Origin of the sequence: Paenibacillus agricola (assembly GCF_011440305.1) — a bacterium.
In the GTDB taxonomy this organism is placed as follows: Bacteria; Bacillota; Bacilli; order Paenibacillales; family NBRC-103111; genus Paenibacillus_S; species Paenibacillus_S agricola.
Genome location: NZ_JAAOIW010000001.1, coordinates 57,672 through 519,044, shown reverse-complemented (window position 1 = coordinate 519,044; position 461,373 = coordinate 57,672). Strand labels below are relative to the sequence as shown.

General features: G+C 45.2%; 436 protein-coding genes, 3 tRNA genes, 1 pseudogene and 3 other annotated features (2 of these 443 running past the window's edge). Of the genes and pseudogenes, 361 read left to right on the top strand and 79 right to left on the bottom strand.

Annotation, left to right across the window (positions count from 1 at the left end):
* The 9 genes from bshA to G9U52_RS02425 all read left to right on the top strand — a co-directional run.
* On the top strand, positions 1 to 1,143 hold the 3' portion of the coding sequence (gene bshA, locus G9U52_RS02465) for an N-acetyl-alpha-D-glucosaminyl L-malate synthase BshA (RefSeq protein ID WP_166145632.1). The gene continues 27 nt to the left of window position 1, outside the view; the window shows 1,143 of its 1,170 coding nt (coding positions 28-1,170); the start codon falls outside the window, past its left edge; the stop codon is at positions 1,141 to 1,143.
* 50 nt (positions 1,144 to 1,193) lie between these two features.
* Positions 1,194 to 2,528, top strand: a complete 1,335-nt coding sequence (locus G9U52_RS02460) for a CCA tRNA nucleotidyltransferase (protein ID WP_166145629.1) — start codon at positions 1,194 to 1,196, stop codon at positions 2,526 to 2,528.
* Positions 2,518 to 3,498 (top strand): biotin--[acetyl-CoA-carboxylase] ligase, encoded by a 981-nt coding sequence (locus G9U52_RS02455; RefSeq protein WP_166145626.1) that lies wholly within the window; start codon positions 2,518 to 2,520, stop codon positions 3,496 to 3,498. The genes G9U52_RS02460 and G9U52_RS02455 overlap by 11 nt, the downstream gene beginning before the upstream one ends.
* Positions 3,499 to 3,826: 328 nt before the next feature.
* The gene (gene panB, locus G9U52_RS02450) at positions 3,827 to 4,693 is read left to right on the top strand and encodes a 3-methyl-2-oxobutanoate hydroxymethyltransferase (RefSeq protein ID WP_166145623.1); all 867 of its coding nucleotides are present in this window, start codon (positions 3,827 to 3,829) and stop codon (positions 4,691 to 4,693) included.
* Between the two features lie 48 nt (positions 4,694 to 4,741).
* Positions 4,742 to 5,617 (top strand): pantoate--beta-alanine ligase, encoded by an 876-nt coding sequence (panC, locus tag G9U52_RS02445; protein ID WP_166145621.1) that lies wholly within the window; start codon positions 4,742 to 4,744, stop codon positions 5,615 to 5,617.
* Between the two features lie 67 nt (positions 5,618 to 5,684).
* The gene (gene panD, locus G9U52_RS02440; protein WP_166145618.1) at positions 5,685 to 6,068 is read left to right on the top strand and encodes an aspartate 1-decarboxylase; all 384 of its coding nucleotides are present in this window, start codon (positions 5,685 to 5,687) and stop codon (positions 6,066 to 6,068) included.
* Between the two features lie 64 nt (positions 6,069 to 6,132).
* The gene (locus tag G9U52_RS02435; RefSeq protein ID WP_166145615.1) at positions 6,133 to 6,762 is read left to right on the top strand and encodes a tetratricopeptide repeat protein; all 630 of its coding nucleotides are present in this window, start codon (positions 6,133 to 6,135) and stop codon (positions 6,760 to 6,762) included.
* Positions 6,763 to 6,864: 102 nt separating this feature from the next.
* The gene (locus G9U52_RS02430) at positions 6,865 to 9,714 is read left to right on the top strand and encodes an ATP-dependent DNA helicase DinG, 3'-5' exoribonuclease type (protein WP_166145612.1); all 2,850 of its coding nucleotides are present in this window, start codon (positions 6,865 to 6,867) and stop codon (positions 9,712 to 9,714) included.
* Positions 9,711 to 10,352 carry a redox-sensing transcriptional repressor Rex gene (locus G9U52_RS02425; protein WP_166145609.1) on the top strand — a complete coding sequence of 214 codons (642 nt, stop codon included), beginning with the start codon at positions 9,711 to 9,713 and terminating at the stop codon, positions 10,350 to 10,352. Before G9U52_RS02430 ends, G9U52_RS02425 begins: the two co-directional genes overlap by 4 nt.
* Positions 10,353 to 10,421: 69 nt before the next feature.
* Here G9U52_RS02425 and G9U52_RS02420 read toward each other — a convergent pair whose 3' ends face one another.
* Both G9U52_RS02420 and G9U52_RS02415 read right to left on the bottom strand, forming a co-directional pair.
* Positions 10,422 to 11,420, bottom strand: a complete 999-nt coding sequence (locus G9U52_RS02420) for an inorganic phosphate transporter (protein ID WP_166145606.1) — start codon at positions 11,418 to 11,420, stop codon at positions 10,422 to 10,424.
* Positions 11,421 to 11,447: 27 nt separating this feature from the next.
* Entirely contained in the window at positions 11,448 to 12,068 is a 621-nt protein-coding gene (locus G9U52_RS02415) for a DUF47 domain-containing protein (RefSeq protein WP_166145603.1), read from the bottom strand.
* A 277-nt stretch (positions 12,069 to 12,345) separates the two neighbouring features.
* Between G9U52_RS02415 and G9U52_RS02410 the strand changes: the two genes are divergently transcribed.
* The 29 genes from G9U52_RS02410 to ftsZ all read left to right on the top strand — a co-directional run bounded on the left by G9U52_RS02410 (position 12,346) and on the right by ftsZ (position 52,603).
* Positions 12,346 to 13,653, top strand: coding sequence for an amidohydrolase (locus G9U52_RS02410; RefSeq protein WP_166145600.1), 1,308 nt, complete (start codon positions 12,346 to 12,348; stop codon positions 13,651 to 13,653).
* On the top strand, positions 13,650 to 14,141 hold the full coding sequence (locus tag G9U52_RS02405; protein WP_166145597.1) for a cell wall elongation regulator TseB-like domain-containing protein: 492 nt from the start codon (positions 13,650 to 13,652) through the stop codon (positions 14,139 to 14,141). The genes G9U52_RS02410 and G9U52_RS02405 overlap by 4 nt, the downstream gene beginning before the upstream one ends.
* Before the next feature lie 180 nt (positions 14,142 to 14,321).
* Complete coding sequence (locus tag G9U52_RS02400) at positions 14,322 to 14,855, top strand: hypothetical protein (RefSeq protein WP_166145594.1); 534 nt, start codon at positions 14,322 to 14,324, stop codon at positions 14,853 to 14,855.
* A 142-nt stretch (positions 14,856 to 14,997) separates the two neighbouring features.
* The gene (locus G9U52_RS02395) at positions 14,998 to 16,350 is read left to right on the top strand and encodes an AAA family ATPase (RefSeq protein ID WP_375790222.1); all 1,353 of its coding nucleotides are present in this window, start codon (positions 14,998 to 15,000) and stop codon (positions 16,348 to 16,350) included.
* Between the two features lie 183 nt (positions 16,351 to 16,533).
* Entirely contained in the window at positions 16,534 to 18,198 is a 1,665-nt protein-coding gene (locus G9U52_RS02390; protein ID WP_166145588.1) for an N-acetylmuramoyl-L-alanine amidase, read from the top strand.
* A gap of 13 nt (positions 18,199 to 18,211) precedes the next feature.
* The gene (locus G9U52_RS02385; protein ID WP_166145585.1) at positions 18,212 to 18,793 is read left to right on the top strand and encodes a GerMN domain-containing protein; all 582 of its coding nucleotides are present in this window, start codon (positions 18,212 to 18,214) and stop codon (positions 18,791 to 18,793) included.
* Between the two features lie 70 nt (positions 18,794 to 18,863).
* Positions 18,864 to 21,614: an S-layer homology domain-containing protein gene (locus G9U52_RS02380; RefSeq protein ID WP_166145582.1), complete on the top strand. Its 2,751-nt coding sequence runs from the start codon at positions 18,864 to 18,866 to the stop codon at positions 21,612 to 21,614.
* Positions 21,615 to 21,795: 181 nt separating this feature from the next.
* On the top strand, positions 21,796 to 22,467 hold the full coding sequence (gene nth, locus G9U52_RS02375; RefSeq protein ID WP_166145579.1) for an endonuclease III: 672 nt from the start codon (positions 21,796 to 21,798) through the stop codon (positions 22,465 to 22,467).
* A gap of 33 nt (positions 22,468 to 22,500) precedes the next feature.
* Complete coding sequence (locus G9U52_RS02370; RefSeq protein ID WP_166145576.1) at positions 22,501 to 22,773, top strand: NAD/NADP transhydrogenase alpha subunit; 273 nt, start codon at positions 22,501 to 22,503, stop codon at positions 22,771 to 22,773.
* Positions 22,774 to 22,841: 68 nt separating this feature from the next.
* The gene (locus tag G9U52_RS02365) at positions 22,842 to 26,525 is read left to right on the top strand and encodes a dynamin family protein (RefSeq protein WP_166145573.1); all 3,684 of its coding nucleotides are present in this window, start codon (positions 22,842 to 22,844) and stop codon (positions 26,523 to 26,525) included.
* 389 nt (positions 26,526 to 26,914) lie between these two features.
* Entirely contained in the window at positions 26,915 to 28,759 is a 1,845-nt protein-coding gene (locus tag G9U52_RS02360; protein ID WP_166145570.1) for an ABC transporter ATP-binding protein, read from the top strand.
* A gap of 32 nt (positions 28,760 to 28,791) precedes the next feature.
* A complete protein-coding gene (locus tag G9U52_RS02355) occupies positions 28,792 to 30,603 on the top strand; it encodes an ABC transporter ATP-binding protein (RefSeq protein WP_166146648.1) in 1,812 nt (603 codons plus the stop codon).
* Positions 30,604 to 30,725: 122 nt separating this feature from the next.
* The gene (locus G9U52_RS02350; RefSeq protein WP_166145567.1) at positions 30,726 to 31,814 is read left to right on the top strand and encodes a DUF4349 domain-containing protein; all 1,089 of its coding nucleotides are present in this window, start codon (positions 30,726 to 30,728) and stop codon (positions 31,812 to 31,814) included.
* Between the two features lie 113 nt (positions 31,815 to 31,927).
* Entirely contained in the window at positions 31,928 to 32,365 is a 438-nt protein-coding gene (mraZ, locus tag G9U52_RS02345) for a division/cell wall cluster transcriptional repressor MraZ (RefSeq protein WP_166145564.1), read from the top strand.
* 19 nt (positions 32,366 to 32,384) lie between these two features.
* Positions 32,385 to 33,341 (top strand): 16S rRNA (cytosine(1402)-N(4))-methyltransferase RsmH, encoded by a 957-nt coding sequence (gene rsmH / locus G9U52_RS02340; RefSeq protein WP_166145561.1) that lies wholly within the window; start codon positions 32,385 to 32,387, stop codon positions 33,339 to 33,341.
* A 46-nt stretch (positions 33,342 to 33,387) separates the two neighbouring features.
* Complete coding sequence (ftsL, locus tag G9U52_RS02335) at positions 33,388 to 33,825, top strand: cell division protein FtsL (RefSeq protein WP_166145558.1); 438 nt, start codon at positions 33,388 to 33,390, stop codon at positions 33,823 to 33,825.
* 33 nt (positions 33,826 to 33,858) lie between these two features.
* Positions 33,859 to 36,183 (top strand): penicillin-binding transpeptidase domain-containing protein, encoded by a 2,325-nt coding sequence (locus G9U52_RS02330; RefSeq protein WP_166145555.1) that lies wholly within the window; start codon positions 33,859 to 33,861, stop codon positions 36,181 to 36,183.
* A gap of 80 nt (positions 36,184 to 36,263) precedes the next feature.
* Entirely contained in the window at positions 36,264 to 38,204 is a 1,941-nt protein-coding gene (locus G9U52_RS02325) for a stage V sporulation protein D (RefSeq protein WP_166145552.1), read from the top strand.
* A gap of 84 nt (positions 38,205 to 38,288) precedes the next feature.
* Positions 38,289 to 39,788, top strand: coding sequence for a UDP-N-acetylmuramoyl-L-alanyl-D-glutamate--2,6-diaminopimelate ligase (locus G9U52_RS02320; RefSeq protein ID WP_166145549.1), 1,500 nt, complete (start codon positions 38,289 to 38,291; stop codon positions 39,786 to 39,788).
* The gene (locus tag G9U52_RS02315) at positions 39,781 to 41,214 is read left to right on the top strand and encodes a UDP-N-acetylmuramoyl-tripeptide--D-alanyl-D-alanine ligase (protein WP_166145546.1); all 1,434 of its coding nucleotides are present in this window, start codon (positions 39,781 to 39,783) and stop codon (positions 41,212 to 41,214) included. Before G9U52_RS02320 ends, G9U52_RS02315 begins: the two co-directional genes overlap by 8 nt.
* Before the next feature lie 532 nt (positions 41,215 to 41,746).
* Positions 41,747 to 42,712, top strand: coding sequence for a phospho-N-acetylmuramoyl-pentapeptide-transferase (gene mraY / locus G9U52_RS02310; RefSeq protein ID WP_166145543.1), 966 nt, complete (start codon positions 41,747 to 41,749; stop codon positions 42,710 to 42,712).
* Positions 42,713 to 44,107, top strand: a complete 1,395-nt coding sequence (murD, locus tag G9U52_RS02305) for a UDP-N-acetylmuramoyl-L-alanine--D-glutamate ligase (protein WP_166145540.1) — start codon at positions 42,713 to 42,715, stop codon at positions 44,105 to 44,107.
* Positions 44,108 to 44,203: 96 nt separating this feature from the next.
* Positions 44,204 to 45,298, top strand: a complete 1,095-nt coding sequence (spoVE, locus tag G9U52_RS02300) for a stage V sporulation protein E (protein WP_243767086.1) — start codon at positions 44,204 to 44,206, stop codon at positions 45,296 to 45,298.
* Between the two features lie 10 nt (positions 45,299 to 45,308).
* Positions 45,309 to 46,379, top strand: a complete 1,071-nt coding sequence (gene murG / locus G9U52_RS02295; RefSeq protein ID WP_166145537.1) for an undecaprenyldiphospho-muramoylpentapeptide beta-N-acetylglucosaminyltransferase — start codon at positions 45,309 to 45,311, stop codon at positions 46,377 to 46,379.
* A gap of 258 nt (positions 46,380 to 46,637) precedes the next feature.
* The gene (murB, locus tag G9U52_RS02290; protein WP_166145534.1) at positions 46,638 to 47,543 is read left to right on the top strand and encodes a UDP-N-acetylmuramate dehydrogenase; all 906 of its coding nucleotides are present in this window, start codon (positions 46,638 to 46,640) and stop codon (positions 47,541 to 47,543) included.
* 15 nt (positions 47,544 to 47,558) lie between these two features.
* Entirely contained in the window at positions 47,559 to 48,830 is a 1,272-nt protein-coding gene (gene murA / locus G9U52_RS02285) for a UDP-N-acetylglucosamine 1-carboxyvinyltransferase (protein ID WP_166145531.1), read from the top strand.
* A gap of 184 nt (positions 48,831 to 49,014) precedes the next feature.
* Complete coding sequence (locus G9U52_RS02280; protein ID WP_166145528.1) at positions 49,015 to 49,899, top strand: cell division protein FtsQ/DivIB; 885 nt, start codon at positions 49,015 to 49,017, stop codon at positions 49,897 to 49,899.
* 265 nt (positions 49,900 to 50,164) lie between these two features.
* Positions 50,165 to 51,421 (top strand): cell division protein FtsA, encoded by a 1,257-nt coding sequence (gene ftsA / locus G9U52_RS02275; RefSeq protein ID WP_166145525.1) that lies wholly within the window; start codon positions 50,165 to 50,167, stop codon positions 51,419 to 51,421.
* 48 nt (positions 51,422 to 51,469) lie between these two features.
* Positions 51,470 to 52,603 (top strand): cell division protein FtsZ, encoded by a 1,134-nt coding sequence (gene ftsZ, locus G9U52_RS02270; protein ID WP_166145522.1) that lies wholly within the window; start codon positions 51,470 to 51,472, stop codon positions 52,601 to 52,603.
* A 37-nt stretch (positions 52,604 to 52,640) separates the two neighbouring features.
* Here the strand turns inward: ftsZ and G9U52_RS02265 are convergent, their stop codons facing one another.
* The 7 genes from G9U52_RS02265 to G9U52_RS02235 form a co-directional block, all read right to left on the bottom strand.
* Positions 52,641 to 53,537, bottom strand: a complete 897-nt coding sequence (locus G9U52_RS02265) for an SDR family oxidoreductase (protein WP_166145519.1) — start codon at positions 53,535 to 53,537, stop codon at positions 52,641 to 52,643.
* A 13-nt stretch (positions 53,538 to 53,550) separates the two neighbouring features.
* Positions 53,551 to 54,621 carry a GNAT family N-acetyltransferase gene (locus G9U52_RS02260; protein ID WP_243767085.1) on the bottom strand — a complete coding sequence of 357 codons (1,071 nt, stop codon included), beginning with the start codon at positions 54,619 to 54,621 and terminating at the stop codon, positions 53,551 to 53,553.
* Between the two features lie 86 nt (positions 54,622 to 54,707).
* Entirely contained in the window at positions 54,708 to 56,066 is a 1,359-nt protein-coding gene (locus G9U52_RS02255; RefSeq protein WP_166145516.1) for a F390 synthetase-related protein, read from the bottom strand.
* 40 nt (positions 56,067 to 56,106) lie between these two features.
* Positions 56,107 to 57,042 carry an MBL fold metallo-hydrolase gene (locus G9U52_RS02250; RefSeq protein ID WP_311764793.1) on the bottom strand — a complete coding sequence of 312 codons (936 nt, stop codon included), beginning with the start codon at positions 57,040 to 57,042 and terminating at the stop codon, positions 56,107 to 56,109.
* On the bottom strand, positions 57,039 to 58,028 hold the full coding sequence (locus tag G9U52_RS02245) for an NAD-dependent epimerase/dehydratase family protein (protein WP_166145510.1): 990 nt from the start codon (positions 58,026 to 58,028) through the stop codon (positions 57,039 to 57,041). The genes G9U52_RS02250 and G9U52_RS02245 overlap by 4 nt, the downstream gene beginning before the upstream one ends.
* Complete coding sequence (locus G9U52_RS02240) at positions 58,025 to 59,314, bottom strand: ATP-grasp domain-containing protein (RefSeq protein WP_166145507.1); 1,290 nt, start codon at positions 59,312 to 59,314, stop codon at positions 58,025 to 58,027. Before G9U52_RS02240 ends, G9U52_RS02245 begins: the two co-directional genes overlap by 4 nt.
* Positions 59,304 to 60,302 (bottom strand): beta-ketoacyl-ACP synthase III, encoded by a 999-nt coding sequence (locus G9U52_RS02235; protein ID WP_166145504.1) that lies wholly within the window; start codon positions 60,300 to 60,302, stop codon positions 59,304 to 59,306. Before G9U52_RS02235 ends, G9U52_RS02240 begins: the two co-directional genes overlap by 11 nt.
* Positions 60,303 to 60,516: 214 nt before the next feature.
* Between G9U52_RS02235 and spoIIGA the strand changes: the two genes are divergently transcribed.
* From spoIIGA to G9U52_RS02175, 12 genes are all read left to right on the top strand, one after another.
* A complete protein-coding gene (spoIIGA, locus tag G9U52_RS02230) occupies positions 60,517 to 61,596 on the top strand; it encodes a sigma-E processing peptidase SpoIIGA (protein WP_243767084.1) in 1,080 nt (359 codons plus the stop codon).
* 31 nt (positions 61,597 to 61,627) lie between these two features.
* Entirely contained in the window at positions 61,628 to 62,350 is a 723-nt protein-coding gene (gene sigE / locus G9U52_RS02225; protein ID WP_166145498.1) for an RNA polymerase sporulation sigma factor SigE, read from the top strand.
* A 147-nt stretch (positions 62,351 to 62,497) separates the two neighbouring features.
* On the top strand, positions 62,498 to 63,280 hold the full coding sequence (sigG, locus tag G9U52_RS02220; RefSeq protein WP_166145495.1) for an RNA polymerase sporulation sigma factor SigG: 783 nt from the start codon (positions 62,498 to 62,500) through the stop codon (positions 63,278 to 63,280).
* 180 nt (positions 63,281 to 63,460) lie between these two features.
* Complete coding sequence (locus tag G9U52_RS02215) at positions 63,461 to 63,769, top strand: YlmC/YmxH family sporulation protein (RefSeq protein WP_166145492.1); 309 nt, start codon at positions 63,461 to 63,463, stop codon at positions 63,767 to 63,769.
* Between the two features lie 128 nt (positions 63,770 to 63,897).
* Positions 63,898 to 64,755 (top strand): peptidoglycan editing factor PgeF, encoded by an 858-nt coding sequence (gene pgeF, locus G9U52_RS02210; protein ID WP_166145489.1) that lies wholly within the window; start codon positions 63,898 to 63,900, stop codon positions 64,753 to 64,755.
* A 15-nt stretch (positions 64,756 to 64,770) separates the two neighbouring features.
* Positions 64,771 to 65,454: a YggS family pyridoxal phosphate-dependent enzyme gene (locus tag G9U52_RS02205; RefSeq protein ID WP_166145486.1), complete on the top strand. Its 684-nt coding sequence runs from the start codon at positions 64,771 to 64,773 to the stop codon at positions 65,452 to 65,454.
* A 45-nt stretch (positions 65,455 to 65,499) separates the two neighbouring features.
* Positions 65,500 to 65,922 carry a cell division protein SepF gene (locus tag G9U52_RS02200; protein ID WP_166145483.1) on the top strand — a complete coding sequence of 141 codons (423 nt, stop codon included), beginning with the start codon at positions 65,500 to 65,502 and terminating at the stop codon, positions 65,920 to 65,922.
* 35 nt (positions 65,923 to 65,957) lie between these two features.
* Positions 65,958 to 66,224 carry a YggT family protein gene (locus G9U52_RS02195; RefSeq protein WP_375790221.1) on the top strand — a complete coding sequence of 89 codons (267 nt, stop codon included), beginning with the start codon at positions 65,958 to 65,960 and terminating at the stop codon, positions 66,222 to 66,224.
* Between the two features lie 5 nt (positions 66,225 to 66,229).
* Positions 66,230 to 67,012, top strand: a complete 783-nt coding sequence (locus G9U52_RS02190; RefSeq protein WP_311764804.1) for a YlmH family RNA-binding protein — start codon at positions 66,230 to 66,232, stop codon at positions 67,010 to 67,012.
* Positions 67,013 to 67,128: 116 nt separating this feature from the next.
* Positions 67,129 to 67,608 (top strand): DivIVA domain-containing protein, encoded by a 480-nt coding sequence (locus G9U52_RS02185; RefSeq protein ID WP_166145476.1) that lies wholly within the window; start codon positions 67,129 to 67,131, stop codon positions 67,606 to 67,608.
* 40 nt (positions 67,609 to 67,648) lie between these two features.
* Positions 67,649 to 67,910: a binding site (T-box leader), on the top strand.
* 60 nt (positions 67,911 to 67,970) lie between these two features.
* Complete coding sequence (gene ileS, locus G9U52_RS02180; protein WP_166145473.1) at positions 67,971 to 70,739, top strand: isoleucine--tRNA ligase; 2,769 nt, start codon at positions 67,971 to 67,973, stop codon at positions 70,737 to 70,739.
* Between the two features lie 90 nt (positions 70,740 to 70,829).
* Complete coding sequence (locus tag G9U52_RS02175) at positions 70,830 to 71,150, top strand: DUF5665 domain-containing protein (protein ID WP_166145470.1); 321 nt, start codon at positions 70,830 to 70,832, stop codon at positions 71,148 to 71,150.
* Positions 71,151 to 71,173: 23 nt separating this feature from the next.
* Here G9U52_RS02175 and G9U52_RS02170 read toward each other — a convergent pair whose 3' ends face one another.
* On the bottom strand, positions 71,174 to 71,935 hold the full coding sequence (locus G9U52_RS02170; RefSeq protein WP_166145467.1) for a TraR/DksA C4-type zinc finger protein: 762 nt from the start codon (positions 71,933 to 71,935) through the stop codon (positions 71,174 to 71,176).
* A gap of 145 nt (positions 71,936 to 72,080) precedes the next feature.
* Here G9U52_RS02170 and lspA point away from each other — a divergent pair, with 145 nt between their 5' ends.
* Genes lspA through G9U52_RS02155 form a run of 3 tightly spaced genes read left to right on the top strand, consistent with a single transcriptional unit; the run spans position 72,081 to position 74,694 of the window.
* Positions 72,081 to 72,572, top strand: a complete 492-nt coding sequence (lspA, locus tag G9U52_RS02165; protein WP_166145464.1) for a signal peptidase II — start codon at positions 72,081 to 72,083, stop codon at positions 72,570 to 72,572.
* A gap of 3 nt (positions 72,573 to 72,575) precedes the next feature.
* A complete protein-coding gene (locus G9U52_RS02160; protein WP_166145461.1) occupies positions 72,576 to 73,523 on the top strand; it encodes an RluA family pseudouridine synthase in 948 nt (315 codons plus the stop codon).
* Positions 73,524 to 73,539: 16 nt separating this feature from the next.
* Positions 73,540 to 74,694: an aminotransferase A gene (locus tag G9U52_RS02155; RefSeq protein ID WP_166145458.1), complete on the top strand. Its 1,155-nt coding sequence runs from the start codon at positions 73,540 to 73,542 to the stop codon at positions 74,692 to 74,694.
* A gap of 80 nt (positions 74,695 to 74,774) precedes the next feature.
* Here the strand turns inward: G9U52_RS02155 and G9U52_RS02150 are convergent, their stop codons facing one another.
* A complete protein-coding gene (locus G9U52_RS02150) occupies positions 74,775 to 75,941 on the bottom strand; it encodes an N-acetyldiaminopimelate deacetylase (protein WP_166145455.1) in 1,167 nt (388 codons plus the stop codon).
* Positions 75,942 to 76,097: 156 nt separating this feature from the next.
* Positions 76,098 to 76,808 (bottom strand): 2,3,4,5-tetrahydropyridine-2,6-dicarboxylate N-acetyltransferase, encoded by a 711-nt coding sequence (gene dapD / locus G9U52_RS02145; protein WP_166145452.1) that lies wholly within the window; start codon positions 76,806 to 76,808, stop codon positions 76,098 to 76,100.
* 407 nt (positions 76,809 to 77,215) lie between these two features.
* On the opposite strand from dapD, the gene pyrR reads away from it, so the two are divergent.
* The 9 genes from pyrR (at position 77,216) to G9U52_RS02100 (ending at position 88,264) form a co-directional block, all read left to right on the top strand.
* Positions 77,216 to 77,746, top strand: a complete 531-nt coding sequence (gene pyrR / locus G9U52_RS02140; RefSeq protein ID WP_166146639.1) for a bifunctional pyr operon transcriptional regulator/uracil phosphoribosyltransferase PyrR — start codon at positions 77,216 to 77,218, stop codon at positions 77,744 to 77,746.
* A complete protein-coding gene (locus G9U52_RS02135) occupies positions 77,743 to 78,657 on the top strand; it encodes an aspartate carbamoyltransferase catalytic subunit (protein WP_166145449.1) in 915 nt (304 codons plus the stop codon). The genes pyrR and G9U52_RS02135 overlap by 4 nt, the downstream gene beginning before the upstream one ends.
* 64 nt (positions 78,658 to 78,721) lie before the next feature.
* Complete coding sequence (pyrC, locus tag G9U52_RS02130) at positions 78,722 to 80,017, top strand: dihydroorotase (protein WP_166145446.1); 1,296 nt, start codon at positions 78,722 to 78,724, stop codon at positions 80,015 to 80,017.
* A 62-nt stretch (positions 80,018 to 80,079) separates the two neighbouring features.
* Positions 80,080 to 81,267, top strand: a complete 1,188-nt coding sequence (locus G9U52_RS02125; protein WP_166145443.1) for a carbamoyl phosphate synthase small subunit — start codon at positions 80,080 to 80,082, stop codon at positions 81,265 to 81,267.
* Complete coding sequence (gene carB, locus G9U52_RS02120; protein WP_166145440.1) at positions 81,254 to 84,469, top strand: carbamoyl-phosphate synthase large subunit; 3,216 nt, start codon at positions 81,254 to 81,256, stop codon at positions 84,467 to 84,469. Before G9U52_RS02125 ends, carB begins: the two co-directional genes overlap by 14 nt.
* A gap of 84 nt (positions 84,470 to 84,553) precedes the next feature.
* Positions 84,554 to 85,294 carry an orotidine-5'-phosphate decarboxylase gene (pyrF, locus tag G9U52_RS02115; protein ID WP_166145437.1) on the top strand — a complete coding sequence of 247 codons (741 nt, stop codon included), beginning with the start codon at positions 84,554 to 84,556 and terminating at the stop codon, positions 85,292 to 85,294.
* A gap of 34 nt (positions 85,295 to 85,328) precedes the next feature.
* A complete protein-coding gene (pyrE, locus tag G9U52_RS02110; RefSeq protein ID WP_166145434.1) occupies positions 85,329 to 85,985 on the top strand; it encodes an orotate phosphoribosyltransferase in 657 nt (218 codons plus the stop codon).
* A 72-nt stretch (positions 85,986 to 86,057) separates the two neighbouring features.
* The gene (locus G9U52_RS02105; RefSeq protein WP_166145431.1) at positions 86,058 to 86,387 is read left to right on the top strand and encodes an ArsR/SmtB family transcription factor; all 330 of its coding nucleotides are present in this window, start codon (positions 86,058 to 86,060) and stop codon (positions 86,385 to 86,387) included.
* A gap of 143 nt (positions 86,388 to 86,530) precedes the next feature.
* Positions 86,531 to 88,264 (top strand): SulP family inorganic anion transporter, encoded by a 1,734-nt coding sequence (locus G9U52_RS02100; protein WP_166145428.1) that lies wholly within the window; start codon positions 86,531 to 86,533, stop codon positions 88,262 to 88,264.
* A 10-nt stretch (positions 88,265 to 88,274) separates the two neighbouring features.
* Here the strand turns inward: G9U52_RS02100 and G9U52_RS02095 are convergent, their stop codons facing one another.
* From G9U52_RS02095 to G9U52_RS02055, 9 genes are all read right to left on the bottom strand, one after another.
* Positions 88,275 to 89,738 (bottom strand): HAMP domain-containing sensor histidine kinase, encoded by a 1,464-nt coding sequence (locus tag G9U52_RS02095; protein ID WP_166145426.1) that lies wholly within the window; start codon positions 89,736 to 89,738, stop codon positions 88,275 to 88,277.
* Entirely contained in the window at positions 89,725 to 90,408 is a 684-nt protein-coding gene (locus tag G9U52_RS02090; RefSeq protein ID WP_166145423.1) for a response regulator transcription factor, read from the bottom strand. The genes G9U52_RS02095 and G9U52_RS02090 overlap by 14 nt, the downstream gene beginning before the upstream one ends.
* Positions 90,409 to 90,505: 97 nt before the next feature.
* Positions 90,506 to 91,156, bottom strand: coding sequence for a methylthioribulose 1-phosphate dehydratase (gene mtnB, locus G9U52_RS02085; protein WP_166145420.1), 651 nt, complete (start codon positions 91,154 to 91,156; stop codon positions 90,506 to 90,508).
* Positions 91,156 to 91,815: a 2-hydroxy-3-keto-5-methylthiopentenyl-1-phosphate phosphatase gene (locus G9U52_RS02080; protein WP_166145417.1), complete on the bottom strand. Its 660-nt coding sequence runs from the start codon at positions 91,813 to 91,815 to the stop codon at positions 91,156 to 91,158. Before G9U52_RS02080 ends, mtnB begins: the two co-directional genes overlap by 1 nt.
* A complete protein-coding gene (locus tag G9U52_RS02075) occupies positions 91,812 to 93,116 on the bottom strand; it encodes a 2,3-diketo-5-methylthiopentyl-1-phosphate enolase (RefSeq protein ID WP_311764792.1) in 1,305 nt (434 codons plus the stop codon). Before G9U52_RS02075 ends, G9U52_RS02080 begins: the two co-directional genes overlap by 4 nt.
* 8 nt (positions 93,117 to 93,124) lie before the next feature.
* On the bottom strand, positions 93,125 to 93,988 hold the full coding sequence (gene proC, locus G9U52_RS02070; protein ID WP_166145411.1) for a pyrroline-5-carboxylate reductase: 864 nt from the start codon (positions 93,986 to 93,988) through the stop codon (positions 93,125 to 93,127).
* Positions 93,989 to 94,078: 90 nt separating this feature from the next.
* Complete coding sequence (locus G9U52_RS02065) at positions 94,079 to 95,356, bottom strand: glutamate-5-semialdehyde dehydrogenase (protein ID WP_166145408.1); 1,278 nt, start codon at positions 95,354 to 95,356, stop codon at positions 94,079 to 94,081.
* Between the two features lie 57 nt (positions 95,357 to 95,413).
* Positions 95,414 to 96,541, bottom strand: coding sequence for a glutamate 5-kinase (gene proB, locus G9U52_RS02060; protein WP_166145405.1), 1,128 nt, complete (start codon positions 96,539 to 96,541; stop codon positions 95,414 to 95,416).
* A 342-nt stretch (positions 96,542 to 96,883) separates the two neighbouring features.
* Positions 96,884 to 97,702 carry an IclR family transcriptional regulator gene (locus G9U52_RS02055; RefSeq protein WP_166145402.1) on the bottom strand — a complete coding sequence of 273 codons (819 nt, stop codon included), beginning with the start codon at positions 97,700 to 97,702 and terminating at the stop codon, positions 96,884 to 96,886.
* 117 nt (positions 97,703 to 97,819) lie between these two features.
* On the opposite strand from G9U52_RS02055, the gene G9U52_RS02050 reads away from it, so the two are divergent.
* The 3 genes from G9U52_RS02050 (at position 97,820) to G9U52_RS40755 (ending at position 100,240) form a co-directional block, all read left to right on the top strand.
* The gene (locus G9U52_RS02050) at positions 97,820 to 98,971 is read left to right on the top strand and encodes a mandelate racemase/muconate lactonizing enzyme family protein (protein WP_166145399.1); all 1,152 of its coding nucleotides are present in this window, start codon (positions 97,820 to 97,822) and stop codon (positions 98,969 to 98,971) included.
* Between the two features lie 14 nt (positions 98,972 to 98,985).
* Positions 98,986 to 99,999: an alcohol dehydrogenase catalytic domain-containing protein gene (locus G9U52_RS02045; protein ID WP_243767083.1), complete on the top strand. Its 1,014-nt coding sequence runs from the start codon at positions 98,986 to 98,988 to the stop codon at positions 99,997 to 99,999.
* 112 nt (positions 100,000 to 100,111) lie between these two features.
* On the top strand, positions 100,112 to 100,240 hold the full coding sequence (locus G9U52_RS40755; protein ID WP_279538529.1) for a hypothetical protein: 129 nt from the start codon (positions 100,112 to 100,114) through the stop codon (positions 100,238 to 100,240).
* A gap of 127 nt (positions 100,241 to 100,367) precedes the next feature.
* On the opposite strand, the gene G9U52_RS02035 is transcribed toward G9U52_RS40755, so the two are convergent.
* Complete coding sequence (locus tag G9U52_RS02035; RefSeq protein WP_166145393.1) at positions 100,368 to 101,573, bottom strand: pyridoxal phosphate-dependent aminotransferase; 1,206 nt, start codon at positions 101,571 to 101,573, stop codon at positions 100,368 to 100,370.
* A 297-nt stretch (positions 101,574 to 101,870) separates the two neighbouring features.
* Between G9U52_RS02035 and G9U52_RS02030 the strand changes: the two genes are divergently transcribed.
* Both G9U52_RS02030 and G9U52_RS02025 read left to right on the top strand, forming a co-directional pair.
* Positions 101,871 to 102,662 carry a class I SAM-dependent methyltransferase gene (locus tag G9U52_RS02030; protein WP_166145390.1) on the top strand — a complete coding sequence of 264 codons (792 nt, stop codon included), beginning with the start codon at positions 101,871 to 101,873 and terminating at the stop codon, positions 102,660 to 102,662.
* Positions 102,663 to 102,794: 132 nt separating this feature from the next.
* Entirely contained in the window at positions 102,795 to 103,598 is an 804-nt protein-coding gene (locus G9U52_RS02025) for a carbon-nitrogen family hydrolase (RefSeq protein ID WP_166146634.1), read from the top strand.
* Here the strand turns inward: G9U52_RS02025 and G9U52_RS02020 are convergent.
* Positions 103,595 to 104,494, bottom strand: a complete 900-nt coding sequence (locus tag G9U52_RS02020; protein ID WP_166145387.1) for a LysR family transcriptional regulator — start codon at positions 104,492 to 104,494, stop codon at positions 103,595 to 103,597. The two genes, G9U52_RS02025 and G9U52_RS02020, sit on opposite strands and share 4 nt — an antisense overlap.
* Before the next feature lie 193 nt (positions 104,495 to 104,687).
* Here G9U52_RS02020 and G9U52_RS02015 point away from each other — a divergent pair, with 193 nt between their 5' ends.
* From G9U52_RS02015 to leuD, 4 genes are all read left to right on the top strand, one after another.
* Positions 104,688 to 105,137: a phage holin family protein gene (locus tag G9U52_RS02015; protein WP_166145384.1), complete on the top strand. Its 450-nt coding sequence runs from the start codon at positions 104,688 to 104,690 to the stop codon at positions 105,135 to 105,137.
* Positions 105,121 to 105,924: a DUF1906 domain-containing protein gene (locus G9U52_RS02010; RefSeq protein WP_166145381.1), complete on the top strand. Its 804-nt coding sequence runs from the start codon at positions 105,121 to 105,123 to the stop codon at positions 105,922 to 105,924. The genes G9U52_RS02015 and G9U52_RS02010 overlap by 17 nt, the downstream gene beginning before the upstream one ends.
* Before the next feature lie 439 nt (positions 105,925 to 106,363).
* Positions 106,364 to 107,782, top strand: a complete 1,419-nt coding sequence (gene leuC, locus G9U52_RS02005; RefSeq protein WP_166145378.1) for a 3-isopropylmalate dehydratase large subunit — start codon at positions 106,364 to 106,366, stop codon at positions 107,780 to 107,782.
* A 31-nt stretch (positions 107,783 to 107,813) separates the two neighbouring features.
* Positions 107,814 to 108,425: a 3-isopropylmalate dehydratase small subunit gene (leuD, locus tag G9U52_RS02000; RefSeq protein WP_166145375.1), complete on the top strand. Its 612-nt coding sequence runs from the start codon at positions 107,814 to 107,816 to the stop codon at positions 108,423 to 108,425.
* Between the two features lie 119 nt (positions 108,426 to 108,544).
* Here the strand turns inward: leuD and serS are convergent, their stop codons facing one another.
* Entirely contained in the window at positions 108,545 to 109,843 is a 1,299-nt protein-coding gene (gene serS / locus G9U52_RS01995) for a serine--tRNA ligase (RefSeq protein WP_166145372.1), read from the bottom strand.
* Positions 109,844 to 110,329: 486 nt separating this feature from the next.
* Here serS and G9U52_RS01990 point away from each other — a divergent pair, with 486 nt between their 5' ends.
* The 8 genes from G9U52_RS01990 to G9U52_RS01955 all read left to right on the top strand — a co-directional run bounded on the left by G9U52_RS01990 (position 110,330) and on the right by G9U52_RS01955 (position 118,043).
* A complete protein-coding gene (locus G9U52_RS01990; protein WP_166146632.1) occupies positions 110,330 to 110,671 on the top strand; it encodes a DUF2294 domain-containing protein in 342 nt (113 codons plus the stop codon).
* Positions 110,672 to 110,863: 192 nt separating this feature from the next.
* The gene (locus tag G9U52_RS01985) at positions 110,864 to 111,961 is read left to right on the top strand and encodes an ABC transporter substrate-binding protein (protein WP_166145369.1); all 1,098 of its coding nucleotides are present in this window, start codon (positions 110,864 to 110,866) and stop codon (positions 111,959 to 111,961) included.
* A gap of 37 nt (positions 111,962 to 111,998) precedes the next feature.
* On the top strand, positions 111,999 to 112,931 hold the full coding sequence (locus G9U52_RS01980; RefSeq protein WP_166145366.1) for a nucleoside hydrolase: 933 nt from the start codon (positions 111,999 to 112,001) through the stop codon (positions 112,929 to 112,931).
* A gap of 26 nt (positions 112,932 to 112,957) precedes the next feature.
* Entirely contained in the window at positions 112,958 to 113,779 is an 822-nt protein-coding gene (locus G9U52_RS01975) for an ABC transporter permease (protein WP_166145363.1), read from the top strand.
* A 4-nt stretch (positions 113,780 to 113,783) separates the two neighbouring features.
* Positions 113,784 to 114,572, top strand: a complete 789-nt coding sequence (locus G9U52_RS01970) for an ABC transporter permease (protein WP_166145360.1) — start codon at positions 113,784 to 113,786, stop codon at positions 114,570 to 114,572.
* 15 nt (positions 114,573 to 114,587) lie between these two features.
* The gene (locus tag G9U52_RS01965) at positions 114,588 to 115,670 is read left to right on the top strand and encodes an ABC transporter ATP-binding protein (RefSeq protein ID WP_166145357.1); all 1,083 of its coding nucleotides are present in this window, start codon (positions 114,588 to 114,590) and stop codon (positions 115,668 to 115,670) included.
* Positions 115,671 to 115,751: 81 nt separating this feature from the next.
* Positions 115,752 to 117,467 (top strand): adenine deaminase C-terminal domain-containing protein, encoded by a 1,716-nt coding sequence (locus tag G9U52_RS01960; RefSeq protein WP_166145354.1) that lies wholly within the window; start codon positions 115,752 to 115,754, stop codon positions 117,465 to 117,467.
* A 48-nt stretch (positions 117,468 to 117,515) separates the two neighbouring features.
* Entirely contained in the window at positions 117,516 to 118,043 is a 528-nt protein-coding gene (locus G9U52_RS01955) for a nucleoside 2-deoxyribosyltransferase (RefSeq protein ID WP_166145351.1), read from the top strand.
* A 142-nt stretch (positions 118,044 to 118,185) separates the two neighbouring features.
* Here G9U52_RS01955 and G9U52_RS01950 read toward each other — a convergent pair whose 3' ends face one another.
* The 3 genes from G9U52_RS01950 to G9U52_RS01940 form a co-directional block, all read right to left on the bottom strand.
* A complete protein-coding gene (locus tag G9U52_RS01950; RefSeq protein WP_166145348.1) occupies positions 118,186 to 119,043 on the bottom strand; it encodes a DUF72 domain-containing protein in 858 nt (285 codons plus the stop codon).
* Positions 119,044 to 119,141: 98 nt separating this feature from the next.
* Positions 119,142 to 120,077 (bottom strand): NAD(P)/FAD-dependent oxidoreductase, encoded by a 936-nt coding sequence (locus tag G9U52_RS01945; RefSeq protein WP_166145345.1) that lies wholly within the window; start codon positions 120,075 to 120,077, stop codon positions 119,142 to 119,144.
* 132 nt (positions 120,078 to 120,209) lie between these two features.
* The gene (locus tag G9U52_RS01940) at positions 120,210 to 121,052 is read right to left on the bottom strand and encodes an AraC family transcriptional regulator (RefSeq protein ID WP_166145342.1); all 843 of its coding nucleotides are present in this window, start codon (positions 121,050 to 121,052) and stop codon (positions 120,210 to 120,212) included.
* A 139-nt stretch (positions 121,053 to 121,191) separates the two neighbouring features.
* On the opposite strand from G9U52_RS01940, the gene G9U52_RS01935 reads away from it, so the two are divergent.
* The 7 genes from G9U52_RS01935 to G9U52_RS01905 all read left to right on the top strand — a co-directional run bounded on the left by G9U52_RS01935 (position 121,192) and on the right by G9U52_RS01905 (position 127,932).
* Positions 121,192 to 121,971 (top strand): sugar phosphate isomerase/epimerase family protein, encoded by a 780-nt coding sequence (locus tag G9U52_RS01935; protein WP_166145339.1) that lies wholly within the window; start codon positions 121,192 to 121,194, stop codon positions 121,969 to 121,971.
* Between the two features lie 111 nt (positions 121,972 to 122,082).
* On the top strand, positions 122,083 to 123,111 hold the full coding sequence (locus tag G9U52_RS01930) for a Gfo/Idh/MocA family protein (RefSeq protein WP_166146630.1): 1,029 nt from the start codon (positions 122,083 to 122,085) through the stop codon (positions 123,109 to 123,111).
* A 131-nt stretch (positions 123,112 to 123,242) separates the two neighbouring features.
* Positions 123,243 to 124,115: a 3-hydroxyacyl-CoA dehydrogenase family protein gene (locus G9U52_RS01925; RefSeq protein ID WP_166145336.1), complete on the top strand. Its 873-nt coding sequence runs from the start codon at positions 123,243 to 123,245 to the stop codon at positions 124,113 to 124,115.
* Positions 124,112 to 125,323, top strand: a complete 1,212-nt coding sequence (locus tag G9U52_RS01920) for an acetate/propionate family kinase (RefSeq protein ID WP_166145333.1) — start codon at positions 124,112 to 124,114, stop codon at positions 125,321 to 125,323. The genes G9U52_RS01925 and G9U52_RS01920 overlap by 4 nt, the downstream gene beginning before the upstream one ends.
* A gap of 39 nt (positions 125,324 to 125,362) precedes the next feature.
* Complete coding sequence (locus tag G9U52_RS01915) at positions 125,363 to 126,043, top strand: DnaD domain-containing protein (protein WP_166145330.1); 681 nt, start codon at positions 125,363 to 125,365, stop codon at positions 126,041 to 126,043.
* A gap of 31 nt (positions 126,044 to 126,074) precedes the next feature.
* On the top strand, positions 126,075 to 127,364 hold the full coding sequence (locus tag G9U52_RS01910; protein WP_166145327.1) for an aspartate aminotransferase type Ic: 1,290 nt from the start codon (positions 126,075 to 126,077) through the stop codon (positions 127,362 to 127,364).
* 43 nt (positions 127,365 to 127,407) lie between these two features.
* Entirely contained in the window at positions 127,408 to 127,932 is a 525-nt protein-coding gene (locus G9U52_RS01905; RefSeq protein WP_166145324.1) for a Crp/Fnr family transcriptional regulator, read from the top strand.
* Here the strand turns inward: G9U52_RS01905 and hmpA are convergent.
* Positions 127,896 to 129,101 (bottom strand): NO-inducible flavohemoprotein, encoded by a 1,206-nt coding sequence (hmpA, locus tag G9U52_RS01900; RefSeq protein ID WP_166145322.1) that lies wholly within the window; start codon positions 129,099 to 129,101, stop codon positions 127,896 to 127,898. The genes G9U52_RS01905 and hmpA overlap by 37 nt on opposite strands.
* 217 nt (positions 129,102 to 129,318) lie before the next feature.
* On the opposite strand from hmpA, the gene G9U52_RS01895 reads away from it, so the two are divergent.
* The 13 genes from G9U52_RS01895 (at position 129,319) to G9U52_RS01835 (ending at position 148,004) form a co-directional block, all read left to right on the top strand.
* Complete coding sequence (locus tag G9U52_RS01895; protein ID WP_311764803.1) at positions 129,319 to 130,419, top strand: ATP-binding protein; 1,101 nt, start codon at positions 129,319 to 129,321, stop codon at positions 130,417 to 130,419.
* Positions 130,420 to 130,711: 292 nt separating this feature from the next.
* On the top strand, positions 130,712 to 131,464 hold the full coding sequence (locus tag G9U52_RS01890; protein WP_166145317.1) for an ABC transporter ATP-binding protein: 753 nt from the start codon (positions 130,712 to 130,714) through the stop codon (positions 131,462 to 131,464).
* Positions 131,424 to 132,542, top strand: a complete 1,119-nt coding sequence (locus G9U52_RS01885; protein WP_166145314.1) for an efflux RND transporter periplasmic adaptor subunit — start codon at positions 131,424 to 131,426, stop codon at positions 132,540 to 132,542. Before G9U52_RS01890 ends, G9U52_RS01885 begins: the two co-directional genes overlap by 41 nt.
* Positions 132,542 to 135,508 (top strand): ABC transporter permease, encoded by a 2,967-nt coding sequence (locus G9U52_RS01880; protein WP_207952748.1) that lies wholly within the window; start codon positions 132,542 to 132,544, stop codon positions 135,506 to 135,508. The genes G9U52_RS01885 and G9U52_RS01880 overlap by 1 nt, the downstream gene beginning before the upstream one ends.
* A gap of 3 nt (positions 135,509 to 135,511) precedes the next feature.
* Positions 135,512 to 136,396 (top strand): ABC transporter ATP-binding protein, encoded by an 885-nt coding sequence (locus G9U52_RS01875; protein WP_166145311.1) that lies wholly within the window; start codon positions 135,512 to 135,514, stop codon positions 136,394 to 136,396.
* Between the two features lie 48 nt (positions 136,397 to 136,444).
* A complete protein-coding gene (locus G9U52_RS01870; protein WP_166145308.1) occupies positions 136,445 to 137,920 on the top strand; it encodes an ABC transporter substrate-binding protein in 1,476 nt (491 codons plus the stop codon).
* A gap of 31 nt (positions 137,921 to 137,951) precedes the next feature.
* The gene (locus G9U52_RS01865; RefSeq protein WP_166145305.1) at positions 137,952 to 140,156 is read left to right on the top strand and encodes a hypothetical protein; all 2,205 of its coding nucleotides are present in this window, start codon (positions 137,952 to 137,954) and stop codon (positions 140,154 to 140,156) included.
* A 248-nt stretch (positions 140,157 to 140,404) separates the two neighbouring features.
* Entirely contained in the window at positions 140,405 to 140,926 is a 522-nt protein-coding gene (locus tag G9U52_RS01860) for a GbsR/MarR family transcriptional regulator (protein ID WP_166145302.1), read from the top strand.
* A 93-nt stretch (positions 140,927 to 141,019) separates the two neighbouring features.
* A complete protein-coding gene (locus G9U52_RS01855) occupies positions 141,020 to 144,133 on the top strand; it encodes an efflux RND transporter permease subunit (protein ID WP_166145299.1) in 3,114 nt (1,037 codons plus the stop codon).
* A gap of 31 nt (positions 144,134 to 144,164) precedes the next feature.
* Complete coding sequence (locus tag G9U52_RS01850; RefSeq protein WP_166145296.1) at positions 144,165 to 145,418, top strand: efflux RND transporter periplasmic adaptor subunit; 1,254 nt, start codon at positions 144,165 to 144,167, stop codon at positions 145,416 to 145,418.
* Positions 145,419 to 145,440: 22 nt separating this feature from the next.
* Complete coding sequence (locus G9U52_RS01845) at positions 145,441 to 147,429, top strand: hypothetical protein (RefSeq protein ID WP_166145293.1); 1,989 nt, start codon at positions 145,441 to 145,443, stop codon at positions 147,427 to 147,429.
* A 416-nt stretch (positions 147,430 to 147,845) separates the two neighbouring features.
* Positions 147,846 to 147,922: transfer RNA gene (locus G9U52_RS01840), tRNA-Met, on the top strand.
* 8 nt (positions 147,923 to 147,930) lie between these two features.
* Positions 147,931 to 148,004 (top strand) — tRNA-Ile (locus tag G9U52_RS01835).
* A 128-nt stretch (positions 148,005 to 148,132) separates the two neighbouring features.
* On the opposite strand, the gene G9U52_RS01830 is transcribed toward G9U52_RS01835, so the two are convergent.
* Positions 148,133 to 148,633, bottom strand: a complete 501-nt coding sequence (locus tag G9U52_RS01830; protein ID WP_166145290.1) for an NUDIX hydrolase — start codon at positions 148,631 to 148,633, stop codon at positions 148,133 to 148,135.
* Between the two features lie 199 nt (positions 148,634 to 148,832).
* Here G9U52_RS01830 and G9U52_RS01825 point away from each other — a divergent pair, with 199 nt between their 5' ends.
* From G9U52_RS01825 to G9U52_RS01805, 5 genes are all read left to right on the top strand, one after another.
* Complete coding sequence (locus G9U52_RS01825) at positions 148,833 to 150,578, top strand: plastocyanin/azurin family copper-binding protein (RefSeq protein WP_166145287.1); 1,746 nt, start codon at positions 148,833 to 148,835, stop codon at positions 150,576 to 150,578.
* Positions 150,579 to 150,759: 181 nt separating this feature from the next.
* Entirely contained in the window at positions 150,760 to 151,338 is a 579-nt protein-coding gene (locus tag G9U52_RS01820) for an RNA polymerase sigma factor (RefSeq protein ID WP_311764791.1), read from the top strand.
* A 7-nt stretch (positions 151,339 to 151,345) separates the two neighbouring features.
* The gene (locus tag G9U52_RS01815; protein ID WP_166145284.1) at positions 151,346 to 152,206 is read left to right on the top strand and encodes an anti-sigma factor; all 861 of its coding nucleotides are present in this window, start codon (positions 151,346 to 151,348) and stop codon (positions 152,204 to 152,206) included.
* A 31-nt stretch (positions 152,207 to 152,237) separates the two neighbouring features.
* A complete protein-coding gene (locus G9U52_RS01810; RefSeq protein WP_166145282.1) occupies positions 152,238 to 153,392 on the top strand; it encodes an acyltransferase in 1,155 nt (384 codons plus the stop codon).
* Between the two features lie 182 nt (positions 153,393 to 153,574).
* Entirely contained in the window at positions 153,575 to 153,856 is a 282-nt protein-coding gene (locus tag G9U52_RS01805; protein WP_166145279.1) for a hypothetical protein, read from the top strand.
* A 253-nt stretch (positions 153,857 to 154,109) separates the two neighbouring features.
* On the opposite strand, the gene G9U52_RS01800 is transcribed toward G9U52_RS01805, so the two are convergent.
* The 4 genes from G9U52_RS01800 to G9U52_RS01785 form a co-directional block, all read right to left on the bottom strand.
* Entirely contained in the window at positions 154,110 to 154,256 is a 147-nt protein-coding gene (locus G9U52_RS01800; protein WP_166145276.1) for a lmo0937 family membrane protein, read from the bottom strand.
* 340 nt (positions 154,257 to 154,596) lie between these two features.
* Complete coding sequence (locus G9U52_RS01795) at positions 154,597 to 154,860, bottom strand: hypothetical protein (RefSeq protein WP_207952747.1); 264 nt, start codon at positions 154,858 to 154,860, stop codon at positions 154,597 to 154,599.
* Entirely contained in the window at positions 154,832 to 154,987 is a 156-nt protein-coding gene (locus G9U52_RS01790; RefSeq protein WP_166145271.1) for a hypothetical protein, read from the bottom strand. Before G9U52_RS01790 ends, G9U52_RS01795 begins: the two co-directional genes overlap by 29 nt.
* Positions 154,988 to 155,239: 252 nt before the next feature.
* The gene (locus G9U52_RS01785) at positions 155,240 to 155,530 is read right to left on the bottom strand and encodes a hypothetical protein (protein WP_166145268.1); all 291 of its coding nucleotides are present in this window, start codon (positions 155,528 to 155,530) and stop codon (positions 155,240 to 155,242) included.
* 296 nt (positions 155,531 to 155,826) lie between these two features.
* Between G9U52_RS01785 and G9U52_RS01780 the strand changes: the two genes are divergently transcribed.
* From G9U52_RS01780 to G9U52_RS01770, 3 genes are all read left to right on the top strand, one after another.
* A complete protein-coding gene (locus G9U52_RS01780; RefSeq protein ID WP_166145265.1) occupies positions 155,827 to 156,036 on the top strand; it encodes a hypothetical protein in 210 nt (69 codons plus the stop codon).
* A gap of 198 nt (positions 156,037 to 156,234) precedes the next feature.
* Positions 156,235 to 157,248 (top strand): ABC transporter substrate-binding protein, encoded by a 1,014-nt coding sequence (locus tag G9U52_RS01775; RefSeq protein ID WP_166145262.1) that lies wholly within the window; start codon positions 156,235 to 156,237, stop codon positions 157,246 to 157,248.
* Between the two features lie 428 nt (positions 157,249 to 157,676).
* Positions 157,677 to 157,859, top strand: a complete 183-nt coding sequence (locus G9U52_RS01770; protein WP_166145259.1) for a hypothetical protein — start codon at positions 157,677 to 157,679, stop codon at positions 157,857 to 157,859.
* Positions 157,860 to 158,087: 228 nt separating this feature from the next.
* Here G9U52_RS01770 and G9U52_RS40750 read toward each other — a convergent pair whose 3' ends face one another.
* Positions 158,088 to 158,210: a hypothetical protein gene (locus tag G9U52_RS40750; protein ID WP_279538526.1), complete on the bottom strand. Its 123-nt coding sequence runs from the start codon at positions 158,208 to 158,210 to the stop codon at positions 158,088 to 158,090.
* A 495-nt stretch (positions 158,211 to 158,705) separates the two neighbouring features.
* Between G9U52_RS40750 and G9U52_RS01765 the strand changes: the two genes are divergently transcribed.
* The 7 genes and pseudogenes from G9U52_RS01765 to G9U52_RS01740 all read left to right on the top strand — a co-directional run bounded on the left by G9U52_RS01765 (position 158,706) and on the right by G9U52_RS01740 (position 164,049).
* Positions 158,706 to 159,026 carry a tyrosine-type recombinase/integrase gene (locus G9U52_RS01765; protein WP_311764790.1) on the top strand — a complete coding sequence of 107 codons (321 nt, stop codon included), beginning with the start codon at positions 158,706 to 158,708 and terminating at the stop codon, positions 159,024 to 159,026.
* Positions 159,027 to 159,425: 399 nt separating this feature from the next.
* Complete coding sequence (locus G9U52_RS01760) at positions 159,426 to 161,228, top strand: copper amine oxidase N-terminal domain-containing protein (RefSeq protein WP_166145256.1); 1,803 nt, start codon at positions 159,426 to 159,428, stop codon at positions 161,226 to 161,228.
* Between the two features lie 449 nt (positions 161,229 to 161,677).
* A complete protein-coding gene (locus tag G9U52_RS01755) occupies positions 161,678 to 161,899 on the top strand; it encodes an Arm DNA-binding domain-containing protein (protein ID WP_166145255.1) in 222 nt (73 codons plus the stop codon).
* A gap of 15 nt (positions 161,900 to 161,914) precedes the next feature.
* Positions 161,915 to 162,133: pseudogene (locus G9U52_RS40745) on the top strand (tyrosine-type recombinase/integrase); the annotation flags it as partial.
* A gap of 51 nt (positions 162,134 to 162,184) precedes the next feature.
* On the top strand, positions 162,185 to 162,403 hold the full coding sequence (locus tag G9U52_RS40740) for a tyrosine-type recombinase/integrase (protein WP_279538541.1): 219 nt from the start codon (positions 162,185 to 162,187) through the stop codon (positions 162,401 to 162,403).
* Complete coding sequence (locus G9U52_RS41560) at positions 162,345 to 162,800, top strand: tyrosine-type recombinase/integrase (RefSeq protein ID WP_375790212.1); 456 nt, start codon at positions 162,345 to 162,347, stop codon at positions 162,798 to 162,800. The genes G9U52_RS40740 and G9U52_RS41560 overlap by 59 nt, the downstream gene beginning before the upstream one ends.
* 325 nt (positions 162,801 to 163,125) lie before the next feature.
* On the top strand, positions 163,126 to 164,049 hold the full coding sequence (locus G9U52_RS01740; RefSeq protein ID WP_166145246.1) for an LAGLIDADG family homing endonuclease: 924 nt from the start codon (positions 163,126 to 163,128) through the stop codon (positions 164,047 to 164,049).
* A gap of 13 nt (positions 164,050 to 164,062) precedes the next feature.
* Here G9U52_RS01740 and G9U52_RS01735 read toward each other — a convergent pair whose 3' ends face one another.
* From G9U52_RS01735 to G9U52_RS01720, 4 genes are all read right to left on the bottom strand, one after another.
* A complete protein-coding gene (locus G9U52_RS01735) occupies positions 164,063 to 165,064 on the bottom strand; it encodes a hypothetical protein (protein ID WP_166145243.1) in 1,002 nt (333 codons plus the stop codon).
* A 148-nt stretch (positions 165,065 to 165,212) separates the two neighbouring features.
* Positions 165,213 to 165,440: a hypothetical protein gene (locus tag G9U52_RS01730; RefSeq protein ID WP_166145240.1), complete on the bottom strand. Its 228-nt coding sequence runs from the start codon at positions 165,438 to 165,440 to the stop codon at positions 165,213 to 165,215.
* Position 165,441: 1 nt separating this feature from the next.
* Positions 165,442 to 166,266 (bottom strand): hypothetical protein, encoded by an 825-nt coding sequence (locus tag G9U52_RS01725; protein WP_166145237.1) that lies wholly within the window; start codon positions 166,264 to 166,266, stop codon positions 165,442 to 165,444.
* 274 nt (positions 166,267 to 166,540) lie between these two features.
* Positions 166,541 to 166,894, bottom strand: a complete 354-nt coding sequence (locus tag G9U52_RS01720) for a helix-turn-helix domain-containing protein (RefSeq protein WP_166145234.1) — start codon at positions 166,892 to 166,894, stop codon at positions 166,541 to 166,543.
* Positions 166,895 to 167,202: 308 nt separating this feature from the next.
* Between G9U52_RS01720 and G9U52_RS01715 the strand changes: the two genes are divergently transcribed.
* The 7 genes from G9U52_RS01715 (at position 167,203) to G9U52_RS01685 (ending at position 172,700) form a co-directional block, all read left to right on the top strand.
* Complete coding sequence (locus tag G9U52_RS01715) at positions 167,203 to 167,475, top strand: hypothetical protein (protein WP_166145231.1); 273 nt, start codon at positions 167,203 to 167,205, stop codon at positions 167,473 to 167,475.
* 411 nt (positions 167,476 to 167,886) lie between these two features.
* The gene (locus G9U52_RS01710) at positions 167,887 to 168,159 is read left to right on the top strand and encodes a hypothetical protein (protein WP_166145228.1); all 273 of its coding nucleotides are present in this window, start codon (positions 167,887 to 167,889) and stop codon (positions 168,157 to 168,159) included.
* A 178-nt stretch (positions 168,160 to 168,337) separates the two neighbouring features.
* Positions 168,338 to 169,159, top strand: coding sequence for an S-layer homology domain-containing protein (locus G9U52_RS01705; RefSeq protein ID WP_207952744.1), 822 nt, complete (start codon positions 168,338 to 168,340; stop codon positions 169,157 to 169,159).
* A gap of 307 nt (positions 169,160 to 169,466) precedes the next feature.
* Entirely contained in the window at positions 169,467 to 170,153 is a 687-nt protein-coding gene (locus G9U52_RS01700) for a helix-turn-helix domain-containing protein (protein WP_166145223.1), read from the top strand.
* A 557-nt stretch (positions 170,154 to 170,710) separates the two neighbouring features.
* Positions 170,711 to 170,908 carry a hypothetical protein gene (locus G9U52_RS01695; protein WP_166145220.1) on the top strand — a complete coding sequence of 66 codons (198 nt, stop codon included), beginning with the start codon at positions 170,711 to 170,713 and terminating at the stop codon, positions 170,906 to 170,908.
* A gap of 272 nt (positions 170,909 to 171,180) precedes the next feature.
* Positions 171,181 to 171,483 carry an antA/AntB antirepressor family protein gene (locus G9U52_RS41555; protein ID WP_375790211.1) on the top strand — a complete coding sequence of 101 codons (303 nt, stop codon included), beginning with the start codon at positions 171,181 to 171,183 and terminating at the stop codon, positions 171,481 to 171,483.
* Between the two features lie 35 nt (positions 171,484 to 171,518).
* On the top strand, positions 171,519 to 172,700 hold the full coding sequence (locus G9U52_RS01685) for a site-specific integrase (RefSeq protein WP_512699202.1): 1,182 nt from the start codon (positions 171,519 to 171,521) through the stop codon (positions 172,698 to 172,700).
* 68 nt (positions 172,701 to 172,768) lie between these two features.
* Here the strand turns inward: G9U52_RS01685 and G9U52_RS01680 are convergent.
* Positions 172,769 to 172,841: transfer RNA gene (locus tag G9U52_RS01680), tRNA-Val, on the bottom strand.
* Positions 172,842 to 173,016: 175 nt separating this feature from the next.
* Here G9U52_RS01680 and G9U52_RS01675 point away from each other — a divergent pair.
* The 3 genes from G9U52_RS01675 to G9U52_RS01660 all read left to right on the top strand — a co-directional run bounded on the left by G9U52_RS01675 (position 173,017) and on the right by G9U52_RS01660 (position 176,387).
* On the top strand, positions 173,017 to 173,952 hold the full coding sequence (locus G9U52_RS01675) for a hypothetical protein (RefSeq protein WP_166145211.1): 936 nt from the start codon (positions 173,017 to 173,019) through the stop codon (positions 173,950 to 173,952).
* Positions 173,953 to 174,332: 380 nt separating this feature from the next.
* The gene (locus G9U52_RS01665; RefSeq protein ID WP_166145208.1) at positions 174,333 to 174,659 is read left to right on the top strand and encodes a DUF1811 family protein; all 327 of its coding nucleotides are present in this window, start codon (positions 174,333 to 174,335) and stop codon (positions 174,657 to 174,659) included.
* 246 nt (positions 174,660 to 174,905) lie between these two features.
* Complete coding sequence (locus tag G9U52_RS01660) at positions 174,906 to 176,387, top strand: stalk domain-containing protein (protein WP_166145205.1); 1,482 nt, start codon at positions 174,906 to 174,908, stop codon at positions 176,385 to 176,387.
* A 112-nt stretch (positions 176,388 to 176,499) separates the two neighbouring features.
* Here G9U52_RS01660 and G9U52_RS01655 read toward each other — a convergent pair whose 3' ends face one another.
* Positions 176,500 to 178,134 carry an ATP-binding protein gene (locus G9U52_RS01655; protein WP_166145202.1) on the bottom strand — a complete coding sequence of 545 codons (1,635 nt, stop codon included), beginning with the start codon at positions 178,132 to 178,134 and terminating at the stop codon, positions 176,500 to 176,502.
* Positions 178,135 to 178,326: 192 nt separating this feature from the next.
* Entirely contained in the window at positions 178,327 to 179,070 is a 744-nt protein-coding gene (locus G9U52_RS01650) for an MBL fold metallo-hydrolase (protein WP_166145199.1), read from the bottom strand.
* A 389-nt stretch (positions 179,071 to 179,459) separates the two neighbouring features.
* On the opposite strand from G9U52_RS01650, the gene G9U52_RS01645 reads away from it, so the two are divergent.
* Positions 179,460 to 180,074, top strand: coding sequence for a stalk domain-containing protein (locus G9U52_RS01645; protein ID WP_166145196.1), 615 nt, complete (start codon positions 179,460 to 179,462; stop codon positions 180,072 to 180,074).
* A 103-nt stretch (positions 180,075 to 180,177) separates the two neighbouring features.
* Positions 180,178 to 180,474 carry a DUF1292 domain-containing protein gene (locus tag G9U52_RS01640; protein ID WP_166145193.1) on the top strand — a complete coding sequence of 99 codons (297 nt, stop codon included), beginning with the start codon at positions 180,178 to 180,180 and terminating at the stop codon, positions 180,472 to 180,474.
* 202 nt (positions 180,475 to 180,676) lie between these two features.
* Here G9U52_RS01640 and G9U52_RS01635 read toward each other — a convergent pair whose 3' ends face one another.
* Positions 180,677 to 181,096, bottom strand: coding sequence for a DUF1885 family protein (locus tag G9U52_RS01635; protein ID WP_166145190.1), 420 nt, complete (start codon positions 181,094 to 181,096; stop codon positions 180,677 to 180,679).
* A 119-nt stretch (positions 181,097 to 181,215) separates the two neighbouring features.
* Between G9U52_RS01635 and G9U52_RS01630 the strand changes: the two genes are divergently transcribed.
* The gene (locus G9U52_RS01630; protein ID WP_166145187.1) at positions 181,216 to 182,031 is read left to right on the top strand and encodes a Cof-type HAD-IIB family hydrolase; all 816 of its coding nucleotides are present in this window, start codon (positions 181,216 to 181,218) and stop codon (positions 182,029 to 182,031) included.
* A gap of 39 nt (positions 182,032 to 182,070) precedes the next feature.
* Here G9U52_RS01630 and G9U52_RS01625 read toward each other — a convergent pair whose 3' ends face one another.
* Complete coding sequence (locus G9U52_RS01625; RefSeq protein WP_166145184.1) at positions 182,071 to 183,540, bottom strand: aminotransferase class I/II-fold pyridoxal phosphate-dependent enzyme; 1,470 nt, start codon at positions 183,538 to 183,540, stop codon at positions 182,071 to 182,073.
* Between the two features lie 219 nt (positions 183,541 to 183,759).
* On the opposite strand from G9U52_RS01625, the gene G9U52_RS01620 reads away from it, so the two are divergent.
* Positions 183,760 to 184,959 (top strand): MFS transporter, encoded by a 1,200-nt coding sequence (locus G9U52_RS01620; RefSeq protein ID WP_512699201.1) that lies wholly within the window; start codon positions 183,760 to 183,762, stop codon positions 184,957 to 184,959.
* A gap of 92 nt (positions 184,960 to 185,051) precedes the next feature.
* Here G9U52_RS01620 and G9U52_RS01615 read toward each other — a convergent pair whose 3' ends face one another.
* From G9U52_RS01615 to G9U52_RS01605, 3 genes are all read right to left on the bottom strand, one after another.
* Positions 185,052 to 185,978 carry an S-layer homology domain-containing protein gene (locus tag G9U52_RS01615; RefSeq protein ID WP_166145178.1) on the bottom strand — a complete coding sequence of 309 codons (927 nt, stop codon included), beginning with the start codon at positions 185,976 to 185,978 and terminating at the stop codon, positions 185,052 to 185,054.
* 148 nt (positions 185,979 to 186,126) lie between these two features.
* Positions 186,127 to 186,867 (bottom strand): hypothetical protein, encoded by a 741-nt coding sequence (locus G9U52_RS01610; protein WP_166145175.1) that lies wholly within the window; start codon positions 186,865 to 186,867, stop codon positions 186,127 to 186,129.
* A gap of 121 nt (positions 186,868 to 186,988) precedes the next feature.
* Positions 186,989 to 187,654 (bottom strand): DUF1054 domain-containing protein, encoded by a 666-nt coding sequence (locus G9U52_RS01605; protein WP_311764789.1) that lies wholly within the window; start codon positions 187,652 to 187,654, stop codon positions 186,989 to 186,991.
* A 222-nt stretch (positions 187,655 to 187,876) separates the two neighbouring features.
* On the opposite strand from G9U52_RS01605, the gene G9U52_RS01600 reads away from it, so the two are divergent.
* From G9U52_RS01600 to G9U52_RS01565, 8 genes are all read left to right on the top strand, one after another.
* Positions 187,877 to 188,833 (top strand): ABC transporter permease, encoded by a 957-nt coding sequence (locus tag G9U52_RS01600; RefSeq protein ID WP_166145169.1) that lies wholly within the window; start codon positions 187,877 to 187,879, stop codon positions 188,831 to 188,833.
* Positions 188,834 to 188,848: 15 nt separating this feature from the next.
* Positions 188,849 to 189,730, top strand: coding sequence for a carbohydrate ABC transporter permease (locus tag G9U52_RS01595; RefSeq protein ID WP_166145167.1), 882 nt, complete (start codon positions 188,849 to 188,851; stop codon positions 189,728 to 189,730).
* A 165-nt stretch (positions 189,731 to 189,895) separates the two neighbouring features.
* Positions 189,896 to 191,452, top strand: a complete 1,557-nt coding sequence (locus tag G9U52_RS01590) for a type 2 periplasmic-binding domain-containing protein (protein ID WP_166145164.1) — start codon at positions 189,896 to 189,898, stop codon at positions 191,450 to 191,452.
* 89 nt (positions 191,453 to 191,541) lie between these two features.
* Entirely contained in the window at positions 191,542 to 192,576 is a 1,035-nt protein-coding gene (locus G9U52_RS01585; RefSeq protein WP_166145161.1) for a response regulator transcription factor, read from the top strand.
* Positions 192,576 to 194,435, top strand: a complete 1,860-nt coding sequence (locus G9U52_RS01580) for a cache domain-containing sensor histidine kinase (RefSeq protein WP_207952743.1) — start codon at positions 192,576 to 192,578, stop codon at positions 194,433 to 194,435. Before G9U52_RS01585 ends, G9U52_RS01580 begins: the two co-directional genes overlap by 1 nt.
* Before the next feature lie 6 nt (positions 194,436 to 194,441).
* Positions 194,442 to 195,206 carry an SDR family NAD(P)-dependent oxidoreductase gene (locus G9U52_RS01575; protein WP_166146622.1) on the top strand — a complete coding sequence of 255 codons (765 nt, stop codon included), beginning with the start codon at positions 194,442 to 194,444 and terminating at the stop codon, positions 195,204 to 195,206.
* Positions 195,203 to 197,308, top strand: a complete 2,106-nt coding sequence (locus G9U52_RS01570; RefSeq protein WP_166145158.1) for a heparinase II/III domain-containing protein — start codon at positions 195,203 to 195,205, stop codon at positions 197,306 to 197,308. Before G9U52_RS01575 ends, G9U52_RS01570 begins: the two co-directional genes overlap by 4 nt.
* Before the next feature lie 66 nt (positions 197,309 to 197,374).
* Positions 197,375 to 199,669, top strand: a complete 2,295-nt coding sequence (locus G9U52_RS01565) for a heparinase II/III domain-containing protein (protein ID WP_166145156.1) — start codon at positions 197,375 to 197,377, stop codon at positions 199,667 to 199,669.
* 122 nt (positions 199,670 to 199,791) lie between these two features.
* On the opposite strand, the gene G9U52_RS01560 is transcribed toward G9U52_RS01565, so the two are convergent.
* Genes G9U52_RS01560 through G9U52_RS01550 form a run of 3 tightly spaced genes read right to left on the bottom strand, consistent with a single transcriptional unit; the run spans position 199,792 to position 202,429 of the window.
* Positions 199,792 to 200,856 carry an ABC transporter substrate-binding protein gene (locus G9U52_RS01560; RefSeq protein ID WP_166145153.1) on the bottom strand — a complete coding sequence of 355 codons (1,065 nt, stop codon included), beginning with the start codon at positions 200,854 to 200,856 and terminating at the stop codon, positions 199,792 to 199,794.
* A 36-nt stretch (positions 200,857 to 200,892) separates the two neighbouring features.
* Positions 200,893 to 201,657 carry an ABC transporter permease gene (locus G9U52_RS01555; protein WP_207952741.1) on the bottom strand — a complete coding sequence of 255 codons (765 nt, stop codon included), beginning with the start codon at positions 201,655 to 201,657 and terminating at the stop codon, positions 200,893 to 200,895.
* Complete coding sequence (locus G9U52_RS01550; protein WP_166145150.1) at positions 201,590 to 202,429, bottom strand: ABC transporter ATP-binding protein; 840 nt, start codon at positions 202,427 to 202,429, stop codon at positions 201,590 to 201,592. Before G9U52_RS01550 ends, G9U52_RS01555 begins: the two co-directional genes overlap by 68 nt.
* A 191-nt stretch (positions 202,430 to 202,620) precedes the next feature.
* On the opposite strand from G9U52_RS01550, the gene G9U52_RS01545 reads away from it, so the two are divergent.
* The 7 genes from G9U52_RS01545 to gnd all read left to right on the top strand — a co-directional run bounded on the left by G9U52_RS01545 (position 202,621) and on the right by gnd (position 210,674).
* The gene (locus G9U52_RS01545) at positions 202,621 to 203,595 is read left to right on the top strand and encodes a hypothetical protein (protein WP_166145147.1); all 975 of its coding nucleotides are present in this window, start codon (positions 202,621 to 202,623) and stop codon (positions 203,593 to 203,595) included.
* A gap of 176 nt (positions 203,596 to 203,771) precedes the next feature.
* Complete coding sequence (locus G9U52_RS01540) at positions 203,772 to 204,368, top strand: YkzI domain-containing protein (protein ID WP_166145144.1); 597 nt, start codon at positions 203,772 to 203,774, stop codon at positions 204,366 to 204,368.
* Positions 204,369 to 204,510: 142 nt separating this feature from the next.
* Positions 204,511 to 205,521, top strand: a complete 1,011-nt coding sequence (locus G9U52_RS01535; protein WP_166145141.1) for a LacI family DNA-binding transcriptional regulator — start codon at positions 204,511 to 204,513, stop codon at positions 205,519 to 205,521.
* Positions 205,522 to 205,523: 2 nt separating this feature from the next.
* Complete coding sequence (locus G9U52_RS01530) at positions 205,524 to 206,795, top strand: nickel pincer cofactor-dependent isomerase, group 22 (RefSeq protein ID WP_166145138.1); 1,272 nt, start codon at positions 205,524 to 205,526, stop codon at positions 206,793 to 206,795.
* Entirely contained in the window at positions 206,792 to 208,345 is a 1,554-nt protein-coding gene (gene gntK, locus G9U52_RS01525; RefSeq protein WP_166145136.1) for a gluconokinase, read from the top strand. Before G9U52_RS01530 ends, gntK begins: the two co-directional genes overlap by 4 nt.
* A 64-nt stretch (positions 208,346 to 208,409) precedes the next feature.
* On the top strand, positions 208,410 to 209,177 hold the full coding sequence (locus G9U52_RS01520; protein ID WP_166145133.1) for an SDR family oxidoreductase: 768 nt from the start codon (positions 208,410 to 208,412) through the stop codon (positions 209,175 to 209,177).
* An 84-nt stretch (positions 209,178 to 209,261) separates the two neighbouring features.
* Positions 209,262 to 210,674, top strand: a complete 1,413-nt coding sequence (gene gnd, locus G9U52_RS01515) for an NADP-dependent phosphogluconate dehydrogenase (RefSeq protein ID WP_166145130.1) — start codon at positions 209,262 to 209,264, stop codon at positions 210,672 to 210,674.
* Here gnd and G9U52_RS01510 read toward each other — a convergent pair.
* Entirely contained in the window at positions 210,655 to 211,014 is a 360-nt protein-coding gene (locus G9U52_RS01510; RefSeq protein ID WP_166145127.1) for a hypothetical protein, read from the bottom strand. The two genes, gnd and G9U52_RS01510, sit on opposite strands and share 20 nt — an antisense overlap.
* A gap of 132 nt (positions 211,015 to 211,146) precedes the next feature.
* On the opposite strand from G9U52_RS01510, the gene G9U52_RS01505 reads away from it, so the two are divergent.
* The 14 genes from G9U52_RS01505 (at position 211,147) to G9U52_RS01440 (ending at position 224,712) form a co-directional block, all read left to right on the top strand.
* Positions 211,147 to 211,650, top strand: coding sequence for a shikimate kinase (locus tag G9U52_RS01505; RefSeq protein WP_166145124.1), 504 nt, complete (start codon positions 211,147 to 211,149; stop codon positions 211,648 to 211,650).
* A gap of 131 nt (positions 211,651 to 211,781) precedes the next feature.
* Positions 211,782 to 213,074 (top strand): 3-phosphoshikimate 1-carboxyvinyltransferase, encoded by a 1,293-nt coding sequence (gene aroA, locus G9U52_RS01500; RefSeq protein WP_166145121.1) that lies wholly within the window; start codon positions 211,782 to 211,784, stop codon positions 213,072 to 213,074.
* Between the two features lie 40 nt (positions 213,075 to 213,114).
* Positions 213,115 to 213,930, top strand: coding sequence for a C39 family peptidase (locus tag G9U52_RS01495; protein WP_207952740.1), 816 nt, complete (start codon positions 213,115 to 213,117; stop codon positions 213,928 to 213,930).
* Between the two features lie 57 nt (positions 213,931 to 213,987).
* A complete protein-coding gene (locus G9U52_RS01490) occupies positions 213,988 to 214,413 on the top strand; it encodes a CoA-binding protein (RefSeq protein ID WP_166145119.1) in 426 nt (141 codons plus the stop codon).
* Between the two features lie 3 nt (positions 214,414 to 214,416).
* Complete coding sequence (gene thiE, locus G9U52_RS01485; RefSeq protein WP_166145116.1) at positions 214,417 to 215,079, top strand: thiamine phosphate synthase; 663 nt, start codon at positions 214,417 to 214,419, stop codon at positions 215,077 to 215,079.
* A gap of 140 nt (positions 215,080 to 215,219) precedes the next feature.
* The gene (locus G9U52_RS01480) at positions 215,220 to 216,014 is read left to right on the top strand and encodes a hypothetical protein (protein WP_166145113.1); all 795 of its coding nucleotides are present in this window, start codon (positions 215,220 to 215,222) and stop codon (positions 216,012 to 216,014) included.
* A gap of 138 nt (positions 216,015 to 216,152) precedes the next feature.
* Positions 216,153 to 218,045, top strand: a complete 1,893-nt coding sequence (locus tag G9U52_RS01475) for a glucose PTS transporter subunit IIA (protein ID WP_166145110.1) — start codon at positions 216,153 to 216,155, stop codon at positions 218,043 to 218,045.
* A complete protein-coding gene (ptsP, locus tag G9U52_RS01470; protein ID WP_166145107.1) occupies positions 218,038 to 219,771 on the top strand; it encodes a phosphoenolpyruvate--protein phosphotransferase in 1,734 nt (577 codons plus the stop codon). The genes G9U52_RS01475 and ptsP overlap by 8 nt, the downstream gene beginning before the upstream one ends.
* Positions 219,772 to 219,831: 60 nt before the next feature.
* A complete protein-coding gene (locus tag G9U52_RS01465) occupies positions 219,832 to 220,368 on the top strand; it encodes a type 1 glutamine amidotransferase domain-containing protein (protein WP_166145104.1) in 537 nt (178 codons plus the stop codon).
* 24 nt (positions 220,369 to 220,392) lie between these two features.
* Positions 220,393 to 220,809 (top strand): VanZ family protein, encoded by a 417-nt coding sequence (locus G9U52_RS01460; RefSeq protein ID WP_243767080.1) that lies wholly within the window; start codon positions 220,393 to 220,395, stop codon positions 220,807 to 220,809.
* A 72-nt stretch (positions 220,810 to 220,881) separates the two neighbouring features.
* On the top strand, positions 220,882 to 221,319 hold the full coding sequence (locus tag G9U52_RS01455) for a hypothetical protein (RefSeq protein WP_243767079.1): 438 nt from the start codon (positions 220,882 to 220,884) through the stop codon (positions 221,317 to 221,319).
* Positions 221,320 to 221,495: 176 nt separating this feature from the next.
* Entirely contained in the window at positions 221,496 to 222,509 is a 1,014-nt protein-coding gene (gene ccpA / locus G9U52_RS01450) for a catabolite control protein A (protein WP_166145098.1), read from the top strand.
* Between the two features lie 93 nt (positions 222,510 to 222,602).
* On the top strand, positions 222,603 to 223,304 hold the full coding sequence (locus tag G9U52_RS01445; protein WP_166145095.1) for a 5'-methylthioadenosine/adenosylhomocysteine nucleosidase: 702 nt from the start codon (positions 222,603 to 222,605) through the stop codon (positions 223,302 to 223,304).
* Between the two features lie 25 nt (positions 223,305 to 223,329).
* Complete coding sequence (locus tag G9U52_RS01440) at positions 223,330 to 224,712, top strand: glycine--tRNA ligase (RefSeq protein WP_166145092.1); 1,383 nt, start codon at positions 223,330 to 223,332, stop codon at positions 224,710 to 224,712.
* Positions 224,713 to 224,794: 82 nt separating this feature from the next.
* On the opposite strand, the gene G9U52_RS01435 is transcribed toward G9U52_RS01440, so the two are convergent.
* Both G9U52_RS01435 and G9U52_RS01430 read right to left on the bottom strand, forming a co-directional pair.
* Positions 224,795 to 225,973, bottom strand: a complete 1,179-nt coding sequence (locus G9U52_RS01435; protein ID WP_166145089.1) for an acetoin utilization protein AcuC — start codon at positions 225,971 to 225,973, stop codon at positions 224,795 to 224,797.
* A 32-nt stretch (positions 225,974 to 226,005) separates the two neighbouring features.
* Positions 226,006 to 226,641, bottom strand: a complete 636-nt coding sequence (locus tag G9U52_RS01430; RefSeq protein ID WP_166145086.1) for a GNAT family N-acetyltransferase — start codon at positions 226,639 to 226,641, stop codon at positions 226,006 to 226,008.
* Positions 226,642 to 226,840: 199 nt separating this feature from the next.
* Between G9U52_RS01430 and acsA the strand changes: the two genes are divergently transcribed.
* Complete coding sequence (acsA, locus tag G9U52_RS01425; RefSeq protein ID WP_166145084.1) at positions 226,841 to 228,565, top strand: acetate--CoA ligase; 1,725 nt, start codon at positions 226,841 to 226,843, stop codon at positions 228,563 to 228,565.
* A 121-nt stretch (positions 228,566 to 228,686) separates the two neighbouring features.
* Here acsA and G9U52_RS01420 read toward each other — a convergent pair whose 3' ends face one another.
* The gene (locus G9U52_RS01420) at positions 228,687 to 231,950 is read right to left on the bottom strand and encodes a transglycosylase domain-containing protein (RefSeq protein ID WP_166145081.1); all 3,264 of its coding nucleotides are present in this window, start codon (positions 231,948 to 231,950) and stop codon (positions 228,687 to 228,689) included.
* A 179-nt stretch (positions 231,951 to 232,129) separates the two neighbouring features.
* Positions 232,130 to 232,417: a binding site (T-box leader), on the top strand.
* 68 nt (positions 232,418 to 232,485) lie between these two features.
* Between G9U52_RS01420 and tyrS the strand changes: the two genes are divergently transcribed.
* Positions 232,486 to 233,742, top strand: a complete 1,257-nt coding sequence (gene tyrS, locus G9U52_RS01415) for a tyrosine--tRNA ligase (RefSeq protein ID WP_166145078.1) — start codon at positions 232,486 to 232,488, stop codon at positions 233,740 to 233,742.
* Positions 233,743 to 233,821: 79 nt separating this feature from the next.
* Here the strand turns inward: tyrS and rpsD are convergent, their stop codons facing one another.
* Positions 233,822 to 234,421, bottom strand: a complete 600-nt coding sequence (gene rpsD, locus G9U52_RS01410; RefSeq protein WP_166145073.1) for a 30S ribosomal protein S4 — start codon at positions 234,419 to 234,421, stop codon at positions 233,822 to 233,824.
* 448 nt (positions 234,422 to 234,869) lie between these two features.
* On the opposite strand from rpsD, the gene G9U52_RS01405 reads away from it, so the two are divergent.
* The 4 genes from G9U52_RS01405 (at position 234,870) to G9U52_RS01390 (ending at position 237,401) form a co-directional block, all read left to right on the top strand.
* Positions 234,870 to 235,463 (top strand): TVP38/TMEM64 family protein, encoded by a 594-nt coding sequence (locus tag G9U52_RS01405; RefSeq protein WP_166145070.1) that lies wholly within the window; start codon positions 234,870 to 234,872, stop codon positions 235,461 to 235,463.
* Positions 235,464 to 235,490: 27 nt separating this feature from the next.
* Positions 235,491 to 236,606, top strand: coding sequence for an aminopeptidase (locus G9U52_RS01400; protein ID WP_166145067.1), 1,116 nt, complete (start codon positions 235,491 to 235,493; stop codon positions 236,604 to 236,606).
* 102 nt (positions 236,607 to 236,708) lie between these two features.
* Entirely contained in the window at positions 236,709 to 236,957 is a 249-nt protein-coding gene (locus G9U52_RS01395) for an HPr family phosphocarrier protein (RefSeq protein ID WP_166145064.1), read from the top strand.
* 159 nt (positions 236,958 to 237,116) lie between these two features.
* A complete protein-coding gene (locus G9U52_RS01390) occupies positions 237,117 to 237,401 on the top strand; it encodes an Fpa/YlaN family protein (RefSeq protein ID WP_166145061.1) in 285 nt (94 codons plus the stop codon).
* A gap of 66 nt (positions 237,402 to 237,467) precedes the next feature.
* On the opposite strand, the gene cax is transcribed toward G9U52_RS01390, so the two are convergent.
* Positions 237,468 to 238,514 (bottom strand): calcium/proton exchanger, encoded by a 1,047-nt coding sequence (gene cax, locus G9U52_RS01385; protein ID WP_166145058.1) that lies wholly within the window; start codon positions 238,512 to 238,514, stop codon positions 237,468 to 237,470.
* A 207-nt stretch (positions 238,515 to 238,721) separates the two neighbouring features.
* Between cax and G9U52_RS01380 the strand changes: the two genes are divergently transcribed.
* A complete protein-coding gene (locus G9U52_RS01380) occupies positions 238,722 to 239,120 on the top strand; it encodes an Asp23/Gls24 family envelope stress response protein (protein ID WP_166145056.1) in 399 nt (132 codons plus the stop codon).
* A gap of 60 nt (positions 239,121 to 239,180) precedes the next feature.
* Here the strand turns inward: G9U52_RS01380 and ftsW are convergent, their stop codons facing one another.
* Both ftsW and G9U52_RS01370 read right to left on the bottom strand, forming a co-directional pair.
* Positions 239,181 to 240,353: a putative lipid II flippase FtsW gene (gene ftsW / locus G9U52_RS01375; RefSeq protein ID WP_166145053.1), complete on the bottom strand. Its 1,173-nt coding sequence runs from the start codon at positions 240,351 to 240,353 to the stop codon at positions 239,181 to 239,183.
* A 13-nt stretch (positions 240,354 to 240,366) separates the two neighbouring features.
* The gene (locus G9U52_RS01370; RefSeq protein ID WP_166145050.1) at positions 240,367 to 240,714 is read right to left on the bottom strand and encodes a YugN family protein; all 348 of its coding nucleotides are present in this window, start codon (positions 240,712 to 240,714) and stop codon (positions 240,367 to 240,369) included.
* Positions 240,715 to 240,974: 260 nt separating this feature from the next.
* Here G9U52_RS01370 and G9U52_RS01365 point away from each other — a divergent pair, with 260 nt between their 5' ends.
* From G9U52_RS01365 to G9U52_RS01355, 3 genes are all read left to right on the top strand, one after another.
* Positions 240,975 to 242,138 carry an amidohydrolase gene (locus tag G9U52_RS01365; RefSeq protein ID WP_166145047.1) on the top strand — a complete coding sequence of 388 codons (1,164 nt, stop codon included), beginning with the start codon at positions 240,975 to 240,977 and terminating at the stop codon, positions 242,136 to 242,138.
* Between the two features lie 115 nt (positions 242,139 to 242,253).
* Entirely contained in the window at positions 242,254 to 242,691 is a 438-nt protein-coding gene (locus tag G9U52_RS01360; protein WP_166145044.1) for a CBS domain-containing protein, read from the top strand.
* Positions 242,692 to 242,859: 168 nt separating this feature from the next.
* Positions 242,860 to 244,026 (top strand): Gfo/Idh/MocA family protein, encoded by a 1,167-nt coding sequence (locus G9U52_RS01355; protein ID WP_166145041.1) that lies wholly within the window; start codon positions 242,860 to 242,862, stop codon positions 244,024 to 244,026.
* 66 nt (positions 244,027 to 244,092) lie between these two features.
* Here the strand turns inward: G9U52_RS01355 and G9U52_RS01350 are convergent, their stop codons facing one another.
* On the bottom strand, positions 244,093 to 244,611 hold the full coding sequence (locus G9U52_RS01350) for a thermonuclease family protein (protein WP_166145038.1): 519 nt from the start codon (positions 244,609 to 244,611) through the stop codon (positions 244,093 to 244,095).
* 146 nt (positions 244,612 to 244,757) lie between these two features.
* Between G9U52_RS01350 and G9U52_RS01345 the strand changes: the two genes are divergently transcribed.
* The 8 genes from G9U52_RS01345 (at position 244,758) to galU (ending at position 252,961) form a co-directional block, all read left to right on the top strand.
* Entirely contained in the window at positions 244,758 to 246,449 is a 1,692-nt protein-coding gene (locus G9U52_RS01345; protein WP_166145035.1) for a DNA repair helicase XPB, read from the top strand.
* Between the two features lies 1 nt (position 246,450).
* Positions 246,451 to 248,628, top strand: a complete 2,178-nt coding sequence (locus tag G9U52_RS01340) for a helicase-associated domain-containing protein (protein ID WP_166145032.1) — start codon at positions 246,451 to 246,453, stop codon at positions 248,626 to 248,628.
* A gap of 78 nt (positions 248,629 to 248,706) precedes the next feature.
* Positions 248,707 to 249,168: a YlbF/YmcA family competence regulator gene (locus G9U52_RS01335; RefSeq protein ID WP_166145029.1), complete on the top strand. Its 462-nt coding sequence runs from the start codon at positions 248,707 to 248,709 to the stop codon at positions 249,166 to 249,168.
* A 25-nt stretch (positions 249,169 to 249,193) separates the two neighbouring features.
* Entirely contained in the window at positions 249,194 to 249,460 is a 267-nt protein-coding gene (locus tag G9U52_RS01330) for a YlbG family protein (RefSeq protein WP_166145026.1), read from the top strand.
* A 239-nt stretch (positions 249,461 to 249,699) separates the two neighbouring features.
* A complete protein-coding gene (locus G9U52_RS01325; RefSeq protein WP_166145024.1) occupies positions 249,700 to 250,134 on the top strand; it encodes a hypothetical protein in 435 nt (144 codons plus the stop codon).
* A 96-nt stretch (positions 250,135 to 250,230) separates the two neighbouring features.
* Entirely contained in the window at positions 250,231 to 251,142 is a 912-nt protein-coding gene (locus G9U52_RS01320) for a selenium metabolism-associated LysR family transcriptional regulator (protein WP_166145021.1), read from the top strand.
* A gap of 56 nt (positions 251,143 to 251,198) precedes the next feature.
* Positions 251,199 to 252,083, top strand: a complete 885-nt coding sequence (locus G9U52_RS01315) for a PHP domain-containing protein (protein WP_166145018.1) — start codon at positions 251,199 to 251,201, stop codon at positions 252,081 to 252,083.
* A 2-nt stretch (positions 252,084 to 252,085) separates the two neighbouring features.
* Positions 252,086 to 252,961 carry a UTP--glucose-1-phosphate uridylyltransferase GalU gene (gene galU, locus G9U52_RS01310; RefSeq protein WP_166145015.1) on the top strand — a complete coding sequence of 292 codons (876 nt, stop codon included), beginning with the start codon at positions 252,086 to 252,088 and terminating at the stop codon, positions 252,959 to 252,961.
* A gap of 256 nt (positions 252,962 to 253,217) precedes the next feature.
* Here the strand turns inward: galU and G9U52_RS01305 are convergent, their stop codons facing one another.
* Positions 253,218 to 253,418, bottom strand: a complete 201-nt coding sequence (locus G9U52_RS01305; protein WP_166145012.1) for a hypothetical protein — start codon at positions 253,416 to 253,418, stop codon at positions 253,218 to 253,220.
* 37 nt (positions 253,419 to 253,455) lie between these two features.
* Positions 253,456 to 255,291 carry an Rqc2 family fibronectin-binding protein gene (locus G9U52_RS01300; protein ID WP_166145009.1) on the bottom strand — a complete coding sequence of 612 codons (1,836 nt, stop codon included), beginning with the start codon at positions 255,289 to 255,291 and terminating at the stop codon, positions 253,456 to 253,458.
* 214 nt (positions 255,292 to 255,505) lie between these two features.
* Between G9U52_RS01300 and G9U52_RS01295 the strand changes: the two genes are divergently transcribed.
* The 19 genes from G9U52_RS01295 to spoVM all read left to right on the top strand — a co-directional run bounded on the left by G9U52_RS01295 (position 255,506) and on the right by spoVM (position 276,868).
* Positions 255,506 to 258,292: a calcium-translocating P-type ATPase, SERCA-type gene (locus G9U52_RS01295; protein ID WP_166145006.1), complete on the top strand. Its 2,787-nt coding sequence runs from the start codon at positions 255,506 to 255,508 to the stop codon at positions 258,290 to 258,292.
* Positions 258,293 to 258,454: 162 nt separating this feature from the next.
* Entirely contained in the window at positions 258,455 to 259,297 is an 843-nt protein-coding gene (gene dapF / locus G9U52_RS01290) for a diaminopimelate epimerase (protein WP_166145002.1), read from the top strand.
* A gap of 64 nt (positions 259,298 to 259,361) precedes the next feature.
* Positions 259,362 to 261,320 (top strand): bifunctional homocysteine S-methyltransferase/methylenetetrahydrofolate reductase, encoded by a 1,959-nt coding sequence (locus G9U52_RS01285; protein WP_166144999.1) that lies wholly within the window; start codon positions 259,362 to 259,364, stop codon positions 261,318 to 261,320.
* Between the two features lie 22 nt (positions 261,321 to 261,342).
* Positions 261,343 to 262,239 carry a YicC/YloC family endoribonuclease gene (locus G9U52_RS01280; protein WP_243767078.1) on the top strand — a complete coding sequence of 299 codons (897 nt, stop codon included), beginning with the start codon at positions 261,343 to 261,345 and terminating at the stop codon, positions 262,237 to 262,239.
* An 84-nt stretch (positions 262,240 to 262,323) separates the two neighbouring features.
* The gene (gene remA, locus G9U52_RS01275; RefSeq protein WP_009672664.1) at positions 262,324 to 262,584 is read left to right on the top strand and encodes an extracellular matrix/biofilm regulator RemA; all 261 of its coding nucleotides are present in this window, start codon (positions 262,324 to 262,326) and stop codon (positions 262,582 to 262,584) included.
* Positions 262,574 to 263,194 (top strand): guanylate kinase, encoded by a 621-nt coding sequence (gmk, locus tag G9U52_RS01270; RefSeq protein ID WP_166144994.1) that lies wholly within the window; start codon positions 262,574 to 262,576, stop codon positions 263,192 to 263,194. Before remA ends, gmk begins: the two co-directional genes overlap by 11 nt.
* A 1-nt stretch (position 263,195) precedes the next feature.
* The gene (gene rpoZ / locus G9U52_RS01265) at positions 263,196 to 263,405 is read left to right on the top strand and encodes a DNA-directed RNA polymerase subunit omega (protein ID WP_166144991.1); all 210 of its coding nucleotides are present in this window, start codon (positions 263,196 to 263,198) and stop codon (positions 263,403 to 263,405) included.
* A 66-nt stretch (positions 263,406 to 263,471) separates the two neighbouring features.
* A complete protein-coding gene (gene coaBC, locus G9U52_RS01260) occupies positions 263,472 to 264,683 on the top strand; it encodes a bifunctional phosphopantothenoylcysteine decarboxylase/phosphopantothenate--cysteine ligase CoaBC (protein WP_166144988.1) in 1,212 nt (403 codons plus the stop codon).
* Positions 264,683 to 267,244: a primosomal protein N' gene (priA, locus tag G9U52_RS01255; protein WP_166144985.1), complete on the top strand. Its 2,562-nt coding sequence runs from the start codon at positions 264,683 to 264,685 to the stop codon at positions 267,242 to 267,244. Before coaBC ends, priA begins: the two co-directional genes overlap by 1 nt.
* A 122-nt stretch (positions 267,245 to 267,366) precedes the next feature.
* On the top strand, positions 267,367 to 267,846 hold the full coding sequence (gene def, locus G9U52_RS01250) for a peptide deformylase (protein WP_166144982.1): 480 nt from the start codon (positions 267,367 to 267,369) through the stop codon (positions 267,844 to 267,846).
* Positions 267,843 to 268,781 (top strand): methionyl-tRNA formyltransferase, encoded by a 939-nt coding sequence (fmt, locus tag G9U52_RS01245; protein WP_207952738.1) that lies wholly within the window; start codon positions 267,843 to 267,845, stop codon positions 268,779 to 268,781. Before def ends, fmt begins: the two co-directional genes overlap by 4 nt.
* Positions 268,782 to 268,811: 30 nt before the next feature.
* Complete coding sequence (rsmB, locus tag G9U52_RS01240; protein ID WP_243767077.1) at positions 268,812 to 270,230, top strand: 16S rRNA (cytosine(967)-C(5))-methyltransferase RsmB; 1,419 nt, start codon at positions 268,812 to 268,814, stop codon at positions 270,228 to 270,230.
* Positions 270,231 to 270,318: 88 nt separating this feature from the next.
* Positions 270,319 to 271,407, top strand: a complete 1,089-nt coding sequence (rlmN, locus tag G9U52_RS01235) for a dual-specificity RNA methyltransferase RlmN (protein ID WP_243767076.1) — start codon at positions 270,319 to 270,321, stop codon at positions 271,405 to 271,407.
* A gap of 8 nt (positions 271,408 to 271,415) precedes the next feature.
* On the top strand, positions 271,416 to 272,192 hold the full coding sequence (locus G9U52_RS01230; RefSeq protein ID WP_166144979.1) for a Stp1/IreP family PP2C-type Ser/Thr phosphatase: 777 nt from the start codon (positions 271,416 to 271,418) through the stop codon (positions 272,190 to 272,192).
* A 6-nt stretch (positions 272,193 to 272,198) separates the two neighbouring features.
* The gene (gene pknB / locus G9U52_RS01225; RefSeq protein WP_166144976.1) at positions 272,199 to 274,589 is read left to right on the top strand and encodes a Stk1 family PASTA domain-containing Ser/Thr kinase; all 2,391 of its coding nucleotides are present in this window, start codon (positions 272,199 to 272,201) and stop codon (positions 274,587 to 274,589) included.
* On the top strand, positions 274,589 to 275,548 hold the full coding sequence (rsgA, locus tag G9U52_RS01220) for a ribosome small subunit-dependent GTPase A (RefSeq protein WP_166144973.1): 960 nt from the start codon (positions 274,589 to 274,591) through the stop codon (positions 275,546 to 275,548). Before pknB ends, rsgA begins: the two co-directional genes overlap by 1 nt.
* A gap of 1 nt (position 275,549) precedes the next feature.
* On the top strand, positions 275,550 to 276,203 hold the full coding sequence (gene rpe / locus G9U52_RS01215) for a ribulose-phosphate 3-epimerase (RefSeq protein ID WP_166144970.1): 654 nt from the start codon (positions 275,550 to 275,552) through the stop codon (positions 276,201 to 276,203).
* A 7-nt stretch (positions 276,204 to 276,210) separates the two neighbouring features.
* Positions 276,211 to 276,468 (top strand): hypothetical protein, encoded by a 258-nt coding sequence (locus G9U52_RS01210; protein WP_166144967.1) that lies wholly within the window; start codon positions 276,211 to 276,213, stop codon positions 276,466 to 276,468.
* Positions 276,469 to 276,787: 319 nt separating this feature from the next.
* A complete protein-coding gene (spoVM, locus tag G9U52_RS41260; RefSeq protein ID WP_076232607.1) occupies positions 276,788 to 276,868 on the top strand; it encodes a stage V sporulation protein SpoVM in 81 nt (26 codons plus the stop codon).
* 222 nt (positions 276,869 to 277,090) lie between these two features.
* On the opposite strand, the gene rpmB is transcribed toward spoVM, so the two are convergent.
* A complete protein-coding gene (gene rpmB, locus G9U52_RS01200; RefSeq protein WP_166144964.1) occupies positions 277,091 to 277,279 on the bottom strand; it encodes a 50S ribosomal protein L28 in 189 nt (62 codons plus the stop codon).
* A gap of 231 nt (positions 277,280 to 277,510) precedes the next feature.
* Between rpmB and G9U52_RS01195 the strand changes: the two genes are divergently transcribed.
* From G9U52_RS01195 to G9U52_RS01165, 7 genes are all read left to right on the top strand, one after another.
* Positions 277,511 to 277,891: an Asp23/Gls24 family envelope stress response protein gene (locus tag G9U52_RS01195; protein ID WP_166144961.1), complete on the top strand. Its 381-nt coding sequence runs from the start codon at positions 277,511 to 277,513 to the stop codon at positions 277,889 to 277,891.
* A gap of 55 nt (positions 277,892 to 277,946) precedes the next feature.
* The gene (locus G9U52_RS01190) at positions 277,947 to 279,752 is read left to right on the top strand and encodes a fatty acid kinase ATP-binding subunit FakA (protein WP_166144958.1); all 1,806 of its coding nucleotides are present in this window, start codon (positions 277,947 to 277,949) and stop codon (positions 279,750 to 279,752) included.
* 51 nt (positions 279,753 to 279,803) lie between these two features.
* The gene (locus G9U52_RS01185; protein WP_166144955.1) at positions 279,804 to 280,655 is read left to right on the top strand and encodes a fatty acid kinase binding subunit FakB; all 852 of its coding nucleotides are present in this window, start codon (positions 279,804 to 279,806) and stop codon (positions 280,653 to 280,655) included.
* Between the two features lies 1 nt (position 280,656).
* Positions 280,657 to 282,711, top strand: coding sequence for an ATP-dependent DNA helicase RecG (gene recG / locus G9U52_RS01180; RefSeq protein WP_166144952.1), 2,055 nt, complete (start codon positions 280,657 to 280,659; stop codon positions 282,709 to 282,711).
* An 86-nt stretch (positions 282,712 to 282,797) separates the two neighbouring features.
* The gene (locus G9U52_RS01175; protein ID WP_166144949.1) at positions 282,798 to 283,085 is read left to right on the top strand and encodes a stage VI sporulation protein F; all 288 of its coding nucleotides are present in this window, start codon (positions 282,798 to 282,800) and stop codon (positions 283,083 to 283,085) included.
* Positions 283,086 to 283,176: 91 nt separating this feature from the next.
* On the top strand, positions 283,177 to 284,517 hold the full coding sequence (locus tag G9U52_RS01170) for a right-handed parallel beta-helix repeat-containing protein (protein WP_166144946.1): 1,341 nt from the start codon (positions 283,177 to 283,179) through the stop codon (positions 284,515 to 284,517).
* Between the two features lie 283 nt (positions 284,518 to 284,800).
* Complete coding sequence (locus G9U52_RS01165; RefSeq protein ID WP_166144943.1) at positions 284,801 to 287,182, top strand: S-layer homology domain-containing protein; 2,382 nt, start codon at positions 284,801 to 284,803, stop codon at positions 287,180 to 287,182.
* A 69-nt stretch (positions 287,183 to 287,251) separates the two neighbouring features.
* On the opposite strand, the gene G9U52_RS01160 is transcribed toward G9U52_RS01165, so the two are convergent.
* The 4 genes from G9U52_RS01160 to G9U52_RS01145 form a co-directional block, all read right to left on the bottom strand.
* The gene (locus G9U52_RS01160; protein WP_166144940.1) at positions 287,252 to 287,686 is read right to left on the bottom strand and encodes a universal stress protein; all 435 of its coding nucleotides are present in this window, start codon (positions 287,684 to 287,686) and stop codon (positions 287,252 to 287,254) included.
* Positions 287,687 to 287,781: 95 nt separating this feature from the next.
* Positions 287,782 to 288,273, bottom strand: coding sequence for a hypothetical protein (locus G9U52_RS01155; protein ID WP_166144937.1), 492 nt, complete (start codon positions 288,271 to 288,273; stop codon positions 287,782 to 287,784).
* Between the two features lie 6 nt (positions 288,274 to 288,279).
* Positions 288,280 to 288,492: a DUF2536 family protein gene (locus G9U52_RS01150; RefSeq protein ID WP_166144934.1), complete on the bottom strand. Its 213-nt coding sequence runs from the start codon at positions 288,490 to 288,492 to the stop codon at positions 288,280 to 288,282.
* 40 nt (positions 288,493 to 288,532) lie between these two features.
* A complete protein-coding gene (locus tag G9U52_RS01145; protein WP_166144931.1) occupies positions 288,533 to 288,865 on the bottom strand; it encodes a hypothetical protein in 333 nt (110 codons plus the stop codon).
* 167 nt (positions 288,866 to 289,032) lie between these two features.
* Here G9U52_RS01145 and G9U52_RS01140 point away from each other — a divergent pair, with 167 nt between their 5' ends.
* Positions 289,033 to 289,257: a hypothetical protein gene (locus tag G9U52_RS01140; protein WP_166144320.1), complete on the top strand. Its 225-nt coding sequence runs from the start codon at positions 289,033 to 289,035 to the stop codon at positions 289,255 to 289,257.
* A 120-nt stretch (positions 289,258 to 289,377) separates the two neighbouring features.
* On the opposite strand, the gene G9U52_RS39110 is transcribed toward G9U52_RS01140, so the two are convergent.
* On the bottom strand, positions 289,378 to 289,581 hold the full coding sequence (locus G9U52_RS39110; RefSeq protein ID WP_207952737.1) for a zinc-ribbon domain-containing protein: 204 nt from the start codon (positions 289,579 to 289,581) through the stop codon (positions 289,378 to 289,380).
* A 204-nt stretch (positions 289,582 to 289,785) separates the two neighbouring features.
* The gene (locus G9U52_RS01135) at positions 289,786 to 289,926 is read right to left on the bottom strand and encodes a hypothetical protein (RefSeq protein WP_166144928.1); all 141 of its coding nucleotides are present in this window, start codon (positions 289,924 to 289,926) and stop codon (positions 289,786 to 289,788) included.
* 359 nt (positions 289,927 to 290,285) lie between these two features.
* Between G9U52_RS01135 and rsmD the strand changes: the two genes are divergently transcribed.
* Positions 290,286 to 290,864, top strand: coding sequence for a 16S rRNA (guanine(966)-N(2))-methyltransferase RsmD (gene rsmD, locus G9U52_RS01130; protein WP_166144925.1), 579 nt, complete (start codon positions 290,286 to 290,288; stop codon positions 290,862 to 290,864).
* A gap of 18 nt (positions 290,865 to 290,882) precedes the next feature.
* Positions 290,883 to 291,386 (top strand): pantetheine-phosphate adenylyltransferase, encoded by a 504-nt coding sequence (gene coaD / locus G9U52_RS01125; protein ID WP_166144922.1) that lies wholly within the window; start codon positions 290,883 to 290,885, stop codon positions 291,384 to 291,386.
* Between the two features lie 6 nt (positions 291,387 to 291,392).
* Here coaD and G9U52_RS01120 read toward each other — a convergent pair whose 3' ends face one another.
* A complete protein-coding gene (locus tag G9U52_RS01120; RefSeq protein ID WP_166144920.1) occupies positions 291,393 to 292,700 on the bottom strand; it encodes a nucleoside recognition domain-containing protein in 1,308 nt (435 codons plus the stop codon).
* A gap of 129 nt (positions 292,701 to 292,829) precedes the next feature.
* Between G9U52_RS01120 and G9U52_RS01115 the strand changes: the two genes are divergently transcribed.
* The gene (locus G9U52_RS01115) at positions 292,830 to 293,942 is read left to right on the top strand and encodes a YlbL family protein (RefSeq protein WP_166144917.1); all 1,113 of its coding nucleotides are present in this window, start codon (positions 292,830 to 292,832) and stop codon (positions 293,940 to 293,942) included.
* Positions 293,943 to 293,967: 25 nt separating this feature from the next.
* On the opposite strand, the gene G9U52_RS01110 is transcribed toward G9U52_RS01115, so the two are convergent.
* A complete protein-coding gene (locus G9U52_RS01110; protein ID WP_166144915.1) occupies positions 293,968 to 295,227 on the bottom strand; it encodes a nucleotidyltransferase in 1,260 nt (419 codons plus the stop codon).
* A gap of 104 nt (positions 295,228 to 295,331) precedes the next feature.
* Between G9U52_RS01110 and G9U52_RS01105 the strand changes: the two genes are divergently transcribed.
* The 25 genes from G9U52_RS01105 to G9U52_RS00985 all read left to right on the top strand — a co-directional run bounded on the left by G9U52_RS01105 (position 295,332) and on the right by G9U52_RS00985 (position 317,454).
* The gene (locus G9U52_RS01105; protein ID WP_166144912.1) at positions 295,332 to 295,844 is read left to right on the top strand and encodes a YceD family protein; all 513 of its coding nucleotides are present in this window, start codon (positions 295,332 to 295,334) and stop codon (positions 295,842 to 295,844) included.
* 46 nt (positions 295,845 to 295,890) lie between these two features.
* The gene (gene rpmF / locus G9U52_RS01100) at positions 295,891 to 296,064 is read left to right on the top strand and encodes a 50S ribosomal protein L32 (protein ID WP_166144909.1); all 174 of its coding nucleotides are present in this window, start codon (positions 295,891 to 295,893) and stop codon (positions 296,062 to 296,064) included.
* A gap of 181 nt (positions 296,065 to 296,245) precedes the next feature.
* On the top strand, positions 296,246 to 296,851 hold the full coding sequence (fapR, locus tag G9U52_RS01095; RefSeq protein WP_166144906.1) for a transcription factor FapR: 606 nt from the start codon (positions 296,246 to 296,248) through the stop codon (positions 296,849 to 296,851).
* Positions 296,835 to 297,836, top strand: coding sequence for a phosphate acyltransferase PlsX (plsX, locus tag G9U52_RS01090; protein ID WP_166144903.1), 1,002 nt, complete (start codon positions 296,835 to 296,837; stop codon positions 297,834 to 297,836). Before fapR ends, plsX begins: the two co-directional genes overlap by 17 nt.
* A gap of 33 nt (positions 297,837 to 297,869) precedes the next feature.
* Positions 297,870 to 298,856, top strand: a complete 987-nt coding sequence (locus tag G9U52_RS01085; protein WP_166144900.1) for a beta-ketoacyl-ACP synthase III — start codon at positions 297,870 to 297,872, stop codon at positions 298,854 to 298,856.
* 83 nt (positions 298,857 to 298,939) lie between these two features.
* The gene (gene fabD, locus G9U52_RS01080) at positions 298,940 to 299,863 is read left to right on the top strand and encodes an ACP S-malonyltransferase (protein ID WP_166144897.1); all 924 of its coding nucleotides are present in this window, start codon (positions 298,940 to 298,942) and stop codon (positions 299,861 to 299,863) included.
* A 16-nt stretch (positions 299,864 to 299,879) separates the two neighbouring features.
* Positions 299,880 to 300,620 carry a 3-oxoacyl-[acyl-carrier-protein] reductase gene (gene fabG / locus G9U52_RS01075; RefSeq protein ID WP_166144894.1) on the top strand — a complete coding sequence of 247 codons (741 nt, stop codon included), beginning with the start codon at positions 299,880 to 299,882 and terminating at the stop codon, positions 300,618 to 300,620.
* 121 nt (positions 300,621 to 300,741) lie between these two features.
* Entirely contained in the window at positions 300,742 to 300,975 is a 234-nt protein-coding gene (locus G9U52_RS01070; protein WP_076232675.1) for an acyl carrier protein, read from the top strand.
* A gap of 138 nt (positions 300,976 to 301,113) precedes the next feature.
* Positions 301,114 to 302,358, top strand: a complete 1,245-nt coding sequence (gene fabF, locus G9U52_RS01065; protein ID WP_166144891.1) for a beta-ketoacyl-ACP synthase II — start codon at positions 301,114 to 301,116, stop codon at positions 302,356 to 302,358.
* A 69-nt stretch (positions 302,359 to 302,427) separates the two neighbouring features.
* On the top strand, positions 302,428 to 303,126 hold the full coding sequence (gene rnc, locus G9U52_RS01060) for a ribonuclease III (RefSeq protein ID WP_166144888.1): 699 nt from the start codon (positions 302,428 to 302,430) through the stop codon (positions 303,124 to 303,126).
* A 134-nt stretch (positions 303,127 to 303,260) separates the two neighbouring features.
* A complete protein-coding gene (gene smc / locus G9U52_RS01055) occupies positions 303,261 to 306,833 on the top strand; it encodes a chromosome segregation protein SMC (protein WP_166144885.1) in 3,573 nt (1,190 codons plus the stop codon).
* Between the two features lie 27 nt (positions 306,834 to 306,860).
* Positions 306,861 to 307,835, top strand: coding sequence for a signal recognition particle-docking protein FtsY (ftsY, locus tag G9U52_RS01050; RefSeq protein WP_166144882.1), 975 nt, complete (start codon positions 306,861 to 306,863; stop codon positions 307,833 to 307,835).
* Between the two features lie 103 nt (positions 307,836 to 307,938).
* Positions 307,939 to 308,289, top strand: a complete 351-nt coding sequence (locus G9U52_RS01045; RefSeq protein ID WP_166144879.1) for a putative DNA-binding protein — start codon at positions 307,939 to 307,941, stop codon at positions 308,287 to 308,289.
* A gap of 54 nt (positions 308,290 to 308,343) precedes the next feature.
* Positions 308,344 to 309,717, top strand: a complete 1,374-nt coding sequence (gene ffh / locus G9U52_RS01040; protein WP_166144876.1) for a signal recognition particle protein — start codon at positions 308,344 to 308,346, stop codon at positions 309,715 to 309,717.
* A gap of 52 nt (positions 309,718 to 309,769) precedes the next feature.
* Positions 309,770 to 310,042 (top strand): 30S ribosomal protein S16, encoded by a 273-nt coding sequence (gene rpsP, locus G9U52_RS01035; RefSeq protein ID WP_166144873.1) that lies wholly within the window; start codon positions 309,770 to 309,772, stop codon positions 310,040 to 310,042.
* A gap of 21 nt (positions 310,043 to 310,063) precedes the next feature.
* On the top strand, positions 310,064 to 310,294 hold the full coding sequence (locus tag G9U52_RS01030) for a KH domain-containing protein (protein ID WP_166144870.1): 231 nt from the start codon (positions 310,064 to 310,066) through the stop codon (positions 310,292 to 310,294).
* Positions 310,295 to 310,389: 95 nt separating this feature from the next.
* The gene (gene rimM / locus G9U52_RS01025) at positions 310,390 to 310,911 is read left to right on the top strand and encodes a ribosome maturation factor RimM (RefSeq protein ID WP_166144867.1); all 522 of its coding nucleotides are present in this window, start codon (positions 310,390 to 310,392) and stop codon (positions 310,909 to 310,911) included.
* Positions 310,911 to 311,675 (top strand): tRNA (guanosine(37)-N1)-methyltransferase TrmD, encoded by a 765-nt coding sequence (gene trmD / locus G9U52_RS01020; RefSeq protein WP_166144864.1) that lies wholly within the window; start codon positions 310,911 to 310,913, stop codon positions 311,673 to 311,675. Before rimM ends, trmD begins: the two co-directional genes overlap by 1 nt.
* Before the next feature lie 133 nt (positions 311,676 to 311,808).
* Positions 311,809 to 312,153 (top strand): 50S ribosomal protein L19, encoded by a 345-nt coding sequence (gene rplS / locus G9U52_RS01015; protein ID WP_166144861.1) that lies wholly within the window; start codon positions 311,809 to 311,811, stop codon positions 312,151 to 312,153.
* A 123-nt stretch (positions 312,154 to 312,276) separates the two neighbouring features.
* Positions 312,277 to 312,849, top strand: coding sequence for a signal peptidase I (gene lepB, locus G9U52_RS01010; protein ID WP_166144858.1), 573 nt, complete (start codon positions 312,277 to 312,279; stop codon positions 312,847 to 312,849).
* Positions 312,850 to 312,886: 37 nt separating this feature from the next.
* Entirely contained in the window at positions 312,887 to 313,759 is an 873-nt protein-coding gene (gene ylqF / locus G9U52_RS01005; RefSeq protein WP_166144855.1) for a ribosome biogenesis GTPase YlqF, read from the top strand.
* An 84-nt stretch (positions 313,760 to 313,843) separates the two neighbouring features.
* Entirely contained in the window at positions 313,844 to 314,491 is a 648-nt protein-coding gene (gene rnhB, locus G9U52_RS01000) for a ribonuclease HII (RefSeq protein ID WP_311764801.1), read from the top strand.
* A gap of 89 nt (positions 314,492 to 314,580) precedes the next feature.
* The gene (locus tag G9U52_RS00995) at positions 314,581 to 316,770 is read left to right on the top strand and encodes a TP0910 N-terminal domain-containing protein (RefSeq protein WP_166144849.1); all 2,190 of its coding nucleotides are present in this window, start codon (positions 314,581 to 314,583) and stop codon (positions 316,768 to 316,770) included.
* On the top strand, positions 316,767 to 317,087 hold the full coding sequence (locus tag G9U52_RS00990) for an EscU/YscU/HrcU family type III secretion system export apparatus switch protein (protein WP_166144846.1): 321 nt from the start codon (positions 316,767 to 316,769) through the stop codon (positions 317,085 to 317,087). The genes G9U52_RS00995 and G9U52_RS00990 overlap by 4 nt, the downstream gene beginning before the upstream one ends.
* Positions 317,080 to 317,454 carry a YraN family protein gene (locus tag G9U52_RS00985; protein WP_166144843.1) on the top strand — a complete coding sequence of 125 codons (375 nt, stop codon included), beginning with the start codon at positions 317,080 to 317,082 and terminating at the stop codon, positions 317,452 to 317,454. The genes G9U52_RS00990 and G9U52_RS00985 overlap by 8 nt, the downstream gene beginning before the upstream one ends.
* Before the next feature lie 566 nt (positions 317,455 to 318,020).
* Here G9U52_RS00985 and G9U52_RS00975 read toward each other — a convergent pair.
* The gene (locus G9U52_RS00975; RefSeq protein ID WP_166146606.1) at positions 318,021 to 319,556 is read right to left on the bottom strand and encodes a YifB family Mg chelatase-like AAA ATPase; all 1,536 of its coding nucleotides are present in this window, start codon (positions 319,554 to 319,556) and stop codon (positions 318,021 to 318,023) included.
* Between the two features lie 467 nt (positions 319,557 to 320,023).
* On the opposite strand from G9U52_RS00975, the gene sucC reads away from it, so the two are divergent.
* The 101 genes from sucC (at position 320,024) to G9U52_RS00470 (ending at position 422,898) form a co-directional block, all read left to right on the top strand.
* Positions 320,024 to 321,193: an ADP-forming succinate--CoA ligase subunit beta gene (sucC, locus tag G9U52_RS00970; RefSeq protein WP_166144837.1), complete on the top strand. Its 1,170-nt coding sequence runs from the start codon at positions 320,024 to 320,026 to the stop codon at positions 321,191 to 321,193.
* A 27-nt stretch (positions 321,194 to 321,220) separates the two neighbouring features.
* Positions 321,221 to 322,156, top strand: coding sequence for a succinate--CoA ligase subunit alpha (sucD, locus tag G9U52_RS00965; RefSeq protein WP_166144834.1), 936 nt, complete (start codon positions 321,221 to 321,223; stop codon positions 322,154 to 322,156).
* Between the two features lie 101 nt (positions 322,157 to 322,257).
* The gene (gene dprA, locus G9U52_RS00960) at positions 322,258 to 323,361 is read left to right on the top strand and encodes a DNA-processing protein DprA (RefSeq protein WP_166144830.1); all 1,104 of its coding nucleotides are present in this window, start codon (positions 322,258 to 322,260) and stop codon (positions 323,359 to 323,361) included.
* Between the two features lie 35 nt (positions 323,362 to 323,396).
* Positions 323,397 to 325,484, top strand: a complete 2,088-nt coding sequence (gene topA / locus G9U52_RS00955; RefSeq protein ID WP_166144827.1) for a type I DNA topoisomerase — start codon at positions 323,397 to 323,399, stop codon at positions 325,482 to 325,484.
* A 79-nt stretch (positions 325,485 to 325,563) separates the two neighbouring features.
* Positions 325,564 to 326,886, top strand: coding sequence for an FADH(2)-oxidizing methylenetetrahydrofolate--tRNA-(uracil(54)-C(5))-methyltransferase TrmFO (trmFO, locus tag G9U52_RS00950; protein ID WP_166144824.1), 1,323 nt, complete (start codon positions 325,564 to 325,566; stop codon positions 326,884 to 326,886).
* 167 nt (positions 326,887 to 327,053) lie between these two features.
* Positions 327,054 to 327,599, top strand: a complete 546-nt coding sequence (hslV, locus tag G9U52_RS00945) for an ATP-dependent protease subunit HslV (protein WP_166144821.1) — start codon at positions 327,054 to 327,056, stop codon at positions 327,597 to 327,599.
* A gap of 16 nt (positions 327,600 to 327,615) precedes the next feature.
* Positions 327,616 to 329,010, top strand: coding sequence for an ATP-dependent protease ATPase subunit HslU (hslU, locus tag G9U52_RS00940; RefSeq protein ID WP_166144818.1), 1,395 nt, complete (start codon positions 327,616 to 327,618; stop codon positions 329,008 to 329,010).
* 46 nt (positions 329,011 to 329,056) lie between these two features.
* Complete coding sequence (gene codY / locus G9U52_RS00935) at positions 329,057 to 329,830, top strand: GTP-sensing pleiotropic transcriptional regulator CodY (RefSeq protein WP_166144815.1); 774 nt, start codon at positions 329,057 to 329,059, stop codon at positions 329,828 to 329,830.
* Positions 329,831 to 330,045: 215 nt separating this feature from the next.
* Complete coding sequence (gene flgB, locus G9U52_RS00930; RefSeq protein WP_166144812.1) at positions 330,046 to 330,444, top strand: flagellar basal body rod protein FlgB; 399 nt, start codon at positions 330,046 to 330,048, stop codon at positions 330,442 to 330,444.
* Between the two features lie 10 nt (positions 330,445 to 330,454).
* Positions 330,455 to 330,901, top strand: a complete 447-nt coding sequence (flgC, locus tag G9U52_RS00925; protein ID WP_166144809.1) for a flagellar basal body rod protein FlgC — start codon at positions 330,455 to 330,457, stop codon at positions 330,899 to 330,901.
* 33 nt (positions 330,902 to 330,934) lie between these two features.
* Entirely contained in the window at positions 330,935 to 331,237 is a 303-nt protein-coding gene (gene fliE / locus G9U52_RS00920) for a flagellar hook-basal body complex protein FliE (protein ID WP_166144806.1), read from the top strand.
* Positions 331,238 to 331,283: 46 nt separating this feature from the next.
* Entirely contained in the window at positions 331,284 to 332,873 is a 1,590-nt protein-coding gene (fliF, locus tag G9U52_RS00915) for a flagellar basal-body MS-ring/collar protein FliF (protein ID WP_166144803.1), read from the top strand.
* Positions 332,874 to 332,885: 12 nt separating this feature from the next.
* Positions 332,886 to 333,902 carry a flagellar motor switch protein FliG gene (gene fliG / locus G9U52_RS00910; RefSeq protein WP_166144800.1) on the top strand — a complete coding sequence of 339 codons (1,017 nt, stop codon included), beginning with the start codon at positions 332,886 to 332,888 and terminating at the stop codon, positions 333,900 to 333,902.
* Positions 333,895 to 334,716 (top strand): FliH/SctL family protein, encoded by an 822-nt coding sequence (locus G9U52_RS00905; protein ID WP_166144797.1) that lies wholly within the window; start codon positions 333,895 to 333,897, stop codon positions 334,714 to 334,716. The genes fliG and G9U52_RS00905 overlap by 8 nt, the downstream gene beginning before the upstream one ends.
* Positions 334,717 to 336,039: a flagellar protein export ATPase FliI gene (fliI, locus tag G9U52_RS00900; protein ID WP_166144794.1), complete on the top strand. Its 1,323-nt coding sequence runs from the start codon at positions 334,717 to 334,719 to the stop codon at positions 336,037 to 336,039.
* A 4-nt stretch (positions 336,040 to 336,043) separates the two neighbouring features.
* Positions 336,044 to 336,487 carry a flagellar export protein FliJ gene (gene fliJ, locus G9U52_RS00895; protein ID WP_166144791.1) on the top strand — a complete coding sequence of 148 codons (444 nt, stop codon included), beginning with the start codon at positions 336,044 to 336,046 and terminating at the stop codon, positions 336,485 to 336,487.
* A gap of 24 nt (positions 336,488 to 336,511) precedes the next feature.
* Positions 336,512 to 337,438, top strand: a complete 927-nt coding sequence (locus G9U52_RS00890; RefSeq protein ID WP_166144788.1) for a MotE family protein — start codon at positions 336,512 to 336,514, stop codon at positions 337,436 to 337,438.
* A gap of 24 nt (positions 337,439 to 337,462) precedes the next feature.
* The gene (locus G9U52_RS00885; RefSeq protein ID WP_166144785.1) at positions 337,463 to 339,037 is read left to right on the top strand and encodes a flagellar hook-length control protein FliK; all 1,575 of its coding nucleotides are present in this window, start codon (positions 337,463 to 337,465) and stop codon (positions 339,035 to 339,037) included.
* A 29-nt stretch (positions 339,038 to 339,066) separates the two neighbouring features.
* A complete protein-coding gene (gene flgD / locus G9U52_RS00880) occupies positions 339,067 to 339,522 on the top strand; it encodes a flagellar hook assembly protein FlgD (protein WP_166144782.1) in 456 nt (151 codons plus the stop codon).
* Positions 339,519 to 339,896, top strand: a complete 378-nt coding sequence (locus G9U52_RS00875) for a TIGR02530 family flagellar biosynthesis protein (protein ID WP_166144779.1) — start codon at positions 339,519 to 339,521, stop codon at positions 339,894 to 339,896. The genes flgD and G9U52_RS00875 overlap by 4 nt, the downstream gene beginning before the upstream one ends.
* Positions 339,897 to 339,985: 89 nt before the next feature.
* Positions 339,986 to 340,822 carry a flagellar hook-basal body complex protein gene (locus G9U52_RS00870; RefSeq protein WP_166144776.1) on the top strand — a complete coding sequence of 279 codons (837 nt, stop codon included), beginning with the start codon at positions 339,986 to 339,988 and terminating at the stop codon, positions 340,820 to 340,822.
* A 54-nt stretch (positions 340,823 to 340,876) separates the two neighbouring features.
* Entirely contained in the window at positions 340,877 to 341,098 is a 222-nt protein-coding gene (locus G9U52_RS00865) for a flagellar FlbD family protein (protein WP_166144773.1), read from the top strand.
* Entirely contained in the window at positions 341,098 to 341,574 is a 477-nt protein-coding gene (locus tag G9U52_RS00860; RefSeq protein WP_166144770.1) for a flagellar basal body-associated FliL family protein, read from the top strand. The genes G9U52_RS00865 and G9U52_RS00860 overlap by 1 nt, the downstream gene beginning before the upstream one ends.
* A 41-nt stretch (positions 341,575 to 341,615) precedes the next feature.
* Positions 341,616 to 342,614, top strand: a complete 999-nt coding sequence (gene fliM / locus G9U52_RS00855; RefSeq protein WP_166144767.1) for a flagellar motor switch protein FliM — start codon at positions 341,616 to 341,618, stop codon at positions 342,612 to 342,614.
* Complete coding sequence (fliY, locus tag G9U52_RS00850) at positions 342,604 to 343,905, top strand: flagellar motor switch phosphatase FliY (protein WP_166144764.1); 1,302 nt, start codon at positions 342,604 to 342,606, stop codon at positions 343,903 to 343,905. Before fliM ends, fliY begins: the two co-directional genes overlap by 11 nt.
* A 25-nt stretch (positions 343,906 to 343,930) precedes the next feature.
* The gene (locus G9U52_RS00845) at positions 343,931 to 344,293 is read left to right on the top strand and encodes a response regulator (RefSeq protein ID WP_076232770.1); all 363 of its coding nucleotides are present in this window, start codon (positions 343,931 to 343,933) and stop codon (positions 344,291 to 344,293) included.
* Complete coding sequence (locus tag G9U52_RS00840) at positions 344,265 to 344,954, top strand: flagellar biosynthetic protein FliO (RefSeq protein ID WP_243767075.1); 690 nt, start codon at positions 344,265 to 344,267, stop codon at positions 344,952 to 344,954. The genes G9U52_RS00845 and G9U52_RS00840 overlap by 29 nt, the downstream gene beginning before the upstream one ends.
* The gene (gene fliP / locus G9U52_RS00835) at positions 344,951 to 345,712 is read left to right on the top strand and encodes a flagellar type III secretion system pore protein FliP (protein WP_166144761.1); all 762 of its coding nucleotides are present in this window, start codon (positions 344,951 to 344,953) and stop codon (positions 345,710 to 345,712) included. The genes G9U52_RS00840 and fliP overlap by 4 nt, the downstream gene beginning before the upstream one ends.
* A 35-nt stretch (positions 345,713 to 345,747) precedes the next feature.
* On the top strand, positions 345,748 to 346,017 hold the full coding sequence (fliQ, locus tag G9U52_RS00830) for a flagellar biosynthesis protein FliQ (RefSeq protein WP_166144758.1): 270 nt from the start codon (positions 345,748 to 345,750) through the stop codon (positions 346,015 to 346,017).
* A 10-nt stretch (positions 346,018 to 346,027) separates the two neighbouring features.
* Positions 346,028 to 346,807, top strand: a complete 780-nt coding sequence (gene fliR / locus G9U52_RS00825; protein WP_166144755.1) for a flagellar biosynthetic protein FliR — start codon at positions 346,028 to 346,030, stop codon at positions 346,805 to 346,807.
* A gap of 15 nt (positions 346,808 to 346,822) precedes the next feature.
* Positions 346,823 to 347,911 (top strand): flagellar biosynthesis protein FlhB, encoded by a 1,089-nt coding sequence (flhB, locus tag G9U52_RS00820; protein ID WP_311764788.1) that lies wholly within the window; start codon positions 346,823 to 346,825, stop codon positions 347,909 to 347,911.
* A gap of 23 nt (positions 347,912 to 347,934) precedes the next feature.
* A complete protein-coding gene (gene flhA, locus G9U52_RS00815; RefSeq protein WP_166144752.1) occupies positions 347,935 to 349,968 on the top strand; it encodes a flagellar biosynthesis protein FlhA in 2,034 nt (677 codons plus the stop codon).
* Positions 349,965 to 351,281, top strand: a complete 1,317-nt coding sequence (gene flhF, locus G9U52_RS00810; protein ID WP_166144750.1) for a flagellar biosynthesis GTPase FlhF — start codon at positions 349,965 to 349,967, stop codon at positions 351,279 to 351,281. The genes flhA and flhF overlap by 4 nt, the downstream gene beginning before the upstream one ends.
* Complete coding sequence (locus tag G9U52_RS00805; RefSeq protein WP_166144747.1) at positions 351,278 to 352,153, top strand: MinD/ParA family protein; 876 nt, start codon at positions 351,278 to 351,280, stop codon at positions 352,151 to 352,153. The genes flhF and G9U52_RS00805 overlap by 4 nt, the downstream gene beginning before the upstream one ends.
* 45 nt (positions 352,154 to 352,198) lie before the next feature.
* The gene (locus G9U52_RS00800) at positions 352,199 to 353,326 is read left to right on the top strand and encodes a protein-glutamate methylesterase/protein-glutamine glutaminase (protein ID WP_207952734.1); all 1,128 of its coding nucleotides are present in this window, start codon (positions 352,199 to 352,201) and stop codon (positions 353,324 to 353,326) included.
* 56 nt (positions 353,327 to 353,382) lie between these two features.
* Positions 353,383 to 355,446: a chemotaxis protein CheA gene (locus G9U52_RS00795; RefSeq protein ID WP_166144744.1), complete on the top strand. Its 2,064-nt coding sequence runs from the start codon at positions 353,383 to 353,385 to the stop codon at positions 355,444 to 355,446.
* 42 nt (positions 355,447 to 355,488) lie between these two features.
* Positions 355,489 to 355,950, top strand: coding sequence for a chemotaxis protein CheW (locus tag G9U52_RS00790; protein ID WP_166144741.1), 462 nt, complete (start codon positions 355,489 to 355,491; stop codon positions 355,948 to 355,950).
* A 37-nt stretch (positions 355,951 to 355,987) separates the two neighbouring features.
* Positions 355,988 to 356,575 carry a chemotaxis protein CheC gene (locus G9U52_RS00785; protein WP_207952776.1) on the top strand — a complete coding sequence of 196 codons (588 nt, stop codon included), beginning with the start codon at positions 355,988 to 355,990 and terminating at the stop codon, positions 356,573 to 356,575.
* Positions 356,572 to 357,066 carry a chemotaxis protein CheD gene (locus tag G9U52_RS00780; protein ID WP_166144735.1) on the top strand — a complete coding sequence of 165 codons (495 nt, stop codon included), beginning with the start codon at positions 356,572 to 356,574 and terminating at the stop codon, positions 357,064 to 357,066. The genes G9U52_RS00785 and G9U52_RS00780 overlap by 4 nt, the downstream gene beginning before the upstream one ends.
* Before the next feature lie 135 nt (positions 357,067 to 357,201).
* The gene (locus tag G9U52_RS00775) at positions 357,202 to 357,483 is read left to right on the top strand and encodes a hypothetical protein (protein ID WP_243767074.1); all 282 of its coding nucleotides are present in this window, start codon (positions 357,202 to 357,204) and stop codon (positions 357,481 to 357,483) included.
* A 102-nt stretch (positions 357,484 to 357,585) separates the two neighbouring features.
* Positions 357,586 to 358,371, top strand: a complete 786-nt coding sequence (locus G9U52_RS00770) for a FliA/WhiG family RNA polymerase sigma factor (RefSeq protein WP_166144729.1) — start codon at positions 357,586 to 357,588, stop codon at positions 358,369 to 358,371.
* 20 nt (positions 358,372 to 358,391) lie between these two features.
* Positions 358,392 to 359,801 carry a flagellar assembly protein A gene (locus G9U52_RS00765; protein ID WP_166144726.1) on the top strand — a complete coding sequence of 470 codons (1,410 nt, stop codon included), beginning with the start codon at positions 358,392 to 358,394 and terminating at the stop codon, positions 359,799 to 359,801.
* Positions 359,802 to 359,823: 22 nt separating this feature from the next.
* Complete coding sequence (locus G9U52_RS00760; RefSeq protein ID WP_166144723.1) at positions 359,824 to 360,150, top strand: hypothetical protein; 327 nt, start codon at positions 359,824 to 359,826, stop codon at positions 360,148 to 360,150.
* A 39-nt stretch (positions 360,151 to 360,189) separates the two neighbouring features.
* Complete coding sequence (locus tag G9U52_RS00755) at positions 360,190 to 360,759, top strand: hypothetical protein (protein ID WP_166144720.1); 570 nt, start codon at positions 360,190 to 360,192, stop codon at positions 360,757 to 360,759.
* Complete coding sequence (locus G9U52_RS00750; RefSeq protein ID WP_166144717.1) at positions 360,749 to 361,267, top strand: hypothetical protein; 519 nt, start codon at positions 360,749 to 360,751, stop codon at positions 361,265 to 361,267. Before G9U52_RS00755 ends, G9U52_RS00750 begins: the two co-directional genes overlap by 11 nt.
* Positions 361,268 to 361,469: 202 nt before the next feature.
* A complete protein-coding gene (gene rpsB / locus G9U52_RS00745; RefSeq protein WP_166144714.1) occupies positions 361,470 to 362,168 on the top strand; it encodes a 30S ribosomal protein S2 in 699 nt (232 codons plus the stop codon).
* Positions 362,169 to 362,261: 93 nt separating this feature from the next.
* Positions 362,262 to 362,912 (top strand): translation elongation factor Ts, encoded by a 651-nt coding sequence (gene tsf / locus G9U52_RS00740; RefSeq protein WP_166144710.1) that lies wholly within the window; start codon positions 362,262 to 362,264, stop codon positions 362,910 to 362,912.
* Positions 362,913 to 363,006: 94 nt separating this feature from the next.
* Entirely contained in the window at positions 363,007 to 363,732 is a 726-nt protein-coding gene (gene pyrH, locus G9U52_RS00735) for a UMP kinase (protein ID WP_166144707.1), read from the top strand.
* A 4-nt stretch (positions 363,733 to 363,736) separates the two neighbouring features.
* On the top strand, positions 363,737 to 364,291 hold the full coding sequence (frr, locus tag G9U52_RS00730; protein WP_166144704.1) for a ribosome recycling factor: 555 nt from the start codon (positions 363,737 to 363,739) through the stop codon (positions 364,289 to 364,291).
* Between the two features lie 57 nt (positions 364,292 to 364,348).
* Positions 364,349 to 365,116 (top strand): undecaprenyl pyrophosphate synthase, encoded by a 768-nt coding sequence (uppS, locus tag G9U52_RS00725; protein WP_166144701.1) that lies wholly within the window; start codon positions 364,349 to 364,351, stop codon positions 365,114 to 365,116.
* 19 nt (positions 365,117 to 365,135) lie between these two features.
* The gene (locus G9U52_RS00720; RefSeq protein WP_166144698.1) at positions 365,136 to 365,936 is read left to right on the top strand and encodes a phosphatidate cytidylyltransferase; all 801 of its coding nucleotides are present in this window, start codon (positions 365,136 to 365,138) and stop codon (positions 365,934 to 365,936) included.
* Between the two features lie 19 nt (positions 365,937 to 365,955).
* Entirely contained in the window at positions 365,956 to 367,101 is a 1,146-nt protein-coding gene (locus tag G9U52_RS00715) for a 1-deoxy-D-xylulose-5-phosphate reductoisomerase (protein WP_166144695.1), read from the top strand.
* Positions 367,102 to 367,314: 213 nt separating this feature from the next.
* The gene (rseP, locus tag G9U52_RS00710; RefSeq protein ID WP_166144692.1) at positions 367,315 to 368,568 is read left to right on the top strand and encodes an RIP metalloprotease RseP; all 1,254 of its coding nucleotides are present in this window, start codon (positions 367,315 to 367,317) and stop codon (positions 368,566 to 368,568) included.
* A 60-nt stretch (positions 368,569 to 368,628) separates the two neighbouring features.
* Positions 368,629 to 370,089 (top strand): proline--tRNA ligase, encoded by a 1,461-nt coding sequence (gene proS / locus G9U52_RS00705; protein WP_166144689.1) that lies wholly within the window; start codon positions 368,629 to 368,631, stop codon positions 370,087 to 370,089.
* Between the two features lie 161 nt (positions 370,090 to 370,250).
* Positions 370,251 to 374,558 carry a PolC-type DNA polymerase III gene (locus G9U52_RS00700; RefSeq protein WP_166144686.1) on the top strand — a complete coding sequence of 1,436 codons (4,308 nt, stop codon included), beginning with the start codon at positions 370,251 to 370,253 and terminating at the stop codon, positions 374,556 to 374,558.
* 176 nt (positions 374,559 to 374,734) lie between these two features.
* Positions 374,735 to 375,193 (top strand): ribosome maturation factor RimP, encoded by a 459-nt coding sequence (gene rimP / locus G9U52_RS00695; RefSeq protein ID WP_166144683.1) that lies wholly within the window; start codon positions 374,735 to 374,737, stop codon positions 375,191 to 375,193.
* A gap of 41 nt (positions 375,194 to 375,234) precedes the next feature.
* Positions 375,235 to 376,332: a transcription termination factor NusA gene (nusA, locus tag G9U52_RS00690; protein WP_166144680.1), complete on the top strand. Its 1,098-nt coding sequence runs from the start codon at positions 375,235 to 375,237 to the stop codon at positions 376,330 to 376,332.
* Between the two features lie 76 nt (positions 376,333 to 376,408).
* Positions 376,409 to 376,720, top strand: a complete 312-nt coding sequence (gene rnpM / locus G9U52_RS00685) for an RNase P modulator RnpM (RefSeq protein ID WP_166144677.1) — start codon at positions 376,409 to 376,411, stop codon at positions 376,718 to 376,720.
* A 19-nt stretch (positions 376,721 to 376,739) separates the two neighbouring features.
* Complete coding sequence (locus G9U52_RS00680; RefSeq protein WP_243767073.1) at positions 376,740 to 377,036, top strand: L7Ae/L30e/S12e/Gadd45 family ribosomal protein; 297 nt, start codon at positions 376,740 to 376,742, stop codon at positions 377,034 to 377,036.
* Entirely contained in the window at positions 377,029 to 379,896 is a 2,868-nt protein-coding gene (gene infB, locus G9U52_RS00675; protein WP_166144674.1) for a translation initiation factor IF-2, read from the top strand. The genes G9U52_RS00680 and infB overlap by 8 nt, the downstream gene beginning before the upstream one ends.
* A 5-nt stretch (positions 379,897 to 379,901) precedes the next feature.
* Positions 379,902 to 380,258, top strand: coding sequence for a 30S ribosome-binding factor RbfA (rbfA, locus tag G9U52_RS00670; RefSeq protein WP_166144671.1), 357 nt, complete (start codon positions 379,902 to 379,904; stop codon positions 380,256 to 380,258).
* Positions 380,255 to 381,277 carry a DHH family phosphoesterase gene (locus G9U52_RS00665; RefSeq protein ID WP_166144668.1) on the top strand — a complete coding sequence of 341 codons (1,023 nt, stop codon included), beginning with the start codon at positions 380,255 to 380,257 and terminating at the stop codon, positions 381,275 to 381,277. Before rbfA ends, G9U52_RS00665 begins: the two co-directional genes overlap by 4 nt.
* Positions 381,274 to 382,200 (top strand): tRNA pseudouridine(55) synthase TruB, encoded by a 927-nt coding sequence (truB, locus tag G9U52_RS00660; protein WP_166144665.1) that lies wholly within the window; start codon positions 381,274 to 381,276, stop codon positions 382,198 to 382,200. Before G9U52_RS00665 ends, truB begins: the two co-directional genes overlap by 4 nt.
* Positions 382,201 to 382,337: 137 nt before the next feature.
* On the top strand, positions 382,338 to 383,240 hold the full coding sequence (locus G9U52_RS00655) for a bifunctional riboflavin kinase/FAD synthetase (RefSeq protein WP_243767072.1): 903 nt from the start codon (positions 382,338 to 382,340) through the stop codon (positions 383,238 to 383,240).
* 144 nt (positions 383,241 to 383,384) lie between these two features.
* Positions 383,385 to 383,654, top strand: a complete 270-nt coding sequence (rpsO, locus tag G9U52_RS00650; RefSeq protein WP_166144660.1) for a 30S ribosomal protein S15 — start codon at positions 383,385 to 383,387, stop codon at positions 383,652 to 383,654.
* A gap of 270 nt (positions 383,655 to 383,924) precedes the next feature.
* Positions 383,925 to 386,027 carry a polyribonucleotide nucleotidyltransferase gene (gene pnp / locus G9U52_RS00645; RefSeq protein ID WP_166144657.1) on the top strand — a complete coding sequence of 701 codons (2,103 nt, stop codon included), beginning with the start codon at positions 383,925 to 383,927 and terminating at the stop codon, positions 386,025 to 386,027.
* A gap of 200 nt (positions 386,028 to 386,227) precedes the next feature.
* Entirely contained in the window at positions 386,228 to 387,265 is a 1,038-nt protein-coding gene (locus G9U52_RS00640; RefSeq protein WP_166144654.1) for a polysaccharide deacetylase family protein, read from the top strand.
* A gap of 106 nt (positions 387,266 to 387,371) precedes the next feature.
* Positions 387,372 to 388,622 carry a M16 family metallopeptidase gene (locus G9U52_RS00635; protein ID WP_166144651.1) on the top strand — a complete coding sequence of 417 codons (1,251 nt, stop codon included), beginning with the start codon at positions 387,372 to 387,374 and terminating at the stop codon, positions 388,620 to 388,622.
* Positions 388,615 to 389,061: a dUTP diphosphatase gene (gene dut / locus G9U52_RS00630; RefSeq protein WP_207952733.1), complete on the top strand. Its 447-nt coding sequence runs from the start codon at positions 388,615 to 388,617 to the stop codon at positions 389,059 to 389,061. The genes G9U52_RS00635 and dut overlap by 8 nt, the downstream gene beginning before the upstream one ends.
* Positions 389,062 to 389,248: 187 nt before the next feature.
* Positions 389,249 to 390,148, top strand: a complete 900-nt coding sequence (gene dpsA / locus G9U52_RS00625) for a dipicolinate synthase subunit DpsA (protein ID WP_166144649.1) — start codon at positions 389,249 to 389,251, stop codon at positions 390,146 to 390,148.
* A complete protein-coding gene (locus tag G9U52_RS00620) occupies positions 390,145 to 390,738 on the top strand; it encodes a dipicolinate synthase subunit B (RefSeq protein ID WP_166144646.1) in 594 nt (197 codons plus the stop codon). The genes dpsA and G9U52_RS00620 overlap by 4 nt, the downstream gene beginning before the upstream one ends.
* A 35-nt stretch (positions 390,739 to 390,773) precedes the next feature.
* Positions 390,774 to 391,817, top strand: coding sequence for an aspartate-semialdehyde dehydrogenase (locus G9U52_RS00615; protein WP_166144643.1), 1,044 nt, complete (start codon positions 390,774 to 390,776; stop codon positions 391,815 to 391,817).
* Between the two features lie 123 nt (positions 391,818 to 391,940).
* The gene (dapG, locus tag G9U52_RS00610; RefSeq protein ID WP_166144639.1) at positions 391,941 to 393,158 is read left to right on the top strand and encodes an aspartate kinase; all 1,218 of its coding nucleotides are present in this window, start codon (positions 391,941 to 391,943) and stop codon (positions 393,156 to 393,158) included.
* A 75-nt stretch (positions 393,159 to 393,233) separates the two neighbouring features.
* Entirely contained in the window at positions 393,234 to 394,109 is an 876-nt protein-coding gene (dapA, locus tag G9U52_RS00605; RefSeq protein ID WP_166144636.1) for a 4-hydroxy-tetrahydrodipicolinate synthase, read from the top strand.
* Positions 394,110 to 394,404: 295 nt separating this feature from the next.
* The gene (locus tag G9U52_RS00600; protein WP_166144633.1) at positions 394,405 to 396,081 is read left to right on the top strand and encodes a ribonuclease J; all 1,677 of its coding nucleotides are present in this window, start codon (positions 394,405 to 394,407) and stop codon (positions 396,079 to 396,081) included.
* A gap of 190 nt (positions 396,082 to 396,271) precedes the next feature.
* Positions 396,272 to 397,012, top strand: a complete 741-nt coding sequence (locus tag G9U52_RS00595) for a ClpP family protease (protein ID WP_166144630.1) — start codon at positions 396,272 to 396,274, stop codon at positions 397,010 to 397,012.
* Positions 397,009 to 397,230: a YlzJ-like family protein gene (locus tag G9U52_RS00590; protein WP_166144627.1), complete on the top strand. Its 222-nt coding sequence runs from the start codon at positions 397,009 to 397,011 to the stop codon at positions 397,228 to 397,230. The genes G9U52_RS00595 and G9U52_RS00590 overlap by 4 nt, the downstream gene beginning before the upstream one ends.
* Positions 397,231 to 397,308: 78 nt before the next feature.
* Entirely contained in the window at positions 397,309 to 399,870 is a 2,562-nt protein-coding gene (locus tag G9U52_RS00585) for a DNA translocase FtsK (RefSeq protein WP_166144624.1), read from the top strand.
* 146 nt (positions 399,871 to 400,016) lie between these two features.
* Positions 400,017 to 400,823 (top strand): spore cortex-lytic enzyme, encoded by an 807-nt coding sequence (sleB, locus tag G9U52_RS00580; RefSeq protein WP_166144621.1) that lies wholly within the window; start codon positions 400,017 to 400,019, stop codon positions 400,821 to 400,823.
* Positions 400,824 to 400,927: 104 nt separating this feature from the next.
* Positions 400,928 to 402,211: an EF-P 5-aminopentanol modification-associated protein YfmF gene (gene yfmF / locus G9U52_RS00575; RefSeq protein ID WP_166144618.1), complete on the top strand. Its 1,284-nt coding sequence runs from the start codon at positions 400,928 to 400,930 to the stop codon at positions 402,209 to 402,211.
* A 3-nt stretch (positions 402,212 to 402,214) separates the two neighbouring features.
* The gene (gene yfmH / locus G9U52_RS00570) at positions 402,215 to 403,501 is read left to right on the top strand and encodes an EF-P 5-aminopentanol modification-associated protein YfmH (protein ID WP_166144615.1); all 1,287 of its coding nucleotides are present in this window, start codon (positions 402,215 to 402,217) and stop codon (positions 403,499 to 403,501) included.
* Entirely contained in the window at positions 403,498 to 404,259 is a 762-nt protein-coding gene (gene ymfI, locus G9U52_RS00565) for an elongation factor P 5-aminopentanone reductase (RefSeq protein ID WP_166144612.1), read from the top strand. The genes yfmH and ymfI overlap by 4 nt, the downstream gene beginning before the upstream one ends.
* An 83-nt stretch (positions 404,260 to 404,342) precedes the next feature.
* Complete coding sequence (locus G9U52_RS00560) at positions 404,343 to 404,597, top strand: DUF3243 domain-containing protein (RefSeq protein ID WP_166144609.1); 255 nt, start codon at positions 404,343 to 404,345, stop codon at positions 404,595 to 404,597.
* Between the two features lie 95 nt (positions 404,598 to 404,692).
* On the top strand, positions 404,693 to 405,532 hold the full coding sequence (locus G9U52_RS00555) for a hypothetical protein (RefSeq protein ID WP_166144606.1): 840 nt from the start codon (positions 404,693 to 404,695) through the stop codon (positions 405,530 to 405,532).
* A gap of 113 nt (positions 405,533 to 405,645) precedes the next feature.
* Entirely contained in the window at positions 405,646 to 406,410 is a 765-nt protein-coding gene (locus G9U52_RS00550) for a DUF3388 domain-containing protein (RefSeq protein WP_166144603.1), read from the top strand.
* A 44-nt stretch (positions 406,411 to 406,454) separates the two neighbouring features.
* The gene (locus G9U52_RS00545) at positions 406,455 to 407,312 is read left to right on the top strand and encodes a helix-turn-helix domain-containing protein (RefSeq protein WP_166144600.1); all 858 of its coding nucleotides are present in this window, start codon (positions 406,455 to 406,457) and stop codon (positions 407,310 to 407,312) included.
* Positions 407,313 to 407,335: 23 nt separating this feature from the next.
* Positions 407,336 to 407,827, top strand: a complete 492-nt coding sequence (locus G9U52_RS00540; RefSeq protein ID WP_166144597.1) for a YajQ family cyclic di-GMP-binding protein — start codon at positions 407,336 to 407,338, stop codon at positions 407,825 to 407,827.
* Between the two features lie 78 nt (positions 407,828 to 407,905).
* Positions 407,906 to 409,234, top strand: a complete 1,329-nt coding sequence (rimO, locus tag G9U52_RS00535) for a 30S ribosomal protein S12 methylthiotransferase RimO (RefSeq protein ID WP_166144594.1) — start codon at positions 407,906 to 407,908, stop codon at positions 409,232 to 409,234.
* On the top strand, positions 409,231 to 409,809 hold the full coding sequence (gene pgsA, locus G9U52_RS00530; RefSeq protein ID WP_166144591.1) for a CDP-diacylglycerol--glycerol-3-phosphate 3-phosphatidyltransferase: 579 nt from the start codon (positions 409,231 to 409,233) through the stop codon (positions 409,807 to 409,809). The genes rimO and pgsA overlap by 4 nt, the downstream gene beginning before the upstream one ends.
* Before the next feature lie 48 nt (positions 409,810 to 409,857).
* A complete protein-coding gene (locus G9U52_RS00525) occupies positions 409,858 to 411,105 on the top strand; it encodes a competence/damage-inducible protein A (protein ID WP_166144588.1) in 1,248 nt (415 codons plus the stop codon).
* Positions 411,106 to 411,329: 224 nt separating this feature from the next.
* Entirely contained in the window at positions 411,330 to 412,373 is a 1,044-nt protein-coding gene (gene recA / locus G9U52_RS00520; protein WP_166144585.1) for a recombinase RecA, read from the top strand.
* A 25-nt stretch (positions 412,374 to 412,398) separates the two neighbouring features.
* A complete protein-coding gene (locus G9U52_RS00515) occupies positions 412,399 to 413,187 on the top strand; it encodes a RecX family transcriptional regulator (RefSeq protein WP_207952732.1) in 789 nt (262 codons plus the stop codon).
* Positions 413,188 to 413,480: 293 nt separating this feature from the next.
* Positions 413,481 to 415,022, top strand: coding sequence for a ribonuclease Y (gene rny, locus G9U52_RS00510; RefSeq protein ID WP_166144579.1), 1,542 nt, complete (start codon positions 413,481 to 413,483; stop codon positions 415,020 to 415,022).
* Between the two features lie 152 nt (positions 415,023 to 415,174).
* Complete coding sequence (locus G9U52_RS00505; protein WP_166144576.1) at positions 415,175 to 415,969, top strand: TIGR00282 family metallophosphoesterase; 795 nt, start codon at positions 415,175 to 415,177, stop codon at positions 415,967 to 415,969.
* An 85-nt stretch (positions 415,970 to 416,054) separates the two neighbouring features.
* On the top strand, positions 416,055 to 416,315 hold the full coding sequence (locus tag G9U52_RS00500; RefSeq protein ID WP_068534754.1) for a stage V sporulation protein S: 261 nt from the start codon (positions 416,055 to 416,057) through the stop codon (positions 416,313 to 416,315).
* Between the two features lie 106 nt (positions 416,316 to 416,421).
* Entirely contained in the window at positions 416,422 to 417,366 is a 945-nt protein-coding gene (locus G9U52_RS00495; protein WP_311764787.1) for a dipeptidase, read from the top strand.
* A gap of 196 nt (positions 417,367 to 417,562) precedes the next feature.
* Positions 417,563 to 419,314, top strand: a complete 1,752-nt coding sequence (locus G9U52_RS00490) for a 2-oxoacid:acceptor oxidoreductase subunit alpha (RefSeq protein WP_166144573.1) — start codon at positions 417,563 to 417,565, stop codon at positions 419,312 to 419,314.
* Positions 419,302 to 420,168: a 2-oxoacid:ferredoxin oxidoreductase subunit beta gene (locus tag G9U52_RS00485; protein WP_166144570.1), complete on the top strand. Its 867-nt coding sequence runs from the start codon at positions 419,302 to 419,304 to the stop codon at positions 420,166 to 420,168. Before G9U52_RS00490 ends, G9U52_RS00485 begins: the two co-directional genes overlap by 13 nt.
* A gap of 97 nt (positions 420,169 to 420,265) precedes the next feature.
* Positions 420,266 to 420,835 (top strand): phosphate propanoyltransferase, encoded by a 570-nt coding sequence (gene pduL / locus G9U52_RS00480; RefSeq protein WP_166144567.1) that lies wholly within the window; start codon positions 420,266 to 420,268, stop codon positions 420,833 to 420,835.
* 157 nt (positions 420,836 to 420,992) lie between these two features.
* Positions 420,993 to 422,414: a tRNA (N6-isopentenyl adenosine(37)-C2)-methylthiotransferase MiaB gene (gene miaB, locus G9U52_RS00475; RefSeq protein WP_166146592.1), complete on the top strand. Its 1,422-nt coding sequence runs from the start codon at positions 420,993 to 420,995 to the stop codon at positions 422,412 to 422,414.
* A 97-nt stretch (positions 422,415 to 422,511) separates the two neighbouring features.
* Positions 422,512 to 422,898 (top strand): YlbF/YmcA family competence regulator, encoded by a 387-nt coding sequence (locus G9U52_RS00470; RefSeq protein ID WP_166146590.1) that lies wholly within the window; start codon positions 422,512 to 422,514, stop codon positions 422,896 to 422,898.
* Between the two features lie 107 nt (positions 422,899 to 423,005).
* Here G9U52_RS00470 and G9U52_RS00465 read toward each other — a convergent pair whose 3' ends face one another.
* The gene (locus G9U52_RS00465; RefSeq protein WP_166146588.1) at positions 423,006 to 423,344 is read right to left on the bottom strand and encodes a L,D-transpeptidase; all 339 of its coding nucleotides are present in this window, start codon (positions 423,342 to 423,344) and stop codon (positions 423,006 to 423,008) included.
* Positions 423,345 to 423,367: 23 nt separating this feature from the next.
* Positions 423,368 to 423,829 (bottom strand): Hsp20/alpha crystallin family protein, encoded by a 462-nt coding sequence (locus G9U52_RS00460; RefSeq protein ID WP_166144564.1) that lies wholly within the window; start codon positions 423,827 to 423,829, stop codon positions 423,368 to 423,370.
* 69 nt (positions 423,830 to 423,898) lie between these two features.
* Here G9U52_RS00460 and G9U52_RS00455 point away from each other — a divergent pair, with 69 nt between their 5' ends.
* The 13 genes from G9U52_RS00455 (at position 423,899) to G9U52_RS00395 (ending at position 432,429) form a co-directional block, all read left to right on the top strand.
* Positions 423,899 to 424,039, top strand: coding sequence for a hypothetical protein (locus tag G9U52_RS00455; protein WP_166144561.1), 141 nt, complete (start codon positions 423,899 to 423,901; stop codon positions 424,037 to 424,039).
* Positions 424,014 to 424,250: a spore germination protein gene (locus G9U52_RS00450; protein WP_166144558.1), complete on the top strand. Its 237-nt coding sequence runs from the start codon at positions 424,014 to 424,016 to the stop codon at positions 424,248 to 424,250. The genes G9U52_RS00455 and G9U52_RS00450 overlap by 26 nt, the downstream gene beginning before the upstream one ends.
* A gap of 1 nt (position 424,251) precedes the next feature.
* Positions 424,252 to 424,458, top strand: a complete 207-nt coding sequence (locus G9U52_RS00445; protein WP_166144555.1) for a spore germination protein GerPB — start codon at positions 424,252 to 424,254, stop codon at positions 424,456 to 424,458.
* An 84-nt stretch (positions 424,459 to 424,542) separates the two neighbouring features.
* On the top strand, positions 424,543 to 425,208 hold the full coding sequence (gene gerPC, locus G9U52_RS00440) for a spore germination protein GerPC (protein WP_166144552.1): 666 nt from the start codon (positions 424,543 to 424,545) through the stop codon (positions 425,206 to 425,208).
* The gene (locus G9U52_RS00435; protein WP_166144550.1) at positions 425,205 to 425,405 is read left to right on the top strand and encodes a spore germination protein GerPD; all 201 of its coding nucleotides are present in this window, start codon (positions 425,205 to 425,207) and stop codon (positions 425,403 to 425,405) included. Before gerPC ends, G9U52_RS00435 begins: the two co-directional genes overlap by 4 nt.
* Complete coding sequence (locus G9U52_RS00430) at positions 425,402 to 425,767, top strand: spore germination protein GerPE (RefSeq protein WP_166144547.1); 366 nt, start codon at positions 425,402 to 425,404, stop codon at positions 425,765 to 425,767. Before G9U52_RS00435 ends, G9U52_RS00430 begins: the two co-directional genes overlap by 4 nt.
* Before the next feature lie 28 nt (positions 425,768 to 425,795).
* Positions 425,796 to 426,533 carry a YqjF family protein gene (locus G9U52_RS00425; protein ID WP_375790220.1) on the top strand — a complete coding sequence of 246 codons (738 nt, stop codon included), beginning with the start codon at positions 425,796 to 425,798 and terminating at the stop codon, positions 426,531 to 426,533.
* Positions 426,534 to 426,623: 90 nt separating this feature from the next.
* Positions 426,624 to 427,514, top strand: coding sequence for a YitT family protein (locus tag G9U52_RS00420; protein ID WP_166144541.1), 891 nt, complete (start codon positions 426,624 to 426,626; stop codon positions 427,512 to 427,514).
* A gap of 239 nt (positions 427,515 to 427,753) precedes the next feature.
* Complete coding sequence (locus tag G9U52_RS00415; RefSeq protein WP_446430473.1) at positions 427,754 to 428,392, top strand: CAP domain-containing protein; 639 nt, start codon at positions 427,754 to 427,756, stop codon at positions 428,390 to 428,392.
* A 40-nt stretch (positions 428,393 to 428,432) separates the two neighbouring features.
* Entirely contained in the window at positions 428,433 to 429,083 is a 651-nt protein-coding gene (locus G9U52_RS00410; RefSeq protein WP_166144535.1) for a cell wall hydrolase, read from the top strand.
* A gap of 144 nt (positions 429,084 to 429,227) precedes the next feature.
* The gene (locus G9U52_RS00405; protein WP_166144532.1) at positions 429,228 to 429,770 is read left to right on the top strand and encodes a DUF1697 domain-containing protein; all 543 of its coding nucleotides are present in this window, start codon (positions 429,228 to 429,230) and stop codon (positions 429,768 to 429,770) included.
* 174 nt (positions 429,771 to 429,944) lie between these two features.
* Complete coding sequence (locus tag G9U52_RS00400) at positions 429,945 to 431,165, top strand: MFS transporter (protein WP_166144529.1); 1,221 nt, start codon at positions 429,945 to 429,947, stop codon at positions 431,163 to 431,165.
* A 97-nt stretch (positions 431,166 to 431,262) separates the two neighbouring features.
* Complete coding sequence (locus G9U52_RS00395) at positions 431,263 to 432,429, top strand: low temperature requirement protein A (RefSeq protein ID WP_166144526.1); 1,167 nt, start codon at positions 431,263 to 431,265, stop codon at positions 432,427 to 432,429.
* 171 nt (positions 432,430 to 432,600) lie between these two features.
* On the opposite strand, the gene G9U52_RS00390 is transcribed toward G9U52_RS00395, so the two are convergent.
* Both G9U52_RS00390 and G9U52_RS00385 read right to left on the bottom strand, forming a co-directional pair.
* Complete coding sequence (locus G9U52_RS00390; RefSeq protein WP_166144523.1) at positions 432,601 to 432,759, bottom strand: hypothetical protein; 159 nt, start codon at positions 432,757 to 432,759, stop codon at positions 432,601 to 432,603.
* A gap of 97 nt (positions 432,760 to 432,856) precedes the next feature.
* Positions 432,857 to 433,255, bottom strand: a complete 399-nt coding sequence (locus tag G9U52_RS00385; RefSeq protein ID WP_166144520.1) for a DUF948 domain-containing protein — start codon at positions 433,253 to 433,255, stop codon at positions 432,857 to 432,859.
* Positions 433,256 to 433,434: 179 nt separating this feature from the next.
* Here G9U52_RS00385 and G9U52_RS00380 point away from each other — a divergent pair, with 179 nt between their 5' ends.
* A complete protein-coding gene (locus G9U52_RS00380) occupies positions 433,435 to 433,683 on the top strand; it encodes a YolD-like family protein (protein ID WP_166144517.1) in 249 nt (82 codons plus the stop codon).
* A gap of 109 nt (positions 433,684 to 433,792) precedes the next feature.
* Here the strand turns inward: G9U52_RS00380 and G9U52_RS00375 are convergent, their stop codons facing one another.
* Entirely contained in the window at positions 433,793 to 434,575 is a 783-nt protein-coding gene (locus tag G9U52_RS00375) for an SDR family NAD(P)-dependent oxidoreductase (RefSeq protein WP_166144514.1), read from the bottom strand.
* Positions 434,576 to 434,759: 184 nt separating this feature from the next.
* Here G9U52_RS00375 and G9U52_RS00370 point away from each other — a divergent pair, with 184 nt between their 5' ends.
* From G9U52_RS00370 to G9U52_RS00325, 10 genes are all read left to right on the top strand, one after another.
* Complete coding sequence (locus G9U52_RS00370; RefSeq protein ID WP_166144511.1) at positions 434,760 to 434,936, top strand: hypothetical protein; 177 nt, start codon at positions 434,760 to 434,762, stop codon at positions 434,934 to 434,936.
* A gap of 211 nt (positions 434,937 to 435,147) precedes the next feature.
* Positions 435,148 to 435,373: a binding site (T-box leader), on the top strand.
* Positions 435,374 to 435,426: 53 nt separating this feature from the next.
* Positions 435,427 to 437,316: an arginine--tRNA ligase gene (locus tag G9U52_RS00365; RefSeq protein ID WP_166144508.1), complete on the top strand. Its 1,890-nt coding sequence runs from the start codon at positions 435,427 to 435,429 to the stop codon at positions 437,314 to 437,316.
* Between the two features lie 104 nt (positions 437,317 to 437,420).
* Complete coding sequence (locus G9U52_RS00360) at positions 437,421 to 439,298, top strand: PAS domain-containing protein (RefSeq protein ID WP_166144505.1); 1,878 nt, start codon at positions 437,421 to 437,423, stop codon at positions 439,296 to 439,298.
* 116 nt (positions 439,299 to 439,414) lie between these two features.
* Positions 439,415 to 440,179 (top strand): IclR family transcriptional regulator, encoded by a 765-nt coding sequence (locus G9U52_RS00355; RefSeq protein ID WP_166144503.1) that lies wholly within the window; start codon positions 439,415 to 439,417, stop codon positions 440,177 to 440,179.
* Between the two features lie 120 nt (positions 440,180 to 440,299).
* Positions 440,300 to 441,181: a fumarylacetoacetate hydrolase family protein gene (locus tag G9U52_RS00350; protein WP_166144500.1), complete on the top strand. Its 882-nt coding sequence runs from the start codon at positions 440,300 to 440,302 to the stop codon at positions 441,179 to 441,181.
* Positions 441,182 to 441,215: 34 nt separating this feature from the next.
* Positions 441,216 to 442,682 (top strand): alpha-ketoglutaric semialdehyde dehydrogenase GucD, encoded by a 1,467-nt coding sequence (gene gucD / locus G9U52_RS00345; RefSeq protein WP_166144497.1) that lies wholly within the window; start codon positions 441,216 to 441,218, stop codon positions 442,680 to 442,682.
* A 64-nt stretch (positions 442,683 to 442,746) separates the two neighbouring features.
* Positions 442,747 to 444,696, top strand: a complete 1,950-nt coding sequence (locus tag G9U52_RS00340; RefSeq protein ID WP_166146586.1) for a YjhG/YagF family D-xylonate dehydratase — start codon at positions 442,747 to 442,749, stop codon at positions 444,694 to 444,696.
* A gap of 265 nt (positions 444,697 to 444,961) precedes the next feature.
* Entirely contained in the window at positions 444,962 to 445,468 is a 507-nt protein-coding gene (locus G9U52_RS00335; RefSeq protein WP_166144494.1) for a DUF1572 family protein, read from the top strand.
* A 24-nt stretch (positions 445,469 to 445,492) separates the two neighbouring features.
* Entirely contained in the window at positions 445,493 to 446,251 is a 759-nt protein-coding gene (gene hisA, locus G9U52_RS00330) for a phosphoribosylformimino-5-aminoimidazole carboxamide ribotide isomerase (RefSeq protein ID WP_166144491.1), read from the top strand.
* Between the two features lie 56 nt (positions 446,252 to 446,307).
* Complete coding sequence (locus G9U52_RS00325; protein ID WP_166144488.1) at positions 446,308 to 447,633, top strand: cytochrome P450; 1,326 nt, start codon at positions 446,308 to 446,310, stop codon at positions 447,631 to 447,633.
* 49 nt (positions 447,634 to 447,682) lie between these two features.
* Here the strand turns inward: G9U52_RS00325 and G9U52_RS00320 are convergent, their stop codons facing one another.
* Positions 447,683 to 449,005 carry a Stk1 family PASTA domain-containing Ser/Thr kinase gene (locus tag G9U52_RS00320; protein ID WP_166144485.1) on the bottom strand — a complete coding sequence of 441 codons (1,323 nt, stop codon included), beginning with the start codon at positions 449,003 to 449,005 and terminating at the stop codon, positions 447,683 to 447,685.
* A gap of 130 nt (positions 449,006 to 449,135) precedes the next feature.
* Here G9U52_RS00320 and G9U52_RS00315 point away from each other — a divergent pair, with 130 nt between their 5' ends.
* Positions 449,136 to 449,984 carry a sugar phosphate isomerase/epimerase family protein gene (locus tag G9U52_RS00315; protein WP_166144482.1) on the top strand — a complete coding sequence of 283 codons (849 nt, stop codon included), beginning with the start codon at positions 449,136 to 449,138 and terminating at the stop codon, positions 449,982 to 449,984.
* A gap of 78 nt (positions 449,985 to 450,062) precedes the next feature.
* On the top strand, positions 450,063 to 450,830 hold the full coding sequence (locus G9U52_RS00310; protein ID WP_166144479.1) for a Cof-type HAD-IIB family hydrolase: 768 nt from the start codon (positions 450,063 to 450,065) through the stop codon (positions 450,828 to 450,830).
* 15 nt (positions 450,831 to 450,845) lie between these two features.
* Here G9U52_RS00310 and G9U52_RS00305 read toward each other — a convergent pair whose 3' ends face one another.
* Positions 450,846 to 451,700, bottom strand: a complete 855-nt coding sequence (locus G9U52_RS00305) for an AraC family transcriptional regulator (protein ID WP_166144476.1) — start codon at positions 451,698 to 451,700, stop codon at positions 450,846 to 450,848.
* 124 nt (positions 451,701 to 451,824) lie between these two features.
* On the opposite strand from G9U52_RS00305, the gene G9U52_RS00300 reads away from it, so the two are divergent.
* The 3 genes from G9U52_RS00300 to G9U52_RS00290 all read left to right on the top strand — a co-directional run bounded on the left by G9U52_RS00300 (position 451,825) and on the right by G9U52_RS00290 (position 454,412).
* Entirely contained in the window at positions 451,825 to 452,883 is a 1,059-nt protein-coding gene (locus G9U52_RS00300) for a Gfo/Idh/MocA family protein (RefSeq protein WP_166144473.1), read from the top strand.
* A 48-nt stretch (positions 452,884 to 452,931) separates the two neighbouring features.
* Complete coding sequence (locus G9U52_RS00295; RefSeq protein ID WP_166144470.1) at positions 452,932 to 453,810, top strand: sugar phosphate isomerase/epimerase family protein; 879 nt, start codon at positions 452,932 to 452,934, stop codon at positions 453,808 to 453,810.
* A gap of 92 nt (positions 453,811 to 453,902) precedes the next feature.
* Positions 453,903 to 454,412: an ADP-heptose synthase gene (locus tag G9U52_RS00290; RefSeq protein ID WP_166144467.1), complete on the top strand. Its 510-nt coding sequence runs from the start codon at positions 453,903 to 453,905 to the stop codon at positions 454,410 to 454,412.
* Between the two features lie 3 nt (positions 454,413 to 454,415).
* Here G9U52_RS00290 and G9U52_RS00285 read toward each other — a convergent pair whose 3' ends face one another.
* Both G9U52_RS00285 and G9U52_RS00280 read right to left on the bottom strand, forming a co-directional pair.
* A complete protein-coding gene (locus G9U52_RS00285; RefSeq protein ID WP_166144464.1) occupies positions 454,416 to 456,428 on the bottom strand; it encodes a response regulator in 2,013 nt (670 codons plus the stop codon).
* A 26-nt stretch (positions 456,429 to 456,454) separates the two neighbouring features.
* Positions 456,455 to 460,423 (bottom strand): response regulator, encoded by a 3,969-nt coding sequence (locus G9U52_RS00280; RefSeq protein WP_243767071.1) that lies wholly within the window; start codon positions 460,421 to 460,423, stop codon positions 456,455 to 456,457.
* A gap of 412 nt (positions 460,424 to 460,835) precedes the next feature.
* Between G9U52_RS00280 and G9U52_RS00275 the strand changes: the two genes are divergently transcribed.
* Positions 460,836 to 461,373 carry the beginning of a response regulator gene (locus tag G9U52_RS00275; protein ID WP_166144461.1) on the top strand. It continues 1,832 nt past the right edge of the window, so the window shows 538 of its 2,370 coding nt (coding positions 1-538); it begins with the start codon at positions 460,836 to 460,838; the stop codon falls past the right edge of the window.

Genomic DNA, 461,373 nt, shown 5'->3' with positions numbered 1-461,373 from the left:
ACCTGTTATCCGACATTGGGCGGTTCAGGTGTTGTAGCGACTGAGCTGGGTAAGCTGCTTGCCGAAAAGGGGCATGAGGTGCATTTTATTACACATAGTATGCCTTTTCGTTTAGGTAAATTTGACCGAAATATTTTTTATCATGAAGTCGAGGTCAATGACTATTATGTGTTTAAATATCCGCCATACGATTTATCGCTGGCAAGCAAGCTGGCTCAGGTTGTCCAACTCGAAGAGCTTGACCTGCTCCATGTCCATTATGCGATTCCCCATGCTGTTTGTGCATTGTTGGCCAAGCAGATGGTTGGTGATAAATTGAAGGTTGTAACGACTTTGCATGGTACAGATATAACGGTGCTCGCACAAGATGAATCCCTGAGTGACCTGATCCGCTATGCGATTAACCAAAGTGATGCTGTAACTGCGGTGTCAAAGGATTTAATTGAAGAAACTAGAAGGCTGCTTAATATAGAGAAGCATATCGATTTGGCCTATAATTTTGTGGATAAAAGGGTCTATTTCCCAAGAGAAGTCACGGATCTCCGTAAAGAATTCGCCCAGCCTGATGAAAAAATATTAATTCATATTTCCAACTTTCGTCCGGTGAAGCGAGTGACGGATGTTGTGGAGATATTCCATCGCGTCGCTCAGGAAATTCCTTGCCGATTGTTATTTGTTGGTGAAGGCCCCGAGTTATCTAAAGTATTATGCCGAGTTAAAGAGCTCGGATTATTAGACCGCGTTACCTTCTGTGGCAAGCAGGATGACGTAGCCCAGCTGTTATCATTGTCTGATGTAATGTTATTGCCATCAGAGAAGGAGAGCTTTGGTCTGGTTGCGCTAGAAGCAATGGCATGTGGCGTTCCTACCGTCGCATCCAATACAGGGGGTATCCCTGAGCTGATCGTCCATGGCGAGTCCGGCTTTCTCGCGGATATTGGTGATGTTGAGCAAATGGCTCACTATACGAAGCAGTTACTAACAGACAAACCTTTGTATGAAAAAATCGTGGAGGCGTGTTTATATCGGGCACGATTCACATTTTGTAATGATGTGATTACTAGGCAATATGAAGAAATTTATTATCGGGTGCTCGGATTGCCGATTCCTGATGAGCTCAAACTAAAACCATTAAATTGTTAAGCTGGCTGATGGAACGGGTCAGATAGATGGGCTGGAGTTAGGTGGACCCTATGAAAACAAAGCTGGAGCAAGGTGCGTTAAAGGTTTTACAAAAGTTAACTCAGCAAGGCTTCCAAGCTTACCTGGTTGGTGGCTGTGTCCGTGATCAGCAATTACGTCGCGCTGTCAAGGATTATGATATTGCGACTTCTGCACATCCTGCCCAGGTCGTGGAGCTATTCGAGCGAACGATTCCTACCGGTCTACAGCATGGTACTGTATCGGTCATAATGGATGGGAACCTTTACGAGGTGACGACTTTTCGCAAGGAAGCTGATTATGAGCAGTTTCGACGTCCTGCTGAGGTAGAATTTATCGACAGCTTAGAGGAGGATCTTAAGCGTCGTGATTTTACCATGAATGCTATGGCACTGGATGCTGCAGGCATGCTGATTGACCCGTTTGGCGGGCTAGCGGATTTGGCGCAAGGCAGCTTGCGCTGTGTAGGAAATGCCAGCGAACGGTTTACGGAGGATGCCTTGCGTATGCTGCGTTGTATCCGGTTTTCTTCCGAATATGAGCTGCAGATCGAAGGCGGCACCTGGCAGGCCTTATGCAAGCATGCTTCGCTGCTAAAGCATATCGCACTGGAGCGGGTGCGGATGGAGCTGGAGCGAATGATCGCTGGAGCGAATCCGCTTAAAGCTATCGGCTTGCTGGCCGCCAGCGGTATGCTGCTCGAGGCGAAGCAGCCATTAAGGCTTGCACAGTTAGACAGGCTACGGACTGCTGAGCCGATCAATCAGCTTAAAGCGCCAACCGAGCGATGGAGCTTTCTATATATCGCAATGGGTATGAATGCTTCAGAGACAGAAGCGGATATGCGTTCACTAACGTTCTCCAAGGCGCAGATAAAAGCCGTCTGTGCGGTGGTAGCCGCTGCCTATAAGCTGGTTGATGCTGCCGCGGATGTTGATCTTCTTAACAGAGTTAACAGGCATGAGCTCTCATTAGAGCATGAGCTGGAGCCGATATGGAAACGGACAGTGCTGCGCTATGGCAAAGAAGCTCTTCAGCTGCTTGGCAAAGTGTTGGCGGTAGATCCCAAAGTCTTGGAACATTTGTCCCTACCGTCTCAAGTCGTCTCCTTGTTCATCCAACATGGAGAAGCATGGCTGAATGAGCTCGAAATAGACCGTTTGGAGCAGCTTCGGGTGGATGGCAAGCAGCTGTTAACTCATATTCATCATGCACCAGGACCATGGCTTGCTGAGGTTTTGCAATTTTTACTGCATGAAGTCGCCCTTGGACGGCTTTCCAATGAGACGGATGCGCTAATTGCTGAAGCTGTGATGTTCGTAGAAAACTCTAAATCGTCAGAGAGTGGTACACAGCATGAATATTAATGAACAATTAATTCGTTTATTCATAGAAAGCCCGGATGTATTTCTTTCGGGCGAAGAGCTAAGCCAGAAGATGAATTGCAGCCGAACGGCGGTTTGGAAACATATCGAGCGGCTCCGTATGGAGGGTTATGTTTTTGAAGCCGTGTCCCGCAAAGGCTACCGCTTTATTAGCAAGCCGGACAAGCTGGACATTGAGCAGCTAACAGCCAAGCTCCAGACGACCATAGTAGGCAGGTCGATCCTCTATTACGATGAGGTAGAATCAACCAATACTGTAGCCCATTCCTTAGTGCTGGAAGGTGCGGCAGAGGGAACCCTTGTCATCGCCGAGCACCAAACAAGCGGCCGCGGCAGAATGGGTCGTAAGTGGTATTCACCCAAAGGTAAGGGGTTATGGATGAGCTTAGTCTTGAAGCCGCGTATACCACTGCAACTTGCGCCACAGCTGACGTTGCTGGTAGCTGTGGCTTTATGCCGTTCCATACGCAAGCTAACCGCGATTGATGCAGGTATTAAATGGCCGAATGACCTGCTGGTCGACGGCAAAAAAATAAGCGGGATTTTGCTCGAATCCAGCGCAGATGAAGAAAAGCTGCAGCATGTTATTGCTGGTGTCGGGATTAGTGTGAATCTAGACCCAGATGACTTTCCTGAAGAGATCAAGGATGTGGCCACTTCCTTGTCCATTCAGGCGGGCAGCAAGATAGACCGCGCGGAGCTGCTATGCCAATTTTTGCTAGAGCTTGAAGGTTTATACGAGCTTTATCAAGAGCAGGGATTTGCACCGATTAAAATGCTCTGGGAAGCGCTCAATGTCTCGATAGGCTGCACAGTTCGCCAACAAAGCAATAAAGGGCTTATAGAGGGTATTGCTGAGGGCATTGATGACCATGGCGCCTTAGTCGTCCGACTTGCGGATGGGACTTTAACCAAATGGTATTCCAGCAATGTCGAATTTGGTTCCAGATAATAAGATCGCCATAAATGTGGATGAAATGTGAAAAGAAAAACTGTTCCTCTTAAATAAATTTTGTTATAATAAAGCGAACAGAGGCGATATCCTAACCGAATTGCACTCTTTAACCGCTTTGTGCAGGCAACAATGAAATATGGATAATTATTAACTTCATAGCTAGTTGAAATATGTCGGATTCTGCTCTGAGCCTAACGGACCGAGACAGAAGGATCATATGTGAGCAATCATGTGACCTTTTTGCCTTCCCTTGGCTTAAAGGTTTTTTTGTATAGTTTTTTTGTGAAGATTGGTGCAAGCTAACGTTTAGAAAAGAGGGTGTGAAATGGAAAAGCGAAGGGCAAATACGACCACAAAGTTTAAAAAGATGAAAGAAAGCGGCATTCCGATTTCGATGATTACCGCTTATGATTACCCATCGGCACTTCTTGCTGAGGAAGCGGGAATTGATGCGATCCTTGTTGGCGATTCCTTGGGCAATGTCGTTTTGGGCTATGAATCGACCATTCCTGTTACCATTGAGGATATGATCTATCACACAAGGTCTGTAGTGCGTGCAGCGACCTCAACCTTTGTCGTAACAGATCTCCCCTTTATGACCTACCATGGCAGCACGGATATGACGCTGCGTAATGCGGCGCGTATTATGCAGGAGGGGCTTGCTACCGCCGTTAAAATGGAGGGCGGCTTAGAGATTATCGAGTCCGTACAAGCCTGTACAAGGGCAGGTATACCGGTTATGGGACATATTGGTCTGACGCCCCAATCGATTCATCAAATTGGCGGCTATAAAATCCAAGGCAAGAGCTCGGAGCAAGCAAATAGGCTGATTGAGGAGGCCAAAGGCCTAGAGCAAGCGGGGGCTTTCGCCATCGTGCTAGAGCTGGTTACGGAGGAGCTCGCTGCCTATATTACCGAGCAATTGTCCATTCCTACTATTGGCATTGGGGCCGGCCCGCGTTGTGATGGGCAGGTGCTGGTGTTCCATGATGCAATGGGCTACGGCTCGGATATCGCTCCCAAAAAATTCGTCAAGGCTTATGCAGATATTGGCAATGACATTCGTAGCGGCTTAAAGCAATATGTAGCCGAAGTGAAAGCACGCAGCTTCCCAACACAGGAGCAAGCGTTCCACATGGATGATGTGCTGGCTGCTGGCTTGTATGGAAATCAAGGAATTAACAAAAAGTAGCTCATAGCTAAAACATAAGTAAAGTTAAGGTTGAGGAGGGAAAAAGACATGCAGGTTATCCATCACATAGAAGAGCTTAGAGCCGTTCTAAAAGGCGTGAGAGCGAAGCAGCCGGGCTTTACCATCGGATTCGTACCGACCATGGGTTTCCTGCATCAAGGGCATGCGAGCTTGCTCCAGCAAGCGCGGAAGCAATGTGATTTCGTTGTCCTGAGCATATTTGTTAATCCGTTACAATTTGGACCTAATGAGGATTTTGATCGGTATCCGCGTAATGAAGCGCGCGACTTGGAGCTTGCGGAAGAGGAGGGTACAGATGTTGTATTTTGCCCGTCAACAGTCGAAATGTATCCCAAGCCCGTGAGAACGAAGATTAGCTTATCCATTATTACCGAGCAGCTTTGTGGGGCGTCGCGTCCAGGGCATTTTGATGGAGTCGCCGTTATCGTCACCAAATTATTTCAAATCATCCAGCCGGATGCCGCGTTTTTTGGGTTAAAAGATGTGCAGCAGGTAGCGGTCATAAAGCAATTGGTCGATGATTTGAACATGCCGCTTCAGATCGTACCTTGCCCCATTGTTCGTGAACAGGATGGACTCGCCATGAGCTCACGTAATGTATATTTGCAGCCAGAGGAGCGCCGGCAGGCATTGGCTCTGTCCTCAGCGTTAAAGCTGGCAGAGCAGCGCATTAACGAAGCCGCTGACGTGCTACTGGCTGATGAGCTCAAGCAAATGATTCGCACTCATATCGCCCAAATGCCCTTAGCTGAGATTGAATATGTTGAAATCGTTACTTATCCTGAATTGGAGCCCGTTTCTCGATTGCAAAGATCCATATCTGGAGAGATCGTAATTGCTTTGGCAGCCCGCTTTGGCAAAACACGCCTGATTGATAATACTATCATTTTGCTGTCGAAATAAACTGTTGATACACAATGATGATACACAATGATGATACACAAGCAGCAACTAACAGGAGGTTACTTATATGTTCAGAACTATGCTAAAATCTAAAATACATCGTGCTACCGTCACAGAAGCTAATCTGAATTATGTGGGCAGCATCACAATTGACGAGGATATAATGGATTTAATTGATATGCTGCCTAATGAGAAGGTGCAAATCGTTAATAATAATAACGGTGCACGCTTTGAAACTTATATTATCCCTGGGCCGCGTGGATCAGGCGTTATTTGTTTAAACGGTGCCGCGGCACGACTAGTCCACATTGGGGATATCGTTATTATTTTATCCTTTGTGATGATGACTGACGAAGAGGCTCGAACACATCGGCCGCAGATCGCAATTATGGGCGACAATAATCAGATCGTAAGTGTGCTTAAAGAAGAAATTCATTCCACAGTCATGTAACGAATGAAAAGCGGCAATCAAGCAGAAAATGAGGGTATGCTCTAGCTTAAGGTGGGATGCGCTCATGTTCAAACATCTGTTTATCTCGATGAACGAAATGCTTGATGAAGTTGCCGGCCAATACCCGGATGCTGTAGGCGTACAGAAACGCGAGCTTGACCATAAGCTGAATACACTCAAATCCATGAGCGATACGCTTATTGAAGAATGGCTGCTTTTTGAAGAAAAGCTATCTGCCTTCTATGGACTTTCAGCAGCTCCACCAGCCAGCCCGAAGATCGATCCAGAACTGGATCATCACCGTTCCGAAGGCTTTATTAGGGGGCAAGGGTACTACAAGCTGCTTATGTATAGTGAAGCCATTCATGAATTTACGGACATTGTCCATGTACAGCCAGATTTTACATTGGCGCGTTTATATTTGGCGATGTGCTTTCTGCAAAAAGGCGAGGTATCCGAAGGCTATAGCCATTTTTATTTTTTATCCCAAATCACGGAAAACCGCCATATTAAAGCTATTGCTTGTACAGCGATGGGTTGCATTCAAATGCAGGGTGCCAATGCTGAAAAAGCTTTCCGTTTGTTCAATCAGGCTTTTCAAGCAGATCCCTGCTGTACAGAGCTTTTAGTGGAAATGGGTATATGCCAAGAGAAAAAAGGCAAGCTTGAGTTCTTTCCAACGTCTAGAAAATAAGGGTCTTGGGGAATGGAGCACTAGGAAGTTTGCTATTCCCTTTTCTGATAAGTATTGGTATGCTTAAAGGAAAATAAGACTGAAGGAGTTAGCAGAAAAGTAATGAAATTCGCGGTTTTGGACTTTGAGACGACCGGAAGCCAGACAACGGACCGCATAATTCAAGTTGGCCTCGTCATAATAGTTGATGATACAATCACGGACAGGTATACTTCTCTGGTAAATCCAGGGATTAGTATACCTTCTTCTATAATATCTTTAACTGGCATAGATGACGATATGGTTAGCGATGCTCCGGAGCTGGAAACGGTTATGGCGCATATGGTACCGCTTTTGCAGGATTGTGTATTAGTCGGACATCAGATCGCCTTTGATTTAGCTTTTTTGCAGCGTGCTCTTGATGAGCATGGCTATTTCTCATTTGATGGCAAGGTGCTTGATACAATTGAAGCATTGCGTGTGTTGTTTCCTTCCTTATCCAGCTTTCAATTAAGCCTGGTTTGCCAGGCTTTTGGGATTGAGCATGAGCGGCCACACCAAGCAGACAGTGACGCTGAAGTCACGGCTCTTATATGGATACGCTGCTTAATGCGTTTTCAGCAATTATCCTTGCTCACCTTACAGCGGTTATCTATGGTGTTTGACGAGGTGACGACCGACTTTGGTTGGTTTGTCCGTGAAATGATTACATTTAAGGAAATGTTTCCGGGTGAAGATGTGCAAACTGGGCAGAACTATAGGCAATTCTCTCTCGCAGTTAAGGATTGGGGTGAAGAAGACCCGCCGCGTGAGGACAAGGATGTATTGGCCATGCCCGATGATTTCGCTTCCTTCTACGCACAGCTGAAGCTGGCCTTAAAAGAACGCTTTAAGGACTATGAGGATCGCGAAGCCCAAGAGACTATGCTTGCAGAGGTGGAAACAGCGTTTGAGCAGGAGCGCCACTTAATGATCGAGGCAGGCACAGGTACAGGGAAATCGCTTGGTTATTTAATCCCAGCCTTATATTACGGGTTGAAGCATGATAAAAAAATGCTGGTTAGCACCCATACGATTAATTTGCAGGAGCAAATTCGTGAACGAGATATCCCGCTGTTAATGGATTTATTCCCGATTGGATTTCGCGCAGCGGTGTTCAAGGGCAGAAGCCATTATTTATGCTTGCGAAAATTCGAGCATAAAATGGGGCAGCAGGATTTCGAATATGGTAAAGAGGATCGCTTAACTGCCGGGCAAATGCTCGTTTGGTTAAGTGAAACTGAGCATGGAGATGATGAGGAGCTGCATTTTAGCGGCAAAGGCAGCCAATTCTGGCATACCGTTGCAAGTGATACGGATTCGTGCTTGAATCGAGCTTGCCCTTGGTTTAAGAAATGCTTCTACCACCGTGCGCGCAATAATGCGAGCACAGCAGACCTTGTAATTACGAACCATTCCATGCTATTTACCGACACGAAGGCGGAAAGCCGCTTGCTTCCAAGCTATAAGCATCTTGTAATCGATGAAGCCCATCATTTCGAGGAAGTGGCCAGCAAGCACTTAGGGATTGAAGTCGCGTATGGCGCCTTTGTAGGCGCCTTGTGGTGGCTGTACAAGGATAGCCGAACTGGACAACTGCCGACGCTAAGCCTAAGGCTAAGCAAGGCTGATAACGACAAGGGGCTTGCATGGAGCAAGGCTATTGATACCCTGTTGCCAGGCCTGCTCCATCTTAAAGAAGAATGGGATGAGCTGACCGACCTGCTCTATCAGCTTGTTGCCTCCCGTTCCGATCCGACCCAGTCGGAATCCGGCCAGCTTGTTTACCGCCTGAAGAGTGAAAACAAGCCCGGTCAGTGGGATAAGCTGTTAGTCTTAGAGGAAAATATGTATTTAAAATCCTCTGAAATCTTAAAGAAATTAGACCGTTTGCTTAGCGAGGTCAAAGACCAGCAGGAAGTATTGGATGTAGCTGGTCTAGTCACAGATATAAGCGGAAGCGTCAAAGAATTGTATAGGCAACGTGATAATCTTCACTTTTTTATGGCATTGGCGGATCCCAATTATGTATATTGGCTTGAAGCGGGAAGCAATAAAAGCAAGTCGCTTCAGTTAATTAGTGTACCCCTTGACGTGAGCCCTATGCTTCAGGAGCATTTTTTTGAGGCAAAGGCCAGTGTGATCATGACCTCAGCTACACTGTCGGTTGGCAAATCCTTTGATTATACTTGCGAGCAATTAGGCTTGGATACCACCGCACCTGATACGAAGGTGAAGACTGTACAGTTGCAATCGCCTTTTAATTACCGGCAGCAGGCCTTGGTTGCAATCCCAAGAGATTTCCCAAGCATCCGTGGGAATTCGGGCGAAAAGCATTTTCTTGCGGAGCTGGCGCAATCGCTGGCTGAGGTTGCTGTAGAAACGATGGGCCGAATGCTGGTGCTCTTTACATCCAACCGTATGCTGAAGCTAACCCATGCTGCTTTAAAAGAGAAGCTAAGTCCCTTCGGAATTGGCGTTTTAGGCCAAGGGGTGGATAGCAGCAATCGCAGCAAGTTAACCCGCTTGTTCCAGAATAACTCCGCTAGCGTTCTATTGGGAACCAGTAGCTTCTGGGAAGGGGTAGATATCCCCGGTGATGCCTTAACTTGCTTGGCCATCGTTCGTCTGCCTTTTCAGCCCCCAAACCATCCATTGGTCGAGGCTAAGATGGAAAATTTAAAGAAGCTAAACCTGAACCCTTTTATGAAATTATCGGTGCCCCAGGCCGTGATCAGATTCAAGCAGGGATTCGGCCGTCTAGTCCGGACGACTAAGGACAAGGGGATTGTCATTATTTATGATACCCGCGTTATTGATACGAGCTACGGCAAATATTTTTTGTACTCGCTGCCCGGACCCAAGATCGAGCATATGCCAACCACCCAATTGGTGGGCAGAATTAAGCAATGGATGGGGGAGAGCGAAATATGAAAACAGTCAAAATCTCGGAAGCTGTCGTTCGTAGGCTGCCCATATATCTTCGCTATCTGAATGAGCTAAGCAAAAAAAATGTAAATACAGTGTCATCTCAGGATTTGGGACAAAAGCTGGATCTTAATCCAGCCCAAATCCGTAAGGATCTTGCCTATTTCGGAGAGTTTGGAAAAAAAGGGATTGGCTACGATGTTGATTATTTGATTGAAAAAATTAGGCATATCCTTAAAATTGACAAAGTCATTCCAGTGGCTTTAGTCGGAGCGGGCAATTTGGGACGCGCATTATGCAATTATAATGCTTATTTAAAGGACAATATGAAAATCGTGGCTGTATTCGACGCCCATGACTCCAAAATCGGGGAGTCGATCAACAACCTTAAAGTAAAGCCGATGGGTGAGCTGACGAATACGATCAAAAACCTGCAAGTACGGATTGGTATTATTACAGTGCCTGCGTTTGAAGCGCAAAATGTGGCCAATCAATTTGTCAGCGGCGGTGTTGAGGCGATTCTTAATTTTGCTCCGATCATTATAAAAGTTCCCCATGAAATCCGTGTCCATCATGCTGACTTTACTGCAGAGCTGCAAAGCCTGGCTTATTACTTAGATGAAACCAAGGACATTATCGAATAACGAAAAAACCGGCCGGGATGCTGATCCTGGTCGGTTTTTTGGTTTATGTAAGCCCTGAGGCTCCAATGGTTACATGAAAAAAACAATTACCTTATAAATAAAGAAAGAGAAAACCATCGAAATTGGAATGGTAATAATCCAAGTCATGACCATTTTCGATACCGTTGACCATTTGACATCATGAAATCTCATAACGGTTCCCGTCCCAATAATCGATGAGGATATTACATGGGTGGTTGATAATGGCATTCCCAACGCCGTGGAGGCTTGGATAATAATGGAGGAGTTAAGGTCTGAAGCAAAGCCGTTGATGGGCTCAATCTTCAGCAGCTTGCTGCTCATTGTTTTAATAATCCGATAACCACCTATAGAAGTGCCCAGTCCCATCGCTGTTGCCGCTGACAATTTGACCCACATAGGTACATCCAAAGTCGTCTGGTAGCCCGTGGTTACTAGCGCAAATACCATAATCCCCATTGCTTTTTGGGCATCATTACCTCCATGCGATAAGGACAACAGCCCTGCAGAAAATATTTGGAAGGTGCGGAACATATTGTTCATTTTGGAGCGGGACTGATTAGCCTTGGCAAGAACGATTGAGCGAATGATAAACATAATAATAAAACCGGAGCCAAATGCAATAATAGGCGATAGCACTAAAATAATGACGATTTCTTTAAAACCATCCCAGTTTAATGCCGAAAAGCCGGCTCCCGAAATAACACTGCCTGCCAATGCGCCAATAAGCGTGTGGGAGGAAGAAGAGGGAATGCCATAATACCAAGTAATCAAGTTCCACAAAATGGCGGTTAACAAGGCAGCAATCAAAATTTCTACACCATGTGGGATTGTTGCCGGGTTGGCTACTTTACCACCGACGGTTTTGGCAACCTCGGAGGAAATAACAGCTCCAACAAAATTGAGGGTTGCTGCATAGAATATGGCAATTCTTGGGGTAAGTGCCCGGGTTGAAATGGATGTAGCTATGGCATTGGCAGTATCATGAAATCCGTTAATGAAATCGAATATAAGTGCCAAACCAACAATAACAAATAATGTAATTAACATAATTTCCTCCTAGAAATATCACACAGCTTATGAATATCGCATGATCACGCTATCCAATATATTGGCTACATCTTCACAGGCATCTGTTGTTTGCTCTAGACGCTCGTAAACTTCTTTTAATTTAAAATCATGGTACGGATCCTTGGGATTTAAGAAGATGGCACGGATACCCTCGCGCATTAAGCGGTCTGCTTCATTCTCAAGGGAGTTAATCTGCACGGTATGCTCACTGATCTGCATATACTTTTTCTTGGCAAGCAGTTTGAAGGCATCAAGGATGTGCTGGCAGCTAGCTACGATTACTGCAGAAAAATCTTTCATATAATTGTCGCTAATGGTGATATTTAAGTAATCGAAGCGAGCGATCGAAGCCTCAATCCCATCAATAACATCATCAAGCTTGGAGGCAAGCACCATAATGTCTTCCCGGTCAAGCGGTGTAATAAATACTTTATTAAGCCCTTTGAAAATTTGATGCGTAATTTGGTCTCCCTTATGCTCCAAATCTTTGAGCTGGGGGCAAAAGGAAGCCGGTGGTTGGTCACCCATAACAGCATTGCGAAACATTTGTGCAGCCTCTAATGTGTTTTCGGATGACTTGACCAAAAGCAGCAAGAAATCAGCGTCATTTTTTTTAGTGAAAAGCATGAAACAACCTCCTTGGATGTATATTTACAATAAATTAATAAATATAGTTAATTAAAGCGGCAAAATACGACAATATAATAAAAAAATTTACACAAAATTAAAAATACCATATAGTCGGTTCTTAATGCAATGATAGTTTGCCCAATCCTATGTACGTTCATCAAACTATATGCAAAAAAGCTTCGAATTGATCTAAACGGCGGCCATACTTGATTTTAAAACTATGAAGTTGTACAGTAAAATATGAAGCTTATATTTTGAAAGGATTAGGGTGAATATGACAAAAACAATAATAACAAACGGTGTATTTCTTACATTAAACGAACACAATCCAATAATTCGCGGATGCATGACAATCGAAAATAATTTGATTACATATATAGGAGAGCAACTTCCCGAGCCGCTGGAGCTATTTGATGAAAAAATTGACGGCACCAACAAGCTTTTTATGCCAGGGCTAGTTAATACCCATAATCATGCGGCGATGTCGCTGCTACGCGGCTACGGTGACGATTTGGCGTTGCAGGTTTGGCTCCAGGAAAAAATGTGGCCAATGGAAGGCCAATTTACTGCCCATGATGTACGTTCAGGAACCTTGTTATCCATTCTGGAAATGCTAAAGGGCGGTACAACGACTTTTGTGGATATGTATGACCATATGAATGAAGTAGCATTGGCGGTCGAACAAAGTGGTATGCGTGCCTGCTTGACTCGCGGTGTTATCGGCTTATGCCCACCTGAGGTGCAAACCTCCAAGCTTGTTGAAGCTAGACAGTTCGCACTGGATTGGCATGGCAAAGCGGGTGGTCGCATTACCACGATGATGTCTCCCCATGCCCCTTACACTTGCCCTCCTGATTATATCGAGCGGATTGTAGAAGTAGCCCATGAGTTGGGTTTGCCTATTCATACTCACATGTCGGAAACGGCTCGTGAAGTCCAGGAAAATACAGAGCAATATGGAGCAAGGCCGGTTGCCCACCTGGCTAAGCTGGGATTATTCTCTCGCCCTGCCATTGTTGCCCATGCAGTTCATCTAACCGATGAAGAAATTGATATATTGGCGCAATATGATGTGCGTGTTTCCCATAACCCGGGAAGCAACCTGAAATTGGCAAGTGGTATTGCCAGGGTACCTGAGCTGCTTCGTAAAGGCATTAAGGTTTCCTTGGGAACTGATGGTCCGGCCAGTAACAATAATCTGGATATGTTTGAGGAGATGCGGCTTGCAGCGCTGATCCATAAGGGTGTAAGCGGCGACCCAACAGCGATTCCAGCTGAAGCTGCAATTCGGATGGGTACTTTGGACGGAGCGAAATCGATTTGGTTAGATGATGTAGGTGCTTTGCAAGCAGGCATGAAGGCTGATTTTATCGCTTTGGACGTTGACCAGCCGCATTTTTTCCCGAAAACGAATTTTATTTCACATGTCATTTATTCGGCTTCAGCTAAGGATGTTACCGATGTCTGGATTGATGGCCGCAGAATTGTTAAAGACGGAAGCTGCCTTACATTAGATGAGGAAAAAATATTGTTTGAGGCACAAAGCTGCTTTGAGCGCTTAACCGGAGCCACTGTACAATGAAGATAAGAATAACAGCAGCAGCGTGCGTTGCTGCAGCATTGTTATTATTTCTGTGCATTCAATTTTACAATTCCGTTCAAGAGAAGGAATGGGCACTTCAACGTGCTGATGTACAAACCGCATACGAAAAAACGATTTTAACAAAAGCCTCCAAGGTAGAAAAGTTTGTAGGCGAGCAGACGTATACGATTATTCATGGTGAGGATAAAATCGGCCAGAAATTAATTGTTTGGGTAGGTGGAAACCAGATCTTTTCACAAATGGCTGCTGATGGAATGACATCTGAGGCGATTAAAGCCATCGTACTAACGCGCCAGCCCGCAGCGAATCTTAAACGAATTGTTCCTGGTGTGTGGAATGGCAACTTGGTGTGGGAGGTTTTCTACAAAATCGATGCGGAGGCATCCAATCCTGACCGTTATTATTATGATTATTATGCATTTAAAGATGGAGTTTGGATGGATACGTATCGATTAAGCATTCAATAAATAGCAGCCGCATGAACTGGAAAGATTAAATTCTTTAAGGTGAAGTGCGGTTTTTCTCATACTGTGCGAATTTGTTCGAATTTCCATCTACTTGAGCTCTCGCATCATGTAGCAAATGTGATATACTAATAGTATACAGTATCAATTATTTTATTCATAGAAAGGGGACAGACTACTTTTATGAAGCTGCGATTCTTACCCATACTATTAAGTGTTGCCATTTCAGCGACATTGCTATTTGGTGGATGGTTTGCCTACCAAAGCGTTGCCATGGAAAGTCCTTTGTCTTCTATTGCGAGCCAAACACCTGGTGTGAAGCTAGTAAACACACATATTTCTAGTGAAGAAGTGCTAATAGAATTAAACCTAGAACCGGGCACAAGTCTGAGGGAAGTGTATAGCCGTATTCAGACCGAAGGCTCCACATTAATCGGAAAGAAGGAATTGAAGCTTAAGGTTTTGAACGACTCTACCCCTAAAATGGATCAATGGTGGTCTTCTGCTTTGTTTGATGTCGCACAGGCTATGGAAACCAAACAATATACACAAATTCCCAAAACGTTACAAGCCCGTACTCTGGAGGCCGATGGGCTTAAGGTAGCTACGGAAATGGACGATAAATATGTATATATTGCCTTAACAGATGGTGGAAAAAGTAAATATTTGATGCTGCCTCGAACATCAAGCCAAATGGGAGTGTGGATAAATGGATAAGATATATAAAGAGATTGCAATCGGTTTTATCCCTGTTTTTTTATTATTCCTCATTTTTATAGGAATAAACGCCATTCCTCTTATTTTCATGATGATCATTTTGGGTACTATATTTTATATGAACAGGATGCGTAGTGCGAGTATGGGCATCGGAGGCTCCGAGCGTAAAGCGAGGAATGCATCTCCGAGCTATATGACCTTTGATGATATTGGCGGGCAGCAGCGGGCAAAAACTGAGCTGCAGGAAGCCTTGGATTTTCTGATTAAGCATGAAGAAATTGTAAAGCTTGGTATCCGCCCATTAAAAGGCATATTGTTAACCGGGCCTCCCGGAACAGGCAAAACCTTGCTGGCCAAAGCGGCAGCACATTATACCAACTCCGTATTTATGGCAGCATCGGGTAGTGAATTTGTAGAAATGTATGTAGGTGTAGGGGCAAGCAGGGTTCGTGATATGTTCAAAGAGGCGAGAACCCGTGCCCTTAAAGAAAATAAGGACAGCGCCATTATATTTATTGATGAAATTGATGTTATTGGTGGTAAAAGAGATGGTGGCCAGCATCGAGAATATGACCAGACCTTAAATCAGCTATTGACAGAAATGGATGGTATCCATACTACCGTAACACCGCGGGTGCTTATTGTGGCTGCTACGAACCGCAAAGAAATGCTGGATAGTGCATTGCTTCGTCCAGGGCGGTTTGACCGGCACATAGAGGTGGACTTGCCTGATAAAAAAGGCCGGCTACACATACTTAACATTCATGCCAAAAACAAACCGCTTGCAGAAAATGCGAATTTGGAGCAAATTGCTGAAGAAACCTTTCATTTCTCTGGTGCCCAGCTTGAAGGCGTAATGAATGAAGCGGCGATTTATGCAATGCGTCAAGAATCGCTATTCATTGAGCAAAGCCATTTATCGCAAGCGGTTGATAAGGTTATGCTTGGTGAGAAAACAGATAGAGAATCAACCAAGGAAGAGCGTGACCGGGTTGCCTTGCATGAACTGGGACATGCTATTGCGGCAGAAGCGGTTCGTCCAGGTTCAGTTTCTCAGGTAGCACTGAGCCCTCGTGGGAAGGCTTTAGGATATGTACGCCATAATCCGCAGCAGGATCAATATTTATATACGAAGGAAAATTTGGAGGAGCAGATTATTATTGCTCTTGGCGGAGCCGCTGCGGAAGAAATGTTTTATGGAGGACGCAGCACAGGCTCTCGAAATGACTTTGAGCAGGCTTTGCATTTGGTTCGCACCATGATGGATTCAGGGTTAACCAAGCTGGGGATCGTGGATCGTGAGATGGTGACGAAGGAAGAATTGATGAAGGAAAACTCTGCTATTTTGGATGAGCTTAATAAGAGAACAAGACAATTACTAGAGAATCATAGAGTCGTCTTCCAACAGTCCCTGCATATTTTGATTAAGGAAGAAACCTTGTCCGGTGACCAGTTCCGACAGCTTTTAGATCAAGCAAAAGCGCAAATCGCTTAGCTAGTATAGGCATAAATAAGCCCTAAGCATACAGGCGTAACCTGTTGCGAAGGGCTTTTTTGTCATTTCTCGAAACTTTTTAAGGTTTGGACCGTCTAATAGAGTGTTGTTATACATAGATTTGCCAATCTTCCACACATGAAGAAGCTATATCCAAATACATAAAATGAGTTGAGGTGTAAAATGAGAGTTTTTACTACAATATTTTCCTTATTGCTGTTGTCTCTGTTTCTTTACCCCTTGATGGCACAGGCTGAATCTGAGCCGCGGCCACTTCTGCTGTTTCTAGACGGCAAACAGCTGACTGCGGAGGTAGCTCCACAGATTAATAATGATGGCAATACGATTGTGCCTGTGCGTATTATCGCACAATCCCTAGGCTCCAAAGTCCAATGGGACGAGCCCTCACGAAAAGTCACTTTAGACAAAGCCGATGTTAATATCCAAATGTTCATTGGTAAAAAGAATGCAATTGTTAATAAAAAAGCCGTTACGCTTGAAACAGCACCCTCCATAATTGACGGGAATACGATGCTGCCTGTGCGCTTTATAAGTGAACAATTTGGAATTAAAGTAACCTGGGACGAGCTAACGCAGTCTGTATTTTTGTCCAAGGAAGAAAACGGCACTAAGCCTGAAACAGTACCACCTGTTACCAATCCAGCACCTGCTGGAGGTGAAAAAGTGATTGTTGCGGATGCACCCATTGATATAAGCAAGGATGAAGGATCAACGAAACCACCTGTGAAGGATTCTACAAAGCCGCCTGTAGAAACGCCTTCCAGCCTTCCAGTAGATGGTTCCAAAGATAAGCCTTCGGCTCCAACAAAGCCCGCAGACCCCATTAAGGAGCAACCTGCTGCTGCGCCGAACTCGGGCGTTACAGCTGCTCCTTTGAAACCCATTCCAACCTTTACAAATAACCCTCCAGGCTATGTCGGGAGTAAGGAGATAGAGGTTAAGAACGAGAGTTTAACTACGGTTCAAGGTATCTCTATCGTTAATGAACAGTTAATTGTACGCTTAAGTGGTGCAAAGGCTGTACCGAATGCTGTTATAAGCAAAACCGCTAGCAGCATCCAGATTGATATTCCAAATGCTAAGCTTGATTCAGCCTTAAAATTAAACACAAGCGGAGAGGGCATAGTCAGTGGTAATAGCAATTCCATCTCGAAAACTCGCTATTTGCTATTTTCAAAAGAATCATCTATCGTTAGAATAATAATAGATTTAAAGAGCAAAGTAGATTTGCAGCCATCAGTTGCAAATTCAGCCACCCAGCTAGCTTGGAGCTTCGTGCCAGCCAAGGAGCGTTATACGGTAGTGATTGACCCGGGGCACGGTGGCAAGGATACAGGAGCTTTATCAGTGACAAGCAGGCTGGAGAAAGACTTTGTACTTGCCATGGGAACAAAGGTATTCAACTTATTAGCTAAGGAGCCAAAGATTGAGGCAGTATTAACCCGTAATAAGGATACATTTGTTGAGCTCGAGGGACGAGCTGCTATTGCTAATGATCGAACTGCGGATTTGTTTGTATCCATTCATGGCAATGCTACGACCAAAGAGGAAATTGAAGGTGTAGAAACTTACTATTATTCCGAAAAAAGCTTGGCTTTTGCCAAATTAATGCACGAGAAAATTGTAAAAGCATCCGGGTTTTCCGATCGAAAAGTAAAGCAAAGTGGTTTTTATGTAATCAAGAATACGACGATGCCATCACTTTTGTTGGAGCTTGGGTTTCTAACTAACCGTGCCGAGGAAGAAGCAATGTTTACAGATGCCTTACAAAATAAAGTTGCAGCATCTATCGTTGCAGGTATTAAAGAGCAATTGAATATTGAATAAGGAGTGGGAAACGATGCAGCACCGACTACTTAGAAATGTCATCATGGGCATCGGGATGCTCGCGTTGCTATCAGCATGCGGGCAAACGAAGTCACCAGTACAACCACCACTTGCCGACCCAGCAATGAGTAAACCACAGACCCAAACAAGCAGTCCAACCACAACTCCAGCACCTGCAACGGTTCCAGCAGCACCGGCGGCGGACACTAAGCAATTAAAAATTAAAGCTTATTATGGAAACGAAAATGGAGATAAGCTTGTAGAGCAAGAAACAACGATTTCTTATAAACAGGATGATGAGAAATATATGGCTGCGCTCAAAGCATTGAGCACCAGTACAGATGCTACTGTGCTTCCTTTATTTAAAGGCTTTACCTTTAAGACGGTATCGGCTAAAAATGGTTTGCTTACGATTGATGCATCCATGGCTCCAGAATCAAGGCTAGGTGCTGGGGGTGAGGAATTATTGCTGAAGGCATTGAAGCAAACCTTATTCCAATTCACTGAGCTTAATAGTATAGAGTTTTTATTAGATGGAAAAGCCGTTGATAGCTTAATGGGCCATATGGAGCTTCCACATCCGATTAAACGCTAATATCTATAACCAAAAGATGCAAACGAATTAGGAAATATCATATAACATTTTATCAGGAGGATCCATTTGCATGAACAATAAGTATACCCAAATCCCTACAACAAAAATTACTGCCGGACTCATGGCGTTATCGATGATTCTAGCAAGCCCAGTTTATGCAGCTGATCCAATAACACCAACAACAGGAGTGGGCATTACCAACAGCGCTGCAACTACAATAACTCAATTTGCTGATGTTAGTCCTCAGCATTGGGCTATCAAGCATATTACGAAGCTGGCTTCACTTGGTATTATCCAAGGCTATGAAAAGGCAGAGTACAAACCGGAAAATTCCGTTTCCCAGCAAGAAGCTATTGTCATGGCGATCCGGATGATGGGGCTGGAAAGCGAAGTATTAAAGATCAAATCGGACCCGGCTTTGCCGGTAGTTGTAGATAGCTTCTTTAAGCCATATATTGCGTTTGCCTTCGATAAGGGTCTCATTACAATCAAAGAAGAAACGGAAGGCACGGCCACTAATAAAACAGCCTGGGGATCCCGTCCGGCTAGTAGGGAATGGGTAGCCAAGGTAGTAGTTAGAACGATTGGCAAGGAATCCTTGGCTACACAGCTTGCGGCTGCCTCCTCGGTGTTTAAGGACGCCAAGGATTTCTCCTCTTGGGCAGTAGGTTATGTTAACGCCGCTGTATCGTTGAAAATTGTTAATGGTATTGATGAGAATAATTATCAGCCAGCTGGGACTGTCACTCGTGCACAAATGGCAACCTTTCTTAGTCGGGCAGACAAAGAGTTGACACAACGTTCGGAGCGCGTTGTTATTGGCTATGTGCTCAGCATGAAAGATAACAAGCTCACAATTCAAAACGATAAGGGACAATCGAGTGAATACACGATGAACGTGGGCACGGTCATTTATAATGCCAAGGACGACAGCCGAATCCCTTCGACAACGCTCAAAGAAACAAATGAAGTTTATATTATTCAAAATTTGGGCGTCGCCAGTTACGTGGAATTAACCAGCGAAGAGCAAAAGATGGAGTCTTTAGAGGGTACTTTAAAAGAGCTCTATTTAAACCAAATGAGGGTGGCCATTACCCAAGCAAATGGGATCAATTTAGTAGAATTGGCAACAAATGTTGCCGTGACGGATGCAGAAGGGCGTGGGCTGAGTATTGGCACCATCCCGATAGGCAGTATTATTGAATTGAAACGCAATATGATTATCCCCAATTCAAAGGTTAGCCAAATTGTTGTTAAACAGGTGCCTTTAAGTAAAACGGGTGAAGGCTCGGTGGCCAGCGTCCAAAAGGAGCAAAACTCCATCTCCTTTCTCGACCAGGCGTCTGGACAGACAGAGACCTATCCAGTATCGGCGAAAATTGCCGTAACTCTTCCTGATGGGACCTTGACAGATATAAGTAAGCTGCGTATTGGTGATATGGTAGGCTATGAGGTTAAATCCAATGAAATTGTTGGCGTTATTGTACGTAAGCAGGCAGATATTACAACGGCCATTCAAGGGATTTTAACAAGCTTAAGTGAAGATAAAAAAATTCTTACTATTAATAAACCAGGCAGCACGCTGGGAGCTTACTTTATTGCTGATAATGCTATTGTAGAAATAGAAGGATTAACAAATCCAAGCTTCTTTGATCTTGAAATTGGCGACGATGTGAAATTGGAATTGCTGAATGAGAAGATTGTGAAGGTTACAGTAATGAGCAGATCGATCAATCTGATGACATTGGCAACCATCGTCAATTATGATCCCGATGCAAAGCTTCTAACCGTTACGAATGATAGTGGTACGCCTTATGCCTATAAACTGACCGACAATACCCAACTTAAGGTGTGGGAGGCAGTGCTTCCGATATCGAACTTTGCTGAACATCTTACGAAGGGCAAGAAGGTTGATTTGAAGGTGTCGAAGGATAAAGTGCTGACCATCCAGTTAACTACACAAGTAGAAGGCACAGTAACCCAACTTAATACGACTGCCAATGAAATAACACTAAGAACGATTGGTGGACAAAATATTAATTTTAAAGTGTTAAATGGACTGACGGTGAGCAGCTATTCTAATCCTAATGGGATATTGACAGATTTAAAGATTGGAGACACCATCAACGGGACTTTGACTCAATCACAGGATATGATAAATATGATTTCATTGAAAAAAACGGCAGTATATAAAGTTCTCATCGCCAATCCGAGCAGCAAACAGGTTAGTGTGAAGGATGATACAGGTGCTTTGTTTGTCTTCGATGTAACTAATAACGATTTAATTTCAAATCCCTCGAAGGCGACGCACAACTTCGAGGATATTCAAGCGGATGAATATGTTAAGGTTTCGTATAAGGGCAGTGTCTTAGAAAAAGTGGTGCTACTGGATACTTTGCGTGGCAAAATTACCGCTGTAGATACAGCAACAAGCACGGTAACTATTCAAGAGCTCGTAACTGGAAATGTCCAAGTGGTTCCAGTTGGCTTGCAATTTGTAATTAAGCAAAATGGGGTATCCTTGGCTGCACTTAGTGCGCTTAAGCTGAATGACCGTGTCGAAATTATTAAAAATGCTGGCGACAAGGTGCAAATTACTGTTGCAGCAGCCTCCAAGAGAACTGTGTCATCCTATGATAATGTGTTAAATCAATTGCTGTTAAAGCCAAATGCGGCTGGCGAAAAAACAACCTATAATTTCTTTGCGAAAGCTTATCTGCATAAAGGAACTACAGCTGTAGCAGCCAATGGTTTTGTCGAAAATGAAGAAATCTCTTTATATGTATTGGACGATAAAATTATAGAAATCGAAAAACCATAAGGCTTTTACAGACAAATACCGTCTATATATAGGAGATTGCTCCTATTATATAGGCGGTTTTATTAAAAACAGATAAAAATTCGTTAAAAGTTCGGTTTTTGGCCCATGTTTAGATTGATTACTTAAACCAGATTCGTTACACTGAAATGTATATCACAGACAAAGGACTGTTTGCCACTCCATGAACAAGAAGCAAGCCCGCAGTATCCTTGATACCATTGCCGGGATGTTTCCGGATGCGCACTGTGAGTTAAACCATGCTAATCCGTTTGAGCTAACGATTGCTGTGTTGTTATCTGCACAATGTACAGACGAAACGGTTAACAAAGTAACGGCTACATTATTTCAAAAGTATAAAAGTCCTGAGGATTATGTAGCGGTTCCACTGGATGAACTAGAGCAGGATATTCGCCGCATTGGGCTTTTCCGAAACAAGGCTAAACACATCCAGGCACTTTGCCGAATCGTACTGGATAAATATGATGGCGAAATTCCGCAAACACATGAGCAATTGGTGGAGTTGCCTGGTGTAGGTCGAAAAACAGCGAATGTGGTTGTATCCAACGCATTTGGAGTGCCTGCTATAGCAGTTGATACTCATGTTGAGCGAGTAGCTAAGCGACTGGCAATGGCGAGTGAAAAAGACAATGTGCTCGAAGTGGAGCATAAGCTGATGAAGCTAGTACCGAAAAATGAATGGACGGATACCCATCACAGGCTTATATTTTTTGGACGCTATCACTGTAAGGCACAAAATCCCCAGTGTATGATTTGCCCATTGTTAGAATGTTGTCGTGAAGGAAAAAAACGCATGAAATCCGGCAGTCTTAGGAAGTCTATTAAAGCACAATAAATTAAACAGCATACTGATAAGGATGGGATTAATATGAAATGTATTTCCGTATACACCAATGATTTTGAAGTGTTTTCCGATATCTACGAAACAGTGATTGACTTAAAGCTGGCCGACAATGAAGAAAAGCAAGTGGAAGGCATTACGGTTATGGAATCAGGCGAAGTTCCTGATAATTACTTAGAACGTATGAAAACAAAACTAGAGGTTGTTGTTATGAAGGTTCGAGACAGAGATATTACTATTTTGCAGCATGGTAATCTGTTCGAAATTTTTATTCCGTCCCCTGAAAGTATGGTACACTAAAAACCGAAGCCATTCGGTTTTTTTGTTTGTTTGGGGATAAGAATATTGGATATTGGGGAGATCAGGAAATGAACAGCGGAGTTTTACTCGGAGAAACCATGGAGAATGTGATCCGTACCTTGCTTGCACAGGTAGAACAAGCAAAGGATCAAGAGAATGCTCGAAAAATGGAACAGCTATTACAGAAAATGGACAGCGAAAGCTTATATATAGCATTTTGTGGGCATTTCTCTGCAGGCAAATCCAGTTTAATCAATAAGCTATGCGGACACCAGCTCTTGCCATCAAGCCCTATACCAACAAGTGCAAACATTGTACGGATCAGTAGCGGCGAATCAGGAGCTATTGTTGTACATCGGGCACAGGAGGAAGGCCACCCGCAAAAAACGCAGATCGTGCCGCTTTCCGATCTTGCGGCTTATTGCCGTGATGGCGAAGCGATAGAAACGATAGAGCTGCGTTATCCCATACCTTTTTTGGGTGAGCATGCATGCTTGCTAGACACGCCGGGAATTGATTCCACAGATGATGCACATCATTTGGCAACGGAATCTGCCTTGCATTTAGCAGATGTGGTTTTTTATGTGATGGATTATAATCATGTGCAATCCGAAATAAACTTTGCATTCACGAAAAAAATGCAGGAGTGGGGTAAGCCGCTTTACTTAATTATTAATCAAGTGGATAAGCACCGAGACCAAGAGTTGTCTTTTGCGGCTTATCAAGCTGGTGTAGTGGAGGCGTTTGCCAATTGGCATATTAAACCAGATGGGATTGTATATACATCCGTTAAAGTGCCGGACCATCCGCATAGCGAATGGGGCAAGCTTAGCTGGCTCCTAGAGCGTCTGATCGAACAGCGTGTAGCGTTATCAGAGCTAAGCTTGGAAAAATCCGCAAAGCATTTGACCAAGGAGCATGCTGAGAAGGTAGCTGAGCGTAACGAACCGATCAAGGAGCAGCTGCGTTTGCAGGTAGCTGCAGACGAGGAGCTTGAGTCTGCACAGCTGCGCTCAGTCGAATTAAGTAATACGTTGGATACGGCTGAAGCGAAGCCTGAGGCCTTGCGTACAGCCCTGAGAAAAGATGTGGCGACATTATTGGAGAACGCCAATATTACACCGTCGGTAACGAGGGATTTGGCGCAGGAATATTTACAGAGCCGCAAAGCCGGCTTTAAGGTAGGGCTTTTTGCCGGTGCGTCGAAAACGGCGAAGGAGGTGGAGCGCCGGCTATTGGCGTTGCACTATGATTTTACCGGGCAGCTTGCTACGCAGGTAGAGAGGCATTTGCAGCAGGGGCTGCTTAAAGCGATGGAGGCTGCCTCGGAAGGCGTTGGGGCAGCAATTAGCCCTGAGGATGTTAGGGAGCGGGTAGAGCGGCTGCATGTAGAGGTAGAGCCTGAATGGATTGCTGCGCAAGTCAACCAAGCTGCCAGCTTTAATGGCGAATATACATTAAATTATATGAAGCAGCTTGCAGCGGAAATGAAGCTGCTTTACCGCAAGCAGGCGTTCGAGCTGATCGAGGAGCTGAAAGCGTTGCTTGCAGCGGCGCAGCAGCCGCTACTGCTCGGGCTTCGCGAGCAGCTTGCTGCGCTGCACGGCCGCCTCGGCAGCCTGCGCGAGCTCGAACGGCTCGCCGCCGCCGACGCGGCCTACGCCGCTGCACTGGCGGCGCCGCTCGCGGCCGTGAGCGCAGCCGTGCCGGCGCTGCCGGATCCGGCCGCAGCGGCGCAGGCCGCGCCGAGTGCAGCACCGCTGCTGGCGGCCGCAGCTGGCGACGCCACGCGCGCGGCGCTGGCGGCGGTCGCCGCGGCGAGCCGCGGCACGCGCGAAGGCACGCAGCCGCTCGCGCAGGGCGCGCACCGCTCACGGCTGAGCGATGCCGCCATGCGGCTGACCGCTGGCGCAGAGGCGCTCGCGGGACTGGCGCCGCTTGCAAGCATCAGCCGCTCCTTGCTGGAAAAGGCGGAGCGGCTTCAGCGCAATCGCTTTACGATCGCACTATTCGGCGCGTTCAGCGCCGGCAAATCGTCATTCGCCAATGCTTTAATTGGCGAGAGGGTGCTGCCGGTATCACCGAATCCAACAACGGCGGCGATCAACAAAATTATGCCGCCTGAGCCGGAAAATGGCTGGCCGCATGGGACGGCAAAGATTCGTATGAAAACCAAGGATAGCTTAACCGACGATATCCGCTACTCGTTGGAGATTCTGGGAATCTATACAACAAGCCTGCCAGAAAGCCTTGCGGCGATCCGCAAGCTGTCGGCTGACCGAGTTTCCGCCAAGGGCAAGCCGCATTACACGTTTTTGAAGGCTGTAGAAAACGGCTGGGATGCGGTAGAGGGCGATTTAGGCGCTGAATTGCGGGTAGATGCTGACCAGTTCGCGACGTATGCAGCTAACGAAAGCAAGTCCTGCTTTGTCGAGCTGATTGAATTGTATTATTCTAATCCTTTAACCGACCAAGGTATTGTTCTTGTGGATACACCTGGAGCAGATTCCATTAATGCCAGGCATACTGGGGTTGCCTTCAATTATATTAAGAATGCCGATGCTATTTTATTTGTTACGTATTACAACCATGCGTTTTCTCAGGCGGATCGGGAGTTTTTACTGCAGCTCGGTCGTGTTAAGGATAGCTTTGAGCTGGATAAAATGTTTTTTATCGTCAATGCTGCCGACTTGGCTTCATCAGGCGAGGAGCTGGAGGGCGTGGTTACCCATGTTTCCACGAATCTGCAGCAGCAGGGGATTCGCCATCCCCGGATTTACCCGATGTCGAGTTACTATGCTTTAGAAGGCAAGCTGGCAGCTGAGCAAGATACGGTGCAAGCTTCAGGAATTACAGCGTTTGAACAAGATTTTGTCCGCTTCACCTTGGGGGAATTAACCGATATTGCGATTCGCTCCGGCCAGGCTGATTTAAAGCGGGCGGGTGATGTGCTTAGTCAATGGATTGTAAGTGCACAATCCGACGAGAGTGAGCGTTTTACTCGTGCTGCTGCTATCCGTAAGGCATTTCATGAAGCAGAGGTAATGCTGGGTAATCTCGGAACGAACGCTGAAGAAAGAGAGCTGCGCAAAGAAATTGATGAGTTGCTTTATTATGTAAAGCAGCGGGCGACCTACCGCTTCGGCGAATTGTTTAATCTTGCATTTAATCCCGCCGTATTTCGCGAGGAAGGCCAAGATGGCAAAGCGATCGCAGGTGCTGCGTGGAATGATCTTTGCCGGATGATTGCTTTTGACTTGTCCCAAGAGGTTTTGGCAATTACCTTGCGCATTGAAAAAGCGATCCATAGCAAAGCCGCCAAAAGGAGGCAGCAATGGATGCAAGGGCTGCAAAATGAGCTGGCCGCTTTTCAACCATCGGAGTATGAAGCTGTATCGTTCCAAACCCCAGAGGGGGCAGAGCCCTTCAAGGCGACTTCCATCCAGCCCAAATGGATTGCCGGCTTTTATAAAAATGCGAAGCATTTCTTCGAGGGTGAAGGCAAGCAAAATTTGCGCAAGGAGCTGGAAGCGGCATTGATTGAGCCGTTAACCGCCTATGTGGCAGGGCAGGCTGCTTGGCTGGATTCCGCTTACAGCGGCCAATTGCAGTCCTGGTATGACCAAATGTCGAAGCAAATTCTTGTGGAGCTTCAAGAATATGTGGACGGACAACTTGTTGCTTTAGAGCTGCCGATTGACATTGGCATGCTGCAAGCTAAGCAGGATATTTTAATGAATCTTAATGAGTAACCAAATGCAAGCAGGTCTATAAATGGGGGTTGTCCGATACCGGACAGCCACTTTTTTTTAGATTTCGTGAAAGGGTTTACATATGGCGGAAATGTGTATAATTCGTAAGAGATAAGTGGATAACGTACCTATTTTGTAAGTATACGGGGAATTAGCTCCTGATAAGGACAATTATGGAGGATCGGTTTGTTGCCGCGCTTTGTGGATGGTGTTAAGATTCTTTAAAAGCAAACGCTTTCGCAAGTGGGTTTACCACCGCTGTGAAAGCTACTGGGAACAAACGAATATGATTTATTATGCGTATTTGTTGTTTCTTGTTCTGGAGGCGGCCATTGTTAGGGCGGCTTTGTTTATAATGCAGTTTTAGAGTAGATCCTGAGGAGGGCCACATGGAAGTTTTTAAGCAATTAAAGGAGTATTACTGGTCAGAAAAAAGATTTATGTATGCATCGATCCTGTCATTAATGACGGCAACTGCACTTGGCTTGGTTTATCCAAATTTACTTCGTTATTTAATCGATCACGTAATCGCCAAGCAACAATTTGCTGAGGTTCCTTATTTAGCGCTCGTTGTCGTGGGTATTATTACCTGTAAAGCTTTATTCCAATATTTACATGGTTTTTTTAGTGGCAGGCTTGGCAACCAGACTGCCTATAATCTGAGGAATGCTTTGTATAAGAAGCTGCAATATTTATCCTTTCAATATTATGACAAAGCGAGGACAGGGGATTTGATGTCCCGGCTGACAGCAGATTTGCAAGCGGTGCGTGATTTTATCGGATTTGGTTTTGTACAAATATTAAATGTCTTTATGATGTTTACCTTTGGAGCCATTATGATGCTGACTATCAATTGGAAGCTAACGCTTATTACGATGGTCTCCATGCCCTTCCTGGTATTTACCGCAGTACGGTTTGAAGGCAAAATCCATCCGGCATTTCGCTCTGTCCGTAAATCCATGAGCAATATGACCACATCCGTACAAGAAAATATTACGGGTGTCCGTACCGTTAAATCTTTTGCCAGAGAGCCTTATGAAATTGAGAAATTTTCTGAACGTAATGAGGATTACAAAATGAATAACGTGACCACTTCGGGTATTTGGGCTAAATACTTTCCGCTAATGGAGCTATTTGCCAATTTAAGTGTTGTTATTTTGTTGGCTACCGGCGGATGGATGGTTATTCAAAAGACGCTTACCTTGGGAGAGCTTGTCGCCTTCTTTAGCTTGATGTGGTATATTATCGGACCGATGTGGCAAATTGGTTTTCATATTAATAACTTTACCCAGTCCAAGGCGGCGGGAGAACGTTTATTGGAAATATTACATCAATACATACATGTGAAGGACAAAGACACAGCAGTAAGCCTGCAAGCCAATGAGGTTCAAGGCCATATCAAGTTTGAGAAGGTATCGTTTGCTTATCCCGATCAAAAGTCGGCGCTTCAGGATTTTCAACTGGATGCACCTGCCGGATCTGTAATTGGGCTGCTGGGAGGTACGGGTTCAGGCAAATCAACCGTTATTCAGCTTTTGTTAAGAGCGTATAACATTAAGGAAGGCTCGATTAAGCTGGACGGCCGCGATATTCGTGATATTAAGCTTGAAAGCTTACGTGAGCATATGTCTATTGTATTCCAAGAGACCTTCCTGTTCTCCTCCTCCATTTTGAATAATATTGCTTATGGTGTCCGTAATGTTTCGATGGAGCAGATTATTCAGGCGGCACGGCTTGCCAAAGCCCACGAATTTATTATGGAAATGCCGTTAGGGTATGAAACGATTGTGGGTGAGCGGGGAATGGGTCTATCCGGCGGCCAGAAACAACGGATTGCGATTGCCCGAGCCTTGCTGAAAAATCCGAAGATTCTTATTCTCGATGATGCGACAAGTGCGGTCGATATGGAGACCGAGCATGAAATTCAGCTAGGCTTCCAGGAGCTTATGAAGGGACGGACGACTTTTATTATTGCCCACCGGATTTCTTCCCTAAAGCATGCCGATGAGATTGTAGTCTTGGATAAAGGGATTGTAGTGCAGCGGGGCACACACCAGCAGTTGATGAAGCAGCCAGGGCGTTATCTGGAAACCTATAAAATCCAATTCGCGGATCAACCCATTACGTCCGAAGATCAGGGAGAGCTTAACCAAACACCCCAAGCCCCAGATGAAGCAGAAGCCTTTATTCAAACAGCGGTAGCGGGTTCAGATAATGGAGGGTATAAACTGTGAGCCGAGAAGAGAAAGAGACTACACAAAGCGGCATGGATGAACAAACAGGGCAACGTTTTATTTACCAGGATGACGAGGTCTTGGATAAAGAGTTTGACTGGGGACAAGTCAAGCGGCTCGGCAAATATTTAAAGCCCTATTCGAGGCAAATTTTACCGATTATTATTACGATGATGTTTGTTGGGGCATTAACCAAGCTGTTGAATCCACTATTGATTGCTTATGCGATCGATCATGCACTTCGCGATGGGGGGGGTGACAGTAAGCTGCTGTTTCAATGTGTGGCAGGCATGCTGCTGCTGTACATCATCCAATGGGCTGCTAATAGCTATCGAATTCGTTATACGAACCAGATTGGACAAAAGGTCATTTATGATCTTCGCCATGATTTGTTCAGCCATATCCAGAAGCTTTCTTTTCGTTTCTTCGATAAACGGCCGGCGGGCTCGATCCTAGTTCGAATAACGAACTATGTCAATTCCCTCCAGGACTTGTTCACCAATGGTGTCGTCAATTTATTAATGGATTGCGTGCAGCTGCTTGGCATCATTTTTATTTTATTAGCTTACAATGTGAAGCTGGGTGCGGCGATTATTGTGACGGTGCCGATCATGTTTATTATCTCGACTAAGCTTAGGGTGCATATCCGTCGCGCCTGGCAGGTCGTGCAGTCCAATCAATCGAGAATTAATGCCCATTTGAATGAAAGCATCCAAGGGATCAAAGTAACCCAAGCATTTGCCCAAGAAAAAGAAAATATGGATTTTTTCAATAATATGAATTTAAGCAACCATAAATCCTGGAACCGGGCTTCGCTCTTAAATCATTCCTTTAACCCCATTATTGAAGTAACAGGCGCGGTTGGTTATTGTATTTTATTCTGGTACGGAGCCCACTTGATCCAGCAGCAAGAAATTACGGTGGGACTGCTTGTCGCTTTTGCTACCTACATCGGATTTTTCTGGGAGCCGATCAACCGCCTGGGCCAAATGTATTCACAGATGCTGATAGCAATGGCTTCCTCCGAGCGTATATTTGAGTTTATTGATGAAGAGCCGAATGTTCCTGAAGCTTTACATGCGAAGGAATTGCCTTATGTAGAGGGCAATATTGAGCTTAAGCAGGTAGAATTCGAATATGAGCCTGGCCGCAAGGCGTTAAATAGCATTGATTTAAGCGTTAAGGCTGGGGAGTCCATAGCCCTGGTGGGCCACACGGGTTCTGGCAAAAGCACAATCATTAACCTGCTATGTCGGTTCTATGATAGCACTAGCGGCAGCATTACCATTGATGGCCATGATATTCGTGAGGTGACGATTTCAAGCCTTCGTTCCCAAGTAGGTATCGTGCTGCAGGATACGTTTATTTTTTCTGGAACCATACGTGATAATATTCGCTTTGGTAAGCTTACCGCCACAGATGAAGAGGTGGAGTTTGCCGCTAATGCGGTGCGTGCCCATGATTTTATTATCAATATGCCGCAGGGCTATGATACGGAAGTGCAGGAGCGGGGTAATATGCTCTCAATGGGCCAACGGCAATTAATTTCCTTTGCCCGTGCGTTGCTCGCTGATCCGCGTATTCTGATTCTTGATGAAGCGACAGCAAGTATCGATACCGAAACGGAGCTGAAAATCCAAGAAGCATTGAAAACCTTACTGGCTGGACGGACCTCCTTTATTATTGCTCATCGCTTATCTACCATTCGTAATGCCGATAACATTGTGGTGCTGGACCATGGGGTATTAATGGAGCAAGGCAACCATGAAGAGCTTATGCAGCAAGCGGGGATTTATTATGGGTTGATTCAAGCCCAATACCGTTTTCTTAAGGAAGTAGGATAAATAGCTAGGCTGATCTGCAACAATACCACATTCTCCCACGTTTAGAAGATAACGCGGCATTCGCCAGTACTGGCGAATGCCGCGCCAGCATGATTCCAATACATATAAATGGGGGAATCTTCATGGCAGAAAAACGGATTAGTTTGAAGAATAGGCAAGTATTACGAAGATCGGCAAAGCGCTGGATCCTGGCTGCATTAGTGGTGGTACTTCTTACAGGCTGCTCGGCAGCAAAGGAGAGCAGTGATTCAGCAGCTTCGAGCGCGGAGCCAAAGGCGGATATGAACACGAGTACCACTTCTGAATCGGCTCTGGGTACTGCTGTCCCTTCAGGCAACGAAGGTGCACCACCGCAGGGAACCAACAAACAGCTGAATGATCAGTCCAATGCGACCAAGCCAGCGGATAGCTTCAATGGCAGTGCTGTAAGCAGCTCGTCAGCAGATCGCAAAATTATTTACAAAGCTAATTTAACGATGCAGGTTGAAAACTATGCAGAGGCAGAGTCGAAAATCGAAGCAGCGGTTAGTTTGGCAGGCGGCTACATTTTACAATTTAATGAAAATGAAACCACCTACGAGAAGAGCGGCACCTTCGTCATTAAAGTTCCTGCCAATGGTTTCCAGTCTCTGTTAACCCAATTGGAAACCATTCATCCCTCCATCAAAAAAAACATGCAGGGCCAGGACGTGTCAGAGGAATTTGTAGATTTGTCCTCAAGGCTGAAGGCGAAGCAACTCGTCGAGGGCAGGCTGGTTGGCTTTATGGAGAAGGCTGCGAAGACGGATGAGCTATTGGCATTTTCCAATGAATTAGGCAAGGTTCAGGAGGAAATTGAGCGAATTAAAGGGCGTATGAGATATTTGGAACAAAATGTAGCATATTCCACTATCGAAGTCAGGCTTGCGCAAAAGCTGGGTTCTGCGGCTGTTATTCAGGCCAATGACCGGGGTCCTTTATTCCAGCGAGCCGCTGCTGCATTAAATGATAGTGCGGTTGTTCTGATCGTTGTTTTTCAATGGATTATCGTGATAGCGGCAGCTGTTTTGCCGGTTGCAATTGTGCTAGCCTTGATCGGTTTGCCGATTTATTTGATCCGACGTGCCCGAAAAAAGAAAAGAGCGGAAATGCGCCAAAGATTAAACGAAGAACATAGCAAAACTCAAGCCATGGTGTTACCGGACATCATCGTGACAGAGAAAGATGAATAAAATATAACAAAGGAATCCTGCTGAAAAGCAGGATTTTTCTTTTGTCTAGCGAATATAAACTATACAAAGTGGTGGAAAGTGGGGTAAAGTGGAGGGAAGGGGTGAAGGTTTGTATGTTCATGGGAGAATATCAGCACACGATTGATGATAAAGGCCGCATGATTGTACCTGCTAAATTTCGCGAATCCCTTGGTTCAACCTTCATTGTAACACGCGGATTAGATCAATGCCTTTTCGTTTACCCCATGGAAGAATGGACGATTCTTGAGCAGAAGCTGAAAGCCTTATCGCTTATGAAGTCTGATGCGCGCGCTTTTAGCCGATTTTTCTTCTCCGGTGCTGGAGAATGTGAATTGGACAAGCAAGGAAGAATCAATTTGCCCAATAACCTCGTAGACTATGCTCAATTAGATAAAGAATGTGTGGTAATTGGTGTTTCTAATCGGGTAGAGATTTGGAACAAGTCTACTTGGTTAAACTATTTCCAACAATCGAACGAATCTTTCAACGAAATAGCCGAGAAGCTTGTTGATCTTAACTTCGATTTATAAACATCTTAGGAGGCCAACAATGTTTCATCATATCACTGTATTAAAACAAGAAGCTGTAGATGGATTGAACATAAAACCAGAAGGCGTATACGTAGATTGTACACTGGGAGGGGCTGGGCATAGCTCGGAAATTGTTTCCCGTTTAGGGAGTGAAGGACTTCTCATTGCATTTGACCAGGATGATGCAGCTTTGGCCCATGCCCAAGAGCAACTATCCTCCCGAATGGACAGAGTAAAGCTTGTCAGAAGTAATTTTCGTTTTCTCGAACAGCAATTGAAGCTAGAGCCAAGACTTATGGAAAGTGGCCAACCACAGGTAGATGGGATTCTGTTTGACTTGGGGGTTTCCTCACCCCAATTGGATGAAGCTGAACGTGGCTTCAGCTATAACCATGACGCTGCGTTGGATATGCGAATGGATCAGACCGCGCCATTAACGGCAAGGGAAATCGTTAATGAGTGGCCCGAAGAGGAAATCACCCGCATATTGTTTGAATACGGGGAAGAAAAGTTTTCAAGACGAATTGCATCCAAAATTGTTGCAGCCAGAGCCAAGGGTTCCATTGAGTCAACTTTACAGCTTGTAGAGCTTATTAAAGAAGGCATCCCGGCAGCTGCACGCCGAACCGGTCCACATCCTGCCAAACGCAGCTTTCAAGCATTGCGAATTGCCGTGAATGATGAACTGGGTGTGTTCGAGGAAGCCTTGGTACAGTCCATTCGTTGCCTGGCTCCAGGCGGCAGAATAGCTGTTATTACCTTTCATTCGCTAGAAGACCGGATTTGCAAACAAACCTTTGCCAAATATTTGGAGCGTTGTACATGCCCGCCTGATTTTCCGATGTGCGTGTGTGGCACCAAAGGCATTGTTAAGCTGGTGAATCGCAAGCCGATCGAAGCAAGTGAGGAAGAGCTGGAAGCGAATACGCGAGCTCGCTCAGCCAAATTAAGAATTGCTGAAAAACTACATACTTAAACCCAGTTGCATGTGACATTTAAACGAAAGAGGAGGAAACATTTGAATGCCTGCATATATACATGGAAGTTCAGCGACCCAACCGCAACAACGTCCAACCCAGAAGGTAACCGTTAAAGAAACAAAACGGGTTGTATACCGCAATAAATCGCTACCGGTTCAGGAAAAACTTCTCTATTTGTTTACGGTGTTGGTTTGCGTAGCGGTGGCAAGCTTGATTATTTGGCGTTATGCCCAAATATATGAGATGAACACGAAAATTATGAAAATCGAAAATGATATTCAAGTTTTACAAGCAGAGAATAGTGTATTAAAACATAAAGTCGAAACGCTCTCAAGTCCTGATCGTTTGAGAATCGAAGCAGACAAGTTTGGAATGGTTCCGCCAGCAGATAAGCAAATTAGTAAAGTATCTACGAAAGAAACAGCCACTCCGTCCAATGCTACAGTAACTAACCAGAAAAAAGCAGAAAATACCCCATAGTCATCGACAACTGACTGTAAGAAAGGAGTCGGAATGACAAAAAAAGTGAAGTTTAGATCATTGCTTATTGGAGGGTTGTTTACCCTCCTTTTTGTTGCATTAGTAGGCAGGCTCTACTGGGTACAGGTCGTTCAAGGCGCAGGCTTATTATTGGAGGCCCAGGATAAGTGGGCCAAAGAAGAAATACTGCGTCCCGTAAGGGGCATGATTGTTGACCGCAATGACAAGGTGCTGGCTGAGGAGACACCAGCTTTTACCGTAGCTCTAAATCCTGTAATTATTAGTGACAACCGATTGGAGCAGGATGTAGTTAAGGGATTGGCTGAAATCCTCAACCCACCCAATGAGCCAAACACTGCCGTTTTAGAGGAGAAAATTAGAACCCTGCTGAATAAAAAGAGAGAAAATGGAACATTATTTGCTGAAGTAGAATTGCGCAATGAGGGCTGGATGATTGAAACCGAAGTAGCTGAAAAGGTCAAGAAGTGGGTCGATGAGTTGAAAAAGAGGCGCAACATAAAAGCCAACTTTATCTACTTGAGAAAGGAACAAAAAAGATTTTACCCAGGAGGCAAGCTCGCCTCCCATATACTTGGCTATATGAACAAGGAAGCAAAGCCATTAACCGGTCTAGAGTCCAGATTCGACAGCTTTCTTAAAGGTTCCCCCGGCATTCTGAATTATGAAAAAGACCCTACAGGAGTAGAGCTTCCTGATGCCAAGGTGAATTACCAGCCTGCTGTGGATGGCAGTACCGTGAAGCTGACGATTGATAAAAATATCCAGTTTTATGTGGAGAGCGCTTTAGATAAGGTGAACACAAAGTATAATCCTAAGAGCTTGACGGCGATAGCTGTAGACCCTAAAACTATGGAGATTTTGGGTATGGCCAGCACTCCTAATTTTAATCCAAACCGTTATTGGGAAAATGAAAATCAAAGTGATTTTATTAACAATACGATAGCTTCTCAATATGAGCCGGGCTCGACCTTTAAAATTGTTACCTTGGCTGCAACCGTTGAGGAAAACTTATTTAATCCTAATGAAATGTACCAATCCGGTTCCATCCAAGTATATGACCGCAGACTACATGACCATAATATAGTCGGATGGGGACAAATTTCTTACCTGGATGGACTAAAACGCTCCAGTAATGTAGCTTTCGTAAAGCTCGGGGAGAAATTAGGCGCGGATAAGCTTAAGCAATATATTGATAAGTTTGGTTTCGGGGTAAAAACGGGGATAGACCTTCCTGGTGAAATTCCCGGTATAGTCTCAATGAAATTCCCGCCCGATTTTGCAACAGCGACCTATGGCCAAGGCAAGCTGACAACAACAGCGATTCAGCAAACCTCTGCATATGCGGCGATTGCCAATGGCGGTAAACTTATGGTTCCGCATATTATTAAGGAAATCATTGATCCGAAAACGAAGGAAGTTATTAAATCGTATCCGCCTGAGGTCATTCGTGAGGTAGTGAGCGAACGGACTGCCAAACAGGTTAGTGAATATTTGGAGCAGGTTGTTAGCGACCAAGCTATTGGTACAGGAAAGACTGCCTATATTGACGGATATCGGGTTGCCGGAAAAACAGGTACAGCTAATAAGGTGTCGCCTGGCGGTAAAGGATATGCGGAAGGGAAATGGGTCGTATCCTTTATAGGGTATGCACCTGTGGAGGATCCCAAAATACTGGTAGCTATTATTGCCGATGAGCCGGAGCTGGGTGGAGATTACCACCGTGGCAGTGAGGTAGCACCTCCTGCATTTAAAGAAATCGTCTCGCAAACCCTTCGGTACATGGGGGTGCCTTCTTCAACGCAGCAAATGAAAGCAACCGATAAAGAAACCAACATGTCGATGCCGGATTTGACGGGGAACACGGTTGAGCAAGCGAAAAATGTGATGAACAAATTCGGTATTACGGTTGAGTCCATTGGAAAAGGCTCTAAGATTATTACTCAATTTCCGGCAGTTGGCACTGATATTAGCTCTATGCAACGAATCTATGTAGTCATACAGGAAGGCAATGATCTGCCTATTCCCGATTTCACCGGGAAATCCTTGCGTGATGCGATGGAGGTCTGTGCTTTTATTAAAGTGAAATGCCAATCGACAGGTGAAGGCTATGTGGCTTCCCAAGCTCTAAATACCGAAGCGGATGTTCGCCAATTGGTTTTTGAATTAAAGCCTTATAGCGAAATGATGAATGCATCCACAACGGATACACCTTCGACAACGGCGAAGCCAGCGGATAAAGCTGCAGATAAAACAACCAAACCAAGCACCACAAAAACAACCGAAGCACCTAAAACCAGCGAATCTAGCAACAAAAAAAACGACCCTCCCGCAAGGTAAGCTTGTTCTAACCCCTGGTTGTCCTGAATAATCTGGATATGAAGCAGTCTCAGATCATATCAGGAGGGGATGGAACGACCTTGAGAGCATCCAATGTAACGGTTCGTCGTCGACTATTTGCCGCACTTATTGTAGGAACGATTGTTTTTGGTGCATTGATCGTGCGCCTTGGTTACGTACAAATATGGTTAGGTCCAGAGCTTACCGGTAAAGCTGAGGATTCATGGAGACGCAACATTCCATTTGCAGCCAAACGCGGGGAAGTTTTGGACCGCAATGGTGTCCAACTGGCCTATAATATTAGCTCGCCAACCGTTATGGCCATTCCAGCACAGATCAAAGACGCGAAGTCTGTAGCCTCCCAGCTAGCAGCTTTGCTTCAATTGAATGAGGAAGCGGTTTTGAAGCAAATTACCCAAAGGCAATTAATTGTCCGCATCCAGCCTGGCGGACGTAAAATCACGCAGGAGCAAGCCCAGGAAATTCGCTCGTTGGTGCTTCCGGGGATTGTTGTTGCTGAAGACAACAAACGGTTTTATCCGTTTGGGGGGCTTGCTGCCCATATTCTAGGCTTTACAGGTATTGATAATCAAGGCTTGACGGGCATAGAATTAATGTATGACAAACCATTAACGGGCTTGAATGGGAGCATCTCCTTTTTGGCTGATGCTGCTGGAAGGCAAATGCCTAATTCAACGGATACTTATGTAAAGCCATTGGATGGGATGAATTTGCAATTAACGGTCGATAGCCATATCCAAACGGTATTGGAACGTGAGCTTGATCAGGCGATGGTGAAATACCAGGCAGAGCATGCTGTTGCGATTGTGATGGATCCGAATAATGGAGAAATTTTGGCAATGGGTGGAAGGCCGGGGTATGACCCTGCCAACTTTCGTGATTTTCCGAAAGAGAGCTATGATCGCAATTTACCGATATGGATGACCTATGAGCCAGGATCGACGTTCAAAATTATTACGCTAGCAGCGGCATTACAGGAAAAAAAAATAAAGCTTACCGATTCCTTCTTTGATCCGGGATATATTGAGGTAGCGGGCGCTAGGCTGCGCTGCTGGAAAAGAGGGGGCCATGGCAGCGAGACCTTTTTACAAGTGGTGGAAAACTCTTGTAATCCGGGTTTTGTTGTAATGGGGCAAAGATTGGGTAAAGAGAAGTTGTTCGAATATATTACGAATTTTGGTTTTGGCAAAAAAACAGGAATCGATCTTGGGGGCGAAGAAAACGGGATTATGTTTAAGATGTCCCGTGTAGGTCCCGTTGAGCTAGCAACTACCGCTTTTGGCCAAGGTGTTTCCGTCACTCCCATTCAACAAATTACGGCTGTATCAGCGGCAATTAATGGGGGTAGGCTGTTCAAGCCCCATGTTACCCGGGGCTGGTATCAGCCGGATGGCGGGGATTTAATTAACGCTGTGCAGCCCGAAATGGTCAGGCAGGTGTTAACGGAAGAAACCTCCAAGCAGGTTAGGGAAACCTTGGAGAGTGTTGTTGCCAACGGGACAGGGCGCAATGCATTTATCGATGGCTACCGCGTAGGCGGGAAAACGGGAACCGCCCAAAAGGTCGTGAACGGTCGTTATTCAGCGACTGACCATATTGTTTCTTTCGTTGGGTTTGCACCCGCCGATGACCCCAAGATTGTCGTTTATGCGGCTGTAGATAACCCACAAGGGCTACAGTTTGGAGGCTTAATTGCTGCGCCAATCGTTAAAAGCATTATGGAGGACACCCTCCGTTATTTGAATGTGCCTGAACGTAAGGATCAAATGGAACGCAAATATGTATACGGGGATACCAAGCAGGTGGAGGTTCCCAACGTAATTGGAATGAGTGTTACCGATATTTATGAAAGCCTCAATTCAAACTTTGTGCTTGCCAAATCAGGGGTAGGCAGCTTCGTAGTGAACCAGGTTCCCAAGGCGGGCGCCAAGCTGGACCAAGGCTCTACGATCCGGATTTATTTGTCGGAGACCGCGCCTCCCCCGCAAGCTGATAATTAATTGCTATTATTTAAAAAAGAGGCTTTTCATCGGCGCATTTTTTGTCCATAATAGATACCATGTGTAAAAAATGGAGGTAAGCTCATGCAGCTGAATGAATTGGCTTCGCAGCTCGCGACAAGCCGAGTTGTAGGAGATGGAACAACGATAATTACAGGCATTGAGATCGATTCCCGCAAAGTAAAGCCGGGCGATTTATTTGTTTGTGTATCCGCCAAAAATGGAATTGAAGACCGGCATCACTATGCAGCACAGGCAATCAATGCCGGAGCGGTGGCCATAGTTGTGGAGCACGATGTGGAGAGCAACGTTCCCAAGCTTTTTGTCAGCAACACATGGGATGCTTTGGCAGCCATTTCTTGCCACTTTTATAATTACCCAAGCAAGGAGCTTAAGCTGATTGGCGTGACAGGCACGAACGGTAAAACCACGACCACGTATTTGCTCGAAAAATTGCTTAGCAGCCAAGGTTTTGCAACAGGGCTTATGGGCAATATTGAAATCAAAATAGGATCGGCTTCGATTATTAATAAAGGATCTAATACACAGGAAGCGTATGATCTGCAAAATTATTTACGTCAAATGGCCGACCAGCATATGGACTACTGCATGATGGAAGTTTCTTCTCATGGCTTGGATATGGGCAGAGTAAAGGGCTGCAACTTCCGTACAGCCATCTTCACAAATTTAACACAGGACCATTTGGATTATCATGGTTCAATGGAAGCTTACAAAGCAGCTAAAGGGCTGCTCTTTTCTCGCTTGGGCAATGAGTATTCCTCATCGCCACATGAGCAAAAATATGCTGTGCTAAATGCGGATGACCCAGCAGCAGAGGATTTTGGGAAGCTTACATCTGCCCAGGTCATTACTTATGGAATTATTAATAAAGCAAATGTACGAGCGGAGGGTATCCGTATAACGGCCCAAGGAACCAGCTTCAGGTGTGTTACCTTCCGGGGAACTGTCGATATTCAAACACAGCTTATTGGCGAGTTTAATGTATATAATGTGCTGGCTGCGATCTCGGCAGCATTGCTTGAAGGCATTCCGCTGGAGGCTATCAAGCAACGCCTGGCTTTCAACACGGTTGTAGAAGGGCGGATGGAGGTTGTCGATGCCGGCCAGGACTTCCTCCTTATAGTCGATTATGCGCATACTCCTGATGGACTGGACAAGGCGCTTTCAACCATTTCGCAATTTGTTGAAGGGCGCATCCATTGCGTGTTTGGCTGTGGAGGAGACCGTGATCGTACCAAACGGCCGTTAATGGGCCAAGTAGCTGCCCGTTACAGTGATTTTCTATATGTCACTTCAGATAACCCGCGGATGGAAAATCCGCAAAGCATCTTGCAAGATATAGTAGAGGGTTTGCTCGAAGTCGATTTTCCAACGGACAAATATGAGCTTATTGCTGATCGCAAAGCCGCCATTCATCTGGCTATTTCCCGAGCGTTACCCGGCGATGTCGTTTTAATTGCGGGCAAGGGTCATGAGACCTACCAAGATATAAATGGAACTAAGCATGATTTTGATGATCGGCTGGTTGCTGAGAATGCGATAAGGGGACGATACCTTGATTAAACGATCCTATGCCGAAGTTGCAGCTATGTGCGGTGGAGCAACAAATGGAGCCATGGAAGCCAATGACGATTTACAAATCGTTGGTGTTTCTTCGGACACCCGAACAGTGACGGCTGGCAATCTGTATATACCGCTGATTGGGGAGAGATTCGATGGCCATGAGTTTATCGAAGAAGCACTGGCTAAAGGAGCGGTGGCTTCTTTATGGCAGCGAGATCATGGAACCCCACCTGCTGGAATGCCTCTAATCTTGGTGGATGATACCTTAGAAGCCTTGCAAAAGCTGGCAAAAGCTTATCGATTGCAATTAAAAGTAAGAGTTGTAGGGATAACGGGCAGCAATGGTAAAACAACGACCAAGGACATGACAGCAGCAGTGCTCTCCACCTCTTTTAACGTGCTCAAAACAGCTGGAAATTATAACAACCACATTGGGCTACCTCTCACGCTGTTAAAGCTGGATGAGGAAACCGAGATTGTTGTGCTGGAGATGGGGATGAGCGGAAGAGGGGAGATCGAGCTGCTGTCCAAGCTGGCAGAGCCCGAAATTGTTATTATCACAAACGTTGGCGAAGCCCATTTATTACAACTAGGCTCCAGAGAAGAAATCGCCAGAGCCAAGACAGAAATTATGGCGGGGCTTCAGGCAGGTGGCACTTTAGTTTATAACGGAGATGAGCCGTTGATCGAAAGGGTATTGCCCGAATGGTTACCCCATAACGATAACCAAGAGGAGTCTTGGTTTAAACGTGTGACCTTTGGCAACCACCCAGGTAATGATTTTAGGCCAGAAGAGATCAAATTGGCTGAGAATGGAACGTTTTTTCAACTGCAAAATTTAAGTGGTGTTAGTTATTATATACCTGTGCTTGGCTTCCATAATGTCATTAATGCGCTGGCTGCTATCGCAGTAGGCATTCATTTCGGTATTCCTGAAGCTACTATTGCTGAAGGGTTGCGAGCAAGTGTAATGACGGGGATGCGGATTGAAAAGCTCCAAGCGTCTTCAGGATTAACCGTTTTGAATGATGCTTACAATGCAAGCCCAACCTCGATGAAAGCATCGCTGGATTTACTAGGTGAGCTAGAGGGCTATTCCCATAAGGTGGCTGTGCTGGGTGATATGCTGGAGCTCGGACCCTATGAAGTAGAATATCATCAACAAATAGGAAAAATGCTTGATCCAAAGAAAATAGATCGTATCTATGCATATGGACCTCTTGCGCTTAATATCACAACTGAAGCTGTCCAAAATTTTCCGGTAGATAGCGTACTGCACTTTGACGATAAGCAAAAGCTGGCTGAAGCTCTTTCATCCTTCGTCGGAGAGCATGATGTCGTGCTCGTTAAAGGCTCCCGGGGTATGAAGCTTGAGCAAGTGGTAGCCGTGCTGGTTGCTGAAGCCACCCACCCCACCCTTCCTTAAAGGGAGGGATCCAAGGGCGTTGCCCTCTGGACACCCGAAAGCGAAAGTGGATGGAGAGACGACGGCTATCGTTACGGAGTAGAGACGCTTCTACACGCTTTAATCCCTACGGGATAGGCTTAAATTGGGTTGAAGTTTGGCTCGGAGTGATGGATAAGAGGAGATACTCGCTTACCGTTCCTGCGGAACCCGCTTTACATTTGGTGAAAATCGTAGTATCTTCATAAACTGTATGCATAAAGTTTTATCATACCAATTTATTTATTCGCGTATTCAATAAAGTTGTATAAACCACCAAAAGTGAAGCGCGTCCCAGAGGGACGGAAGCGATCCAAGCAAGCAGTAACAAGAACAAGAGCCTCAGCAAGCAGTTGTAGATAACACTAAAGTTCAAGCGTGTCCCGAAGGGACGGAAGCGATCACCCCACTTAACTAACTAAGCAGCACCAAGCGGTGTCCAGAGGGCGCAGCTCTTTGGGGCCCTCCCTAGAGGGAGGGTTTGGGAGGGTGAACCGCAGAGAGGAGAAGCATTGTGGATTTTAACGTGGTCATGATCACATTGGGGGCAGCATTCCTGCTTGCCGTCATTATGGGGCCATTATGCATACCTTTATTAAGAAGGCTGAAATTTGGACAGCAGATTCGGACCGATGGTCCACAGGGTCACTTGAAAAAAGCCGGCACTCCGACTATGGGTGGTCTCATTATTTTATTAGCCTTAACATTGGCTGTGATTCGTTTTGCCGATACGAGCATGGCGATGGTAGTTTTACTCATTGCTACATTGGGCTTTGGTTTGGTTGGGTTTTTGGACGATTACATTAAAGTCGTTTTGAAGCGTTCGCTGGGACTGACGGCGAGACAAAAGTTGTTGGGACAGCTTATTATATCGATCATTGTCTGTGTGCTTCTATACAAAATGGGACACAGTACGGATGTTCGTATCCCTTTTATCCATTATACGGTTTCGATGGGCTGGCTCTATTTTCCATTTGTAGCGATTATGATGTTGGGCGCGTCCAATGCTGTTAATTTCACCGATGGACTTGATGGCTTACTGGCGGGGACGAGTGCAGTAGCCTTTGGGGCTTTTGTCATTATTGCGATGAATAGTACGATGCCGGATGTGGCGATATTTTGCGCTGCGATGGTGGGGGCTGTTCTAGGATTCCTTGTATTTAACAAGCATCCAGCAAAAGTGTTTATGGGAGATTCAGGTTCACTTGGGATTGGCGGTGGGCTGGCGGTTGTGGCTGTATTGACAAAAACAGAAATTTTGCTGGTCGTGATCGGCGGGGTTTTTGTAATAGAGATGTTATCGGTTATTATTCAAGTCGTTTCCTTTAAAACAAGGGGCAAGCGCGTATTCAAGATGAGTCCGATCCATCATCATTTTGAACTGGTGGGCTGGTCGGAATGGCGTGTGGTCATCACGTTTTGGACTGTGGGCATTATCCTGGCAGCCATCGGACTTTTTATAAACGAGGTGTTATATTAGATGAATCATCCACGGGCGTATCAGAATCAACAAATAGTTATACTTGGCTTGGCACGTAGTGGTGTAGCGGTTGCCAAGCTGTTCCATGAGCTGGGTGCTGTCGTCACCGTTAATGATAAAAAAGAGCGAGAACAATGCCCTGAGGCCGATGAATTGGCGGCTCTGGGTATTTCTGTTATATGCGGCAGCCATCCGCCGACTTTAATTCATGGGGGCGTCAAGCTCGTCGTGAAAAATCCGGGAATTCCTTATACGATTGCACCTCTTGTAAAGGCAGAGGAGCTTGGTATTGAGATTGTATCCGAAGTCGAGGTCGCATACCATGTGTGCAGGGCACCAATGGTATGTATAACCGGCTCTAATGGGAAAACGACAACAACAACATGGATCGGGCTTATGCTGGATAAAGCTGGCTTAAAACCGATTGTCGCAGGCAATATCGGCCGTGCATTGACGGAAGCGGCATTGGAGGCAACCGAGGCTAACCAGATGGTGGTGGAGCTCAGCAGCTTTCAATTGAAGGGCACCCGTGATTTTCATCCGCAAATTGCTTGCCTGCTAAATCTCTATGAAACCCATCTTGATTACCACGGCTCCATGGAGGATTATATCGAATCTAAGGCCAAGCTGTTCGCGAACCAAACTCCAGACGACACGGCTGTGTTGAACTGGGATGATCCGGTTTGCCGCCTCTTGGCGAATGAAATCAAAGCATCGGTGCTTCCTTTTTCGATCAAGGAGGAGCTGGATTATGGCGTCTACGTCCAGAATGAGGACAAGCATATCGTTTATCGTGACCAGGCTGGCAGTATCCATCCGATTATTGCCGTCCATGAAATTGGAATCCCCGGCAGCTTTAATGTCGAGAATGCACTTGCTGCTTCATGCGCAGCCTTGACCTTAGGTGTATCGACAGCAATCATAGCTGGAGAGCTAAGAGAGTTCCGCGGTGTGGAACATCGGCTGGAGCTTGTGGGGACGAAAAACGGTGTGCAATTTTATAACAATTCCAAAGCAACGAATGCGACAGCGACGATCCGTACGATCGAATCGTTCGAGCCTGGCCTTATTCTGATTGCCGGTGGGCTGGACCGAGGCTCGGATTATTTGGAGCTGCTGCCTGTTTTCAAGGAACGGGTCAAAGGGCTTGTCGCGATCGGGGAGACGAAGCACAAAATTATGCAGGTTGCTGAGCTGGCAGGGATGAACGCTGTGAAAGCGGTCGATACTGCTAAGGATCCACAGGCAGCAATTGCGGAAGCCGTCAGCCATGCTGTTGCCATGGCAGCACCTGGTGATGTCGTGCTTTTGTCGCCAGCCTGCGCCAGCTGGGACATGTTTACGTCTTATGAGGAACGGGGACGCATGTTTAAGGAGTCCGTGCATAATCTGTAAGGTAGGGCCTAGGCCAAGCCTGCCCTGCCATTTTGCGGTGAGTGCTCAAGAAGCTAGTTTTACTCCGCAATACTCTTAGGTAGAGGTGGATGTAAGATGAAATCACGGTCTGCTCCGGATATGATGTTGCTGTTATGTACAGTGTTTCTTTTGGCAATTGGTGTAGTGATGGTGTATAGTGCAAGCGCCGTTTTAGCGTTTCACGAATTCGGAGACTGGTATTATTATCTTAAAAGGCAGTTTTTATTCGCAGTATTAGGGATTGTCGCGATGGTGTTCACAATGAATGTCGACTATGGAGCCTGGAAAAAGCACGCCAAAATCCTTTTACTCCTTTGCTTTGTAATGGTTGCCCTGGTATTGATTCCAGGCATCGGCGTCGTTCGTGGGGGAGCACGGAGCTGGCTGGGGATAGGCTCCTTTGGTATCCAGCCCTCTGAGTTTATGAAAATAGGAATGATATTGTTCCTATCGAAGCTGCTCTCGGAGCAACAAAGCAAAATCACTTTGTTCGTGCGCGGGCTTTTGCCGCCACTGGGCTTGGTGGGCCTGGCATTCGGGCTTATTATGCTGCAGCCGGATTTGGGAACAGGGGTCGTACTGGTTGGCGCTGCCTTGCTTATTATTTATGCATCAGGTGCTCGGCTCCTGCATTTATCTTATTTGGGCTTTGCGGGTCTTGCTGGCTTTATTGGATTGATTGCAGCTGCTCCATACAGGCTGCAGCGGATTACTGCTTTTCTTGATCCGTGGGCGGATCCATTAGGAGCGGGCTACCAATCGATCCAATCCTTGTACGCGATAGGCCCTGGAGGCTTGGTGGGGCTGGGTTTAGGCATGAGCCGGCAGAAATACAGCTATCTTCCCGAGCCACAGACGGATTTTATTTTTTCCATTATAGCCGAGGAGCTTGGCTTTATCGGTGGTGGCTGTGTGCTGATCCTATTTATGGTGCTATTGTGGCGCGGTATGCGGATAGCGATTACAGCGCCAGACACCTTTGGCAGCCTGCTTGCTACCGGAATCGTCGGCATGATCGCGATTCAAGTGATTATTAATATCGGTGTAGTCATAGGTATGTTCCCGGTAACCGGAATTACATTGCCGCTTATTAGCGCTGGAGGCTCTTCATTAACACTTATGCTGACATCAATTGGCATCCTACTAAATATTTCCCGCTATGCGAGGTGAATGGAAGCATATGAAAAAAATTGTTTTTACCGGCGGTGGTTCTGCAGGCCATGTTACCCCCAATATAGCAATTATTACGAAGCTAAAGCTGCAAGGCTGGGATATTCAATATATAGGCTCAGAGCAAGGGATTGAAAAGGAAATCGTAGGAAAGGAACAAATTCCCTTTTACCCAATTGCTTCAGGAAAGCTGCGCAGGTATTTTGATTTGAAAAATATTAAGGATCCCTTTAACGTCATTCGTGGTGTCGCCCAAGCTTATCGATTGCTTCGCCGGATTAAGCCTGATCTTGTATTTTCCAAAGGCGGCTTTGTTTCTGTTCCCGTCATCTTAGCCAGCAAATTAAATCGCATCCCTGTTATTATTCATGAATCCGATATGACGCCTGGGCTTGCCAATAAAATATCGTTACCGTTTGCTTCCCATATTTGTGTTACGTTTCCGGAAACGCTCCGCCATATTAAAGGCAATAAGGGCATCTGTACCGGCCTTCCTATTCGAGAGGACATGTTGCTTGGCAGTGCGTTCCGCGGCCTCCAGCAATGCGATTTTCATAAGCAAAAGCCAGTGCTGCTTATAATGGGTGGCAGCTTGGGCGCGCAAAAGATTAATGGTGTAGTACGTCTGGCGCTGGATGAGCTGCTGCAGCATTACCAGATCGTCCACCTCTGTGGAAAAGGCCACATCGATGCTGCTTATTCAGGGCGTCGGGGTTACAAGCAATTTGAATATTTGGATGAAACCTTGCCGGATATTTTAGCAATGACCGATCTAGTTGTATCGAGAGCGGGTGCTACCTCCATATTCGAATTTTTGGCTCTGGAAAAGCCGATGCTGCTGATCCCACTGACTAAGCAAGCAAGCAGGGGAGACCAGATATTGAATGCAGGCTCTTTTGAATCATTGGGCTATGCTGAAATTTTGTTCGAAGAAAATTTAACAGTGGAAACGCTTATTCAAGGTATCGGGCAGCTTTATCAAAACCGCGAGCTGTTAATTTCAAACATCAAGGCTGCCAAGCAACGTAATGGTACCGATGCAATTGTTGAGCTTATTACACAGACAGCTAAGAGGCAATAGAAGAATTAGCAGCTCTCGTTAAGGCTCGATTGCTCTTAAATCCACCGTTTGATAAAACGATCTAGGCAATTGTCACACTCTATCCGATCTTACATAAACTACACTATAACCGTGACAGACACTCGGTGAAGCGGCAATCGGCAATCGGCAAGCTCAGGAGGATACCGATGTTATGCGATAAGCATACGGATGGATATTCGAAATCCAAGCATTTTGTTGATTCCGCGAAGCTCGGCGTTCTGTGAAGGAGGTTTTCCCATGCAACAGGTCATTTCACAATTGCAAAGCGGGTCATTTGGAAAATTTTATTTAAATGAGCCTCTTGCGCCTCATACTACTTGGAAAATCGGGGGACCAGCCGATCTGCTGCTCATCCCGAGCAACCAAGAACAACTCGTCGAGACTGTCAAGCTGCTCTACAGACACCAAATACCTTGGACCGTATTAGGCCGTGGCTCCAATGTTTTGGTAGCTGATAAGGGAATACGCGGGGCGGTCATCAAGCTTGGATCGGCACTGGAGACATTGCGGTTTGAGGATGAGCTGGTTTATGCAGGTGCTGCTTATTCATTTATTAAGTTATCCGTCTTGGCTGGCAAGGAGGGATTGACTGGATTGGAGTTCGCGAGTGGTATTCCGGGAACGGTGGGGGGCGCCATTTATATGAACGCTGGAGCTCACGGATCTGATGTGTCACGCATACTTTTACGAGCTGAGGTGCTGCTTCCGACAGGAGAGGTGGCGACAATGCAGCGGGATGATTTTGCCTATGCCTACAGGCACTCCATCCTTCATAACCAGCCTGGCATCATAACTGAGGCTGTATTCAGGCTAAGTCGCGGTGACCGCAAGGAAATCGCGGTAGCGATGGCCGCTTACAAGGAGCGTCGCTTACGAACACAACCACTGCAACTGGCTTGCGCTGGCAGTGTATTCCGTAACCCTCCAGCGCAGTTTGCCGCCAAGCTGATTGAAGACGCGGGTCTAAAAGGCTTCAAAATCGGCGGAGCCGAGATTTCACCCCTGCACGCCAATTTCATTGTCAACACCGGGCAAGCAACAGCTCAGGACGTGCTAGACCTCATCGAATACGTACAGCGAATTGTCAAGGAAACCTATGACGTGAAGCTAGTAACGGAAGTTTTGGTGGTGGGCGAGCGGTAAATCGGAGGTGGGAGTTTGGAAAAGTTGGTTATCGAAGGTGGGAGACCTCTATCGGGAGCCATCCGAATTCATGGTGCGAAAAATGCGGCGCTGCCGATATTAGCGGCAGGAATGATGGCAGAAGGAACGTTTCGCATCCAGAACGTGCCCGACTTGTCAGACATTCAAGTGATGCTGGCAATTCTTCGCGCATTGGGCTGTCGCACGGAGCATCAAGGTGATTTAGTAACGGTTCATACATCCACTGCACATTCCTCGCATATTCCAGAGAGCCTGATGAGCCAAATGAGGTCCTCGATTTTTTTAATGGGTCCATTGTTGGCGCGCTTTGGCCGGGTGCAGGTATACCAGCCGGGCGGATGTGCCATAGGAGAAAGAAAAATAGATTTGCATTTGCGAGGGCTTGCTGCTCTTGGGGCAACTATTGAAGAAACACGTGGTAATATGATTGTTTGCACAGCAGAGCAGCTAAGGGGAGCTGAAATCTCGCTTGATTTCCCGAGTGTTGGCGCCACCGAAAATATTATGATGGCTGCTGCTATGGCCAAGGGGCGTACAACCATTTCTAATGCCGCTAGAGAGCCGGAAATTCAGGATTTACAAAATTTTCTCAATGCCATGGGAGCGCATATTATTGGTGCAGGGACGGATACAATTACGATTGAAGGTGTATCGAAATTAACGCCATGCACGTATCGGATTATTCCCGATCGCATCGTAGCTGGCACGATGATGGTAGCTGCGGCCGTAACAAGAGGCAATATTACATTAGAGAACGTATGCGCTGCCCACTTGACATCGGCTATCCATGTGTTAAAGCGCGCAGGTGTTCAAATCGCAATTAACGGTGATATAATGAATATAAGCTGCTTAGGTAGACCCAAAGCTATTGAGCGAATTATTACTTCACCTTATCCTGCGTTCCCTACTGATTTGCAATCACAGATTATGGTGCTGCTTTCATTGGCAGATGGGCTGAGCATCGTGAAAGAAACCGTTTTTGAAGGCAGATTTAAACATGTCGATGAGTTGGCTCGTATGGGTGCTGACATACGTGTGGATTGGAACTCGGCGTTTATCCGTGGGGTACCTAGGTTGTATGGGGCAACTGTAGAGGCAACTGATCTACGTGCAGGTGCTGCCTTAGTTATCGCCGGGCTAGCTGCCCATGGTACAACAGTCATTGAACAAATTCACCATATTGACCGGGGTTATGATCGGATTGAACAGATGTTAAGCAGTTTAGGCGCTAATATTCATCGCACTTCTCCTGTTCCAACTGAGTGAGCACTTTCTATGATTATTATGACCACTGCCGCTGAATTATCCCTTTTCTTTGCACGAAAGAGGAGAGATTCGGCGGTTTACATAGTGCCTATCAGATGCTTACGAAGAAAGTTTTTGCTTCGTAAATCTCAGCAGATGCTTACGAAGTTAGCTTTACTGCGGTAAGCTCTTAGGAGGGGACCCCTTGCAAGCAGAAAAAAGATTGCCAGCTATCCAGAAACCGAAGCCCAAGGCAAAAGGTCGAGGCAGCAAAAAGCTATTGATTTTTTTAGTGTTATTTTTCTTCACATTATTATGTGTCTTGTTTTTTCAATCTTCCTTAAGTAAAATTACGAAAATCGAAATTGAAGGCCAGGAGCTCATATTGCCGGATACGGTTGGACAAGCTATTTCAGTTAAAAATGGCGACCATTTTTTTTCGGTATCCTCAACCACCATAGAGCAACAGGTTAAAGCTTTGAAAATGGTGGAATCTGTTAAAGTGACTAAGCATTTTCCTGGTGTGATCCATGTCCAGGTTAAAGAATATAACAAGGTTGCCTACCAATTTGATGCTAACAACCAACCGGAGGCTGTATTGGCTGATGGCAGTATTATAAGTATTGCTAACCAAGTGAGTTTGATATTGGACAAGCCCATACTTTCAGGCTGGGCCAACGACGATCCGTTGAAAATCAAGCTTTGCCAAGTATTAGCCAATATTCTGCCTTCCTACTTGACGGATATATCTGAAATTAAGCCTGATCCTACAGAAGCTTATCCTGACCGGATTAAAATGTATACCAAATCCCAATTTGAGGTTATTACAGCGATTGGTTATTTGCCGGAAAAGCTCAAATATTTAAATGCTTACATTAGCAATCTAAAGGAAAACAAAATTTCAACAGGCGTGCTTAAGCTATTAGAAGCCGATATCCATACACCTTTTGATAATGATCTACCAAAAGGCGATTCAAAGTCGGCTACTGGCAAGGAACCTGTTAAAACAGACAAAAAACAGCAGACTGTAACACCTGTTCCAAATGTTCCCAAAAAAGAGGCGAGTAAGGATCAGCAAAAGCGTCCTTAATCGAAAAAAGTAGGGCCAAAGGGCATAATTAAGAGATTTTCATTTTATCACTCTACTCATTCGTATCGATTAATGATAGAATGGACATTATGGGAATTTCAACTCTTTGTAAAGAAATTATTTTTTGGAAAAAGAGGGAAACTACCAAGTGTGTTGAATAAGTACAGAAGATTTCTGTTTCGATCAAACTTAAACTTAAACTTAAAATTAAATCAAGCTCAAATCAAGCTCAAATCAATTTCAAGCCACAGGAGGTGCCAAGGGGTTGAGCAGCAATGACATCATTGTTAGTTTGGACATCGGTACATCCAAAGTTCGTGCTATTATTGGGGAAGTCGTAAACGGAGCCATTAATATAATAGGAGTTGGATCGGCCGACTCGGAAGGTATTCGCAAAGGAGCCATTGTCGATATTGACCAAACCGTTCAATCAATTCGCAACGCGATTGATCATGCAGAGCGGATGGTTGGTATTCAAATAACAGAGGTTTACGTAGGAATATCTGGGAGCCATATATCATTACAAACCAGCCACGGTGTAGTAGCCGTATCCAATGAAGATCGTGAAATCGGTGATGAAGATATCGATCGCGTTATACAAGCAGCGAAAGTTATTCCTTTAGCCCCAGAACGAGAAATCATCGGTGTGGTTCCAAACCAATATTTGGTTGATGGACTGGATGAAATCCATGATCCACGAAGCATGATTGGTGTACGTCTAGAAGTGCAAGCAACCATTATAACCGGCTCCAAAACAGCGATACATAATTTACTTCGTGTAGTTGAGAAAGCGGGAGTAAAGGTTTCAGGACTTATTTTAATGTCTTTGGCTGCAGGACATTTATCTTTATCCAAGGATGAGAAATCGGTTGGCACCGTGTTAGTTGATATAGGTGCTGGACAGACGACAATCGCCATCTTTGAACAAAACAATTTGGTAGCTACATCGACAATACCAGTCGGCGGTGAATATGTAACCAACGATATTTCGATTGGGCTTCGTACCCAGACGGATATCGCTGAGAAAATCAAGCTGAAGTTTGGTTGCGCGGTTATTGATGACGCTGCTGCGGATCAAGTATTTAAAGTGAATCGGATTGGAAGCAATGTGGACAAGGAATTTTCCCAAATTGATTTGGCCAATATTGTAGAACCCAGAGTCCAAGAAATTTTTCATTTAATTGGTTTAGAAGTGCAACGTCTTGGTTATAAGGAGTTACCGGGGGGTTATGTACTTACGGGAGGAACCGTTTCTATGCCGGGGGTGTTGGCTGTTGCCCAGGCAGAGCTGGCTACATCCGTACGCATTGCCGTACCTGACTTTATCGGCGTTCGCGATCCATCTTATACAAGTGGTGTAGGCATTATTCAATATGCCTGCAAATATTTAAGAATATCGAAACAAGCACCAAGCTCAGTTAAGAAATCAACATCCAATAAAAATGCAGCATCTACAAGCAACAACGAAAATAAGCCTTCGATTATGGAGCGTTTCAAAAATTGGCTTAGCGAGTTTATTTAGATGGATGACTGAGTTAGTTAAGCTTTAATGAGGAGGATAATGACAGCTATGTTTGAATTTGATATGGACATGGACCAGCTTGCAAAAATAAAAGTCATTGGTGTAGGCGGCGGGGGAAGTAATGCCGTCAACCGAATGATTGAAAACGGACTTAAAGGTGTAGAGTTCATAACGGTTAATACCGATGCTCAAGCACTCCATATGTCCAAATCCGATCACAAGCTGCAAATTGGCGATAAGCTGACTCGTGGTTTGGGGGCAGGGGCAAACCCGGAAGTGGGCAAAAAAGCCGCTGAGGAATCCAAGGAACATATCTTTAACACACTTAAAGGCGCAGATATGGTCTTCGTAACGGCAGGAATGGGCGGAGGAACGGGCACAGGGGCTGCTCCAGTTATCGCTGAAATCGCCAAGGAATGTGGCGCATTGACAGTAGGTGTTGTCACGCGACCGTTTACATTTGAAGGTAGAAAGCGTGCAGCACAAGCAGAAGCAGGAATAGCGGCACTGAAAGAAAAGGTCGACACACTGATTGTTATACCCAATGACCGCTTGCTGGAAATTGTGGACAAGAAGACGCCTATGCTTGAAGCTTTCCGCGAAGCCGACAATGTGCTTCGTCAAGGTGTGCAAGGGATTTCAGACTTGATTGCCGTACCCGGTCTGATCAATTTGGATTTTGCAGATGTGAAAACCATTATGACGGAGCGCGGCTCCGCGTTAATGGGAATCGGCATTGCAACAGGTGAGAATCGTGCAGCTGAAGCTGCCAAAAAAGCCATTCAAAGCCCATTGCTTGAAACATCTATTGAAGGTGCACGTGGTGTGTTAATGAATATTACAGGCGGCGCTAATCTTTCCTTATATGAAGTTAACGAAGCTGCTGATATCGTAGCATCTGCTTCTGATTTGGAAGTAAATATGATATTTGGTGCTGTAATTGACGAAAAGCTTAAAGACGAAATTATGGTTACTGTTATTGCTACAGGCTTTGAACATAAGGCAGCACCACAACCGCCTGTTCGCAAGCCTTCGAACCTGTCTGCACATGCTGCAGCGGAACCCACGGATAACCGTGTAAATAATTTGCGTCCATTTAGTACCCAACAACAGCCTACGAGCGATCAGCTAGATATTCCGACGTTCCTCCGTAATCGTGGCAAAAACAATAACGACAAATAAAGATGGGCACTGCAGAATGGCTTCGGATTCATCGAAGTCATTTTTTTGTTGTTCCGAGCATCTTGATCATCGTCCGTTCAAGAAAGCTATAGGGCAGCAGCATCTTGGCCCATAAAAGCAAAGAAACGCCATTGCCCATCGCATAGCGAAGCTTAGGATACCTAATCGCGCAAATACGGGCAACAGCGTCAGCAACCTCTTGGGGATCAGCACCTTGGCTAGCAGTTTTCCGAGAATAGCTAAGGATCGCCTGCAGCTTATCCTGGTAAGGGGAGTGTTGCGAAGTATGGATGGTATCAAATCCTTTTTTCCATATATTGGTGGGGTAGGCTCCGGGCTCAACGAGGACAACTTGCACACCGAAGGGTTTTAGTTCTAGGCGAAGCGCTTCACTGAAACCTTCTACAGCAAACTTGGATGCCACATAAGGGGCATAGCCGGGAAAACCCACACGGCCACTAATGCTGCTAATATTGATGATATAACCAGTCCCCTGCTCGCGCATGTAGGGGAGAACGGCTTTTGTAACGGCGACCACCCCCATAAAATTGGTTTCCATTTGCCTCTGCCAATCCGCTAAAGGCACATCCTCAACAAAGCCCCCAACTGCATAACCTGCATTATTGACCAACACATCTATTCTCCCGTATTTGTCGATAAGCGCCTTGGTTACATCTAAGATTGCCTTATGGTTGGTTACATCCAGTTCTACACTTTCAATACGCATATCGATACCAGCTTTTTTGGCTTCATTTATAAGCGGTGCCTGTTTATTTAAATCCCTCATGGTAGCAATAACCTGGTAACCCTTTTGCGCCAAGGTGAGAGCGATTAGCTGGCCGAAGCCACTGGATGATCCAGTGACAAGAGCGGTTGGCAACGCAGAGGGCAATGAAGGAAGGGACTGGGATGTTGAGCTGTAGCTGTTGTTCATCAGGGACTCCTCCTTAAAATTTGTGTTTTTTCATCAGGGGCACGCCGATCCGATTGAGTACGGTCTCTAGTAGCGACCAGCCCCATCGACGGTATGCGGGTAAATGTCTATCATATACGGCTGTATACTCGATAGCGGATGTAGCCCCTCTGTTACGCTTAAATTGGGCTGCTCCTGAGCTTTCGTGAAGCAAATGGCCATTGTGTAAGGCCAGCCGTATAAGAACGGCTGAGAGCATCCTATAGAGCCCGAGGCTTTGGGGCAGCTCGGTATTATAACCAAAGATTGGCGTAGTCATAACGCCATCACGGGAATAATAGCCAAGCACTGCATCAATGCGTCCGGTTTCATTATGGCGCAGGGCATAGATTTCCAGCAGCCGCTCGCGCAGGGCCAATTCCATAAAGCTTTCGTTAAACCATGGATTGCAGCGTGAATATTTATCCAAGTATAACGCATTATACAGCTTGACCAACCGTGGTGTATCGGAACGTGCCAGCTCGTCAGGCGAAACGACCGAATAGCCGTTTTTTTCTAGCAGCCCATAATCCCGTTTCACAAGCCAACGGGCTTTGGAAGGCAGGCCATCTTGTTGGGTAGTGGGCAGCATATAAATTTGCCGGCTAGGGACTAGACGGCAGCCAAGAGCGGCTAGGCTGTCAGTTTGCGATTTAGCGGTATCGCGATTAAGGGAACGCCATGCCAAAGCGTGATCAGGAAATCTTAGGCGTAAATAATACAGAATAGCTTCGATCTGATCGGGCGCAAGCTCCACACACAAATTGGTGGATAACAGCCAATTATTAATATGGACGGCCTTATTTAAACTCCCAAGCTTTAAGCCAACTCCAACCCCGTTTAATAATAGGGCGAGCGCTTTTTCAAGGCTGCGATTTTGCAGCAAAACAAGCTCCTGCTTGGCATAAGTTACATAATGCGTGAACGGCGAACATACATAGGAATTATCATATTCCTTATAGTTAACGGTAAGGGGGATAACTTGTCCATCAATCAGGAGCACATAGAGCTCCGTGGCTACATTGCCTATATAAGTGGTGGGCGATCCCTTGATGAATGGAAGCAAATACCGTTTGGCATAACTGCCGGCCTCTGTATCTGGCCATGTCAGCTGGTGAATATTGTCACGATTATATAAATCGATGCTGCAATTCAGAGCGTAAACCTCCTTTCAACACGGCGTAATTTCCTTGACTTGAGGACAGGCTCATAGGGAGTAAAGGCGATCTCCGGTATGAGGCAATGCATACGCTTGAATAAAGCTTCTAAGGCTTCTCTAATAGACGTATGGACGGCATCAGATATAGAGCCGGGTACAGGAGTGGCTTCCGGATCGGTTTCAAGCTGCAGTGAAAGCTCAATTCGGCTGGGAGCAGTTTGAATAAGCTTATAGGCACCCACAAAAGGCGCAGCTCCCATGACGGCTCTGGTGAGCAGATCCGGGAATACGGGCACTAGCTCTGCACTCGCTTGGTGGGGCAAATAAAATAAATCATCACAGCGGCCCTCCACGGCTTCAATCGCTGTCATAAGGGAGCCGCAGGCACAAGCAGTGGGACGTTTTATTAGGATATCATTAAGCCGATAACGGATAATCGGCTGGGTAAAGCGCGTGAAATCCGTAAGGATCGGTACAAAGCGTTGGCTATTTCCGTTTCGTTCACCACCAATAGCTTCTGTTTGAAAAGCGACAATGTCCTCATTTAAATGTAGGGTTCCATGCGCGCAGGTAGCAGCTAGAAAGCCCTCGGTACATTGGTAAACCTGATGGACAGGCAGGTTAAAAACAGCTTCAATGTGCTGGTTATCGAGCGGATCCAACACTTCGGCAACAGATACAATGCGCTTAGGTTTAACCAGCAGCCTACCTTGGCGATATGCTTCCGCCAACAGCCGGAGTACCGAAGGGGGGGCGATCCAAAGATGGGGACGATATTGGTTCAATCGTTGTATATGCTGCTGCATGGGTTCGAGCAAGTCAAAAAACTCGAACCGCAGACGCCCTCCGCTGACAGAGCCATATAAATTGCTGTTAGCCCTAAGGAAAAAAGCGATGCGGTGAGCTGCAAAAAGAGAGCCCGGCAGCACCTTTGCAAGCACCATACCCGCCCAACTATATTGCTCTTGAGGGCTGACCAGAAATAAACCACGGCTGCCGGAGGTGCCCGACGATAAGCCGACTGTGATTCCATGCAGTACCGGTGTGAAGTCTCGGGTTTGTTCGGCTTTCATCGCCAGCGCAAAGGCTTCCTCTTTATGAATGCTGGCCGTATTCAATTGGTCGAAATGCTCCATCATAAGCTGTTTATCGATGATCGGAAATTCGCGCCAGCGTGACAGCGGCAGCCCATCCCATAGCTCGCGGTAAAACAAGGAGGCATGGCGTACACGGTTTAAGTGCTCTTGGACCCTCGCTTCCTGCCATTGCTCGAAAGCGGGGCGGCTCGCCCAACGGCGACCATAGCGACTTAGGAAATAATGCCAGAGAGCTGTTCCTTTATGAACCAGCATAAGTGATCAACTCCTTAAATTCCTTGAGTAACTCATTTTTTTAGTAACTCACTTTTTGATGTTCCAGGCAATGAGTAGGCATGATGCAAAGGGACGGGAATCTTTGATGCAGTTCTACAAGCTTGGCAAAGCTGTCCGCATAGCCCTTGCGGTTGGACATAATAATCCCTGCCAATGGATGGGGCGGCAGGTTGTCTCGTATAGCTCGGCTGGACCAGGCCGCATCAGCGCAGAGCAAGTAATCCTGCTCCGTAGTAGAAAGGAATAAGCCGATCTGCCCAGCAGCATGGCCCGGCAGATCGATGGCTACCAGACTGCCATCGCCTAAAATATCATAGCCCACTGGAAAGGGGCTCCCATTAGGCAAGGCTGTATAACGAACTGCCTCAGTAGGAATGGCTAAGGAAGGCGCTGAGAGAGCAGATACTGGGAAAGAATGCTTTGTAGCCGATGCCGACAACGGTTGGAGCCTGAAAGGTCGAGAACGCTTTTCGAAATCATCAGGCAGCAGCCCGGGCAAATAGCCTGCTTTCACGGCTGCCAGCCCACGCTTTCTGTAAACCGCCTCATAAGCTTCGGCAGCATAGATGAATTGGGTATTCGGAAAGTCGCGCAGCCCTGCGATATGGTCGCCGTGAAAGTGCGAGATCATTATGATCGCAACATCCTGAGGCGCATAGCCTAATTGCCGAAGCTGGCTTGAAGCACTTTGCTCCTTCTGGAAATAAACAGGAGTTAACCGCCCATATATAGAAGTCGGAAAATGTGAGGTCTCTTTAGCGAACCGCTCCGAGTAACCGGTATCAAACAAAATAAGCCCGGCATGGGGATGCTCAATACAAGCGAAGCCGGCCGGGAACTGTACGGCTTGAAATACGCCGCCGCGCATGGTCACCCATTCATGATGGGTGCAGTAGCCTGCGCTTAACCAATGCAGCCGCTCGATCGGCGGTAGCTGGAAAGGCCTTGTGGTCACTGGCGGCTCCTCCAGTACTGGGCAAATGCCTGTAAACCGGCCCATACACTAATTTGAGGGGCATAGCCAAATGCTTGCTTAGCTGCGCTAATATCAAGCGTCTGGCTACGCCCCAGAACGCCAACGCTGTAGCGGGTTAAGAGCGGTTCAGGTTTACTTGGGCGCAAATTGGCAATCAGCTCCATAACGGCCGCTAACTGATAGGCGACTTGGTAGGAGAGCCGTTTTATTCGCATCGGGACGCCCAGTTCGCTGAAAAGCAGGGGCAGCATGGTGGCTAGCTGGACAGGCTCCCCATTGGAAATATTATAAATACGCCCCATAGCATCGGAGGGAGCCTGGCAGCAAAGGAGTAATGCGTCCACTACGTTATCCACATAAGTTAAATCAATCCATGCCAAGCCGCCATCGATGAGTGGCACTCCCCGGGAAGCATTGGCGCGGATCAGCCTGGGCAGTATCGAGCTGTCCCCTGGACCAAAGATCGCCCGTGGACGAAGGATGGCAGCGCTTAGCCCGCGGTTACAGGCTTGCTCAACCTCAAGCTCGGCGAGCCGCTTCGTTGCTGCATAGGCATTGGCAAATTTAGTCGGAAGTGGGGCGGACTCGGTAATATTCAACCGATCCTGAAAGTCGAAATAGACACTGGGCGTAGAAATATGGATAAGGCGCTGCACCCCATGCTGGAAGCAGCCAGCAATCACATGCTTGGTTCCTTCGACATTTGTGCTGTAAAAATCAGCGTACTTTCCCCACGGTGAGGAAAGAGCACCGCTGTGGAAGACAACCTCCTGGCCAGAGCAAGCGGCCATGACCGCCTCTTGGTCTTGAAGGTCAACCTGCATAAAGCGGGCGCCCTTGGTTTGCAGCAGCCCGCCGAGCGTCGCATTACGTCCGAGCGCGGTTACCTCCCAGCCTAAACCAAGCAACCGTTCCGCCAAGCGGCCGCCCAGAAAACCGGTGGCTCCTGTTAGGAGTGCTTTCATGGCTCCCCATTCCATTCAATATCATAGGTCATGGCAGCGGTTAGGGAGATACGCTGGGCTTTGCTTACCCGCCAAGTATCAAGCAATTGCGGAATTTGCTCAAAAAACGGCAGCGGATCGTTGTACTTCCAAATCACATCGCGTGCCTTAACAAAGTGCTGCCAAAAGCGGCTAAACCCTCGCCAGGAGGTGGCCTCCTTAAGTCCAAAGCCAAGCATGGCCAAAGAAAGCATAGAAGCCTTGCCGGAGTGGGGCTGGATGCAATCGCCTGCTGCCACCAAGACTTCTGGAGCAAGGAGCGCTTGCTCCAAACCATCGCCTTCGCTGAATAAATGGATGCCGCTCGTTGCCCTTGGGTTGCATTCTAAGGGATAAAGGGTACGATCCTGAGCAGATTCAATAAAATCAAAGGCAATTTGCCCACTAAAATGCTCCTTCTCTACAAATGTGCGAACCCATGCCATAAGTTCGGGGTGGTCGAGCGGTTGGAAATAAACACAAGCGCCACGATTAGCCGTATACCTAACCTCATAGGCAGTATGGGCGACCACAACGCCTTGAAAGGCTACACTGTAGGTGCAAAGCGGCCTGCCGCTTATATACTGCTGGATAATCCAAGGGCGCTCTGGGGTTGCTTGAGGCGAATGCAAAGGATTCAAGCCTTTTAACCGCTCATTAAGAGCAACAGTTGGTCCAAACAATTGGACATTTTCAGCAAACCTTGAAAATGCAGGCTTCAATACATAACCATCCAGTAACAAAGCATGTTCCTCCCCGACAATTGCCCTCCAATCCTCTTCGTTATGGATCGCTTGTGTATAGGGGATGGCCAGCCCATACGCTTCGGCTTGCTTAATAAAATCCCACTTGCTATGGAGCTTCTTCAACTGCTCCAATGGCGCGGCGACCACTTTACAAAGCCGATCCAGTTGGGGCAGCCCGCGCGCAATCCACAATATTTCCTCACAGGTTGGAATGAGCATATGGATATGCCTTTTCTGAATGATATCCACAAGTGCAGCGATATATGGCTCCGGATCCTTGTTAGGCGCCGGTACCTGGTGGCTTTGGGCTACAGAGCGTGATTGCCGGCATAGATGATGGGGCACGCTTTCCGCAAGGTCGATGCGATGGCCGGCTTTAGCCAGCATCCTTGCCAATTCTAGCGTTATAGGCGCCCGGCCACCGGTAAGCAGTATATGTAGGGTGGGCTGGTGTGCAGTTTTCATGACCGTCTGCTCACCAGCTTGTTCAATAACCGCGTGGGCAATCTTATCAATACTCAAAGATAACTCCCCCCAACGAAAGTCCGGCAGAGGTGCCAAGCAGGAGGATGCGGTCACCGCGGGACATTTGCTTGTGGCGGATCGCTTCATGCAGCCCAATTGGAATAGAAGCGGCAATCGTATTGCCAAAAATGGGTGTCGTGTATAGCAATTGCTCTTCAGAAATATTTAAACGCTTTCGCAATAATTTCATGGCCATGGCGCTTCCCTGGTGGGGAATGACCAGGCTAATGTCCGAGATTTGCAGCTGTGATTTAAGAAGCAACTGCTCCACGAACGGGGGAAGCAGCTTGGAAGCCATTCGAAAAATGGCGTGGCCGTTCATCCGGAACAAATAGTCCTCCTCATTATCGGTTGTATGATGCTTTGCATGCTGGGCACTCCCGCCCGCCCTAATTTCCGAAAATTCCGAACCAGAGCTATACGTTTCCATAGCGGCATGCAGAATAGCCGAGCTTTCGGCTGGAGCCGTTTGTTCAATGACGACCGCAGCGGCACCATCTCCGAATAAAGCAGCACTTTCTTTATCATTGAAGTTGATCCCTTCGGATGCGATTTCCGTCGCTACGAGCAGCACACGGCGGTATCGTCCCGCATCTATCAAATATGAAATCAGGTCTAAACCCGTTACAAAGCTTAAGCAGGTAGCATTCACATCAAAGCAAGGCACGCCGGAATTTTCCTGCTGCATCGCTTTTTGGATCAATACGGCTGTACAGGGAATAGGCTGCTGCATCGTTCCGCTGGTGCACACGATACAATCAATATCGGCAAAGGCTAGCCCTGCATCCTCCAATGCCGCATAGGCAGCGCTGGCACCCATTTCGGAAGCTGTTTCATTCAGTATAAAATGGCGAGTCTTGACATCTGATTTCAAATGGGTCCAGCCAGCAGGAACACCTAATCTACGATCCATCTCATCGCTAGTAATGAGTTGCTTGGGTAAATAGGTTCCCGTACCCACTATTTTGACTTTGCGTGGTTTCATGATGAGTCCTCCTAGTATAAAAGCTCCGACGTTCCTCTATTGTAAAGTAATGCCGGAGAATGAAAAGTACTATCTTATTCTAGTACCCAATTCGACAGGAGTAAATCGATTCCCTGTAAGGAGGCTGGTTGTACTTCATAATGCTAAGGCTATTGCAGACAATAGACGACAAAAAAAGACCGCCAACCGCTGCATGGTTAGACAGACTTTGGAAATGAAGTTATATATACTTGTCTCAGCGGATGCACCTGAAGTGATAGTTTCTCTAAAAGTATCTGTACATGTAGGAAGATATCTTCCTGCAAGAAGGCTGCCAAAAGGCTACGAAAAGGCTGTAGAGAGGAAAATAAACATGATCGTATATGTGGATCTTATTTTCCTGGTCAATTTCTTGATTGACGGGCTGTTGCTTTATATGACGGCGCGAACACGTAAAATACCGGTTGTATGGTGGAGGCTCCTGATCGGTTCTGGCATTGGCGCAATCTACGTGGTATTTATGTTTATTCCGGCTTTGTCTTTTTTATTTACGTTTATTGTAAAGCTTTGTTTTGCCTTAATCATGATTGCGATAAGCTTCGGAATAGTCAGCCTACAGCACTTTTTACGAAATATGGGCATCTTTTATTTAATTAATTTTGTAGCGGCTGGCGGTATATTGGCGATTCATTATTTTTGGCAAAGCTCGAATGAGGTATGGAATGGCATTGCTATTAGCCAATCCGGTGGAATTACGCATGAGCTTCGATTTGGTCTTATTTTTATTTCTCTGGCACTCGTTACTGTGATTTGGTTTTACAAGCATGTGTTCCAAAGCGCTAAACAGCGAGAGGAGTTGACCTCTTTTTTTGCCAACGTTCAGATTGATATCGGTATGGTGAGATTGAGCTGCATCGGCTTGATTGATACCGGCAATCAGTTGTATGACCCATTAACTCGCACTCCGGTCATGATTATTGAAGCCTCGCAATACGAAGCCTATGTACCCAAGGCATGGATGCAAAAAATTCGCGACTCACAGGTTGACCAAATTCTCGCGGGCATGGGTCAAGATCATGAACAAGATCATGAAATGGAAAGCTTTATTTGGCAGGATCGGTTGAGGCTAGTGCCTTATCGAGGCATTAATAAAGCCACCCAGTTTATGCTTGCGATTAAACCGGACCGGGTTACCATTAGCCACCAGAACCGATGTATGGAATCCCACAAAGTATGGATAGGGCTAGATGGCGGCAAGCTTAGCTCCGACAATTCTTACCAAGCGATTATACATCCCAAGCTGCTGCAGCCATAACTCATCCTAAGCGCAAGGAGGAACGAAGTTCATGTCATTAACATGGAAGCTGCGCATGCAGATTGCTTATTACCGTCTGCTGATGCTGCTTAAGCTGAAGAGTGAAGAAATTTATTACATTGGTGGGAGTGAAGCACTACCGCCTCCACTTACACGAGAAGAGGAAGAATATTTGTTGGGAAAGCTAACTACCGGTGATTCGGCGATCCGTGCGATGCTGATCGAACGAAACCTTAGGCTTGTTGTGTATATTGCCCGTAAGTTTGAGAATACAGGCATCAATATCGAGGATTTGGTATCGATTGGCGCCATTGGTTTAATTAAGGCGGTTAATACCTTTGATCCCGAGAAAAAAATTAAATTAGCCACCTACGCCTCGCGTTGTATCGAGAATGAAATTTTAATGTACCTGCGCCGCAACAACAAGACACGCAGTGAGGTATCCTTTGATGAGCCTTTAAATATTGATTGGGATGGGAATGAGCTCTTGCTGTCTGATGTGCTGGGCACGGAGAACGATACGATTTATCGCAATATTGAAGAGCAAGTAGACCGCAAACTGCTGCATAAGGCATTAGATAAATTATCTGAGCGTGAGCGTACCATTATGGAATTGCGCTTTGGGCTGCAAAATGGGGAGGAGAAAACCCAAAAGGATGTTGCTGATATGTTGGGCATTTCGCAATCGTATATTTCCCGCTTGGAGAAGCGGATTATTAAGCGGCTGCGCAAGGAATTTAACAAAATGGTGTAACGAAATTTTGAAGCTCCAGGTCGTTTCTGGAGTTTTTTATTTAGGGTCGACCGAGGAAAAGAGAAGCTTTGTTTCTGTCGGCTACGCATAAAATTAAAGTCCGAGGGGATAATTAACATTAATGTTTCTCCTTGGGAGGTAATCACGGTGACCCGTAATAAAGTCGAGATTTGCGGTGTAGATACGGCAAAGCTTCCTGTATTAACTAACGCGGAAATGCGTGAATTATTCATGAAATTACAGACGCTTAATGAAAGATCAGCTAGAGAAAAGCTTGTGAATGGCAACCTTCGCTTAGTGCTCAGTGTGATTCAACGCTTTAATAACCGTGGCGAATTTGTGGATGATTTGTTTCAAGTCGGATGTATCGGACTCATGAAGGCAATCGATAATTTTGACTTAGGCCAAAATGTGAAATTTTCTACTTATGCCGTGCCGATGATTATAGGTGAAATTCGCCGGTATTTACGTGATAATAATCCAATCCGTGTCTCCAGGTCGCTAAGGGATATCGCTTATAAGGCACTGCAGGTTCGCGATACCTTGACGAATCAAAATTGCCGGGAGCCTACAATTTATGAAATTTCGGAAGCCTTGAATGTACCTAAAGAGGATGTAGTTTTTGCTTTGGATGCGATCCAGGATCCGGTCTCCTTATTCGAACCCATCTATCATGATGGTGGTGACCCCATTTATGTAATGGATCAAATTAGTGATGACCGGAACAAGGATGTCTCCTGGATCGAAGGAATTGCGCTTCGCGAAGCGATGCATAAGCTGAATGCACGGGAAAAAATGATTTTGTCTATGCGTTTTTTTGATGGTAAAACGCAAATGGAGGTTGCCGACGAAATTGGCATTTCCCAGGCGCAGGTATCACGCTTGGAAAAGTCTGCGATCTCACAAATGCAAAAGCATGTTAAAAACTAAATTGAAATTAACACTTTTTTGGGATCACCCTACGATAATATTTGCCAAGCCTGACCAAGACCAACTTGCTGAATCGATTTCAGCGAGGGGTCTTTTTTCCACAGAGGGGACATTTTGCCCAAGTCCTACATATAGTAGTATAAGAAATTAACAATCCAATGAATACGTGGTGGTAGCAACGTGAAAATATCAGATTTTCAAACCAAGGACGTAATCAATATTGTGGACGGAAAAAAGCTTGGGCAAATTAGCGATTTGGAGCTGGATCTACGCAATGGCACGATCGAATCGATCGTTGTGCCTAATCCCAGCCGTTTTTTTGGATTATTCGGTGGATCCTCCGACGTTGTGATCCCATGGACAAATATCGTGAAAATCGGTATGGATGTGGTGTTGGTCAAAGTTGATGATGTCCGCACCTTCCGCCAGAAGGAGCAGGAACCGGAGCCTTATTACGAATTTAATAAGAATTATCGAGCACAGCCCTGAAATATGCAGCAAGAGTGCTGTTTTTGGCACATTGGTGTATACTGGTACCATAAGGACAAGGCAAGCGAACAGCCATTGTTCACCGCACTTCTATGGATAGCTGGTAGAAAAGCGATGGGAGGCGGATTATGGAACCTTTCGTATCGGAAAAGGCAGATAATGGATGCGAATTATTGATCATAAATAGCTGGATGGAACGGGACAGCAGCCTGACAGCGGGCTTTACCTCCCGTCACGGCGGAGTGAGCCAGGAAGCCTTTGGCAGTTTGAACTGCGGGCTTCATGTGGACGATGTTCCCGCTCATGTTATCAGCAATCGCCAGCTGCTAGCCAACTCACTAAACGTTCATTTGCAGCAATGCACATACGGGGAGCAGGTTCATGGCAATGAGGTGCAGAAGGTAGTGAAGCTCCATGCAGGAGCAGGAACTGATTCTCGCGATGATGCGATCCAGGCCAAGGATGCCTTTATTACGAATGAGCCAGGTCTTTTCCTTCATGTCTTGTTTGCGGACTGTGTGCCCCTCTATTTCTATGATCCGGTTAAACGGGTTGTAGGCATCGCCCATGCAGGCTGGAAGGGAACGGCTTTGCAAATTGCACTCGAAACCTTAAAGGCTATGCAACGGGAATATGGAACCAAAGCCAAAGATGTGCTGGCTGTTATTGGTCCGTCGATTCAAGCATGCTGTTATGAGGTAAATGATACTGTAGTCTCAAGATTTTGTGAGACTATGGAGGAAATGGGCATTCTTAATGAAGCAGCGGAGGGCACTCCACCCATTTATGAGAGCACATCGAATGGCAAATATAACTTGAACTTGCAACAAATGAATCGACAAATTATGATGAAAGCAGGAATTATGCCTGCCCATATCGAAATGAGTAGTTTATGTACCAGCTGTCGAACTGATTTGTTTTTTTCTCACCGCAAAGAGCTGGGAAAAACTGGGAGAATGGCTGCTTGGATCGGTTTTTATGAATAGAGGTGATATCCTTTTATGGAGTTAGTGCAACATATGGAGCAGGTAGAAGCTAAAGTTATAAAAGCCTGCCAACGTTCCCATAGAAATCGCCAGGACGTGCAGATTATTGCCGTTACCAAATACGTGTCCATCGAAACGACGGGTGAAGCGATTCGCCTGGGCATGAATCATATTGGAGAAAATCGCTGGCAGGATGTGCAGCCCAAATGGGAAGCGTTTCAAGATCAGGCGGTTTGGCATTTTATCGGGCATCTTCAGACGAATAAGGTGAAGGATGTAATTGGCAAGTTTGCCTATATTCATTCACTGGACCGTTTGTCCTTGGCTACCGAAATCGAGAAAAAAGCTGCGGCATTAAACTTGGTCGTGTCCTGCTTTATCCAGCTTAATATTTCAGGCGAGCAAACCAAGTATGGGATGAGCCCTGATGAATTAAAAGGTTTTGTTGAGAAGCTTGTCCATATGCCGCATATTCGAATTGTCGGGCTTATGACCATGGCACCTTACGAAGCGGAGCCCGAGTCAACCCGCCCGGTATTTCGAGAGCTACGCAGACTTCGGGATGAATTAAATAAAGAGCAAGTTTTAGGGTATGAAATTGCTCATTTGTCGATGGGCATGTCTAATGATTTTGAAGTGGCTATCGAGGAAGGCGCAACCTGGGTTCGGTTAGGGACCATTCTAGTAGGGAAAGAATAATGTTTACGGAGCCAGTTTTTCCAAAAACTTTGAGGAGGAGAATAAATGGGAATGATGAATAAATTCATGAACTTTATCGGGATTCAGGAAGAAGAAGAAATCATCGAACGTGAACAAGTCGCCGAACAACAAGAAGATCATGAAACCAATCCGGTGGAGCAACGTAAAAACAAAGGTAACATTGTTAGTATTCACTCCGCTAAGCAAGTACGTGTTATTCTCAATGAGCCTAAGTCTTACGAGGATACGCAGGAAATAGCTGACCATTTGCGCTCACGACGCCCTGTTGTTGTTAATTTACATTTGGTACGTTCAGACCAAGCAACACGTATTGTCGATTTTTTGAGCGGTACTGTCTATGCACTTAATGGCTCTATATCCAAAATTGGTCCGAATATCTTTCTATGCACACCAGACACGGTAGAAATACACGGATCAATCTCCGAAATGATGAACACAGAAGGTTAGCTTCAAACACTATTTAAATCGAGGTGAACAGGTTGATCGCTATTATCGGCTACATTGACACGCTTATACAAATCTATACATACATGCTGATAGCCTACGTGCTGTTATCATGGCTGCCAGCCGCCAAAGAGAGCTTTGTTGGCGAAATATTGGGCAAGCTCTGTGAGCCTTATTTATCGATATTCCGGCGGTTTATACCACCTATTGCCGGAGTTATTGATATATCACCGCTTGTTGCCTTAATTGCTTTAAACTTCGTGGGTCAAGGAATTGCAGCCATCCTGCTCTTTTTCATGAGATAATGGACATTCAGACCGAACAAATTTATGCCCACTTTCATCCTGACGAGCATCGCTTTGTAGATAAAGCCGCGGAGTGGGTGGCTCGTGCGGAGCAACATATGGTGAAGCTGACGGATTTTCTCGATCCGCGCCAGGCTTTTATTGTATCGGCGTTAGCTAACCGAAGCAGGGATATACATATTCGTTTTGACGGGGGGCATGAGCATGCAGAGCGTAAGCGTGCTTTTATAGCCCCTGATTACCGTGTATTGGATAAAGAGGATATGGGCATCAGCCTGATATCTGTGACTTCTCTCGATAACAAGCTGAAGGATTTGGATCATGGGGATTACATGGGTTCGATCCTAGCTATTGGTATGAAAAGAGACAAGGTCGGCGATATTTATGTGACTGATCAAGGCTGCCAGTTCCTTGTTGCCATAGAAGTGGCCGATTATATGCGGCTTAATTTGCAGCAGGTTCATCGCGTCCATGTTCAGACTACCCTGCTTTCCTTGGATCAACTGGAGCCTGCCAAGACAAGGCTAGAGGAGCAAAGCTTATCCGTGGCCTCCCTTCGCTTGGATGGGATTGTTAGTGATGTTTACCATCTCAGCCGTGCCAAAATTTTAATTCCGATTAAAGCGGGACGCTGTAAGGTAAATTGGAAGCAAGAGGAAGACCCAAGTAAGCCTTTGAAAGCAGGAGATATGGTATCTTTGCAAGGATTTGGTCGTTTTCAGGTTTTGGAAGTGGAAGGTGTTACAAAAAAAGGGAGATACCGCGTTAAAATCGGCAAATATGTTTAATTGCCGATTTTTTTTGTTTCATTATGCAGGAAATATTGGGCATGCCGTCGAATATAGGAGTACGCGTCGGACAGGGCTATTTCCGTACTGTTGTCAATTATTCAGGAGGTGCAGCAATGGCTTTATCACCATTGGATATACATAATAAGGAATTTGGGCGGTCGTTCAGGGGTTATGATGAGGATCAGGTCAACGAATTTTTAGATCAAATTATTAAAGATTACGAAGCTAATATTCGTGAGAACAAGGATTTGCAGAATCAGCTAGCAGCGATCCAAGAACGACTTACGCATTTCTCCAATATCGAGGAGACGCTTAGCAAAACGATTATTGTGGCACAGGAAGCGGCTGATGAGCTGAGAAGCAATTCCAAAAAAGAAGCGCAACTCATTATTAAGGAAGCCGAGAAAAATGCGGATCGGATCATTAATGAGTCTTTGACAAAATCACGCAAGGTTTCCATAGAAATTGAAGAATTGAAAAAACAAGCTTCGATCTACCGAACTCGTTTTCGGACGCTGCTGGAAGCTCAATTGGAGCTGCTCGGCCAGGAAGACTGGAATGCCATGGAGCGTATAGAAATTGAGCAGGCTTAGGCTGGCTTGCCTATTTATAGAGAAACTGCTAAAATGATCAGAAAAAGCGTTGAGTGGGAAGAGTAGGTTACGTACGCAAGGTAAGCGAGTCGGGAGCTGGTGTGAGCCCGATCCTTGCAGTAATGGAAAATCACCCATGAGCATTCTCTTGAACCTTAGTAGAGAGAATCGGCTAATCCCGTTAGCGATTATTGAGTGAAGGCTGTTTATGCAGTTTCTAGGACACTTTTTACATAAAGGGGTCTTTAGTCTTGGCACACAGTCTTAATCAGGGTGGTAACGCGAGGCTTCTCGTCCCTATGGGGGTGAGGGGTTTTTTTGCATATTTGCTATTGTAAAATGAAGAAGGAGCGGGTAATAACATGGACTATGGAAAAACATTAAATTTATTGCAAACGGACTTTCCTATGCGTGGAAATTTGCCACAGGCAGAACCGGGTATGCAGCAGCACTGGGAAGAGATTGATATTTATAAAAGGGTTCAAGAAAGCCGCAAAGGCAAGCCGAAATTTATTTTGCATGACGGGCCTCCTTATGCCAATGGAGATATTCATATTGGCCATGCCTTAAATAAGGTGCTTAAGGATATTATTGTGCGCTTTAAAACGATGCAGGGCTATGATGCGCCATTCGTTCCTGGTTGGGATACGCATGGTTTGCCAATTGAGCAGGCAGTTGCCAATAACGACAAAATTGACCGCAAAAAAATGAGCGTGCATGAGTTTCGCGAATATTGTAAGGATTATGCCTTGCAATCGGTAGAACGGCAGAAAAAACAGTTTAAACGCTTGGCCATTCGTGGCGACTGGAGTCATCCCTACATTACCTTGCAGCCGGAATACGAAGCCCAGCAAATCCGTGTTTTTGGGGAAATGGTCAATAAAGGCTATATTTATAAAGGCTTAAAGCCGGTATATTGGTCCCCATCTTCAGAGAGCGCTTTGGCTGAGGCTGAAATTGAATACCAAGACAAAACATCAGCTTCGATCTATGTAGCTTTTCAAGTTAAGGATGGTAAAGGCAAGCTGCCGGAGGATGCTTCGATTATTATTTGGACAACAACACCGTGGACGCTTCCTGCCAATCTAGGAATTTCCCTGAATCCTGAATTCGAATATGTGCTTGTCGAGGTCGAAGGCAAAAAATATGTGGTGGCCCAAGGACTGCTGGGAGCTGTATCCAAGGAAATCGGCTGGACGGATGCCGTAGTGCTGCAGCAATTCAAGGGCAGTGAGCTGGAGTATGTGCTGTGCCAGCATCCTTTCTACGACAGGACCTCCTTGGTCATGGTAGGCGAGCATGTAACACTTGAAGCTGGTACAGGTTGTGTACACACCGCTCCAGGGCACGGTGAGGATGACTTCGTGGTGGGCCAGCGCTATAAGCTTGGCGTGTTATGTCCCGTGGACGATCAAGGGCATTTCACTGCAGAAGCTCCTGGCTTCGAGGGCATGTTTTATGATAAAGGCAATAAAGTCATTATTGAAATGTTAAAAGAATCTGGCCGCCTGCTTCACATGAGCATGATCCAGCATCAATATCCGCATGATTGGCGTACCAAAAAGCCTGTCATTTATCGGGCAACCGAGCAATGGTTTGCTTCCATTGATAAGTTTCGCCAGGAAATGCTGGATGAAATCAAGCAGGTGAAATGGACACCAAGCTGGGGAGAAATTCGCCTCCACAATATGATCGCAGATCGTGGAGACTGGTGCATTTCCCGGCAAAGGGTGTGGGGCGTGCCGATTCCAATTTTTTATGGCCGCAACAGCAACATTCCGCTAGTCAACAAAGAAACGATTGAGCATGTGGCGCAAATTTTTGAACGGGAAGGCTCCAATGCCTGGTTTCAAAAGGAAGCCGCTGAATTGCTGCCAGAGGGTACGGTTTGCCCAGTAAGCGGAGATACGGAGTTCCGTAAAGAAACCGATATTATGGATGTATGGTTTGATTCCGGCTCCAGCCATATGGCTGTACTGGAAATGCGGGAAGAGCTGCAATGGCCGGCTGATTTGTATTTGGAAGGCTCAGACCAATATCGCGGCTGGTTCAATTCCTCGTTAATTACCGGAGTTGCGGTCAAGGGGACGGCTCCTTACAAAGGTATCCTGAGCCATGGCTTTACACTTGATGGCGAAGGACGTAAGATGTCCAAGTCGATCGGTAATACGGTTGACCCTAATGTCGTGTGTGAGAAGCTGGGAGCCGATATTTTGCGTCTATGGGTTGCTTCCGTTGATTACCAGCAGGACCATCGGGTGTCCGATAAAATATTAACGCAAATTACCGAGGTGTACCGTAAAATTCGCAATTCCTTGCGTTTTTTGCTGGGCAATTTGTCTGACTTTAACCCAGCAACCGACCGTGTCGCTACTAGCGATATGAACGAGCTCGACAGGTTTGCATTGGCTCGTTTGAACCGGATGACAGATCGGGTGATCAAGGCCTATGATGCGTATGAATTTCATATTGTGTATCAGTCTGTTCACCACTTCTGCGCGGTCGAGCTGAGTGCTTTCTATTTGGATATTATAAAGGATCGCCTTTATGCCAGTGCCCCCTCTGATCAAGGAAGAAAAGCGGCGCAGACTGTATTATATGAGGCGTTGACGGCAATAACTAAGTTGATTGCCCCTATTTTGCCGCATACCGCTGATGAAGTATGGGGCTATATCCCAGGCGTGGAGCAAGACAGCATCCAATTAAGCGAGCTGCCGGAAGTTAACTCCGCTTTGTTCGATGAAGCACTGGAGTCGAAATGGGAGCAATTTATTGTGCTGCGTGACGATGTGCTGAAGGCGTTGGAAGAAGCGCGGAAAGAGAAAATGATCGGTAATTCCTTAGGGGCGGCTGTGCATCTGTATCCAGATGCGGAGCAAGGCAAGCTGTTGGCAGAATTAGAGCAATTGGAGCAATTATTTATTGTTTCGGCTGTGCAAGTGCATGAAGCTGGCGAGAAGGCGCCTGAAGGTGCCCGTTCCTCTAAAGGGCTTTCTGTCGAGGTTAAAGTGGCAGAGGGTAAGAAGTGTGAACGCTGCTGGAACGTTACCAAGGATGTGGGTGAAGATCAAGAGCATCCTGCACTATGCAAACGTTGTGCGGAAGTAGTTAAGCAAATGCCTGTCACATAAAATCATATCAGAGTAAGCCCGGCAGCATAGTGGCATAATGGTGCTTGCCAGCCGGGATGCCCCTGATATGTTAACTATGGAGGAATTAGAATGAGTGGACACCATCCATTGCCGGATCGTAAGCTTATGGAAAGCATTCACCAGCAAGTGACTAAAATCGCTAACCATATGGAACGGACACAAATAGCCGACTATGTGAATTTGTTAAATAGTCCGCGCAAGCTCATTCTTTCCAACCTTTTGGCAGGCTTATCCCGTGGGGTCGGCATTGCCATTGGCTTTACCATTTTTGCTACAACGATTCTTTACGCTTTGCAATTAATAGGAGCTTTAAACCTGCCAATCATTGGTGATTATATTGCAGATATTATTAAGCATGTGCAGTATCAGTTGGAAGGCAGGACCTTTTAAATCAGCTAGCCTGCTTTCTCTTTCTAAGTCATCTCGGTATAATCGTTCTCATCGAACTCTGGGTCTAATTCAAGAAAGTTGTCACCTTCATTGCTGTGGATATAATCGTGATAAGCCTGGTTTTTAACGACTTGTACATGGCGGCCATACATATCGGTAGCCAAAAAGCTTTCGAAGGCTTCGACATAACCAACCTGCTCATCCGCTTCAATTTCTATGTTATCATAGGAATTGGAAACGTTAGGGTTCTCCGCCATAGCAGGTGAATTGGAGGTGCCCCAGCTTTCAACGATTTGCCAAGCATCCTCGCCGTCGAATTCAGTTTCTTTCGTTTTCCCGTCGAAGCTGGTTCTGCCGAAGGGAGGGTCTAGGAGCTGCTCCTCTACAGGACGGTCGTTAGAGCTATGGCCTCGGACATGCTCTTTGCAATATAAAGTAGTTGGCACCGCTTGTAGCCTTTCATAGGGAATGGCTACCCCACAGACAGCGCACAAGCCATACTGTCCATTCTCTAGCCGTTCTAAGGCTTTTGTCACTTCCTCAAAGTGGTGTTCGTGGTTTTCATTAAGTGCTATATCTTTGCTGCGCTCAAACAGCTCAGACCCTAAGTCGGCTGGATGGTTGTCATTGGTGGATAATTCACCGGTTTGGTCGCGCAAGGATTCAGAAAGTCCGAAGTGGCCGTTTGCTTCTAGGTGGGCATCTAGCCATTGCTTTTCGTCCAGCAATATGGACTGCAGGCTTTGTATCTGCTGTGGGTTTAATGAAGCTGAATGTGGGTTCAAATTGCTGTCGCCTCCTTCAATCAAGCATGCTATCAAGCATGTGCTGTTATTTTTTGCGAAAACGGGCTTTTTTATAAGGGTCAAATATTTGAAATTCAGCTATACCTGTATTCATGATTGACAAAAGCGGTAAGGAGATGTGAAGTTGAGATACTACGTTTATGCATTCATCGCTTTGCTGTTGGATCAGGTAACCAAGTGGTTTATAGTCAATCGCCTTGTATTAGGTGAAACACGACCGGTCATTGGTGAGTTTTTCGAGATTACCTCCCACCGAAATCGGGGTGCGGCTTTTGGTATTTTGCAGGACCAGCGCTGGTTTTTTATTGTGATTACTCTGCTTGTTGCGGTTGGTATTACGATTTTTTTGCGTAAGTCCTTTAAGGAAGGCAAAAAGCTGCTCCCTGTTGCTTTAAGTTTGCTGTTAGGGGGAGCTTTAGGGAATTTTGTAGATCGGGCATTGTTCGGTGAAGTAGTTGATTTTCTGAAATTCCGTTTTCAATTTAATTGGTTGGGCAGTCCAATAGATTATACTTATCCCATTTTTAATATAGCGGATTCCGCGATTTGTATAGGTGTTGCACTTATATTTATCGATTCGTTTGTAAGCTGGAGAAGAGAAAAGAGAGGCGTGTAAGCAATGGCTGTTTCTGAAGAAGAAGAGCTGGATAACCGTAAAGAGTGGATTGCGGAAGTGCAGGATCGTGGTGAGCGGGTAGATAAGTTTGTAACCGAGGCGTTGGACGAGGATGTATCGCGAAGCCTTGTGCAGCAATGGATTAAAGAAGGGCATCTGCTTGTGAGTGGAGCTGCAGTAAAAGCAAATTATAAGCTGGCTCTTGGCGACCGGATTGTATTGATTACACCTGAGCCCGAAGAGTTGAACATGGCGGCTGAGGATATTCCGCTTGATGTTGTTTATGAAGATGCAGACGTTATTGTGATCAACAAGCCAAGAGGGCTTGTAGTCCATCCGGCACCAGGCCATTATAGCGGCACGTTAGTTAATGCGCTTTTACATCACTGTAAGGACCTGTCTGGAATCAATGGTGTGATGCGTCCCGGTATTGTCCATCGGATTGATAAAGATACATCAGGGCTGCTAATGGCAGCTAAGAATGATACCGCACATCATTCCCTTGCCGCGCAATTAAAGGAGCATACAGTGAACCGCAAATATATCGCGATTGTCCACGGTAATGTTACCCATGGGCAAGGGACGGTTGATGCTCCGATTGGCAGGGATCCGAATGATCGCAAAATGTACAAGGTCACTGAGCACAACAGCAAGCAGGCAATGACCCATTTTGTGGTATTAGAGCGGTTTGGGGATTATACGATGCTGGAGTTGAAGCTGGAGACCGGTAGAACGCATCAAATTCGCGTCCATATGAAGTATATTGGCCATCCACTGGTGGGAGACCCGGCTTATGGAACTTCACGCGGCAAAGGCGCTACTATGGAGGGGCAAGCGCTGCATGCAGCCGTTCTAGGCTTCATCCATCCAAGGACGGGTGAGCATTTGCAGTTTGAGGCGGATATGCCTGCGGATATGCAGCATTTGCTGCATGTCTTGAAAAATCAATAAGAATGGGGAAATGGCCATGGAGCATTTAATCAATCCCAGTGTAAAGGATATTCAAATATCGGGTATCCGAAAAATCGCTAATTTGGTTAGCCAATACCCGGATGCCGTTTCATTAACGATCGGCCAGCCGGATTTTCCAACACCTGGCCATATTCTAGAAGCGGCCAAACGAGCGATTGACGCTGGAAAAACCATTTATACGCCGAATCCCGGCCTGATCGAGCTTCGGCAGGCGGCATCGGCATTTGTGAAAAGTAAATACGGTTTGGAATACTCACCAGAATCAGAAGTGATCGTAACTACGGGAGCTAGCCAAGCCTTGGATATTACGCTCAGGACGATACTTGAGCCTGGCAGTGAGGTGTTAATTCCAGGACCGATTTACCCTGGCTATGAACCGTTGGTTCGCTTATGTGGCGGTGTTCCCAAATATGTCGATACGAGAGCAAGCGGCTTTAAGCTGACTGCCGAGTTATTGGCACCGCATATTACCGATCAAACACGCTGCATTATTCTTTGTTACCCATCGAATCCAACGGGGCGGGTCGTGGATGCACAAGAGCTTGCTGCGATTGCCAGCTTACTTGCGGGCAAACCGATTTTCGTAATTTCAGATGAAATTTATAGTGAGCTGATCTATGACCAACCCCATGTTTCGATAGCTGCAATTGCCGCTATGCGGGATCAAACGATTGTCATTAATGGCTTATCCAAGTCCCATTCCATGACAGGCTGGCGGATTGGGTTTGCTTTTGCCCCAGCGTATATTTCCAAGCATATGGTGAAGGTGCACCAATATAATGTAACGTGTGCGAGCTCGATTAGCCAGTATGCTGCCTTGGAGGCATTAACGAATGGTGTAGACGACGCACTCCCCATGAAAGCTGCTTATATGGAGCGCAGGGATTATGTCTATGGGCGTTTGCTGGAAATGGGCTTTGAGCTGGAGAAGCCGGAAGGCGCATTTTACTTATTCCCTTCCATTGAACGCTTTAAGCTTTCGTCGATGGAATTCACGATGAGACTGCTGGACGAGCAGAAGGTTGCAGTTGTACCTGGGGATGCCTTTTCTAGTTATGGGGAAGGGTATATCCGTATTTCGTATGCTTACGGAATGGAAGTGCTGGAAACAGCGATGGAGCGGTTGGAACGGTTTATTAAAAAGCTGTAGTAGGAAAGTGAAAAAGCTCCTTTGGCCCAGTCGGGTTAGAGGAGCTTTTTGCCGCTTGTCGATCGTCAAAAATATTTGAGTTATTCTTGATCCCCATCAGACATCGCAGTGAAATAGCTACTAATTAAATGAATAGCCAAATCGATCGCTTGCTCGTTGGGCTCGATTTTGGAATGATGCAGCCCGTAAGGTGTTTCTACCCCTAGCCAGAACATAAAGCCGGGAATCTTTTCTAAAAAATATCCGAAATCCTCACCAGTCATCGCTTCGGTACACTCAATTAATTGAACAATCCCTGTTTCGCGAACCCATCCCATAAAATGCTCGGTCGTCTCCGCATCGTTGAAAACCTGCCGGTAGTTAGCGCCATAATCAATATCCACCTTACAGTCATAGGCTGTTTCCATACCCGCTGTAAGTGCTTCAATACGCGACTTAACCAAGGTCATCGTAGAAGCAGAAAGTGTGCGGATGGTACCTTCCAAGCGTGCCTTTTCGGCGATAATATTTTGCTTGGTGCCACCTTCGATTTTACCAATCGTGATGACGGCAGAATCGAGCGGATTGATATTCCGTGAAATAATCGTCTGTAGCTGAGCAACCAGTTGGCACGCAGTGATGACCATGTCATTGGCAAGATGGGGAAAAGCTGCATGGCCGCCTTTGCCAGTGAGATCAATAAATAGCTCCGACGTATTGGCGAACAATATCCCCGGCTTCGTAGCAATAGTCCCAACCGGATATTCCGGCGCGATATGCAACGCAACAATTGTATCGGGCATCCAGTCCTGCAGCTCTTCGGATTCAAGCATAGGCTGCGCACCACCGGGACCTTCCTCGGCAGGCTGGAAAATAAACGTAATATCGTCCCTAATCGGATGCTGAACAAAATGCGTAAGAATGCCGAGGCCTATGGACATATGTACATCATGCCCACAAGCATGCATAAAACCCGGATGTGCAGACTGGAAGGCATAGCTAGTTTCTTCTTTAATGGGTAGCCCGTCCATATCGGCTCTATAACCAAACCGCTTGCGCGGCGCAGTACCTTTTACATTGACCAATATACCGGTCCGCCATGTCCGGGTCTCCAACCGGTCTTGGTTAAGGGTTAGGATATAGTCAAGCAGGAACTGCTGTGTTTTAAATTCAGCATAACCTGGCTCTGGAATTTGGTGCAGCTGCCTGCGGATTTCTACAAAAGGGCTTGGTTCTGTGCGCAAGCTCGTATTTGAATTTGTTATCATGAGTTTTTTTGACCTCCTAAAGTATTCAGGGAAAGTATTCATGGTAAAATTTCCCGGGCAATAGAAATTATCATTTACAGAATGCTGTCTCCATAAATACCAAAAGCAAATAACAAAAGCCCGGCGATAGACGCCGAGCCCTTATCGTCGAACAGCTTACAGTGTGCGAAGATCCATTAAAATTTCGGTTTTTGATTTGGTTTTGGCGTCTACCATTTTAATAACACGTGCAGGTGCACCCGCTACTACGGTGTATTCGGCAACATCCTGTGTAACTACAGCTCCAGCAGCAACAACGGAGCCTTTACCAATACGTACGCCTTCCAGAATAACGGCATTGGCACCAATCAGAACATCATCTTCGATCACAACGGGCTGAGCGGAAGGAGGCTCGATAACGCCTGCGACAACGGAGCCTGCGCCAATATGACACATAGCACCAATAACTGCACGTCCGCCAACAACAACATTCATATCGATCATGGTTCCAGCACCAATCGAAGCACCAATATTAATGGAAGCACCCATCATGATAATGGCATTATCGCCAATCGTGACTTTGTCGCGAATAATGGAGCCGGGCTCAATACGTGCATTAATGCCCTTAAGGTCAAGGGTAGGGATGGCTGAGTTGCGACGGTCATTCTCAACGACATAATCTTCAATAAGGCTTTGGTTTTCGTCCAAAATGCGTTTTACTTCTGTCCACTCACCGAATAGTACACCGCTTTTGCCGGATAAGAAGGATTGAATGTCCGTACCAAAATCGATCGCATCCAAATCACCTTTTACATAAACTTTAACTGGTGTTTTCTTAACGCTGTTTTTAATAAATTGAATAATCTCCAAAGTGTTCATCTCTGTCATGCAGGTTTCCAACTCCCTATATCAAATACCGCGTGGCCAACTAAGGGCACGGGTGAAATCTTTCTTTTTCTTTATAGCACAAAAGCCATGTTCTAGCAATATTTAGACTGACAAAATGCGACATATAAAGCGGGCTTCCTATTGACATTGCCTGTCGAACGTGGGATAATGCTCCTAACTGAAAAGCACCTTTAAACTCAGTCCAGAGAGACTGGCAAGGTGAACGAATGGAATGAACGACTGTTGGGTATAGAAGGGGATCATCTAATGAGCCTTGTCTAATCGCAACCGTTTATCTCCGTATGTCCGCGAACCTTGCCCTCACCAGCAAGGTTTTTTATTTTGTCTATCACTGGAGCAGGAGGTCGAAGACCTTGAGGCAGGAAGCCGAGCGCGAACATGTGCTCATGGACGAAACAGGGATGCGCCGCGCTTTAACGCGGATTGCGCACGAAATTTTGGAGAAAAACAAAGGTTTTGAGAATTGTATGCTCATCGGAGTGCGCACGAGAGGGATCTATTTGGCCAAAAGAATTGCCGAGCACATCCTGGAGATTGAGAATGTACCTGCCCCGATCGGAGAAATCGATGTAACCAAGTACAGGGATGACCGTTCGGGAAGACAAGAATTAGTATCGAATGAAGAACCGCCTGCCGCTATCGATATCCATAAAAAGAAATTGATATTGTTTGATGATGTGTTATACACAGGAAGAACCGTCAGGGCAGCGATGGATGCACTAATGGACTTAGGCCGACCACAGATGATCCAGCTCGCAGTACTGGTTGATCGAGGCCATCGGGAGCTGCCCATCCGACCCGACTATGTAGGCAAGAATATTCCGACATCACGGCTGGAAACGATCGATGTGCTGCTGCATGAGGTAGATGGCATCGACCAAGTCGTAATAACCCAACAAAGGAGGCAGCGGGCATGACAACCCTTCAGCTTGCATCACATAAGCATATGCTTGGAACGTATGGAATGAGCGCCGAGGAAATTACTTCAATATTGGATCGGGCTGCCTACTGGGAGCAATCTCCGGCAAAGCTGTCGAACCACTTACAAGGTCGATTCGTGGCCAACATGTTTTTTGAGAATAGTACGCGAACGCGATTTTCCTTTGAGGTAGCTGAAAAAAGACTTGGCGCCGAAGTGTTAAACTTCACGGCTGGTGTGTCCAGTGTACAAAAAGGTGAATCGATTTATGATACGGTGAAAACCTTGGAGTCGATGGGAGTAGAAGCGGGAGTGATCCGGCTGAAGCCAAATGGTGTGCTTGCGGAGCTGGCTGATAAGATTAAGATCCCACTTATTAATGCCGGTGATGGCAATAACGAGCACCCCACCCAGGCATTGCTTGACCTTTACACGATGCGTAAGCATTTCGGCGAGCTTCGCGGCCTGAACGTATCGATCATCGGAGATATCCTGCATAGCCGGGTCGCCCGCTCGAACCTCTGGGCGCTGCAAGCAGTTGGCGCGAAGGTGAGCTTTTGCGCACCAGCGGCGATGCAAGCTCCGGAGCTTGCAGCCCATGCTCCTTACATAAGCATGGATGAAGCGATTCGTAGCGATGTTGTGATGATGCTGAGGGTGCAGCTAGAACGACATGCCGAAGCCGATGGCATGCTCCAAACTACGGAGGAGTATCGCGAAGCCTTTGGCTTAACGATGCAACGCGAGGCCACAATGGCATCACATGCGATCATCATGCACCCGGCACCCGTGAATCGCAATGTAGAAATTGATGACGAGCTTGTGGAATGCGCAAGGTCGAAAATTTTTGAGCAAATGGGAAATGGTGTGCCGATTAGAATGGCTGTTATTGAAAGAGCGCTGGCTTAAATTGTTGGTCACGCGGCGGAGTTATTCGCCCCACTTCACTTATAAAAAATGTAGGGAGGCCATTATGGGAATTTGGATATTGAACGCACAAACGGTAGCTTCAGGTAACGAGGTCACCAAGCAGCATATTTACGTAGAAGGTCAAACGATTCAACAGATTATAGAAGCTAGTGACACGCTGCCGGATACGACGGGGCATGAGGTGATTGACGCGGCCGGCAAGCTGGTGACAGCGGGCTTGATCGACATGCACGTCCATTTGCGCGAGCCTGGCTTTGAATATAAAGAAACGATTGCTAGCGGCACCCGTTCCGCGGCGCGTGGAGGCTTTACGACGATTGCCTGCATGCCTAACACACGACCGGTAATCGATACGGTAGAAACCGTTCAATATGTATTGAATAAAGCAGCAACTGAAGGTGTTGTCCGTGTGCTGCCTTATGCTTGTATTACGAAAAACGAGCTAGGCCGCGAGCTGACGGACTTCGATGCGTTAAAGGCGGCAGGCGCCATCGGCTTTACCGATGATGGGGTTGGCGTGCAAAACGCGCAAATGATGAAGGACGCGATGGCGAAGGCAGCGTCGATCGGCTTGCCGATTATCGCACATTGTGAGGATGATACACTAACAGTTGGCGCTTGGGCGAGCGAGGGAGCTTTTTCCCGCAAGCATGGCTTGAAGGGAATCCCGAATGAATCCGAAGCGATTCATGTTGGTCGTGATGTGCTTCTTTCCGAGGCAACTGGGGCGCATTACCATGTATGCCATGTTAGTACCGAGCAATCGGTTCGGCTGATCCGCCACGCGAAGCAGTTTGGCATTAAGGTGACCGCTGAGGTTTGTCCACATCATCTGCTGCTTTCTGATGAGGATATCCCAGGCTTGGATGATGCGAATTGGAAAATGAACCCGCCATTACGCACACCAAGAGATGTACAAGCTTGTATTGAAGGTGTTCAGGACGGCACACTTGATATTATCGTGACTGACCATGCCCCGCATAGCGATGAAGAGAAGGCGAAGGGTGTTAACCTGGCTCCATTCGGAATCGTTGGCTTTGAAACGGCATTTCCGCTTTTATATACGAAATTCGTGGCAACAGGCAAGTGGACTCTGCAATTTTTAGTGGACAAAATGACCTCACTGCCCGCACAAGTTTTCGGTCTTGAGCAAGGTTGGTTGGAAGTTGGCAAAGTGGCAGATATTACGATTATTGATTTACAGAAGGAGCAGGCCGTTGACCCGGCTGATTTTGCCTCCAAGGGACATAATACGCCATTCATAGGCTGGAAGCTTCAAGGCTGGCCAACATTAACAATGGTTGGCGGCAAGGTTGTCTGGATCGAAACGAAGGAATAAATCTACCGATTCAATCACATAACGATCATCATTCGAAAGACATAAATAAGGAGTTGAATTCGATGCAGGCAAGATTATTGTTAGAAGACGGTACGTTATTTACCGGTAAAAGCTTTGGAAGCGAGGGTGACTCGTTGGGTGAAGTCGTTTTTAATACGGGAATGACAGGCTATCAGGAGGTTCTGTCCGACCCCTCCTACTGTGGACAGATTGTAACCATGACTTACCCATTAATCGGTAACTACGGGATGGCTCGTGATGATTTTGAATCGATCCGCCCTTTTATTCACGGCTTTGTCGTGCGTGAGCATGAGGCAGTACCAAGCAACTGGAGAGCGGAGTATTCACTGGACAGCCTGCTGAAAGAATACGGCATTATCGGTATTAGCGAAATTGATACACGGATGCTGACTCGCCGGATTCGTCATCATGGCGTAATGAAGGCAATGCTTACGACCTCGAATCGTTCGGTTGCTGAGCTGATGGAGCAATTGACAGGCAGCTCTTTAATGAATGACCAGGTTTCCAGAGTATCCACCAAAAGCGTCTTTAACATTCCAGGTCCTAAAGAACGTGTAGTGCTGGTTGATTTTGGCTCCAAGGCCGGGATTTTACGCGACCTGGTTAAAAGAGACTGTGATGTTGTAGTTGTATCTCATAATGCGACGGCTGAGCAAATTCGCCGTTTGGGTCCGGATGGCATTCTGCTTTCCAATGGTCCTGGGGATCCAAAGGATGTTCCAGAAGCCGTAGCGGTTATTGCTGAATTGCTTGGCGAATTCCCGATCTTCGGTATTTGCCTAGGGCACCAGCTGTTTGCCCTTGCGTGTGGAGCGGATACAGATAAATTGAAATTTGGACACCGTGGTGGTAACCATCCGGTTAAGGATTTGAAAAGCAATCGCTGCTACATTACTTCGCAAAACCATGGTTATACCGTTAAGGATGAATCGATTGCGAACACGGAGCTTGAAGTGACGCATATTAACAATAATGATGGAACGATTGAAGGCTTGAAGCATAAGAAGCATGCTGCTTTTTCAGTGCAATACCATCCCGAGGCTTCTCCGGGTCCTTTTGACTCCAGCTATTTGTTCGATGATTTCATTACATTAATGCGCCAATTTAAAGAGGATCGCCCGCAGCTTCCTAGACAAGCACAAATTTCCGCAGCAGCTAAGCTGGGATTACAAGCAGCCGGTGCCTCAGGACCTGCAGTAAAAGGAGAACTAGACTATGCCAAAAAATAATAAGCTAAAAAAAATATTAGTAATTGGATCAGGCCCTATCGTTATTGGGCAGGCTGCTGAGTTTGACTATGCCGGTACGCAGGCTTGCCAAGCCTTGAAGGAAGAAGGCATTGAGGTTGTCTTGATCAACAGCAATCCGGCGACGATTATGACAGATACGAATATGGCGGACAAAGTCTATATTGAGCCGATCACATTAGAGTTCGTTACACAAATTATTCGCCAGGAACGCCCAGATGGCTTGCTTCCGACGCTGGGAGGCCAAACCGGCCTTAATATGGCTGTAGCATTAGCCCGCGCGGGCGTGTTGGAGCGTGAAAATGTAAAGCTTCTCGGCACCCAGCTAACGGCGATTGAAAAAGCGGAGGATCGCGACCTGTTTCGTGACCTGATGAGAGAACTAGAGCAGCCAGTACCGGATAGTGTTATTGTGACGACGATCGAGGAAGCTGTTGATTTTGCCAATGAAATTGGATTTCCGTTAATCGTCCGTCCTGCCTATACGCTTGGAGGCACAGGCGGCGGGATTTGTATCGATATGGAAGAGCTGCTGGAAACCGTAGCATCCGGTATTCGTTATAGCCCGATCGGCCAATGCTTAGTAGAGAAAAGTATTGCCGGCATGAAGGAAGTCGAATACGAGGTTATGCGTGATGCCAACGATAACTGTATCGTTGTTTGCAACATGGAAAACTTCGATCCGGTTGGCGTACATACGGGCGACAGCATCGTCGTAGCTCCGAGCCAAACCTTATCTGACCGTGAGTACCAGATGCTCCGCTCGGCGTCACTCAAAATTATCCGCGCTTTGAACATTGAAGGTGGATGTAACGTACAATTTGCGCTGGATCCTTACAGCTACCAGTATTACGTTATAGAAGTTAATCCACGTGTAAGCCGTTCATCGGCTTTGGCTTCCAAAGCTACTGGTTATCCAATAGCCAAAATGGCAGCTAAAATCGCAATGGGTTATACGTTGGACGAAATTATCAATCCAGTAACAGGTCAAACCTATGCATGCTTTGAGCCAGCCTTGGATTACATCGTATCGAAAATCCCACGTTGGCCGTTCGATAAATTCACTTCAGCGAACCGCAAGCTGGGAACGCAAATGAAAGCAACGGGCGAGGTTATGGCCATCGGCCGCTCATTCGAGGAGTCTATCCATAAAGCTATTCGTTCGTTGGAAATTGGCGTTCACCGCCTGTTCTTGAAGGAAACCGACCTGATCGATAAAGAAACGCTGGAGATGCGTTTGATGAAGCCCGATGATGAGCGGATGTTCTTAATCGCCGAAGCTTTCCGCCGCGGCTACACGTTGCAACAGATCCAGGATCTGACCAAAATTGATTGGTGGTTCCTTAATAAGCTGGAAGGCATGATCCTGTTCGAACAGCAATTGGTGGAGCCAGAGCTAAGTGATGAGCTGCTTCGTCAAGCCAAGCGCAAAGGTTTTACAGACCGTGCTATTGGCGAAATTCGCAGCGCGGCTGGCAAAGGCTTAAAGTTCACGGACGAAAATGAAATTCGCGCGTACCGCAAGAGCATTAACCTGATTCCAGTATACAAAATGGTGGATACTTGCGCCGCAGAATTCGAAGCAACAACACCTTATTACTACTCAACCTATGAAACCGAAGATGAAGTTAGGGAAGCGACGAAGCAAAAGGTTGTTGTATTAGGCTCCGGTCCTATCCGTATCGGACAAGGTATCGAGTTTGATTATTCAACGGTGCACGCGGTTTGGGCTATCCAAGCGGCAGGTTATGAAGCGGTTATTATTAATAACAATCCGGAAACCGTATCAACAGATTTTAATACATCAGATCGTTTGTACTTCGAGCCGTTATTTTTCGAAGATGTTATGAACGTCATTGAGCGCGAGCAGCCTATCGGCGTTATCGTTCAATTCGGCGGACAAACCGCGATTAACTTGGCAGCTCCATTGTCTAAAGCAGGCGTACGTATTCTGGGTACGGATCTGGCTAATATTGATGCAGCTGAGGATCGTAAAAAATTCGAAGCGTTGCTTCGTGGCTTGGATATTGCCCAGCCTCCTGGCGGTACTGTAACCTCAGTTGACCAAGCCGTAGGTATGGCAGCGATCCACGGCTATCCGGTATTAGTTCGTCCTTCATATGTATTAGGCGGCCGTGCGATGGAAATTGTATACACGGATGAAGAATTGCTGAGCTATATGGAATATGCAGTCAAAATCAACCCGGAGCATCCGGTATTGATCGACCGTTATATGTTAGGCAAGGAGGTAGAGGTTGACGCGATCTGCGATAAAGAAACAGTTGTGATTCCAGGGATTATGGAGCATGTAGAAAGAGCCGGCGTCCATTCCGGTGACTCGATTGCTGTGTACCCACCACAATCCGTATCTGCTGAGATCAAGCAGCAAATTATCGACATCACGGTTAAAATTGCAAGAGGGCTGCAAATTGTTGGTTTGTTAAATATCCAATTCGTCATTTATAAGGACCAGCCTTACGTCATTGAGGTAAATCCACGTTCCTCTAGAACGGTACCGTTCCTTAGCAAAGTAACTCGTATCCCTATGGCTAATGTGGCAACACGGGTCATTTTGGGCGAAAAGCTAGTGGACATGGGCTATGAAACTGGATTATGGCCTGAGGATGATTTTGTTTCTGTCAAAGTGCCGGTATTCTCCTTCGCGAAGCTGCGCCGTGTGGATACTACGCTTGGACCTGAGATGAAATCAACAGGCGAGGTTATGGGACGCGATCAAAATTTTGCCAAGGCTTTATATAAAGGCCTGATCGGTTCAGGAATGAAAATTCCACCAACAGGCTCGATCATCGCTACTGTAGCGGATAAAGATAAAGATGAAGCGATTGAGATTTTAACAGGCTTTTACAAGCTCGGTTATAAAATCGTCGCAACGGGCGGTACGGCCAGAGCTTTGGAAGAAGCCGGCTTGATCGTTACGACGGTGAACAAGCTGAGCGAGGGCTCGCCGAACATTCTTGACCTGATCCGCAATGGAGAAGCACACTTCGTCGTAAATACATTAACTAAGGGCAAAACACCAGAGCGTGACGGCTTCCGAATTCGCCGTGAATCGGTAGAGAATGGCATTGTATGTATGACATCCTTGGATACCGTTCGTGCGTTATGGCATATGTTGGAATCGATCAATTTCCAATCTACACCAATGCCTGCTAACCATATATAAACAGCTTAATCTATTAGCACAGCAGCCCATTTCAATGAGGGAAGCTGTGCTAATTGTATGATACTAATTGGAGGCGATTAAACAATGGCTGTACAAACCAAGGTAGCTGAGCGAATTATGGTGGCTCTCGATTATGCAGATGGAGCCCAAGCCAATGAATTAGTGAAAGCACTAAAAGGCATCCCCTGCTACTTGAAGGTAGGCATGCAGCTGTTTTATAGTGCTGGACCGCGATTTGTGCTGGACTTAAAGGAACAGGGCTATAAAGTATTTCTCGACCTGAAGCTGCACGACATCCCTAACACAGTGAAAGGCGGCTCTGAGAGTATTACCAGGCTTGGTGTAGATATGTTCAATGTGCATGCGGCAGGCGGCAAACAGATGCTTGAGGCTGCGTTAGAGGGTGTAGATAAAGCACTTAGCAGTGCTAGCGGCAGTGCAAAGCCGATGGTCATCGGAGTTACACAGCTGACAAGCACCAGCCAAGCGGTAATGAACGAGCAAATTGGCATTCTCGGCTCCGTAGAAGCTGCAGTGCTCCGTTATGCCGGGTTAGCGCAAGCGGCAGGGCTGGATGGCGTAGTCGCCTCGCCCTTAGAGGTAGTTCAAATTAAGCAGGCCTACGGTGCTGGCTTTGTGACGGTCACTCCTGGTATTCGCCCTGCTGGTGCAGCCATTGGCGACCAATCACGGGTGTTGACACCTGCTGAGGCCTTTGCCCAGGGCACGGATTTTGTTGTGATCGGGCGGCCGATTACCGCTTCAACAGATCCGCGTGCTGCTTTAGAGAGCATTATCGCCTCGGTTATAGGCGCAAATAATTAATACCAACCATAAAAATTTGGGGAGCGATATGACGATGAGTATTCAAACGATTAAGACGGACCCGCAGCTAGCGGAGCAAATTGCCCAAGCACTATTGAAGATTGGGGCGGTTGCCTTGCGCCCTAACCAGCCTTTCACTTGGACTTCGGGACTGAAGTCGCCGATTTATTGCGATAATCGGCTGACGATCTCGTATCCCGACATCCGTGATGCCATAGCTGAAGGCTTCGCAGCCTTAATCCGTGACAATTTTCCGGATGCGGAGGTTATTGCCGGAGCAGCAACGGGCGGTATCCCGCATGCAGCCTGGGTTGCGCAAAAGCTGAACCTGCCAATGGTTTATGTACGTGACAAAGCCAAAGGTCATGGCAAAGAAAACCTGATCGAGGGCAGCATTAAGCCAGGACAGAAGACAGTTGTGATCGAAGACTTAATTTCTACGGGAGGAAGCTCGTTGAAGGTAGCTTTGGCTGTTAACGATGCTGGCGCCGAGGCTTTGGCGGTATTGGGCATTTTCTCTTATCAATTCGAGAAAGCGACAACAGCCTTTGAAGGCGCGGGCATCCCGTTTGAAACCTTAACGAATTATTCGATTCTACTTGATGTAGCTTTAAAGCAAGGCAGCATCCAGCAGCAGGATTTGGATGCTTTGCGTGCTTGGAGCACGAATCCAAGTGAATACGGCAGCTAAGCAAATGTAAAAGTTTTTCAACTGTGTTATGATATTCAAATATGCAGATATTTGGATAAAGGGGAGTCCTTCATGAATCAAAGCATCCCAAATTTTAAAGCGGATTTTTATAAAGCATTGGCTCATCCTATGCGAATACGAATTCTTGAGATCCTGAGTGTAGAGGATAAAAATGTCAATGAGCTGCAAGCCTTATTGGAATCTGAAGGCTCCGCTGTTTCTCAGCAGCTTGCCGTACTGCGCAGCAAAAATGTAGTTTACGGCAAAAAAGACGGAACTACAGTGGTTTATTCACTAAGAGATCCGTTGATTAAAGAGCTATTAAGTGTAACGAAGCAGATCTTCGACAACCATCTGGTTGATGCGATATCCTTGCTTGAAGTGATGCGTAAAGAATCATAGATTGATGAAAGGGATAGGCGTTCAGTGGCATCCAGTTGGATGGTTGCACTGGATGCCTTTTTTCGATTGACAATACATAAACGTGGGAGTAATATAATTTCTGTATATTCAAATAATCAAATATAAAGATAGAAGGTAAGCAAATGCGATTTTATGGCCGATTTGAAGGATATAATACCAACAGCTTTCGTAAAGACCTGCTCTCGGGAACGATAGTCGGTATCGTCGCCATTCCGCTAGGAATGGCTTTTGCTATAGCGGCAGGCGTCAAGCCGGAGTATGGGATTTATACCACGATTATAGCGGGTATTCTTATTTCGCTTTTTGGCGGATCCAAATATCAAATTGGTGGACCCACAGGAGCCTTTATTCCCATATTATTTGCCATTGTTATGCAATATGGTTATGAGAATTTGCTGATCGCCGGATTTCTTGCGGGCGTAATATTAGTGGTATTAGGCTTATGCAAGCTAGGAGCAGTCATTACATATATACCCAAGCCTGTAACCATCGGGTTTACTTCGGGGATTGCTGTCATTATTTTTATAGGTCAAATCGCCAACTTTTTTGGCTTGCGGGATATCGAGAAGCATGAGGATTTTTATGCGAATATAAAAGAACTGCTTGCCCACCTTTCAACTACTAACGGCTATAGTGTGCTTACGGCCTCTATATGTCTATTTACCCTTATCATTGCCCCTAAGTATATGTCTAAAATTCCCGCTTCGTTAGTCGGAATCGTTGTTTCCAGCTTGATTGCCTACGTTTGCTATGAGGGCCAAGTGGCGACGATTGCCTCCGCATTTGGTTCGATCCCTAACACATTGCCAAGCTTCCATATCCCTGAGTTATCCTGGGAGCGAATTCGCATGCTGCTGCCCGCAGCTTTTGCCATTGCGCTGCTGGGCGCGATCGAATCTCTTTTGTCTGCGGTTGTCGCAGATGGCATGACCGGAAGTCGCCATAATAGTAACCGAGAGCTGGTTGGCCAAGGCATTGCCAATATGATCACGCCGTTATTTGGGGGTATTGCGGCAACAGGTGCGATTGCAAGAACGGCTACGAACATTAAAAATGGTGCGGTATCGCCGTTATCAGGGATTATCCACGGTGTTATCGTTTTACTTGTGTTAGTTGCGCTTGCACCACTGGCCTCTAATATTCCGCTTTCGAGCATGGCGCCCATCCTGATGCTAGTCGCTTGGAATATGAGTGAACGCAAAGAATTTATGCATATCGTTCAAACAAAAACAAGCGATTCCGTGATTCTTGTAGTCACATTTGGACTAACGGTTTTGACGGATTTAACGGTTGCGGTTGAAGTTGGGCTTGTATTGGCGGTCATTATATTCGTAAAGCGGATGGGTGAAGGTTTAATTGTGGTGAAGGTGCTGCCAGACCGGACCATTAAGCATGAAAAAGTGAAAGCGCATATGGTGAGCAAAGAGCATGATTGCCCACAGATCCATATTTATACGATTGAGGGACCGCTTTTTTTCGGTGATGCCACTGTATTTGACAAGTCGATTCGTAGTAGCCTGTTGAAGGATTCGAAAATTTTGCTGCTGCGTATGGGCAAAGTGCCTTTTATGGATACGACGGGTGAAGCTTATTTTTCCAGCATTATTAAGGATTTCGTAAAAACAGGTAGGGTTGCTCTTATTTCTTCGATCCAGCCCCAGCCTTTATCGATGATTAAACATAACAAGCTGGATGAGGTTATCGGAGAGGAGCACTTCTTTGACCATACGGGTATGGCTATTAGCCATGCATTACAACAATTGGATAACGATAAATGCAGGGGCTGCAAGCATTTTGCTTTTCGCGAATGTACATATTTGTCTATGGGGCAGACGGCAGAAAAAAAAGCCTATTAGCTCTAAAGCTTTAGGCTTTTTTTTCTGCCGTTTTGATAAGCGTGAGAGTAAACGTAGTCCCGTTCGATGAGCTTTCCTTGAGCCTTAGCTCACCGCCCATCGCTTTGGCCAAAGAGCTGCTGAAGGCAAGCCCAAGTCCAAGCCCGCGTAGCTTATGCTTCTTGTCATCCCCACGATAAAAACGCTCAAAGACAAGACTTTGCTCAGCGGGAGGGATGCCACAGCCGCTATCCTTCACATCAATCGCTACACGGTCTGGAGCTACTGGATAAAGCGTCACTTCGATCGATCCCGCCGCACCCATCGCTTCTTTACTATTGCTCAATAAATTAATCATAATTTGCTGGATACGCGAGGTATCGCCAAGGGCTTCTAGCTGTATATCTGGTAAAAATACTTGAAGCGATAAATCATCATTCTGATGTATAAGGCTCCATTGGTAAACCATTTCCCGAATAAGTATATTCATCTTTAGCTTTTCAGGGTTTAATGAGATTACTCCGGCAACGAAGGAGTTAAAATCAAGCAGCTCATTCACCATATGCTGCAAGCGGTCTGTTTCTTTAATGGAAATATCGAGAAATTCATCGGCTTCTTCGCCCGTAACGATTTTATCCTTAACGGCATAAACCAAACCACGGATGGAGGTTAAGGGTGTTTTTAACTCATGGGTTACCCCGGCTAGCATCTCCGTCCGTAAGTCCTCCAGCTGGTTTAATCGCGTAGCCATTTCCTTAAAGGAATGGAAGAGCTCGTCAATTTCAAGCTCTTTGGCATCTACGGGCAGCTCGATCTGATAGTTACCACCTTTAACCTGTTTAGCCGCTTCGGCAACAAGCCGGATCGGGGAGGATAATTTTTTGGATATTAAATAAATAACAAGCCAACCGAGTAAAGCAAATCCGCTTAGGACTAGGGCAACCAGCTTATATTCTTGGTTAACTTGATTGATACTGCGTTTGGTTGTAGTTAACAGAACCGTTCCTACGATGTCAGGCCCATTCATCACCGAGGTGGAAATGATATAAGTGTTATCCTCCAGCTTCGTAGAGGGAATACGGGGTGGTGGTGACTTTGCTGGAGAATTCTCCCTTGGTGGTGGCGGTTCGTCAGTAGAAGGTGGTGGTGGTGGTGCCTTAGCGGGCGGCGGTCCGGGAATATCAAATACGGTATTACCAATCCTATCAACAATATCAACCTTAAAGCCATCCTCTAATTGAAAAAAACCTTTTCGATTCTCGATCATCTGGGGAAACTTATCGTCCGGGAGCATCCGTCCATTCACTACCTCGACCCGATCAGCGATGTCCTGCGTGAATACCTGAAGAAGCTGGAGCCTATTCTGGATGCTCATATGGCGCACCCAGCTTATTGAAACGATGCCGATTAAGAGCAAGCCGATAAAAAGCGTAATTAAATATCTGCGCGTCCAGTATTGAAGTATCGATATTTTTTTGCCCTTATTTTTGAACACTAAATTGGTACCCCGTTCCACGAAGTGTCTTAATTTCACCCTCGTCTTGGGAATAATGACTTAATGCTTTACGCAGTCGTTTAATGGCTAAATCTACAGCCCGGTCGCTCCCATCATAATCCATTCCCCATACATGGTCGATCAACTGCTCTCTCGTGAAAAATTGGTTGGGATGCTCAGCCAAAAAAATCAGTAGGGCAAGGTCTCGTGGAATTAAACTAATTTCGACACCATTTAGTGAAACATGGCGCGCGTTCAGATCGATTTTTAACGCTCCAAAGGAAATTTGCTGGTCGTTATGTAAGACCTGTACAGGCCGGCGGAGAACCGCTTTAATACGGGCGATAACCTCATCAGGGACAAAAGGCTTGGGCATATAGTCATCTGCACCGCCATCAAGGCCATTCAAACGATCCTGTAGATCGCTTCTAGCCGTCAACATGATTACAGGGCAAGGGCTTGTTTCACGGATTTTAACCAGCACCGCCCAACCATCCAGCTTAGGAAGCATCACATCAAGCAGCACAAGATCAGGTTTGCCTGTGTTGAATTTTAATAAGGCTTCCTCACCATCTACAGCTACATCTATATCAAAGGGGACAGCGCGTAAATAAGCGGTTAAAACTCGAACAATCAGTGGTTCGTCTTCGACCAGAAGAATTTTTTTCATAGTGGCCACCCTTTGCTAAAAATCGTTACAGATGTTTTGCTATGTAGTAGATGATAAGCTGCCAATGTGTCGGGAGGATGTTGGGATCATGAATTGACTAAGATTTATTCAAAAGCTGGAGGCGGTACACATACTCGAATAAAAATTCGAAGGCCTCCAAATTACGTTTGGCTTCAAAGCAATTGGCACCCCAAGCGTATATACCATGCTTACGCAGCATAATGCCTGGTACCCTAGGAACAATAGCGTTCTCAACGAGCTCGGCGATCCGTGGAATATCGGTATAGTTGGGAAGAATGGGGATTTCGATATGTGCTTCCTCTTCCCAAATATTAAAGGCTTTAATCAATTCGACACCATCCACGGGAATCGATTTACGCTCCCAAAATAGCTCGGATACAAGGTTGTTAAACACAGTATGGACATGCAGAATCGCTCCGCAGCCCGTCAATCGATAAATTTCTTTATGGATCAGCGTTTCCGCAGAAGGCTTTAGCCCCGTGGCATCGGTCGGCTGCCCTTGTTCATTGACCAGCAAAAAATCCGAAGGCGTGTTTACGGATTTATCCTTGCCGCTTGCCGAAATCGCAAAGGTGAATTGCTCAGGTGTAAAGCCACCGACACGGATGGAAAGGTTGCCGCTGGTTGCCGGAAACCAGCCTTTGGCTGCCAGTGTTGTTTTGATCTCACGCAGCTCGGCAAAAGCCTGCATTTTATCCTCCAAACGCAGCTCGGAATGGTTCGTCATTAGGCTCGCATCTCCTTTAACCGTTGAATAATCGTATGAAAATCCTCGAAAGGGTAATAATTTAACGCTAATTCATCGCACAGGCCAATTAAATGGGAACGGGCAAATACCGTTTCCACCAGCTTCGCTCCTTCAAAATCAGTAATGCTATCGCCGATCATTATACGTTCGTATTCCTCAGGGCTATAGCGCCTAATAATCGTAGTTTTGCACATGCCGCAATCGTTATGGCAATGCTCATCACAGGCATGCGGCCATAATATTTCAATATGGCTGCCATCAAAATTACTTGAATTGCAATAGATATGGTCGGTTGGAATCGGAAAGGCAGCCAATACCGGATAAATAAAAAAATCAATACCGCCACTAGTGACATAAAATTCAATAGCTTGCTCCTCGCAGTAGGCTAATAGCTCGTTAAAGCCATCACGAATGACTACGTTATGAATCGCATAGTTAACAACCTCCTGCTTGCGAGAGGTTGGAAGCAAGGCAAACATACGGCCTACGCCTTCGCGGATCGAAATGGTTTTGGAAATCACCTGCTCGACCAGAGCGTCCCAGCCCTCAGGCTGGAAATGCTTCATGATCGCTACGATATTATCATTGACCGTAATAGTGCCATCAAAGTCGCAAAAGATAATCTGCTTGCGGCTCATTCTTTAAGTCCCCAAGCTTGGATCGCTGCTTGTAATTCAGGATGCTGGAGCGCGTAGCTGTGCAGGGATTGACCTGCTAAGCAGCCTTCAATCGCTTGCCGGAATGCTTGGCCACCGGCAACCGTGCCCATCGGATGGCCATGGATCCCGCCACCGGCATTCACGACCACGTCGCTGCCAAAATCCTTGAGGATGAGTGGAACCAAGCCTGGATGGATGCCTGCCGATGGAACCGGGAAAGAACTGCGCAGCAAGAGAGTAGGGCGGGATGGTGCAGCACCAGCCTGGTCCGCCTCTTGCTGGAAGCCATAATCCGCCCATTGCTCGGTGAGCAGGGCATGCTTGATGGCGATGTTTTCTTCGCGTGGCATGACGACTGAGCCATAAGGCGAAGGGAATAACACTAGGTCTGCTCCCGCTAGCCGCATTAGCTTGCCGAGTAAAACATTGGCGGATATCCCATGATAGGTCGAGGGATATAAGGCACCTGCCATAGCCGGGTGCGCCATAATCGGCACGTTAATGTCTGGGTGGCGGCTGAGCTCATTTAGCACGTCGAAGCCATAGGCTAGTACATTGAATAATAGCGCATTGGCTCCTGCGTTGATCGCTTTGCGGGCTTGATCCAATAGGCTAAACGTCGGACCGGTTAAGTTTACGGCGTATAGTAGCTTTTGCCCCGTCTCGCGTTCAGCGGCCGCAGCGGCTTCCATGCAAGCCTCAACACGGCGCTCCAGTGGAGTCAGCGGGTTCTCGAAGAGGATTTCATCATCTTTGATCAAATCGACGCCACCCAGCGCCTGCAGGTAAAACTGCTCGCGCAGTGTGGGTAAATCATGGCCGATTACCGATTTGAAAATACTCATAAGCAGCGGGCGTTCTGGAACTCCCAACAGCTTACGAACACCTTGAAGACCAAATTTAGGTCCGTTGAACGCGGACAAAAAAGGCTCGGAGAAGGAGAGGTCAATGAGCTTGATGCGACCATCCATCGACAATTTGCCGAATACAGTAACTAGCAGTGCAGGGATATCACGGCTGAAATTAACATCCGGGTAAGCAATCTGGATATCCGCGTAACGGTGGGCTGCTGTTTCGCCCGGGCCCTCAGGTTCATGGACAGCTACACTAATCACTTTGCCAAGATGGCGTTCCATATCGGCTTTCTTTGCTTCAGGCAGATCGGTCCAACTGCCTACGGTTAAACCTACAGCAATGCTAAGAGCCTTCTTGTCAAAATCAGCTTTTTCATCATAACAGCGGTATGTAGCGGCACAATAAGTGGAGGTCAAAACATTCACCTGCTTAATTAGAATTTGTTTGCTTTCGCTTCGGAATTAATCGTTTTACCTAGCTCACCTGCACGTTCCGCAGCGCGTAAGACTGCTTTGGTGACGCCAATGGCAAATTGATGGTTATCAAGCATTTCAATTGCGGCTTGGGTGGTTCCATTAGGGGAAGTCACCTTGCGACGAAGGTCGGCAGGAGCTTCACCTGTTTGTTGGATCATACTTGCGGCCCCCAGCACGGTTTGGACGGTTAATTGCTGTGCTGCTTCAGGGGTAAGTCCGCCGCGGACTCCGCCTTCAATCATCGCTTCCATCATATAATAAATATAAGCGGGTCCACTTCCGGAAAGCCCGGTTATAATATCAAGCTTGGCTTCTTCCACCTCAGTGACAATACCAGTCGAAGCAAACATCTCTTTAGCGAGCAGCTGCTGCGCAGGCGTGGTTGTTTTGGAGAAGCTAATGCCTGTAGCACCAAGCCCTATAGAGCTGGATGTATTCGGCATCGTGCGTACGATGGGCTGGCCTGATGTGCTAAGAATCGTTTCTATAGTAGGGATCGATAAGCCGGCAATAACAGAAATTAACAGCTGCGTAGGCTTTAACAATGAGATGAGAGCTTGCAATCCTTCAATAGCATCCTTTGGTTTAAATGCCACAACAATGACATCAGCATCCGAAATGGCTTGCAAACGGTCTGCCACCTCCACAGCAATGCTGATTCCATAGGTATCTTGCAGATGCTGAAGACGTGTTGTATTCGAACGGTTCAACACTGTGATTTGTTGTGGATTACCCACTGGTCCCGATGTTAAACCGCGAAGAATGGCTTCGGACATCGATCCGGCGCCTAAAAACGTAATACGAGCTGTTGATAGAAGCATCAGTTGGTTTCTCCTTTTTAGTAATCTAGGATTCGATACAAACGAATAATGAGTGCATCATAGGAATTATCGGTTGTTTGGGATCGTTGATTAACCACGAATTTGCCCATTGCCACTAACCCGATATTTGGTAGAGGTCAGAGCAGGAAGTCCCATTGGTCCTCTTGCGTGGAGCTTTTGGGTACTAATCCCAATTTCTGCACCAAAGCCAAATTCAAAGCCATCGGTAAACCGGGTAGAGGCATTATGGTAAACGGCAGCGGCATCCACCTCATTGAGAAAGCGGACAGCATGCTCTGCATTTTCAGTAACGATACAATCGGAATGCTTGGTGCTATGCTGCTGGATATGCTGGAGTGCTTCGTCCAAGCTGCTAACGATCCGAATATTAAGGATATAATCATTATATTCGGTATCCCAGTCTTCCGCGGACGCCTCATTGATGGACCGAACAAGCGCACGCGCTTTTTCATTCCCACGTAGCTCCACATTGTTGGCAATAAATTGCTCGGCAATAGCTGCCAAATGGAGCGCCGCAAACTTTTCATGCATCAGCAGCGTTTCCATCGAATTGCATACAGAGGGACGTTGCACTTTGGCATTAATAGCAATTTGCAAGGCCATTTTAAAATCTGCGCTTTCATCTACATAGGTATGGCAAATCCCGGCGCCCGTTTCTATGACAGGAACACTGGCATTTTTCACAACGTTTTGGATCAATGAATGCCCACCCCGCGGAATAAGCACATCAAGCAAGCCATTCAGCTTAAGCATTTGGTCGACGGAGCTGCGGTCTGGGTCCTCGATCAATTGAATGGCATCCGCGGCAACGTCGGAGCGAGACAATGCTTCATGTAAAACCTCGACGATACGCCTGTTGGAGTATAGCGCAGAGGAGCCGCCACGCAGCACAACCGCATTGCCGCTCTTAAGGCAAAGCCCTGCCGCGTCAACAGTTACGTTAGGACGGGCTTCGTAGATGATACCAATGACTCCGATAGGCACGCGTTGTTTGACAATATGCAGACCGTTAGGACGGTCAATGGTTTCCAACACATCCCCAATTGGATCTTGCAGCTCGACCACTTGGCGCAAGCCTTCTGCCATATCGATGATACGCTGTTCATTCAGGGCGAGCCGGTCTAACAAGGAAGAATTAATGCCATTTGCACGACCACGTCCCAGATCCTCGGCATTCGCAATAAGGATGGAGGAGGTCTCGGCGACAAGAGCGTCAGCCATGAGGAGCAGCGCAGTATTTTTTTGCTCCGTGGATAGGAGGCTTAAGCTGGGTGCAGCTAACTTGGCAAGCGTAGCTTTGTGTACGACTTCACTCTTCAGGGTTACTTGATGCTCTATGGATTCCATAGTAAAACCTCCTTTAGGTTTATGAAGATAACGAATAGCACTAGCATCTACGTATTATTATAGCGTAAATTTGTGAACCGAAAGGGTGATCCATTCATCACGATGTATGACTTCTATTCGGGCAATTTCGATTCGTTTATGGACCTCTTCGGTGCTGAAGCCAGCGACAGCTTTTAGCTGCCAATTCATATAGTTAACAACACCACGGCCGATAGTTTGCCGCTTCGAGTTGATAACTTCAACCACATCACCCGGATGAAACTCACCCTCAACCTCAGTGACACCTGCGGGCAACAGGCTTCTGCCTCCGGCAACAAGCGCTGCCTCTGCGCCAGCATCGACCATTATTCGCCCTAACGGCAAGGAATGGAAGCCAAGCCATTGTTTCTTCATCGGCATATTGTTTTCCTGTGTATCAAAATAGGTGCCTTTGCCGGCATTGGCTGCTGCAAGCTCCAGATCACCATCGTCAACGACACGTCCGACAAATACAGGCACACCGCCGCGCATCGCAATCCGTGCTGCTTCGATTTTGGAACGCATCCCGCCTGTACCCACAGAAGAACCGGAATCGCCTGCAATGCGGAACATTTCCTCATTGATCTCATTCACGCGATCTATACGCTCTGCATTGGCATTTTTCCGGGGATCTTCGGTATAGAGCCCATCGGTGTCCGTAATGATGATCAATTGCTTGGCTTTGACCAAATTGGCAACGAGCGCGGAGAGCGCATCGTTATCACCAAATTTTAAATTCAATTCGTCCACCGCTACAGTGTCGTTTTCATTGATGATCGGAATCATTTTATGCTTCAAAAGCTCCTCAATCGTCATGGTGGCATTATGGATCCGTTTGCGATTGGAGAAGTCGGAGCGCGTCAGCAGGATTTGGGCAACGCCAATGTGGTGGGCGGCAAAGGCTTCATGGTAAGCCTGCATAAGCAACGCTTGCCCAACAGCTGCCGAGGCCTGCTTCTCATGGACATTTTTGGGGCGCTTTGGATAACCCATTTCACGGAAGCCTGCTGCTACAGCGCCTGAGGTTACGAGCAGCACTTGAAATCCCCGCTGGTGCAAACCGGCAATTTCTGTAGCAAAAAAAACAATCCTGCTGCGGTTCAGCCCTCCCTCATCGGAGGTTAGTGAGCTACTTCCAATTTTCACTACAATGGTTTGCTGTTGCATCGTAAGAATCACTCTTTCCCAATAGGTATGCACAAAAAGCAAAAAACCCCCGTCCTCTAAGGACGAAAGTATGAACTTCCGCGGTACCACCTTAATTGATGATGAACATCCAACTCGATTGGCCTTAGTTAACAGCAAGGCAAAGCCGTCCAGCTCATCGCTGGCCGTTCCGGGGCAGGTTCGAATAGTCTTCGTGGTAAATTCTTGCAGCCGGTGGAATTTACTCTCTGCGCACGGGGGGCTTTCTACTAATCCCATCATTACGTTTTATTTTTTTCTAGCATAGCATGAGGTTGTGCAGTTGTAAAGGTAAGTAGGCGTTCGTTAAAGTCGCAATCCCCATTAAAACTGGCTGGAGGTTGAACCTAGCTTGGCGGAAATTTCCTGGGCTGTGGATTGAACCCATTGTCCAGCCTCGGTCAGCATGGATGCCTTCATACGCCACTCGGGACCGGAGATGCTGATGGCTGCGATGGGTTCGTTCCTGTGGTTAAAAAGCGGAGCCGCTACACAACGGACATCTGCCTCGTGCTCGCCATTATCGATAGCATAGCCTCTAATGCGGATGGCAGCTAGGTCTTCTAATAGAAGCTCTTGCGTATAAAGTGTCGTTTCGGTGAAACGAAGGAAGGGTTCATGGCTTACCTGCTTCACCAAGGAATCGGGTGCGTAGGCCAAAATTGCTTTGCCAACACCGGTGCAATAAAGCGGATTCCTTAAGCCGATTTGTGAATGCATACGAATGGTGCGGGCACTCTCCACCTTGTCAATGTATACAACATGGATACCTTCAAGCAGCACCAGATGTACAGTCTCGCCGGCCTGCTCGGATAGCTGTTTCAAATAAGGGGCAGCGATTTCGCGGATATCCATTCTGCCCATAACAATTGAAGCCAGCAGCAACGAAAAGGTACCTATCCGGTATTTGTCCGTTTGGCTGTCCTGCTCGACCATTCCGAATTGCTGAAACGCAGCCAAATGCTTACAAACACTGCTGGGGCTTTCCCCGGAGCTCTGTGAAATTTCGCTAACAGATGCACCTTCTGGCTGGTTGCGATTCAGTACAGTTAAGGCTTGCAGCACATACATCGCTTTTACAACCGTAGAGGAGGCTATTTTGTCCGTTGGATGGGTGGGGGTGCGATTATTATTGTGAATCATATGATCTCTCCTTAGCAAAACTGTTGACGCGTAATAAAATGTCCTTTATGATTATAACTTGCATGATAATTAGAAACAATATTTCTAATATAGAAATAAGGAGGTTTAAATATAACAGTGATCATTACAGAAATTGAAACGTTCCTGGTGGGCAATCCATGGAAAAATTGGCTATTCGCCAAGGTACATACGGATGAAGGTATGCATGGAATCGGGGAAGGCACGCTGAATGGCTTTGCCAAAACTGTGGAAGCCGCGATTCACGAGATGAAGCATCTGGTCATAGGTATGTCCCCGTTTGATGTTGAGGCGATCAGCCTCAGCTTGTTCAGGGATCTTTATTCCGATGGAGGCCAAATTCAAGGCTCTGCCTTATCGGCAATTGAAACCGCTTGCTGGGACATTATGGGCAAAGCTGTGAACCAGCCTGTCTATAAGCTGCTGGGTGGACGCTGCCATGATAAGCTGCGCTGCTACGCGAACGGATGGTACAGAGGACCACGAACGCCGGATAATTTTTATGAGCATGCTAAAAGAGTCGTCTCCAAAGGCTACACAGCCCTTAAATTTGATCCTTTTGGATCGGCTTGGCGAGCGTTAAGTAAAGCCGAGTTCACGCTTCCTCTGGAAATTATCGCTGCGGTTAGGGACGCGGTAGGACCTGATACGGATCTGCTTATCGAAGGCCATAACCGCTTCAGCGTCCATACTGCATTGCAATTTGCAGAAGCAATGGTTCCCTTCAAACCCACCTGGTTTGAAGCACCGGTACCGCCACAGCTATTATCCTCGATGGTTGAAGTGGCAAAGCGAAGCCCGGTACCCATTGCCTGCGGCGAAGATTTTTATTGCCGTGAGCAGTTCGCTGAGCTGTTGAAGCATGATGCGGTGCATATTATACAGCTGGAGCCGCAATTTCTCGGCTTGTCCGCGTCCAAGCAAATTTGCGGAATGGTGCATGCCCATAATGGAGTAATCGCACCCCATAGCGCACAAGGTCCATTATGCTCTGTGGTATGTGCTCATTTGAACATCGCTACACCGAATTTTTTTCTTCATGAAATTTTTGACGATTTTAATGAAGCCTGGGAAGAGGATGTGCTAATTCCGCATACGAAGGTAGTGCAGGGCTATTTGAATGTCAGTGACCGTCCTGGATTTGGCGTTGAATTGAATTTGGAGGAGATCGCGAAGCATCCTTATCATCCTGGTAATTGGCTCCCGCTTTTTCGGCAGGGCTGGGAGCGAAGGGAAGGGCAATCCACATGAAGGGAGACCGATCAATGAAAACAAAGATGAAAGCTTTGGTTTATGAAGGACCCAGAAGCATGAGCATCAGGGAGCAGCCCTTGCCGGTATTAGGCGAAAACGAAGTGCTGGTCCAAGTGGCAAAAGCCGGAATTTGCGGCTCGGAATTAAGCGGCTATTTAGGTCATAATTCATTAAGAAAGCCGCCGCTTGTGATGGGGCATGAGTTCTCAGGCACCGTTGTACAGGTGGGAGCGCGCGTGCAAGGCTTCCGAGGCGGAGAGCGGGTCACTGTGAATCCGCTTATAAGCTGCGGGCTGTGCACCGACTGCTTGACAGGCAAGCAGCAGCTTTGTGGCAGCAGGCAGCTAATTGGTGCCCATCGACCAGGCGCCTTTGCGGAATATGTTGCTGTACCCGCTGGGAGTGTCCACTGCTTGCCGGAGGGTGTTACTTTCGCTGAAGGCGCACTCACCGAGCCGCTTGCTTGCGCCCTGCATGTATGCCGCCTGCTTCAGCTTACTCCGGAGGTCAGGCTGTTAATTACGGGAGCCGGGCCGATTGGGTTGTTTATCCTAACCGCGGCGCAAGCCTACGGATTGAACACTATTGTAGTGACCGATATTAATTCGGAGCGGCTGGATGCTGTAAAAGCTTTAGGTGGGGTCGGTGTTTCTGCGCTAGCACCGGATGGGGTACGTCCGGGAAGCTTCGATGCAGCAGTAGATGCGGTCGGGATCCAGGCTACCCGGCTGCAATGCGTTCGAGCGCTTAAACCGGGAGGCAGGCTAGTTTTTACAGGCCTTCATGAAGCGGGAGCTGTGCTTCCCATTAATGAAATGATTCGCAATGAAATTCAAACGGCAGGCGCATTTGCTTATTCGCCTAGAGATTTCGAGCTTTCACTGAAATGGATAGGTGAAGGAAAAGCGAGCTTGCTTCCTTGGACGGTAACGGAAAAGCTGGAGGAGGGGGCCGCCTGCTTCGAGAAGCTGCTCGACAATCCGGGACCTATCGCCAAAATATTATTGCATATGGAGGACTTATGAAGGAGCCGTCTTGTTGTGGACGGTGGGATGACGCTCCAATTATGACTCTTAGCCTTAGGGCGTATGGTTGCGCTTATACTCAGCGGGAGTGACGTTATACCATTTCTTAAACATGTTTGGCGAAGCGCAAGTAACGGCGGTCTCCATAAGGGTGTGCAAGGAAGTGAATGCCATCGTCAAAGCACTTGCCAAGCTTGGCGGAATTTGGGAAGGCCTTCATATATTCGATACGGATAGTTGAAAAAAACCTTCATCCACACTTCATGAACTAAGGGCCTTGGATCTGGGCTTAGTTCATGAAGTGGTTATTGAAGGTTTTTTGGTATGCACTGGCCCACTGGCCTTAATTCTACCTTATCAGCATCGTTTTAGTTGAACAATCCAAGCTTCGCTATGCGCCCCACCGCTTCCTCCAGCCTCTCCTCCGAGGCAAGTAGGCCTAAACGAACATAGCCCTCACCGGTTTCCCCGAAGCCTATACCGGGTGCGACTACAATCTTGGCTTGCTCTAGCAGTAGGTCAGCCAAGGAAGTCGAGGTATGGCCTTTGGGCACAGGCAGCCAAGTGAAAAAAGAACCCTGCGAGCGTTGTGCTTTCCAGCCGATCCGATCCAACGCGTTAAACAACGTGTCTCTGCGCCCTTGATACATAGCTTGCAAAGAGGCCACGCAATCCTGGGGACCTGTCAATGCAACAGCGGCGGCGGATTGAATGCCGCCGAACAGGCTGCAGTAATAGTGGTCTTGAATCAGGTTAATTAAGCGAACCAGCTCGCGGTTACCCAGTGCAAAGCCCACTCTCCAGCCAGCCATATTATAGGTTTTGGACATGGTATAAAATTCAATGCCCACTTCCTTGGAGCCAGGCAGCTGTAGAAAGCTTACCGGCTTATGGCCATCAAAGCCAAGGGCGCCATATGCGAAATCGCTGGCAACCACGATGCCGTTTTTCTCGGCGAAGCGGATGGTTTCTTCATAAAAAGAAGCCGGTGCCGAGGCACCAGTAGGATTATTAGGATAGTTGATAAACATCAGCTTGGCCTTGTTAAGATCATCCTGCGATATGGCACTGTAGTCGGGCAGGTAGGCATTGGATTCACGCAATGGCATAAACGCCATGCGTGCTCCCGATAGCGCGACACCAGACCAATAGTCGGGGTAGCCGGGATCGGGAACGAGACAGACATCGTCCGGATTCAGCAGGCATTGGCTTAGCTCTACCAAGCCGGTTTTACCCCCAAAAAGGATAGCGACCTCTGTCTCCGGGTCTAGATCTACATCATAATCTTCTTTATAACGCTTAGCGATAGCTTCTTTAAGGAACATATAACCGTTAAAGGGTGGATATCGGTGGTAAAGCTGGTTTTCAGCCGCATGCTGCAGCTCTTTTACGATATGGGGCGGGGTCGGCTGGTCAGGACTACCTTGTCCCAGATTGATAACATCATGTCCGGCTTGGATTTGTTCATTGGCTCTGCGTACCAGGGTAGCAAAAAATTGCTTGGGCAGCTGCTGCATGCGGTCAGCAGGTTGAATTGAAAAAGCGGGCTTGCTGGATGAAGTTACGAAGTTCATCTATGTTCACTCTCCAGTAATTGTATAGGATTAAGATGGATTATTAAGTAGCCTAAATGTAACATGAATAGCCATAAGTGTATAGAAGCAAGTACAGGGACAAATGGAAGTTTTACGAGAATGGATAAATTATCAACAAATTTGCATGCTCATATTTAAGTATATAAGGTATTTAAGTTTGTATCGTAGCATGTTAAAATAATGAAGAAATGGTTTTATCTAATGATATCATATTTTACTAGATGAAACAAAAATGACGAATCTATTTATCTTGGCAGGCAAAAAGGAGGAATAGAGATGACGATTGATTTTCACGATCCTGGGAACAGCACCACTTATACAGAAAGAGAAGTGGACCCGAATTGGAAGCAGCTTATTTCTCAAGAAGCACCGTTAACGGGACGACGGGTTGTAGATATTGGCTGTGGTGGAGGCATTTATAGCCGGGCGATGGTCGAGCTTGGTGCTGCCGAGGTGATAGGTGTTGATTTCTCACAAGCTATGCTGGACGGCGCTGCTGCTTATTGTGAAGGCTTCCCCCATATCCGTTTTCAACAAGGCAATGCGAAGCTTACTGGTTTGGAAAGTGGTCATGCTGCGATGGTTTTAGAGCGTGCGCTTATTCATCATGTATCGGAAGCAGAGCTGTCTGCTTGTTTGGTGGAAGCTAGCCGGATTTTGCAGCCAGGAGGTGTACTGGTGGTGCAGGATCGGACGCCAGAGGACTGCTCACTTGCAGGAAGCGATAGCCATTTGCGGGGCTACATGTTCGAAAAATTCCCTAAGCTTTTAGAAAAAGAAGTTAGCCGCCGTCATCGTGCGCATGTGGTGCGACAGCATTTGATAGCAGCAGGGTTTATCCAAATAAAAGAGCGCAAGCTGTGGGAGCGGAGAAAAGCATACACTTCCTTCCATGAATATCGAAGCGATATGCTCAGCCGCAAGGGGCGGTCGATTCTGCACGGCTTGACGGATGATGAGCTGCTTCTATTAGTAGACTTTATTAAGCAGCAAATTGCTGTCGGCCATACAGAAACATCGATAATCGAGCAAGACCGCTGGACGGTATGGATCAGCTATAAACCATAAGCATGGAAGCAAGCGACCAGGCATTGAAGTTCGCCGCGGCTTCGACTATGATGGCAATATAACGCCCGCTTTTGCCTCATGAGGGCGAAACTCTATTATAATGAAAGCATGGTGAATGGCATGGCAAATGACATGGCAAACAAAGCTAATCAATGGAATATTGCCTTACTACAAATGGATATCGCGATTGGCGAGCCGGATCTTAATTATGCGGTGCTGGAAGGGTTGCTGGAGCAAGCCATTAAAGCAGAGGCAAAGCCGGATGTGGTGATGTTTCCTGAGATGTGGAATACGGGGTATGCATTGGATCGCATTCACGAGCTTGCTGATGTAGACGGGGAGCGTACGCATGCTTTGTTGTCTTCTTTTGCGCGGGAGCACGGAGTTAATGTAATTGGTGGATCGATTGCCGAGAAAAAGGGAGACCAGATTTTCAATACGATTTATGTATACAATCGGGAAGGCATCAAAGTCGCCGAGTATTCCAAAATTCATCTCTTCCGTCTGATGGAGGAGGAAAAATATTTGCAGGAGGGCAGCCATATCGGGCAATTCGAGCTGGATGGCATCCCTTGCGGAATGATGATATGCTACGACATTCGTTTCCCTGAGCTGTCCCGCAAGCTAGCATTGGGCGGCGCCCAAATCCTGTTCGTTCCTGCCGAGTGGCCGAACCCACGCTTGCACCACTGGCGCACCTTGTTGATGGCGCGTGCCATTGAGAACCAGATGTTCGTCATGTCCTGCAATCGTGTGGGAACGAGCGGAACCACCGAATTTTTCGGACATTCGATGGCGATAGATCCTTGGGGAGAGATCATAGCTGAAGGTACTGAAGCCGAACAAATTATTCGCACCCAGATCGATTTGGAGCTTGTACAGCAGGTGCGCAGCCGCATTGCCGTTTTTGAGGATCGCCGGCCGAGCTTATATTAAGGCTTCAGCACGTCGTGAAACGTTTTCATAAAAGCTCCGACTGCTTTGGATAAATAGCGTCCTTTGCGGTATGCAATAACCAAGGTGCGGGTAGGCTTATGGGTTAAAGACAAATAAGTAGGTGCTTGCTGGCTCCAGCCGCCTCTTGATACCATATGAGGAACAAAAGCGATCCCCATTCCCGCTGCAACCAGTGATTGAACGGTTTCGATATTGCTGCTTTCGAACACAATATTAGGCTTGAAGCCTGCATTGGCACAAAGCTCAAAGGTGATTTGGCGGAAGCCCTGGCCTTTTTTGAGCGCTATAAAGGGCTCGTCGCGAAGCTCATGGATATCGATCGTGTGCTGATCATCCGACATCATAGAAGCAAAACGGTGCTGTGGAGGTACGGCGAGCAGAATTTCTTCCTTAATAATCGGCTCGTACGTTAACGATTCATTTTGCAGCGGGATTGATAGCAAGGAGATATCGATTTGCCCACTTGCTGTTAGCTGCTCCAGATGGGCAGAAGCCTCTTCGATCAGTACAATCTCGATTTCAGGATAATTGGCCTGAAATATGGGGAGTACAAGCGGAAGCACATGCGCTCCGGTAATAGGAAGGCTGCCAACGACCAGCTTGCCTTTGCGCATTTGAGAGATATCCTCCATCTCACGTTTTAACTGTTCAACCATGTCGAGGATGGCTTGTGCTTTTTCTACGAATAAGGAACCGGCATAAGTGACTTCAACGGAGTTCGTAGTACGCTGAAATAACAGCAGGCCGATTTCCTTTTCCAGCTTGGATAATTGTTGGCTGAGCGATGGCTGGGCGATATGTAGTTTCTCTGCGGCTCTGGAAAAATTTTTGTCTATCGAGATTTGAAGTGCGTACTGCAGTTGTCTAAGTTCCATGGAAGAAGCTCCTTCATCAACCGTTGCCTTATAAATGATACCTATAAAGTATAAGCTTATTATATACAAATAACCTTTAGTTCACTAGTGCTGAATAAGGGTTATTTGGCATGTTCGTCCAAGCTGAAATTAATAGATTTTCATATTGTAATGATGAGAGTAAAGCAGCAAGTGGGAGAGGGGGGAGAATAAAATGACCAGAGAGACAACCTTCAGCAGTATATTGGCGTTAGTGGGCCTCATCGTAAATTCATATTTGGGGGGATGGGATATTGGTTTGAAGATTCTGATTTTTTGTATGATATTTGATTATATTACCGGAGTTCTAGGGGCGATTAAAGAGCGTAATCTGGATAGTGAAGTCATGTTCTGGGGCGGCATTCGAAAAAGTGTCATTCTGATGGTATTAGTGTTGTCTGTTTTATTGGACGAGTTGGTGGGGAATACTGCCCCTGTATTCAGGACGCTGGCTATCTATTTTTATATTAGTAGAGAAGGTTTGTCGGTTGTGGAAAATCTGGGAGTGCTCGGTGTACCGTTGCCGGACTTTATAAGGAAAGTGCTTGCGCAGCTTGATGGCAAAAGCAATATCAATGGAAGTGGCAATGGAGAGGAGAAGAAAAAAGATGACACTAGGGATTGATTGTGCAACCCCACTAACAGCTGCAACCGCAGCGGCTTTTCGGATAGGTGGCTACAGCTTTGTAGGGCGTTATCTGGTGCCAAGTGGCTGGAAATCCTTGAGTAAGGAAGAAGCAGAAACCATTTCAGCCGCTGGCTTGAACATCATCTCCGTGTTTGAGACAACGGCTAATCGCTCCTTAGCAGGGCGAGAGGGTGGTCTGAGTGATGGAGCGTTAGCCTTGAAGCTTGCTATGGATAGAGGGCAGCCTGTAGGCAGCACGATTTATTTTGCTGTAGATTTTGATGCTGTAGCTGCCCAATTCAACGTGATTGCGGACTATATAGCTGCCGCGAACGAGGCAACACCTGGTTATAGCACGGGCGTATACGGCTCCTATGCCGTGGTGGAGGAGATGAGCCGAAGAGGCGTATGCAGCCACTTCTGGCAGACCTATGCGTGGAGCCGTGGGAAAAAGTCGGATTTGATGAATATCTACCAATACCAAAATGATATTGTTGTTAACGGCATTGGAGTGGACTTAAATGAGGGCTATGGCAATGAGGGCTGGTGGCATATCGAGGCTGCAGAGCCAATCGGAAATGAGGGAGATGAAAGCAATATGCCGATGAAGCTGGAGCCATGGCAATGGGATATGCTTTATAAAGTGATGGGTACTGCCTATAACGCAGACCAGTTGGATTGGGATTGGATGCAAAAAATCGTCGACCAGGCGCTTACCACCTCGGAGTTGGTATTCTTAAATACCGTGCTGGATGGCAGAGTGGATCGACAAATAGAGCTATAAGCGTAAATTTGCAATATCTGAGGGTAAGGTATGAAATTTAATGAAAACCGCCTGCCGGATGAACCGGAAGGCGGATTTCATTATTTTAGATAAAAGCACGACTTATACCGTAACCTCCTGCTTCTACTCCCATATTTACGCTTTCTTCGCTTGCCTATTATATGTTATGAAGGGCAGCGATGTTATGATTGGGCGGAATTAGAAAATATCCAAACGATTCATAGGGGCGGGGTGCTTAGAAACTAAGCGTGATAGAAAAGAAAGATATCCCCAATTCCCTGATTTTTTGTGGCATCGGTTCCCGCTACCCCTTGCATCTTTATAGTGTTTCCCTATCAATATTATAGCTATTATATCTTGGATCAATGAACGCAGACATGATAGTATACATACATAAGGCTACAATAGCATTATTATTCTTAACTTTGAGGTGAAACTGATGGCAAAAACGTTGTTCGAAAAGATCTGGGACAATCATGTAATTCATCAGGAAGCAGGCAAGCCAAGCGTTATCTATATTGACTTGCATCTGGTTCATGAGGTTACATCCCCACAAGCATTTGAAGGGCTACGCCTGAGCAACCGTAAGGTTCGCCGTCCTGACCTGACTTTTGCAACAATGGATCATAATGTACCTACGAAAGATCGTTTTAACATTACAGATCCGATCTCCAAGCAACAAATTGATACTTTATCGCAAAACTGTAAAGATTTTGGCGTTACCTTGTACGACTTGGACAATATTGACCAAGGTGTTGTACACGTTATGGGACCTGAGCTTGGTCTTACCCATCCTGGTAAAACGATCGTTTGTGGTGATAGCCACACGTCTACACACGGTGCTTTCGGTGCGTTGGCATTTGGTATCGGTACAAGTGAAGTAGAGCATGTTATGGCTACTCAATGCTTGCAGCAGTCCAAAGCTAAAACTTTGGAAATTCGTATAAATGGTAGGCTTAAGCCGGGTTTAACTGCAAAGGATTTGATTCTAGGCGTTATTGCCCAATACGGAACTGATTTTGCAACAGGTTATGTTATCGAGTACACAGGCGAAGCTATTCGCGGCTTGTCTATGGAAGAGCGTATGACGGTTTGTAATATGTCGATTGAAGCAGGCGCAAGAGCTGGTCTTATCGCTCCTGACGAAACGACTTTCGAATATTTGCGTGGACGCCAATATGTACCACAAGGTGCTGCTTTTGACGAAGCGGTAGCGGGCTGGAAGCAATTGACTACAGATGATGGTGCTCAATATGACCACGTGCTTGAATTTAGTGCAGAGAGCTTGATTCCGCAAGTGACCTGGGGAACTAGTCCTGGTATGGGAACGGATGTAACTGCGCTTGTACCAGAACCACAAAGCTTTCCAACTGAGAATGAACGTAAAGCTGCTGAGAAAGCAATCGAATATATGGGCTTAACACCAGGAACTCCAATGACCGAGCTTGCTGTTGATTATGTTTTTATTGGCTCCTGTACAAACGGCCGGATCGAGGATCTTCGCGCAGCGGCTGCGATTGCCCAAGGCTACAAGGTTTCGCCTACATTAACCGCTATCGTTGTTCCTGGCTCCGGTCGTGTCAAGATGCAGGCAGAGCAGGAAGGCTTGGATCAAATCTTTACTGAAGCGGGCTTTGAATGGCGTGATGCTGGTTGCAGCATGTGCTTAGCGATGAATCCGGATGTACTTCAGCCGGGCCAACGTTGCGCATCAACCTCCAACCGGAACTTTGAAGGGCGTCAAGGACGCGATGGACGTACGCATCTGGTATCGCCTGCAATGGCAGCAGCGGCTGCGATCGAAGGGCATTTCGTAGATGTGCGCGATTGGAAATTTAAAGTGAAGCAGCAAGCCTAATTCAATTACGTGATGTGAGGAGACGAACCAAATGGAAGCTTTTATTAAGCACACCGGCCTCGTAGGCCCGGTTGACCGCGTGAATGTAGATACAGATGCGATTATTCCGAAGCAATTTTTGAAACGGATTGAGCGCACAGGATTTGGGCAATTTTTGTTTTTTGAATGGCGTTTTACCCCGAAGGGTGAGGTCATTCCTGAGTTTTCGCTGAACCAGCCGCGTTACCAAGGCGCTTCTGTCTTGATTTCCCGCGCTAACTTTGGTTGCGGGTCTTCACGTGAGCATGCTCCTTGGGCAATCCAGGATTTTGGCTTCAAGGTAGTTATTGCCCCTTCGTATGCTGATATTTTTTACAACAACTGCTTCAAAAACGGCATTTTGCCGATCAAGCTAAGCGAAGAGCAGGTTGATGAGTTGTTTAAGCGTACAACCGCAACCGAAGGCTACAAGCTAACTGTTGATCTGGAAAATAACAAGCTTACCGATGACCAAGGTCTTGAAATTAATTTCGACCTGGACGAGCATCGCCGTCAATTCCTGCTGCAAGGGCTGGATGATATTGGACTGACTCTGATGCAAGAAGCAAAAATTACCGCTTACGAAAAAGCACACGAAGCCCAATTGGCTACCAACAAAAACTAAGCTAGCTGGAACAAGAGCAACTTAGAGCTTTGAGTCGTGAAGGAATAAGAAAAAGGTTTGCTCAGCATGATGCCGAGCAGCCTTTTTCTGTCTATGCCACATTCGCTAGGTGATCATCCTTATGGATATGCCGAAGGCACCAAGCGTTGGAGTCCATTCATATAAGGCCACAAAGCAGCTGGCAGCCGAATCGAGCCGTCCTCCTGCTGATGGTTTTCCAGCAAGGGGATTAGGATGCGTGGGGAAGCCACGGCTGTATTGTTTAAAGTGTGGCAGAAAGCCAGCTTTCCCTGAGCATCACGGTAGCGGATATGGGAGCGCCGAGCTTGAAAGTCAAGCAGGCTTGATGAGGAATGGGTTTCTCCATAAGCTTGACGGCTAGGCATCCAGGTTTCAATATCATATTGCTTGTATGTTTTTTGCGACATGTCACCCGTACAAACAGCCATAACCTGGTAGGGCAGCTCCAGAAGACTAAGCAGTTGTTCAGCATTGCGCGTAATTTCCTGGAGCAGCTGCTCGGATCTTTCCAGGCTAGCCTCGCAGATCACGACCTGCTCAACCTTGGCAAATTGATGGACTCGGTATAGCCCTTGCACATCTTTGCCTGCCGAACCGATTTCGTTGCGGAAGCAGGTGGAAACTGCTGCCAGCTTGATCGGCTCCGACACATCAACGATTTCATTGCCATAATAGGAGACGAGTGGCACTTCAGAGGTGCCAACAAGCCATTTATCTTCATCTACGATGTGGTACGTTTGGCTCTCCCCAAGTGGGAAGAATCCGGTATGGACCAAGGCGGCGCTGCGCACTAGCAATGGAACCTCGAGTAACGTGAACCCTTGCGCGGTTAGCAGGTCAAGCGCGAGCTGCTGCACAGCGCGATGGAGCAACACGCCAGCGCCTTTCAAATAATAATTGCGTGTTCCTGCTGTCTTAACGCCGCGTGGAATATCGATAATGTCATGAAGCGCGCCCAAGGTTATATGGTCTTTAAGCTCGAAGTCGAACTGAGGGCGTTCTCCAACCGTACGCAACAGCACATTATCCGCATCCGAGCTGCCAGTGGGTGTATCGGCTGAGACGAGATTAGGTACAAGCATCATCAATTGCTGTAGAGGCTGTTCGGCTTCGGCGAGCTCGCTTTCCAATAGCGCTAAACGGCTATTAATTTGCTGTACATCAGCTTTTAAATGCTCGGCTTCGGTTTTGTCAAAAGCAGGCTTCGACTTCACGATTAGGCCAAACGCATGCGAAAGCTTATTTCTTTGCTGGCGAAGCAGCTCAATTTGCTGCAACAGCTTGCGTTTTTTGTCATCCCACACGAGCAGTTCTTCAATAGATACGTAAATTCCTTTCTGCTCAGCAACAGACTGAAGCTTTTCCTTGTTATCCCGAATCATTTGGATATTTAACATGACACCGCGCTCCTTCTAAAATAAAATGCAAAAAACGCCCTTGTCCTTATGGGACGAGGAGCGTTGTTCTCGCGGTGCCACCCAATTTGATCGAATCCATCTCCATGATATTCGATCTTCTCTGGTTCCGCGTTAACGGGCGGGTCCGGTTAGCTTAGGAGGATTCGTAGGCTTCAATAAGCTAGGTTACGAATACTCTTGACGAAAACGCCTCCGAGTTGGAATCTCATCATCGGCACATTGTTCGGTTATTCAAGATATTATCAGGTTATTATAACGCAAATGAGCCAAATTTTTCAATCCTATTGAAATAAATATGAAAAAAAGCAAAATCGACTAATAAAATTTGCGGAAAATGCGAAAGTTCACTTGATAAATGGCTAGTCTTAATGTAATATTACATTACACAATTGTAACAACTTATTACATGTTAATTTAGTTGACAATCAATTGAAATGATTGATAATCATTGTAGAAGGTGATCCCATACTTTTGCTAGATTCTAATGAAGGCAAGAAACAATTATGCCACATTTATAATGATATTTCTAAGGAATTGTTCGGATTTGGAACGACATTGTTGAAGGTTACCTTCGACCATAATTTAATTACCTTTATGGCCAGGCATCGACGCTCTCCCCGTTCTACAGCATTGGAAGGGGAAGCTCCTAATCTCAAATATGAAGTCGATTTTTATATGTCTTCGATCTATAAGAAGAAAATAAAAGAGCGGCTGGAAGAAGAGCTAGGGCTGGATATGGAGACCGTATTAAGAGATTATGATCCTCAGACTCAATGGGCGATTACAAATATTATCGTTAGGCAATAATAGTAACGTAAATGTGGACGAGCTCTTTTGATCTATCTTAAGAGTAAGCCATACAGATTGACAACAAATATAACTTTCCTTTGTTTACAAAGAAAAGTATTCTTGTTAGAAGCTTTTTTTCTATCAGGGATGCTTTTCTTTTTATTTTATAGCTAGGCCCAATACACAAAAAAAGGGATAGGTGAGAATGAAATGATGAATAAAAAAACGATTAGCAGCGCACTTTCATTAACGTTTGTAGCATTAGCTTTAGCAGGATGTGGTACGGATAGCAAAGCAAATAGCGGAGCTCCAGCAGCTTCTGCACCATCTACCGCGCCGGCAGCAAGTGGCGAGCCTACCAAATTAGTGGTGTCGACATGGGCAAATGATGATTTTAGCAACAAGGAAGTTATTGTGCCTTTTGAAAAGAAATTTAATGTAAAAGTGGTATTCGAAATCGGCAATAATGCTGAGCGATTAAATAAGGTTCAGCAAGGCAGCTCCTCGGTAGATGTCCTTTTCCTTTCCGATTATTTCACCCAACAGGGGATTGATGCCGGGGTGATCGACAAGATTGACCGCGCACGTATTCCGAATGTCGACCAGCTTTATGATATTGCCAAAGCACCACTGGGTGCGGATTATGGTCCTGCCTACACGGTTAACCAATTGGGTATTGCTTACAATCCGAAGCTGGTGAAGACAGAAATCAAATCTTGGAAGGACTTATGGAGTCCAGAATTGGCAAAAAAGCTGACTTTGCCAGGTATTACAACAACCAGTGGGCCAATGATCCTCGACGCAGCTTCACTTATTGCGGGCAATACTACCTTTAATGAAGACCAAGCCTTTGCCAAATTAAAAGAGTTAAATCCATCCGTCGTGAAATATTACGGAAAAACGGCTGATTTCGTGACGATGTTTGCCCAAGGGGAAATTGCTGCCGGTCCGTTTATGGACAGCTACTTTAAGGATTTGCAAGCAGGTGTGCCGGATGCCAAATTTGTTACGCCAACCGAAGGTGGGTATGCCGTAATGAACACGATTAATGTCGTGAAGGGCTCCAAAAATAAACAGCTTGCCGAAGAGCTGATCAACTGGTATTTAAGCAAGGAAGTTCAAGAAAAAACAGCCAAAGCCAAAATTACTTCGCCTACCAATAAAGAAGTTAAATTGACCGATGAAGAAGCCCAAGGCCTTACCTATGGTGCTGACACGATCAACAAGCTGCGCAAGCTGGACGTTAAATTCGTCAATGATAACCTAAAAAAATGGACAGAGCGCTTTAACCGCGAGCTAGCCCAATAAGCTTGGTGACAAGGATCAGGACAAGGGAGAATAGAGCATGAATAAAAAGGTTATCCTCGATGTGGATACCGGTGTGGATGATGCCCTTGGCATCATCCTTGCCGTTCAAAGCGGTGAGATGGACATATTGGGCATTACAACGGTTAACGGCAATGTTTCATTGGATAAGGCTACCGAAAACACCTGCAAAATTCTCCAGCTGCTTGGTGTCGAGGAGCAGATTCCCGTTATTAAAGGAGCGGTAAAGCCCCTGATGCGGAATACCTTTTTCGAGCATAGAGTGCACGGAGAAGACGGCCTTGGCGGTGCGCTTAGCACGATGCTTGTAAACAAAACCGAGACAGAAGGCTTTGGTCCTGATTTTATTATTGAGCAGGTTTTACAGCATCCCGGTGAGGTGACACTGGTGATGACGGCACCCCTGACTAATCTCGCTTTGGCACTTGCCAAACGTCCGCAATTGGTTCATGAGGTGAAGGAAGTGATTGTCATGGGCGGCGTGGTTAAAGGGTTCGGCAATGTGACGCCTGTGGCTGAATACAATATGTATGTTGATCCGGAGGCTGCACGGATTGTTCTTCATGCCGGATTCCCTGTCTTGACGCTCGTAGGGCTTGATGTGACACGGCAAGCATTGCTTACGGATGAGCATGTCACTTTGCTGGGGGATACGCCGATTGGGCGTTATGTGTTGCAGAGCACCTCCGATTATATGAAGCGTTATTGGGAAAGAAATCAGGTGAAGGCGTGTGCGCTCCATGATCCTTTGGCGGTAGGCGTGGCCTTGCGTAAGGATTTGGTAACGACTCAAGCCTATTATGTGGATATAGAGACGCGTAGTGAGCTATGTGATGGGCAAACGATTTGTGATTTTCAAAACCGCTTGAAACGGGAGCCTAATGTCCAAGTATGCGTGGGTGTAAACTCCGAGGCATTTCTTCACTTGTTTGTGCAAACCTTGCTTAAATAGCGAGCTGGCAAAGGGGGTTAATCGGTATGAAAAAGAAATATATATACCTGCTTATGATACCAGGCTTATTATTCCTGGTTGTATTTATGCTCGTTCCGATTATCATGACGATGGGGACTACCTTTTTTCAAAAGGGCAGCTTTACATTCGACGGCTACGTGCATTTCCTGAAGGATCAATACTTCCTGAATATTTTGTTCACCACGATGCAGGTTAGCTTCATTACTACGCTGACTTGTATTGTAATCGGGTTTCCGGTTGCTTATTATATTTCCAGGCAAAGCGTGAGGAAAAAAGGGGCTTTGCTCGCATTGTCGATTTTTCCGCTATTGACTAGCTCCGTAGTCAGGTCGTTTAGCTGGATTATTATACTCGGCAAAAATGGGCTATTAAATTCTTCTTTGATCAAGCTAGGCTTAATTAGCCAGCCCTTGGAGATTTTGTATACACCCACTGCGATGATGATCGGTTTAATCCACCTGTTCCTGCCGCTCATTATTATTTCCCTTGTAGGGGTTATGGAGAATATTGATGCCGATCTGGTCAAAGCTGCAGAAAGCTTGGGAGCCTCGCGGCTCACGGTTTTTCGCAAAATCATTTTTCCGCTTAGTATCCCGGGTTTAATTCTTGGCAGCATCCTTGTGTTTGTGGGCAGCATGACGGCCTATACAACACCATCCGTATTAGGAGGCAAGAAGAGGGTCATTTCGACATTCCTGTATCAAAATGCCATTACGCTGAATGATTGGTACTCCGCATCGGTCGTAGCCACGATCATGATTGTAATTACCTTGATTGTCATAGGCTTTATGACGAAAATATCCAATAAATTAAGTGTAAAGGGGTAGCGGGATGAAGGAGAAAAATCGAGGGCTTGGCCTGTTTACCCTGTTTGTGTATGTATTGCTTTTAAGCCCCATGCTCATTATTGCGGTTGCTTCCTTCGAGCCGGGCACGATTATGAAATTTCCGCCCCAAGGCTTTTCCCTGAAATGGTATGAAAATATTTTCAAACAAAGCATGTTTATGGATACCTTTAAAGTTTCGATCCTTGTGTCATTCGTAGGCAATATATGTGCTTTATTGCTGGGTGTTCCTGCTGCTTACGCGTTAAGCCGGTTTGATTTCAAAGGGAAGGAAGCCTTGAATGCGATATTTATTTCCCCTGTGCTTATTCCTGGGATCGTTATGGGCTTCACCATGCTCAAATATTTGATTATCGCCTACCAGCTACCAATGATGGTTGCTTTGTTTATAGGGCACACGGTTATTATGCTTCCTTTTACCATTCGCGTAATTGCCTCCAGCCTGTCCAATTTCGATTTCTCCATTGAGGAAGCCTCTTTAAGCCTTGGCGCAGGCCGTCTTCATACCTTTTTTATTGTTGTTTTACCCAATATCAAATCAGGTATCCTTGCCGCAGTCATCATCGCTTTCTTGGATTCCTTTAATAATGTGGAAATATCCGTCTTTATGACAGGACCTGGAGTCAGCACGTTCCCCATTCAGATGTTATCATATTTGGAAAACCATTTTGATCCGACCCTTGCGGCCATTTCGGTGCTGTTGATGCTGCTAACCACAGTATTAATTTTCTTCATTGAAAGACTTCTGGGATTAAGCTATTTTACAAAACGATAACGGAGGTTGTTCTTTATGACATTACTGGCGTTGGACAAGGTGTCGGTTGCTTATAATCATCAGCATTATATTTTAAAGGATTTTAATTTGAATATCGATAAAGGGCAGTTTATCTCCTTACTGGGTCCAAGCGGCTGTGGAAAAACGACAACCTTACGCTTAATCGCCGGCTTCCTAGAAGCGACGCATGGCAAATTCACTTTTGATGGAAAAGATTATACGCGTGTACCCGTCAGCAAACGCAACTTTGGCTTTGTGTTTCAAAGCTATGCCTTGTTTCCGCATTTATCGGTTTTTGAGAATGTTGCATTTGGTCTGCGCTTGAGGAAAGTGAAGGACGACGAGATTAAGAAGCGGGTCGGCAAAATATTGGATGTCGTTAGCTTAACGGGGTTTGAAAAGCGGTTTCCGAAGGAATTATCAGGCGGGCAAAAGCAGCGGGTAGCGATCGCCCGGGCGCTTGTTATTGAACCGGATTTGCTGCTGTTTGATGAGCCGCTAAGTAATTTGGATGCCAATCTGCGCACCCATATGCGGGTGGAGATTAGACGGATTCAGCAAGAATTGGGTATCACTACCGTTTATGTATCCCATGACCAGGAGGAATGCTTTTCGATCTCGGACCAGGTTGCGATTATGAATAACGGCGTTATTGAACAGCTGGATCGCCCCTCAACGATATTCAAGTATCCGAAGACCGAATTTGTCGCCCGCTTTATCGGGTTTAGCAATTTTATTGAGTTTACGGAGCGTATGGAGCAAGACGGTGAAATCTTGCTAAAGGTAGCGGATACGGAGTTTCGGCTAACGAGGCATGCAGGGACAGTGGGCTCAACAGGGCGCAAATGCGCTATTCGCCCTGAGGATATTAGTATAGCAACAACAGCAGAAATGGCAGCGGAGCAGGCTGGTGATGGCGGGATAAATAGCGTGCCCGGGGTCATCAAGCTTAGTACCTTTCTTGGGCGCAGCTACCAATATGTCATTAATACCATGCTGGGGGAGTTTACCGTTAATAAGGAAATGGAAGAGCCTTACGCCAATGGCCAAAAGGTGTTGCTTGCCTTCCCTGACGAAAAATTAGTTATCGTGGATTAGGAAAAGAATAGCGTTAGTCTCTCGGACTAACGTTGAAGCAAATGTCTTGTGAATCCAAACAAGCTAGTGGAGGTGCCTCATATGTATGTAGATTTGCTTATTGAAAATGTCCAGATGTACAACAGTTATATGAAAAAGTTCAATAAGGGCAACGTAGCGGTGCTTGATGGCCGTTTCCTCTATATGGGCGACCGCGGGCAGGAAACGTTCGAGGCTAAGAGCATAGTAGCTGGAGAAGGGCGTTATTTACTTCCCGGCTTGATCGATATCCACCTGCATATTGAGAGTACGATGGTTACACCGGAAACGTTCTCGTATGGCCTGATTCGCAACGGAGTCACTACCATTGTCCCGGAACCACATGAAATAGCCAATGTATTCGGGCTGGCTGGTGTGAAGCAGCTGATGCTGGCGAGCGAGCATTGTGTGGCAGATATGTTTTATGCTGTGCCTAGCTCCGTACCGGCGACCTCCTTGGAAACCTCAGGCGGATCGATTGAAATTGCCGACCTGGACGAGCTGCTGCAGACGGAGAAAATCATTTGTCTGGGTGAGATCATGAACTATGTGGATATTATTTCCAATCCCGATTGTAAAACCAACCATATTCTCGACCATATCCGCACCAATTATCCGAATTTGGTCATCGAGGGCCATTGCCCCAAGCTGCTGGATTTGGATTTGCACCGCGTCATCTATGCGGGAGTCGATTCCGACCATACCCACCAAACGATTGAAGGGATGGAAGCGCGAATTGCGGCGGGGATGTTTATTGAGATTCAAGAAAAATCGATGACTCCGGCGATTATGGATTATTTGATCCAGCATGAAGTATCCGAGCATTTTTGCTTTGTGACGGATGATGTAATGGCGGACTCCTTCCAACAACGCGGGCATTTGAACCACTTGGTGCGCAAAGCGATTGCGATGGGGATGGATCCCGAGAAGGCCATTTATGCGAGCACCTTCACGCCAGCGCGACGGATGAGGCTGCATGACCGCGGAGTGATAGCTCCGGGCAAAATTGCCGATTTTATGTTCGTCTCTCACTTGGAGCAGATGACGATAGACCAAGTCTATAAAAAGGGGCAAAAGGTATATGACGTTCATGAGCCCTATGTTCCGAATGCCACGAAGTACACATTCCCCGCGCATTATTATCAAAGCGTCAAGCTGCCCTTGCTAACGGAGCAGGATTTCTCGGTTGCTGTGCCCGAAGCCGATGGTCGATACAGCTGCAGGGTGATGATGGTGCAGGACGGCTCAACCTTTACGGAGGAGTATCAGGGCGAGGTAGCGGTTAGCGGAGGCCAGCTTGGCTGGCAGGCAAGCGACTATGGCCTGATTGCCTCGTTTGAGCGCTATGGCAAAAACGGCAACCGTGCCTACGGATTAATTGGCGGTGACACAATCAAACGCGGAGCGGTGGCGACTACGTATTCGCATGACAACCACAATCTGCTGGTGATCGGGCACAATGCGGCGGATATGGTGCTTGCCGCCAATGAGGTGATCCGCAACCAAGGAGGCTTCTGCGTGGTAGAAGATGGCCAGGTTCTGGCCAATCTGCACCTTCCGGTTGGTGGGATTTTAACAGAGGAGCCGTTGGAGCAAACGGCAATTGAAGTCAATCGGCTGCATAAAGCGATGGAATCGTTAGGCTACCGCCATTATAATCCAATTATGTCGATCAGCACCCATTCCTTGCCGGTCAGCCCTGCACTGAAAATAACGGATTTAGGCTTAATCGATGTGAACGCCGGCAAGGTTGTTCCCTTGCTGATTCAAGCGGTTTAACCCTGAAGTAGAAAATAAAAGTGGCTACTGAGCTGTAGGAGTTGCATAGTGGGAAACAAAATATATTTGACTGGCTTTGAAGTATTTTATCCGAATGCACTGGCAATCGGGGCGGCTTATAAAGCAGTATGTGAAAAATATGGCTTTGTTGGGATGTTTCCTAAGGATAATGTGATCAATAAGGCTGTTGGCCGCAGCAAACAGGAAATCGCTGAAGAGATATTTCATGCCAATATTAAGCTGTTGGAAGAGGCGGACATCATTACTTCGAACTTGAACCCTTTTCGGGGAGCAGAGCCTGATTCGGGTACGGTATTTGAGGTAGGGTATGCTTATGCTAAAGGAAAGAAGCTATATGGTTATATGGACAAGGATATGCCCTTGAAGGATAAAGTAGCTGCCCATTGGGGGGCTGTCGAGCTCGGGGGGGACGGCAGGTATGTGGACAAGGAAGGCCTGCATATCGAAAATCTGGAGCTTCCGCTTAATTTGATGCTGGGCGTTCCGGTGATTGTGGTGTTTGGGACTTTTGAGGACTGCATCAAAAGGATTTATGCAGACTTGGTAGAAGCATAATTGAAATCTAATAAGCCACCCTCTTCATGGCGGGTCGTATTTCGACAGCGCAAAGCTTTGAAAAAAGCTTGATGCTACCGAATTACAGCCCGGACGCGGAACGGGTGGCTTATATTTTTTTATATGTCTTTATAGCATGGCTTTATTGTAAATCCTCAAACAAATCGGCTTGCTGGGGAGGCATCTCCTTCGTATCCAGATCGAGCAGCCTCATCAGCTCTTTGGCATTATCCGTGGCATCACCGCCGGAATTATTGTTGAAGACAACGTAAACGTTAGAGCAGCTTTTCACAAGCTCCAATAATCGATCCCGCCATTCCGTCAGCTCCTCGCTGTTGTACCTATACAAGTAGCGAAGCTTCCGCCAGTCGGGGTGGCTGCTTTGGTTCCAGCCCTGTACATAACGCCCATGCATCCGCACATAGGTGGCATCCGTAGAGGTCGCAACGGAAACAATTGGAATCGAGCCAGTGCCAGCTTGCGGCTCATCGACAACGGTATGAATCCAGTTTTCCTTGCGCATGAAATCGAGAGTCCGCTCACGGAATTCGGGTGAATACCAGGATTGGTTACGGAATTCGAGCGCACAAGGAACATCCCGCATTCTTGCACGTGTTTCACGCAACAGAGCAACGTTTTCACGGCTGCACTCAAACCAAGGCGGATACTGGAATAACACCATGAGCAGCTTTCCTGCATCAACCACGGGCTGGATCGAAACATGAAACGCCTCAAACATTGCATCCTCGGTATCAAAAAAGTTTTTTTTGCCTCTCAAATGTCCCGTCATCCCTTGGTAGGCCTTCACAATAAATCCGAAGCCGTCCGGTGTAGCTTGCACCCATTTTGTGTAATTTTTTACAGGCTGCACAGCGTAAAAGGGGCTATCTAATTCAACAATCGAAAAGTGCTCGCTATAGGTTGGAAGCCGTTTCTCTTGCTTAAGCTTGCCATATAACTCCTCGTGGTCACCAAATCCGGTCAATCCGACTTTAATCATCAAGGCTCCTCCTTTCCCATGTAGCTTCGCTGGCCAACTGACATTTTGAAATATAATCGACAACCTCGAAATAACTATTGCCTAAATTGGGCATTTCCTTAAGCCTTCAATTCTTCTACACGATCCCAAGCCTCAAATTGAAGCTCGCCATTAATCCCAGCGGCAGCAAGTGATCCAGCTGCAGCAGCAGCAATAAGCTGTTGGGCCTCGGTCGCAGCATCTCCAGCGCTATAGACACCTGCTACACTGGTTTTGCCAAAGCCCTCTACAACAACAACGCCAGTTTCAGTTAGTTGGCAGCCAAGCGATTGCGCTAAATCAGAGCCTGGAGCAAGCTTGGGTGCAAAGAAGATCCCCGTGCACCGGATCTCCGTCCCATCCTCCAAGACAACGCGTTCGACAATGCCCTTTTTATTCTCAATTCGCTGGATCGGTTGGTCGAATAAAGGGATTTGGTGCTGCTGTAGCTCCACACGTTGTTCATCGCTTAAGTCATCGGGTCCGTTGGTGCATAGGGTAAAATGCTTCGTCCAGCCACTTAAAATTTTGGCCATATGGACGGCGCGGCTGCCTTTGGCAATCAGTACAAGCGTCTGGTCCTGCAGCTCCCATCCGTCGCAATAGGGGCATACGAAAGCGCTGCTTCCATATACCTCATTAAGCCCTGCAATATCGAGTGGTAAATCCTTCATTCCTGAAGCAATTAGTATTTTGCGGGCAAGATAAACCTCGCCTTGTCCAGCTGTAACTTGAAAATCCCCATCTTGCCCAATAATGGAAACTGCGGAGTCTTTGACAAAATGTACGGAGGGGTAAACGCTGATCTCCGCTCTGGCAATTTGACGGAACTTGCCTGGAGTAATGCCGTCCCTAGTTAGGAAGCCATGTGATTCGTGGGTCACGCGGTTCCTGGGGAGTTCCTCGTCCAAAACAATAACCGTCTTTCTGGCTCGGCCAAGTACCAAGGCTGCACTCATGCCCGCAGGTCCGCCACCAATAATAACGACATCAACTGTGTTTTCCAATTTGTTCATCCTCCGAATATAAATATAGTCATTATAGATACTTTATATCTATAATAGAACATGAACTTATTATTTGCAACAACGAAATAGCCTCTTCCACGTGAGAAGGGCTTTCGCTTGCTTTTTAGGGGGACGAAAATATTAGGTTTGAAGCGTCTTCTCAAAATCCTTAGACTCATACTCACCCGATTGGCTGTGCAATCGGTATATTTTCGGCGACACGCCGTATTTCTCGCGAAATACCCGGTGGAAATAGGAGTAGCTGCCGAAGCCCGAGGTTTCAGCGATTTGCTCCAAGGTCAAATAGCTGTAAGCCATCCTTTCAACGGAGGTGGCAAGACGGATTTCTTGGGCATATTGAATGATCGTTTTATTGAAGCATTCCTTGAACAGATGGACGGCACGAGATACACTGATGCCAACATGCTGGGCGACATCCTCAATCTTTAAGGGAAGGATGGCATGCTCCTCAATAAAACTTTTCATCCTTGTAGCGAGAAAGGCGCTGCCATGGGACGTAATATTTTCGGTAATCGCCCGGTCAATGTAGAGGCATAAAGCACGCAGCAAATAATCGGACAACTCTTTGTTATCCCCCTCGAAGCGGCGTTTCTCCAAAATAATTTGCCGCCATAAGGTTAATATTCGTTCGTTGACGGCGATTCGGACTTTTTGCGGCTTTTGCGATTTATGCCACCATTCGTCAACCCAATCGCCTTTGCACATAATATAGTAATCTCCGCTGGAAATGAGCGTCTGCTGCAAGGCGTTCGTATGTGCATCGATACGCAAGTCATATTCGTCACCTGGCTTGAATAGCAGCAGGTCACCAGTCGCGATTAGCGTCATGCGCCCATTCACCTGTGCATAACAGCTACCTTCGGTTTGCAGGCGGAACAGGTAGGTAGTAATGCCTTCTTTATAGCTGTTAGAAAATTTTTGCGAATGATATGAGTAGCCGCAGGTTAATATATGGGAATGCACAATTACACCTCAATAGTGGTTTATTATATTTTGTAGCCAGATCGTTCATGTTCTAACCACATCGTTCATAGCCATTATAGGGCATTATTGATTACAATGGAATCAAATACAAATACTTTTTGAAGGAGACCTAACCGATATGAGAAGAATGGGTGTTGGCTTACAGCTTTACACGCTTCGCGATGATTTGGCTGCTGATTTCCGCGGCACGTTACGCCGTGTAGCTGAGCTTGGTTATGAAGGTGTCGAATTCGCAGGTTATGGCGGTCTGGCTGCTGAGGAATTGAATGAGCTGTTAAAGGAATTAAACCTTAAAGCTATTGGTGCCCATGTAAGCTTGGTCAATACACGTGCTGATATTGATAAAGAAATCGCTTACTTGAAAACGATTGGCGCTCAATATTACATCATTCCTCATATTGCGGCAGATGATCGTAAGGATGGCGAAGCCTGGAAGGAATTATTTGAATTTTTTGAGCAAGCTGGCGCAAAGGTTCGTGAAGCGGGTCTAACCTTTGGCTACCACAACCATGCCTTCGAGTTTGAGCTTAAAATTGGCGATGAATTCGTATTTGATGCGATGTATTCTTCGACTACCCCTGAAAATGTAGTTGTTGAAATGGACGTTTGCTGGGTGCAATACGCCAAGCAGGATCCACTTCAATATGTGTTGCGTTATGCAAGCAGATTGCCTTTATTGCACCTGAAGGATTTCAGAAGCAGCGATAATCCACAGATGGATACTGTCGAGCTGGGTCAAGGCGAAGTGGACTTAGTTAATGTTATTAAGGCTTCTTCCGATGCTGGCGTGGAGTGGTTAATTGTTGAGCAGGACCGCTGTGCCAACCCGCCGCTTGAAAGTGTGGAGTCGAGCCTTAAATGGGTGAAAGAACATTATTTATCAGCATTTACGCTTTAAAATAAGAAGTGTACAATAGAAATGCGCTCTATATCTATATGGGCGCACAGCGGATTTGATAGCCGCAACTTAGAAGCGAGAAGCATTATAATCGAATGGGAGAGTTGAATGGTGGCTAAAATTAGAGTAGCAGTTATTGGTTGCGGATCGATTGCAGAGAAAAGGCATATTCCTGAATATGCAGCGAATCCGGATGTGGAATTAGTCGCTTTTGTTGATGTTGTTAATCAAAGAGCGGAGCAATATGCCGATCAATATGGCGCGAAGGCTTATACGAGTTACGAAGAAATGTTAAGCGTGGAGAAGCCGGATGCCGTCAGCGTCTGTTTGCCAAATATTCTGCATGCCCCTGTATCGATCGCTGCTGCAAATGCGGGAGCCCATGTATTAGTTGAGAAGCCAATGGCAACGAATGAAGCGGATTCTTTGGCGATGATTGAAGCTGCCAAAGCGAATAATGTATACCTGATGGTTGGCCATAACCAACGTTTGATGCCGCCTCATGTGAAAGCCAAGGAAATATTGGAAACCGGTAAAATGGGTAAAGTGTTAACCTTCCGTACTTCCTTCGGACACCCAGGACCGGAAAACTGGAGTATTGATGGCCGCAACAGCTGGTTCTTCCGCAAGGAAGAAGCGATTATGGGCGCGATGGGTGACCTTGGTGTACATAAATCCGATTTGATCCGCTGGTTGCTTGAGGATGAAGTTGTCGAAGTGGCTGCTTTCGTGGGCACCTTGCACAAGGAAGGCACAGATGTGGATGATAACTCCACTTGCTTATTGCGTATGAAAAGTGGAGCGATTGGTACACTTGTAGCTAGCTGGACTTACTACAAAGGCCAAGATAACAGCACGGTATTATGGTGCGAAAATGGCTGCTTGCAGCTAGGTACGCATCCAGATGACCAAGTTATTGTATTGATGACTGACGGTTCGGTCGAAAAGCATCAAGTCGGCGCCATGGCAACTAACGAGAAGCAAGTATCCAGCGAAATCATCAACGAGTTTGTTTATTGCATCAAGACTTCAACACCTCCCCGTATTTCAGGAGAAGAGGGCTTAAGATCATTAAATGTTATTTTGGCTGCATTTGAATCTCAAGCTTCGAAAACTATCGTTGCTGTTAAAGAGGTTTAGTAGAATATAAGCAATTGTCAATAAGCTTATGCTGTTTTTGCAGCATAAGCTTATTTTCTTGTTTTCCTTTTCTATATCAGATTGTTGTATAATAAGTCTGATAGGATAGAATTGTTGGGTGGAGGACTCTTATGCAATGGAATAAAATTGGGGTTATTGGTGCTGGCACCATGGGACAAGGAATCTCAGAAATGCTGGCAGCCCAAGGGCTTGAAGTCGTATTAATAGAAAGATCCTCGCAAAAGCTGGATCAAGCATGGGAGCATATAGAGAATAGCCTAGATAAGCAAATGGAGAAATGGGCCATTACGGCTTCCGAGAAAAAACTAATTCTTTCGCGAATTCATAAAGAAACCGATATGCGACTATTAACCGGTTGCGATATGGTCATTGAATCGATCAGTGAGGATGTGGATCAGAAAAAGCTGCTGTTCCAGCAGTTAGATGCTTTATGTCCGCCGCCGGTTATATTGGCCAGCAACACCTCAACACTTAGCCTGACTGAAATTGCAGCGGCTACAACGCACCCCGAACGAGTTATCGGCATTCATTTTTTATATCCTGTGTCGCGCATCCACCTGGTGGAAATTATTAGAGCACTCAAAACATCGGAAGAAACGTTTGCTTTAACGAAACAATTTGTGGAGCATAAGATCCAAAAACACGGTATTCAAGTGTATGAATCGCCCGGCTTCGTCACAACTCGATTAATATGTGTGCTTATTAATGAAGCTATGCATACGTTGTCCGAGCGGGTGGCGACTGCAGAAGACATCGATATGGCGATGCGAATGGGCTATGATTTTCATTACGGCCCGCTAGAGCTCGCTGATCGTTTTGGGTTGGATTCGGTATTGGTTGCGATGGAACGGATGTTTCGCGAATTCGGCGATGTCAAATACAGGCCGTCTGTATTATTGAAGCAAATGGTGCGAGCAGGCGAGCTGGGAACGAAAACAGGGCAAGGCTTTTTCCGGTATGATAAGGATGGTGACCGCTTATGAATATTTTGGTCATTAATGCGGGAAGCTCTTCATTAAAGTTCCAGATGTACAATATGGTCAATGAAGAAGTGGTTGCCAGCGGACGGGTGGAACGGATTGGCATGGATACGGCGATCCTCAGCTACGAGCCAGTGGGTGGTAAGGAAATTCGGGAAGTCGACGAAATTCTGGAGCATACCATGGCGATTCGCAAAGTGCTGGAGCTGCTTGTACATAAGGAGCATGGTGTGCTTGCTTCCATAGCTGAAATCGATGCGGTTGGCCATAGAATCGTCCATGGCGGCGAATCTTTTTCGAGCTCCGTGGTTGTGGATGAAGTCGTCAAGAAGGAAATCAAACGGCTGTTCGATCTAGCGCCGCTGCATAATCCCGCGCATATGCTTGGTATTGCGGCGGTTGAGCAGAATATGCCGGGAGTGTCGCAGGTCGTTGTCTTCGATACGGCTTTCCACCAGACAATGCCAGCTACCTCTTATTTATATCCAATTCCGCTTGTTTTATATAAAAAGCACCAGGTTAGGCGTTACGGCTTTCATGGTACTTCACATGAATATGTGAGCCAACGGGCGGCGAAATTATTGGGGAAACCGTTAGAATCGTTAAAAATGGTCACTTGCCATATTGGCAATGGTGCGAGCTGCACCGCTATTTTGCATGGGAAATCGGTGGATACGAGCATGGGCATGACCCCGCTTGAGGGTTTAATGATGGGAACACGTAGTGGCGATATTGATCCGGCTATTGTCCCCTATGTAATGGGCAAAGAGGAGTTGACATTGAACGAGGTCAATTCCATGCTGAACAAGCACAGCGGACTCATGGCGATATCAGGCCTTAGCAGCGATATGCGGGAAATACAAGATGCGATGGACAAAGGCGACCGCAGCGCCAAGCAAGCCTTCGAGATGTACGAGTATCGCTTGCGCAAATATATCGGGGCTTATACAGCAGCGATGAATGGACTGGATGTGCTCGTTTTTACAGCAGGTGTCGGGGAAAATTCATCCCTGTTGCGAGGTGCGGTATGCCGCAATCTGACCTATCTCGGGCTTGAGCTTGACGAACAGGCGAATGGAAAGCGGGTAAGTGGGGACCGTGCCATTTCTACAGCAGAATCCCGTGTACAGGTGCTGGTCATTCCTACAAATGAGGAATTGGTTATTGCAAGGGATACGTATCAGTTGATAGCAAAAGCAGCAGAAAAATAGTCATAACCTGAAACGTTTGGCATGAAGAGGTGGACCCTAATGCAACATAATGAGAATGCGCAAGAACGGATGAATTTATTAAGTGCTTTTACTTCGGGCTGGAAGGCGGGCCATATCGGTATCCCCTATCTGCTGATCCAACATTACAAGCAGCTAAAGCTGACAGAGGTTGACGTGATGCTGATGGTTCATGTAATGGCTTTTATGGAAAAAGAAAACAAGGAGTTCCCAACCTTGGACGAGCTCCAGGGACGGATGTCCGTGACCCCTGAGAAGGTGATCGCTTCCCTGCAAAAGCTTTTGAAAGAGGGACATCTGTCGATTGATGAAGGCATTGATCCTGTCAACGGCATGCAGTGCGAAAAATATAATTTAGACCCTTTGCTGGAGCGGCTGGCGGGGGTTTGGTACGAAGAGGAATTGCAGCGCAGGAAAGCTTTGGAGACGGTCAAGCCAACAACCCGCAAAGATATTTTCTCGATATTCGAGAAGGAATTTGCCCGTCCGCTTACCCCGATGGAGCTGGAATCCATTACAGGCTGGCTGGATAAGGATCAATATAATGAACCCTTAATACTGGCAGGCCTCAAAGAGGCTGTGTTTGCAGGCAAGGTGCATTTTCGATATATTGACCGAATATTATTGGAATGGAACCGCAATCGGATTACAACCGTGGAGCAGGCCAAGGAGCATTCTCAAAAATTCCGCTCCAGTAGGTAGCTTTAGGGCAAATAAAGAGGGAGTCGTGGACATGAGTGGCTACGAACAATTAAGTATATCTGAATTAAAGGAACAACTCGCACAATTAGAAGGCGTATATGAGGGCTATAAAAGCCGTAACTTAAAGCTGGACATGTCAAGGGGCAAGCCATGCCCCGAGCAGTTGGACCTATCTATGGGGATGCTGGATCTTGTAAGTTCTAAGGATACTTTAAAAGCCTCGGATGGTATGGATTGCCGCAACTACGGCGGTGTGGACGGATTGCCTGAGATGAAGGTGCTATTCGCACGTTTGCTTGAGGTGGATACTGGGGAAATCATGATTGGCGGAAGCTCCAGCTTGAACCTGATGCATGATATGATTGCAAGGGCGATGCTGCTGGGCGTTTATGGCAGTGAAGTGCCATGGGGCAAGCTGCCGGTGGTCAAATTTCTTTGTCCGAGCCCCGGGTATGACCGGCATTTTGCGATATGTGAGCTGTTCCAAATAGAGATGATCGTTATTGATATGCAGCATGATGGACCAGATATGGATACGATCGAACGGCTTGTTCGTGAGGATGAAGCTATCAAAGGCATTTGGTGCGTACCGAAATACAGTAATCCAGATGGCATTACTTATTCGGATGAAGTGGTAGATAGGCTTGCTGCCATGCCTACCAAAGCCGCCGATTTCCGGATTATATGGGATGATGCATATATCGTCCATCATTTAACAGACCAACCCGATTTATTGAAAAATATGCTGGCTGCATGTAAAAAAGCCGGCAACCCTGACCGTGCCCTTATGTTCGCGTCCACTTCGAAAATTACTTTTTCCGGCTCCGGCATTGCCGCGATGGCGGCAAGTGCTGCCAATCTGGGCTTCATACGCAAGCAGCTTTCGATTCAAACGATTGGACCGGATAAAATTAACCAGCTTCGACATATCCGCTTTCTGCCAGACCTGGAGCATATCCAGGTCCATATGGCCAAGCAAGCGGCTTTGATTAGGCCGAAATTCGATAGCGTGTTAAGCAAGCTGGAAGCGGAATTAGGCGATAAGCATCTGGCCACTTGGAACAAGCCTAATGGCGGCTATTTTATTAGCCTGAACACCATGGATGGATGTGCCAAGGCCGTGGTCAGCAAGGCAGCCGAGGCAGGTGTCACCTTGACGCAGGCAGGCGCAACTTATCCTTATGGCCAAGATCCGAGAGACCGCAATATTCGGATCGCGCCGACGTACCCAACACTCCCAGAGTTGGAATCGGCAATTGATGTGCTGTGCCTATGTGTGCAGATGGTAAGCATAAGCAAGCTATTGTCGGAGAAGCCGTAAGCCGATCAGGGAATGATCCTGAATAGGTGCGCAGGAGGTTAATATGATTTTACATAAAGGCGAGACTTTGTTCCATCAGGGTGAACTAGGTCCCTTATATCAGCTGAAAAGCGGTCTGCTAAAAATCGGCCGTCTCCACGAGGACGGCAACTCGATTTTGCTGAATATTATCGTACCCGATGAAATTATACCCCATCATTCCTTAATTAGTCCGAATGCCTATCACGGGACGGCGGTTGCTTTGATGACCTGTGAGATCGAAGTGCTGCCCGCGGCGCAGTGGTATCGGGAATTGGAGCGCAATCCGGAGAAATTTCGCGCAATTGCGCTGCAGCTTCAGGACAAGCTGCGCATGATGCAGCAGAGGATCGACCAGCTTTCTGAGGCTGCGCCTGCTGAGAAGCTCAGCAAGCTGCAGCGCTGGTTCCAACAGTATATCGGCTCAGATGCGATAACGGACGTGCTGACCCAAGACGAAATCGGCCAGTTTATCGGCATCCGCCGTGAAACGGTGAATCGTTTGCTGAGAGCTCACAAAGTAGCGGCGGGTCCGAAAAATTCGAAGTGAATACTCGATTCCGGTATGTCCCACTCTTTAAGCATTCCGTTAACTGCTCGCATAAAAGGTGTAGGGCCGCAGAAGTAGAAGCTTGCTTCCTTTGAGGGCAAGACGCTGGCCAGCCAGGGCAGATCCAGATAACCTTCTTTATGATAAGTGGCCTCATGCCCAGTCGGTACTGCGTAACACCAATAAGCGGACAGCTGTGAGTGTCTGGCGACTAGCTGCTCTACATGCTCACGCATGGCATGCATCTGTTCATTCTGTGCCGCATGGATAAAGGTAACCTGTCGATGCGGCTCTCTTTCAGCCAAGGTATTGAGCATGCTGATCATCGGCGTTAAGCCAACGCCGCCGCTGATCAGCACAACTGGCTTAGTGTCTTGCGGCTCCAAAATAAAGTCGCCTGCCGGCGCAGACAGCCACAGGATGCTGCCTTCATAAATGTTCTGGTGCAGGTGGACAGAAACCTTACCCGCTGGTCGATCCGCTAACGCTTCCTCTCTTTTGACCGAAATCCGATAATAAGGTTTGCCTGGTGCATCCGAAAGGCTGTATTGACGAATATGGGTATACGTCTCGCCGGGTATCGTGATTTTGACACTGACATACTGTCCTGGCTCAAAAGCCGCTATTGCCTGGCCATCCACGGGCATTAAATAAAAGGAAGTAATGACCTCGCTTTCCTGAACTTTCCGCTCTACGCGAAAAGCTCTGAAATCCTTCCAGCCCCCGTCTTGCTCTGCAGTTTGTATCACGAGTTCTCGTTCGATCCCTATAAACACATCGGCAATAACTCCATAGGCTTCACTCCATGCTCCTAAAATCTCGTTAGTTGCTGCATCGCCGAGTACAGTCTGGATAGCACCCAGCAAATGCTGGCCAACAATCGGATAATGCTCCGGCTGGACACCGAGACTACGGTGTTTTTGGGCAATTTGCTTGACTACAGGCAGGATTGCTTCCAGCCGGTCAATATGAAGCGCCGCAGCATAAACAGCGTTCGCCAGAGCTGCTTGCTGCTTGCCTTGTTTTTGATTGGCATGATTAAAGATATGGAGCAGCTCAGGATGAGCGTTGAACAAGGATTGATAGAACGTAGTTGTAATTTCCGTTCCATGCACCTCCAGTACGGGCACCGTGGATTTGATAATGGCTATGGTTTGTGGACTTAGCATAAATGAGCCTCCCTCTTTATTAGATGTTGTTATATAGCTAAGTATAGCCAATGCAGGAGAGGAACTTGTGATTAGAATCACATCAAAAGGTAACGATTTGTGGACATATAGGTTTAGGGGAATTATTCGAGTGCGAGTGTGTGAGTATTTACATAGTTTTACAATTATGATATTATTTAATTACGTAATAACGTATTTACGTAATTTAATAATGGAGGTGTTGATTTTGAATCGAAATCTCGGATCAGAAATTGACCAATTGAAGCTAGAGATGAACAAGCTGCAAAAACTTGTCGGTTCATATCTAGGTGAAGCGAGTAAAAAAGCGTTTGTTATGGACGATCTAACCCCAGATAAGGAACAGAATGAAGGCAATATCTACTACTCGGGACAATATCGTAATGGGCATATCAAATACAAGTGGGATGCCAAGGAACAACCCATCAGAGGTTTGCTTAATCTCGATGGGGAGAAAATGGCAAAGATTTTATCGGCGCTTGGCAATAAACAGCGTTTGGACATTTTAAGATCTGTCATAAAGGGACCCGTAGCTGGAACTGAACTCGTAGAGAAGCTGAATATGGGTACAACCGGCCAATTATATCACCATATTAAAGCATTAATGGGAGCAGACCTGCTCGTTCAAGAAGAACGTGGAGGTTCGTACAGCTTGCCCTCTCACCGAGTACTTCCCGTGCTGCTGCTGCTTGCAGCTTCTTCTGAGCTGGCTGATACGACAACTTATATGGACATGGCAGATGCTAGAGAGCATCCAGATTTATATTTGGGAGCTGCTGGACAGGCTTATGATCCTCACCTTTTGATTTGGGCGCTTTTGGAAAATACAATTTTGGAGCATCAAGTGGGGAGTTGCACCGAGGTTCATATTTTTTTTCATAATGAGCGAAGCCTGACCGTTGCAGACAATGGGAGAGGCATTCCGATTACTGTGCTTTCTAATAGAGAGCGACCCCATCTTCAAACGGTGATGACAGACATTGGGCAGGCAAGCTTAAGTGCGCCCTACTATGCAGCGGGAGGGGAAAAAGGGATCAGTGTAGCAATCGTGAATGCCTTGTCGTATCAGTTAGCTGTGGAAATACGCAGGGAAGGAACGATTTATAGACAGGATTACAAGCAGGGCATTCCACAATCCGGCATTATAAAGGTAGGCGTCACCGAAGAATCAGGCACAAGTATAACGCTAGAACCCGATCCAGATTTGTTCCTTACGGGATTTGATATAGAGGCTTTGCAAAAAAGAGCGATTGAGATCCAAGGAGCTTATCCTAATCTGGCGATCCATATTCTCAGATAATAGCTTCAGGTAGAAATTGAACAGCTTTAGGCATGAAGACCTGCTTTTTATCTGATAAGGATAAAGAGTAGGTCTTTGGTATATATTTTCAGAAAAAAAGAGCGAAATTGTAACTTTTTCCAAGTTCAGTCCGTCTATCTATGGGGAGATATTTGTGTAAATACTTGACAATTTACTTGAATATAGCCGATAGTTAAAAATATGATATTAAAGGAATATAATGTAATAAAATGTAACTAAATTTCCATTCGTATTACTGGGCTTTTTGAATACCATCCAAAGGGGGATCAAGATGATAAATTGGGCTCGTGCCGCCAACCGCAAGACCAGCCCTGAGCCCCAAACCCAAAGCACGGACGGCTCGAAGCCAATATTAACGGTATCCGGTGTAGAGCGTTCCTTTCCTTTTACCGGAGCCGGAGGTCAGTTGCATGTGCTTAAAGGCATCGACATGGCTCTTTATCCTCTGCAATTAGTGATGCTTAAGGGCAGGTCGGGCTCAGGGAAAACGACTTTGCTTAATTTGCTGGGCGGTTTGGACCAGCCCAATAAAGGCGAGATTATTTTTCTTGACCAGCCGTTTCATAAAGCCGGTGACGATAAGCGAACCCAAATCCGTCGTAAGGAAATCGGCTTTATCTTTCAATCGTATGCGCTTATGCCACTTCTATCCGCGTGGGAAAATGTAGAGCTAGCGCTACGCATGGCTGGGGTGCCACGTTCCCAATGGAAGCAGCGCGTAACCCACTGCTTGGAACTGGTAGGGCTGTCCAAGCGGATGCATCACCGGCCCTTTGAGCTCTCAGGAGGCGAGCAGCAGCGGGTAGCGATCGCCAAAGCGATTGCCCATAAGCCTTGCCTGCTGCTGGCAGATGAGCCGACTGCGGAGCTCGACTCCCAGATGGGAGCACAGGTCATGTCGGTCTTCAGAGACATTATTACAACCGAGCAAGTAACCATATGTATGACCACTCATGATCCAACAATTATGGAGGTAGCCGACCATGTATTCGAAATGGTGGATGGAAAATTTGCCAGCAAGTAGCATCAAGCTTCGTTCACTGGCTATTTTGTGTGTAGCTGCCCTTTTGATATTAGGCTCGGGCTGCTCACTATTGCCCAAAGAAGAGGAAGAGGAAAAGATTCCTGCAATTACCGCTCCTAAGCTGTCCCAAAAGCCGGAGTTTCTTGTGAAAACCGATACGCTGGAAACGAAGGTACGCGGTTCTGGCAAGCTGATGGCGACGCAGGAGGAGGACTTATATTTTACGGATGAAGCCAGCCGCAGAATAAAAAATGTGCTTGTCAAAAGCGGAGACAAGGTAGAACAGGGACAGCTGATTGCCGAGCTGGATGTAACGGAGCAAGAAAGCCAACTTAAGCAGAAGCGGTTGCAAACCCGCAAGGACGAGCTTGTTATGATTGAAGCATTACGCAAAGCGGACGAAATGACGGTGGAATCACTCGAGCAGGCGAAAATTGATTTTGAGATAAAGCGTGAGGAATTGTACAAGCTGGAGAGCACAATAGCCAAGGCGAAGCTGACGGCGCCTTACACGGGTACGATTGTTTCTGTGTTTTTGAAAAAAGGCGATACCGCCCAAGCCTATGATGCCGTAGCGACGATTGCCGACCTGTCACAATTGACGGTTGTTGGCACCTTGAGTACTGATGATTTGAAAAAGGTAGCCATTGGCATGGAGGTTGTAGTCGATATTAATGCGGCAGGGCAGCACAAAGGCAAGGTGCTTCAGCTGCCCAATCCCCAGGAGCCTGCATCCGGTGGCAACACAGGCAACATGGGCAATGGCAGCCAAGGGAGCAGCGGCCAGCCGAAGGCTCCGGACACCATAGACAATTACCTGGTTGTCCAATTGGATCCATTCCCTCCAGGGCTTAACCGTGGCACACCGCTCAGTGTATCTGTCATTACTGGACGCAAGGAAAATGCAGTCACGATTCCCTTATCGACCTTGCGTTCTTACTCGGGACGTAATTATGTGCAGCTGGTGGATGAGCAGGGCAACAAGAAGGAAATGGATGTTGAAGTCGGCCAACAAACCTCGACAGATATCGAGATTATTAAGGGGCTAACGCCAGGACAGAAAGTAGTGGGTCGCTAATGTCGATACCGATGCTGCGATTTCTTTATCGCAAAATGTGGAATACACGCTGGTTAACCTTAAGCTCATTGCTAGGCTTAATTATGGCTGTGGCTTTTACGACGAGTATACCCATGTACGCCGATGGCTCTTTGAAACGGGTAGTGACCAAGTCACTGGAAGGAAAAAGTGAGGGCTTGCCGGCTGGCTCCGTGCTGATCCGTTATCAAGCAACCGGAAGTGAAAAAGCAGAGCTATCCGCACTTGCCGATGTTGGGCAATATATCAAATCTGACCTGCCACAGGAAATAGCTTTCCCTTACCAGGCTTATGTAAGCAGTTATTCGATCCGTTCCGCACAGCTTTCACCAGACGATCCGATAACCGTCGACCCCAGTAAAAAACGGCAAATGACCTTGGTATCGCAGATAGGGCTGAAGGAGCAAATCGAGCTATCCCAAGGGCAATGGTACGCCGACCAAGTCGAGAATGGGATCGTCGAGGCCGTTATTTTCGAGGAAGCGATGTTTCGCAACGATATGCATGTCGGCGATATATATAATTATCCGATCAGCGGAGGGCTAGGGATTGCCCCACTAAAGATTAAGGTTGTGGGCACGATCAAAGCGAATCAAAGCGATGGCCCGTACTGGTTTCAAGGCATGGAAGGGCTGGTCAATTCCTTCTTTATGAGCGAATCATCGTTTCAAACCTACATACTTGAACAGAAAAAAATTCCGCTTAACCTTGCCAATTGGTATTACGCCTTTGATTTAAGAGAGATTCAGACGAGCCAGCTAGCTTCCTTGCAAAATAAGCTGGAGCGCCTTGACGTCACTTTATTTCAAAAGCTGAAAAATACGCGGGTTGATTTATCGTTTATTCCACTTTTGCAGGAATTCAAATCACAAAGCCTGCAGCTGCAAATTCTTTTATTTACTTTGGCGGCACCGATGATTGCGATGGTCTTCTATTATATTGTGATGAATGCCCGTCAATCCTTGGATCGGCAGCAAAGTATTATTGCGGTGCTGAGGAGCCGTGGAGGCAGTACGAGGCAAATTATTTTTATTTATCTGCTCGAAGGCCTTCTTTTAGGGATAACAGCTTTAATTATTGGTCCCATCCTAGGCTGGTTTATGGCCAAAAGCATCGGTTCCTCCAGTGGCTTCCTTACCTTCGTTGACCGTCAAGCTGTACCTGTGGGCGTCTCCTCTGAAGCGCTTTTGTATGGGGCAGCGGCTGTTGGTATTGCTCTGCTGGCAAGTGTCATACCCGCCATTGTATACGCACGTTCGTCTATAGTGGGTTACAAGCAAAAGCTGGCACGTGCCGATCAAGCACCGTTTTGGCAAAAATGGTTTTTGGATGTTGTGTTGCTTGCAGTAGTCGCGTATGGCTATTACTTATTCGACCAGCGCCAGGTGCTTACTGCCCAAACTGGATTAACATCGGATCAATTGCAGGTGCATCCTTTACTGTTTTTCGTACCGGCCTTATCGATTATTTCGTTGGGATTGTTTTTTCTACGTGTGTTTCCCTGGGCCTTGCGTTTATGGGGCTGGATAGGCAAACGGTTTTTGCCAGTACCCGTATATTTAACGCTGACTCAGCTTTCACGCTCTGCCCAGTCCTATTATCCGCTTATGCTTTTGTTGATTCTCACACTGGGTCTTGGTGTGTATAATTCATCGGCGGCGAGAACCATTGATTTAAATTCAACGGACCGGATTCTTTACGCATACGGAACGGATGTTGTTTTACAAACGGTATGGGAAGGCGTTTCGGATGAGCTGCCACAGGACCAGAATTCCGGCCAAAACGGAGGTCAAAGTGGTGGAAATAATGGGGGTGGATCAGGTGGCTCCCAAGGTGGTGCCGGAAGCAATCCCCAAGGGGGAGCAGGCTACGGTGGGCAGCAGGGCGGTTCAGGATCGCCAGGTGCAGGTGGTGCATCAGGCGGAGGTATGGAGGGGCCGTCACCGAAGCTGCGGTATGTCGAGCCGCCATTTATTGTATTCCAGCAGACAGAGGGCATTGAACGTGCAACACGTGTGTTGCGAACGAAAGGCAATGTTGTCGTTTCCGGTAAATCGTTAGGCCAGGGCATGGTCATGGGAATCGACAATGTTGACTTTGCCGAAGTCGCGTGGTTCCGCAGGGATTTGTTCAAGGCGCATCCCAATGCCTATCTTAACCTATTAGGCAGCTATGAGCAGGCTGTCATTATTCCAAGCTCCTTTGCCCAGAAGCATCATATTAAAGAAGGCGACATCATTAACATTTCTGTGCAACAGCAGCAAATCGAGTTTGTCGTTGTTGCGACTGTCCCTTATTGGCCTAGCCAATACCCGGAGCAGACTCCTTTTTTTATAACGAACTTGGATTATATTTATGACCAAGCGCCAATGGTTCCTTATGAGGTCTGGCTGAAAATGAAGGAGGGGGCTAAGGTTACGCCAATCGTCGAAGCCCTTACAGCCAAGCAAATTGGCATTGCAAGTGTTAAGGATGTAAGGAATGAGCTGATCACGCAGAACAAACATCCTTCACGTGGTGGTGTGTTTGGTATATTAAGCCTTGGCTTTCTCGTATCCGTGCTGGTGTCATTAATTGGTTATATCCTTTATTGGTTTTTCAATCTTTCGAGCCGTGTTGTCCAATTTGGGGTATTACGGGCAATGGGGCTGTCGCGTAGGCAGCTAACCGGCATGCTTTTACTGGAGCAGGGCTTTACTGCGGGTTTATCCATCGCACTTGGTATCGGGATTGGCAAGCTGACGAGCTATCTGTTCCTGCCCTTCCTGCAAACAGCAGAAAATGTGCAAATGCAGGTTCCCCCTTTTCGGGTCGTGTTTAGTGCCCGTGATACCGACCAGCTGTATCTGGTAGTAGCGTTCATGATGTTAACGGGTGCTTTGTTATTATTCCTGCACATTCGGAGGCTACGTGTCCATCAAGCTGTGAAGCTGGGAGAGGAGAAATAAACGATGATCATCTGTGAAGAGCTAGTCAAAATTTATAAAACCGATGAGATCGAGGTTGTTGCGCTAAAGGGTCTTAATATTTCCATAACAAGTGGCGAAATGATGGCTATTATCGGCAACAGCGGCAGCGGTAAATCTACCTTGCTGAACATATTGGGCGGTCTTGACCGCCCCTCTGCCGGCGCCGTTCAGGTGGGTGAATGGAACCTGCTGAAGATCAGCGATGACGACCTGGTTCAATACAAGCGGACAACAGTTGGTTTTATATGGCAAAATAACGCCCGTAACCTGGTGCCTTATTTGACAGCATTGGAAAATGTCGAAATGCCCATGATGTTAAGCGGACAGTATGACAGGGCTTATGCCAAGCAATTGCTTGAATGGGTAGGGCTTAAGGAGCGGATGGGCAATAAGCTGCAGCAGCTTTCTGGTGGTGAGCAGCAGCGGGTGGCGATTGCGATTTCATTGTCTAACAAGCCCACGCTGCTGCTGGCCGATGAGCCCACCGGCTCAGTGGATTCAAAAACCTCCGATATGATTATGGACATTTTTCGCAAGCTAAACCGTGAGCTAGGCGTCACGATCGTTATCGTAACCCATGATATGGAGCTTGCCAGCAAGGTGGATCGCGTTGTGGCGATTCGTGATGGGATGACCAGCACCGAATTTATTAAGCGGAATCCGAATCTCGACGATCTCGGCTCGGAAGGAAAGGGGCAATCCAGGATGATCCAGGATGTACACGAGGAATATGTGGTGCTGGATCGAGCAGGCAGGCTGCAAATTCCGAAAGCGTATCTACAAGCGTTAAAGATCGATAACAAAGCTTCCATGGAGTTTGATGGCGAGAAAATTATTATTCGTCCGCCTAAAATCCTGAATCATTAAGTGTTGAAAAATTGGAAAACCAGCTCATAAATTGGAGGGAATGTACAGATGAAACCATGGATCAAGCAAGCTATGCTGCTTTCAATATGCATGGGGCTTACGGTTCCCTTGTTTGCAGCTTGCACTAATCTTCCGAATGCAGGAGATCAAACCGAACGCGTATTGCGGATCGCAACCACAATGGGTGGAAGTGAGGATGAATACTTCCGCCAGCAATTTACGGAGATCTTTGAGTTCGCCAATCCGAACATTAAACTTGAAATTGTATCCACTATTGATGAGAGTATGTTTTATGGGGGGCAGCCTGATCCAAGCACTAAGCGGATTGATCCGCTGGATAAGCTGAAGGAAGTGATGCAGGGTGATAATCCGCCTGATGTTGTTATGGTTGGCTATGAGCAATTACCGGAGCTAATTAGCAATAATTTGCTAACACAGCTTGACCCGATGATCACCAAGGATAAATTTGATACCTCAGATATGGTTCCCGCAGTAATGGAAGGCTTGAAAAAAACGGGCGATGGCAAGCTTTATGCACTGTCTCCGACTTTTAATTCCTCGGCCCTTATCTATAACCGAAAAATGTTCGATGAAGCCGGAGTTGCGTATCCGAAGGACAAAATGACCTGGGAGGAGACCTTTGAGCTGGGGAGAAGATTAACCAAAGGTGAGGGAGAGAGCCGGAAGTATGGCTTCTCGTTTTCTACACAAGCAATGGGCGACCTGTTTTATTCACTGCAAATGTTTACGGCTCCGCTGCAGCTTAGCATGTTTGACGAGCTGGGGGAGAAAATGACCGTCGATACCGACCAATGGGAAAAGATTTGGAAGACCATGCTGCAGCTTAAGAAGGAGAAAATTATTCCAGAGCAGCCGGATCAAGCAACCATGAGGTCAAAGATGTCAAATGGCGACTTTAATCCGTTCCAATACGATGATTTCTTATCTGGACGTGTTGCCATGTCGATTATTAATTACGGCCAGCTTAACCAAATAACGAATGCCAATAAAAACGCAGCCAATATTAAAGGCTTCACCCCCATCGATTGGGATGTAGTAACCTTGCCTGTCCATCCTGAAGCACCTGATGTTGGAGGCTACATGAATATGAATGGGATTATGGGTGTTAACGCCAAAGCGCAAAATGTGGAGGACGCCTGGAAATTTATTAAATTCATCAATAGTGAGGAATGGGCTCGCCTGAAGGCTAATAGCACTTATAATATTGTGACCCGCAAAAAATATATCAAGCCCAAAGAAGGCGTGCAATTCCATATGGAGGCTTTTACAACCTTGTCTCCTGCCCCGCAGCCTGACAACAAAATTTATCGTGATAAGCCCAATATTTATCAGGTTCAAGAAATTGGCCATCGATTGTTTAATGATGTAGTTCAGGATAAAATCCAAGTCAGGGATGCACTCAAAAAATGGCAGACCGAAGGGGATGCTGCTTTACAGCAAATGAAGGATAATCCGGGTGGAGCCGTCGGTGGTATGGGTGTAGCGGTTCCAATGATGAATTAATTGCGAATATGTTTAGGAGGCCAAATTCAACATGAAGATAAACAAACAATCGAGCGCCATCCTGCTACTGGCAGTAGCTTTAACCTTTGTTTCAGCCCTCCCCACTTCAGCCGCTGAGAGCGCCAATAGTAGCGTCGATAGCGGCATGGTAGCTCCGCCAAGCAGCAATCCAACAGGAGAGCTCACAACAGGCTCTGCACCGGCATTGGGGAAGGTGGAAATTGCCGGAGGCAGCTATTTTGAACTGAAAAATGTCACCATGCTGACGGAGCAAAGCGGCAAGACGGTTTCCTTCACACTTGGCGTCAACAATGTCACGAACAGCGATTTGCTATTTATTGATTATTGGGTGCGGATGCGGACACAAGCGGGCAACCAAATTTCGGTGAAGGTGCTACCGCAGGACAAGGATAAAAACCGGATTACGCCACAGTCCGTGCAGGACATTAGCTTTTATGCGACAGTTAATGATGCGACAGAGCTGAAGGATCTTATTTTTGAGGTTATTAAATGGGATTTTAGTGAGCCAAACTTTGAACGAAAGCTGGGAGAGGTTGCTGTCCCTGAGGATTACTCTGTATTAACCCCGGTAGCTGGCTCCCATACAATTAATATGGCAGGTACGCAGGTTAAAGGCTCCATCAAGAAAGTATGGATGTCCAAAAATGAGAAAAATTACTCGCCCACCGTTGTTTTAAATATGGAAAACATCGGAAATCGTACAGCCTTGGTTCCGGCCTACCAGTTTCTGCTGCGCACGGGAGAAGGCTATATGTATCCACTAGATGCCAAAAGTTTAAAGGATCTAGCAATTAATCCACAGGTGAACGAAGAGGTTGAACTGAGTGGCTCCATACCGATAGCGGTCAGTACCGAAGGCTGGCAGCTTGTTATTATCCAGAACGCACCTGATTTGAAGCTGAATCTCCCGATTGCTTATTTTGAGCTGCCTCAGGTATCCGATCCTGATCGTGTAGATACGGGAACCGAATATAATTTTTCGAATAAAGCGGGTACTTATACCTCCAAGCTAAATTCGTTCCAACGGCTTCCTTGGGAGGACCAGGATATTTTGACAGCGAATTTAACCTTATTTAATAAAGGTGCTGAAGCACTTCCGATCCCAGATCTAGTAGGATATTATCTTTTAGACGATCATGTCAAAGTGGAAGCCAAATTAATTAAGACGGATAAAATGATTGGGCTCCCTAAGGGGGCTGAAGCGAATTTTCAATTCATCGGTAAAATGCCTTATACATACCAATTTTCCACGATTAAGCTCATATTAGAAGAGAAGATTGGAGAAACGGAAAAGGAAAAGCTTTTGGAATTTGCCCATCGTTCAGAGCTATTGAATATGCCTTATTTAAATGTAGGGGAGATTTACAAAAAAACAAGCGTGGGACGCAGCGCGAGCTACAAGGTTTTAAATGTAAATACGTATTCGGGAGATACTGCTGATATCTTTACGGTTCAGATGGAAGCGGTCAATCTGGAAAAGCGCCTCACAGATGTGTCTAAGCTTGTAGCCCAGTTTAAAACAGTGGATGGCTCGGTTTATCCCGCTGTTATTTCCGAGATCAAAAATAAGGTGGGGCCAGGTGGAAGTGCACTTCTGTTCCTCTCCAGTACCTTACCGAAAACTTTCCCTACTACCAATATGCATGTGATGATTGGTGAGGCGATAACCGAGGATAAATATACGGAGAAGGATGCTGTTCCTGATGCCTATGTGAATGCAGCTGCTTTTTGGCTGCCTAACGAAAATTTCATGGCTCAAGAGGATTTCGTCAAGGTTGACCTAGCGCCGTACCAGCTAACCATAGGCAGCATCAATACTTGGCTAGACCGCAATGAATTAAGGCTGACCTTTGATTATGAGCTAGTCAAAAATATGCGGATGGAGGCCAATACAGAAGGGCGTAAGCTGGTGTTTGGCTTTGAGGATGAGCTTGGCAATAAATCGTTTACCAAAGAATATGATTTCAAGGATTTTGATACCCATAGCGTTGAAGCGGGCACAGCAGCAGGGGCAGTTTCCTCAGATCCAGCTGCCAATGATGATAAAATAAGGCTCGGTAAAAAAAAGGAATTCAAGATTATAGAACGGGATTTGGACTTAATATTTCATCTGGATACGTTAAAGACCTACAAGCTCAGCGTATATGACTCCTTTCAAGGACAAAAAAAGCTGCTGGCAACGAAAAAAATAGACTGGTTTTCAACAACAAACTGAATACGTATTGTAGAATGTGGATATCCGTGGCTCCTATCATGGTTTTCACATTCTATTTTTGTGTTGAGAACATATGTTCTATATGTTATGCTTAAAAATATCGTTTAAATGATGAAATTTCTTCCAATTATGAACAATTTGTTAAATCTTCCAATTGCCATTGACAGTAAATCCAAAAAGATTTAGTGTTGATATCGTTAACAATGTTGTTAACGATATCAACGACTGATCCGAGGAGTTTGCTTGCAATGAAATCACCACTATCCTTTGTCGATTTACGTACAAACATAAGCAACCATATGTCGCTTTCTTTTGAAGCGGAAGGCTTTAGTCCTTTGGTAGGCAAAATTTTTGCCCATTTATTGTTTGCTTCTAACCCAGTTAGCTTACAGGAAATGGCTGAGGAGCTTGGGGTTACGAAAGCAGCGATCAGTGTGCAGGTCAGGACGCTGGAAAAACATATGATGTGCCACAAGCTGCCAACCAGCAGCAACCGCAAGGATTATTACTACATAGCAGACGATTTTAGCATGGCATCCGTTCATAGTACCATTACGAAATTACAAAGCATCCGGAAGTTGATTGAATCGACATTGGGTGTATATTCAAATTTGGATGCAGTAGAGGAATTTGAACGACCAGCCCACGATGTTTCGAAACGACGTTTCATAGAAATGCAAGCTCTCCATGAGATGTTTTTGGAACGTTTGGTCGGTTTTGAAGAAGAGTGGGAGTTGCGGCGGGAAAAGCTTTTTAGCAATATGGATTAAGCGATTTTCGTGAATTTGCATAAATTTGAAGGGGTATTACTGAAGGCTGCGTCTAAGTAGTCAGCCAATGTTATGTTATGGAGGAGTAGAGAGATGAACAAGTTGACCGAGTTTTCAATGAAAAATATTACGGCTGTGGTCATTATTACCCTGTTGCTGTTAGCAGGTGGGCTTTATACAACGACCACGCTGAAGGTGGAAAGCTTTCCGGATATTTCATTTCCGGTCGTATTGATTAATACTTCATACACAGCCCCTCCGATGGATGTACTCGACGATATCACTAAGCCTTTGGAGAAATCCATTTCCAGCTTGGACGGTATCAAGAATATGACCTCTACCTCCAGTGATAATTTTTCCACGATCGTTTTGGAATTGGAAAACGACAAAAAACCAGATGATGTAAAAAAAGATGTAGAAAGCTTAATTGCGAACGTAATTTTACCTCAATCTTCGGAGAAGCCAAAAGTGCAAACATTAGGCTTTGCCTCCGAGCCCGTTTATTACATATCCGTTTACGGAACGAATGGAATGAGTCAGCAGGATCTCGATAAAGTATATAAAGATGTGATTCTGCCAGGCTATGAATCCATCAAGGGTATTGACCATGTGGATTCGATAGGTAACCAAGAAGCTGTTTTAACAATGAAAATGGATGCCAATGCCTTAAGCAACTATGGCTTGTCGCCCGACCAAGTATCAACAAGCATCAAATCTGCGATTCTTTCAAGCCCTGCGGGTTCAGTTGATTTCAACGGAAACACCCAAATGGTTCGAGTGAAAAGTGATCTTAACAGCGTATATAATCTTGAAAACATGAAAATTACAACAGCAGCAGGTGATACATTGCTGCTTAAGCAGTTGGTTCGTATTGAGGCGATTAACGAAGCGACTTTCTATTCCCGTTTAAATGGGCAGCCTGCTATCGGGGTAAACCTATTCAAAACGAAAAATGCCAATGCTGTTGAATTTGGAGACGAAGCCGATAAGCTGATGGCTGGCTGGAAAACCCAGTATCCAAATATCGTGTTTCATACAGTTTATAACAGTGCAGTGGATATTAAGCATTCCATCAACGGCATGGTTCAAGAAGGCGCTTTGGGTGCGATTTTGGCGTCCATTATGATTTTGCTTTTCTTAAGAAATGTGCGTATGACGATCATTGTCCTCGTTTCAATTCCGCTCTCGATTATAGTTACTTTATTATTTATGGGTCCGCTCGGAATTTCATTAAATATTATGACCCTAGGCGGTATGGCTATCGCCATTGGGCGGGTAGTTGATGATAGTATAGTTGTTATCGAAAATATATACAGCGAGTTGGAAAAGGCAGAGCGGCGTAATGAATCGGTTATCAAGCTTGCGACTGCCCAGGTTGCTTCGGCGATTACTTCATCAACGATTACAACCGTTGGGGTTTTTGGACCCATTGCCTTCGTAAGTGGTGTGTTGGGTGAAGTATTCCGTCCCTTTGCGATTACCCTCGGCGTAGCACTTATATCCTCCTTGATTGTTGCTTTAACGATTATTCCTATGATGGCCAAATTAATGGTTATGAATAGTAAAATCAAGGTGCATGATGAAGCGGAGTCCATGGGCATTTTCTCCAAAATATATAAAAAGCTATTGGTGTGGTCTCTTGCCAACAGTTGGAAGACGCTGACGCTCGCATTTATCTTGTTTATAGTTACTATTGTTTCTGTAACTCCGTATTTATCCACTTCTTTCATGCCAGAAAGCGATTCGGATAAGCTGATGACATTTTCGATAAAAATGCCACGTGAAACGACTATCGAGACGATGGATGCTAAGGTTAAAGAAATTGAGGCTATGATTCTTGAGGCCAAGGATGCCAATGGGGAGCCTAAATTCGAATATTTTGAATCCTTAATCGGCTATAGCAATAGTACGGATCGAATTGCCTATAGATCCTCTTTCTTTGCTGCTGCTTCGGCAACATCCAATGCCAAGGATTTGGCAAAGGAATTTAAGGAGAAGATCCTCTACACATTGCCGCAAGGCTCAGAAGCGGAAGGCTCTGTACTATCCGCTGGTGGACCGCCAGCCTCCGACACAGACTTCTCCTATGCGTTGAAGGGTGAAGATCTGAAAAGCCTGCAGGTAGCTGCTGACATTGTTAAAGCCAAGATGAAGGAAATTCCTGAGTTAACCGAAATTAAAGATACTATAAGTGAATCGAAGACTGAAATTGAAGTGAATGTTGACCAGAATAAAGCACGATTGTATGGTTTATCCTCTGCACAAATTACGAATACAGTGCGTGGGTGGTTAGTAGAGGAGAACATCGGGGATTTGAAATTCGATAACACGACCTTTGAAACCAAAATTATGCTGGATAAATCATTCAAAAATTCGGTGGAAAAGATCGGGCAGTTCCCTATTAAAACCGCTACAGGGGTAACGGTGTATCTCAATGAAGTAGCTAAGATTCGCCAAATTGATGCAGCAGTTGCGATTACACGTGAAAACGAAGAACAGATCGTAAAGGTTAATGCCAAAATCGATAGTGCCGATAAAGGTGGTATAAGTGCTAAAATCAGTGAGGCACTTAAAACGGTAGAGCTTCCAAGTGATGTTCGCGCAGAAGTAAAGGGCGTTACCGATGATATCGAAACCAGCTTCCAGCAAATGTTTGTTGCTATGGGCGCGTCGATCTTTATCGTATACTTGGTAATGGTATTGGCTTTTGGTAATGCAAGTGCACCTCTTGCCATCTTGTTCTCCCTGCCCCTAGCGGCGATTGGTGGTTTACTGGGACTTTTTGTTACCAATGAATCCGTCAATATCACTTCTCTGATCGGATTCTTAATGTTAATCGGTGTGGTTGTAACCAATGCCATCGTGCTGGTTGATAGGGTACAGCAGCTGCGTGAAAGCGGCAATTCTGTCTATGATTCATTAATCATAGCAGGGACTACACGTTTAAGACCGATTATTATGACAGCAGGCGCAACTATTTTGGCACTAATGCCACTCGCACTCGGTTTTTCCAAAGGAACAGTGATTTCCAAGGGCTTGGCCGTTGTTGTAATTGGAGGCTTGACTACCTCCACTCTGCTCACTCTATTAATTGTTCCTATCGTATATGCTATGATTGCTAGATCTAATGATAGAATGGCAGGTTGGTTTAAGAAGAAAGAACCAACCGTTATCGATACGAGCAAAAAGATAACCACTACGCATTAATCATATAGATGATGAAAGGGAGAATCGGCAAATGAACTTTAAAATGATCAATTCCGCCAAAAAAAGCACGAAATTGTTAGGAGCCGTTGTATTAAGCACAGCTATATTGGCAGGCTGCACTAGTCCCGCAACAACAGCACCTACCCCAACAGCAGCAGAGCCTGTAATAAAGTCCGTTAAAGTAGCAAAAGTGGAGAAGAAAACGATTGGGGCGCCTCTGGAGCAGGTTGCAGATGTTGTGTCCTCAATCCAAATGGATATCGTGACTAAGGTAAGTGGCGATATCCAAGAGATTTATAAAAAACGCGGAGATATGGTGGAAAAAGGCGAGTTAATCCTTAAGCTGGATCCTACCGATGTCCAACTGCAAAAACAAAAAGGGCTGCTTGGTGTGAAAAGCGCCAGCCAGCAATTATCCAAAGCCCAGGAAGATCTGGTAAATTCGAAGGTCGATTTACAAAATGCCGTTACAAAAATAGAGCAATCGATCAAGGATGCCGAGAAAAATTATGCCAAAGCTCGGAATGATTATGATTTAGGTCTGTTAACCAAATTCCAGCTCGAACAAGCAGACACTCAATTAAATAATCTTAAGCTGGATTTGGAAAGTGCTCAAAACAAGCTAAATACGATCCAAACAGCTAACACTTTATCTCAATTGGAAACCCAATTGGAATCGTCTAACCTTAGTATTCGTGAGGCTGACCGCACGCTTAACAATTTGGAGCTAAGAGCACCCGTTAGCGGTGTATTAACTGAGCTACCTATTGAAGTAGGAATGAGCTTGTCTGGCGGTTTTAAAGCCGCGCAGGTTCAGCAGTTGGATCCAATCAAGGTGAAAGCTGAATTAACTGAAGCATCTGCCCAACTCGTCCGCGGCAAGCAGGAATTGACCTTCTACGTATCAGGCAGCACCGAAAAGCTGGTTGGCAAAGTTAGTTATTTGGCAGATGTGATGAGCTCGCAATCCAAATCCTATCCGCTAGAGCTTGAAATTGCGAATCCCGAAACGAAGCTTAAGCCGGGAACGAAGGTGCAAATTTTGCTTACCGAGGAAAAGGATGAAGTCGTTATTACAGTACCAACGCTTAGTGTAGTGCGTGAAGGCGGAGAAACCTCTGTATTTGTACTTGTTGGAGATATTGCCGAAAAACGCAAGGTACAGCTCGGCCGCTTGAACGAGACCGTCCAAGAAGTGCTTTCGGGTATTCAAGAAGGCGAGCAGCTTATCGTATCGGGGCAAAATCAATTGAAAGACAAAGAGAAGGTACAACTAGCGAAATAATCTGTCTACTGGAGGTATTACAATGAAAATGAATTGGAAACATACAGCAGTATCCGTCCTTATTACAACCTCACTTTTATCATCAAGCTATGCGGCAATGGCAGCTGAAGTAGCAGGTGCGAACTCAGGAACACCTGCTGCGGTTACTTATAAATTAACGGATAGTTTAAATGTCGATATTAAAACGGTTTTGAACGATCGTATTGAAGCCGGAACCCGTGTAGGGGTTGTAGTTCGGATGAAAAACAACGGAGCTGCCATCAGTCGTGTACCTGAATACGAGCTTCGTGTAAAGACCGTTGAAGGTGTAGAATATACATTGCAAGCTAGTGCTTCAAACCCACGTTCTATTCAACCAAAAGCAACGACTGAGTTAAGCTATTTAGCCGATATTGACCGCACAGATACGGTAACGTTAGCGGAAGCTAACTGGACAGAGGTCGATTATTATGTATACCCGAAAACCGAGGTTCGAATAGTTGCGATACCGATTAGTGGACAATCGTGGAAAGGCAGCGATATGAAAATTACGGATCCTGCCTCCGTAAAAAAATGGGGCGAAACGTTTAAAATTCCTTCACTAACCTCCCCATTGGAATATACGCCAATAAGTATCCAGAAGGAAGTTACGGAAAAAGGTACAGTTCAAGTGCTACAGTTGCTTGTAACGAACCCTACGGATCGCCGCGAGACCTTGCCTGAGTTCATTATCGATGGCAAGACCGCGTCTAAGATTTATGAGGGAAAGCAGGTCACTGACAAAACTACCGAGAAAGCAGTCCAAGCCTCGGTTATGCCTGAATCGGCTATTACCGGCACTCCACTGCCTGAGACAGATCCAGCAACAACTGCACCTGCTATCGATCCTGCTACAGCAACAGGAGGTGCAACGGGCACTGGGGAGCAGCAAGGCACGAATACAGGGCTGCCAGCTTCTACAGGAGCGGATACAGCATCTGTGGGTAGCAGTAACACAGCAGGTTCGCAATCCCAGTCTTATTATGGGAATAAGGTAGAGCAAGGTGAAATCATTCTTGAATCCAATGAACAAAAATATATCCATTTCGCAATTTCTACGGATAATGATACCGTTCTATCCAGTATTAATTTATTAACTCCCGAGAAATTCACTCAAGCTGGAGCATCGGGTGTCCCAACTGTTGTTAGTTATAATGTAGGCAGACTTAATATCTTGCTTCCAAGCACGGCTGCAAAAGTCACTTATCCTTCCTATGTTTTTGGGCTGCCCATGGTATTTGATCCATTAAGTCAGCTCATTCATTCCAATCTAGAGGTTTCAGTCGTTGAATTCCACATTAACGATAACACCGACGAAGGCTCTAAAAGCGTTACGTCCAAATTCAAAATCTTTAATAAAAGTGATATCCCGATGACCGTTCCTGTGTTTCAAACGGAGCTCTTAAGTTTGGATGGTTATACTTATAGCGGGAACCGCCAGACGTTAACTACACAGAATATTTTACCGAACTCTGCTTTGGTTGTCAGTTATTCCTACACCCTTCCTAATTCGGAAAAGGGTTCAGGCTTAGTGCTGAAAGTAAATGATACAACTAAAGTCGCACCTTATAAAATGAATCTAGCATCCTACAACATTGAAATTCAGGCTATGGAAACCGAGGAAAAGTTCAGTGTATATCCATTTGATGGCAAAGTGACCTATTGGACGCTTACACCAGTCTATAACCGTACAGGCAATAATACTTATTCTTACAAAGCCCGTTTCAATCTAGATTTAACGCGGCAGGAGCAAATCCAAATTGATACGAGCTTCTCCCAGCTGCAATTCGAGCTTTATGATTCGCTTGACCGTTTAATTGGTACCCATAAAGCGAACTTTATCGGGGCTGGACGCTTGGTAAGTGGAGAAAATAACTTTGCTTTTGAGTCAACGACAGAGCAATTGGATCGTCCTCTAACGATCCGTATGTTTGAAGTGTTCACAACACCAGCAGGTGATGCCAAACGTTTGTTAGGCGTGTATAAGCAATAAGCTAGAGTGATTGTTTATCTAAAGCTCCCCATAAAAATAAACCGTCCATTAGGGCGGTTTATTTTTATGGGGAGCCCGTTTACTTGATGTGTTGCAAATAAGGTTTCTCCGATTGGGATATGCTACAAATAGTGTATTTGCAAATAATAAGTGGAGTGATCACTATGCATTGGGTATATTGGGTTAAGCTATATGATAATAAATTTCAGGCAGGTTGTTTGGCGAAAAGGATGGAAGAGGACTGGTGGATTTATGGATATGAATGCCCACAGGAAGTGGAAGTGTTTCGATCTCCGAAGGGACGTTTTGGAGTTCGTTACCTTTTATAAGATTCTCTCAACTTTTTCTTGACTTTTCTTTTGAATTCATTGTAAAATAGAAAACGTTGCTATGAGAGCAACTTGCTAATCAACTAACGCGGGGTGGAGCAGCCCGGTAGCTCGTCGGGCTCATAACCCGAAGGCCGCAGGTTCAAATCCTGCCCCCGCAACCAAATTTTTTGGGCCTTTAGCTCAGTTGGTTAGAGCGGTCGGCTCATAACCGATTGGTCGGGGGTTCGAGTCCCTCAAGGCCCATATCGAAAAGACCTTGGTACATAAGGATTTTCACAAATATTCAAATCAGACAAGCCCGGCATTTACTCCAATTTATGGAGCGGATGCCGGGCTTGCTAATTTTTGCTAACGAATGCGATTACTTGATGTTATTTGAAATACGAGCTGTATACCTCATGAACTTTTAATAAAGGATTGGGCGACCCGCTGAACCATGCCCATTCACCCACGCGTGGACTGCCACCATAATAACGTTTGGACTCGTCCGGGTCTGATAGCAAGCGGCAATTATATAAGAAAGCAATAAAATGCCCTCTGTCTTTTTTATCCACATTTAAGTCCTGTACAAAAGTGCAAGGCTGCTCGTCATACTCCAAGCTGGCCCCTAGTTCAATTTGCCCTACCTTTACAATCCGATTGGCAAATAACTCATTATGTCGAATAACACCTCCAGGCAAATGCCAGCCTTTTCCAAAAAATACATCATCGCGCCATGTGAATAAAGTCTCGTTGGCTTCGTTTTTGATAAGAAGATCTACACTTATAAGCGGAGTGATTCGACTTACAAACAAAAACAATTCCTCTGGAAGCCCATCGGTTTCTTTACTAATTGTATTTTCTAAATACTCAATGGCCTCGTTACTATTCATGGTGTGGACCTCCATATATATAATTGGATTGAAAAGAAAGAACTTTAATTAGAAGTTTAAATCATCAGAGTTATTTAATCAACGTTTAGCATTATTAGTAAATTTATTCAAAAACCTATAAAACCTATGTCTTTATCCTTGCGTTAACTTGGATAGGTGTGAGTGCATCTATATCCTATTAATGGAGGTTGAATATCGCATGATCAACAGCAATAAAACAGTAGCGGCAGGTTTGCTTGCAAGCGCATTAATACTGGGGAGCGCCTTTCCAGCATGGGCAGCAGATGCCCCAACAGCAACGAATATAAAGACGGATGCACAAATTGTAGCGGATCTGGGCGTATTACAAGGCGATGGCAATGGGGTTACAACGGGTTATTTGGCCAAAACAACGACTCGGCTGCAAGCTGCTATTTTATTTTTACGTTTAAAAGGAATGGAAGCCACGGCGACTGGATTCAAAGCAACAGATAATTTTGTTGATGCAGCCAAGGTTAATGAAAGCAACAAAAATATTTTGGGCTATTTGAAAGCGAACCCACAATTGGGCTGGACGGGAACAGGCAACGGTAATTTTGATCCATCTGCCCAGATTACTGCTCAACAATATTATAAAGTGCTGCTAGAATCGCTTGGTTACAAACAGGATACCGATTTTAAGTATGAGGGTGTTCTGGATTTTGCGGGAACAATGGGATTATCGCAAGTAGCTGAGGCAGGTGCCTTACGTAATTTACATATTGCTACAGCAACAGTGGAGGCGCTTAAATCGAAAGTTAAGGGAGGCACCAAAACGCTTCTTGACATCTTGGTTGAGCAAAAAGTAGTCGAGGCTAACAAAGCAGCAGGTGCACAATTCGCTTCAATTAAAGTAGCTCGAAGCTCGGAGGTAGGCTCTTATTTGACCGACGAGTCAGGTAAAACACTGTATATGTTTATGAAGGACACACCAGATGTAAGCACTTGTAAAGATGCCTGCGTTACGAACTGGCCCATCTTCGCAGCGGACAACATTCAAATTACAAGCGATTTGAATGCCGCTGATTTCAAAACCATCGTCCGCGAGGATGGCAAAAAGCAAACCACTTATCAAGGCTGGCCCTTGTATTATTATGCGAAGGATCTTAAGGCAGGAGATACGCTAGGGCAGGCTGTAGGTGGTGTCTGGATGGTAATTAACCACTCAGCCATTAAAATAGCCAAGAATGACACTTTAGGAAATTTTCTCGTTGATTCCAAAGGGATGTCGCTTTATCTGTATACGAAAGATACGATAAACATGAGCGTATGTAAAGGGAATTGTGAGGTGAATTGGCCGATATTTTATTCGGAGCATTTTCCAACTATGGGAGATCTGAAGGCTGCTGATTTTGGCACAATTACACGTGATGATGGCACCAAACAAACCACCTACCAAGGCTGGCCGTTATATTACTATATTAAAGATATGAAAGCCGGAGATGTTACAGGACAGGATGTAGGTAAAGTTTGGTATGTGATTGATCCTGCTGCGGCTCCTAAGGTTCCAGCCGTATCCTCGCCAGCTGTTCCAGCGCCTGCTGGGCAAGCACCAGCACCAGCAGCACCAGCACCAATGCCGATGCCAATGCCAGCAACACCGGCACCTGTAGTGCCTGTACCAGCTCCAGCAACACCGGCACCTGTGGCGGCTGCCAAAGCCTATGCAGTGGCAATTGAAAATTTCGCTTTCTCCGAAGCGGTGCTTACTGTTGAAGCAGGCTCAACGATTACGTTTACTAATAACGATCGCTTTAATCATAATGCGGTTTCCGATCGATTGAAGGCTGACGGCAAGCCCGAGTTTGAGACCAAACTGTTGGGTAAAGGCGAATCGGAATCGATTACGCTGACACAACCAGGCGAATACACATATTATTGCGAGCCACATAAAGATAATATGAAAGCCACGATTATTGTAAAATAGGGAAAGCTAGCAAAACCGCAGGCGGGGGAAACCCATAAGCCTGCGGTTTTTTTGCTTGAATAGGCTGTGAAAACTATTGCAAATTTATTCTTAATAGAAGAAGATAGGAGTAAACCTTTTTCCCTACATATTCGTTTCTTATAATAAGAGGGTCGGTCTCGACCCGAGGAGCGCAGATTACGTGCAGCCATATCCAGATGAGCAATTAATGCAGCTAATAAAAGACAAACAAAGCTTTGCATTGCGTATATTATATGATCGCTACGTGCGTCTTGTTTATTCCTATGCAGTGAAGTCAGGAGCAGGAAGCGATGCGTCTTTTGCTCAGGATGTGGTTCAATTGGTGTTTACAAGAATTTGGACCACGGATAAGGGCTACGACCCGAGTAAAGGTCATTTCGTCAATTGGCTCATTACGGTAACGAGGAATATAACGATTGACCAGCTAAGGAAGCAGCGCAAGCAGGAGCTTCTAGTTTCGTTTGACCAGGGTATCGCAGAGCTTGAACAAACCTCGCTGAACGCAAGGAACGAGCTTCAGGAAGTGGTCTCAAGAAAATTGTTAAAACAGGAGATTGAGGCGGCCTACCGATACTTAACCGTGAACCAGGTGCTATTAATACGCCTTTTTTATTGGGAAGGGTATACGTTAAGTGAAATTGCCGACCGTAATAGGGAACCATTGGGTACCGTGAAGAGCAGATTACATCAAGCGTTAAAAATGCTGCGGAAGCATTTGACACCGGAAGGAGAGGACTAAGGCTGCCATGAGCGAGAATATAAACAACTGTGACCCAATGTTTTCCTTCTTTCTAAATGAACTGACTCCAGAGCAATCCAAAGCATTTGTTGAGCATCTGTCGACTTGCCCGATGTGCGCCACAGAGTTGAAAGGACTGCAGCAGGTATGGCAGACATTGCCCCATGAGATGGAGGAAATCGATCTCCCGGATTCGCTTAAATCGCAAATGCTGGACAATATTATGAAAGGCATTTATGAGACCAGCCAGATAGAAGTGATCCATACGCCGCCGATCGTTGTAGCGAATTCTGCGAGCCACCTGCCTGATTCCGTGAACATTCAGTTTGATCCATCAAGCCCTGTCAATAGCCTGGGCGCTCAAGCGATACCTCCATTAGCTCAATTGATCAAGCCAGCTAAGCGGTGGTCATTCGTCGCTGCTGCTGTTTTATATATCGCCATTGGCGCAGCTATTGGATGGGGAATCAATGATTACAGCAATAGCCAGCTAGCCAGCCCACCTGCAGCCTTAGAATTAACAGCCCAGCCAGCCCAAGTGGTAAGCCAATATACTTTAAAAGCGTTCGATCCTGCTATGCCTGGGGCAAGTGGTAAATGCTTTGTAAAGCAGCAGGGAGATTCCAAGCAATTAGTTCTCCAGGTTAATGGATTGAATATGAATTCGGGTGATTGGGCTTACCAGGTGTGGCTTATTAAAGAAGGTGTAAGGTACAATGGTGGGACGTTCCGTGTAAATGAAAAAGGGGACGGGATCTTAACCTATGATTTATCTCCGGCTATAAGCTCATTTGAGGCTTTGGGTATAACTTTGGAGCCAGATGCTGCCGGGTCGAAGCCAAGAGGCAAGAAGGTATTAGGGACTTAACTATAAACAAGCTAGGCAAGGTGGAATTGAAGTGTCGATCAAGAAAAGTAAGCAGCCTAGAATTGCAGAGCTACAACTTTTGCGTGGATTTGCTTTTTTGGCGGTAGTCCTTCAGCATGCGATTGGCCATTATGCCTATTTGCCTGAAGCATCCCTTGGGGATGGTATCGTTCTTGCGTTATTTTTGCTGGCAGCCAAATTTGCAGTTCCTATGTTTATTTTTATTACAGGTTTTGTTTTATTTTATAACTACCGCGATGGTGTGCAACTGGTTGATTTTTGGCTCAAGCGCTGCAAAGATATCGTGTTGCCTTATATCATGTGGTCGATCCTTTATGTTTTTGTTTTTGATAATCAAGGGGTTACTTTATGGAATGAGATAGTAAAGCTGCCCACCTATCTGACTACGGGCACAGCTATGTATCATCTCTGGTATGTGGTTATGGTTGTTCCGTTTTATTTTATATTTCCTTTGCTTCAACAAGTGGTGCGGTGGATTCTAAATGTGTGTACACAGCGGCAGATTTATCTAGGGCTATGGGTTCTGGTCTTTGCCTATATGATGTTGATAGCGTTGCAGCCTAGCATAGCGAATGCTTTTATCGCTTGGAACATCCCAGTGCTGACCCCGCTTTTCGCGGAATATTCGGACCGGAATACGATCTTCTTTTTTCTGTACTTTGTTATAGGGATGGTGGCAGGTTTAAACCTGCCAAGCTGGAAACAATTTTTGGAGAAGTGGACAATAGGAGTCATCAGTCTTTATGCATTAACCACTTGTGTGCTTCTCTACAGGATTATTACTCATTTTTACAGCAACGGCAGCTTTAAAATTCATTACAATGATACGCTGCTCCTTCAACCCTTGATGGCGGTTTTTCTTGTTTTTTCCATTATGGTTATGTATATCATAGCTATTAAATTTTACGAGCGGGCAAACCCAAAATGCCAATTTTGGCTGAATTATATCGGGCATTACTCATATGGGGCGTATCTAGCTCATGCACTGATGTTGGTTGCTGCGGTTTATATAACCGACCTATGCTTGCCAGGCTGGAATGCTACAATAAGGACAATCATTTCTTTTGCGATATGTACCGTTTTATCTATTGCTGCAGCTCGATGGCTGAGCTCGTTTAAATGGATCCGATTTATGACCGGGACAACGGTTTTACAAAGAAAATAGCTTTCCAAGCATAAACCCTGGATCTTTCGATCAGGCTTTTTTGCTGTTAAGAACCATACAATTCTAAAGCGCTCGCAAAATGCAAGGAAAATAAAAATAAGCTTCACTCTAAAGAATCATTTACCGATATAGTTCTTAAGGCCTGAAACCGGGACCCACCTTGTTACTAAGGAAGTGATTTTTTGAAGCTGCCCTATTCAACAATGAACGAGGAAGAACTGCTAAAAGAGTATTTACTGCTATCTGAAGTGACAGAAAGTCTAGAGCATCTGCTTATTTATAACCCGAAATTACAATGGGCGATGGAAGATGTCCAGCTTGACATCCAACAAATCATGGGGCAGCTTTTTTTTCGATACCAGCATCATCACAAAATCAATTTGAATAATGTGATAGTCAGCAGCATTGAGCTCCAATCCAGGATGAAGCTGTACCTTAGGGCTTTAGATCGTGAAGTCCATTAAGGTTCAATGAATGTTTGCGCTAAGCACCACGCCCCTTTTTTATATATTTGATATAACTAATCGTCATAGCTGCGGTTACTGCAAGTATACAAGGTGCATAAATATACCATTCCATCAGAATCCCCCCTTATTACTACTTACCCAAACTAACTCAATAAGAATAGCGAATATTAAAAAAGCCCTTTCTGATGTTTAAATCAGAAGGGCTTCGCTTTTAATTTTATTAGAACGTTAACTTTTTAGGTGTCTAAAGTTAACGGCTTCTCCGGCTGCTGAATAAATTGAAAACCAGTGAAATGACAGCCAGTACAAGCAGAATGTGTATCAAACCACCAGCGACATCAAACGCAAACCCTAATCCCCACAAAATAAGAATAACAGCGAATATGGTCCAAAGCATAATTAACACTTCCTTCCTTCAAGGTGCCTATCTCTTTTTAACCATATTTGTGGAAAGCTAATCAGTTAATTTGATGTAGCTTGGTTTTCGAAGTCGGATCGCTTCGGCGATTTCCACAGATTGTAAAGATGCTTGCAAAGGATCAGGCGGCTTGCGGCCTGCGAAAAAGATCTAGACCAAGGCAACGATAATGACAAAGATAATAAAGGAAAGATAATTACTTAGGCGATTATTAAAGAAAAAAGCCCTCAATCCATATCCATTTGGGTCTGTTGACAAACCAAAGGGAATGAAGGCTGAAGGCTTTTTTACGGTTTGGCTCATAAAACCATCTCACAGATTAAGGTTCGTTAAGTTCGGATGTAGCTTTATCATCCTGCACATTATTTGTTGAATTTTCATTTTTCTCATATGCGATAAGCGTAACCTGGTTCCCGACTAATTGGGCAATCGACAATTCGGCGGCTTCTATTATCTTCACAGCCTGATCATAATTCTGAAGGGAAGCCACCTTAAAGCTATCTGTGCTTATATGGATGTAGATCAATCCTCCATCATCAAAATTGGTAGAAATTTCACTTTTTGTAATCCTCATTTTTGTCATACGCTTTTTGGGTTCGCTTAGCGAGATCCTCCGTAGCTTCGACCGTGTTTTCAACAGTACTTTCAATAGCATGCTGCACATAATTGATTGCATTGTCCACCGCGGATATGTTTTCTTTTTTTGGCATGGATGATCCTCCTTTTAGCCTACGGACGTTGCTTGCCCAGTAAGGCGTGCTACTAATTCCCCCCGCTTACATGTAAGGGCGTTAGAATAGGAATAGAATCCCCTTATATTTCCTTGATTATTCACTCTATAATAATAAACTCAAATCTATCATTTTTGATCAGAAGCCATCGAACACATAATAACCCTTGATATGTGTGTCTAAAACAACCCTGAGGGATCGAGGGCTATTTGTTTCCGGCATGTGGAAGCATTAATCTACTTTCAATAGAAGAACGCTCATTGTTGCATAGTTGCGATTAACCCGAACTTGGGCAATTCTAGTAACTTTATATTTTTGACCGTGAATATCTCTAAAATCACCAACCTGGATAAAGTCCCCTTCGTCAATATTAATCTCCATAAGTATCTCGCCAGGCGCACGGCTGATCGAAATCAAACCTTCATTATAATCAATTTCGATCCCATCATTTTTTAGGATTTCCGCCGCCTCAAGTGCCTCTTTAAGAATCTCAGTCAAACTATGTCCGCTTTTTGTTTTCATCCTCAACAACCTCCCATATTATATAGGTATAATAACATGTATGATTATATAGGCTCAATCTCAAAATTAGAGCTTGACTCCTAGTTCCACAGTGAATGGCTGCTTACGGCTAAGATGAGTTAGCTTACATACGGAATCCAATAAAACTTTCTACCCCTCTGGGATCGATTATGTAAATATGTCCATTAAAAATGCATATTCTATGAGACTGTGGCAATAGTATTGATACAATCTTATAATATTGGGGTATATAAGGTTATAGGGATTACATTATATAAAAAAGGCCAGGTGTGGATATGGAAACAGGACAAGAGCTAGTAACGGATGCTGAATTCGAAGAGGCGAAAAAAACAGGTCAATTAGTTAGAGCATATCAAGGCAATATAACCATCTATCCTCCAGGGCTCATCACGGGGTTTTCAAAGGATCATGTTGCAATTGATGATAAGCGGGTTTTTCGTGTAGCCAATAGTTTCCAAGTGGTCAATTCGTCCCAAAAGTTTTAAATCTTGAGTCCAAGAAAATCCGCAATTGCCTCACATAAACCGCGAAGCACTCTCAATTGAGGGTGCTTTTTTCATACCTATTTTTCGAGGGTTGGTTTATAAGGTACAACGTTATTACTTGACAAGATGACCTGGAGTAGTTAGAATGGAAACCGCAAATGATAATCATTATCATAATAATTGGGGGTTAAGAGATTCATGCTACAAAGAAAAGTCAATAATTTCCGCAATTTCAGTGGTAGGCTGCTCGTTCTTGTTATGGCGTGTGTACTCATTCTTGCAGGTTGTGGACAACAAACAGAATCCAACACTCCTGATAAGGCGGCAAGCAATGAGCCTAAAGTGTCAGTAGAGCCAAACAATTCCGGAGAATACACCGTAAAGCACGCAATGGGCGAAACAAAAATTACAGGAACACCCAAGAGAATAGTCGTTCTTACGAATGAAGGAACCGAAGCTGTATTAAGCTTAGGTATCAAACCTATTGGTGCTGTGAAATCTTTTACAAGTACTGGGGCCTGGTATGACCATATTAAGTCGGACATGGAGGGCGTTACAGTCGTAGGCGACGAGAATCAACCCAACTTGGAATTGATTGTCTCCCTGAAGCCAGATCTCATACTGGGCAATAAATTGCGTCAAGAAAAGGTTTATCAGCAATTATCTGCAATCGCGCCAACCGTATTTTCTGAAAAGCTTATGGGCGACTGGCAAGTTAACTATCGAGTCTATGCAGAAGCTATGAATAAAAAAGCCGAAGGCGATAAAATCATTGGAGATTTCGAGAAACGCATTACTGTTTTCAAACAAAATGCTGGAGATAAACTAAATACGAAGGTGTCCATCGTTCGATTCTTGCCAGGTAAAGTCCGGATTTATATGAAAGACACGTTCTCTGGCGTTATATTGAAAAAACTTGGATTCCAACGTCCGGCACCGCAGGATCAAGAAAAATTCGCTGATGATGTGCAAAAAGAACGGATTCCGGATATGGACGGAGATGTGCTTTTCTATTTCACCTACGATAATGAAAACGGCGAAGGAAACAAAATAGAGCAGGAGTGGATGAATGATCCGCTTTGGAAAAACATTGATGTCGTGAAAAAAGGAAACGTGCACAAAGTGAGTGACGCAGTTTGGAATACGGCAGGAGGCATTAAAGCAGCTAACTTGTTGCTTGACGACCTGGAAAGTTATTTTCTTAAAAAGTAATAACGAATGATAGATGACCCGGACTCCTATTGTCCGGGTCATTTCATAGAGAAACACAATAAGTCGAATAAGATTTTTACTCATCGATATAAAATAGGGGCTGAAGAGGTCTAAAACCATACCGTATCAGTGAATAAATTTCATCTGTACCAATGAAAAAAAGCCTTGATCCACATGGATTCAAGGCTTTCTGTGCTAAAGACCCGTAGTGGGCTCGAACCACTGACTTCTACCCTGTTAAAATGATTCCTGTCTTATATTGATACATATTGATATCTACTGAATCCCTTTTGTTTAAAGGGTATTTGTTATCTTGTTGTGTTTATTTCTATTGATATCTACTCATTGATGTTAATGTTTTACATCAATTTCACATCAAGTCGATTTATTAGAGAAACAACACGAACTAACATCAAACGGGTCAATTGGTGAATATCGGAGTTCGTGAAGCGAGAAAGGGCGGCAGCAAAGGCTTTGGTTACTGGAAAGAACTGATGAAGATGTGTGGTTTAAGCGAAGATGATAAATTCAACATCCAAAGTAGCGGTGAAATCTTGATCCGCTTCGTTGATCCTACCAGTGAAGATAACTTCTCAGATGATGATGCTTAGCCGGTAGGAGCCTCTCCTTCTAATGCGTAGATGGCCATACGATATGATCGACCAGCGCAAGGTTGGACGCGTTAAGTAAGTTCCGACCAACATAAAAACAGCTAAAAAGCCAACGCGGAGGTAGTCACGCAAAGCGAGCTTCCTGACAAGCAGTTCTGTCTATGCGTCTTTAGCTGTTTTTATGTGTGGAAAAATATATACAAAGCACATGGAAAGTAGTGGAATCTACTATTTATACTCTTTCTTTTTCTTTGTTAATTGTTGAGTAAGATTACTACCAGGAGTTGCTTGAATTGTAGTGCTGACTGGCTTCTTTTTTACTTCTTTCTTTGTATCTTTTCCTTTTGACATTGTATCACCTCCCATATTCAGATGAATTCGACAAATGAATGAAGTTCCCTGCTAGAGCAGGCAAAACGCTTCTTTTGCTCTACAAGATTAAGGGATGGATCATACCATAAGGGAGATTAAAATATGGATTTAATTTATGGCATAATTGCACTTGTGTTTTAATGATTTTCGACGGCATACAAGGCATTACGTTCCGAAGAAAGCCGCGGTGATCCCCCGTGTTAGCCAAAAACATAAATAAAGAACCGAAACGGTGGCAATGCACAGATGATCCGTGCAAATTTCTTGGAAACTCATTTTTAATTTATTTATGCTGCTGTATACTCATTTCTACGCATGTATATTACCGTTTTACATCAGTTTTACATCAGTTTTACATCAATCATTAAAACAAGGGTTATTTCCATCGGTATAAAACGTTGATGACAACAAAAAAAGCCTTATATATCAAGGCTTTTCTCGCATTTCTTTTGTATGACCTAACGTAAAGTCGAGTTGAGGGTTAGGGCAGGTAAAGGCAACAAAGTCCGTACATTGCCCTTAGACGTTGATACAAGGTGGGCTATTAGAAAATACCTTGAAGAACGGGCTGACGACCACGAAGCCTTATTTATCAGCAACAGAGACAAGCGTATTAGTGTTAGGAACGTTCAGCACATTTTAGAGCAACATGACCTACATGCCCATCAACTCCGCCATACTTTTATCACAGGGCTTGTAAGAGCCAACCAAGACATAGCGGTTATCCAATCCCTCAGCGGTCACAGTTCAGCAGACATGGTACTAAGTTACTCCAAGCCCACAGAAGAAGACTAAGTGCCGTTAAAAGGCTTTATCAAGACTAAGTCCATTGCATCCATCTAACTTTATGACGCTTTTTTATTTCCTTTCCACCGCTCAATACAGTGATTGAAGACAATCAGGTATAATGTTGTCAGGAGATTAAGTATTGTCAATATGATTATTTCGTCCATTACCCCACCCCTTCTAAAAAGTGTAGGTAATGCTTCTCGCTATAAAAATATGGCATTGAATACATTTAACGTTTATTCCAGTATCTTTAAATATTATTTTATAGTAATATTTTTCCTGTATCTATTTTGTCGAATGTAAGTAGGGGTGATAGTTCTATAGAATCATAAATAGTGGTAGTCGAATTGAGTCGAATGTATTAATATGTATAGGAAGAAGTTACATACAAAGGGAGAGTATAACATGGATTTCATCAAGAATATCAAGAAGATTGGTCTGTTCATTCTAGTGGTCGCATTTATGACTGTGGGATTGGGGGCGAAAGAAGCAAGTGCGTTATGCATTGCTCCAATATTTGACCCGATACCGCCTTCCTTAACTGATGTGGTTATAAACGATGCAACACTAACAAAAGAGGGGACTTTATCAGCAAGTGTCATTGTGCAAGAGGGCTACGACCAATACGTGGAGGTTATCTTTACCGGGAAGGATGGCAAGGAAGCAGGTCGTGCAAAGGTTGATGCTATAGTAAATGTGAAAATGGTCAAACAAACGGTTGTCGGTCGTGATGGCAAAGAGTATACCGTTTCTATGAAAACAGGCATTATTAACATAAGCGCTAAGAATTTACCATTGGCTCTTGTTGATTTTATTGCCACGAAGGATAACTATATTGTAACACTTGAAACAAGAAATTATGTTCCAAGCACAACAAAAACGGCAATTCAAGTAGTAGCCTCCGATACGTCATGCGGTAACAGCACATTAACTTCTACAACCCAAACTATTGCTTTAGCTACTGCCGTATTTCCGGGCAAAGTGAACGTCAATCAGGATGGCACAATCACCATTTCAGTACAAATGCAACCTGCGTACGCAAATGCTAAAATTTATCTTATTGTATGGGATAATAACGGTAACGAGGTCAAGAGGATTGCCATAGACCTAAAAAACCCAAAAATATCCTCTAGTGATTTAGCTTTACCATCGGGCAGTTATACGATATTCATTGAACTCACGAGTGGTAACGACACTATAAAATCTGCGCCAGTCACATGGTCGATTCCAGTCGGGTCTACGGGTCAAACACCAACAAACACAGTAGATACAGGTAACGGTACTTTTCCGGGCGGTGTAGAGGTCACATCTAGTGGGACAATTCGTATAATCATACAGGCAAAATCAAATGATTACACAACAAAATATTATCTTGTGGTAATAGACTCTAACGGTAAGGAAATAAAGCGTGTTACTGTAAATCCAAGAAGCCCTAAGGTAACATTAAACAGCGGTTCATTTCCTCCTAGCTCGTATACTTTACAATTGGAAATGGTGAATGGCTCAACGAAAGTTCGCTCCAACCCTGTCACATGGGTTATTCCACAACCTACGTTGTCGATACCGTCAGGTGACACATTTCCGGGTACAATTATTGTAAATCCCGACGCTACATATACGATTACGGTAACTACAACATCCATAAATAAGAGTTATGTTTATTATGTTGTCGTTTTAGATGCCAATGAAAATGAAGTAAAGCGTATTAAGTTTGACCCATCGAAGCCTATTACAAAAACGCTAGACGATTTGAACTTACAGACTGGTGGCTATAACATTGTTATTGAAGTTGTAGACCCTAAGACAGGTGGCAAAGCTACTTCTAAACCTAAATTTATTACTTACAATGGAACGCAGGATATTATTGTAACGGTAGATGAACAACTGCAAAAGTTTGACCAAACACCTGTCAATGTAGACGGTCGAACGATGGTTCCCTTACGAGCAATATTTGAAGCATTAGGCGCTAAGGTTGAATGGGATGGGGCTACACAAACGATCACGGCTACAAAGGATGATACAAAAATTACTTTAGCCATCAATTCTAATGAAGCATGGGTAAACGGTAAGATGGTTATGCTTGACGTTCCTGCAAAGCTAATCAATGAAAATACAATGGTTCCAATTCGCTTTGTCAGTGAAGCGCTTGGCGCTAACGTTGAATGGGATAACAACTCTCATTCCGTCATCATTACAAATAAAGAGTAAGTCCTAATTATAAATACGTAAAAAGAACGCTATACGACGCTATGCCGTATCAGCGTTCTTTTTATATCCTCAATTTCGTTACACTCTTTTTTACTGGCATTATCCTATTCAGCGGCGAAGCCATAGCATGTTGCTCCTACATATCGCTTTCACCAAGGTTTACATAGCGTTTAGTCATAAGACGTGACTAAACATGTCCATGAAATACACGCTGATGCGGGAACATCAGTAACTTCCAATGGGTTTAAAGAATTAGAATAAACTGGAACTTTTCTCCCACCTTAGATGATAAGGTGCTATTTTTGTTTTGTCAATCTTCTTTCTGTTTCAACAAAATCTTAATCTCGCATCTCTTTTTGATAGTGCCACAGTCAATTTCTGGTTGCACTATTCAAGTTTGGTTGTAGTTTGTGCGCGAATACTGTCACATCAGGAAAATTGTCTATTTTATGCCACCCACACATGACAGAAGAGATGAAAAAACTAAAAAGTGGTTGTTTGTTCTCGAAAATGGAAAAGACGAACAAGGAAAACGGATACAGATTATGCGTCGGGGCTTTAAAACCAAGAAGGAAGCGGAAGAAGAATACAACAGAGTAAAATACGAAATACAGCAAGGTATTTACGTGGAGCCGAGCAAGCTTATGTTTAGTGACTACTTTAAGGAGTAGTTAACAAACAAGCATCACAGCATAAGCCCACAAACTGCTGAAATGTATGTGGCACATGGCAAGAATCATATCCTTCCGTCTTTAGGGAACATTCCCTTCTCTAAATTGACCGCCCTTCATATTCAAAGGTTTATTACCCAACTTATAAACAAAGGGTTGTCGAACTCAACGATTGACCGCATTTTTTCTATCGTCAACTCATCTTTAAACAATGCGGTTAAGAAAGACTTGATACACAAGAATGTAGCCGCCCAAGTCGATAAGCCAAAAGTAACACATAAGGAAATGAAGGTGTGGGACGAGCAAGAGGTCAGGAAATTCCTGAAAATAGCACATAATGAAGAATCTAGACTGTATATCGATTTCCATTTAGCTTTACTTACAGGAATGCGTCAGGGCGAAATTCTAGGTTTGAGATGGTGTGACGTTGACTTAGATAATAGTAATGTCATTGTTCGTCAGACTTTATCGCATGATGGTAAGACTCTTAAATCCGGGGGGTAAGTCGAAGAATAGCATTCGCTCCATAGCAATTGATTATGCCACCCTTAACGAACTGAAAAAGCACCAGAGGCTTATAAACCAAGAGAAAATGCATCTTGGTGAGCAATACGAGGACAATGGTCTGGTTGTCTGCACGTCCAAAGGCACATTGATGTCACCAAGGAACCTAAATAGAACGTGGTACAGACTGCTGGGTAAAAGTGAGTTACCGAAAATAAGGTTCCATGATTTAAGGCACTCCCATGCTTCTCTACTGATGAAGCTTGACCAACATCCAAAAATCGTTCAAGAAAGGCTAGGTCACTCGTCAATCCGAATTACTTTAGACACCTATTCCCACGTAATGCCCAATATGCAACAAGATGCCGCTCAAAAAATCGGAAGCATGCTTCTCTAGATGAATGTGAGCAATCGGTGAGCAATGGACTTTATTAGAAATAAATTGATAGGGTAAAAGGTTTATAAAAAGAAAAAAACCCTTATCTATCAAGGGTTTTCGTGTATGACCTGTAGTGGGCTCGAACCACTGACCCCTACCCTGTCAATTAAAAGACTTGAGAAACAGAAGGAATTACATTTTCTAAAGCATGGGTACAACCACAGTATAATCAAGGGCAAAAAGGCGGTTCTGAATTAATAAAATCCCCTTCCTGATTCCATAGGTACTACCTGCATAGAAAATGTTACTCCAATGTTACTCCGATGACAGGGGACAAAACAGGATGAAATTTACCAAAGAGCAGCTTGAGCAGCTATACATAGAGCAGGGGCTTAGCTTGAAGAAGATTGGAGATTTAATCGGAGAAACCAAGGACTATGTTATGTGGCGTATGAGAAAGTACGGTGTTCCGAGAAGAACACTAGACCTATCGAACGCTTATGAACTGACTAAGGTTGAGCTTACAGACCTTTACGTGGCGCAACAGATATCACAGAAGGACATTGCCAGGAAAATTGGAAGGTCACAGTGTTATGTACGAGCCAGAATGAAGGAGTATAACATTCAAGCTCGTGACAGTGGTATTGCACAAGCAATGAAGCGAGGAATACCATTCAAGGAGGACTTCTTCGATGCATGGAACCCTGAAATGGCTTATGTATTAGGATTATTATTTGCAGATGGCAACTTATCCGATAATCGTTTCCGTTTACAGCTACAGGAAAAGGATAAGCAACACGTACTCGATGTTGCAGCACTTCTTGGTATTGATTCAGCGTATATCTTTCGGTGTAGAAGTAAACAGTTCGGAACATTCAGTTATGGCTTTAGTGTTTCCCGCCGCGATGTTGCTAGGAGATTAATTGAGCTTGGATTGACCCCAAAGAAGTCCAAGACAATGCTATTCCCTGAGGTGCCAGAGCAGTATATGAGCCATTTTATACGCGGTTATTTTGACGGTGACGGCTCTATATGTATAAGCAGTAAACAACTGTTGGTACAGTTCTCGTGCGGTTCTGTAGCCTTCTCAGAGCGCCTGAGGAGCATCTTGTCTAAAGCCTTGAAGCATGATGTTAAGATGAGAGTGGATAAGAGAACCAATAGCTATAACGTGGCATTCCACTCAACAAGGCTGGGCAAATTGTTCTATAAGTACTTGTATACGAGAAGTACTATTCATCTGAAACGAAAAAAGGACAAGTTCTAAGTAATCGGATAGCTTACAATTGTTCCAATGTACCCAATATTTCATCAATGTCACTTAAACAATAGACTTTAGTATTGTATTTTTTATCTATACCTAGTTCTATAATTCTGTTTTTCATTTTCTTATCGGTGATTACATAGTTGCAATATGGAATTACAGTACTAAGATGCTGAATATCCATCGAATCACCTGACTCAATAGGCTTTATGCTAGTCATTATTTTGGCATAAAGCCTACTTTGTATATCTTCATAAGGAATTAATTTAAAATCATCCGAACAGAGAAAATCGAATACACTACCAAACCCTCTAACATTCAAACCTTCCCACATATCATTTAATGAAGTGAAGATAGCTAACTGGTCAAATTCCTCTTTTGTGGGTATAAGACCATTTTGAATTTTATCATTAAAATTTGCTAATGCAGTATGACATGCTTGTAACAATCCCGAGTGTTCTCTGTCTAATTGTTCATCATAAGTGGTTCCTGATTTTATTGCTCTTTGCCGAATTGCTTCAAATTCTTCTACTATATGTTCTTTCAGTCGCTCTCTTTCAATAAGTTCATTCTGACTAGTATCAATATGGACAGAAATAATTAAGCCTTTTAAATATCCATTCCTTTTTTCTTCTAGTTGAGTAATAGGGTCGCGTCGAAAAGCATCTTTGTAATTTAACTCAACATGATTCTCTTTATTGATATATGACTTCATGCTATCGAACAACTGTCTTTCATGTATCATTTTTCTGTATTTGAATTTAGTCCCAATAGAAAGAAATGACTGGGCACTATGTGCTTCTTTGATAAGACTATTTATCTCCTCGCGTTGGTCCCCTTCTGCATAAATCAATTTATGTTCCCTTGTCTTTTGATAAATAACATCATTTAACTTAGGAATACGTTCCATTTGTACTCCTTTTAATGGTATTCCCTGCCTATATTTCGTAATGTCTATGATTACATTTGTATCCATCCATATGATTGGAATTGGGCATTTATTAATTGTAATATTCATAATTAACAATCCATTCTGGTTATTTCAACCTGAAATAACAAATCACATTATTCTGTTATTAGTTTAGAATTTGCCTTACTCGTACGTTACATAATTTTATGAAAACTGAGCAGTGAAAGCATTCTGAGAAGCACTCGGACTACTTAAATTAATTAAATAAGTTCTCGATAAAAGTTACAATGTGTTTCCAAAAGGTAAACATTAATATGAAGCTGCCGATAATAGAACAAACAATGCCGTATATCCATGGATGTTTCTCATACCATTTTTTTGAAATAGGATTTGTTATTGGAGGACTCTTCACTGTGACCTTAGCATTTTTACCAATTGCATTATTGTCACCAATTTTATTATTATCACCAATGTTTGTTCCCACTCTAATCACCTTCCACAACAGCTTTGTCACCGATAGCATTACCAGACCCAATACTTGTGTTTGAACCAATAGAAGTGCTTGTATCGATTCCTTTAACAATGTTTTGTATGTGGGGGACAACCTCACAAAGTTCTGCAAATGGGAGGTTAGCATTTATAGCCTTTAATTGTGTTCGAAGTTTAGTTAATTTGCCTTTAAGCACCGTGGCTGTTAAAAACTCAGGTGCAAAATTTAAATACAAATCAATATGGAATGGATTAATTACTGGAACCCCGTGTAGAGCTAAAGGGGAAATGAATTGTCGGTTTCCTAGTACACTATTTCTTGCAGTCTCTCTTGGATATACCCAGTTGTTCTTTGAAAGAGAGTATAGTTCCTTATAAAAACTATCCATAGACTCAAAACGAATAATAAATGAATTTGAAGCTACAATATTATCAACCAACTCGATTATCTTTTCTTTGAAATATGCAAGTTCTTTTATGTAGTCGGTTCTTTTGGGCAAGTTCTTTGTAAGGTTTTTACGTTCTTCTTCCCCCAAGTACTCGAAATCCTCATTTATTCCACCGTAAAAAAGAAAAAGTGGGGAAGAAGTAGGTAAGAAGTTTTTCGTATAATAATCGGCGAATTCTCCTTGAAGTACCATAGAATGGGCTCTGTCTAGTTTCTCATAGACTTGAACAAGAAAAGAGCTATACTCCTCCGAATTTTTAACGAATCCTGTAAACTCATTTAGTAGCTTGTTTATTAAATTAATGTATTTTTCATTCATCTCAATCTGTTCATCTCTTAGTTTTTCTTGGGTGGATGTAAGTGGTTTTCCCATCTTAATAATCTCCTCATATTACAGACTAATTACCTATTTATTGTAAACTCTAAAATGTAATAGTCAATAAATGAATTTGATATTCCCCATCAGCACTGAGGGGTTGAGCAAGGTTATTTGGTGCATTTCGGTGCGCTCGAAGAAGCAACTTATTCTCTGCGCACCACGCACCGTTTTTGGGGTTCGTTAAAGAAGATGAAGCCTAGGTTTTCAAGCATTTGGGACGGATGGGCGATAGGGTGATTGATGAAGTAATTAACTGTTTCTGTTTGTGCTATTGCCTCTTAGAATCAATAGCCTTTAATATACCACGATTAATGTCGGACAGCATTTCAATATCGTCCTTGCTTCTATTGCTTAACAATGTCATGTGTTCATCCAAAGCCGCCCGCCGGGCTTGCTGCTGTGAAGTTAAACTGCTATCAAATCGAAACAACTCATATGCTGGAATATCCAAGGCAATAAGCAGCTTTTCAAGGGTATCTACGGATATGTTTCGGTCGCCCCGCTCTACACCGCCTATGTACGAATAATGAATCTCCGAACGCTCAGCAAGCTGCTCTTGAGTCAAACCGTTTGCCTTACGTAAAGCTCTGATTCTGCTTCCTAGAAGCTTCTTGAATTCCAATGATACCACCTCATTATAAGAGTAGGTGAGGGGCAAATATAGATACAGTAGCTCCAATTAGAAAATATGTATTGATTTTTGTACGATTAAACAATATTATGGGTTAATAAGGAAATTAACTAGTCCATCTGTACTATTGGGAGTAGAAGGTTGCTATATCTATTGATATAAATGTAGCTCAAATCATTGAATTAACTCGTAACTATCTGCCGTACAATGTGAGTGGTTATCCAATTGGTATTGTAAATCTAACTTGCGAGGACTCTCCCACGCCACCAACCTGAACAAGAAGATAAGGGGTTGCAGTAATGAAGTTTCTAGGATATGTCGATTGGCAATCGCAAATGAGTATGGAAATTGCACCTACATGGTTAGCCAACCAGATGAATCTCCAATTGTTTGGTTGGAAGGGGGCTGTATGCACAACTGCTGTATTTAGTCCTCAACATCGAGTATATGGGCTTGTGTTTACAGATGAGCCGCCCGCCGACCTTGTAGAAAAAGAAGGCCTTACAATTTCAGTAATCTGTGTAGAGTATTTTACGGGGGAGCTCGACAGAGAATTGGAAGAACTTCCTTAAATAGATTATGGGGGGAAGTACCTTGTTACCAGACACTTTATTAGGAGAATCAAGAGCATTTCTTATAACGGGTTTAATATTTATGCTTCCTTTTACTATCGCTGTTATATTCATAGTTTTAAAAGGCTTCGGTAAGAACAATCTTAAACAATGCAAAACATGTAAAACTGATATTGCAACTAATGCGAACAAATGCCCGAAATGTGGAGCTAGACAGACCATTAATCCGATATTGGGGTGTATAGGATGGGTGATTTTAACAATACTACTCATAATTGGTCTAATTGCTCTAGCTGCGTCTTTTACCTATTAATATGATGTGGTCTTATATATTTGATAATTCACTTTTTATGGACACTCCTAGCACGCCCATCTTTTGTACCGCCAATAATATTTAGGAGATGAGTGTCCATGAAGTACAATGAAGTCCAAATCGAAGCCGTAATTAAAATGATGCGTGATAAGCACGTATCGGGGGATGTAGAGTCTCACGAGATAGCTGTTGCACTAACCGCCGCCGTTACCGCAGGGAGGCTGTCAGCATACGAAATGAAATATGTCCTGTGCTCAGTATTTTACAACAACGTTGCAGGAGTTATCCACGCTTTGAAGCGGGCGGGGCAGATTATTGATGGCCAGATGATTGCTAACATAATCAATGAGGTAGAGTCTGCACGTCCATAGCAGGAGCACTTTTGAAAGAGACCATACAGTCCTTATGGCTGTGTGGTCATTTTATATTAAGGGAGAGTAGTCCAAATGAAGTTATTGATTAAGTTCCTATGTTCAGTTCTTGTACTCACGAGTTGCCTTTCAATTATCTTCCCCGCCGCTCAAGCTAAAACGCCTTTCAATGATGTGAATGAGCAGCAGTATGGTTGGGCTATGGAAGCCATCAAATTTTATGACAGATAGGGGTGTCCTAAAAGGTTATCCTGACGGTACATTTAAACCTGAGAATTCTGTAACAAAGGCTGAATTTACTGTAATTGTCGCACGCTTGTTTGATAAGTACAGGTCGAACACATTGCCTGAGCCAAGGTATGTAAGAAAGCAAATTGATGCAAACCAACTTACAGAAGCCAAGTATACCAATATAAAAGGATTTGTTGATGTGACTAATACTTATTGGGCGTATAAAGAAATTTCAGAACTCTATGATAGCCAGTTTGAGTATAAGTTTACTTTCAATGGTAACTATGAACTTCTGTTTGAGCCAGAACATCAACTAACAAGATTGGAAACGGCTGGCTTATTTGCAATATGCTTTGACCAGTTTCTAAATCCTGATGTCACTGATAAGCAATTACAGGAAACTTTAACTAAAATGAAGGATGTAATATTCAGAATAGCTAAAACCCCTACAGAGTTCTCCGATATGTGGAAAGAGCAAGAGGAAGCGGAACAACGTGGTGACAAAACACAACATCTGATTTTCGCACAGTTTAGGAATCAGGACAGGATTAATGGTGGAGATACTGCATATCCACTCGCTCAAACAATTGTGAATTTTCATAATCAGGGTTTTATTACTGCCGATGCAAGTGGCATGCTTTATCCTAAAGGCTCATTAAGTCGCGCTCAGTTTTCGACCATTTTGTACCGAATACATAAGCTCGTGGTTAGTAAGAAAGTGTTTACGAAATATTCTAGCATTGTTTCTGCCGCTTCACATATGAAATAACTATTTTAAATAGTTGATTATTTATGTTTAAGGTGAGAGTTTACTAAATCAGTGTTACATAATGATGGCTTTCAATGCGAAGGTGAAACTTTCATTACTTTGTATTAATATTGTAAGCCAACCTGACCCGAACAAGAGACTTTCTGTAAATCAGAAGGTCTTTTATTTTTGCACTAAACAGTTAGAACTCCACTTCGTATAAGTGTAGTAGGGGGACTGAAATATTGAGCCTTCATAAAGGATTCAACCTTGTTCATCTTGATGCCTGAAAATTAAAAAGAAAATATTACGAGGGGGGACTAACACAATGAAGAAATTTTTGGAAAAAATGTATGACTCACCGTTTGTGGAACTAACAGAAAGCTTCAAAGAAATAAAGACTATCAATAATAGATTTTACTTACAGCTTCCAGATATTTTAAGAAGGTGCTATTTTATGCAACCATCTGAAAAGCTGGTACTTCTCGAACTTATCTCTTGGGCAGCAAGTAATAAAGAAAGTGATGAAGTTGGCTATTGCTCAGTTCCAGAACCAATAATTCGTGGAAATACAAATCTATCTAGAAGTACCATTAAGAATGCAATTAAATCATTACAAGAAAAGAAGTTCATCACCGTTCGTAAATACTATAACAGTCGTAATAGATACATGATTAACTCCCTTACTGAAAATCCATATGCCCTGTTAAGTGAATACGTTCATTGGAGAAGGCAAGAGTTAATTGGGAGTTGGGAAAAGGTTGAAACATCATTTAATTATGATTTCGACCTCCCCCTAATCGCGAATATATATACGGAAGCAACTTTGGATTTTGTCTCGTACCCCAAATACTATGCCTCTATTATAGAACGCATACGGCTGGCTTATGGTAATAACTTCATTGAACAATATGAAGCTATTATGGACGATGTTTGCAAAATGATAGATGAAATCTATGAAACAATAGGAACTCGAATGTATGGTCCCAAAAACTCTGTTCATTGCCACCAATAGGTGGTTTTTTTTATAGTTTTTGCAATTTCATATTTGTTTATTAAAAAGTGTTTTCTGCACACAAGTGGGTAAAAAATAACCCTTACTCAGTAAAAAGTGCTGAGGAAGTTGGTTAAAATGACACCTATTAATATTATGTTATAAGTACTTTAGTAGTTAAGTTATTAACAATGACCTTCCGTCAAACGAAGTTTGACGGGAGCGCGAAGTAGAAAATTTAGAGTCTGTTATTACAGCAAGAGAAACTGGAATATTTGATGTGTACGATGGACACGGATTCACGACATCTAAATTTACTTGATGAAAAATAATCTCGTCCTACATTGTTGTTAATAACGAAAAGTGAATTTTAATGCACTCCTTTTCCAATTTTTTTTGCCCGGTACATCACGAGACTCTCTTCCGAATAAGGATGAAGCGGCAATACCCAAGGTATCGGGGTGGGGATAGCTGTGATGCCTTTTTTTGTCATAAATAAAAAGTTTCAAACTAGTGCGTTCACAAATGCCTTTTTGCGGTTACGATTTTGGTATCTCAAAACAAGGGGGTGACTAAGCATGGAGAATTTCACGCAAGAGTACGAGAGTCTCGTGAATGAAGAGGATGCTTTAATCGAGCAATTGGAAACATGCGATTCGATTATACAGACAGTAATCGATTGTGTGTTAAATGGTAGCTCACTACGAGGATATCTTGGGGCGTGTTCAAACGGTCAAGACGGACTTATTGATGGAACAACTGCATTTAAGGCTTGAAAAGGCTGTTATGGCAGGGAGAATCAAGCTAATGACTTCTTAGTCGTAGGCGTAGCAAAGGAGCATTCCCGCCCCTATGGAATCATTATGAGGGGCGGGATAACTCTTTAAACTTGTACAGAGGATATGGCAACTCACTAGTCACCGTGTACTATGTTCGATGATACGACCAGAACAAAGTGTATGGCTCTGAAACGTTTAAGCTTAGGAATATTACGAGGGAGGTATACGAAAATGTCTGAAATGAAAGAAATTCGGAACGGAATGAGTTGGTGCCTGTGTATGAGAATGAACAGGCTCAAAAATGGGTGGATGCAAAGGAACTACATATGTTCTTGAGGGTTGTTACGAGGTTCAACGATTGGTTCGCCAACAAAGTTGAACAGTACAACTTCGTAGAAGGTGCTGATTTTTACTTAAAACTTAGTAAAAATGCAGGGAGGGGCAGACCACGTAAAGAATACTTCCTTACGCTCAACATGGCAAAGCAACTGTGCATGGTAGAGAATAATGAACGAGGGCGGCAACTTAAATCCTGCTCCCGCCCTAAACTCTGCCTCATAGATATCGTATAGGTAGAGTATAAGCACAACAGAGGGGGAATAGCACAATGGGGTCTGTTCACAAAGACAAACGAAGCGGGAAGTATTACATTATGTATGATGTTGGCGAACAAAATGGTCGCAAAAGAAACCAGAAGAAGAAATCAGGGTACACAAGTAAAAAAGGAGCGGCTAAAGCTCTAGTTGAAATTGAAAGCAAAATTAATAAGGGTATTTATGTTGAACCATCAAGGGAACTGTTTAGTACTTATTTGTTGGATTGGCTGGGAGCTAAGGGAGTTGCTATAAAAGAACAAACAAGGATGAATTATGAGACCATTATTCGCGCTCGTATTATCCCTTCCCTTGGCAATCTAATGGTATCGAAGCTTACAGCCCGTGCGCTTCAAAGGTTCATAAATGAACTTCTTGAGGAAGGCTTGTCTGAATCGTATGTTGTTAAAGTATATAACATACTTAACAGCTCGCTAAAGACTGCGTACAAGTGGAAACTACTGCCTGAGAACCCTATGGAGTTTACTGACAAGCCACGCATAGGTAGACAGGAACAGAGTGTGTGGAATGAAAAAGAACTGGCTGAGTTTCTGAGGGTCGCCCGTAGTGACCGATTGTACGCAGCCTTTTTTCTAGCGATGACAACAGGCTTGCGGCGAGGGGAAATCTTAGGGTTACGGTGGCGGGATGTGGATGTGGAGAACAAAGTGCTTTTCGTCAGTCAAATACTGAGCCCAGACGGAAAGAAGTTATTGTCTGAAACAAAGACAACATCAAGTCGGCGCTCAGTTGACCTTTGTGTTGAAACCGTTGGAATGTTAAGGAAACAACGCCGTTCTATCGTTGCTGAAAAGGTTGAAATGGGTGAGGGATATCAGGACCATGACCTTGTAATATGTACTGTAAAAGGAACGCCTGTGAGCCCACGGAACGTAGTAAGGTCATTCAAGCGGCTAAGTAATAAAGCTGGCTTGAACGAGATACGCTTTCATGATTTACGGCACAGTCATGCCACCTTGCTTGTTGAGCATGGAGCGGACATCAAGATGGTTGCGGAAAGGCTAGGACACAGTACAACGAGAATGACTCTGGATACGTACACGCATGTTCGAAAAGGAAGGCAAAAAGAAGCTGCCAACCTAATCAGTAAAGTGCTGTTTGAAAACATTCATCCTACTGAGATAAACGTAGAGATTCAAAATGTTACTCCATTGTTACTCGCAAGCCTAAAATAGCATCTCCAAGGTGGGGTAGGGAAGGTATATATAGCAAAAAACCCTTATGTATCAAGGGTTTTCGTGTATGACCTGTAGAGGGCTCGAACCTCTGACCCCTACCCTGTCAAGATAGTGCTCTCCCAGCTGAGCTAACAAGTCGTATTGTTTGGCGACAAATAATATAATACCAACGCCGTTGGCTGTTGTCAACCATTTTATCGTAATTTTCTTGCCAAGCCGCGAAACTAGCAGAAAGCCAGCTAAGGAAGCTACTTCATACAGTAGCAGTTATGCTATAATACAACCATACAAAACATAGGAAAGAAGGGGTATCATGAGGGGATTTCATCGGACGTTTCAACCCATTGAGTATGATCAGCGGCAGGTTGGGGACAGCGTAGTTGATTGGGGGAGCCAAGAATGGGGGACGCATCGTTTCCATGTTCGTCAACTGCTTGAGCATGCGATTGACTCCCTTTCCATTAGAGATAAAGCGGTTGTACTAGGAGCAGGCAACCATGGGGATGTGGATTTGCCTGAATTGGCTAACCAATTTACTCAGGTAACGGTAATGGATACGGAGGCAAATGCAATCGAGGAGGTACTGGAACAGAGTGGGGGGGTGGCTTCGACAAAAGTAAAGTCGCTGACCCATATAGATTATACCTGCTTGGACCAGATCCAGTTCTATGAAACCTGGGAAGATCTGTTGATAAACCATGCTCCTGCTCATGAGATATATAGTTATTTGAAAAATTGCTCCTTTGAGGTTCGTAAATATGAAGCGTTGCCCCATTTGAAAAAAAGCTTTTCACTGGTTATATCTTCCTCGGTACATACCCAATTGTTTTATATTAATGCTTTAACGCAATTTTCGGTCTATGTAAGTCAATACAATAGCCAAGAGATAGGGCAAATCATAGAAGGCCTGATGTATCTTCGCAATAGCTTGATTACGGACTATAATCGCCTGTTGGTGTCGCTCTTGAAACCGGAGGGCAAGCTTGTAATGTGGTCAGAGATGATTCGCTTGAATGAGCAAAATCAAATCGTTTTGGATAATTTGCACGCCCTCCATACCGAGAAGGAACGAATGGCTTTTTTATTTCGGTCATTTGGAGAAATGGGGATGGAAGTAGCTGTCTTAGGTCTCAAAGGCTTGTACGACCAAATGAAGCCCGAAGGCCAGCTTTTCAAATCATGGTTCAATCTAGCAGGGGATGAGAAGCAATACCTTACAGCGGGTTTCTCGGGAGCAGTCCGAAAGTAACGAGTTCTATCTCCCTAGTACCGAGTGGTCAAAAAAAACCGCTCTTTATGAGAGCGGCAATTGGATATGATCTTCTTCAAGTGAATTATATACGATAGCGTTATTACCTACGACTTCAATCAATTCGATATGATTCATGATACCTTGGAGTGTTTCCTCTGGTTGCATCAGCAGGTTTCGAGAGCTTGAATTAATGAGGGGATCGCCTTCTGGTCGCTAGAGATAAAGTGGACGGGAATTTTTTGATCATGAAACAAAATTTCAGTATTCATAAACGGTTCTCCCTTCTATGGTAATATATCCCTATTATACCTTATTTTATAGGGGAATAGAGCAAGTGAATATAATATTTTGGTGAATATTTGGGCAGGGGTGAGCAAGTGAAGAAGCTGTATAGCCAAATGAGCATTGCTGAGCTGGACGCAGAAATCGTAGAAATTCTTGAGGCGATACCGCGTGCTGAGTTTCCCAGCCAGAAGGAACAGCTGGAGCGTAAATATTATACAGCCAAGGCTTATATGCTGGATTCGGCTGATTTTCCGCCGGGGCTCTATGCGGTTGAAGGGAGCTCAGGCGAGCGTTTTTTGCTGGAGTATATTAATGGAATTATGGGCTGGGGTGTCTTGGACAACCAAGACGATAAGAGTAATAGAGAGGAAGCAAGCTACCCCCTTTCCATGTTGAAAAGTGTTGAGAATCGCAAGTAGAGGTACAGTTTGTGGACAAAGTAAAGCATGTGATTAACGATGTTAGTTTGAGGTCGCCGCGGTTGGATCCAGCAATTCTGGTGGGCGATGGTACGGCTTGGCAATGGGGGGCTTTCAGATAGGAAGCTTCTTTTTTGTGCAGGCGGGGCTAACCTGATTAGAAGGAACTAACTTTGGTTAAATAGAATATTATGGATTTGTTTAATCAAGGGATATGGACCAATATGGATGAGATGAGGATATAACATGAGGATACGCCTAACCGCATATAGTCTTTTGCTTACAATGTGCATCATCTTCTCAGGGGCGGCTTATGCGCAGGAATCTTCTGAATCTGTTACCTATACGAGTCCGGAGGGCATTCAATTTATTAGTTATAGTGAGGTATGGAACGAGCCTAAATTGAAAGAGCTATATGCTGCTTTATTACAATGTGAACATGGTGAAGAGCTATCGGTCCTAAAAAAAGTCATCCTGTATTCGGAGAAAAGCATTGGAAAAAGCGGGTCTCGTGTTGGCTCCTATAATGTGGAAACCCAAACCATTAAGCTATATGAAGTTGAAAGTACTCCAGTGATTCGTACATTAATCCATGAATATGGGCATCATTTCACCTATTATTGGCTCCAAAAGAAAGAAGGCACCTATCCGGGCCAGCTTACGGAATCTTCAAGTTGGGCAAAAATAAGGCAGCTAGACGGCTTCCCTATTCGATGGTCGGGTAGTTTATTGCCTTATGTGCATAGATGGGATCCGGGAGAAATTATGGCGGAGGATTATGTTTTGCTATTTGGTGTCGGCGTAGAGCCCATGCCAAGCCGGGTGCCAAACATAGTTAACCTGCTTCGTCATGAGAATGAATACATTCCTTCTGCAGAGTCTATTCCAGCCCTTAGGCAATACTGGGAAAAGCTTGCTGGATTCCCCTCTAAAGAATCAATCAAGCTTCCTTTGCTGCAGCAGTGGTCGGCTACGAAGGATGGGGAGCCAGGTACTAATCGGTTGGTTTTTTCTTCCTCTGCGACCCGGGATGATCAGCTCATCCAATATGGTATACAAGTATCGGGCTATAATCTTAAAGATGGCTTGCCCATGAATTGGACAACAGCGGTGAATGCCACAGGCAAATCCCCTGTGGAAGTAAAGCTGGATCTACGCTCCTTGCAGGAGCAGCAGCCCTTTGTAGATGGATCTATCCAAATATGGGCGTTGGATCCTGCAAGCAAACAGCTTATTTATACCCCGTTTTATATGAACTGGTTTTCCTTTGAACGTATTTCTAAGTCCTTAAGAGCAATACCGCCTCCATTTATGAGTAAAGCTTTAACGGAAACGATGGATAAGGAAGGTATGCAGTCCTGGCCGCTTCTGCTTGTAATGATGAATGGAATGCCTCTGGCGCCAATGCAACGTTTCGAAGACAAGGAGAAAAATGTCTATGTCCCATTGAGCTTGTTCAATGAGATAACGGGAGTAGCATCCAAGGAACACAAGATCTTGGATAATGATGAGGGCAGACGGATTAAAATCAAATACAAGCAGTATACAGTTCAATTGCAAATGGATGAGCAGCTGGCAACTGTCAATGGTACACAGATTAAGCTAAGCCAAAGGATTAGGCGCATGGGTACAGAGCCGATGGTAGCGGTCGATGATCTGAAAGCTTTATTCGGAGCTACTCTGAAATGGGATGAGGCTGGGAATAGCTTGTCCATAGAGGCTCTCTAAAGCGCTTTAAAGGGGTGCTGTTCGTTGTCCTTATGTCTGATAGGTAAACCAACGCAAAAAGATCCTAAAGTGCCTTAAAAGGCCTTTAGGATCTTTGGGTTATGATTACAGGCTAAGGAGCTGCGAATCCCGATTTGGTCTCAGGGGCAATTTCGTGAGTTGTATCCGGGTAAGCGAGTGGGACAGTTATGATGAGCTTCGTCCCTTTGCCGACTTCACTTTCGATCTCTAGCGTGCCTTGGTGGTCTTGGATAATTTTGTGGCAAATGGATAACCCAAGTCCGGTACCCGTCTCTTTGGTTGTATAGAAGGGCAACAATATTTTTTCTATCTCGGATTGGGGTATGCCGGAGCCTGTATCGGTAATTTCAATAATGGCTTTATGATTATTGCTGGCCAGCTTAATATGTACAAGACCCTGATCCTCCATAGCTTCAAAGGCGTTTTTCGTAATATTCAGCAGCATTTGCAGCATCTTATCCTGATCCATCATCATATATAAGGGTTCAGGTGCAGGGTCGAATTGAATCTGGTGCCCCAGTCGTGCCGCTTCCGAATCAAGCAAGGAGATAACTCTATGTATAGATTCTTCAATCGATTGAATTTTGAATTGCGTGGTATGCAGCTTAGAGAATTGAAGAAATTCAGCTGTTAATGTGCTCATGCGTGTAATTTCATCCATAATCAATTCATACCAAGGACGGATGTTAAAGTTATCTGCTTTGGAAAGCTGCAAAAAGCCTTTAATCGTGGTTAAGGGGTTACGAATTTCGTGAGCCATGCCCGACGCTAATTCACCAACAACCCGTAATTTCTCCGATCGAATCATATGCTCCTCGCGTTTTAACCAGGATTCACGTTTCATCATGTACAAATTCCGTTCCGCAATAAAGATGAGGTCATCCTTAAATGTTCCATCTGTTGGATAAAAAGCCATCCCGAAATTGATCTCAATGCCTGTCATTTTGGGAAAGTCGTAAGTCAGTTGTTGAGTAATCATACGTGTTACCTCATGCAAATCGGTCAATTTTAGGACAATGGCAAACTCATCGCCTCCATAACGGGAAATAATGAGCGCCTCCGGGAAAATAATCCGCAGAAGCTGCGCCGCTTGCTTGAGGATGCGGTTCACACCATGGAAGCCGTTAACAGTGTTCAATGATTTTAAATCTTTGCAGTCGATTAGGGCAAGTACAATAGGGGTTTCCTTCTGTACGAGATATTCGAGCTGGCGATGGCATTCTTCATAATTATACAGGCCCGTGAGCGCATCATGGGTAATCAAATGCTTTTTCTCACTGTCCAACTGCCGCGTCTGCGTTTTCATAGCTAGTACATAGCGGTGAAACAAATAGGCACAAGTCAAGATGCTGCATGAACAAAATAAAAAGGTAGCAAGTAGGTAAGCAGTGAACGGAATATAAGTATAGGAGACTAAGGTAAATACGATAGTATACAGGACTCCGACTAAAAAAGCATGGTTAGGATTACGCGATAAATAAAAATGTTTACCCATTTGTGCGTAATATAAAGGCAAGCACCAAGCCATTTGCGCCTGCCAATGAAAAGCAATTAAAAAAAGGACTTGTAGAGCTGGCGCTATACGATATCTCTTCTCCATAAAATTGGCAACTACATACAACGTAGCAAACAATATAAGAATGAAGGGATTATGCGTTTTGTCAAAATAGATAGAGGAAGCACTGATTACACATGCATAGGCAACAAGTATCCCATTATAGCTCATACCTTCAAACTCCTTCTTAACAGAATAGAAAAGAATGGATAGTAAGGCAATTCTACATCCAATTAATAATTCCTTTAAATAAACAGAAAACAATGAAAATTTAATACAAGCGCTTTCAAATGTATCTAAATAGTGTAGCTCTTGTTGTGAGGGGATGTATGAAAAACCCGACCTCTCCGAGAGGCCAGGTTTTTATGGAAAGCTGTAAGTTTTGTGCTGCTCCATAAAGGTCATTTTCCCTGATTTACCTATAAATGCATCAATGAGGTCGTCATAGTGCATTAGTAATACTTTACTTTGAATCTTATCCGGTAATGTAAGTAATTCATCTAGGCAAGCGTGGACGATACCGGGGGAAGAAAGCTGGCAATCATGCAAGATGTACTGGCATTTACGCTGTTCACTTAGCTCTGACAAAAGAGTGTAATTAAATTTAGTATCCGAACTGTAAAATAACCTCTCATTAAACATAATGGAATAGCTAGGCTTATCAGGGATATGCTCTGATGGTATTAATTCCAAAGTAAACCCAGGATGAATCTCTGTGGGAACGGTCTCTTCCACAAGAATCAGATCAAAATAATCACCAAGCCCCATAAAACCTTCTGTTTTATTCTCTAAACCGCCCCTTAATGATTGGTTCCATAAAGAATCCACTAGTTTGGAAGGAACAAACAACTTCATCTTATGTTTGTATGTATATTTCAAGCGAAAAGCAAACTCTTCCATACCACCAACGTGGTCTGCATGGACATGGGTAATAAACAGGCCATCAATAGAATTAATTTCAATACCAAGCTCGTGCAGTGCTCTAGGTGCGGTATATCCGCAATCCACCAAAAGCGTAAAACCGTTGCAGGTTACCAATGCATTGTTGTTGTAAAACTTTTTGGAAAAAGCACTTCCTGTACCGATCATCTGGATTTGCAGGCTCACGAACGATCCTCCACTCATGGTTCCATAACGCTCACATATCTTTTTTAATCTAACATGGAACGAAACTATAATTCAAGAGAATTTTAACACAATTTTAATCAAATCTTTTTTAATTGCAGTCTTATAATCTAAATTAATTTTTAGATTCAACTCTGTACGATATAAAAGCAGATATAATATAATTATAAATACCAAATAATGAGAAGTAGGTAATATTCAAAATGTGGCATATTTTGTATGTATATATCCAGAAAGTCAATAGTTTTACTAGATGTAGATTAGGAGCAGAAATTTATTTTTGGATTTTTTTAAAAATCAGCGCAACTCTTGTTCGCTTTCGGCGTATAACTTAATATAAACAAGTACAAGTCACGATGGAGGTTACAGTAATGAAAGTGCCACGAATGCTAGCGCTGGTGCTATCGCTCTCATTATTTGGAACTGCAGGCGTTTATGCAAGTTCAATGTGGGGCGATTACGAAGGATTTAGTAAAGTTAAGACGATGATCAACGATGTAGAGAAACAATTTAAGGATGAAACGCCAGCTTTTTTAGTAAAAAACAATGCGGTGTTTCCGGTTCGTGAGCTTTCGGAATCCCTTCAATCGCTCGTACGGTGGGACAGTGCCAAGAATACCGTTTCGATCTATAAACCGAATGTTCATATGTTTGTTGCAGAAAAGGTTAATGATGATTATTCAATCAAGTCGCCCTTTGGCAAGGTTCCTAAAGGCAAAAAAATTGATTTTGCTGTATTTGCCCAAGTGGACAGCTTGAAAACACCTTTTTATTCGTTCAAAATATCGATTGAAACGCCTACGGGAGAGCAAGCCGTGTCTCCGCATGAGAAGCTGGTTAACGGATCTAAAGAAAACTTCTGGTATCCTTGGCCATTCAGTGTTTCCTTCAATGAAGTCGGTGAATATACGATTAAATTCTCCGTCAAGCTGGATGAAAACAGCGACTTTACGGTTATTTCCGAAAAGGTTATTGTATCGGAGTAAATATCTTACTTTATGGCAGGAAGCTATTCATACATGTTGACCTGTTTGAATGAACATGTTACTATACGTGGGAGAATAATTTCTAATGAAATGAGGTTTTCCCATGAGCGAACATATACATGATGAATCCTGCGATCATGACCATGAAGATGATGATATTTTTGTAGTTACGGATAAAGATGGCGTAGAGCACGAGATGGTTATGGTATATACTTTTGAAGCCAATAGCCAGCCTTATGCAGTATTGCTGGACCGTAATGATCCGGAAGCAGACGGTGTAATCTTTCGTATCGAAGAAGAGAACGAGGATGCTTATCTCGAAAGCATTGAAGATGAAGAAGAGTGGGAACGCGTCGTTAAAATCTACAACCAGATTGTCGAAGAACAAGCATCTGAATAGGATGGACTTAACCCTTCTTGTGCAAACAAGAAGGGTTTTTGCTGGGCAATAAAGGCGAGTAAGCCTGCTGGAATGTGGGAAGCTACTCTAATGAATATCACTTATCCATGGCGAAATCTACCTTTCTGCTCATAGCGTAAGGCCGGATATAACGCAAATAGACCTTTCCACAGCTTGCGGGAAGGTCTACGGGTTTTAATCATTATTTGCGTGGATTAAAGTACATAACTCGCCCATTGAATAAATGTAGCTCGGCCTTCCATAACCTGGCCAAGTACTTGCAGAATTCATTCCCTTTGGCTTTATCGCCATGCGTGGAGCCCTCAGGAAGCACAACCTGAACATAATGCTGGTCGAGCTCGCCAGCTTGCTCCGTGCCTGTACCCATTACAATGTAGTGGTACAAAGGATCCTTGCCCTTCAAGTAGAACCATTTGTCGGCCGCATCCGGCTTGGTTTCTACCGTGTACGGGAATCCGGCATCCCCATATTCCCAACCCAATTGCTGCCCTGTCAGATTCAGCTGGTCTTTATAGTGCATCAACTGGTCCTTTAATTGCTCAAGGGAAAGGGAAGGGATAGTAGAGCCTTGAACAAATTTGATATACGCGCTTTGAGCCATTATCGCTACACCTGCCTGTGAGTTGGACTGGGATGGAGCCTTAAGTCCCGATAGATATCTTCAACATCATAGCATTTAGACATCGGTTTGACAATATACCAGTAGAAGAGAGGCAATACATGGAAACAGAACGATTTAAAGGCTATATGTTAGTTACGGATATGGATGGAACCTTGCTGAATAGCAGTAAAACTATTAGCCCGGAGAACTTGGAAGCGATACAACGCTTTGTCGCACAGGGCGGCTTGTTTACATTGGCAACAGGCCGTATTACATCTTCGGCCAAACGGTTTGCAGACCAATTGCCGATTAATGCACCCGCGATTTTATATAATGGTGCGGTGATCCATGATTACGCCAAAGGCGTCGATGTGTGGCAACGGACTTTAGACGTGTCCATCCGACCTACTTTAAGCCGGATCATGGCACAGTTTCCAGAGTTGGGTGTGGAAATTTATTGTGGAAGCGAGCCCTATTTCATCAGGGAAAATGCAACGACAGACCACCATCGGCGCTCGGAAAGCTTTAACAGGCCAAAATCGGAAGGGTTCGACCACTTGAACGAGCCTTGGTTCAAGGTGCTGCTGGCTTGGGAGTCTGACCTGCTGGACGAGGTGGAAGCCTATACCACACAATCCCAAGACGAAGGCATGTTATGGGTACGTTCAGAAGGGCGTTACCTGGAGATGATCCCCGCCGAAGCTTCAAAAGGGCATGCCCTTGAGCATTTGATGGAGCTGATGGGAGTCGAGCAGCTTAACTGTATAGCGATGGGTGACCATCTTAACGACCTGGAGATGATCCGCAGGGCGGGTGTTGGGATTGCCGTGGCGAATGCCCACGCAACCCTTATAACCGCGTCTAACCGCTCATGCTGCCACCATGATGAGCACGCAGTGGCGGATGTTATTCATTGGCTTGAGCGGGAACGCTAAAAAAAGGAACATGCCTGGTCTGCGGCATGTTCCTTTTTCCTAGAAGATTGCGTTCGTTTCTACAATCACCTTTACATTTTGGATACTGCGGTCCTCTGGTCCTTTGACCGGCAGCCCGACTTCAACATGATCGATGATATAATCAATCAAGTCTTGCGAAATGACCTCGCCGGGCAGCAGGATCGGAATTCCCGGTGGGTATACATAAATGAATTCAGCGATAATGCGGTCTGCCGATTCTCTAAAAGGCACCAGCTCGGTATCGCCATAAAAAGCATCACGAGGTGTTAAGGTGAGCTGTGGAATGCTAGGCACCTTAATGACCAATTCCGTAGCAGGGCGAATATTGTAGTTTTGGCTGGATAGCTCGCGAAGCGCATTTAGCAGCGTATCAATATTCTCATGGGTATCGCCTGGTGTAATCAGGCACAGAATATTATACATATCACTAAGCTCTACCTCGATATTATAATGCTCGCGGAGCCAGTTCTCTGCATCATAGCCAGTAATGCCCAAGTGGCGAACATGTATATTCACTTTGGTTGGATCATAATCAAACGTAGCCTCGGTTCCGAGAATTTCTGCGCCAAAGCAGCTAAGGCCGGGAATTTCATTAATATGGTGACGGGCAAATTGCGCAAGCTCGATCGCCATGTTCGCTAATGCCGCCCCATTGAGGGCGAGGTGGCGGCGTGAGGTGTCCAAGGAAGCAAGCAATATATACGAGGTTGAGGTCGTGGTCAGCATACTTAGGATCGTTTTCACGCGGCCGGGATTGATCCGCCCTTCTTTAATATTGAGCACCGAGCTTTGGGTCATCGAGCCACCAAGTTTGTGGACACTGGTAGCAGCCATATCCGCTCCGGCAGCCATTGCCGATAAAGGCAGCTTATCACTGAAATGGATTAATACGCCATGGGCTTCATCGACGAGCACAGGGATGTTGTAGCTGTGTACAAGGTCAACAATTTCCTTAAGATCGGCGCAAACCCCGTAATAGGTGGGGTTAATGACAAGCACAGCCTTGGCATCAGGATGCCTTTTTAAGGCGCGTTTCACCGAGCTTGTGGTAATCCCATGGTCGATCCCTAGATTAGGGTCGCGAACTGGCGAAACAAAAACAGGCTTAGCTCCGGCAAAAATAATCGCCGACATGACGGATTTGTGAACATTGCGTGGAACAATAATTTTGTCGCCCTGTGAGCACACGGTAAGGATCATCGTCATGATCGCGCCGCTTGTACCTTGAACGGAAAAAAAGGTGTGGTCCGCGCCGAATGCATCCGCAGCCATTTGCTGCGCTTCTTCAATAACACCTGTGGGTTGGTGCAGGTCATCCAGCGGTGCTATATTAATAAGGTCGATGGACAGGGCGTTATCGCCTATAAATGCACGATATTCCGGATCCATGCCAACTCCTTTTTTATGGCCTGGAATATGAAACTGTACCGGATTGCGTGCTGCGTGCTCTTTCAACGCAGTGAATAGAGGCGTACGCCTGTGATCCATGTCATCTCTTCCTTTCAAGGTTACCAAATATTTAACACATTTGATAGTAACGATTATTGGACAAGGATGCAAGCGGTTAATGTTAAACATTTGTTAACATTTCCAATAACATTCATATTCGGCACCTTGGTTTTGTCCAATTTGTTAATCTTCGCCGCTATCGTTTCCCTGTATAAATAAGTTGTGATACGATAAGGCTACAATATAGCTTGAGAGGCAGTGAACATACTAATGAATAAACAGCTGGCCATAATTATGGTACTGCTGATGACGATATTTATCGGCTTCGGCATCATTATTCCCGTTTTACCCGATGCTATAGCGGGATCAGGGGCAAGCAGCTTTCATCTGGGAATGCTATTGTCCATTTACTCGCTGGCTTCATTCCTCATGTCTCCAGTATGGGGCAGCTTATCCGATCGAATTGGCAGGCGTCCGCTTATTATACTCGGCACGCTTGGCTTCAGCGTCAGCTTCTTTATATTCGGCATTGCAGGTGATAATTTATTCCTGATGTATGCCTCACGGATATTAGGCGGGTTGTTCTCTGGTGCTGCGACTGCCTGTGCGGTTGCGTATGTAGCAGACATTACGACAGAGGAGAACAGGACTAAAGGTATGGGGCTCGTCGGTATGTCCATTGGGCTTGGCTTTATATTTGGTCCTGCTGTAGGTGGGATCCTTAGCCATTGGGGCTACCAGGTTCCTTTCTATGCAGCGTCAGGACTGGCCTTTATTACTTTCTTATTTGCCCTAGCCATGCTGCCGGAGTCCTTAAGCAAGGAGAAGCGGCACCAGCCGCAGGGTGCCAAGCCCTCTCGCTGGACAGCCTTTATTGGCTCTGTTAAATATTTATATGTGTTATCTTTTTTTGTATCCTTTACATTAGCAGGCTTGGAAGCAACACTGCTGCTGTTTGAGAAGGACCAGATTGGTGCGACCTCATTCCAGCTAGGCATTATGTTTGCGGTTAGTGGCGTTGTGGGTGCTTTGATTCAAGGGGGTGTGGTGCGCCGCTTTATTAAAAGGGGTGACGAGGCCAAGGTGATTGGTATCGGCTTGATCTTATCGGCCATTGGTTTTGTGCTGATCCTGTTCTCATCAAGCCTGCTTACGGCGTCCATTTATTTGTCCGTATTTGCAGCTGGAAATGCGCTGATTCGCCCATGTGTCACTTCCTTGATTACACAAAAAACAAAAGCCGGACAAGGTGTAGCTTCTGGACTAAGCTCTTCGATGGATAGCTTGGGTAGAATTGTCGGTCCGCTGCTGGGCGCAGGCATATACCAATATAGCCACCAGATGCCTTTCTACATGGGTGCTATCCTGTCGCTGGCTGCATTGTACCTGCTATACAAATTTATGGTGCTGGATCGGAGCCATCCATCGAGCCCGTTACAGCAGGTGCAGCCTCGCTGATCACATTTAAAACCGCTTAAGCTGCAACAGAGCTTGGCGGTTTTTTGCTGTCCATAATGCTGTTTTTAAGTAAAGGAGCCTAATCCTTATAATTATGCTGGATTAAGCAGCCTATAAATAACGGCGACCGCCTCGCCACGTTTCATCTCACGGGTGGGGCGGAATGTACCATCCTCGTAGCCGTCGAATAAGTGCGCCTGCTGCACGGCAAGGATATTGTCCTTAGCCCAGAAGTCATCAGCCACATCGGTAAACCCTTGGCCAGGCACAGGCTTGAGCATTTCGCTGCGGGCTAGAATAGCGGCGATTTCAGCGCGTGAGATGAGGTTATTCGGCCGGAAGGTGTGGTCGGCATATCCGTCGATTAATCCGTATTCTACAGCTGTAATAATATAAGGCTGGTCATTTTTATTAATATTGATATCGATAAAGTCCGTTGCCGTGCTATTGGACAAAAACATTTGCTTGGCCTTTACCAAATAGCGGACAAATTCCGCACGAGTAATATTTTGCTCCGGTCTAAAAGCCATCGTTTCAGCCTGCGTATTTATATAGCCATCAATATAATTTTTGTCTAGCAATTCTTTGATTTCTGTTTGAGCCCAATGGCTAGCAATGTCATTAAACTCGGTTGGTATACCATTTAAAGAAAGCACATAACGGGTAACTTTCTTGTAATCATCATCGCTAAGCGAGCCAGGTGAATTTTGTGGCATATTACGGCTAATATATTCGTAGGCTTGGTCATAAGTGCTAAGCATTTTTTTTACATGGTCACTGGCTACAGGAGGATAGCGGTCCAAGCCTTTCCCATCAACGGCATGGCAGGAAATACAGTTCTGCTCATAAATTAGCAAACCCTCATTGACAGGAACACTGGTGGCAGGCTTAGGGGCTGCAGCTTGCACGGTGTGGGATGGAAGGGAGTCATCATAGAAGATGAAGGAACCGGCAATAAGGGAAGCACCCAGCACTAATGAGATACGGCGAATAGGATGTTTAATTGGCCAGACAGACATAGATAGTTTCCCCCTAAAAAAAGACCTTTATTTTCTATTATAAACGAAAATTATGACAAAAGTGTGAAAAATGCCGAATAAACAAAAGAATGCAAAAAAAGCCGTCGTTAAACGACCGGCTTAGCATTACCATTTATATGAACTTAACTTAACTGGCTTCTGGTGTTGTTGAAGCCTTACCCTTTTTGCGATCCACAGCTTGATCGATCCAAGGAGCGATCTCTTCCTTGATCTGTTTGATCAATTGTTCCTTGCTTATGCCTTTAGACTGGGCAACCTCCGCTAAGGATTTTCCGGCCTTCATCTCGGCTTTAAGCTCATCAGCTGTAATCCCCAGAATAGCGGCAAGCTTGTCTGGAGCAGGCAGGATGCCATGCTTGTCCTTCTTTTTACCTGAGCCCTCATGCAGGCTTGCATTATTTTTGTGGTTTACCATAAAGGTCAGGTGCTGAGCCATTTTAGCTTTGATTTTGTCCGCATCCTCGGCTTTAATGGTGCCTGCTTGGACGGCTTCATCAATCTTTTTGCCGCGCTCCGCCTGCAGCTTGCTAATGAGATCGGCTTCGCTGATCCCTTTTTCCTTGGCGATATCGACCAGCGTTTTATCCTTTAGGGCAATGGTTAGCGTTTCTTTATCTATACCTAATATAGCTGAAGCTTCTTCAATAATCGGCATCTTGCCTTTGGCGAAGCTAAGCTCATCCTTAAGTTCTTTTTTGTGAGTGTTGCGTTCTGCTTTTTTCTGGTCGCTCGGGGCGAATTGCTTGACGGTTGTATCGGGCGTCTCAGCAAAAGCCTGCTGCTTAGTTGTATATAATGCGCTGCCACCTAGCAGCATTGCTAAGGTCAAGCTAGTGACAATGACTTGTTTGGGCTGGAATTTATTCATGATCTACCACCTTTCCGTGGAAAACTGAATGATCGATTGGGAAAACCAAATCATCGATTTTATCTATCTCTAGCTTGCCCAAGTAGCCTTAAAATAACTTTAAAGGAACCTTAGTGTAAGATTAATTTTTGCTAGAAGGTTGGGCAGCATTACGAGCCATGGTATATAAAGGCATCAAGGTTGCGAACGTATCTTTGACAAATTCAGCAAACTTTGGCCCGTCAGCTAAGATGGGATTATCGTAGGAAAGGTTGTGGCCCACCAGCAGCTCCACCTTTTTGATGTCGCGGAATTTTTCCAAGGCTACCTGCAAATCCTGCACATTTATGCCTTTAAAAGAAACATTGTCCTTTTTCATATGGTCAAAAGATAGTACATAGTCCTTGGGGATGATTCCGCGGATTGTTTTTATATGTTTTAAATAGGTATCGGCTATCGCCTTTTTGTTGGGAAGCTCATAGATCAGTGCTAGCCAAATAAACACACGGTCGTCAAATAACCCAACCTGAAAATGAGGATGCTGTTTATAGCCGCGCTTATCATGCCCAATCGCCATCCAAGTATCTACAGGTGCATTCACCTTGCGTCTTGCGTGCTTGGCAATATGAAGAAACATCGGATCACCAGCAAGAACGGAAACTTCGTCCCGGAGGGGTTCGCCGAGTGCTTTGAATTTGGGTTGAATCTGCGTTTGGATTCCTTCCATACGGCCTTCAAGGCCGGGAATCGAGAACACATCAAAGTCGGATTGGGTAAAGCCTGTAAACGTCATTAATAAAACCTCCATCAACGGTTGCTTAAGTAAATTGAGCTGCTTGTCCATTCGATATGAATAACAAATACTATAGCATAGCCAGCGAACAAATGGGAACGAGCGACCTAAAAAAAACACAAATACGTCTAAAAGCAAGCCATTGTAAGGCAGGGGTGTAGCGGCTAGTATAAAGGAGTGGCAAGATAACGCTTCCATAACAATTAAAATGAGACTACGGAGTGGAGGAGGACAAGTATGGCACGGGCTAAAATTCAAGCAGCTGATTCGATCAGCCATCGCAGCGCTACCAACAGCCTTTGGAAATATATATGGAAATACAGGGTGTTGTACTTCCTGACGATTCCGGGCATTGTGTATTACCTTTTGTTCAAGTATGTCCCATTGGCCGCATCCTTTATTGCTTTTAAGGACTACAACATCTTTAAAGGGGTGTTCGGCAGCCCTTGGGTGGGGCTGAAGCATTTCGAGCGGATGTTCGAGCATGCCGATTTCTTGCGGATCTTGAAAAACACCTTTATTCTCGGCGGCCTGGATATATTGATCGCCTTTCCGGCACCAATACTTGCTGCCCTGCTGCTCAATGAATTAAGGCTGGTGCTTTTCAAGCGGGTGGTGCAAACCATCATCTATATGCCGCATTTTTTATCCTGGGTCATTATCGGCGGGATTGCCGTTGGTATCCTCTCGCCATCCACAGGGATTGTCAACCAGTTTATTAAATGGCTGGGCTTTGAGCCGATTTACTTTCTGGCTGAAAACTCGATGATCCGTTCGATATTTGTCACCACAGGCGTTTGGAAGGAAGTGGGCTGGGGGACGATTATTTACTTGGCGGCGCTTACGGGCATTAACCCCGATATGTACGAGGCCTCCGAAATCGATGGTGCGAACCGCTGGCAGCAAACGTTATCGATTACGATACCGGCCCTGTTGCCGACGATTACGATCCTGTTCCTGCTCAAAATTGGCGAGTTCCTCGACTATGGCTTTGAACGGGTCTGGGTGCTGATCAATCCGCTCACCTATGAGAATGGCGAAATCCTGGATACGTATATTTACCGTGCCGGCCTTTTGCAGCAGGAATATAGCTATACAACAGCAGTGGGCTTGTTTAAATCGGTTGTGGGTTTAGTCATGCTGTATGTAGCGAACAAGCTTAGTAAAAAAGCAACAGGCGAAAGCTTGTATTAAAGGGGGCAGGAAACCATGAAGCATAGGGTAACAACCGGTATGCGAATATTTAACATAGGCAATATCATCTTGCTGGCGGCTCTTGCGATGACGATGTTCCTGCCTTACTTGAACATCCTCGCCCAGTCCTTCAGCAGCTCCAAAGCGATTACCAATGGATTAGTCGCTTTATGGCCGGTCGATTTTACGTGGATCAATTATAAATACGTTTTCCAGGACCCCACGATTTGGCGTGCTTTTTTGGTCAGCGTCATTGTGACGGTAGGCGGAACCGCGATTAACCTGGTCATGACCTCTTCACTGGCCTATCCCTTGTCCCGGCAAGAATATGTGGGCCGGAAATATATCATGATGATGATTTTGTTTACGATGATTTTCTCGGCTCCGCTGATTCCCGTGTTTATTTTGATCAAATCACTGGGTTTAATGAATTCACTGTGGGCATTAGTGGTTCCCAGTGCGATCAGTGCCTTTAATTTTTTCATTATGCGTTCCTTCTTTATGAACATTCCTACCGAATTAATCGATTCCTCCCGGATTGATGGCTGCGGGGAGCTGGGCATCCTTTGGAAAATCGTCGTTCCATTGTCAAAGCCAGCGATGGCGACGATGGGGATTTATTACGCGGTGTACCATTGGAACTCGTATACAAGCGCCCTGTATTATTTGAACGACCGTAACCTGTACCCTTTGCAGATCAAGCTCCGCCAAATGATTGATACGGATACAGTGAGCATGGACCCCAACTCCGCGATGTTTTCGGAGATGCTGAATGTATCGCCAGAAGGCATCAAGATGGCCACCGTCTTTATCGCGACGATCCCGATCCTGATGGTCTACCCGTTCCTGCAAAAATATTTTGTTAAGGGAATGATGATTGGATCGGTCAAGACCTAAAAAAAACACGAATATACTCAAAAATCTAAAGAAAAGACAAGGGCATACAAATTTATTCCATTGTTGCAGCCAAACGATCTGCCTATAATAAGGTTGTGGGACTGAAAGCGCTTTTATTGGTAGGCTTTCGTACTATATAGACAAACATGCGAAATGAGGGGTACTATGAAAAAGTGGATGACAGGCACAATAGCAGCTACACTGGCAATTGGTGTTGCAGGCTGTAGTACAGGCAACGTCACAGAAGCACCTAAAGCCGGGAATAACGCGGCAGCAACCCAGCAAGGACCTACCAAATTCACCATGTCCATGCGTACATTGAACTTCGATTATGTTGAGAAGCATGCGAACATCAATGAGGATAAATGGGTTAAGGAGCTTGAAAAAAAGACTAACACCGATATCGACATCAAGCTGGTTCCCCATAAAGATTTTGAGCAAAAAATGGTACAAATGTTTGCTACCAATGATATTCCTGAGGTGGTACAGGCAGGTGCAGGAACCAGCGGAAAAGAGCTGGCTGGCTCTGTGCAGGCAGGGGTTTTCCTGGAGCTTAATGATCTAATCAAGCAGCATGCACCAAATCTATTAAAGGTAATCCCGCAGGCTGCTTGGGATGAAGTGACCTTAAACGGAAAAATTTATGCTATTCCTGAATTTATATCCCAGCCTTCCCGCCGTGCGACTTGGGTGCGTGAAGACCTGATGGTCAAAGCTGGTATTACTAAGGATCCGAAAACGGTTGAAGAATATATGGAAATGCTGCGTGCTTTCAAAAAGCTGGGTGTGGAGCATCCGTTTATGGGACGCCAGGATTTCAAATATGCCGATATATTTTTTGGGGCTTATGATGTGTATCCGTATACAAGCCAATTCGAGGTTGTTGACGGTAAGGTTCAACCTAAGTTTATGGATGCGGACAATATGCAAAAAGCACTGCAAACGTACAAAACGATGTTTGATGAAGGCTTAATCAGCAAAGAATTTGCTACGATCAACCCGACAAATTTCAAGAATATCATTCTTGCTGGAAAAGCAGGAATGTGGGAAATGAATGCCCAGGAATTGATCCAATGGGAGACTCAGCTGAAACAATCCGTACCTGAGGCCAAAATTAAAATTATTCAATCTCCTACTGGCACGGATGGCAAAGGGGGAGGTTATCTGTATTCCTCTGGTGCACGCGCCTACTTTATTAATTCCAAGACCGATAAGGAGAAAATTCCGGGTATCCTTAAATTTTTCGATTGGCAGGTAACAGAAGAAGCGGATAAATGGTTCGATTTGACCTTGCCGTTAGAGCCTAAAACCGATCTTGAGGTTGCAGAGCAACGTTACTTAAGCGGATTCCTGCACATGGTCAAGGATGATGCTTTCCGCAAGCAAATCCTGAACGCTACGCCTGAAGGGCAGAGCCTGCTGAAGGTACTTGAAACTGTTCTTCCAACTGAGGGGCGTGGTGGACTTGAATTTGATCCAACGCTGGATGCTATGCAGAAAAACCCGGATGTCACACCGCTTTCCGATGTTCCTCCTCCACTATTGATTACCCATATGGTGAAGATGGTATATGGTAAAGAACCGATATCCGATTGGCCTAAAGCAATTGAAGAGTGGAAAGCTAAGGGTGGTAATGATATCTTGAAAGAAGCTAATGAACGTTACCAGAAGAAAACGGGTTATAAATTAAGGGGCGCTGATGCGCAAAAATGGAAGCAATAATAAAATTATAGTGTTAGCCACTCCTCCCTGCGAGAAATCGCGGGGAGTGGCTTTCTAAGCATAAATAGGGTTGTGAGGAGAGTGCCGGCATGCTTCGCATACTTGTCGTCGATGACGAACCGATGATCCGCAAAGGTCTTACAGCGCTCGTCCAGAAGTCAGGGCTTTCGGAATTTCATATTCGTACAGCGGCAAACGGTGAGGCTGCACTTGAACTGATCCGGGAGGAAACACCCGACATCCTGTTTACGGACATTCGAATGCCTGTGACGGACGGCTTGGCATTAAGCCGGGCTGTCCAAGCCTCGGGCTTGGATATTGATATTGTCGTAATTTCCGGATTTAATGACTTTGAATATGCAAGGCAATGCATGGCGCTTGGGGTGAAGGATTATTTGCTAAAGCCCGTTGTGAAAAATGCACTGCATGAGGTGCTGGAGAAGCTTATTGCGGCACGCAAGCAACGAGCGGGAGCCCATGTGTCTGCTGCAACTCTGGAACAATGGTCAGAGCGGTTAGAACAAGCCGTCTGGAACCTGCGGCAGAAGGAGATAGCTGAATGGATGCAAGGGTGGAGAGCCTATTGCCTGGAGCGGTCGCTCAACGCGGTAAGCATGCGGGAGCTGCTGTCCGACCTAATGGAAATGCTCATTATCAAGCTTAATAATCGCGGGGTCCACAGCTTTGAAGCCACTGTGCCACTTGTTGTTCATGAGGATCCCGAGCTTGCGCTCGCTTCGTTTGAGGAGCATATCCAGCTACTTTTGGATGCGCTGAAGCAAAAGCGCAAGGGGCGTGTTAAAGATCCGATGGAGGAAGCGAAAAAGTATATTGAAACCCATTTATCGCGTGAAATTTCCTTGGAGGAGGTTGCTGACCAATTGGGGCTGAATGCTTCTTATTTCAGCCAGCTGTTTAAGCAAATGACGGGGGAAACTTTCGTGCAGTACCGGATCCGCAAAAGGATGGACAAAGCGAAAAAGCTATTGGAACAGCCGCATTACAAAATTATTGATATTTCGTATGAAGTGGGATATGCGGATCATCCGCATTTTACGAAAACGTTCAAAAAATTTACCGGCTTATCCCCTTCGGAATATCGGGACAAGCTTGGGATCAAATAATGCGTAAAAGCCTAGCGCGGCAAATTTTTATTTATTTTGTCATCGTCATTGTGCTTCCACTGGGCACGGTCAGTTTGTTCTCGTATTACCAATCCTCCTCTGCCCTTGATGAGCAGGCAGAAAAGCTGGTTTCGCAGATTATTGCCACCTCGCTGTCCCAAACGGACAATTATTTGCGGAGATATGAGCGGGCCAGCAATTCGATATTATCCAATAATGAGATTAAATCGTTTTTGGATATGAATCCCGAGGATAGCTATGGTTTTTTTGAATTTAGAAATGATATCCAAAAAGAAGTGTTTGGTCCCACATTTATTCTCTATAACGAAATTAATGTGATTTATATACTTGGGGAGCATGGCAGAATGATTATCGACGATAATCAAAGCCCTGCGTTACTACGGGATTTTAACACGAAGGAAAAGCTAGAGCATTTCAAAAGGACATTGCCTGAAAATGGAGAAATTGCGATTTTGAAGGAAAGCTTAAGGGACTCTGCTGCCGAAGGGGTATTCACTATTGCCCGTTGGATTCGCGGTAGAACCTCCTATGAGCCCAAGGGCGTGCTTGCGATGGAGATCAAGGCAGAGGAGCTAGCGCAGATTTGGAAGGATGCGGACCTCGGGATTAGCGGCACCTTCTTTATTCTCGATTCGAATGGCGTATTAATTTACCGTCCCCCAGGGCTACAGTCCAATGGGCAGCTTAACCCTGAGCTGACGGCCAAGCTGTTGGAAAGTGATGTGACTACGCTTGTAGATACGATGAATAATGAGCCTCATTTATTCGTCTCCCGCGAGTCCGCTTATTCGGGCTGGCGTGTTGTCGTATCCCTACCACTTCGCGAAATGCGCCAGCCGATTGCAACACTACGAACCACCACAATTGCTGTCGGGCTGATAACGCTCATGCTTGCTTTGGTGCTAGCTGCCCGTTTTGGCCGGTCGATCGTTAAACCTATTTTGACTCTTAAAGAGGGCATGCGGGAAACCCAAAAAGGAAATTGGCAACATATTACGACCGACTCGCAACGTGAGGATGAAATTGGCGGCTTGCTGCACAGCTATAATACGATGGTAACACGGCTCTCTGAGATGATTGCCAAAGTATATGAGTCGGAGCTTGAGAAGCAGAAGGTAGCTTTGGAGCTTCGCAACATCGTGATCGAAAGACAGAAGGCAGAGTTCCAAGCTCTACAGCTGCAGATCAATCCGCATTTTTTGTATAACACGCTCCAAACTATTAACGCGTATGCAATTGTTCAAAATTCGGATGAGATCACGGAAATGGTTGAGGCGATGGCATTTATGCTGAGATATTCGATCCAGACCAATCTGGAGGAAATCACAGTCGCCAATGAGCTTAACCATGTGCTTAATTACATGACGATACTTAAGCATCGCATCGCACATGAGTTTGAACTGGATGTTATTGTCCCACCATCCTTGCTGCTTGAGAAAATGGTGCGCCTGACACTTCAGCCGCTGATTGAAAATGTATTTCAGCATGCTTTTCCACGCGGGCTGGAGGAGCGACACTATATCCGCATTGATGCACTTGAAGACAACGGTCTGTTCTTGTTTGTGGTTGAGGACAATGGCGTTGGAATGACTCCAGAAGGCTTGGAGCAGCTGCGCGATAAGCTAAGCCGGAACCGGCTGGCAGAGCCAACAGATGGTGTGCCAAGCAGGGGCGGCGGTATCGGCTTGATGAATGTCCACAGACGCATCCAAATGGTGTTTGGGGAGCAGTATGGATTATTTGTCGATAGCGAGGAAGGCTTAGGCACCAAAATAACGATGTGTATGCCCAAAACAGACCGTAAAAGCAATATATATAATCGTGAAGGAGAGAATTAACATATGATTACTATTAATTTGACCCATAAAATTGCGCTAGTAACCGGAGGAAATAATGGGATCGGACTGGCTATATCCGAAACATTGGCAAAGGCGGGGGCTAAGGTTGCAATTAACTATTTGAAGGATAAAGAAGCAGCAGCACGGGCAGTCGAAAGTATTCGCGCCGCAGGAGGTGTGGCAGAAGCCTTTCAGGCCGATGTTACGGATTTGCAGCAAATTGATCAAATGCTTGCAGAGGTCCGCGAGAAATTGGGACCAATCGATATTCTCGTTAACAATGCGGGGCATATGATTAAGCGTTTACCCAATATGGAGATGGATGAAGAGCATTATGGAAAAGTGATGGATGTTAACTTCAAATCCTGCGTTTTTGTGTCCAAAGCAGCAACATCTGATATGATCGCGGCGGGCGGAGGCGCTATTGTTAATGTTTCCTCCGTGGCTGCACATAATGGAGGAGGCCCGGGAGCTTCCGTGTACGCAGCAAGCAAAGCGGCGATGATCTCGTACAGCAAAGGGTTTGCGAAAGAGGTTGCCAAGCATGGCATTCGCGTTAATTGTCTATCTCCGGGCTTTATTGGACAAACAGCCTTCCATGCTACTTTTACTACAGATGCTGCACGTGAGTCAACTATTAGCTCGATTCCGCTTGGCCGTGAAGGCACACCGCAGGATGTAGCCGATAGTGTGCTATTTTTCGTCTCTGATTTGTCAGCTTACCTGACTGGAGAGACTATAGAAATTAATGGCGGGATGTTTATGAAATGATGAATATTCGGGAAAAAATTACAGGCACTAGCTGGGCACAAACACTACTGGATGAACTGCGAGAAGAGCTAGATGTCTTATCAGCAGCGGAGGGCTTCCAAATCCCGGTTGAACCGGGTGGCTGGTGGCATCAATACGTCTGCCCAGAGCATCATACGGAGCTGCTGTTCGACCCGCTGGAAGCAGACGCCATGCAGTATAAATGCCCTCACGGATGCGTGCTGTCGGGCGAGCCTTACCGCGGTGCGTGGCTGGTGTACAAGCACCAGTCGCTCGCTAGATATGCGCTGCAAGCGGCAGCGGTGTATTCAGGCACGGGCGAGGCTAGCTACGCGGAGCTAGCCCGTACGATACTGGAGCGTTATGCGCGCCAGTTTCCGTTATACCCGATCCATCCGGATGCGCAAGGCTGGATGCTGAAGGGACGCGCGTTCCATCAAGCCCTATCCGAAGCGATTTGGGCGACGACGCTGATCCGCGCCTATTTATTGCTTAAAGATGAAGGGCTCGATTTTAAAAGTGCTGTGCAGCCGTTGGCTGTGTTCTTTGATATGCTGGAAACGAGTATGGCCCAATATCGGCAAATTTTAATTTTTGAACGCAAAAGCCCTCAAAACAATTATACAGCTTGGCTGAACGCCGCACTTGCAGGTGTGTATGCGGCAACCGGCGAGCGCAGCAAGCTTGAGGCGTTGATTTCCGGAGAGGGCGGTCTCCGCCATCATTTATCAATTGGGGTGAAGCCGGATCAATTCGAGTTCGAAGGTAGCACGTATTATCACGTGTTCGTCCTGCGGGCCTATTTAATCATGGGCGAAATGGCGGAGCGATTAGGCTTTGATATGAAAACCATGAAGGGTGAGGAGGGGCAAACCTTCGAGGGCATGCTCGATATACTTGCGGAGCTGGCCAATGACTCCGGGTATCTTCCGGCACTTCATGACGGACCTTATCAAAGGCTTGCTTATGCACGCGAAATTGCCGAAATTTTCGAGATTGGCCTCGCCCATTATGGCAAAGCCGAACATGTCCCTGTGCTTGCTGAAGCTTATCGCCAGATCGGCTCGGAGCAGGCATCCAGCCAAGATGAATTTACGCCAAAAGCAGCAGGCTGGAGGAATTCGCTGGAAGCGCTGGTGTTTGGCATTGGTGATACGTTGCCTAGCTCCGAATTGCCGCCGCGGCCTTCGCTTTGGCTGCCGGATTCCGGCTTTGCCGTCGGGCGGGTCAACGGAAATCGGCTTTCTTTCCTTGCCGATTTTGGCGCCCATGGCGGATCACATGGCCATTATGACAAGCTCCATGTCAGCCTGGAGCACGCAATCGGCGGCTCTCTAAGCCCCGAGCTAGGCATGGTGCCCTATGGCTCAGCGCTGCGTAAAAGCTGGTATGCGGGGACATCCAGCCATAATACAGTATCGGTAAACGGTCAGTCCCAGCTTGAGACGACGGGTGAAGCAGTCCAATGGTCGGCTTCGGACAAAGCTGTTTATTTATGGATGCGCGCGAATGATGCTTACCCTGGCTGTGTCTTGCAGCGCCATCTATTCCAAACCGATGCCTTTATTCTCGATTGGTTTGATGTAGTGCTTGAAAGCGAAGCCACTGCTATAGATTGGTGGTATCATGGGCTTGGCTCCTTTAAGCTTTCCATAGGGGAATGGGAGGGTATCACCCATAGTGATAAGCCTTCAGGACAGTCTGCGGGTTATGAATATATAGATGCTCATGGAAAAGTAGCGGGAGACAGAAGACCTGGGGCCTTGTTGCTTGAACAGCAGCTGCCAACAGGAATCAATTCATCCATTCAGCTATGGCTGCATGCCAATTCGAACGTCTATCACGTGGATGCACCAGGTCCTGCTGACAATCCCGCACAACGTATGAAGGGTCTCTTACATCGGATCGAAGGTACAAAAGCTACCTTTATTGCGCTATACCACGCAGGGGAGCAGCCGGTAGAGCTTCGCTTTGCAACTGGTTTACCAGTTGGCGAAGCCCACTATACGAAAGCAGAATTTATCATCGACAGTATCGGAAATAGCTGGAATTGCAGGTATAGCAACGAGCAGGGGCTTAGCTTTACTAAGCACTTAGAATAGCTGGATCTGCTCCAGGCTTTGTTGCGAAATTTCCAATCATACACAATAAAAAGGAGGCGTGACCCTATGTCTTCATCGTTGTATCAACCGGAGAGCGGCGACTTGACCATTAAATACGAGCCCAATGAAGCAACATGCCTGCAGGAAAATCCGCCGCGTTTTACATGGATGCCAGCACAATTAGAGCATGACACCTACGTTTTGCAAATTTCCTCGATGGAGGATTTCAATGATGAAGCGGTGGAGACCATTCAGCCGGTTCTATACAATTTATACACACCCTCACATACCCTAAAGCCGGGTACGTATTATTGGCGCTATGCATTGTTGCAAGAAGGTGGCGAGCACAGCGAGTGGAGCTGCGTCCGCAGCTTTACAGTGCCTGAGGGATTGCCCTCAACACCACTGCCAGCCGCGAATGAACGTTATCTCTCTGTCGAAGATGCACATCCTCGGCTTTGGCTACAGGCAGATGAGGTAGTGGTGTTTAGGCAGAAGCTGCTGGAAAACAACAGTTATTGTAGCTGGGATGCCTTTATGGAGAAGTCTGTGCTTCCTTGGACGAAGCGAGATTATATCCTGGAGCCGGCGCCATATCCTGATAACAAACGGGTGGCCAAGCTATGGAGGCAGATGTACATGGACTGCCAGGAAGTGCTCTATGCCATTCGCCACCTTTCGATCGCGGGGGTCATATTGGACGATGCCGATTTGCTCGGCAAAGCGAAGCAATGGCTTTTGCGTACAGCGGCCTGGAACCCGGATGGCACGACCTCACGCGATTATAACGATGAAGCAGCCTTTCGCATCGCTGAAGCATTGGCATGGGGCTATGATTGGCTGCATGCTTACCTGAGTGAAGAAGAGCGCTCCTCTGTGCGCGAGGTACTGCTGCATCGGACGCAGCAAGTAGCGTTCCATGTTATGGAGCGATCGAAAATCCATCAAGTGCCTTACGACAGCCACGCGGTTCGCTCGTTGTCCTCGGTATTGACGCCTTGCTGCATTGCCATGCTCCATGAAGAGCCGAAGGCCCACGAATGGCTTGATTATACCATTGAATATTTAGCCACCCTATACTCGCCTTGGGGAGGGAAAGATGGGGGATGGGCGGAGGGGCCGATGTATTGGACGACTGGCATGGCTTTTGTAACAGAAGCGATGAATTTGTTGAACAAGTCGCTCGGCATTAATCTTTATCTTCGACCTTTCTTTCAACATACGGGCGACTTTCCGTTTTATTGCTTCAGCCCCGATACCCTGCGTGCCAGCTTTGGTGACCAATCAACACTCGGAGATCCGGTAAGCTTAAAGACAGGCTTTAATATTCGCCAATTTGCGGGAATTACGGGGAATGGCTATTATCAATGGTATTATGAGCAGGTAAAAGCGATGGATAAAGGCTCGCAAATGAAATTTTATAATTATGGCTGGTGGGATTTTCAATTTGACGAGCTCAAATATTTGCATGATTATCCAGCAGTGGAAGCTAAGGCTCCGACACATATTGAGCCCGTTAAATGGTTCCGCGATATTGGCTGGGTAGCCTTTCATGCGCATATGGACCACCCCGAGGACCATATTATGCTGCTTACCAAAAGTAGCCCCTATGGCTCCATCAGCCATAGCCATGGCGACCAGAATAGCTTGCTGCTGCATGCCTTTGGCGAGCCGCTTGCTATTGAAAGCGGGTACTATATCGCTTTCAATAGTACGATGCATATGAATTGGCGCAGGCAGACGCGATCGACGAATAACATTCTGGTCGATGGCCTGGGCCAATATGCCGGAACCAATAAAGTGCTCAATATGGCGGCTTCAGGTACTGTGGAAGCGGTGGAGACGCATAAAGGCTATACATATTCCCGTTGTAATGCCACTGCTGCCTATCAAGAGCAGGTACCGTATTTACAGCGATATGTAAGAGAGCTTTATTTCATTAACGAATCCTATGTCGTTGTCGTGGACCAGATCGATCTCTCACAGCCAGCACGAATCGATTGGTTGTTCCACACGCGTTACGAGATGAAGCTGGACGGCCAAGCCTTTAAGCTTAGTGGGCGTAAAGCGGATATGGATGGGCGATTTATATACAGCTCATCAGGTGATCTTGAGCTTTCACAGCATAACGAGTTTACAGGTGTGGATATCGCTGAGCTTGAGGGGTTGGATCCGGAGTGGCATTTGACAGCGACCACGCGTTTGGCGCGAAGCCATCGTATCGTAACGCTGCTGGTGCCGCTGCGCAAGGAGCAGCCTAAATATGTATCGTTTTTCATGGATGACCAAGACCATGGCTTGCATATTTATTTTACCGAAGAGGGGATCACGCACAGAGTTGAAGTCTCCAAGGCATACTAAATTTAGCGTACTGATCTAACGCTAAGCTAGCTCCATAACCAACATCAAAAAGCCTCGGCAACCATGGATATCCATGTTGCCGAGGCTTCTATTTTTCAAGCTGTGGGAGGTAATCCCGATGGTTACTTGCCTGCTTTTACTTCTTCTAACAAGCTAAGATCGAGGAACTTGCTAAGATCAAGCTCTTCCTTTTTAATATCCTTAATGTATCCGGCGTCGATGGAAACCTTAGCCATTTCTTCAATCGCTTCCTTGCTAACATCAGTAGTTAAGCTAAAGCGGCCTACTGATGCTTTAATAAGGTTGATCTCCATGCCTTTGCCGCTTAATGCTTTAAGGCGGTTGTTAATAAGCTCATATGATTTATCAGGGTTTTTCTTAATAAAGTCAACCGCTTCTGCATTAGCTTTAACGGCTTGCTTAGCCATTTCGCGGTGATCCTTTAGGAACTTGTCGCTTACAGCAAGCAAAGTTAATGGATAGTTACCATTGTTAGGAGGGATTTTGTCCCAATCCACGATGATTTTGCCTACGCCTTCTTGCTCCATTTGTGTGCCCCATGGTTCAGGAACGAGAGTAGCATCAATCTCTTTTTGGCGCATAGCAACCAAAGTGTCAGCAGGAGCACGGGCGATAATGTTGACACCGGTTTTATCCGTTGTAACCTTAAGATCGTTTTGTTGAAGCAGCAAGCGCAGGGAAATTTCGTTCGTGCTTCCTTTAGTAGGAATCGCTACGGTTTTGCCTAGCAAGTCTTTAGGACTATTGATGCCTGAATCTTTAGCGGCAACCAGTACAGCTCCACCATTAGTAGATCCGGAGACAATGCGGAAGTTTTTGCTTTTAATAAATTGGTTAGTCGCAGGACCCGGTCCTGTGTAGCCAAGGTCGATTTGATCCGTAGCTAAAGCTGTGGAGAAATCGGAGCCGTTATCGAAGCCGACAACTTCGATTTTTACGCTGTCGCCCCAAGCCTTTTGGAACAAGCCTTGCTCAAGTGCAACATAACCGGCTGCATGTGTGACGTTTTTGAAAATCCCGATTCTTACCGTTGAGGCGGTTGGAGCTTTGGTTCCGGCGGCACCACTCGCTGCCGGGGCGGCGGGCTCTTCTTTTTTACCGCAAGCTGACAGTACTAATACCGTTACTATCAAAATTGCGAGTAGTGTAGACAGTTGTTTTTTCATGAATAAACGCTCCCTTTGTTTTTAAAATATCGTTGTTTATTTTTTATTCTCGGCTAAGCCGTAGCGAACCAAAATCGTATCCTCTAACCGTTTGAAGCAGAAGTGGTCAGAGATCGTGCCCAATACTGCTATAATGATAACGACACAAAGCATCAAAGCGGTATCGGATAAGCTGCGTCCATCCTGCAGCAATTGCCCAAGGCCAACGCCCTTGGCGATCAATTCCCCGGATACAAGCGCTCTCCAGGCAAATGCCCAGGCGACACGAACCCCAGTAATCATATGGGGAAATGCGGCAGGAACCATAACCTGATAGAACATTCCAAAGCCATTTCCTGTTCCCATCGTTTTAGCTGCTTTGAGATAAAGCGGCGGAATGTTCATAATGCCGGTTCGGCTGGACATGGCCATCGTCCACGTCGCACCTAGAGTAGTAATAAAGATGACTGAGAAGTCGTTCATCCCAAACCAGATAATGGCGAAGGGTAACCAGGCAATACTTGGAACAGTTTGCAGGGCAACTACCAGAAAGCCTAGGGTATCATCCAAGATGCGATAACGGGCAAATAAGAAGCCGAGCGTTACGCCTACAGAAATGGCGATCACAAATGCGGTTAATAGCCTGCGGATACTTTGGAAAGTAGCCTCCAATAGCTGACCGTGCACAAAGCCATCATAAAAGGCTTGGGCAGTTTGGACAACCGATGGGAATTTCCAGCCCCAATCAAATATTCTAAATCCCGCTTCCCATGCTATCAGAACTACGATTAGAAAGAGAGTCCTTCTTAAGGCTGTACTCATCGCCCATTTCCTCCTTTACCACTTTTTCCAGCTCATCGGCAAGAACATCCATGATGCTGTTTTCAGTATGGCGAAGGACAGGATCTGCTGAATCCCTTGGACGTGCTGCCTGGACATTAAATTCCTTCTTAATCGTGCCTGGCCTTGTAGACATAACAAGCACACGGTCGGAAAGTATAACTGCTTCACGAATGTTGTGTGTAATGAAAAGAATCGTTTTTTTGGTGCGCATCCATATTTCTTCCAGCTCTTTATGTAAAATGAGCCGAGTTTGTTCATCCAAAGCTGCAAAAGGCTCATCCATAAGCAAAATTTCTGGATCCATTGCCAGAGCTCGTGCTATAGCTGCTCTTTGCTTCATGCCGCCTGAAAGCTCATGGGGATAACGGTCTGCGAATCGACTTAAATGCACGGATTTAATTTGCTCCAGTGCCATTTCCTCGCGTTGCTTTTTGGGTATGCCTTTTTGCTTGAGCCCAAACGCGACATTATCGAGAACAGTTAGCCATGGAAACAGCGCATGCTCCTGAAAGACGACAACCCGGTCTGGCCCCGGTGTATTACAAGGTTTACCGTTGACGGTTATGGTACCCTGCTGTGCATGCTCCAAACCGGCTACAAGATTTAAAAGTGTAGATTTCCCACATCCTGATGGTCCGAGCAGCGACAAAAACTCCCCTTTTTTGATCGATAGGGATACGTTATCAATGGCTGTAAAAGTGCCACCGGTCCGTTGGTTAAAGGTTTTACTAACGTTTTTGATTTCGATCACTTGATGCTCACTCCCTCATAACTCCTTGCAGATTAGTTTTCTTTTGAAAGATCAAACTAAATGTATATACCAACTTATTCTATCGGAATTAACTTTTTTGTCAACACAAACTTTATGAAGGATAAAGATGCACTTGCGCCGAAATAGTTGTAAACATTAACTATTAACGATGAGAAAGGTTTGGATATTAGATGAAACCATGGAAACGTATGCTAATTATGGGGACTTTATTGACAACAACCTTTTCGGCAGGCGTGTTCGCTGAGGATGTCCTGCAGCGGGTAGATGCTTATTTGCGCCCGGATTTTAACGTGGTACTGGATGGCAAGCCGGTTCAATTAGAAAGTCCAGCGCTCATATACGGGGGGAATAGCTATTTACCGGTCAAAGAATTAGGTGTTTTATTCGGGGCAACCACAATTTTTAAGGATTCCACAAAAACCATTTTTATTAACAGCCGGATTAATCCCGAGCAACCCGTTGTAGGAATTGACCAAACTATTGAGGAATTCAAGTTCAAAAGCCCTTACTCCATTAAAGTGAATTACTTGGGTGCCGAGTATCCACTAATGCTTGCTTATGTAGACGAGGGTACGAATAATCGCAGCAACCTGATTTATTATCGCCTATCTGATGTGAGAAAAATGGGTATTGATACAGAAGGCCTGAAGCAATCCAAGGAAAAGCTGACGGGTGCCTTATACATAAGTGAGCCTGAAATGAAAAAACGTCTAAAGCAGATGCCAACTCCAATTACTTCGGGGTATCAACGTTATGTGATTGCGGGTGAAGTTAACGCTAACAAGATCAAGGCGTTGAAAGAATATTTGGATTACAATGCAAGCAACAGAATTTCGGACATTCAATTTACGAACGTCCCAATTATGATTGAAAAGCTGGAAACGGAAAATATGTACGAATATTTGCACTACCAAACACGGACGACTTCCAAGTTTAGCATTAGCCATTACATCTCAACAAAATTGATCCTGACCAAAATGGAGGAGAAGGTAGATGATGGCTCTATAGAGGGCTCTGATGGTTATACGATTAATACCTATGGCTCTACAGATTTAGATGATCAGCTAGAACGTGAAATCATCCGCAAGGAAGATGAGGCCCGCAAAGCCAAAGATGAAGAAGCTATCCAGAACGCAAAAAAATAATTCGCAAATAAATAATAAAGCAAGTTGCCAAATCATAGAATTCATAATAGAATATAAATAAGTAACTGAATGTTCTGAATATTCTACCAAAAATCGGATGGTTGGTTCTTTAAAGCCATTCGATAAAGTAGAATGAATTCACAGTGGGTGCCAAGCAAGTATTGGGAGGGATTGCCGTGAGTAAAAGTCATGAAGTGGAGTATTGCAACCTTGAGTTACGATTTGACCGTCGGCTAATCCGTAATTTCATTAAGGCACTCATTCAGGAAGGTTACTCCTTGTACTGGAATGAAAGCGAATTACAGTTTATTGTATCGATCCGAACAGGAAGAAAGCTGGTGAAGCTGAAATTTCAAAGACTGGGAGATCGCTACAAAATAGTCGGGAACTATTCATTCAAGGACGAGAAGCTAGCTGAATTGATGGAGAAAATGATTGGTGATACTCGTGGGCATGCCGTTGTTAAACGCTTTAAAGACCGTCAAATATTAATTGAAAACATTATGTTTGGTGAAGTGATCCGCATGGTAGAAATATCGGGGGTGGAACATAAAGTGTTATTTCAAAAGGAATCCGTTATTACCATTGAAGAGATGATGCAGGCGTTCCGGTCCAAACGTACTGAGGAACGTATTCCCGTTCTTCGTTTAGAGCTTGATTATGAACTAATGACCTTGCAGGATGCCCTTCAGATGAATGACCAAGAGCTGGTAGCAGACAGTAAAGAAAGGTTGTTGGAGCTTAGGCATGAGATGGTACTGCTTGAAATGTAACCCTAACGATTGAGATGGCCTGTGGAACGTACACAGGCTATTTTTCATGCGAGGACATAGCAATATTCGCATATGTAAAACAAAAAAAGTTCGTTGTTAACGTGTGCATCATTATGATATGATAAGCTTTGAGGTGGTAGAATTGAGCGTAACAATCAAAGATATCGCCAAGCTGGCCAATGTTTCCCATACGACGGTTTCCCGTGCATTGAATGACAGTCCGCTGATTAACCCGGAAACGAAGGAGAAAATTAGACTGCTTGCGGCACAGTTACAATACACACCCAATTATAATGCCAAAAGCCTAGTGCTTGATCGATCCTATAATTTGGGCTTGTTTTTTTCAACATTGCATACGGGTACTTCAGCGGTTTTTTTGTATGAAGCCATTAAAGGTGTTAATGATGTCATTCAAGACCGCTATAACCTGATTGTACGAGGGATTGATGATTACACAAGCTTTCACAAGGTAAATCGCAAAAGTTATGATGGCATCATCGTTATGAGCCAAAGCGAAGCGGACCAGCCCTTTATTGAATATGCGGCAGAGCGGGAAATTCCGCTTATTGTACTAAACCGTCAAATCGAGAATGTGCAAGTGATGAATATGGTTCCAGACGATAAACGTGGTGCCTATCTCGTTGTTGAATATTTGATTTCCCAGGGCCATCGGCAAATTGCGATTATCGAAGGGAAAGAAAATTTCAAATCGACACAAGCGCGTCGTGAAGGCTATCGTGAAGCTATGGAGTTCTATCAGGTTCCCTTATGTGTAGATTATAGTCAGCCCGGGAATTATGATCTAGAGAGCGGTTACGCCGCGATGACCCGGCTGCTGCAGCTGAATCCTCGTCCAACCGCTGTATTTTGCTGCAATGATGATATGGCTCTTGGCGCGATTAAGGCAATTACGGAGAAGCAGCTGATAGTGCCTCAGGATATTTCCATCGTTGGATTTGATGACCACATCTACTCCGGATTTATGACACCTGCGCTTACGACGGTTCGCCGACCGATGGAGCAGATCAGCAGAGAAGGTGCGGCCAAGCTGCTTTCTTTTATAGAAACGAAAAAAGTGGAGAAGGAAACGATATTTTTCCATACCGAGCTTGTGATCAGGGATTCCGTAACTAATATTTCAGGAGGCTTATAAATATGAGTATTTTAAGACAAGTGCTTAAAGACATTCCTATACCGCAAATGGTCAAGATCCGCCAAAGGTTTGATGATACGAAGCTGGAGAATTTGGCAGAATCCCTAAAGCTTGAACTACAAAAGGCGGGAACTATCGACCGTATTAAACCAGGGCAGCAGGTTGCTGTAGCTGTTGGAAGCCGCGGGGTGGCCAATATCGATTTATTTACCAAAATCACCGTGGAAGCGATAAAGAAGGCCGGCGGGCATCCATTTATCGTGCCGTGCATGGGCAGCCATGGTGGCGCTTCTGCTGAAGGGCAGACCGATGTTTTACACCACCTGGGTGTCACCGAGGAATACGTGGGAGCACCTATCCGTTCTTCCATGGAGGTCGTAAAAATTGACGAATTGCCCAATGGGCTTCCGGTTTATGTGGATGAAATTGCCTCAAAAGCGGACGCGATTATTGTCATTAACCGGGTTAAACCCCATACGGCCTTCCGCGGAAGAATTGAAAGCGGCATAATGAAGATGATCGCGATTGGACTTGGCAAGCAAAAAGGTGCCGAAGCTTGCCACCAGCTTGGCTTTAAGTATATGGCAGAAAACGTGCCAGCAATGGCTACGATTATGATTAACAAGCTGCCAATCATATTTGGTATCGCTTTGGTCGAGAATGCTTACGATCAAACCTGCCGCATTGAAGCGCTCCCTGCTGAGCAAATTGAAGCGCGTGAGGAAGTATTGCTCGAAGAAGCCAAAGCTAAGCTGCCGAAAATTTTATTCGACCAGATCGATGTATTGGTCATCGACTATATCGGCAAAAACATCAGTGGCGATGGTATGGATCCTAACATCACGGGTCGCTATCCGACACCTTATGCACATGGCGGACCTGATGTATCAAAGATGGTTGTACTGGACTTGACTCCTGAAACCAATGGCAATGCCAATGGCGTAGGTACTGCTGACTTTACGACACAGCGATTAGTCGATAAAATGGACTTACCTGCAACTTTTGTTAACGGGTTAACTTCGACGGTATGTGCACCTACCAAAATTTCAACGACATTGGATAATGAGTTTTACGCGATCAAGGCTGCTGTAAAAACTTGTAATATCCTTGACTATACCAAATGTCGACTTGTCCGCATTCAAGATACGCTGCATTTGGGTGAAATTGAGATCTCGGTTAATCTGTTGGAAGAGGCTAGGAAGCATACAGATATTGAAATTTTAAGCGAGCCTTATGATCTCCAATTCGACAGTGAAGGGAATTTGGTAAAATGAGTTTGTCATTACAAAAGCCTTATATAATAGCGGCCGACCTAGGTACGACTAGCGCCAAGACGTTAGTCATTGACCGTGATGGTCGGGTTTTGGCTTCATATTCTGTTGAATACCCGCTATATACACCTCGTCCGGATATGGCTGAGCAAGATCCCGACGAGATTTTTCAAGCCTTCCTTGTTGCTATGCAGGCTGTTATTGTGAAAGCACGAATTTTGCCAAGCCAAATTTTATGTGTATCCTTTAGCTCCGCTATGCACAGCTTGATCGCTGTTGACCGTGATTTAAAACCGTTAACGCCCAATATTATTTGGGCTGATAATCGCAGTGTTGGATATGTAAAGGTTTTAAACGAAGAGCATGACGGCCACCAAATTTACATGAACACGGGAACGCCTATCCATCCAATGTCCCCATTATTAAAGCTGATGTGGCTTCGCGACCATCTCCCGGATGTATTCCAGAATGCCCATAAGTTTATCGGGATTAAAGAATATGTGTTTGCCAAGCTGTACGGCAAGTATGTGATCGATTATTCGATTGCCAGTACGACCGGGTTGTTCAACCTACGCAAGCTTGACTGGGATGATAAAGCGATGAAGGCTTGCGGCGTACGCCGTGAACAGCTATCCGATCCGGTTTCAACCGTACATCACCTGGCAGGCATGGATCCGAACTATGCTACCGCAATGGGCTTGCAATCAGATACGCCATTTGTGGTCGGCGCTGCTGATGGGGTTCTGGCAAATCTGGGAGTAGGCGCGTTTGAAGAGGGTGTTTACGCGGTTACTATCGGCACTAGCGGTGCAGTGCGCGGTGTTGTGCGTGAGCCGATCACCGACCCGAAGGGAAGGCTGTTTTGCTATGCCCTTAAAGAGGATTTCTGGGTAGTTGGCGGGGCGATTAATAATGGCGGCATTATGTTCCGGTGGGTTCGTGACCAGTTGGCTACAGCAGAGGCTGAGGAAGGCCGTCGCCGTGGCTTGGATCCTTATGATTATTTAACCTCGCTAGCTGAAGAGGTGGCCGCAGGTTCAGATGGCTTGATCTTCCTGCCTTTGCTTGCGGGAGAGCGCGCTCCGTATTGGAATGCGAATGCAAGAGGTGTGTTTTTCGGATTGTCCTTGTACCATCAGAAAAAACATATGATTCGTTCAGTGCTTGAAGGTGTTATGTATCGAATCCAATCCGTTTTGTCGGCATTGGAGGAGCTCTCGGGGCCTACCAAGGAAATTCGTGCTTCAGGCGGATTTGCCAGGTCCAGTTTTTGGCTGCAGATGATGTCCGATGTAACAGGCAGCTCCGTTGTTGTTCCTAACTCCATTGAAAGCTCAGGGCTAGGTGCAGCACAGCTTGGCTTACTGGCTATGGGAGAAATCAAAGACTTCTCGGTTGTCCACGATTGGATGCAGGTAGAGCACAAGCATGATTTTAATGAGGAAAACTACAAATTGTATCAAAAGTTGACAAATATTTATGGTCGTGTGTACCATCGGTTGAAGGATGAGTTTGATTTAATTGCTGCTTATCAGAAAGAGTATACCAAATAATTTATCAAGCTCTGTAGATGCTTACGAAGTAAGTTTTCTGCGAAAATTTTAAGGGGGATTAACAGTGAATTTATTCGATTTGACTGGGAAAACAGCGGTAGTAATTGGTGGTAATAGTACATTAGGCGGTGCAATGGCAGTTGCTTTGGGTGGACATGGCGCGCATGTAGCTATTGTCGGGCGTAACCAAGAGAAGTCCGAAGCCATCAAGAAAAGCATTGAGGAAGCGGGCGGCCAAGCTAAATGCTTCACAGCAGATGCAACGCTAACCGAAGATTTACATAAAGTGCTCGCCGATGTATTGGCATGGACAGGCCGTGTTGATGTATTGATGAACTGCCCTGGTAAAAACAGCCCAACACCTTTCTTTGATCTGCAAATGGAAGAATGGGATTCGATTATGGATGTTAACCTGAAAAGCGTAGTATTAGCTTGCCAGGTTTTTGGAAAGCATATGGTTGACCAAGGTGAAGGTGGCAGTATCATCAATATTTCCTCTGCATCCTCCCAAGTACCTTTGTCACGAGTGTTCACTTATTCCGCTTCCAAAGCAGCAGTAAACAGCGTAACGAAGTTTTTAGCTCGTGAATTTGCTCCATCCAAGGTTCGTGTCAATGCGATCATTCCAGGCTTTTTCCCAGCTGAACAAAATCGTAAGCTCCTGACTCCTGAACGTACAGCATCCATCATGGGCCACACCCCAATGGGTCGCTTCGGCGATGCCGAAGAGCTTCAGGGCGCGGCAGTATTTCTAGCGTCGGATAAGGCTTCAAGCTTCGTTACAGGCTCACTTTTGACAGTAGATGGCGGCTTCACGGCGATGACGATCTAATAAACTTTTGAAATTTTCGGAGAAATGTTTATAATTACAGATGGAGTGGCAATTGAAACTATATGCGGGAGATGAAGAAACCAGATGTCTAAGCAACAAGTTGGCGTAATCGGATTGGCAGTTATGGGTAAGAACCTGGCTTTAAATATTGAAAGCAGAGGTTTCACAGTGTCCGTATTCAACCGTTCGCGTGAGAAAACAGATTCTTTGATTGAAGAAGCAGCGGGCAAAAACCTTGTAGGTACATATAGCATCGAAGAGTTCGTAGCTTCCTTGGAAACCCCACGCAAGGTATTGATCATGGTTCAAGCAGGAGCAGGTACGGACGCTACTATTGATTCCTTGGTTCCCTTACTAGATAAAGGCGACATTATTATCGATGGCGGTAATGCCTATTTCCCTGATACCGTTCGCAGAAACAAAGACTTGCAAGCCCATGGCCTGCGCTTTATTGGTACAGGTGTTTCCGGCGGCGAAGAGGGCGCATTAAAAGGACCTTCGATCATGCCAGGCGGACAAAAGGATGCTTATGAGCTGGTTGAACCGATCTTGACGGCCATCTCGGCCAAAGTTGGCGGCGACCCTTGCTGCACCTATATTGGACCAGACGGAGCAGGGCATTATGTGAAGATGGTGCACAACGGCATCGAGTATGGCGACATGCAGTTGATTTGCGAAGCATACCAGCTGTTGAAGGACGTATTGGATGTTAGTACGGACGAGCTTTATGAAATTTTCTCCGAATGGAATAAAGGCGAGCTGGATAGCTACCTGATTGAAATTACTACCGATATTTTCACCAAAAAAGATCCGGAAACAGGCAAACCGATGATCGATGTTATTCTTGACTCTGCCGGTCAAAAAGGTACAGGTAAATGGACAAGCCAAAGCTCATTGGATCTAGGTGTGCCATTATCCATCATTACCGAATCCGTATTCTCCCGTTTCTTGTCTGCAATGAAGCAAGAACGTGTAGCGGCAAGCAAAGTGCTTAGCGGTCCGACGGTTTCCAAATATACAGGCGACCGCACTGAATTTATTGAAGCGGTACGCAAGGCGTTATATGCAAGCAAAATTTGCTCTTACGCACAAGGCTTTGCCCAAATGAGAGCGGCATCGGTTGAGTACAACTGGAGCCTGGATTACGGCAGTATTGCGATGATCTTCCGTGGTGGCTGCATCATTCGCGCTCGTTTCTTGCAAAATATCAAAGATGCTTATGATCGTGATCCTGAGCTAAAAAACCTGCTGCTTGATACTTATTTCCAAGAAATCGTGGGCAATTACCAGGATTCATGGAGAAGCGTTGTTGCAACAGCTGTAACTCGTGGTATTCCTGCACCAGCATTTGCGTCAGCACTTGCTTATTACGATAGCTACCGCACAGAGCGGTTGCCGGCCAACCTGCTGCAAGCGCAAAGAGACTACTTCGGAGCCCATACGTTCCAACGTTTGGACAAAGAGGGATCCTTCCACTTTAACTGGATGGAAAACTAAACGATTTAGGGGCTAGCGGTTCTGCCGGAGGCGACGGTTGAAGGCCAAAGATGGCTTCATGTATCCAGGTTTTCAATTGGTCTGCTTCTTGGTCGAAGCCGCCCCGCCGCTGAATCAGCATTAAAGATATCTCTGCAAAGTGATGAAAGTTTTGCAGCAAGCGTGGCTGGGAGAGCTCAAGCAATTGGGGGTTCTTCTCGGCCACCTTTTTTTTGATATATTCCAATACCCAGACAAGGTCATCTCTGCATAAGAGGTGAGAGCTATCTAACATCTGCTCGATTTTTCGTCTTTCGATTTCCTGGGGAGGCAGCTGGAATGGAGAGAAATCTAGGTTCATAAGGGTTCTCCTTCTTATTTGGTATAGGCTCCGTTCCGTTCATCTTATGACTTTGTAAAGGTTTCTATTCATGGTGAAGGTCCTATGTTATGATAAAAAAGCTTGAAATTAGCTGTAAAAGGTGTGAGAGCAATGAAACACAAAAATATTATTATAGTTGGCTTTATGGGGACAGGAAAAACAGCGGTAGGCAAGGCTATGGCTGAACGGTTAGGCTGGCGGTTTGTCGATACCGACCACTACATTGAGTCCAAGCAGGGAACAACAATTAGTGACATGTTTCGCGACTTGGGCGAACCGGCTTTTCGTAACATGGAGGGCGAGGCGATTGCAGCCGTTCTCGAAGGCTCTAGGCAAGTTGTTGCCACAGGCGGAGGAGCGGTACTCGCCGAGCATAATCGGGTTTGTATGCAACAAGAGGGCTACGTGGTTGCTCTAAAAGCTGCCCCAGAGGTTATTATTAACAGAGTCAAACAGGATGAAAAACGTCCTTTGGTACAAGGTGATGTGAAGGAACGGGTATATTCTTTATTGGAAGCACGTAAGCATGCTTATGATTTTGCGGATTTAATTATCGATTCCAGCACCGCTTCGGTCGAAGAAATTGTCGAGCAAGTCATAGATGCCATACAATAAAGCGGGCATCAGATTCAAGAACGCTAGTATTAGTTTTCAAGCTCTGAGCAATATGTTAAACTTGAACTAACTTTTTGATAACAGCTAAACATTGGGCAACTTTTTTTGGGGAACAGGAGAGATACATATTCATGAAAGCTATTGTAAAACCGACAAATAGATTAGAAGGTACGATAAATGCGTTATCCTCCAAAAACTACACAACCCGTTATTTGTTAATTGGTGCGCTGGCTGAGGGGACAAGTACGATTTATTATCCGGCTCATAGTGAAGATAGTGATGCGATGCGTCGTTGTATCCGTGATTTAGGTGCCATTGTTGAAGAAGATGATGAAAAAATGACGATCCAGGGCTTTGGCAAGCATCCTCGCGATGTATCGCAACTAGATGTTGGCAACGCGGGTGCTGTGCTTCGCTTTTTGATGTCAGTGGCTGCATTTTGCCCTGAGGTCACCTTTATTAATGCCTATCCGAACTCTCTTGGCAAAAGGCCGCATGATGATTTAATTGAGTCGCTTCAAGCGATGGGAGTGGAAATTGAACATAATGAAGGCAAACTGCCGATTACCATTCGCAATGGCAAATTGCATGGTGGTAAAATTAAAGTATCCGGCAACGTTAGCTCGCAATTTTTAAGCTCCTTGCTGTTTATGGCACCACTACTGGATGAAGACAGCGAAATTGAGGTTCTTCATGACTTGAAATCCAAAGTTATTGTAGGGCAAACGCTGGAAGTTATCGCCCAAGCGGGTATCCATATTGAAGCCTCTGAGGACTTGATGCATTATACAATTAAAGGCGGACAAAAGTATGAGCCGCAAAAATATGTGGTGCAAGGCGACTATCCGGGATCTGCAGCTATTCTCGCAGCAGCGGCAGTCACGCATTCCGATGTAACCGTGCTGCGCTTGGAGGAAAACAGCAAGCAGGGTGAAAAGGCGGTTGTGGATGTATTACGTGCTATGGGGGTTAACCTGACCCATGAGAACGGCGTAGTCCGTGTATTAGGCAACCAGCAGCTGAAGGCTGGAGAATTTGATGGCGACCATTTTACCGATGGCGTGCTGGCCATGGTGGCTGCCGCTGTATTCGCAGAGGGCACCTCGCGTTTTTATAACGTGGAGAACCTCCGCTACAAGGAATGTGACCGTATCACCGATTTTTTAACGGAGCTTCGAAAAGCGGGAGCCCATGTAGAAGAGCGGCAAAGCGAAATTATTATTCACGGTTCTCCTCAAGGTGTAGCAGGTGGGGTGGAAATCAATGCCCATTATGACCATCGAGTCATTATGGCGTTAACCATTGTAGGTCTACGTTCGGAGAAAGGGCTTATCATTAATGATGCCCACCATGTAGCCAAATCGTATCCGCATTATTTTGAGCATTTATTGTCCTTAGGCGCACAAATTGAGCTTGTTGAATAATGAATTAGGGTAATTATCTTAGACAAGTGGGTTGATGGCTATGACTGTACTTTGGAAAGGCATGCAGGTTACGTTCGGGTTCCTTCTCATAGTGGGACTCCTGTTTGCTAGCGGGGTTTTTTCAGTACTGCTGTACGCCAAATTCACCGGTCAGGCATGGTTCAGCGAGTCCACCATTGCTTATGCAGAAACAGCAGGTGCCAAGCAGCAAATCATTATGACAGCTACGCCACCACCCGTGGCAGCTCCTTTGGCACCTTCTGCAATGATCAACGCACCTGCAATACGCCAATATCCCGAACTTCCTTCAGGCTGTGAAATTACGAGTTTGACGATGATGTTTCAATATTACGGAATCGACAAAGGCAAGATGGAGCTATTGCCGGAATTAAAGCGTGATAGAACGCCTTTAAAATGGAATGTGGATGGATCTATTGCTTATTGGGGTAATCCGAATACAGGTTTTGTAGGGGAAATTACTGGATCTGCCAAAGGTTTTGGCATTTTTCATGGAGCTTTATTTGAATTGCAAAAGAAATATATCCCAACTGCTGTTGATTTAACGAACCAGCCCTTTGAGAAGCTAGAGCAGCAGCTGCGTGAGGGAATTCCTTCCGTTGTCTGGACGACGATCAATTATCAGGTTCCTGATAAATGGGTCGTATGGGATACACCAATCGGGCCGCTTAAAACAACCTTTATGGAGCATGCCGTACTACTCGTTGGATTTGATGAAAGCAATGTATATGTTAATGACCCAGTCAGTGGAAAAAGTAATGTACGAATTGATAAAGCACGATTTCTTGATACATGGAATGTGATGGGTAAGCAAGCCTTATCTTATACCAAGAGCTAAGCCTGGGTATGCTAGGTCGAATGAATGAAACGATCCATATAAAAGGAGCTGGTCATTATGGGCTTTGAAAATCCTGCTAGAGAACATATTAAGGAGCTGCTTGCCGCTACAGGGAATATTGCGGTTGTTGGCTTGTCCGACAAGCCGGATCGTGTTTCCTACATGGTGGCTCAAGCCATGCAGCAAAAAGGGTATCGGATCATACCGGTTAACCCTAATGCTACATCTATATTGGGAGAGGTTTGTTACCCCTCCTTATCCGATATCCCCGAGCCTGTTGATATTGTCAATGTGTTCAGGCGAAGTGAGCAAGTGGTACCTGTGGCAGAGGAAGCTGTGAAAATTAAAGCCAAGGTTTTTTGGCTGCAATCCGGCATATTCAATGACGAAGCCGCCGAGATTGCCCAAAGTGGCGGACTTGAAGTTATTATGGACCGATGCATCAAGGTTGAAGATGCGATTCTGCTTCCTAGGGGGAGATGAGCTATGACTAACAGACCGATTTCATCTTATTTGCAGGTATATTTAGTTATGGGCTTGGACGGGCACGGAGAGCGGACAGCATTGGAAATTGCGGAGGAAGCATTAGCCGAAGGGGTTACCATGATCCAGCTTCGTGAAAAGAATGCCCCTTTGAAAGAAATTTTAAAGCAAGGTGCCCAATTGAAAGTGTTATGCCAGCAATATAAAGTACCCTTTATCGTCAACGATAGGGTAGATGTAGCTTTGCTATTGGATGCGGATGGTGTCCATGTGGGGCAGGATGACCTTCCTGGTAAAGAGGCCCGCCAGCTTTTAGGCCCTAACAAAATCATTGGCATTTCTGCCGGAAATTTAAGTGAAGCAGAATGGGCAATGGCTAGTGGCGCCGATTATTTAGGGGTAGGGCCGATTTATTCAACAGCCACCAAGCAAGATGCGGGAAGTGCAATCGGCACTGGACTTATTCGGGAAATCAGGGAACGCTGGGCGATTCCGATTGTTGGTATAGGCGGCATTGACCAAAGCAACACCTCAGAGGTTATTCTTGCAGGAGCAGATGGCGTTGCCGTTGTATCTGCTATATGCAGCCACCCTGATCCTGGTTATGCCTCCAGAGCGCTGCTAACTATCGTACAAGATACTTTTTCGACCCAATCTATAAAGTAAAAGGGCTACGGCATTATCCAGCACCTTCCACAAATAAAATAAATCATCCTTTGGGACAATAAGAAAAGCTTCGTGAACAGGTTAGAACTGAGATAGATTCCTGTTCTGGAAGACTTTTATTGTCTAGGAGGATTTTTCGTATGTACCAAAACTACCAGCAAAACGCGTTTCAAAACCAAATGGGTGCATCTAATAACGGGGGTTCGCAATATCGAGGTATGGATGCGAAGTACCAACCTGTAGGCAATGTACAGTCGCAGTATAACCAATCGCTTGGAATGAACGGGCAAATGGGTTACCAAAATACAAACCAGAACCTGAACAACAGCTTTCAAGGACAAAATAGCTTTCAAGGACAAAATACGGATACCTTCCACACAGCGAGCTACCGCGGCAACCAGCCAGGGCATGATGCCTACTTGAGGTCAGATTCTACCCAAACCGCACAAAGCCAAAACGGAATGGGAGCTGGCAACCAGATGTCGTCATTTAATAATACAGGAGCCACTTATGGTGGGTATCCACAGCAATCCCAGCAATTTGCGCAGCAAAATCCGAGTTCGTTCCATACTTCAAGCTATCAAGGCAACCAGCCAGGCCACGATGCTTACTTGAGGTCAGACTCGACCCAGCCAGCACAAAGCCAATTTGGGATGGGCGCTTCCACAGGCTTTAACTCTTACAATAACAATACGGGAATAAGCAGCCAATACGGCTCAAGCCAGTCAAGCCAACAAAATCAGCCCTACCAACAAAATCAACAAAACCAAGCCTTTAACCAATTACAAAGCCCACAGTCCTACCATACAGCGAGCTACCGTGGCAACCAACAGGGCCATGATGCTTACTTGAGATCAGACTCTACACAACCAGCGCAAAATAACCAAAACCAATTTGGAGCCAGCAACAATTCTTTTAGCCGTTACCAATTTTAATATGCACACGTTAGATCTGAAGCGGGCTCACAAGCCCGCTTTCTTTATTTGCAAGCAGGTAAGTGAGGTTCATTTAGTTGTTTGACAAAACTATGCTTTGGCTTTACCATCGGAGTATAGAGGGAGGGGACGGTTGGTTTGAACTGGATGGGAAGCTTGCAGCAGTTAGGGCGGTCGTTAATGCTTCCGACCATGATCTTACCCGTTGCTGCTATTTTGCTCTGGTTAGGAGCTTTTCCTTGGGCAGATATACATATGGAGCAAGTTGGGGAAATCTTATTATTTTGTGGCAATACAATCTTTACGTACCTTCCCATGATATTTGCAGTAGGTGTTGCTCTCGGATTAACAGAGAGCGCGGGCATATCGGGAATGTCGGCATTAATAGGTCATATCATGTTTATCCAAGCGACTAGGCATTACCTGGGGGCAGAGTTTCATTTGGGCGTGCCAGGTGGTATTCTGATAGGCCTTATTGCAGCGATCCTTTACCATCGCTGTAAAAACATTCAATTGCCTGAAGCGATTCAAATTTTTGGTGGTCCTCGGATGGTACCGCTGCTAATGGGCTTGGCCATATTCATCCTTAGCTTAATTACGATCGAAATTGGTCCCTACATGGAAGCTTTTATGGAAAAGCTGTCAACAGGCATTATTGGGCTAGGTGGCTTTGGCACATTTGTCCATGGTGTTATTCATCGATTATTAGTGCCATCAGGACTTCACCATGTATTTAACAATTTCTTCTGGTTCCAGCTTGGTGCTTTCCAGAAGCCTAGTGGAGAAATGGTATTTGGTGATCTACCTCGATTTTTCGCGGGTGATCCTAGTGCTGGATCTTACATGGCGGGGCTTTATCCGATTATGATGTTCGCATTGCCCGCGATTGCTTTAGCTATTATTCAAGAAGCGCGGGAGGATTTAAAGCCGAAAATCCGTGCAACCTTTTTAACTGCCGCATTAGCTTCTTTCTTAACAGGGGTTACGGAGCCAATTGAATTTGCTTTTATGTTTGTGGCTCCCTACTTGTTCGTGGTTCACGCGATCCTTTCAGGGCTGGCGATGTGGATAGCCTACAGCTTGAACATCCACCACGGCTTTTCCTACTCGGCAGGTGCGATTGATTATTTGATCAATTTCCATTTGTCTAACAATGGGTGGATGCTGCTTGTAATCGGGCTTGCCTATGGTTTGCTTTATTATTTTTTATTTCGTTGGGCGATTCGTCGCTTTCGCATTCCGACACCAGGAAGAGAGGAAGGCTCACCACTAGAAGAGTGGGCGGGGGATATTCCATACAGGTCTCCGCTTATCCTGCAGTCACTTGGTGGCAAGGATAATATTAAGAGCATCGAGGCTTGCATAACCCGGCTGAGGCTCACTTTAACGAATGACCGGTTGATGGATACCGTGGCACTTAAGCATTTGGGTGCAGCAGGGGTAATCCGGCTAGGTGGCGGCAATGTGCAGGTTGTGTTTGGCACTTATTCCGAACTAATTCGTGAGGAAATTAAGAAGCTGATGCGTAAGGATATCCATCAAGTCTTATTCAATGCTCCGATGCAGGGCCAGATGATCCCGCTGGAGGATGTGCCTGACAAAATTTTTGCTGGCAAGCTTGTAGGTAATGGAGTCGCTTTTATGCCGGAAAAAGGTGAGCTTGTAGCGCCGGTATCAGGCAAAATTATTATTTTATACCCGACTTTGCATGCGATAGGGATCGAGACCGATGAAGGCTTGGAGGTTCTCCTGCACATCGGAATTGATACTGCACAGCTTCAAGGCAAATGGTTTACAGCATTTATTAAAGAAGGCGACAGGGTGGAGGCGGGCCAATTGCTTGTTAAATTCAATCTCGAAAAAGTGAAAAAAAACTGCAAATCGCTCGCCACCCCCATGTTGATTACCAATGTGGACAAAGTCAAATCCTGGAGCTTTGCACCGTATAAGGGCGTCAAAAAAGGACAGGCTTCCGTTATGTCAGTTGTCTTAAAAGAAGAAGCAGTTAAGGGAGGGAACGCTCTTGGTTGAGGGGATTGGAGCTGCATCAGGCATTGCGATGGGCAAAGCTTTTGTCATACCGACCTGGGAATGGGACTTCCCTGAAAAGCTGATTGATGTTAAAGATTTGGCCTTCGAATTTGAACGGCTATATGACGGGATTCGTTCCTCAAAGACAGAGATTGAATGCATCAAGCAAGAGTTCGTAACCGTATTAGGCGACGATAAAACGTCGATCTTTGATGCCCACCTGGCGATTCTGGAAGACCCGATTTTTATGAATGAAGTCCAAGGCATTATGCAGCGGCAATATAAGGCGGCCGAGGTAGCTGTAAAAGAAGCGATTGAGAAGTTTGTCAATATGTTCGACCTGCTGGATGACCCCTATATGAAGGAAAGAGCTCTTGACATCAAGGATGTCGGAAACCGGCTCTTAAAGCATCTTCTAGGTGCTCTGGAGGAAGCTATTCCCCCTAAGGAGCAGCCCTATATTGTGGTCGCCAAGGAGCTGTCTCCATCCGAGATGGTACATTTGGATACGAACCATGCACTTGGCATGGTCACCATGCTGGGCGGGCAAACCTCGCATGTTTCCATTATGGCTCGTGCGATGGGGATTCCCTATGTGCTGGGACTTGAAGGAAAGCTGCCGACGCCCATTCAAAATGGCGATTTCCTGATTATTGATGGTGATGAGGGGCATGTCTTCATCAATCCTTCAGAGGAACTCATAGCGTTATACAAAGCAAGGAAAGCGGTTTGGCTCAAAATGCGTGATAAGCTTCAGGTGCTTGCGCATATTCCTACACGGACTGAAGATGGAATCGAAATTCAGCTAGCCGCGAATATCAGTACAGTGAAAGAGCTGGACCAAGTAATGAAAAACGGTGCTTCCGGTGTGGGCTTGTTCCGTACTGAATTTATTTATATGGACAGGGACAGCCTGCCTCTTGAAGAAGAGCAATTTAGAGTTTACAAGCAGGTCGCCGAGAAGCTTCATGGTAAACGGGTAGTCATTCGGACGTTAGATATCGGCGGAGATAAAAGCTTGGATTATTTTGCCCTACCCGATGAGGATAATCCGGCTCTTGGTTATCGTGCCATCCGAATTTCCTTGGACCGCACCGATTTGTTCAAAACGCAGCTAAGGGCTATATTACGTGCTAGCTACTTTGGCAATATACAACTGCTTTATCCGATGATCTCATCAGTGGAGGAGCTAGATAGAGCGAATCATGTCCTCCAAATAGCCAAGCAGGAATTGCGGGATGAACAAATTTTGTTTAATGAGCAAATTGAGGTTGGTATAATGATAGAAGTTCCAGCAGCTGTTGTAATCGCGGATCTTTTGGCTCCTAAGGTTAACTTTTTTAGTATTGGTACCAATGACCTAGTCCAGTATGTGCTTGCAGTGGATCGAATGAACGAGACCGTAGCCCATTTATATGACCCCTTCCATCCGGCCGTGCTTCGTATGCTGAAGAGCACCGTGGAGGCTGCCAAGGCTGCCAACATCCATGTCAGTGTTTGTGGGGAAATGGCTGGAGATATTCGGGCGTTGCCGATTTGGCTTGGCTTGGAGATCAAGGAGCTCAGTATGTCGGTGCAATCTATTTTAAAAGTCAAAAATAGCTTGCTGCAAAGTCATTTCAATGAAAGCTCGGCGATTTGGAAAGAATTGCTTTGTTGCACGAGCAGTACAGCCGTCCTTAAAATATTAAGTAAATATTTGCATCAGGATGTGCTGGCCCAGTGAGGAACAGCAAGTAAGGAATTATAAGTTATCTGCAAGATCTTATAAATGGGAGGGTACATCATGGAATTGAAGGGTTATAAAGTATTGGCGTTTGTCGATGAGGATTTTGAGGATTTGGAAATGTGGTATCCTGTGCTGCGTTTGCGTGAAGCTGGGGCTGAGGTCCATTTGGTTGGACAGGCCGCGAACCAAGTATTTCATGGCAAATATGGCGTTCCTTTGACAAGCGAATATGCCTTTGCAGATGTGAAATCCAGTGATTACATAGGTTTATATGTTCCCGGTGGTTGGGCACCTGATAAGCTTCGACGGTATGCGGATGTTTTAAGATTAACAAGAGAATTTCATGAGGTCGCAAAGCCCATTGCCCATATTTGCCACGGAGGCTGGGTGCTTGCTTCTGCCAAAATTTGTGCCGGATATACGATGACATCAACTCCTGGCATTAAAGACGATCTGGAGCATGCTGGAGCCACTTGGGTCGATGAAGAGGTTGTGGTCGACCGCAATATCGTTTCAGGTCGCAGGCCGCCTGACCTGCCAGCCTTTATGAGAGAATTTATCCGTGTGCTTGATGCCTATAAAACTAAGAATTAACGGCATTCTACTTAATTAGGAGTTATGATGATGAAAGCAGTTATCCGCTTGTTTCCCGCTGTTTTTTGGATGGGAGTCATTTTTTATTTATCCTCCAAAACCAGCAATGAGATGGGGGGCTGGCTTTACGAAATCCAATTGTTATTTCCGTTTATGCAAAGCTTGGATTGGGGACATTTTCTTGCTTATTTTATTTTGTCGGTCACCTTTGCTTGGTCATTTCGCGGTAAGCTCACCTTGGGACGTAAAGCTATTATTGTGATATTATGTTTGGTGTATGGGGTTACGGATGAGTTCCATCAATACTATGTGCCTGGTCGTACGCCGGATATGAAGGATTTGGTTAATGATGGGATTGGCGCTTCATTAGCTATGCTGTTGCTCTCTGTTCCTTTTATTCGAGCTCGCTTTGAGAGCTTAAAGGGTGCTAAATATTACTAACCTTCATCATGCAGGAGTTTGGTTCTGGAAGTAGAATATTTCTAGATAAAGAGCTATTGGCTTCTTAGAGCGATGAAGGAGTGGTATGAGTTGCATATGCTTTGCAAGTGTGGCAGTACAATGGGCGTCAAGCTAAGGACTGTCATCTATCAAAACAAAGTAGAGATTGAAAACGTTCCTGTCTTTACATGCGAGGCTTGTAATCGAAGTGAAGTATTCGCAGAAATCAAGCCAGCGCTGATAGATGTCATTAAAAGATTTGGGAATTCACCCGAAAAGCAGCTTTTGCAATTTAATGAGTTTAATGAGATCGCTTATTTGATGCTTCGAGCAACGGATAAAAAATTTGCTGCTGAATCTGTCGAGAAAATTGTCGAGGAACGGATCAACGAGCTGTTGGATCTGCTCTTGCTAGCGCAATCCTTGGTTGACCAGCCTTGGACAGATGACCTCCGCAAACGGCTTGAGCAAATCTCCAAGCATTCATTGTCTGTTAATGATTCACCTTAAATAACGATTAATATACAAGCTAGCTGCGTTGCAGTTGGCTTTTTTTGTTGAATTTGATACTATAAATGAAAGAGATTGTTGATTTCATTGCGAAAAACCGTAATTTGTCGTATGATAAAGCCTAATAGGTAAGAGAACGTAGTATTAATACAATTTACATACTGGAGCGAATGTCCGTGACCGTAACCATTTATGATGTAGCTAGAGAAGCAGGCGTATCCATGGCAACCGTATCGAGGGTTGTGAACAATAACCCCAACGTAAAGCCGCAAACACGCAAGAAAGTATTTGAAGCCATCGAACGTCTCGGTTATCGCCCTAATGCTGTAGCCAGAGGTTTAGCCAGTAAGAAAACAACTACCGTTGGTGTGGTCATTCCGGATATTTCGAATACGATTTTCTCGGAGCTTGCGAGAGGGATCGAAGATATCGCGAACATGTATCACTACAACATCATATTGTGTAATGCAGATAAAAAGAAGGATAAGGAAATCCGTGTCATCAACACCTTGCTGGAGAAGCAGGTTGATGGGCTTCTGTTTATGGGCGGAGCTGTAACGGACGAGCATTTGCAAGCCTTCAAAACCTCATCCGTTCCCATTGTGCTATGCGCCACTACAGATGATAATGACGCCTTTGCTTCAGTGGATATTAACCACGAACAAGCAGCTTTTGATGCCGTTAATTTATTGATCCAGAATGGGCACCGTAACATTGCGATGATATCAGGAACGCTGCAGGATCCAGCTAATGGATTTGCGCGTCACCAAGGCTACAAAAAAGCGCTTGAAGCAGCTGGCATTCCTTTTAGAGAAGATTATGTAAGGGTTGGCAATTACCGCTATGAATCAGGATTGGAAGTATCTAAGTACTTTTTAGAGCTTGCTGACCGTCCGACAGCCATTTTCGCGGCTACCGATGAAATGGCAATTGGCGCTATGCACACCTTGCTAGATAATGGTGTGAGAGTTCCAGAAGACATTTCAATCATCAGCGTAGACAATATTCGTATGGCTTCGATGGTAAGGCCGCAGCTAACAACGGTAGCCATGCCGATGTATGACATCGGTGCCGTATCTATGAGGCTGTTGACCAAGCTAATGAATAAAGAGACGAAGGATGCATCGGAACTTATGCAGGTTATTTTGCCCCATGAGATCATTCATAGAAATTCGGTGGCTCATCTCTAATATGAGCCTCTTTCTTTTTATGAGGGTCTATAGATTTCAGCTTATACTTACGACGTTAACTTTCCTAAGGAAAGTTTTTAGGAGGACACCCTGTTGTCATATGATAAAATTGGTATCATCGGTGCGATGAAGGAAGAAATTGCGTTATTTTTGGGGCAAATGGAGCAAGTCCAAATAAGTGAAAAAGCGAAGATCCAATTTATGGATGGGTTCTTTCATGGTAAGAAGGTAGTACTCTGCAAGTCGGGTGTGGGCAAAGTTAATGCCGCAGTGACGACGCAAATTTTGATTGATTCCTTTGGGGTAGACGCGATTATTTTCACAGGTGTGGCAGGGGCTGTGGATCCTGGATTAAATGTGGGAGATATTGTAGTAGCATCCGAGCTGCTGCAGCATGATATGGATGTAACCGCGCTTGGCTTCCCGCGAGGGACGATTCCTTTTGAGGATATCTCCTTGTTTGTAACGGATGAGCGGCTAAGGCAAGCGGCAGTAGAGGCGAGCACAGAGCTTTTTCCTGGGCGTGTCCATGTGGGACGAATCTTGTCGGGTGACCAGTTTATCGCGAGCCGTGAGACCGTTGCCAAGCTCTACAGCGAGCTTCAAGGCGCTTGCACAGAGATGGAAGGTGCGGCAGTGGCGCAAGTATGTGCCATGAACAGCATCCCTCAGGTGGTGATCCGGTCGATGTCGGATAAAGCAGATGGGTCGGCTGAGGTGAATTTTGCTGAATTTACGGTACTGGCATCAGAGAATTCATCTCGAATTGTCAATCATATATTGAAGAATTGGTAATTATATCGAAGGAGAGAACGTAAACATGACAGTGAGTATGGAACAAATCGTAGCTTTAGCCAAACACCGGGGTTTTATTTTTCCGGGTTCAGAGATTTACGGAGGTTTAGCCAACACTTGGGATTATGGTCCATTAGGAGTAGAGCTCAAAAATAATGTAAAAAAAGCCTGGTGGAAAAAGTTTATCCAGGAGTCCCCTTATAATGTCGGCTTGGATGCAGCGATCCTGATGAATCCCCAAGCTTGGGTTGCTTCAGGCCATGTAGGTAATTTTAACGATCCAATGGTGGACTGTAAGCAATGTAAATCTCGCCATCGTGCTGATAAAATTATCGAGAACGCTTTAGGTGAAAAAGGCATTGAAATGGTAGTGGATGGACTTAGCTTCGATCAAATGATGGATTTGATGAAGGAGCACCACATTGTTTGCCCAGATTGCGGCGCTTTCGATTATACCGAGATTCGCCAGTTTAACCTCATGTTCAAAACGTTCCAAGGTGTAACGGAATCAAGCTCTAACGTTGTGTATATGCGCCCGGAAACAGCTCAGGGTATTTTCGTGAATTTCAAAAATGTACAACGCACCATGAGAAAGAAGCTCCCTTTTGGTATCGGTCAAATCGGCAAAAGCTTTAGAAATGAAATCACACCAGGTAATTTTACATTCCGCACCCGTGAATTTGAACAGATGGAGCTGGAATTTTTCTGTAAGCCTGGCGAAGATATGCAATGGTTCGAGTTCTGGAGAACTTATTGCTTTAGCTGGTTGAAGGATTTGGGCTTAAAAGAAGACCATATTCGCATGAGAGACCATTCCGATGATGAATTATCCCATTACAGCAATGCCACCTCCGATATTGAATATAAATTTCCTTTTGGCTGGGGTGAGCTATGGGGCATCGCAGACCGTACCGATTACGATCTGAAGCAGCATATGCAGCATTCCGGTGAGGACTTCAATTACATCGATACGGAGTCCAATGAGCGATATGTTCCTTATTGTATTGAGCCTTCGTTGGGTGCTGACCGGGTTACCTTGGCGTTTTTGATTGATGCTTATGAGGAGCAAAAGCTTGAAGGCGACGATAGCCGGACGGTACTGCGTTTTCATCCAGCGCTTGCGCCTATCAAAGCGGCAATATTCCCATTGTCCAAGAAGCTATCAAGCGGAGCGCTTAAGGTGTTTGAGGACTTAGCAAAGTACTTTATGGTCGAATATGATGAAGCAGGCTCGATTGGCAAAAGATATCGTCGCCATGACGAAATCGGTACGCCTTTTTGCATCACTTATGATTTTGACTCCGAGCAGGATGCGCAAGTAACGGTGCGCCACCGCGATTCGATGGAGCAAACGAGAATGCCAATTACCGACCTAAGAAGATTTATCGAAGAGAAAATCCAATTTTAATCTAATGTTTGCCTAGAAGCTTATGGTCAATCGGATAAAGCCCGCCTCCAATAATTGGATAGCGGGCTTTTGTGTAGGTAGCCTAAGGTAAGTACAACATCGCCAATTCCTTCGTGTGGCGATTTTTTATCGTGATTTCGTCACGACGCGGCATAGGCTCCCATTTCTCAAGCAAATCGAGCCAGGTGGCCGGCAGCTCCACAGGGCTTTGTGGCTGCCAGGCCGCTAGCCACGCTGGAGGCAGCGTAAGAGCGGGATTAAGCTCAACCTGAGCTATTAGCGGGTGATCAGTCATCTCAAGCCACAGCAGGCTCCAGGCGCGTGGGACGACCCGCCAGATGTCGTAGCCGCCCCCGCCGAGTGCAACCCAGCGCCCTTGGCAGTGCTTATGAGCAAGCTCATGGATCAGACGCGGCATAGCTTTATATATGTCCATGCTGCAATGGACATGGGAAAGCGGATCATAAGCATGGGCATCACAGCCATGCTGGGAGACGATCAGGTCCGGCTTAAAATGCACAATAGCCTTCGTGAGCACCTCTTCTAGGCATTCCAGCCAGGATGCATCCTCTGTATAAGGTTCTACTGGTATATTAATAGTAGTGCCAAAGGCAACCCCATCACCCCGTTCATTCACAGCCCCTGTGCCTGGAAATAAATATTTGCCAGTTTCGTGGATGGATACCGTGCAAACCTCCGGGTCTGCATAAAAGCTCCACTGAACCCCATCCCCATGGTGCACATCGGTGTCGATATATAACACACGGGCACCGTATTGGTTTTTGGCGTGGGCAATAGCAACAGAGGCATCATTGTAGACACAGAAGCCCGCGCCTTTGTTGGGCAGTGCATGGTGGAGACCGCCGCCCAAATGCAGGGCATGGAGCATATCGCCATTCATGACGGTATCGATGGCAAGTAAGGAGCCCCCGGCTACCATGGACGTAATTTCATGCATTTCCTGAAAGTAAGGGGTATCCTCGGTGTCAAGCCCATAGCGGTGGGCGAGGCTTATTGCTTCACTACTTGGTGCAGCTGCGCTAAGCTTTTTCACCGCTTCGATATAGTCGCTGTTGTGGATAGCTAGTAGTTGTTCATCTTCCGCAGCAGCCGGAGAAAGGATGGCTTGCTCGGGAAGCGCATCCAGCTTTCGCAGCAAGTCAACGGTTAACGTTAACCTTTTTTGATTAAAGGGATGGTCATCATTAAACCGATAAGCGATTTCATGCTCGTTATATATAAATAAGGCTGGTTTGCTCATTCATTACGCCCCCGGCGATGGATTCAATATATTCAATACATAAACCGCTGCTGAAAACGGATACGGTCAAATTGCTCTACAGAATCAAATGGCACCTGTTTGCCAACTCGCACCATTAAGCAATTAGCTGGATGTGAGCATATTTCAGGATCATCGGTTGCAAACCAAACCATGTCGACACTTTTCATCAGCTTTTCCATCATTTTGCGATAATCCCATACATTCAGCCCGCTTTTCTCCAAATCCCAATGCCAATAATATTCCGTGGTGAAGGTAATGACGTTTTCCAATTGCCCATCCTCAAAAGCAAGTCTGATCATGCGTTTGCCGAGTCCCAAGCCACGGTAGTCATCCGCAACTTCAATGGCTCCAAGCTCGATTAAATCCTGCATGTTGCCTTGTGACCAGCGCTCCATTTCATCGGCATAGTGGAACGTTACATAGCCGATAATGATATGATCAATTCTCGAAATAATAATACGGCCTTCGGGAAGCCCTGAAATTTCAATTAATGCTTTAAATTGCTCTGGTGGCCGGCGAAAAGCATCCAGATCGGGATGTAACTGATAGTTAACCAATTGCTCAGAAGGTACTGGACCTTCCACGATAATAGAAGGGGACGTGCCATTAGGTACAAGTTGGGAGTGGTATCGTTTAATATGCTGCATGCAGGTTTCTCCTTCCACGGGTAAAGCGGGGTCTAAGCTTGCTTTCGTTGTTACTATATCAAAAAAGCTCGTGTAAGAAAAGGAATAGTCGGATAAAATGGGATATGGTATAATACCCTGTGTATTAAAAATATAACGTTCCCACAAATACTTGTAAGCGTTTCACAAAATGATATATACAAATCAGGAGGCACTTAGCATGGATCACACTAATATCGAAAGTATTGAGGCAGTTTCTACAACCTCCAATATGAAAAGCTACGAGGAAGAACGTGCGGGTTTTGATTGGGCACAAGTTGAACAACAGTTTTCTTGGTCAACTACAGGAAAAGTAAATGCTGCGTATGAAGCGATTGACCGGCATGCAGAGTCCACGAAACCAGATAAAGTTGCACTCTATTACAGTGATGACAAAAGGGATGAACAATATACTTACCAGGAGATGAAGCTTGCGTCCAACCGCTTTGGGAATGTATTGCGCAAACTTGGCATTGTCAGAGGTGACCGTGTTTTTATTTTTATGCCGCGGACACCGGAGCTGTACTTCGCTCTGCTCGGCAGCATCAAAGTGGGCGCAGTTGTTGGTCCCTTGTTCGAAGCTTTTATGGAAACAGCTGTAAGAGACCGTCTGCAGGATAGCGGTGCTGTAGCCATCGTTACGACACCTTCACTGGTTTCGCGTATTCCAGTAAGTGAACTGCCAGAGCTTAAGCATATTATTATAGTAGGTGAAGATCTTGAATTAGCTGAAGGGCAAGTTGATTTCCATAAGGAAATGGCACAGTCCTCTGAGCAGCTTGAGATTGAGTGGGTTGACCGCGAGGATGGTTTATTAATCCACTACACTTCAGGCTCTACAGGCAAGCCTAAAGGCGTTTTCCACGCCCATAACGCGATGATCCAGCATTACTATACTGGGCGTGTTGTCCTTGATTTACAAGAGGATGATGTCTATTGGTGTACGGCTGACCCAGGTTGGGTAACAGGCACCTCTTATGGCATATTCGGGCCCTGGCTCAATGGAGCTAGCAATGTGATTCGTGGGGGCCGGTTTAGCCCGCAGGACTGGTATCGTACCTTGGAGAAATACGGCGTCACCGTTTGGTACAGCGCGCCAACAGCCTTCAGGATGCTAATGGGCGCAGGCGACGAGGCTGTAAAAGGCTTTGACTTGTCAGCGCTTCGCCATGTGCTGAGCGTGGGCGAGCCGTTAAATCCAGAAGTTGTCCGCTGGGGGATGAAGGTGTATAACCACCGTATCCACGATACCTGGTGGATGACAGAAACAGGGGCACAATTGATATGTAACTATCCTTGTATGGCTATTCGTCCTGGTTCGATGGGTAAACCAATCCCTGGTGTTGAAGCCTCGATTCTTGATGATGCCGGCAATGTGCTGCCCCCGTTACGGATGGGGAATTTGGCAATAAAAACGCCATGGCCTTCCATGATGCGCAAGATATGGAAAAACCCTTCCAAGTTCGATGAATATTTCCGTATCCCGGGCTGGTATATCTCAGGGGATTCGGCTTATTATGATGAAGATGGCTATTTTTGGTTCCAAGGTCGTGTGGATGATGTAATTAATACAGCTGGCGAGCGCGTAGGCCCGTTTGAGGTGGAAAGCAAGCTAGTCGAGCATCCTGCGGTTGCAGAAGCAGGGGTCATTGGCAAGCCAGATCCGATTCGAGGCGAAATTATTAAGGCGTTTATCGCATTACGTGAAGGCTATACAGCATCGGATGAGCTTAAAGCTGAAATATCCAAATTTGTTAAAGAGGGCTTATCGGCACATGCTGCACCGCGAGAAATTGAGTTTAAAGACAAGCTGCCGAAAACCCGCAGTGGCAAAATTATGCGTCGTGTCTTAAAGGCATGGGAACTAAATTTGCCTACTGGTGATTTGTCTACAATCGAAGATTAGCGCTTTGCTTTTTTATAATCCACCATAATCCACCATAATCCTCCATGCAAAAACACCCTATTGCCGTTAGGAAGCTCATCTTAATGAACTTCTTAACACAACAGGGTGTTTTTTTATGCGTTTATTTCTTAAAATGAACAGCCGCTGTTTGTTTGGACTCTCCAGCCTCATTAATAGCTGAGAGCTTATAGAAGCCGTTATAAACCGCGGAATAATAACGGAATTCGGTGCCGCTGCTTACCGTTCCCAACCGCATGAAGACGCCATTTTCTTTTTCACTGTAATAAATGGCATACTGCTTAATCTTATCCTTGGCGGGATTGGCCTTCCAATTCATAATTACACCCGCTTCACTACCCTTAATGGAGAAGCCAGTTGGGGTTTCCGGTGCCGCAGTTGCTGGGCCTGAGGGTGCTGATCCGCCTGGACTTGGTACAGGCGTACCTGGTGCTGCCGTTCCCGGCGTAACAGGTGTAGGGGCGCCAGGAGTTGTACCTGTGCCAGCGCCTGAACCTGAATTCCCTGGGCTGCCCGTACCGTTGCCATTTGCGCCGCCTGTCAGCGTTGGATCTATAATAGTTCCAGTAAGAGGTGGCGGTGTAACAGCGCCGCTTTCATCCGGTTTAAGCTGGTTGGTATCTACACTGGAACCATCCGTGAACGAAGCCTTGCTTGGAGCTGATTCATGGCCACCCACGTCTACAGCGGTGACATAGTAGCCGAAGCTGCCATTGCCAGCGGCTTGGTCTGTAAACTGCGTTTCTTCACCAGCGAGCGCTACTTTACCGCCCATTCGCTCAAAGCTGCCGCGATTAAGTGAACGATACAACCGGTAGCCTACAGTATCTTCACTGCTGCTCGCGTGGAACGTAATATGACTGGTGTCGCCTGACCTAGTTGCCACTACCGATATAGGGGCTACAGGTGGATTGCCATCATCGACTCTAGGATCATTTTCGGTCGGAGCATCATCCTCATAATCAAGTGGGCGATAGTGGTTAATGGAACGACGGCGATCGGGAGAAACCTTTTGCATAATCTCCTGAATTTGCTTTAAGATTCCACTAACTGACTTTTCGCGTTTGATTACTGTTTTTTCAAATACAAACTCAGCCGGAGTTGCTTCCTGGGCGATGTAATTAATTCCGTTATACGGAATGATCGACAAGTTCAAGAACACATTATCCTCAACAGTAGGAACAAACTTACGATTGAAAATATCGGTGTTGACCTTGCCAGATTGGGAGGTGGCTGCACTGGGCAGCTTTCCTGAATAGCCGGAAACCGTCATCTCTACAATATTTTCTGGACGTTTAAATTGAGTTGTAGGAAAATAGTCCGGTTTTTTGTTAATCGCATCGTTCAAAATCAAAGCCCAAATATTTTTGGCGCGTGAGGTGCCGCCGGTTTTACTGCTCAATTTATGTACAGGAGCATCATAGCCTGCCCAGACACCCAAGGTTACATCTGGGGTGTACCCCATAAACCAAGCATCTGCATCATCCTGAGTCGAGCCCGTTTTTCCGACGATGGCAATTTTTCCATAATATTTGTACTTGCTCATTAAGTCGGTTGCAGTGCCTGCAGTAATAACAGTACGCATCATGTCCGTCATAATATAAGCGGTTTGCTCTGAGAACAAAACCGTAGGCGTTTCTTGGTGCTCATAAATTAGCTTACCGTTCGAATCGGTTATTTTTTGCACCATATAGGCATCATTGTGAACACCTTTATTGGAAATAGTGTTGTAGGCATTGGTCAATTCCTTGACGGAAACGCCATTATGCATACCACCAATAACTCCGGTTTGGGCAGTATAATCCTCTTTGGCAATAGAGGTGATCCCCATTTTCTTGGCAAGATCCCAAGCATTCTCAATGCCTACGATATCTAGAAAAATTTTGATTGCGGGTATATTATACGATTGGTTGAAAGCTCTTCTTGCTGTAATCAGGCCATGGAATTTATTGTCCCAGTTTTCCGGGATATGATAGCCGCCACGGGTGCCGTCCCTTAAGAGGACAGGTACATCATCAATAATAGAAGCAGGTGAAATCGCCCCTTTTTCAATAGCTGGAATGAACGCGGCAATCGGCTTCATTGATGAGCCGGGCTGGCGGTAGGCCTGGGTTGCATGGTTCATCTGCTCTACGAAGAAATCACGACCCTCCATCATTCCAAGAATAGCACCGGATTTGGTATCCATCATAACGGCACCGATCTGCTCGATTCCTTTAACTGGATCCTCAGGTGTGAAATTGGCTGGGTTCTCGGCGATCTCTCGCATGGACTCGTATATATCTTTGTCCAATGTTGAATAAATTTTATAGCCGCCGCGCCCTAATTGGGATTGGGTATTCCTCAGAGCCTCATTATAGGCATCTGACTCGGGCTGGGCACTTAGCTTCGGATCTTGGACTGAAAGAATCGCTTTAGCTGCTGCTTTTTCCATCTCAATCATCAAGTAAGGATACGTAGAATAAGCTTTCTTGACCGGTTCTGCCAATGTGCTTTGCAAGTCGAAATCCATCGCCTCTTGGTACTGCTCCTGATTGATTTTGTTCTCCTCTAGCATACGGCGGAGCACAAGCTGTTGTCTGGAAACGGCGCGCTTGAAAGCTGCCCCGTCAAACTGGCCTTTACTGGAAAATGCAGAATAATTGCTTGGTAATTGAGGAACCCCTGCCAAATAAGCGGCTTGGGCAATATTGAGTTCCTTCAGGTCACTAACATTAAAAATACCTTTGGCTGCTGCTTTGATTCCGTAAGCATTATAGCCGGAAGATCCATTTCCGTATGGAATTTTATTCAGGTAAGCCAGTAGAATTTCGTCCTTCGACATCAGGCGTTCCATCCGCATGGCCAAGAAAATTTCTTTGGCTTTTCGACTGTCCTCACGGTCTAATGTCAGAAAAACACGGCGTGCTAGTTGCTGGGTTATGGTGCTTCCGCCTGTTTGTACATCTTGTTTCATTAGCTTCTGGTAAACAGCACGTGCAGTTCCCCTAAAATCAATTCCGTTGTGTTCATAGAAATTTTTGTCTTCAATTGCAAAAACCGCATCAATTACTTGCTGGGGAATATCCTCCAGCTTGGCCATAAGCCTGTCTTCCTCGCCACGTAGCTGTCCAATAATAGAGCCATCATTGAAATAAACAAAGCCCGAGAGTGCATTTTCCTGTACCTGTGCTGTCATGGATTCCTTGCTACGTATAGGGTCGTCCTTGACTAGTGAAGAGACATAACCAAATGCGGCGCCTCCTCCTAAAAAACCAGCGATAACACAAATAATCAATATCCACTTGAGGGTGATGAGCGTATATTTGACGATACTCCATATGACATGCCAAGCAGATACCTTCTTTTTTTCCATTTCCATCTCCATACCGATAATAATTCCTCCCGATTTTGGAAAAACGCACGTGGTTTATTATACCACAAACGAAGGGACCATTAAAACTAACATTCGACATTAACTACTTACGAAGGTTTGACAATAAGGTTGCAATTGTGCTATAAAACATATAATCATATATGGAAAATGCGTTGAAGGACTATGCTTTAGCCTATGCGGCCAAGGCAACAGTAGAATCAGGAGCCAAGCTTGCAGAGAGCCGGTGGCAGGTGTGAACCGGTACTTGACCTCATTCGAATTACCGTCCGGAGCAGGGAAAGGGAACACGTGAAAAGAGCGACTCTTGGGTTGGGCTTTTCTAATGGGTTAGTAGCTTTCTTCCGGGTTTGGCCCGTTATCGTTGTCAAGTGAAAGCCTTGGCGAATCCGTTCATAGAAGGGGTTCTTGCCGGCTTTAATTAGGGTGGTACCGCGAGCAATAGCCTTCTCGTCCCTTTGTGGATGAGAAGGCTTTTTTTGTCTGTGGATTTAGAAACCAGATTTAGAAACCAAGGAGGCGTAGAACCATGGCAAAATGGGAAGATCTGACGAATGAGCAGCAACGGGAAGTAGAAAGGCAATTAGCATGGATTCGCCGCGGTGTGGTAGAGATCGTGCCAGAGGATGAATTGAAGTACAAAATTATGGGCTCCGTAGTGTCCGGCAAACCATTAAAAGTAAAGCTGGGCCTTGACCCATCCGCTCCCGATATCCACATTGGGCATACGGTGGTGTTGCATAAGCTGCGTCAATTCCAAGAGCTGGGCCATCAGGTCCAATTAATCATTGGCGATTTTACGGGACGTATTGGCGACCCAACCGGCAAATCGGAAACACGCAAACAGTTGACCGAAGAGGATGTCAAGCGGAATGCCGAGACCTACCAGAAGCAAATCTACAAGATTCTTGATGCAGAGAAAACACAGCTTTATTATAATTCCGAATGGTTGAGCCCTTTAACCTTCGCAGATGTTGTGGGATTATCTGCCAAAGTCACAGTTGCGCGTATGATGGAGCGAGATGATTTTTCCAAACGTTATACAACGGGGCAAGCTATCCATATCCACGAATTTTTCTATCCGTTGATGCAGGGCTATGATTCCGTTGCTTTAAAAAGCGATATTGAGCTTGGAGGAACAGACCAAAAATTCAATCTGTTAATGGGGCGTACCCTGCAGAAGGAATATGGTGTGGATACCCAGGTGACGATCATGACGCCTTTGTTGGAGGGGCTTGATGGCGTTAACAAGATGAGTAAGAGCTTAGGCAACTACATTGGTATTGATGAGGAGCCGACGCAAATCTATGGCAAAGCCATGTCGATACCGGATAGCCTTATGGCCAAATATTATGAGTTGGCTACAAGTATGTCCAATGAAGACCTGAAGCAGCTGCAGGAAGGTTTATCCACAGGGGCGGTGCATCCACGGGATGCGAAGATGCAATTAGCCCGTACCTTCGTAAATATGTACCATGGCGAGCAGGCGGCGAATGAGGCTCAGCAACATTTTGTTACGGTCTTTCAGCAGCGTGCCCTTCCGGATGATATAGAGGAGTTTGTATTATCCCAAGAAGAGCTGGAGGGTGGCGTTATTGGTATCGTGAAGCTTCTGGTGGTCTTTAAGCTGGCTGCTTCCAATAGTGAAGCACGCCGCAGCATACAACAGGGTGGAGTGAAAATCAACGAGCAAAAAATCGAGGATTTGAATGCAGAGCTTACCCCGCAGGATGGCGATATCGTGCAGGTAGGCAAACGTAAATTTGCAAAGATAAAGCTTGGCTGATAGGGGTCATCATTGATAGAAGTCATTATACAAAAAAAACTTGGGTGCATGCACCCAAGTTTTTTTGTATAGGCAAGGATTAACGGCTGTAAAATTCAACGATTTGCTTCTCATCGATTTCTTGCGGAAGCTCGGAACGATCAGGCAGGCGAGTAAACTTGCCTTCAAGAGCGCCTTCGTTGTATTCCAGGTAAGCTGGCAAGAAGTTGCGGTTGCCAATAGCTTCTTTGATCGAAGCGATCGAACGGCTTCTTTCACGAAGACCAATAACATCACCAAGGTTTACTGTGTAAGAAGGGATGTCCAATTTTTTGCCATTTACAGTTACGTGGCCATGGGCAACTAATTGGCGAGCGCCTGCACGGGAATGAGCCATACCTAGACGGTATACTAGGTTGTCCAAACGGCATTCCAACAAGACCATGAAGTTTTCACCGGCAATACCTTGTTGCTTGTTAGCTTTGTCAAATAAGTTGCGGAATTGTTTCTCGTTCATACCATACATGTGGCGCAGCTTTTGTTTCTCTTGAAGCTGGATTCCATATCCGCTCATTTTTTTGCGTTGTCCTGGACCGTGTTGGCCTGGAGGGAAAGGGCGTTTAAGATCTTTGCCGGAACCGCTTAAGGAAATTCCAAGACGGCGGCTTAGTTTAAATTTAGGACCTGTGTAACGTGACATGTATAATGAGCTCCTTCGTTCCATTAATGGATTTAATTTTGGGTTTGTAAAATTTGCTTTCGGGTGAAGCTTATGCCCGATTTGTTTGAAGCCAAAGCTAACGAAAACAATGGGCATCTGTCAGGAGTCACAGCCGCTGTCCTGAGAGCAACAAAATCAGTGAGGGTGACATAAGCTTCCACCATAAACGACTAACCAATTGCTTAGGGTTATGTCTGTTCTCGACTTCTAATTTTATAAGAACATACCCTAGTGTGTCAAGTGTATTGTTGGTTTTTTTTGCAGCTTTAAGGATAAACCTATTTATGCCGCTTAAAAATGGGCTATCTTTTGTAATAAAACAGGATATGGTAAACTATATGCCTAATATACAAATCATTTCATATAGATTAGTTAAACTGTTGTTACCACCAGTTTTCCCCCTAGAAAACATAGAAGGAGGGATTTCTTGGGAAACTGGAGCGTTGATCGATTATCAGATTTTTTGAATACGTGGGGTATTTGGGGGCATGTTATAGGAGCATTATTAGCTTTTATCCAAACGATGATACCTCTTATCCCCTTTGTGGTAGTAGCAGGAGCCAATGTACTCTTGTTTGGTTTGTGGCTGGGTGTTTTGGTTAATTATGTGATGTCGGTACTGGGAGCTATTGCTATTTTTTGGCTTGCCCGCAACTTTGGAAGGCATTGGATTGAAAGGAAATTAGAAAGGTATGCTTATATTCAGCTGTTTAATGATCGGATGGAGCATAACGGTTTTTTTTATATAGCGGTAAGCCGTGTCATTCCCGTATTGCCTTCGTTTGGCATTAATTGGGCTGCTGCTGTGATGAGAGTTAAAACACGTGATTTTATACTCGGGACGATTGTTGGCAATTTGCCAACGGTTCTATTGGAATCGTTCATAGGACATGACTTATTGCATTTTGAGCATAATAAAAGCAGGTTATTCATTCTTCTGGGGATATTCATTATACTCCTGGTGATTGGGCATATATGCAAGAATAAATGGTTTAGGACTGATGAGAAAACGACGAAGTAGACGAATCTAAGTGAAGGGGAGAAATGTATGCGTGATCCACGTTTGGAAGTATTAGCTCGCAATATCGTAAATTATTCCTTGGATGTGCAACCAGGCGAGAAGGTGTTAATCGAAATGATCGGCTCGGAGCGGGAGATCGTGAGCTGCCTCGTTGAGCAGGTTTATGCTCGCGGCGGTCAGCCCTATGTAGAGCTAATTGATCCTGTTGTGCAAAGCGCAGTGCTTCGTTCCATTACACGTGAGCAGGTTGAGGACTGGGCGGCCATGGATATGAAGCGAATGCAGGATATGAGCTGCTATGTGGCCATTCGGGCAGGAGCCAATGTAAGCGAGATGTCAGACGTGCCAGAGCCGCAGATGAAGCTGTATGACCTCCATTACCGTAAGCCTGTCCATTTGGAGCAAAGGGTCAAACATACGCGTTGGGTCGTATTGCGGTATCCTAATGAATCGATGGCTCAGCTTGCGGGAATGAGCACGAAAACATTCGAAGATTTTTATTTTAATGTTTGCAATTTGGATTATGCCCAAATGTCCAAGGCGATGGACCCTTTACAGGCCTTAATGGATCGTACCGACCGGGTACGTATCGTATCCCCTGGCACTGACCTTGAGTTCTCAATCAAAGGCATTGGCTCTGTGAAATGCTGTGGAAGAAGGAATATTCCCGATGGTGAAGTCTACACAGCACCTATTCGGGATTCCGTTACAGGTACGATTACTTATAATACGCCCAGTGTAAAATCCGGGATTACGTTCGAACAAATTAAGTTTCGATTCGAGCAAGGCAAGATTGTCGAAGCCTCAAGCAGCGATTCGAAGCGGCTTAATGAGACCTTGGACACAGATGAAGGGGCACGCTATATCGGTGAATTTAGCCTCGGCTTTAACCCGTATATCTTACATCCGATGAAAGATACGCTTTTTGATGAAAAAATTGATGGGAGCCTGCATTTTACACCTGGGCAAGCTTACGAAAAAGCGGATAATGGGAACCGTTCTTCGGTTCATTGGGATCTTGTTTTGATTCAACGGCCGGAATATGGTGGCGGCGAAATTTATTTTGATGATAGATTGATTCGTAAGGATGGGCGTTTCGTTCTGGAAGAGCTGGAAGGGCTGAATCCGGAATATTTGAAATAGTAGTTGCGTCTTGGTGTCTTCCAAGGTAAAATTATAAAAGAAAGCGATTTAACAAGAGCTTTCTAAGTCGTGAACCAACACGATACATATGGAGGGATTCAAATGTCAAGTGCCAATAATGCAGCAATTGTGGAAATTTCTCAAACCGCTAATAAATTTAGATCTTCCATTGTTTTACAGTACGAAAATAAGTATATTGATGTAAAAAGTATCTTAGGCTTATTTACTACTTTGCTTACTAGCAGCGACTACGATTTACATGTACACGGTCCTGATGCAGAAGAAGCGAAGAAAGCTATGGGCGATGTTTTTGCTAAACACGGTCTAAAAATTAATAGTATCCAAGATTAAGGGTGGGAAGGCACTTCCGTCGTAAAGATGGTTGTGCCTTTTTTATAAAAACAACACAGATTGCAGGAAATAAAGTGAAGAACATGGACGGCTCTCTTGTGTATTGGGTCATTTTCGACTAATATTAAGCTATGAAAGTTCGTTCAGGGGGGAAGCTTGATGTCATCATCCAATTTGTTACTCAGCCTATCACAAAAAGCCATTCTTCTTCTTCAAGAGGATGCTGATAAAATTGAAAAGCTCATCGAAGTCCAGATGGAAAATTTGACTACGCGCAAATGCCCTCTGTATGAAGAGGTGTTAGATACCCAAATGTATGGCTTATCCAGAGAAATTGACTTTGCTATTCGTGCGGAGCTGATCTCCGATGTGGCAGGAAAGCAAATTTTGGTTAAATTAGAAAGAAATTTAGCCTCGCTATATGAAGCTCTAAATCAAAAATGAGTAACCTTCCATATGTAGAAGGTTACTCTTTTTTTTTGTTTTGTAATGGTAAAGAATAGAGAAGGGTTACACTAGGAAAAACGCGATGCCAAGTATGCAATAGACAACCAATAGTAGCACACCTTCGTACCAGTTGGTGGATCCATCCTGTGAAATCGATTTGGCGATGATCGCGGCTACACCAATCGCTACAAGCTCGAAGGTTGTAAATACAATGTCCATCGTTTTACCAAACATTAAGGAAATTAAAACAAGCACAGGAGCAACAAACAAGGCAATTTGCAAGGAGCTGCCAACCGCGATTTCTACAGCCGCACCTATTTTGTTTTTGCGTGCGAGCATGATCGCTGCACTATGCTCGGCTGCATTACCGATAATCGCAATAACGAAAGCACCGACAAACAATTCGGATAGACCATATTGGTGAGTGAACACTTCCAAGGTACCGACTAACCACTCACTTTGTACAGCAACCATAGCAGTGGCTAGAACGAGGAAAAAAATAGACAGCTTTTTGGACCAGGCAGGTTCGCCATGCTCGATAGCTTCATCGGTCAAAATATCCTTATGGGTGACCATGGAGAAAAACAACCAGAGCAAGTAGGAGACAACCAAAATCACTGCTACCACAATACTTAAAGTGGAGGTATCTTGAGGAGTCAAGGTGCTAGCAAAGGCGGCTGGAATAAAGAGGGCAATAACAGCAAGCAGCATTAAGGAGCCATTATGGCTGGCTAGCTTAACATTGAAGCTCTGCTCCTTATATTTTAATCCCCCAACCAGCAAGCTAAGACCTAGAACTAGCAGCAGGTTGCCAATGATCGAGCCAGTGATACTTGCTTTAACAATCTCGAACTTGGCTTCCTTGACAAGAAAGAACGCGATGATTAGCTCGGCAGCATTGCCGAAGGTTGCATTCAAAAACCCTCCTAAGCGTTGTCCTGCGTAATGAGCCACACTTTCTGTGGCTTTCCCTAAAAATCCTGCTACATAAATGATAGCGATGCAGGAGAGGATCAGCTGCAGTGTTGAATTGAAGATTCCTGAATAGTGGGCGACCGCACTCAGAACAAAACTGGTGATTAAACCAATGCTAAACAGATGGCGTTTCAAACGGCTTCCCCCTTATGTACAACTAATTTTTACGATAAAACTACGATAAAACTTAATCTAATATACCCCAAATTGTTATAGGGTAAAACAGAACAATAACCAAGAGGAACAATTAGGCGAAATAAGCTGAATCCTGTCCCAATAAGTTTGCTTTCCATGCTGGAAGTCATTACAATATAGCTATAACCCCACTAAGGAGTGATCCACATGTCCGAAGAAATTCAAGCAGGCCTTATTCGCATTTCAGATGATGTTGTTTCAACAATAGCAGGTTTAGCTGCGTTGGAGACACCCGGGATTTCTGCCATGTCGGGAGGCATATCTGAAGGGCTAGCTAAACGGCTCAGTGGTAAAAACGTGCAAAGAGGCGTTTCTGTCGAAGTGGGTCAGTTGGAAGCAGCGATTGATTTACGTGTGATTGTGCTTTATGGATCTAAAATTCAAGAGGTATGCAGCGATCTGCAACAAAACGTTCGCGATGCCGTGGAAAATATGACCGGACTGTCCGTTGTCGAAGTCAATGTCAAGGTTGAGGGCGTTGCTTTCCACGAGCGGGAAGAAGAGGTTCTTCAGCTTGAAGAAGTACATCCACATCGGGTAAAGTAGCTTGCTAATGACGGAATTGAACGGCATAGAAGCCAAATAAAAAGGAGAGCCAGCACTTCGCTAGGCTCTCCTTTTTATGTCCTTTTCGGACTTTTCCGGTTTATTGTATTCTCGCGAAATACTAAGCAGAATGCCAAGACCAATAAGCGTTACCAGCATGGAGGAGCCACCGTAGCTTATTAAGGGCAAAGTAACTCCTGTTAAGGGGATACTGCCTGTAACACCACCTAAATTAACAAGGGCTTGGATTCCAATCACGCCGATAATCCCTACGCCTGCCAATGTGCCAAACAATTCCTTACAGCGAATGGCAATAAGCAGACCCCGCCAAATAAAAGCCAAGTAAACAAGAATGAATAAAGAACTTCCTATAAACCCGAGTTCTTCACCAATGATTGCAAAAATAAAATCAGTATGCGCCTCCGGCAAGTAATGCAGCTTTTGGATACCTTGCCCAAAGCCTGCACCTGTAATGCCGCCGTGGCCAAAAGCGTAAAACGATTGCATAAGATGATAGCCGGTGTCCAAAGGATCAGCTTGAGGATCCAAAAAAGAAGTAAATCTATCAATTCTGTAACTGTTACCATCGGTTATTACTAAGTAGATAGAAACGGCTATGGACATGAATACGGATCCGACTATGCCTAAGGCAAAGATATGCTTAAGGTTAGCACCGCCGGCAATAATAACGATCATGGAGCAAAGCCCCAAAATTAAGGTCGAGCCCAAATCGGGCTGTAACAGAATTAAGGCAGAAATAAACACGACAATCATCAAGGCGGGAAGCAGCCCTTTTTTAAAGCTGCGAAATTTCTCCTGTTTTTTACTGATGAGTGCAGCTAAGTAAAGAATAACCCCGATTTTGGCGAATTCAGCGGGTTGAAGACTAAAGCCGGCAATCCTAAACCAGCTCCTGGCTCCATTGATCTTTGTGCCAAATATGGGAACCAGTAACAACATGATTACAACCAAAATAAAACCCGGTCCAATCCACTTTTTTAAAATTTTATAATCAATATTCATGAAAAAAAACATCGCAGCTGTTCCCAAAGCAATGGCGGCGGCTTGACGGATAGCTAAATAAGAAGGATCATTAAAAACCACCTTTGTAACTTCGTCTGTGCTGGTATAAGCCATGCTCGCACTAAAGACCATGGCTAATCCAAAGCAAACAAGGCTAAAGGCCAGAAAAAGCAACAAAAAATCCGGTGATCCTCTTCGCGGAGAAGTCATAAGGACCTTTGCATTAAGCGGACAATTCGGTTTTTAGTTGCTCTAGCTTTTGGGTAGCAATTTTCATAATCGAAGCGGGAACAGGTGATTCGTAATCGAGTCCATGAGGAAAAGTAGCTCTCCCGATATAAATATGCTCTATGTAAAGAATAGCATACGGGGACTCCAGCCTACCGGATTCAGTACGTGTATTCACTCTTAGAAAATATTCACTGCCTGTAGATTTTTCTTCCAATTTCAAATCGTAGGTTGCTCGAGTATACTCCCATTGCCAACGGACGAAGCCTAGCTTGGTGGATACTTCATCAAGATGAGCCAAATCACTTTTTAATCCTATTAAATCATTTTTTTCAATAATCATAATTAAAGCCCCTCCTTAGAGTTTTCTTGGAAAATGCACTGCGTAAGCATTAAGCTAAACAATTTTTTCATAGAAAACTGCATCTATAATTCTTTATTCATGATAGTATGTTTCCCAAACTTGTGCAAGCTTATTGCTTCGAGTCGCGTAAACAGCAGACATAAATTTTGAAATTCTTGTGACACATAGATGAAAGCTGCCCACTTATTTGTTAAAATGGTCATATCGACGATATTCTGATCACTCTGGAGGTATAATTTATGGAATCATTGTTGCAAGCGATCGACCTACAAGTACCACAGATGGTCAGCTGGCGCCGCTATTTACATCAGCATCCGGAATTGTCTTACTACGAGTACGAGACAGCCGCATTTGTAGCCAAGCATTTACAGCAATGGGGGCTCGAAGTTCGAACCCAAGTTGGAGGCAATGGTATTGTGGCTCGTTTAAAAGGAAAGGGCAATGGCCCAACCGTTGCATTGCGAGCAGATATGGATGCACTGCCTATTCAAGATGAGAAAACCTGCGAATATGCTTCAACTATAAAAGGAATTATGCATGCCTGTGGGCATGATGCCCACACGGCAACCCTGCTGGGTGTAGCCAAGGTAATGGCTGAGCATACGGAGCAACCAGAGGGCGATGTAGTTTTTATATTTCAGCATGCTGAAGAGCAAAGCCCCGGCGGTGCTGTTAGTATGATCCAGGATGGCGCCTTAGATGGAGTCGATTATGTGTATGGTATTCACCTGTGGACACCATTTCCTGTAGGTTCGGCTTATTCAAAGCCAGGGGCGATGATGGCTGCTGCCGATGAATTTATTATAGTGGTGAAGGGTAAAGGCGGCCATGGCGGGCTGCCGCACCAGACAATCGACAGTGTCGTTATCGCTTCACAAATTGTGATTAATTTACAAACGATCGTTAGCCGTAGTGTAGATCCTGTCGAGCCTTGTGTCGTTTCGGTAGGCTCCTTCCATAGCGGAAACAGCTTTAATGTCATTGCGGAAACGGCTGCATTAAACGGTACCGTTCGAACCTATGACGCTGCCCTACGGCTGAAAGTGGAGCACCTGATGGAAAACATTGTAAGACAAACCTGCGAAATGTATGGGGCTGATTACACGTTTGAATACAAAAGGGGGTATCCGCCGGTCGTCAATAATGAATCAGAGTTTGACCGGTTTCTGCACGCTGGGTCGAAGGTGGTGCCTGTACAGCAGGCGCCGTTAATTATGGCTGGCGAAGATTTTGCTTATTACCTCCATGACCGCAAAGGGTGCTTTATGTTTGTAGGTGCGGGGAATGCTGAGCAGGGCATTATTTATCCCCACCACCATCCAAAGTTTGATATCGATGAGACCTCCATGAGGGACGCTGCACGATTGTTTATTGCGATGGTCACCGATTGCCAAAATAGTTAATGCTGAACCGCATGATAAGGAGCAATCCGGGGAATTCTATATGCATGACGGAAGCAGAGCATGGGTAGCTACCGGTTTCTGCTTTCGCCAGACCTATTATAAGGAGGCCTCTTCCATGGGAAACCAAAAAATAAAAGAAATTATGACGAAAAATTTCGCGACGGTTACTCTTAAGGATAATATTTATGAGGTAGCGGTAAAAATGAAGCAGGAGGACACCGGCTTTATTCCTGTTGTTGATGGCTCCAAGCTGATTGGTGTGATTACGGACCGTGACCTTGTCATCCGTGGCTTGGCGGAGAAGAAAGAAGGCTCCACAGCGGTCAAAGAAGTGATGAGCAGCAATCAGATTACGAGCGCTACGCTGGAAACGACGGTTGATGAAGCGGCAAAGCTTATGGCTAAGCAGCAAATCAGGCGGCTGCCGGTTGAAGACAATGGCCAATTAGTGGGCATTGTGTCGATCGGAGACCTAGCTGTGCGGCAAAAATTCGAGGATGAGGCAGGCGAAGCGTTAAGCCGAATTTCCGAGAAAGATAAAGTGAAGAGCTAAGCCAGTAGCCTAACAATTCATGGATGTCCTAAGGATGCGTTCTCTCGATACTATCGGGAAGAACGTATTTTTTTGTTGTAATGTTAACGTGTGCAATGTATAATAAACGTGTCCAAGAAAATGCTTACAATTACTAATCATTTATTTAGGAGAGGCAGGGAAATACGAATGGATAAAGTACGCATCGGAATAATCGGTGTAGGCAACATGGGTAAAAGCCATACTGATTATTTAACGAGCAATCAAGTAACTGGCGCCGAGTTGACAGCCATTGTGGATACAGACCCAACCCGACTCGAATGGGTAAGAACCAATCACGGTCATCACAATATTCAATTGTTTGACAATTTGGAGGCGTTTTACGCATCTAAAGCTTTTGATGCTGTAATCGTGGCAACACCTCACTATGATCATCCAACATCCGCTATTCAAGCTCTTTCACATGGCTACCATACCTTGGTCGAAAAACCGGCTGGTGTATACACAAAGCAGGTTCGTGAAATGAACGAAGCAGCGGCTAAATCCGATAAAGCTTTCGGTATTATGTTCAACCAAAGAACCAACCCGCTTTACCAGAAGCTAAGAGATTTGATTACTTCAGGTGAGCTGGGAGAAATCCGCCGTACCAATTGGATTATTACGAATTGGTATCGTTCCCAAAGCTATTATGATTCCGGGGGCTGGCGTGCAACATGGGCTGGTGAAGGCGGCGGCGTGCTGATTAACCAGGATCCACATCAGCTTGACCTATGGCAGTGGACTGTAGACATGATGCCTAAGCGCGTTAGAGCGTTTTGTGGCTTTGGTAAGTACCGCAACATTGAGGTTGAAGATGATGTAACCGCGTATGTTGAGTATGAGAATGGTGCAACGGGACTGTTCGTTACAACAACAGGCGAAGCTCCAGGAACGAATCGATATGAAGTTAGCGGAGATAACGGCAAAATCGTTATTGAAGATGACAAGTTGACGTTCTGGCGTTTGCGTCAATCGGAGCCTGAATTTAACCGCGAATTTAAAGGTGGTTTTGGTTCTCCGGAATGCTGGAAATGTGAAGTTCCGGTTATCGGAGCTCCAGGTCCTCAGCATAAAGGCATTACACAAAACTTTGTTGACCATATCCTTAAAGGTACAGCACTGTTAGCACCAGGAGAAGAAGGCATTAAAGGATTAACACTTTCTAATGCGATGCACTTATCCTCATGGACAGATAACTGGGTTGATCTTCCTATCAACGAAGATTTGTACTACGAGAAGCTCCAGGAGCGCATTAAAGGTTCAACCTTGAAAAAGGAAACCAGAGAGCTGCAAATGGACGTTAAAGGTACACATTAATTCAACACTATTAAATAAAAAGGTGGTCGACAGGATAAAACCTGCACGATCACCTCTTTTTATCGTTTATTTACGTTTTTCAAATGCCGCATCATAGTCCTTCCAAAGCCCCTTTTGCTTTTTGCGGGCATCCTCTTGGTCCAACTTGAACTTATCGACATACCTCACATTGGGCGGAAAGGTAGCCAATCGCGCATATCCCTCTCTAATTAAAGCCCGATTGAATAACTCGCCTTCAATCCAGACATAAGCCAACAGCCGGTCGTATTGATCCTTGCGGTCCACATCCCACTCCAGCTCTATCATCTTTTGGTCAAGTCGCTTTTTTGTATACTGCGCAGCCTCCTCCCCATAGAACATGACGGGGGTATTGGCTTTTTTGGTTTCAGGTGTATCCACACCAATTAACCGGAGCTTTTCTTTTTTTCCATTCAACAGAATTTCCAACGTGTCACCATCAACTATTCTCGTTACTTTTACTTGGTCCCTGCCAGTTGCTGAGGAGGCGGGTGTAGCTTGCAACTGGCAACCTGCCAGCAATACGACCATAAGCAAACCAGCAAGTATCCTCTTAAAGTTGTTCATTTAGCACCTCAACGTTTCAAAGTTTCAAATTATTTCCGTTCCTCATTGTAGAGCCTGGGTAAATCGATTGTAAAGAGCAAGATGTTTAAGTTGCTCCCTTTTTTTTCATACTACAGGGTATAGGCTCTTGGGCAGGAGGAAATAACGTGGAAAAAACCGCAAACCGTCCGTTGGTTGTGCAAAGTGATTTTACTGTGTTATTGGAGGTACTTCATAAGGAGTTTGACCTCGTACGTGCGGGCTTGGGACAATTTGCCGATCTTGTCAAAACGCCAGAGCACATTCATACCTATCGAATGTCGGCGTTATCGTTGTGGAATGCGGCTGCCGCAGGCATGAAGACGGCGGAAATCGTTGCTTTTTTGGAAAAATATGCGAAGTATGGCGTTCCGACAAAAATTAAGCAAGGCATCCAGAAATTTGTTGAGCGTTATGGATTGGTCAGGATCGAAAAAATGGGTGAGGATTTATTACTCATTTCCGATGATATTGATGTGATTAAAGAAATGGTATCGTACAAGTCACTCCGTTCTTACGGCTTATGCCAGCTGGATGCACAGACATTACGCTTTTCCTCGAATTTTCGCGGTGTGGTCAAGCAAGCGTTGACCAAGCTGGGCTATCCGGTGGAGGACTTGGCAGGTTATTCACGCGGCGAGGAGCTAAGGGTCCACCTCAAGCAGGAAAATGAAGCCGGAGAGGCGGTGGGGCTGCGGGATTACCAGCAAACCGCTGTCGATTCCTTTTACCTTGAGGGCAGTAGGCAAGGGGGAAGCGGTGTCTTAGTGCTGCCCTGTGGTGCGGGGAAAACGTTTATCGGGATTGCCGCGATGGAGAAGCTGAATTGTGCTACTTTAATTTTGACGACGAATAGCACTTCAGTTAAGCAATGGAAGCGCGAAATTCTTGCGAAAACGGATTTAACCGACGAAATGGTCGGCGAGTACAGCGGGCTACGTAAAGAAGTGCGGCCGGTCACGATCGCAACTTATCAAATATTAACGTACCGCAAATCAAAGGAGGACTTATTTGTTCATATGGATCTGTTCAATAAAAGGGACTGGGGGTTGATTATTTACGATGAAGTGCATTTGCTCCCGGCGCCAGTTTTTCGAGTCACCGCTGATATTCAAGCAACCCGCAGGCTCGGCCTGACGGCAACGCTTATTCGTGAAGACGGCAGAGAGGAGGATGTTTTCTCGCTGGTTGGTCCCAAACGCTATGAGTTGCCTTGGAAGGAGCTGGAGGGTAAAGGCTGGATTGCTTCGGTCGTTTGTACCGAAATCCGGATAGGCCTGCTGGAGCAGGAGCAGGAAAGCTACCGTGCGGCAGGTGCGCGGCAAAAAATGCGAATTGCCAGTACGAGTGCTGCCAAATTAGGGGTTGTGAAAGAGCTGCTGCTAAAGCATCCCACCGAGCCTACACTTATTATTGGACAATATATTGACCAGCTTAAACAGATTGCTGCGGACATTCAGGCACCATTCATTTATGGCGCGATGCCGCAAGAGGAGCGTGAAGTGCTTTACCGTCAATTTCGTGCAGGAGTTGTACGTGTGCTTGTCGTTTCAAAAGTCGCTAATTTTGCTGTAGATCTTCCGGATGCTGCATTGGCCATCCAAATTTCGGGCAGCTATGGTTCCCGTCAGGAGGAGGCACAACGGCTCGGACGCATTTTACGGCCTAAAGAGCATGCTAATGAAGCCTTCTTTTACTCGATTGTGTCGGATGATACAAAAGAGCAGGATTTTGCCTTAAACCGCCAGTTATTTTTAGTCGAGCAGGGCTACCGCTACCAGATTCAGCAATGGCAGCCTGCTCTTGAGGAGTCGAGATAGGATGAATATAGCTTATTATTTAGGTCGAATGCAGCAGGGGCTGAGAGAGAAAATTGAAGCAGAGCCGATCTATGCGACATGGGTCAAGCAAGGGTTTCGTTTGGAGCAGATTGGTAGCGAGCCTGCTGTCATGGCGACTCTATATAACGAGCTGTCCGTTAGGGAACGTAATATCCTGCTAGCGATTGTCGCCAATATTGGCTGTGAGCCGTTCGATTGGGCAAAGCTGCAAAGCTGCACGGCTGCCTCGATGTCTGGAGCTGAAGCTAAGGTAGGATTTTTGATGCTGCTAGCAAAAGGGCTCCTATTTACTTTTCGTAAATCCTGGGGCGAGCGGGTCTATGTCATGGCGCACGACAGCATGGCGCTCTGGCAACGAATCCTATGGGCAGATGATAGCCGTATAAAGGTTATTCACAGTGGAGCTGATGAGGCTGATAAGGTTGGTCAAGTTGGTCATGCTGGTCCTACTGCTAAAGCAGTCCAGACGATCGAGTTTATTGAGGAAGGTGGGATAGGACTTGGTGAAGCCATTTTTCAATCAATGGTCTATATAAGCCAGCAACAACTAAAGCTGGGCAAAAATGGAGCTCTGCACAAACGGCAGCTGCAAAAGTGGGTTGAGCTGCTTCAAATCTCCGATGAACGGCTTTCGGCCATTCGCATTGTCTACGCCTATACCAAGGAGTACCCGACATCTCTGGCGATTGTATTGGATGTGCTGGCTCGGCTGCAAATCGTGGAGCTGGGAGCAGAGGAACTTGTGCTACAGCAGGATGCAGCAAAGGGCTGGCTCCTTATGAGCGAGGCGGAGCAGAATAAGTGCCTGTATTCGCTCTGGAAGCAGGTTGTATTTCCAGCGGAGTGCTGGCTGCAGCATGCGATTTTATTGCTGGAGCGCCAGCCAGGGAATAGCTGGATATGTCCTGAAGGGATTATGGAATGGTTGCGTTTAAACGGATTAATTAATCAGGAATCGGATGCCGGTGATGCAGCAAGGATTAAACAGTTGGAGGAACAATGGCTGCTGCCTTTGCTTGCTTTTGGTTGGCTGGACAGGGGCAGCTCCAATGAAAAGGGTAGCCTTATGTCCAGATACCGTTGGCGCGCCTACCCTTTAGCCACTGATTCCTTGCTAAACATGTGGGAAGTGGGGCTGGAGGAGAGCAAGGAGCAAGAGATTGAGAGCAGGCTTGAGGTGGGGTTGCCTGCGAGCGAGGGCTGTGGGGGCAACTTCTATGTGCAGCCTGACTTTGAGGTGCTGGTTCCACCCACAACACCGCCTGCAATCCGCTGGGAGCTGGCAGCTATGGCTGACCATCGCTATTCGGATTGTATGTCCATGTATATCTTAAGCAGAGCAAGCTTAACACGAGGAATGGAGAGCGGGCGGGGAATTGATGATATGATCGCTTTTCTTGAACGGCATGCCCTGTACGGAATTCCTGATAATGTGAAGCTAACCTTAGAGCAATGGGCAAAGCCGTTTGGAAAGGTGCAAATTGAAAAGGTGATCTTGCTGCGCTGTGAGGATGAAACGATAGCAGCATCGATTGGCAAGCTTCCAGATGCGGCTGAGTGCCTGATTGAACCAGTGGGGGTACAAGCATGGCTAGTCCGTGCTGAGCGATTGCCAACCTTAACTAAAATATTGGATAAGGCAGGCTGGATACCGGGCAAGCTTGTGATTAAGGATGGTTCCGAAAACTCCCCTAAGGAGCAACCGCAGTCTCTTGTCATAGACACCACGAAAATGCTGGAGTTCATAAAAGTTCATAGGCAAAAAGTGCTTGAACCAAAAGTCCATAAGCCGCAGGTCCAGGGTTTTATATATGCAAGGCAGCCGTTTTTGCATTTCGAAATGGATCAGCAGTTGCCTGTTATTGAGGATATTTATCCTAATATCAACCATGTACCCACTGCTTGGTTTAAAGAATACCGGATCTATCATCCGACGACGCGTAAAGAAATCATTGAAACCGCGATGGGCTGGAGCACATGCATCCAAATTCGTAGTTATGGAATAGATCGAACAGTCGCTCCAAGAAAAATATCGGAAACGAGGGGGATATGGAGCTTAATCGGATTAGAGGAGCCACAGTATCAGGAGATATGCCTGCTCCCGGAAGAATGGCAGGAGATGAGAATTATACTGCCAGGCCTTTACGAGAAATATTGATCTGCATACGGTTTATATATATGGTATGATAGTAGTGGTAACACAAATTCATAAATTCAAAAAAAGGCAGGTGCTATCGTGGCAGTAACAGAAGCGCAAACCTTGGATATGTCTGCAATTCTTATGCAGGCTTACGATTTGGGGGATATGATTAAAAGCTCCGCAGAGACAGCGGATTTCTTATATTGGAAGCAACAGATCGACCAGGATGTTGAGGTTAGTGGATTGGTACGCCAGTTTGACAAGAAAAAGGAGCTATTCGAGGAATGCCAGCGATTTGGGCATTTTCATCCAGATTACCATGCGGCGCTAGGGCAGGTTCAATCCATTCAAGAGCAGTTGGACAATCTGGAATCCGTCAGAAGGTTTAAGCTTGCCGAGCAAAAGCTTGATGATTTGTTATTCTCCATATCGCAAACGATTGCACATAGTGTATCAGATACGATCAAGGTTCCAAGTAATGACCCGCTTGCTGGCGGAGGCAGTTGCTCTACAGGCAGCTGTTCTACAGGCGGAAGCTGTAGCGGCGGTTGTAGCTAACTTTATATAGAAAGAAGGTATGCCTATGTTTACCGAACGAAGTGGCCTTATAGTTTGGGTAACGGATCTAAAGGCCGCTAATAAGCATCTGGAGCGTTATGGCAGCGTCCATTTTATTTCCAAAAGGCTGCATTATGCAGCGATGTACGTGCATGCCAGTAAGCTGGAAGAAACAACCAAGCAGCTACAAAAGCTCGCTTTTGTCAAAAAGGTGGAGCGTTCCTACCGAAATGAAATTACAACAGAGTACAGCAATAATGCGGCTGATAAATCAAGCTTTTATACGACATAAGCGATTAGGTCTACGTTATAAACCGGCAATTTACATGTAATAGAAATCATATAATAAGGAAGCCCTGAGTTTAGGGGCTTTTTTTGCACGGATAACGGATACCTTATGAAGTATCAAGTTTTACATTTCTACATTAAGAATAATTAATTTGGCAACCGTTTTCAAATAAGGTAATATAAAAGGTATCATCCTTGTACATAGGTGTTAAGAACTGATTTTGCTTAAGCGGAGGGTTGTGTATGAGAGATAGAACGATAGAACGATCTAGCAGCTATGAGCCATTTTTTGTTCCTCTGGGTAATAAGAGCATCGCGGATATCGTTATCACGAATCATGCCCAAGTTCGCTGGGTAGATCGCGTTGAGCATCAAAAAACAGGGTTTGAGGATATATGTGACTTTCTGTGGAATCGAATGAAAGCAGGCACTGTTAAATCTTATTATAAAAATGGGGAAGACGCTTATTTGGTGGATGATGATTTGGTTATGATTGCAGAATTTACTGAAATGGAAAGCGAAGGTACCTCTAAGCAGAAGCTATACCGCATGGTAATTGTTACCTTTCTGGGCAGAATGTCGGAAACGATAGAGCTTAGGGATTTGAAATCTTATTACTCCTGGTTGCGCCACTCCCGTAGAATGACCTTGATCAAAAACAGCCGAAAACGTCGATAATTGAAATATAAGGCTGAGTATTCCGCGATGATGCGGCATGCTCTTTTTTTATTTGCTATAATAGGTCTACAAAAGCATGGTGGAGGTATAGGGATTATGGCACTTAATTTTCATCAGCTTCATATTTTTTATACGGTTGCCGAAAAAGGGAGCTTCTCCTACGCAGCACAGGCTTTGCACATGACGCAGCCGGCTGTAACGATGCAGGTGCAGTCGTTAGAGGATTATTTTGGCACCAAGCTGTTTCATCGCTCGACGAAAAAGATCGAGCTCTCGGAAGCTGGAAGAACGCTCATGCCCTTTGCCAAGCGGAGCATTGAATTGATAAAGGAAACGGACATTGGGATGTCCAAGTTCACTCATATGCTGGAGGGCCGGCTTCATCTAGGCGCGAGCATGACCGTGGGCGAATACATTTTGCCGCGTTTATTAGGTCCCTTTGGTAAAGAATATCCGAATATTTCGGTCAGCATGAAAGTGATCAATACGCGCCAAATTCTGGATGAGGTTTTGAACCACCAGCTTAATTTTGGTATTGTAGAAGCGGAGGTTGCACATCCTGATGTGCATGTCGAAGCAGTCATGAGCGATGAATTGATGTTAATCGTTCCGAGAGACCATCCGTTGGCTGCCCAGCCAGTTGTAAAGCTGCAGGAAGTGCTCCAGTATCCGTTTGTGTTGAGGGAGCAGGGCTCAGGCACGCGGACAGTGATGGAGCAAGAGATGGCAAGTGCAGGCTATGATCCTTCAGCAATGAAGATTATTATGGAGCTGGGCAGTACAGGTGCCGTAAAATCAGCGGTTGAGGCTGGCCTCGGCATCTCGATTTTATCGCAATCCTCTTTAAAGCATGAAGCGGCTTTGGGGGTGCTGGTCGTTAAAAGAATTGAAGGGATCTGTTTTTCACGCAGCTTTCATGCCATTTATTTAAATTCGACGATCCTGCCGATATCGGCAGTTACTTTTTTAACGTTTTTACGTGAAAGGGATTTGAGCCAGTGGCTGTAGCTTTCGCTTATTTAAGCCATTGAGTCCACAGACAAGGTTAGGAAAAGAGGGGTTTTATGTTATATGCGGATTTACATAGCCATACCTTTGCATCAGACGGGATGCAGACACCAACAGACAATGTGCGGATTGCTACAGAAGCAGGGCTTGGCGCTATAGCGATCACAGACCATGATACGGTCGCGGGCGTTGACGAAGCTTTAACTGCGGGTAAAGAGCTAGGTATATTGGTTGTGCCTGGCGTTGAAATTAGTACGGTTTCTCAAGGTGAGGATATTCATATTCTGGGATATTGGATGGATCATCATAACGAACAGTTTTTGAAGCGGCTGGCGGAGCTAAGGAGTGTGCGTGACCAACGTAATGAGATGATGCTGGAGCAGCTGAATGAGCTTGGTGTACCCATAACGATGGAGGAGGTTCGGGCTTCCTTAAAAGCTTCCAAAAAAATCGATGAAACGCTGGGACGGCCGCATATTGCCGACGCGTTGCTCCGTAAAGGCCATGTCGCCACAATTGCTGAAGCCTTTGACCGCTATTTAGGCAAAGATGGAGCTGCTTATGTCAATCCGCCGCGGATTGAACCGTCCACAGCCATCCGATGGATTAAAGAAGCGGGTGGTGTACCTGTGCTTGCCCATCCTGGGCTGTATGGGCAAGACGAGTTGATCGAGCCGCTTGTTGAGTGTGGATTGGCAGGCATTGAAGTGTATCACGCCGACCATACACCGGCCCAAGAAGTGCATTATCTTGCGATTGCGAATAAGCACCAGCTTATTGCAACAGCGGGCTCGGATTTTCATGGCGAGCGCAATGGCATCATTTTTCATTCGCCTATTGGCTCAAAGAAAATCGACGTTTCGGTTGTACAGCTGCTGCTTAAAGCTAAACAACCCATAGCTGGGCGCGACTCCCTGAAAGATAGCGAGGAGGGCACCTAACTGTGAAAATACGTAAAGCGATTATTCCAGCAGCTGGGCTTGGCACCCGTTTTTTACCGGCAACCAAAGCCCAGCCTAAGGAAATGCTGCCTATTGTGGATAAGCCGGCGATTCAATATATCGTGGAGGAAGCAATAGCGGCGGGCATAGAGGATATTATGATCGTCACAGGCCGCAATAAAAGAGCGATTGAGGATCATTTTGATAAATCCGTTGAACTGGAAATGATTCTTGAAGAGAAGAATAATCTCGAGCTGTTGAAAATCGTGCAGGATGTATCCAACATGGCTGATGTCCATTATATTCGTCAAAAGCAGCCCTTAGGGCTAGGCCATGCCGTGTTATGCGCGCGTAAATTTATAGGCAATGAACCGTTTGCCGTGCTGCTCGGTGACGATATCATCGAATCCGATCCACCCTTCCTTAAGCAAATGATCGAATTGTATGAGCATGCCCAGACTTCCGTTATTGCTGTTGCTGAGGTGTCATGGGAAGATGTGAATAAGTACGGCATCATATCGCCTTCATCCCAAATTCATCCACACTATCGTTATATCGAGGATCTCGTAGAAAAGCCAGACCGCGATGTGGCACCTTCAAACCTTGCCGTGATCGGCAGGTATATCATCACGCCGGAGATTTTCGGCATTCTTGAAAATTGCGAGCCCGGCAGTGGCGGAGAAATCCAGCTAACGGATGCTTTGCGTATTTTGAACGCCCAGAGCCCGATGATTATATGCCCTGTTACTGGCAGGCGTTACGATGTTGGCGACAAGCAGGGCTATATCGAAGCGACCATTGAGATCGCGCTTCAGCGTCCTGATCTTCAGGATGCGCTAAAGGCCTACTTGCAAAAGCTAACCGCCACATGGCAGTAGGGGAGTAAGGGAAGTAACGTCAAAATAAAGTGGCTGCATAACGGAATATTAATAACCGCAGCAAGTGCATTTAAGAGGCTGAGACGTTAAAACTGTTGCATGTAGGTACGAATATGGAAAGTAAAGAGGCTAACACGATTAAAAACATCGTATTAGCCTCATTTTTTTGTTCAACGATAAGACGAGCGTCTAAACCACCCGCAGAAGCGATACCCGCGACACACCGAAGTGAGCCATGTCCCAAAGGGACGAGCGTCTAAACCGTCTGCCTTCCGAAAACCCGTTCCACAATCCCAGCACCCAAGTCAAGCGTGTCCCGTAGGGACGAAAGCGCCCCGAGAACAACGCAGCTGCTCCACAATCCCAGCACCCAAGTCAAGCGTGTCCCGTAGGGACGAAAGCGCCCCGAGAACAACGCAGCTCTGCACACGATCCAGGGGAGTCCAGAGGGCAACACCCTCCCAAACCCTCCCTATAGGGAGGGTTTGGGAGGGTTATTTAAACTCCACCTTCATCAGCTTAATTCCATCCGCATCCGGTGTAATAAACACCGTTTTTTGGTGGTCATAGATGACAAAGCCTGGCTTCGCGCCACTTGGCTTGCGGACATGCTTCACCAAAGTAACATCGACAGGTACTTGGCTGGACGCCTTGGCTTGACTGAAAAAAGCAGCCAGCTGGGCAGCCTCATTGAGCGTCGCATCTCCGAACTGCAGGCTGCGGATCACAACGTGGGAGCCGGGGATATCTTTGGTATGCAGCCAAGTATCGGCCGATTGTGCCAAGCGGTTCGTTAAATATTCATTTTGCGTATTGTTTTTCCCTACATAAATAGGAATACCCTCGCTTGAAGTGAAGCAGGACAGCAAAGGACGCTGGTTTTGCTTCTTTTTGCGCGTTTTTTTGCTGCGGTCGCGGATATAGCCTTGCTCGATCAATTCTTCGCGGATTTCGGCAATGTCGCTAAGTGAGGCCGTACCAAGCTGCTGGAGCAGGCTATCCAAATAGAGGATCTCCTCATGGGTTTGTTCCATCTGCCCCTTTACAGCAATGAGGCTGTTTTTGCTTTTTGTATATTTTTTGAAATAGCGCTGTGCATTTTCCGAAGGCGAAATCAAAGGATCGATAGCGATGTTAACCATCTGCTGCTCATCGTCATAATAGTTAATGACTTCTACGGTAGAGGCACCTTTTTGCATCAGATGCATCGAAGAGGTCAGCAAATCGCCTAGAATTCGGAACTTGTCAGCATCCTGGCCTTCGTTAAGCGTATCTTGGAGCTTTTCCAGCTTTTTGGCATTTTTATTGCGTTCATTTTGTAAAAATTTCAGCAAATCCGACACGCGTTGCTTAACGGTATCACGCTCGGCTTTGTCGCCATAAAAACCTTCAAGGCATTCGCTTACCGTTGCATAGCGCTTGATCTCGCCTTGCAGGTGGGTCAGCTCGATTACGGAGAAATAAGCTTTGCCTGTATCGGCTTCACAAATATGGGGCACGCCAATGCCGGACCGCAGCTGCTCAATAACCGAATGGAAGGGCTCCCAGAGCCGTGTAGCATTTTCGATAGGGGTATGGGCTACAGTAATGGGTGGCTGCGTACGGTATACGATTTCTTTGGCTGCCAAAGGGCTGAATCCGCTGAATCGGCTGACAAGGCGCTGCTCCCAGGTTTGCTCATCAAAGGTAATAGCCGGCTTCGCAGCCGTTTTAAAGCTCTCGTCAAGCTCTGGCGCATGCTCCGTCCCCAGTTGAGGAGGCGTAGGTGGAGCTTGGGTGAGCAATTCGATAAACGCTTCACGGCTAACTTGAAAAGGCAGCTCCTTGTGCTGCTCTGGAGGTGCGTTATAACGGCTGCCCGGCATAACGATCCGATAGCTGCTGATAGCAGGGGTTACATGATGGATACCATCAACAATCGTATTCGTAGAAGGGTCAAGCAAAATAATATTGCTATGCCGTCCCATGATTTCAATAATAATGGTTTTGGTGCTGACGTCCCCAATCTCATCACGCTGGCGGATCCCCATATGAATAACCCGCTCTAAACCGGGCTGAGTGATGCTTTCAATAATACCGCTTTCGCAGTGCTTGCGCAGCAGCATACAGAACATGGGTGCTTCCTTTGGATTAGCGAATGCTTGCTCGGTAAGATGCACACGTGGATAGGTAGGATTGGCCGATAGCAGCATCTTCAGATTGCTGCCCTGTGCACGTAGCTGCAGCACAATATCGTGCCCCGAGGGCATATGTACTTTATTGATGCGTCCACCCACGCAAGCTTGGAGCTCCTGCACCAGGCTGTGGACGACGAGGCCGTCTAACGACATGACAATTACAACTCCGTTCTTACTTATAATGGTATAGAAGTTTAACTTCACCCTCTATCATGCCACACTTTGGGCAAAAACTTAAGCGTCTTTTCAATTGTGCTAATTTTGAGCTTGTCTGAATACATTTATTCCAAAGGGGATTTGAAGGAAAATGGGCTTTGTGGCATTTTGGCAAAGCAGCAGGAGAACGACCTTTGGGAGGGAATGAAGCATGAGTCAGAAAAAATGGTATCAAATGACGCCTGAAGAAATTATGGTAGCTCAGAACCTGGAGTCCTCCAAAGGGCTGACGTCTACAGAGGCGATGCAGCGCTTGGAGCAATATGGGGGCAACGAGCTATCGGATGGCACCAAGATTTCACCGATCCTTTTATTTCTAGGGCAGTTTAAAGATTTTATGGTGCTGGTGCTGGTGGGGGCAACTTTAATCTCGGGGCTGCTTGGCGAGTATTTGGATGCGATCACGATTGTAGCCATCATTATTATGAATGGTATTCTCGGCTTTGTGCAGGAATATCGGGCAGAGCGGTCGTTAAGGGCGCTTAAGGAGCTGTCTGCTCCGAATGCAAATGTATTCCGGGATGGGGTCGTGCTGCAAATCCCGGCAGGCGAGCTGGTTCCCGGGGATATGGTCCTGCTGGAAAGTGGGGATCGCATACCCGCAGACCTGCGTTTTATCGAAACGAATAGCTTATATGCCGAGGAATCTGCTCTAACCGGCGAATCGGTGCCCGTAAATAAGCACACGCAGGTTTTAATGGGCGAGGATATACCATTGGGTGACCAACGGAATCTCGGTTTTATGGGGACAATGGTGACACGTGGTACCGCCAAAGGCATCATTGTTCGCACAGGCATGGATACAGAAATGGGCAAAATCGCCGACCTGATCCAAAATACGGAAACTATGCAAACTCCACTGCAGCACCGTCTGGAGCAGCTTGGGAAAATACTTATTGTTGTGGCACTCGTCTTAACGCTGATGGTCGTAGCGGCAGGTATTCTGCACGGGCAGGAGCCTTATGGGATGTTCCTTGCAGGCGTGAGCTTGGCGGTTGCGGCGATACCTGAGGGTCTTCCGGCGATTGTAACCATTGCACTTGCTATGGGCGTACAACGGATGATTCAACGCAAAGCGATTGTCCGCAAGCTGCCTTCTGTCGAAACCTTGGGATGTGCCTCGGTCATCTGCTCGGATAAAACAGGAACCTTGACACAGAACAAAATGACGGTCACCCACTTATGGCTGGGCGGAGATATTATTGAGGTAGCTGGCGACGGCTACGATCCGCAAGGCGAGCTTACCCTACATGGCAATCCGGTAGAGCTTGCTAATAACCAGATGCTGCGTAGGCTGCTGCAGGTATCCGTTTTATGCAATAATGCCAAGCTTGTTGAAGAAAAAGAAGAAATCAAGCATAGAAAGCAAGCGCTTGACGAACCACTCAGTATGTGGAGCATCAAGGGAGATCCGACTGAAGGGGCTTTAGTCGTCCTAGGAGCTAAAGCAGGCATGGCGCAGCCAGCAACGGAAGCCTTGTATCAGCGTGTTGCTGAATTTCCTTTTGATTCCGAGCGCAAACGCATGTCGGTTATTGTTGAGCACCAAGGTGGGCGGATGGCTTGCACGAAGGGGGCGACAGATGTATTGCTGCATCAGTGCAGCTATGTGTTATGGGATCAAATGGTGATCCCTTTTACCACGACACTGCGACAGAAGGTGCTTGCTGCTAATGAAGGGATGGCGAAAAATGCCTTGCGTGTGCTTGGGTTTGCCTACCGTGACCTCAAGCCTACGGAAAATGCCACGCATGAAATCGATGTGGAAAACGGGCTGATCTTTATCGGCTTGGCCGGGATGATTGATCCGCCTCGTAAAGAGGTGAGGGAAGCGATTTCCAAATGCCGCAAGGCCGGCATCAAAACCGTGATGATCACGGGTGACCACCAAGCCACGGCGGAAGCGATAGCCAAGCAGCTGGGCATTATGCCGGCAGCTAATGGGCTGGCTTTGAACGGGCAGCAGCTAACGCTTCTGAGCGACGACGAGCTGGATGCGCGCGTGCAGGATACCTGCGTGTACGCAAGGGTATCCCCTGAGCACAAGCTGCGCATCGTCAAGTCGCTGCAGCGACAGGGCCACATCGTGGCGATGACCGGCGATGGTGTTAATGACGCACCAGCCATTAAGGCGGCGGACATCGGCATCGCGATGGGTATTAGTGGGACGGATGTATCCAAGGAAGCGGCAGCGCTTGTGCTAAGTGATGATAATTTTGCCTCGATCGTATCGGCGATTGAGGAAGGGCGAAGCATTTACGAAAATATTCGTAAATTTATCCGTTATTTGCTGGCATCCAATGTTGGTGAAATTCTGGTTATGTTCCTGGCGATGATGGCTGGCTTGCCTTTGCCGCTGGTACCGATTCAAATCTTGTGGGTCAATCTGGTAACAGATGGCCTCCCGGCGATGGCATTAGGGGTAGATCAAGCCGAAAACGATCTGATGCAGCAGCGCCCCCGTGGCGCCCGTGAAAATATTTTTGCTAGGAGGCTGGGCTGGAAGATCATATCTCGTGGGATCCTGATCGGGGTATGCACCTTAGCCGCCTTCCTGATTGTACTGCACCAGGAGTTGGGTACTGAAGCGGCAACGCTGGTTAAGGCACAGACGGTGGCGTTCGCAACGCTCGTGATGGCACAGCTAATCCACGTGTTTGATTGCCGCAGCTCACGTTCTATTTTTCACAGGAACCCGCTGCAAAACCGCTATTTAGTTTTAGCCGTACTTTCCTCGTTATTATTAATGCTGGCGGTGCTGTACATTGAACGGCTTCAACCGATTTTTAAGACCGTCGCTTTGAATGGGCAGGATTGGATCATCGTGCTCATATTCGCAGGAATTCCTACGTTCTTGATGGGAATGGGCAGCTTGCTCAGCAAGCCACCGAAGCGTAAATCTATACGTTATGGCACAACAAAGCCTGTTATTAGATAATGGGCAACCAAGCTCCGGCAGTGGGGGTATCTCCCTTTGTCGGGGTTTTTGTGCGAAAAAAAGGCTGGGATTTTGTCAAATAACTATGCATACCTGCCATTTTACGTTATGATAATGGCTATCAAGATTATAGGGAATCAGCTGGAAAGTGGGGTGGCGGCTTTGAATTTTACAAAAATGCACGGTTTAGGGAATGATTTCATCGTCGTTGCAGGCATGAGCCGGCTGCCGGACAATGCTAGTGAATTGGCTATCCGCTTATGCAATCGGTTTTTCGGAATTGGTGCAGACGGCTTAGTGTATATACTTCCTTCGAACATTGCGGACTACCAGATGCGAATTATTAATTCAGATGGCTCAGAGTCGGAACAATGCGGCAATGCTATTCGCTGTGTCGCTAAATATATATATGAGCACGGTATGATCGAACCTTCCTTAACGGAAATGTCGATAGAGACTGTAGGCGCTGGAGCCCAGCATGTTAAGCTGACTATCTCAGAGGGGATGGTCACAGCTGTGCGTGTGGATATGGGTTCTCCCATCCTACAGGGCTCACTTGTGCCAACGCTATTGGACCAGGATCAAGTGATCAACCATCCAATTGAGGTGGATGGCAGGTCATTTCTTTTTACTGCGGTATCGATGGGCAACCCGCATTGCGTCATTTATGTGGAGGATGCGACCCAATTCGATTTGGGGGTGTGGGGGCCAAAGCTGGAGCATCACCCGATGTTCCCGCGCCGTGTTAATGTTGAATTTACAACAGTTAAAGCCCGTGATGCAATCGATATGCGTGTTTGGGAACGAGGGGCAGGACCAACGCTTGCTTGTGGCACTGGAGCTTGTGCAACGCTAGTAGCTTCCGTGTTAAATGGTGTTTCTGACCGATCGGCGACCGTATCGTTAAAAGGCGGAGACTTATTTATTGAATGGAATGAAGAGGACGACCATGTATATATGACAGGACCTGCTGAGCAAGTATATGCAGGAAGCTTAAAGCTATAAATTTTCTGTACACTTCTGTATAAACGTTAAAGGTTGATTTTTGTGAAGGGCGGGATTTGAGAGCATGAAGTTAGACTTAAGGGAGGCGCTCCAGCAGCAAATACTAGTTGGTGATGGAGCCATGGGCACTTTTTTATACCAGATGGGATTCCCGGTTGGGATTTCTTATGAGGAGTTAAATTTATTAAAGCCTGATGTCATAGCCGATGTACATCGTCGTTATTATGAGGCAGGGGCAAGACTGATAGAAACCAATACATTTTCTGCAAACCGTGAAAAGCTGTCGAAATATGGACTTGAACATGAGGTAGAGGCGATCAATCGGGCAGGGGTGGCGCTCGCACGCAAAGCGGTAGGTAATAATGCTTATGTGGTGGGTGCGATTGGCTCGATTCGTGCGGGCAAACGGAAAAATGTACGCACCGCCAAAGTCAAAGAAGATCTGCGCCAGCAAATCGAGATCCTGCTCGATACGGATGTGGACGGACTGCTGCTAGAGTCCTTCTCAGAGCTTGACGAAATGCTGCTGGCACTCAAAATCATCCGCAAGCTAAGTCCAATTCCAGTCATATGCCAATTTGCTACCGAGGGCACTGGAACTACCCAGGATGGCATCCCGATGAACGAGGCTTTTGCCAAGTTAAAACAAAGTGGAGCCGATGTAGTAGGCTTTAACTGCCGCAGCGGCCCGAATGGCTTACTGCGCTCCATGGAGAAAGCGGCTATGATAGGACAGCCCTTGCCGTTTTCTGTATTCCCTAATGCCGGCATTGCCGATTATGTCGATGGGCGTTTCACCTATGCGGCTACGCCGGAATATTTTGCGGAGACGGCCTTGAAGTTTGCCGATCTGGGTGCACGTATTATCGGTGGCTGCTGCGGGACGACACCTGAGCATATAGCCCATATGGCTAAAGCGCTGGATGGCTATAAACCGGATTCGACGTTAATTGCCCGTATGCAGCAAGAGGCGGAGACTACTGTTCGGCAAGCGGGCATTCAAGCTGTCACCGAGCAAAAACTGGGGCATTCTCTGCTATCCGTAGTGCCAGACCTCAATCCCATTTCTGCTTCTAACGCTGTTGCCGAGCTTTTGCCACTCGTGGTAGAGCCAAGCCTGGTAGACATTGTGAAGCAGCGGCACACCGTTATTGTTGAACTGGACCCGCCGCGTGATTTGGATATCGAAAAGTTTATGAAAGGTGCCCATGCCCTGAAAGAAGCGGGAATTGACGCATTAACGATGGCTGATAATTCATTAGCGGTAACACGGATGAGCAATATGGCGCTTGGCTACCTAGTGAAAGAACAAACCGGCCTTCGTCCGCTTATTCATATCGCCTGCCGTGACCGTAATATGATTGGCACCCAATCGCATATGATGGGGCTGCATGCGCTTGATATTGACCATGTGCTGGCGGTAACCGGTGACCCGGCCAAGTTCGGCGATCTTCCTGGCTCCAGCTCCGTGTATGATTTGACCTCTTTTGAAATTATAAGAATGATTAAGCAGTTAAACGAGGGCATTGCCTTCTCGGGCAAGCCGCTCAAGAAGAAGGCCAAATTTATCGTAGGCGCTGCCTTTAACCCTAATGTTAAATATTTGGAAAAAGCGGTGCAGCGGCTAGAACGGAAAATTGAAGCGGGCGCTGATTATATCATGACACAGCCGGTTTATGATGCGGAGCTTATTAAACGGATTTATGAAACCACCAAGCATCTGTCGGTCCCGATTTTCTTGGGCATTGCTCCTTTGGCAAGTGGCGGCAACGCTGAATATTTGCATAATGAGGTGCCTGGCATCCAGCTTTCTGACGAGGTACGGCAGCGCATGAGTGACCTCAAGGGTGAAGCAGGACGGGCGATGGGCGTGCAGATCGCCAAAGAGCTGTTGGACGCGGCCATGCCGTATTTTAACGGAATTTATTTAATGACTCCATTTCTCTCTTATGAGATGACTGTGGAACTGACTCAATATGTGTGGGAGAAGTCAGAAAGCGTGATTTCCACTTGTACCCACTAGCAAAATGAATTAAAATAAGCTAATGGATGTGAAGAGTTTGATTACTAGTATGACCGGGTTCGGACAAGCAAACTGCATGTTTGCTGGTTACCATGTACAAATTGACCTGAAATCAGTGAACCATCGTTACTGTGAGGTTGCTGTACGCATGCCCCGGGAATTCCTTAAATTCGAAGATATGATGAAAAAAATCGTGTTGAAGCATGTAAAGCGTGGACGGGTTGATATGCTGGTTACGATCGAACAAAGTGCTGAAGCAGTTCGTTCTGTAGAACTGAATTGGCCTTTGGCGGAAGCTTATCGATCTGCTGCCGAGCAGCTAAGCGCCAGATTTGGACTAAAGCCAACACTAAATGTGCGAGACTATTTAGAGATACCCAATCTTATGGTCTTTAAAGAAGCCATTCATGCAACAGATGAAGAGTTCGAGCGTGAATTATCTGCCTGTTCGGAAGCGGCGGTGCAGATGCTCCTAAGGATGAGAAAGATCGAGGGCAATCATCTAAGCACGGATATGAAGCAACGCTTGGATATGATGGCTTCTTATTTGGAGCAATGCCGTCTGTTATCTCCTCAAGTGGTCAAGCATTATGCTTCAAAGCTGCATACACGGATTGAGGAATATTTGCAGCAGCCGATTTTTGATGAAGCCAGGCTCGCCATGGAGGTTGCCATATTCGCAGACCGCTCGAATGTAGATGAAGAATTAATTCGTTTGCAAAGTCATATACAGCAATGCCAGCAGCTTGTCAGTGCTTCAGAGCCTGTGGGCAGAAAGTTCGATTTCCTCCTGCAAGAAATGAACCGAGAAGTGAATACGATTGGCTCGAAAGCGAATCATGCCGAACTCACTACTGTCGTCGTAGAAATGAAGGCAGAGCTAGAGAAAATGAGAGAGCAGATTCAAAATATTGAATAATAAATAGGGAACAACCGCTTCAGCAAAACTTAGATGATACTTACCATGAAATTTGTTGAAGCACAACTTGTAGGAGGAAACCAGATGGCTATCAAATTAATCAATATTGGCTTCGGTAATATTGTATCCGCTAATCGTATCATTTCTATCGTGAGCCCGGAATCGGCGCCAATCAAAAGAATCATTCAGGAAGCCCGTGATCGCCATATGCTGATTGATGCCACTTATGGACGCCGCACACGTGCGGTTATTATTACGGATAGCGACCATGTTATTTTGTCTGCGGTGCAGCCTGAAACCGTGGCTCATCGACTTTCTAATAAGGACGATGATCATGACGAGTAAGGAGAGAGGAATTCTGATCGTATTATCGGGACCCTCCGGTGTAGGAAAAGGGACGGTTTGTAAAGCATTACGTGGCTATGCACCTGAATTGGTTTATTCGGTTTCCGCAACAACCCGTACACCACGCCCGGGTGAAATCGAAGGTGTGAATTATTTCTTCAAAACTAGGGAACAATTTAAGAGGTTGGTTGATACTGACCAAATGCTAGAGTATGCCGAGTATGTCGGTAATAGATATGGGACGCCTCGCCAATTTGTTGAAGAAACGTTAAACGAGGGTAAAGACATCATTCTAGAGATTGAAGTGCAAGGCGCGCTGATGGTCAAACAAAGGTTTCCTGAAGGCGTATTTATTTTTCTGCTGCCTCCTTCCTTAGATGAATTGGAAAGCCGAATCGTCGGTCGTGGTACTGAAACCGAGGAATCAATACAGAGCCGAATGTCGGTGGCTATGGACGAATTCCGATTAATGGATTATTATGACTATGCGATTGTAAATGATCAGGTCGAAAAAGCCTGCTCACGCATTCAATCGATTATTGTAGCCGAGCACTGTCGCAAAGACAAAGTAATGAACAAAATCAAACAGTGGATGGTAGAGGTGAAATAACATGTTGCATCCTTCGATTGATGAGCTTTTGGGAAAAGTAGACAGCAAATATTCATTGGTAGTAGCAGCATCCAAACGTGCAAGACATTTACGTGACGGTGCCAAATCCGAGCTGCGTAACAGAAAGTCCTTCAAGCATGTAGGGCTAGCATTGGAAGAAATTTATGAAGATTTGATCTCGTACGAGAAGCTTTATAAAGAAGAAACCTAAGGTATACTAAAACGACAACCCTTGTGGTTGTTATTTTTTTCTCGACAAATGGGGAGGGAACCCGGAATGTTGCATGGAAAAAAGATTGTTCTTGGTGTCAGCGGTGGCATTGCGGCTTATAAAGGGGCGGCATTATGCAGTAAATTAGTGCAGGCGGGTGCAGAGGTACGTGTGATTATGACGGAATCGGCAGTTCAATTCATTGCCCCGTTAACCTTTCAGACGTTGTCGCGCCATGATGTCATTGTCGATACCTTCGATGAAAAGGATGCGTCCGTCGTATCCCACATCGATCTTGCCGACCATGCCGATTTATTCGTAATCGCTCCGGCTACGGCCAACATCATTGCCAAAATGGCGCACGGCATGGGCGACGACATGTTAAGCACAACGCTTCTTGCCACCACGGCTCCGGTACTTGTGGCCCCAGCAATGAATGTCCATATGTATGCTCATCCTGCGGTGCTGGCCAATATGGAAACCTTAGCTTCCAGAGGCGTGTATTTTATTGAGCCAGGTACAGGACAGCTGGCTTGTGGCTACGTTGGCAAAGGCCGGCTAGAGGAGCCTGAGCAGATTGTTGAGGCGATCCACCGTTTTTTTGACCAAAAAAAATCGCTGCAAGGCAAAAAAATAATAGTAACTGCAGGTGCGACGATCGAACGCATCGATCCTGTCCGTTATTTGACGAATGACTCATCAGGCAAAATGGGCTTTGCTCTGGCGGCAGCGGCTCGCGATATGGGCGCAGAAGTGACTCTAATAGCAGGGAAAACAACGGTGCCTGCACCTACAGGCGTGCAAGTGGTCAGGGTGGAATCCGCACAGGATATGCTGGAGGCAGTGCTTCAGCGTTTTGACGATACCGATATTGTGGTTAAAGCCGCAGCTGTAACTGACTATCGACCGATCGACCAGGCGAAACAAAAGATCAAGAAAAGCGCTGCGGAAATGACGTTAACCTTGGTTAAGAACCAAGATATTTTATATACGATCGGGGAACGTAAAACCAAGCAGTTTATAGTTGGCTTCGCCGCGGAAACCGAACGTATTGATGAGTATGCGATGGACAAGCTGAAGCGGAAGCGTTGTGATCTGCTGGTGGCCAACGACGTCACCGAGGAAGGAGCGGGCTTCGGTACGGACACGAATGTGGTACGCCTGTATGATGCGAATGGCTTGATTGAGTTATTGCCGGTCATGAGTAAACAGGGTGTAGCACGGGAAGTGCTGCTAAGAGTAGCTGAGCGAATCAGGAAAGGAGCACAAATGAACTGATGTATGCCAAAGTCATAGTGGATGTTCCGGCTAAGCAAACGAACCGTGGATTCGACTATCTGATTCCCGAAGCCTTGAGAGAATGGGTAGCGATTGGCAGCAGGGTTGCCGTCCCCTTTGGACCCAGAAAGCTGCAGGGCTTTGTTGTTGAGCTGCATGACCGTCCCGATTTCGACCCGGCTAAATTAAAGCCGATATCTGAAGTTCTGGACCTTTATCCACCGCTGACTCCTGATTTGGTCGAGCTAGCCGAGTGGGTTAGCCAAACGTATCTTTGCCACGAAATTACGGCACTTCAGGCCATGGTTCCCGGAGCCTTAAAAGCTAAATATGAACGCCATATTAAGGTGGGCGATAAGGATCTAGATGGAGCGCATGGCGATTTGCTTTCTCAAGGCCAGCATACCTTGCTGCTCCCCATCGAGGAAGACATTATCGAATTTGTGCGCGGAAAAGGCTCCATTGAGATTGGATCGCTGCTGAGCAAATTCACTTCACAAGGCAGCTTAATTAAACAAATGATTACGCAAGGGCAGTTGCTTGAGGTGCAGCTTATTAAAGACCGCATGTCTGCGAAGAAGGTGCTAACTGTGTTTCCAGTAGAGCAGCCGCTGCAGCTAATGGATTGGGCCGAACAATTGCCGGATAAATCCAAGAAGCAAAAGCAGGTCCTGCTTTATTTGGCAGAAAGCCCTTATCCCATTAAGCTGTCCGATTTATTGAGTGAGCTAAATATTAGTGCCAGCACGGTCAAAGGCCTTGCGGATAAAGGCTATTTGAGCATTAAGGAGGTTGAGGTGCAGCGTGACCCTTATGCACTGAGAACATTTCCGCGCACGGTACCATTGACGCTAACTCCCGAGCAGGAGGTCGTGTTCGGTTCAATCTCCCAAGCTGTTAACGAGCTGGAGCATCGGGTGTTTTTACTGCACGGTGTAACGGGAAGCGGGAAAACGGAAGTTTACCTGCAATCGATTCAAACCTGCCTGGACCAGGGCCGTGAGGCCATCGTGCTGGTACCTGAAATTTCGCTTACGCCGCAAATGGTGGAGCGCTTCAAAGGGCGATTCGGCAACCAGGTTGCCGTGCTGCATAGCCGATTGTCACAAGGCGAACGCTTTGATGAATGGCGAAAAATTATGCTCAAGCAGGTTAATGTGGTCATTGGTGCCCGTTCGGCCATATTTGCTCCTTTCACCAAAGTAGGCTTAATCATCATTGATGAGGAGCATGAATCCTCCTACAAGCAGGAGGAAAGCCCCAAATATCATGCACGCGATGTGTCGATTGCCCGAGCCGCACAGCATGGAGCCGTCGTGGTACTGGGCTCCGCTACGCCATCCTTGGAGAGTATGTATGGCACCCTGCCTGAAGCGGAACAAACGCAGATAGGCAGCTCGGGAAATCCCCCAGCTACCCTCAGAAGCATTGGCAATTTGGCCAAGCCGAAAGTCCGCTTCGAGCTGCTCACGATGCGCGAGCGTGTGGAAGGGCGACCGCTGCCCAAGGTGCATATAGTTGATATGCGTGAGGAATTGAGCGAAGGCAATCGTTCGATGTTCAGCCGTAGCCTGCATAAAGCGATCGAGGATCGGATCCAAAAGAAGGAGCAGATTGTTTTGCTGCTAAACAGGCGTGGTTATGCAACCTTCGTGATGTGCCGGAGCTGCGGATATGTCGCCGAATGTCCACACTGCGATATTTCATTAACCTACCATCAATCGGCCAAGACCTTGCGCTGCCATTATTGTGGCTATACGGAACGGGAAGCAACGGTTTGCCCTAGCTGCAGCAGCGAGCATATCCGTCATTTCGGTACGGGAACCCAGCGGGTAGAAGAAGAGCTAGGCAAGCTTTTTCCAGGCATTCGTGTAATCCGTATGGATGTCGATACAACAACCGAAAAAGGCTCGCATGAGAAATGGCTTACTCTATTTCGCAATCAGCAGGCAGATGTTTTGTTAGGTACCCAAATGGTGGCTAAAGGGCTTGATTTTCCAATGGTGACCCTTGTAGGTGCACTAGCGGCGGATACGGTGCTGAATTTGCCCGATTTTCGCGCAGCGGAACGGACATTCCAGTTGTTGACGCAAGTAGGGGGACGTGCTGGACGGCACGAACTGCCAGGGGAAGTATTTATCCAGACTTATACACCTGAGCATTATAGTATTATTAGCGCGAGCAAGCATGATTACACAAGCTTTATGGATAAAGAAATGGGCTTTCGCAAGTTCCATGATTACCCTCCTTTCCATAGACTCATACTGATTACCTTATCCCATGAACAAATTCCTTTATTGATGCGGTCCGCCGAAACGTTTGCCGCCAAACTAAAAGAGCTGGCCAAATCGCTTGCTCCTGTTCCTATAGAGATTCTTGGGCCTGTGGCCTCGCCTATTTCCCGAATCAAGGATAGATATCGATTTCAATGCATGGTAAAATATCGGGGAGAAGCTTCTATTGCAGGGCTAGTGCAGCAGGCAGCAGCAACCCTAAGCGATGTGGAAAAGCAGTATAAGCTGACGATCAGTATCGATGTTGACCCTCAGGTTTTGATGTAACCACTTGGGTTCAGGTAGATTGTATTGATTGCTGCCAGGACTTATACTTATTCTCATACAAATACAAGGCTATGCTCATATAGGTTTTTGTTATTTTCATTTATGAAAGGTGTGCTTGTCCCATGGCGATTAAAATGATAGTGAAAGATCCAGACCCTGTCCTTCGTGAAATATGCAAGCCAGTTAAGAAAATAACCCCGAATATCCATAAGCTGCTGAAGGATATGGCGGATACAATGTATGATGCCGAAGGTGTAGGCTTGGCCGCACCACAGATTGGCATATTAAAAAGAGTTATCGTAATGGATGTTGGCAACGACCAAGGCTTGATTGAACTCATCAATCCTGAGGTGATTGAAGAAGAAGGAGAGCAGTTCGGTACGGAGGGCTGCCTAAGCATCCCAGGTATGAATGGGGATGTTCGCCGTGCGCTAAGAGTTGTAGTCAAGGGGCTGAATCGTGACGGCAAAGAAATTACCGTTGAGGGGACAGAGCTATTGGCTCGCTGCATTCTGCATGAGGTTGATCATCTGAATGGGGTATTATACACAGACTTAGCGGAAAAGATGTATCGTAATGAGCCTCAAGGCGGTGAAGCATGAGAGTCGTGTTTATGGGTACGCCGGAATTCGCTGTGCCTATATTACAGGCCTTGCTTAACTATCCCGGCATTGAAGTCGTTGGTGTCGTAACGCAACCAGACCGCCCTGTAGGGCGCAAGCGGCTGTTAACGCCAACCCCTGTTAAAGCCGAGGCGCTCAGGCAGGGCATTCCCGCGCTCCAGCCTGAAAGGCTGCGGAGGCTTGATTCGGTGGAGGAGCTGCGCTTACTCCAGCCGGATTTGATCGTGACAGCCGCTTATGGGCAAATCCTGCCCAAATCGGTGCTGGAGCTGCCACGGCTTGGCTGTATTAATATCCATGCCTCGCTATTGCCCAAATACCGTGGGGGCGCTCCGATTCACCACGCAGTGATGAACGGGGACGCTGTGACGGGTGTCACGATTATGTATATGGCGGAAGGCCTGGATACGGGAGATATGATCAGCCGTGTGGAGCTTGCGATTGAGGATATCGATACGACAGGCTCCTTGTTTGACAAGCTTAGTGCAGCCGGTGCCCAGCTATTGCTGGACACATTACCGGATTTGCTTGCAGGCCGCTCTGAGGCGGAGGAGCAGGACAATGAGGCTGCGGTGTACTCGCCTAACGTTAGCCGTGAGCAGGAGCTTATAGATTGGAGCAAGCCCGCGCTTTCGATATGGAACCAGGTACGCGGGCTTAATCCTCGTCCAGGCGCTTATACGATATGGGACGGTGAGGTATTAAAGGTTTGGTCCTGCGCCAAGCCAGATAAGGACGAGCAAGTGAACGATATACCGGGTACCGTCGTCGCAGCAAACGAAGAAGGGATCCAGGTCGCTACAGGCAGCGGCCTGCTTACTATCAAGGAACTTCAGCCCGCTGGCAAAAAAACGATGCAAGCTGCCCAATTGGTCCATGGCGGCCGTTTGTCGGTTGGTACGGTGCTCGGTTAAGTGCTTATATGATAATGGAGGCTATAACCATTGAAGGATAGCTTGGAAGCTGGAAATAAAACGGAAAAATTAATTGTATCCCAAACGGCTAGTGAAAATGCCGGAAAGCCAATTAAGGCCGGGCAGAAAGCTCACAGCCATAAAGCAAAAGGCACGGCAAGAGAGCTCGCCCTTGACGTCCTGATCCGCATCGAGCAGGATCATTCCTACAGCAATCTGCTATTGAATCAAATGTTGCAGAAGGTTGACTTGGATAAGCAGGATATCGGTTTGGCCACCGAAATCGTGTATGGGACGATTCAACGCCAAAACACGATCGATTATTTCTTGAAACGATTTGTAGCTAAAGGCCTCGCAAAGCTCGATCCCTGGGTTCGCAGCCTGCTTAGGCTAAGTTATTACCAAATGGTTTATCTGGATCGAGTACCAGATCATGCGATCGTCAACGAAGCCGTTAACCTGGCTAAGAAAAGAGGGCATGCTGGGATATCCGGTATGGTCAACGGCGTGCTGCGCAATGTGATCCGCCAGAAGGATACCTTGGTGCTGCCAGGCGGCTTGTCCACGGTCGAACGGATCGCACTTACCTATTCACATCCAGAGTGGATGGTAAAGCGTTGGATTCGGCAGTTTGGAGAATCCCAAACAGAGCAGCTATGCGAGGCGAATAATAAGCCGCCGCATGTCAGTATTCGTACCAACACGATGAAATTAAGCCGAGCGGGCTTGATCGAGCTATTGAATGAAGCTGGCCTGGAAGCCGAGCCTTCTTCGCTCGCAGCTGATGGTATTATTGTCAAAGGCGGCGGCAATATGGCTTTAACGCCTTGGTATAAGGATGGTTTATTTTCCATCCAGGACGAGAGCTCGATGCTGGTGGCTGAGACGATCAATGCCCAGCCTGGGGAGAAGATTCTGGATTGCTGCGCTGCTCCAGGTGGCAAAACCGCCCATATCGCGGAAACGATGAAGGATAGTGGAGAAATATGGGCTTGTGATATACATGAGCACAAGCAGAGCTTGATCCGTGAGCAAGCCAAGCGGCTCGGCTTAACCTCGATTCACACAAAGGTAGCGGATGCCAGAGATTTGCCGGCGCATTTTGCTGCGGGCAGCTTTGACCGGATTTTATTGGATGCTCCTTGCTCGGGGCTTGGTGTTATCCGTCGCAAGCCCGATATGAAATGGACCAAGCGGGAGCAGGATTTGGACGAGGTTTGCAAGATCCAAAGAGAGCTGTTGGACAAGGTCCATCCTTTACTGCGCATCGGAGGCGTGCTAGTTTATAGCACTTGCACAATGGAAGTAAACGAGAACGAAGGCATGGTTCGTACGTTTTTGGAGCATCATCCTGAATTCGAGTGGGACCAACCGAAGCCGCTTGAAATTTTTCCTTATGAGCATATGTCCGATGGTTTTTTTATTGCTAGGCTGCGGAAACGAGCGTAAGCGTTAGAACTATGGTAAAATTAATAAAATGTGATGTGGTTAGTACTTATAGCCATGCGCGAACTAACCAAACAGGTCGTGATGATGGATGAAAATGATAGATTCTAATAAAGAATTAGGTATTGAAGCCAAGCCGTATGTATATGACCTCACGTTAGAGGATTGGCAGGATTGGATTCAGTCTATTGGTGAGTCTGGTTTTCGTGCGGGGCAAATTTTTGACTGGTTGTACGTGAAACGCATTTCCCAATTCGACGAGATGACCAATTTACCCAAGTCACTGCGAGACACAATGAGCGAGCATTTTGCTTTTGTTACGATGACCGAGGTAGCCAAGTATGAATCCAAAGATGGCACTGTCAAATTTTTATTTGAGCTGTCCGATCGCAATGCAATTGAAACGGTCATTATGAAGCATAGCTATGGCAACAGCGTATGTGTAACTACACAGGTAGGCTGTCGTGTCGGATGTACGTTTTGTGCTTCCACGTTAACAGGGCTGATCCGCAATTTAACACCAGGTGAAATTATTGCGCAGGTAGTCAAATCGCAGCAATTGCTGGACGCGACGGGCGAGCGAGTTAGCAGCATCGTGATTATGGGGATTGGAGAGCCGTTTGAGAATTATGAGGCGATGATGAAATTTCTCAAAGTCATGATCCATCCCAAAGGTTTGAACATTGGGCAACGCCATATTACCGTATCAACAAGCGGGATTGTACCTAATATATACCGCTTTGCTGATGAAATGACGCAGATTAATTTGGCGATTTCCATTCATGCGCCTAATGATACGCTGCGTTCTAAGCTGATGCCAGTAAATCGACGTTTTCCTTTTGCCCAATTAATTGAAGCCTGTCAATATTATGTAACCAAAACAGGACGGCGAATTACCTTTGAATATGCGTTAATGGGTGGGGTTAACGACCGTCCTGAGCATGCCGAAGAGCTGGCCCAAGTGTTAAAAACGTTCCCGATGGCTCATGTGAATTTGATTCCGGTCAATTTTGTAACGGAACGGGATTATGTCAGGACGCCTCGTGATGATATTTTTACATTTCATCGAATTCTAGAACGCAACAAGATTAACTCCACGATCCGCAGAGAGCAAGGAAGCGATATTGCAGCAGCCTGCGGGCAGCTGCGAGCGAAGCATATGGAGTCAGGTGCGAGGTGAAGAGAACGATGCTAAAAACAGCTGCTCTTACAGATATTGGACGCGTCCGTTTAGTCAATGAGGATCGAGCAATTGTTCAAGAGAAATTGAACGGGTTTGCAGTAGCGATTCTCGCAGATGGAATGGGTGGGCATCAAGCAGGGGATATAGCCAGCCAGATGGCGGTTGATATTATACACCAACAGCTGCAATTGATTCCAGCGGATGCGCCAGTTGAGGAACGTAAAAGCTGCCTGAAAGACGCAGTGGAGCTTGCGAATGAGAAAATTTTTGAATTCGCCTCCCAGCGGGAAAACTATCATGGCATGGGAACGACAGTCGTCGCGGCTGTAGCGGATGAGCATACCATTGTTATCGGGCATGTAGGTGATAGCCGTGTTTATCGGATTCAACCGGGTGGTATTGAGCAATGGACCGAGGATCATTCCTTGGTCAATGTGCTTGTTAAAAGCGGGCAAATTACCCGCGAGGAAGCCAGCCATCATCCACGTCGTAATGTATTGACGCGTGCTTTGGGTACGGAATCGACGATTGAAGTCGATATCCAGGATCAAACATGGAACTCAGGAGATGTACTGCTGCTTTGCAGCGACGGACTGAGCAGCTTAGTTAGCACTGAACAAATTTTGAACCCTGTCAATGGAACAGGATCCTTGGAAGATAAAGCAAGAATGCTTATCAATGAGGCATTAAATGCTGGCGGAGATGACAATGTAACGGTAGTTCTTGTCAGCAATGAGCACGATGCAATCCCCAAGGCTGAAGTCGATTATGAAGAGAGGTGATGATGAATGAGAGGCACGCAGCTGGGAGGCCGTTACGAGATCCTGGATCGTATGGGCGGTGGCGGAATGGCCATTGTCTATCGAGCTATGGATATTTTGCTGCACCGGCACGTTGCCGTTAAAGTTCTCCGACCGCAATATGTGCATGACGAGGAATTTATCGAAAGGTTCCGGCGTGAGGCACAAGCAGCGGCTTCATTGTCACACTCCAATATCGTAAGTATATATGATGTCGGCCACGAAGAAGAAATCCACTATATCGTAATGGAATGCATCGAAGGAACGACGCTGAATGACCTCATTAAAGCGAAGGCACCCCTGCAGGTTGAGGAAGCGATCCGTATTTCCAGCCAAATCTGCGAAGCCCTTGAGCATGCGCATTTGAACCAAATTATTCATCGGGACATTAAGCCCCATAACATACTTATCGGTCGAAATGGCAGAGTCAAGGTTACGGATTTTGGTATCGCCCGGGCTGTGACTTCGTCAACGATTACCCAAACAGGTTCGGTAATGGGCTCGGTGCACTATTTTTCACCTGAGCATGCTAAAGGAACGTTTACAGGCGAGCAATCCGATTTATATTCCCTTGGTATTGTGATGTACCAGATGTTAACGGGACGGTTGCCGTTCATAGGTGAGAGTCCCATTAGTGTGGCCTTAAAGCATTTGCAAGAAAATGTAGAGGATCCCCGCAAGGTGAATCCCTTAATTCCCCAAAGCGTAGAGAATGTCATTCTAAGGGCAGTCCGCAAAAACCCATCTGACCGTTACAGCTCAGCCAGCCAGATGCTGGAGGATTTGGATAGCTGTCTGGAGCCTGGCCGGCGTAATGAAGCGAAGCTGATGTTTAAGGATATCGATGAGCTGGACGAGGAAAAAACAAGAGTAATTCCAGCGATAAGACCGGGGCAATATGCACCTATGCATGACGACGATGAAGAGGATGAGCTTGGGAATAGTATACATCCTACTGGCATCTCTAAAAAAAGAATCTGGATTAAACCGCTGGTTTGGGTTGTCGTCTTGTTGGGACTGCTTGGCGGGATGTGGTATATGGTTGGGTACGTTAAGGCGAGCATGAAGGTTCAAGAAGTTCAAGTCCCAAACGTTGTTAATAGACCATTATCCGAAGCGCGTCAAATGCTTAAGGATGCCCAATTGGTAGATGATGTCATTTATGAAGAATCCAGAGAGGTGCCCAAGGATGTTGTCATCAGCCAAAGTGGCAGCAATATGAGCTTATTGATCAAAAGTAAAGTAACTTTGCACGTTAGTAAAGGTATTGATGTGCAAAAGATGCCCAACCTTGTAAGCTCCAATCTTGCAGATGCCAAAACCGCATTGATGGTCATGGGCATTAAAGAAGACCGAATTGCCACGGAGCAAATTTTCGGGGAAAAAGATCCTGGCACCGTCTTACAGCAACTGCCTGTTCCAGAGGCGATAATTGATCCACTTAAAGTAACAGTTAAGCTAACAATAAGTAAAGGCAAGGAAACCTTCAAAATGAAGGATTTAGTTGGCTTGTCTGAGGAAGCCGCTAAAGCGTTGATTACAGCCAGCAAGCTTAAGATTGAGACTGGCGGGGTTACTTATGAAGCGAGCTATAAACAGCCAAAGGGTCGAGTTATTAAGCAATTTCCTTATGAGCATGAGGATGAGGTTTCACCTGGCGAGGTGATTAAGCTGGTCATTTCTTCCGGCTTGCCAGAGGAAGCAGGTCCAATGACGATTAAGGTGCCTTATGCACCTGCAACCGACGGTAAAGCCACATCGATAACAGTTACTTTAACCGATGCCCAATATGAAGAGTTTGATTATAAAGTGATCCCGAATGTAACCAAAGCCGCTACGGCCGAGGTGAAGCTGGTTGTGGCTCCAGACAAAAATGCGATTATTAAGGTAAGGCAGGAAAATGAGCTCATTGAGCTGATAACCGTCACTTATCAAGACTATGTTGCACAGAAAAATGGGAAGCCTTTTGTTGTTCCTACTAGTGGTTCGCCAGGCGCGACCAATCCTTCTACAGCCACACCAAAGCCTGGCACAGGGACGACAGCACCAGGGACAACGCAAGGAACAACAGTGCCTGGCGGAACCCCTACGACGCCTACAACCCCGACTGCACCGGGAGCTGGAGGCACGGGCAATACGGGTGCCGGAACTGGCACGAAGCCTGGAACAACAACGCCAGCGACATCTGGAGGCACTACTCCGAATGTGCCTGCCACCGGCACGCCTAGCACGGGAGCCGGCACTGTGCCGCCTAGTACAGGCACGGGAACGACACCAGCAGGTGCTGGAGGGGTTACGCCAACACCTGCATCATCCATTCCAGCCGATCCAGCAAGTCTCAAGCCGGCTAATACAACTACTACAGGGGGCACAAATTAATGCCATCCGGCTTAATTATTAAGGCGCTTAGCGGGTTTTACTATGTTCTGCCTGATGGCGAGGAAAGCATGTCATCGATTCAATGCCGGGCACGTGGCATATTCAAAAACCGGGGGGAATCACCTCTGGTTGGAGACCGGGTCAAATATGAGTTAACAGATAACGGGGATGGTTCCGTAAATGAATTATATCCCCGCTCGACCGAATTAGTCCGTCCTCCAATAGCTAACGTGGACTTGGCGGTCCTCGTCTTTGCTGTTCAGGAGCCAGCTTTAAATTTGCAGCTGCTGGACAAGTTTCTTGTGCATACCGAGAGCTCTGGCCTTAACACAATCATTTGCTTAACCAAGCAGGATTTAAACGAGCAAGCGCCCGTTAAGGTGATTTCCGTGGAAGATGAAGGCACAGCCAGCATATTGGATGAGACGGAATTGCCGCAGACCGTGGATGAGGTCGTTCGATTATATGAAACGATCGGGTACCAGGTTGTGGTGACGAGCGCGAAGCTTGGCATTGGCATAGAGACGGTTATGGATCGTTTGAAAGGCTGTATTAGCGTATTTGCCGGCCAATCAGGCGTCGGCAAATCTTCATTGCTGAATGCTATGGTACCAGGCCTACATCTGGAAACCAACCAGATCAGCATGAAGCTGGGCCGAGGCAAGCATACTACACGCCATGTGGAGCTGATCCGTATTCCCAATGGGGGCCTTGTTGCCGATACGCCAGGCTTTAGCAGTCTCGATTTTATGCAGGTGAAGGAAGCTGAGGATTTAAGCAGCAGCTTTCGGGAATTCGAGAACTACTCAGGTCAATGTAAGTTTCGCGGCTGCTTGCATCTCCATGAGCCTGGATGCAAGGTCATTGAGGCTAAAGAGCAGGGATTGGTTGCCGCTTCCCGATACAAGCACTATTTGCATTTTCTGGGGGAAATTAAAGAGAGAAAGAGGAGATACTGATATGCTGATTGCACCGTCGATTTTATCCGCTGATTTTTCCAAATTAGGTGCCGAAATCGCCGATGCGGAGCAAGGAGGCGCGGATTGGATTCATGTGGATGTGATGGATGGCCATTTCGTGCCGAATATTACGATCGGTCCCCTTATCGTCGAAGCCATCCGCCCGCATACGACGCTTCCGCTTGACGTTCATCTGATGATTACGAATCCGGACGCTTACATACCAGCATTTGCTAAAGCGGGGGCGGATCTAATCTCCGTCCATGTTGAAGCCTGCACGCATCTGCATCGCACCTTGAACTTCATTAAAGAGCATGGGATCAAAGCTGGTGTTGTATTGAATCCGGCAACATCGCTCTCTTCCATTGAATATGTAATGGATGAAGCGTTAGATTTCGTGCTGTTAATGACGGTCAACCCTGGATTTGGCGGGCAGAGGTTTATTAGTGGCATGCTGCCAAAGATCACGAAGCTGCGCAATATGCTGGACGAACGGGGTCTTCAGCATGTTGATATTGAAGTGGACGGCGGGGTTAACGCCGATACGGCGCGGCAGGTCGTGGCTGCGGGTGCAAATGTACTGGTAGCAGGCAATGCGGTATTTGGCCGCGCAGACCGTGCAGAAGCGATTCGGCAAATACGGGGCGAGGAGTGAACAGAGGTTGAGATTTCTTACTGTATTAGGGTACAGCCTAGTAGCTGCCATCTTACTTAGCCTTTTCTCACAAATTCAAGATTTGCTTAAATATTTATTTTCCTTGGGTGCCTTGTATGTAGGGGTACAATTTTTCAAAAGGCATGAAGCATTGGGGATGCGGATTAGTTTTGTCGCAGCGACCATTGTGCTGTATTTTATCATTGCAATCATTTATGCTATGTACCTAGCCGTTACAACCGGGCAGTTGCCTCCTCCGGCGTAGGCAATAGATCTCGTTCGTATGCGTGAACGTTAATAGAAAACTGTCATAGTTTGGCTAAATGACACATAGACTGGTTACAAAAGTTTCGGCTTTTGTAGCCTTTTTTTGTTTATTTGTGGGGGTGGCAAATGGGATAGGCACTTTTTCCGAACTGCCTGAATATAATGGAGTATGAAGAACCATGTTCCTGGTCAGATGGCTGTAAAGAACGTCAGGAAAAGACAAACCCATTCTGGATGGATGGTGCCAGCACGCAAGTAGCTTCTGCGAAAGGCTTCAATCACAAGTTGATGTTACGAACACTGAAGGAGGGGTAGAAGTGAAATTTTACACAATCAAGCTACCAAGATTTTTGGGCGGATTAGTAAAAGCTGTGCTTCATACATTCAGTAAAAATTAAGGGGGAAAGCCATGGTGAGCGAGCCGGTGCCAATCCTTCATAGGAAACACTAAAAAAAGCACCTGCGCGCAGGTGCTTTTTGTCCGTAGACCGGAAGTCCATGTAAGTTTACTGGATTAAAGCCAGACAAACGTGAACCGCCCTAAGGTAGGGATTCCAATGAAGGAGCTTGCTTGAGCAAGCTTTCAGGACGGTAAAGCGATTATCCTTCATCAAGTGAAACTACACGCGTGCGATTTTGCCGGATTTCAAAGCCCTTGTGCTAACATAAACACGCTTTGGTTTGCCGTCCACTAGAATACGAACCTTTTGGACGTTAACACCCCAAGTTCGTTTATTCTTGTTATTCGCATGAGAAACGTGATTACCTGTTCCAGGTTTTGCGCCGGTAATGAAACATTTGCGGGACATTGTATTACACCTCCTTAACAGCTCCAAAGAGCAAGAAAGCTTGCCTTCGGGACGATCTTTCTACAAATTAAGAGTATTCAAAAACATACTTGAATATCATATCACAGCATAATAAATGCCGTCAATGTTGCAATGGCGTTTATTAGGGCGAATAGCCTTATTTATTTATTTATTGCTTCCAATATAGTAGAATGTACATAGAAACATGGGTAAACCAAAGGAGCTGTAAAGATGACGGTTGAGCTGGACACGGAATATGGAAAAATTTATGTGGCTGATGAAGTCATCGCGATGTTGGCCGGAGCGGCTGCATTGGAATGCTACGGGCTTGTTGGCATGGCTACACGTAACCAATTCAAAGATGGGATTGCTGAATTGCTTAAGCGTGATAATTCAAGCCGGGGTGTTGAACTGGTGCGTGTTGGTCCAGAGACTGCAGGCGATCATCAGGAAATCATTATTAATCTCTACATTATTGTAAGCTATGGAACCAAAATATCCGTGGTTGCCTCGAACGTGCAAAGAAAAGTGAAATATATATTGAATGACGTTATTGGATTGAAGATCGAAACGATAAATATTTTTGTACAAGGAGTGCGTGTGGCTACTTAGCAGCAATAGAATCATTAACGATCGTCCTACATGATGTGGCAGAGGGGGAATATAGTTGAGTAAGCGCTTAAATATTATAAACGGAAATGATTTTATCCGTATGATTGAGATTGGGGCAGAGCTGCTACATAAAAATGCTGAGAAAGTGAACGCGTTGAATGTATTTCCTGTACCTGATGGGGACACGGGCACGAATATGAACCTGACACTGACATCAGGGCTTGAAGAATTGCGCCGTCGGCCATCCCTTCATATCGGCAAGTCGGCAGAAGCGCTAGCTAAAGGATTGTTGATGGGAGCCCGAGGCAACTCCGGCGTCATCCTATCCCAGTTGTTTCGTGGCTTTGCCAAGGCAATTGTTAATTTTGAGGAGATTAATGGGGTGCAGTTGGCAGCGGCTTTCCAGCAAGGTGTAGATATGGCATATAAAGCGGTTGTTAAGCCAGTTGAAGGTACGATCCTGACCGTTGCCAAGGAAGCAGCCAAGCATGGAGTACTGCAAGCAGGTCGTATAACCGATGTGAATTTGCTTATGGGTGAGATCCAACATAAAGCAGAAGAAGCTTTATCCAAAACGCCAGAGCAACTGGCGGTACTGAGGCAGGTTGGCGTGGTGGATGCAGGTGGGCAGGGGTTATTGTATATTTATAACGGGTTTGTCCAAGCATTGGGGCAGGATCTGGGCGGGACGCACTTACTAGACGCGGACTATCCCGCAATCCGCAAGCCGAATGGAAATCGGGACTCCTCAGTAGCGGTCGCGACAGCTCCGAAGCTAGGGATGCCTCGTACGCCTATGGAGCCGATGAGCGCACAGTCGAAGCTCGCTACGGAGGATATTGAATTTGGCTATTGCACGGAATTTATGGTAACCTTGAATGCTTCGAAGCTGAAAGGCCATGAATTTATGGAGCAGCCTTTCCGTGAGCGCTTATCAGCGTTGGGCGATTCTTTGCTGGTCGTCTCTGACGATGAGCTAGTCCGGGTTCATATCCATGCTGAATATCCTGGCAGTGTAATGAATGTAGCCATGGAGTACGGCGAGCTAAGCCGAATTAAAATCGAAAATATGCGCGATCAGCATACCCATATTTTGATGGAAGAGCTGGAGCATGAAAACCAGGTTGTGCAATTGGCTGAGGATGCTTCTAGCACTGCGAAGCCTGCGATAGTGCAGGCGACTAGTGATGGCAAGGAGCTAAAGCGCTACGGCTTTATGGCAGTATCCGCTGGACCTGGGATAACCAGCATCTTTAAAAGTCTGGGTGTTGACCAAGTGATCCACGGTGGCCAATCGATGAATCCAAGCACTGAGGAGCTTGTCCTAGCTGTCAACCAAATCGCGGCACAAACGGTTTTTGTCTTTCCCAACAACTCCAATATTATTTTAGCCGCGCAGCAGGCTGCCCAACTAGTGGAAGATAAAACGTTAATTGTGGTTCCTACGAAAACCATACCACAAGGAATCGCGGCATTGTTTGCCTTTGGGGAGCAAGAAGAGCCTGAGGCCAATCTTGAGCTTATGCGTCAAGCTGCAAGTCAGGTCCAATCGGGAGCTGTAACCTACGCGGTGCGGGATACATCCATTGATGGCATGGACATTAAGCAAGGTGATTTTATCGGTATCCATAACAGCCAAATTGTTACAGCCGAAACCGATTTGCAGGCTTCCTGCCAAAAACTCGTTGACGCCTTGCTGGCTGATGGAGGCGAGGTGGTTACAATCTACACGGGTGAAGAAGCGGATGAAGCGCAGAGCAAGCAGCTGGTGGATTATGTGAAGCAGAATTACACAGAGGTTGAGGTGGAAATCCATAAAGGTGGACAACCCGTTTATTATTACTTGATATCTGCTGAATAAATGAGGCAGGGCTAGAACAAATAACTTTTAACAATAAAAAGGGGGTATCTTGTGAATCAGGTGCGTATAGTGACGGATAGCACTTCAGATATTCCGATGGAGTTGCAGCAGGAATTAGGAATTCATATGGTCCCATTAAAGGTACATTTTGGCATGGACACCTATCGCGATGGAATCGACATAAGCTCCGGTGCTTTTTTCGACAAGCTGGTAGCGTCTTCCATACTCCCAACCACATCGCAGCCATCTCCGGTAGAGTTTTTGGAAACCTATAAACGGTTGGCAGCGGAATCCAGTGGCCCCATTATTTCTATTCATTTATCATCCGCGCTTAGCGGCACTTACCAATCAGCGATGTTGGCCAAATCGATGCTAGAGGAGCAGGTTGATGTTGTCGTTGTTGACTCTAAATTATGCTCTTATGGCTTGGGAATGATCGTAGTAGCCGCCGTTGAAGCCGCACGTGCCGGCAAAAGCAAGGAAGAGCTAGTGGAGCTTATTGAGAAGATGCGTGCTGGTATGAGGATTTATTTTCTTGTGAATACGCTGGAATATTTACAAAAAGGTGGACGGATTGGCAAGGCCGCAGCGTTGTTGGGTTCGTTGTTAAATATTAAACCGATCCTCTCAATGAATGCGGAGGGAGAGGTCTACTCCGTTAATAAGGTGCGAGGCCATAAAAAAGCACTGGATAAAATTGTCGAGATGTTAAATCGCGACTATAACGGTAAACCCTTGCATATCGGAATTGCCCATTCCAATACGGAAGCTGGAGCCCAAGAGCTTCATGAATTAATCAACGAGCATTTTACAGCCACTACCCTCCAGCATACCCAAATTGGCCCAGTCGTTGGAACACATACCGGTCCCGGAACCGTCGCTGTGTTCGTTTGCCCTATCTGATATGTCACTGAACTTATACGAAATTCCAGTCAAACAGGTACAGGGAGTGCGGGGGAAAAAGCCGGAGGAGCTATTAGCATTAGGAATTTCCACAGTTGGGGATTTATTGGACTATTATCCTTTTCGGTATGAGGATTATACAGTGCGCGATCTTGCAGAGGTAAAGGATGGTGACAGGATCACGGTTCAAGGCACGATTGTTGGGATGCCGCAGCTGCAAATGTATGGGCGTATCAAATCACGGCTTACTTGCAAAATTATCGTGAATTCCTTGTTTGTCACTGCCGTTTGGTTCAACCGCCATTTTATGAAGGATCAGCTTCAGGCTGGAACCGAGGTGGTATTGACCGGAAAATGGGACCAGAAGCGGCTGCATCTAACCGTCGCAGAGTCAGAGTTTCCTGGTAACGCCAATACGCAGACGGGCACGCTGCAGCCTGTATATTCAATAGCGGGACCCATCACGCAAAAATGGATGCGTAAAACGACCAAGCAAGCCCTCACCCAATACGGCGACTTGATCGAAGAGGTGCTGCCACAGATGCTGGTAGACCGTTATGGGCTTATCGGCCGCAAAGAAGCGATTGCGCTGCTGCATCTGCCAAGCTCACTCCGTGAAGGGCAGCAAGCGCGTCAGCGAATGGTCTATGAGGAGCTGTTCTTATTCCAGCTCAAAATGCAGGCATACCGAGCGCTTAACCATGACCGTGCAGACGGCGTTGCCCATCCGCTGGATTTGCCGGTAGTCAGAGCTTTTGTGCGGGCGTTGCCCTTTGTGCTAACAGAATCGCAAAAAAATGTGCTAGCTGAAATTTTGCATGATCTGCAGCAGCCTTTTTGCATGAGCCGGCTGCTGCAAGGCGATGTGGGTGCAGGCAAAACCGTCGTTGCCGCTACCGCACTATTTGCGGTTGTGAAGGCAGGCTACCAGGGAGCGCTTATGGTGCCGACAGAAATACTTGCCGAGCAGCACAAGCGTTCGTTGGACAAGCTATTTGAGCCTTATGGAATTGAGGTAGGGATCCTTACAGGCAGTGTCCCGGAGCGGAAGCGGCGAGACCTGCTGGGTTCATTGCAGCTGGGCTTGATCGATATTATCGTAGGCACGCATGCTTTGATCCAGGAAGGAGTCAATTTCCGCAATCTGGGGCTGGTGGTCACGGATGAACAGCATCGGTTTGGCGTGAACCAACGCAGTATCCTGCGGCGCAAGGGAATGAACCCCGATGTGCTCACGATGACGGCAACGCCGATTCCGCGCACTTTAGCCATCACAGCTTTTGGGGATATGGATGTATCTACATTACGCGAGCTGCCTAAAGGCCGCAAGCCGATTAAGACCTATTCCGTAACCCATGAAATGCTGGAACGCGTGCTCGGTTTTATTCGCAGAGAGGTGTCCGAAGGACGGCAAACCTATGTGATTTGCCCTTTGATTGAAGAATCAGAGAAGCTCGATGTGCAAAATGCGATCGATGTCCATGCGCAACTTCAATTCGCTTTCCCCGATTACAAGGTGGGACTGCTGCATGGGCGAATGGCTGCTTCGGAAAAGGATGAGATCATGCGCGCCTTCAGCGCTAACCAGCTTCATGTGCTGGTCTCGACCACAGTTATTGAGGTCGGAGTCGACGTGCCTAATGCTACCTTGATGGTGGTGTATGATGCCCACCGCTTTGGGCTTTCCCAGCTTCATCAGCTGCGTGGACGTGTTGGGCGTGGCGAGCACCAATCCTATTGCGTGCTGATCGCAGATCCAAAAAACGAGATCGGTAAGCAACGGATGAAGGCGATGACCGATACAAATGATGGCTTCGAAATCGCCCGACGCGATTTGGAGCTGCGTGGACCCGGTGATTTCTTCGGCACCAAGCAGAGCGGGCTGCCCGATTTCAAGCTGGCGGATATGGTAGCCGATTTTGAAACGATGGAGCAGGCTCGTGATGACGCGGCAGAGCTGGTGCGTACAGCGGATTTTTGGACAGCGGCTTCTTATGGAAAGCTCCATGAATTTCTGCGGCGTGAGCATATTTTTGAGAGTGAGCTGTTGGATTGAGATCTTTAATAATAGGCACATATTCCCGACCTCCGACATAGACTTAATTCAGGGTTCCTATTTTCACGGTCGGAGGTGTCAGAAGGATGAGTTACCAAAAATATGGGTTTGAGCCCGCTTTCGTAGAACGAATTAAGCTAAAGCTGAAAAACCCGAATACTAAAGAACGAATTAAGATGCTGCTGCAGGGCGTGACTAAATATGATTTGCAGGATCGTTCGAAGGTAAGGCGATTTGTCGGGATGTTATCCAAAGTGCTTGGTGAAAAGCTGACGGACCAACAGGCGGAAAATATGGTGAGCTTTGTTATCTCGCAAAAAATTGATCCGAACAGCACGTTTCATCTCATTAAGCTATGGAACATGTTTCGATAGCTTCAGCATCGATCTAGAATCCATTATAGGGTTGCCAGAGCGATCATTCCCAAGTTATAATTTGGGTAGATTGCTTTAAGGGGGACTTTCATTGCAACCACTGGAACCAACGGTCACCACAGATCTACCTACGAATAAACCGATCACCCGCAGACAGCTTTTGGCATCCTTAAGCGCTGCGGGTGTTCTAATAGCTGCAGGGTCAAGCTTTACAGGTGAAGCCCAAGCAGCCGCTGTTCCTATTGCCAACCCCAACTCATGGTGGTTTAATGTCAAGGATTTTGGTGCGCAAGGAAATGAACGTTACGACCAAGACGATGCAATGGCTATCCAAGCAGCTATTAATGAGGCTGCGATTTATGGAGGCACCGTCTATTTGCCAGCGGGACGATATGTGATTAAAACTGGATTATTTCTCCGTGGGAAGGTCCATTTGCTAGGAGCGGGCGTGGAAGCAACACGCCTTATAGCCGGACAAGCTAATTTGCAAATGATATTATGCCCAGCACAAATGAAACAATCCTCGATAGAAGGCATCACCTTTCAAGGGATGGGCAATCCTACGAGCTTGACTGGCTCAATGGTAGAGCGCGGCATTCATGTCCAAGAATCATCCTTCATTCGTATCCAACATTGTTCCTTTAGAAATATAGCCAATGGCGTGCATCTTGTTCGATCCGAGCATGTAAGTGTAACCGATTGCCTGTTCCTATCGATATTGGCCGCGGACAACGTCTACGAAGGTTATGGAGTAACAGCGGAGGGCGGATCTAATCTTAGGATTCAAAGCAACCATTTTAAAAACCTGGCTCGTACCTGCATTCAATTGGTAGCGGGCTGCTCCTATTGCTTAGTCTCAAGTAACATTATGGAAGCTTGCGGAGAGGCAGCCATTTTACTTTCGTCAAAGCTTACCGCATGCACTTATAATGTAATTGAAGGTAATATAGTGACAGCAGCTAAGCTGATTGACAAAGAAACGAGCTGCACGTACGGAATTCGACTTAAGGATTCCTGCAGCTATAACCATATTACCAATAACCATATCACCCGGTCGGCATCTGCCGGGATTCAGCTGGATGCCGTTGAAAATGCAGGGGATGATAGGCCTTATGGCAACGTGGTCACAGGCAATAAGATAGATACAAGCAGCAGTGGCATTGCTCTTCTTAATGGAACAGCGAATACGTTCAGCGGCAACGAAGTCCGAAGGGTTACGACGGGGATTTTAGTCGACACGATTGGTGAAGGCAATGCTTCATTTGCCAAGCAAAATATTGTTATAGGCAATAGCTTATTCCAATGCTCCACGGCGGCTGTAAAGCTGGGCTCGGCAAGCTGCCAGTCCAATACCGTATTCGGCAATGCTGGGTTCGATAATGGGGCAAACTTAAGCGATGGCGGAACGGACACCATAACGGTAGGTTTTTAAGCTGCACGATAGTTGACGAAACGGGCTACATAAATTTGGTAATGGCGATGAATACGATGAATTGCTGGAACCGAATCGCCATATCGACTGCGATGGTGCCGGGACAATAAAGGTAGAATTATTTTGTGAAAAAAGCATGTACGCCAACAATGAGCAGCGAGCATTGTTGGCGTACATGCTTTTTTATGATGTGACGTAACCTTTTTAGCTTTATGACGTACTAAAGGCTATAATGGAATGAATTACTAATTAGACCCCTCTGGGGAAAGGAGTCTGGCAACATATGAAAACGATCGGAATTGCTAGTATTGCAAGCCTATTCTTATTTAGCTCTATAGCCCAAGCTTCGGCCATGCCTGCGCCTACTGTAACAAGTACGCCACACAACCATTCTGAGGCTGCTACAACGGCTTCACCCGTGCCTGAAGTGCATCTAACTGACGATGAAGAGGTGCCTGCGGATACAAAAATAAAGCGGGAACATGCGATTGAATTGGCCAAGCAATACGTGGCAATACCAAACGGCTATATTTTACTAGAGGCAAGCTACCAACATGCATATGATGAGTTAAGTGAAATACTGGGGTCATGGACGGTTATCTTTACTAAAGAGAAAGAGGACGGGTTTTATGGGGAAATTAATGTAAGCATCGATTCCGATTCAGGCAAGCTGCATTCCTTCTATACAACTGAGGATAATCCACATAAGAAATATACATTTCCCCCTAAGGTGAATATGGAGCAGGCCAAACAAATAGCTTTGGATTACATAAACCAACTGAACCCGGATGATAAGTTACAGTTCCAATATGATAATCAATATGAGAATTCGTATCTTCGTCCGCTTATTGGTGAGGTTGAATATCCTTTGAATTTTGTTCGTATGGTGAATGGTATTGCATTTCCTTCCAACTATATCATGCTGAGTGTAAACGATGAAGGACAGATTCGTTCCTATATGAAGCAGTGGGATTCCAAAATTGTTTTTAAAGCGCCAGTTAAACCGATTTCAGCGAGCCAAGCCTCCGAGCAATTCAAAAAGTTTTCGGAAGTTTATCTCCAATATTTGCTGCCGGATGTGCCCAATGGTACCGCTTCACCAGCTATTGCGTATATGATGGATTCCATCATGGTAGATGCCGAGACGGGGGAAGCCTTATCGACGTCAGGCAACAAGCTGGAAAAGCAAGCTGCACCTGTTCCCGTTAGCGACAAGCCTTTGCTTGAGGCTAACCAAGCAGCATTAAATTTGACTAAGGAACAAGCTGCGATCCGTGTAGCGACACTCTTTCCGCTTCCCAAGGATGCCAAGCTTCAAGACGCCTACTACAATGAATCTACGGATCCTGTAACAGGTGTTGCTTCGTATGAATGGGAACTGAACTGGTCTGCTTTAACAGATAAAAAAGAGGGACCATCCATTCAAGCAACTATTAACAGCCGTACAGGGGCGATTACAGCCTATTCCAAATATGATTATTCCGTGGCCGATACGGTACCAACCCAGCCAGAGAAAGCAGCGCTTAGTAAAGATCAATTAAAAGCCAAGGCGATTGAAACTGTAAAAAAGCTGCTTCCTTCCTATGCACATGAATTGTTTCTTGACCCCGAATACGTGGAGATGGTCGCAGATGAATCGACAACCCTGTACAATACTGACTTTTATTTTCACCGTATCATTAATGGTGTGCACACCCAATATGATACCGTCAGCGTTTACCTGAACCAGGCGACAGGAGAGCTTGAAGGGCTCAGCAGCAGCCTGACAAATTCGTTATATCCGGCTACGCCACCTAAAGTGATTTCCGAGGAAACAGCCAAGGAAATACTTTTGTCACAGTACCAGGTTGAACAACAATATGCCATTGTAGAAGGCCTAGGTGCCTATACACAAACGCCTGTGGCTGTTTTTGAAGCAAAAGCTGCAGCTACGAACGCCTTGCCTAAACCTATTCAGGGACCATCGACAAGGCTGGTCTATCATTTAAAACCTATTTTTGAGTTCCGTGAGTCAACCTATTTGGATGCAGTTAGCGGTTTATGGAAAAATAATGAAACGAATCAAGTGGTCCAACCGCATAATTCGAATCCGGAAGATATGAAAGGCCATAAGGCTGAGGAAGCTCTCAAACTTATGCTAGATTATGATTTATTGGATGTAGTTGATGGCAAGGTTAAGCCGGATGCTTTAATTACCCGGGGAGAATTAGTGAAAATGCTAATTGGCACTATAAATGGTAACTACTATCCTGTTGCCTCTGATTATGCGGAGCGTGCTGCAAGCTTTTCGGATGTGGGCAAGGACTCCAAATATTTTCCTTACGTGGAAAGCGCGATCGATTATAACCTGATTGACCGGGCATCCGGTATATTCCAGCCAGATGCTGCGCTGAACAGAGCGGAAGTCGCCGATTTGATCGTTAGAGCCCTTGGGTATAAGCAGCTATCTGAGGTGGAAGGCTTATTCAATAAGAAAGCCACCGATATCGATGATTTGAATAACCAAGGTGCCATTGCTATTGTCAGCGCTTTACAAATAATGGGCTTGGAAGGGAATACATTCTCTCCCTATGAGCAGGTTACACGTGCACAAGCAGCTACAACCTTTTACAATTTTCTGAAAGCTCTATCCCAATTACAAAATAGTGGTGAAGAAAAAGTTTAATGGCATTAAATTGAAAAGCACACGCCGGATGGATAGGCGTGTGCTTTTATTTAGTGGATAGCTAAGCGCTTATTTTACGATCATTACGGGCACTTTTGCATGCTGCACAATATAATGACTGACACTCCCCAGGAAAAACTCCCGTATCGTGCTTAAGCCGCGGCTGCCTGTAATCAGGAGATCATGCTGCTTCTCCTCGGCATATTGGAGAATAGTTGCAGCTGGTGGTCCCTGTAGGAGCACATATTTAACTGGAAGGTTAGGTGGAATAGAGGCTTTGGCTTCATCAATCACTTCTTTGGCTTGTTCAATAATCAAGGGACGAGAGCTCGTGTCAACAAAGTAGGGTGTGCCTACAACAGAAGGGTAATGGTACACATGGATAATTTCCAGCTGTACATGCTGTAAAGCATTCGTTTCCTGTATCAAGGCAACCGCTTTTTCAAGTGCTTTTTTGGAAAGATTGGAACCGTCATACGCAACCAGGATTTTGGTGAATAACACGATAACCACCCCATCTGCGATAAATTGCTTACGCTTTCATTATACCACAAATAATGCAAAAAAGTCGGAATATTCCGACTATTTCCAAGCGACTGTTAATCCCAAATCCTATTCAAATCCTTCATCAACCAATCGTTACTTCCGTCCCTGGATAGGAACCAAATATTCGTGAATTTGCCAAGAGGGGGGCGAAGCGAATCTTTGGCTTGCAAAATTTGCGACATCCCGAATGAGGACGAAAGATTGCGAATAATTAAGCTATTCGGATAAGCATTTGAATAGGTCTGGATTTTGCTTTCCTTGATTTGTATGCGGAGGTTCAGCACGTCAATAAGCTGCTCAATGACTGCAAGCCTTTGAATATTGTCGATAGAACGACCCAATAGCCGCTTGGCTTCCTCTGCATCATAAAACAAATGAGTAATTTCCATGCCTATTTTGCGGCGGTAAGCGTCCTCCAGCACTGCATCCGGCTTTTCCTGCTGGTATAACAAGCGCAGCTTATTATCGTGGTTGCGGTTATAGATCTCGATCATAATTCGCACAGCGGCACGTTCTAAGGCACGTTTTTCGCGGTCATTTTTCATTGGAGGCTATTTAATTAACACTTTAAAATGTACAACAGCGCTGTAGTGCATTTTATTTTGCATGGGATTAAATACGACATTATGGCTTATTGCGAATACATCCAACATTAAGGCTTTGTTATTGTCGACTTGGTCAGAGATCTTTCTTTCCAGTGTTTTTAAATCATATGCCTCAAAAAATTCAATCTTATTTTCCATTTTATCCAACATAAAGCTCATCGTGGCTCGCTCCTTCTAGTTTCTTATTTAACGTTAAAGTTTAAAGTTTAAGCAACTCTTGGCGCTCTGCTTGCGGCCGGCATGAACGGCATACCCCAATCACCTGGCTGGGCCCTGAATAAAAGGTAAGCTCTTTGGGTTTAACCTTACGTTTACAATAGGAGCAGCTTTGCAGCTGTTTGGAGAGCGATTTTGGGGGTGACTCGGATTCAGCTATCGGTACGCGCTTCGGTTTTCTGGATCGTGACTTGCTACCAGCAGCAAATCGGTTCCGGTTCTTTTTACGAGTTCTAAGGATCAGTCCAATTAAACCAGCGATTAAAAAGATGGTAAAGATACAAAGGGTAACAATCATCGTCGTGCTGAGGCTCATACTTCGTATAGCTCCTTTCCTGAGATGGCTCCGGTAAAGCATGTTTTCAACAGAATAACATAGAGTGCGGTGGATTAAAATCAGTTTGTCAAAAGCCTGCTCATGTTTAGATTAGGCTGCAGAAGGTTAAAGTGATTAAATAGAACATAATGAGGAGGCGAATAATCATGACAGACAACGACTATAAAAACGAAGATCTTAAAACCTCAGTAAAAGAGCATGAAAAATTTGCTGAGAAAAAAGGGTCAGACCAACCGATCGAGGAAATTATGAACGGATCGATGGCTCCTAATATGGAAGAGATGAAACGCCTTGGTGAGGATATGAAAAACATGAAAACCGAGGAAGAGTTAAAAGAAGAAGGGTTAGTCTCCGATCCGCAACAAAGCTGATAGGAATTAGCTGAATAAATGAACGGGAGGAAGAAGCTGCATGGGATTGCGGCTTCTTTTTTTGGTGCGCCATATAAAAATCAAAGAAAAAAGCCCTCAAAGGGCTCATTCTTAAAGCTACTAACTAAAAAAAATAAAAGCAACAACCACCACAACAACAATCACACAAACGAGTAGGATCCAGAGCTTGCTTTTTGAAGTGGTAGCCGTTTCGGTTTGGCTCGGAATGACATCCGACTTTCTGAATAAAGTCCCGCAATACTTACAAGGAACATTTTCATCAACAAGCTTTTCATCACATTTTGAACAAAATAGCGCCTCCATTTGCCTCACTCGCAATCTGATGGGATTTTGTAAAATGGAAATTGTCTTATAGTCTTATATATGTATGGTTAGATCTTTAATTTATGAATAAACAGAATGAAAATCTTCGTTCCATATTTATCACCCACATGAGCAAAAAAATGGAGGGCTCTGCGCAAGGAAGATTAATCCTCCTTTGTGCAGAACCCTCCATTTGGCTTAGAATCAGCTTTCATCCTTTTCAATACGATTGATGGTTAGAAGGGAATTATTGTCTGACATGAAATCATTAAATTGCTCTTGGGTTTCAAATAAATAAGTGCTATCCTCAGTGACAACGGTAAACAAGGCTTCTTCATTGGTCATAATGATTACACCTCCTTAGTCCATTCCTTTGGCTATATTTGAAAAGTAATTTATTTTATTATTTAATCAATTTTCAGAACATTCAAACAATTAAATCATTATTTCTTCGGAGCTACTTTGGACACATAGGCAAACAGAAAGAGGCCCCTTACGGGACCTCATTCAATGGGAGAGGAGAAACCGGATGAAGAGCTTATGGGGAACGTAAGTCTTCTCCGCGGTTGTCTACGACATTTCGGATGCCGATATCTCAATTATAGGCATATTGTGGATGAATTATACATGATGCAACAATGTTTTGTGCAAAAGATTCGGTTTATGGTACGATAGGATCACTATAAGGCAGAAGGTGGAACTACATGAGAGTGATTTCAGGAAGCAAGAAGGGCAGGCTGTTAAAAGCTGTACCTGGCACAGGCACGCGTCCAACGACCGATAAGGTCAAGGAGGCGATTTTTAGCATGATTGGCCCTTACTTTGAAGGCGGGCAGGTGCTTGATTTATTCGCTGGAACAGGTGCTTTAAGCATCGAAGCATTGAGCAGAGGGATGGACAATGCGGTGCTCACGGATATTGACAGAAAAAGCATCGACACCATCAAGCGTAATTTGCAGATTACAGGCTTCACGGAGCAAGCGGGTATTTACTGTACAGATGCACGGCGGGCTTTGAAGGCATTGGTGAAACGGGAGGCGAAGTTTGATCTGGTGTTTCTGGATCCGCCCTATAAGATCAAGCTGGCGCAAGGGCTAATTGAGCAATTGGACCAGTTGGGACTGCTTAATCCTGAGGCAACGATTGTTGTAGAGCACGCTGCTGAGGACGTCGACCAAGACCAAATCGGTCGGTTGCAATGGGTACGGCGTTCTGAATACGGCGATACCGCAATCACAATTTACAAGATTGGCAAGGAACCGATTGAGTTAGCCGCCACATAAAAGGAGAGTCAACAGGTTATGAATAACGAACATTTTGGAGTGAAAATTGCCGTATATCCCGGCAGCTTTGATCCGGTCACGAATGGTCACTTGGATATTATTCGACGTTCGGCTAAAGTTTTTGACAAACTGGTTGTGGCCGTGCTGAACAATTTTAATAAAAATCCTCTATTTTCCGTCGATGAACGCGTGGAGCTATTAAAGCAGGTAACTGCAGATTTGCCGAATGTAGAGATCGACAGCTTTCGAGATCTTCTTGTAAATTATATGAAGCAAAAAAACGCGCATCTGATCGTACGTGGCTTACGTGCTGTGTCGGATTTTGAATACGAGCTGCAAATGGCTTCAACCAACCAAAAGCTCGATGAAAATATTGAAACCTTTTTTATGACCTCAACACCTAAATATTCATACTTAAGCTCGAGTATCGTCAAAGAAATTGCGCGTTTTCATGGTCCTGTAGTCGATTTGGTACCGGATGAAGTGGATAGGGCCATGCAAGTGAAATACGCTAAAGAGTAAGCGGAATCACACATCCCGTCCGCGGTGCTGCCAAATAAATACAGTGAAAATGGAAACAAGCAGCATTATTAATACGATACCACCAAATATCATCATCACCGGACTCATTAATGGCCATAAATTAATCCCATTCCAACTCGTTACTAAAGGCTCATAGGAGCTATTTCTTGCAGCTTGTGGCAAAAATACAGGTGAAGCCACTTCGTTTAACCAAAGCTTAAGCGGGCCCCAGAGCAAGTAGGTTAGAACGAACGAAATCATAGCGTGCTGCAGTCGGGATCGCAGAAAAGCGAAATAACGGATATCCGTATCCCTAATAAAGCTTTTGACTTGGGCATGCGCGGACAAGCCTCCCCATGCGAATATGGCGCTAAGTAAAGCATAATGCCAGGCTTCAGGCAATATCTGCTGCTGCACGAAAGCGAATGCGCCCAAATGGATTTCAAAAACACCTGGCAATAACACAGATAACAGGGCTTGTGCATCAGCCAAAGTAGTGAGCCCGAGCATATTCAGCAATATCGCTGCATAGGTAGTGATAGGGCTGATCGAGAGCACCTGAATAAGCACTGAGAAAATCATAATCAAGCCACCAATCGCCATAAGCTGTTGGATGGAGGTAGTGACAGATTCACCCAGAAGCTTGCCAAATGTGCGCCCGTCAGCTGCTCTCGCTGCATGTATGGCAGCTAGACTGCTAGCGATCCATCCGGCTTGAGCGGGTTGCCCCGTTGATGCTGCAAGGCGATTAGCCTCGAGGTTTTCCTCGGCTTCCTTCTCCTCAGCAGCAGACAGCCGTCTGCGGATGCCTCGCTGCAACAGGCCCATAATAAGCGCTGCTCCATAATGGAGCAAAGCGAGCGCGAGCCCGATAGCGGCATTTTGGAGGAAGCCTACACCAATAACCGTAATCAGCACCATAGGGCTTGTTACATGGGTCAAGGATAGCAGCCTTTCGGCCTCCTCTCGGGTAACGAGCTTGTCCCGGCGCAGCTCGGCTATAACAATAGCTCCTGATGGAGCACCGGAGGTAAAGCCTAGTGCCAATGGCCATCCGCCTGCGCCAGGAAGGCGAAATACAGCGTGCAGTAACGGCTCAAGCAGCTTGCCTAACCCGTGTAGAATGCCCATTCCACGCATGATTTCCGTTATTATGAGGAAAGGGAGTAGTGCCGGGAAAACAAGCTTCCACCAGATGGACAAGCCTTGCAGGGAAGCCTGGAATACCCGTTCAGGATACACAATCATACAAATGACAAGCAGTAGAGCCGCACCTCCGATAAGGAGGGTAGTCAATTTGGTCATTGTAAACATGGGCCTCACTCCGGCATACAGGATGGTACATGTTTACGCATAGCTCGTATGGTTTAGACCAAGCTTGCCAACCCTACAGATACAACTTGACGAATCGAGCAAGCACACGCGAGCCAAGGGGGAGAAACGATGGGACCATTGAATAACACGAAGCGGGCATCACGTGCCATCACTTCAGTTTTTATAGCCATAGCTATTATTTATGCGCTTTATTTTATGCCCTTGCCGTTATTTATTTTTTCGGCTGGAACTGCCGAGGTTGTGCATCCGATGGTGCAAGCGAAGGCGTCAGGCAATGAAGACAAGGGTACGTTTATGCTTACGACGGTTCGTGTTAGTGATGCTTCCGTATTTAGCTATGTGATGTCCTTTTTCCGTCCTTACGATGAAATAAGGAAAAAGACAGAGCTGCTTCGCAAGGATGAGTCGGAGCAGGAGTATTCGCAGCGACAAGAGGTGAATATGCTCTCTTCGCAATCTAGCGCCCTTCAGGCTGCCTACCATAAGTTGGGGATTCCTTACAAAATCATGAATGACGGCGTGGTCATTGTGCAAGTATATAAGGGGTTCCCCGCGCATGAAGTTTTGCAGGCAGGGGATTATATTGTGAAAGTCGAAGATACACCCGTTGAACAAAGCCAGGAGCTCCAAAAGCTGCTGCAAAGTAAAAAAGCCGGTGATACCGTAGCGATCTCCTACAAAAGAAAACAAATTACAAGAGTCGCGCAAATTCCACTGGCCTTGCTGCCTTTGGATGAAGGAGCTTCACCCGTTAAACCGGAGGAGCGCCGTGCAGGTCTAGGTGTAGTTCCGGCTACGGTGCAAAGCATCAAAACCGATGATGAGACCAAGCAAGTGACCATCAAAGCCGGAGATATTGGCGGGCCTTCAGCCGGGTTGATGTTTTCGTTGGAAATCATCAACCAGCTGCTACCAGAAGATATTACTAAGGGTTATAAAATTGCCGGAACGGGCACCATTGATGAAAAAGGGGTCGTAGGCGTCATAGGTGGCATCCAGCATAAAATTATTGCTGCGGACAAAGTGGGAGCCGATTTTTTCTTTGCCCCGAAGGATGTCGTTACATCTGCGGGCAGCTTCCCCAACTACACAGATGCTATGAAAAGAGCCGAGGAAATTCATACCCCGATGAAAATAGTTCCTGTGGGCACGCTGGATGATGCGATTCAATACTTGAGTGCATTGCCTGCCAAAACACCCCAACCGGTAAAAACCAGCTAGGGCATGCTAGGTCGGAGGCAAGCTACTAGGGCAGCGTTATTTGCACAGGCGGCTCATAATAATCGCGGAACCATTCACGCTCTGTCGCTTGCTGAAAGCCTAATGCATATACCGAAGTGGCTTGAATATCCATAAGCAAAAGCGGTGAAGGCTCTAGACCAGCATTCACATTTGTAAGGATGGGCACCTTAGCAGTCTGTTTCATCCGTTTCAGTAGGGTGCGCCCTGCGCTGCTAAAGCCTAATACGCGCAGATAGGGGACGCCTTGTGCTAAAACTGCTGGTGAAAGCTGCTCTTTGCTCTGGTTCAGCAAAATGCGCAGCAGCATCCGCTGCAGCTTCGTGCGCGTGTAGCGCTTGGTTTTCAGCAGGCTGATCAGCTGCTGGACGATGGGTACCGCATCAGCCCCAGCAGAGCCCTGCGAAAGCGAGGGCAGCACCCGCTTGATGCGATGCTCTAGCCCTTCTGTGACCTCATGGAGCTCGGCCAGCTGCGCGGCGCTGTGATGCAGCAGCTGGAGCAGCAGCGGCTTGGCGTAGCACTCCCACTGAATGGGAGCGCGTCCTGCAGCAGTCTCACGCTTTAGCACCTGCATCGTGCCTTCAGGCACGTAGGGAGCGAGCTCACCGAGTGAGCCACGCTCAAAAAGGATATGGCGCAAGGCCGTTGCGCTGGCAATCGCTTGATCAGTGATCGCGATTTGGTTATAATCAGATTTCTGCCGCGTTACCGTCAATGGCTCGATACGGCTGCCCAGCCGCTTCAGTGCGATCAAATAATGCAAGCCTAGCGTATTATTGGGTTTCGCGAGCTCAGCCGGGTCGATGCCGGGCATCTGGCGGGCTATTGCGCGTCCATATGCCGCAGGGTAGGGCAGACCTAGCTTGAGCTCCTCTTGGAGCAACGCGTGGAACGCTGCAGGCTCGTCGTGCATCACCGCAGCTATGTCCTGCAGCCAGCCAATGTCCCCGCTTTCGCTGCCGAAGCATAGGCTATCGACAACGCCTGTTGCCTCAAGCGCGGAGACGGCTCCGTAGGCGAACCACTCGGCAGGCTGCGTCGAGAACGCTACCGGCAGCTCGATCACAAGGTCAACGCCCATGCGTAGAGCCATCTCTGCCCGCGCCCATTTATCCGCCATTGCAGGCTCTCCGCGCTGAAGGAATTGACCGCTCATCACAGCTATTGTATAATCGGCGCCAGAGCTCTTTTTTGATTCTTGATAATGGAAGGCATGTCCGTTATGTAAGGGATTATATTCAACAATAAGGCCAACTGTTTTCATAAAACGACTCCTTTTTAATTATTTTACTATAACACGATCTTAAAATGTTGACAAAATGCAGGTATTATCGATATAATAATCTTTGTTTGTTTGGGGTGATTCTTGTGTTCATTCGTTTAAAAGAGTTGGCGCAGAAAGCTAACACGGTACATTTTGATGAAACTGTTGATCTGTCCGATGCTTTGAAGGAAAGCAATGGCCTACTCAACGCGGGACCGCTACATATTAGCCTCCAGGCGCTGGGTAAAGAAGAGGTTGCTATTGTGACGGGACAGCTAAGTGTTGACGTGGAACAACCTTGCTCCCGCTGCTTGAATCCGGTGAAGCAAACGCTGGTAATTCCTTTTCATGAAACGTTTGCCCGTGCTGCAGATGAGTCGGAGACTGATGACGAGGATGAGGAGACTCTTTTCGTTACAGACGACAAGATAGAATTGCTGCCCTATGTAATGGAAAATGTAATGCTTGCATTACCGTACATTCCGTTGTGCGATGAAAATTGTCTTGGCTTATGCTCAGTTTGCGGTGTCGACCGCAATCTACAATCCTGTGATTGCAATCGTACGAAGATGGATCCAAGATTGGCAGGCTTAGCGGATTTTTTTAAGCAAGAATAAGGCAAGATGCACGACCAGTTTGATTTTTGTGAAGGAGGTGGGGAAGATGGCAGTACCTCAAAGAAGAACATCTAAGACTCGTCGCGACAAGCGTCGTACTCACTTTAAATTAGTAGTACCAGGTATGGTAAAGTGCGAGAGTTGTGGAGAATTAAAAATGTCTCACCATGTTTGTAAAGTTTGTGGTTCGTACAAAAACAGAGAAGTTATCAAGCAATAGTTCTCTGGCGAGCAAAGTAAAGATAGTACTTCATCCTTTGGTGAAGTGCTATTTTTTTACTCTTTCCTTTTAGGAAATAATCTATTATACTATCTCTTATTACTTGGTCTTAAGATCTCATCGGGATGCACCGAATACATACATGCTTGCATAAGTGGCATGCAGATTATAGATAAAGGCGGTGTTTGGTATCGAACGCCTTCCTAAACGCCAGCGTCAGCACAAACTGAGCGGAGCCATTGAGGATAACCCTTTTATTACGGATGAAGAATTAATGCGTTTGTTTCAAGTCAGTATCCAGACGGTTCGTTTGGATAGGCTAGAGCTGGGTATACCGGAGCTGCGTGAGCGTATCAAGCTCATGGCGGAGCTTTCTTATGACCAGGTGCGGTCACTTCCACTGCATGAAGTCATCGGTGAGGTCATTGACCTTCAGCTCGACAAAAGCGGCATATCGATTTTTGAAATTAAGGAAGAGCATGTTTTTTCCAGAACCCAAATCGCTCGCGGGCACCATATTTTCTCGCAAGCCAACTCTATGGCAGTCGCCCTTATTAATGACCAGATCGCATTAACGGCTGCTGCGGATATTCGTTTTGTACGTTCTGTGAAGCTGGGGGAAAAATGTGTGGCTAAGGCTTATGTACGCTCAATCACCAAAGGTAAGGCTAAAGTAGAAGTGATTACTTACGTGGGTGATGAAGTGGTCTTTCAAGGTAATTTCATTATTTATCACTCAACGAAAGACCGTTTGGAGGGAGGGGAGCCTGATGCGGATAGCGATTGATGCCATGGGTGGAGACCATGCCCCTGATGTGGTAGTGGCAGGGGCACTGGAAGCGGTGCGGGAATGGAAGGATATTACGGTCATTTTAATCGGGGATGCAGCCCGAATTGAACCGCTTATTCGCCAGGCCGGCGATCAACCAAGCAACTTGGAAGTTATTCATGCAAGTGAGGTTATAGAAGCAGACGATGAGCCGGTTAAGGCTGTAAGACGTAAAAAAGATGCTTCAATGGTAGTGGCAGGCCGTATGATTCAAGAGAAGAAAGCGGATGCTATGATCTCTGCCGGCAATACGGGAGCACTAATGACAACGGGCTTATTAATTGTGGGGCGGATTGAAGGCATTGACCGTCCGGCTTTGACCTTAACGATACCTTCTATGGATGGTAAAGGGATGGTTGCCCTAGATATGGGAGCCAATATGGATGCATCTGCTGAGCAGCTGGTGCAATATGCGATTATGGGAAGTATATATAGGAAAAAAGTACACGGTGTGGTGAAGCCAAGAGTAGGGCTGCTGAACGTAGGCACCGAGCCCATGAAGGGCAATGAGCTTACGAAAGCAGCTTATCCGCTGCTAGAGCAAGCCCCTATTCATTTTATCGGCAATGTGGAATCACGAGATTTATTATATGGCCCATGTGATGTGCTTGTATGCGATGGCTTTGCTGGCAATATTATGCTGAAATCGCTGGAGGGTGCAGCAGCGACTATTTTTGCCGCACTCAAAATCGAATTCACACGAAACCTGGCAACCAAAGCAGCAGCAGCTGTATTAAGGCCCGGGATTACAAAGTTTAAACGTCAGCTTGATTATTCCGAATATGGGGCAGCGCCGCTTTTGGGAATAAATGGGCTAGTGTTGAAAAGCCACGGGTCCTCGAATGCACTGGCCATTAAAAATGCGATTCGCCAAGCAAGGTTATCGATCGAGAACGAATTGCTTGCAAGCATCGTGAAAGAAATTAATCATTTAAGTAAATAATGGAAATAAGTAACGGAAGAGAGTTGTTACGTTATGAGCTTACTGCCAGTTGGTATTATTGGAACAGGCAAGTATGTGCCTGATCGTGTTTTAACGAATCGAGAGCTGGAGCAGATGGTTGAGACGAACGATGAATGGATCGTATCGAGAACGGGGATTCGCGAAAGAAGAATAGTGAGCCCTGAGCAAGCTTCCTCTGATTTGGCCTATGCAGCATCGTTAAAAGCATTGGAGATGGCAGGAATCGGTCCTGAGCAATTAGATTTAATTGTGGTGGCGACGATTACTCCAGATATGGCTTTTCCTTCAACAGCCTGTATTCTACAAGACAAGCTTGGCGCCAAAAAGGCGGCAGCTTTTGATTTATCGGCAGCTTGCTCCGGTTTTATTTATGGATTAGCGAACGCTTCTAATTTTATTGCTATGGGAACTTATAAATATGCATTAGTTGTTGGTACGGAATGCTTATCGAAAATTACGGATTATACCGATCGCAATACATGTATTTTGTTCGGTGATGGCTCAGGAGCCGTTGTGCTTGGTGTTGTCCCGGAAGGACGGGGGTTTAAATCGTTCGAATTGGGCGCGGATGGCTCCGGCGGAGAGCTATTGAAGGTAGCGGGCGGAGGTTCGAGATGCCCGGCATCTCCACAAAGCCTTGAAACCAAGCAACATTTTATTTATATGGCTGGCAGTGAGGTTTTTAAATTCGCTGTCCGTATTATGGGAAATGCCGCTGAAGAAGCGCTGCGTAAAGCAGGAATGACGAGAAAAGACATCGATCTCTTGATTCCGCATCAAGCGAACATCCGGATTATTCAATCGGCACTGAACCGTTTGGAGCTCAGTGAAGATAAGTGCGTAATCAACCTCGACAAGTACGGCAACGTATCTGCGGCATCGATTCCGATTGCGTTAGCTGAGGCTGTAGAAGCAGGCAGGCTGCAAGAGGGCGACCGCTTAGTGATGGTTGGCTTTGGCGGAGGCTTGACATGGGGCGCTTCGGTGTTGGTCTGGTAGCTTAACGAAAGTTTGGCTTCGCAAAACTCAGCGGATGCTTACGAAGAAAGTTTTGCTTCGCAAAACTCTAAGGAGAATCTAACATGGGCAAAATAGCATTTGTATTTCCAGGCCAGGGTGCACAAGCAGTGGGCATGGGAAAAGATATTTTTGAAACAAACGAAGCAGCTAAACGTATATTCAACCGTGCAGATGAAGCATTAGGCTACTCACTTTCCTCGATTATTTTCGAAGGACCTGAGGCTGAGCTGAAAATCACTTACCACACACAACCTGCATTGCTTACAACAAGCATCGCTTACTTGGAGCTGTTTAAGGCCAAAGGCTTGTTGCCCGATTATGTTGCGGGGCATAGCTTGGGTGAATACACAGCATTGGTGGCAGCCGGTGTGCTTAGCTTTGAGGATGCGGTTCGTACCGTGCGTGCACGAGGCGAATTTATGGAAGCGGCTGTGCCAAGCGGGCAGGGTGCGATGGCTGCCGTATTAGGCGCTGAGCGTGAAGCTCTGGACATGCTCTGCCGAACCATTTCCAGTGAAATTGGTGTCGTAGAGCTTGCCAACCTTAATTGCCCTGGGCAAATTGTCGTTTCAGGAAGCCGCGAGGGAGTCCAGGCCTTGGTGGAACGCGGCAAAGAGATTGGCGCCAAGCGCGTGATTCCTTTGGAGGTTAGCGGTCCCTTTCATTCTTCATTAATGAAGCCTGCTTCTGAGCGTCTTGGAGCTGTTCTAGCCGGTCTTGCCATGCAGCCTGCCAACATGCCGGTTATTGCTAATGTTACCGCGTTGCCTGTTACAGAGCCGGAGGCGATTCGCCAGCTGCTGATCGACCAGGTGCACTCCTCGGTCCGCTGGGAGGACAGCATCACTTGGCTGATCGCCCAAGGGGTCGATACCTTTGTTGAGATAGGACCAGGCACGGTGCTAACGGGTTTGATCAAAAAAATCGACCGTACGGTGAAGGTTGTTGCCATCAATAGCAGGGAAGCGGTCGAGCAGTTCCAATAGGAGGGAATCAGAGACGATGCTAACAGGTAAATCGGCGCTCGTTACAGGCGCATCACGCGGTATTGGTCGAGCGATTGCTTTGTCACTAGCAGAAGCCGGAGCGGATGTCGCTGTTAATTATGCAGGGAGCGAGGCTGCTGCTGCTGAAGTTGTGGGCTTGATCGAAGCGATGGGCAGGAAAGCTTTTAAGATCAAGGCTGATGTAAGCTCCTCGCAAGAGGTGGAAGAAATGTTTAAGCAAGTGCTGGGAACGTTTGGACAGCTGGACATTTTGGTTAATAATGCAGGGATCACCAGAGACAATTTGATCATGCGAATGAAAGAAGATGAATTCGACCAGGTCATTGCGACGAATTTGAAGGGCGTGTTTAACTGTATAAAAGCGGCCACACGTCCGATGATGAAGCAACGCTCAGGACGGATCATTAATATTTCGTCAGTTGTTGGTGTGCTTGGCAACCCCGGGCAAATTAATTATGTGGCTGCAAAAGCGGGTGTAATCGGAATGACGAAAGCTTCTGCCAAGGAGCTTTCGTCACGAGGAATAACCGTTAATGCAGTAGCACCAGGATTTATTGAGACAGATATGACAGACAAGCTTTCCGAAGAGATGGTTGCTGGGTTATTGCAGCAAATTCCGTTATCCCGTCTGGGCAAGCCGGAAGACATAGCTAAGGCTGTACGTTTCCTTGCTTCTGACGATGCTTCCTACATGACAGGCCAAACCATCCATGTGGATGGCGGCATGTATATGTAGCCTGCAATTTCGTGTTAATCACACGGAACCGCTAGGAAATTTCGTTTTTTCGGTGGAGCTTGCGCTTGCTCTGGCAATTTGTCCATAAGTCCAGTATAATACCATAGAGGAGGTGAACCGGATGTCCGATGTTTTGGAACGCGTAAAACGTATCGTCATCGATCGTCTTGGTGTTGAAGAGGCCGAAGTTACCCTCGAAGCATCTTTTAAAGATGATTTAGGCGCTGATTCTCTAGATGTAGTAGAATTAGTCATGGAATTAGAAGATGAATTTGATTTGGAAATCTCTGATGAAGATGCAGAGACGATCACTACGGTAGGTCAAGTAGTTGAGTACATAAAATCTCATACTTAATTGGCGCTTAAGTCCCGTTTATTTATTGGCGGGACTTATTTCCGTTAAAGGCTGGAAGCACTTTGGCCATGTATAATTTTAATAAGCGTAACTTATCCTACATAACAACATTGTTATTTTAGATAGAGGTGGATTTTAATGAATCAAAGAGTCGTAATAACAGGTATGGGGGTCATGACCTCATTAGGACAGGATTTAGATACTTTCTGGGGTAACCTGATGGAAGCTAAGTCAGGGGTCGGACCGATCGAATTGTTTGATGTAACCGAATACCCAACGCAAATTGCCGCGGAAATTAAAAATTTTAACTTTGAGCCTTTTTTTGATAAAAAAGAGGCGCGAAGAATGGACCGTTTCGTCCAATTTGCTGTTGTGGCAAGTTTGCTTGCATTGAAGGATGCTTCACTCGATATCAAAGTAGATACGGATCCAGAGCGTGTAGGCGTATATGTGGGCTCAGGAATCGGTGGCTTGTCCACTTGGGAAGAGCAATTTAAAATATTGCTAGAAAAAGGACCAAGACGTGTTAGTCCCTTCTTTATTCCGATGATGATCGCAAATATGGCTTCCGGGCAAATTTCGATTATGACTGGTGCCAAGGGTCCTAACAGCACCGCGGTAACTGCATGTGCGACGGGTACCCACTCAATTGGTGATTCGTACAAGATGATCCAGCGCGGGGATGCTGATGTGATGATTTGCGGCGGTGCCGAAGCGACCATCACGCCTACAGGTGTGGCAGGCTTCTGTGCATTGCGAGCGATGTCTACGCGCAATGATGACCCAACAAAAGCGAGCCGTCCTTTCGATACCGGTCGCGATGGCTTTGTAATGGGTGAAGGCTCAGGCGTACTCATTTTGGAGTCGTTGGAGCATGCAACTAAGCGTGGAGCACGTATTTATGCTGAGGTTATCGGATACGGAATGAGTGGAGATGCCCATCATATGACCGATCCTGATCCAGATGGTGCAGCAAGATGTATGCTGAAAGCGATTAAAGATGCAGGCATAACTCCAGAGCAAATTGATTACATTAATGCACACGGTACGTCGACACCGGTGGGTGACCGTTCCGAAACCACTGCGGTTAAGAAGGCTTTCGGAGATCATGCTTACAAAGTTGCTATCAGTTCAACCAAGTCCATGACTGGCCATTTATTGGGTGCTGCAGGCGGCGTTGAGGCGTTAATTTGTGGACTTGCCCTGAAGAATGGCATCATCCCGCCAACAGCCAACCTGGACAACCAGGATCCACTATGTGACTTGGATTATGTACCGAATGTACCACGCAAGGCTGACCTGCAAATTGTCATGTCCAACTCGTTTGGCTTTGGTGGCCATAATGCTACGATTATTTTAAAGAAGTTTGCCGAGTCTGTATAAGTAATTCTTGAAAATTTTGTGTTCAGTTTAGAGAACCGTAACCGGATGGTTGAAGTAGGTGGTGAGAATATGCAACGTAACCTGAAGCAGTTGCAGATCGCATTGGATATTTCATTTCGCAAACCGGAGCTGTTAAGGCAGGCATTTACACACTCCTCCTATGTGAATGAACATCGACTTGGAAATTATCAAGACAATGAGCGGCTGGAATTTCTGGGTGATGCGGTTTTGGAATTAACCGTCTCTGAATATTTGTTTGAGAAGTATCCAGGTCGTTCTGAAGGGGAGCTAACGAAGCTTAGGGCGTCGATTGTATGCGAGCCTTCACTGGTTAGCTTTGCCGAGCAATTAACATTTGGCTCCTATGTGCTCTTGGGTAAAGGTGAGGAGCTGACGGGCGGGCGGACAAGGCCAGCATTGCTGGCGGATGTATTCGAATCGTTCGTGGGTGCGCTCTATTTGGATCAAGGTCTTGAGGTCGTTAATGTGTTTTTGCGCAAGCATCTTTTCCCCAATTTACCGAATCAGGGCAGGTTGCTGACTGTGGATTTCAAGACCCATCTACAGGAGTATATACAGCAGCATAATATGGGTGTGTTAGAGTACAAGATAGTGGATGAACGCGGTCCAGCGCATGAACGAGAGTTTGTAGCGCGGGTTCAAGTAGGTGAAAAGCTGCTAGGTGAAGGCACTGGCCGTTCCAAGAAAGAAGCGGAGCAGCATGCAGCGGCACGAGCGTTAGAGGCTTTGAACGTACAAATCCAGTAACCTTCCAAAGGAACCAGAACAATGCATCGAGCGGCTACCCAGCTGGTTTCGATGCATTTTCTTGTGGAGGGGAAGAGCCCTGAGAGCGTTCTATGAATAGGGTTTATATGGTACAATAGGGTGGAGGTGAGACGATGTTTTTGAAGCGAATAGAATTAACCGGATTTAAATCGTTTGCCGATAAAACGGAGCTGGAATTTGTTCCAGGCATCACGGCAGTTGTAGGTCCCAATGGCAGCGGAAAAAGCAATATTTCCGATGGTATCCGGTGGGTGTTAGGCGAGCAGAGCGCACGCAGCTTGCGGGGCGGCAAAATGGAGGACATTATTTTCGCTGGAAGTGACAAGCGTAAAGCTGTGAACTTTGGCGAGGTTTCTTTAACCTTGGATAATACAAGCCAATCACTATCATTGGATTTTAACGAAGTGACGGTAACACGCCGTGTCCATCGCAATGGGGACAGCGAATATTTGATCAATAAGCAGCCTTGCCGGCTGAGGGATATAACCGAATTGTTTATGGATACCGGAATCGGGAAGGAAGCTTACTCGATCATTGGGCAAGGTCGCATCGAAGAAATATTAAGCACTAAATCGGAGGATCGCCGGGGTATTTTTGAAGAAGCCTCCGGCATCGTTAAATATAAATCACGTAAGCGCGAGACTGAGAAAAAGCTCCAGGAGACTGAACAAAATTTATTGCGTATCCATGATTTGGTTACAGAGCTGGAGGACCAGATCGAGCCGCTGCGACAGCAGTCTGAGAAAGCGGTGCGCTATAAGGAGCTGCGTGAGCAGCTGAAAAGCAGCGAAATTGCGATGTACGTGTATCAGATTGAGCAGATTTATATTTCATGGACAGATAACAATGCCAATTTGGACAGGTTGAGGCTGGAGCAAGTATCGCTTTCTGCCATTGTGGGCCAGCATGATACCCATCTGGAGAAGCACCGCTCGGAAACACGCCGTCTTGAAGTGGATATCGAAAAGCTGCAGGAAGAGCTGCTTCAGCTCAGTGAGGACTTCGAGAAATGCGAAGGTCATGGCGAGGTGCTGAAGGAGCGCAAGAAAAATTATGTCGGCAACCAGGCGCAGCTTAGGCAGACAGCGGCCCAGCAAGGGCAACGAATGGTCGAGAAGGAAGCGGACCTCAATCTTTTTAAAGGTAAGATTACAGCGATATCAGCCGAGTTGCTGCAATTCCAAGCCAAGCTGATGGCAGAGGAAGCACGTTTGGTTGGGGTAGCTGGTGGTGTCAGCAACAGTGAGGAAGACCGCTTAAAAAGCGATTTGTTGGAAACTTTGAATAAAATAGCGAATGCACGCAATGAAGTCCGTTATACCGAGCAGCAGAACGAAGGCTTGTCGAGGCGGTTAGAGAGGCTTGGCGGCGAGCATCGCAAGTGGAAGGAACAAGCAGACGGCATCTCCGTGCGTAAGCAGGAGCTAGAAAAGCGCTTAGCCACCGTCAAGAAGCAGATTGCGGATTTGCGTACTCGTTATGTGGATGCAAGCCAAACGCTCAAATCGAAGCAGCAGCTCTCCGAAGAAGCCCAATCCTCTGTACGCAAGTGGGAGCAGAAGCTGGATGCCTTGGTGTCCAGGCGGGATACGATGCGCGAGATGGCGAACGACTATGACGGCTTTATCCATGGCGTCAAAGAGATACTAAAAGCAAAGGATCGCCGTGATCTGCAAGGGATCCGTGGAGCCGTAGCCGAGCTGATGAAGGTACCGGCACAGGTGGAAACAGCGATGGAAACCGCGTTAGGCGGCGCCCTGCAGCATGTGGTTGTAGACAGCGAAGGCAATGCCCGTGAGGCAATTGCTTTCTTGAAAAGGCGCCAGCTTGGACGGGCCACCTTCCTGCCCCTGGATGTCATACGAAGCCGTTCTATTCCGGATTCGGATAAGCGGTCTATAGAGAGCATGGAGGGCTTCGTAGGCATCGGTATTGACTTGGTGCAATATGAGGAGCCGTATCGCCAAATTGTGGGCAGCTTGCTTGGCAATGTGATTATAGTAAGCCAATTGGATATGGCAAACCGCATTGCAGCCAAGATCCAGTACCGATATCGGGTTGTTACCTTGGAGGGCGACATTGTGAACCCAGGGGGCTCCATGACAGGGGGGAGCCAACAGCGTAAAACAACCAGCCTGCTCAGCCGCCAACGCCAGATTGAAGAAATGGATCAGGAAATTCTGGATTCGCAGAAGCAGATGCAGCAGCTGCGTACAAGGGGAGAGCAGATGCGCAAGGAGATTTCCTCCGAAACCAACGCGCTGGAGGCGCTGCGACAGAATGGTGAGAATCTGCGGATCGAAGAGCAACAGGTGCAGGCAGCCTTGCAGCCGATCGAGCAAGAGTCCAAGCAGGTTGCCGACCAGCTGTTGCTATACAGCCAGGATGGCGACTCGCTGAACACAGAAAGCCGTGAATTGGGATCGCGGCGCGAAGCGGCCTTATTATCCTTGGAGCTGCTCCAAGAGGAAGAAGCGATCATTCAGCAGGCTATTCGGGAAGCGGCATCTGCACGCAAAGCTGGTGAGCAAGAAAAAGAACAATTGCAGAGCCTGCTGACCGACCTCAAGATCAAAGTCGCATCGCTTTCCCAAGAGAAACAATCCTTGCAAGATCAGGAGAAGCATTTCAAGACCGAGCTAGCCGAGCTTTACAAGGAGCTTGATCTGAACCGCAGCATCCTGCAGCAAATGGACCTGGACATGTCTAATGTCCAGCAAGAATCCCTATCGCAAATGGAGCTATTGAATAATTTATCTATTAAAAAACAGCATTGCTCGGAGTTGCTCGACCTCAAACGTGCTGAGCGATCAGAGTGGCAGGGTAAGCTCGACCATGAAGAGAATAAGACGAGAGAAGAACGTAACCAGCTGCGCAAGGTTGATGAGCAACTACACCAAACGGAGGTCAGGGTGACCCGGCTGGATGTAGAGCTTGAGAATCTGTTGAAAAAGCTCGCAGATGATTATGAATTAAGCATTGAGCTGGCTAAAGAGCGTTATCCTGTGCCTGAGGATGTACTGGGAACTCAAAATAAAGTGCGGGAATTAAAACGGGAAATTGCGATTTTAGGCGATGTCAATCTGGGTGCGATTGAAGAATATTTGCGCGTTAATGAACGCTACGAGTTCCTTAGCGAGCAGAAAAATGACTTGGTGGATGCGAAAACAACGCTTTATCAGGTTATCCACGAAATGGATGAGGAGATGTCCAAGCGCTTCCGCATCACCTTCGATTTGATCCGGACTCATTTTGTGATTGTGTTTGCTAAGCTGTTTGGCGGCGGGCGTGCCGATTTGATTTTATCGGAGCCGAGCAACCTGCTGAATACAGGCATCGAAATTGTGGCACAGCCGCCAGGCAAAAAGCTGCAAAACCTGCAGCTGCTCTCAGGGGGCGAACGTGCCCTTACAGCGATTGCGCTGCTGTTTGCGATAATTCGCGTGAAGCCAGTGCCTTTCTGCGTCCTCGATGAGGTGGAGGCAGCTTTGGATGAAGCCAATGTTACACGGTTTGCCGAATATTTACGGGAGTTCTCGGAGCAAACGCAGTTCATTGTGGTTACCCACCGCAAAGGAACGATGGAAGAAGCAGATGTATTATACGGGGTGACGATGGAAGAAGGCGGCGTATCCAAGCTTGTATCCGTCCGTATGGAAGAAGACGAAGCGATTATAGCAAGCTAGATGACCAAGAGGGGGAGGGTAAGCACTATGAGCTTTTTTAAAAAATTAAAAGATAGCATTTCCTCAAAGGCCGAGGAAGTCACCAATAAGTTTAAGGAAGGCTTGGCCAAAACCCGCGATGTATTTGTGGAACGGGTCGAGGATTTGTTCAGCCGCCGCAAAAAAATCGACGAGGATTTTTACGAGGAGCTTGAAGAAATCTTAATCGGTGCTGATGTAGGTGTTGGTACCGTAATGAAGCTGATTGAGAACCTTCGGGCCGAGGTGCGTAAACGAAAGATTGAGCAGCCAAGCGAGCTCCAGCCGATCCTCTCAGAAATGATCGTGGCTTTGCTGAAAGGCGACGAAAAATCATCGCTAAAGATGGCCTCCTCCGGTTTGACTGTGATTCTTTTTGTAGGCGTCAATGGGGTTGGCAAAACAACGACGATAGGCAAGATGGCTCATATGTTTAAGTCGCAAGGAAAAAAAGTCATGTTGGCTGCTGGAGATACGTTTCGTGCCGGAGCCATTGAGCAGCTGGAAGTATGGGGCAAGCGTGCTGGGGTTGATGTCATTAAGCAGCAATCGGGATCAGACCCGGCTGCAGTCATGTTTGATGCACTTCATGCAGCCAAAAGCCGTGGCGTAGATATCCTGCTATGCGACACGGCGGGACGCCTGCAAAATAAAGTGAATTTGATGGAGGAGCTTAATAAAATATACCGTGTCATTACCCGTGAGGTACCAGAGGCCCCTCATGAGGTATTGCTCGTATTGGACGCAACAACTGGACAAAATGCATTAAGCCAAGCGAAGATGTTCGATGAGAAATCAGGCTTGACCGGTTTAGTGCTAACGAAGCTGGACAGTACGGCCAAGGGGGGAATCGTTGTAGCGATCCGCCAAGAGCTTCAATTACCGGTTAAATTCGTGGGGCTAGGCGAAAAAATCGATGATTTGCAGCAATTTGACTCTGAACAATTCGTTCATGCCTTGTTTGGCAAGTGGATAAAAGAGTGACAAGTGAGTGACAAGGAAAAAGACTTGACATCGTTCTTTATTTTCAGTATTATAAGTAATGTTGTTACTGTAAAGGGTTTTACCTTAACGGAGGCGCTGCACTTTGAATGAAGATCTTATGCTCGCCAAAACGAATCGTGTTAACATTCTGTTTGATTATTATGGATTGTTGCTAACGGATAAACAACAAATTTTTGTCAAGCTTTATTTTCATGATGATTACTCACTCGGTGAGATTGCAGCAGAGTTTCAAATCAGCCGCCAAGCTGTGTATGAGCATATTAAGCGGGCAGAAGCGGTTTTGGAAGATTACGAATTAAAGCTTCAATTGCATGATAAACATAAGCAAAGACAAATAGTTATTCAGCAGCTCGAACAATTAGTGGCCGTATGGGAGCCCGTATCTAAGAGGCAGTCCTTAGCTTTGCTGGAGCAGCTGTCCGAAATAGAATGAGCAAACAGTTGGTTTCATTCAAGGATTCACAGTAACGCTCAAGAGGTGAAGTATATGGCATTCGAAAGTTTAGCGAACCGGCTGCAAAAGGTTTTTAGCAAGCTAAGAGGTAAAGGCAAGCTGACAGAAGATGATGTTAGCGAAGCATTGCGCGAGGTTCGTCTGGCACTCCTTGAAGCGGATGTTAATTTCAAGGTTGTCAAAGAATTTATTGCCAAGGTCAAGGAACGTGCCATAGGGCAGGAAGTGCTGCAAAGCTTTACACCTGCAATGATCGTTGTCGATATCGTTAATAAAGAACTAACGGAATTGATGGGCGGCTCTCAGAGCAAGCTGGCACGCTCCAATCGCCCTCCAACCGTTATCCTTATGGTCGGCTTGCAGGGTGCTGGTAAAACTACAGCATCAGCTAAGCTTGCTAGGATGTTATTACAGCAGAACCACCGCCCCTTATTGGCTGCAGGTGATATATACCGTCCTGCTGCGATCAAGCAGTTGCAAGTGTTAGGGGAGCAGATCAAAGTACCGGTATTTACAATGGGAGACCAGGTAAGCCCGGTAGAGATCGCCAAGAACGCTTTGCAGCATGCCAAAGACCATGGCAATGATTATTTGATAGTCGATACAGCAGGTCGTTTGCACATCGATGAATCGTTGATGGACGAGCTAAAGCAAATTACAGAAGCTGTAAAGCCTGATGAAATTTTGCTCGTTGTAGATGCAATGACGGGCCAAGAATCGGTCAATGTAGCTGAAAGCTTTCACAAGCAGCTTACACTATCTGGTGTCATACTTACGAAGCTTGACAGTGATACTCGCGGCGGAGCTGCAATATCGGTTAAAGCTGTAACAGGCTGCCCAATCAAATTCGTCGGTATGGGCGAGAAAATGGAAGCCTTAGAGCCTTTCCATCCAGAACGGATGGCTTCACGAATTCTAGGCATGGGCGATATGCTGACCTTGATTGAGAAAGCACAAGAAGGCATTGATGTAGAGAAGGCTAAAGAAATGGAGCGCAAAATGCGCACCGCGGAATTTACCTTCGATGACTTTCTGGATCAAATGGAGCAGGTCAAGAAAATGGGACCGCTCGACCAGATTATTGATATGCTGCCTGGTGCTAACAAGATGAAGGGTATGAAGGATATCAAGGTTGATGATAAGCAATTGGGGCGAGTTGCTGCTATTGTGAAATCAATGACCAAGCAAGAACGGCAAAATCCGGATATGCTTACGCCAAGCCGGCGCAAACGTCTAGCAGCGGGAAGCGGTAATTCCGTACAGGAAGTAAACCGTTTCATTAAGCAGTTTGATGATATGCGCAAAATGATGAAGCAATTTTCAAGTATGATGGGTCCTAAAGGACCAAAAGGTCTTAAAGGGTTAAAAGGTAAGATGGGTAAAGGTATGAAATTCCCCTTTGGTTAAGCCAAGGTTTGAATGATAAGCTTGTTTATTCTATGTAGGAGGTGATTTTAAAATGGCAACACGTATTCGTCTAAAACGTATTGGTGCTCACAAGGCTCCTTTTTACCGTCTAGTAGTTTCCGACTCCCGTTCACCGCGTGATGGTCGCTTTATCGAAGAAATTGGTACTTACAACCCAGTAACCAACCCGGCAACTGTAAGTATTGATGAAGAGAAAGCGTTGAAATGGCTTTCAACAGGTGCTCAGGCTTCTGACACTGTTCGTAGTCTGTTCAGCAAAGCGGGTATTATGAAGAAGTTTCACGAGTCCAAGCTGCAGAAGTAATCTGCCGATTCGGAGGGTGTTATGAAGGATCTAATAACCGTTATCGCTAAGGCGTTGGTTGATCATCCCAATGAAGTAAAAGTTAATGCGGTAGAGGATGAGCGCAGCATTACGTATGAGCTTTCCGTTCATCCTGACGATGTTGGGAAGGTAATTGGAAAGCAAGGGCGTATTGCCAAAGCGCTTCGCACCGTAGTGACTTCGGCTGCAGTAAAAACAAGTAAACGCGTTTCGGTTGAAATTGTTTCTTAATGGAAACCATGAGGGTTAGGAGAAATCCTAACTCTTTTTTCTATAACAGATACTGTACTCTTTTAGGTGCGTACTATTATCTCTGGGGGGGACCTATGAACGATAAATTGTATACCGTAGGCAAGATTGTGAATACACATGGCCTTTTAGGGGAATTGCGGATTTTTCCGGAAACTGATTTTGCCGAAGAACGGTTTGCTAAAGGAAGCCAATTGGTATTTGTGGATCCTAAGCAAAATACGAAGTTTCCCGTTACGATTGAAGTAGCCCGTGAGCATAAAAAAATGTTTATCGTTAAATTTAAAGGCTTCCACCATATTAATGATGTTGAGAAATATAAAGGCTGGCTGCTGAAGGTAGAAGAGCAATATATGCTTGAGTTACCGGACGACGAATTTTACTACCACGAAATTATTGGCTGTCAGGTCGTTAGTGATGAAGGTGAAGAAATCGGAACCATTAGTGAAATTTTATCTCCAGGAGCCAATGATGTATGGGTAGTTGATCGGCCAACGGGCAAACAGGTGCTGCTTCCATATATTGACGATGTTATTTTGGAAGTAGATGTGGACAAGAAGCTGGTCAAGGTACATTTAATGGAAGGTTTGTTGGATTAATGAAAATTGATGTGCTTACCTTATTTCCTCCGATGTTTGAAGGTGTATTTTCAGCAAGCATTTTGGGCAAAGCCCGTGATAAAGGTTTGGTTGAGCTGAATACCATCGATTTTCGCGAATTTTCCAACAATAAGCATAACACAGTTGATGATTACCCCTATGGCGGCGGTGGCGGTATGGTGTTGAAAGCAGAGCCCATTTTCTCCGCTGTGGAATCCTTAGTTGATCTTCAGCTTGAAGGTGAGAGTCAGCCGCGGATTATATTGATGTGCCCTCAAGGCGAGCCTTATACCCAGAGAAAAGCCGAAGAATTGGCCAAAGAGCAGCATTTGATTTTTATATGCGGTCATTATGAAGGCTATGACGAGCGCATACGCGAGCATTTGGTGACGGATGAGATCTCTATAGGCGACTATGTGTTAACGGGCGGAGAGCTGCCTGCAATGGCTGTAATCGACAGCGTAGTAAGACTCTTGCCTGGTGTATTAGGCAATGAGTCCTCAGCCTCTGAAGATTCCTTCAGCACGGGACTCTTGGAATACCCGCATTACACGAGGCCCGTGCAGTTCCGGGATTGGCAGGTACCGGATATTCTCGTTTCGGGCCATCATGCGAATATTGCGATATGGCGCAGGCAGCAGTCACTGCTGCGGACTTGGAGCAAACGTCCAGAGCTCCTAAAAGATGCTTCCTTGACTCCGAAGGAGCAGCTTTGGTTAGCCGATTTGGAGCAGAAGAAGCAGGCGGCAGATAATATGTTGTAATTGGGCGTAAAGTATGGTAATATATACAACGTTGTGGCAATTTTGCCTCATTACGGTGGTCCTCTACGCGCAGCTAACTAGGTATCAACTTCAGAGGCGGAATGAACACCTGTGTGGAAGGAGGAAGTAAATTATGAGTAATTTAATTCAAGAGATTACAAAGGATCAAATTCGCCAAGATTTGCCTAAGTTTCGTCCAGGCGATACAGTGAAGATTCATGTTAAAGTTATTGAGGGTACTCGCGAACGGATTCAGCTATTTGAAGGTGTTGTTATCAAACGCCATGGTGGTGGAATCAGCGAAACATTTACCGTTAGAAAAATTTCTTACGGTGTTGGCGTTGAAAGAACGTTCCCTATCAATTCCCCGAAGATTGACAAGCTTGAAGTAGCTCGTCGTGGTAAAGTTCGCCGCGCGAAATTGTACTACTTGCGTGGTCTTCGTGGTAAAGCAGCTAGAATTCAAGAGATTCGATAAGACGAAAACAATCAGGGGCTTGTTCACCAAGCTCCTTTTCGTTTTTCTTAAAAGATCAGAATTTATGTGTTCAGCACTGCTGGACACATTTTATAACCATCGATCGGGAAGGGTAGGTCTAGAATGGAGCAGGAAAACACCATAGAAAAATCAAGTCCACTCAAGAAAGAAGCTTGGGAATGGGCAAAAGCGCTGCTGATCGCTGCGGCTCTAGTCTTTGTTATTCGTTGGTTTATTTTTGCTCCCTTTATTGTGGAAGGGCCTTCCATGGAGCCGAATTTCTTTACGAGTGAACGACTAATTGTTAGCAAAATTATTTATTCCATCAGAAAACCTGAACGTGGCGAAGTTATTGTATTCCATGCTACCGAGGATAAAGATTATATCAAGCGCGTTATTGCTCTTCCAGGGGAAACGATTCGGGTAGAAGGCGATAAGGTTTATGTCAATAATCAAGTGTTGGACGAGCCCTATTTAAAAAACGTATTGGATGAAGCCGCAAGGACTGGGGTACCCTACAATACAAGAAATTTCTCCGAAAAAACAGTGGCTGAAGGAACCATATTTGTAATGGGAGACAATCGCTCCAACAGTGCAGATAGCCGCCAAATTGGATTTGTTAAATACGATCAGGTTGTGGGACGGGCTGATTTAATATTTTGGCCTTTTAATAGGATAAGCCTGGTTCACTTTTAATAAATAATAATGTTCGAAAAGAAACTGAGGTGACCGTATGACGATTCAATGGTTTCCAGGTCACATGACAAGAGCCCGGCGTGAAATTCAGGCTAAACTAAAGTTGATAGATGTCGTGATTGAATTGCTGGATGCACGTATTCCGTTATCTAGTAGAAACCCAATGATTGATGAAATCTTGCAAAGCAAGCCGCGGCTAGTGCTTTTGAATAAGCATGATTTGGCGGATCCGGCCGTAACGGCCAAGTGGGTCGCTTATTTTGCGGATAGAGGGCTCCAGGCGCTGCCTGTGGACTCGACAAATGGAAATCAACTTAAAGATATTGCATCCCGCTGCAGGGAGCTGTTTGCTGCTAAGATTGCCACACAAATTCGTAAAGGGATTAATCCCCGAGCGGTAAGAGCGCTTATTGTCGGGATTCCCAATGTCGGGAAATCGACATTAATTAACAAGATGGCTGGGCGGAAAATAGCATTAACAGGGGATAAGCCTGGGGTTACGAAGGGCCAGCAATGGATTAAAGTAGGCTCGGAGATGGAATTGCTGGATACACCCGGCATTTTATGGCCGAAGTTTGAAGACCAGCAGGTAGGTATGCGCCTTGCGGCTACAGGAGCTATTAAAGAAGAACTGCTACATATTTCGGATATCGCTTTGTTCTTGGTTCGTTATTTAGCCAGCCACTATGGTTCTTCGCTACAGGAACGATATGGTATTGAAAAGCTGCCTGAGGATATGAAGGATACCGATGCCGTTATAGCCATTATGGAAGAGATTGGCCGCAAGCGGGGCGCTCTGCTAAGTGGCGGACGTGTTGATTTGGAAAAAGCTTCATTAACGATCATCAGAGAAGCACGTGCGGGCAAGATGGGCAGAATCAGCCTTGAATCACCAGATGATCTGCGTTAATAGGATAGGTACCATAATGAAGCCACACTTAGAGGTGGCTTTTTTTCGTTCCCGTTAAGTGCAATATCTAGTATAATAAACCCAATCAGTCAGCTAAGAGGGGAAGATAAGCGGAACATGCTAGAATACGAACGTTCTTTATGGGAGCAAGATTATCAATGGTTAGCAGGTGTAGATGAAGTGGGGAGAGGCTGCTTATTCGGGGATGTGGTAGCTGCTGCGGTCATTTTGCCCCGTGGTCTTGTTCTGGAAGAAGTTAATGATTCGAAAAAGCTAACGCCCAAAAAGCGTGAACTCCAATATGAAATTATTCAGAAAGAAGCCTTAGCAATCGGGATAGGCATAGTAGATGTAGCGATGATTGAGAAAATCAATATCAAACAAGCCTCGCGGCTGGCTATGAAGCTCGCCGTTGAGCAGCTCAAACCCGTACCCGATTATTTATTGGTGGATGCGGAAAGGGTCAGTGGAGATTGGGCCCAATTGGCAATTATCCATGGGGATGCGGTAAGCCAATCCATTGCAGCAGCTTCCATTATTGCCAAGGTCACCCGTGACCGGATGTGCCTGCAATGGGATCTGGAATATCCTGAATATGGGATCGCCCTCCATAAAGGGTATGCCACCAAGCTACATCGGGAACGGATCGTGGAACTTGGGGCGACAAGCATGCACCGCCCGTCGTTTCTGAAAAAAATCCTGCTTGAAGCCGAGCAGCAGCAATTGTTTTAAATATGAGGCAAGAAGTGAATTATGCTGGTGTTTATGCCGATATAGGTTATACATAGTCCAGAAAGAGACCTGTTAGGAGGTACCCATCCTTGAATATAAGTGGATTAATCAGAAGTGTTATGGGTGATGCACAGGCGTCCGAGCCCAAAACCTTGGAGCTCAAGACGGGAGAGGTCGTTAAAGGAATGGTAGTCCAGCTTCTTCCAGAGAACGAGGCTGTTGTAAATATAGGCGGAATCCAAGTGCGGGCTAAGCTGGAGACGCCGTTAAAGCAAGGCGAGGTTACCCTTTTGCAAGTGCAGCCGGATAATAATTCTGGACAAGTAGTCTTGAAGCCGTTAGGAGCCTCTGGTGTACAAATTGCCGATAGCTCTTTGGCTGATGTATTGAAAAATGTTGGATTGCCAGATACTTCGTCTAATCGGTTATTAGTTCAAACTCTGCATCAATCGGGAGTGGCCTTAACGAAGGAAAATCTGCAAGCATTTGCCCAGGTGCAAGCGCAAATTCCAGCTTCCGTTTCACAGGGAGATTGGCTTTCTTCGGCTGTAGTTGCCTTTCAGAAAGGAATCCCGCTCACGACTGAAACAGTTTCAGCGCTTAGGCAAGCCATTAACGGTCCCCCTTTCCATCAAACCCTGCAGGATTTGGATGTGCAGATGACGAAGCTATTGTCCGAACAATCGTCTTTATCCTCGACGACCAAATCGGCAATGGATACATTTAAAAGTGTAGTTGCTCTAGTAAGAGAGGCTTCGGCCAGCCTCGTCCCGCTGGCCTCCAGCCAGCTTTCTGAGGGAGAAATCAATAATCTGTTGACGGTAACCAAAGCGGCTGTAGGCCAAGGGACAGCTTCACAAGCAGTAGCGGTTAACGGGAAAGCAGTAACGGTAGATAACCGACCTGGGGCTAATATGGCCGTTACAATGAATCCTGGCAGCCCAGGTAACCTGCTTCAACCGAACACGGAGCAGCAACAGCTCACGTCAAGCCGAGAGACGGTGGTTAACGGCAATCCGGCAGCCTCAACACCTACTACTGCTCCTGCCGCAGCTCCCTTGCTGTCTAGCGCTCTAGCAACAAGCGCGATAGCTGGCGCTGGTACTGCCAATACGCTGCAAGCTTCTGGCGCTCTGGCTAACGCGGCCAACGCGGCCATTGCGGATTCAGCTTCGGCTCAGCTCAGCAAGCCAGGTCCAGGGCAAGCGTCGCCACAACCGTCACAAGCTTCATCGCCATTGGCGTCTGCTAATAGCCCGACAGCTACAGCAGGCAGCATGTTAACCGCTACCCAGGCACAGCAACAGCCAACTGCTGCCAATCCACTGGCAGCAGCTGTGAGCAACAGCGGCTTGTCACAAGGGGCCAACCATGTGGCTGCGAGCAATAGTACAAATAAACCTACAGCCGATTCGGCAGTTTTGGGCAAACAAGCCTCAGACGCCGTAATTCGGACGGATGCTGCTACGAATACAACTTCAACCAAGGAAGCTTCTCCTGTGGCGCTGGTGAACAGTGCTCCTAGTGAAGAGGAGCATTGGATTTCCAAGCTGATTAAAGCGGTAGGCATCGAGCATGAGAATACGATTTTTAAGCTTCCGGAAAAAATCGTCATGGATGGGCAGCTCCAGCCGAGGGGCTTGCTGTTAAACCAAGATACATTGGCACCCAATTCTACCTTGCAAGAGCAGATGAAATCCGTTGATACGTTGAAAGGCGCATTGCTAATGCTGATACAATCCGATGATACGCCAGCTGGACTGAAGGAAACAGCACAACAAGCCATCCAACAAATAACTGGACAACAATTACTGCTTAATATTGACCGAACCTCCATGTTTACGAATATTACGATGTTTATCCCGATCATCAATGCTAATGGCGAACAAACAGCAGCTATCCACATCCAGTCTCGAAAAGGAGAACGAGGTGAAATTGACGCTAAAAATTGCCGTCTCGTATTTGATTTAAGCATGAAAGCATTAGGTAACACGATGGTCGATGTGCAAGTTGTCGACCGGATTGTTAGCCTGCGTGTGTTAAATGACCAACCGTTTATTGAGCACCTATTGGAATCACATCGCGAGGAAATTGCTGCTGGCTTATCGGCGGTTGGCTATCAATTTATATCGTTAAAATGCAGCCCATATCCGGAAAAAGGACAGCCAACGGAAGAGTCTGCGTCTGGAGGCCATAAACAAGACGCTAGTCAGGCAGCTAACCAAATGCAAAGTATGTATGGAAGCAAGCCTTACAAAGGGATGGATCTTCGCGTATGAAATCAAAAAATCCTAATTCAAATGTGACTCCTAATTCTATGAAAAAGGCAATTGCTTTAAAATATGCGCCTGGTCAAAAAAGCGCTCCAGTGCTTGTAGCCAAAGGAAAAGGCTATATGGCTGAGGTGATCCTAAGAAAAGCCAAAGAAAATGGTGTGCCTGTCCAAGAGGATTCTTCGCTTGTGGAGGTGCTCTCTAAGCTGGAATTAGACCAAGAAATTCCTCCTGAACTTTATAAGCTGGTTGCCGAAATATTGAGCTTCATTTATAGGTCGGATGGAAGGGCTAAACAAATAAAGGCGAAATCTCATGAATAAACCGACTTTGACACGCAAACAGCTCGGAGCTATTGGAGAAGGGTTCGCTTTTGATTATTTGCAGCAGCAGGAATACCGTATTATGGAGCGGAATTGGCGTTGCCGTACAGGAGAAATTGATATAGTAGCCGAATATGAGGGGCTTTTAATCATTATTGAGGTAAGAACCCGAAGTGGAAGCTTAAATTTTGGAACGGCTGAGGAATCTGTGGATTTAAGAAAGCAGCAAAAAGTCAGGGAAACAGCCCAGTACTACACTCTTAAGCATCGTAAGCAGGATATGCAAGTCCGTTTTGATGTGATCTCCGTACTAGCTACAAAAGACGGCACTCGAATATCTATAGACCACATACCCAATGCTTTTTAATTAATGCTGTATCTATTCCATCTTTTTTTTGTGTGACAAAGACCGACAGTTACCATGCCCTTGGCTTGGTTGTCGGTCTTTTGCTAATTAACTTTTGGATAAAAGTCAGCTTTTTCTTGGCTTTCATCATTCTATTTATTTCTTCCATTAATAATCGCATTCGTTCATCCTCGTTACTTATTTTTCTAAGCTCGCTGTAGGCATATCTACTCATAGTTGTGATCCTTTCCAAAGACTGTTTTTATAGATAAGTAAATAGTTGCAATAAGCAGTAGTAAACCCAGCACATTCCATAAACCTAATATCATACAATCCCTCCTTAGTAGTGGATGAACCTATTGTACTATATTTCGACGAAAAATGCAGTTAATTTACACACATTTTGGGTATTTAGCACCAAGATTTGATAAATATTTTACTTTATATCGCTTACATAAATAAATACCCGGGAAAAATACCGGGTAACGGGAATTTTTGCATTAAATTCGACATTTTTTGCAACTTATTCAATGTAAATCCCAATAAAATTGACACTTTATTTGACAAACGCAAGATGATGGATGTGTTTAAGTTTTTTTGTCTAGGCAACGATATTGTAAGGCTTCAGCCAAATGAGGGATAGCAACATCCACACTATCGTCCAAGTCTGCGATGGTTCGCGCGATTTTGAGAATGCGATCGTAGGCTCGGACACTTAAACCAAACACTTCAAAGGATTTGTGCAGCAACTGCTCGGCATCTGGCTGTAATCGGCAATACTTGCGCAGCAATTTGCCTTGTAACTCACTATTGAATGTAAGATCCGAGTGCTTATACCTTTGCAATTGGATGGATCGTGCAAGATCCACCTGTTCCTTCATGGTTTGTGAGGAGAGCTGTGGGAGGCTTTCGGTAAGCTGGTTATATTCGATCCGCGGCACCTCAATTTGTAGATCGATTCTATCGAGCAAGGGACCTGATATTTTGGAACGGTAATTTTCTATCTTTTGTGGGCTGCAGGTACAGGCATGGGTAGAAGTTTCCGCCCCATAAAAGCCACAAGGGCAGGGGTTCATTGAGGCTGCCAATATTACGTAGGAGGGGAAACGGTAAGTGGCACGAGCTCTACCAATGGTGACATAACGCTCTTCCAGGGGTTGGCGCAGTACTTCGAGGACAGCCCGTGAAAACTCTGGCAGCTCGTCGAGAAACAGCACCCCGCGATGGGCCAGGCTGATTTCACCCGGCTTAGGAATGGAGCCCCCGCCAATAAGGCCTGCTGCGGAGATAGAATGGTGGGGCATCCGAAATGGACGCTCCCGGATTAAACCACTGCGATCGGTGAATTTTCCGGAGGCGCTATATATTTTCGTCACATCCAATGCTTCTTGGTCTGACATCTTGGGTAAGATGGAGGGCAGTCGTTTGACGAGCATTGTTTTTCCAGTTCCGGGCGGACCAAGTAAAATAATATTATGCATCCCTGCCGCGCTGATCATCAGAGCCCTCTTAGCTTGCGATTGACCGTACACATCGGAATAGTCTTCTATCACCAAGGAAGGGTGAACGTTATCAGCGTTTAAAGGTTGGAGTGATTCATTAGCTTTGCTAAATAAAGAGCCAGACCCATTTTCCAGTTCATTCATGTGGGAAAGTGAGCCAACATCAAGATTCGGGATTAAAATGGCTTCTTGTATATTTTGATGGGGTAAAATAACCCGCCTAATGCCATTTTCTTTGGCTGTAGCTATCATGGAAAGTACACCAGGAACCGCACGTACGGCACCGTCTAAGGCAAGCTCACCTAATATAATCGTTTGCTCCGGGTTATCCAGCATGATTTGGCCGCTTGTAAATAAAATGCCTAAGGCAATCGCCAAATCGAAGGACGAGCCCTCCTTGCGTACATCAGCAGGAGCCAAATTAATCGTGATACGCTTCAATGGAAAGGTATAGCCACAATTTTTTATGGCAGCACGCACACGTTCCATAGACTCTTTCACCGCGCTATCGGGTAAACCAACAATATGCATTTGAGGCAAGCCATTGCTGAGATCCACCTCGACCTCCACAAGCTTACCGTCTACCCCCTGCAAGCAGGCACTCATAACTTTTCCATACATCAAAAACACACCTTCTCCCTCATTCATTCCATCAGGGCAAAAGGTGCTTCCTTATCGTCCAATTGATTTGCTATTATTGTATCATAAATCCTTTTATTGGCAATTACTTATATCTGCAAAATTCATCTGGATTCCTAATGTTTCAATGTATCTAGGGGAATGCTAAAAGCTGTAGTTTCTGCATTATATTGCAGAGATCTACAAGAATTTGCTTTACTGAAAACATAAATATTGTATTGGTATAAAAAAGTTTAATTGAAAAATGACAGCTTTCGTCGAAAAAATGAGGAAACTGTCCAAGAAAAGTGGTATAATGGTTAAGGTTTTGTTGAGCCCTTAGTCTCAGCAGGATTTCATGTGCATCACAGCGAATATGTTTGTTCGTTTGGTGAGGGACTTGCACATACGCTGCAGTTCTTGTTTATATAGAAAGTAGCAAGCTATTACTGATAGGAGGATTTTGCTAAATGAATATCCATGAGTACCAAGGCAAACAATTGCTGAAGCAGTATGGGGTTGCCGTTCCTGACGGGAAGGTTGCGTTTACAGTTGATGAAGCTGTAGAAGCGGCTAAACAGCTAGGAACTCCAATCGTTGTAGTTAAAGCGCAAATTCATGCGGGTGGACGCGGTAAAGCAGGCGGCGTTAAGGTAGCCAAGAGCTTAGACGAGGTTCGTACATACGCCGAGCAAATTTTAGGCAAGGTTCTTGTCACGCACCAGACTGGTCCTGAAGGTAAAGAAGTGAAACGTCTGTTAATCGAGCAAGGCTGTGACATTAAAAAGGAATATTATATCGGCCTGGTAGTAGATCGCGAAACGGGTCGTGTTGTTATGATGGCCTCTGAAGAAGGCGGCACCGAAATTGAAGAAGTTGCTGAGCATTCTCCAGAAAAAATCTTTAAAGAAGTGATCGATCCAGCTATCGGTTTGCAGGCTTTCCAAGCGCGCAAATTGGCCTATGCGATCAAAATCCCGAACGAATTGGTAAACAAGGCTGTTAAATTTATGGTTTCCTTGTACACAGCTTTTGTAGAAAAAGATTGCTCAATTGCCGAAATCAACCCTTTGGTTGTAACTGGCAGCGGCGACGTTATGGCATTGGATGCCAAAATGAATTTTGATGCGAACGCTTTGTACCGCCATAAAGACATTATGGAGCTTCGTGACCTTGAAGAAGAAGATGATAAAGAAATTCAAGCTTCCAAATATGACTTGAGCTATATCGCACTTGAAGGCAATATCGGCTGCATGGTTAATGGAGCAGGGCTTGCCATGGCGACAATGGATATCATCAAGTATTACGGTGGAAACCCCGCCAACTTCCTGGACGTAGGGGGCGGTGCTACAACGGAGAAAGTAACGGAGGCCTTCAAAATTATTTTATCCGATGAAGCGGTAAAAGGCATATTCGTCAACATTTTTGGTGGCATCATGAAATGTGATATTATCGCTAATGGTGTAGTAGAAGCGGCTAAGCAATTAGGCTTAACGCGTCCACTTGTTGTACGTTTGGAAGGTACAAACGTAGAATTGGGCAAAAAATTATTAAACGAATCTGGCTTGAATATCGTAACAGCCGATTCTATGGCAGATGGAGCCCAAAAAATCGTGGCTCTGGTATCTAAGATATCTTAATAAATCAAGGGATGTGACCTATACCAAATGAGTATTTTAGTCCATAAAGATACAAAAGTCATTACACAAGGGATCACTGGTTCCGTGGGTATGTTCCATACTAAAGGCGGTCTTGAATACGGCACGCAAATGGTTGGCGGTGTAACACCAGGCAAAGGCGGAACGAAAATTGATATTGAATTGGAAAATGGAACCTCTGTTTCTCTTCCAGTGTTTAATACAGTTATCGAAGCGCAAAAAGCAACAGGCGCTACCGTATCCGTGATTTATGTTCCACCAGCTTTCGCGGCCGATGCGATCCTTGAAGCAATCGATGCTGAATTGGAATTGGTCATTTGTATCACAGAAGGCATTCCGGTACTGGATATGGTTAAAGTGTCCCGTTATCTTGAAGGCAAAAAGACACGTTTAATCGGTCCTAACTGCCCTGGCGTTATCACTCCCGGTGAATGTAAAATTGGGATTATGCCTGGATACATCCATACACCTGGACATGTAGGTGTTGTTTCAAGAAGTGGAACATTAACTTATGAAGCGGTGCATCAGTTGACAACACGCGGTATTGGGCAGTCCTCAGCGGTTGGTATTGGTGGAGATCCAGTTAAAGGCTCCGAATTTATCGACATTCTTCGATTGTTTAATGATGATCCGGATACTTATGCCGTTATCATGATTGGCGAAATTGGCGGAACAGCTGAAGAAGAAGCAGCCGAATGGATTGCTGCTAATATGACGAAGCCGGTAGTTGGTTTCATCGGCGGGCAAACAGCGCCTCCAGGAAAAAGAATGGGCCATGCAGGAGCGATTATTTCTGGTGGTAAAGGTACAGCAGCCGAGAAAGTAGCAACCATGGAACGTTGTGGAATGAAAGTAGCCCCAACACCTTCTGAAATGGGCTCTACCTTAGTAAGTGTTCTAGAAGAAAAAGGCTTGTTGGAGAAATGCACAACTAAATCTTTATAATTATAGGCAAGCAGCCTTCTACTCCTTAATGGGAGTGGGAGGCTTTTTTGTTTACCATCGTTTAGAAAGTTGTTCTCACAAAAGGAGTGATATATACTAATATGGATAATAGAACGGTATTGATTATGCTGCATCAAGCAGAAAACGTAGGCTGGAAAACACTTTTAATCATCATTAATCGATTTTATATACTGGCAGAGGCGGCTGGGCTCAGTGCTCGAGATTGGCAGCAGCTTGGTCTTACGGGATCAAGAGCGGAGGCAGTTGTGCAAGCCTTTAAGCAAATGGATGAACAATATGTGAAGGCCACACTGGAGAAATACCATCTAAAGGAAATAAAGATGGTTACGATTTTTGATGGAGACTACCCGGCTTTACTTAAACAAACAGCAGAACCGCCTTGGGTGCTTTACTGCCAAGGCCGTTCCGAGCTTTTGCATTCCCCTTGTATGGCAGTGGTTGGGACGCGAAATCCAACGATCTATGGACGGAAGATGGCAGAGCAATTTTCTGAAGAGCTTTCAGCCAATGGAATGTGCGTAATTAGCGGGCTGGCTAAAGGAATCGACGCTTCTGCGCATGAAGGTGCTCTTCGAGGAGTGGGGAGCACGATCGCCGTGCTGGGCAGCAGCATTGGCTTTATGTATCCATCTGAGAATAAATGGTTATACCAATTAATAGCACTTAACGGGTTACTACTAAGTGAGTACCCGCTAAACACCAAGCCTCATCCTGGATTATTCCCACAGCGCAACCGTATTATTGCTGGATTAAGCCTAGGTGTAGTTGTGGTCGAAGCTGCGCTTCAAAGCGGATCGTTAATTACAGCTGACCAAGCTTTGGATGAATCCCGCGATATATTTGCGATCCCAGGCCCCTTATCTTCACCCAAAAGCCAAGGGACTATTGCCCTTATCAAGCAAGGAGCGAAGCTGATTAGCTGTGTTGAGGATATACTGGAAGAGTACAGCCATCGGATATCTTCACCCTCTAGGACATCTAGTAACCATAGGAAAGAACAGGGTCAAGAACTAACAGCAGACGAGCGAATCCTTATCGAACTATTGCAGAATCAGCCTTTGACCATAGATGAATTGCTGTCTCGCAGCCAATTTACCTTTGGACATTTGCACTCAGTTCTGTTAAATTTACTAATGACTAAGCGCGTGAACCAATTACCGGGTTCAATTTACGCTATTTGTTAGAGATACATATCACAACTAAGGGGGGAAGGACGCTTATGGCAGATGCATTAGTCATTGTGGAGTCACCCGCAAAAGCAAAAACGATTGGCAAGTACTTAGGAAGCAAATTTATTGTAAAAGCATCCATGGGCCATATTCGTGATCTCCCAAAAAGCCAAATTGGTGTTGAAATAAATAATAATTTTGAACCTAAATACATCACAATCCGCGGTAAAGGCTCCATTCTCAAAGAGCTAAAAGATGCACGCAAAAAAGTGAAAAAAGTTTATCTCGCAGCTGACCCGGATCGTGAAGGGGAAGCGATTGCATGGCATTTGGCCCACTATCTGGAGCTGGACGAATCCGAAGAGTGCCGTGTTGTATTTAATGAAATTACGAAGCAGGCGGTTAAGGATGCTTTTAAAACTCCACGAAAAATCGATATTGATTTGGTCAATGCCCAACAGGCTCGACGTATTCTAGATCGGCTTGTAGGCTATAAAATCAGTCCATTGCTTTGGAAAAAAGTGAAAAAAGGACTCTCAGCAGGGCGAGTACAATCTGTTGCCTTGAAATTGGTTTATGATCGGGAGAATGATGTAAAAGCTTTTGTGCCTGAAGAATACTGGTCCATAACAGCTAAGCTGTTAGCTGGAACAACAGAGTTCGAAGCCAAATTTCACAGTATCAATGGTGAGAAAAAAGAGCTGACGAATGAGCAGGAAGTCAATGAGATTTTAAAGGGCTTGGAAAAAGCAAAATATGTAATCCATGATGTGAAAGAAAAAGAACGCCAGCGCAATCCATCGCCACCCTTTATTACGAGTTCGTTGCAGCAGGAGGCTGCTCGGAAGCTGAATTTCCGTGCTTCCAAAACGATGTCGGTTGCCCAACAATTATATGAAGGCATTGAGCTAGGAAGTGAAGGCACTGTAGGTTTAATCACTTATATGCGTACCGACTCCACCAGAATTTCGCCAATCGCCCAAGAAGAAGCCAAAGAATTTATTGTCCAAAAATACGGCGATGCTTTTTATCCCGAAACTCCCCGCGTCTATTTGAAAAAGGCTGCTAATTCTCAAGACGCGCATGAAGCCATCCGACCAAGCTCTATTATGCGTGAGCCTGACCAAGTAAAAGCCTATTTGAGCCGTGACCAGCACCGTTTATATAAGCTGGTATGGGAACGTTTTGTAGCTAGCCAAATGTCTTCTGCTGTTCTTGATACCATGACTGTAGATATTACAGCTGGGGATACCCTATTTCGTGCAGCCGGTTCCAAAATGAAATTCCCAGGCTTTATGAAAGTATATGTTGAAGGAAACGATGACGGTACAACGGATGAAGACAAGCTGCTGCCCCCTATGAAAAAGGGAGATAAAGTGAAAAAGAACCAGCTTGACCCGAAGCAGCATTTCACTCAACCTCCACCACGCTATACCGAGGCGAGATTGGTTAAGGCATTGGAGGAAATGGGAATTGGTAGGCCAAGTACCTACGCACCTACGCTTGAAACGATCCAGAAGCGTGGATATGTTGCTATTGATGAGAAGAAGTTTATCCCTACCGAGCTGGGTGAACTGGTCATCCAACAAATGATTGAATATTTTCCAGAGATTCTTGACATTGAGTTTACTGCCCATATGGAAGGTGAATTGGATAGTGTTGAGGAAGGCAAGGAGAACTGGGTAAAAATACTTAGTTCCTTTTATGAATCTTTTGAAAAACGACTTATATTCGCTGAAGCTGAAATGGAAAAAATCGAAATCAAAGATGAGGTTTCTGAAGAAATTTGTGAAAAGTGCGGCCTTCATCTTGTTTATAAAATGGGACGTTACGGCAAATTTCTTGCATGCTCGGGTTTCCCAGATTGCCGAAATACGAAGCCGATTGTTAAAGATATAGGTGTTACCTGCCCGACATGTAAAGAAGGACATATCATTGAGCGGCGGAGTAAAAAAGGGCGCATTTTTTATGGCTGCGACCAATACCCAGCATGTGAATTTGTTTCCTGGGATAAGCCGATAGCTCAGCCTTGTCCAAAATGCAGTTCTATGCTAATTGAGAAAAAAAATAAAAATGGCGTATTTCATCAATGCGTCCAATGTGATTATAAAGAAGAAATTCCCGATAATGATGAATAGAGTTGAGTTTTCTACGAAAACTGTAAAGCCAATGCTTACGAAGTAAGTTTTGCAAGCAAAAATTTTAGGAGGGTTAGACGTGTCAGAAATACCTACTGTTACCGTAATAGGGGCGGGCCTAGCAGGCAGTGAAGCCGCATGGCAAATAGCCAGCCAAGGCGTTCCTGTTGTCTTATATGAAATGCGTCCAGTGCAAAAAACACCTGCACATATCACGGATCAATTTGCCGAGCTGGTTTGCAGTAACTCCCTTCGTGCCAACGGTTTAGCTAATGCGGTTGGTGTATTAAAAGAAGAGATGCGCCATCTGAATTCACTCATTCTGCGTTGTGCCGATAAACATGCGGTTCCCGCGGGAGGAGCACTGGCGGTTGACAGGGATGGTTTTTCGGGAGAGGTTACCTCACAGCTTCGCAGCCATCCCTTGATTGAGGTGCGTAATGAAGAATTGCAAGTACTGCCCGAAGGGATCGTCGTTGTTGCAACAGGTCCTTTAACTTCACCTTCACTTTCAGCCCATTTGCAACAGCTGATGGGGGAGGAGTACCTGTACTTTTATGATGCAGCGGCTCCGATCATAGAGAAAGATTCTATCGATATGAGTAAAGTTTACTTAGCCTCAAGGTATGATAAAGGTGAGGCCGCCTATCTTAACTGTCCAATGAGCGAAGCAGAGTTTGATATTTTTCATGATGCATTAGTTAGTGCCGAAGTAGCACCCATTAAAGATTTCGAAAAGGAAATCTACTTCGAAGGCTGTATGCCGATCGAGGTGATGTCACAAAGAGGTAAGCAAACAGCTTTATTTGGCCCGATGAAGCCAGTTGGACTTATAAACCCTCATACGAATGAATTACCTTATGCTGTTGTCCAACTGCGTCAAGATAATGCGGCGGGTACGCTTTATAATATGGTAGGCTTCCAAACCCATTTAAAATGGGGGGAGCAAAAAAGAGTGTTTTCCTTGATTCCTGGACTGGAACAGGCAGAATTCGTTCGTTACGGGGTCATGCATCGCAATACATTTATTAATTCACCAAAGCTGCTTAAACCGACCTACCAATTTGTAAGGCGTGACAACCTGTTTTTCGCAGGGCAGATGACGGGTGTTGAGGGTTATGTGGAATCGGCAGCTTCTGGACTTATTGCTGGCATGAATGCAGCCAGGTTTGCTCAAGGCAAGGAATGTGTAGTTTTACCCTTGGACACAACATTGGGCAGTATGGCTAATTACATTACAACCGCTGATTTTAAGCATTTCCAACCGATGAACGCTAATTTCGGACTCATGCCACCTCTGGGGGAACGATTTAAAAGCAAAAAAGAAAAGAATGAAAGAATTGCCGCAAGAGCTATTGAGAAAATTCAGAATTTTTCACAAAACGAATACAATTTCACTTGAAAGCAAAAGCTTTACTGTGATACTATAAACGTTGGGCTTCAAAAGTAGGATTATATGATTTGGATTAAACGAACCTCTCATCGCGGCTGCCTGAACTAGTGCGACCCGATCGAGGTTTTTCTGTTGATTGGTCATATTTTAAAGTTTAGGTTTGGAGGTAGGTACAGATGGATCAAAGCTTTCATGCCACAACAATCTTTGCCATTAAGCATCAAGGTAAAGGGGCAATTGCAGGTGATGGGCAAGTAACCTTTGGTAACAGTATGGTCATGAAGGGCCACGCTAAGAAAGTAAGAAGGCTGTACCGCGGCAAAGTCATTGCAGGCTTTGCAGGAAGCGTAGCAGACGCCATCACGCTCTTTGAGAAGTTCGAGGCGAAGCTGGAGGAGCATCAAGGGAACTTGCAGCGTGCTGCCGTGGAATTAGCTAAGGAATGGCGTTCTGACCGCGTGCTGCGCAGGCTGGAGGCGATGATGATTGTTATGGACGTCAATTATGTATTGCTCATATCTGGTAATGGGGAAATCATTGAGCCTGATGATGGGATATTAGCTATAGGCTCCGGGGGCAGCTTTGCACTGGCAGCAGGACGTGCACTCCACCGCTATGCAGCACATATGAGTGCTAAGGAAATTGCACATGCGTCATTAACGATGGCAGCTGAAATTTGTGTGTTTACCAACCATAATATCATTGTTGAAGAAATCGAATGAATGAGGAGGTAATCTCTTGAAGCATACGTCTTTGACTCCTAGAGAAGTAGTCGCCAAATTGGATCAATATATTATCGGGCAAAAAAATGCCAAGAAATCGGTCGCAGTGGCTTTGCGTAACAGATACCGTAGAAGCCTGCTGGATGCATCGATTAGGGATGAAATTGTACCTAAAAATATATTGATGATAGGTCCTACCGGAGTAGGAAAAACGGAAATTGCCAGGCGTCTTGCCAAATTAGTTAATGCTCCTTTTGTGAAAGTAGAAGCGACTAAATTTACCGAGGTTGGGTATGTTGGCCGTGATGTAGAAGCCATGGTCAGAGATCTTGTAGAAACCTCCATTCGTATTGTGAAAGCAGAACAAACTGAGAAATTAAAGGACAAGGCAGGACAAATGGCCAATGATCGGATTATTTCGATCTTACTTCCTAGCCCCTATAAGCAAAAATCACAACGTAATCCATTGGAAATGTTATTTGGGAATGCAGGATCCTCCGAACCCCAAGAGCAAGAAAGCGATGAGCATCTCATTTCGCGAAGAAAAGAGCTCAAGGAGAAGTTGCTTAAAGGTGAGCTGGAAGACCAGGCAATCGAAATCGAAGTCGAAGATAACGCACCCAATATGCTTGATATGTTGGCTGGGCAAGGCAATGAACAATCGGGTATGAACATGCAAGAAATGTTTGGAAGTTTGATGCCTAAGAAAATGAAAAAACGAAAACTTCCTATTAAAGAGGCGCGCAAAGTATTGATTCAAGAAGAAGCACAAAAGCTGCTGGAAATGGATGAAGTCATCCAAGAAGCGATTCTAAGGGTGGAGCAACTTGGTATTATTTTTATCGATGAAATCGATAAGATTTGCAGTTCTGGGCGTGGCAGTGGACCCGATGTTTCAAGAGAAGGTGTGCAAAGGGATATTTTGCCTATCGTTGAAGGCTCAACAGTAATGACTAAATACGGACCCGTACAGACTGATTATATATTATTTATTGCCGCGGGAGCTTTCCATATTGCCAAACCATCGGATTTGATCCCGGAGCTCCAGGGCCGTTTTCCAATTCGGGTTGAATTAAGCAGTTTAACAGAGCGGGACTTTATACTCATTTTGAAAGAGCCGCAATACTCGTTAACCAAGCAATATACCGCTCTATTGGAAACTGAAGGGATTCATGTTGATTTTTCCGATGAAGCATTAGAGGAGATTGCCCGGATTGCGGCAGAGGTTAACCAGAATACGGACAATATTGGAGCCAGGCGTTTGCATACGATCTTAGAAAAATTACTGGAGGATTTATCCTTCGAGGCTCCAGATATCACGCTAGAACATATCTTAATAACACCTGAATATGTTCGGGAGAAACTTTCTGACATTGTTCAAAACCGAGATTTAAGCCAGTATATTTTATAAATACGATTCCATCTATTATTCGTTGGTCGCACTGGGAGGCAGTTTTATGACATTATTAGAAAAAACAAGAACACTTAATAGATTACTGCAAAAAGAAGCAGGAAATCCAGTCAGCTTTTTGAATATGGCCACCGTGCTAAGCGATATTTTACATGCTACTATTTATGTAGTTAGCCGTAAAGGTAAAGTGCTGGGTCAAGCTTTTTATATGGTTGGGCAAGAGGGCTTATTACCTGAAACGATTATTCACGATAACCGTTTTCCTGAGGAATATAACCAATTATTGCTTAAAATAAGCGAAACTTCATCAAATATGGGTCTAAATAGTGAATATCATGTATTTGTTGAATCGGTGCCCTCCGAAAAAATATTTATTACGATCGTGCCTGTAATCGGTGGTGGTGATCGAATGGGAACGTTAATTCTGACCAGGAAAGATCGAGCTTTTATAGATGATGATCTTATTTTGGCTGAATATGGGTCGACTGTTGTAGCTATGGAAATATTGAACGAAAAGGCAGAACAGATCGAGGTTGAGGCACGCAGTAAAGCAGTTGTACAGGTAGCTGTTGGATCTTTGTCCTTTAGTGAGCTGGAGGCTGTGGAGCATATCTTTGAAGAGCTAGAGGGTTCAGAGGGATTGCTTGTAGCAAGTAAAATAGCGGACCGTGTCGGAATTACAAGGTCGGTTATTGTCAACGCGATGAGGAAACTTGAAAGCGCAGGAGTCATTGAAACTAGGTCGCTAGGAATGAAGGGTACCTATATCCGTGTGCTAAATGATCAGCTAGTATCGGCCATCCATAGTGTGAAATTATAGTAAACTGCAGGTTTTAAGCCCTATATATAAAATATAGGGCTTTTTTCTCATTGTAATAAGTTCCAATATTCTTCAATATAGGTATAGGTCTACTATACTATGATGATTAGCAACATTTTCAATATTTTATTTCAATTTAATGTCGTTTAAAGGAGGATTATATAAAGGACTTGTTGAATATTACAAATTAGCTTAGCGAAAAGGCAGGAAATAACATGAACATTCTGAATAAGCAGGGTTTTAACCAGCTTGAGCGTTCCTTAGACGCTTCGACTTTGCGACAACGGGTAATAGCTGATAATGTAGCCAATGTGGATACTCCTTATTTTAAACGATCAGAAGTCCAGTTTGAGGAATTGTTAGGGAAGCAACTGACCACCAACTCAATTGAAGGCTACAGAACGGATCCTAGACATTTCAAGTTTGGCCGTCCTTCACAGATTGAACCACAAATTACAAAAGATAACCTATCTACTATTAACAATAATTCGAATAATGTGGATATCGATTCAGAAATGTCGTTACTAGCCAAAAACCAACTTCGGTACAACGTGATGATCCAACAAGTAAGTAGTGAAATTAAAAAAGCTAGAATGGCTATTCAAGGGAGGTAGGGGTTAACTTATGAAGCTTACTAATGGGTTTGATATTAGTTCCTCTGCATTAACTGCACAACGTTTTCGGATGGATGTTATATCCTCTAACTTGGCTAATGCGGATTCGACGAGAACACGCTTAGTTGACGGAAAATGGGTTCCTTACCAAAGAAAGCTGGTTGTGATTGAGCCTAAGAAGCCATCATTTGAACAAGCACTGCAAAATGCACAATCAAATACAGCCGGAGAAGGCGTAAAGGTAACTCAAATCATTGAGGATACTTCTCCCTTTAAGCAAGTTTACAACCCGACTCATCCAGACTCCGATGAAAACGGGTTTGTTATGATGCCCAATGTTGACGTGCTTAAGGAAATGGTCGATATGATTTCTGCAACCCGTTCTTATGAAGCTAATGTTACTGCCTTGAATGCTTCTAAATCGATGATCAGCAAAGCATTAGAAATAGGCAGATAATGGTGAATATAAACAGAAAAAGGGGATCTAATAATGATTGAAAAATTAGGTTTGCAGCCATTGCAGGTCACTACGCCTCTACCAGTGGCTAAAAACATGAGTGCTTCTGAAGTTACAGAACAATTTGGAAGCTTTCTAACGGATGCAATGAACAAGCTGAATGTTCAGCAACAAGAAGTGGATCAGCTAAATGACAAGTTTGCTAAAGGTGAAATTTCAGACGTGCATCAAATTGTAATTGCATCAGAAAAAGCGTCTCTGGGGCTTGAATTAACCGTACAAATACGCAACAAAATGATTGAGGCCTACCAAGAAGTAATGAGGATGCAAGTATAAATTAGCAGTTTGAATCTTAGCGGCAGTCTTTAGATGGGGTGGAAGAGTGAATGAAAATCTAACCCAGTTTTGGAATAAGATCACCCAATACTGGAATCAATTTAGTAAGACTCAGAAGATTACTTTTGTAGCGACAGTTGTTCTAGTGCTATTAACAATAGGAATAATTAGCTACAACTTTTCGAAAACGGAATACGCTTTGGCTTACACAGATTTACAGCCCACTGATGCTGCTGCAATAAAAACCTATTTAGATGAAGCTAACATTCCTTACCAGCTAAGTGAGGACGGTAAAAGTATTGGTGTACCCAGGAGTGAGGTGGCCAATGTTAAATTAGCAGTTGAATCCCAAGGCATCAATAAAACGGGTAATATTGGCTATGGGGTTTTTAACCAGAATAGTACGTTTGGAACCACTGATAAAGAATTTAATGTGAAATATATTAATGCGGTCCAGGGTGAGCTACAGCAGCTGATTAATTCCAATACGGCGGTGAGTAGTTCCAAAGTGCTAATTAGTTTGCCTGAGGAAACCGTATTTTTACCCAAAGGAACAGAGAAGGAAATGGCATCGGCCTCCGTTGTAGTCAATGTTAAACAGGGCTATAGCTTGGATCAAGCCAAAGTAGATACCATGTACAATTTGGTATCTCACAGCGTTAAGGGCTTGCCAGTTGAAAACATTACGATATCTGATCAAAACGGGGAGCTACTGGAATTTTCCAAAGGTAAAGGCAAAGTTACGAATGCCAACGTCGCTACGCAAAACTTTGACATTAATAACCAATTTAAAAATGATGTACAAAAAAATGTGCAGCAAATGTTAGCAACACTTCTTGGTAAAGACAAGGTTATCGTCCAAGTTTTCTCGACAATGAATTTTGATCAAACCAGTACTAAGCAGCAGTTGGTTACTGCGCCGAATGAGGTTGATCAAAAAGGTCTTGAAATATCCGTTAATGAAATTCAAAAAAGCTACAATAGTGATGGTAGTGCGGGTACTGGTGGAGTCCCAGGCACGGGACAAACCGATGTTCCAGGTTATCCTGGAAGTAATAATGGTGGTACGTCCAATTCCGAGGAGATTCAAAAAACCGTTAACTATGAGGTTAACCGAATTTCAAACGATATTGTTGCTACACCTTATGTTGTAAAAGATTTAACCATAAATGTCGGAGTTGAACCACCCAATCCTGAAGATCCCAATTCTTTAACTCAAGAAACAAAAGATGCGGTTCAACGAATCTTGGTGAACGTAGTAAGAGCAGCACTTGCTGATAATAAACAAGTGATCACAGATGAAGATTTAAACAAGAAGGTCACGGTATTTGCACATACCTTCGCGAGACCGGGGGCCGAATCAGTTAGCTCCAATGCCATGTTATTGTATGGCGGATTGGGCGGACTTGCATTAGCATTGCTTGTGTTGGGCGGATATTTGTTAATGAGACGTCGGAGATTGAAGCGTGAAGCAGAGGAAGAGCTTGCTATAGAGCCAGCAAAGGTAGAATTTCCTACTATTGATATCGATAATGTTACTAATGATAACCAGGTCAGAAAGCAGCTCGAAACTTTGGCCAAAAGAAAACCAGAGGAATTTGTTAATTTGCTTCGGACTTGGTTAGTAGACGAATAGGAGGTATGCTTTTTGGCAAAGGTTCAGCAACAAGGATTATCAGGTCGTCAAAAAGCAGCCATTCTGTTGATAAGTTTGGGTCCAGAGGTATCCGCTCAGATATTCAAGCATCTTCGTGATGAGGAGATCGAGCAGCTAACATTGGAAATTGCTAATGTTAGAAAGGTGGATAACTCGGAAAAGGAATCGATTTTATCCGAATTCCATCAAATCTGCCTAGCTCAAGAGTTTATTTCTCAAGGTGGTATATCCTACGCCAAAGAAATATTGGAAAAAGCTCTAGGATCCCAGAAGGCGTTAGATATTATCAATCGTTTGACCGCAACTTTACAGGTAAGACCGTTTGACTTTGCCCGAAAGGCAGATCCTGCCCAAATTCTAAACTTTATACAGAATGAGAATTCACAGACGATTGCCTTGGTATTAGCCTATCTCCAGCCGGAGCAGTCTTCTATCATCTTATCCTCCTTGCCTCAAGAAAAGCAGGCGGATGTGGCTAAACGTATTGCTTTGATGGATAGCACCTCACCAGAGGTTATTAGCCAGGTAGAGCGCGTATTGGAGCAGAAGCTGTCAGCAACTGTCACACAGGATTATACCAACGCGGGTGGCATTGCAGCCATTGTACAAATCCTCAATGGTGTTGATCGAGGCACTGAGCGAACTATTCTTGACTCCCTAGAGATTCAAGATCCAGAGCTTGCAGAAGAAATTAAGAAGAGAATGTTCGTGTTTGAAGACATAGTAAATGTGGATAACCGTTCGATTCAACGTATTATTCGTGATATTGAGAATGCTGATCTCCAGTTGGCTCTTAAAGTAGCCAGTGAAGAGGTACGGGAAGCCATTTTCAAAAACATGTCCAAACGGATGGCAGAAACGTTCAGAGAAGAAATGGAATTTATGGGACCTGTCCGTTTACGTGATGTCGAAGAAGCACAGACGAGAATTGTGGCAACGATTCGTCGTCTAGAGGAATCAGGAGAAATTATCATTGCGCGTGGCGGAGGAGATGATATTATTGTCTAATGTCATCAAGTACACGCAGTATGTAACGATAGATGACAAGAAAATTGTCGAAGTTGCATCGCAACCAAAGGCTATTGATGAATCGGTTGATGATAATGAAGGGTTATCCGAAGAGGAGCTCGAGGAGTTGGCTAGTGCCTCCCAAATCAAAGAGCAAATCCTTCAAGACGCCGAAGCCTTTGCTGAAGAACAGGTTAGAGCGGCTATGGATGAAGCGGCAGCGATCAGGCAGCAAACACAAGCGGAAATTGAGCTGTGGTGGAACGAGCGGCGACAATCGGATAGTGAGCTCCAGATCCAGTTAAAGGAAGAGGGCTTCCAACAAGGCTACGTTGAAGGCGCCCAACAGGCGGAATCGGATCTTCGTAATCAATACAATGATATGCTGCAGGAATCGTCACAAATATTAGAACAATCCTATTTGCTTAAACAGCAAATTATACAGGAATCGGAGCCGTTTCTTATTGAGATGAGCTGTGCTATCGCTGAAAAAATTGTCTCAAAGCAGCTTACACTAGAATCAGATTGGGTTATTGAATTGATTGGAACAGTGTTGGCTCGAAGAAGAGAGCAAGGTATTATTACTTTGTGCGTTGCACCTTCCCAGTTCGCTTATATCCAAGACGCACGTGAGGAGCTTTTACTCCATATCGATTCACAAGCGGAGCTACAAATTATTCCAGATCCTTCTGTACACGACCATGGCTGCGTAGTCAGGTCTACATTTGGCAGTATTGATGCTAGAATCGATACGCAATTAAAAGAAATCAAGAATGCCTTACAGCATCTTGCAGTTAGAGGTGAGGGAACCTAGATGAATCCGATACCGATGGCTTCCAAGTATCTTGAGCTTTTGAGGCAACTGGATCCGATACGCGTCAATGGAAAAGTTACACAAGTTATAGGATTAACTGTAGAGTCGGAAGGCCCTGATGCAAGTATTGGTGATGTATGTTACATATACCCCTTTAAATCCAATGTACCATTGAAAGCGGAGGTTGTTGGCTTTAAGAATAATCGGGTATTGTTAATGCCGCTTGGTGAGTTAACTTCAATAGGTCCAGGTTGCGATGTTGTAGGCACAGGTAAGCCATTAACCGTGCAGGTTGGTCATGAATTGCTTGGAAAAGTATTGGATGGACTAGGCCAACCGCTGGATGGTAGTTTTCTGCCGTCCAGAATGACGCATTATTCGACAAATAACATACCTGGCAATCCTTTAAAAAGACCAAGGGTATTGGATCCCATTAGTGTGGGTGTAAGGTGTATTGATGGGTTGTTAACCATAGGTAAAGGACAACGTGTTGGTATTTTTGCAGGCTCAGGAGTAGGTAAAAGTACATTGATGGGTATGATTGCCAGGAATACCGCGGCAGATGTAAATGTGATTGCGCTTATTGGGGAGCGGGGCCGTGAGGTTTTGGATTTCATTGAACGTGATCTAGGAGCAGAAGGTCTTGCTCGTTCTGTCGTTATCGTTGCTACGTCGGACAAACCTGCGTTAATTCGGATCAAAGGGGCGTTAATTGCCACCAGTATTGCTGAATATTTCAGGGATCGTGGGCTTAATGTGATGATGATGATGGATTCTGTAACGCGGTTTGCTATGGCACAGCGTGAAGTTGGACTAGCTGTTGGAGAACCGCCTGCAACACGTGGTTATACGCCTTCTGTATTCGCTATGCTACCCAAGCTGCTAGAACGTTCAGGTACGGGTCCTAAAGGCTCCATAACTGCGTTCTATACGGTTCTAGTCGATGGTGATGACATGAATGAGCCGATAGCGGATGCAGTACGTGGTATTTTGGATGGCCATATTGTCTTGGATCGTTCCATTGCAAACCGGGGTCATTACCCGGCTATTGATGTCTTATCTAGTGTCAGCCGTGTTATGAAAGAAATTGTATCTCGAGAGCACATGTCTGCCGCTGAAAACTTAAAGAGGCTCATGTCTATTTATAAGGATTCGGAAGATTTAATCAATATAGGGGCGTACCAAAAAGGCTCAAATGCAGATATTGATCTTTCTTTGCAGCATATTCAATCGATTTGGGATTTCACTAAGCAAAAAGTGGATGAAAAGCTAACTTTTGGTGAAGCTCAAGAGAGTTTAATCCAACAATTCTACAAAGGATGATGACATGAAACGCTTTAAATACGCTTTTCAAAAAATCGTCGATCTAAAAGCAAACGAGAAGACGCAAGCTGAATGGATGCTGTCAGAAGCAATTGGCAAAGTGCGTGAGGAAGAATCCTCAATGACCATGCTTCATTCCGAGAAGGATGGTCTTCAAGAGCAGCTGAGCACAATTTCTGCTGGAAGAACAACGATTTCTGAGATCATGCTGCTGCAGCAATTTGTCGATCATGTCGACCATAGAATCGTTCTCAAAAACAAGGACTTACAGCATGCTAGAGGAGTAATGGTTAAGAAGCAAGATGTGTTAACAGGTAAAGTGCTTGAGGAAAAGATATGGACCAAAGCGAAAGATAAAGCACACCAAAGCTTTACCGCTGTTGTGCTGAAAAAAGAACAAGAACAACTAGATGAAATGGCGACGAACCGATTTAGGAGATTGTCATAACAGAAGATGATGGAGGCGATGAAGATGGCAGATGTTGATGCGGAAGGTAGCTCCTCATATGGGGGAATGGAACGGTTTCTCATTTGGTTTCTGATACCGTTCGTGTTTACTGCTGTTCTGCTTGGCGTATTACTTACCATTTTCGATTATGACGTCATGAACAACGTGCTTCGAACGGCTAAGACGATACCAGTGATCAGCAGTATTGTCCCTGAACCTAAGGTTAAGGCAACAGATATAAAAACCGCTGTTAAAAAGGGACAAACTGACCAAGCGGCAGAAGCACCAACAGCAGAAGCAAACCTACAAGCCTTAAACACAAAGCTGGAGCAAAAGGAAGATGACTTGAAGAAGATTGATTTAACGGTCCAACAGCGAGATCAAACGATCAAAGAGCTTCAATCCAAAAACAGCTTATTGGAAGAACAAATTAAATCGAAGACGCTGACAGATACCGAATATGCGGCGCAGATTCAGCAGCTTGCAACTATGTATGCTAAAATGTCTCCCTCTAAATCAGCACCTATTATGGAAAATTTGACTATAGCCGAAATGGTACTTGTTCTGAATGCTATGAAGACGGATGATCGAGTAAGGGTTTTAGAGAAAATGGATGCCAAAATAGCAGCGGAAGCTTCAATTTTATTGAAGGACCAAACCACTGCGAAGGACCAACAAATCGCCGCACTTCAGCAACGTTTAAAACTAACAGCTACACCGGAAACTAAGGACACTACAAAGCTGACAAAGGATGATTTAGGTGCAACCTTTTCGAGCATGACACCTAAGAGTGCAGCGATTGTACTGATGGAGATGCAAAACTCAAATCCGGATAAAGTAATTTCAATACTGAGTTCAATGGAAAGTGCAGGGAGGTCGAAGATTATTACGGCTATATCTGAACAATCTAAAGAAACCGCAGCGCTTATCTCGACTCGTTTAGTACAATAACATTTGAAGGGAGGTGAAAAAAATATGGAGATTCAAGCTCAAATTACAATGCCCACGAATACAACAAATGGCTCCAATTTAAATGCAGCTGTTGCCAATGGTGCAGCGTCTACATCAAGTTCTACATCTATGACGGCTTCACCAGAAGCAGACTTTTCAGCTACATTAAATGGTTTAATCACTATGGCACCAGCAGCTGTAGCTCCAGTGAATTCACAAGCCGGGCTGTCTGGCTTAAACAACATATTGGTGCAATTGTTGACTACCTTGAAAATGGATTCCGCAGCATCTGAAGGGCAAAGCAATGAGGACTCAATCAAGCAATTAGATCTGTTAATTAATATGCTAAATACAGACACGGAAGAAGCCGAAGATATTTTGGACAATCCGAATGTGCAGACATGGCTGGCAGGGATTCAAACCATGTTAATGGTACATGCTCCAACTCCAGAAGTGATTACGACTGATGAAGAGCTAACCGCACAATTATTGCTAACCGATAGTGCTTCAACTGGCGATGTGCAGCTTAATCCACTCCTGTTCGTACCCATCCAATCCACAACAAATAATGGTGCAGCTACGGAGCATGGATTAGAAGATGCTAAGGAACTTATAACGAAGACAGATGCTTTTAAGCTATTGGACACGTTTAAACAGCTTTTAAAAGCGGATGATACCAAGATTGTATTACCACAAGCACATAAAGCCATGCAAGTTATGGTGGATCAAATGCAGCAGCTAATAGCAACTGTTGTTCAAGATTCAACGAAAGTTACAGCAGATCCAATAATTAGTGCAGAGCTCGTTTCACCGCTTATTGCTGACAAATCTGTCTCCAGAGTGGCAAGTATCGTGACTCCTATGAGCAACCGTCCAGCGGCTTCCAAGGGTATGAATGATGATGCATCTTTTCAAGTAGTAGCGACAGCGAATGCTAGGCTAGAGTACTTAGCCGCAAATTTTGTGCAGGCTAAATTAACGGTGGATACTGGGGATACTGATCGCCCTTTATTCGAACCGCTGCAAGAAATGCCAAAGGATTCGTCAGATGAAGGGCAAGCCATACCGATGCATGAATTTCTAAAGCAGGTTCAATCTTCACAACCTATGCAAAAAGCACCCGTAATAATGATGCAGGCTCCAAATTTCGTTGAAGATATGACACAATTCGTCATTAAATCATTTACATTGGAAACCAAAGCAGACGGTTTTACGGAAGCTAAGCTTTCCTTATTTCCGCAAAACTTGGGACAGGTTGATGTAAGACTGACGATGCACAACGGTCAATTGGTCGCACAATTTATGGCGGATAGTCCAATGGGCAGGGAAATGTTAGAAAGCCAATTATCTCAATTAAAAATTACATTACAAAACCAAGGCATTCAGGTTGAGCGAATGGAAGTTTCACAGAATCAAGCTTTTCAATCAGGTATGTTCCAAGAGCAGCGCCAGCAACAGTCGCAACAATCCAACAAGCAGCAAAAAGGAAATGATATCGACAAAGTTCTTTCCTTGGATGATCAGGTTAATCAAGAAATAGTCCAATCGGTGGATGCCCCTAAAGGATTGGGCAAAACCTCAATTGACACAACAGCTTAATTCTAACAACTATATCAGGAGGTGATAACATGGCAGATTCACCTATCAGCACCAAAAATGTTTACCCTTATTATGCTAAAAGCAATGTTACTAATGCAGGAAAAGATAGTGCAACTAAAGGGCAATTAGGAAAAGATGAGTTTTTGAAAATCTTAATGACACAATTAAAACATCAAGATCCAACAGATCCATTGAAAGATAAGGAATTTATTGCACAAATGGCTCAATTTACTTCGGTGGAGCAATTAACGAACATGAATGCAGAATTAAAGCTTATGAGGCAGTCCATAGGGCAATCGTCATCGCTGATTGGCAAAGAGGTTACTTGGACATCAGTTAATGAAAAGGGCGAGTCTAAGGTGGGAACAGGTGTAGTTGAAGCCATTATTGTAAAAGATGGTGCTCAATATGCATTGGTTAAAGGAGAGCAATTTAGTCTGGATTCCATTTCGAAAGTCTCAAATCCGGAGGCAACAGAGAAATGAGCGAATTGATATCTGTCGGACAGTTATACACCGGAAGTATTCGCCATCCACATACAAAAAGAACGGAGCTATTGCCAAAGAATAATGAAAGCTCCTTTCAAGAAGTATTGCAATCTCAAATGGTACATTTCAGCCACCATGCTGAGCAAAGATTACAACAAAGAGGAATTGAATTTCAGCCGGAGCAACTAGCCAAAATTCATGCAGCCATTGATCATGCAGCCTCTAAAGGTGCAAAGGATTCATTGATGTTAATAAACGATACCGCATTAATAGTGAACATTAAGAATCGAACTGTAGTCACGGCTATGGACGAAGCATCAATGAAAAACAACTTGTTTACCAAGATCGATAGTGCGGTTATCATCACATAGTAAGGGCCGGACCGATAAGGAAGCCCATGGTTGTGGAATGACTGAAGCAACCAACACCTAAGCAACTAGCCATGAGGAGGCAATTATCAATGTTAAGATCATTATATTCAGGAGTATCAGGTATGAGAGGCTTCCAAACTAAATTGGACGTCATCGGTAACAATATTGCTAATGTAAACACGGTCGGATTTAAGGGTGGACGTGTTATGTTTAAAGATATTTTAAGCCAAACAGTAGCTGGAGTTTCCCCATCCGTGGATGGAACACAAGGCGGTGTTAACGCCAAGCAAATCGGTTTAGGTGTTTCGATTAGTGCTATTGACACCATTCACACACCAGGTAGTGCAATGACAACTAATGTTGTTACAGACCTGCGTATAGATGGTGATGGATTTTTTGCAATTAAATCAAATGTGGATCAAGTGGATCCATACCTGACTCGTGCTGGTAACTTTACGATTGATGCTAATAATCAGTTAGTTACTTCTGATGGAATGTTTGTTACTGATAGTGGAGGAGAAATCATCGATTTAGACAATATCGGAGTTATAACAGCCTTCTCCATTTCGAGCTCAGGTGAGCTTGTAACCGTAGATGATACTGGGGCTACTAACAACTCTGGTGTATTCATAGGTGTTGTAAAAGTACCTAACCCTGCTGGTTTAGAAAAAGTTGGAGGCAATATGTACCGTCAGTCTCCAAATTCGAATATTGGGGGTATAACTGACGCTGGATTAATTGGGACTGCTAATGATGCTGCACGAGGAACAGGGGCAATAGTTTCCGGACAATTAGAAATGTCGAATGTCGATTTAACAGCTGAGTTTACAGAAATGATTATCGCACAACGCGGATTTCAATCGAATGCACGTATCATAACCACTTCTGATGAAATCCTTCAAGAAGTTGTCGGTCTGAAACGTTAATCCTTAACAAAGGGGGAGCCAGTCTCCCCCTAATTTTTAAAGCGGAGGCTGGAAATGATTAGAATCACCCGTTTGAATGGGAAGAAAATGATTATTAATGCTTTATTGATTGAGAGCATGGAGGAAACACCAGATACGATTATTACATTAATTACAAGTAAAAAAATTACCGTATTGGAACCCATGGCTGATGTGGTTCAGCTTGTAACCGAATATATGAAATCAATAGGGGCGGTTGCCGGAACAATAAAGAGTATGGAGTCGGAGGGGTCTTAGTGTTTAAAAGCAAAATGTTCCTAATGGTAGTTGCTATATTAATTGCTATAACTTTGATTTTAACAGCTGCTTTTATTTTATGGAATTATATGGAGAAGAATGGTACGGATGCTACAGAGCAAGCTCAAAATTCCGCAAGTGAAGTCAAACAGACCAAAAAGGCAACGCCAGACGAAACGAAAGCTAATACGGTCATTCTCAAGGATATATTAACAAACCTTGCAACGAATAACCGCTTTATTAAAGCAAGTTTTGCCATTGAATTGGAAAATATTAAGGCAAAGGATGAATTTGAAAAGCTGGATTTTAAAATGAAAGCTATCATTGTACAAACACTTTCGGATATGACACCTGAGCAAGTACAAGGCAGCAAAGGCTTGGATAATTTAACCTCAACCCTTATGAATAAAATGAACCCCTTATTATCCTTCGGGAAAATCAAACAAATCTGGATCACGGATAATGTGCTTCAATAATGATGACCTGTGAGATGCATATATGAGGGAGGTGAAATTAAGTGGTAGATGTTCTTTCTCAGAATGAGATTGATGCCCTTCTCGCTGCTCTCTCTTCTGGAGAGATGGATGCCGAGGAGCTGAAAAAAGAGGAGACCCAGAAAAAGGTCAGAGCGTATGACTTTAAACGTGCGGTCCGGTTTTCCAAAGACCATATTCGAAGCTTAACCAGGATACATGAAAACTTTGCTCGGTATCTAACTACTTACTTTTCAGCCCAGCTTAGAACATTTGTGCAAATAAATGTGGTACAAGTCGAACAATTGCCGTATGATGAGTTTATTCGTTCTATTCCCAAAATGACGATACTCAATGTATTTGAAGCTGAGCCTTTGGAAGGACGGATGGTTCTTGAAGTACATCCAAATGTCGCTTTTGCAATGCTGGATCGGCTTCTGGGTGGCGCAGGAACTTCACCATCAAAAATCAATGCTTTAACTGAAATTGAAACGATTGTGATGGAACGTATTTTTAGCAGATGTTTTGAAAGCTTGCAAGAAGCATGGAAAAGCGTCATCGATTTGAATCCGCGCCTTGAAACGTTGGAAACAAATCCACAGTTCATGCAGATCGTATCTCCCAATGAGACGATAGCACTTATTTCCTTAAGCACGAAGATTGGTGATACAACAGGAATGATAAATCTATGTATTCCTCATGTTGTTATTGAGCCCATCATGCCAAGATTATCTGTGCATCACTGGTTTGTATCGCAAAAGAAGACAATAGCACCTGAAGAAGTCATGGCATTACAATCTCGCGTACATAAGGCTAAGCTTCCAATCATTGCTGAGCTGGGGGATACACAAATTACGGTTCGGGAATTTTTAAACTTGAGTGTTGGGGATGTTATTACACTCAATAAACCGGTTGATGAACTGTTAAATATCCGCCTTGGTGAAAAATTGAAGTTTCTGGGCAGTCCTGGAACTACCAGAGGGAAGCTTGCTATGCAAATTAACGAGATTGTTAGTGAAGGAGTGGAAGAAAATGACGAATAATAAAGACTATTTGTCGCAGGAAGAAATAGATGCGTTGTTGAGACAATCTTCGGGTGACAGTATGGAAAGTTCAAGCGCTGAAATTCATGTGGATAATTATTTAACTCCGCTAGAACAGGATGCACTCGGTGAAATCGGCAACATCACTTTCGGAAGCGCGGCTACTGCCCTCTCTACGCTGTTGGGGAAAAAAGTCGATATTACGACTCCGAAGGTTTCCGCTGTTGGCAGAGAAGAATTAATTCAAGAATTCCCTCTTCCTCATGTAGCTGTACACGTTAATTATGTAGATGGATTCGATGGCATTAACCTATTAGTTATTAAAACTCGTGATGCCCAGGTCATTGCTGATTTAATGATGGGTGGCGATGGAACTGGTTATGATGAAGAATTATCAGAGATTCATATTAGTGCCGTGCAAGAGGCAATGAATCAAATGATGGGTTCGTCAGCAACCTCGATGTCTACCATTTTTAACCGATTTGTTAATATATCGCCTCCAGGCATTGATATATTAAAGTTATCAGATGGTACAGGAACTACGGCACTCCCTCCAGAAGAAGTGTTTATTAAAATTTCTTTTCGGATCATTATTGGAGATTTAATTGATTCGACGCTTATGCAGTTATTACCGGTTCCATTTGCAAAGGACATGGTCTCGATTCTTATGGGAGGTGGGGACGATTATGAAGAGACGGCAGCAAGCGCACCTGCAGCAGCATCAACACCTGCAGCAGCGGCTCAGCAACCGCCTTTAGCACCACCACCTATGCAACCTGATCCCTATGCGCAACCGATGTACCAACAGCCGCCTATGCAGCAACCGATGCACCAGCAACCGATGTATGAACAACCGATGTATCAGCAGCAGCAGCCGATGTACCAACAACCGATGTATCAGCAACCACCTATGTATCCACCGCAGCAGCCGATGTATCAACAACCACCTGCTGGACTAGGTAGAGATGTTAATGTACAGCCTGCACAATTTTCTAATTTTGCTCCTAATCCGCTAACGCCACCTGAGGATACCAATCTTAATTTATTATTGGATATTCCATTAAAGGTGACGGTTGAACTAGGAAGAACGCAAAAAGTAATAAAGGATATTTTAGAGCTTTCTCAAGGTTCTATTATTGAGTTGGATAAGCTAGCTGGCGAACCCGTTGACATTCTTGTTAACAATAAATTGATTGCTAAAGGTGAAGTTGTCGTTATTGATGAAAACTTTGGCGTACGAGTAACCGATATTGTGAATCAATGGGATCGAATACAAAAATTACAATATTAATCTAACCTGAGAGGAATGTATACACATGGCAAATAGAATTTTGATTGTAGATGATGCAGCTTTTATGAGAATGATGATCCGAGATATTTTAACTAAAAATGGATATGAGGTTTGTGGCGAGGCCAATGACGGAGCACAAGCCATAGAAAAATTCAAGGAAGTTCGTCCTGATTTAATTACTATGGATATCACTATGCCAGAGATGGACGGAATCGCTGCATTGAAGGAAATTAAAAAGATTGATGCAAGTGCCAAAGTTATCATGTGTTCAGCGATGGGGCAACAAGCAATGGTTATAGATGCTATTCAAGCTGGTGCCAAAGACTTTATTGTTAAGCCATTTCAGGCTGATCGTGTTATTGAAGCCATTAAGAAAACATTGGGATAATATGAAGTGGGGGAGAGTTTGGCACAAACCGAATTACTTGTCTTTATTTGCGGCTATACAAACTGCCGGTTTCTCTAGCTTTGCATCAGGAGAAGCCGGTGCTTCCTCAAGCCAACAACCGAATAGCACTCCCGAATTTACCTATACAGGTGTAAGCACTTCGGAAACTATGTGGATGGTTGTTCAAGTTATTTTCTTTCTTATTATTATTATCGGATTATTTTTTCTTATTATTAAGTTTCTTTCTCGAAAAAATAAAACTTTATTTGGTCGCTCATTACGATCGTTAGGTGGCGTTCCTTTAGGACCTAATAAATCGATTCAAGTCGTTGAAATTGGTCACTCTCTCTATATTGTGGGGGTTGGAGATAATATCCAGTTACTTGAAAAGGTTGATAATGAAGAAGAGGTTGCCTATATTTCCGAGATGTTAACATCGTCCAATTCGATGGGTGTTGCAAGCTTTCAAACGTTTAGTGGTTGGTTGACTAAGCTAAGAAAAAAGCAGCCTGAGGTTGAAGAACTGGACACGGACCTATCAGATGCATCCTTTCAAGAGATTTTTCACAATAAAATGCACCATTTATCGGATCGTAAGAAGATGGTGGAGGAAGTACTCATGGAAGATAAAAACAAGGATCGGTTGAATGATAAACAATGAAATGGAAGGCAATTGTTTTTACCTTAATTTCTTTGCTGGGCATATTTGCATTAACGACGACTCAAGCTTATGCAGCTGATCCTATACCTGGCATTAACATTGATTTTGGCTCTTCAAGTAATGCAGCAGGGGCATCGAATACGATCAATATCATTATTTTAATTACAATTCTGAGCATAGCACCAGCTATATTAGTGTTGATGACCAGCTTCACAAGGATTATTATTGTTCTTGGTTTTGTAAGAACAGCGCTTGGAACTCAACAAATGCCGCCCAACCAAGTGTTGATTGGTTTAGCTCTGTTTATCACTTTTTTTATCATGGCACCTACCTTGGGAGAATTAAATGAAAGTGCGTTGCAGCCCTATTTGAAGGGTGAAATTAACCAGAATGTTGCCTTGGAGAAAGGCTCTGTCACTATGAAGAAGTTTATGTTCCAGCATACAAGACAGAAGGATTTAAAGCTCTTTTTGGATTACTCCAAAGCTGCACCTCCTTCGGGAGTAGAGGATACCCCACTTACAGCATTGGTTCCTGCTTATGCGATAAGTGAATTGAAAACAGCTTTTCAAATGGGTTTTATGATCTTTATTCCATTTTTGGTCATTGATATGGTAATAGCGAGTACTTTGATGGCAATGGGAATGATGATGCTTCCGCCTGTTATGATTTCACTTCCCTTTAAAATATTGCTTTTTATTTTAGTCGATGGCTGGTATCTTGTGGTCAGGTCACTGCTGTTAAGCTATAACACATAACGAACAATTTTTACCATGCAGGAGGAGAATGGATTTTGGGATCGGAGTTTGTCATTCGTTTGGCCAGTGAGGCTGTCTACACGGTCTTGAAGGCTAGTGCTCCCATGCTGGTCCTTGCTTTGGTAGTAGGGTTAGCCATTAGCATTTTTCAAGCAACCACACAAATTCAAGAACAAACCTTAGCCTTTGTACCTAAGATTGTCGCTGTGCTATTGGCTTTTCTCGTTTTTGGTCCATGGATACTGACGACATTGGTTGATTATACGTATAACATCTTGAATAACCTTTATAAATTTGTTGGCTAGGTGTGAGTGCATGGAATGGATTCAACAATATTTTCCTAGCTTTATGCTCTTTTTTTGTCGTATTTCCTCATTTTTTGTAGTTGTGCCTGTCTTTTCTGCTCGAAACGTGCCTAACCACTTTAAAATTGGGCTTGCCTTTTTTGTAGCTTTAATGGCTTTCAGCGTGGTAGGAACTTCTACTTTAGCAAGTTTTGATTCTTTATATATCATCTCTATATGTAGAGAAATATTAGTGGGCCTGTTTTTAGGTTTTGTAGCTTATATGTTTTTTACAGTCGTACAAGTTGCTGGTTCATTTATAGACATACAGATTGGTCTTGCCATAGCTAATGTTTTCGATCCCTTAACAGGTGCCTCTAGCCCAATAATAGGGAATCTGAAATATATGATTGCGATGCTTTTGTTTTTATCCTTTAATGGCCACCATCTTTTTTTGAAAGCTATTATGGATAGCTATGAATGGATCCCTTTGTCCAATGATATATTTGTTAAAACATATAATGGTGAGCTTGCCGAATTTATTATTAGAACATTTTCATCTGTTTTTGCTTTAAGCTTTCAAATGGCTGCACCGCTAGTTGCTGCCTTGTTTTTAACGGATGTAGGTCTTGGCCTGCTGGCCAGGGTAGCACCACAATTTAATATTTTGGTTGTTGGAGCACCACTCAAAATGTTAATTGGATTTGCACTTTTATCTATGTTATTTCCTGCATATGAGCTTGTATTCAAGGATGCTTTTATTTCCATGTTTGATTCCATGCAAAAATTCATTGGTATGTTTACGGGTTGATGGGAGGCATTCAATGTGGTGGCTTTACGATTAAAACTAGATTTGCAGATGTTTTCCGGAGAAAAGACGGAAGATGCAACACCTAAAAAAAGACAGGAATCAAGGGAAAAGGGCCAGGTAGCCAAAAGTATGGAGTTACCAGCTGCTTTCATCTTATTTTTTTCGTTTATGTCCTTTTATATTTTTGGTAGTTATATGAAGACGCAGCTTACCCATGTGTTTCGTTCAATTTTTCATGATTATTTGCTTTTAGACATTACGATGAAAAATGTGATTATGCTTTTTCAAAATTTATTTGTACAAAGTATGCTAATTATTGCCCCTATATTGGCTATTGCGATGGCTACGGCTATATTCAGTAACTATCTGCAAATTGGTGTATTGTTTACCAGCGACCCATTAAAAATGAAGTTCAGTAAGCTTAATCCAATTGAGGGCGCCAAGAACATTTTGTCTATTCGTTCTTTGGTCGATTTTGTGAAATCGGTATTAAAGATGTCGATCATCGGTTACGTCGTATATGATACCCTTTGGAGTGAAAAATCGACTTTAATGGATTTGGCCAGGCTGCCACTTGAAAATATTTTTTTGTTTATGGCTACTCTAACCTTGGATCTAGGTATGAAAATCGGGCTGATCTTAATTGTGCTTGCCCTTTTCGATTATATGTACCAAAAGTATGAATACGAAAAGAACCTCCGGATGTCCAAGCAGGATATCAAAGATGAGTATAAGAAATCAGAGGGTGACCCCTTAATTAAAAGCAAGATTCGTCAAACACAACGAAGAATGGCGATGCAGCGTATGATGCAGGAAGTGCCCAAAGCAGATGTCGTGATTACAAACCCGACCCATTTTGCCATTGCTTTGAAATATGATGCGAATATGAAAGCTCCTACGGTTATAGCCAAAGGAACCGATTATATCGCTTTGAAGATCAGGCAAATTGCTAAAGAGAACCAGATTATTACGGTTGAAAATAAACCTTTAGCTCGTACATTGTATGCCCAAGTGGAAATAGGTGAGGCCATACCCGCAGACATGTTCCAGGCTGTAGCAGAGGTTTTAGCATATGTATATAAATTGAAAGGTAAAGCCAACTAATCGGGGAAAGGAGGAAACGGTTTATGAAGATTAAAGATCTGGTCGTATTAATTGGGATTATCGGAATTGTATTAATGATGGTTGTCCCTGTACCTGTATGGTTAATTGATGTGTTATTAATTATTAATATATCCATTGCCTTATTAATCATATTGGTTGCTATGAACACACAGGATGCACTGGAATTTTCAATCTTCCCTTCACTCCTATTGATTACTACCCTATTTCGACTAGCGCTAAACGTTTCTACAACCAGAAATATTTTAGCCAATGCAGAAGCTGGTAACGTGGTCGCAACCTTTGGTTCTTTCGTCGCACAAGGCAACATTGTAGTAGGCTTCGTTGTATTTATTATCCTTGTGCTTGTTCAGTTTATCGTAATTACCAAAGGTTCCGAGCGCGTTGCCGAGGTAGCTGCCCGATTCACATTGGATGCTATGCCGGGTAAACAAATGGCTATTGATGCGGATTTGAATGCCGGTTTAATCAATGAAGTCCAAGCAAGAGACCGCAGAGAGAAAATATCCAAAGAGGCGGATTTTTATGGAGCTATGGATGGAGCCAGTAAATTCGTTAAAGGAGACGCGATTGCCGGGATCATTATCCTTTTTATTAATATCATAGGCGGTTTAATCATTGGTATGACCATGAAGGGCATGGGACTTGCCGAGGCCGGAGAGCTATATTCCATTCTTACCATTGGGGATGGCTTGGTCAGCCAAATCCCGGCACTACTTATATCTACAGCTGCAGGTTTGATCGTGACAAGAGCCTCATCTGACGGAAATCTGGCACATGATTTATCCAAGCAGGTTTTATTGTACCCCAAGCTTTTATATATTGTAGCTGGAACGATTACCCTGCTGGGCATCTTTACACCGATCCATCTCATTACTACATTACCGATCGCTGTTTTATTGGTTTTTGCGGCTATGAAAATGCAAAGTGCTTTAGTCAAAAAACAAGAGAATGACGAAATGCTAGAGGAAGAGCAACAAATTGAGGAAGTACGCAGCCCTGAGAGTGTGATCAGCTTGCTGCAGGTAGATCCTATCGAGTTTGAGTTTGGGTATGGACTTATCCCATTAGCTGATACTCAGCAAGGCGGAGATCTACTCGACAGAATTATATTAATACGAAGGCAATGCGCGTTGGAAATGGGCGTTGTAGTGCCAGTTATCAGGATCCGTGATAATATTCAATTAAAGCCTAATGAGTATATAATTAAAATTAAAGGAAATATGGTCGCACGAGGCGATTTACTGCTTAATCATTACTTGGCAATGAGCCCTGGCATTGAGGATGATTCAATAAGTGGCATCGATACCTTAGAGCCTGCATTTGGACTACCGGCTTTGTGGATTGATGAAGTGATGAAGGAAAGAGCTGAATTATCTGGGTATACAGTAGTGGATCCGCCTTCTGTTGTAGCAACCCATTTAACTGAAATCATTAAGAAGCATGCACATGAATTACTGGGCAGACAAGAGACCAGAGGGCTGATAGAAAATGTAAAAGAAAGCTATCCGGTTCTAGTGGATGATCTGATCCCCAATGTATTGTCGATTGGCGATGTCCAGAAGGTATTAGTAAAGCTGTTAAGAGAAAAAATCTCGGTACGCGACTTGGTGACGATCCTAGAAACATTAGCGGATTATGGTACATATACAAAGGATCCCGAAATATTGACGGAATATGTAAGGCAGTCTCTTTCGAGGCAGATTACCCAACAGTATTCGGTTTCAGGTGATTCTATGAAAGTCATAACAGTTGGTCCAAGCCTGGAGAAGAAAATTTCCGAAGCAGTGCAACAATCGGATCAAGGAAGCTATCTGGCTCTAGATGCAAGCTCCACCCAGATCATTTACCAACGTATTTCAGATCAAGTCAATAAGCTGATCCAATCTGGGCAACAACCGATTGTCTTGACTTCCCCGACGATCCGAATGTACTTGAGACAGCTTTTGGAACGGACGATGCAGGATATACCGGTTCTTTCTTACAGTGAGCTCGAACCCAACGTTGAAATTCAAAGCATGGGGGTAGTTAATTTATGAGAGTGAAACGATATATTGTGGATTCGATGCCGGATGCTTTGCAAAAAATTAAATCGGATTTAGGTAAAGACGCCGTTATACTTAATACGAAGGAGATTCGTTCTGGGGGTTTTCTCGGAATGTTTTCGAAGAAGAAAATTGAAGTGATCGCAGCAACGGATACAGTGGCGCCAGCACCGCAGCCCACACCAGCCAAGAATACAGCACCTATTGATCGTCCTGAGCGTCCGCAGCCCGCTGTAAATAACTATAGCACACCACAAACTGCTAAAACGGCTTATTCCAGACCAACCGGTTTTGCTGCACAATTAGAAGCTTCCCAAGCTGCTGATGAAACGCGGGGCCTGCTTGCTTTTCCACATGTACCTGATGTGATCATCCCACCACCTGTTGTTGCTGCCAGAGTCGAAACTTTCGCACCGGCTGTGGTTAAAGCAAGTGAAGACTTATTGATGGAAGAATTGAAACAAATGAAAGAATTTATGAAGAAACTTTCTGTTCAAGGGAACCAGCAAACGACCGAACCTGCTATAATGGCATTGAAACAAAAATTGTCGGACCAAGACCTTGACACTATGCTTGTTGAACAGCTGTGTACGACAATTACAGAAGCCGCTGAAGTGAGCGAGCAACCGGTCACTGAAGACTTCGTCTTGCAGGAAGCAAAGAAGCAATTAATGGGGCTATTTACGATTACCGAATCGAAGGCTTTAAAGACAGATACAAGGATCGCCCATTTTGTAGGTCCTACCGGTGTTGGCAAGACAACAACGATAGCGAAGCTGGCAGCCGAGCAGGTATTGAAATACCATCGAAAAGTTGGTTTTATTACATCGGATACGTACAGAATTGCCGCTGTTGAGCAATTAAAAACGTATGCTACCATTTTAAACATTCCATTAGAGGTTGTATTTTCTCCACAGGATTTATCAAAAGCCTTTGATCAATTAAAGGATTGCGATATCATATTCATGGATACAGCGGGGCGGAATTTCCGTAATGAGATGTATGTTTCAGAATTAAATACCTTATTACAATATAACGGTAAGAGTGAGACTTATCTGGTATTAAGCTTAACAACCAAGTACAAGGACATGAAAGCCATCACAGAAAATTTCTCGAAGTTTAAGCTGGATAAGGTATTATTTACGAAAATGGATGAGACCAATTCCTATGGCGCGGTTATTAATCTTGTACATGATTTCAAGCTTCAGCTATCGTATGTAGCTAACGGGCAAAGCGTACCTGACGATATTAATTTGTTGGCCGAGGAACAAATTATCGACCTGATATTGGGGGTCCAAGAGCCATGACTGATCAAGCACAAGGACTGCGGAATTTAGTCTCTCATCAGCATACACAGAAGCCTGCTAAATCAACTAGGATTATAACCGTAACCAGTGGAAAAGGCGGGGTAGGCAAATCGAATTTTACATTGAATTTTGCGCTAACTTTGCAAAAAAGAGGCTACCATGTGCTCGTCTTTGATGCAGATATTGGACTTGCCAATATTGATGTGCTGATGGGAATCACTGCTAAATATAGCTTGTATCACTTGTTGAAAAAAGAAAAAACGATTTGGGAAATTATTCAGAAGGGCTATAATGACCTGCAGTTTATTGCAGGTGGATCTGGATTTAATGATCTAATAAGGTTGACTGACGAGCAACTGGAATACTTTGCGGAGCAAGTTAATCTATTAAATGGTACTGTAGATTTTATTATTTTTGATACAGGAGCCGGATTATCTAAAGAAACATTGAAATTCATTTTAGCAGCTGAAGAGACGATCGTGGTTACTACGCCCGAACCTACTTCGATCACGGATGCGTATGCGATTATTAAAATGGTTAATTCCATGAATGAGCCTGTAAACTTTAAACTAGTCGTCAATCGGACAACAGACAATAAGGAGGGCAAGCAAACCGCTGACAAAATCAGTATGGTTGCCAAGCGATTTTTGCAAATTGATATTCCAACCCTTGGTTTTGTAGATGATGATAACAATGTATCGAAGGCGGTAAAAAGGCAAATCCCTTTCACAGTTGCTTATCCAACTTGCGCTGCTTCTCAATCAATCCATAGATTAGTTGATGACTTTATCGCCAGACAAGCTCCTTCGGAATTTCAGGCTGGTGCTGTTAAAGGGTTTTTATCTAAAATGATGAGAATTCTCAAACAGTAGCACCCTCATACAAAACGAAGCAGACAACCTGGAGGAGTGAGAATAATGCCATTTAAAATATTAGTTGTAGATGATTCCATTTTCATGAGAAAAATGATTTCCGATCTCGTTCTAGGAGATGCCCAATTCCAAGTAATAGCAACTGCCAAAAATGGCAAGGAAGCAATAGAATTGACTAGAAGTTTAAAGCCGGATGCCATCACGATGGATATAGAAATGCCAGAAATGAATGGGCTCGATGCGCTTAAAGTAATCATGGAGGAAATGCCAACTCCCGTTATCATGCTGAGCAGTTTAACACAGGATGGAGCGAGGGAAACCATTGTAGCACTCGAAAGAGGGGCAGTTGATTTTGTGGGCAAGCCCTCTGGTTCAATTTCATTAGATCTGCATCGAGTTAAAGAAATTTTATTAGAGAAGCTTCACATTGCCGTCAAAACGAATGTAACTAAGTTTCGTGTTAATCCTATCCTTCCATCACCCCAATTGAAGATAAAGCCTTCCCAGATCAACGAGGCTTTAACTCCCAATAAGGCTGAGCCTGCTTCAATCAAACCACAGGCAGGTAAAAAGGACTTGCCAATACAAGTGCAACAGATCGTTGCCATAGGAACCTCTACAGGCGGTCCGAGGGCTTTACATCAAGTCATCTCGCAAATCCCAGCTCATTTTCCTGCACCTGTCGTTGTGGTTCAGCATATGCCGCCCAATTTCACGAAATCTTTGGCACAGAGGTTGCATTCTGTTTCGGAGCTAAACGTCACTGAAGCTGAGGATGGAATGGTTTTGAAAAATGGTCATGTGTACATTGCTCCTGGTGGTTTCCATATGACGGTAGCACGAAACGGGCCGGGATTATACAAAATCCATATCAGCAAGGAAGAAGCCAGAGGCGGGCATAGGCCTTGTGTAGATACATTGTTTGAATCGTTGTTGCCACTAAAAGAATTAAAGCGCCATATTGTGCTTATGACCGGCATGGGGGCGGACGGAGCTAAAGGGATGCTTGCACTGAAAAATGCAGGCGCTATTACAACAATCGCTGAAGCGGAAGAAACCTGTATTGTATATGGAATGCCTAGAGCGGCAGTCGAATTAAAATGCGTTATGCATGTTTTACCCCAGCAAGAGATTGCTCTGAAGCTATCTCAGGTAGTTGGCAGACAACAGTAAAAACATATTTGCAAGCAAATGATGAGGTTGTATTATATTGACGGAGGTGAGAGGTTATGGACTTAAATCAATACCTTTCGATGTTTATTGATGAATCTAAAGAGCATCTGCAAGCCTTAAACGATAACTTATTAGCTTTGGAGAGCAGTCCTGAAGATTTAAGTATCGTAAATATTATATTTCGTTCGGCTCATACTCTTAAGGGTATGTCAGCGACGATGGGGTTTGAGGATGTGGCTTCATTAACACATGAAATGGAAAATGTATTGGATCTCGTACGCAATAACAAGCTGAAGATGGATGCTTTCATATTTGATTGCATATTCAAAAGCGTAGATGCTCTTGAGTCCATGGTTGAAGACATTATTCAAGGCGGTACAGGCAAGGCTGATGTAACGGATATAGTGGTTGCTCTAAAATCGATCGTTACAGGTGATTATTTAAAAGCGGGAAATGCGGTGCTAGCAGGTGCTAATGAAATAGCTGCAGAAAGTGAAGGGCAAGCTTCAGTTCAATTGGATGAATTTCAACATTCGATCATATTACAATCGATTGAAGCGGGCATGCAAGTATTTTATATTGAAGTCAACGTACGCATTGATTGTGTATTAAAGGCAGCTCGTGCTTATATGGTGTTTAACGTGCTTGAGCAGCATGGGGAAGTGATAAAATCAGACCCATCTGTTGAAGATATCGAACAGGAACGTTTTGAGAATAACTTTTCGGTCTTTTTTATCTCTAATACGGACAAAGATACGTTGGAGAAGCAAGTATCTAATGTATCCGAAATTGACAAAGCGGTTGTAACGGTTCTTACGAAAGAGAAGCTAGAGGAATTGCTGCAGCCTTTAGTAATCGAGCAACCGGAAATAGCTGCTGCTTCACAAGTGCTGGAAGTGGTCCAGGTAGCAGTTGTCGATGCTAAAAAGCCTGCTGCTGCAGTCGTCGCCAATGTACCGGTAGCAAACCGAACGATTCGTGTAGATATTGAACGGCTTGATGCTTTGATGAATTTATTCAGCGAGCTATTGATTGACCGCTCAAGGCTGGAGCAGTTGGCCAGCGAGATCAAGAAAAACGATTTAACCGAAACCGTAGAGCATATGTCACGGGTTAGCAGCGATTTACAAAATATTGTGTTAAAGCTTCGGATGGTGCCGATCGATACCGTTTTTAACCGTTTCCCAAGAATGATTCGTGATGTAGCCAAAACATTGGACAAGAAAGTTGATCTGGTTATAACTGGTGCTGACACTGAATTAGATCGTACGGTTGTGGATGAAATTGGTGACCCTCTTGTGCATTTACTGCGAAATGCGGTAGATCACGGTGTTGAGCCAACAATCGATCGAATTGCGGCAGGCAAGCCAGAAACGGGTTCTATCTTTTTACGTGCTTTTCATAGCGGCAATCATGTTTTTATCGAGATTGAAGAAGATGGCAGAGGTATCAATAAGGACGGTGTGCTGAAAGCTGCCATTAAAAAGGGCGTCGTTACACCGGAAGAAGCGTTGAAGCTAAGCGACCAAGAAGTGTATCTGTTATTATTTGCCTCTGGATTCAGTACGGCTGACAAAATATCGGATATTTCTGGTCGTGGTGTCGGATTGGATGTCGTCAAAACCAAAATTGAGAGCCTTGGTGGACGAGTACAGGTCGATTCAACTTTTGGTAAGGGTACTAAGTTTTCGGTACAGCTTCCGCTTACACTTTCGATTATTTCGGCTATGCTTATTCGAGTAGGGGATGAGAAGTACGCGATTCCACTATCCTCTATTGTGGAAACCTCGGCGATTACCGCTGAACAAATTCATATGATCCATAGCAATCGGATGGTGAAGTTCCGCAAGAATGTCATTCCTTTGGTTCCTTTATCTAAAGTTTTTGATATTCCTAACAAGCTAAATAGCAAAGAATCAGAGAGTGAAACCCAAATTGTCGTTATTCGCAAAGGTGAAAAACTAGCCGCATTGATCGTAGATGAGTTTATTGGCCAACAAGAGATTGTTTTAAAATCATTGGGTAAATATTTCACTAATTTGTTCGCGATTTCAGGCGCTACGATTCTAGGCGATGGGCAAGTAGCACTTATTATCGATACGAATGCTCTAATTAAGTAAGTTTATGGATCGTACATAGGAATTCAAAGGAGGCACATCAAAATGGGTGAAGAATTGAAGGTTATCGTATTTGCTTTGGCACATGAGGAATATGGAGTTGAAGTGGAGAAGGTTCGTACAATTGAACGAATGCAGCCAATGACTCGTGTTCCGAAAACACCTAAATTTGTAAAAGGTGTAATCAATCTGCGCGGTGTTGTTACGCCTATTATTGATTTGCGAGGAAGATTCGGATTTACAGAAAGCGAATATACAGACAATACACGAATTATTATTGTAGCAGTAAAAGACATGGAAGTAGGTCTAATCGTAGATTCGGCTAATGATGTGACCGATATTAATACAGATTCGATTGACGATCCACCTGAAGTTATTGGTGGGATAAAAGCTAAATATTTACAAGGTATTGCGAAGGTTGGAGAGTCGAGACTTTTAGTACTCTTGAATTTGGAAGAAGTATTGAATAAAAGTGAGATCATCCAATTAGAAACCCAAGAGGAGTAGTTATGTGGAGCCATTCAACGGATTCGCTGATTTTCAAATGGATGTTCTCAAGGAAGTAGGGAACATCGGTGCAGGACATGCTGCCACTGCCTTATCCAAGCTTTTGGATAAACCCGTCGATATGCTTGTACCGAAGGTGCGTATGGTGGCTTTTGAGGAAATAGCAGATAGTGTGGGTGGAGCGGAACGGGTTGTAATCGCGATTTTCCTTCGAGTTGAAGGAGAAACCCCTGGCAATCTATTTTTTATTCTTTCGCTAGAATCCGCCAAAAAATTATTGCGTAATCTGGTAGGGATTGAGGTAGTGGATGACGAACATTATACAGATATGGAACTGTCTGCATTAAATGAGATTGGTAACATATTGGCAGGATCCTATTTATCATCACTCGCCGATTTTACTCAGCTTGTCATGTCACCAACTGTTCCAGCACTGGCTATCGATATGGCAGGAGCCATCTTAAGCTACGGTCTTCTCCAATTTGGTCAAATGGGAGATCATGCCTTATTAATAGACACGAAGTTCTTGGATGGTAATGATGAGATTGAAGGACATTTCTTTCTCATTCCGGATCCAGAATCATTCAATAAGATTTTTGTTGCTCTGGGAGTACAATCTCCATGATTCAAGATAATTACATCAAGGTGGGCATGGCTGATCTGAATGTTACTCATTTGACCGGGGTGCTAAAGACAACAGGATTAGGTTCATGTGTAGGACTAACACTTTATGATTCAAAGGCAATGGTTGCTGGTATGGCGCATGTAATGCTGCCAACTTCAGACATAGCTAGAGAAGGAAAACTCAATTTAGCTAAATATGCGGATACAGCAATACCCGACATGATTGAAAAGATGGTTAGTTTAGGTGCATCGATTAGAAGGTTAGAAGCCAAAATGGCTGGTGGCGCACAAATGTTCGCCTTTGCGGGAAATTCAGATACCATGCGAATTGGACCAAGAAATGTTGAATCTTGCAAGGCCATGCTGTTAAAGTATTCCATTCCTCTCAAATCTGAAGATACTGGCGGTAATTATGGAAGAACGGTGGAATTTAACTGTGAAACCGGTATTCTTTTAATCCGAAGTGTCCAACAAGGAGTGAAAGAACTTTAGACTATGATAGGTAGCATTCGATGGAATTTTGTGATAGCCGCTATTTCTTTTACCATAACCTTTATTGCAGCTTCTTTAAATAATATTTGGAGTACTACATTAATTAGAAGCTGCTACAGTTTTTTACTAGTATTCGTGATCGTTTTTTTGTTTCGTTGGGTATTAGGCACTTTTGCTGGACTCGATAAATTAACAGATGCCGAAAGCATGCCTGACGAAACTAAAGGCACAGCACTTGATTTGACTACTCCCGATGAGGAAGACTCCTTAAACAAATTGCTCAAAGAGTCTTTGGAACCCAATACAAACGAAGGTGTGCCTGGTTTTGCACCCTTGCAGCCTCCTAAGCTTACTAGTAAAGCGAATATAGATACCGGTGACATGGTTCAAGCACTGCGGCAGATGTCGGAAAAATAAATGGAGGATGCTTACAAGGTTAATTTTGTCCTAGCAAACTCTATGGGATGCTTACAAAGTTAGTTTTGCGATGGCAAAACTCTAAGGTGGTGGTAACAGTATATGATTCAACAAAAGTCGCACTTATCCAACATGGATGTATGGAAGCAATGGAAAGAATTTGGATTGCTCGAAGCCAAACAATTACTCATTGAAACATATTTACCTTTGGTAGAATATGTGGCAAACCGTTTGTCTATAGGGTTACCCAAAAATGTTGCTAAAGACGATTTATCGAGCTTTGGTGTAATGGGCCTGATTGATGCTATCGAGAAGTTCGATTACTTACGCGGGCTGCAATTTGAAACTTATGCATCATGGCGTATACGTGGAGCCATTATTGACGGATTGCGCCAAGGGGATTGGGTGCCAAGATCGGTAAGAGAGAAATCAAAGAAAATTGAAGAAGCCTATCAAAAGCTGGAACAGCAATATTTGCGCTCTGTAACCGATAATGAAATAAGCAGTTATTTAGAAGTAAGTGAAAGTGACTTCCGTCATATGGTTCAAGAAATTGCCATTACTGCGATCTGTTCGATTGATGATCCTATTCGCGAAGAAGATTCTGAGACGCGTTTGTCTTTATTGATAGATGAGAAAGCCAAAAATCCTGAACATAAAGTAAATGAGTTTTATTTAAAAGAAACGTTAGAGAAAGCTATTGAAAGACTCACCGAAAAAGAAAGAACGGTCGTTTCTTTGTTTTATTTTGACGAATTATCGTTAAGCGAAATAGCGGAGGTTATGAGCTTATCTCCCTCACGAATATCACAGCTACATTCAAAAGCAATTTTACGTCTTCGTGGTTCTTTAGGTAGGCACAAAACTCAGCTTTTTGAGGATTCTTGATAAGGAAAGTGGGGGAAATAATGAAAGATCAGGCTATTCCACTTAGTTTTTATATGGAGATTGATATATCTGACGATAAACTTGAAGCCTACTTGCAATTTAAAAATGTGGATAAAAATTTAATTTTTAACATAGAGCAGCTAGACGAGCTTTTAAAGTCGGCCAAGATTATTCAGGGGGTTGACCGTAGCAAGCTAAGTGAAATTGTAATGGCGCCAGCATTGTTTTTTCAAAGTAAAATTTTAATTGCTAAAGGGATACAACCTGTCCCAGGCGTAGATGGGCATATCAAGCTTTTTTATGATTTAAACAAAGATGCCAAGCGCCCAGTTGAGCAGGAGGACGGCAAGGTTGATTTTAAAGAAGTTTCCTCCATCAATAATGTCAGGAAAGGTCAATTGATTGCTGAGTTGATTTCTGCGACTCCTGGTACGCCAGGCATGACGGTAACAGGAGATGCCATTATTGCAAAGGATGGTAAGGAACCACGTTTCAAGGTAGGAAAAAACGTAGTTCTAGACCCGAAACAAACAGCCATGTACGCGGCTATCGATGGAATGGTATCGAAAACAGAGCGCGACAAAATTAATGTGTTTCCAGTATACGAAGTAAACGGCGATGTGGATTATAATATAGGGAATATCGATTTTGTAGGTACCGTTGTCATTAGGGGAAGCGTGCTATCAGGATTCAAAGTTAAAGCTTCAGGCGATATTCGCATAACAGGTAGTATTGAAGGCGCGGATATTGAGGCAGACGGATCGATTGAAATCAGCGCTGGTATTCTCGGCCACAATAAAGGCGTTATAAAAGCTGGGAAGCATGTGAAAAGCTCATTTATTCAAGATGCCACTGTATACGCTGAAGAGGTCATTGTCTCCTTAAGTATTATGCATTCCAATGTTCACGCAACCCATAGCGTAATCTGTAAAGGTTCAAAAGGGCTGATCGTCGGCGGTATTATCCAAGCGGGTGAATTTGTACAGGCACGTACGGTGGGTAACTCGATGTCTACTGTGACCGTTATTGAGGTTGGTGTGGTGCCAGAGATGCGAAATGAGCTGGTACTGCTTAGAAGTCAATTGCGTTCGGTAAATGAAAATATTGAGAAAAGCGGGAAAGCGCTAACGTTGCTTGATCATCTGGCTGCACTCGGCCAGCTTACACCTGAAAAAGTATCGATGCGGGTAAAGCTAAACCATACCAAAAAGCAATTTATCGAGGAACAAGGCTTATTTAAAGAGCGAGTATTGGAGATTGAAAGATCATTAGAAGACTCAGAAAAAGCAAATGTTGAAGTGGCTGCTACTATTTATAGCGGTGCCAAAATTGTGATTGGACGTTATACTAAGTTTGTTAAGGATCCTATATCACGTGTCAAGTTCCAATTGACGGACGGCGATATTGCGATGATTCCTTTAACTAGATAATATAGCCTAAGGAGAGATGGTTATGAGTTTAAGGCCGGTAGAATTACAGTTTGCGTTACACAAAAATAATGAAGCCGGATTGGTGCAAAATCAATTAAACCATAAGCCTGTCCATGACCAAGTTTTATTGGCAAGTGCCGCTGCCAAGGTTTTAGAAAAAGAACGGCAAGTTACTGGAAAAGCGGATGACGTCAACCAACCATCCATTCATGACCAGGAAAAGGAAGCATCAGACCGTAACCCTAATAAAAGAAAGCCCAAGCAAAATGCATCCGCAATTGAAGAAGATTTAAATATAGAGAGGCGTGTCCATCCTTTCAAGGGCAAGCATATAGATTTATCCCTATAAAACAAGAGTAGGCTAGATTTCGGAAAAAGGTGAATACAGATGGATCAACCCTGGGTATTTATCGTATTATTTGGTTTGATATTTATTGTCTATGCCACAATAGTACCTAAAAGAAGTGCGGCAAAAGGACAAGCTAATCCAACCATCCGTGAAATTGAAGAAACAATGGAACATTTTACAGCTGAGTTGGATGAACAAAACAAAGCTTTGATCCAGATGCTTGCCGAAACGAAAAGGGACTACGAGATGCAGGCAGCCAAGCTTTCGTCTCGTGTTGAGACTCTTGAAAAACAATTTACACAAACTAGCCAGGAGATGAGTAAGCTAGGATATGCACATGAGGAGCTCCAGAAGAAGACCGTTCATCGTGCAGACCTTATCTCCACCAGTGAGTTTAACCAGCCTATGGTTATCGTCGAAAACGAACCCGAGCCAATAGCAGAGTTACCGATGGCGATGAACTTGAAAACCAGGTATGCAGAACTATTTACATTGTATGAGCAAGGGAAATCTACCGACTTTATGGCCAAAAAATTAAATATGAACAAAGGTGAAATCAATTTGATTTTTCAGTTGGCGAAGCAGGAGGAAAAGCTCAGTGCTCACTAACAAATCCTTGCTTTATGGTTTGGGAATTGGCTTAATCATTGGTGCTTTATTGCTTCAATTGATGAATATAACGAAACCTCCCTCGGCTAGGGCTGATTTCATCGATGGCTCCTCAACGATTAATGAAATGGATCCGGGGCAACTCAAGGAAGTAGCGATGAAGTATTACCAGGTTTTTGATAAAGATCAAAAGCTATTTAACCAAGCTCAAGTAGATGCAAGCGTGCAGCAGAAGGTCAAGGAAGAGCAGGACAAGCACCCTGTAGCTGTCCAGCAGCAGCCTGGGCAGGAGGTTGTTAAAGAAACCTATATTTATGTGTCTAATGGTCTAAATGCGGGTAACGTTGCCGATTTATTGGTTCAAAGCGGTGTCGTAACGGATCGCAAAGGCTTTGAGGATTTAATGGCACAGCAACAATTGAATTATAGAATTGTTGCTGGTGTTTATATGTTTAAAAGCCCCTATGAATTACCGGTTGTCGTTTCAACCATAACAACCCGACAATGAGCTGAACCTGCATCCTAGGTTCGGCTCTTTTTCTATTAAACATCTGTATTGCATACGTAACTGACTTATGGTATAGTTATTGACGGTGTTAAAACGCACGCTGGTCAATTCGCATAAGGGTGCTTCCCGGTGGGGAGTTTTATGTCGAAGATGCGACTATAGCGGAGGAGACCCAAAACCAATTTTGAGGAGGTGTGTGAGGATGGCAGTAATCTCCATGAAACAGCTTTTAGAAGCTGGAGTACATTTCGGTCACCAGACTCGTCGTTGGAATCCGAAAATGGATCGTTACATCTTCACCGAAAGAAACGGAATTTATATTATTGACCTGCAAAAGACGGTCAAAAAGGTAGAAGAAGCTTACAATTTCGTGAAATCTATCGCTGACAACAACGGTACGATTTTATTTGTAGGTACAAAAAAACAAGCGCAGGATTCAGTTGCAGAAGAAGCAGCTCGTTGCGGCATGTTCTACATTAACCAACGCTGGTTAGGTGGTACACTTACCAATTTCCAAACAATTCAAAAGCGTATTGATCGCTTGAAGCAATTGGAAAGATGGGAAGAAGACGGCACATTTGAAGTTCTTCCTAAGAAAGAAGTAATCATTCTTCGCAAGGAGAAAGATCGCTTGGAGAAATTCTTGGGCGGTATCAAGAATATGAAGGGTCTTCCTAGTGCACTATTCATCATCGATCCTCGTAAAGAACGTATCGCGGTTGCAGAAGCTCGCAAATTGGGTATTCCAATCGTTGGTATTGTAGATACGAACTGTGATCCTGATGAAATCGATTATGTCATTCCTGGTAATGACGATGCCATTCGTGCAGTTAAGCTATTAACAGCTAAAATTGCCGATGCTGTAGTCGAAGCTCACCAAGGCGAACAAACAACAGCTTAAATAATAAATAGTATGGGGTGGTTCAAAGGTGTAACATCCTTTCACCGCCCTTTTTTTAGGCAAATAATTATACGAAATCAAGGAGGCCAAAACATGGCAGTTAATGCAGCAGCAGTAAAGGAATTGCGTGCGAATACAGGTGCGGGTATGCTGGATTGTAAAAATGCGTTGGAAGAAGCAAACGGTGATTTGACAAAGGCTGCTGAGCTTCTACGCGAAAAAGGATTATCCGCGGCAGCAAACAAAGCAGGACGTATTGCAACTGAGGGCGTTTGTGAATCTTATATTCATGCTGGCGGTCGTATCGGCGTATTGGTGGAAATTAATTGTGAAACTGATTTTGTTGCCAAAACCGATCAATTTCGTGAATTTGCCAGAGATATTGCTATGCAAATCGCAGCGGCAGCACCGTTATTTGTGCGTCGTGAAGAAGTACCGCAAGAAGCTCTTGACAAAGAACGTGAAATTTTGACAAACCAAGCACTAAACGAAGGCAAACCGGCTAATATCGTTTCGAAAATGGTAGATGGTCGCATTGGTAAATACTATGAAGAGTTTTGTTTATTGGAGCAAGCGTTCATTAAAGACCCTGACAAAAAAATCAGCCAACTGGTCAGCGAAAAAATTTCCAAAATTGGCGAAAACATCTCCATCCGTCGCTTTGTTCGTTTTGAACTTGGTGAAGGCTTAGAGAAAAAAACCGAAAACTTTGCTGAAGAAGTCATGGCACAAGTTAAGAAATAAATTCATATGGAAATGAAAAATGTAGGAACACTTCGTGTTCCTTCTTTTTTAAACATAAACGACTATAGCTGCTTTTCTAACTGGGGGAATAAACTTGGAACGTCCTATCTTTAAACGTGTTATTTTAAAATTAAGCGGAGAAGCATTAGCTGGACAACAAGGTTATGGCATTGATTCCGATATGATTTCCTCTATTGCCCAACAGATAAAGCAAGTTGTGGAGTTAAAGGTAGAAGTAGCCATCGTGGTAGGTGGAGGCAATATCTGGAGAGGCATAGCTGGAAGTGCAAAAGGCATTGATCGGGCTACCGCAGACTATATGGGAATGCTGGCAACCGTAATGAACTCATTGGCGCTTCAAGATGCGCTGGAAACGATTGATGTGCCTACGCGTGTCCAGTCTTCCATAAACATGCAGCAGGTTGCGGAGCCTTACATACGCCGCAGAGCTATCCGTCATTTAGAAAAAGGCAGAGTTGTTATATTCGCTGCAGGTACAGGTAACCCTTATTTCTCAACGGATACAACAGCGGCGTTAAGAGCGGCTGAAATTGAAGCCGAAGTCATATTGATGGCTAAAAATAAAGTTGATGGGGTTTATTCAGCGGATCCATTCAAGGATCCAACGGCGATTAAATACGAAACGCTAACCTATCTGGACGTTTTAAATAAAAATTTGGGCGTGATGGATTCAACCGCATCCTCACTCTGTATGGATAATAATATTCCATTAATCGTATTTTCTATTACGGAAAGTGGTAATATTAAACGTGTAGTATTAGGTGAAAAAATCGGTACGATTGTAAAAGGGAGTGTCTAACGATATGCCGCAATCGATAAAGAAAAACGCTGAAGACCGCATGGAGAAAGCTATTGGATCACTCAAAAAAGAGCTCTCTAGCCTGCGTGCAGGAAGAGCTGTACCTGCTTTGTTGGACCGTATTCAAGTGGAATATTATGGTGCAATGACACCTGTCAACCAATTGGCTAATATTAGCACACCGGATTCGCGTACGTTAATGATTCAGCCATGGGATAAAAGCTCGATGTCAGCCATAGAAAAAGCGATCATGAAATCGGATCTTGGCCTTACCCCTTCCAATGATGGATCGATGATCCGTATTGTCATTCCTGCTCTTACTTCGGAACGCAGAGCCGAATTGGTCAAAATGACCCGCAAGTTCGGAGAAGAAGCGAAGGTAGCCGTGCGAAATATTCGACGCGATGCTAACGATGAAATAAAAAAGCTGGAGAAAAGCGGCATTTCTGAAGATGAATCTCGTAAATATCAAGAGGATATTCAAAAATTCACCGATAAGTATATTGCCGAAGTGGATAAGGTACTAGCGGCTAAAGAAAAAGAAATTATGGAAGTATAATCATAGAGACCCCCTATTAAGGGGGCTTTAGTCTTTCCTTATTGGAGGAAGCAGTAGATGATACCTTTCAAGAAATGGTTTGGAAGCAAGCCACTCACCACTGAGCATTTGGAAAGACTGGATGCCGATAATATTCCGAACCATGTTGCGGTAATTATGGATGGCAATGGACGGTGGGCGCAGAAACGTGGCTTGCCACGAGTTGCAGGGCATCATTCTGGTATGAAAAATGTAAAGAAGATCACAATGGCAGCGAATGCTATTGGCGTTAATGTTCTAACCCTCTATGCATTCTCGACAGAAAATTGGAAAAGACCCAAGGAAGAAGTCGACTATTTAATGAAGCTTCCACTCGAATTTTTTCCAAAGGAAATTGAGGAATTAATAGCGAATAATGTTCAAATTCGGATGACGGGCTGGCAGGAAGGTCTTCCCGACTATACGCTTAAATCTGTTCAAGACGCAATCGAACAAACTAAGCATAATACCGGACTTATTTTGAATTTTGCATTAAATTATGGCAGCCGGAAGGAAATGCTTTCAGGAGTTAAGCAGATTGCAGAGGATGTGCAAGCTGGTAAAATTAAGATAGATGAGATCAATGAATCGGTTTTTTCTAACTATTTATTAACTTATCCTCTTCCTGATCCTGATTTGCTCATCAGAACTAGTGGAGAACTGCGTATCAGCAATTTTATGATGTGGCAGCTGGCCTATTCTGAACTCTGGTTTACCGATTTATGCTGGCCCGAATTTACCGAACAGGATTTTTATGAAGCTGTTCAAGAATATCAGCGTCGTGCACGCAGATATGGCGGCTTGTAAGAGCAACGGGGGTATGTACGTGAAGCAACGCATTGTAACAGGACTAATAGCAGCTGTCGTTTTTTTGACCCTGTTGTATTTAGGCAACTATTGGTTTATGAGTTTTATCGGAATCGCATCCATAATCGGATTTTATGAATTTGTGAAAATGAACGGATTTAAGCCGTTTTCCTTAACCTCGATAATTGGATATGTGGCTGTGGTGCTTTTATGTATGCCATGGACGATAACAAGCTGGCCGGTGTTAAGCTCCGTTACTTCGATCATTTGGTTTTTTCTCTTTATACTCTTATTTATAACGGTCATTTCCAAAAATAAGGTAACGATCGACCAAGTTTCCGTCTTATTTTTAGGAGTTGTATATATTGGGTTAGGTTTTCATTATATGATAGAAACACGAATGATTGAACAGGGTGGGCTGTTTTGGACACTTCTGATCTTTTTTTGTATATGGGCAACTGACTCAGGAGCTTATTTCGTTGGCTCTAAGTTTGGCAAGCATCCGTTATGGCCAGCGATTAGTCCCAAAAAATCCATTGAAGGCTCTCTTGGCGGCATTATTATCTCCATTGTGGTCGCTCTGTGCTTCTCATGGGCGCAGCCAGAGCTGCTTTCATGGACTCAAGCGCTACTGCTCGGAATCGCGATTGCCATAGTAGGCCAAATAGGAGATTTAATCCAGTCTGCCTATAAACGTGTAAAAGGCATCAAAGATACAGGTACGATATTGCCAGGGCATGGTGGTGTACTGGATCGAGTGGACAGTTGGATAATCGTATTCCCAATGGTTCATTTGTTGCTTTTACTGCCCCATGCATAAATTGTTGTTGAGGTGAAGCATGAAACGCATTACTATACTAGGTTCTACGGGTTCAGTGGGTACGCAGACATTAGATGTTATCTCCCATTACCCGGAGCTTTACAAGATAGAGGCTCTTGCAGGTGGGCGTAATATTGCCTTATTAGTCGAACAGATTAAACAATTTAAGCCTGGGAAAGTTTCGGTAGCTTCGAAAGCTTTGGCCGATGAGCTTAAAACCTACATAAACGCTGACACTGAGGTTTTTTACGGGGATGAAGGTTTGCTAGAGGTTGCCGCAGGTACGAATGCCGATTATGTTGTTAATGCATTAGTAGGCAGCCAAGGCTTGCGCCCTACATTAGCAGCGATTGAAGCGGGCAAGGATATTGGTCTGGCTAACAAAGAAACGCTGGTTAGCGCCGGTCATCTGGTTACTAACCTTGTGAAACGTTGTGGTGTTAAGCTTTTTCCGATTGATAGTGAGCATTCGGCGATTTTTCAATGTCTAAACGGTGAGGCCCATCAAGACATTAACCAGATCACGTTAACTGCATCTGGAGGATCCTTCAGGGACCGGACGCGCGAGCAGTTGGAGGGTGTAACTGTAGAGCAAGCGTTACAGCATCCAAATTGGTCGATGGGTCCCAAAATTACGATTGATTCCGCTACGATGGTCAATAAAGGCCTTGAAGTGATTGAGGCTCATTGGTTATTCCAAATTGCCTATTCACAAATTAAGGTTGTGATCCACCCAGAGAGTATTATTCATTCTTTTGTGGAGTTTGCTGACCATAGTATTATCGCCCAGTTAGGAAGTCCGGATATGCGGATTCCGATCCAGTATGCACTTACTTACCCAAACCGATTAAAGACACCTGCGAGCAGGCTGGATTTAACACAGGTGGGTCAATTGAATTTTCGAGACATGGACTATGGTCGGTTCCCGTGTCTGCGAATGGCTTATGAAAGCGGGATTGCAGGCGGTACGGCACCTACGGTGTATAATGCAGCCAATGAAATCGCTGTTCAACGCTTTTTAAGCGGAGCTATTACATTTTTGGAAATTGAGCAAATAATAGAAGCGGCTCTAGATCAGCACAGCGTTATAGCTGAACCTGATTTGGACGAGATTATGGCGACTGATGCGTGGGCAAGAGCTACTGCTTTGCAGTATAAGGGATAACCGTAAATGCCCTATTCTCTAAGCATTATTTTAACAGCAGGGTAATATGTTCATTACATGGGGCAGCTTGTATTTGGGCTGCCAATAATGTTAATCTTAATGAAAAGATGAGCTTAGCCATGGAACACAAACTTGTCTAAGGTACAGCCCAGTAATGGTTATTGATCATTGCAGGTTGTTCCTAACCGATGCTTAAAGGGAGGACGTTGCGAATTGGCTACGTTGCAAAATGCATTTCAAATTGTGCTTTTGTTTTTTGTCCTAGTTACGATTCATGAATGGGGACATTATTATTTTGCAAAAAGAGCAGGTATTCTGGTAAGAGAATTTGCCATTGGTTTTGGTCCTAAGATCCTTTCCTTTAAAAGGGAGGAAACTCGCTTTACGCTCCGTTTGTTGCCTATTGGCGGTTTTGTACGAATGGCTGGCGAGGACCCGGAGATGATTCAGATTAATCCTGGACAGCGTATTTCGGTCACTTTAGTTGATGATGTGGTTACTCACATTTATACAAGTGATTTTGACAAGCGCATGGATAGCTTGGTTGGGGTTGTCGAAGAGATCGACCTTGAGCATAAGCTTTTCGTTAAGCTAGATTTGGAAGGGGAAGTGCGTAGCTTTACGATCCATCCCCAGACCTTGCTAGTTACGAAAGGTAAAGAAACGCAGATCGCCCCATGGAACCGTCAATTTGGAAGTAAATCTGTGGCCCAGCGGGCTCTTTCTATATTTGCGGGACCCTTTATGAACTTTATATTAGCCTTTGTTTTATTTGTTACGGTTGTAATGATGGCGGGTGTGCCCGATAAGGTCAAAATTCGCAGTACCGAGCCTGGAGCTCCCGCGGAAAAAAGCGGACTGGTTGCCAATGATATCGTGCTTGAGGTCAATAATGAGACTATAGGTGCAGATGCTGCCAAACTGCAAGGTTTGATTAAACAATCTGTGAATAAACCGATGGTATGGATCATTGATCGGGGTGGCGAGCAAATCCGTAAGGAGGTTACTCCTGAGGACAAAGGTGGCGGTTTGGTGGGCGTTATCCTAATGCCTGAATATCGCACAGCCTCTTTATTAGATGGAGTCGCAAGTGGCTGGAACAATATGACCAGTCTGACCGTCTCGATACTGGATGGCTTCGTAAAACTGGCAACCCTCCAATTTAAAATGGATGATTTGGGCGGTCCCGTTAGGATTGTTGAATTTACGAGTGAGCAAGCCAATGCGGGCTGGACCCAATATATTTTCTGGACAGCGGCCATGAGCCTGTATCTCGGACTATTTAATTTGCTGCCATTTCCAGCATTGGATGGAAGCCGTCTCGTATTTCTTGCCTTTGAGGCATTACGCGGCAAGCCTGTGGATCCTAGCAAGGAAAGCATTGTCCATTTTGTCGGATTCGCGATGCTCATGCTGCTTATGATCGCTGTTACCTACAACGATATATTACGTTTGGTTAAAGGATAATTTTATATAGCAAGTTTACGAAGTAGCAAACCCAAGGGAAAGCTTGTAGGAGGATCACCCATGTCAAATGACAAGTCAAAAGAAAAGCAATTCGTTAAAGATATTACCCCACAAAGTGAAGATTTCTCGAAATGGTACCTGGATGTAATTAAGAAAGCTGACCTAATGAGCTATGCACCTGTTCGTGGCTGTATCGTATTTAAGCCGGATAGCTATGAGATTTGGGAAAATATCCAGAAGGAGCTTGATATTCGTTTTAAAGAAACAGGCCACCGGAATGCATACTTCCCGCTGTTTATTCCTGAAAGCTTTCTCCAAAAGGAAAAGGATCATATCGAAGGCTTTAATCCCGAGCTTCCTTGGGTCACCGAGGCAGGTGGAGAGAAGCTAGAAGAGCGCCTTGCCATTCGCCCCACCTCAGAAACGATGATCGGGCATATGTATGCGCAATGGATAAACTCCTATCGCGATTTGCCGTTGTTGATCAATCAATGGGCTAATGTCGTACGTTGGGAGAAAAGAACACAGCCGTTTTTACGGACGACGGAGTTTTTATGGCAAGAAGGCCATACAGCCCATGAGGACGAAGCCGATGCGCGTCGCGAAACGATGCAGATGCTGGAAATTTATAAGGAATTTGCCGAGAATATATTAGCGATGCCGGTTATTCTTGGACAAAAAACACCTTCAGAGAAATTCGCAGGTGCCGTAGACACGTTTTCTCTGGAAGCCATGATGAAGGATGGCAAAGCGGTGCAGGCGGGTACATCCCATTATCTGGGAACCAACTTCGCGGTTGCCTTCGATATCAAATATTTGGATCGTGAAAATCAGCATCAATTCTGTCATACTACTTCTTGGGGAGTAAGCACACGTCTGATCGGTGCCTTGATTATGGTGCATGGCGATGACCGGGGTCTTGTTCTGCCTCCTAAAGTCGCACCTACCCAATTGATTATGATCCCAATTGGTCCGCCTAAATCTAGAGAGCTCGTAATCGGTCGTGTGGATGAGCTGCATAAGCTCTTGAAGCAAGCCGGTGTCCGTGTAAAAGTGGATGATCGCGCTGATCAAAGTCCTGGCTGGAAGTTTAACGAGTATGAAATGCGGGGCGTACCCATCCGCCTTGAGCTTGGGCCTCGTGATATGGAGAATGGACAAGTTGTGCTTGTGTCCAGGGTTTCAGGGGAAAAGAAAGTGGTTGCCCAAGAGAACCTGGTGGAAGAAGTACAAAACATGCTGGCAGAAATTCATCAACAAATGTTTGATAAAGCTAAACAATTCCGCGATGACAATTTTACAGCTGTAGACACCTTAGATGAATTCAAACTATTTTTGGAACAGAAGCGCGGCTTTGCTTTAGCGGGCTGGTGCGGTTCGGATGCATGCGAAGCACAGGTTAAGGAAGAAACGGGCGCTACGAGCCGCAATATTCCTTTTGAACCTAGTGTACGCAAAGAAACTTGTCTCGTTTGTGCAGAAAAAGCCGTACATACCGTCTTATTCGGTAAAGCGTATTAAGTAAATTCGTAAGACGAGGGGGCAAATCGGAAAGCAACATTTCCTTTTGCCCCTTGTATGTTTTGTAGTCGTAAATATATTAAGTCAGTTTTCTAACGAAAACTCTAAAGTAGAAGCTTACGAAGTCAGTTTTGCTAAGCAAAACTTTTAGGAGGATGCGCATGAGCAATACAGCGGAAAAAAGACATCGATTTGAGATGCTGATGGAGCAAGCCCGCGTTCCTCAGGATGTAGTTCACTCTTTTTTCACAGATGGTTATATCGATAAGGTCGAAACGAGTCGCAAAAATCGAGAATGGGAGCTTTATATTGTAAAAAGCAGTATCGTTCCGCAGGATGTGTATATATCCTTCTGCAAAATGGTTCGCGACAAATTTGCCCATATTGCGGCGATTCGTTTTATGTTGAAATATACGGACGCAGTTCCAGCCGAAGCGATTGCTCTTGAATATTGGTCGATGTTTGTAGAATGGGTACAGCGTGAAGAAACCTCGGTTAATGGTTGGATGAATAAAGCACATATTGAGATCAATAATCATATTCTTACCTTAGTTATGTTAGATTCGATAGGGTTAGATATGGCTAAGAAGAAAAATATTGGACAATGGATCCAAACCTTTTACCTCAAATATTTTGGCATTGAGTTCCAAGTGCGTTACAGTAAAAACGAGAAGCCTGAAGAAGTAATCAAGAAGTTTGAGCAACAAATCATTGAAGAAAATAAAGTGGTCACCAATGAAATGATGAATGCCATCGAAGCTGAGCAAGAAGCGGATTCCTTAACTGCCGCTGATCTCAAACTTATGGTAGGCTATGATATTAAAGATGCCCCGGTTCCGATCCAGATGGTTCAGGATGAAGATAAGAAAGTTACACTGCAAGGTGCTGTCTTTGGTTTGGATTCCAAGGAACTCAAAAATGGGATGACCTTGTTCACGTTTAATATAACAGACTTCACGGACTCCATGATGGTCAAGGCGTTTGCCAAAACCAAAGAGGATGTTAAAATTTTCGGGCTTATTAAAAATGGCACCTGGCTGAAATTAAGAGGCAAAGTAGAATACGACCGTTTTATGCAAATCCCTGAGCTTGTGCTGATGCCTAATGATATCAATGAAGTGATGGCGCCTCCAGACCGTAAGGATGATGCTGCTGAGAAACGTGTTGAATTTCATTTGCATACGACGATGAGTACGATGGACGGAATCACTTCTGTTGATCAGTACATTAAAACAGCGGCCAAGTGGGGACATAAAGCGATAGCGATAACAGACCATAGTGGAATCCAATGTTTCCCGGAGGCGGATAAGTCGGCCAAGAAGCATGGAATTAAAGTGATTTTCGGGCTGGAAGCCAATGTTGTTGACGATGCGATTCCTATCGTGGTAAATCCGCGAAAAGAAGAGCTGCGCGAAATCGAATATGTTATTTTTGATATTGAAACGACGGGCCTATCTATTATTAATAATAAAATCATAGAATTAGCGGGAGTGAGAATGAAAGACGGGAAAGAGCTGGATCGGTTTTCCAGCTTTATTAATCCCCACGTCAAGATTCCATATAATATTCAGCAGCTGACGAATATTACGGATGATATGGTGGTCGATGCCCCAGAGCTTGAAGATGTTCTCCCCAAATTTATTGAATTTATTGGTGACTGTGTGCTAGTTGCCCATAATGCTAGATTTGATATGGGGTTTATTCACGAGAATTGCAAACGGCTTGGCATCCCTAAGGTGACCAATCCTTCCTTGGATACGGTAGAGCTAGCAAGGCTACTATTTCCAACAATGAAAAATCATCGCTTGAATACTTTATCCGATAAATTCAAAGTAGGCTTGGACAATCATCACCGTGCGCTTGATGACTCTATAGCGCTTGGCTATATCCTGTTCCATTTAATTAAAGAAGCAGCCGAGCGTGGTTTGACCGAGCTGCCGCAATTAAACGATAACGTAGGCAAAAGCTTGAAAAACCAAAGGCCTTTTCATTGCTGCATTTATGCGAAAAACGCGATTGGCAAAAAAAACCTGTTTTCACTAGTCTCTTTATCACATACAGAGTATTTTCAGAGAGTGGCCTGCATTCCACGAAGCAAGCTGGTAACCATGAGAGAAGGCTTAATCATTAGCTCCGGCTGTGAAAAAGGCGAGTTCTACGAAACGGTATTGAATAAAACCGTGGAGGAAGCCGAACGTGTTGCTGAGTTTTATGATGTGCTGGAGATTCAGCCTATTTGTGTAAATATGCATTTGGTAGATAAAGGCCTGGTCGGCAGCAAGGAGCATCTGGAGGATGCGAATGCGCGGGTAATGGCTATTGGACGTAAGCTGAATAAGCCGGTAATCGCTACAGGTAATGTCCATTATTTGAATCCGCGTGATAAAATTTGCCGCGATATTGCCATTAATGGTATTACTGGCTTTAGCCCCCTAAAAGGGATGCAAAAGCCGGATGTCCATTTCCGTACCACGAAAGAGATGCTAGCCGAATTTCAATATTTGGGTGCCGAAACTGCTTTTGAGGTTGTTGTTAAAAATACAGCAGACCTTGCTGACCAATTTGAAGAAATCGAGCTATTTCCTTCCAAGCTGTTTACACCGATTATTGAGGGCGCTGATGAAGAAATTCGCGAAAAATGTTACGGCACCGCCAAACGGATTTATGGCGATGACCTTCCCGAGGTGATCGTAGCGAGATTGGAAAAAGAGCTGATCCCAATTATTAAATTTGGTTTTTCGGCCAACTACCTAATCTCAGAGAAGCTTGTGAAGAAATCGAATGAGGATGGTTATTTGGTAGGCTCACGGGGCTCGGTAGGCTCATCCGTAGTGGCAACCTTTCTGGGGATTTCCGAGGTTAATCCGCTCCCTCCGCATTATGTATGCGGCTCTTGCAAGCATAGCGAGTGGATTCTGGATGGAAGCTTGCCTTCCGGCTTTGATTTGCCGAACAAAAGCTGTCCGGTATGTGGCGATAATTTGAAGGGCGAAGGGCAAGATATCCCTTTCGAAACGTTTCTTGGCTTTAAAGGCGACAAGGTTCCCGATATCGACTTGAACTTTTCCGGGGATTACCAATCGGTTGCCCATAATTACACCAAAGAAATATTTGGCGAGAAAAATGTATTTCGTGCAGGCACGATTGGAACGATTGCCGACAAAACGGCATTTGGTTATGTGAAAAAGTTCGAAGAGGAGCAAGGCAAGAAATGGCGCGGTGCTGAAATTAGTCGGCTTGCCTCCGGTTTTACAGGCGTAAAACGAAGTACGGGCCAGCATCCAGGCGGCATCGTTGTAGTTCCCGATTATATGGATGTTGATGATGTAACACCTGTACAATATCCAGCCGACGATACAAGTTCCGAATGGAAAACCACTCATTTTGACTACCATGCTTTTGAGAACAATCTGTTGAAGCTGGATATACTGGGCCATGATGATCCAACCATGATGCGGATGCTGCAGGATTTGACTGGTGTAGATCCAACGACCATTCCGATGAACGACCAGAAGGTCATGAGTATTTTTAATTCGACCAAAGCGATCGAGGTAACACCTGAGCAAATTCGTACGCCCGTGGCTACTTACGGCGTGCCGGAGATGGGGACCAAGTTCGTAAGGCAGATGCTTCAAGAAACGCAGCCAACCACCTTTGCCGATTTGTTGCAAATATCAGGCTTGTCCCACGGTACCGGGGTTTGGTTGGGCAACGCCCAGGAATTGATCAGGAAAGATACCTGCACCATTAAAACCGTTATTGGCTGCCGCGATGATATTATGCTTTATTTAATTTACAAGGCGGGTATGGACGCTGGTCTTGCTTTTAAAATAACGGAGAGTGTTCGTAAGGGCAAAGGGTTAACGCAAGAATGGAAAGATGATATGAAAAAGCATAAAGTGCCTGGCTGGTATATCGAATCCTGCGAGCGGATCGAATATATGTTTCCTAAAGCGCATGCGGCAGCTTATGTTATTTCAGCAGTAAGGACAGCCTACTTTAAGCTGTATTATCCGATCGCTTTTTATGCCACTTACTTTACAGTACGGGCGGAGGATTTTGAAGTGGAGCTATTATGCCAAGGCTATGATGCCATTTTACGTCGATTAATTGAGATTGAAGAAAAAGGCTTTCAGGCGCTGCCTAAGGAAAAAAGTATGATTTCAATTTTGGAAATGGCATTGGAGATGACGGCAAGAGGCTATTCCTTTAAAGGAATCGACCTGTTCAAATCGGATGCAACCAAGTTTCTGGTAGATGGTGATGCCCTGCTGGTTCCATTCGGTGCTTTAGGGGGAATCGGGGAGAATGCAGCTAAAAATATTGCTGCAGCCAAAAACGAAGGTTCTTTTTTATCGATAGAGGATTTCCAGAATCGCAGTAAAGCTTCCAAGACGATTATCGAGCTGCTTACCTCCATGGGGTGCTTTAGAGGGATGCCAGAAACGAATCAGCTATCGCTATTTTAGTCAAAGAACAGATCAGGCACACCCTAGGCTCATTGCATACGTAAATCGCTTATGGTATAATCTTCTTTGGCAACAATGTTATAGATTCCGATCTTAGAGAGTGGGGAAACCCACTCTTTACATTTTGTTATAGACCTGAGAGCATTAGTCTCTCGTTTACGATAGGGGGAAGCGGGTTGAGCGCACAAATAAAATCCGTAGTAGAGTCACTCATGCAGTCATACCTGGACGACAACGGATTTGAATTGGTAGATGTGGAGTATGTTAAAGAAGGAAGCAACTGGTTTCTTCGTCTATACGTCGATAAAGAAGGCGGCATCGATATTGATGATTGCGGCCGGATTAGTGAAGTTTTAAGTGAAAAATTAGATGAAAATGATCCGATTCCTACGGCTTACTTCTTGGAGGTCTCATCACCCGGTGCTGAGCGGCCGTTGAAAAAGATACAAGATTATTACAAAGCTATCGGTGACCATGTATTTGTCACCACTTATGAAGCGTTTAATGGCTTGAAGGAATTCGAGGGGAAACTGCTCTCATTTGACGAGCAAACCTTGGAGATTGAGGCTGGCAAGAAAAAGCACATCATTCCATTTGACAAAGTGGCGAGTGCAAGATTAGCTATTGTTTTTTAATTGTAAACAGGATTGATTTATGAGAGGGGGAGCTCCAGCCGATGAATACAGATTTTATTGACGCACTGTCGGAAATCGAAAGGGAGAAAGGAATCGCTAAGGAAGTATTAATTGATGCTATTGAAGCGGCTCTAATTTCCAGTTATAAACGTAATTTTAATACCGCACAAAATGTTCGTGTAGACATTAATCGCAATACGGGGCTGATCAAGGTTTATGCGCGCAAAGCGGTAGTGGATGAAGTGCTTGATGTCAGGTTGGAAATTTCAATCGAAGCAGCACGGGAGCTCAGCCAAACCTACCAGCTTACCGACATTGTAGAAATTGAAGTAACACCTCGTGATTTTGGACGAATCGCAGCACAAACGGCTAAACAGGTTGTTACCCAACGTATACGTGAAGCTGAGCGCGGACTCATTTATAATGCATTTGTAGATAAAGAAGAGGATATCGTAACCGGTATTGTCCAACGCCAGGATCTTCGTAATGTTTATATTGATTTAGGTAAGATTGAAGCTGCCTTACCTTTGACGGAATTGATGCCCACAGATAAGTTTAAGCAGGGAGATCGTGTTAAAGCTTATATCACTAAGGTCGAGAATACGACTAAAGGGCCGCAAATAATATTATCACGTACACATCCGGGGCTTCTAAAACGCTTATTCGAGCTGGAGGTACCGGAAATTTTTGATGGTGTTGTGGAAATTCGTTCAGTTGCCCGTGAAGCTGGCTTCAGATCCAAAATTGCGGTCCATTCCCGCAACGCTGAAGTAGATCCTGTAGGTTCCTGTGTAGGTCCTAAAGGGATTCGCGTACAAATGATTGTTAATGAGCTTAAGGGTGAAAAAATAGACATCGTCCGCTGGATGGAAGAAGTTGATGAATACGTGGCCAATGCACTTAGCCCTTCCAAGGTGATTGAAGTTAACGTATTTGAAACGGAAAAGATGGCACGCGTCATAGTACCGGATTACCAGCTCTCATTGGCAATTGGCATTAAAGGTCAAAATGCTCGTTTGGCTGCGAAGCTGACAGGCTGGAAAATTGATATCAAAAGTGAAACTCAAGCCGAGCAGGAATATGGGCGCCCTAAAACGTATACAGAGGAAATGCATCAGGATTCGATCAGCGTTGATTAAATGGGCAAGTAGAACCAATAATAATTAAATGAATATTAACTATCCATATGTTGAGCTTAATAGAGGGTGATTACCGATGAAGCAGAGAAAAATTCCCCTTCGCAAATGCGTAGCTTGCCAACAAATGATGCCCAAGAAAGAACTGATTCGTGTTGTCAAAACGCCAACTGATGAGATTATGATCGATTTAAGCGGCAAAAAGGCGGGTCGGGGTGCGTATCTTTGTGGAAAGCTGTCGTGCTTTAAGCTGGCCAAGAAGAGCAGAGCTTTGGATCGGGCGCTTAAGGCAACTGTAAGTCCGGCTATCTATGATGCTTTGGAGCAAGACTTTATCAAAGTCGAGGATGAATTTATTGCCGGCAAAGAAACGATGGTGGATGATGAATAAATTTTTTAATACATTAGGCATGGCAATGCGAGCTGGCAAATTGGTTACGGGCGAGGAATCGGTGATCGATTCCGTACGCAAGGGCGAAGCAAAGCTTGTGATCATTGCGGAGGATGCCGCTGTAAACACTTATAAAAAAGTGAGCGATAAATGTTTAACTTTTGGAGTCAAGGTTGTCCAGTACGGAAGTAGGGAACGGCTCGGAGCGAGTATAGGAAAAGAGTCAAGGGTAACAATTGCTGTTGCGGATTCGGGATTTGCCAAAATGCTAAGGAAAAGTCTGGAAAATCGCACGGAGGTGGAAGATATTGGATAAACAAGACAACAATAAAGATAAGCTCAGGGTATACGAGTATGCCAAGTCTTTAAATATGAGCAGCAAAGAAATTATTACCATTTTAAAAAGACTTGATATCCCAGTTAACAACCATATGAGCGTAATGGAGAATGATACAGTGAGCAGTGTAGAGAAATTTTTTAAAGATGTAAAAGCGAACGCAGCAGCTAAACGTACGAACGAAGCGGCTAATCCTTCAACTTCAACACCAACCAGCACAGCGCCAAGAGAGGCTGCGCAGCCGGCTTCCATTAAGATGGAATCCAGGCCTTCACAGCCGTCCCAGGATCCCGCTGCACCAACAACAGCGGCTCCAGCCGCTGCTTCACAGGCGCCAGCACCTAGACCAGCGAGCAGCGGCTCGCAAGGGTCAAGCTCAAGTCAAGGACCGCAGCGTCGACCTGACCAAGGTGGGGCCAATCGTAGTAGTAGTTCCCAAGGCCGTCCACAGGGGCAAGGTTACCAAGGCAGCAACACCAGCGGACGCCCTAGTGGCAGCTCCAGCACAGGCCAAGGCAGCACCGGTAGCTACAATCGTACCAGCTCAACCGGTCAAGGCTCAACCGGCGGCTATAGCCAGCGCCCTAGCAGCTCCACAGGTAGCAGCTCGCAAGGTAGCAGCTACCCTAACCGCAGCTCATCTTCAACAGGCAGCAGCGCAGGCGGCCAAAGCCGTCCAACAGGTGGCTACCAGGGCTCACAAGGAAATCGCAGCAGTAGCAGCACAGGAGGAACTAGCGGTGGCAGCAGCCGCCCAGCTACAGGGACTAGTAGTCCAAGCAGCCGTCCTGGCGATCGTACTGCACGTCCGGCAGCATCGTCTGCCGATAGAAAGCCTTTTGAGAACCGCAGCTCAGGCGCTCCGAATTCATTTAATAAATCAGCTGGATCTCCGCGACCTTCCGTGGATAGTGATGACGCCAGAAACAAAGTAGTAAAGAAACCAGCAGCTGGTGGAGCCAAACGGTTTGACGATAATAATAACAGCAGATCGGGCGGAACAAGAAGCGCCCAAAACAGCCGCGGTAACAACCGCTCGCAACAACGTGGCAGATTCCAAGAAGTGAAAAAGGAAAAGGTGGATAACACACCGAAAAAGATCATCGTTCGCGGTAATATGACGGTCGGCGAAATGGCCAAATCGTTGCATAAGGATGCATCTGAAGTTATCAAAAAGCTATTATTTCTTGGTGTAATGGCAACCATTAACCAAGAGCTGGATCTAGATGCGATCCAATTGCTTGCCAGTGATTATAATGTGGAAGTCGAACTGAAAATTCCAGTTGCGGAAGACAGATTCGAAACCTTTGAAGAGGTTGATGATGAGGCTGATCTGATTGAACGTCCACCTGTTGTAACCATCATGGGACACGTTGACCATGGTAAAACAACTTTGCTTGATGCAATTAGAAAAACAAGTGTTACTGAAGGCGAAGCCGGTGGTATCACTCAGCATATTGGTGCATATCAAGTAGAAACCCATAACAAAAAAATTACGTTTTTGGATACTCCGGGTCATGAAGCTTTCACTTCGATGCGCTCCCGTGGTGCGCAAGTAACGGATATTACGATCATCGTAGTAGCAGCAGATGATGGCGTTATGCCACAAACAGTTGAAGCTATTGCCCATGCGAAAGCAGCGAAAGTTCCGATCATTGTAGCTGTTAACAAAATCGATAAAGATGGTGCAGATCCTGAGAAAATTAAGCAGGAGCTAACCAAATACGAGCTGGTACCGGAAGAATGGGGCGGAGATACGATATTCTGCAATATCTCGGCTAAGCAACGTATTGGACTTGACGAGCTGCTTGAGAACATTTTACTAGTAGCGGAAGTTCAGGAACTGAAAGCTAATCCCGACAAGCGTGCCAGAGGTACGGTTATTGAGGCCGAACTGGATAAAGGTAAAGGTCCTGTTGTGCGCGTGCTAATCCAGCATGGAACATTAAGAGTTGGCGATAGCTTTGTAGCTGGCGTCCACTTCGGTCGTGTTCGTGCAATGGTTAATGATAAAGGAAAACGATTAAAAGAAGCCGGTCCATCGACACCAGTGGAAATAACTGGCTTGGTAGAAGTGCCACAAGCAGGCGATCCGTTTATCTGCTTCGAGGATGAGCGCAAAGCAAGAATTATCGCTGAGAAGCGTTCAGTTTCTTTGAGACAGCAGGAAATGGGCGCGAATGTTCGTGTAACCCTAGATGATCTGTATAAACATATCAAAGACGGGGAAATTAAAGATCTTAATGTCATTATCAAAGGCGACGTGCAAGGTTCCGTTGAGGCACTTCGTGGCTCGCTTGCGAAAATCGAAGTTGAAGGTGTACGTGTCAAAATCCTGCATCATGGCGTAGGGGCGATAACCGAATCCGATGTTATTCTGGCATCTGCATCCAACGCAATTGTTATTGGTTTTAACGTGCGTCCAGAGCCGCAAGCTAAAAACACAGCAGATTCAGAGAAAGTCGATATTCGCCTTCACAGCATCATCTACAAAATTATTGAGGAAATTGAGTATGCTATGAAGGGCAAGCTGGATCCAATCTTTAAAGAAGTAGTGCTGGGACAAGCAGAAGTGCGTAATATTTTCAAAGTTACCAAAATCGGTGTTATTGCTGGATGCATGGTCACTTCCGGTAAAATTGCCCGTAATGCGAAAATGCGCTTAATTCGCAGTGGAATTGTTGTTTTTGAAGGTAACATAGATTCGTTGAAACGCTTCAAAGACGATGCCAAGGAAGTTGCACAAGGCTATGAGTGCGGTATTTCTCTTGAAAAATTCAACGATCTTAAAGAAGGCGACATTATTGAAGCCTTCATCATGGAATCAGTTGAGAGGTGATCTGAATGGCGCGAGTTAGAGTAGGCAGGGTAGGCGAACAAATTAAGAAGGAACTAAGCCAAATTATTCAATCTGAATTAAAAGATCCGCGGATTGGGTTTATAACGGTCACAGGTGTGGAATTGACCAATGATTTATCCCAAGCCAAAGTATTTCTAAGTGTCCTTGGCACGGATGAGCAAAAGGTTGAAACCTTAAAGGTATTAAGCCGCAGCAGTGGCTTCATCCGCTCCGAGATCGCCAAGCGCGTTCGTTTGCGCAAAGTACCAGATCTAATATTTGGCTTGGATTCTTCGATTGATTACGGCAGCCATATTGAAAAGATATTGGGGCAGCTCAATACGGAGAACTCCACATCATGAACGGTGTTACACATGCAGAGGGTTATTCCAAGCAATTGGAAGCAGCGGCACGATTTATTCAAACCAATGATGATTTCCTAGTAGTATCCCATATCCAACCGGATGGGGATGCTGCTGGGTCAACCTTTGCCATGGCTTGGATGCTATCATCTTTGGGTAAAAAGTTCACCCTTGTGAATGAGGGGGAAATGCCCGGCAAGTATATGTACATGGCGGCTTCCCAGCATACCATCCTTAATTATGAAACCGTTACTTCTGACGGTTCCATGCCGGTTTCAGCTTTATCATTCCAGCATGTGATCAGTGTGGATTGCGCAGATTATTCAAGAATGGGCAAGGTTTGTGAGCTTTTCTCTGAAGATGTTGCTTTACTTAATATTGACCACCATGCAACGAATGACCTCTTTGGTTCGGTGAATCTGGTGCAGTCTGAAGCAGCGGCAACCGTAGAGATCCTTTATGATTTGGGAAATTACTTGAATCTCCCATTCTCCGATGAGTTAAATATTTGCATCTATTCAGGGTTGCTGACCGATACGGGTGGGTTCAGGTATGCGAGTACATCACCTAAAGTCATGCAAATTGCTGCTGATCTATTGCAAAGAGGCGTTAAAGGGCATGAGCTGGCTGAGCATTTATTAGAGAAGCTGACTTATCCGCAAATATCGTTACTTAAAAAAAGTTTGAACACGTTAACATTCGATAAAAGTACACGGATTGGCTGGTTAGCTGTCTCGATCGAGGATTTATCATCCAGCGGCGCTTCCAATGATGATTTGGACGGACTCGTTAATTATCCGCGAAATGTAGAGGGTGTTGAGGTCGGCTTACTATTTAAAGAACGAGCAGGCGGTATTGTAAAGGTCAGCCTTCGCTCTGGTGGGAATATGGATGTCGCTCGGATAGCTCAGTCATTTGGCGGTGGAGGGCATATGCGTGCTGCTGGCTGTACGATTCATGGGTCCTTGCAGGAAGCTATTGATCAGGTTGTTAGGGAAGTAGGGAAGGCACTGGCATGACAGAGCAATTATTGGAAGGCATCTTGCCTGTATGGAAGCCACAGGGCTTTACGTCCCATGATGTAGTGGCCAAAATACGGGGGATTCTGAGAATTAAACGAATTGGCCATACCGGAACCTTAGATCCACAAGTAACGGGTGTGCTGCCTTTATGTATTGGACGAGCTACACGTCTTGTTGAATATATCCAAGAGCTTCCTAAAGAGTATGAAGCTACATTAAAGATTGGCATCGCTACAGATACCGAGGATGCCGGAGGGCAAATTATCGACCAAGTTGATAAGGTACAACTGACCTCAGAGCAAGTGAGCGAAGCAATCCATGCCTTTGTCGGTGATATTGATCAGGTGCCTCCGATGTATTCCGCCGTTAAGGTAGATGGAAAACGGCTTTATGAGCTGGCACGCCAGGGGATTGAGATTGAACGTAAATCGCGTACCGTTACCATCTATGAAATAGAAATATTAAATATGGAGCTTACGCTTGCCCATCCGGAGATACGGTTTCGTGTGAGATGCTCCAAGGGAACGTATATTCGGACATTATGTGTGGATATAGGAAGGAAGCTTGGGTTTCCTTCTGTTATGTCGCATCTGGTTCGTACTTCGACTGGCAGTATCGAGCAGAAGCAGTGCTTGACCATTGAACAGATTGAGCAGCTACACAAGCAAGGTTTACTTATCGATCAGCTAATCCCTGTCGAAAAAGCGCTTGCCCATATGCAATCCGTCCATTTGAATGAAGCGCAAACCCGCAAAGCTCTAATTGGACAAAAACTATCTTTTGAAATTGATAACCATTCATTAAGTGCCGCACATGCACAACAACTAGTTACAGCTTATTCTGCTGATTCCCGATTTTTAGGTATTTTTCAATGGGACAAGGATGCATTAGAGCTCCAGCCAGTCAAAGTATTCTCTTAGGGACAAGCGAATAGTAACTGGCGATAATTCGGTTGTTCCTTGGTGTGTCGCCGTAATGATAGAATGTAGGTGAACTTGTATTTATGCAGTCTACAGAATTAAATTATCCCATTACTGCTCCAAGCAGCTCCTCAGCTATGAAACCTCAGGTTCTGGCCATTGGTGAGTTTGATGGTGTTCATAGGGGTCATCAAGAGGTAATTAAGCGTGCCAGAGAGCGAGCGGACAGCCTGCATATTTCTGCATCCATCATGACCTTTCATCCGCATCCGCGTGAGGTACTGGGACAATGTAAATATACGAACCTGCTTACACCTGTAATGGCCAAAATGCAGCTGCTGGAGCAATTAGGTGTTGATGATACCTATTTGGTCTCTTTTAATCCTGCGTTCATGCAGGTGACACCCGAGGAGTTTGTAGAGAATATGCTGATTCCTATGCAGGTAAATACCGTCATTGTCGGCTTTGACTTTACCTTTGGATACCGTGGTGCAGGTACACCAGATGATCTTTGCGAGCTTGCGCAAGGACGGTTCGCTGTTGAGGTCATCCGCCCCTTCCACCAGAATGGCTATAAGGTCAGTAGCACCATGGTTAGGCATCATCTAAATTCTGGAGAAATCGAACAGGCGAATGCTTTGCTGGGCCGTCCCTATTCGATCATTGGCAAAGTGGTCACAGGTGATGGCAGAGGCAGGACGATTGGTTTTCCTACCGCCAACATCGATCTGTCCGCAGCTTTTGTGATTCCTGAATTGGGTGTGTACGCGATCCAGTGCCATGTGAATGGCCAAGCCTATAATGGCGTGATGAACGTAGGGAAAAAGCCGACCTTTGTAGAAAATCTAGAAAAACCTACACTTGAAGCCCATTTATTTGATTTCTCTGAATCGATTTATGGCAGCGAGGTTTCGGTCGACTTTATTTCTTATATTCGTCCTGAGCGTAAATTCAGTGGAGTGGCTGAACTGGTCGCACAAATTTCCCGAGATGTCGAGCAAGCCAAACAATTATTTACTTCATTTGTTGTTTTGGATTAATACTATTTTACTTTATATAGTGAACTGTGATATAATAAAAAAGTTGTGAATTGACAACACTTTAGAACCTTGGCATGGATTATCGAGTACTCCGGCGTTTCTCTGGGCCAATGGTGATATACAAATTATGGAGGTGTAAGAACGATGGCATTGACACAAGAACGTAAACAAGAGTTGATCCAAACTCACAAAACACATGAATCCGATACAGGTTCTCCTGAGGTACAAGTCGCGATTCTGACAGAAAACATTTTGAATCTTACTAGTCATCTGAAGATGCACAAGAAAGATCACCATTCTCGCCGCGGTCTTTTGAAGATGGTAGGTCAACGTCGTAAACTATTAGCTTATTTGAAAAACAAAGAAGTTAAACGTTATACAGCATTGATCGCAACACTTGGACTTCGTCGTTAATAAGATGGCTTACAAAGCAACCATGGTTGTCTGCTGTTCACGTCCGGTTAGGGCTTGGACAGAGATGGCGAGGTTGTTTTTTCATAATGTCAGGATGTTTCTAAACATGATGCATGAAATCTTTTGCTTTTCTCATTTAGTCCTGAGATTTATTTCATAAAAGAAGGAAATACTAGGCAACATGCAGAAATGATAAGTAGATAACTAGCAGAGGTATGGCATTAGATAAATAGGTAAACATGAATTTATGAAATGGTACAGGAGGATTTTATGGAAAAAAGAGTACAGATGGACTTGGGTGGACGTCCGTTCATTCTTGAAACGGGTCGTTTGGCCAAGCAAGCAAATGCTGCAGTAACAGTGCGTTATGGAGATACAGTCGTTCTTTGTACGGTAACCGCTTCTTCGGAGCCTAAGGATCTTGATTTTTTTCCTTTGACCGTTAACTACGAGGAGCGTTTATATGCCGTAGGTAAAATACCCGGTGGCTTTATTAAAAGAGAAGGGCGTCCTAGCCAAAAAGCAATCTTGGCTTGCCGTCTGATTGACCGCCCGATTCGCCCTTTATTCCCGGAAGGCTTCCGTAATGACATTCAAGTTGTTGCCATTGTCATGAGCGTGGATCAAGAATGCTCGCCAGAAATCGCAGCGATGATTGGGGTTTCCGCGGCACTGAGTATTTCAGATGTTCCTTTTAGTGGTCCCATTGGCGGCGTTATTGTTGGCCGTGTGGATGGTCAGTTTTTGATCAATCCAACCTTGGAACAAACCGAGAAAAGCGATATTCATCTGGTTGTGGCCGGAACGAAGGACGCCATCATGATGGTTGAAGCTGGCGCCGATGAAGTGCCTGAAGAAGTAATGCTTGAAGCCATTATGTTCGGGCATGATGAAATCAAGAAGATCGTCGCTATTCAGGAGCAATTGGTTCAAGAAAGCGGCAAAGCCAAAATGGACGTAAAACTGCACAGTATCAATGAAGCTGTAAACAGTGAAGTTCGTGCTTTCGCACAATCCGGCTTAGTAGAGGCTGTCAAGATAGCTGAAAAGCATGCAAGACAAGAAGCTATTGATTTAGTAAATGCCAATACCGTCACTCACTTCAAAACCGAATATGCAGAAACCCCAGAGAGAATGGGTGATGTGAAAGAAACGTTGTATGACATCGTTAAAGATGAAGTACGCCGCCTTATTACCGTAGACAAAATTCGTCCCGATGGTCGTGGACTGGATGAAATCCGCCCGATTGAATGCGATATTGACCTATTGCCGCGCACGCATGGTTCTGGATTGTTTACACGTGGTCAAACGCAAGCATTAAGCATTTGTACACTTGGACCGCTTGGCGATGTGCAAATATTGGACGGGCTGGATCTGGAAGAAACAAAACGGTTTATGCATCATTACAATTTTCCGCCTTTCAGCGTTGGTGAAGCAAGACCGCTTCGTCCACCAGGTCGCCGCGAAATCGGGCATGGAGCATTGGGTGAACGGGCATTAGAGCCAATTCTTCCTTCGGAAGTCGATTTCCCTTATACCATTCGTCTAGTATCCGAGGTTTTGGAATCCAACGGTTCGACTTCACAAGCAAGCATTTGCGCTAGTACCTTAGCGATGATGGATGCAGGTGTGCCGATCAAGGCACCGGTAGCTGGCGTTGCGATGGGTTTAATCATGGAAGGTGCCCACTTCTCCATCTTGAGTGACATTCAAGGAATGGAAGACCATCTGGGCGATATGGATTTTAAGGTTGCTGGAACCGCTAAGGGAGTTACCGCTTTGCAAATGGATATTAAAATTAACGGGATCGACCGTGACATTTTGAACCAAGCATTAGAGCAAGCCAAAGTAGGCCGGATGCATATCCTAAGCAAAATGATGGAGCGTATTCAAGAGCCGAAAAAACAGCTTTCGCAATATGCGCCGAAAATTCTTACTATGCATATCAATCCGGATAAGATTCGTGATGTTATTGGTGCCGGTGGTAAAATCATCAACAAAATTATCGAGGAAACTGGCGTGAAAATCGATATTGAGCAGGATGGACGCGTATTTATCGCATCATCTAACCAAGAAATGAACGATAAAGCCCGCATGATTATCGAAGGTATTGTTAAAGAGGTAGTCATCGGTGAAATTTACCTAGGTACTGTAAAAAGAGTTGAGAAGTTCGGCGCTTTTGTCGAAATTTTACCGGGTAAAGAAGGCTTGGTACATATTTCCCAATTATCTGCAGAACGGGTTAACAAAACGGAGGATGTTGTCGCGATTGGCGATACCATTACGGTGAAAGTAACCGAAATTGACCAACAAGGCCGCATCAATCTATCCCGCAAAGCTGTATTATCCGTAGAAGCACCAGCACAGTCGTAAATGACTAGGATCTAGCTACACAAATAGGAGGCAGATATATCTGTCTCTTTTTTTGTTAGGGTCTAATTTATGCCCAATTAGCATATTTATGGACAAATGATAGAGGAGCTATAACGAAATCAAGTGCAGTCGTATGGCTCCATAGGAGTTAATAACGAGCCAACTTATCGTTAAGGCTCACTAATGACAGGAGCGGGCGTATGGAACGTTTACAAATGATGATTTTGTCCGGACTTTTCGTAAGCGCGACACTGATGCTGCAGCAATCGGAAAGCATCGGTGCTTTCGTATTGCATGGAGAGCAGCAAGCAATCTCAGCTTCAGCCGCCCGCTCAACAGTTCATGAACCGCCTGCGATGAGCAGCATGAATGAAGAAGAACGTAAGCAGCTTCATGATGAGCTGCTGCAGCAAATCCAAGCTGAAGCTGTGTCCCGGAAAGTAGAACCGATTGATGCCCGGGTAGACCAGGTATGGAAAGCGATTCCCGGTTATAATGGGCAAGAGGTCGATATTGAGCAATCACTTGCCCTCAATGAACAAACGCTTTTTCGTAACAAGTTGAAGCTGGTTATGAAGGAAGTGGAGCCAGCTATTAAGCTCGATCAGCTAGGTTCTTATCCGGTTTACAAAGGGAATCCGATGAAACCGATGGTGGCTCTGATGATTAATGTAGCTTGGGGCAATGAATTTTTGCCTAAAATATTAGAAGTGTTGGAAGAGGAGCAGGTTCATGCTACCTTTTTTTTCGATGGAAGCTGGTTAAAGGGCAATATACCTACGGCACTGCTAATCAAAGAAAAGGGGCATGAATTATCCAACCATGCTTATTCCCACAAAGATATGAGCAAGCTTTCCCGGGCACAGGCTTATGCGGAGATTAGCAAAACCGAAAAGCTCCTGAAAGAGGAGCTTGGTGTGGACAACAAGCTGTTTGCTCCGCCATCGGGTGATTTTAATCAAGCCACTGTCGATATAGCTGGCGAAATGAACCTGACTACGATACTTTGGACCCTAGACACCGTAGATTGGCGCAAGCCTGAGCCTGCTTCCATCGTTAATAAAGTGGCTACCCGAGTAGAGCCGGGCACGCTTATTTTAATGCATCCGACTTATTCCTCAAGCGAGGCATTAGAGCGGATGATTCATGCGATCAAGAATAAAAAGCTGGTGTTAGGCACGGTCAGTCAGTTAATCTCCACGAATCGTGTACCGGAAGTTGAGTCTGCTAACCAATAATGGTAAAATCATAAAGCTACTAAGGAACAAACAAGGAACAAACGAATTTTATCCGTAATAGGATTCGCCTGTTTCTAAACGAAGATTTTACAAGGAGGCTCCTTTATTGAATAAACATATATTAAGCAACGGGCTACGTGTTGTCGTGGAGCCTATACCTACATGCCGTTCTGTATCTTTTGGAATTTGGGTCAAAACGGGATCGCGTAATGAACTTTTGGACAATAACGGGATTTCACATTTTATTGAGCATATGCTATTCAAAGGCACAGGCAAATATACGGCGAAGGACATTGCCGAGCTGTTCGATGGGATTGGTGGTAATGTTAATGCGTTTACTTCCAAAGAATATACCTGTTACTATGCCAAGGTGTTGGATGAGCATTTACCGATTGCCGTAGAAGCGTTAGCGGATATGTTTTTTCGTTCAGCCTTTGACCAAACCGAATTGGAAAAAGAAAAAAACGTCATCTTTGAAGAAATATCGATGTATGAAGATACACCAGATGATATGGTGCATGATTTAATAGCGAGTGCGGCTTATGAGGACCATTCCCTCGGCTATACGATTATCGGTACGGAGCAGACATTAACTCCAATGAATTCGGACACTCTAAAGCAATTTATGAAGGAACAATATACGATTGAAAATACAGTTATTGCCGTAGCGGGCAATATTGATGATTCGATTCTTGTTTTGATGGAGGAGCATTTCGGTGGATTTCAAAACCACGGCACAGAAATGCCGCTAAGCCCGCCTAACTTCTTCAGTAATTTGAAATATTACGAGAAAAAAACAGAGCAAAACCATATTTGCTTGTCGCTTCCTGGTCTTTCCGCGAAGGATGAGCGCATATACGCGATGGTTCTTCTAAATAATGCGATTGGTGGAGGCATGAGCTCCCGCTTATTTCAAGAAATTAGAGAAAAGCGTGGTATGGCGTATTCCGTCTATTCTTATCATACTTCTTATCAGGATGACGGAATGTTTACCATTTATACAGGTACAGCCCCTAAGCAAACCGAAGATGTATTGAAGGTGACCATGGAGCTGCTAAGTGAGCTGAAGGAGCATGGACTGACGGCTGCTGAGCTTAGAAAAGGCAAGGAGCAAATGAAGGGCAGCTTAATTCTCAGCTTGGAGAGCACGAGCAGCAGGATGAACCGCATTGGTAAAAATGAGCTAATGCTAGGCCGCCATTACAGTATGGACGAAATTATCGAGCGCATTGAAAGTGTACAGCTCGACCAAATTCAAGCACTTACGCTTGAAATGTTATCGACACCATTTGCATTATCGATGGTTGGGCAAACCGATAGCGTGATTGAAGGCTTCAGGAGGGATCAGCTTGTATAACGTGCAATTCAAAAGGCTTCCTGGCAATGAAGATATACAAATCCCCCAAAAGATGTCGGCTGCCGCGAGTGGCTTTGATCTTTATGCGGCGATAACGGAGCCTATCAAGGTATTGCCTGGAGAGCGGCTATTGGTGCCTACAGGATTAACCTTGGCTATGCCGAATGGGCTTGAAGCGCAAATTCGGCCGCGTAGTGGCTTGGCCTTAAAACATGGAATTACAGCATTGAATTCGCCAGGGACCATAGATGCGGATTACCGGGGAGAGATTAAGGTGCTACTGATCAATCATGGATCAGAAGACTTTATGATACATAGGAATGAGCGGGTAGCCCAAATGGTATTCCAGATCGTGCCCCATGTCGAGCTTATGGAAGTAGAGGAGCTTACCGAAACAGAGCGTGGCTCAGGAGGCTTTGGACATACCGGAACCCAATAATTGCAACCCAGCCATTGCGCTTAAGAGTAAAACACTTTTTTGTCTTGATCTTTCTTCAAGCAAAGAAGTGTTTTTTGCTTTTTCTGACGAGCTTCAGCGAGGACTCTTTCTTATTCCGTTTAGTAACCCATCCATAGGCGAGCGCATAACATAACTTAAAGATTCGATTAGGAAGAGGGGAGAATGAATGCTCACAGGAATTCAAGTGGCTCTGATCGGTGGAGATGCTAGACAGCTTGAAGTCATTAATAAATGTATGGAGCTGGACGCTTCCGTTATTTTAATTGGTTTTGATAATTTGCAGAACGGGCTAAGTGGCACTACTAAAGCTGAGCTGACCCCTGAAGCTCTGGAAGCAGTAGATGCGGTCATTTTACCGGCAGTAGGTACAGACGATACAGGTCATGTGGAAAGTATATTTTCGACATCTGAGCTGCAATTAACCGAGCAGCATATTCAGGCTCTCCAAAAGCATGCCAAAGTTTTTACAGGGATGGCCAAACCGTATTTGAGGAATTTATGCAACCAATCCTCAATCGAGCTTGTGGAGCTATTTGATATGAATGAAGTGGCTATTTACAACTCTATTCCGACGGCAGAAGGAGCCATTATGATGGCGATCCAAAACACCGATTTTACCATCCACGGTTCCAATGCGATGGTGCTTGGCTTTGGCAGAACCGGCATTACATTAGCCAGAACTCTTTATGGGCTAGGTGCAAAGGTAAAGGTAGGCGTGAATAAACCGGAGTATTTTGCTAGAGCTTTGGAGATGGGTTTTGCGCCATTTTATACGCAGGATTTGTACCATGAGGTGGCTAATATTGACTTGCTTTTTAACACAATTCCGTCTATGATAGTCACAGCACAAATTATTGCCAATATTCCACATCGAGCTGTGATCATTGATTTAGCTTCCAAACCCGGAGGAACGGACTTTCGTTTTGCTGAGAAAAGAGGCATAAAAGCAATGCTCGCACCTGGACTCCCCGGAATTGTTGCACCGCGAACAGCAGGTCGCATCATTGCTGACACCTTAAGCCGCATAATACTTGAGGATGCAGGAAAAGGGAGGAAAGCGGAATGAATTGGCAAGGGAAAACTGTAGGCTTTGCACTAACCGGCTCACACTGCACATTTGATGAGGTCATGCCACAAATTCAGCGGTTTATCGATGCTGGAGCCCGCGTAATTCCAATTGTTTCTTATACTATCCTTACTACGGATACGCGGTTTGGCAAGTCTGAGAATTGGCAAAAGCAGTTGAAAGAGATTACAGGAAATGATATTATTTCTTCAATTGTAGACGCAGAGCCATTGGGTCCGTCTAAGCTATTGGATGTATTGGTAATCGCACCTTGCACAGGGAATACCACGAGTAAGCTTGCCAATGCGATGACGGAAAGTCCAGTACTGATGGCGGCCAAAGCACAAATGCGTAATCTCCGTCCGCTTGTATTGGCGATTTCAACCAATGATGGATTGGGATTAAATGCGATGAATATTAGTAAATTATTAATTACCAAAAACATATACTTTGTTCCGTTTGGCCAGGATGCTCCAACATTGAAGCCCAATTCACTGGTTGCCCGTATGGATTTAATTATGGAAGCCTGCGAGAACGCACTTGAAGGAAAGCAGCTCCAGCCTATGGTGATTGAGCGGTTCAATTATTAATGGTTCAGCTTATAAGTTAAGGGAGAGACAAACAGATGTCGAATCAGAAATTATTCAATGTTGCCGTTGTAGGTGCAACAGGTGCCGTAGGAGAACAAATCATTCGTTTGTTGGAAGAACGCAATTTTCCCATCCAGAATCTGAAATTATTGTCTTCAGCACGTTCTGCTGGAAGCAAGCTGAAGTTTAAGGGCAATGAGGTAGAAGTGGAGCTGGCAACATCGGATAGCTTTGCAGGGGTGGATATCGCTTTGTTTAGTGCTGGGGGCAGCGTTAGCCTAGAGCTAATTCCGCAAGCGATTAAGCATGGCGCAGTTTGTATCGACAACACTAGTGCATATCGGATGGACGCGGAAACTCCTCTTGTCGTTCCGGAAGTTAACATAGATAAAATCAACGAGCATAAGGGAGTTATCGCCAACCCCAACTGTTCAACGATTCAATTGGTAGTCGCATTAAAGCCGCTCTATGACCGCTATGGAATGTCCCGCATAATCGTTTCCACCTACCAGGCCGTTTCTGGAGCTGGGGCTCTTGCCATTGATGAAACGCTTCGCCAAACGAAAGCAGTTCTAGCTGGAGAGGCAATCGATCCTAAGATTTTGCCAGCCTCTTCTTTACCAGTTAAACATCAAATTGCTTTTAACGCGATTCCACAAATCGATAAATTTACGGAAAATGGCTTTACTTATGAAGAAATGAAAATGATCAACGAAACGAAAAAAATTATGGGCGACGATACCTTGCAGGTCACAACAACTTGTGTACGTATTCCCGTTATTTATGGACACTCGGAGTCGGTTTATGTAGAATTAAACGAAGACTTTGATGTAGAGGAAGTAAAGCAATTACTGGCTGATGCTCCAGGGATAGTATTAATCGACAACCCAGCCGAACAACAGTACCCTTTGGCAACGGATGCGGCAGGCAAGCTGGATACGTTTGTTGGCCGTATTCGCCGCGACCTGAGCAATCCTCGTGCGTTAAACATGTGGATTGTATCAGATAATTTGTTGAAGGGCGCTGCATGGAATGCCGTCCAGATCGCTGAATATATAGCGATTGAACAAAAACAATAGTTGTGGATTCTTATGTGGAAGGAAATGGAAACGGGCTTCTTAAAGGAAGCCTATTTTCATATATATAAGCTAAAACGCTATGTTTAACTTTAAAAAATGAATGCGTTTAGAAAGTGGGACCTCATGAAAATTCTCGTGCAGAAATTCGGAGGCACGTCCCTTTCTACCGTCGAGGCCAGAACACATGTTATCGCACATATCCAAGATGCCTTAGCACAAAACTTCAAACTAGTAGTCGTTGTATCGGCGATGGGGAGAAAAGGCGAGCCCTATGCTACGGATACTTTGCTGGACTGGATTCAAAATAACGGCAACCAGCTGCCACCCCGCGAAAAAGATATGCTACTTTGCTGCGGTGAAATCATCTCTGCTACCACCCTGTGCAGCTTGCTGCTATCCGAGGGGATTCAGGCATCTGTACTTACGGGTGCACAAGCGGGAATTACGACGAACAACCAGTTTGGCAACGCAAAGATTATAGCTGTCCACCCTTGGCGGATTTTGGAAATGCTTGAACACAACCAAGTAGCTATTGTAGCTGGTTTTCAAGGGCAAACCTCCAAGCAGGAGCTTACTACGCTAGGCAGAGGTGGCAGTGACACTACGGCTACAGCGTTGGGTGTAGCTTTAAAAGCAAATTTTATAGATATTTTTACAGATGTGGACGGAATTTTGACTGCAGACCCGCGTATTGTGGAAGATGCCAAGCCATTAAAACATGTTTCTTATTTGGAAATTTGCAATATGGCACATAATGGAGCGAAGGTTATTCATCCTAGAGCGGTAGAAATAGCGATGAATGGACAAATTCCTATTCGAGTCCGGTCAACTTTTAGCAAATCGCTCGGGACGTTAGTTACGAGTCCAGAAGCGGCTTTTTCCGAGAAGGATTCAACAACGGAACGATCAGTGACAGGCATCGCTAACTTTGGGCAGCTAACCCAAATTCAAGTATCTGCTGAAGAGGGCAAATATGATTTGCAGCTAACGGTATTCAAAACGATGGCCAAGCAGCACATCAGCATTGATTTTATTAATGTGAACCCATCTGGTGTTAGTTATACCGTGTTTGACCATGAAGCTCCAAGAGCTTATATGCTTCTTAAAGAGCTGGGTTATGAACCGGTGCTGACCTCTAATTGCGCCAAGGTTTCCATTATTGGCGGCGGCATGAATGGCGTGCCGGGAATTATGGCGCAGATCGTTGAAGCTTTAACGGAGGCTGATATTCAAATCCTTCAGTCGGCGGATTCCAACACGACGATATGGGTACTTGTCCAAGGAACGGATATGGTAAAAGCGATACAAGCACTTCATAAAAAATTTCAACTGCACCTATAAGTAAGGATAAGAAGCAACCGAACTATAGCTATTTTATATTCGGTTACCCTTAAAATAAGATGAGGAGGATTTGCCGTGGATTTCGGAAGATTAATCGTAGCGATGGTAACACCCTTTGATGAAAACCTGCAAATTAATTGGGATCAAACAGGGGCTTTAATCGATTATTTAATAGAAGAGCAAGGTAACGAAAGCATAGTAGTTAGCGGAACAACAGGCGAGTCACCTACAATTACTGAAGAGGAAAAGCTGCAGCTTTTTGAATACGCGCTTAAACATGCCAATGGCCGTTGTAAAATTATCGCCGGTACGGGCAGCAATGATACAGCACATTCCATCCATCTGTCCCAAGCAGCAGAAAAATTGGGTGTAGACGCTCTTTTACTTGTAGCCCCTTATTATAATCGTCCTTCTCAGGAAGGCTTATATCAGCATTTCAAAGCGATTGCCGAATCCGTATCGATCCCTTGCATTTTGTATAATGTGGAGGGCCGGACAGGTGTTAATATTAGTGCAGAAACGACGATACGTTTGTCGCAAATCTCTAATATTGTAGCTACTAAAGATTGCGCTAATTTGGACCAATTAACGCAAATCGTCAGCGGGGCTGCCCCGGAGTTCCTAGTTTACAGCGGCGATGACAGTATGGCCTTGCCTGTGTTGTCCATTGGTGGGCACGGTATTGTAAGTGTAGCCAGCCATGTTGTTGGTAAAGAAATGAAAAATATGATAAACTGTTACTTACAAGGCGAGACTCGTGAAGCGGCAAAAATTCATGCAAGGATACATCCTGTATTATTGGGTATGTTTAATTGTCCTCATCGAGTTCCCAATCCTGCTCCCGTTAAATATGCTCTAAATCGCAAAGGGATTCAGGTGGGTGGTGTTCGTCTGCCGCTAATACCGGTAACCGAAGAAGAAGGAAGATTCATTGATGCTTTATTTAATTAAGGCACAGTTGAATAATTAGTTAGTGATAGCTAGTATTCGATTGCTCCCAAATGAGATTTCTGGAAATCGGTGCTTCTCTTTAAGCATCGATTTTATTTTTTTAAAGCTGAAATAACCATTCGCGAGAGTGGACCCATTCGTCTAGGCTCGCGAATAATGTAAAGGCACAACACGAGGTAGCTTGTATTTGTAGTTTTTGTTCATGTATAATGGTGGCAAGTGACTGGTGCGGTTTTGGAATAGGTTTTACGTTCATACAAATTCGTCGTTAATCTAAAATAGGAGGTATTTTTAATTGTCTAAGAAAAATGTAGATAAGCTCTCGATCTTTGCCCTGGGCGGCGTGGGTGAAATCGGTAAAAATATGTATGTTGTCCAATATGCTAATGACATTGTTGTTATTGACTGCGGTTTGAAATTTCCTGAAGAGGACATGCTCGGCATTGATATCGTTATACCGGATATCAGTTATTTGTTAGATAACCGTGATAAAGTTAGGGGCATTATTATTACACACGGACACGAGGATCACATTGGTGGTTTGTCCTATGTACTAAGACAGCTTAACGTTCCTATCTACGCTACTAAACTGACCCTTGGACTTATCGAAACCAAGCTAAGGGAAGCGGGTTTATTAGGGGATACGAAACGGAACCTGATTTCATCAGAGTCGGAACTAGTTCTAGGCTGCATGACGGCTACATTCTTCAAGACGAATCATAGTATTCCTGATTCCGTTGGTGTGTGCTTGGCGACACCAGAAGGCAATGTAGTCCATACAGGAGACTTCAAGTTCGACCAGACTCCGGTTAATGACCAATATGCGGATATCCATCGTATGGCTGAGCTTGGCAGTAAGGGAGTGCTCGCACTTTTATCTGACAGTACGAACGCGGAACGCCCGGGTTATACAGGTTCAGAAAGAGGCGTAGGGACTGAGATTGAGGATGTATTCCGTAAAGCGAAGCAACGGGTTATTATAGCTACTTTCGCTTCCAACATCCATCGGATTCAACAGGTTATCGATGCAGCTGAAGCAACGAAGAGAAAAGTAACTGTGATCGGCCGCAGTATGGTAAATGTGGTGTCGATTGCTGGTGATCTTGGCTACTTGCGGATTCCTGATGGGATGCTGATCGAACCTGAAGAAATCAATAAGATGGCTGCAGACCGTGTAGTTGTATTGTCAACAGGCTCTCAAGGCGAGCCGATGTCCGCATTAACGCGTATGGCAAGATCAACACATCGTAAGGTTGATATTATGCCAGGTGATACCGTTGTTATTGCAGCTACCCCAATTCCTGGGAATGAACGTTATGTCGGTAGAACCGTAGATGAGCTAATGCGCATTGGCGCACACGTTATTTATGGACCGGGTTCGATTACGGGAGTCCACGTATCAGGTCATGGTTCGCAAGAAGAGCTGAAGCTAATGCTGAACCTGATGAAGCCTAAGTACTTCATTCCTATCCATGGTGAATACAGAATGCTACGGCAGCATGCTAATCTTGCAGAAGCTGTAGGCATTCCGAAGGAAAATATTTTCGTTGTTGACAACGGTGAAGTCGTGGAAGTTCTAGATGGAGCGGCACGCAAAGGATCGAAAGTTACAGCGGGTAATATTTTGATCGATGGATTAGGTGTAGGGGACGTTGGTAATATTGTGCTTCGCGACCGCAAGCTACTCTCTCAGGATGGCATCTTGGTCGTTGTTGTAACATTAAGCAAGCAAGACGGCGCAATTTTGTCTGGACCTGATATTATTTCCAGGGGTTTTGTTTATGTTAGAGAATCCGAAGGATTGTTGGATGAGGCTAACCGTATTGTGGCTAGTACCTTGAAACGGTTAATGAATGAAAACGTGAACGAATGGGCTTCATTGAAGACCCATGTGAAAGATGCGCTTGGACGCTTTTTGTATGAACAAACCAAAAGAAGACCTATGATCCTTCCTATTATTATGGAAGTTTGATCCAAAACCACCAGTCTAAACTTGATACCTTTCACAATAAACCAATTATCGAACTAACTTGTATCTTTCGAAAAATAAGGAACCATCCAAGACAGCCTTCATAGCTGCTTGGGTGGTTTTTTTTGTATGTTTTTAGGTGTATTTATCCATACTAAGGGGGATAAAACGGTAGAAAAGGGGAAAATGAACCATGGTGAATACGAAGCAACAAGAGCAGCCCGTCAATCCGAATCCATCGGAGGAGCTCAAAAAAGCGTCGGTGTTAGACACGATTCAGCAATTAGGGCAAACGATGACGCCAGCCGGTGAATCGAATATATTTTGTATGACGATTATCGGGCAGGTTGAAGGGCATTTGGTACTTCCGCCGCAAAATAAGACAACGAAATACGAGCATATTATTCCCCAGCTTGTTGCCGTGGAGCAGAATCCGAAAATTGAGGGTGTTTTTATCGTACTCAATACTGTAGGGGGGGACGTCGAGGCGGGGCTAGCCATTGCCGAAATGATCGCTACCTTGTCCAAGCCTACGGTTACCTTAGTTCTTGGAGGCGGGCACTCCATAGGGGTGCCGATTGCGGTATCGTCTAGCTTTTCAATCATTGCGGCTACGGCAACAATGACGATCCACCCCATCCGGTTAAATGGGCTCGTTATAGGGGTTCCCCAGACCTTTGAATATTTGGATAAAATGCAGGAACGGGTGATCCGGTTTATAACGAGTCACTCACAAATTACGGAGGAAAAGATTAAGGAATTGATGTTTAAAACGGGAGAACTAACTCGTGATATTGGCACGACGGTTATTGGTGCTGATGCCGTGAAGTACGGATTGATCAACGCGGTTGGCGGCATTGCTGATGGCATTCGTGAATTAAACCAACGCATTGAACAAAATCGCAAGCAAAGCTCAGGAGGAATCGTACAATGACCCAATATACCATTATGCCTATGGAGGTTGTGATGAGCGGGTGGGAGCAGCCGCAACCACCAAGCATCGAAATTAATTGGCAGGGTATTACCATGGAAGTCCAGCCATTGAATGCTACACAAGCAGCGATAGTTAGAATCCGCAGCGGCAATGCTCAGGATTATCTCAATCCCAACTACAGTCCGGGGAGAATCGTGGAATTTCGACCTGTCGGCTAGTTCGGAAGTCCGAATTTTATAAGTTGATTAAGCTTGCCCCTAAAGTATGGTATAATTTGATCTTGGGGGTGAGCGGTATTGGCCAGGCCAAAGAAGAAAAAGAAAGTCATTCAATCCAATATTAGATATGAGCTTTATGGCATTATTATTTTGACATTATCCATCATTGCGCTTTCCCAAATAGGTTCTGTAGGTCGCTCCTTTACCTATATATTCCGTTTTCTTATTGGATCATGGGATTTCATCATACCGCTTATTTTTATTTATGCGGGTTTGTATGTCATGGTGAAACGCAGCTGGCCGACTTGGCGCACATCACGTAAAACGGGGATATGGCTAATCGTATTGGCATTAATGGTGATGAAGCATATCAGTTGGTTTGAACAGCTGTATCCTAAAGGTGATATCCAGGCGGGGCTGGTTTTATCCCAATCATGGCTGCACATAACCGATTGGTTTAAAGCCTCGTACAAGGCTCAATCGATCCTTTCCCATGAGGTGGGAGGAGGTATGCTTGGAGCCTCTATGTATAGTCTGCTCTATTTGTTGTTTGACCAAATTGGAGCCAAGCTTATCCAATATATTCTTTTTATTATAGGCTTTCTTTTAATCACTGGCCTTTCTATCGTGGATATCATAGGCAAGCTAAAAGGCAAGCAAACGTTTGCGGGTTCGCTGTTAGGTCAGTACATACGTCGTGTAGCGATGGAACGTAAGCAGAAGGCAGCGGTTGCCGCTACAATCATTCCGCTCAAAAAGAAAGCAGCTAGCCCAGAATTTATGGCAAATGATGAATTCGATGAGGAAACCTTAAAGCCTGAACGCAAAGCGAAAAAGCCAAGCAAAGCTCGCTCCTTGTTGATGGAGTTGGTGCAGCCGAAGTCCAAGCAGGCTTCCGCTACTACATCTGCCAACCAAGCAGGTGCTATGGAGGAGACTCAATCTGCAGATGATAGCAGCGTAGAGGTAGAACAAACCGTTTACCAAAGAGTAGTGGAGCAGGAATCGCCTATCCCTGTTATCCGTGATTTCCAAGAGCGTGTACAGCAAGAAATCGCACAAATTCCTTTAGTACGCCCAGAGTCCGTAGCTCCCATGCATGCTTCTGCCGTTACTTCATCGATTCCAGATGCAGCTAGCCCTGCCTCGGTTGGTGGTTTAGAAGAAGGAAACGGGGAGCCCGTATCCTTTCAAATTAATGATAAGCCGCCGGCGCGAATTCCTTACATGCTGCCCTCCTTTGATTTGATATCCAAGCCTAGCTTGGGTAAAGGGACGGACTCCTTGGATTACAAGGCGGTTGCAAGGAAATTGGAGGCTACGCTGGAGAGCTTTGGTGTGAAAGCTAAAGTGCTAGAGGTTGTTCGTGGTCCTTCTGTGACACGGTATGAGATTCAACCGGATGTAGGCGTGAAGGTCAGCCGTATTGTGAGCCTGACCGATGATATCGCCTTGGCGCTAGCAGCCAAGGATATCCGTATGGAAGCGCCCATTCCAGGCAAAGCGGCAATTGGCATTGAGGTGCCAAACGCGGAGGTATCGATTGTAACGATGCGTGAGGTGATGGAAACGGCTGCGTTCCAGGATTCCAGCTCCAAGCTATCGATCGTGCTAGGACGTGACATCTCTGGCCAGCCTATCGTTGGCAACCTGGCACGGATGCCCCATTTGCTTGTTGCAGGTGCTACAGGTTCGGGTAAATCGGTTTGTATTAACGGGATCATTACCAGTATTTTATACAAAGCTAAGCCTGATGAGGTACGCTTTCTGATGGTTGACCCGAAGATGGTTGAACTGAATGTGTATAATGGTATTCCTCATTTATTGGCTCCTGTAGTCACCGATCCACGCAGAGCTTCACTGGCCTTGAAAAAGGTAGTTGTGGAAATGGAGAAGCGGTACGAGCTATTTTCCAAAAGCGGAACGAGAAATTTGGAAGGCTATAATGCGATGCTGCTGGATACAAAATCAGGAGCACCACTGCCGTACATCGTAGTTATCGTCGATGAATTAGCGGATCTGATGATGGTGGCCGCGAATGATGTGGAGGATGCCATTTGCCGATTAGCCCAAATGGCTCGTGCAGCAGGCATCCATCTGATCATCGCTACCCAAAGGCCTTCAGTAGATGTAATTACCGGCGTTATTAAAGCGAATATCCCTTCAAGGATTGCGTTTGGTGTTTCATCGAACGTCGATTCACGGACGATCCTGGATATGGCGGGTGCTGAGAAGCTGCTAGGACGGGGGGACATGCTGTACCTTCCAATGGGCGCCTCAAAGCCTGTACGTGTGCAAGGAGCCTTTTTATCTGATGGCGAGGTAGAAGCAGTCGTCAACTTCGTCAGGACGCAGGAGCAGGCGAATTATGTGGAGGATATGGTGCCAATGGTGGAAGAGCAGCCGGATGGGCCTGTCCAGGTTGAGGATGAGCTTTACGATCAAGCTGTACAAATCATCTTGGAAGCGAAGCAGGCCTCGGTCTCTTTGCTGCAACGCCGGATGCGTGTAGGCTACACGCGTGCTGCAAGGCTGATTGACTCCATGGAAGCCAAAGGGGTGGTTGGTCCCTATGAAGGAAGCAAGCCTCGCGAGGTGCTTGTTTCACTGGAGCAATACCAAGGTCGATTGAGTTCATAGCAGGCTATGGGATAAAGAGCAGGTTGGCATTTATGCCGGACTGCTCTTTTTTTGTGGTAAATTTGTAGACAAAGTGCATATTAGCGTGTTCCCTTCCTCATAATAACCCTTAATAAGTTATCAATATGAAGTGGGAGTGTGCTTACATGCTATTAAACAAGCGATTAGTGCTCATTACCTTGGCGCTGCTATTGGTTTTGTTTACAGGATATCAATTTAAGCAAAAATTCGAGACTACGCAAACCTTCGGCAAGAGTGATATTGAATACGGCGCAACAGGCAAAGACGTATATGAAATGCAGGGCAGATTAAAATTTTTAGGGTTTTATTATGATGAGGTGGATGGCGATTTTGGATATAATACTTTGCGCTCTCTTAAATGGTTCCAGTCCGAGTTCGGCATTAAGGTGGACGGGGTCGCGGGAGATATAACGAAGCTAAAGCTATGGGAGGCCACTAAGGAATATCGCCCGACGGCTGCCGATTTACCTTCTGTGAATCCACCAGCAACGGGTGGCGGCGGCGGTGGCGGAACAACTGAAGCGCCGGCAGCACCTGATAAAAATGCCAATTTAGCGCCGACTAACCATTTGGGGCTGTCAACCCAAGACTTAAACCTGATGGCCAATGCGGTATACGGCGAAGCGCGTGGAGAGCCCTATACCGGACAAATTGCTGTTGCCGCTGTTATCTTAAACCGGGTAAAGTCAGCCAGCTTTCCTGATACGGTATCGGGTGTTATTTTTCAGCCTGGCGCGTTCACAGCTGTAGCTGATGGGCAGATTTGGCTGACCCCTAATGAGAACGCCAAAAAGGCGGTGCTGGATGCGTTGAATGGCATGGATCCTTCGGGAGGCTGCATCTATTATTTTAATCCAGTAACCGCGACATCGAAGTGGATATGGTCACGACCGCAGGTGAAAACGATTGGCAAGCATATTTTTTGCAAATGACCTGTGGTAGATACACGGAAGTAACCCTTGAGGTTGCTTCTTCGGTTTGTGAAGGAATATAATGGTAGTTGAATAAAAGCTTAAAGTGAAAGGAGCGACCCCATTTGAAAAACGTCCATTTTGAACGTGGCACTGTACGTAATATTCGTGTGCATGTGCTGCCTACGGATCAATTTAAAACCTATGCAATCTCGGTTTACATCGGCAGCCGCTTGCAGGAAGATACGGTAACACCGACAGCTTTTATTCCTTTCGTATTGCGCCGCGGCACACAAACCTATCCAGAGACGAAGCAGTTTCGCGAACGGCTGGACGATTTGTACGGAGCCGGTTTTGGCTTTGATATTTACAAGCGCGGCGATTACCAGATGTTGCAATTCCGGATGGATTTGATTCAGGATGACTTTGTGAATAGCCCCGAGTCTTTGCTGGAGCAAGGCATTCAATTCATTGGAGAAGCGATCACAAAGCCCTTTTTGGAGGATGGACATTTTGCTTCCAAATATGTGGAATCAGAGAAGCTCACCTTGCAGAAACGGATCGAATCGATCGTAAACGATAAAGTGAAATATGCGGCCGAGCGTTGTATAGAGGAAATGTGTAAGGAGGAGCCGTACCGACTGCACCCGTTAGGAACCATTGAAGCCCTGAAGCAGCTTACCAGCGCAGGACTTTATACCTACTATAAGGAGTTGCTGCTAGCTTCACCAATCGACATTTATGTGGTAGGGCAGACCACATTGGCGCAAGTCCTTCCTTTGGTTGAGAGCAGCTTTGGCTTACAAAGAGACACGGTGGGCAGCTATAATACCGATATCGGCCATACTGCCGCCAGGCAGGTTAAAGAAATTGTTGAGGAGCTTGATGTAAACCAAGGCAAGCTGAACATGGGGCTGCGAACATATACTACTTATGCGGATCCGCTGTACCCAACGATGCTCATGTATAGCGGTGTATTGGGGGGATATCCCCACTCCAAGCTGTTTACGAATGTTCGGGAGAAGGAGAGCCTGGCCTATTACGCTTCTTCAAGACTAGATGGGCATAAGGGCATCCTTACGATCCAATCCGGCATAGAGCTTGCCAATTATGAGAAGGCCGTAACGATCATTAAGGAGCAGCTGGCCGCGATGGTTGCTGGCGATATTAGCGACACGGAGATGCAGCAGACGAAAGCGATGATTACCAACAATTTGCGCCAGCTTCAGGATTCGGCATTTGAATTGGTCTCATTTGACTTTAACAATATATTATCGGGTGTGGAACGTACAGTCCCTTCATTAATCGAAGCTGTAGAGGCTGTGAGTAAATCCGATATACAAGCAGCAGCCAACAAGGTTAAGCTGGATACGATTTACTTTTTGCGAGACCGAAAGGAAGGGGTGTAGACGATGAAAGCAATCCCGTACCCTCATGTCAAAGAAACGATCTATACGGAGAAATTGGCTAACGGATTGTCCGTATACATATTGCCCAAAGAAGGATTTTCCAAAACCTATGCTACGTTTTCGACCCATTATGGCTCCATTGACAATCATTTTCGGGTGGAAGGCGCTCCTGAAATTAAAGTGCCGGATGGAATCGCCCATTTTTTGGAGCATAAAATGTTTGAGGAGCCTACAGGGGATATTTTCTCCGTGTTTGCCTCCAAAGGAGCTTCTGCCAATGCATTCACCAGCTTTGACAGGACTGCTTACTTGTTTTCAGCTACTGACCATATCCAAGAAAATTTGCAAACCTTATTAAATTTTGTGCAAAATCCTTATTTTACCGAAGAAAATGTCGAGAAAGAAAAAGGCATCATCGGCCAGGAAATTAATATGTATAAGGATAATCCGGATTGGCGCTCCTACTTTGGCTTGATTGAAACGATGTACCACAAGCATCCGGTTCATATCGATATCGCAGGAACGATTGAATCGATTGCTGATATTACTAAGGATTTACTGTATGACTGCTACCATACCTTTTATCATCCCAGCAATATGAGCTTGTTCGTAGTTGGTGGGGTGGACCCTGAAGAAATTATGGCTTTGGTCAAACGCAATCAGGCTGCCAAGGATTACAAGCCTCAAGGCACGATTCATCGTTTATTTGAGGCAGAGCCGCCGCAGGTCAAAAACAAAGAAAAAGTGACGATACTTCCTGTATCATTGCCCAAATGCTTGTTTGGGTGCAAGGAGCCGGAGCAAACAGCACTAGGAATCGACCTGCTCAAGCGGGAGCTATGTATGAAGGTATTAATGGATATTCTGCTAAGCCCAAGCTCCGCTATCTACCAGAAGCTTTATGAGGAGCAACTGATATCAGATAGCTTTGGCAGCGAATATAATATTGATGAACATTATGCGTTTTCGGTTATTGGCGGTGATACGCCGAACCCTGAGCAACTCATCGCCAGGGTTCGTGAAGAAATCGACCAGGTTAAGGAGCAAGGCATTAAGCAGGCTGATTTTGAACGAAGCCGCAAGAAAAAAATCGGAGGCTTTCTTCGCCAATTGAATTCACCCGAATCGATTGCGAATGAATTTACCAAATATCGTTTCAAGGAAATTGATTTATTCGAAATCTTGCCAGTATACGAGCAAATGACTATTGAAGATGTCAACAAATTACTTAAACAGCACTTTGACTGGAACCAATTGGCTGTATCCATTGTGAGAAGTGAAGTGAAATGAGCCAGGTGGGGAGCCGGCCGTTTAACGAACAAACCGTGCTTATTACGGGAGGTAGCGGCGGCATCGGAGCCGCTATATCGGAGCGGTTCGCTTCTGTGGGGATGAATGTCGTTATTCATTACATGCAGTCGCATGAATCAGCGAATGAGACGGCACGTAAATGTATGAAGCATGGATCCCAAGTATTGACAGCGATGGCTGACCTGCGAAGTAAGGAGCAAATCTTGAGGATGCAGGAGAAGCTGGATAACCATGGCATGATGCCGGATATTATCGTCAATAATGCCGGAGTGTCGCATTTTGGATTGCTTTCGGATGTGAGCGAGGAACTCTGGGATGATGTCATGAGCATTAATTTGAAGGGCACCTTTATGGTTACCCAGCAATTTATGCAATCGATGATCCATCAAAAGTATGGGAGAATTATTAATGTTTCCTCCATCTGGGGGATATCGGGCGCTTCCTGTGAGGTCTTGTATTCCACCACCAAGGGCGGGATTAATGCTTTTACTAAGGCGTTGGCGAAGGAGCTGGCGCCTTCGGGCATAACGGTTAATGCAGTTGCACCTGGAGCTGTGAACACCTCGATGATGGCGAATTTCGATGCACAGGAGCAGACAGCCATTGCCAATGAAATTCCGGCAGGGCGCTTTGCCCATCCTGATGAAATTGCATCCTTGGTCTATTTCCTGGCTTTACCAGAATCGGGCTATATCACTGGGCAGATTATTAGCCCGAATGGTGGTTGGCTTACCTGATCTTAGCAGCATGTATAGTTGGCTTTCGTTTGGCGAATAGTAAAGGTGGCAACACATACTAGGACTCCAAGGAGGCAGACAACATGGCGACTGTTTTAAAGGTGTTTGATCGGTGGAAGCAATTTCTGAACGAGCGAATCAATCAAGCTGAGCATGCGGGTATGAAGGAAGAGACGATCAATAAGCTGGCTTTCCAAATCGGTGAGTTTTTATCGGACAAGATCGATCCGGAAAACAAGGAAGAACGAGTACTGAAAGAGCTTTGGGATGTAGCCGATGAGCAAGAAAAAAGAACGATTGCCAAGCTCATGGTCAAGCTAGTTACACCTGGAATTTAATCGCAATTGTTAGCAGCCTCCTTCTAAGGGGGCTTTTCGTTGCCTTTCATGGTATACTTAATTTTAAATGATTTAGAAAGGCGGCTAATTATAGTTTGAGTACGATAAGATACAAATGGATAATCCTTGTTGTGTGTTTGTTGTTAGTGCTGGGAGGCTGTGGTAAAAGTATACCCGCGATTAACCCCGCTTTATTGGATTCGAAAATGTCAGTATTGCTCATTTCTAAACCAAATTTAGCGGAAGCGACGGTATCGACGCTGACAGCTACCCTCCTTTCTTGGCGAGATACCCACCATATTTCTTTTGATTGGATGGCCAATACCGAAGCTTTGCAGGAACAGCAACTAACTCAAATTAAATCAATGCCCTACAATTATATTATTGTGATTGGCAATGACCTTAATCGACAAATTTTACCGCTTGCAACCACATTAACTGAAAAAAAATGGTTTTTTCTTGATGATGCCATTGCAACCGTAGATCCATCCCTTCAAGCAACCAATGTATCGTGGAAGCAGACGGACGAAGGCTTTATGGAAAAGCAATGGAACGAATGGGTGAAGCAGCAGCAAGTATTAGGAAAATCGATAGAATGGGTCACGATGTCCAGTAAGCCCATTCCTTCGCTATGGGCCCCCTCAGAAGAGGCAGAAACCATTTCATTGACCGATGCACAGGGCTGGTTCCCCCAATTTCAAAATCAGGTTAAGCAGCACGGTCCCAGCTGGATTGCTTTATATGCTCCTGTTGATGCGGCTTCCCTTCAGCGAATCAAAGCATTAAAGGTACCCATTATGGACATGGCCTCGACATCTATTGAAGTGCAATGGTCTATTATTTTACCTGCACTGCAGCAGACTATGTCAAACAATCTATGGGCTGCCGGTATACAAAGCTATACACCGACGGAAATTCAGATTGTAAATCCATAAGTCTCGATTTTCATTAGGCATTTAGGAGGATTTTATCAAAAATTGTAGAATATTTTCGTAAGCTATCCCAAAAAAATGAATTGATGAACATTCATCGATATGAGGTGCCCTACATGGAAACAAAGCAGTGGTATATGGAATATAAAATTCATAAAAATCGTCCGGGCTTGCTGGGTGATGTTGCATCATTAATGGGTATGCTGGATATTAATATTGTCACCATTAATGGAGTCGAGGATCGGACACGTGGTATGCTGCTGCAAACCAATGATGATGAAAAAATCGACTTGATGGGTAAAATGCTGAGAAAAGTGGATAATATAACTATTACGGCGCTTAGAGAGCCCAAATTGGTGGATATCCTTGCTGTACGCCATGGCCGATATATTGAAAGGGATTCTGATGACCGCAAAACCTTCCGCTTTACTCGTGATGAGCTGGGCCTTTTGGTTGATTTTTTAGGTGAAATCTTCAAACGCGATGGTAACCAAGTGGTAGGCTTAAGGGGGATGCCGCGGGTGGGCAAAACCGAATCGATTATTGCTGGGAGTGTTTGTTCTAATAAGCGTTGGAATTTTGTTTCTTCCACGTTGCTGCGCCAGACGGTGCGAAGCCAATTATCGGAGGAGGAAATGAACCCGAATAATATTTTTATTATAGACGGGATTGTTTCTACGATTCGTTCCAATGAGAAGCATCATGCGCTGCTCCAGCAAATTATGGATATGCCATCTACTAAAGTTATTGAGCATCCCGATATTTTTGTGCGTGATTCCGAATATACCTATGACCATTTTAATTATATTGTGGAGCTGCGAAATACACCGGATGAAGAAATTAATTACGAGGCTATAACCAATGGTATCAATGATTATTAATCCTTGTAACCTATCTGTAAAAATGATCCGAAAGGGGTGAGAACATGTCTGATCTTGGTCAATTGCTGCGAAAAGCAAGAATGGAACAAAAAATTTCCATAGAAGATTTGCAGGAAACCACGAAAATACGTAAGCGTTATTTGGAAGCAATTGAAGAGGGCAATTACAAAGTATTACCCGGTAACTTTTATGTCAGAGCCTTTATTAAAAGCTATGCGGAAGCCGTAGGCTTGGATCCTAATGAAGTGCTAAACATGTATCAAAATGTGATTCCTGCGGCAGAGCCTGACCATATTGAACCCATTCGTTCTAAGCGAACAGGACGAAATACGGAAAAAATCGGTAAATGGGTATCCAATGTGATGATGATTTCCTTTGTGATTCTCATCCTGGGGATTATTTATTACTTTGTGAATATTAATTATAACAGTAAGCAACAAGAAGCGAATCCAGTGACGGAGCCCAATCGCGTAACCGATAAAGTGGATCCTAATGTCAATAGCGGCACGCCAGCCGTTCCTGTAACCGATATAAAAACGGAGCCTGTACCAACCCCACCACCTCCAGTTCCAGTTCCTGTAAACAAGAGCGACGTTAAGCTGGTAAAAAGCCAGAATGGTACGGATTATTATACCGTTTCGAATACGGATAAGCTGACGATTCTTATGAATATTACTGGGGAAGCTTGCTGGATTCAAATCGATTCCATAGGGGATACCCGTGAAATGCTGGAGCAAGGCACCTATACCAAAGGCAAATCACAAACATGGGAGCTGACCAACTCCGCTTTTATGATCTTCGGCCGCTCCAATGCAGTGGAATTAAATGTGAATGGAACCATTATTGCACTGGGCGACACGCCTAATGCCAAAAGGGTACAAATTGATTTACAGAAAATTTAATTTGTGATGAAGGAAGTGCGAGTATGGCTGACGAAAGTTTTTTTGATATTGCCTCGAAGATGGATATGCAGGAATTAAACAATGCGATTAACCAAGCTGAACGGGAGATCACGACCCGTTTTGATTTCAAGAACAGTAAAAGCAGCATTGCTATTGAAAAGGATGAAATGGTTATCATTTCTGATGATGAATTCAAGTTGCAAAATGTACTGGATATTTTATATTCCAAAATGGCGAAGCGCGGCATCTCTTTGAAAAACCTGGAGTATGAGAAAGTCCAGCCTGCCTCTTCCTCAACAGTAAGGCAGAAGATCAAGCTGAAATCAGGCATCGATCAGGATAATGCCAAAAAAATCAATATTCTTATTCGTGACGCCAAACTTAAGGTAAAAAGCCAGATTCAAGGTGACCAAATTCGAGTGACAGGTAAAAGTAAAGATGATTTACAGCAGGTTATTCAACTGTTGCGTAAAGCGGATTTGCCGCTTGAACTTCAGTTTTTGAATTTCCGGTAACGATAGCTTTTTGACACATTTCCTTACCTTGTATTATACTTGACTAAATAGGCTGGAATCATTATTGGAGGATATTACATGACAGAGAAAGTGAAAGTAGTTACATTAGGCTGCGAGAAGAATCTCGTTGACTCCGAAATCATGTCAGGCTTGGTTTTTGGACGTGGCTACGAATTGGTAGAGGATAAAGAGGAAGCAACCGTTATTATTGTAAATACATGTGGATTTATCGATGCGGCTAAGGAAGAGTCTGTGAACACAATATTGGATATGGCTGAACTCAAACAGACGGCTAATCTGAAAGCTCTTATTGTATCTGGTTGTTTAACACAGCGCTACAAAAAAGAGTTAATGGATGAAATGCCTGAAATTGATGGCATCGTGGGAACGGGCGATTTTGACAAAATTAATGATATTATTGCAGACGCGCTTGCGGGTAGGAAGCCGATACTGGTGGGCAACCCGATATTTAATTATGAAAAGCCATTACCACGGCGTGTGACTACCCCTCGTTATACCGCTTATGTAAAAATAGCAGAGGGTTGTGATAATGCCTGTACATTCTGTAGTATTCCGATTATGCGTGGCAAATTCCGCAGTAGAAGCATGGAATCGGTTGTAGCAGAAATTGAGCTTTTGGCTGGCCAGGGAGTTAGGGAAATTAGCCTGATCGCCCAGGATTCTACAAATTATGGTACCGATTTGTATGACGGCTTTATGCTGCCTGCTTTACTTAACAAGGTTACCGAGGTTGCAGGCATTGAATGGGTAAGATTGCATTATGCATATCCGGGATTTTTTACGGATGAATTAATCGAAACCATTGCTAACAATCCAAAGGTATGCAAATACGTCGATATGCCTCTTCAGCATAGCGAAGATTCCATCCTGAAGCGGATGAGAAGACCAGGGCGCCAGCAGGATGCAAGAATCTTAATTGACAAAATTCGTTCGAGGATACCTAATGTATCCCTGCGGACTTCACTTATTGTTGGGTTTCCTGGTGAAACCGAGCAGGACTTTGAGAATCTGAAGAAGTTCGTAAGTGAAGTTGAATTTGATCGATTGGGTGTATTCGCTTATTCGAAAGAGAAGGACACGCCAGCAGCACGGTTGCCGGATCAAATTAAAGATGATGTAAAAGAATTCCGTGCTAATACGCTGATGGAAATGCAACGTGGGATTTCTAATATCCGTAACGGAAATCGGGTAGGCCAAACGGTTGATGTATTGATTGAAAAGTATGATGGTCGAAATGACGTTTATATCGGGCGCACTCAGTACGATGCTCCTGAGATTGATGGTGAAGTTTTCGTTAAAGGAACACAGCTGAAGATAGGAGAGTTAGCTAAGGTCCATATTACCCATTCATTCGAATTTGATTTGTCTGGGGAGGTTGTGGCATGAACCTGGCCAATCGGATTACCTTGGCGAGGATTTTCCTAGTACCTATTATCATGTTCTTCTTGCTCGTCAATTTGAAATTTCCACAAATTAAAATTGACGAGTTTAGTATTACATACAACCAGATTTTTGCCGCGCTTATTTTCATTATCGCGGCATGGACTGACGGTCTAGACGGATATATCGCCAGGAAGCGCAAATTAGTTACCAATCTAGGCAAGCTGTTGGATCCCCTAGCCGACAAGCTGCTCGTTTCAGCCGTGCTTGTATCTTTGGTAGAGATGGATAAAGTAGGTGCTTGGATCGTTATTGTCATTATTAGCCGTGAGTTTGCAGTTACCGGACTTAGGCAAATCGCCCTGCTTGAGGGGCATGTTATTGCAGCCAGCAAGTGGGGAAAATGGAAAACAGCGGCGCAAATTACCGCGATTATCGCGCTTTTGATCAACAATTTCCCATTTGCTTTTATCAATCTACGCTTCGACCTGTTCGCTAGCTGGATTGCTGCTATTATTACTTTGTATTCGGGCTTTGACTATTTTATTAAAAATAAACATGTGATTAATTTTAACGAATAAACAGTAGGGGTTCCTATTGTTTTTTTTGTTCATTTGGAGGGGAATTCATTGAGAGCAGAAATTATTGCCGTAGGTACTGAATTATTATTGGGGCAAATATTAAATACAAATGCACAATTTTTGGCGCGTGCATGTGCCGATTTAGGAGTGAGTGTATACTTCCAGACGGTTGTAGGCGATAATACAACCCGTTTGATTGAAGCGCTGCAAATTGCCAAAACACGTGCGGATTTAGTCATTTGTACAGGTGGTCTCGGACCTACTCAGGATGATCTAACCAAAGATGCCCTTGCTGCTTTATTAGGACAGCAGCTTATTATCCACCAGCCGTCAATGGATCAAATTGAGCGTGTATTCAGCTCGCGTGGTATTCATATGGTGCAAAGCAATAAGAGGCAAGCGCTTATGCTTGAACATAGCGATCCGCTAACTAACGATGCAGGTATGGCGGTTGGGATTGCTTTAACCGAGGATGCAACCCATTATGTGCTGCTACCCGGCCCTCCCAAGGAAATGAAGCCGATGTTTGAAAGGTACGCGGCTCCTTGGATCGCTTCCAAGCTGCAGGGTGTTCGCCCTTTGTACTCCCGCATGCTGAAGTTTGCCGGCATTGGGGAATCGACGCTGGAGCATGAGCTGCTGGATTTAATCCAAGCCCAGACCGACCCGACAATTGCTCCTTATGCCAAGGACTCAGAGGTGACAATCCGCTTAACCACACGGGCAGCCTCACAGGATGAAGCCGATAGCAAGCTAGATCCAACGGAGCATGAAATCAGGCAAAGGCTTGGAGCGCATATATATGCCGTTTCAGACATTCCAATTGAACGGGAGGTCATACGTATACTAAACGAGCGTAAGCTGCTTCTAGCGGCTGCTGAGAGCTGCACAGGGGGATTGTTCAGTGATTTGGTCACGGCAGTGCCAGGTAGCTCGTCTGTATATCGTGGCGGCATTGTCTGTTATTCAAATATGCTAAAAAATAAGCTGCTTGATGTACCCATGCATATTCTAGAAGGCGCAGGCTCGCCAGGTGCTGTCAGTGCCGAAACTGCTGAACGACTGGCCGAAAACATGCGGCGGCTTGCAGACGCGGATTACGCTGTGGCGATTACAGGGGTAGCGGGGCCGGATGAATCGGAAGGAAAGCCGGTTGGGCTGGTTTATATCGCCATTGCATGCAAGAATGGAGCAGCGATTCTGGAGAAGCTTCAGCTTTCCGGGAATCGTGACCATATTAAATTGCGGGCAGCTAAAGCAGCTTTTTATCAATTATGGAAGCGTCTAGCCTTATAAATACTTTAGCGGACTCTAGTAGACTCTAGTAAATTAGAACTTGAAAGCACTTAAATAATGTAATATAATAAAGGAACGGAAGAACCGTAACAATTCGCTAAGATTTTGTTACGGTTTTTCTTTGGACAATTAAACGAATGTATGTTCGTAAAAAAGCTTGGCAAGGGCAGTGAAATGAGTTATTATGGACTTATAACTAATAAGAACAGAAGGAAGTGGTAGTTTTGGCAGATCGGCGTGCAGCATTAGAGAGTGCCCTTCGACAAATTGAAAAACAATTTGGTAAAGGCTCCATCATGAAGTTGGGTGAATCCACCCATATGCAGATAGAAACTATATCCAGTGGATCTTTGGCTCTTGATATTGCCCTTGGCATTGGGGGATTTCCGCGTGGTAGAATTATAGAAGTATTCGGACCTGAATCTTCAGGTAAAACGACGGTAGCGCTTCATGCGATTGCTGAAGTCCAACGGGTAGGCGGAACAGCAGCTTTCATAGATGCTGAGCATGCGCTTGATCCAGCTTATGCAGGCAAGCTTGGAATTAATATAGACGAATTGCTACTGTCTCAGCCAGATACAGGCGAACAGGCATTGGAAATTGCAGAAGCGCTTGTACGTAGCGGTGCTGTTGATATTATCGTTATTGACTCGGTAGCAGCATTGGTTCCTAAAGCGGAAATTGAAGGCGAGATGGGCGATTCCCACGTGGGCTTGCAGGCTCGTTTAATGTCACAAGCACTTCGTAAGCTATCCGGTGCTATTAACAAATCGAATACCATTGCTATTTTCATTAACCAGCTTCGTGAGAAGATTGGTGTGATGTTCGGTAATCCAGAAACAACGCCAGGAGGAAGAGCCCTTAAGTTTTATTCCTCCGTTCGATTAGATGTTCGGCGTGTTGAGAGTATCAAGCAAGGTAATGATATGGTCGGTAACCGCACACGTATCAAGGTTGTGAAGAATAAAGTAGCCCCTCCGTTTAAGCAAGCGGACATTGACATTATGTATGGAGAAGGTATCTCCAGAGAAGGTAGCATTATCGATATTGGGGCTGAAATGGACATCGTCCAAAAAAGCGGTGCCTGGTACTCCTTCAATGGCGATCGTTTAGGGCAAGGACGCGAAAATTCCAAGCAATTTTTGAAAGATAATCCGCAAACCGCTGAAGTCATCGAAAAGAAGATTCGTGAAAACAGCAATTTGACTGCAACTCCAGGAGATCTGCATGATGATGAGGACGAGGATGATTTGGAAGAATTGGAATAAACAGCAAGATCAAATATAATTGAATATGCAGGCTAAAGGCACCTTACATTGGTATAAGGTGCCTTTGTCTTGCTTGTGGGGTGTTAAGGAAATGGATGATAACGATATTCTCATAGATTTGCCTATAGATCATGGAACCATTACGAAGATAGAACGACAAAAACGCGCTAAAGACCGGTACAATTTATTTATCGATGAGCAATTTGTGTTTTCCATCCATGAGGATGTATTGATTAAATACAGGCTGGCAAAAGGTTCGGTAATTAATGGCGAAGAGATGCTGCTCATTGTCCAGGCACAGGACCGGCAGCAGGCCTACTTGGATGCGATCCGCTTATTATCTTTCCGGCTGCGTTCAGAGTACGAGCTTAAAGTGCGCCTCAAACAAAAAAACTACGAGCCACCAACGATTGAAGACACCATAGATCGTTTAAGGCGCGAGCAATATATCGATGATTCCTTATTTGCCGAGCAATTAACGGAGCAGCGGATTCATTCCCATAAGAAGGGGCGTAACTGGATCAAGCAGGAGCTCCAGCAAAAAGGGCTCAGGAAAGAGCATATTACAAAAGCACTGGAGCAGATCGATGAGGTAACTGAGTATACCAATGCCTTTACCTTGATCCACAAGAAATACGGAGCCAGCTTAAGCCCAGACACCGATGTAAGGAATATACAAAGAAAAGCCATCTCACTCTTACAGCGTAGGGGCTATAGCTTCAGTGTGGTTTCGCGTGTCATGCGGAAATTCTCTCAAATTATAGGAAGCGATCAAGATATGGAAGAAATAGAGTTGGATTTTGGGGAGCAATAAATTAACGATAATAATAGTTAATTGTGTTACAATAGTAGGCAGGTGGATGAATTGATAAAAATATAGGCAAAGGAAATCAATTCATACGTCGTACACCTTGACAAGCTTCTTCGACAAACGATAAAATAAGCATGTATAAATTTGTACATTAACCTCTCTGTTATGCCTAAACAGAAAGGTTGGACAAGTAAAATCGCCAATTTTACTTTTTTTACACGCTAGTTAAACGGATTAAAAACCATACTACCTCCCAAGCTTAACCTTGGAGAAACAACGAGGAGGTGAACTGGATAATGCATCCAGCCATCTGGATCTTAATCGTTCTCGTTGTTGGTGCACTGTGCTTAGGGATTGGTTATGTTATCCGCAAGTCTATTGCAGAAGCGAAAATTTCAAGTGCCGAACAAGCCGCCGAGGTAATCAAGGATGGCGCAAAGAAAGAGGCGGAGGCACTGAGGAAAGAAGCGGTTGTGGAGGCAAAGGATGAGATTCACAAGCTCCGCACCGAAGCTGAAAAAGACATTCGTGATCGTCGAAATGAAACTCAACGACAAGAGAGACGTTTGTTGCAAAAAGAGGAATCGCTGGATAAAAAATTAGAATCTCTTGAAAGAAAAGAAGAGCAGGTTGCCAACAAAGAGAAACGCATTGAAGAAACCCAAACACATATTGACGAGATTTATAAGAGCCAGGTTACGGAGCTGGAACGAATATCAGCCCTGACCACAGAAGATGCGAAACAAATTATTCTCACAAACGTGGAGCAAGAAGTTCGTCATGAAACCGCACAATTGATTAAAGAGATCGAACAGCAAGCCAAAGAAGAAGCCGACAAGAAAGCCCGCGAAATTATTACGATAGCCATCCAACGATGTGCAGCGGATCACGTAGCGGAAACCACAGTATCGGTAGTTACATTGCCGAATGAGGAAATGAAGGGACGTATTATCGGTCGCGAAGGCAGGAATATTCGCGCACTGGAAACATTAACAGGGATTGATCTTATTATTGATGATACCCCTGAAGCTGTTATATTGTCCGGTTTTGATCCTATTCGTCGTGAAATTGCACGTACTGCCCTCGAAAAACTGGTTGCTGATGGTCGTATCCATCCAGCCCGTATAGAAGAAATGGTTGAAAAGTCACGAAAAGAAGTTGATGAACGCATCCGTGAATACGGAGAGCAAGCTACTTTTGAAACTGGGGTTCACGGACTGCATCCGGATCTGATCAAGATATTGGGCAGATTGCGATTTAGAACCAGCTACGGACAGAACGTACTCAAGCATTCAATGGAAGTTGCTTATTTAACAGGATTGATGGCTGGAGAACTTGGAGTGGACGTGACATTGGCAAAGCGTGCCGGTCTCCTGCATGATATTGGTAAAGCACTGGATCATGAAGTTGAAGGCTCCCATGTTGAAATTGGCGTTGAGATTGGCAAAAAGTACAAGGAGCATCCTGTTGTTATTAACAGTATTGCTTCCCACCATGGTGACTGTGAGGCTACATCGGTTATCGCCATGCTTGTTGGTGCAGCCGATGCCTTATCCGCAGCTCGTCCAGGTGCGCGCCGCGAAACGCTGGAAACGTATATCAGGCGTCTTGAAAAGCTTGAAGAAATTTCAGAGTCCTTCGAAGGTGTTGAGAAATCGTACGCGATCCAAGCGGGTCGTGAGGTTCGGGTTATGGTACAGCCAGAGAAGGTTGATGACACTGAAGCATTCCGCTTAGCTCGTGATATCACGAAGAAAATTGAGAGTGAACTGGATTATCCAGGTCACATCAAGGTTACGGTTATTCGCGAAACACGCGCTGTAGAATATGCTAAATAATAAGTTCATAGGCAATTTGAGAAAAGTGGCTGAATAAGCCACTTTTCTTTTAGCTTACAGCATCAGATCCTGTTGGGCCGATAGACTCCAGTTGAACGGGGCTTGAAGGGATACGGGGTCTGATGGTTCAAGAAAAGGGGAGTTTCATTTATATGAGAATATTATTTATCGGGGATATTGTGGGAGCTGTGGGGCGGAAGGCTTTAAAGGCTAGCTTGCCAGGGCTAAAAACGAAATATAACCCGACCTTTATTATCGCTAATGGCGAGAATGCTGCAGCAGGAAGAGGTATTACTTTAGCAATTACCAAGGAATTGTTTGAAATGGGTGTCCATGGGATTACGATGGGCAATCATACTTGGGACCAAAAAGAAATATTTGACTTTATTGATCGTGAAGCTCGGATGGTTAGGCCGGCGAATTTTCCTAAAGGCACCCCAGGAAGAGGTTTTACGACGATTAAAGTAAAAAATGAGGAGTTAGTCATTGTTAATTTACAGGGGCGAACCTTCCTTCCTCCTCTGGATTGTCCCTTCGAGAAGGTCGATGAAATCCTAGAGGAAATCAAAGACAAGCATAAGTACATTCTTGTCGATTTCCATGCAGAAGCAACCTCAGAGAAATTGGCAATGGGCTGGCATTTGGACGGCAAGGTATCCGCAGTGGTCGGGACGCATACACATGTGCAAACACATGATGAACGAGTTCTTCCCTTAGGGACAGCCTATGTGACGGATGTAGGGATGACGGGACCGCGTGATGGGATCCTCGGTATGGAGAAAGTATCCGTGATGCAGAAGTTTGTTACACAGCTGCCAGTAAGATTTGTGGTCGATGAAGGCAAATGGCATTTCCATGCGGTTTGTATCGATTTGGATCCAAATACAGGCTTGGCAAAAAAAATTCAGTTAGTCCGCAAGGATGAGGACCAGATCCTTTTTGATTAGTTGTCAGGTAAGCAGGAATTAACATGAAATGCTGGGAATATGAATAAGGAAGGAAGCCATTCATCATTCCCGAGGAGGTACTTTCATGGATGTATTAAAAGTTTCAGCAAAGTCCAATCCAAATTCCGTAGCAGGCGCATTAGCAGGGGTGTTGCGTGAGCGCGGCGTAGCAGAGCTGCAGGCTATTGGTGCCGGTGCCCTTAACCAAGCAGTCAAAGCCGTAGCGATTGCCCGTGGATTTGTGGCTCCTAGTGGGGTTGACCTGATTTGCATTCCGGCATTTACGGATATTGTCATTGATGGAGAAGATCGAACAGCGATAAAGCTGATTGTTGAACCCCGGTAACAAAGCTGGGATGACTAGAGTAGAAGTAATAATGCCTGTTTACTTCGTAGACAGGTTTTTTTGCATGTGAAAACCAATGAAGCTAACAAGAAAGGGCGGCTGCTAAGTGTATATAATTGACGGACACTGTGATGTGTTGTGGAAAATGTTTGAAGATCATGAAATCGATTTTTACCAGTCCGTCGATGGTAAGCTTGATGTAACTTATGCAAATATGGTGAAATCCGATATAAAAATTCAATTTTTTGCCATTTACTTGGCACAGAGACTGGAGCACCCCAATTTCGAACATTATCTCACCTATATAAATATTTTTTATCAGAAGATAATTAAACCTGGCTATATGAAGCTTATTAAAAATCAAGCAGATTTAAACCTTGTAATAAACGGCCATGAACGAGGTGCGCTCCTTACATTAGAAGGGGCGGCGGCTATTCAGGGCAACAGCTTGTATACCCATACCCTTTATCATTTAGGCGTACGAATGATCGGGATTACCTGGAACTATGCCAATTGGGCGGCTGATGGCGTTTTAGAGCCACGACAAGGCGGTTTTTCATTAAAAGGGAAAAATTTTGTTAAAGAATGTAATAAATTGGGCATCCTATTAGATGTGTCTCATCTATCGGAACGTGCCTTCTGGGATCTGGCTGAAACATCGTCCCAGCCGTTTGTAGCTTCACATTCCAATGCTAAAGCGATTTGTGCCCATCCCAGAAATTTGGACGATGACCAAATACGAGCGATTATTGAGAAGGATGGACGAATAGGGATTACGTTTGTTCCCTTTTTTGTTGGCGAGCCCCATAACGAAACCATCGAGCAGCTACTGAAGCATATTGAACATATATGTGCACTCGGTGGCCAGAAGCAAATTGTATTGGGCTCTGATTTTGATGGAATTGACGAAAGGATACCGGGACTTGAGCATGCCGGTCAATTTGGTGGGCTCGTACAACATTTAAGCAAATATTACAAGGATGAGTGGATTAAGGATTTGCTGCACAATAACTGGAATCGGTATTTACAAACGAATCTACCCGCTTATTAAACGTTTACATCTTTCTTAGATATAGTTAAACGGTGAATTGATCTTATATAGGTATGAGTTTCATCTAATATAGCTATCTTTCAATTCAACTAATTTACTTGCATTTTAACTCTCAACGGCATAATATTTATATGTTAAGTGAAAGAAAATTTTTATCTAAGAACGGTTTTAGTGACATTTAAAGGAGTGGACAACGGTGATTAGCCAATTATCTTGGAAAATCGGAGGACAACAAGGGGAAGGTGTGGAAAGTACCGACAAAATTTTCTCCACAGCGCTTAATCGGCTTGGATACTATTTGTATGGGTACCGTCATTTCTCCTCGCGTATAAAGGGGGGGCATACCAATAACAAGATCAGGATCAGTACGAAGCCTATTCGTGCCATTTCTGATGATTTGGACATCCTTGTTGCATTTGACCAAGAAACAATTGATTTAAATGCTTATGAGCTTCGTGACAACGGTGTGATTGTGGCGGATGCGAAATTTAATCCAGTCGTACCAGAGGGCATTAAAGCACGTTTGTTTCCTGTGCCTATTACAGCAATTGCAGAGGATCTGGGAACATCCTTATTTAAGAATATGGCTGCTTCTGGTGCATCATGGGCATTGCTCGGATTGCCTTTGGAAGTATTTAATAAAGCGGTAGAAGAAGAGTTTGGACGTAAAGGCGCTGCGGTTGTAGCGAAAAATATAGAAGCGGTTCGAATCGCGGCTGAATTTATTTTAGAGCAAAATGGCGGACCGATGCTTGAATTCCAATTAGAGCCTGCTGATGGTACTCAAAAGCTGTTTATGATCGGTAATGATGCCATTGGTTTAGGTGCGCTTACTGGCGGCTGTCGTTTTATGCCTGCTTACCCAATTACACCAGCTTCGGAAATCATGGAGTATTTAATTAAAACGCTTCCTAAGTTCGGCGGAACAGTTATCCAAACCGAAGATGAGATAGCGGCAGTAACGATGGCTATTGGCGGAAGCTATGCTGGTGTACGTACGATGACGGCATCAGCGGGTCCTGGGCTTTCTCTGATGATGGAAGCGATTGGCCTTGCTGGAATGACGGAAACTCCTGTAGTGATCGTGGATACTCAACGTGGTGGTCCAAGTACAGGCTTGCCAACCAAGCAAGAGCAATCCGACTTAAATGCAATGATCTATGGAACGCATGGCGAGATTCCAAAGATTGTGCTTTCCCCTTCTTCGATTGAAGAATGCTTCTACGATACGATTGAGGCTTTCAATTTGGCTGAGATTTACCAATGCCCGGTTATTTTGTTAACGGATCTACAGCTTTCCTTAGGTAAACAATCCTGTGAGCTGTTGGATTTCAATAAAGTGAAAATTGACCGTGGACGGTTAATGACAGGTGAACTGCCTCCAACCGAAGCTAACCAGTTGTTCAAGCGTTATGAATATGCCGAAGAAGGTGTTTCGCCTCGCGTAGTGCCTGGACAAAAATATGGGATTCACCATGTTACGGGCGTTGAGCATGATCAAGAAGGGCGTCCTTCTGAAAGCACGGAAAACCGTAAAAGCATGATGGACAAACGTATGGATAAGCTGAAGTATGTGAAGGTAACGAATCCTATTTTGGTCGATGCTCCACATGAAGAGCCGGAACTATTGATTATTGGTATGGGTTCAACAGGCGGTACGATAGACGAAGCCAGAGAACGCCTCACGCAAAAAGGCATTTCAACTAACCATGTTACCGTTCGTCTGATGCATCCGTTCCCGGCTGATGAATTGCGTCCCTACTTGGAAAAAGCGAAAACCGTAGTTGTTCTGGAAAATAATGCTACTGGACAATTGGCTTCCTTGATCAAGCTAAACGTAGGTCATGCTGATAAAATTAAAAGCTTGTTAAAATACAACGGTAATCCATTTTTGCCGGCAGAAATTACTACATTTTGTCAGGAGCTGAACCTAGTATGGCAACATTAAAAGACTTCCGTAACAATATTAAACCTAACTGGTGTCCAGGGTGTGGCGACTTTTCCATTCAGGCCGCCATACAAAGAGCCGCTGCCAATGTCGGGTTAGAGCCTGAAAATTTAGCTGTTGTCTCCGGTATCGGCTGTTCCGGTCGTATTTCCGGTTATATTAATGCCTATGGCTTCCACGGTGTACATGGCCGTTCGCTACCGATCGCCCAAGGCGTGAAGATGGCAAACCGTGAATTAACCGTGTTAGCCGCTGGTGGTGACGGTGACGGTTTTGCAATCGGAATGGGACATACGGTACATGCGATCCGCCGAAATATCGACATTACTTACATCGTTATGGATAACCAAATTTATGGCTTGACTAAGGGCCAAACTTCACCGCGTAGCGCTGAAGGCTTCAAAACGAAAAGCACGCCTGCCGGGTCGATCGAATCCGCACTTTCTCCTTTGGAAGTGGCGTTGGCGGCTGGCGCAACCTTTATTGCCCAATCGTTTTCTAGCAACCTGAAGCAGTTGACTTCTTTAATAGAGCAAGGTATGAACCATAAGGGGTTTTCATTTATTAACGTGTTCAGTCCCTGTGTTACCTTTAACAAAGTTAATACGTATGACTGGTTTAAGGAAAACATTGTAAACTTGGAAGAAACGCCGGATTATGATCCATCCAACCGGGTTATGGCAATGACGAAGATTATGGAAACAGGCAGTATGCTGACAGGCCTGATTTATCAAAATACAGCCAAAACCAGCTATGAAAACCATGTACCTGGATTTAAAGAGCAAGGTCTAGCTAACCAAAATATACAAATTAGTGAAGAAGAATTTAACAAATTGGTGGCAGAATTCAAATAACATTGATATTAGCCTTACAAATTTGATAAGATCTATTCAAGCATATGGCGATGCCGTATGCTTTTTTTCTTAATATGGAGAAGCGGGTGGTAACTCAATGAAACAAGTACCGATAGGCGTATCAGCAAGACATATCCATTTATCGGACTGGCATATTGAACAGTTGTTTGGGCACAGATACTATTTGAAGGTGCTTAAGGAGTTATCGCAGCCGGGGCAATTTGCCGCTACTGAGACTGTTGCTGTTGTAGGGCCCAAAGGTCGTTTTGACAAGGTGCGCATATTAGGACCTGCCCGCAGCAAAACGCAGCTGGAAATTTCGCGTACGGATGCTTTTGCATTGGGACTGAATCCTCCAGTACGCGAGTCCGGAGACACTGAAGGAACACCAGGTATTACCTTGATTGGGCCTGTGGGTGAGATCGTCATTGCCGAGGGTGTCATTGTAGCTGCCAGACATATCCACTTCCATACCCATGATGCGATTAATTGGGGCATAGCAGATAAGCAACTGCTATCGGTAAAAATAGAGGGAGAGCGTCCGCTTATTTTTGAAGGCGTCGTTGCCCGTGTCTCCGACAATTATGCGTTGGACATGCATATCGATACCGATGAAGCGAACGCTGCGGGAGCCAAAACCGGTGATAACGCAATTATTTTGTCCTAGCTCAACAATCGTGATATAATATATTGTCAAGGATTCGAATTTTATATAGAGTCAGGATAGCAGGATAGCAGGATAGAAGGAAGGTGCACCATTGCCTAAAGATACGGATTTGAAGGACAGCAAATATTTCGAGAAGTTTTTTCAGCCTCCTTCTTTAATGGACGCGAAGAAACGCGGTAAGGAAGATATTAAGGTTTTATACAACTTTGCGATACCCGAAGACATGCAGCAGTTTGGGCAAGACAAATATTATTTGATCCAAACCTATGGCTGTCAAATGAATGAGCATGACACGGAAACCATTATGGGGCTTCTAGAGCAAATGGGCTACAAGATGACAGAAGACCGCCGCCAAGCGGATGTGATCTTATTAAATACATGTGCGGTTCGTGAGAACGCTGAGGACAAAGTATTTGGTGAATTGGGCCATCTCAAGCATTTGAAGGCAGAAAAGCCTTCATTGGTTCTGGGTGTTTCCGGTTGTATGTCGCAGGAAGAAGCGGTTGTCAACCGTATTTTGCAAAAGCATCCATTCGTTGATCTAATATTTGGCACACACAATATTCACCGGTTGCCGGTCTTGTTGAAGGAGGCTTTTTTCAGCAAGGAGATGGTGATCGAGGTTTGGTCGAAGGAAGGGGATATTGTTGAGAACCTCCCTAAGAAGCGTGAAGGCATTAAGGCATCCGTGAATATTATGTACGGATGTGATAAATTCTGTACGTACTGTATCGTCCCTTACACACGTGGTAAGGAGCGAAGTCGGCTTCCACAGGATGTACTGGCAGAAGTGCGTGATTTGGCGCGTCAGGGCTTCCAAGAAGTGATGCTGCTTGGCCAGAATGTAAATGCCTACGGCAAGGACTTCGAGGACAGGGAATATCGCTTCGCCGATTTGATGAATGATATTTCCAAAATCGACATCCCACGCGTTCGGTTTACGACCTCACATCCGCGTGATTTTGACGACCAACTAATCGAAGTTCTAGCAAAAAAAGGAAATCTTGTAGAGCAAATTCATCTTCCGGTGCAATCGGGAAGCAATGAAATTTTGAAAAGAATGAGCCGCAAATATACACGCGAGCATTATTTGACGCTAATCGATAAAATTAAACAGGCCATTCCCAATGTGGGCCTTACCTCTGATTTTATTGTGGGATTCCCAGGTGAAACGGAAGAGCAATTCCAAGAAACGCTTTCTCTGGTGCGCGACGTTCAGTTCGACGGGGCGTATACGTTTATTTATTCACCGCGTGAAGGCACACCTGCTGCGTCGATGGTCGATGATGTGCCAATGGAGGTTAAGAAAAACCGCTTATACCGGTTAAATGACCAACTGGCTCAATATAGTAAAGAGAGCAATGAAGGCTCCGTAGGTGAAGTGCTTGATGTATTAGTCGAAGGCGAGAGCAAAAACAATGCGGATGTACTAGCAGGCCGCACTCGCAAAAACAAATTGGTGCATCTAGTCGGACCCAAAGAGCTGGTCGGCAAAATTGTTCCGGTGAAAATTACCGGATCGCAGACATGGTATATGAAAGGCGAATGGTTGCCCCAAGCGGTAATGGTCGCAGAATAATAGATCAATTTGAGAGTAAGGAGCGTGACTGGCAATGGCCGCACAAGATAATCACGATCATAACCACGACCATGACGATCACATTCATTGTGATGATATGGCGAAATACACGAATACAGAGCTAATTGTACGTGAAGATATATTGGCTAAAGCGAAGGAATTGGCAGAGCTTATTTCCACTTCAAATGAGGTGCAATTTTTCCAAAAAGCTGAGGTGCAAATTTCCTCAAACGACCAGATCCAAGTATTAATCAGTGCGATCAAAAAGAAGCAAAAAGAGATTGTTGCCTTTGAATCTTTCAACAATGCCAAAATGGTAGAGAAAATTGAGAAAGAAATCGTAGATCTTCAGGATCAACTGGATTCGATCCCGATTGTAAATGAATTTCGCCAATCCCAAGAGGATATTAATTACTTGCTCCAGCTTGTGATGTCGATCATTCGTGATACCGTTTCTGACAAGGTTGCAGTGGAATCCAAATAAAGCTTAATTTCCTTAAATAAAAAAGACTATCTGGGCGAAATTTATTCGCAGGATGGTCTTTTTCTTGTTTCTTGGTATGGATACATGCATGCATGAATAGGGCTTCGCTACTTCCTTATCGCAACTGGTGTGCCTATAGCGACCAATGAAGAGAGCGCCAGCACATCCTGGTTATACATACGGACACAACCATGGGAAGCCAACGTCCCGATCGAGGCAGGGTTATTCGTTCCGTGGATGCCATAATGTGGACGTGAGAGCCCCATCCAGAAAGCGCCAAAGGGACCCCCAGGATGGGGGACCTTGTTAATAATCGTATAATTGCCAATGGGCGTTTCCGTTAATACCTTACCGATCCCGATCGGAAAACCGCGGGTGACCACATTATTGTTCAGCACATACAGCATTTTATCCGATAAATCGATAATGATTCGGTACATGTTGATCACTCCCTTGCTAATTCACGAACCTATAAATACCGGACTTGGATTTCGTGAACCGTTTTGTTTAGTTTTCTTTTACGGAGCTTGATTTGCAAAATACCATCCTTATGGGAAGCGCGGCTATGATGGGGCAGCACTAAACAAGGCAGCCGAACCGATTGCTTTTTTAATTGGGGGCTATCCTCGATTGTGACACGGTCTGCTCTGACATGGATAATCGGATGATTGGGCTGGGACAGCTTTAGCTTAATGATCACATAATGGTGGGTCTCAAAAACCTCCGGAAGCCCCTTTATTCCCAAGGTATGTGGTATTTTGCTATTGGACATCGTTTTTTGGAGCATTTGCTGAACATAACCCTCCACCCAGGACATATCCTGCCAAGGCTCCATATCCTGGGCTGTTGGCAATGCAGGTAGCTTTGTTCCAAGCATAGCTTCTAATTGGTTCCAACGGGATTGTTGGCTAGGCCTATCGTTTGGGCTCATATCGCCACACTCCTCATCTACCTTAAGGTTTAGCGTTATTCTTATCAGTATATGAGGAGGGCTGGGCAGATGACACTGTGGATTGGGATTGCCGCCAAGGTGGAATTAAGTATCCGAAAAGTGAAGTGCCCGCTAGGCGAATGGTCGCATACAATAAAGCATTATCAGCGAAGGAGCCTGCCCAATGCCAGCGATTGTGGGAAGTTTTAAAATCGTTAATGTCGGCCCCAGTTCGATTGTCCAGATTGGGGATGCCGTCCAGCTTTCACCGAATAGCTCATCGAAAACTTTTGCTGGAGCAGGATCTTTTCTTACAGGGGATTTTGCTAATACGAATAATGCCATTAGCAATACGAATACGTTTGATCCAGATGTCAATGATACGAACCAAGTGAGTGAAGGCAACCAGGGGGTCGTGTAAAATGAATGTGGTCGTGAATCAGCATATTATCATCCACCAGCTAAGGGTTGACGCTGTTACCAACTCATCTGTATTGCAAATTGGCAGCGCTGGATTGATCAAGCCTTTATCCAACTTATACAACACAGGAGGATTTACCGAGCCAGCCCAAGAATTAGGGGAAGCTAATACCGAGATTTCCTTGGTGCCCTTGCCCAGTCCGACCTGATCCCGACTCATCTCCTGGATAGCAGGGAAATAGGCATACACCCATAAAGAAGCTGCTGCATAGGATAGATGGGAGGTGTTGAGGATGCAGATGGGGCAGCAGTGGCAATGGGTTCCCTATGTAAAGCAAATGCAGGCACAGCTTAAGCAACAAATGGATAAAATAGAGCGCATCGAGCAAGCAATGGAATTATTAAAGGCTGAGCTTAAAATGTGCAGAGAGCAAAAGCGGATCCATATCGATAAAATAGAGTATAAGTTTGACCAGCTCAAGGTAGAAAAGCTGGATGGTACGATGAATATCGGACTCACACCTGGAGCCCTTGAGGATATAGCTGTTAATGGCAGTCCGAATGCGAATAATAACGATATCGATCCCTTTATTATGAAAGCGATGGCTGAGCAGCAGGATCAAACTGTCCCCTTTCCCGCAAGACTAAGGGAGGAAATAGGCAAGGAGCTGCATAGTTATGTGAATGATCAGGTGCCCAAGCAATTGGAGCAGCTGCAGAAAAATAAAGGTGAGCAGCTAGATGAATGGCATCAAAAAATGATCACAGCAGATTTATCGAAGCAGATCGAAGCACGGATGGATTATTACTTGAAGCAGATGAACCCAAGTGTAGGTGTGAGCGTAGACCAGCTTTCTTCCATTAAAGACTCGGTCATTTTTCGTACCCAAAATGATATTCAGTCAGCGCTCCGTCTTTATTTTGAAAAAATGCCAAAAAAGGGTGGGATAAGCGGATGAATTTTCATGTGACGAACAAAGCTTTATGTGTGGGGGATATACGGATCATAGGGGTATCAAGCTCCTCGGTATTTCTAATAGGGGACACGCAGACCATTCTTTGCTCCTCGATATTTGATACACCGCCTGAATCGGTAATGATCGGACCTTTAACACCACTGGCCGCGGAGGAAGAAGTGAAGGAAGAAACGCAATGAAGCGCTGGTCAGTCGTCCAGGAAATGAAAATAAATGGTATAACACTAGCATCCATATTTCAAATCGGGGATAATACATCTATAAAACCTGTGTCCAAAGCTATGGCAGTGCAGCGGCAGATCGCTAGCTTCAATGAAAATGAAGGCAATTTTGCCGATTTCCCGCTTTTTAAACGGGAAATCCCTATTCCAGATGCCTATGAAGATGTCCATATGTCCGTCGACAATAGCGGCTGCGATAGCATTCAGGTCCGTTACATTCGGATACTTGCAATTTCTTCATCCTCTGTAGTACAGGTCGGCTCCAATTGCCAAATTGAAAGCGAAACACGGATTAAGCATTTTCGGCAATTTGTAAAATAAAAGTTGGGGAGTGAGCCTGATGAACATTTTGCTTGAAAGTCATTCACACCGTCCTTATCCGCTGCCTAAAGGACCTTGGGTGATGAGGCAAACATGGCTTGATTTATTGTTTGCCCATTGGCCTGTTCCTTATGAGCAGCTAAGGGCTTTAGTCCCTCCACAGCTCCAATTGGATACATATGATGGATATGCTTGGATAGGTATCGTACCCTTTCGAATGGAGGGCATTAGACCACGTGGTATGCCGGGCATCCCGTATACAAGCGAATTTGCCGAGCTTAATGTAAGAACTTATGTAACAGCCGGGGACAAGCCTGGCGTCTATTTTTTTAGTCTGGATGCTGCAAGCAAGATGGCCGTTGAAGCGGCAAGGCTTCTGTTTTATTTACCCTATTTTCACGCGATGATGAACTGTGAGCAAATTGGAGAGTATATCACTTATACAAGCCGACGTAATGATCAGAGGGGAGCGGAGGTTTCTTTTGAAGGCAGCTATAAACCTGTGTCGATGCCTTTTTTAAGTAGCAGCGGTTCTTTTGAGTATTGGCTGACGGAGCGGTATTGCCTTTACAGCATGAATGGCAGCCATACATTATTTCGGGGAGATATTCACCATTTACCTTGGAGGCTGCAGGTGGCTGAAGCGGATATCGAAGTGAATACAATGGCGGTAGGGCAAGGTATTCATGTTGTGGAGAAAGAACCAGTTCTCCATTTTGCCAAGCAGCTGGACGTATTAATTTGGCCGCTTGCAAGGGTTAAATAAATTTTTTGTCGTAAAACATTGCATGCAATGCATACATTGGTATACAATATAAGTATATCTTATATATCGAAAAAGAGAGGAAGTCGATGAATGAACGATACAACATTGGGGCAAGAACAACAACGCCATACTAAATTAAGTAAAACAAAGCTTCTTATTAAATTGCTTCTGATGACGCTAGGGGCTTCCTTGGTGGCTGTAGGTCTTGAGATTTTCTTGGTGCCCAACAAAATCATTGATGGCGGAATTGTAGGTATTTCCATTATCTCCTCGGCTTTATCCAGTTTGCCGTTAGGGGTCTATCTAGTCATTCTGAATTTGCCGTTTCTTTATTTGGGTTATAAACAAATCGGTAAAACCTTTGCATTTTCGACACTTTTTTCCGTAATTGTAATGTCTATAGGCACTTCGCTTTTACATCCGGTTTCTCCGCTTACCATTGATCCCTTGTTAGCTTCCGTATTCGGGGGTATTATTATTGGTGTTGGAGTAGGATTGGTTATTCGCGCAGGTGGCTCCTTGGATGGAACCGAAATTGTGGCTATTCTGGTCAGCAAAAAAAGCCCTTTCTCCGTTGGCGAGATCGTCATGTTCTTCAATCTTTTTATTCTGGCGAGTGCGGGTTTCGTATTCGGCTGGGATCATGCGATGTATTCTCTGATGGCCTATTTTATCGCATTTAAAGTGATGGATCTAATTATTGAAGGCTTTGACGAATCCAAATCCGTTTGGATTATTAGTGATAACAATCAGGAAATTGGCGATATGATAACAGCGCGGCTAGGTCGTGGTGTCACCTTCTTGCAAGGTGAAGGCGGATTTACGGGTAATAGCAAACGAGTGATCTTCTGCGTGATCAACCGTCTGGAGGAAGCAAAACTGAAAACTATTGTGGAGGAAGTTGATCCCTTAGCTTTCCTGGCCATAGGTAATATCCATGATGTAAAAGGTGGCAGGTTTAATAAAAAAGATATCCACTAAAAGAGCAACTCTTTTATGTTGAAGAAACCCTTCTGGCGATTAAGCCAGGAGGGTTTTGCTGTTGGGTGTTATACAGTATTTTCATCCCAAAATTGTGCCAAATCTCGAATTAGCAATCAGGATTCGTAACGAATGGAAAATTTTATACAGTGTCCTTGGGCATGGCTCATGTTAGAATGAAACTCTCTTAAGAGAACTGCCAGTCACCTTGTAGGCCTAAAAAAGAGAGGATGTTTTTGATGAATATGAAAAAATCCCTATTAAGCAGCATACTTGTACTCGGTACGTTAATCGGAGCCACAGCAGCTTCAGCAGCTCCCTATTCAGTAACAGGTACGGATACCATGTGGACGATTGCGAAGCAGCACGGAATCAGCTTAAGCTCTCTCGTTCAAGCTAATCCACAGGTTACAAATGCCGATAATATTTGGCCAGGACTAATATTGAATCTCCCCGATACAGGCACAGGTTCCTCCGTTCAGCAGGAAACAGGCGATTCAGCAGCAACATCAACCTTCGCCAGTCAAGTCGTTATGATGGTGAATCAAGAGCGTGTGAAAGCAGGCCTGCATGTTCTGGTAAGTGATAGCTCCTTATCGGCTATGGCACTGGATAAGGCAAAGGATATGTACAACAATCAGTATTTTGATCATACTTCACCTACCTACGGTTCTCCGTTTGACATGATGAGCACCTATGGCATTCGATATACTTACGCTGGTGAGAATATTGCGATGGGACAGCGGACTCCACAGGAGGTAATGACCGCTTGGATGAACAGTGCCGGGCATCGCCAAAATATTATGAGCCCTAATTTCACGAAAATTGGCGTGTCTTATTATAATGGAGAATGGGTTCAGGAATTTATTGCGGATTGAGCAGACAAGCCGATCTTGCCAAAAAGTTAGGAGATTAAAAATGATAAATAATTGGAAAATAATGGTTGCAGGAATCGTATTATTGATTATGAGTATGGGTGCTATGCCTTCCAACCAGGCTCAAGCGGCACCGTTGTTAACAAAGGGGATTTCAAGCGGAGATGTTTGGGATCTGCAATTTCGTTTAAGAACTTTGGGTTATGATCAACTGGTGCTGGATGGACAATTTGGTTCACAAACCTTATCAACAGTTCGCCAGTTTCAAAAAGATTACGGCTTGCCTTCAGACGGAATAGTAGGCGAGAAAACATGGAAAGTGTTAAAAACTTATTCATTAAATCAGAGTGAGTTGGACATTATGGCCAAAGTTATTTATAGTGAAGCCCGTGGAGAGCCTTATGAAGGTCAGGTTGCTGTCGGGGCTGTGATCATGAATCGCATTGGATCCAGTCAGTTTCCCGGTAATATTCAAGATGTCGTTTTTCAACAAGGGGCATTCACGGCTGTCGCTGATGGTCAATATACGCTAACGCCTAACCAATCAGCCTATTTGTCAGCCCAGGATGCTTTGCGTGGCTGGGATCCGACGAATCAGTCGCTCTATTATTTCAATCCACAAACGGCTACTAGCAAGTGGATTTGGACCCGACCACAAACCGTAACCATCGGTCGTCATATTTTTGCCAAATAGTATGAAAAGACAGTAGTCCATACCAAGATAGACAGATCCCTTCAAGGGACTGTCTATTTCTTTTTTTCAAAATAAGTAAGCAAGGATGACAGACAGATGGGTGGATGCTATGCTTGAGCTAGCTATAAAATTAGGGGGTATACAATGACGATATATATCGCTTTGTTACGAGGTATTAATGTGGGAGGCAACAATAAAATCAAAATGAGCGAATTAAAGACTTGCTTTGAGGCATTAGGCTTTGGACGGGTTAAAACCTATATTAATAGCGGAAACATTTTGTTTGAATCTGAGGAAGGGGAAGCGGCGCTGCGCCAACAAATCGAGCAGATGATCCATAAGGATTTCCGGATTTCACTAACCGTTGTTTTGAGATCAGCTGCTGAGCTGGAGCAGCTTATTGCAAGCTGCCCTTATGATGCAGCAGCACTATCGGAGGGAGAAAGTATTCACGCTTCTTTGCTGACGGAGCCGCTGGCTAAGGAAAAAATTAACCATTTATCAGATATTAAAAGCGAGCAAGATCAATTCCAAATCAAGGGGCGGGACATCTATATGTGGCTTCGCCAAAGTATGCGGGATTCCAAGCTAGCGGGCAGCCTTACCAAGCTGGGTAATACGGTGACCACCCGCAATTGGAATACGATCATTAAGCTTGATGCATTGGCGAAAGAAATGCACGCTTAGTGAGAGGCTAAACCCTCTTTAAGCTACGCGGATTTTGGCAATAATCGCAATATCCATTTGAATGAGGAGCCTTTTTTTTCGCCGTCTTGTATCGGATTCTGTATTCCCTAAACTTCACTTATGCCCTATAATCGGTATAGCTATATCCGACTTGCACATAAAGGGGAATACACCGTGAACGAACGGAAAAGAAATTATGTTTTATTGTTTGCTGATAGCGTTTTATTTACCAATGCGATGACTTTTTTATCGGTTAATGCGGTTATGACTTATTTTCTATCCTATCTGGGAGCAAGCACCTTTCAGATTGGGTTAGCCAATTCCTTGGTGTCACTCGGAGCTTTTATTTCCCAACCGATATTTGCCAAGCAAGCGATGAACCTCTCCTCCAAGCTGAAAACCTTCACTACGCTTTTGTTTATACAACGGCTCTTTTTTCTGCTTTTTATATTGTCCCTCCCTTTGTATGCGGTATCACATCCGCAGGCAACGGTTATTTTATTTCTCATCTGCTGGACCATATTTAGCTTCTTCGTGGGTTCGTATTCCACATTTTATATGAGCTTATTTGCCAAAATGATTTCCGAAAAGCAGCGGGGAAGGCTCAAAGGGTATAGCGGCGGGATTGGCAATTTATTAGCGTTGGGCTCTGCCGTAGCTATTGCTTACATATTAGAAAACGTCGCGTTTCCTTACAACTATACGCTGCTCTTTTCAATCGGGATGGTTTTCCTGCTATTGGATGTGTTGACGTTTGTTTTTATGCGCGAGGAGCCCGATCAAATTACCCCTTTAAATATTAATTATTTTCAATATTTTAAATTGATTCCCGATATTCTTTCCCAGAACAAAAAGTTTAGGCGTATCGTTATTGCCTATTCGTTGATGGTCGTTTCCCAGGTCAGCCTCGCTTATTATGCGTTGTATGCGATTCGTGATTTTAATGCGGCAGGCGCACAGATTGCTTTATTTGCAGCGATAACTGGCATCGTCAATGTATTGGGCAATCTTATTTTTGGCGTTTTATCCGATAAATTGGGTCATCGTATGATCTTGATAGTTTCCGCGATTTGCGGCTGTGTAGCTGCTTTACTCGTGGTTGTGATCCCGCAGCTCTGGGTCGTTTACGTAGCTTTTGCCTTATCGAATCTAAGCTTATGTGGCTATAACCTGAGCAGTGGGATCCTGATTATTGATAATGTGCAAAGAGAAAAGCTGCCCATGTACATTAGTGTGAACACTGTATTTACGTTGGTTTGCTCGGCATTGATTACCATTGGCGGGAGCTTTTTGGTCGATTATATTTCGTTTGATGCCGTTTTCCTAATTGCCGGAATGACGGGGTTCATTAGTAGCTGGGTGCTTTATCGCTTGGAGGCGAAAGGAAGGTCATAGCGCTGCGATTTGAATTGAAGCTATAATGGGGGAACTCTAACTGGAAGCTCATCCTGCTGCCTGCTAATACCTGGATGAGAGTAAAGGAGTGATTGACATGCAAATTGGCATGAACAAAAAGGTGACATGGTTGGAGCTATTTTACGATCTTATTTATGTAGTGGCTATAGCCGCAACGACACATGTGCTTGCCCATTCGCATCATGGAACGATTCCATGGGACATTGTAGTCAAATATTTGCTGATTTTTATCCCCGTGTGGTGGGCATGGGTTGGATTTACGATGTATGTGAACCGCTATGGCGAGGAGTGCATACCCCAACGGATTATTTATTTTGTGCAGATGGTATTTGTAATCATTTTGACGGCAAGCATTAATACCGATTTCGAATCGTATTATCTTACATTTATGCTTAGCTATGTCGGGATTCGACTAAGTATCGTATTTATGTATACGCGGTTATGGATGCGAAGCCCTAGGCATGCCCCTATTCAGAAATATTTAAGTATTGGATTTTTTATTGGTGCTATGATCAGCCTCAATTCGATATGGATTACGGGGAATTGGAAATTCGTCCTGCTGTTTGCCGGTATTGGCTTTGATATGCTATTACCCATTGTTGCCCATAAGCTGTTTATGAAGCATCCAATCCATAATCATCATTTGAGCGAAAGATTTGGGCTTGTTACCCTGATCGTGCTGGGGGAAAGCATAGTTAGTATCATAGATACGATTCGTGTTACCCCATTTAGCCTGCCAATGGCTGTAGCTGCATTATGTGGATTTTTGATCACCGTGTTTGTCTGGTGGCATTATTTTGAAACCTCAGAGCGGGTGATTGACCCCAACCGGGTTAACGCAGGCCATGCGATTCTCTATATGCATTTGTTTATCTTTATTTCATTGGGCATTCTTGCCAACGTTATCCGGTATGGTATTAATCTTGAGCTTGCGCTCGATAGCTATAAAGCCTTAGCGACCGTTGGCGTCGCAACCTACGCGCTTTCGACCTATTTCCTCTTTCATTACCAATCGCACAAGAAGCACCAAAAAGGAATCGCATGGTTTATGGCTTATCTGGTTTTTCTAATGATGTTTAGCTTTTTTCTGTGGCTGATGCCTACGGTTGTATCGGTTATGATCGTTATGACGCTTTTTATAGGAGGGTTCTCGTTATTTCTTGTCCATCATGTTAAGCAATCGCATAAGGATACGCATAAAGAATTGCATATAGAAATGAATAATGAATTGCAAAAAGACTGAATGCTACAGAAAAGAGAATGGAGTTTAGGGTGGGAAATCCAGGGAACGCAGCTTTAGGAACGACTGAAAACCCATAAGGTTATACTCGCGAAAGCAAGCACAACCTTATGGGTTTAGACAAGAACTGACCTTTGGTCGGTTTCTCTTTAATGGCTATTGCAGTAAACATGTTTATAAATTGAAGGGGAAGGGCCATTTTTTCTTTTTGCGATGGCGTTTAGCTCTAGGCATGAACATGTGCTTGATCATTTCCAATGCATCCAAACTATCCGATTGCTTCTTGGAGAGAAGAAGTTCAAGCTCTTCCTTTGTGACACCATCATTTTTCACGGATATCAGTCCTTTTTTCGATGCGATTCGACATCATCTTAACAGAAACCGAGCCATGATTCTGTGTAAATTTTAACATTTCACAGTTATTTCACCTTTACCTGACCTTGACTTGGACCTTGGGGTTTACAGGTACTGTCGTTTTAGCAGAAAGCTCGTTGCCTAATACCGTAGCGGCTTGCTTGACCGTATTGGTAACACTATGCAAGGCTTCTCCAACTTCCTGGGCGGATTCGAACAACGGCTCGACTGTTTTTATTTTACCTTTCACATCGCGGGAAATTTGGTTGGCGGTATGAATAAATTGCTGGGCCTCGTTCGTTAAATCATGGACGGCTGACCGCACTTCCGTTAAAGTCCGGTTGGTTTCGTCGAGCGAAGTCATCCCCTTTTGCAAAATTCGAATCAAATAAACGGTTAATGTAGCAAATGCAGCAGAAGCTGTGGCCACGCTGAGCTCAATAATCATATCGCCACTCCTTTCTTTTAGTTCCATGAAGTCACTCCTTTCCTTTTGTTTCATCCTATGTCCCAATGGTTGGAATTATTCGAAAGGGCTTGAATAAGGCGCTAAATGGCTTAATCGCAGCTTTCTACAATATTTTCCTTGAAAACAAGGTGAGGGTTCGATAAAATATAAGGAATAAGGTTTTTAGGCGTTAAGGAGATGTGGAATTGGCAAAAGCAAAGCAGAAAAGACCGACGCGCGACGAATTCGAGCTTGAAGATTTGGGAAACCAAATTGTAGAGGCAAAAGATAATAAAGAACAGGTTTTGTTGACAGTATGGGGTTTTGCGGAGCCTGTTTTGGGTGTGATCGTAGAGCTGGATCCGAGGAAGCGGCAAATTCGCGTGGACACGGAGGAGGGCGTACGATGGATTCCTTTTCTGGATGTCATGAGGCTGGACAATCCAAGGTATTAACAGCACGGGTTATGGCTAGCCAATCACATACAAAAAAACCTTCCTTTCGCAGATGCGAGTTTGGAAGGTTTTTTTGTATTTTTTGTAAGCTTCGCAAACGAACCAGCAATTAAAGCGCTGCACCTTTGCCGCCATCGACATTAACCGCAGTACCGGTTACATAAGAAGCGGCTTCAGATACAAGGAAAGTGATCACTTTAGCTGCCTCTTCGGTATTACCTACACGCCCCAAAGGAATTTCGTGGCTAGGGTCTTGGGCAAATTGCTCCCAGGTCAACTCGGGGAAATGGCTTTTCCATCTTTTTTCAATTTGGTCGCTACGGATAACGCCAATGCATACGGCATTCACGCGAATATGGTCAGCGGCCAAATCCTTGCTCATCGCTTTGGTTAAAGCCATGCCTGCTGCGCGGCTAACTGTTGTAGGCAGCGAGGACGCTGGTGGAGTCTTGGCACCTGAGGTCGAGATATTGACAATCGCCCCTTTGCCAGATTTGCGCATATGGGGAAGTGCTGCCTTGGAGCAGTGGATCGCACCAAACAATTTCAAATCAAGATCATATGCCCAGCCTTCCGTCTCCACTTGCTCAAACGGCTTTGCTGCTGAGGTTCCGGCATTATTGACCAATATATCCAACCCGCCAAAATGCAGGGCGGTTTGATCAACGGCATTCTTGCAATCCGCCTCTGAGGTGATATCGGCTTGAACAATGAAAGCTTCCGACCCTGTGGCCTGTTTGATCTGCTCGGCCGCTGTACGCAAATCCTCCAGACTGCGAGCGCATATGGCCACCTTGGCTCCCTCAGCAGCCAGAGCAATAGCAGTTCCAAGCCCAATTCCTTTACTTCCGCCTGTAATTAACGCTACTTTTCCTTGTAATCCCAAATCCATGGTCCGTTCCTCCTGACTGTTATACGTACAACACGAATTATCGTTCATCCAAAAAGTAGCACGTTCGCGATGGGCCTGTCAATGTTTGGATTGATTTATGACAGGAAGTCGGTATATAATAGTGTATAGGAACAAATGTTCCTATCATCAGGATTTTCGAACGGGATAATAGGAGGACTGGAAAATGAACCGCACAATTTTCGAAGAACTCAGAACTTTGAAGCGTAATAATGAATTTAGGGAAGTCTTGCTGATGCATGCAGCTAAGAAAATATTGGCTGACAAGAAAAAAATGAGCAGGCTGCAGAAAATTTTTGGAGGAAAGAAAAGGGTGAAAATCATACCTAAGGTTTGGGATTAGCACCTTGCCTATATATTAAGCCGATGGAATTCCTAGTAGACTTTGGAATTATCGGTTTTTTGATGAATTTGCTAGCAAATAATTGTATCCAATGCTTATTAGCGTGCCGTATTTTGTGTTTTTGCTTTTTAAGGGCAGAGCTTAGCATTAGGGTCGGCAGCAATCTGCGGTTACTCTTGACATCTGAATGTGGTTAAGGTATAAATATCTTTAAATATTGATGAACGAGAGAGTAGTTCAAGGTCAAGAGCCACAGTGAGCCGGTAAAGGTGAGAGCCGGTGCATAGGTCTGGAATGAAGCGGACTCGGGAAATGGTTATCCGAAAATGAGTAGGGTAATCCGGTAGCTGCCGTTATCAGCATAGAGTGGCTACTCCATCGTAGGGGCTAGCACTTAGAGTGGTACCACGGGAAGCTTATTAGCTCTCGTCTCTTAGCAGAGGCGGGGGCTTTTTGTGTATGTATTCTACTTTAGGGAGATGAGCTGCGGATGATCCATCTAATACTAAGTGAGCAAATTAAACAGCAGATTACAGCGATGCTGCATGAACAGGGAATCCAGCCGGATATGGATATTGCCGTTCAAATCGAGCATCCAACCCATCCTGAGCATGGCGACTTTAGTACGAATATTGCGATGCTGCTGGCTAAGGTTTTCAGGCAATCCCCGATCCAGCTTGCGGGCCGACTGCAACAAAAGCTTGAACAGCAAGGGAGCGTTGAAGGCTTATTTGCGCAAATTAAGGTGGCGCCGCCAGGATTCTTGAATTTTTATATCGATTGGCAAGCATGGGCTACACGAAAATTTGCTGCTCCTAAGGCTAGCCAAACTAAGGTCTTAATTGAACACACCTCCATTAACCCTAATAAATCGGCTCATATCGGCCATTTAAGAAACTCATGTATTGGTGATGCACTAGCCCACATGCTGGAAATGGCAGGCCACCAAGTTGAAGTGCACAATTATATTGATGATCTGGGCAATCAACTGGCGGATACCGTCGTAGGCATGCTGAATACTCATGCTGAACAGCCTCATACCCGCTTCGGCGATTATTGCTGGGATACGTATGCTGGGATCAATCAAGCCTACAAAGTGAACCCGGAGCTGCAGGCGCAACGTACGGCTGTTCTGGAGGCACTGGAGCAAGGGAATTCCAATCTCGCTTGGATGGGTTCCTTGGTTGCAGAGCGAATCGTAGCTGAGCAGCTGGAAGAAATGAAGCAATTTGGCATCCGCTATGATGTGCTGGTATGGGAAAGCAATATTGTTAGAGAAGGCTTCTGGGCTGCTGCTTTCGAGCTACTACAGCAAACGGATGTTTTTCAAAAGGTTACCATGGGAAAGCATGAGGGCTGTTGGGTGCTTAAGCAACAGGATGAGCCTGCAGAGGGCTTTGAGCATAGCGACTACCAAATCGATAAAGTATTAGTCAGGTCAAATGGGATTTTAACCTATACAGCCAAGGATATTGCCTACCATTTGTGGAAATTTGGGCTGCTCGACAACGATTTCACCTACAAAAAGTTCGCGGGTGAAGTATGGTCAACCCATCCCCAGGGTGTTAAGAGAAAGATAGGCCATGCAGATATGGTAATTAACGTGATAGACCAAAGGCAGCAGTATCCCCAACAAATGGTAAAGCTTGCTCTCGAGGTGTTAGGTTTTACGAAGCAGGCAGCGCAGCTCAAGCATGTAAGTTATGGTGTGGTTTCCTTAAGCCCAATAACAGCAAATGGGTTAGGAGTTGACACGACGGAGGGGAAAGCGGCTTACGCGATGTCAGGTCGCCAAGGCATCGGGATTAAAGTAGCCGACCTGTTGGATCGAATGGAGCAAACAATCTATACTAAGCGTAAAAGAAAGCAGGGATTAGCCAGCCGTACTATTGCCGCAGCGGCGATCCGCTACTATCTCTTGAAGTATCATTTGCAGACCGAGGTTATTTTTGATTTGGAGCAGGCTACTGAGGTATCCGGTAATTCGGGTGTTTATTTACTATATGCTTACGCAAGAGCGAATAGCATTCTGGAAAAAGCAACAGATGGCCCATCCACAACAACGAAAACAACGGAAATGCCGAGGGAGTCGGTTCGAATAAATTCAGAGCCATTAATGCCTCAAGAGCTCCAATTGCTGAGACAGCTTGCCTATTGGCCAGAAACCTTTCAACTTGCCGTCGACCAATTGGCTCCAAATTTGATTTGCAATTATGCGTTTGAGCTTGCCGCTTTGTTCAATAACTTTTATAGTGTTTGCCCAATCTTGAAGGCACCAGAGGATAAGGTCGCGCTCCGTCTATGGATCACCCAGCAGTTCAAAGAAACACTCCACCAAGCCTTGCAGGCCCTAGGCATGCCAACGCCCAAAAGGATGTAGAGTGACCTTATATGTTAGCCTGGCTGCCGTAAGCTTTAGACTATTCCAATGCTGGATATATGCGTATAATTAAAGCTAGTATTGCATCAATTTAGCTAAGGAGGATGATTCCAATATCTATACACCCAGGAAATGACAGCCTCATTGATGATGCGCTTATTTATACGCATATTTACAAGCATTCACCTATTGGAATCGCCGTTATTGAGCTGCAAGAAGGGCTGTTTGTGAAAATTAATCCACATTTCTGCCAACTGCTAGGGTATTCCGAGCAAGAGCTATACGGAAAATCCTATTTGGATTTTACCTATAGCAGTGACCACAAGAAATCAGATCACCACGAAGTTGTGAGGCGTTTAACTGCTGATCCATCCAACCTGATTCAGCTCGATAAGAGGTATATTCGTAAAAACGGCGATATGCTTTGGGCGTCCCTGCAGGTTTCTATGGTGCGCGATCCACTAACGGATCAGCCGCTTTATTTGGTATCGCATCTTACAGATATAAGCGATGAAACCATTCTTAAATATGTCACTGAAAACAACCATGACCTCGTATCCCTTAGCACGCCTGACGGGATGCTACGTTATGTTTCTCCTTCCTGCCGCAAAATCCTCGGGATGGAGCCAAAGGAGCTGACCGGTAAAAACCGCACGGACTTTTACCATCCTGATGATGCTTTGGATATGCAGCAGCGGATGAAGCTGTTCTCCGAATCTGAGGTATTTACCAGGCGAATCAGGCATAAGCAGGGGCATTATTTATGGTTTGAGACTTCATTTCAAGTGATCCGCGACGAGCAAGGCGAGGTTGAAATGGTATGCTCAATTGGGCGGAATGTTACAGAACGCATGCAGAATATGCAGCAAATCGAGAAATTGAATAATGAGCGGTCACTCATCCTTAATGCCGTCACGGAGGGAATTATTGGGCTTGATGCCAATGGGAAAGTTATCTTCATTAACCAGGCAGGGGTCTCAAAGCTTGGTTTTCAAGATGAGAAAGTGGATATTGATCTTATTAGCATGTTGCAGGAGACAAGGTCAGATGGATCACAATACCTCCGCGCTGAGTCTCCGATTGGCAAAGCGATTAGCGATGGAGTACCAAGGAGAAATGTGGAAGCGGTATTTTGGCGGAAGGATGGCAGCAGCTTTTTTGTCAATTACCAGGTGGCGCCAATATTTGATAGGGAGCAGCAAAAAGGGATTGTTGTTGTTTTCCGTGATGTGACGGAGGAAAGGGAGATCATTCAAGCCAAAGAGTCAGCGGAGCGGGCAGACCAGGCAAAATCTGAATTTTTGGCGATTATGAGCCATGAGCTTCGTACGCCAATGAATGGAATCATTGGAATGGCCGAGCTGATCTCGGACACGGTGCTGGATGAGGAGCAACGAAGCTGTATCGATATTATTATTCATAGCAGCCACGCCTTGCTGGATATTTTGAATGAAATTCTTGATTTCAGTAAAATTGAGGCGGGTAAAATGGTGCTGGTTCATGAGCCGTTTGCCATCCAAGCGATCATAGATGAGGTCACGGATTTATTTTACATACGAGCGATCCAGAAAAATTTGCTGCTTTCGTTCCAGATAGACCCTGATCTTCCAAAGCTGTTGGTTGGCGATGAGGCCAGGCTACGGCAAGTGCTGATCAATTTGGTTGGCAATGCCATCAAGTTTACTAACGAAGGCAGCATCCTTATAAAAGCACAGCTGAACATATGCCCCAACCAGCAACAATCGATTTTGGAAATCGCAGTAGTGGATACAGGGATTGGCATTCCTGCGCATAAATTGGACTTGTTGTTTCTATCCTTTTCCCAGCTTCACCCGATGATTAACCGTAAATATGGCGGGACTGGGCTCGGCCTTGCGATCTGCAAAAAATTAGTGGAGCTTATGGAAGGCACCATTCAAGTGGAAAGTGAAGAGGGACGGGGCTCGACCTTTTCATTCGCGATTCCACTCAGGCTGGTCTAACTAGTACTTGAAAGTAGCTAACATATAAGCTATGATAGTAACAGAGCATAATATCAACCGCTGTTTTACATTATAGAACAAAGTAAAGCTAAGGTTGAACCATTAAGGGAGTCGTCATGCCAATTATTCAATCGCTGGATCGTGCGTTAAACATCCTGGATTTATTCGATGAGCACACAACCGAGCTGAAAATCACCGAGATTAGTACAAGGATGGATCTCCACAAAAGCACCGTGCATTCTTTACTCAAAACCTTGCAGATGCATGGTTACATTGACCAGGATCCAGAAAACGGCAAATATCGGCTTGGCATGAGGCTGCTGGAAAAAGGGCAGTTGCTGCTGCAAAGGCTCGATATTCGCACCGTTGCGCGCAAGCATCTTGCTGCTTTAACTGAGCAAACGGGACAAACTACACATTTGGTTATTTTGGATGGCAAAGAAGGCGTCTACATCGACAAGGTGGAAGGCGAAAAGGCTGCTATCCGTTATTCGCGGATTGGTCGCCGTGTTCCTTTGCATAGCAGTGCTGTCGGTAAAGCATTAATCGCTTTTCGCAAACAAGAAGAAATTGAAGCATTATTGAACAATTACCGTTATGTGGTGCAGACAGCTTCAACGATTAAGGATAAAGAAGCCCTATTGCTAGAGCTAGCCCAATGCAGGGAGCAAGGTTTTGCTGTCGACATCCAGGAGAATGAAGCGGGAGTGCGCTGCGCCGCTGCTCCGATTTATGACCATAATGGCCAAGTATGCGCGGCAATGAGTATTTCCACACTGATTACAGCCGTGGATGACATCCAGTTTCAACAATATATTTCCATGCTGCAGCAAGAAACAGAGTCGATATCCAAGCTGTTAGGCTTTCGTTCTGTAGGGTAAGCTGGTTTAACGAATGCCTGAATAGGCATTTCATTTTAAAGGTATTTATAAACCTCGTTTTATAATATCAAACAAAATCTTTTTTAACAGTAAACTATCCTAAGGAAGAAGGTACTAAACATGAGAATTATTCGTTATGTAAATGAGCAATCCTTGCCCCAGCTTGCCGCAGTAAATGAAGAAGACAGCGTATTTCCGCTTCAACAAACTGATTTTATCGCGTTGGTGGATCAAGCGAAAGCCGAAGGCCAATCCATACTGGCGCTAGTGCAATCGCTTACTTCCACTTCTTCTGCTATTTCTGCTAAGCTTACGGAGCTTAATCTGCTGGTTCCCATCGAGGCACCCGAGGTATGGGCTGCTGGCGTAACCTACGAGCGCAGCCGTGAGGCACGCAATTTTGAAGCAACGGGCGGAAGAATGGACGCTTCAACCTTTTATGATAAAGTGTATGATGCTGAGCGCCCAGAAATCTTTTTTAAATCGACGGCTGCACGTACCGTGGGTCCTGGCGATTATGTGATGCTGCGCAGTGATTCCGAGTGGCAGGTGCCCGAGCCGGAGTTAGGCTTGGTACTGGATAGCCAAGGCCATATATTGGGCTATACGATTGGTAATGATATGAGCTGCCGAGATATTGAGGGCGAGAACCCGCTGTATTTGCCGCAAGCCAAGATGTGGAAGCGCTCATGCTCGATTGGACCGGCGATTTTGTTAGCAGAGGCTGTGGCTGATCCTTACCAGTTCCAGATTACCAGCACGATTTATCGGGATGGGGAGAAGGTAGCGGAGGGCACGGCGAGCACAGGGCAGCTGAAGCGCAAGTTCGAGGAGCTAACTTCTTTTCTCGTAAGAGATAACGAGTTGTTTGCAGGCACGGTGTTATTGACTGGAACTTGCATTGTACCTCCGAATGATTTTACACTTGCAGATGGGGATCAAATTGTGATGGAAATTTCCAATATTGGTATATTGATCAATCCGGTCAGAAGTGCGAGCTAGTTCGAACAAACAACAAAACTTAGGAGGAATTATTATGGGAGCATTTGTAGGCGAGCAAACGTATTTGAACTATATCAACGGAGAATGGGTAGCTTCAACCTCAGGCAAGACAATTAAGAGCATCAATCCAGCTAACCGTAATGAAATTGTAGGTCTTGTACAAGCATCATCCGCTGACGATTTGGATCAAGTCGTAGCCGCAGCAAAGGCTGCTGCCAAAGCTTGGAGAAAGCTTTCCGGTTCGGCACGCGGCGATTTCTTATTCAAAGCAGCGAACATTTTGGAGCGCCGCTTGGACGAGGTGGCTGAGTCGATGACGAGGGAAATGGGCAAAACCTTGCCTGAAGCCAAAGGCGAAACCGCGCGCGGCGTAGCGATTTTGCGCTATTATGCCGGAGAAGGCATGCGCAAGGTCGGCGATGTGATCCCTTCCACAGATAGCGAAGCACTGATGTTCACGACTCGTGTACCCTTGGGTGTGGTTGGTGTGATTTCACCTTGGAATTTCCCGGTGGCGATTCCGATCTGGAAAATGGCGCCTGCGTTGATCTATGGCAATACCGTGGTCCTGAAGCCGGCTACGGAAACGGCTGTTACAGCGGCTAAAATCATCGAGTGCTTTGCTGAGGCGGGCCTGCCTGCCGGCGTGATCAATTTAATTACAGGCAGCGGCTCTATCATTGGCCAAGGCTTGGCTGAGCATAAGGACATCAACGGGATTACCTTTACAGGCTCCAACCAAGTAGGCAAGGCTGTAGGACAAGCGGCTTTAGCTAGAGGCGCCAAGTACCAGCTGGAGATGGGCGGCAAAAATCCGGTCATTATTGCTGACGATGCCAATCTTGATTTGGCGGTAGACGGTACAATCAGCGGCGGGCTAAAATCTACAGGGCAAAAATGCACAGCGACCTCAAGAGTCATCGTTATGCGTGGCGTCTATGAGGCGTTTAAGGAAAAGCTGGTTGCCAAGGTACAGGATTTGAAGGTCGGCCATGGCTTGGAGCAAGGAACCTGGTTAGGGCCCTGCGCAAATGAGAACCAATTAAATACGGTGGTTTCCTACATTGCCAAAGGGATCGAAGAGGGAGCCGAGCTGCTTGTTGGTGGAGCGCGTCCGGAGCAAGCCGATTTGGCGGATGGCTTTTATATCCAACCGACGGTATTTGATAAAGTAACGGCAGATATGACGATTGCCCGCGAAGAAATTTTTGGACCTGTGCTTGCCCTTATCCAAGTAGATACAATAGAAGAAGCGATTGAATTGGCCAATGATTCCGATTATGGGCTGAGCGCTTCCATTTATACACAAAACATTGGCAACATCCTATCATTCATTCAGGACATGGATGCAGGCCTGGTAAGAATTAATGCGGAAACAGCGGGTGTTGAGCTGCAAGCACCGTTTGGCGGGATGAAGCAATCCAGCTCCCATTCACGTGAACAAGGCCAAGCGGCGATTGAGTTTTACACAGCGATTAAAACCGTGTTTTTAAAAGGTTAAGCTCGATAAACCCTGCATGCCAGGAAAGAAGGAATCGACAGTGAGTGAACAGATCAACCAGATTATGGGCACCAATCGTTCAGAGATTTATGATATTCATACACATGCTGCTGGACCCGAGGGCTCACTTCCTTTAACCCCGGAGATGCTGTTGAATGCGCCGAGTGGTGATTTATTCGGGCTTTCGCAGAATGTCGGTATGGGCTGGAAGCCTTCCCGTCTTGGCGGTAAGCAATTCCTGCTGTTAAGCACGCAGGGCGGTATCCGCAAGGACGATGGAACACCGGTGGCGCTGGGCTACCATACCGGCCATTGGGAAATAGGGCTGCTGATGGAAGCTGCTGCCAATGAAATCTCGGAGAGTGGCGGCGTTCCGTTCGCCGGCTATGTCAGCGACCCATGCGACGGCCGCTCCCAAGGCACGACCGGCATGTTCGATTCGCTGCCCTTTCGTAATGACGCCGCTATCGTCTTTCGGCGGCTGGTTCGCTCCCTCCCGACACGCAAAGGCGTGATCGGGGTGGCGACCTGCGACAAGGGGCTGCCGGCGATGATGATCGCGCTAGCGGGTATCCATGATCTGCCCTGCATCATCGTACCAGGCGGCGTAACGCTGCCTCCGACCAAGGGTGAGGATGCTGGCAAGATCCAGACGATCGGCGCCCGCTATGCCAGCGGCGAGCTTTCACTCGAGGATGCAGCTGATTTGGGCTGCCGCGCTTGTGCAACCCCGGGAGGCGGCTGCCAGTTTCTGGGTACAGCAGCGACCGCCCAGGTCGTCGCCGAGGCACTGGGCATCACCGTGCCCCATTCGGCGCTCTCTCCATCGGGGCAGCCGATCTGGCATGAAATGGCCAGGCAATCGGCACGTGCAATGATGGCGATGGAAGCAAAAGGCATCAAGATGAAGGACATTTTGACAGAGTCGGCAATCCGCAATGCGATGGCTGTCCATGCCGCATTTGGCGGATCTACCAATCTGTTGCTGCATATTCCTGCGATTGCCCATGCTGCAGGATTGCCGATTCCGACAGTTCAAGACTGGATCGATATTAATAAAAAGGTGCCGCGGCTAGTAAGCGTGCTCCCGAATGGCCCAGACTACCACCCGACTGTCCGTGTGTTTCTGGCCGGTGGTGTGCCTGAGGTTATGCTGCATCTAAGAAAGCTGGGCGTGCTGGACGTGGATGTCATGACCGTTTCAGGAGAAAAGCTATCTACGGTTCTTGATTGGTGGGAAACTAGCGAACGCCGCCAGCGCCTTAAACAAATGCTGCTGGATATGGATGGTGTTGATGCTGACACCGTTATTATGACACCGGAGCAGTCCAAGCTGAGAGGTCTCACTTCTACTGTAACCTTTCCGATGGGCAACCTGGCTCCTGAAGGCTCGGTTATTAAATCGACCTCCATTGATCCGTCTGTTGTGGGCGCTGATGGGATTTATCGACATCGCGGTCAAGCAAAGGTGTTCACTACGGAACGTGCAGCGATCTTTGCGATCAAAAGCGGCGGTGTCGAAGCTGGTGATATTATGGTGCTCATGGGACGAGGACCCTCAGGGACAGGCATGGAGGAAACGTACCAGTTGACCTCCTCCTTAAAGCATCTTCCCTTTGGAAAGTATGTATCCCTAATTACGGATGCACGCTTCTCAGGCGTATCCACAGGCGCCTGCATCGGCCATGTCGGTCCGGAAGCATTGGCTGGCGGACCAATTGGCAAGCTGCGTGATGGCGATACGATCGACATTGTCGTCAATCGTAATACACTTGAGGGTAGTATCCATTTTATCGGGCATGGTGATGAGCTTGTAACCCCGGAAGAGGGAGCACTAATTCTGCAAGCCCGTGATCCTCATCCCGATCTGGCTCCCGATCCGAAGCTGCCGGATGACACCAGGCTCTGGGCTGCCCTGCAGGCGGTTAGCGGCGGGACATGGCGGGGTAGCATCTATGATGTCGACCGGATCATAACGGCGCTTGAAGCGGGCAAGAAGACACTTGGGTGGTAAAGGGTAAAATAGGCTAATGAGTAAACCGATATTGGCAATCGCTCCATATAAAAAGCTAAGCGACCACTTTATTGTGGTAGCTTAGCTTTTTATTCGGAGTAAAGAGCAAACAAGAGCCTACATCGGCTAGATAGCCTTATTGATGCAAAATTGCCTGCTATCACTGCAAACGCGGACACAGAGAATTGCGATCTCATTAGTTTATATATGGCGCCCGGCATAGTATGATAGAAGATGAAATATGAAGCCAAAGGAGAACTGGTCTATGAGCATAGGCAGCGAATATTTGAAGAATGCTACTAAGATTTTTCATAGCGTAAAAAAGCTGGGTGATGGCACTTTAGCGCAGCTAACGGAGGAAGAGCTTCATTGGAAGCCCAGTTTAGAATCCAACCACATAGCGATAATCGTTAAACATCTTCATGGCAATATGGTTTCGAGATGGACAGACCTGCTCACAACGGATGGGGAGAAGCCTAGCCGCGACAGGGACGGTGAGTTCGAAGGAGGCTATGCATCGCGGGAGGCTTTGTTGGAGGCGTGGAATGTGGGCTGGCACACCGTATTTGAAACGATGGCAGCTTTATCCGAGGATGACTTGATGAAGACGGTGATGATACGTAATAGCCCGCTTACCGTTATAGATTCCATTTCAAGGCAGCTCCAGCATTATGGGTATCATGTAGGTCAAATCGTATTTCTCGGCAAACAAATAAAAGATGGAGAATGGAAGCAGCTCAGTGTCCCTAGAGGCGAATCCAGCTCCTTATAATGGTGAAGAAGGTAGGTAGTCAAGGTGAAATTTCGTCCATGTATCGATTTGCACCAAGGGAAGGTCAAACAAATTGTTGGAGAAACTTTAAATGTAAGCAACAAACAGGTTGTCGAAAATTTCGTGTCTGAATATGACTCCGCTCATTATGCAGCCATGTTCAAGGAGGATCAACTGCGTGGAGGCCATGTTATTATGCTCGGTGGCGGCAACGAGGCAGCAGCCCAACAAGCGCTCCGCACCTATCCAGGTGGCTTACAGATCGGTGGGGGAATTACGGCTGACAATGCAGCCGCCTATCTAGAAGCTGGAGCCTCGCATGTTATCGTAACCTCTTATATATTTCGCGATGGCGAGCTGGATATGGGCAATCTACGTAAAATTGTCGAAGCTGTTGGCAAGGAGCGGCTAGTTATCGATTTGAGCTGCAAGGAAAAGGATGGGACGTGGTTTGTTGTAACGAACCAGTGGAAAACGTTCAGCAGCTTTGAAGTTAGCGAAGCGAATATTAGGGAGCTTGAGGGCTATTGTGATGAGTTTCTTGTTCATGCTGTTGACGTAGAAGGCAAGCGGACAGGCATTCATGAAAGCCTGGTGAGCCATTTGGCGGGTTGGGTCACGATACCGACCACCTATGCCGGCGGCGCTAGGTCGCTCGAAGATATGCAGCTATTTAGGGAAATTAGTAAGGGCAATATGGATATTACGATTGGCAGCGCCTTGGATATTTTTGGAGGTAATCTGTCCTACAAAGATGTAGTTTCCTATTGCAAAGATATTTAGGCAGGCAGCACATCCAACTATGAACGCCAAGCTTTACATAAAGGGAGGCGAAGCGTATGAGCAGAGTAACCGAAATTGACAGCTCGCGTTTGAAAATATTTTTGGCTTTTCAAAACGACCCGCTCCAATTTGTATCGAGCCTTTTGTATGATGGCGATATGGTTTCCTTACGAAGCAGCCGCAAGCGGCCAGCCTATGTTGTCAACTCCCCAGAGTTTGTCCAGGAAATTCTGGTGGGCAAGGATGACTTCTTTATCAAAGGCCGCTCGTCTTCTGTGCTAAGCAGGACCATTGGGGATGGATTACTGACATCGGAGCATGAGAAACACCAGCAGCAACGGAACTATATGCAGCCTGTCTTTTATAAAGAGCGGATACAGGCTTATGCTGAAACGGTGATCGGCGAGGCGCGAGCGTTTGCTGACCGTTTAACCGATGGGCAAACACTTTCGGTAAGTGACGAGATGATGAAGCTCACGTTAACGGTAATTGCCCAAACGATGTTTGCCACCAACTTAGAGGAGCGCAAGTCGGAGCTTGCTGCAGCTGTCAATGATACGATAGAGCGCTCGGCACGAACGCTGTTCCTGCCTTTTATTTTGCCATTAGGTGTGCCGACACCTGGCAATCTTGTACATAGGCGGGCTATTCGTACCTTGGAGACTATGATCTATGAGGTCATTGACGACGCGTTTAACCACCCTGAGCCCTATCGGTTGAGCTTACTTGGTCTGCTGATGGATACGAAGGATGCGCAAGGTCAAGGAATCCCCTCCGATGAAATGCGTAACCAGATGATGACGATGCTACTGGCTGGACATGAAACCACTGCCAATTTATTGACCTGGATTTGGTTTTCGTTAGCGGAAAACCCCGAGGTAGAGGCGAAATTCCATCAGGAGTTAGACCATATGGATCTCACAACCGGCTCCGCTATGGAAAATTACCGTAAGCTTTCTTATACGAGCCTGATCATCCAGGAAGCGCTCCGCTTGTATCCGCCTGCATGGGTGATCCTGAGGGAATCCGAGCGTGAGGTCAGCTTGTTAGGTGAAACTTTTCCGCCCCAAAGCACTTTTTTGATTAGTCCGTATGCTTTGCACCGAAATAAGCATGTATTTAAAGATCCGGATGTGTTTCGCCCAGAACGATTTGCAGATGGAATTTCCAAGTGGCCACGATTTGCTTATTTCCCTTTTGGTGGCGGCTCCAGAAGCTGCATCGGCTCCAACTTTGCGATGATGGAGGCGACACTTATACTTGCTGTGATTGGCAAGCAGTTTCGATTTCGGCGCGTAGACACGTCATCGGTTGTGCCTGAGCCTTTAATATCCCTGCGCATTAAAGGCGGTTTAACGATGGCAGCATATAAGCATGGATAGATGGAATGTAGCTGTTTGAAGCCTGAATTCATAGATGCTTCCAGATCCTTTATTTCCCTACGTAAAAAGTTACCTCCGTGCCTACAGCCACTTGCTGGTCTGCTGGGAGTTCTTGTTTAAATATTAGGCCTGCAGACTGCTCATTCGCTTCAATCGTATATTTGTACCTCAAGCGAAGGCTTTTCAATAGCGTATCGGCTTCGGCGACCGACAGACCCTTGAGATTGGGAACAATCGCTGTTTCTGAGTCCGTAGTAGGTTTAGGCACAACCGGAGCAGGCGTCGTTGGAGCCGGAACGACCGGCTGCGGGACTGGATTTTGTACAACTGGCGGCTCGGTGACGGTTGATGACTTAGGTGTTGAATCTGGGTTGCGAAGCAGCTCTACAGCGAAAATTTCGGTAACCAGCAAAGCACCTAACACGGCACCAGCGATGATCCACTTTTTCTTTTTGCTCATTTTTTTATCAGGCTCGATTTCTGCTGCTGCAGGTGCTGGCTTAGGCTCTTTCTTTATGGTCGGACGCCGTGGTGCAAGCTCCTGCACAAGAGGCGCATATTTTTTCTCGGGAACGATGGCGGGAAGAATGATCGTATCCTCATATTGGTCAGGGTCATCTTGAATTTCTTGCCCATCTTTGCTAGTTTCTTCGTCTTCAACTTCCTGCTGACCTCGCTCTTGATGGGTTAATAACAGCTGGTCAAGCCCTTGAAGCAGAAGCGTCAAGCTTTTTCGATCCTGCAAGGCGGCGCGCATCCATCGGGAAATCGCTTCTTTTTTGGCATTAGGCAGTCCGCTCAATGCTTGTAGCAAAGATGCATCCAAAGCATCGATATCCGTAGGCAGCTTCTTGGTGCGTACAGCCAATTGGTAAAGCAATCGGCCCAAACCGCCAGCGCCGCTCCATAAGGGTTCATCATGATTCCAATAATTAATAATAATCGGTTGGTTAAGCCCCTGAATCCATATATTATTAGCGTAAACCGAATAGCCATAAATGCCATCCTTGGCCGATTCCTGCATACTTTGGCCGATCTGGCGGACAATTGCTAAAATTTCGTCTATGTTAAGAGAGTGGCTCGTAAGCTCATCTGCCAGGAAGTAGCCAAGCTCAGGCTTAAGTACAATCATAATTGACAGGGCATCAACCTCGATATCCCATACATGCATAAAGCGGTCCTCGGGCAACTGGGAGCCGTTTTTGACAGCTTGGATGACGGAAGGTCCAGAATCGACGCTCACATCAAATTCGGATATATAGAGCATGACATCACGATGCAAGACGGAATCGTGGCCTTTATATAAATTGCCGGAGCTTTGGGTTTGTAGGACTTGCTCGGCAGTATAACGTTTATATGTGTGTGTATCCATAACTTCAGCCTCCTCTTATTCACAATATTCGTAAGTAATCTCCATTTTGTGAATGATTTCTTTCACTGAGGGTTAATAGTAGTAATAATAGTATAACATGGTTAGTGATTTCAAACAGGAGGGACTTACAATGGCATTTTGGTCGATTAACACGTATAGCCTTAAAAGGCAGTTGGGACCCTTAACGACAACGAAATGGGACGATGAAAAAAAACAGCACTTCCAACAGGTAGAGCCGCAGCCGGAAGAGACCTCCTTGCTACAGCTACCCGGCTTGATGAAGGAGAAAGGGTTCACAGCGGCAGAGGTCAGCTATAGCCAATTCCCGCAGACAGACCATGCTTATGCTGAGCAAGTGAGAAATGCGTTTCAAGCAGCGGGAGTAGATTTCGCATCTTTGCTGCTGGATTATGCAGACCTCTCCTCGAATGACCCGGCTCGTCGTGCAGCAGACTTAGAGTGGTGCAGAAGCTGGATTGATCTTGCAGCCAAGGCAGGAGCCCATCGGGTAAGGATTACAGCAGGAAAATCGGCCTCAGCTGATAAAGACGCCTTAAAGCGGTCAACTGAAGCCTTCATAGAGCTATCCAATTATTCAGCAGGGCTTGGCATTCGCATGATGACCGAAAATTTGGGTAAGCTGTTGGCCACCTCGGTCTATTGTCGCGAGTTTCTTGAATTGTGTGATTCCAAGGTAGGCTTTACTGCTGATTTCGGCAACTTTGAGCAGGATAAGTACCGCCAGCTCGCTGAGGTGCTGCCGCTTGCCGAAACCGTCCATGTCAAAGCCGAAACGGATGAGTCTGGCGAGATTGATATTGAAGATTTCCAGCATTGCATGAAGCTATTGGTAGAAGCTGGGTTTCGTGGCCCGTTATCATTGACCTATTTGGGCGTAGGCGAGCCTTGGAGCCATCTGGAGCAAATGCGCAGTTTGGCGCAGGACGTGATCCATCCCATGGTTCAAGCAGGCGAATAAACAACCAAGGGCTGCTAGTCCCATCCAAGTCCCATCTCTGCTATAATAGATTTCAGCACATAGAATGAGGTGGCAGAGATGATTAAGCTAGTAGCATTTGACGTGGATGGGACATTAAGGGACCGGGATTTTTTGCCTGAATCTACCCGCCTGGCTCTGCAGCGTTTGAAGGACCAAGGCATTATGCTTGCTTTATGCACAGGGCGCAGTGAATTTGAAATGACCTCGCTCCGCGAGGAGCTGGATATCGATTGGGCGATAACCTGCAATGGCTGCCATATTGGTTACCGGGGTAAAACAGTGTTTGGCACGGCATTCCATGCGGGCACGATCCAGGAATGGCTGCAGCACGCCGACCAATTGAAGCATACTTTACTGTTATATGGCGCTGAGGGGATGTTCACCAACCAGCAGCATGCCCCTTATTTTCTGCAAGCGCAGCAGGAAATTGGCTTTATGGATCCGATCCTGCTGGAAAAGACGGATAAGGTTCCCGATATTTATCAATGTATCGTATTTTGCGACGGCGAGCAGGAGCAATTGTATGTTGGCGAGGAGCGCAACCAATATTATATGCATCGCTGGCGTACCTGGGCCTTGGACATCAATCCTAGCGGCATGAACAAAGCGGTCGGCTTGCAGAAGCTGATTGACCACCTTGGCATCACAACCGACGAGGTTGCGGCTTTTGGAGACGGCCTTAATGATTTGGAAATGCTCCAATCTGTTGGTATGGGCATCGCCATGGGCAATGCCGACGAAAGCTTGAAGCCCAAAGCGCGCTATGTAACCCGTTCCTTGAGGGAAGACGGGATTGCTTATGCGGTCGATACCTGGATTTTGTAACCTAAAGCCGCCAAGCTAGCTATGCTTCCGGTACATAAGCGGTGCAACGCCAACATATTGTTTAAAAAGACGCGAGAAATAAAAAGCATCCTCATAACCTAATGTAAGCGCTATGTCCTTTATAGGCAATTCTGTGTTTAATAAAATATTTTTGGCTTCGGCTATTTTCAGCCTATGTACATATTCGTTAAAAGGATAACCTGTATATTCTGAAACCTGGCGGCGCAGCGTCGAAACAGAAATATGGTGGCGTTTAGCTATTTTCTCGGCATCAATAGATTCATTCAGAAAGCTCGAAATGTCCTCCATAATTTGGGTCATTTTGAGCGTTTTGTTGTTTTCCGGTTGCTCGTTGATATTCATCATAAACTCATATAGCAGCGATTCCAACAGCAAAGCGGCACGGTCAATACTGGTTGGGGCGCCACTTTCCATCAGCATGAAAATCCGGTCGATTTTATTTTGCAAGCCATCATCGATCCCTACCTGCACAACACGACCCGGCAACAGGCTCCAGTGCGTGAGCCATTCCTGAAGGCGTGGACCCTCTATACTGAAGTAATATTCATCCCAATACCCATGAGACTCCGGTCCATAATGAAAGGTAACGCCCGGGTAAAACCAGAACAGGCTGCCCTTCTCAACACGTTGTTTAACCCCGCCGCTCACCTGATAGCTTCCCTGGCCCCCTGAAATATAAACAAGCGCCCATTTGCTAAATGTGGCATTTTTCCTATGCTGTGTTCTTCCTGGTAAATGCCCAACATGGGCAATTCGTAAGGACTGGACCATTAGCTTGCTGGCATCCACCTTGCAATCAATGATCCGAATCGGGTAAGGACTGATCATATAATCCATGAACCTTGTCATCTTGTGCATTCACTCCATATGCCTAGCATGGTATCGTTAGATTGCCTGTATCTATTGTAACGGGTAAATGCTTATATTTAAAGGGAATCTACATATTCAGCATGCAGAGGAGGAATTTATTCACATGCCCAAATTGAAAATAGCTGTCATTGGTGCCGGGTCGATTTCGGAAGCGCATTTGAACGCATATTCCGTACATCCGGAAGTGGAGTTAACCGCCATTTGTGACCTTAACGAAGCAAGAGCACAGGAAAAGGCAGAACGGTTCCACGCGGCAAGCTTTTATACGGATTATAAGGCACTACTGGCGAGCCCTGAGGTGGATGCGGTCAGTATATGTACCTGGAACCAATCGCATGCAGAAATCGCTATTGCGGCGCTTGCGGCGGGAAAGCATGTGTTATGCGAGAAGCCTTTATGCAAAACGGTAGAAGAGGCGCTCAAGGTGCAAGAAGCGGTGAAGCTTTCCGGCAAAGTGCTGCAGGTCGGCTATGTAAGGCGCCATGGAATGAATGTACAGATTCTGCGCAAATTTATAGATGCGGGTGAGCTAGGCGAAATCTATTATGCGAAAGCATCCAGCTTGCGGCGCTTAGGCAATCCCGGTGGCTGGTTTTCCGACAGTGAGCGTTCGGGTGGTGGCCCGTTAATTGACTTAGGTGTCCACAGCATAGACTTATGCTGGTATTTGATGGGCAAGCCGAAGGTCAAGTCCGTCAGCGGCAATACGTACCGCAAGCTTGGCAACCGTTCGCATATTGAGAATCTTTCCTATTACAAAGCGGCCGACTATAATGCAGACAAAAATGACGTTGAGGATTTGGCGAATGCGCTTATCCGTTTTGAGAACGGAGCCTCGATTCTGTTTGATGCCAGCTTCACGCTGCATGCCAGCAAGGATGAGCTATCAATCAAGCTATATGGCGACAAAGGCGGTGCTGAGGTTGAGCCGGAGCTTAAGATCATTGCTGAAAAACATGCGACGATCCTGAATATGACGCCACAGGTTGACCATCCATCGTTCCAATTCCAGCCGGGCTTTGATGCGGAGATTAGCCATTTTGTCGATTGCTGCCGCGGCAGGCTGGAAACGATATGCCCAGTCGAGGATGGCGTAGAGATGATCCGAATATTAACGGCGATTTATGAATCGGCGGCAAGCGGGCAAGAGATCTATTTATAACATAAGAAATCTAATTATAAAATGTAAAGGTAAAGGAGCCATCATCATATGAAGCTTACCAATAAAATCGGTGTCATTGTAGATAGTTTCGGAATTGGTGTTCATGCTGGACTCAAGAAAGCGCAGGAGGTCGGAGCGGACGGGGTGCAAATCTATGCCGTGTCCGGCGAGATGGATCCGGCTGTGCTTACACCGCAGGCGCGTAAGGATTTAAAGCAATATATCGCTTCATTAGGCTTGGACATCTCGGCATTATGCGGCGATCTGGGCGGCCATGGCTTTCAGGACCGATTAGCGAATCCGCAGAAGATAGAGCAATCCAAACGGATACTCGATTTGGCGCTGGAGATGGGCACGAATATCGTGACGACGCATATAGGGATTGTCCCCGAGGACCCGCATGATCCGATTTATGAGGCGATGCAGGCTGCTTGTGAAGAGCTGAGTAATTACGCCCACAGCATGAATGCGTATTTCGCGATCGAAACAGGTCCAGAGCCAGCGGCGAGATTAAAAGGCTTCTTAGATTCACTCACAACAAGTGGCGTTTCTGTAAACTTTGATCCGGCCAATATGGTTATGGTTACAGGGGACGATCCTGCGAAGGGGGTTTTGCTGCTTAAGGATTATATCGTGCATACGCATGTGAAGGATGGAGTCAAGCTGCGAGAGGTTAATCCGAAAAATGTATATGGCTATTTGGGCTACCAGAAAATGACCCATGAGCATATTGCTTCGATGGCATCAGCAGGACGGGATTTTGAAGAAGTGCCGCTGGGGGAAGGTAAGGTCGATTTCCAAGCGTATTTTAGTGCCTTGCAGCAAATCGGATATACGGGGTATTTGACCATAGAGCGCGAGGTGGGAGACCAGCCGGAGGTGGATATCCGTAAAGCAGTTTCTTTCATCCGCAATTATTGCGGTTAGGAGCTCTGTGCATACGGGCGCCTTATGGTATAATGATGAGATTATAGTCTGCGGATGCTCGCAGATCTTTCATCGTTAAGGGGGAAAAGGCGTTGCGCAAGTGTTTTGTAATTGAAGCGGTAATGATTACGGTATACGGGGAAATGCTGGTTCCCAAACAGCCTGTGGAGTACCTGGTGCCCTATACAACCATAAGTGAGCTGTATGAAATGATAGAAAGCAAGGAGCCCGTAATGCCGTTTTCGGTGGACGAGGCCCATGTGCGGGCGAAGATCAGCGAGCTGATTGCTATGCTTGAGGAGCCATTTAACAAGAAAAAGCTCGAGCGCGCACTGGCAACTCCTTGGGGAAAAAGCCCGCCATTGCCATTTAACGATCATGTAACCTTTATTGTTGTTAATGCCTATGAAAATGCCGAATATGGGGAAGAATTCGACCCCATCGAGACCGAGATGATCTTAACGGCTCTTCGTGAAAAAGCACCAATTATGACAGACCAACCGGATTTGGTGGACAGGATTATCGAAGCCACCATTCCGGTGCAAATTTTTGATATGGATGATTTTGAATTTGCCGTGGAGGAAGACCGTAACCCTGTTTAACCATCAGGTGAGTATTCTTAGCGGGAAATAACGCTCCAAGAGGATAGCAATCGTCTTGATTTTAATCGGTTTTATGACAAAATCGACCATTCCCAAGCTTAAACAAAACTCTTTATCGATCTGTGAAGAGCTTGAGGTCACAGCAATGATACGCGGTCTTATCTGCTCAGGCATGCTGCCGAGGATCGTTTGTACCGTTTCAAAGCCGTCCATTTCGGGCATTTGCAGATCCATAAAGATAACATCATAGGTGGTTTTACCCAATAGCTCCAGCACTTCATAGCCATTTTTTGCAGAGTCAAACGTATGCCCTAGCTTTTGTAAAATACGTTCCATGAGCATCTGGTTAATTGGATGGTCTTCGGCTACCAATACGTGCAATTTGGCCGTCTTAGTGATGGGGTGAGGGTGGAACATTTCCGTTGCCGCTATTTCCCGCAGGGGAGCAGGCTCTGTAAAGTAAAAGGGTTTCGTAAGAATCGTAAAAACAAAAATCGCCCCGTGCTCCACATGCTCTTGGGCATGAATATGTCCACCCATCAATTCTACCAAGGTTTTACAAATCGCTAGTCCAAGCCCCGTACCGCCATATTTTCGTGCCATAGACGAATCCAATTGAGAAAAAGGCTTGAATAAGTCCACCATCTTCAGTGGAGGAATGCCAATGCCACTATCCTTTATCGTAAATTCGATCTCCAAAATCTCCCCTTGATGCGATATTTGGTTGACCAGAATATAAATTCCACCGCTTTTTGTAAATTTTACAGCATTGCCGATGAGATTGATTAAAACTTGGCGAAGCCTTGTGGGGTCGCTGGCAATAAGCTGGGGAAGCTCTTCATCGATATAAAATTCCATCTTCAGATCGCGTTCCAAGGCAGAGGCTGTAAACAAGTCGAAGCTTTCTTGAACCAATGATTTTAATTCAATCGGTTCCTCCTCAAGCTCCATTTTACCTGATTCAATCTTCGAATAATCCAAAATGTCATTGATAACGGACATCAAAGCATCTGCACTATTGCGGATAATCTCCGCATATTTCCGTTGCTCCGCTTCCAGCTCCAATTCCAGAAGCAATTCGGCCATTCCGATCACCCCATTCATCGGGGTGCGGATTTCATGGCTCATCATCGCCAGAAATTCCGATTTGACACGCAACGCATCCTCGGCTTCTTCCTTGGCTTGCAATAGCTCCAGATCTAGGCTTTTGCGATGTGTAATGTCTCTGGCAATAACGTAGACGCCAACCACATTCGATTCCAGTAAAATGGGAATAGTAATGACATCATAAATTAAGACATCGCCATTGCTGTTTTTTTCCTTCATTTCATAACGCTGCACGATACCGCTTACCGATTGCTTGAAATAGTGCTCGATACTAAGCAAGTTTTCTGGGCTTGTAAAGGTGCGGAAATGCAGTTTTTTTTGCTGGATCTCTTCATTTTTTACACCCGTAATTTTCTCGAAGGCTGGATTGATCGAGATGTAATTGCCCAACAAATCCAAGGAGTAAATAAGATCCGGATGATGCTCAAATAAGGTGACGGCTTCTCGGAAGCGTTCCAGGCCCTTGTTGCTTCTCTCCAGCTCCGCCTTGACGGATTCCAGCGCCTTTTTTTGCAGGTCTAATTCTATAAATACCTTGACCTTGCTGAGGAGGATATCCGTGTTAACCGGTTTGAACAAGAAATCGACAGCCCCGGTTTCATAGCCTTTATAAACACTAGCATCTTCCTTATGGATAGCCGTCACGAATATAATGGGGATACGCTTTGTCGTTTTATTGCCGTGTAAAATTTCGGCCAGCTCAAAGCCATTCATTTCAGGCATATTCACATCGAGTAAAATCAACGCAAAATCATGGCGCAGCGTGTAGGAGAGGGCTTCATTCCCGGAATGTGCTTTGAAAATTGCGCAGCCTAATGTTTTTAATATTTTCTCCATCGCATACAAATTTTCTTCGCGATCATCAACCACCAGTATTTTGGCGACGAGCTCTTCTTTTGTCGTATTCATATGTGTCCTCCTTATAAAGCATAATCCTAATTAAACAGCCATACCCTGAGCAAGGAGAGAAGGTTGTCGGTGTCGATAGGCTTGGTCATATAATCGTTGGCGCCGCCTTCAATACACTTCTTCCGGTCACCTACCATTGCATTAGCGGTTAGTGCAATAATTGGCAGCTTCTTAAATTTGGGGTTTTCACGAATGATTCGCATCGCTTCATAGCCGTCCATAATCGGCATCATAATATCCATAATGACCAATTCAATCGCATTGTCATGGTCCAGCATTTCCAGAGCTAGCTTGCCATTATCAGCCATAATCACGTCCATCTCGTAATGCTGTAGCATTTTGGAAAGTGCAAATGTGTTGCGCAAGTCATCATCGACCAATAAAATTTTCCGGCCTTTAAGCGTTTGGTCGCCATCATGCAGCATACCCACGCCTTGGCGTTGTTCAAAGGGCAGTGATTTATTCACGTTATGCAGGAAAAGAGAAACTTCCTCCAACAAACGTTCGGGAGGCTGAGAGCCTTTAATGACGATATTATCTGTAAATTGATTCAATTCTTTATAATCAGCTTCAGATAATTCTTTGCCAGTATTGATAATAATCGGCGGCACTTTCATATCTTTAAATTCGCCCAGCCGAGCCAGAAATTCAAACCCTGTCATATCGGGCAGCTTTAAATCGAGAATCATACAATTGTATTCCTGCGACTGTAGCTTTTGCAAGCCTTCTATGCCTGTATAGGCACTATGGATCTCGATTTTTTTATGTTTAAGCATGTCATAAATCGCTTTTTGGTTATTGACATCATCCTCAATGACGAGTATGTGTTGGATGCGTTCGTTTAACGTCGTTTCAATTCTGGAAAAAATAATGTCAAGGTCGGTAATGCTGATCGGCTTAGAAAGGAAGCCTACGGCACCTTTATCCAGCGAGATTTGTCTTTCTTCGTTACCTGTAATGATGTGGACGGGAATATGTCTAGTTTCGCTGTCGTGCTTGAGCAAGTCGAGCATTTTCAGTCCATTGATATCAGGAAGCCCCAGATCGAGCAAGATGGCATTAGGCACATATTTTTTGATTAGCTGGAGCCCGCTGAAGCCATCCTCGGCAGCGATACATTTAAAGCCCTTTGTCTTGGATATATCGAGGAGAACCTTGGCAAAACTTTTGTCATCCTCAACAATGACAATCACTTTATCATTTGGCTGAACATCGTCGCGGTCATCCGGAATAAAAGGCTTAATGGTTAGGGGAGTCATTGTCGTTTCCATAGCTTCACTGAGTAAGGCTTGCATGTCATGCTCCTTTTGTCGAAGCCCTCCAAACACCTCTGCAGAAACAATATCTTTAGAGGAGGCCATACCGTTCTCTGGATCGCCGATTGAAGAAATATTTTCCATATCCAGTGGCAATATTAAGGTAAAGGTACTGCCTAATCCTTCCTGGCTTACCAGGTGAATTTCCCCACCCAGCAGCTTGGCGAGCTCACGGGAAATTGTTAAGCCGAGACCAGTGCCCCCGTATTTACGGTTGGTGGAGCCATCGGCTTGCTGGAAGGATTCGAAGATTTCCTTTTGCTTATTCGGCACAATCCCAATGCCCGTATCGGTTACGATAAAGGACACCGTGTTGCTGGTGTTAAGTGCCTTATTAATAAAATGAACATCGGCATTTGGCCGGCAGATGCGTAAAGAAACGGTGCCTTTGGAAGTAAATTTGAAGGCATTGGACAAAAAGTTTTTCAGGATTTGTTCGGTTCGTTGGCCATCCGTTATTAGTGTCCATGGAATTCCTGCTTCTATAAGCATTTCGAACTGCACACCTTTATCCTGCGCTATAATATTAAATTGATATTTAAGGTTGTGGACAATCGTTTCCAGCTTGACTTCTTCGGGGATCACATTTAATTTGCCGGCTTCCACTTTGGACAAGTCCAAAATATCATTGATCAAGGTTAACAAATTCAAACCACCGCTATAAATGATTTGCGCGGACTCGGTCTGGTCCTCCGTCAAATTCCCCTCCACATTATTGGCAAGCAGCTTGGCCAGTATTAACAGACTGTTAAGCGGAGTCCTAAGCTCATGCGACATGTTTGCCAAAAACTCCGATTTGTAATTGCTTGCCAGCTCAAGCTCGTTGGCTTTCACTTCAAGGTCATCCTTGGACAATTGGATCATTTCGTTTTGCTTGACGATATCCATCGTTTGGATTTCCAAACGCTTTGTTTTATCGGCCATCTCGCCATTAATGATTTGGAGCTCTTCGCTTTGCAGCTTAAGCTTCTCCTCAGAGCGTTTGAGCATTTCGGTTTGCTCTTCCAGCTCTTCATTCGAGGTGCGTAATTCCTCCTGCTGGAGCTGTGCTCCCTCAGCCAGTCGTAATGCCTCAACAGCAAGCAGCTGCGATTCCAGCAAAGATTCCTCTGTACGCTGACGGCTGGCTGCACTGTTAATAATAACCCCTAACGGTGTCGACAATAATTCAAGCAAATTTTGCTGTGTAGCTGTAAAAGCTTTGAAGGAAGCGAGCTCAATGACTGCGACCACCTCTTCCTCAAACAGGATGGGCATGACGAATATAGTCAATGGATTGCCTTTTCCAAGGCCAGAGCTGATTTGTATATATTCATCAGGCACCTGGGTCAACAAAATCGGCTTCTTTTCCAAGGCACATTGGCCAATCAAGCCTTCTCCCAATTGAAAGCGATGCGAGATGTTTTTTCGCTCCGTATAAGCATAGCTGCCGAGTAATAAAAAATCGCCTGTGTGCTCGGAGTTTTTTCCGGTCTCTTTCACATAAAAGGCACCTTGTCCGACTTCAATCAATTTCGATATTTCAGAAATTAGCATTTTCACAAGCTCCTGCAGGTCTGTCATGCCCAAAGAAAGCTCGGTTAATCGGGCGAATTCAGCCTTTAGCCAATATTGCCGTTCTTTTTCCGCCATCATTTCCTTGAAGGTAAAATAAACCTGGATCAGTAGAGAGAGCGATATTAAACTAATCAGTACAATAAAGATGAGCATAAAAACAAGCCATATTAAAGCTTGATCCCGGCCTTTCTCCATCAACCCGATAAGTCCGGCTGCATATTGATCCTCGGCTTGCTTCATTAGATCTAGCACATCTGTAGATTGGAGATACCAATATTGCGCATCCACATTGGGCTTCGCTGTAGCAACTCCATTGAGTACTAGTTGTCTTATACGGTTTACCTCTTCTACCACTTGGCCTTTTACAATCGATCGGTATAAATGAAGCCAGTCTGGTGCTGCCAAAGTTGTAAAGCTATTGAGATAGAGCTCCCGCTCCTTATCGACCAAGCCTAATTGATACAAATCTGCGGACTGTATTTGGCTACCCTTAAGCATATTACTAATGAGCATGCGTTCCTGGTTTAGGGCGGATTTGCTTTTGGAAAAGCTATTGAACGCATACAGCATATTACCGATTTCCGTATTGGAGCTGCCTAGCTTCATTTGGTCGATTAAATTAAAAAACGACCCAAACGTATCCTCATAGTCCGTAAGGATCCTCGTCTGATCTGCTATGGATTTGTTGGTTAGCTCCCGCTCTTGAACAAGCTTATCCAACTTACCCATGGCCATCGTCAAGTTATCGTCTAATATCGTATCCCACTGGTCTTTAGAAAAGGTTTGTACAAATTGCTTCAGATTATCGATGCTTTGATTAGCTTTTTTTCGTTGCTCCAGTATAGGGCTTGGTACGCTTGGTGCTGGTCCAGTGTAGTGGCTGGCTTCCAGACCTTGCTCCTTCTGAAGCTCGTGGATGACATCTAGAGCCATGACTGCAAGCTTGCTTTTACTTTCTAATAGCGCTAGCTCCGACCGCTCGTTTAATTTAACGAAAATAGCAGCAGCTGAAAAATAAAGCAAACCTATCAGAGGAATTAACACCATCACCATCAGCTTGCTGTTAATTTTCAAATTATTAATCCATTGCATGTGAACATCCTCATTTCTGAATCTCGCCAAGCAACCGGCCTCCATTATTCTTGAAATTTCAGCCTGGCCTCAACTAATTAATGATACCATAATTAGTAATAAAGAGATATGGTATTCACGTAGATATATCTTGCTGCCGCAGGTCTCAGCCAGCAGTCGCGGTTTATTTTGTGTGCAAGTTTCAGAAATATTTCAAAAAGGCCGTTTATAGTAATAGGATCGTCAGATTCTATGAGATTTGTTGAAAATTAGGGAGGATGAGTTAAAATTGATGCAAAATAAGAGAAATAGTTTTATGCTAGAGATAGCGGGGCTAGAGATGTTTGGATTGCTGCCCTTCGGCGGATTTTTGAACGCTTTTCTGCTTGATGTTTGCCCAGGTTGAACAGTTTACATAGGCTGCACAGGCTGGAATTAAATTACATACAGGAGTTGGAGTGAAATGGAGCATATTCATGGCTCGCATGATAGTCTATTGGTCGTTTTTTCGTATATAGTTGCGGTAGCAGCGTCTTACACAGTACTTGATTTGTCAGGAAAAATCAGTACGACAACAGGTATAAACCGCTGGCTATGGCTTTTATTTGGTGCCGTGGCAATGGGCATGGGGATCTGGTCGATGCATTTTGTCGGCATGCTTGCTTTTTCGCTGGCTGTACCTGTGGCTTATGATCTTGGGTTTGTAGTGCTGTCCGTACTAGTGGCGATCCTCGCTTCCTTTATTGCTTTATACATTGTCGGTCGGCAACACTTAACACTTCGTCTATTAATCAGTGGCGGGCTGTTGCTTGCTTCCGGAATTTCGGCGATGCATTATATCGGGATGGCAGCGATGATGATCGACGTCACCTATGATCCATTCTACTTTGTGCTTTCTATCATTATCGCAATTGTTGCGTCAATCGCTGCGCTGCTGTTGTCGTTTTATTTCAATAAAGCTGGCGAGCGCGGAGAGGTTTGGAAAAAGCTGGGCAGTGGGT

What these genes read in the sequence shown, in the direction of transcription:
- G9U52_RS01380 (WP_166145056.1), top strand. Translation starts at nt 238,722, where the DNA reads ATGTCCGAAGAAATTCAAGCAGGCCTTATTCGCATTTCAGATGATGTT.
- G9U52_RS02045 (WP_243767083.1), top strand. Translation starts at nt 98,986, where the DNA reads ATGAAAACAAAGATGAAAGCTTTGGTTTATGAAGGACCCAGAAGCATG.
- G9U52_RS01760 (WP_166145256.1), top strand. Translation starts at nt 159,426, where the DNA reads ATGGATTTCATCAAGAATATCAAGAAGATTGGTCTGTTCATTCTAGTG.
- smc (WP_166144885.1), top strand. Translation starts at nt 303,261, where the DNA reads ATGTTTTTGAAGCGAATAGAATTAACCGGATTTAAATCGTTTGCCGAT.
- ftsY (WP_166144882.1), top strand. Translation starts at nt 306,861, where the DNA reads ATGAGCTTTTTTAAAAAATTAAAAGATAGCATTTCCTCAAAGGCCGAG.
- G9U52_RS00890 (WP_166144788.1), top strand. Translation starts at nt 336,512, where the DNA reads ATGGCAGATGTTGATGCGGAAGGTAGCTCCTCATATGGGGGAATGGAA.
- G9U52_RS01545 (WP_166145147.1), top strand. Translation starts at nt 202,621, where the DNA reads ATGAAACCATGGAAACGTATGCTAATTATGGGGACTTTATTGACAACA.
- G9U52_RS02425 (WP_166145609.1), top strand. Translation starts at nt 9,711, where the DNA reads ATGAAAACAGTCAAAATCTCGGAAGCTGTCGTTCGTAGGCTGCCCATA.
- rplS (WP_166144861.1), top strand. Translation starts at nt 311,809, where the DNA reads ATGAGTAATTTAATTCAAGAGATTACAAAGGATCAAATTCGCCAAGAT.
- G9U52_RS01950 (WP_166145348.1), bottom strand. Translation starts at nt 119,043, where the DNA reads ATGATTAAAGTCGGATTGACCGGATTTGGTGACCACGAGGAGTTATAT.
- uppS (WP_166144701.1), top strand. Translation starts at nt 364,349, where the DNA reads ATGATACCTTTCAAGAAATGGTTTGGAAGCAAGCCACTCACCACTGAG.
- dapG (WP_166144639.1), top strand. Translation starts at nt 391,941, where the DNA reads ATGAAAATTCTCGTGCAGAAATTCGGAGGCACGTCCCTTTCTACCGTC.
- G9U52_RS01595 (WP_166145167.1), top strand. Translation starts at nt 188,849, where the DNA reads ATGAAGCATAGGGTAACAACCGGTATGCGAATATTTAACATAGGCAAT.
- rpmF (WP_166144909.1), top strand. Translation starts at nt 295,891, where the DNA reads ATGGCAGTACCTCAAAGAAGAACATCTAAGACTCGTCGCGACAAGCGT.
- G9U52_RS01585 (WP_166145161.1), top strand. Translation starts at nt 191,542, where the DNA reads ATGCTTCGCATACTTGTCGTCGATGACGAACCGATGATCCGCAAAGGT.
- rpe (WP_166144970.1), top strand. Translation starts at nt 275,550, where the DNA reads ATGCTGATTGCACCGTCGATTTTATCCGCTGATTTTTCCAAATTAGGT.
- G9U52_RS02030 (WP_166145390.1), top strand. Translation starts at nt 101,871, where the DNA reads ATGACGATTGATTTTCACGATCCTGGGAACAGCACCACTTATACAGAA.
- pgsA (WP_166144591.1), top strand. Translation starts at nt 409,231, where the DNA reads ATGAACCTGGCCAATCGGATTACCTTGGCGAGGATTTTCCTAGTACCT.
- miaB (WP_166146592.1), top strand. Translation starts at nt 420,993, where the DNA reads ATGGACGCGAAGAAACGCGGTAAGGAAGATATTAAGGTTTTATACAAC.
- G9U52_RS01490 (WP_166145119.1), top strand. Translation starts at nt 213,988, where the DNA reads ATGGGCTTTGAAAATCCTGCTAGAGAACATATTAAGGAGCTGCTTGCC.
- G9U52_RS00870 (WP_166144776.1), top strand. Translation starts at nt 339,986, where the DNA reads ATGTTAAGATCATTATATTCAGGAGTATCAGGTATGAGAGGCTTCCAA.
- G9U52_RS00455 (WP_166144561.1), top strand. Translation starts at nt 423,899, where the DNA reads ATGACACTGTGGATTGGGATTGCCGCCAAGGTGGAATTAAGTATCCGA.
- gntK (WP_166145136.1), top strand. Translation starts at nt 206,792, where the DNA reads ATGAGTTTGTCATTACAAAAGCCTTATATAATAGCGGCCGACCTAGGT.
- G9U52_RS01625 (WP_166145184.1), bottom strand. Translation starts at nt 183,540, where the DNA reads ATGGATCACAGGCGTACGCCTCTATTCACTGCGTTGAAAGAGCACGCA.
- G9U52_RS01155 (WP_166144937.1), bottom strand. Translation starts at nt 288,273, where the DNA reads ATGAAAAATGACCGCGAAAAACGTGCCTTAGAACGTGCCGCTGTGCGA.
- panC (WP_166145621.1), top strand. Translation starts at nt 4,742, where the DNA reads ATGCAGGTTATCCATCACATAGAAGAGCTTAGAGCCGTTCTAAAAGGC.
- G9U52_RS01150 (WP_166144934.1), bottom strand. Translation starts at nt 288,492, where the DNA reads ATGAGCTTTATGTTGGATAAAATGGAAAATAAGATTGAATTTTTTGAG.
- leuC (WP_166145378.1), top strand. Translation starts at nt 106,364, where the DNA reads ATGGCAAAAACGTTGTTCGAAAAGATCTGGGACAATCATGTAATTCAT.
- G9U52_RS01285 (WP_166144999.1), top strand. Translation starts at nt 259,362, where the DNA reads ATGAAGTTAGACTTAAGGGAGGCGCTCCAGCAGCAAATACTAGTTGGT.
- G9U52_RS01845 (WP_166145293.1), top strand. Translation starts at nt 145,441, where the DNA reads ATGAAAATGAATTGGAAACATACAGCAGTATCCGTCCTTATTACAACC.
- murG (WP_166145537.1), top strand. Translation starts at nt 45,309, where the DNA reads ATGAAAAAAATTGTTTTTACCGGCGGTGGTTCTGCAGGCCATGTTACC.
- G9U52_RS00795 (WP_166144744.1), top strand. Translation starts at nt 353,383, where the DNA reads ATGGACTTAAATCAATACCTTTCGATGTTTATTGATGAATCTAAAGAG.
- hslV (WP_166144821.1), top strand. Translation starts at nt 327,054, where the DNA reads ATGGATCAAAGCTTTCATGCCACAACAATCTTTGCCATTAAGCATCAA.
- dpsA (WP_166144649.1), top strand. Translation starts at nt 389,249, where the DNA reads ATGCTCACAGGAATTCAAGTGGCTCTGATCGGTGGAGATGCTAGACAG.
- pyrE (WP_166145434.1), top strand. Translation starts at nt 85,329, where the DNA reads ATGAGTATTCAAACGATTAAGACGGACCCGCAGCTAGCGGAGCAAATT.
- trmD (WP_166144864.1), top strand. Translation starts at nt 310,911, where the DNA reads ATGAAAATTGATGTGCTTACCTTATTTCCTCCGATGTTTGAAGGTGTA.
- G9U52_RS01785 (WP_166145268.1), bottom strand. Translation starts at nt 155,530, where the DNA reads ATGAAAACAAAAAGCGGACATAGTTTGACTGAGATTCTTAAAGAGGCA.
- G9U52_RS01905 (WP_166145324.1), top strand. Translation starts at nt 127,408, where the DNA reads ATGATTTTACATAAAGGCGAGACTTTGTTCCATCAGGGTGAACTAGGT.
- G9U52_RS01735 (WP_166145243.1), bottom strand. Translation starts at nt 165,064, where the DNA reads ATGAATATTACAATTAATAAATGCCCAATTCCAATCATATGGATGGAT.
- fliJ (WP_166144791.1), top strand. Translation starts at nt 336,044, where the DNA reads ATGAAACGCTTTAAATACGCTTTTCAAAAAATCGTCGATCTAAAAGCA.
- G9U52_RS00875 (WP_166144779.1), top strand. Translation starts at nt 339,519, where the DNA reads ATGAGCGAATTGATATCTGTCGGACAGTTATACACCGGAAGTATTCGC.
- G9U52_RS01440 (WP_166145092.1), top strand. Translation starts at nt 223,330, where the DNA reads ATGACAGTGAGTATGGAACAAATCGTAGCTTTAGCCAAACACCGGGGT.
- G9U52_RS00450 (WP_166144558.1), top strand. Translation starts at nt 424,014, where the DNA reads ATGCCAGCGATTGTGGGAAGTTTTAAAATCGTTAATGTCGGCCCCAGT.
- G9U52_RS02370 (WP_166145576.1), top strand. Translation starts at nt 22,501, where the DNA reads ATGAAATGTATTTCCGTATACACCAATGATTTTGAAGTGTTTTCCGAT.
- fliP (WP_166144761.1), top strand. Translation starts at nt 344,951, where the DNA reads ATGAAATGGAAGGCAATTGTTTTTACCTTAATTTCTTTGCTGGGCATA.
- aroA (WP_166145121.1), top strand. Translation starts at nt 211,782, where the DNA reads ATGAAAGCTATTGTAAAACCGACAAATAGATTAGAAGGTACGATAAAT.
- G9U52_RS00990 (WP_166144846.1), top strand. Translation starts at nt 316,767, where the DNA reads ATGAAATCAAAAAATCCTAATTCAAATGTGACTCCTAATTCTATGAAA.
- spoIIGA (WP_243767084.1), top strand. Translation starts at nt 60,517, where the DNA reads ATGAAGTTATATATACTTGTCTCAGCGGATGCACCTGAAGTGATAGTT.
- nusA (WP_166144680.1), top strand. Translation starts at nt 375,235, where the DNA reads ATGAATACAGATTTTATTGACGCACTGTCGGAAATCGAAAGGGAGAAA.
- G9U52_RS01630 (WP_166145187.1), top strand. Translation starts at nt 181,216, where the DNA reads ATGGAAACAGAACGATTTAAAGGCTATATGTTAGTTACGGATATGGAT.
- G9U52_RS02020 (WP_166145387.1), bottom strand. Translation starts at nt 104,494, where the DNA reads ATGGAACTTAGACAACTGCAGTACGCACTTCAAATCTCGATAGACAAA.
- proB (WP_166145405.1), bottom strand. Translation starts at nt 96,541, where the DNA reads ATGCAACAGCAAACCATTGTAGTGAAAATTGGAAGTAGCTCACTAACC.
- G9U52_RS01695 (WP_166145220.1), top strand. Translation starts at nt 170,711, where the DNA reads ATGGAGAATTTCACGCAAGAGTACGAGAGTCTCGTGAATGAAGAGGAT.
- topA (WP_166144827.1), top strand. Translation starts at nt 323,397, where the DNA reads ATGGCAGATGCATTAGTCATTGTGGAGTCACCCGCAAAAGCAAAAACG.
- gmk (WP_166144994.1), top strand. Translation starts at nt 262,574, where the DNA reads ATGACGAGTAAGGAGAGAGGAATTCTGATCGTATTATCGGGACCCTCC.
- priA (WP_166144985.1), top strand. Translation starts at nt 264,683, where the DNA reads ATGTATGCCAAAGTCATAGTGGATGTTCCGGCTAAGCAAACGAACCGT.
- G9U52_RS00595 (WP_166144630.1), top strand. Translation starts at nt 396,272, where the DNA reads ATGGTGAATACGAAGCAACAAGAGCAGCCCGTCAATCCGAATCCATCG.
- G9U52_RS00785 (WP_207952776.1), top strand. Translation starts at nt 355,988, where the DNA reads ATGGATGTTCTCAAGGAAGTAGGGAACATCGGTGCAGGACATGCTGCC.
- G9U52_RS01455 (WP_243767079.1), top strand. Translation starts at nt 220,882, where the DNA reads ATGAAGGAGTGGTATGAGTTGCATATGCTTTGCAAGTGTGGCAGTACA.
- G9U52_RS00680 (WP_243767073.1), top strand. Translation starts at nt 376,740, where the DNA reads ATGGCAATGCGAGCTGGCAAATTGGTTACGGGCGAGGAATCGGTGATC.
- G9U52_RS01980 (WP_166145366.1), top strand. Translation starts at nt 111,999, where the DNA reads ATGAATAAAAAGGTTATCCTCGATGTGGATACCGGTGTGGATGATGCC.
- G9U52_RS02365 (WP_166145573.1), top strand. Translation starts at nt 22,842, where the DNA reads ATGAACAGCGGAGTTTTACTCGGAGAAACCATGGAGAATGTGATCCGT.
- sucD (WP_166144834.1), top strand. Translation starts at nt 321,221, where the DNA reads ATGAGTATTTTAGTCCATAAAGATACAAAAGTCATTACACAAGGGATC.
- G9U52_RS01465 (WP_166145104.1), top strand. Translation starts at nt 219,832, where the DNA reads ATGGAATTGAAGGGTTATAAAGTATTGGCGTTTGTCGATGAGGATTTT.
- G9U52_RS01590 (WP_166145164.1), top strand. Translation starts at nt 189,896, where the DNA reads ATGAAAAAGTGGATGACAGGCACAATAGCAGCTACACTGGCAATTGGT.
- flgB (WP_166144812.1), top strand. Translation starts at nt 330,046, where the DNA reads ATGAACATTCTGAATAAGCAGGGTTTTAACCAGCTTGAGCGTTCCTTA.
- G9U52_RS02415 (WP_166145603.1), bottom strand. Translation starts at nt 12,068, where the DNA reads ATGCTTTTCACTAAAAAAAATGACGCTGATTTCTTGCTGCTTTTGGTC.
- rsgA (WP_166144973.1), top strand. Translation starts at nt 274,589, where the DNA reads ATGCCATCCGGCTTAATTATTAAGGCGCTTAGCGGGTTTTACTATGTT.
- G9U52_RS01850 (WP_166145296.1), top strand. Translation starts at nt 144,165, where the DNA reads ATGAACTTTAAAATGATCAATTCCGCCAAAAAAAGCACGAAATTGTTA.
- G9U52_RS01295 (WP_166145006.1), top strand. Translation starts at nt 255,506, where the DNA reads ATGAGTCAGAAAAAATGGTATCAAATGACGCCTGAAGAAATTATGGTA.
- rsmH (WP_166145561.1), top strand. Translation starts at nt 32,385, where the DNA reads ATGTTTCATCATATCACTGTATTAAAACAAGAAGCTGTAGATGGATTG.
- fliE (WP_166144806.1), top strand. Translation starts at nt 330,935, where the DNA reads ATGATTGAAAAATTAGGTTTGCAGCCATTGCAGGTCACTACGCCTCTA.
- G9U52_RS01530 (WP_166145138.1), top strand. Translation starts at nt 205,524, where the DNA reads ATGAGTATTTTAAGACAAGTGCTTAAAGACATTCCTATACCGCAAATG.
- rsmD (WP_166144925.1), top strand. Translation starts at nt 290,286, where the DNA reads ATGAGAGTGATTTCAGGAAGCAAGAAGGGCAGGCTGTTAAAAGCTGTA.
- pknB (WP_166144976.1), top strand. Translation starts at nt 272,199, where the DNA reads ATGAGAGGCACGCAGCTGGGAGGCCGTTACGAGATCCTGGATCGTATG.
- G9U52_RS01780 (WP_166145265.1), top strand. Translation starts at nt 155,827, where the DNA reads ATGGAAACAGGACAAGAGCTAGTAACGGATGCTGAATTCGAAGAGGCG.
- G9U52_RS02420 (WP_166145606.1), bottom strand. Translation starts at nt 11,420, where the DNA reads ATGTTAATTACATTATTTGTTATTGTTGGTTTGGCACTTATATTCGAT.
- G9U52_RS01790 (WP_166145271.1), bottom strand. Translation starts at nt 154,987, where the DNA reads ATGCCAAAAAAAGAAAACATATCCGCGGTGGACAATGCAATCAATTAT.
- G9U52_RS00865 (WP_166144773.1), top strand. Translation starts at nt 340,877, where the DNA reads ATGATTAGAATCACCCGTTTGAATGGGAAGAAAATGATTATTAATGCT.
- G9U52_RS00765 (WP_166144726.1), top strand. Translation starts at nt 358,392, where the DNA reads ATGAAAGATCAGGCTATTCCACTTAGTTTTTATATGGAGATTGATATA.
- G9U52_RS02330 (WP_166145555.1), top strand. Translation starts at nt 33,859, where the DNA reads ATGACAAAAAAAGTGAAGTTTAGATCATTGCTTATTGGAGGGTTGTTT.
- G9U52_RS00800 (WP_207952734.1), top strand. Translation starts at nt 352,199, where the DNA reads ATGCCATTTAAAATATTAGTTGTAGATGATTCCATTTTCATGAGAAAA.
- G9U52_RS01740 (WP_166145246.1), top strand. Translation starts at nt 163,126, where the DNA reads ATGAAATTTACCAAAGAGCAGCTTGAGCAGCTATACATAGAGCAGGGG.
- G9U52_RS01605 (WP_311764789.1), bottom strand. Translation starts at nt 187,654, where the DNA reads ATGGAGGTTTTATTAATGACGTTTACAGGCTTTACCCAATCCGACTTT.
- G9U52_RS00700 (WP_166144686.1), top strand. Translation starts at nt 370,251, where the DNA reads ATGAGCAATACAGCGGAAAAAAGACATCGATTTGAGATGCTGATGGAG.
- G9U52_RS01325 (WP_166145024.1), top strand. Translation starts at nt 249,700, where the DNA reads ATGAGAGATAGAACGATAGAACGATCTAGCAGCTATGAGCCATTTTTT.
- G9U52_RS01890 (WP_166145317.1), top strand. Translation starts at nt 130,712, where the DNA reads ATGATAAATTGGGCTCGTGCCGCCAACCGCAAGACCAGCCCTGAGCCC.
- G9U52_RS00545 (WP_166144600.1), top strand. Translation starts at nt 406,455, where the DNA reads ATGTCTGATCTTGGTCAATTGCTGCGAAAAGCAAGAATGGAACAAAAA.
- G9U52_RS39110 (WP_207952737.1), bottom strand. Translation starts at nt 289,581, where the DNA reads ATGGAGGCGCTATTTTGTTCAAAATGTGATGAAAAGCTTGTTGATGAA.
- G9U52_RS02150 (WP_166145455.1), bottom strand. Translation starts at nt 75,941, where the DNA reads ATGATAACAAATTCAAATACGAGCTTGCGCACAGAACCAAGCCCTTTT.
- panD (WP_166145618.1), top strand. Translation starts at nt 5,685, where the DNA reads ATGTTCAGAACTATGCTAAAATCTAAAATACATCGTGCTACCGTCACA.
- G9U52_RS01600 (WP_166145169.1), top strand. Translation starts at nt 187,877, where the DNA reads ATGGCACGGGCTAAAATTCAAGCAGCTGATTCGATCAGCCATCGCAGC.
- G9U52_RS01975 (WP_166145363.1), top strand. Translation starts at nt 112,958, where the DNA reads ATGAAAAAGAAATATATATACCTGCTTATGATACCAGGCTTATTATTC.
- def (WP_166144982.1), top strand. Translation starts at nt 267,367, where the DNA reads ATGGCGATTAAAATGATAGTGAAAGATCCAGACCCTGTCCTTCGTGAA.
- G9U52_RS01510 (WP_166145127.1), bottom strand. Translation starts at nt 211,014, where the DNA reads ATGAACCTAGATTTCTCTCCATTCCAGCTGCCTCCCCAGGAAATCGAA.
- G9U52_RS02200 (WP_166145483.1), top strand. Translation starts at nt 65,500, where the DNA reads ATGGGAATGATGAATAAATTCATGAACTTTATCGGGATTCAGGAAGAA.
- G9U52_RS01280 (WP_243767078.1), top strand. Translation starts at nt 261,343, where the DNA reads ATGGATGTGAAGAGTTTGATTACTAGTATGACCGGGTTCGGACAAGCA.
- hmpA (WP_166145322.1), bottom strand. Translation starts at nt 129,101, where the DNA reads ATGCTAAGTCCACAAACCATAGCCATTATCAAATCCACGGTGCCCGTA.
- lepB (WP_166144858.1), top strand. Translation starts at nt 312,277, where the DNA reads ATGGAGCAGGAAAACACCATAGAAAAATCAAGTCCACTCAAGAAAGAA.
- G9U52_RS00485 (WP_166144570.1), top strand. Translation starts at nt 419,302, where the DNA reads ATGGCAACATTAAAAGACTTCCGTAACAATATTAAACCTAACTGGTGT.
- G9U52_RS01400 (WP_166145067.1), top strand. Translation starts at nt 235,491, where the DNA reads ATGCGTGATCCACGTTTGGAAGTATTAGCTCGCAATATCGTAAATTAT.
- G9U52_RS01435 (WP_166145089.1), bottom strand. Translation starts at nt 225,973, where the DNA reads ATGAGCAAACCAGCCTTATTTATATATAACGAGCATGAAATCGCTTAT.
- G9U52_RS00325 (WP_166144488.1), top strand. Translation starts at nt 446,308, where the DNA reads ATGAGCAGAGTAACCGAAATTGACAGCTCGCGTTTGAAAATATTTTTG.
- G9U52_RS00755 (WP_166144720.1), top strand. Translation starts at nt 360,190, where the DNA reads ATGGATCAACCCTGGGTATTTATCGTATTATTTGGTTTGATATTTATT.
- sucC (WP_166144837.1), top strand. Translation starts at nt 320,024, where the DNA reads ATGAATATCCATGAGTACCAAGGCAAACAATTGCTGAAGCAGTATGGG.
- G9U52_RS02255 (WP_166145516.1), bottom strand. Translation starts at nt 56,066, where the DNA reads ATGCTGGTTCATAAAGGAACAGCTCTCTGGCATTATTTCCTAAGTCGC.
- G9U52_RS02355 (WP_166146648.1), top strand. Translation starts at nt 28,792, where the DNA reads ATGGATGAACAAACAGGGCAACGTTTTATTTACCAGGATGACGAGGTC.
- leuD (WP_166145375.1), top strand. Translation starts at nt 107,814, where the DNA reads ATGGAAGCTTTTATTAAGCACACCGGCCTCGTAGGCCCGGTTGACCGC.
- G9U52_RS01460 (WP_243767080.1), top strand. Translation starts at nt 220,393, where the DNA reads ATGATGATGAAAGCAGTTATCCGCTTGTTTCCCGCTGTTTTTTGGATG.
- G9U52_RS01300 (WP_166145009.1), bottom strand. Translation starts at nt 255,291, where the DNA reads ATGTCGTTAGACGGCCTCGTCGTCCACAGCCTGGTGCAGGAGCTCCAA.
- G9U52_RS01755 (WP_166145255.1), top strand. Translation starts at nt 161,678, where the DNA reads ATGCCACCCACACATGACAGAAGAGATGAAAAAACTAAAAAGTGGTTG.
- G9U52_RS02160 (WP_166145461.1), top strand. Translation starts at nt 72,576, where the DNA reads ATGGCTGTTTCTGAAGAAGAAGAGCTGGATAACCGTAAAGAGTGGATT.
- fliY (WP_166144764.1), top strand. Translation starts at nt 342,604, where the DNA reads ATGACGAATAATAAAGACTATTTGTCGCAGGAAGAAATAGATGCGTTG.
- flhA (WP_166144752.1), top strand. Translation starts at nt 347,935, where the DNA reads ATGAAGATTAAAGATCTGGTCGTATTAATTGGGATTATCGGAATTGTA.
- G9U52_RS00845 (WP_076232770.1), top strand. Translation starts at nt 343,931, where the DNA reads ATGGCAAATAGAATTTTGATTGTAGATGATGCAGCTTTTATGAGAATG.
- G9U52_RS00285 (WP_166144464.1), bottom strand. Translation starts at nt 456,428, where the DNA reads ATGAATACGACAAAAGAAGAGCTCGTCGCCAAAATACTGGTGGTTGAT.
- fliI (WP_166144794.1), top strand. Translation starts at nt 334,717, where the DNA reads ATGAATCCGATACCGATGGCTTCCAAGTATCTTGAGCTTTTGAGGCAA.
- G9U52_RS01165 (WP_166144943.1), top strand. Translation starts at nt 284,801, where the DNA reads ATGAAAACGATCGGAATTGCTAGTATTGCAAGCCTATTCTTATTTAGC.
- G9U52_RS02395 (WP_375790222.1), top strand. Translation starts at nt 14,998, where the DNA reads ATGGGCATCGGAGGCTCCGAGCGTAAAGCGAGGAATGCATCTCCGAGC.
- G9U52_RS00460 (WP_166144564.1), bottom strand. Translation starts at nt 423,829, where the DNA reads ATGAGCCCAAACGATAGGCCTAGCCAACAATCCCGTTGGAACCAATTA.
- G9U52_RS00395 (WP_166144526.1), top strand. Translation starts at nt 431,263, where the DNA reads ATGCAAATTGGCATGAACAAAAAGGTGACATGGTTGGAGCTATTTTAC.
- G9U52_RS01870 (WP_166145308.1), top strand. Translation starts at nt 136,445, where the DNA reads ATGAAACCATGGATCAAGCAAGCTATGCTGCTTTCAATATGCATGGGG.
- G9U52_RS01315 (WP_166145018.1), top strand. Translation starts at nt 251,199, where the DNA reads ATGTTATATGCGGATTTACATAGCCATACCTTTGCATCAGACGGGATG.
- G9U52_RS01880 (WP_207952748.1), top strand. Translation starts at nt 132,542, where the DNA reads ATGTCGATACCGATGCTGCGATTTCTTTATCGCAAAATGTGGAATACA.
- G9U52_RS02235 (WP_166145504.1), bottom strand. Translation starts at nt 60,302, where the DNA reads ATGAAACCACGCAAAGTCAAAATAGTGGGTACGGGAACCTATTTACCC.
- G9U52_RS01195 (WP_166144961.1), top strand. Translation starts at nt 277,511, where the DNA reads ATGACGGTTGAGCTGGACACGGAATATGGAAAAATTTATGTGGCTGAT.
- G9U52_RS01800 (WP_166145276.1), bottom strand. Translation starts at nt 154,256, where the DNA reads ATGCTTTGGACCATATTCGCTGTTATTCTTATTTTGTGGGGATTAGGG.
- G9U52_RS02320 (WP_166145549.1), top strand. Translation starts at nt 38,289, where the DNA reads ATGCAGCTGAATGAATTGGCTTCGCAGCTCGCGACAAGCCGAGTTGTA.
- G9U52_RS01795 (WP_207952747.1), bottom strand. Translation starts at nt 154,860, where the DNA reads ATGACAAAAATGAGGATTACAAAAAGTGAAATTTCTACCAATTTTGAT.
- G9U52_RS01030 (WP_166144870.1), top strand. Translation starts at nt 310,064, where the DNA reads ATGAAGGATCTAATAACCGTTATCGCTAAGGCGTTGGTTGATCATCCC.
- rpsP (WP_166144873.1), top strand. Translation starts at nt 309,770, where the DNA reads ATGGCAACACGTATTCGTCTAAAACGTATTGGTGCTCACAAGGCTCCT.
- flhF (WP_166144750.1), top strand. Translation starts at nt 349,965, where the DNA reads ATGAGAGTGAAACGATATATTGTGGATTCGATGCCGGATGCTTTGCAA.
- G9U52_RS01725 (WP_166145237.1), bottom strand. Translation starts at nt 166,266, where the DNA reads ATGGGAAAACCACTTACATCCACCCAAGAAAAACTAAGAGATGAACAG.
- G9U52_RS00365 (WP_166144508.1), top strand. Translation starts at nt 435,427, where the DNA reads ATGATCCATCTAATACTAAGTGAGCAAATTAAACAGCAGATTACAGCG.
- G9U52_RS00435 (WP_166144550.1), top strand. Translation starts at nt 425,205, where the DNA reads ATGAATTTTCATGTGACGAACAAAGCTTTATGTGTGGGGGATATACGG.
- tyrS (WP_166145078.1), top strand. Translation starts at nt 232,486, where the DNA reads ATGGCAAAATGGGAAGATCTGACGAATGAGCAGCAACGGGAAGTAGAA.
- G9U52_RS01175 (WP_166144949.1), top strand. Translation starts at nt 282,798, where the DNA reads ATGAGTTACCAAAAATATGGGTTTGAGCCCGCTTTCGTAGAACGAATT.
- G9U52_RS01145 (WP_166144931.1), bottom strand. Translation starts at nt 288,865, where the DNA reads ATGAGCCTCAGCACGACGATGATTGTTACCCTTTGTATCTTTACCATC.
- gerPC (WP_166144552.1), top strand. Translation starts at nt 424,543, where the DNA reads ATGCAGATGGGGCAGCAGTGGCAATGGGTTCCCTATGTAAAGCAAATG.
- G9U52_RS01965 (WP_166145357.1), top strand. Translation starts at nt 114,588, where the DNA reads ATGACATTACTGGCGTTGGACAAGGTGTCGGTTGCTTATAATCATCAG.
- G9U52_RS00415 (WP_446430473.1), top strand. Translation starts at nt 427,754, where the DNA reads ATGAATATGAAAAAATCCCTATTAAGCAGCATACTTGTACTCGGTACG.
- rny (WP_166144579.1), top strand. Translation starts at nt 413,481, where the DNA reads ATGCATCCAGCCATCTGGATCTTAATCGTTCTCGTTGTTGGTGCACTG.
- G9U52_RS00540 (WP_166144597.1), top strand. Translation starts at nt 407,336, where the DNA reads ATGGCTGACGAAAGTTTTTTTGATATTGCCTCGAAGATGGATATGCAG.
- G9U52_RS41560 (WP_375790212.1), top strand. Translation starts at nt 162,345, where the DNA reads ATGTCATTGTTCGTCAGACTTTATCGCATGATGGTAAGACTCTTAAAT.
- dapD (WP_166145452.1), bottom strand. Translation starts at nt 76,808, where the DNA reads ATGACAGAGATGAACACTTTGGAGATTATTCAATTTATTAAAAACAGC.
- G9U52_RS02055 (WP_166145402.1), bottom strand. Translation starts at nt 97,702, where the DNA reads ATGATTCACAATAATAATCGCACCCCCACCCATCCAACGGACAAAATA.
- carB (WP_166145440.1), top strand. Translation starts at nt 81,254, where the DNA reads ATGCCAAAAAATAATAAGCTAAAAAAAATATTAGTAATTGGATCAGGC.
- fabG (WP_166144894.1), top strand. Translation starts at nt 299,880, where the DNA reads ATGCTAACAGGTAAATCGGCGCTCGTTACAGGCGCATCACGCGGTATT.
- G9U52_RS00430 (WP_166144547.1), top strand. Translation starts at nt 425,402, where the DNA reads ATGAAGCGCTGGTCAGTCGTCCAGGAAATGAAAATAAATGGTATAACA.
- G9U52_RS01935 (WP_166145339.1), top strand. Translation starts at nt 121,192, where the DNA reads ATGAGAAGAATGGGTGTTGGCTTACAGCTTTACACGCTTCGCGATGAT.
- G9U52_RS01365 (WP_166145047.1), top strand. Translation starts at nt 240,975, where the DNA reads ATGGAATCATTGTTGCAAGCGATCGACCTACAAGTACCACAGATGGTC.
- fabD (WP_166144897.1), top strand. Translation starts at nt 298,940, where the DNA reads ATGGGCAAAATAGCATTTGTATTTCCAGGCCAGGGTGCACAAGCAGTG.
- G9U52_RS00375 (WP_166144514.1), bottom strand. Translation starts at nt 434,575, where the DNA reads ATGGATTTGGGATTACAAGGAAAAGTAGCGTTAATTACAGGCGGAAGT.
- G9U52_RS02010 (WP_166145381.1), top strand. Translation starts at nt 105,121, where the DNA reads ATGACACTAGGGATTGATTGTGCAACCCCACTAACAGCTGCAACCGCA.
- rpsO (WP_166144660.1), top strand. Translation starts at nt 383,385, where the DNA reads ATGGCATTGACACAAGAACGTAAACAAGAGTTGATCCAAACTCACAAA.
- G9U52_RS01610 (WP_166145175.1), bottom strand. Translation starts at nt 186,867, where the DNA reads ATGAATAAATTCCAGCCCAAACAAGTCATTGTCACTAGCTTGACCTTA.
- rpsB (WP_166144714.1), top strand. Translation starts at nt 361,470, where the DNA reads ATGGCAGTAATCTCCATGAAACAGCTTTTAGAAGCTGGAGTACATTTC.
- fliR (WP_166144755.1), top strand. Translation starts at nt 346,028, where the DNA reads ATGGAATGGATTCAACAATATTTTCCTAGCTTTATGCTCTTTTTTTGT.
- G9U52_RS01110 (WP_166144915.1), bottom strand. Translation starts at nt 295,227, where the DNA reads ATGAAAACAGTTGGCCTTATTGTTGAATATAATCCCTTACATAACGGA.
- rimM (WP_166144867.1), top strand. Translation starts at nt 310,390, where the DNA reads ATGAACGATAAATTGTATACCGTAGGCAAGATTGTGAATACACATGGC.
- G9U52_RS01660 (WP_166145205.1), top strand. Translation starts at nt 174,906, where the DNA reads ATGAGGATACGCCTAACCGCATATAGTCTTTTGCTTACAATGTGCATC.
- pyrR (WP_166146639.1), top strand. Translation starts at nt 77,216, where the DNA reads ATGGACGAAACAGGGATGCGCCGCGCTTTAACGCGGATTGCGCACGAA.
- G9U52_RS00295 (WP_166144470.1), top strand. Translation starts at nt 452,932, where the DNA reads ATGAAGCTTACCAATAAAATCGGTGTCATTGTAGATAGTTTCGGAATT.
- G9U52_RS02460 (WP_166145629.1), top strand. Translation starts at nt 1,194, where the DNA reads ATGAAAACAAAGCTGGAGCAAGGTGCGTTAAAGGTTTTACAAAAGTTA.
- G9U52_RS01495 (WP_207952740.1), top strand. Translation starts at nt 213,115, where the DNA reads ATGACTGTACTTTGGAAAGGCATGCAGGTTACGTTCGGGTTCCTTCTC.
- serS (WP_166145372.1), bottom strand. Translation starts at nt 109,843, where the DNA reads ATGTTAAATATCCAAATGATTCGGGATAACAAGGAAAAGCTTCAGTCT.
- recG (WP_166144952.1), top strand. Translation starts at nt 280,657, where the DNA reads ATGTCACTGAACTTATACGAAATTCCAGTCAAACAGGTACAGGGAGTG.
- G9U52_RS00335 (WP_166144494.1), top strand. Translation starts at nt 444,962, where the DNA reads ATGAGCATAGGCAGCGAATATTTGAAGAATGCTACTAAGATTTTTCAT.
- G9U52_RS01815 (WP_166145284.1), top strand. Translation starts at nt 151,346, where the DNA reads ATGAGCGAGAATATAAACAACTGTGACCCAATGTTTTCCTTCTTTCTA.
- G9U52_RS01685 (WP_512699202.1), top strand. Translation starts at nt 171,519, where the DNA reads ATGGGGTCTGTTCACAAAGACAAACGAAGCGGGAAGTATTACATTATG.
- gnd (WP_166145130.1), top strand. Translation starts at nt 209,262, where the DNA reads ATGTCTAAGCAACAAGTTGGCGTAATCGGATTGGCAGTTATGGGTAAG.
- plsX (WP_166144903.1), top strand. Translation starts at nt 296,835, where the DNA reads ATGCGGATAGCGATTGATGCCATGGGTGGAGACCATGCCCCTGATGTG.
- G9U52_RS00320 (WP_166144485.1), bottom strand. Translation starts at nt 449,005, where the DNA reads ATGGATACACACACATATAAACGTTATACTGCCGAGCAAGTCCTACAA.
- G9U52_RS01960 (WP_166145354.1), top strand. Translation starts at nt 115,752, where the DNA reads ATGTATGTAGATTTGCTTATTGAAAATGTCCAGATGTACAACAGTTAT.
- G9U52_RS02080 (WP_166145417.1), bottom strand. Translation starts at nt 91,815, where the DNA reads ATGAGCCGCAAGCAGATTATCTTTTGCGACTTTGATGGCACTATTACG.
- G9U52_RS01505 (WP_166145124.1), top strand. Translation starts at nt 211,147, where the DNA reads ATGAAACACAAAAATATTATTATAGTTGGCTTTATGGGGACAGGAAAA.
- rnc (WP_166144888.1), top strand. Translation starts at nt 302,428, where the DNA reads ATGCAACGTAACCTGAAGCAGTTGCAGATCGCATTGGATATTTCATTT.
- acsA (WP_166145084.1), top strand. Translation starts at nt 226,841, where the DNA reads ATGGATCACACTAATATCGAAAGTATTGAGGCAGTTTCTACAACCTCC.
- G9U52_RS02015 (WP_166145384.1), top strand. Translation starts at nt 104,688, where the DNA reads ATGACCAGAGAGACAACCTTCAGCAGTATATTGGCGTTAGTGGGCCTC.
- G9U52_RS01985 (WP_166145369.1), top strand. Translation starts at nt 110,864, where the DNA reads ATGATGAATAAAAAAACGATTAGCAGCGCACTTTCATTAACGTTTGTA.
- G9U52_RS01860 (WP_166145302.1), top strand. Translation starts at nt 140,405, where the DNA reads ATGAAATCACCACTATCCTTTGTCGATTTACGTACAAACATAAGCAAC.
- mraZ (WP_166145564.1), top strand. Translation starts at nt 31,928, where the DNA reads ATGTTCATGGGAGAATATCAGCACACGATTGATGATAAAGGCCGCATG.
- nth (WP_166145579.1), top strand. Translation starts at nt 21,796, where the DNA reads ATGAACAAGAAGCAAGCCCGCAGTATCCTTGATACCATTGCCGGGATG.
- G9U52_RS00405 (WP_166144532.1), top strand. Translation starts at nt 429,228, where the DNA reads ATGACGATATATATCGCTTTGTTACGAGGTATTAATGTGGGAGGCAAC.
- ymfI (WP_166144612.1), top strand. Translation starts at nt 403,498, where the DNA reads ATGAGCCAGGTGGGGAGCCGGCCGTTTAACGAACAAACCGTGCTTATT.
- G9U52_RS01565 (WP_166145156.1), top strand. Translation starts at nt 197,375, where the DNA reads ATGTCTTCATCGTTGTATCAACCGGAGAGCGGCGACTTGACCATTAAA.
- yfmH (WP_166144615.1), top strand. Translation starts at nt 402,215, where the DNA reads ATGAAAGCAATCCCGTACCCTCATGTCAAAGAAACGATCTATACGGAG.
- G9U52_RS01560 (WP_166145153.1), bottom strand. Translation starts at nt 200,856, where the DNA reads ATGAAAAAACAACTGTCTACACTACTCGCAATTTTGATAGTAACGGTA.
- rlmN (WP_243767076.1), top strand. Translation starts at nt 270,319, where the DNA reads ATGAAAATGATAGATTCTAATAAAGAATTAGGTATTGAAGCCAAGCCG.
- remA (WP_009672664.1), top strand. Translation starts at nt 262,324, where the DNA reads ATGGCTATCAAATTAATCAATATTGGCTTCGGTAATATTGTATCCGCT.
- truB (WP_166144665.1), top strand. Translation starts at nt 381,274, where the DNA reads ATGACAGAGCAATTATTGGAAGGCATCTTGCCTGTATGGAAGCCACAG.
- ftsL (WP_166145558.1), top strand. Translation starts at nt 33,388, where the DNA reads ATGCCTGCATATATACATGGAAGTTCAGCGACCCAACCGCAACAACGT.
- G9U52_RS02245 (WP_166145510.1), bottom strand. Translation starts at nt 58,028, where the DNA reads ATGAAAGCACTCCTAACAGGAGCCACCGGTTTTCTGGGCGGCCGCTTG.
- G9U52_RS01915 (WP_166145330.1), top strand. Translation starts at nt 125,363, where the DNA reads ATGCAACATAATGAGAATGCGCAAGAACGGATGAATTTATTAAGTGCT.
- G9U52_RS02265 (WP_166145519.1), bottom strand. Translation starts at nt 53,537, where the DNA reads ATGAACAACAGCTACAGCTCAACATCCCAGTCCCTTCCTTCATTGCCC.
- G9U52_RS01395 (WP_166145064.1), top strand. Translation starts at nt 236,709, where the DNA reads ATGTCAAGTGCCAATAATGCAGCAATTGTGGAAATTTCTCAAACCGCT.
- G9U52_RS00640 (WP_166144654.1), top strand. Translation starts at nt 386,228, where the DNA reads ATGGAACGTTTACAAATGATGATTTTGTCCGGACTTTTCGTAAGCGCG.
- G9U52_RS00420 (WP_166144541.1), top strand. Translation starts at nt 426,624, where the DNA reads ATGAACGATACAACATTGGGGCAAGAACAACAACGCCATACTAAATTA.
- G9U52_RS00300 (WP_166144473.1), top strand. Translation starts at nt 451,825, where the DNA reads ATGCCCAAATTGAAAATAGCTGTCATTGGTGCCGGGTCGATTTCGGAA.
- G9U52_RS01115 (WP_166144917.1), top strand. Translation starts at nt 292,830, where the DNA reads ATGGGACCATTGAATAACACGAAGCGGGCATCACGTGCCATCACTTCA.
- G9U52_RS00790 (WP_166144741.1), top strand. Translation starts at nt 355,489, where the DNA reads ATGGGTGAAGAATTGAAGGTTATCGTATTTGCTTTGGCACATGAGGAA.
- G9U52_RS01855 (WP_166145299.1), top strand. Translation starts at nt 141,020, where the DNA reads ATGAACAAGTTGACCGAGTTTTCAATGAAAAATATTACGGCTGTGGTC.
- G9U52_RS01715 (WP_166145231.1), top strand. Translation starts at nt 167,203, where the DNA reads ATGAAGTTTCTAGGATATGTCGATTGGCAATCGCAAATGAGTATGGAA.
- G9U52_RS01360 (WP_166145044.1), top strand. Translation starts at nt 242,254, where the DNA reads ATGGGAAACCAAAAAATAAAAGAAATTATGACGAAAAATTTCGCGACG.
- G9U52_RS00360 (WP_166144505.1), top strand. Translation starts at nt 437,421, where the DNA reads ATGATTCCAATATCTATACACCCAGGAAATGACAGCCTCATTGATGAT.
- G9U52_RS00975 (WP_166146606.1), bottom strand. Translation starts at nt 319,556, where the DNA reads ATGTATGGAAAAGTTATGAGTGCCTGCTTGCAGGGGGTAGACGGTAAG.
- G9U52_RS02025 (WP_166146634.1), top strand. Translation starts at nt 102,795, where the DNA reads ATGGCAAACAAAGCTAATCAATGGAATATTGCCTTACTACAAATGGAT.
- G9U52_RS00470 (WP_166146590.1), top strand. Translation starts at nt 422,512, where the DNA reads ATGGCGAAATACACGAATACAGAGCTAATTGTACGTGAAGATATATTG.
- G9U52_RS00770 (WP_166144729.1), top strand. Translation starts at nt 357,586, where the DNA reads ATGATTCAACAAAAGTCGCACTTATCCAACATGGATGTATGGAAGCAA.
- G9U52_RS01705 (WP_207952744.1), top strand. Translation starts at nt 168,338, where the DNA reads ATGAGCAGCAGTATGGTTGGGCTATGGAAGCCATCAAATTTTATGACA.
- gucD (WP_166144497.1), top strand. Translation starts at nt 441,216, where the DNA reads ATGGGAGCATTTGTAGGCGAGCAAACGTATTTGAACTATATCAACGGA.
- G9U52_RS00315 (WP_166144482.1), top strand. Translation starts at nt 449,136, where the DNA reads ATGGCATTTTGGTCGATTAACACGTATAGCCTTAAAAGGCAGTTGGGA.
- proS (WP_166144689.1), top strand. Translation starts at nt 368,629, where the DNA reads ATGTCAAATGACAAGTCAAAAGAAAAGCAATTCGTTAAAGATATTACC.
- coaBC (WP_166144988.1), top strand. Translation starts at nt 263,472, where the DNA reads ATGTTGCATGGAAAAAAGATTGTTCTTGGTGTCAGCGGTGGCATTGCG.
- G9U52_RS02430 (WP_166145612.1), top strand. Translation starts at nt 6,865, where the DNA reads ATGAAATTCGCGGTTTTGGACTTTGAGACGACCGGAAGCCAGACAACG.
- G9U52_RS01925 (WP_166145336.1), top strand. Translation starts at nt 123,243, where the DNA reads ATGCAATGGAATAAAATTGGGGTTATTGGTGCTGGCACCATGGGACAA.
- murD (WP_166145540.1), top strand. Translation starts at nt 42,713, where the DNA reads ATGAATCATCCACGGGCGTATCAGAATCAACAAATAGTTATACTTGGC.
- thiE (WP_166145116.1), top strand. Translation starts at nt 214,417, where the DNA reads ATGACTAACAGACCGATTTCATCTTATTTGCAGGTATATTTAGTTATG.
- G9U52_RS00355 (WP_166144503.1), top strand. Translation starts at nt 439,415, where the DNA reads ATGCCAATTATTCAATCGCTGGATCGTGCGTTAAACATCCTGGATTTA.
- G9U52_RS00500 (WP_068534754.1), top strand. Translation starts at nt 416,055, where the DNA reads ATGGATGTATTAAAAGTTTCAGCAAAGTCCAATCCAAATTCCGTAGCA.
- G9U52_RS01875 (WP_166145311.1), top strand. Translation starts at nt 135,512, where the DNA reads ATGATCATCTGTGAAGAGCTAGTCAAAATTTATAAAACCGATGAGATC.
- murB (WP_166145534.1), top strand. Translation starts at nt 46,638, where the DNA reads ATGCAACAGGTCATTTCACAATTGCAAAGCGGGTCATTTGGAAAATTT.
- G9U52_RS00310 (WP_166144479.1), top strand. Translation starts at nt 450,063, where the DNA reads ATGATTAAGCTAGTAGCATTTGACGTGGATGGGACATTAAGGGACCGG.
- G9U52_RS01070 (WP_076232675.1), top strand. Translation starts at nt 300,742, where the DNA reads ATGTCCGATGTTTTGGAACGCGTAAAACGTATCGTCATCGATCGTCTT.
- G9U52_RS01555 (WP_207952741.1), bottom strand. Translation starts at nt 201,657, where the DNA reads ATGAGTACAGCCTTAAGAAGGACTCTCTTTCTAATCGTAGTTCTGATA.
- G9U52_RS00560 (WP_166144609.1), top strand. Translation starts at nt 404,343, where the DNA reads ATGGCGACTGTTTTAAAGGTGTTTGATCGGTGGAAGCAATTTCTGAAC.
- G9U52_RS01120 (WP_166144920.1), bottom strand. Translation starts at nt 292,700, where the DNA reads ATGTTTACAATGACCAAATTGACTACCCTCCTTATCGGAGGTGCGGCT.
- G9U52_RS01135 (WP_166144928.1), bottom strand. Translation starts at nt 289,926, where the DNA reads ATGACCAATGAAGAAGCCTTGTTTACCGTTGTCACTGAGGATAGCACT.
- G9U52_RS01885 (WP_166145314.1), top strand. Translation starts at nt 131,424, where the DNA reads ATGTATTCGAAATGGTGGATGGAAAATTTGCCAGCAAGTAGCATCAAG.
- spoVE (WP_243767086.1), top strand. Translation starts at nt 44,204, where the DNA reads ATGAAATCACGGTCTGCTCCGGATATGATGTTGCTGTTATGTACAGTG.
- rpmB (WP_166144964.1), bottom strand. Translation starts at nt 277,279, where the DNA reads ATGTCCCGCAAATGTTTCATTACCGGCGCAAAACCTGGAACAGGTAAT.
- G9U52_RS00515 (WP_207952732.1), top strand. Translation starts at nt 412,399, where the DNA reads ATGCAGGCTAAAGGCACCTTACATTGGTATAAGGTGCCTTTGTCTTGC.
- G9U52_RS01390 (WP_166145061.1), top strand. Translation starts at nt 237,117, where the DNA reads ATGTCATCATCCAATTTGTTACTCAGCCTATCACAAAAAGCCATTCTT.
- G9U52_RS01570 (WP_166145158.1), top strand. Translation starts at nt 195,203, where the DNA reads ATGATGAATATTCGGGAAAAAATTACAGGCACTAGCTGGGCACAAACA.
- G9U52_RS01320 (WP_166145021.1), top strand. Translation starts at nt 250,231, where the DNA reads ATGGCACTTAATTTTCATCAGCTTCATATTTTTTATACGGTTGCCGAA.
- fmt (WP_207952738.1), top strand. Translation starts at nt 267,843, where the DNA reads ATGAGAGTCGTGTTTATGGGTACGCCGGAATTCGCTGTGCCTATATTA.
- coaD (WP_166144922.1), top strand. Translation starts at nt 290,883, where the DNA reads ATGAATAACGAACATTTTGGAGTGAAAATTGCCGTATATCCCGGCAGC.
- G9U52_RS01700 (WP_166145223.1), top strand. Translation starts at nt 169,467, where the DNA reads ATGAAGAAATTTTTGGAAAAAATGTATGACTCACCGTTTGTGGAACTA.
- G9U52_RS01830 (WP_166145290.1), bottom strand. Translation starts at nt 148,633, where the DNA reads ATGAATAGTAACGAGGCCATTGAGTATTTAGAAAATACAATTAGTAAA.
- G9U52_RS01710 (WP_166145228.1), top strand. Translation starts at nt 167,887, where the DNA reads ATGAAGTACAATGAAGTCCAAATCGAAGCCGTAATTAAAATGATGCGT.
- G9U52_RS01615 (WP_166145178.1), bottom strand. Translation starts at nt 185,978, where the DNA reads ATGTCTGTCTGGCCAATTAAACATCCTATTCGCCGTATCTCATTAGTG.
- G9U52_RS00305 (WP_166144476.1), bottom strand. Translation starts at nt 451,700, where the DNA reads ATGACAAGGTTCATGGATTATATGATCAGTCCTTACCCGATTCGGATC.
- ileS (WP_166145473.1), top strand. Translation starts at nt 67,971, where the DNA reads ATGGACTATGGAAAAACATTAAATTTATTGCAAACGGACTTTCCTATG.
- G9U52_RS01640 (WP_166145193.1), top strand. Translation starts at nt 180,178, where the DNA reads ATGAGCGAACATATACATGATGAATCCTGCGATCATGACCATGAAGAT.
- G9U52_RS02400 (WP_166145594.1), top strand. Translation starts at nt 14,322, where the DNA reads ATGAAGCTGCGATTCTTACCCATACTATTAAGTGTTGCCATTTCAGCG.
- ylqF (WP_166144855.1), top strand. Translation starts at nt 312,887, where the DNA reads ATGACGATTCAATGGTTTCCAGGTCACATGACAAGAGCCCGGCGTGAA.
- G9U52_RS02065 (WP_166145408.1), bottom strand. Translation starts at nt 95,356, where the DNA reads ATGGAATCCATAGAGCATCAAGTAACCCTGAAGAGTGAAGTCGTACAC.
- mtnB (WP_166145420.1), bottom strand. Translation starts at nt 91,156, where the DNA reads ATGACGAACCATTCCGAGCTGCGTTTGGAGGATAAAATGCAGGCTTTT.
- G9U52_RS02380 (WP_166145582.1), top strand. Translation starts at nt 18,864, where the DNA reads ATGAACAATAAGTATACCCAAATCCCTACAACAAAAATTACTGCCGGA.
- sleB (WP_166144621.1), top strand. Translation starts at nt 400,017, where the DNA reads ATGCTATTAAACAAGCGATTAGTGCTCATTACCTTGGCGCTGCTATTG.
- G9U52_RS01775 (WP_166145262.1), top strand. Translation starts at nt 156,235, where the DNA reads ATGCTACAAAGAAAAGTCAATAATTTCCGCAATTTCAGTGGTAGGCTG.
- G9U52_RS02350 (WP_166145567.1), top strand. Translation starts at nt 30,726, where the DNA reads ATGGCAGAAAAACGGATTAGTTTGAAGAATAGGCAAGTATTACGAAGA.
- G9U52_RS00655 (WP_243767072.1), top strand. Translation starts at nt 382,338, where the DNA reads ATGAAACCTCAGGTTCTGGCCATTGGTGAGTTTGATGGTGTTCATAGG.
- G9U52_RS01355 (WP_166145041.1), top strand. Translation starts at nt 242,860, where the DNA reads ATGGATAAAGTACGCATCGGAATAATCGGTGTAGGCAACATGGGTAAA.
- G9U52_RS02155 (WP_166145458.1), top strand. Translation starts at nt 73,540, where the DNA reads ATGGAGCATTTAATCAATCCCAGTGTAAAGGATATTCAAATATCGGGT.
- G9U52_RS02185 (WP_166145476.1), top strand. Translation starts at nt 67,129, where the DNA reads ATGGCTTTATCACCATTGGATATACATAATAAGGAATTTGGGCGGTCG.
- G9U52_RS02125 (WP_166145443.1), top strand. Translation starts at nt 80,080, where the DNA reads ATGCAGGCAAGATTATTGTTAGAAGACGGTACGTTATTTACCGGTAAA.
- G9U52_RS00620 (WP_166144646.1), top strand. Translation starts at nt 390,145, where the DNA reads ATGAATTGGCAAGGGAAAACTGTAGGCTTTGCACTAACCGGCTCACAC.
- G9U52_RS01865 (WP_166145305.1), top strand. Translation starts at nt 137,952, where the DNA reads ATGAAGATAAACAAACAATCGAGCGCCATCCTGCTACTGGCAGTAGCT.
- G9U52_RS02435 (WP_166145615.1), top strand. Translation starts at nt 6,133, where the DNA reads ATGTTCAAACATCTGTTTATCTCGATGAACGAAATGCTTGATGAAGTT.
- G9U52_RS02035 (WP_166145393.1), bottom strand. Translation starts at nt 101,573, where the DNA reads ATGAACTTCGTAACTTCATCCAGCAAGCCCGCTTTTTCAATTCAACCT.
- G9U52_RS00370 (WP_166144511.1), top strand. Translation starts at nt 434,760, where the DNA reads ATGAACCGCACAATTTTCGAAGAACTCAGAACTTTGAAGCGTAATAAT.
- G9U52_RS01230 (WP_166144979.1), top strand. Translation starts at nt 271,416, where the DNA reads ATGCTAAAAACAGCTGCTCTTACAGATATTGGACGCGTCCGTTTAGTC.
- G9U52_RS01580 (WP_207952743.1), top strand. Translation starts at nt 192,576, where the DNA reads ATGCGTAAAAGCCTAGCGCGGCAAATTTTTATTTATTTTGTCATCGTC.
- G9U52_RS01340 (WP_166145032.1), top strand. Translation starts at nt 246,451, where the DNA reads ATGAATATAGCTTATTATTTAGGTCGAATGCAGCAGGGGCTGAGAGAG.
- panB (WP_166145623.1), top strand. Translation starts at nt 3,827, where the DNA reads ATGGAAAAGCGAAGGGCAAATACGACCACAAAGTTTAAAAAGATGAAA.
- codY (WP_166144815.1), top strand. Translation starts at nt 329,057, where the DNA reads ATGACATTATTAGAAAAAACAAGAACACTTAATAGATTACTGCAAAAA.
- G9U52_RS02205 (WP_166145486.1), top strand. Translation starts at nt 64,771, where the DNA reads ATGGAGTTAGTGCAACATATGGAGCAGGTAGAAGCTAAAGTTATAAAA.
- G9U52_RS00550 (WP_166144603.1), top strand. Translation starts at nt 405,646, where the DNA reads ATGGAAACAAAGCAGTGGTATATGGAATATAAAATTCATAAAAATCGT.
- G9U52_RS00385 (WP_166144520.1), bottom strand. Translation starts at nt 433,255, where the DNA reads ATGGAACTAAAAGAAAGGAGTGGCGATATGATTATTGAGCTCAGCGTG.
- ffh (WP_166144876.1), top strand. Translation starts at nt 308,344, where the DNA reads ATGGCATTCGAAAGTTTAGCGAACCGGCTGCAAAAGGTTTTTAGCAAG.
- G9U52_RS01330 (WP_166145026.1), top strand. Translation starts at nt 249,194, where the DNA reads ATGTTTACCGAACGAAGTGGCCTTATAGTTTGGGTAACGGATCTAAAG.
- G9U52_RS02360 (WP_166145570.1), top strand. Translation starts at nt 26,915, where the DNA reads ATGGAAGTTTTTAAGCAATTAAAGGAGTATTACTGGTCAGAAAAAAGA.
- rnpM (WP_166144677.1), top strand. Translation starts at nt 376,409, where the DNA reads ATGAAGCAGAGAAAAATTCCCCTTCGCAAATGCGTAGCTTGCCAACAA.
- G9U52_RS02385 (WP_166145585.1), top strand. Translation starts at nt 18,212, where the DNA reads ATGCAGCACCGACTACTTAGAAATGTCATCATGGGCATCGGGATGCTC.
- G9U52_RS01970 (WP_166145360.1), top strand. Translation starts at nt 113,784, where the DNA reads ATGAAGGAGAAAAATCGAGGGCTTGGCCTGTTTACCCTGTTTGTGTAT.
- sigE (WP_166145498.1), top strand. Translation starts at nt 61,628, where the DNA reads ATGTCATTAACATGGAAGCTGCGCATGCAGATTGCTTATTACCGTCTG.
- G9U52_RS01920 (WP_166145333.1), top strand. Translation starts at nt 124,112, where the DNA reads ATGAATATTTTGGTCATTAATGCGGGAAGCTCTTCATTAAAGTTCCAG.
- G9U52_RS01140 (WP_166144320.1), top strand. Translation starts at nt 289,033, where the DNA reads ATGACAGACAACGACTATAAAAACGAAGATCTTAAAACCTCAGTAAAA.
- pnp (WP_166144657.1), top strand. Translation starts at nt 383,925, where the DNA reads ATGGAAAAAAGAGTACAGATGGACTTGGGTGGACGTCCGTTCATTCTT.
- G9U52_RS01370 (WP_166145050.1), bottom strand. Translation starts at nt 240,714, where the DNA reads ATGATTATTGAAAAAAATGATTTAATAGGATTAAAAAGTGATTTGGCT.
- pgeF (WP_166145489.1), top strand. Translation starts at nt 63,898, where the DNA reads ATGGAACCTTTCGTATCGGAAAAGGCAGATAATGGATGCGAATTATTG.
- G9U52_RS01085 (WP_166144900.1), top strand. Translation starts at nt 297,870, where the DNA reads ATGAGCTTACTGCCAGTTGGTATTATTGGAACAGGCAAGTATGTGCCT.
- G9U52_RS00885 (WP_166144785.1), top strand. Translation starts at nt 337,463, where the DNA reads ATGGAGATTCAAGCTCAAATTACAATGCCCACGAATACAACAAATGGC.
- G9U52_RS00615 (WP_166144643.1), top strand. Translation starts at nt 390,774, where the DNA reads ATGTCGAATCAGAAATTATTCAATGTTGCCGTTGTAGGTGCAACAGGT.
- proC (WP_166145411.1), bottom strand. Translation starts at nt 93,988, where the DNA reads ATGCTTCTATCAACAGCTCGTATTACGTTTTTAGGCGCCGGATCGATG.
- G9U52_RS01420 (WP_166145081.1), bottom strand. Translation starts at nt 231,950, where the DNA reads ATGGAGATGGAAATGGAAAAAAAGAAGGTATCTGCTTGGCATGTCATA.
- G9U52_RS00410 (WP_166144535.1), top strand. Translation starts at nt 428,433, where the DNA reads ATGATAAATAATTGGAAAATAATGGTTGCAGGAATCGTATTATTGATT.
- fabF (WP_166144891.1), top strand. Translation starts at nt 301,114, where the DNA reads ATGAATCAAAGAGTCGTAATAACAGGTATGGGGGTCATGACCTCATTA.
- tsf (WP_166144710.1), top strand. Translation starts at nt 362,262, where the DNA reads ATGGCAGTTAATGCAGCAGCAGTAAAGGAATTGCGTGCGAATACAGGT.
- G9U52_RS02410 (WP_166145600.1), top strand. Translation starts at nt 12,346, where the DNA reads ATGACAAAAACAATAATAACAAACGGTGTATTTCTTACATTAAACGAA.
- G9U52_RS40755 (WP_279538529.1), top strand. Translation starts at nt 100,112, where the DNA reads ATGTTTGGCGAAGCGCAAGTAACGGCGGTCTCCATAAGGGTGTGCAAG.
- G9U52_RS02390 (WP_166145588.1), top strand. Translation starts at nt 16,534, where the DNA reads ATGAGAGTTTTTACTACAATATTTTCCTTATTGCTGTTGTCTCTGTTT.
- ftsZ (WP_166145522.1), top strand. Translation starts at nt 51,470, where the DNA reads ATGTTTGAATTTGATATGGACATGGACCAGCTTGCAAAAATAAAAGTC.
- G9U52_RS01480 (WP_166145113.1), top strand. Translation starts at nt 215,220, where the DNA reads ATGTACCAAAACTACCAGCAAAACGCGTTTCAAAACCAAATGGGTGCA.
- G9U52_RS01675 (WP_166145211.1), top strand. Translation starts at nt 173,017, where the DNA reads ATGAGGGGATTTCATCGGACGTTTCAACCCATTGAGTATGATCAGCGG.
- G9U52_RS01910 (WP_166145327.1), top strand. Translation starts at nt 126,075, where the DNA reads ATGAGTGGCTACGAACAATTAAGTATATCTGAATTAAAGGAACAACTC.
- G9U52_RS00340 (WP_166146586.1), top strand. Translation starts at nt 442,747, where the DNA reads ATGGGCACCAATCGTTCAGAGATTTATGATATTCATACACATGCTGCT.
- G9U52_RS40750 (WP_279538526.1), bottom strand. Translation starts at nt 158,210, where the DNA reads ATGTCAAAAGGAAAAGATACAAAGAAAGAAGTAAAAAAGAAGCCAGTC.
- flgC (WP_166144809.1), top strand. Translation starts at nt 330,455, where the DNA reads ATGAAGCTTACTAATGGGTTTGATATTAGTTCCTCTGCATTAACTGCA.
- rbfA (WP_166144671.1), top strand. Translation starts at nt 379,902, where the DNA reads ATGGCGCGAGTTAGAGTAGGCAGGGTAGGCGAACAAATTAAGAAGGAA.
- G9U52_RS00665 (WP_166144668.1), top strand. Translation starts at nt 380,255, where the DNA reads ATGAACGGTGTTACACATGCAGAGGGTTATTCCAAGCAATTGGAAGCA.
- G9U52_RS00715 (WP_166144695.1), top strand. Translation starts at nt 365,956, where the DNA reads ATGAAACGCATTACTATACTAGGTTCTACGGGTTCAGTGGGTACGCAG.
- flgD (WP_166144782.1), top strand. Translation starts at nt 339,067, where the DNA reads ATGGCAGATTCACCTATCAGCACCAAAAATGTTTACCCTTATTATGCT.
- G9U52_RS00760 (WP_166144723.1), top strand. Translation starts at nt 359,824, where the DNA reads ATGAGTTTAAGGCCGGTAGAATTACAGTTTGCGTTACACAAAAATAAT.
- pyrC (WP_166145446.1), top strand. Translation starts at nt 78,722, where the DNA reads ATGGGAATTTGGATATTGAACGCACAAACGGTAGCTTCAGGTAACGAG.
- G9U52_RS02135 (WP_166145449.1), top strand. Translation starts at nt 77,743, where the DNA reads ATGACAACCCTTCAGCTTGCATCACATAAGCATATGCTTGGAACGTAT.
- G9U52_RS01825 (WP_166145287.1), top strand. Translation starts at nt 148,833, where the DNA reads ATGATCAACAGCAATAAAACAGTAGCGGCAGGTTTGCTTGCAAGCGCA.
- G9U52_RS00805 (WP_166144747.1), top strand. Translation starts at nt 351,278, where the DNA reads ATGACTGATCAAGCACAAGGACTGCGGAATTTAGTCTCTCATCAGCAT.
- pyrF (WP_166145437.1), top strand. Translation starts at nt 84,554, where the DNA reads ATGGCTGTACAAACCAAGGTAGCTGAGCGAATTATGGTGGCTCTCGAT.
- G9U52_RS01645 (WP_166145196.1), top strand. Translation starts at nt 179,460, where the DNA reads ATGAAAGTGCCACGAATGCTAGCGCTGGTGCTATCGCTCTCATTATTT.
- G9U52_RS00505 (WP_166144576.1), top strand. Translation starts at nt 415,175, where the DNA reads ATGAGAATATTATTTATCGGGGATATTGTGGGAGCTGTGGGGCGGAAG.
- G9U52_RS01655 (WP_166145202.1), bottom strand. Translation starts at nt 178,134, where the DNA reads ATGAGCTATAATGGGATACTTGTTGCCTATGCATGTGTAATCAGTGCT.
- G9U52_RS01635 (WP_166145190.1), bottom strand. Translation starts at nt 181,096, where the DNA reads ATGGCTCAAAGCGCGTATATCAAATTTGTTCAAGGCTCTACTATCCCT.
- frr (WP_166144704.1), top strand. Translation starts at nt 363,737, where the DNA reads ATGCCGCAATCGATAAAGAAAAACGCTGAAGACCGCATGGAGAAAGCT.
- G9U52_RS02105 (WP_166145431.1), top strand. Translation starts at nt 86,058, where the DNA reads ATGAATCAAAGCATCCCAAATTTTAAAGCGGATTTTTATAAAGCATTG.
- G9U52_RS02455 (WP_166145626.1), top strand. Translation starts at nt 2,518, where the DNA reads ATGAATATTAATGAACAATTAATTCGTTTATTCATAGAAAGCCCGGAT.
- G9U52_RS00350 (WP_166144500.1), top strand. Translation starts at nt 440,300, where the DNA reads ATGAGAATTATTCGTTATGTAAATGAGCAATCCTTGCCCCAGCTTGCC.
- G9U52_RS40740 (WP_279538541.1), top strand. Translation starts at nt 162,185, where the DNA reads ATGAAGGTGTGGGACGAGCAAGAGGTCAGGAAATTCCTGAAAATAGCA.
- rpoZ (WP_166144991.1), top strand. Translation starts at nt 263,196, where the DNA reads ATGTTGCATCCTTCGATTGATGAGCTTTTGGGAAAAGTAGACAGCAAA.
- G9U52_RS00780 (WP_166144735.1), top strand. Translation starts at nt 356,572, where the DNA reads ATGATTCAAGATAATTACATCAAGGTGGGCATGGCTGATCTGAATGTT.
- G9U52_RS02405 (WP_166145597.1), top strand. Translation starts at nt 13,650, where the DNA reads ATGAAGATAAGAATAACAGCAGCAGCGTGCGTTGCTGCAGCATTGTTA.
- G9U52_RS00445 (WP_166144555.1), top strand. Translation starts at nt 424,252, where the DNA reads ATGAATGTGGTCGTGAATCAGCATATTATCATCCACCAGCTAAGGGTT.
- G9U52_RS00985 (WP_166144843.1), top strand. Translation starts at nt 317,080, where the DNA reads ATGAATAAACCGACTTTGACACGCAAACAGCTCGGAGCTATTGGAGAA.
- G9U52_RS01350 (WP_166145038.1), bottom strand. Translation starts at nt 244,611, where the DNA reads ATGAACAACTTTAAGAGGATACTTGCTGGTTTGCTTATGGTCGTATTG.
- G9U52_RS00590 (WP_166144627.1), top strand. Translation starts at nt 397,009, where the DNA reads ATGACCCAATATACCATTATGCCTATGGAGGTTGTGATGAGCGGGTGG.
- G9U52_RS01945 (WP_166145345.1), bottom strand. Translation starts at nt 120,077, where the DNA reads ATGAACAAATTGGAAAACACAGTTGATGTCGTTATTATTGGTGGCGGA.
- dprA (WP_166144830.1), top strand. Translation starts at nt 322,258, where the DNA reads ATGGATAATAGAACGGTATTGATTATGCTGCATCAAGCAGAAAACGTA.
- G9U52_RS02100 (WP_166145428.1), top strand. Translation starts at nt 86,531, where the DNA reads ATGCGATTTTATGGCCGATTTGAAGGATATAATACCAACAGCTTTCGT.
- pduL (WP_166144567.1), top strand. Translation starts at nt 420,266, where the DNA reads ATGAAACAAGTACCGATAGGCGTATCAGCAAGACATATCCATTTATCG.
- rimO (WP_166144594.1), top strand. Translation starts at nt 407,906, where the DNA reads ATGACAGAGAAAGTGAAAGTAGTTACATTAGGCTGCGAGAAGAATCTC.
- ftsW (WP_166145053.1), bottom strand. Translation starts at nt 240,353, where the DNA reads ATGACTTCTCCGCGAAGAGGATCACCGGATTTTTTGTTGCTTTTTCTG.
- G9U52_RS02090 (WP_166145423.1), bottom strand. Translation starts at nt 90,408, where the DNA reads ATGAAAAAAATTCTTCTGGTCGAAGACGAACCACTGATTGTTCGAGTT.
- rpsD (WP_166145073.1), bottom strand. Translation starts at nt 234,421, where the DNA reads ATGTCACGTTACACAGGTCCTAAATTTAAACTAAGCCGCCGTCTTGGA.
- G9U52_RS02175 (WP_166145470.1), top strand. Translation starts at nt 70,830, where the DNA reads ATGAGTGGACACCATCCATTGCCGGATCGTAAGCTTATGGAAAGCATT.
- G9U52_RS01430 (WP_166145086.1), bottom strand. Translation starts at nt 226,641, where the DNA reads ATGCAGCATATTAAACGATACCACTCCCAACTTGTACCTAATGGCACG.